The following is a 454411-nucleotide window of genomic DNA, read 5'->3' as shown; positions in this document are numbered from 1 at the left end:
GGCAATCTGCAGGTCGCGCTCACCCAGTTGGCCGAGCAGGACCCGCTGATCAACCTGCGCCAGGACGACCTGCGCCAGGAGACGTACGTGTCCCTGTACGGCGAGGTGCAGAAGGAGGTCATCCAGACGACACTGGCGACCGAGTTCGGCATCGACGTCGAGTTCCGGGAGACCACCACGATCTGCATCGAGCGGATCGACGGTGTCGGGCAGGCGGTCGAGTTCAACAAGAAGGACCAGAACCCGTTCCTGGCCACGGTCGGGCTGCGGGTGGAGGCGGCGCCGGTGAACGCCGGGGTGACGTTCGAACTCGAGGTCGAGCTCGGGTCGATGCCGTACGCGTTCATCAAGGCGGTCGAGGAGACCGTCCGCGAGACGCTCGAGCAAGGCGTCCACGGCTGGCAGATCCCGGACGCACGCGTCGTGATGACGCACTCGGGCTACTCGGCACGGCAGAGTCACGCCCACGCCGTCTTCGACAAGAGCATGTCGAGCACGGCCGGCGACTTCCGCTTCCTCACGCCGCTCGTCCTGATCACCGCGCTCCAGCAGGCCGGTACGACGGTCCACGAGCCGATGCACCGCTTCCAATTGGAGATCCCGACCGACACGACCCGCGCCGTACTGGCCGCCCTCGCCCGGCTCCGCGCCATCCCGCAGGTGCCGGCCCTGGCCGCCGAAACCTCAACCCTGGAAGGAGAAATCCCGGCGGCCGCCGTCTACCAACTCGAACAGCAACTCCCCGCCCTCACTCGTGGTGAAGGCGTGCTGGAATCCGCGTTCGAGCGCTACCAGCCGGTGACCGGCCCGATCCCGGAGCGCCCGCGCACCGACCACGACCCGCTCAACCGACGGGAGTACCTGCTGCACGTTCAGCGCCGGGTCTGATGCCGTGGACAACGGTTGCGCCGAGTTCGTCGTCGGAGGTGATGTCGGCGGCGAGGCCGTGCTCGCGCAGCACGGCCCTCGCCAACGGCGCCTGGTGCTCACTCATTTCGACGAACAGGTGACCACCGGGGGCGAGCCAGTCAGGCGCAGCCGCGGCGACTCGACGCAAGGTAGCCAGGCCGTCGGGGCCGCCGTCGAGGGTGACATGCGGTTCGTAGAGACGAGCCTCCGGAGGCAACAACCGGATCTCGTTGGTCGGCACGTACGGCACGTTCGCCAGGAGTACGTCGATCCGGCCACACAGCTCGTCCGGCAAAGCAGCGAACAGGTCGCCCTGGTACACCGACCCCTGCCACGGCACCAGATTGCGCCGCGCACAAGCGACCGCGGCCAGTTCGATGTCGGCGGCGTACAGGCAGACTGACCGCTCGGCGGCGACCGCGGCGCCGAGCGCGCCGGAACCACAGCCCAGGTCGACGACCACAGCTCCTGGTCGGGTGACCCGCAAGGCCTCCTCGACCAGGAACTCGGTACGGCGACGTGGGATGAAGACACCAGGATCGACAGCGATCCGCACGCCGCGGAACGACGCCCAGCCGAGCACGTGCTCGAGTGGCAACCCGGCCACCCGCCGGTCGACCATCGCGGCCAGCTCAGAGTCGTCGCGGGCGGTCGAGGCGATCAGGGCGGCCTCGTCCTCGGCGAAGACGCATCCGGCCGCACGCAGCCGGCCCACGACGTGGGAGAGCTCAAAGGAAGGAACAGAAGAGACAGACACGGAAACCCTTCGACTACGAGGCTCCCGCGGTCAGCGGACGACGCCGACTACTCGAGGCGGGAGCAACCAACCTGCCCTATCGGTGATCGGTCCCACCTCCTCAGTCCGTTGTTGAGCCAACCTTACCCCCAAGCGTTCACCCCGGGTGACCAATTATCCGAAAGCGTTCACACCGGTGAGCTCGGCCGACACCGTCCACAGCCGGTCCGCGGACGCGGGGTCGATCGCGTACGGCCGGACGCCCGGGTTGTCGTCGGTGGAGACCTCCGCGATCTCGCAGTCCTCGCAGAACACCCCGCCGAGCCCGTCCAGTTGCGGCGAGGTCGCGGCCCACACCTGAGTGGCGGCGCCCTGCTCCGGGGTCTTGAACCCCGGGTTCAACGGGTTGCCGTCCTCGTCGATCCATCCGTAACCGACCATCTCATCGCGGGCCAGGTGGCGCTGCAGCGGTGTCAGGATGCCACCCGGGTGCAGTGCGAACGCACGCACACCCGAATCCTTGCCCAAGGCATCAAGCTGCACGGCGAACAGAACGTTGGCCGTCTTCGCCTGCCCGTACGCCTCCCATTTGTCGTACCCCAGCCTGAACTCGAGGTCGTCCCAGCGGATGTCCGAGCGCCGGTGCCCGGTCGACGACACCGACACCACCCGCGCGCCACCATCGGCGACCAGAGCCGGCCACAGCCGGTTCACCAGCGCGAAATGCCCCAGGTGATTCGTCGCGAACTGTGCCTCCCACCCCGGCCCGACCCGCGTCTCCGGGCAGGCCATGATCGCCGCGTTGTCGATCAGGATGTCGATTGACCGCCCCGAGGCGAGGAACCGATCGGCGAACGCTCGCACACTGTCCAGATCCCCGAGATCCAGCGCGTCGACGGACACCCCGTCGATCCCCGCCAACGCCTCCTCGGCCACCTGCGGGCGCCGCGCCGGGACGACGACCTGCGCACCGGCCTTCGCCAATGCCCGCGTGGTCTCCAGCCCGAGTCCGGAGTACCCACCGGTGACGACCGCGAGCTTCCCGCTCAGGTCGAGCCCCCGCAGCACGTCATCCGCCGTACTGTCGTGCCCGAACGCCGACCCGATCTTGTGCTGTCCAGTCATGCCTCGGAGCCTACGAACTAGAGCGCGCTCTAGGTCAACTCACGTGTCGAGATGTGGGTTCTCCCGGAGCGACTCCACCAGGCGTTGCAGGGCAGGGTTGGGGCTGTCGGGGCTCCAGCAGGCGTGGAGCGTGACCGAATGGGCGTCGGCTGCGTCCAGTTCGCGGTAGCGGACACCTTCCACGCCCATCGCCATGATCGACCGCGGGATCAAGGCGCAGCCGAGGCCGGCTCGCACCAAGGCGAGCATCGTCGGCACCTGCGAGGCCAACTGGCTCACCGCGTAGCGATCCATCCCGATCATCGCCGCGCAGATGTCATGCAGGTACTGCGACCCTTCCGGGCTGTACCCGATGTAGTCGTCGGTGACGTCCACCAACGCGACCGGCCCTTCCCCGACCGCCAGCGGATGATCCGCCGGTACGGCGAGCACCAGGTCCTCGGAATGCACCAGCACGGACTCGAACCCGGCCGGGATCGGCGGCCGCACCAACCCGATGTCGATCTCCATGTTCGCCAGCGCCTCGAACTGATCCGGGCTGACCAGTTCGGTCAGTTCCGACGTGACCGCCGGCGTCCGCTTCCCGACCATGGTGAGGAAGTCGGCCAGGACGGCGTACGCCCCGATCGCGGTGAACGCGATCCGCAGCGTCCCGGTCTGCCCGTCCGCCGCGCGCCGCGTCGCCTCCGGAGCCACCTCGAGCAGGGCGAGCACCCGCCGGGCGTGCTCGAGGAAGACGTCGCCGGCGGCGGTCAGCCGTACTCCCCTGCCGGTCCGGTCGAACAGCCGCACCCCCAGCGTCCGCTCCAGTCCTTGGATCTGGCGAGTCAGCGGCGGCTGGGTGATGTTCAGCCGCTGCGCCGCCTTGCCGTAGTGCAACTCCTCGGCGACGGCGACGAAACCACGGAGTTGCTGGAGCGAGAGGTCCATAGGCGGCACCGTACCCATACCCCTGCGGTATCGGTCAATACGAAATCGGGCTTGGACCTGCATAACGGAAAGCGCCTACCTTCGAGGCAACGCCCTACCGAAGGAGCCCACAAGGTGCCCAGACTCGCTGCCCTGTTCACCCCCGAACGCGCCGACGACGTGGTCGACCTGCAGACCCGCCGACTGCTCGAGGACCGCTTCGAGGTGGTCTGGGCTGGGGCCGAGCACGCCGCCGGCCCGGGGTCGCCCGGCAAACCGCCGGCGCTCGACCCGGCAGCGCTTCCCGGACTGGTCGCCGGCGCCGATGTCCTGCTGACCAGCTGGGGTACGCCGCACCTCCCGAAGTCACTGTGGTCCGACGGCAAGGGTCCCAACGTGGTCGCGCACGCGGCCGGATCGGTCAAGAACCTCATCGACCCGGTCGTCCTCGAGCAAGGCGTCGCCGTCTTCTCCGCCGGACCACGGATCGCCTGGTCGGTCGGCGAGTACTGCCTGGCCGCCATGCTCACCCTGGCCCGTCGTCTCCCCCGCTTCGACCAGGCGATCCGGCAGAGTGGCTGGAAGCAGACCACCTTCCGCGGTCACGAACTGGCCGGCGCCAAGGTCGGCATCATCGGCGCCAGCTCGACCGCCCGCGCGCTGATCACCCTGCTCAAGCCCTTCGGCTGCGACCTCGTCGTCTACGACCCGTACCTCACCGCCGAGCGCGCGGACCAACTCGGCGTCCGCACCACCACCCTCGAAGACGTGCTGCAGAGCACCTTCGTCAGCATCCACGTCCCGAACGTCCCCGAGACCAAGGGCATGATCACCCGCAAGCTGATCGAGCAGCTGCCCGACGACGCGATCGTGGTCAACTCGTCCCGCGGCCCGGCGATCGACCAGCAGGCCTTGCTCGAGCACGTCCTCGACGGACGCCTGTACGCCGCTCTCGACGTCTACGACCCCGAGCCGCCGACATTCGACGCCGCCGTCCTGGAAGCGCCGAACCTCCTGCTCAGCCCGCACATCGCCGGTGACACCGCCGAAGGTCACCTCGCGCTCGCCGGTTACGTGCTGACCGACGTACTGAAGTGGCTCGAGGACGGTACCCGCGGACCGAGCTTCGTCGATCCGGCCGCCTGGTCGATCGCAGCCTGAGCGGCCTGGGAGGACGAAACTCATGTCGCGGATCAGTCAGGTCGAGGTGTTCCCGGTCGCGGTCCCGTTCGCGCGCCGGTTCGTCCTCGGCAGCGGCGCGGTCGGCTCGCCCGGTGAACGACCGGACCAGGCCACCGCCGTCATCTTCGTGAAGCTGACCACCGAGGACGGTGTGGTGGGCTGGGGGGAGCAGCGGGCGCTGCCGACCTGGAGCTACGAGACCGCCGAAACGATGGCCGTGGTGATCAAACGGCACCTCGCGCCCATCCTGCTCGAACTCACCCCGTTCGACGTCGAGCTCTTCCACCAGCGCGCAGCTAAGCGCCTCAGCCCCGCGGTCTCGAACGGTTTCCCGTTCGCCCGCGCCGCCGTGGACGTCGCGATGCACGATGCGGCCGGCAAGCTGGCCGGCGTACCGGTGCACGCGTTGCTCGGCGGCAAGGTGTACGACGAGATCCCGCTCTGCTCCGCGATCGGGGTCGGCGATCCGGAGTCGGTTCGCGAACATGCGCTGCAGTCGTCGGACTATTCGGCGTACAAGGTCAAGATCGGTGGCGATCTGGACGCGGACACCGCGGCGATCGAGACCGTGGCCGAGGTGGCCGGCGACAAACCGCTGTGGCTGGACGCGAACCAGTCCTACCGGCCGAGCCTGCTGAAACAACTCAGAGACCGGACGGCGGGAATCCGCACGATCCACTGTGTCGAGCAGCCGGTGCCGAGCACCGACACCCTCGCGATGCAGCGGTTGCGCGGACTGATCGACCTGCCGATCGCGATCGACGAGGGCAGCTTCTCCGCCCAGGATCTGGCCCGCGTGATCCGGCTGGATGCCGCCGACCTGGTCGTCGTCAAAGTGTGCAAGTCCGGCGGCCTGCGCAACGCCCTGAAAACCGCCCAGACCGCTCAGGCCGGCGGTCTCGAGATCCTGGCCAGCGGCCTCACCGACTGCGGTGTCGCCTTCGCGGCCGCGCTGCACGTGTTCAGCCAGCTCGACCTCGCCCTGCCCGCCGAGCTGAACGGGCCGGAGTTGCTCTCCGACCTGTACGTCGAGGGGCTGACCATCACCAAGGCCGTCGCGACGGTCCCCACCGCCCCCGGGTTGGGCGTCCAGGTCGACGAGGAGCGGATTCGCGCCGAGTCGATCGCCCTTGACTACAGCTGAGGAGTGCCATGCATCAGAGGCTGTCCCGCCGCAGCTTCCTCGAACTCACCGGCCTGGCCGGACTGGGCGCGGCTGTCGCCGGCTGCTCGTCCGGACCACCGGCCGGCGCCGCCACCTGGGCGATGTGGTCGAGCAGTGCCGCGGAGAAGAAGGTCTGGGAGGACTTCAGCAAGTACGTCGAACAACAGCTGAAGGTGAAGTCCGTCCCGACCCTGACACCGTCCAACGGGTATCCGACCAAACTCGACCTGCAGCTTGTCAGTGGTACCGCCGGCCTGGTGACGGCGATCAACGGCACGCTGATCCCGACGTACGCCGCTCGTGGTGCGCATCGGCCGTTGGACGACCTGATCGAGGCTGATCCCGACTTCGATCTGGACGACTTCTACCAGCCGAGCCGCCGGATCTCGAGCTTCAACCAGAAGACGTACGCGATCGGCTTCGACGTCGCGCCGACGGTGATGTACTACAACAAGACCCTGCTGCAGAAGGCGGGGATCGACCTGCCGTCCCGGACCGAACCGATGTCGTGGGCAACGTTCCGCGATCTCGCGATCGAGCTGACCAAACCGCCGGACCAGTACGGCTTCACCTGCGCGCCGGCCATCGACGACCTGGTGTCGTGGATCTACTGTGCCGGCGGCAACGTGATGAACGACCAGGCGACCCGCAGCACCCTCGGCGACCCGGAGGCGATGGAGGCACTGCAGTTCGTCATCGACCTGTTCGTCAAGGACAAGGTGACGCCACCGATCAAGAACCTCGTCAGCGAGAGCTCATCGTCGAACTTCATGCAGGGCAACGTCGCCTTCATGCAGAACGGACCCTGGCAGGTGGTGAACATCCGCAAGGCCAAGTTCGACTGGGACGTCATCCCGTTCCCGGCCGGCGCGGTCGGGAGCACACCGCGGGTGTCGGGCTCCAGCTTCGCGATTCCATCGGGGGTGCGCGAAGGTGCCGATCTCGACCTGGCCTGGAAGCTGCTGAAGACGCTGACCAGCACCGGTGCGCTCGACATCTACGCCAAGGCCGGCCGCAACAACCCGGCCCGGCTCAGTGCGGGCAGCGCGTTCCAGCCGCCGCCGGACAACCTCGGGATCGTCCAGCAGATCCTGGCCGGCAAGATCGCCGGCGGTCACGCGTTCGACGTCACCACGAACTGGAACCAGGTCAAGCAACTGCTCGGCCAGGACCTGCCCAGGACGTTTCTCGGCCAGGTCACCGTCGCCGACGCGATCGCCGGGCTGACCCCGCGTCTCGACGTACTGATGCGGCAGCACCAGGACAACATCCGCCAAGCCACCGCCAGGAAGGGGTGATCTCGATGGCAGTCGATACAGTTCCCGCGCCGACCGCCACGGCACCGCCACGTCCCGCCTCGAAACCGACGCCGCGCTGGCGCAATCGTGAGTCGATGACCGCCTGGCTGTTCATCCTGCCCAGCCTGATCGGCTTCCTCGCCTTCACCGCCGGACCGGTCGTGGCGGCCGGTGTGATCTCGCTGCTCGACTGGAACCTGTTCAGCTCACCGACCTGGGCCGGGCTGAGCAACTTCGCCCGCCTGGGCCCTGACCCGACGTTCTGGTCGGCGCTGGGCAACACGGCGTACTTCACCTTCCTGAGCGTGCCGCTGACGATCCTGGTCAGCCTCCTGCTGGCGCTGCTGCTGAACCAGGGGCTGCACCGGATCGCGGTCTTCCGTTCGCTCCTGCTGTTGCCGTACGCAACGATCACGGTGGCGGTCGCGTTCGTCTGGATCTGGCTCTACATCCCGCACGACGGCCTGGTGAACGCCGTGCTCGGGGTGTTCGGGATCACCGGTCCGGCCTGGCTGATCTCGGACAACTGGGCGATGCCGGCGCTGGTCGTGATGAGCGTGTGGAAGAGCTTCGGGTTCGGCATGGTGGTGTTCCTGGCCGGGTTGCAGGCGATTCCGCAGCAGCTGTACGAAGCCGCCCGGGTGGACGGCAGTTCGGCGTGGCAGAGCTTCCGCAACGTGACGATGCCGATGCTGTCGCCGGCGCTCTTCTTCGTCATCGTGACCTCGATCATCGGGTCGTTCCAGGTGTTCGACCAGGCGCTCATCATGACCAACGGCGGGCCGGGTACGCGCACCACGACGCTCGTCATGTACATCTACCGGACCGGGTTCGAGAACTACGACCAGGGCTATGCGGCGGCGCAGTCGCTGGTGCTGTTCGCTTTCATCGTGGTGATCACCGCGGCCCAGTTCCTGATGCAGCGGAGGCTGGTGCACTATGACAACTGAAGCGCTCCCCCTGGTCGCCAACAAGGTTGCCGTCCGCAAGCTCATCGTCTTCGCGTGCTTCCTGGTCACCGCGGTCACCCTGATCCCGGTCGTCATGATGGTGCTGGTCGCGTTCCAGTCCGACGCCGAGTCGATGGCGGCGAAGCCGTCGTTCTGGCCGAGCAGCTGGCACCCGGAGAACCTCACCCGCGCGTTCGACCTGGTGCCGCTCGGGAAGTACCTGCTCAACACCGTGTACTTCGCGGGCGGCACGACCCTGCTGGAGACGGTCACGGCTGCGCTCGCGGCGTACGCGTTCGCCCGGCTGGACTTCCCCGGCCGGAGCTGGCTGTTCGGCCTCTACCTCGCCACCTTGATGATCCCGTCGCAGGTGACGCTGATCCCACAGTTCGTGCTGGTCGCGAAGCTGCACGGCATCGACACCTGGCCCGGCATGATCCTGCCGCACGCCTTCACGGCGATCGGGGTGTTCCTGCTCCGTCAGTTCTTCCTGGGCATCCCGCGCGACTACGAGGAAGCGGCCCGCCTCGACGGCGCCAACCGCTGGCAGGCATTCATCCGGATCATCGTTCCGCTGGCGGTGCCGGCGATCGCGACGCTCGCGGTGTTCAAGTTCATCGGTCAGTGGAACAACCTGCTCTGGCCACTCATCATCTCCAACAGCGACGCGACCCGTACGGCGTCCGTCGGGCTGCAGGTGTTCCAGGACACCAACGGCACCCAGTGGAACCTGTTGCTGATGGCAGCCACCGTCACCACCGTTCCGCTGATCATCATCTTCTTCCTCACCCAACGCTGGTTCGTCCGAGGCATCACCATGAGCGGTCTTGGAGGCCGCTGACACATGACCTATCTCTGGTCCGTCTTCACCAAACCTTGGTCCGGCCTGCCCGGTGACGAGCTCGGCCGACTGGTCGCCGGGCTCGGCTTCACCGGAGCCGAGATCCCGGTCCGCGACACCGCCTACGTCACTACGGCTACGGCCGAGGCCGAGCTGCCGAAGTTCACTGAGCAGTTACGGGCCGAAGGCATCGAACCGATCAGCATCGCGAGTGACCTGTCCGAGCGTGTCTTCGCTGCTTGTGCGCAGGCCGGCGTGCCGATGATCCGGATCATGGCCGAGCTCGGCCCGGACGGCTACGCGGCATCGGTACGGCGTACGCGTGGACTGCTCGAGGAGGCGGCCGTCCTTGCTGTGCAGTACGACGTACAGGTGGGGATCCAGCCGCATCACGGGCGGTTCGTGCCGTCGACGCTCGGCGTACTGCAACTGCTCGACGGACTGCCCGACCACTTCAAACTGGTGTGGGACGCGGCCCACGACGCACTCGCCGGTGACGATCCCGCAGTGACGCTCGAGCTCGGCGTCGACCGGCTCGGCATCGTCAACCTCAAGAACGCGAAGTACATCGAGACCGACAGCGGCTGGAAGACGTACTTCGTCCAAGGCGACGAAGGGATGTCCGACTGGTCGGCCGTGTTCGCCACGCTGCAACGACTCGGGTGGACCGGGCCGATCTGCCTGACCGGGCAGTACTCCGATCCCGCCGTACCGGTGGAGGAACGACTCGAGAAAGATCTGTTGACCGCTCGTGTCACATCTTCCGGCCAGGCTCCGTCAGGGGAGTGAAGACAACAACACAGACCTGATGGAGACCTCCCATGACTGCTCGGATGAAGAACCCCGCGATGCTGTTGCCGGACGCCACCAAGGGCGTGCAGAACATCTACAAGGCTGTCCACCAAGGCGGTGTGCCGGCCGCAACGCTCGAGCTCGTGCACTTGCGCGCCAGCCAGATCAACGGCTGCGGGCCGTGTGTGTTCGGCGGAGTGAAGGCGGCGCAGAAGAACGGTGAGAGCGACGAGCGACTGTTCCAGGTCGTCGCCTGGCGCGAGTGCGACCTGTTCACCGACGCGGAGCGGGCGGCACTCGCGCTGACCGAGGCCGCCACCCGGATCGCCGACCGGCCGGACGCGGTGACGGACGAGATCTGGGCGGAGGCGGCCGAGCACTTCGACGAGAACCAGCTCGCCGCGATCATCTTGATGATCGGCCTCACCAACCTGTTCAACCGGATCAACACCACCACGCGGGAGCCTGCCGGCGCGACCTGGTAGCTCGGTAGCGTGAGGAACGCCGATGTCGAGGACGGCATCGGCGTTCCGACGTACCAGGTAACCGGAACCGGAGGCAGTGATGAAGTACATGCTCTTGATCTACGGGAACACCGACACCTGGGACGCCCTCGGCGCGGAGGGGATGGATGCGGTCTACGAGGCGCATCGAACGCTTTTCGAGGAGATGAAGGCGAACGGCGAGTACGTCGCGTCCGACGGGCTGACCACCGCGAACGCACGAGTGGTCCAGGTCAAGGACGGCGTACCTGCGGTGACCGACGGGCCGTTCACCGAGGCGAAAGAGGTGCTGGCCGGGTACTACCTGGTCGACTGCAGTCTGGAGCGGGCGGTCGAGCTGGCGGCCAAACTGCCGGAAGCGCGCTTCTCCCCGATCGAGGTGCGCGCTCTCACCGATCCGATGCCGGAATAGCGGTGTGGAACAGAGCTGGGGCTGCTCCAGGGACTTGCCGGCCTCAGCTGGGCGTTGACACCTGAGACCGGCGAGTCACTGACTCAGCCCATCAATGGGCCCCTACGCGTTCAACTAGGGTCGCTCGACGCGAGGATGACCCCACCTGAGGCGGGCTGATCACCCATGCCCCGGCCACCCTGGACGAACACCGTGGCGCCCTGCTCTGGCGCCGGAGCGCCCTCGCCGAGTCGCAGCGTGGTGGTCAGTCCGTTGCTCAACACCAGCACCGCCACGCGTCGCGGCCGCACCGACGGGATCGACGAGTTCACCTCGTGGATGCCGGTGCAGACCGCCGGTTGGATCGAAGCCCGCCCGAGTCCTGCCTTGCCGTGACTCCTCACATCACGGCACTGCTCGGCGAGCCTTGTCATCGCTGACACACTTCCCCCTTCTCTCGTTGTTTCCCCGAGTGGCGGATTCGCGCGACTGCCGTGACACGACCGTGACACGACGCAGTACGACGCAGCAGTCGCACACTCCCCCGTCCTTCCCGCACCCGGAAACGACGCGGAAGTGATCAGCAGAGCCTTGCTGAGAGTGACGGCGTTTTCAAGGGATCGTGACAGGAATCCCGCGTACCGGAACCGATGTCCAGCTTTTACAGTCCGCCGAAACTTCCGATGGTAAGCGCCCACTTAAAGCACTGGTCTTACTGTCCGTCGAACCCCTGTTCTTACTGCCACCGAACCCACTACCAACCCCCCGCCTTCGTTCTTACTGACCGCCGAAGCCGGTGGTTGCGATTCCCTTGATGATCTGGCGCTGGAAGAAAAGGAACACCAGCACGAGCGGTAATGCGGCCAGGATCGCCGAGGCCATGTTCTGCGCGTACTGCAGGCCGTACGCGCTCTTCACCGTCTGCAGACCGACCGGCAGTGTCATCAGGTCCGCGTCGGTGGTGACGATGAAAGGCCAGAGGAAGTTGTTCCAGGCACCGATGAACACGAAGATCGCCACCGCTGCGAGGATCGGCCGCGACAACGGCAGCACGATCGACCAGAACACCCGCAGCCGGTTCGCGCCGTCCACCCGGGCGGCATCCTCCAACTCCACCGGGATCTGGTCGAAAAAGCGTTTGAGAATCAGCACCATCGCCGGCGCGAACGCCTGCGGCAGGATGATGCCCCAGTAGGTGTCGACCAGGTCGAACGCGAGCATCTGCCGGAACAGCGGGACGATCAGCAACTGCGGCGGGATGATGATGGCCGCGATGATCGCCGCGTACAACCAGCGCCGGCCGCGGAACTCGATCCGCGAGAACGCGTACCCGGCCAGCGCCGACGTCGCCACCGTGATGAAAGTGATTGCGACAGATGTGAGCAGGCTGTTCCACGCCCAGGCCGGGATGTCGCCGGCCGACAGGACTTTCCGGTAGGCGTCGAAGCTGAATCCGTCCGGCGGATTCAGGCTGATCGTCGACGCACCCGCGTCCGCTTCGCTTTTCAGCGACGTCAGCACGGCCCACACGAACGGCACCAGCCAGGTCGCGGCGAGGAACGCCAGCACCAGTAGCGCGACCATTCTGGACACGCTCCAGGGATTTTCGCCAGGCTTGTGACCTTGTTTAACGTTGCGACTCAGGACATATGTGGTCATGGGGCCTCCCGGCCTGGACTGAGGAGCGGAGGGAGCGAAGCGACGGGAGCGACGAGGGAAGGCCGGGAGGCAAAGCCCCATGACCCGCCGGCGCCGAAGGCCCGGCCATCAATACCGGCTCCGGCGGTTGATCAGCTTGTACTGCGCGATCGAGACGAGCACGATGATCGCGAAGAACAGGTAGGAGATGGCCGACGAGTAGCCGAACCGGTAGCCGGTGAAGCCGGACTCGTAGATGTACTGCACGATCGACCGGGTCGAGCCGGCCGGACCGCCGTTGGTCAGCATGTAGATCTGGTCGAAGACCTTCAGCGACGCGAGGATCTGCAGCGTCAGGATCAGCGCGGTCGTCGGCGCCAGTTGCGGGATCACGATCGAGAACAGCTGCCGCCACTTCCCGGCGCCGTCGATCGCGGCCGCCTCGAACTGCTGCTCCGGGATGTTCTGCAACGCGGCCAGGTAGAGCAGGAAGTTGAACCCGATCGTCCACCACAGCGTGGTGACCACGACCGAGATCATCGCCACGTTCGGATCCTGCAACCACGCCACCGGCGCGATCCCGAACTCGGCCAGTACGCCGTTGACCAGCCCGAGCTTCGGGTTGTACATCCAGCTCCAGAACATCACCACGACGGTCGAGGCGAGCAGGTACGGCAGGAAGAACGACAACCGCCACAGCCAGCGTCCCGGCAACCCGAGGTTCACCAGCAGCGCGAAGGCGAACGAGAGGACGACGAGCGGAATCGTGCTGAGCAGCGTGAACCACACGGTGTTGCCCAGCGAACGCCACATGTCCGGGTCCTGCAGAGCCTCGGCGTAGTTGGCGAACCCGATCAGCTTCCCACCCGACCCGGTCAACGTCTGACCGGTGAAACTCAGGACGAGGCCGTACACGGCCGGCACGACCAGGAAGAGCACGAACAGTACGGCGAACGGCGCCGCGAACGCCCATCCGGTCGCCGACTCCCCACGCCGGGCCCGGGCCCGGCCAGAATCCGGGCCCTCGGCAACGACCGGCGTACTGGTCGTGGGGCTGTCGATGGCAGTCGACATCAGTGGCTCTCCTCTCACACCGGCTGCGGACGGTCGAGCAGCACGTTCAGCCGCTTCACGAAACCCTCGAACCCGGCGGCCGGATCCCCGCTGCCGAGGTACACGTTCTGCACGTTCTCCGCGAAGTACTTGTGGAAGTCGCTGCCCGCACCGCCGAACCACACGTCCGGGTCGTAGTTCACGTACGCCGGGATGCCCGCGTAGTTCGACTGCGGCTTCAACTCCTGGTACTCCGCACCCCGCACCACCGGCTGGTACGCCGGGATGTGGCCAGCACCGGCCCACTTCACCGACCGCTTCAGGATCTCCGCGACCATCTGGTACACGTGCCGGCGGCGTTCCGGCGATACCTTCGACTGCCGTGGCAGCACGAACGTGTGCGAGTCGGCGTATGCGGCGTCGGTGCCGAACAGGGTCGGGATCGGGCGGGCGTCGAACGGCAGCTTCGCGTCCTTCAGCACCGGCAGCTCCCACACACCGCCGAAGAACATGCCGCTCTCACCGTGCAGGAACTCGCTGGTCGCCGTACCGCCGTCGCCGCTGCGGGTCGCGATGGTGTCGTCGAGCAGGGAGCGGACGAAGGTGAGCGTCTTCACCGCCGCGGCCTCGTCCACCTGCGCCGGCTGACCCGGCACCAGCAACATATCGGCGCCCATCTGCCGGTAGAGCGTGTAGAACAGCCGCCACATCTGTGAGCCGTCGCCCAGGTAGCCGTAGGAAAGGCCGTGCTTGCCGGTCACCTTCTGCAGCTTGGACGCGACCTCGGTGAACTCCTCCGGGCTCTTCATCGTCTGCAGCGCGTCCGTCACACCGGCCTTCGTCGCGTGGTCGGTGTTGTAGTAGAGGACGAACGGGTGGGTGTCGAGCGCGATCGAGTAGACCTTCCCGTCGTACAAGCCCTTCTGCCAGACCAGCGGCGGGAAGTCGCTCTCGCGGATCCCGACCTCGGCAAGCAGGTCGAGGTCCCACGGCTCCAGCAGGCCGCCGGGTGCGTAGCCGGCGATCCGGGACGCGTGCATGATCGCCAGGTCCGGAGCGCGTCCGCCGGCTGAGGCCATCGCCAGTTTGGTGTAGTACGGCGGCCCCCAGGCGAGCACGGTCTGAGTAGCGGAGAATCCCAGGTTCTGGCCGTTCACGGCGTCCACCAGGCCCGCCATCACGATGCCGTCACCGCCGGTCATCAGGTGCCAGTAGCTGAGGTCGGCGGCTGATCGGGAGGCGCTCGGCGCACAGCCGAGGAGCATCCCGCCACCGGCCAGCGCGGCCGCTCCGGAGAGCAGACGGCGCCGGGAGATTTGTCCTGTCATTCGGTCTCCTTGGAAGGGCGGGACCGATCATTACATCGTTAGAACGTGGCGACAAGACTCCGCAATGTAGTTTTTTGAGGAAAGTTGTCGGTTAGCGTGCGGTGCTGGCGCGCTCGACGAGGCGGTGCGGGATCATCACCCGGCGCGGCGCCGCGTCCCGGTCGGCCATCCGCTCGGCGAGCAGATCCAGCGCCGACCGGACGAACTCGCGCCGGTCGAAATCGACCGTCGTCAGCGGCGGGATCATGAACTGGCTCTCGAGGATGTTGTCGAACCCGGCCACCAGCGTCTGCTCCGGCACGCCGATCCCCGCCGTCCACAACGCCGCCAGCGTGCCGGACGCCACCGTGTCGGTGAAGCAGAAGAACGCATCCGGCAACTCGTGCTCGGTCAGGTACTTCCCGACCACGGTCGCCGCGCCTTCAGGCTGCCACCGGTCCAGGTTGATCTCGAGCGCCGGATCATGCGGTACGCCGGCCGCCTCGAGCGCCTGCCGATAGCCCGCCGTGCGCAGCCTGGACGCCGCCGTTCCAGGTGCGTCCGCAGTGCCCCCGAGAACACCGGCACCACTCGATCCGCGAGGGATTTCCGGCGTACCCACGGCTGCGATCCGCCGGCAGCCCTGTGCCAGCAGGTGGTTCGTCATGTCCCGTGCCGCCGCGACGTTGTCGATCGCGACCTGGCTGACCAGATCCTGGTCGACATCACCGATCAGGACGACGGGCGGCAGCGGACCGGCCGTCATCACCGCACTGTCGTCCAGGTTCACCGGGTTGAGGATCAGTCCGTCGACGAGGTGCGCACGGCCCTTGGACAGCAGTTCGAACTCGCGGTTCGGCTCGGCCGCGGTCTGCTCGATCTGCACACCCCAGCCACGCTCGTGCGCCAACTCGACGACGAGGTAGGTGATCTCGGCGGAGTACGGCCGGAGCAGGTCGGGCAGGGCGAGCGCGATCATCCCGGACCGGCCGTTGCGCAGCCCGCGGGCGCTCATGTTCGGCACGTAGTCCAGCTCGTTCAGGGCCTGCTCGACCCGGGCCTTGGTCTCCGGACGGACGAAAACGACACCGTTGATGACGTTCGACACCGTCTTCGGAGACACCCCGGCCAGCTTGGCGACGTCTTTGACGGTGGCACGCATGCGGCCATTGTCACACTTGCCTACGTTGTCATGAATTCAGCGCGTTGTGAGGGCCCCGCCGTTCACGTGCAGCACCTGGCCGGTGAGGTGCCGGCCGCCGGCCGAGGCGAGGAAGTGAATCGTCTCGGCGATGTCGGTCACGGTGCCCTCGCGTTTCGTCATCGTTGCCTCAAGCAACCGCGCGCGCCGTTCGCCGGTCAGCCGCCCCTGGAAGTACTCGGTGTCCGCGGTGAAACCGGGCGCGACCACGTTCGAGGTGATGCCGCGCGGTCCGAGTTCGGCCGCGACATCGAGATTCCAGGTCGTCAGCGCAGCCTTGGCCGCACCGTACGATCCGGCCCCACGAGCGCCCGCGATCGAGCCGATGTGGACGACGGCGGTCGTCAATCGCGACTCGAGCGCGGTGGTGGTGAGGACGGCCGACAGCAGGTTGGCGTCGAGGTTGGCCAGCCAATTCGCCTTCAATTGCGCGAGTCCGCCCTGCTCACGACCGAAGTCGGTGTTGCCACCAGCGTTGTTCACCAGTACGTCGACCTGCTCCGGCAACTCGTCGAGCAGGCGCTGGACCTGTGCGGGGTCGGTCGCATCGCACACCACTCCCCTGGCTCCGAGGTCGGCAGCCGTTTTCGCCAGTACGTCTTCGCGACGACCGGTGATCACCACGTCGTCGCCGTCCGCGCGGAACCGCTCGGCGGTCGCCCGCCCGATTCCGGTCGCTCCTCCGGTCACCACGATGGTCCGGGTCACGGCACTCCTCACGTTTAGGTCTAAATGTTTAGGCCTAAACGTAGCATGGTGACCATGGCTTCCCAACGCGACGGCTACCCCTTCGACGGGCCGAGCCCCTACCCCGCCGCGGAGATCGCCCGCGCCTGGGAGCGGGAGCGACCCGGTACGCCGACCGACTCGATCGAGATCGTCACTCCCCTGTGGCGACTGGCGAAACTGTTCGCCGACGACCGCCGCCGGCTGCTCGCCGATCTCGGGGTCGACCCCGCGACTCTCGATCTGCTCAGCGTGCTGCGCCGGGCCGGATCGCCGTACGAGGTGAGTACGCGCGAGTTGAGCCGCCGTACCCTCGTCACCGCCGGAGCGATCTCGCAGCGGGTCGCCCGCGCCGAGGACGCCGGACTGGTCACCCGTCGTACCGCGGATGACGGCACGCGAGCCGTGCTCGTCACGCTCACCGAGGCCGGCCACGACCTGATCGAGCGAACCGTCGACCAGGTGCTCACCCGCGAGTCCGAACTCGTCGCCTCCATCCCGCCCGCGAACCGCGAGCAACTGGCCGGCCAACTGCAGGATCTGCTCGACCAGGTCGGTCAGATTGCTCGCAAACCTTCGTCGGGCGTATAAGGTTTTCGCAGCGTCCTCAGCGGTAGCTCGCACGCCAAGTGCCAACGACTGGTTCAATGTCACAATTGAAGGATGCCTGCTTCCGAATCGACCGCCTCCGCCGGTCACACGGCCGCCGACAGCCACGACGTCATCCAGGTGCGGGGCGCCCGCGAGAACAACCTCAGCGGTGTCTCGCTGGACATCCCCAAGCGCCGGCTCACCGTCTTCACCGGAGTCTCCGGCTCCGGCAAGTCGTCCCTCGTCTTCGACACCATCGCCGCCGAATCACAGCGGCTGATCAACGAGACCTACACCGCCTTCATCCAGAACTTCATGCCCAGCCGCAGCCGGCCCGACGTCGACTCGCTGCGCAACCTGTCCGCCGCGATCATCGTCGACCAGGAGCGGATCGGCGCCAACTCCCGCTCCACGGTCGGTACGGCGACCGATGCCCACACCATGCTGCGCGTCCTGTTCAGCCGGGCCGGGACGCCGTACGTCGGCGGGCCCGGAGCGTTCAGCTTCAACCTTGCCGACGGGATGTGCCCTGTCTGCGAAGGGCTCGGCCGGACCACCGAGTTCGAAGTGGACGAGCTGGTCGATCGGGAGAAGAGCCTCAACCAGGGCGCGATCAAGGCGCCCGGCTACGCGGTCGACAGCTGGCACTGGCAGCTGATGGCGACGACGGGTCTGTTCGATCCGGATCTGCCACTCAAGGACTATCCGGCCGAGAGCTGGGAGCAGTTCCTCTACCAGGAGCCCACCAAGATCCGGCTCGGCAAGAGCAATCTGACCTTCGAGGGTCTCGTCTCGAAGCTCAAGCGCGGCTTTCTGGGCAAGGATCGCGAGTCGATGCAGAGCCACCTGCGCGCGTTCGCCGACCGGGCCATCCGGCAGACGACCTGTGCGGCCTGCGGCGGCGCCCGGCTGAACGAGGCGGCCCGCTCGGTCACTGTCGACGGCTGGACGATCGCCGAGTGCTCGGCGATGCAGATCAGCGACCTCGCCAAGTTCGTTGCCACGATCAACCACCCGGCCGTCGGGCCGATGATCGAAGGACTGCGGGAGAGCCTGGACTCGATGGTCACGATCGGGCTCGGGTACCTGAGTCTCGATCGCGAGTCGTCGACGTTGTCGGGCGGTGAGGCACAGCGGGTGAAGCTGGTCCGGCATCTCGGGTCGAGCCTCGCCGATGTCACCTATGTGTTCGACGAGCCGACCGTCGGGCTGCACCCGCACGACATCCAGCGGATGAACGACCTGCTGCTGCAATTGCGGGACAAGGGCAACACCGTGCTGGTGGTCGAGCACAAGCCGGAGACGATCCGGATCGCCGATCACATCGTCGACCTCGGCCCGGGGGCCGGCCTGGCCGGTGGACGGCTTTGTTTCGCCGGCAATCTCGACGAGTTGAAGAAGTCGGGCACCTTGACCGGGCGGTACCTGGACCACCGGGTCACCGTGCGGGACGACGTACGGCGTCCGACCGGCAAGTTGTCCATCGAGGGTGCGACCCTGCACAACCTGCGGAACGTCAGCGTCGACATCCCGCTCGGAGTGCTGACCGTCGTCACCGGCGTTGCGGGATCCGGGAAGAGCTCACTGATCCATGGATCGCTGGCCGGGCGGGATGGCGTGATCATCGCCGGCCAGGAGCCGATCCGTGGGTCCAGGCGGAGCAATCCGGCGACGTACACCGGTCTGCTCGATCCGATCCGGGCCGAGTTCGCGAAGGCGAACAAGGTGAAGCCGGGGCTGTTCAGTGCCAACTCGGTGGGTGCCTGCAAGACGTGCAAGGGCATCGGTCTGGTCTACACCGATCTGGCCATGATGGCCGAGGTCGCGTCGGTCTGCGACGACTGCAACGGTGCGCGGTTCACGCCCGAGGTCCTGGCCTACAAACTGCGGGGCAAGAACATCAGCGAGGTTCTCCGGATGACCGTGACGGAGGCGCGTGACTTCTTCGCTCGCGGCCCGGCCCGGAGCATCCTCGACCGGTTGTCGACGGTCGGCCTCGGGTACATCGGTCTCGGGCAGCCGCTCACCACGTTGTCCGGCGGCGAGCGTCAGCGGCTGAAGCTGGCGATCAACATGGGCAAGACCGGATCCGTCTACATCCTCGACGAGCCCACCACCGGTCTGCACCTGGCCGACGTGGACCAACTGCTGGCGATGCTCGACACCCTCGTCGACGACGGCAACACCGTCATCGTCATCGAGCACCACCAAGCCGTCATGGCCCACGCCGACTGGCTGATCGACGTCGGGCCGGGCGCCGGCCACGACGGCGGGCAGGTCGTGTTCACCGGCACACCCGCCGACCTGGTCGAGAGCAGCCCGACCCTGACCGCGGAACACCTACGGCTGTACGTCTCCGGTAACTAACTCGGCGGCCAGCGACTCGATCAGGTCATGCCATGCATCGAGGTAGTCGGCGGCGGGGCCGGTCTGGGCAAGTACCAGGCGGGCTCCGCCGTTCCCGTCCCGGAAGGTCCAGGTGACCTCCCCCTGCGACCAGGTGTAGGTCAGCCGCTCCGGCTCGGCGATGTCGGTGACCGGACCAGCGTCGATGCCCTTGGCAACGAACCCGGCCGGCGGCAGGCTTCCGACGGACCCGGTCGCCGCGCCGGCCAGGAGTTGCCAGACGAACTCCTTCGGCCGGACGAGTTGCCGCTCGAACCGGACACCACCGTCGTCGAGCACGACGCCCCGGTCCAGGCCGTACACCTTGACGAAGTGCTCGTGCAGTACGGCGTAGTCCTTCGCCGGCACCGCCGATCCGCCGAGCACCTTCTCCATCGCGTCGAAGCACATGATCCAGCCGCTGGTGAAGCTCGCCGACCCTGGCCGGTCGTCGTGCGTCGCCGTCAGGTGCAACGTGCACCCGTCGGCCGACGGGACCAGCTCCCACCGCAGCACCTCGTCGCCCCAGGTGTACTCGATCAGCCGCGGCGGTTCGTACGCGCGGATCACGCCACGGCTCTGCTCGTCGATCGGCGCGCCGGGGTCCTCCTCGAAGGTGAACGTGATCGGCCCGTCCAGCCGCAGGTCCAACTCGACCGCAGCCGGGAACCACCCCGCCAACTGGCCCGGTTCGGTGATCGCCCGCCAGACCTTCTCCACCGGATGCCGCAGTTCGCGCTGCATCCGCAGGACGGTCCGGCCGTTCTCCGTGTTCAGGGTCTCGGTCATGAGCCCATATATACCGGATGAGGCATATACGATCAACCGCGGAAGCGTGCCACGTCCTCGAGTTCCGCCGCCAGCTTGTCGGGATCCGGCGCGTGGTCGCCGAAGAGCTCGTACGACCGGTCGGAGTGCTTCCAGGACCCGACAACCCGGCCTCCCGCGACCACCGCCGGGCGCAACATGCCGCCACCAGGGTGGATGTGTTTGCGGTACTCGTCGGCCAGCGCGTGCCGCCGGTCGTCGTACCCGAGTAGGTACGGGTCGAACTCCCCCAGCAGTCGCAGGTCCGCGCAACCCGGCAGGTCCTCGACTGCCGAGAACTCGACTCCATCGACGTCGAACGACATCGTCGCGGCGGCCTGCAATCCCTTGCGCGCGACCGGCACCGCCAGGCCCGACCAGGTCGCGAAGTCTCGCGCTGTCGCCGGGCCGTACGCCGTCAGGTAGCGCCCCGCCAGGTCCTCGAGCGAGCCGTCGAGGGCTAGCGGCTTGCCGAGCCAGTCGCGGACGGCGACCCACGACTCGTTCTTGTCATAGCCCGGTCCGTAACACAGCCGCCCGAGCAACCCGGTGTGGCGGATGAGGGCGTACACCTGCTGCCCCTTCGGCTCGGCGATGAGCCCGGCTTTCACCAGTACGTCGGCCAAGCCCGAGCGACTCGTCGGTCCGTTGGCGAGCAACTGCTCTTCGATCAGGTCGGCCGCTTCGGACCGAATCGCCTCGGTCAGGCCCAGTTCGCCGTACCGGCGCTCGGAATCCTTGATGAGTTTTGGGCCGAGCAGTCCGAGCAACGGCCCGGCGTGTTCGGTCGCGACGAGTTGGAGGGTGCCGCGCATGAACCAGCCGCGGACGACTGACCGGTCGATCTCCTGAGCACGGGACACGTCGGCGAAGGTGGTCGCGGTGGAGCGGGCGCGGACGGCGTACGCGGCGCCGCGCCAGCTCTGCGCCTGCAGTCCCCCCGTCCGGCACACGACGTCGGCCACCCCTCCGGGGCCGGCCTCGTCCACCGGACGCGCCAAACAGTTCGCCTGGAACCGAACCGCTAACAGCCAGTCACCAGACCTCTGCACCACCCCAGCATGACACCACGAACCGACACTTCGCGCAGCCCCAAACCCCACCCCATTTGGCTGGCTGACCCACGCGGTGATGGGTTTGCCACCCTGAATCAGGGTGGCAAACCCACAACGTGGATGGTCAGCCAGCCAAACGCGCGTCCGTCAGGCCAGCGCGTCGTCGACCAGGTTGGCGTAGGCGGTCTGGCCGGTGACGTTGGGGTGGTAGGACTCGCTGACCGGGTTGGAGAGGCCGTTGATCCACTCCGGGCTGCCGCAGACGGCGTGGCCGATGAAGACCGAGGTCGGGTTGACGAAGGTGAAGCCGGCTGCGCTCGCCGAGGCCGCGACCTTCGAGTTGAGCAGGTCGGCGGTCTGGTTCAGCCGGGTCATCTCGGTCGGGCTGAAGAACGTGCCCGCGTTGCAGTCGGTGCCGTTGAACAAGCGCGGGTAACCGACCACGACGACCCGCGCGGACGGCGCCTTGGTCTTGATCGACCCGTAGAGGCCGTTCAGCCGGCCGGGCAGCGTGTTGTTGATGATCGACTGGGCGTTGTTGACCGCTGCGGTGCAGTCAGCGAGCCAGGACGGCTTGGCGCACTCGGTGATCACGGACGAGAACCCGGCATCGTTGCCGCCGACCTGGACGGAGACGAGATTGGCGGACGCCGTCACCGAGCTCAACTGGTTGGCGGTGACGTCGGCGACCCGGGCACCGGAGCAGGCGACGAAGGTGAGGTCGGCACCGATCCGGGCGGCGTCGATGTACGGGTAGGCCTTCGTCGAGCGCTGGCAGGAGCCACTGTCGGCGATGTAGCTGCGGGTGCCGACACCCGAGGCGTACGAATCACCGAGCGCGACGTAGTTGGGCGCGGCCGCTTGCGCGATTCCGGGACTGAGGAGCATCGCGGCGCCAAGGGCCGCGGCGGACAGCAGACTGGCGATGGACTTCATGGGGCGGACCGCCTTTGCATGTGCGAGGGGTGGCGACAGAAGTACTCAAAGTCACGATCGCCGACTCGCGAGTAACACACAAGGGTCTGGTAAGAAATTCACCGCCAGTTGCCGATCCTGGTAGGCCGCGTTTCCGGTCAGTCGTTCCAGGACGACAGACCAGGGCCGAGCGGCAACGGGTAGCAGCCGTCCGCCAGCTCGACCCGGCCGTCCGCGGGCAGCAGTCCACTCTCCACATAGATCGTGTTCGGTAGCGCGGCCAGCACGTGGATGTGTGCGCCTCCCCCGTGCGAGGCGTACGGCACGCCGAACCCAGCCGCCATCAGCCCGATCTCCAAGCAGTCGGTGAGCCCACCGGCCCGCCGCAGATCCGGCTGTACGACGCCCACCCCGCCGCGGGCGATCAGGTCACGGAAGGCGGCCTGCCCGTAGCGGTTCTCGCCGGTCGCGATCGGGATGTCCAGCTTCTCGGCCAGCCGGACGTGGCCGTCGGTGTCGGCAGCGGGCAACGGCTCCTCGAACCACCTGCAGTCGAGCTCCTCGTACACCCGGCCCCGCCGCAGTGCCTCGGAGTACTCGAAGGCCTGGTTGGCGTCGACCATCAGCGGTGCGTCCGGTCCGATCACCGCACGCACCGCCTTGATTCGCCGGACGTCCTCACTGAGCGGACCGCCCCCCACCTTCATCTTCACGCCCCGGAAGCCCTGCTCCATCGCCTTGGCCGACACGGCCTCCAGGCCCGTGACGTCCAGCTCGAGCCAGCCCACCATCGCGTACGTCGGGATCGCGGTTCGCTGCGCGCCGAGCAGCTTCCAGACCGGCACGTCCAGCGACTTGCCGAGGAGATCCCACAACGCCAGATCGATCGCCGAGATCCCGTACGACGACAGCCCGGCCGTCCCCTGGTAGTCGGTCAGCGTCTGCAGCTTCTGCCGGATCCCGCGGATCAGCGTCGGGTCCTCGCCGACGATCGCGGGCGCCAGCTGCTCGGTGACGATCTGCGCCAGCACCGCCGGCGAGCTCGCCACCCGGCCGAAGTAGGTGTTGCTGACGCCGCTCACGCCCTCGTCGGTGTCGATCCGCACCCGGGTGTGCCCGTCGCGGTCGAGCAGCTGGATCGCGTCCCGGACGGCGTGCGCCTTGGGTTTCGACACCACCTGGACGCTGACCTGGGTGATCTTCATCGTCACCCCTTGCCCGCGAGTACGTCTTCGACCTTCTGTTTGACGCTGCCGAGCGCGGCAGCCGCGGTCCGTTTGCCGCTCCAGACGTCGTCGAGCACCGGGCGGTAGATGGTCCGGGCGCGTTCGATGTAACGGCTGAAGTTCTCGTTCACGGCATTGTCCAGCGCCAGCGTGACCAGGGCGAGGTTGGCCGGGCCCTTGTCGTCGGGCACGAACAGCGCCGACGAGCTCTTGCTGACCGGCATGAATCCCCGGGACTCGGCGAGCAGCTTCGCCGCGTCCGCGCCGGCGCAGTACTTGAGGAAGTCCCAGGCCGCATCGGGGTCCTTCGAGGCCTTCGGGATCGCCAGCACCGTCATCGTGTTCACCGTCTTGCGAGCGACCTTCATCGGAGGCGGGAAGATGTCCCACTTCACCTTCGCGTTCTTGCGCAGGTACGGGATGCCGCTGGTCAGCGCGAGCAGCATCGCGACCTTGCCGGTCCCGAGCTGGGACAGCGCCCAGTTCGGCGTCTGCCGGCCGGCGGTGACGGTGGCGAAGTCGGGGTGCACCTTGTGCACGAGGGCGAGATCGGCGATCCACTGGACCGCCTCGGCCGCCGGCGGCTCGGCCAGGGTGAAGCGGGTGGCGTCCTTGGAGTAGATGCCGTCGCTGCCGTTGTTGACCGGCCACACCGTCTCCAGCGAGGTGTCGGGGAAGATCAGTGCACCCCACCGCTCGCCGTTGGGTTTGGTCAGCTTCTTCGCGGCGTCGAGGAAGTCGTCCCAGGTCCAGCCGCTGGCGGCCCAGTCCTTCGGCGGCAGTTCGACGCCGGCCTCGGCGAACGCGTCGACGTTGCAGTAGATGACGCCCGGGTTCGTCATGATCGGCCAGGCCGCGTGCGCACCGTCGGACTGCTTCGGGAAGTTGAAGGCGACCGGGAAGTACTCGTCCGGCTTGATGCCGTCCTTCTCCAGGTAGGGCCGCAGATCGAGCAGGGATCCCTCGGCGTAGTACCCGGCGACGTAGTCGTCGTTGATCCGGATCGCCGTCGGCGCCGCACCGGACGACAGCACGGTCCGCAGCTTCGTGTCGTAGTCGTCGCCCGGCACGGACTGGATGTCGAGCGTCTTGCCGGCGCCCTTGGCCCAGTTCTCCGCGACCGTGTACAGCGGAGTTCCGCTGGTGGTGTCCCAGGTCAGAAAGGACGCGTTACCACCGCCCCCTCCCCCGGAACTGTTGCCGCCGCAGGCGGACAGCGGTACGCCGACCGCGATCGCTCCGGTCGTCAGGCCGACGGCTCTGAGCACCGACCGTCGAGAAATCTGTTGTGCCGTCATGGTCGTTCCTCTTCTGTCAGGGGTGGACTTCAGTTGGTGCGCAGCTTGGCGATCGCGTCCTCGTCCAGCTCGATCCCGAGCCCGGGCAGCTCCCACGGGGTGATCTCCCCGTCCACCGGGACGAGCGGGTTCTGCCAGATCGGCACGTCGTCGAGGATCGGGTTGTGCTCGATGTTGTATTCCTGCGGGTAGACGCAGGACGGCGTGCTGACCCAGAGGTGGGCGTGCGCCGACGTACCGATCGTCTGCTGGGTGTTGTGGACCGTGATCGGCTTGGTGAAGGTGTCGGCGAGTACGGCGATCTTCTTGAACTCCGTGATCCCGCCGCACTTGATGACGTCGGGCTGCAGGATGTCGACCCGGCCCTGCAGGATCAGTTCGCGGAACTGCCAGCTGGTGTACTCCTGCTCCCCGACCGCGATCGGGATGTCGACCGCGTCGGCCAGCCGCCCGTACGCCGCATAGTCGTGCGCGGCCAGCGGCTCCTCGAAGTGCCAGACGCCGAGATCCTCCAGCGCGTGTGCGAGCTTGATCGCGGTGTGCTCGTAGTACGCGTTGTTGACGTCGACCAGGATCGGGAAGTCGTCCCCGACCAGTTCCCGGACGGCCGTCACGGTCGCGATGGTCTGGTCGAAGCCGTCGTCGTGCATCCACGGCGTCGACGAGTGGATCTTGTAGCCGTGGAAGCCCTTCTCCTGGAAGGACTGCGCGCGTTCGGCCTCCTCCTGCGGGCTCATCCCGCGCGCCATCGAGCTCGCGTAGACCTTCGCACTCTGGCGGTACTTCCCGCCGAGGAGCTTGTAGGTGGGCAACCCGGCGGCCTTGCCGAGCAGGTCCCACAGCGCGATGTCGATCCCGGCGATCGCGTTCAGCTGGGCGCCGCCGGGGCCGAGCTTGTACGGCTTCGTGTACAGCCGGCGCCACAGTCGCTCGATGTCGGTGGCCTCCTCGCCGATCAGCAGCGGGGCGAGCGCCTGTTCGACCACGCTGTGAGTGACGTGGGCGTTCATCGGGCTGACTTCGCCGACGCCCACCAGACCCTCGTCGGTGTGGACTTTCAGGATGTGCAACTTGTCGATCAGGATGATCGATTCGATCCGGGTGATCCGCATGGTCAACCTTTCAGGCCGGACATCGTGATGCCCTGGACGAAGTACTTCTGGGCCAGCAGGAAGAGCAGGAGCGGCGGCAGGATCGTCAGCGTCGCGGCCGCCATCATCAGGTTCGTCTGGGTGAAGTACTCACCCTTGAACAGCGCGAGCGCGATCGGCATCGTCTGCAACCGCGTCGAGTTGAGGAAGATCAGCGGCCCGAACAGGTCGTTCCACGACCCCATGAAGGTGAGCGCGCCGACCGCCGCCAGCGCCGGTTTCACCTGCGGCAGCATGATCCGCCAGAAGGTGCCGAAGGTGGACGCGCCGTCGAGCTTGGCCGCCTCCTCCAGTTCCATCGGTACGCCGCGGAACGCCTGTCTGAGCAGGAACGTGCCGAAGACCGGTGTCAGTACGTTCGGGATCCACAGCGGGTAGTGGGTGTCGATCCAGCCCATCTCGCGGAACAGCATGTACTGCGGAACGAGATAGACCATGCTCGGGATCATTGCCGTCGACAACAACAGGGCGAAGGCCAGGTTCTTGAAGGCGAAGTTCAGCCGGGCGAAGCCGTAGCCGGCCAGCGAGGCGAACAGCAACAGGAAACCGACGTTCAGCGCGGCGAGCTTCACGCTGTTCAGGAAGAACGGCAGCAAGCCGTCGCCGGCTTGGGAGTAGTTGACCCACTGGTACGTCGACGGAATGAAGGTCGGCGGCGTCTGCAGGACCTCGTTCTCCGGCTTGAGCGACGCGCTCACCATCCACAGCAGCGGCATCGCGAACACCACCGCGAAGAACAGCAGGGTGGCGAAGACGACGATCCGGCGCGGGAGGTGCCTTGGCGGCCTGTTCAGCGGAACGCGGAGCGTTTCAGTTGTCATAATGTACCCACCGCTTCTCCATCTTCCACTGGATCGCGGTGACTACACCGACGATGACGAACAGCACCCAGCCCATCGCCGAGGCATAGCCCAGCCGGCCGTGCCCGAAGGCCGCCTCGTAGATGTGGAAGATGAACACCGAGGTGGCGTTGTTCGGTCCGCCCGACGTCATCACGTAGATGATCCCGAACACCTGGAACGACGTGATGAACTGCGTGATGGTGAGGAAGAACAGGCTCGGTGTCAGCAGCGGGAAGACCACTGCCCAGAACCGCCGCCAGGCCGTCGCGCCGTCGACCGTGGCTGCCTCGGTCAGTGACGGGTCGATGTTTTGCAGGCCGGCCAGCAGGATCACCATCGGGTAGCCGACGCCTTGCCAGATCGCGACCACGATGACCGCGATCAGCGCCGTCTTGGTGTCCGACAACCAGGCCGGCCCGTCGATCCCGATCGTCTTCAGCGTCGAGTTGAACAACCCGTTGTCCGGGTCGTAGAGCCAGAACCAGACGAAGCCGATCGCGACCACGTTCGTCACCACGGGCGAGTAGTACAGGGTCCGGAAGATGCCGATGCCCTTGACCTTCTGGTTGCACAGGACCGCCAGGCCGAGCCCGATCAGGATGGTCAGCACAACCACGACGACGGTGAAGATCACCGTGTTCCGCAGTGAGGAGTAGAACGTGTCGTCGGCGGTGAACAGCTCGCGGTAGTTGCCCAGGCCGAGGAACTCGGGTTTGTTCAACCCGGACCAGTTGGTCAGCGACACCACCAGGGACGCAGCGACCGGAGCCAGCTGGAAGAACAGCACCCCGAAGATCACCGGACCGACGAACAGCCAGCCGGCCAGGTTCTGCCGTTTCGGTTTCACCCTCGGCCGTTGGCGGACCGGCGGTCCACCGTCGACGTCCGGGGGTTTGAGAGTCGGGAGTACGGCGTTGGCCATGCGTTACACCTCGATCCCGATGTACTTCTCCTCGAGGAACTCGAGGATGCCTTCGGAACTGCCTTCGCGGCCGAGCCCGGACTGTTTCGTGCCCCCGAACGGAGCCGCGGGATCGCTCAGCACACCCCGGTTGACCGCGACCATGCCTGCGTCGATCCGCTGCGCGACCGCCAATGCCTGGCCGGGATCGCCGTACAAGTAGGCGATCAGGCCGTAGATGGTGTCGTTGGCCATCGCGACCGCGTCGTCGACCGCGCTGAAGGAGACGATCGCGGTGACGGGGCCGAAGATCTCGGTCCGGTTGATCTCGCTGCCGTGCCGTACGTCGGTCAGCACCGTCGGCGGGTAGAAGGCACCGATCGCCGGCGGTTCGCCGCCCAGGGCCACAGTGGCGCCCTCGGCCACCGCCTGCTCGACGAGCCGGGATACCTTGTCGCGTTCCTCCGGCGACACCAGGGCGCCGACATCGTTCGACCGGTCGGCGCCCGGACCCATCGTGAGCCCCTTCATCGCCACGGTGATCCGGGTGGTGAACTCCTCGACGAGCGAGTCGTGCACGTAGAACCGGTTGGCCGCCGTACACGCACACCCGCCGTTGCGCATCTTCGCGACCATCGCGCCCTCGACGGCGGCGTCCAGGTCGGCACCGGGCAGGACCACGAATGGCGCGTTCCCGCCGAGCTCCATCGACGAGCTGACCACCTGGTCGGCGGCCTCCCGCAGCAGCAGGCGGCCGACCTCGGTTGAGCCGGTGAAGGACAGCTTGCGTACGGCGGGATGGTGCAGCATCGCGCTCACCGCCGGACCGGTGGGCACCGGCGTCACCAGGTTCACCACCCCCGCCGGAACACCGGCCCGGCGGAGTACCTCGACGATGTAGGCGGCGGTGAGCGGAGTCTGGGTGGCCGGCTTCAGCACGACCGAGCAGCCGGCCGCCAGCGCGGGCGCGATCTTGCGGGTCGCCATCGCCGCCGGGAAGTTCCACGGCGTGATCAGGACCGACACCCCGATCGGATCGCGCCTGACCACGATCGTCTTGTCGCCCGACGGCGACAGCCTGAAGTCGCCACCGATGCGGACCGCCTCCTCGGCGAACCAGCGGAAGAACTCGGCGGCATAAGCGGCCTCACCGAGTGCGTCGGCGTACGCCTTGCCGTTCTCGGCGACGATGATGGCGGCCAGTTGCTCGCGTTCCGCGGTCAGGATGTCGAAGCAGTCGCGGAGGATCTCCGAGCGCTGCCTCGGTGGGGTCGCGGACCAGCCGGCCAGCGCATCCGCCGCGGCGTCCACGGCCGTCAGACAGTCGGCCTCGGTGGCCGCCGCGAACTTGGCCAGCTCGGACCCGTCGGCCGGATCGTGGACTGCGAAACGCCGGCCGTCGGCGCCCGGCCGCCACTGGCCGTCGATGAACAGATCGTGCGGAGAGATCATCTGGTGGGCTCCAAACGCCTGGTCAGAACGGGTTGCTTCGATCGCCGGCGTACGCGGCACGAGTGATCTCGTACAGCGCATCGGCGTCCAGCGGACGGGGGTTGTTGTCGACCAGCCGGGCCGACTTCAGCCCCATCGCCGCGATGTAGGACAGCTGGTCCTCGGTCAGGCCGAGTTCCTTCAGCGTGGGCGGGATGCCGATCCGGTCCAGCAGACCCTCGACGGCCTCGATTCCCGCCAGCGCGCGTACCTCGTCGGCACCGGACCCCTCGACACCGAGCATGTCCGCGATCTCGGCGAACTCGCGGACTCGGGCGGGTGCGTTGTAACGCATCACGTACGGGAGAAGGACGCCGACTCCGACACCGTGCGCGGTATGGGTGAGCGCACCGATCGGGTACTGCAGGGCATGCGCGGCGGCCGTCCCAGCCACTCCCAGCGCATAGCCGCCGGCATTCGCGGCCAGCATCACGTCGGAGCGCGCCTGCCGATCGTCCGGATGCTCCAAGGCCGTCGGCAGCGCCCGGGCCAGTAGCCCGAGACCCCAGCGTGCATAGGAGTCGCTGATCACGTTCTTGCCGATGAAGACCCTGCCTTCGCCCACCGCCGCGGGCGGCCGCTGGATCGCGGTGAACGACTCCACCAGATGCGACACCGCGTCGGCGCCGGCGCTGGCGGTCAATCCGGGCGGACAGCTGTAGGTCAGTTCTGGATCGCAGATGGCCACCGAAGGAATCAGGTAAGCCGACGAGATGCCTGCCTTCAGCTCGCGCCGGCTGTCGCTGAGCACGCACACCGGTGTCACCTCGGACCCGGTCCCACCGGTCGTGGGTACGGCGATGATCGGCAGGACGGGTCCAGGTACGGCGTTCTCCCCGTAGTACCGATCGATCGGGCCGCCATGGCTGAGCAACAACGCGACAGCCTTGCCGAGGTCGAGGCAGCTGCCGCCGCCGATCCCGATCACCACCTCGATCCCGGCGTCCTTCATCGCGCCGTAGCAGGCGTCGATGTCTGCGACCGGCAACTCGGCAGCGGTGTCGGACCACACGCTCACCTCGGCACCGTGATCCTCGAGGTCGCTGATCAGCGCGGCGAACTCGGCCGAGGCCGCCAGCCGCCGGTCCGTGCAGACGAGCGCCTTACGCCCGTACTCCGCGGCCTGACTGCCGAGCACCGAGCGCTGGCCGGCTCCGAAGACAACCGTGCGAGGTGCTCGCTGTACGCCGAACGAGGCAGTGGTGATCGTCATCGTGGCTGGTCCTTGTCCGGTCGTGGGCGGGTCATTCGGCCAGAGCTGCTTCGGGCTGGACGCCCTGAAACGCGGTCAGCTCGCGCCACAGGTCGTCGGCGATGTCGATGCCGTTGGCAACCGACTGCTGGTAGCGAGCCCGGGCGCGGTCACCGGGAACCGCGACCGGCGTGGCCGGATCGGCCCGCCGGCTGCCGCGGACCTGGTCGAGGTAATCGGTGGCGGAGTACCGGGCACCGCTCAGCAGGATGAACAGGTCGCCCTTGTTGCTCGGACGGTCGTCGTCCAGCGTTCCGCCGACGGCCGTGCCGTACGCGGCTCCGGTCAGGAAGGTGACCATGGCCTCCAGACCCAGCCCGAGCCCGTACCCCTTCGCTCCCCCGAACGGCGCGATCGATCCGGACTTGGCCGCCACCGGGTCGACCGTTGGGTTGCCGGCGGCATCCAACGCCCAGCCCGGCTCGAGCGGTACGCCGCGGAGAGCGTGGTCGTGGACCTTGCCCATCGAGATCTGCGAGGTCGCCATGTCCAGCACCAGCGGGTGTGGCCGCGCGGGGACGCCGAGCGCCAGAGGGTTCGTGCCGAGCATTGCCTCGGTGCCGCCCCACGGGTGAACCAGAGCCTCGCTGGTCGTCATCCCCAGGCAGACCAGGCCGCGCTCGGCCATCCGACCCGCGTAGTAGCCGAGCATGCCGAGGTGGTTGTTGTTCGTGATCGAGCAGGCCGCGACGCCGTGCCGCTCGGCCGCCTGCACCACTGCCTCCAGAGCTCTGACCGCGACGACCGGCCCGAGACCCTGCTCGCCGTCGACGGACAGGTAGCACGGGCTGAGCCATTCGTGCTTGCCCGTGTTCGTCGGGCTCGCGGTGCCGTTCGCGATCCTGCGCAGTAGCCGCGGCAGCCGGAGCAGGCCGTGGGACGGCATGCCCTTCGCCTCGGCGATCAGGAGCAGTTCGGCTTGCTGGGCGGCCGCCGGGCTCGGCACACCCGCGGTGACGAGGAGACGTTCGGCCAAGGACTGAGCTGTTGCGAGATCTGTGTGCACGTCGACCATCCCAGGGGTGGATCGGTGGAGCGTGTCGATTTTTGGCAGGCTAGATCAGATCAGATATGATTTGCAATGGTTCGTGAATACGAATTCACAGTTGTGACCAAGGAGCCGTCGACCGGACCGGGGAAGGCCTATGAGCGAACGCGGTGCCGAGCGTCCCGAGCGCGCCCGGATGAGCGACGTCGTGTACGAGCAGCTGCAGACATTGCTGCTGGACGGCGTGATTCAGCCCGGTGAGCGGATCCGGGTCGATGTGATCAGCCGTCAGCTCGGCGTCTCCCAGACGCCGGTGCGGGAGTCGTTGAACCGGCTCGAGGCCGAGGATCTGGTGACCAAGACACATCTGATCGGATATTCCGCGAGCCCCAAACTGACCCCGGAGCGGTTCGAGGATCTCTTCGAGGCGCGGTTCCTGATCGAGCCGTACTGCTCAGGGCTTGCGGCCGGCCGGCACCAGCGCGTCGAGATCGAGCGGATCGCCGGCATCGCCGCCGAGATGCGGGCCCGCTACCAGGCCGGCACGATGTCGTACGGCGCCTTCGCGCGCAAGGACGCCGAGTTCCACCAGGCCATCATCGGTGCCACCGGGAACAGCTACTTCGCGGAGATCTTCGCCAAGCTGCATTGCCATCTCCAGCTGTTCCGATTGCTGCGCGACTCCCGGGTCGCCGAGAAGGCGCTCGACGAGCACGATCTGCTCGTCACCGCGATCCGGCGACGCGACGCCGAGGCGGCGGACGCCGCCATGCACGCCCACCTGACCGCATCCCGCGGCCGACTCAGGTCGGCGTTCGAGACACCGCCCGAGATGGTCGCTGCCGGGGCAGCCGCCGAGGAGGCCGGCCCGACTTCCTGATCAGCGTTCCGGCCCGGGGACCGAGAGGGGGTCGAAGCCGTACGGCAGTTCCAACCGGTGGGCCGCCATCAGGTCCGCGTCGCCGAGCAGGTCGCGGGTATTGCCGTCGGCAACGATCCGGCCGTCGTCCATCAGCAGGCTGCGCTCACACAACTGCAAGGCGTACGGCAGGTCGTGCGTGATCATCAGCAGGGTCACGTCGAGATCGGCCAGGATGTCCGCGAGCTCTCGCCGCGCGGCCGGGTCGAGGTTGCTCGACGGCTCGTCCAGCACCAGCACCTCGGGTCGCATCGCCAGAACCGTCGCCACCGCCACTCGCCGCCGTTGACCGAACGAGAGGTGATGCGGCGCCAGGTCCGCGTGATCCTGCATCCCGACCTGCACCAGCGCTTCGTGCACCCGATCGTCCAGCTCGGACCCGCGCAGACCGAGGTTCGCCGGTCCGAAGGCCACGTCGTCCCGCACGGTCGGCATGAACAACTGGTCGTCCGGGTCCTGGAACACCAGTCCGACCTTCCGCCGTACCTCAGGAAGGTGCTCGCGATGCAGGCCCGTCCCGCCGATCTGGATCCGGCCGCTCCCCGTCCCGCCGGCCACCGAGCCGAGGATCCCGTTCAGGTGGAGCACGAGCGTGGTCTTGCCGGCGCCGTTCGGGCCCAGCAGGGCGACCCGCTCACCGCGCTGGACAGTGAAGTCGACACCGAACAACGCTTGACGGCCGTCCGGGTAGGCGAAGACGAGACGCTCGACGTGGATCGCAGGACCGCTCACAAGCCGATCACCCTAACGGTGACCGCGATGACCACCGCGGTCAGGGAGATCGCCAGCCCCTGAAGCCACTGCGCAGACGTCGCACCGGACGCGCTCAGCAACGGCATCCGGCCGGTGTAGCCGCGCGACCGCATCGCCAGATGCACTCGCTCGCCCCGCTCGAAACTGCGCACAAACAGCGCGCCCACTCCCCCGGCCACCGCCTTCAGATGACCAGCACGGCCGCCGTTGTACCCGCGCGACTCACGCGCGATCCGCATCCGGTGCAGATCGTCGGACACCACGCTCATGTACCGGACCATGAACGACAGGATCGCTACCAGCGTCGACGGCAGCCGGAGTCGTTCGAGCCCGGACAGCAGGTCCCGCGGCCCGGTCGTCGCCGACAACAGGATCGCCGCGATCACGCCGAGCGTGCCCTTCGCCAGCACATTCCACGCCCCGAGTACGCCGGACTGCGACAACTCCAGTCCGAGTACGTCGACCCGCGGCCCGGTCGCCACGAACGGCAGCAGTAGCGCGAACACGATGAACGGCGTCTCCACCGTCAGCCGCCGCGACACCACCAGCGCCGGCAACTTCGCGACCACCACAGCGGCCACGAGCATCGCGGCGTACAGGCCGAACGCCCAGAAGGCCGATGCGGGCGTGGACACGACGGCGAGGACGAAGACGAACAGCGCGACGATCTTCACCTGCGCCGGGATGCGGTGAACCCGGCTGTCCACCGCTACGAGAAGACCGTCACCACTCATGAAGCCCTGTTTGCGCGCAGCGAGGCCAGCTTGGCGATCGCCAGCCCGACGACGATGGTGACCAGTACGCCGATGATGCCGGCCAGCGCACCGGAGACCTCGGCGTTGCCGATCCCGCTGACGCCGTAGTCGGCGAGCGGGCTGCCCGCGACCGCGGAGTCCTTGGCCGCGCCCTCGAAGCCGAGGGTGGCGCCGACGAACTCGAGACCGTCCGGATGCGCGCTCGCGAACAGGCTGAGGCCGCCGGCGACCAGGAAGGTGACCGCGATCCCGACGCCGAGCGTCCGGCCGGTCGGCTTGGATGCGATCGGTTTGTCCGGCGACACGGTCGAGGTGTTGCCGTCGGCATCGACCAGGACCAGGTCCCGCTGCAGGTGGCGAGCGGCGTACACCAGATCGGGCCGGGTCGCGACGACCGCGCTCAGGACGGCGGCCGTGATGACCGCCTCACCGATGCCGACCAGGATGTGCCAGCCGACCATCGCGGTCGCGAGCTTCCCGAGTGGGATGTCCACCGCTCCGCCGATCGCGTACAGCCCGGTGAAGGCGAGCGCGGCGACCGGCACCGACACCAACGCGCCGACAATGGCCGCCGGTACGACGCTGCCCACCTTCCGCGGCAGCACCTGCAGGAGCGCACGGGTCAGGACGTAGCCGACCAGCACAGTGATGACGCCCATCAGCGTGATGTTCGTGCCGAGCGCGGTCAGGCCGCCGTCGGCGAACAGCAACCCCTGGACCAGCAGCACGGTCGACATCACCAGCACGGCGGTCCACGGCCCGACAAGGGCCGCGGCCAGCGCGCCACCGAGCAGGTGCCCGCTGGTCCCCGCGCCGACCGGGAAGTTCACCATCTGTACCGCGAACACGAACGCCGCGGTCAGGCCGGCCAGCGCCGGACCCGTCTCGCGGATCTCCCGGTTCGCCCGCTGCAGACTGACCCCGACCGCGCCGGCCGCGATCAGGCCGGTCGCGACGGACGTCGGTGCGTCGAAGAAGCCATCAGGAACATGCACGAGCACATTCTTGAGCTTGTTGCGACCGGATCGCAACAAGGGATCTCACAATTGCTTGAGCGCATCCCCGATCGCACGGTGGAATGTCGGGTACGCGTAAATGAGCTGTTGCAGAGTGTGAACGGGAACGGCCGCGTGGACGGCGACCGCGAGCGCACCGAGCACCTCGCCGCCGGTCGGGCCGGCGCTGGTCGCGCCGACCAGTACGCCGCGCTCGTTGTCGACCACCAGTTTGATGAAGCCCTCGTTCCCCGCCTTGTGGATCCAGCCGCGGGTCGACGACGGGATCTGGCTGGAGCCGATCTTCACGTCGAGGCCGGCCTCCCGCGCCTGCTTCTCGGTCATCCCGACCGCACCGATCTCCGGGTCGGTGAAGGTCACCCGCGGCATCGCGTGGTAGCTCGCCACCGGTGCGCCCTCGCTGCCGAGGATGTCGAACACCGCGACGTTCGCCTGGTACATCGCGTTGTGCGTGAACGCGCCGACGCCGGTCACGTCGCCGACCGCCCAGACTCCGTCCGCGGCCCGGACGTGCTCGTCCACCTCGATCCGCCGGACGCCGGGGTCGATGCCGACCTGGTCGAGGCCGAGCGCCTTCACGTCCACCCGGCGGCCCGTTGCCACCAGCAACTTCTCGCCAGTGACCGTGCTGCCGTCCTCGAGCGCGACGGTGAAGGTGCTGCCGTCGTACCCGACCTTCTGGGCGTGGACGCCGGTGTGGAAGGTGACGCCGTCGCGCTCGAGCGCCTCACGGGCCAGCTGGCCTGACTCGGGTTCCTCCATCGACAACACCTGGCCGGCGCCCTCGATGACCGTCACGTCGACGCCGAACCGGGCGAACACCTGGGTGAGCTCGAGGCCGATCGCGCCACCGCCGAGCACGAGGATCGAGGCCGGCAGCGTGTCCGCCTCGATCGCCTCGTGGTTTGTCCAGTACGGCGTGCCGGCCAGACCGTCGATCGGTGGGATCACCGCGACGGTGCCGGTCGCGAGCACGATGCCGCGGGACGCCTCGAACTCCCGGTCGCCGGCCTTGACCGTGCGCGGACCGGTGATGGTGCCGCGCTCGCGCAGGAACGTGACGCCCTTCTTCACCAGGCGGTCGACCGCGACCTGGTCGTTCCAGCTGTCGGTCGCCTCCTCGCGGATGCGCTTGGCGACCGGTGCCCAGTCCGGCTGCACGGTCGCCGTACCGGCCATGCCGTCGACCCGGCGGGTCTCGGCGATCAGGTTGGCGGCCCGGATCATCATCTTGCTCGGGACACAGCCCCAGTAAGGGCACTCACCGCCGACCAGCCGTGGGTCCAAGCCGACCACGTTCAGCCCGGCTTCCGCCAGCCGCCCCGCCGTCTCCTCGCCGCCCACACCGAGTCCGATCACGACCACGTCAACCTGTTCAGCCATGCCGACCAATCTCGCAGAACGACCGGACCCGGCCAAGCCCACACCCCGCACGTCATCGCACGGTAAGCACTCGTTCACCGGGCCTGGATAGCGTTTTCGCAGGAGGGGACAGTGGATTTCTCTGGTCTGGGCGATATCAACCTCGAAACGATCATCGCCGCCATCGCTCTGATCGCTTCGGTCGTCGCCTGGCTGATCGACCGGTACATCCTGCGCCGCAAACGACTCGTCTACCGGGTCCAGGTGGATGCCCCGATGGGGGTCTATCCGAGTGCGGACAAGACGCAGCGGATGGTCGACGTCGAGGTGCGTCACCAAGGCGCCGTGGTGGAGAACCCGAGCATCGTGCTGCTCCGGCTGGACAACGCCGGCGGGATGGACATCGATCCGCAGGACATGCACGAGAAGGTCTCGTTCGCCTTTCCGGACCGCAAGATCGTCGGGCTGAAGGTCACCGAGGCGCACCCGAACTCGCTCGGGGAGATGCTGCAGCGCCGGCTGGTCCCGGCGAACTACGTCGACACCAGCAAGCTGGTGCTGCCCCGGATCGCGATCAATCGCGGCGACCACTTCAAGTTTCTGCTCGTGCTGTCCGGGACGGGCAAGGGCGTGACCCACGCCGGCTATCTGGCCGGCGGATCGACCGGTGGTGGGGTCTATCACGAACCGCGGCCGCGCGGGCCAGGACGTCGTTCGCTGATGTTCGGTGCGCTGTCGTTGCTGCTGGTCGGCGCGCTGGTCGCGTTGTTCACGGTCGACGTACTGCAGCCGCCGGACAACTGCGCCTCCGGGCAGGTGCGGATCATCGGGTCGACCGCGGTCGAGTCGACCATGCGTGAGGTGCGGACCGCCTACGCGGCCGACTGCACCGACGCCGACATCACCATCGCGGCGAACGGCAGCCGCAGCGGTATCCGCACCCTCGAGGAGACCGGTGCGCAGGACGCCGGCGCGGCCGAGAGGCTGATCGCGATGTCGGACGGTACGGCGGAAGACGCGCCCGACCTGTGGGGTGAGCCGGTCGCGGTGGCCGTGTTCGCAGTCGCGGTGAACCGGTCGTCCGACGTGACCGGGCTGACCCGCGCGCAACTGCGCGACATCTACGGCGGCCGGATCACGAACTGGAAGCAGCTCGGTGGACGAGACCTACCGATCCGGATGGTCAGCCGGGTCGGGCCGGACTCGGGTTCGAGGCGGGTGTTCCGGGACAAGGTGCTGTCCGGCGACCAGGAGCTCGGCATCTCCTCCGACGACTGCCGGCGCGACGACCCGGTCGCCAAACACCACCGCTGCGAGGTCGGTACGACGGAGGAGCTGCTGACCCGGGTGAACGAGATCGACGGCGCGATCGGGTACGCCGAGCTCGGCAGCGCGCGGAAGTACCCGGAGATCACGGTCGCCTCGATCGACAGCGTCGTACCGGATCCGGCGAAGGTGGCGGACGGGTCGTACAAGTTCTGGGAAGTCGAGCACGCGTACACCTACAAGACACCCGCGGCGGACTCGCTCACGGCAGCGTTCCTCGACTACCTCCGGTCGGCGCAGGCGCGGCCGGTGCTGGCCCGCGGCGGGCTGGTTCCCTGCAACGATCTGCCGGGCGGTTTCTGCGGTTAAGGTGCAGACATGTACGTGATCGCGCACCTCAGTGACCCGCATCTCGACGGCTCGGAGGAGGCGCGCTCCCGGCTGCGACGGATCACGGCGTACCTGCGCGACTTCAGCCGACCGGTGGACGTCATCCTGGTCACCGGCGACCTGGCCGACCACGGCCTGGATGCGGAGTACGCCGAACTCGCGGCCGAACTGGAGTCGGACGTGCCGGTCCTGATGCTGCCGGGCAACCACGACGTGAGCGCACCGCTGCGAGCCGGAATGACCTCGTACGTCGACTCAGCGGGCGAGGGCCATCCGGTCCACCAGGTGCGCGACGTCGGCGGAGCGCGCTTCGTGCTCGTCGACAGCACTGTGCCGGGCGAGGATCACGGCTTGCTGTCCGCGGATTCCCTGACCTGGCTGGACGGCGTCCTGGGTGAGACCTTCGACGGGCCGCTGTTCGTGGCCTTCCACCACCCGCCGCTGGACCTGCATCACCCGGTGATGGACCAGTGGATGCTGCGATCCAGGGAGGCCTTCGAGGCCGTCCTGACCGGCAAGCCGATCACGGCATTGCTCACCGGGCACGTTCACAACGCCATCGTCACCACCTTCGCCGGCCACCCCGTCCTCGGGGCCCCGGGCATCCGTTCAACCGTCCCGCTCCCCTTCGAACCCCCGTTCCCCGCCGGCGGCGTTGTCGACACCGCCGCTTACCCCGGCTGCGCCCTGCATGTCCACACCCCTGGCGAGCCCTTGCAGACCTTCTACCGGTTCCCCGCCTGATGACGCGCCAGTTCGTGGTCCGGCCGATCGGCCGGGTGGAGTCTGTGCTGAGGACTCGCGACGAAGCCCCGCGCCAACCCGACGAGGGTGCTCCCAGCGCCTGGCTGGCGTTCGACGAATCGGTCCGCGACGCGCTGCGCGACCTCGCCGTGGGCGATGAGATCCTGGTCATCACCTGGTTCGATCGTGCCGACCGCGACGTGCTCACGGTTCATCCCCGCGGCGACCGGACCCGGCCCGAGACCGGAGTGTTCAGCACCCGCTCCCCCGACCGGCCCAATCCGCTCGGTCTGCATCGCGTCACCATCATCGGGTCCGCTGACCTGCGCCTGCAGGTCGATCATCTCGAAGCCCTCGACGAGACTCCGGTGGTCGACGTCAAACCGGTCCTCGGCGACATCGCCGAACGGTAGTTGACCTCAACTTAAGTTGAGGTTCCAGACTTGCCCGCGTGACCTCAACCAAGGATGAGATTTCCCGGGCGGGCCGTCGGGATTGGGTCGGGCTCGCGGTGCTCGCCCTGCCCGCGTTGCTGGCCTCGCTCGAGCTGACGGTGACGCATCTGGCGTTGCCGTCGATCGCCGCCGACCTGCGGCCGAGTGGCTCCGAACTGCTGTGGATCGTGGACATCTACGCGTTCCTGCTGGCCGGATCGCTGGTTACGATGGGCGCGCTCGGCGACCGGATCGGGCGACGGCGGTTGCTGCTGGGCGGTGCGGCCTTGTACGGCGTGGCTTCGGTGCTGGCGGCGTACTCGGTCAATCCCGCGATGCTGATCGGCACCCGGGCGCTGATGGGCATCGCCGGATCGACGCTGATGCCGTCGGTGGTCGCGCTGGTCGCGTGGATGTTCAAGGACACCAGGCAACGCGGTATCGCGATCGGCATCGTCGTCGCGAGCGTGTCCGGCGGTACGGCGATCGGTCCGCTGGTCGGAGGCTGGTTGCTGGACAACTTCTGGTGGGGCTCGGTGTTCCTGGTCGGCGTACCAGTGATGGCGGCGTTGCTGATCGCCGGGCCGCGGCTGCTGCCTGAGTACCGCGCCCCGGGGAGCAAGCGGCTCGATCCGGTGAGTGCGGTGCTGTCGATGGCGGCGATCCTGCCGGTGGTCTACGGCCTGAAGCACATCGCCGCGGACGGGTTCGCCTGGCGGTGGGTCGGGGTGATCGCAGCCGGGCTGGTGCTCGGCGTCGTCTTCGTCCACCGGCAGCGGCGGCTGGCCGACCCGATGGTCGATCTCAAGCTCTTCGCCAGTCGTGCGTTCAGCGCCTCGGCGATCGCGCTGGCGCTGGCCATCTTCGTGCTGTGGGGTGTCAACTACGCGATCGCCCAGTACCTCCAACTCGCACACGGCCTGGACCCGCTCGAGGCGGGTCTGTGGACCGCACCTTCGGCCGCCGGCACCATCGCGGGCTCACTGCTCGCGCCACGCCTCGCGCAACGGTTCAGTTCCGGCCGGGTGATCGCCGGCGGCCTGGTGCTGGCCGTGGCCGGCTTCCTCGCGCTGACCCAGGTCGGCCCGCTCGGTCTCCTGGTCACCGGCTCGATCATCATCTCCGCCGGTCTCGCCCCGACCATGGCGCTGGCCACCAACCTCATGATCGGCGCTGCTCCCGCGGAGCGTGCCGGTGGTGCGGCGGCAATCTCCTCGACGGCACCCCAGCTCGGCGGCGCGTTGGGCATCGCGCTGCTCGGCAGTCTGATCACCGCCGTCTACCGCAACGAGCTCGGCCACGACGCCGACGTGACCCGCGAAGCCCTCGCCTCCCCCGCCGCCCGCGACGCCTTCACCACCGGCTTCCACGTCTCGGTCACGGTCAGCGCCGTACTCCTGCTCCTCACCGCCACCCTCGCTGCGAAGTTCCTCTACGAAAGCCGGCCGCGGACGTAGAGCAACTGCGGGACCTCGCGCCAGACCGGGGTGTCGTGTTGTGGCTCGCGGAGGCGGTCGATGACGAAGCCGGCGTCGGCCAAGGTGTTCACGTAGGTGCTGAGCGTGCGGTGGTAGGCGCCGACCGGCAGCGCGTTCCGATGGATGCCGGGACCGTCCCAGTAGCCCTCGGCGTAGTACTTGCCGACCGTACGCCGGACGCTCTTGTCGACGTGGTCGACGATCTCGCCGGTGGCGGGCGTCTTGAAGCAGGGATGCGTGATCGACAGCACGAACCAGCCTCCGGGCTTCACGACGCGGGCCATGGAGTGCACGGCCTCGTCCAGGTTCGGGATGTCCATCAACGCCATGTGGCAGACAACCCCGTCGAACGAGTCGTCGGCGAGCCCTTCCAGCGTGTGCGCATCCCCGTGCCGATAGGTGATGCCGAGGGGTTCGGCTTCCTCGTGCAGCCGGGCCTTCTCGATCAGCTTCTCGGACAGGTCGACACCGGTGACGACTGCGCCCTGCTTGGAGAGGTAGCGGGCCTCACGACCCTGGCCGCACGCGACCACACAGATCTCCTGGCCGGTCACCTCCCCGGTCAACTCGGTGAAGGTGGCATCGTCCAGGGCTGAGCCGGCTCCGACCCACTCGTCGTAGTCGGCGGCTACATCGTCGTACGTGGATTCCATGCTGTTGCCACGAACGAGCACGCCGAGCGGTTCCGCCGTCTGCTGTCAGGAGACCGCAGGCTTGCCGAACTCCCAGTGCCAGGGCTCTTCGCGGGAGCCGCCCTGGTCGGCCCAGGACGGGTGGACCCAGCCGAACTGGGCAGCGTGGGCCTTCATCCACTGGTACTGCGCGGTGCCGAAGCGATCCACGCCGCCGCACATGTCCACGGCCACGCCCCACCCGTGGTTGGACGTACCGGGCAGCGCAGCGAGGGACGGCTTGCGGGCGTACAGGCTGACCTGGGCCGAGTAGGAGCGGTACGAGTCGGTGATGCACAGCGTCTTGCCGAACTGGGCACGGTAGGCACGCGCCAACTGCAGATAGGCAGCCGCCGCGTCGCAGCGGAGCCTGTGGCCGGACCCGAGCGCGCAGAGCTTGCTTGCCGGGATCATGCCGTTGCTGTAACCGCCCCAGCCCACAGTCGCGCTACCGGTCGCAAGGAACGGCATCGGGTTCACCGCGTCGCCGCCGAGGCGGACCTCGAAGTGCAGGTGCGGACCGGTCGAGTTCCCCTCGGTGCCGACTGCCCCGATGCGCTGCCCAGCGGTGACCTGCGCGCCGTCAGCTACGTCGACCGAGCTCAGGTGCCCGTACAGCGTCTCCAACCCGTTGCCGTGGTCGATGCGCACCAGGTTCCCTGCCCAGGCCGGATGCTCGACCCGGACGACTCCGGATGTCACCGCGCGAACCGGCGTACCGACGGCGGCCGGGAAGTCCTGGCCGGTGTGGACCCCGGTCGCCCACATCGCGCCGGCCTGCCCGAACGACGTACCGATCTCGTAGGTGCCCTCGGCCAACGGCCACATCCAGGAACCGGTCCCGACGTTGTACGACGTCGCCGTGTTGCCACACCGGAACGCATAGGCGTCCGACGTTGCCACCGGCGCGACCTGGGCCCTGACCGGCTTGCCGAGCGTCGGGCGAAGGGCGGCGTACAGATTGTCCGGGACCCTGGTGACGACGACCGAGCCCTTGGCCTCGTCCGCGGCGATCATCTCGCCGCTGTCGAGGGCGACGCCGATGTGGAACAGGCCGAGCGACTTGCTGCCCATCAGGAGCAGATCGCCGGGCTGGATCTGGGAGGGCCGCACCGCCTGGTAGTTCGGGTAGACCTTGCCGACCAGGTTCGGGAGCGTGGTGTACGGCTGCCACGCGACTCGGGCCGCACCAAGACAGCCGTAGCTGTCCGGGCCGGTCGCGGCGACGCCGTACGGCTTCCCGAGCAGACTGAACGCCTGGTTCACCGCCCGGATCGTCTCCGCCGACAGGACCCGGATCGTCCGACCGCCCTGGGCCACGGAAGCCGCACCGGCGACGGGCGCACCCGCGTCGATGAACGGCAGCAGCCCGGTGGGGAGCTTCGCCGGGTTCTTCAGTACGGCGGCCGCCGGCGGCTTGACCTTGGCGGTCGCGAGCTCGGTGAGGTACGTCTGCCAGCGCGCCAGCGCCTGCTGGTTGCGAGCGAGCTGCAGCTGCTTGGAGACTGCGGACGCGCCGTCGAGGTCGGCGACCTGGCTCTCCATCATCAGCGCCGCGTCGGCTGCCTTCTGTTGCACTTCTGCGCTGAGCTGCTTGGCCTTACCCGCGGCTTCGTTCGCCGCGGCACGCTTGGTCGTGGCCTCCGACTTCGCCTTGCCGGCCGCGTTCTCGGCGCTCATCGCGGTCTGGTACTGCGAGACCTGCGTGCTGCCGAGCTGCTGGATGGCGGTCTGCCGGTCCGCGATCTCCTGCAGGCTCTCCGCGATCGGGGCCAGCGACCAGAGCATCGACTCGGCGCCCATCACGGTCGGGATGCCGGTTTGGTACGCCTGCACGGTCAGCAACCCGAGCCGCTTGCGCTCCGCGTCGGCCTTACCCTTCGACGCCGCCGCCGCGGTCTCCGCCTTCTTCGCCGCCGCTTCGGCGGTCTGCGCGGCCTTCAGCGCGTTCGTGTAGGTGATCGTCGCCTTCGCGAAATCGGCCTGTACGGCGGCCGCCTCGGCCTGGAGCTGTTCCAGCGTCTTGTTCACGTCCGTCACGGAAGCCGGCGGCGGTGGGGTGGGATCGTCGGCGTAGGCGGGCAGCGCGAACACCGCCAGCACTGTGCCGAGTGCTGCGAACCGCAGCCCTCGACGGCTCCCCACGCCCATCAGGTCCCCATCCTCGATCGCCTCACGCGAGCGCAGGAGGTGACGGCCCCCGCGCGTGCCCCAGCGTAGGCTGCGAACGGTCCTGACGAAACCCCACGTCACGGACCGTGACCTCAGCGTGGTGGAGATCGCCTGTCCGTGACCGCGGGACCGGCTGTTCGGTGACCCCGGTCACGCTCGCGGCCAAGCGTCGTACCACTGGTCCGGATCGCTGGTGCGACCCACTAAAGTTCACTTCATGGCCTCGCACTTTGACGTTGTTGTCCTCGGCGCAGGTCCGGGTGGGTACGTCGCGGCGATCCGCGCCGCCCAGCTCGGGCTGAAGACCGCCATCATCGAGAAGAAGTACTGGGGCGGTGTCTGCCTGAACGTGGGCTGTATCCCGTCCAAGGCGCTGCTGCGCAACGCCGAACTGGCGCACATCTTCCGCGCCGACGCGAAGACGTTCGGGATCAGCGGCGAGGTCAGCTTCGACTTCTCGACCGCGGTGCAGCGCAGCCGGAAGGTCGCCGACGGCCGGGTCAAGGGCGTCCACTTCCTGATGAAGAAGAACAACATCACCGAGTTCGACGGCTGGGGCTCGTTCACCGACGCCAACACCCTCGACGTCACTCTCAACGGAGACGGCTCGGCTGAGAACTCTGTGACGGTCACGTTCGACAACTGCATCATCGCCACCGGCGCGACCACCAAGCTGCTGCCGGGCACCCAGCTGAGCGAGCGCGTGGTGACGTATGAGGAGCAGATCCTCACCGAGGAACTGCCGGGCTCGATCATCATCGCCGGTGCCGGCGCGATCGGCGTCGAGTTCGCCTACGTACTGACCAACTACGGCGTGAAGGTCACCATCGTCGAGTTCCTGGACCGGATGGTGCCGCTCGAGGACGCCGAGGTGTCCAAGGAGCTGGCCAAGGCCTACAAGAAGCTCGGCGTCGACGTGCTCACCTCCACCCGGGTCGACGCGATCGACGACTCCGGCGACACGGTGAAGGTCACCGTCACCGGCAAGGACGGCAACCAGCAGACGCTGGAGGCCGACAAGGTGCTGCAGGCGATCGGCTTCCAGCCCCGCGTCGACGGCTACGGCCTGGACAAGATCGGCGTCAAGCTGACCGAGCGCGGCGCGATCGAGGCCGACGGCTTCCTGCGCACCAACGTGCCGAACATCTTCGCCATCGGCGACGTGAACGCGAAGCTGATGCTCGCGCACGCGGCCGAGGCACAGGGCGTGATCGCGGCCGAGACCATCGCCGGCGTCGAGACGATGGAGCTCGACCACGTGATGATCCCGCGGGCGACCTTCTGCCAGCCGCAGGTGGCCAGCTTCGGCTACACCGAGGAGCAGGCCAAGGAGAAGGGGTACGACGTCAAGGTCGCGAAGTTCCCCTTCACCGCGAACGGCAAGGCGCACGGCCTCGGCGACCCGACCGGCTTCGTCAAGGTGATCAGCGACGCCAAGTACGGCGAGCTCCTCGGCGCGCACCTGATCGGCCCCGAGGTCACCGAGTTGCTGCCCGAGCTGACCCTGGCGCAGAAGTGGGATCTGACCACCAAGGAGCTGGCCCGCAACGTGCACGCCCACCCGACCCTGAGCGAGGCGCTGCAGGAAGCCTTCCACGGCCTCGAAGGCCACATGATCAACTTCTGAACCACCTGTTCGAGAGGCGGCAGGCGGCGGGTTCCCGAAACCCGTTGCCTGCCGTCATTTCGTTACGGCGCGGGACGTGGGATTGCCTGAACGAGCACGTACTCTTGGGGCGTGGCCGAGAAGAGGGGTGGTCCCGACCGCACTGATCACAACATCACACTGGACGCTCAGGACGACCGGTGGGAGTGGCGGCGGCGGATACGGGCGGATCCGAAGAAGCATCTGATCTATCGGGTCGGTGTGGGTGTGGTGGGCGGGATATTGATCATTGCCGCGCCGTTGACCGGGTGGCTGCCCGGCCCTGGCGGCATTCCCTTGTTCATCGCGGGTCTCGCCGTGCTGGCAAGCGAGTTCGAGTGGGCCCAGCGGGTGCTCTACAAGGTGAAGGACTGGGTCCAGGAGCTCACCGCCTGGACCGGCAAACAGCCGGCCTGGCTGAAAGTGCTCGGCACGGTCGCTCTCTTCCTCTGCGTGCTCGTCGCGATCTGGCTGTACCTCGCCGTGCTCGGCGTACCCGGATGGTTCCCTGACTCCTGGGAGTCATTCCTGCACAGGCTGCCGCTGCTCGGCTAAGTAGTTGTTCAGCACAACCAGATTGCTCACCTTCTCCCCCAGCTTGAGCATCTGGTGCAGGAAGAACGGTTGCGAGAGCACCCGGTTCCGCGCGGCGATGCCGAAACGGGTGCCCGGGGCAAGGAACTTCCCGGTCCGGTTGCCGCCGCTCTGCGTCTTCGACACCGGCTTGCGCAACTGCGCCTCGTAACGCTCGAACGCCGCCCGGTAATCATCGCCCGACGTGGCCAGCTCCCCGGCCAGGATGTACGCCGCGACGACCGCGGTACTCGTGCCCATGCCGCCGACGGTGGCGCCGTACCCGGCGTCGCCGAGGAGCACGACCCGCCCGGTCGACCAGCGGTCCACGTCGACGCGGCTGATCGAGTCGAAGTACAACTCCGTTGCCGCTGGCAACCCTTCGAGCAACTGCGGGACGTGCCACCCCAGATCTGAGAACCGTGCCGCGATGATCGCCTTCTGCTGCTCGTCATCCCGCCGGTCGTAAGCCAACTCCGGCGACTTGAACAGGACCATCGTCCCCGCCATCGCCGGGTCGCGCCGGTCGGCTCCCACACTCACCAGCCGCCCAGGCACGTTGTACATCAGCGCATCGCCGGAGATCCCGAGCGTGTTCGGCGCGTCCCAGCCGGCGATGTAGTAGCCGAGATGGCGCACGTAGTCCTTCTCCGGCCCGAACGCCAACCGCCGCACCATGGAGTGCAGCCCGTCCGCCCCGATCACCAGGTCGTACGTCTCCTCGATCCCGCTCTCGAACGACACGTCGACCCCACCCGCATGCTCGGTCAGACTCGCGATCGAGTCCCCGAACCGGTACGACGCCTGGTCGCAGGAGTGCTCGTACAAAACCCGGGACAGATCCGATCGCAGGACCTCCAGCTCTCCCCCGGCGAACTCACCAGGCAACCGCATCAACTGCCGGCCGGCCGAGTCTACGAACCGCATCGGGCTGCCACCCGTCTGCCGAGCCTTCAGGTCCTCGAGCACGCCCATCCGGGACAGGACTTCCCGATTCACCGGTCCGCGGAAGTCCACCGCGTAGCCGCCCTCGCGGAGCGCCGGTTGGATCTCGACCACCGTCACGTCGTACCCGTACCGCCCGAGCCAGTGCGCCACCGCCGGACCGGCCACGCTCGCCCCCGACACCAGAACCTTCATCGTCGCCTCCAGAGCTAATTGTGTCCGTCGGACACAGTAGTGTGTATGGTAGACACAGTTCAAGCTCATGCGGAAGGGACGTCATGACAGAACTGCTCTGGGGCCGGCAGCAGCAGCCGAGCCGTGGCCCGAAGCCGGCCGTCACGCTGGCCGGTATCGCCGAGGCCGCGATCCGGATCGCCGACGCGGAAGGTCTGGACGCGGTCTCGATGCAGCGGGTCGCCGACGACCTGCCGGTCACCAAGATGGCGCTCTACCGCTACGTCCCGGGCAAGACCGAGCTGGTCGCCGTGATGAGCGATCTGGCCGTCGGCGCACCACCTGACCACGACGATCTCCCGTGGCGCGAGGCGCTGAAGACCTGGGCGCTCGACCTCTACGCGACCTTCACCGAACACCCCTGGCTACTGCAGTCCACCATCGGCCGCCGCCTGCTCGGCCCGAACGAACTCGCGTGGATGGAGCGTGGGGTCGAGAAACTGAGCGACTCCGGCCTGAACGGCGGCGAACAACTCGACTCGATCCTCGTCCTCACCAGCCACGTCCGGAACATCGCCCAGCAGGCCATGACGCTGCCGGGATCCACCACCGGCCTGACCGAGGAAGACATCGGTCAGGCCCTGGCCGAGATCCTCAGCACCGAGGCGTCCCGGTTCCCCAGCCTGACCGCGGCGATGCAGACCGCCGCGCTCAACCAGAACCAGGGCCTGGAGTTCGGTCTCGACCGCATCCTCGACGGCCTGGAACTGCTGATCAGCGCGCGGAAGGACTGAGCTTCCGAGCGTTGAAACGTTGCCGATAGGCCGACGCGCTCAGCCCGTAGTGCGACTTGAACCGCCGGGCGAAGTAGTTCTGGTCCGGCCACCCCACCGACTCGCCGATCCGGTTGATCGGCAGGTCCGTGTGCAGCAACTGGTCGGCCGCGAGCTCCACCCGATGCCGGGACAGATACGCCATCGGCGGCAACCCGGTCGCCGACTTGAACAGCCGGACCAGATACCCCGGCGCCAGATGCAGCGCGTGGGCCAGATCGGTCAGCATCCACTGCCGCGCCGGGTCCGCCTCCATCATCCGCATCGCATCCAGTACGGCGGGATGCGTCTGCTCACCGCGATCGCCATGTTCGGCGACGGTCCGCGCCAGGCAACTCAGATACAACGACAGCCAGCCGACGACGTCCCCGCGATGCCGACTCAAGGACTGGTTGCGCAGCCGCCTGAGCTCTTCGAGATGCTGGAGACCTTCCTTCATCGTTCCCGGCTCGAGGTGGGCAGTGAGCATGCCGCGCCGCTGCGCCGAAAACGGTCCGGTCCACAGCAGATAACCCAGTAGGGGATCCTCGCGCGTCCACGCCAGCTCACGCTGCACCAGGTCGGCCGAGAAGCAGCAGTTGTAGACCTGCAGCCCGCGGCACTCGTCGTACTGATGCCAGACGCCCGGCCGGAGCAGGATCAGGTCGCCGGGCTCGAGTTGCTGCCGGCCGGCCAGACTGTGATGGACGCCCTCGCCGCCGGTGATGAGGGCGATCTCGAAGAAGCTGTGGGTGTGCAGCGGATGGCTGTTCTCGTGCACGTGCGGACCCGCGTGCACCAGCGTGCCCTCGACGAAGTGCAGCAGCGTCCCGGTATGTGTCACCGGCTCCTCGGCCATGCTTCACGATAGGGCCGAGGTGCATTTTGTGCTACCACGAGTGCACATCGGGCTAGCCCCTGACGATTGGCGGCTTCAGGATCGGGGGACAGGCGAAACGTCCTCGCCATCAATCCGTAACAGACCGAGCCGCTTTGTCAGATCACCTAATGAATCGTTTCACTCGCCGGTTGGAGTCACATGTCGAACCTCGCCGCACCCACCTCTCTCCGCTTCGAGCACCGCACCGACGCCGGGCCCGTGCTGGGCATCGGCACCGCGACGCCCCGGCTGTCGTGGCAGATCCCGACCGCTGACGCCGGGTACACGCAGGCGGCGTACGAGGTCGAGATCAGCACGGGCACGGCTCAGGTGTACACGGTCCAGTCCCCCGACCAGATCCTCGTGCCGTGGCCGGGCGACCCGCTGAAGTCACGCGAATCGGCCTCCGTCCGCGTCCGCGTCCGCGGCAACGAGGACTGGAGCGAGTGGAGTGAGCCGGCGGTCGTCGAGGCTGGTCTGCTCAGCGTCGACGACTGGACCGCACGCTTCGTGAGCCCGCGCGACAACGCCTACGGCTCCCCCGCTCCCCTGGTTGCCGGAGCTGGCGAACTGCCCGCCGACATCGTGAAGGCCCGCCTCTACGCCACGGCGCACGGTGTCTACCTGCCGGAACTCAACGGCGAGCGAGTCGGCGACGACGAGCTCGCGCCGGGCTGGACGGCGTACCAGCAGCGGCTTCGCTACCAGACGTACGACGTGACCGGTCTGGTCCGGTCCGGCGAGAACCGGCTCGAGTTCCTGGTCGGCAACGGCTGGTACCGCGGCCGGCTCGGCTTCCACGGCAAGAACTCCCTGTACGGCGACCGCGTCGCCGTCCTCGCCCAGCTCGAAGTCACCACCGCCGACGGCCAGGTCCACACCTTCGCCAGCGACGACACCTGGACCTCACGCGAGAGCGCGATCACCGCCGACGACCTGTACGACGGCCAGCGCACGGACCTGCGGCGGACCCCCGGCGAAGCCACGCCGGTCGACGTACTCGACGCGGACCTGAGCCTGCTCGTCGCGCCCGACGGACCGCCGGTGCGTATCACCGACGTCGTGCCCGCCGTCGAGATCAGCACCTCGCCGTCCGGCAAGACCCTGGTCGATTTCGGCCAGAACGTCGTCGGCCGGATCCGGCTGAAGGTCCGCGGCGGCGCCGAGGGCGACGAGGTCGTCCTGCGTCACGCCGAGGTGCTCGAGAACGGCGAGCTCGGCGTTCGTCCGCTGCGCACCGCCAAGGCGACCGACTCCTACGTGCTCGCCGGACCCGACGAGGTCACGCTCGACTCGCCGCTCACCTTCCACGGCTTCCGGTACGCCGAGGTGACCGGTGTCAACGATCTCCAGCTCGCGGATCTCGAAGCCGTCGTCATCGGGTCGGACCTGCGCCGGTCCGGTTGGTTCGAGTCGTCGCACGAGCTGCTCAACCGCTTCCACGAGAACGTCGTGTGGGGTATGCGGGGCAACTTCGTCGACGTACCGACCGACTGCCCGCAGCGCGACGAGCGGCTCGGGTGGACCGGTGACATCCAGGTCTTCTCCCCCACCGCCAGCTTCCTGTTCGACACGGCCGGGTTCCTCACCAACTGGCTGGCCGACCTGGCGGCCGAGCAGCAGAAGGACGGCTCGGTGCCGTTCGTCGTACCGGACGTGCTCAAGCACACCGGGCCGGCCACGGCAGCATGGGGTGACGCGGCAACGATCGTTCCGTGGGTGATCTACGAGCGCACCGGTGACGCCGCCCTGCTCGCTCGGCAGCTGCCGAGCATGCGCGCCTGGGTGGACAAGATGGCCGAGCTGGCCGGCGACAATCTGCTGTGGTCCGGCGGCTTCCAGTTCGGCGACTGGCTCGACCCGACCGCGCCGCCGGACAACCCGTTCCGCGCGAAGGCCGACCCGGACGTCCTCGCCACCGCGCACCTGGCCCGCTCGGCCGAGGTCGTCGCCAAGGCCGCCGAGGTCGTCGGCGACGCCGACCTGGCGCGCGAGTACGCCGACCTGGCCGCACGGGTCCGGCAGGCGTTCGCGGCCGAGTACACCACTGAGGGCGGCCGCGTACTGAGCGACGCGGCAACGAACTACGCCCTCGCCCTGCAGTGGGCCCTGCTGCCGACCGAGGCGCAGCGCAAGCGCGCCGCCGACCGCCTCGCCGATCTGGTCCGGACGGCCGGCTTCCGGATCAGCACCGGATTCGTCGGTACGCCGCTGATGGCGGACGCACTGGCCGATTCCGGACATCCAGCCCTGGCTTATCGCCTCCTGCTAGAGACAGGCTGCCCCTCTTGGCTGTACGCAGTGACCATGGGCGCGACGACTGTCTGGGAACGCTGGGACAGCATGCTGCCCGACGGCAGCATCAACCCCGGCCAGATGACGTCCTTCAACCACTACGCCCTCGGTGCCGTCGCCGACTGGATGCACCGTCGCGTCGCGGGCCTGGCCGCGGGCGACCCCGGCTACCGCACGATCGTCGTCCGCCCGCTCTACACCTCGCATCTCACCAGCGCGTCGGCCAAGCACCTCACCCCGTACGGCGAGGCGGCGGTGTCGTGGACGCGGTCGGGCGGACAGGTCCGGCTCAGCGTCACCGTGCCGGTGGGTTCGCGAGCGCAGGTCGACGTACCGAGTGAAAGCGCGCCGGTCGAGGTCGGTCACGGTACCCACGAGTGGACCGCAGCCGACCCCGCCGCGGAGACCCCGGCCCTGCCCGCAGGTGCGAGCATCCGGCAACTGATGGATCACGAACCGAGCTGGAACACGATCGTTGCCGCCGCCAAGGAAACGGAGATCGTCACCGACGACGCCGAGCTCGCGGCGCGGCTCGAGCGGTACCTCGACCAACCCGCCGGCCAACTGGTCGAGGCGATCAGCCCGCGAGGCTTCTCGCCCAGCGCCGAAGCCCTGCAGGCCAAGCTCGACGCCGTGCTCGACACCAACTGACCCCGACCCTACCGACCCCCGCCCCGATGCAGATGCCCTGAAGAAACATCCCTTGGAGGTCATGATGACGTTCCGCCCAGGTACGAGAGGACTGGCCGTCCTCGCGGTCGGCTCACTCGCCTTGACCGCGTGCAGCGCGGGCAGTCTCGGTTCCAGTGACGATGCGGGTGGCAGCTCGGTCGAGATCACCTACTTGATCGGCAACCAGGAGCAGGACCTCAAGGAGGCCCAGCAACTGAGCAAGGACTTCACCGCCAAGAACCCGAACATCACCATCAAGATCGAGACCCGGCCGGCCGGATCCGAGGGTGACAACATCGTCAAGACCCGGTTGTCGACCGGCGACATGTCGGACGTGTTCGGGTACAACACCGGGTCGCTGTTCCAGGCGATCGCGCCGGACAAGAACCTCGTCGCGATCACCGACGAGCCCTACATCGGCGACCTGGACGAGAACTTCACCCGGACGGTGAAGTCCGGCGACAAGATCTACGGGGTGCCGTCGGGCGGGTTCATGGGCGGTGCGGTGCTCTACAGCATCCCGGTCTACACCAAGCTCGGGCTGAAGGTGCCGACGACCTGGGCCGAGTTCATGGCCAACAACGCCAAGATCAAGGCCGAGGGCGGCGGGGTCGCGCCGGTGATCCAGACCTACGGTGAGACCTGGACCTCGCAGCTGTTCGTCCTCGGCGACTTTCACAACGTGGCGGCCAGTGAGCCGGACTTCGCCGACAAGTACACCAAGAACCAGGCGAAGTACGCGTCGTCGCCGGCCGCGGTGAAGGGGTTCGAGCACACCCAGCAGGTGCACGACCTCGGCTACCAGAACAAGGACTTCGCCTCGGCGAAGCTGCCCGACGGTCTCAAGATGCTTGCCACCGGCAAGGGTGCGCACTACCCGATCCTGTCCGGTGTGGTCAACGACATGGTCGCCACCAACCCGAACGCCGCCAAGGACGTCGGTCTGTTCGCACTGCCTGGTGACGACGCGAGCAAGAACGGTCTGACCGTGTGGACGCCGGGCGGTATCTACATCCCGAACACCACGAAGGACGACAAGCTGGAGGCGTCGAAGAAGTTCCTCGCGTTCGTGGCCAGCCCCGACGGCTGCAAGTCCCTGGCCACCGCGGGTGTCCCGACCGGCCCGTACGCCGTCAAGGGCTGCGAGCTGCCGGCCGACGTACCGCAGTCGATCAAGGACATGCAGCCGTACCTCGACAAGGACGGCGGGTCAAGCCTGGCGCTGGAGTTCGTGTCGCCGGTGAAGGGCCCCTCGCTGGAGCAGATCACCGTCGAGGTCGGATCCGGGATCCGCAAGGGCAAGGACGGCGCGGCGCGGTACGACGAGGATGTGAAGAAGCAGGCGCAGCAACTCGGACTGGCGGGTTGGTGAGGTCGATGACCGTATCGATGCCATGCCGGGAGGCCCCATGACCACCACCTCGGTCAAGCCCCACGCGCGCAGCGAAGCGAACCGGGCCGCACCCGCGGCCAGGAGGAAGTCCTTCACGCCGTACTCGTACTGGTTCTATCTGCCCACCGCGGTGATCTACGCCGTGCTGTTCCTGATCCCGACGTTCGCGTCCTTCTACTACAGCCTGACCAGGTGGACGCTGTTCGACTCGAACTTCATCGGGTTCGACAACTTCGTCATGTTCTTCCAGGAGCCCGCCCTTGTCAAAGGCTTCACCAACACGTTGATCTTCGCGGTGGTGACGTCGGGGTCGAAGGTGGTGCTCGGGCTGCTGCTCGCCGTACTGCTGACGTCGCGGATCGTCGGCCGCGGCTATCTCCGGTCGGTCGTCTTCTTCCCGGTGCTGGTCAGCACCATCGGTGTCGGTCTGACCTTCCAGGTGCTGATGAACCCCGAACGCGGGCTGATCAACGGCGCCCTGGGCGTGATCGGCATCGACGGACCGGGGTGGCTGACCGACCCGTCCTGGGCGTTGATGTCGATCGCCCTGGTCGACGTGTGGAAGGGCGTCGGGCTGGCGACCCTCATCTACATCGCCGGGATCGTGTCGATCCCGCGGGAGTACATGGAGGCCGCGCGGGTCGACGGGGCCGGGGCGTGGGAGTCGTTCTGGCGGATCGTGCTGCCGCTGTCGCGGCCGGCCACCGTCACCGTCATCATCTTGTCCCTGATCGGCGGCCTGCGGTCGTTCGAGCTGATCTGGGCGATGACGCGGGGCGGGCCCGGGTTCACCTCGGACGTGATCTCGTCGGTGATCTACAAGCAGTACCAGGCCGGGTTCTACGGCCTGTCGACGGCCGGCAACGTGATCCTCTTCCTGGTGGTCACGCTGATCGTGCTGCCACTGTCGTGGTTCCTGAACCGTAAGGAGGTGGACATGTGAGCACCTCCGAACTCGTCAACCACCGGCCGGGCCGGAGCTACCTGCTCAGCGCGGTCGCGATCGTGTCGTCGATCGTGGTGTTCGTCATCCCGTTCGCCTTCATCGCCTTGACCGCGGTGAAGGACCGGCAGCAGTCCGCTGACCTCGACTTCGGCTGGCCGGGCCAGTTCCAGATCGTGCAGAACTTCGTCGACGTGGTCAAGGCCCGCGACTACATGCTGGTGATCGCCTTCATCAACAGCACGGTCCTGACCGTGGCCAGTGTGGCCGGCATGGTGGTGCTGGCGGCGATGGCCGGGTTCGTGCTGCAACGGCGCAAGAGCCGGTGGAACCCGTTCATCAACTTCCTGGTGCTGTCCGGGCTGATCATCCCGCCGGCCGTCGTACCGACGATCTGGGTGCTGCAGCAGCTCGGGCTGTTCCGGACCATGCCGGGACTGATCCTGATCGAGATCGCGTTCGGGTTGTCGTTCTGCATCCTGTTGTTCCGGGCGTTCGTCTCGACCATCCCGCGGGAACTCGACGAGGCCGCGATCATCGACGGCGCCGGGCCGTTGCGGCTGTTCTTCGGGGTCATCTTCCCGCTGCTCAGATCCGTCATCATCACCGTGATCGTGGTGCAGTCCGTCGCCGTGTTCAACGACTTCGTGAACCCGCTGTACTTCCTGCCCGGCGATCAGAACGCAACCGTCCAGCTGACGCTGTACAACTTCCAGAGTCAGTTCAGCACCCAGTACAACCTGCTGTTCATGAACATCCTGCTGATCACGATCCCGCCGCTGATCATGTTCCTGTTCTTCAACCGCAAGATCGTCGCCGGTATGACCTCGGGCGCGATCAAGGGCTGAGGGAGCGGCCGCGGGGCTCGAACACCCCCTGGGGTCCTGGGACAGGGAATAACCTGTGCCAGGACCCCAGAAGGTGTTCACGGCTCCGCGTTCTGGTGGCTCAGACGCTGGCGTAGTACTCCTCGACTGCTTCGTGGTCGACCGAGCTGTCCGGCGTGATGCCGAGCGCCTCGTAGTGCTTGCGACGCGCGCGCATGTCGGCCAGCAGGATCGCCCGGGCGTGCACCGCGACCTCGTCGGCGACCTCCGCGGGAACCACGATCACGCCGTCGTCGTCGCAGCCGACCATGTCGCCGGGGTTCACCTGGGTGCCGCCGCAGGAGATCGTGGTCTGGGTCTCCACCACCTTGATCCGGCCCGGAATGATGGTGCGGCCGCGGGCCCGCGAACAGATCGGCGTGCGCTGGGCGACGATCTCAGCGGTGTCGCGGCAGTACCCGTCGGTGATGATGCCGGCCGCGCCGGACTTGACCGCGCCCATCCCGTTCTCCGAGCCCCAGAAGCCGACCTCCTTACCGCCGCCGGCGTCCATCACCACCACGTGACCGGGCTCCAGGCCGGGCGGCAGCTTCACATTGCCGGTCTCCTCGAACCAGATCCGGTGCGCCTCGACGATGTCCTGGGTGCTGTCCAGCTTCCACATCGGACGGTTCGACGGTACGGCGCGGATGGTGGCCGCCCGGCCCCAGAACTTCATCCCGAGCCACAACGGCCGGACGTCGGGCGACATCAACCCGATGTCGAAGTACCCGATGCCGTCGAGTGCGTCGGCCACGTCCACGACGCGCAGGTGTTGGTACAGGCTGGACAGATCGTTCGGGTTGGCAGTTTCTGTCATCAGGGCTGACCCTTCGTTCGGTAGTAGTTAGCGGCGGTGCCTCCGAGCACCGCCGCGAGTTCGTCGCCGGACGGCACGGCTCGCTCGACCGCCGAGCGCAACGCCGACCACGCGTCGTCGTACGACGCCCGGAGCAACACCACAGGCCAGTTGCTCGCGAGCATCAGGCGGTTCGCGCCGAAGCACTGCACCGCCCAGGTGAGATAGCGATCCAGGTCCTGCGGCCAGGCGGGGAGTGTGGTGAGCAGGTCGATCCCGAGTGAGACCTTCAGCCCGAGGCGCGGGCACTCGGCGAGCCGACCGAGCTGACTCCCCCACGGCTCCCAGCCGCCGGTGTCGATCGGCGGCCGACCGAGGTGGTCCACCACGATGCGCAACTCCGGCACCGCCGTGGCGAGCGCGATGACCGCATCGGTCTGCTGAGCTGTCACGGGTACGACGTCCCAGCTCACACCTGCGGCGGCAAGCTCGGTGAACAACTCGACCGAGTCCGGCTTGTTCAACCACTCGAGCGGATCCCGGCCGACCAGGCAACGCACGCCGTTGAAGCCGGAGCCGCTGCGCTCCCACTCCGCTCTGGCCGCAGCGGGGTCCGCCAGCGGCAGCCAGCCGACGACCGCGCCGACGTACGGCGCCTCGGCGGCATACCCGCGCAGTCGGTCGTTCTCCGCCGGCTCGTCCACGGACTGCACGAGAACGGTCTGATCCACTCCGGCGGCGGCGAGTTCGGTGGCGAGGTCGTCCGGCGAGTAGTCGCGCGCGATGGCGCCGTGCCGCTCGTCCCGCCACGGCTGGTCCTGAGCATCCACCCGCCAGAAATGGTGGTGAGCGTCGATGACCGTCATCGCCCCTCCCACTCGACCGGCCGATGCTCGAGGAACGCGGCCACCCCGGCCCGGAAGTCGTGACTCCCGTAAACCGATGCCAGTACGTCGTCAGCCTCGGCCGCGGCGCCGTCGCGCAGCACCCGCCGCTCGATCTCCTTCAGCGAGGCCAGGGTGAGCGGCGCGTTCGCGCAGATCCGGTCCAGCAGTTCTGCGACCTGCTTGTCCAGCGCGTCCCGCTCGACCACGTCCGCGACGAAACCTGCGTTCGCCGCTTCTGTTGCCGAGAGCAACCGGGCGGTGAGTAGCATCGCCATCGTCCGGCCGCTGCCCAGCCGTTGGTGCAGCCGGGCGACGACCGCGGGCGGCAACGTGTTGCCCAGGGTCCGCGCGACCGGCGCGCCGAACACGGCGTCCGGCGTGGCGACGACGAGATCGCTGCACGCCGCGATCGCCAGGCCCGCGCCGACGGCGGGGCCTTCGACCACCGCGACGACCGGCACCCGGATCCGCAACAGGGACGCGATCACCCGCCCCACCCGGTGCTCGTACTCGACGCCCTGCGCACCGGTGGTGAAGTCGGTGAACTGCCGGATGTCGGTGCCCGCCGCGAACGCCTCGCCACCGGCTCCCCGGATCACCACGACGCGGATCCCCGGATCGTCGGCGACCGCGGTCTCGATCTGCTCCAGGGCGTCGTACATCGGCCAGGTGATCGCGTTCCGCCGACCCGGGTTGGACAGCGTCGCCCGCAGCACCGGGCCGTCACGTTCGACCTCCAGCGAACTCATTCGCCGAGGACCTCCTCAGTGTGCTCGCCGAGTAGCGGTGGATGTCGCCTGATCCGCGCCGGTGTCCCGCTCATCCGCACCGGCGATCCGAGCACCCGGACCCGGCCCTCGACCGGGTGGTCGACCTCCTGCACCATGCCGCGGGCCCGGACATGCGGATCCTCGTCCAGCACGTACTGGTAGTCGCGGATCGGTCCGGCCGGCACTCCGGCATTGAGCAACAACGCGACCCATTCGTCCGTTGTCGCTGTCGCCAGCCGCGCCTCCAGCTCGGCGGCCAACTCGTCGCGGTGTGTCATCCGGTCGGTGTTCGTGACGAAGCGCGGATCCGTCAGCAAGCCGGTGACCTCCAGTGCTGCGCACAGTCGTTGCCACAGGCGCTCGTTGTTCGCCCCCAGGGTCAGGTACCCGTCCTTGGTTCGCAGCGCCTGGTACGGCGCTGACATCCGGTTGGCCGAGCCCAACGGCTGTGGGACGTTGCCGGTCGCCCAGTACTCCGTGGACTCCCATACCGACATCGCCAGCGCCGCCTCGAACAGCGACGTCTCGACGTACTGCCCCTCACCGGTCCTCGACCGGGCGTGGACCGCGGAGACGATGCCGAGGGCACAGAACATCCCTGCTCCGAGGTCGCCGACCGGCAGGCCACACTTCACCGGGGTGCCGTCCGGCGTGCCGGTGATGCTCATGACGCCGGACATGGCCTGCGCGATCAGGTCGTAGCCGGGGCGATCGGCGTACGGTCCGGTCTGCCCGAAGCCGGAGACGCTGGCGTAGATCAGCCGGGGGTTGCGGGCGGCGAGGGTGTCGTAATCGACGCCGAGTCGCTTCGTCACCCCGGGCCGGAAGTTCTCCACCACGATGTCGGCCGTCTCGGCCAGCCGGAGGAACGCGGCCAGGTCCTCCGGCTGCTTCAGGTCCAGGCAGACGCTGCGTTTGTTCCGGTTGAGCGCGAGGAAGGCGCGGCTGTCCTCGCCGTGGACGGCGTACCCCCAGGATCGTCGCGTCTGGTCCCCGGCGCTCGGGTTCTCGATCTTGATCACGTCCGCGCCCAGGTCGGCCAGCAGCATGGTGCAGAACGGGCCTGCCATCACCTGGGTGAGATCCAGCACCCGCAGTCCGTCCAACGCGCCCGCCGTGTCCGTCATCAGCCGCCCAGCCCCGCGTTCGCCTCGGTGAAGAACGAGTCGGCCGCCTGCTGCACCGTCTTCTTGCCGAACGCGATCTCCTCGTAGGAACGGGTGAAGGTCGACTCGAAGGTCGCCTGGTAGCCCGGCGGGTAGAGGATCGTCGGCGGCTTCTTCGCCACGATCTCCTTGTACAGCTCCAGCTCATGCTTCTTCAGGGCCGGCAGTTGCGGATCGTCGAGCTGGGCCTGCAGCACTTTCTGGTTGGTGGCCGCGCCGTTGTCGGACTTGAACACCTTGCCGGCCTCCAGGTCGTTGGTGAAGAAGTCGATGAAGGCAGCCGCCGTCGGCACGTTGTCGCAGTTCGTCGGGATCGCGAAGCCCGAGGTGAACATCGCGTTCCCACCACCGGACGGACCTGACGGCATTGGCAGCGTCGTGAGCTTCTGACCGCCTCCCTTGGTGGCCAGCGTCCCGGAGGCGGGCGTCAGCGCATTGCCGGGGATGCTGTCTGTGAGCAGCTTGCCCTGCGCGATGAAGCCTTGCTCGGCACCTTCCGGCTCGTCCGCCTGGGCGTCGGCGCCCATGGTGATGCCCGCTGTGCGCAGCTTCTCCCACATCGTCCAGTACTCCACCAGTGACTCCTTGGTGAAGCCGAGCTTGCCGTCATCGGTGAACAGCTGCTTGCCGTTGGCCAGTTGGTAGGCGATGAAGAAGTTCGGCAGCCCACCGCGCGATCCGGCGGCGAACGTTCCCTTCGGCAGCTTGGCCGAGGCACGGGTCATCCAGTCCGTGTACTGCGCCCAGTCGTAGCCGTCCGGCGGTAGCCCGACACCGGCCGCCTGGGACTGCGTCTCGTTCACGCCGACGGCGTCGTACGCGGCGCCGTACGGCAGGAAGTAGAGCTTGCCGTCCGGGCCGCGCCCGGTGTCGACGACCTCCTTCGGGATGTCGTCGACCTTGATCGCACCGGACTCGATCATCGGGTCCAGCGGCACCAGCACCTTGCGCTTGGTGTAGTCGTTGAGCTGGCGGCCCTGCAGCTGCATCACACAGGGCAGCGTCTTGCTCGACGCCTGGATGTTCAGCTTGTTGAAGTAGTTGCCGAAGTCCGCGTTCTGCCGGTCGATGGTGACGCCCGGGTGTGCCTTCACGAACATGTCGGCGACCGCGTTCGTCTTCGCGGCGCGGTTCGCACCACCCCAGAAGGTCAGCTGCAGCTTGCCGGTGACCTCGCCCTTGCCGTCCTGGCCGTCACCGCCGCCGGCATTGTCGTCGGTCACCGAGGTGCCGTTGCATCCGGCAATCATCAGGAGTGCTGCGCAGGCCAGGGCCGTCGTACGGATTCTTGTTCTCATCAGGATCTCCACAGGATTACTTGAGGCCGGTGGTCGCGACGCCCTCGATCAGCAGCTTCTGGGCAACCAGGAAGAAGCCGACGATCGGTGCCAGCGCGAGGGTGGACATGGCGAACAGCGAGCCGTACGCCGACTCCCCGGTCACGTCCAGGAAGGAGTTCAGACCGAGCGAGACGGTCCACAGCTCGGGGCGGTTCAGGTAGAGCAGCGGTCCGAGGAAGTCGTTCCAGCTGGCGATGAAGGTGAACAGCGCGGTGGTGCCGATCGCGGGCAGCGACAGCGGGATGATGATCCGGCTGAACGTCCGCCAGTGCCCACAACCGTCGATCCGGGCGGCGTCGTCCAGCTCACGGGGCAGGGTGCGGATGAACTGGACCATCAGGAAGATGAAGAACGCCTCCGCGCCGAGCCACTTCGGCACCACCAGCGGAAGGTAGGTGTTCATCCAGGCCAGCTCGTTGAACAAGATGTACTGCGGCACGAGCGTGACGTGGTACGGGAGCAGCATGGTGCCGAGCAGCAGGCCGAACAGGACCCGCTTGAGCGGGAACTCCAGCCGGGCGAACGCATAGGCGGTGAGCGAGCAGGCGAACAGGTTCCCGGCGATCGACAAGGCAGTGATCGCGATCGAGTTCAGGAAGTACCGGGAGAAGTCGAGCTGCCCCGCACTCCATCCGTTGCGATAGTTGTCCAGCGTGTAGTTCCGGCTCAGCAGTCCGAGGCTGTTCATCACCTCGGCCGTGGGACGGAACGATGCCGACACCATCCACACCACCGGGTACAGCATCACCACCAGGACGGCGATCAGCACCGTGTGCCGGACGATGCCGATGACAAGCGGATTGCGGGTACGTCGCCGGCCGAGCAGCGGGCGCGCGGTGATCGACACGGTCGTCATCGTTCGTCTCCGTAGTAGACCCAGCGTTTCGCGGTCAGGAAGAGGAAGCCGGTGAAGGCGGCGAGCACGATCACCAGGGCCCAGGCCATGGCGGAGGCGTAACCCATCTTCAGCTCGGCGAATCCCTGCTGGTACAGGTAGAGCGTGTAGAACAACGTCGAGTCGGCCGGACCACCCGAGCCGCGACTGACCACGAAGGCGCCGGTGAACGCCTGGAACGCGTGGATCGTGTCCAGCAGCAGATTGAAGAAGATCAGCGGGGTCATCAGCGGCAGTGTGACGCTGAAGAACCGGCGGATCGGGCCGGCGCCGTCGACCGCGGCCGCTTCGTGCAGCTCGGCCGGCACCTGCCGGAGCCCGGCGAGGAAAATGATCATCGTCGCGCCGAACGCCCAGAGGTTCAGCGTCACGATCGTCCACAACGCGGTGCCCGGGTTGCCGACCCAGCTACCGCGCTCGATCCCGAACACTCCGAGCACCTGATTGACCAACCCGGTGCCGCCGAAGATCTGCCGCCACAGGACGGCGATCGCGACACTCGCGCCCATCAGCGACGGCAGGTAGAACAGCGCGCGGTAGCCGGACAGGAACCGGATGCCCTTGTTGAGCAGAAGTGCCAGTGCCATCGACACGATCAGCAGCAGCGGCACGGACACCAGGACGTACACCAAGGTCACCCGGACCGACGACAGGTAGCGCGGATCCGCGGTGAACATCCGCCGGAAGTTGTCCAGACCGATCCAGCGCGGTGCGCTCAGCAGGTCGTAGCTGGTGAACGCGAGGTAGGCGGAGTACAGCATCGGACCGAGCGTCAGCAGCACGATCCCGATCAACCACGGGCTCAGGAACACGTAGGCGGTCAGGCCTTCGCGGCCGGTGCGGGAGGCCTTCACGACACCTCCCCCTTCCGCGCGTGCGCCTCCACCCTCTCCGCGAGGTGCTGGGCGAGCAGGCCGGCCACCGGGACCTGCACGTCACAGTCGCGGGCAGCGGCGACGACGTCCCACAGGTCCTTGCTCCACGGCCGGTCCCTCACCGGTGTGCCGGCCGACTCGTACGCCGCCGCGACCCGGTCGAAGAAGCCCCAGTTCCGGGTGATCCACGACTCGCCTGTGCTCGTCGACACCGCGTCCAGCACCGTTTGCTCGGGTACGTCGTACGCCGCCGCCAACTCGAGCGCCTCCTGAGCACCGGCGAGCGCGGCGAACATCATCAACTGATTCGCCAGCTTCACCGCGGCACCGGCTCCGGACGGACCCACATGCAGGACCGTCTCCGCGACCGAGTCGAGCACCGGCCGGGCTCGGTCGAGTACGTCGGCCCGGCCGCCGGCCATCACAGTCAGGGAGCCGGTCAACGCCCGCTCCGCTCCCCCACTGACAGGTACGTCGAGGAGCGCGAGTCCCTGTGATTCCGCCTGCTGGGCAAGGCGTTTCGCGGTCCCCGGAAGGATCGTGCTGTGGACCAGGAAGACCGAGTCCGGGGCCAGGAGCGGGGTCAGTTCGTCCACCCATTCAGCCACCGCCTGGTCGTCTGGCACGGCCAGAGCAACCACCCGGCAGTCAGCCAGTTCCCCGGGGCCGGCCACGACGTCGGCCTCGAGCCCATCGGCCCGGCCGGGATCCCGGTCGTAGACCTTGAGTGGCCAGCCGTCACGGTGCAGGGCTTGCGCCATCGGATGACCCAGATTGCCGAGGCCGACGAAGCCCACCGGCGACAAACGTTCGATCTCATCGGCCACGGACTCCTCCAGTTCGCCGATTCTCCCGTCTATGAACTATTGTCTACAATAGATAATCGACGCTGACAAGATCGCGGGTGAGAATAAGCCATGACAGATCAGCAGTTGCGGTCGCCGAGCCTGGTCCAGCTCGCGGTCGACGCGATCCGGCGGATGATCCTGGCCGGCGAGCTGGCCGAGGGTGAGCGACTGATCGAGGACCGGCTGACCGAGCAGCTCGGCATCAGCCGCCCTCCCCTGCGGGAGGCGTTACGCGTCCTCGAGCAGGAGGGCCTCATCGTCACGCGGCCGCGTCGCGGCTCGATGGTCGCCACCTTGACCGACCAGGACGTATTCGAGATCCTCACGCTGCGCACCGCACTCGAACGGCTCGCGATAGAGCTCGGCGTTCCCGTCCGGGATCCCGGACGCTTCAAGGACGCTCAGGACGCGCTTCTCGAGATGGAGCAGTGCGCCGCGGCCGAGGACCGGGGCAGCCTGGTCCAGGCCGGGTACCGCTTCCACTCCGCACTCGTCGCATTGGCCGGACACCGACGGCTCCTCGAGGCGTACGCGTCAGCCCAGCAGCAACTGCTCCTCTGCATGGCCCGCAACCTCTACGCCCGCGAGCACTACTACGAAGACCTCCACGAGCATGTCGCACGGCACCGCAAGCTGCTCGACCTGGTGGAGGCCGGCGACCCGGCCGCCGTACTGGCCGAGCTGGCGGTGCACGGCGAGCGGTCGTTCAGCGAGCTTCAGAGCAACGCCGGCAACCGCTCCGCCAGCGACTCGTAGTCGGCCAGACTGTTGTAGGCGTGGGCCGACAGGCGGATGAAGATCCGCTCGTCGAAACCGGTGAGGGTGATCTCCGCCTTCTGCTCACGGGAGACCCTCATCTTGAAGGCCTCGACGTGCGTCAGATCGACGGACCTCGGCAGTTCCACCAGCCGCATCGTTGCCGCCGGGCGCACTACCTCGGCGATCCCGGTCCCGAGCGCCTTCGCCACCACCCGGGCTCCCTCGTCGACGAGGTCGCTCAACTGCGACCGGCGTACCGGCCAGTCGAGTTCTTCCAGCACCCGCAGTGACTCGGGGGCCGCGATCCAGGGCACGTAGTCGAACGTCCCCTGCATGTCGAACCGCTCCGGCAGCCGCTCGTCGTACTCCGACCACGACACGATCAGCGGCAGCGTCGCCGTACGCCATTTCTCCGCCACCACGAGACCGGCCGTCGCCCGCGGCGAGGCCGGCCACTTGTGGAAGTTCCCGGTCCAGAAGTCGGCTCCGTCGGCCGCCGGCGCGTCGATCAGCCCGGGCGCGTGGGCGCCGTCCACCACGATCGCGACACCCCGATCCCGGCAGGCGTCGACCAGCGCCGCGATCGGGAACACCATCGCGGTCGCCGAGCTGATCTGGTCCACGATCAGGATCGACGCCTCATCCAGCGCGGCCGCGATCAGCGACACCACGGTCTCGTCGTCGGCCTCCAGCGGTACGTCGACCACGACCACCTCGGCCTGGGTCGCCCGGGCGAACCGCTCGGCGGCGTAGCGCACCGCGCCGTACGCGTGGTTCGTCAGCACGATCCGGCTGCCCGCCGGGATCGGCAGAGTCGCCAGCGCGGCAGTGACTCCGGCGCTGGCGTTCGGCACCAGTGCGAAGCCTTCCGGGTCGGTCTGGAGGTACGACGCCAGGTCGAGGCGGCTCGCGGCCAGCCGGGCGGCGACCGAGCGGAACCACAGCATCGGGTTCGCGTCGGTTTCGGCGCGCAGGGCGGCCATCAGGTCCTGGGTCCGCCGCGGCACAGCGCCGTACGAACCATGGTTCAGGTGCAGGACATCGGGGTCGAGGGTCCACAGGTCGGGGCGGGGGCTGAGTACCGTCACCACCCAAACGGTACATACTTTCCGACGTGTATCCCTACCTCGACCACGACAGGCCGCTCGCGATGGCCCACCGTGGCGGCGCGCTGCACCCGGAAAACCTCGGCTACGAGAACTCCCTGCGCGCCTTCGAGCACGCGGTGGACCTCGGCTACCGGTACCTCGAGACCGACCTGCACGCGACGAGTGACGGTGTCGTCATCGCGTTCCACGACAGCCGGCTGGACCGGGTCACTGACCGGACCGGTGTGGTCGCCGAGCTGCCCTGGTCCGAGGTCAGCAAGGCCAAGATCAACGGCCACGAACCGATCCCCCGGCTGGACGACCTGCTCGAGCACTTCCCGCAGACCAAGTTCAACCTCGACATCAAGGCCGAGAACGGGCTCAAGCCGGCCGCCGACGTCCTGCGCGCAGCCAACGCCATCGACCGGGTCTGCGTCTCCTCGTTCTCCCAGTCGCGAGTACGACGCATCCGCCGCGAGCTCGGGCCAGGCCTGTGTACCGGGTACGGCGATTGGGAGACCGCACTCATCCGGTTCCTCCCGTTCGCCCTGAAGTCGAAAGGCGCCTGCCTGCAGATCCCCGAGCGCTACGGGCCACTGCGGGTCCTGACGCCGGGACTGATCGAGCGGGCGCATGCCCGAGGCAAGCAGGTGCACGTCTGGACCGTCGACGACCCGGCCACGATGCGGCACCTGCTGGACGCCGGCGTCGACGGCCTCATCACCGACCGGACCGACCTCCTCCGCGACGTCCTCATCGAACGAGGCCAGTGGCACTAGTCGGGAGCATCTCGCTCGCCTTCGGCAACACCGGCGACATCCCCGTCATCGGCGACTGGGACGGCGACTACCGCGACGACCTCGGCGTCTACCGGCCCTGGAACCGGAGCTTCTACCCCTGGTGACCGGGAGCTGAAGTGTTATCCGCGGGTACGCCGTTTCGTACCTGCGACCTGACACACTTCCGCGCATGGGACTTCTCTCCGCCCCGGCGGCGGTCGACAAGCGTGAGTACTGGGGTTTCAGCCTCTACGACTGGGCCAACTCCGGCTATGTCACCACCGTCGGGACGGTGTTGTTCGCGCCGTACCTGACGTCGGTCGCCGAGACCGCCGCCTGCGGATACGTCGGTACGACGGACAAGCCCTGCCACACCAATCTCGACGTCCTCGGCCTGGGCATCTCCCCCGGTTCGCTCGCCTTCTACGTGGTCACCGTCGCGACCCTGGTGTCGGCGCTGTTCCTGCCCGTGGTCGGTGCGATCGCCGACCGGCTGGAGCGCAAGAAGCTGCTGATGTGTGGCTTCGCCTGGGCGGGCGCGCTCGCGGCGTGCTGCATGGTGTTCGTCGGCGGCGGTCGCTGGGAGCTCGGCGCGCTGCTGCTGTTCATCGGCAACCTGTGCCTCGGTTCGTCGCTGGTGGTCTACGACTCGATCCTGATCGACATCACCGGACCGGACGACCGCGACGACGTCTCGTCCCGCGCCTGGGCGTTCGGTTACCTGGGCGGTTTCATCCTGCTCACGATCAACCTGGGCGTGGTCACCGCGCACGACGCGCTCGGCCTCAGCCAAGGTACGGCGGTCCGCCTCAGCCTGCTGTCCGCCGGGCTCTGGTGGGGCTTGTTCACGTTCATCCCGTACGTGAAGCTGCGCAACCGGCCGCCGACGCACGTCGTACCGGTGCGCAGCGGCAACCTGGTCCGGCAGAGCTTCGGTCAGCTGGCCGCGACGATCAGGCACATGCGGACCTATCCGATGACGTTGCTGTTCCTGGTCGCCTACCTGTTCTTCAACGACGGCATCCAGACCGTCATCTCGGTCTCGTCGACGTACGGCGAGAAGCAGCTCGGGTTCGAGACCCAGGTGCTGATCGCGACCATCCTGCTGGTGCAGTTCGTCGCGTTCTTCGGGGCGCTGGCGTTCGGACGGTTCGCGAAGCGGTTCGGCACCAAGCGGACCATCATGGGCGGGCTGGTGTTCTGGATGCTGATCGTGATCGCCGGCTTCATGCTTCCGGCGGAGCAGATCGTGCCGTTCCTCGCGATGGGCGTGGCGATCGGCGTCGTCCTGGGTGGCACCCAGGCGTTGTCCCGGTCAGCCTTCAGTCAGCTGATCCCGGAGGGCCGGGAGGCCGAGTACTTCTCGCTCTACCAGGCCGGCGAGCGCGGCACCTCCTGGCTCGGCACGCTCGTCTTCGGTCTGGTCCACCAGATCACCGGCTCCTACCGCCCGGCGATCGTTGCCCTCGGCCTGTTCTTCGTCGTCGGTCTGGCCCTGCTGTCCCGGGTCGACATGCGCCGAGGCATCACCGAAGCCGGCAACACTCAGCCGACGCTCATCTGACCCGGGCCAGGACGCGGGTTTGACCGAGGAGTTTCCCACCGTCTGCCCGCAGCATCGCCTCGTCCGGCGCGGAGCCGCGCCCTACCAGGTTGCAGGCCTCGAGCCAGCGCAGCCAGTCCTCCCAACCGGTGGGAACCATGTCGGCGACCTGCACGGTGACCAGGCCGGTCCGCTCCCAGTGGTGGCGCCACCAGGTCGGACCGAACCAGGTGGCGAAGTCGGGCACCCAGTGCTCGGCGAGGTAGGACGGAAGGGTCGCACCGGGGTCCAGCTGCAAGCCAGGACCGACGATGCCGATGGAACCACCTGGCTTGACGACTTCGGCCAAGTCGGCCATGTAGCGGGCATCGGTCCCGAAGTAGTGGTACGAGCCGATGCTCACGACAGCATCGAAGAAGTCGGCGGCGAACGGGAGGTCGCGAGCGTCCACGTGGATCGGATGCACGCGGCCTTCCAGTCCCGCTGCCTTGATGCGTTCCCAGTTCTCGGTCGGCTTCACCCAGAGGTCGGCGGCGAAGACCTCCACGTCGTACTCACGGGCGAGGAAGATCGACGACAGCGCCGTACCGCAGCCAAGGTCGAGCACCCGTATTCCGGGCTTCAGCGACATCACCTGCATCAGAGCCTCGACCTGCCACAGCGGATGCGGTCCCATCAGATTGTCGACGACCCACTGCGGGTCGTACGCCGACGACCGCGGAAAGCGGTCCACGGTCAACGCTCTTTGTAGCTCGGTCTGCGCCATGGCCTCGCACGATGCCAGCCGCTCGGACCACCCACAACGGAATTACCGGGAGGGGGTCGCGCCCGGAGTGCGGAAGCCGCCGGGGAAGGCGCCTTGGCGGACGGTCGTGGCCGTGATGGAGCCGTCGGTGCTCTGGCCGCTGACGACGACCTGCTCACCGGTCTTCAGGTCGGCGGCAGTGCCCTTCGAGGTGATCTCGTACGTCGTGTCGCCGGTGAGCTTCACCGTCACGTCGCCGTTCTGCGTCTTCACCACCAGCTGTGAACTGCTCGCCGACACCACCGTGCCGATCGCCGCGTTGCCCTGACCGCCTTGCCCACCGCCCGGTCCCTGCCCGGTGCCGTTCTGCCCGCGGAAGCCGCCGTACCCGCCGCCGAGACCACGGCCGGCTTGCTGTTGAGGCGTCGTACTGTCCGACGCAAAGGCAGCGTGCAGGCCCGCGCCGCCGGCCAGGCCGACAGCGAGTACGACGATGCCGGCCAGGATCGCGGTGACCAGTGGCAGGTTGAGAGTCTTCTTCGGCTTCAATGCCTCGTCGACCTCCTCATCGGACCCGATCTGGGCGAACTCATCGGGCGCTTGGTTACTCATCGGAGAGCCTCTCTCACTCGTGACGTAGTGCGTCGATGGGACGAAGACCGGCAGCTCGGTGAGCCGGCATGCTGCCGAAGAACAGGCCGACGGCCGCGGACACGCCGAGGGCGAGCGCGATCGACGACGGCACCAGCACCGGCTCCACCCCGGCGAGCTGGAACTGGGTGATGATCAGCGCGGCCGCCACTCCGACCGCGCCGCCGATCAGGCTCAGCAGCGTCGCCTCGATCAGGAACTGACCGAGGATCGTCCGCCGCCGCGCACCGAGCGCCTTGCGGATACCGATCTCGCGGGTCCGCTCGGTGACCGTGACGAGCATGATGTTGGTGACCCCGATCCCGCCGACGACCAGGCTGATCGCGGCCACGGTCGCCAGCAGCGCGGTGAACGTCGCGGCGGTGTCCTGGCTGGTCTGCAGGATCTGCGCCGAGTTGGTGATCCGGAACGGCGATGTCTGGCTGGCCGGCACCTCGTGCCGCGCGGTCAGCAACTGCGTTACCTCGGCCTGCGCGACATCCACCCGGTCCTTGTCCGCCGCCTGGACGACGATCTGGTTCAGCGCGCCGTACCCGGCCTGGGTCGCCCGCAGCGTGCTGATCGGCACGATCGCGGTCGCGTTCGGATCCGAGAACCCGGTGCTGTCCTTGCTCGCCAGCACACCCAGTACGACGAAGTCGACCGCGCCGAGCTTGATCTTCTGACCGACCGCGGTCCCGGGTCGCCCGAACAGCTCGGTGGCGGCCGTCTGCCCGAGCAGGATGACCCGCTGCGAGGTGTCCACATCCTGCTGGGTGAAGGACCGGCCGAGCTCGACCGGTGTGTTGGTGGCCGGCATGTAGTCGGGCGTCGTACCGATGACCTGGTTGACCGTGTAGCTGGTGTCGCCGTTGGTCGCCGTACCCGTGCTGGTCATGACCGGGGCAACCGAGGCAACGTCGGGCGCCAGGTTCTTGTCGTCGAGCGCCGCCGCGTCGTCGAGCGTGAGGCTGTACTGCTGGGCCGACGGACCAGCCTGACCTCGCTGGAAGCCGCCACCACCGCCGGTGGTGGAGACGGTGAGCAGGTTGGTGCCCATTGCCTCCAACCGGTCCTGGACGGCCTTGCCGGAGCCGTTGCCGACCGCAACGAGCACGATGACCGCGCCGACGCCGATGGAGACGCCGAGGACGGTCAGCAGCGACCGGAGCTTGTTCGCGCTGAGGCCGCGCAGGGCTGCCCCGAAGAGATCGCGAGGTGACATCAGCGGGTCACCTCGTCGGCGACGATCCGGCCGTCGGACACCTGGATGAGTCGCCGCGCCCGGGCCGCCACGTCATTCTCGTGCGTGATCACCACGACGGTTCGGCCGTCCGCGTTGAGCTGGTCGAACATGCCGAGCACCTCGTCGGTCGAGTGCGCGTCCAGGTTGCCGGTCGGCTCGTCGGCGAGCAGGATCCGCGGGCCGGTGGCGAGCGCGCGGGCGATCGCGACGCGCTGCTGCTGACCGCCGGACAGCTGGTTCGGCTGGTGGTCGGCGCGGTCCGCCAGCCCGACCAACTCCAGCGCCCTGGCCGCTCGACGGCGTCGCTCCGAGCGGCGCAGCTGGGCGTAGGTGAGCGGCAGTTCGACGTTCGCGAGCGCCGTGGTGCGCGGGATCAGGTTGAAGGACTGGAAGATGAAGCCGATCTTGCGGCCGCGGACGAGCGCCTGCTGGTCCTCGGTCAGCCGGGCCACGTTGCTGCCGTCGAGCCAGTACTCGCCCCGGCTCGGGACGTCGAGGCAGCCGAGGATGTTCATCAGCGTCGACTTGCCGGATCCGGACGAGCCCATCACGGCGACGTACTCACCGGCCTCGACCCGCAGCGACACCCCCTGGAGGGCGTGTACGGCGGTCTCCCCCGCGCCATACGTCTTGGTGACGTCCCGGATCTCGATCAGGGCGTCAGCGGCCACGGTTGCCCCCGACTCCGGTGCCCGCTCCGGGGAGCTGGCCGCCACCGGGCAGCTGACCCTGACCTTGGCCTTGGCCGAACTGACCGGTGCGGCCTTGGCCGTTCTGGTTGGTCGTCGTACCGATCGAGCCCTGGAGCAGCTCGATCCGGTCGCCCTCGGCCAGACCGGAGGTGATCTGGGTGTAGCTGTCACCCCGAACGCCGATCTGCACCTCCCGGGTCCCCGCGCCGTCCGCCATCGTCACCGTGTACGTCGTACCGCTGGTGGCGATCGCGGTGCTCGGGACATACAGGGCGTTCGCCGCCTTGGCGGTCTGGACCGTGACGTTCGCGGTCTGGCCGATCCGGGCGTTGGCCGGAATCTTCGTCAGCGAGAAGGTGGCCGAGTACGAAACCACGCCGTTGGTGGTCGTCGGTGTCGGCGAGACCGAGGCGAGCGAGGCGGTCAGCGTCGTACCCGGTTCGGCGTTGAGTGTGACGGTGGCCGACTGGCCGGCCTTGATCTTGATCGCATCCGCCTCGGCGAAGGCCGCGACCACCTGGAGCGACTTCAGGTCGGCCAGGTCGACGAACCCTGAACCTGAGGTTGTCGTCGTACTCGAGGTGGTGCCGGAGGCTGAACCTTGACCTGAGGTCGAGCCAGTGCTGCCTGTACCACTGCCTGAGGTGGAGCCGCCGGTGACGGAGCCGACGGAGCCGTTGATCGCGGTGACCGTGCCGGCAATGGGCGCCTTGAGCGTGGTCGCGTCGACGGCGGCCTGGGCCGCCTCGACGTCCTGGTCGGCCTGCTCCTTGTCCGCCTTGGCACGGGCCAGGCCGGCCTCCGCGTTGCTGACGGCGACCTCGGGGCTCTGGCCCTGGGTGCTCTGGTTCTGAGAGCTCTGGTTCTGGGTGCTCTGGGTCTGCTGACCGTTGGTGGGCGTCGGGGAGGGCGAGGCGGATGCCTCTTCGGCGGCCTCGGCGGCGTCCTGGGCGTCGCTCAGCGACTCCTCCGCGGCATCGACCGAGTTGGCCGAGGCGATCTGATTCTGCTCGGCGATCCGGAGCTGCCGCTCGGCCGCGGCCGGGTCGACCTTGGCGATCGCCGTCCCTTTGGCGACCACCTGGCCGACTTTCACCATGATCTGCGTCACGGTCCCGGACGTCTCGAACTGCGGTGAGGCCGTCTGGGAGCTCTGCAGGGTGCCGCTCGAACTGACACTCGCAGTCACCTCGCCCCGGGCGACGGTCACGCTCGGACGGGTCGCGCTCGCGGCCGGTTGATCCGTGCGGAAGAAGAGGAAGTACGCCGTGATGGCGATGGCCAGGACGATGGCCACCAGGGCCACGTTGAGCACGCTGAGGCCACGGAGCTTGTGGCGGGGTAGCACCATGGAGGCAGACGCTAGGCAGGTTTGCTGAGGAACTGATCCTCGAAAGCTGGCAACTCGCTGTGAACTTGGCGCGTCGTATGCCAGGCAACGGTGTCGGTCATTGGCGACACACCGTGATGTGTGAACGCTCGATGACAGCCGGTCACGACGGTGCGGTCAGGTGCGTACATATGGCTCGGGCATGCCAAAATGGGAATGATCCGGGCCGGCCGACCGTTGGCACGGATGACGATCTCGGAGGTTTGACATGTCTAATCGCGTACTGCGTGGTTCGGGGCTGGGTGGGGTCAGCTTCGAGGATGACCGTGGTGTTGAGTTCGCTCCGCGCCAGATGATCACGTACGACTGCCCCCGCGGCCACGTGGTCGAGGTCACCATGGCGCACGACGCCGAGGTGCCCGCGATCTGGGAGTGCCCGCACTGCGGCAGCGAGGCCGCCCGGTCGACCGGTGAGAAGCCGGAGCCGAAGCAGGAGAAGCCGGCCCGTACGCACTGGGACATGCTGCGCGAGCGCCGCAGCATCTCTGAACTCGAGGAGCTTCTCGCCGAGCGGGTCGAACTCCTCCGCAAGGGCGAAATCGGCCCCGCGCACCTGCACCGCACCAAGCGCACCGCCTGACAAAGCCGACCGAGCCCTCACCGCAATGGCGCGGTGGGGGCTCGTTTTGTGCGTCAGCGCCGTCATAGCGAGCCTGGAAGCGGAGCAGGTAACCGTCGGGGTCGGCGACGAGGAACTGCTCGAGCATCACGTGGGCGCTGCCCTGGACGACGTACGCGAAGCCTTCCTCCGGCCGGTCGTACAGCACCTCGAAACCACAGAGTCCGCACCAGAACTCGATGCTCGCGGCAACAGACTCGACGAGCAACTCGGGGACGAGCGCGGGGTCTTGGTCCATCCGACGATACTGGGGCAATGCAGAGCTGGATGACGACGCCTGTCTCGGCCGACCTGCTGCGGGGTGCGCTCGATCTGGAGCGGACCGAGGTGGGCGTGTTGCCGCATCGGTTGCCAGGATGGGCCCGGAGGCAGTACGACGATCCGCAGTTGGAGATGGTGGAGGCGCAGCCGTCGGGGGTGCGGTTGGCGTTCAGGACTCGTGCGACGGCGATCGAGCTGGACACGAGGCCGACCAAGCGGGTGTACACGGGCGCTCCGCATCCACCGGACGGTGTGTACGACGTACTCGTCGACGGACGGCTGATCGACCAGGCGAGCGTTCCGGGCGGCAATGTGCTGACCATCGACCTCACCACCGGAGCCACCTCGCACCAGGCCGGCGAGATCGGCACGGTACGGGTCGCCGGGTTGTCGGCCGAGGAGAAGACGGTCGAGGTCTGGCTGCCGCACACCGAGACCACCGAGCTCGTTGCCGTCCGCACCGATGCACCGGTCGAGCCGGCGGCTGACCCCGGCCGGCGGATCTGGCTGCACCACGGGAGCTCGATCAGCCACGGTTCGAACGCGACCAGCCCGACCGGCACCTGGGTCGTCCACGCCGCCTCGCTGGCCGGCGTGGAGCCGATCAACCTCGGCTTCGGCGGTAGCGCGCTGCTGCAGCCGTTCGTTGCCCGGACGATGCGAGACACTCCCGCCGACCTGATCAGCGTCAAGCTCGGCATCAACGTGGTGAACGCGGACGTGATGCGCCGGCGCGCCTTCTCCCCCGCGGTGCACGGCTTCCTCGACACCATCCGCGAAGGCCACCCCACTACCCCGTTGCTGGTCGTCTCCCCCGTCCTCTGCCCGATGCACGAGGACACCCCAGGCCCGACGATGTGGGACCTGGAAGCCCTCAGCAAAGGCGAGCTGCGCTTCCAGGCAACCGGCGACCCGGCCGATATCCCGGCCGGCAAGCTGACGCTCACCGTGATCCGCGACGAGCTGGCCCGGATCGTGGCGCAGCGGGCCGCCGAGGACCCGAACCTGCACTACCTCGACGGCCGCGAGCTCTACGGTGTGGCCAACAACGCCGAGTTCCCACTGCCCGACGACCTCCACCCCGACGGGCCGTCGCACCAGCGGATGGCCGAACGCTTCGCCAAGCTGGTGTTCAACGGCCCGTTCGGCGCCTGAGCCTTACGGCTTCTTCTGGTCGGGGTCGATGACCTCGCCCTGAATCACGTCGCCCGACGACGAGGACGAGGGCGGCCGCGGCGCGCCCGGGCCGGTGCCGGGGCCGCCGCCGGGGATGAAGCCGGTGAGGTTGACGCCGCCCAGCTGCGTGGCCAGCCGCCGGCCGAGGAACGCCGACAGCCCGCGCCGGGCCAGTGGCCGGGTGAACGGCAGGATGAAGAAGAAGCCGACGATGTCCGTGACGAAGCCGGGCGTGAGCAGCAGCGTGCCGCCGATCAGGACCAGGGCGGCGTCGGCCAGCTCGCGACCGGGCATCTTCGCGGTCTGCAGCGAGCCTTGCAGGGCGTTCCACGCCCGCCGGCCCTCGCGCTTGATCAGCCAGGCGCCGAGCGCGCTCTCCACCAGCAGCAGCCCGACCGTCGGCCAGCCGCCGATCACCTGACCGACCTGGATGATCACGTAGATCTCCAGGATCGGCACCACCAGCAGCGCGAGTGCCACCAACCACGGCATGTACTACCCCTTTCTGACCAGGCCCCGGAGCTGACGTGCCCGATGGCCCAGGCCCCACTTGCCGACCCGGGCCATCGCCTCGATCACGATCGCCCGCGACATCTTGGACTGGCCGCGTTCCCGCTCCACGAAGGTGATCGGCACCTCCACCACCCGGAACCCGGCCTTGACCGCCCGCCACGCCAGATCGACTTGGAAGCAGTAGCCCGCGGAGGCGACCGCGTCCAGCCCGATCCCCTCCAGTGTTGCTCGCCGGAACGCCCGATACCCGCCGGTGGCGTCCTTGAGCGGTACGCCGAGCGCCAGCCGGGTGTAGATGTTGCCGCCGCGGCTGAGGATCTCCCGCGACTTCGGCCAGTTCTGCACAGCGCCGCCCTTGACGTAGCGCGACCCCAGCACGAGGTCCGCGTCGCGCAGCGCGGTCAGCAGCCGAGGCAGCTGCTCCGGCTGGTGCGACCCGTCCGCGTCGTGCTCGACCAGGACGTCGTACTCACGCTCGATCCCCCAGCGGAAGCCCGCGATGTACGCCGCGCCGAGGCCCTCCTTGCCCTTGCGGTGCAAGACGTGGACATGGTCATCGTTCGCGGCCAGCTTGTCGGCCAGGTCACCAGTGCCGTCGGGTGAGTTGTCGTCGGCGACCAGGATGTCGGCCTCCGGTACGGCGTCGCGCAGCCGCCGCACGATCGGCTCGATGTTCTCGGCCTCGTTGTACGTCGGGATGATCACCAGGATCTTGCCAAGATCCGCGAAGGGGGTGCTCACGCTAGAACTGCTCCTGCCTCCGGTGACGGCATTGTCACCGGGTCCGACCGGCCTGAGGGGTCAGGCCGGGATCTTTTCGCGGCTGCGGGTGGGTGCCGGCGGGGTCTCCGGTCCGCCGGTCGCCCGCCTACGGCGAGCCACCAACGCGAGGACCACTCCCAGGATCCCCAGGCCGGACAAGATCCACTGCGGCCAGCCGCCGAGTGTGGTGGCCAGCGTATGGGTATCGCGGACCGGAACCGAGGCGACATACACGTCCGGCACGAACTGTGACGACTTGTGCTCGACGGTGCCGTCCGGCTGGATCACGCCGGAGATGCCGCTGGTGGACGCGATCAGCACGGTCCGGCCGGTCTCGATCGCGCGCATCCGGGTGATCGCGAACTGCTGCTCGGGCTGCCCGGTGCCGCCGTACGTCGCGTTGTTCGTCTGCACGACCAGGACCTGGGCGCCGCCCTTCATCACGTCCTGGATCACGTTGTCGTACGCCAACTCGAAGCAGATCACGTCGCCATAGGTGACACCGCGGATCGGCATCACGCCAGGGACCGTGCCGGGCGCGGTCTGCCGGCCGATCATCTCGAGCCGCTTGATATAGGGCAGCAGCTGATCGCGGAACGGGATGTACTCACCGAACGGCACCGGGTGCCGCTTCGCATACCGCTGACCGGGGCCGGTGACCGGGTCCCACACGATGCCGGTGGTCTGCCGCTCGTCCGGCCCGGGCCCCTCGGTGACGGCACCGACCAGGATCGGTACGTCGACGGCCTTGACCGCCTGCTCGATGTCAGCCCGGGTCTCGGCGTCCTTGTACGGGTCGATGTCGGTCGAGTTCTCCGGCCAGATGACGATGTCCGGCTTGTCCTCGGACCCCTCCTGGACCCGCTTCTGCAGGTCGAGGGTCGCGTTCAGGTGGTTGCGGGTCACGGTCCGGGCGCGGCCGAGGAACTCCAGCCCCTTGCCGGGCACGTTGCCCTGCACCATCGCGGCCTTCACGACCTTGCCGTCACCCTCGGTCGACAGATTGATCAGCGCGCTGCCGCCGACGATCGCCACTCCGGCGACCAGTGCGACGACCCGAAGCTTGAGAGCGCTCTTCGGCCGCAGGACGGCGTACACGAGGACCCCGAGCAACGCGATCGCGAAGCTGAGTCCGGGGTTGCCGACCAGCGACGCCAGCTTGCCCAGCGGCGAATCGGCGAAAGCCCACGCCAGTCGGCCCCACGGGAACCCGCCGAACGGGATCGACGCGGCCGCGAACTCGGTCGCCACCCACAGACAGGCGATCCACAGCGGCCACAGCTTCAGCTTGAGCACCTGCGTGGCGAACGCCCCGAAGACCGCGTAGAAGAGGCCCTCCAGGATCGCCAGCGCGATCGCCGCGTCGCCGCCGATGATGCTCAGCCACGGCACCAGGACGAGGTAGTAGGTGATGCCGAACCCGGCACCGATCAGGAATCCGCCCTTGGCCGAGGCGCCGTTCAGCGCGGCCAGGAAGAGTGGGATGGCGAGGATGGTCAGCCACGGGTGGTCGTGCGGTTCGAAGGCGAAGCCGAGCATGGCACCCGCGGCCACCGCCACGACGACCCTCGGCAGGACGCGTCCCAGAGCCTTCAACCGGTCCACGCGGTACCCCTTGTCCTCACTGTCCCGGCGGACGCCGGTCGCACGACCGTACAACGTCCCGCACCCGCAAATGTATCCGGTCAGTAGCCATTGGGCAGCGATTGCGGAAAGTGAAGGAGTATCAGCAGAGCGCGAAGAACTGACCGACCCTCAGATAACGGCCCGCAGCAGACCAGCAGGAAGGGGAGCAAAGGAAAGAGGCTCGGCGACCCTTCGGACCAACCGTCGATCCACTGGCTGCGAACCGTACGGCTGTTGTCTACTGGGCGCCGAGCCTCTTCCACCTCTGCCCCGCGGGGGGCTAACCACCGGCGATCTCAGCCCCCGTCGACTCAGGCCTGGCACTGGCCTGGTCAGCGTCGCGGGATCATCCGGTGGCCGAACTTCGTGTGACCGTTGATAAAACGGGATATGACGACTCCCAAAACGATGCTCGCTGACGGCGACCGTGTCAACCTCTCCACCGGCTCCTTGAGGCCGTTGTAACACTTTCGCCTTGCGCTACCTGGAAAAACGAGGATGACTCACCGGCGTCACGTTACAGAGCCGTCTCGGCACTCCACGTGATCGTTACCCACGGCAACGATTCGTCACCCAACCGGTACGACGACCGTCCCGGTTGCGCGTGTGATCACAAGCGGCTCGGCCAGCACCTCGGCGGCCGACGCGGACACCTCCGGCCGGCCCCGGCAGACGACGGACGCACTGAAATCGAGCTCCCGGCTGCGGTTGCCGACCCGGGTGATCGTTGCCGTCACCTCCACCACGTCACCGGCCCGCAACGGCTGCAGGAACTGCACGTCGGAGTACGAAGCGAACAGCCCTTCGTCGCCGTCGGCCTGGATGCACACCTCGGTCGCGACGTCGCCGAACAGTCCGAGGACGTAGGCACCGTCGACCAGGTTCCCGGCGTAGTGCGCATGGCTGTACGGCACATAGCGCCGATGCGTCACGGACAGGCCGATAGTTGCCTTTGACACCTATGCGCTCCTCTTGCTCGGCGTGCTGTGCTTGCGTCTGGTGACGAGTGCGTCGACCAGGTAGCTGGCCACCTCGCCAGGTGTGGTTCCCCGGCCGAACACCCGGTCCACACCGAGCTCACCGGCCATCTGCTCGGTGAAACGGGGGCCGCCGGCAACCAGAATCGGCCGCGCGTCCTCGGCGTACGCCTCCCGGAACGCGGCCGACATCTCCTTGGTGTTCAGCACATGCGCCTCCCGCTGGGTGACCACCTGCGACACCAGGATCGCGTCCGCCTTCTCCACCTTGGCCCGCCGGACCAGCTCCGGTACGGCGACCTGCGCGCCCAGGTTCACCACCTTCAGCTCGCGGTAGTACTCCAGGCCCTTCTCCCCCGCGAACCCCTTGATGTTCATGATCGCGTCGATACCGACCGTGTGCGCGTCTGTGCCGATACACGCGCCGACGATGGTCAGCCGGCGGCGGAGCGTCTTGCGGATCGCGAGGTTGACCTCTTTCGGCGACAGCAGCGGGTAGTCGCGCTCGATCACCTCGACCTTGCTGGTGTCAACCAGGTGGTTCACCGGCCCGTAGACCACGAAGAAGGTGAAGTCGGGTCCGATCGGCTTGGAGTGGACGACCAGCGCCGGATCCATGCCCATCTTGTTCGCGAGTTGTGCGGCGGCACCCTCGGCCCGCTTGTCGTGCGGGATCGGCAGCGTGAACGACAGCTGCACCATGCCGTCACCGGTCGTGTCGCCGTACGGCCTGATGATGCTCACTGTGCCTCCTCGAGCAGCTCTGTCGCCGGGTTGTAGTACTCGGAGGACCTACGAGCCACGCCGTCGAGGCCGCGGCCGGCGTCCTGGGGGCGCTTCATCAGGCCGAAGGTTCCGTCGCCGATCGCGTTCAGCAGACCGTCGTCGACGATCTCCTCGAGCAGCTCGACCGACTCCCCCAGCACCTGCCGGGCGCGCTGGGCGATGAATCCGTCCGGGGCCGGCCGGAAGTCCTCGTGAAGGTTGCCTGCAGCACCTAAAACGTAGCGGACGTTCTGCAGGGCCAGGTCGCGGTCGGAGATCCACGGCGTCACCACGGCCTCGGTCATCATGCCGACCAGCAGGATGCCCTGGCCGGTCATCGCGCCGACCAGGTTGAAGAATCCGTCCAGCAGGTAGCCGCGGAACACGTCGCCGGTCATGTGCCGGGTCGGCGGCATCCACTTCAGCGGCGCCTCGGGGAACAGTTGCCGGGCCAGCATCGCGTGCGCCAGCTCCATCCGGAACGAGTCGGGCAGGTCCGGGTTGATCTCGAACGCGTGCCCGAGGCCGAGCTGCCAGTCCTCGAGCCCGGCCTCCTTGGCGAAGTACTCGTTCAGCAACTGCGACACCGTCACCGTGTGCGCGGCCTCGACCGCGTCCGCGGTGGTCAGGTAGTTGTCCTCGCCGGTGTTGATGATGATCCCGGCACGGGCGTGGATCTGCCGGCTGAACCGCTGATCGACGAAGGTGCGGATCGGGTTGATGTCGCGGAACAGGATTCCGTACATCGAGTCGTTCAGCATCATGTCCAGCCGCTCGAGCCCGGCCAGCGTCGCGATCTCCGGCATACACAACCCGGATGCGTAGTTCGTCAGCCGGACGTAGCGACCCAGCTCGCGCGACGACTCGTCCAGCGCCGCCCGCATCAGCCGGAAGTTCTCCTGTGTCGCGTAGGTCCCCGCGAACCCTTCCCGGGTCGCACCCTCCGGCACGTAGTCGAGCAGCGACTGCCCGGTCGACCGGATCACCGCGATGATGTCCGCGCCCTCCCGCGCCGCCGCCTGCGCCTGCGGGATGTCCTCGTAGATGTCGCCGGTGGCAACGATCAGGTAGATCCACGGCCGCTGCTCCGGCTCACCGTGCCGCTTGATCAGCCGGTCCCGCTCACGCCGTCGCCCGTCGATCCGCTTCATCCCGGCCGCCGCCGCCTTCCGCGACGCAGCCCGCGCCCGTACGGCGTCCCGCCCTTCAGGCAACCGGAACGTCACCGACCCCGACGCAGCCTTCTGCGCCAGGACACCGAGATCCTCGGCCTCGCCCCGCACCAGCGCATCCCACACCGGCAGAGCGAGTCCGTGCTCCAGCCCGACATCCGCACGGACCGTGTCCGCGAGCCGGTTCACCCACGGAATGCCCTCACTGTCCGCGCCGGTCAGTCCGGCCAACCGCAGTACCGCGCGCTCGACCGACACCGTCGTGTGCTGCCGCGCCAGGTTGACGATCGGCCGCCCGGCCTTGCGCGCCAGGCTCCGCGCCTTCCGCACAGTGACCGGATCAAGGTCAAGCTTCTTCACCGCACGCGTCACTGCGACCATCCCTCTGATTCATACACAACGCGGCCGCCAACGGCGGTCCGCTGACAAGTGGGCACCGGCGCGTTGTCGCTGAGATCCGGCAGCACCGGAACCCCGGCGCATGGATCCGTCGACCACGCCGCGACCCGCGAGTCCGGCGTCTGTACGACGAGGTCGGCATCGCTCTGCCAGATCGCGTACGTCGCCGCCGTACCCGGAGCGAGGACACCGGCGTCGTCGATCCCGGCCGCTCGCCAGCCACCTCGGGTGTGCGCCTGGAACGCGGCGCGCACGGTGATCCGCTCGCCCTGCTCGTGATGGAACGCGGCCGCCCGCACGGCCTCCCAGCCGCCGAGCTCGGTCACCGGCGAGTCCGAACCGAACGCCAGCACGACGCCCGCACGGGCCAGCGAACCGAACGGGTTCATGCCCTGCCACCGGTCGCCGACACGCTCGGCGTACATGCCGTCCGCGCCGCCCCAGAGCGCGTCGAAAATCGGCTGGACGCTGGCGACAACCCCGCAGCGGGCCAGCGTCGCGATCGCTTCCTCGGTGGGCATCTCGACGTGCTCAAGCCGGTGCCGCGCGGCGACGAGCGCCTGGATGCCGACCTTCTCGGCGGCCAGTTCGAAGCCGCGCGTGATGTTGTCGAGCGCCTGGTCGCCGATGCAGTGGAAGCCCGCCTGGACGTTCCGCTCGGTACACGCGATGACGTGCTCGGCGATCTCCTCGGCCGTCAGGTACGCATGGCCACGGTGGTCCGTGCGATCGGCGTACGCCTCCCGCAGAGCCGCCGTACGCGATCCCAACGCACCGTCCGCGTTCAGGTCACCGGCGAGGCCGGCCAGCCCGTAGGTCTCGACGTGCTCGAAGACGCCCGGCTGACCCCAGTACAGCGTCGCCGCCAGGCCAAGCTCCTCGGCCATCTCCCGCACGATCGGAAGCTCCCAGAGCGGTCCGATGTGCGGCGCCGCCATCTCGTGGAACGCCCCGATGCCGCGCGACGCCATCACCTGCAGAGCCGCTTTCACATCGGCACGCCGCTGTTCCGGCCCGATCAGCTCGCTGAGGGCGTCACGGACGGCGTGGTGCGCATCCCGCTCCACGCGTCCGCTCGGGTCGTAGCCGTCACCCTGCGCCGCCGGCACCAGAGCCGAACTGATCACTCCTGAGTGCCCGTCGACACGGGACAGGTACACCCTGCGGCCACCCCCGGCATGATCCAGCTCGTCCGCGGTCGGCGGGCGACCCTCCGGCCACTTCGTCTCGTCCCAGCCGGCGCCGTCGATCACCGCGTCAGCCGGCAGCTGCACCGCGAACGCCGAGAGCTTGTCGAGCGCCTCGGTCAGCGACGTCGTACCGGCGAGGTCGAGCCCGGTCAGCAGCGCGCCGGTCTGCGCGGTGTGGACGTGGGCGTCGACGAAGGCCGGCGTGACCAGCTTGCCGCCGAGATCGACCACCTCGTCCGCGCCATCGGCGTACGACGCAGCGCCGGTGTCGTCACCGAGCCAGGTGACCACACCGTCGTCGAACGCGATCGCGGTCGCGTGCGGGTCGGCGGGAGAGTAGACGGAACCGTTCGTCAGAAGTGTGCGCACGGCTCAATCCTCCGCCAGCCTGCTCTCGAACAGTCCGCGGACACCCGACTCGTTGCGCAACAGCTGCATCGCATAGTCCGCATGCCCGGGCACATACCCGTTGCCGACCAGCATGGTCACGTCCGCGGCCAGCCCTTCCGCACCGAGTGCTGCGGCCGAGAACGACGTCGCCATCGAGAAGAAGATCACCGTGCCGCCGGCAGCGGTCGCGAGGACGGCGCCATGCTCGCACCCCGGTACGTCGACGCACACGACCGTGATGTCCGCCGGTCCCCCAGCCTGCTCGACCGCCTCGGCCAGAGCCACCGGATCACGGGCATCGGCCAGCGCGACAGTATCCGCCAGGCCAGCAGCTTCGAGGCGGTCGACCTCGGCCTGCACCGGCACGATCCCGATGGTCCGGGCGGCGCCGGCGTGCCGGGCGGCAGCCAGTGACAGCGACCCGCTTTTACCTGCGCCGCCAATTACTGACACGACAGGTTTTGTGCCTTTGTCGACATACTCGCGGACCACGCGAGCGGTCAGCGCGGGTGCGCCGCACACGTCCATGACGGCCAGCGACAGCTCCGGCTTCAGGTCGTCCGGCAGCTTCGCCACGATCGACCGGGCGAACAGGATCGCGTGGCCTTGCGCCGGCACCTGCTCACTCTTGCCGTCCCAATCGGCGAGGCCGTCGGTGATCTGCAGCGGCGTGAGCGTGAGAGAGACCAGCGTCGCCACGCGATCACCCGGCGCGACACCGAGCGGCGACTCCGGGCCGACCTCGTCGACCACACCGACGAGCATGCCGCCGGACCCGGTGACCGGGTTCTGCATCTTGCCGCGCGCCTGGACGATGTCGAGGACGGCTTGGCGGACCGCCGTACCGTCCCCGCCGTGCGCCTCGGCGAGCTGGCGGTAGGACGCGGCGTCCAGGTTGAGCCGCTCGACCGCGATCCGGACCTCGTCCGGCCAGATCTCGGCCCGCGCATCCAGTCTCTCCGCCGCCTGCGGCAACACGCCGGACGGGGCGATCACGCGGTGCAGTCCTACCGGGCTAGACGACACGGGGCCTCCTTCTGAGTCAGGCAAAATACTACTCAGATCGTGTTCAGACGAGAATTCTTGCGGCGTACTGTTGGATCTGAGGGAAGTTCTATCGCTATCCTCACATGAGACCGCATCACCCCTGAAGACCCCGGAGGACTCGTGACCGACCTGATCAGCCCCGATCTGGCCGTACCGGAGCCCAGCGACGACGACCTCGCCGGCCAGCCGTACGCGTACCAGCGGGTGGAGCTGGTGGAGCCGGACTGGACCCGGATCCCCGGCTGGAAGGACGTCACGGCCGAGGAGTGGCGGTCGGTGCAGTGGCAACGCTCGCACTGCGTGAAGAACGTCAAGCAGTTGCGCGACGTGATGGGCGACCTGCTCGACGAGCGGCTCTACGAGGACCTCACCCGGGACCAGGCCGAGCGGGCGACGATGTCGATGCTGCTGCCGCCGCAGATGCTGAACACGATCGTCCCGAACGGCGCCTCCGATTACACCGAGGCCTTCTACGCGGACCCGGTCCGCCGCTACATGCTGCCGGTGTTCACCGACCGGCGCAGCGACTGGCCGTCGCACCCGCACGCGACTCGGGACTCGTTGCATGAGCACGAGATGTGGGCCACGGAGGGGTTGACCCACCGCTACCCGACGAAGGTGCTGGCCGAGGTTCTGCCGACCTGTCCGCAGTACTGCGGTCACTGCACCCGGATGGATCTGGTCGGCAACTCGACGCCGGTGATCGAGAAGCTGAAGTTCGTCGCCAAGCCGCAGACCCGGCTCGACGACATGCTCGACTACCTGCGTCGTACGCCGGGAGTCCGGGACGTGGTCGTGTCGGGTGGCGACGTGGCGAACATGCCGTGGCCGCGGCTGGAGACGTTCCTCACCAACCTGCTCGAGATCGAGAACATCCGCGACATCCGGCTCGCCACCAAGGCCCTGATGGGGATGCCGCAGCACTGGTTGTCGGACGACGTCCGGGCCGGGGTCGAGCGCGTTGCTCAGCTTGGCCGGAAGCGTGGCGTGATGATCGCGATGCACACCCACGTGAACGCAGCCCAGTCGGTCACGCCACTGGTGGCCGAGGCGACCAAGGCGATGTTCGAGGCCGGTCTGCGCGACGTACGCAACCAGGGTGTACTGATGCGCGGGGTGAACGACTCGGTCCCGCAGTTGCTCGACCTCTGCTTCGCGCTGCTCGACGGCGCGACCATCACGCCGTACTACTTCTACATGTGCGACATGATCCCGTTCTCGGAGCACTGGCGGGTGTCGGTACGCGACGCGCAGCACCTGCAGCACGGCATCCTCGGGTACCTGCCCGGTTTCGCCACCCCGCGCATCGTCTGCGACGTCCCGTACGTCGGCAAGCGGTGGGTGCACCAGTTGTCCGAGTACGACGAGGTCCGCGGGATCTCGTACTGGAAGAAGAACTACCGGACCGGTATCGAGCAGCAGGACCCGGAAGCGCTGAACCGGACCTACGAGTACTACGACCCGATCGACTCCCTGCCGGCCGAGGGCCAGGAGTGGTGGAAGCAACACGCCGGCACGTCGCTGGCAGAGGCCGAGAAGCGCGCCGCAGCCTCCCGCGAGGCCGCCGAGGCCCAGAAGCTGCTGCAGATCAACTAACCCCGATCCGCCTTCGGTGCCGCCAATGCAGGGGGCGGCATCGGAGGCGTTGCAACTTCCTGCACACGGGACCCGGACCTGCTCCGGTGCCCTGGACAACCGCTAGCATCGCGCCTGGTCAATCGTCCGGCAGGCCAGGGGCTTGCCGCGATCTCGGGAGTTCGTGTGCGGGTCGTCCGCTCTGTTTTCGGTGTCTTGCTTGCCCTGCTCGGCCTGATCATCGGTGCCGCCGGAGCCGTTGCAGCCTTCTGGCTGGTCGGTCCGGACGACACGGTCTACTCCGGTGAACAGCACCTGACCAGCAAGGGCCTGGCGATCGCCAGCAGTCCGACCATGCTGGATCGGCATGGTCCGACGTTGCACGTGAAGGTTCGCTCGACCGCCCGCACACCGGTCTTCGCCGGTGTCGCCCGCAACTTCGATGCCGAGAGCTACCTCAAGGGCATCGCCTACACCGAACTGGTGAAGGTGGAGTACCCGATCGCCCTGAGCACCCAGGACGTCAAGGGCGAGCGCGGTCCGCTCGCTGCGCCCGACAGTCTCGACTGGTGGGTGGCGAAGACAACCGGTACCGGCACCCAGGAGCTGTCCTGGCCGATCGCCGACGGCCCGTACTCCGTGGTGATCATGAGTGCTGACGGGAAGACCGCGCCCGATGTCCAGGCCGACCTGGGGATCGAGATCCCGAATGCGTTCCTGGCCAGCCTGCTCGTGTTCGTGATCGGCCTGGTGCTGCTTGCCCTGGGCATCTTCATGATCCTGTTCCGCGGCCGCCGTACCTCCACCCCGGACCCGGTCTTCGCGGCGCCGGGTGGATACGGCCCACCGCAGTACGGCCCACCGCATTACGGCCCGCCGCACTACGGACCGCCGCACTACGGACCGCAGCAGCCCGGTCCTCAGGGACCCGGTCCTCAGGGACCCGGTCCTCAGCCGCCGCATCAGCAGTCGCCGGCTGGTCCCCTCCGCCGGGGTGTGGCGGTGACGGCGATGTTCGCCCTGGTCAGTGGTTGCTCGGCGATTCCGGAGCCGAACACCGTCGAGACGCTGACCCGGCCTGCGGTCAGCAACGAGGCGGCGGCTGCCGCGATCAAGCACTACAACGAGGTCAACAACACGGCCAATCGCAAGCGCGACGACAAGCTCATCGCGACCGTGGAGGGCGGCAACCTGCTCCGCCAGAGCCAGGCCGGCTACACGATCAGCCGGACCCTCGACAAGTCCGGCAAGAAGCTGACCAAGCCGTACACCTACAACAAGCCGGTGATCGGTGCGCCGTCCTTCGGCAGCTACCCGATGCGGTTCCTCTCCTCGGCCGAGATCTCCGGGACCAAGGAGTACAAGCATCTGGGCGTCTGGGAACGCAAGACCGCCGGCAGCCCGTGGCTGCTCACGTTCGCCGCCGGCCCGAAGAGCACCGTCAAGCTACCGGATCTCACCGACGTCCGGATGGCAACGAAGTCCGACGATGCCAAACTCGTTGCCGCTCCACAAGCTGCCGCAGCGGCTCTCGCCGAGTACCTGACCGCCGGCGCCAAGTCCCCCCGCGCCGTGTCGTTCGCACCGTCCACGGAGGTCACCGCATTCCTCAAGAACATCGCGGCTGAAAAGGCTGAAGCGCTCGACGAGCCGCGGTACTTCCGCACCGCCACCGTGACCGTCGGCGTCAGCGAACCGCCGGCGGCCTTCGTGACCAAGTCCGGTACGGCCCTGATCTTCGTCAATCTCACCAAGGACTTCCTCGCCACTGCTCAACCGAACTCCTGGCTGAGGTGGGTGAGCGGGCCTGTGGTCGCCTTCAGCCCGAGCACGGTGAGGCACGACAACGCCTTGACCAAGAAGTCCCTCGTCGACGCCGCGCTGCTGATCCCGCCGAAGGGCGGCGGCAAGATCCAGCTCGTCTCCCTCGAGTCCCAACTGGTCGACGCCGGCGGCTACTGACGTCCGCCCTGTGGGAATCGGCTGGTGCCGGTTCCCACAGGTCCGGACAATGGCTGTATGGGTCCTTCGGTGGTTGCCGTCAGCGCGGATTCGCAGCACCGCTTCAGCAAGCCGAACGTCGGCTCGATCCGGGTGATCGCGGGCCTCGGGATCGAAGGTGACTCGCACGCCGGAGCGACGATTCAGCACCTGGGGCCGATGCGCCGCGACCCGACCCAGCCGAACCTCCGGCAGGTGCACCTGATCCACTCCGAGCTGCACGACGAGCTTCGTGAGCTAGGGTACGACGTGAAGCCCGGCGGGCTGGGTGAGAACATCACCACCCGCGGGATCGACCTGCTCGGACTCCCCCAAGGCACCCGGCTACGGATCGGCCCCGAGGCGATCCTCGAGGTCACCGGCTTGCGCAGCCCGTGTCACCAGATCAACACCTTCACCCCCGGCCTGCTCAAAGAGGTCATCCAGACCGACGCCGACGGCACCGTCGTACGCAAGACCGGCATCATGTCCGTCGTTCACAGCAGCGGCCTGATCCACCCGGACGACCCGATCGTGGTGGAGCTGCCGGACGGCCCGCACGTGCCACTCGAGGTGGTCTAGTCGGACCAGCGGCTCAAGCAGGTACGCCGATCAGGTCGGGGAGCTCGGTGAAGGAGCTGACCGTGGGGCCAGTCCAGGTCGGGTCGCTGTCGGAGTGTTCGATGGTGCGGATGGCGTACATGCCGAGGGCTGCGGCTGCGGGGAGCTCCTTGTCGTTGCCGTCGCCGATGTAGACGCAGTCGGCCGGCGCGACGCCGAGGGCGTTGCAGGCGGCCAGGTAGATCTCGGGTTCGGGCTTGGCGGCACCAACCTCCGCTGAGAAGGCAGTGGTCTCGAAGTACGGCGGGAGCGGGCTGTCCGCCCATTGGAGCTGGGTCTCCGACGTGATGTTGCTGACCAGACCGATCCGCCAGCCGGCTGACCGCAACCCGGCCAACGCACTCAGCGTCCCGGCCGGGGCGGCGTTCAGGAGCCGGCGGGACAGCTTCCGGCGCAGGCTTGTTGCCTCACGCACCTGTTCGTCCGTCGGGTCGGCGCCGGTGCGCTGCGCGATCACCCGCAACGTGCTGGGCAGGTCGCCGTACGCGCCGGTGAAGCGCTCGTACGACGTCGCGGCGAACTCCCGGCTGAACGCTGCAGCGTCGACACCGAGTACCGCGGACATCTTCTGATGGATCACGTCACGCTCGGCGTTACCGCCGGGCACAAGAGTGCTGAACAGATCGACCAACAAAGCTCGCCGCACGCTGCCGACCCTATCCGGTACCGAAGGACAGGAGGTGTTCGATCCCGCGCGCCGAGCCGGCTCGAGCGTGAGCGTGCCAGGTGGGCTCGGCCGCCGATACGTCCTGTCCTTCGGTCCCCTACAGGGCTGGTGGACGGCGCTCGTACGGGGTGCTGAGGACGATGGTGGTCGTGGTGGAGACGTTGGCGCGGGCGCGGATGACGGCCAGCAGGTTCTCCAGGGCAGCCGGAGAGGCGACGCGGACGACCAGGATGTAGCTGGAGTCGCCCGCGACCGAGTAGCAGGACTCGATCTCTCGGACCTCGCGGAGTCGCTCGGGCGAGTCGTCCGGCTGGGACGGGTCGATCGGCCGGATCGAGATCAGCGCGGTGAGCGGCAGATCGAGAGCGGTGTGGTCGACGGTGGCCGCGTACCCCTGGATGATGCCGCGTTGCTCCAGCCGCTTGACCCGCTGGTGCACCGCCGACGTGGACAGGCCGGTGGCCTTGCCCAGGTCGGTGAAACTCATCCTGCCATCGGTCGCCAGTAACTCAACGATCTTGCGGTCAAGGTCCTCCACCCTGGTGACCTTACTGGAGCGAGGCGTCCGCCCGCATACGTTCTCACCGGGACAGCGTCAGCACCACCCCGGCGTGATCCGACGGCCATAACCCGGTGACCGGATCCTTGGCCGCACTGGTGGCTCCGGTGACGTCCCCGGCGACGACCCGGACCTGTTCGCCGGGCGCCGGGCGGGCGAAGATCATGTCGATCCGGTGGTCGAAGGACGGCGGCGCCGGCTCGTCGACGGTCTCGTTCAGCCCGGACGTCCACCCCTGCTCAGCAGGTCGCCAGGTCAGCCACAGATCGGTGAACCCGCCCGGTCCGGTGATGAAGTTGTACGGCCCGTTGTGCGGCGTCCGGAGCGGGTCGGTCGGTTTGACGGTGTTGTTCAGCGGATCGGAGTTGCAGTCGCAGCCGATGATCGTGGTCCGGCCGCGATCGCCCGCCGGACCGGTCAGCAACTCCATCGCCTGGGCCAGTGCCAAGTCCGAACTGAAGGCCTCGAGATGGGTGTTGACGAACCGGAACGATCGGCCCGATCCCTGGGTGACGTCGACCCAGTTGAAGCCACGCACGAACGAGGCCGGCAGACCCGCCACACTGAGCACGAGCCTCGCGTCGTACTGTCCGCTGCCCGAGTTGAGGACCCGCAGGTTGCTGCTGGCCCGGAGCAGGATGACGTCACGTACGGTCAGTCGTACGTCGCGGCCCTGAGTCGCCGTACCGGTGAACGGGTTGCCGACGAAGGCGGGTGCCTCCACGTCGGACTCCTGCTGAACGACGACAGCCTTGTACGGAACGCCGGCCTGGCGGAGGTCCTGGAGCAGGATCGCCAGGAAGTCGTAGTCGACCGTGGTGGCGTTGAGCGCCCCGGGGCTGCCCGCACCCGGCAGTTCGAGCGGCCCGTGCCGCCACAACGCGACCTCCTGGACGCCGATCAGGTCCGGCTTCGCCCCGGCGATCTCCGCCGCGAGCAACTCGCTGCGGCGCGGGAAGTTCGTCCGGTCGACGATTTCTCGGGTCACGTGGTTCGCGTTGCCGAGCGCGACGAACGCCGCGGCACCGGTGAGCCCGGCGGTGGCCCGGATAGGGCGCTGGATGTCCGCACCCAGGTAGAGGTTGCGGGTCATCACGGTGACCGGCTTGTTCGGCTCGGCCAGGGCCGGCGCCGAGTGCAGTGGCACGGCGAGCAGTGCCAGCGCTGCCGCTAGGCCGATCCATCTGGACGACGATGACCTGTGCATGCAATCCCTCCCCGGACGACGCTGAGCTGATCCTTGGCCTGTCGCGGCGGTCTGGCAAGGGTTCGCGGCCGGTGATCGCTGTCTGTCGGACGACTGTGAAAGCATCTGCCCATGGCTGACTCACCGCAGCGGCTGATGCTGCTCGATACCGCGTCGCTGTACTTCCGTGCGTTCTTCGGGGTGCCGGACACGATGAAGGCCGCCGACGGTACGCCGACCAACGCCGTCCGCGGGCTGCTCGACTTCATCGCCCGGCTGACCGAGAACCACCGGCCGACTCATATGGTCGCCTGCTGGGACGACAACTGGCGGCCGTCCTGGCGGGTCGCGCTGATCCCGTCGTACAAGGCGCAGCGGGTCGAGTTCGTCACCCCGAAGGGCGAGCAGGTCGAGGACGTGCCGGACCGGCTCGAGGCCCAGGTGCCGTACATCCGCGCCTGCCTGGAGGCCCTCGGAATCGCGGTCGTCGGTGCTGCGGATCACGAGGCGGACGACGTGATCGGCACGCTGTCGCACCAGGCGACGATGCCGGTCGACGTGGTCACCGGTGACCGTGACCTGTTCCAGCTGATCGACGACAGCCGCGGTATCCGCGTCGTCTACACCGCCGCGCGGGGCGTCGGCCGGGCCGACGTTTACGACGAGAAGGCGCTGCTCGCGAAGTACGAGATCCCGGCGAACCGGTACGCCGACTTCGCCACGCTCCGCGGTGATGCGTCCGACGGCCTGCCCGGCGTGAAGGGTGTCGGCGAGAAGACGGCCGCTTCACTGGTCACGGCGTACGGCGATCTGGACAGCATCCGGAAGGCGGCCGCCGACCCGGGTACGCCGATGTCGCCGTCGGTGAAGCGGAAGATCCTGGACGCCAGTGACTATCTCGACGTCGCCCCGAAGGTGGTCGCGGTGGCCAAGGATGCTCCGGTCGGCACGTTCGACGCGACCATCCCGCACGAGGTCAAGGACCCCGAACGCTGGCTCGACCTGGTCGAACTCCTCGAGCTCGGCGGCAGCGCCCAGCGCGTGATGACCGCGCTCAAGCTGGGTTCGAAGGCGTGAGCCGGACCGTCGAGCTCGCCGCGCAGTTCCGCGACGAGATCATCAGGCTCCGGCGCGCGCTGCACCAGGTTCCGGAGTACGACCTCGAGCTGCCCAAGACCCAGCGCCTGGTCCTCGACGCGCTGGAGGGGCTGCCCTTGGAGATCACCCTCGGCAAGGAGCTGTCCTCGGTGACCGCCGTACTGCGCGGTGGTCGCGGACCGGGTCCCGTCGTCCTGCTGCGTGGCGACATGGACGCGCTGCCGGTGACCGAGCGGACCGACGTACCGTTCGTGTCCCAGCACACCGGGATGATGCATGCCTGCGGCCACGATCTCCACGTCGCGGGTCTCGTCGGCGCGGCCAAGATCCTGTCGGCGATGCAGGCCGAGCTCGCCGGTGATGTCGTGTTCATGTTCCAGCCCGGCGAGGAGACCAGCGGCGGGGCGCCGATCATGATTCGCGAGGGTGTCCTCGACGCCGCCGGTCGCCGGGCGGATGCCGCCTACGGTCTGCACGTCGGGTCTGCCGGCCAGCCGGTGGGGATGTGGAGCAGCAAGCCCGGCTCGTTCATGGCCGCGGCCGACCAGTTGCACGTGCGCGTCGTCGGAGCCGGGACGCACGGATCGATCCCGTACCGCGGCAAGGACCCGATCCCGGTGATCTGCGAGATGGTCGGGGCGTTGCAGACCATGGTGACACGGCAGTTCGACGTGTTCGACCCGGTCGTCCTCACCGTCGGGCGGATCGCGGGTGGGACGAAAGAGAACATCATCCCGGACGACGCGTTCTTCGACGCGACCGTCCGGACGTTCTCCGCCGAGGCTCGCGCCAAGGTGCAGCAGGCGTCTACGCAACTGGTCGAGGCCATGGCGGCCGCGCACGGTCTCACCGCGGACGTGGACTACCGCATCGGCTACCCGGTGACGGTCAACGATGCCGCGGAGTACGAGTTCGCCCGGGAGACGATCGTCGACCTCTTCGGCCCCGACCGGTTCCGCGAACGCCGCAATCCGAGGTGCGGCGCCGAGGACATGTCCTACGTCCTGCAGGAGGTCCCGGGCGTCTACCTCAACCTCAGCGCCTGCCGCTCCGCCGACCCGGAGGCCGCGGCCGACAACCACTCCCCCTTGGCCGACTTCGACGACTCCGTCCTCCCCGACGGCGCCGCCCTCCTCGCCGAGCTCGCCGTACGCCGCCTCACCCGCGGTGCGGACTAGGAGTTCACCGGTACGACGCTCCGCTCGCGAAGCCAGGCCACTGTGCTCAGCCCGATCCCGAGGACCGTCGTGAGCGCGGCGGCCAGGTAGATCGTACGGAGCCCAGGACCAGCGATCACGCGACCGCCGAGCCACCCAGCGAACGCGGCCGCGACCTGGTACGCCGACGCGTTCACAGCGATCGCGAGCGTCGGAGCCTGTGCGGCCGTGGTCATCACCCGTGCCTGCATTCCGGGGATCACGGAGAAACCGACGGCACCGGTGGCGAACACCAGGACTGCCGTGAGCGTGGTGCCGCTGCTCAGCCACCAAGCCAGGAAGAGCGCGACCAGCAGGGTCAGGGCACCGAGTTGCGTGGCGAGCAGGGCGCGGTCCGCGAGCCAGCCGCCGGCCAGGTTGCCGACGGTCGCACCGAGACCGTAGACGAGCAGCATCGGGGCGACGGCCTCGGCCGTGAATGAACCGACGTCGGTGAGCAGTGGCGCCAAATAGGTGAACACCATCAGCAGCCCGACATTCGCGACCGCCGTGATCCCGATCGCCAACTGCACCTCCCGCCCGCGCAACACGCGCAACTCCGCCAACGCGCTGCCACGGGCCCTCATCGAGTCGTAAATTTCGGCTCTCGACACGCCGGGGCCGACAGCCGAAATCCACGACTCGGCGGGCACCAGGCGTGCGACGAGGAGGAGTCCGGCGGTGCAGGTGAGGGTGATGGCTAGGAAGGTGGCGCGCCAGCCGAAGGCATCGCCGATCCACGTGCCCAAGGGCGCGCCCAGGATCATCGCCAGGTTCATGCCGAAGGCAAGCTTCGCGACGGTGGATGCCTGCCTTCCCGCGGGTGCGGCCGAGATCGCGATCACGATGGCGTTGGCGAAGAAGGTTGCGGTGACGAGTGCGGTCACGATCCGGGCCGCGAACAGGACGCCGTACCCGGGAGCCAGGGCGGAGATCAGGTTGCCGGCGATCGCGACCAGCAGCAGCGCGAGGACCAGCGGTTTCCGTGGCCGGCCGGCGGTGATTGCGGTCAGCAACGGTCCGCCGACGATCATGCCGAGCGCGTACGCCGTCACCAGCAGGCCCGCAGCCGGGATCGACACGTCCAGATCGGCCGCGACCCCGGGCAGGATGCCGGCCAGCACGAACTCGCCCGTGGTGACGCCGAAGACGCACACCATCAGCGCCGGAAGAGTGCCCTTCATCGATCTCCTCGGTTCTTTATCGTGCAGTACAAACCACAGGCAAAGGACAACGATCACCAGGCGCTCGGATTGTCAGAGCGCGGCGATGGTCCCGTCGACCACGTCAAGCAGCGCCTGCCGGTCGTCGGTGACCTTGGCCAGCACCCGCAGGCCGTAGTACGCGCTCTGGAACATCCGGGCCGCTTGCACCGGCGACCTGGACGTCGACAACTCCCCCGTATGCTGACCGACAGCGATCAGCACCGCGAGCGCTTCCTCGAGATCCTTGAACTGCCGCTGCACCAACGACGCGACCTCGCCCGTCCGGCCGCTGACCTCGCCGGCCGCATTCAGCGCGAGACACCCACGCCGCCCCGGATCCTTCAGGTCGAGGTCGATCATCGCGACCATCAGATCCCGGAGCCGATCCCGCACCGAACCGCCGGCCGGCGCAAGCTCCTGCAACTGCAGGGCCGCGCGTGTCTCGGCGTACCGCTTGATCGCCTCCTCATACAAGGCGTGCTTGCTGCCGAAGGCGTTGTAGAGACTCCCCCGGCCAAGCCCGGTGCGCTCACAGAGGTCCTGCGTCGTGGTCGCCTCGTACCCCTTGTCCCAGAACAACTCCATCGCCGCATCCAGTACGGCGCTGTCGCTGAACTCCCGGGGCCTGGCCACCACCCCACGCTAACCCGTTCTTTATCGCTCAGTCAAAAACCTACCGACCAAGGCCGGCGTCGCGGGCGCGGATGATGGCTTCGGCGCGGTCGGCGACGTGCAGATTGGTGAAGATGTTCGAGACGTTGTTCCGCACCGTCTTGGGCGACAGGAAGAGCTCGGACGCGATCTGCGCGTTGGACCGGCCGGCTGCGACCAGCGCGAGGATCTCGTGCTCGCGTGCGGTGAGCTGCGGGAACGGACTCCCCGGGCTGGCAGCCGGAGCGGCGGAGAAGAACTCGGCCACCCGCCGCGCGATCGCCGGCCCGAAGATCGCCTCGCCCTGAGCGACCGCGGTGATCGCCCGCACGATCTCGGCCTGGTTCGCGCCCTTGAGCAGATACCCACGCGCCCCGGCCCGCATCGCGGCGAACAGGGTCTGGTCCTCCTCGGCCATCGTGAGGACGACGACCCCGATGTGCGGACTGTCCGCGGTGATCGCCCGGGTCGCCTCGATCCCGTCCAGTCGCGGCATCTGCACGTCCATCACCACGACATCCGGCTGCAACTCCCGGGCGCCGTCCACCGCCTCCACCCCGTCGGCCGCCGTACCGACGACCTCGACGCCGTCCAGCGATCCGAGCAGCGCGGCCAGCCCGTCGCGGTAGACGGGGTGGTCGTCGGCCAGCAGCACCCGCACGGGCTCACCCATGAACAACCTCCGGTACGGCGTCCAGCGGCAACTTCACTCGTACGACGGTGCCACCACTCGCCGGGCACGTGACACTGCAGACTCCCCCGAGCTCGGCGGCCCGTTCCCGCACCGACAGCATCCCCACGCCCGCCGTCACCTCCTCGCCGATCCCGATTCCGTCATCGCTCACCGACAACTCCAGCGCCGTCCCGTTCACCCGCAGACTGATGTCACACCGGCTGGCTTCAGCATGCCGGGCGACGTTCGTGAGCGCCTCCGACGCGATCCGGTACGCCGCCACCTCGACGCCGGCCGGCAACGGCCCGAGCGCACCGGCGTCCACCGACACCGACAACCCGCCGAGCCGGAAACGCTCCGCTTGCTGCTCGATCGCCCGTACCAGTCCGAGCTCGTCCAACGCCGGCGGTCGCAGATCATGAACCAGTCTCCGTACGTCGGCCAGCGCCGCAGCCACCTCGGTCGTCGCCTGCTCGAGCATCCGGTCCGACTCGGCCGGAGCGGACGTCGCCAGATTCCGGGCGGTCTCGATCCGCAGCGCGACCGCGCCGAGGCTCGGGCCCAGACTGTCGTGCAGATCCCGCCGAATCCGTCGTCGCTCCTCCTCGCGGGCGGCGATCAGGCGACTCCGGCCCTGCTGCAACTCAGCGCTCAGCTCACTGGCCCGCGCCGCCGCGGCAGCCTGCCTGACCAGGTCTCCCAGCAACCGTTGGTCCCGCTCGGATAACGCCGTACCGTCGCCTGGACAGAACACGAGCCGCCCGACCGACTCACCGCGATACCCCACCGGCAGTGCGTGTGTCGGGCCCGATTCCCGGCCGTGCTCGACGATCGCCAGTTGGCCGCCGGGCCGCTCGATCTCGACCCGCACGTACGGCAGCCGGAACGCCTCGGCCAGCGTGCGGGCGACCGCGCGGAGTTGTTCGTCCGGGTCCGCGGCCGACTCGAGCCGCTCGGCCAGGGTGGACATCGTCGCGTACGGGTCATCGCGTGAACCGCGGACGAGACGCCGTACCCACCGCCAGAGCCGACTCCGCAGCGGCGCGTAGACCACGGCGACGACCGCGATCGCGACCAGCGCCGCATCACGCTCGCCGAGGACTCCACCGGCGATCGCGAACACGGCCAGGTCGACGCCGACCACGAGAACCGCGAGGACGCCGTACAGGAAGGTGGCCGAGAGCAACCGATCGACGTCGTACAGGCGATGTTTGGTGACGGCGACGACGATCGCGGCCGAGGTCAGGGCGATGGCGAGGCCGAACATGATCGCCGGTACCGCGGGCGGGTTCTCGAACGGGATGATCAGCACGATCATGTCGATCAGTGCGGCCCACATCAACCAGCGGATCTGCGCCCGCCGCTCCCGCTCCGCCGCCCGGTAGCGGTGCACGGTCACGGCGAACGGTACGACGAGGCTGACGAGCACAGCAGTGTATGCGACGCGCAGCAGCGGTTCCCACACGCCGTACGACAGGTCGATGCTGAACGGATCCAGCGACAACCGGATGATCTCGGGCGGCAGTGATGCGTTGTGGTAGCGCTGCATCACGTCGATCGGCGCGACGACAAGGAGGAGTGGGAGCAACACAGTCAGTGCAAGGCTGACGATCGACAGCCAGCGCCACAGCCTCGCACTGGCCAGTTTCCCGTCCGGGAAGAGCAGGATCAGCAGCGGCAACCCGAGCAGCAGGAACGCGCCGAAGCGGGAGTAGAACCAGTACGCCGCCGACGCGCCGGGCAGCCCCGGAGACGTGTAGATCGCGTACGTCGCCCAGCTCGACGCGAACCCGTCGAGGATCCACAACAGCCCGGATCCGGTCAGGATCCAGGCGATCGGATGACGCGGGAGGCGCTGGAGGAGCAGCAGGCCGGGCACCAGTTGCGCGAGCCCTGAGAGGGCGGCCGGCCATCCCGCCTCCAGCTCGGCCGCAGGCGGGATGTCGGTGCCGTTGCGGAGGTCGAGGACCACGGTCGCGGCAACCAGCAGCAGCGCGGCTGCCCCGAGTGCAGCCGGCCCCCAGCCCTTCCATGTGTCCTCCCCCACCGCTGCATTGTCACCCAGAGTGTGTCCCGGCGTCGCGGGTCAACTGTCCCTTCTCGACTCGGGACACAGCTCAGGACCGCGGCACCTGCCGCCCGGGTCGCCGTGCCCCGGAGAGTTCTGGTCAGGAGGTACGCCGTACCCCAGGGGAGGAAGGAAACATCATGACGGAGACACCAGCGCGAGTCCGGACCGACGTCCAGTACGGCGGTACGACGGTTTCGCGGTCAGGTGTGGAGTTGCGCAAGATCCAGCGACTGGGTCTGGGACTGACCGCGGGGACGCTGACCTGGGCGGCGAGCATCTTCGCGTTCAGCACCGTGAACGACGGGGTGCCCGAGCGGATCGGAGACCTGACCGGGCTCGCGTTCCAGCTCGGCGTGTTCTGCCTGCTGGCGATCCAGTTCCGGACCCGGGCGACCGGGTTGAGCCGCGGTTCCGTCGTACTGCTGAAGGTGGAGGCGGTGATCCTGGGGATCGCGAGCGTCTGGTCACTGCTGCACGGGGTGTTGCCGTCGCCGCACCAGGACGCAGCGTGGCTGGTGCCGCTGGACATCTGCTGGCCGCTGTCGATGCTCGGGATGGCAGTGATCTCGGTGAAGATCGCCTTCGCCGGCCGCTGGCGAGGCGTCCTGCGCTGGTGGCCCCTGATCGCCGAGAGCTGGGCCGTCGTCACGGTCCCGTCGATGATCGTCTTCGGCGACCAGGCGTCCCGCTGGGTCGGTGGCACGCACCTCCTGATCGGCTACGCGACCCTCGGCGTCCTGCTCGCCGTACGACCACACCTGGTGATCCCGAAGGACTGACCACGACACCAGAGGGCGCCACCCACCGCGGGTGGCGCCCTCTCACTTCTGGCAGCTCAGGCTGGAGTATCCACAGGACTCGCGGGTGGTGGGAGGGGACGCTGGGTGGGCGTCCCCTCCGTTGGGGTTAGGTGCGGGCCGCTGGGGCTCCGGCCGGGGCGGTGAGGGCTGCCGGGTCCTCGTCGATGTCGACTACCGCGCCGCTGAACTGGGCGTTGTAGAGGCGGGCGTAGGCGCCGTCGACCGCGAGCAGTTCCTGGTGGTTGCCCTGCTCAACGATCGAGCCGTTCTCCATCACCAGGATCAGGTCCGCGTCGCGGATCGTGGACAACCGGTGCGCGATCACGAAGCTGGTCCGGTCCGAACGCAGCGCCGCCATCGCCCGCTGCACCAGGACCTCGGTGCGGGTGTCGACCGAACTGGTCGCCTCGTCCAGGATCAGCAGCTGCGGGTCGGCCAGGAACGCCCGGGCGATGGTCAGCAGCTGCTTCTCACCGGCGCTGACGTTGCTGCCCTCCTCGTCGATCACCGTGTCGTACCCGTCCGGCAGGCTGTGCACGAACCGGTCGACGTACGTCGCCTTGGACGCGGCGAGCATGTCCTCCTCGGTCGCGTTCAGGTTGCCGTACAGGATGTTGTCCCGGATCGTGCCGCCGAACAGCCAGGTGTCCTGCAGCACCATGCCGATCCGCGACCGCAGATCGTGCCGGGTCAGCTCGGTGATGTCGACCCCGTCGAGGGTGATCCGCCCGCCGTTCAGCTCGTAGAACCGCATGATCAGGTTGACCAGCGTGGTCTTGCCGGCGCCGGTCGGGCCGACGATCGCGACCGTCTGACCGGGTTCGGCGATCAGGCTCAGGTCGGTGATCAGCGGCTTGTCCGGGTCGTACGAGAACGACACGTGCTCGAACTCGACCCGCCCGCGGGCGTCCGTCACCTTCTCCGGTGTCGTGTCGTCCGGCACCTGCTGCTTGGCGTCCAGCACCTCGAACACCCGCTCGGCCGAGGCCACACCGGACTGCAGCAGGTTCGCCATCGACGCGACCTGGGTCAGCGGCTGGGTGAACTGGCGCGAGTACTGGATGAACGCCTGCACGTCACCGAGCGACATCGTGCCGGAGGCGACCCGCAGACCGCCGATCACCGCGATCACCACGTAGTTGAGGTTCCCGATGAACATCATCAGCGGCATGATCAGGCCGGAGATGAACTGCGCCCCGAAGGCGGCCTGGTACAGCTCCTCGTTCTTCTTGGCGAAGCTCGCCTCGATCTCCTTCTGCCGGCCGAAGACCTTCACCAGCTCGTGCCCGGTGAACGCCTCCTCGATCTGGCCGTTCAGCGCGCCGGTATGGCGCCACTGCGCGACGAACCGGGTCTGCGACCGTTTCGCGATCGCCGCCGTCACGATCATCGAGATCGGGATGGTGACCAGGGCGATCAGGGCCAGCAGCGGTGAGACCACGAACATCATCGTGACCACGCCGACCACCGTCAGCAGCGAGGTGAGCAGCTGGCTCAGCGTCTGCTGCAGGCTGGTCGAGATGTTGTCGATGTCGTTCGTCACCCGGCTGAGCAGCTCACCGCGCGGCGCACCGTCGAAGTAGCTGAGCGGCAGCCGGTTGAGCTTGTCCTCCACCTCGGACCGCAGGTCGAAGATGGTCTGCTGCACGATGCCGTTCAGGATGTAGCCCTGCATCCAGGACAGCAGGAACGCACCGACGTACAGGCCCAGGACCAGCAGCAGGACGTTGCGCAGGGCATCGAAGTCGATGCCGACGCCCGGGATCAGGTCGATCCCCCGCAGCAGGTCGGCGAGCTGGCTGTTGCCGCCGGCCCGGGTCGCCTCGATCACCTGTTCCTTGGTCTGACCGCTGGGCAGACTCTTGCCCATCGCGCCGGCGAAGATGATGTCGGTCGCCCTACCCAGGATCTTCGGCCCGAGCACCGACAGGCTGACGCTGAAGACCGCGAGCAGGATGACGCCGAACACCTGGGTCCGGTGCGGGCGCAGCCGGCCGAGCAGCCGCTTCGCGGACGGGCCGAAGTTCATCGACTTGTCCCCCGGGATTCCGCCGGGTGGCCCGAACGCCCGTCCGGTGGTCGGCCGCTCGGTCGCCTTCACGGTCGCCGCGGCACCTTCCTCCGACGGCGCTTGTCCGTTGGGAGACACAGGCGGTGTCTGCTTCTCGTCGCTCATGCCGCCTCCTCCGCGGAACGCTGGGACTCGACGATCTCGACGTACGTCGGGCAGCTGTCGAGCAACTCCTGATGGGTGCCCTTGCCGACGATCGCGCCGTCCTCGATCACCACGATCTGGTGGGCGTCCACGATGGTCGACACCCGCTGCGCGACGATCACCACACACGCGTCCGCCGTGACCGGTCGCAGCGCCGCCCGCAATCGGGCGTCGGTGGACAGGTCGAGCGCGGAGAACGAGTCGTCGAACAGGTAGATCTCCGGTTTGCGGACCAGCGCCCGGGCGATCGCGAGCCGTTGCCGCTGACCGCCGGACACGTTCGTGCCGCCCTGCGCGATCGGCGAGTTCAGTCCCTCCGGCATCCCCTCGACGAAGTCCTTGCCCTGGGCAATCTCAAGCGCATGCCAGAGTTCGTCGTCGGTGGCGTCCGGATTGCCGTACCGCAGGTTGCTGGCGACCGTCCCGGAGAACAGGTACGGGCGCTGTGGCACCAGGCCGATGCGCTCCCAGAGCGCCTCCGGCTCGATCTCCCGGACGTCGATCCCGTCGACGAGCACCCGGCCCGCGGTGGCGTCGAACAACCGGGGAACCAGAGACAGCAGGGTCGTCTTACCTGCGCCGGTACTGCCGATGATCGCCGTCGTCTGCCCGGGCGACGCGACGAAGCTGATATCCCGCAGGACCGGCTCGGCCGCACCCGGGTACTGGAACGAGGCGTTCTCGAACACCAGTTGACCGCGGCCGGTGAAGGCCCGGATCGGGGTGACCGGCGGCCGGACCGAGGACTCGGTGTCGAGCACCTCGGAGATCCGGTCCGCGCAGACCGAGGCCCGCGGCACCATGATCATCACGAACGTCGCCATCATCACCGCGAACAGGATCTGGATCAGGTAGCTGAGGAAGGCGGTCAGCGCACCGACCTCCATCGTCCCGCTGTCCACCCGGGAGGCGCCGAACCACAGCACCGCCACGCTGGACATGTTCAGGATCAGCATCACCACCGGGAAGACCAGCGCCATCAGCCGGCCGGCCCGGACCGCGGTGTCGGTCAGGTCCTGGTTGGCGTCGCCGAAGCGTTCCACCTCGTGTGGTTCGCGGACGAAGGCCCGGACCACCCGGATCCCGGTGATCTGCTCGCGCAGCACCCGGTTCACCCCGTCGATGTTCTTCTGCATCTTGCGGAACTGCGGGACCATCCGGCTGGCGATGAGGCCGATCGATGCCGCGAGCAACGGTACGGCGACGGCCACCAGCCAGGACAGGCCGACATCCTCGCGGACCGCCATCACCACACCGCCGACCATGGTGATCGGAGCGGCCACCAGCATCGTGCAGGTGGTGACCACCAGCATCTGGATCTGGGTGACGTCGTTGGTGCTGCGGGAGATCAGCGTCGGTGCGCCGAACTGGTTCACCTCCCGGGCGGAGAACTCCCCGACCCGGTGGAAGACCGCGGCCCGGACGTCCCGGCCGAACAGTGCGGCGGTCTTGGCGCCGAAGTAGACGGCCACGATCGTGCAGATGATCTGCACCAGGCTGACGCCGAGCATCCAGCCGCCGGTGCGCATGATGTAGCCGGTGTCACCCTTGGACACGCCGTTGTCGATGATGTCGGCGTTCAGGCTGGGCAGGTAGAGGGAGGCGATCGTCCCGATCAGTTGCAGGACGACCACCACGGACAGGTTTCCCGCGTACGGCCGCAAATGCGTACGCAAGATTTTCAGTAGCATCAGACATCCCCGGAGTCGTTGGAGCGAGGACCGTCGAGGGCGAACTCGGCGATCTCCTCGGCGGTCGGTTGCTGACCTGTGCGGTGGTTGCGGACACCGTCGAAGGCGAAGTCGACAATCTCCTCGGCGGTCAGCACCTGGCCGCCGGAAATCATGGGGTGGGTGGCCGAGAAGGTGATCAGCCCGATCCGGCGGACCACCTCCTCGGGCGGGAAGCGCAACTGGCCGGCGTCCGGCCGGAGCAGGTCCGCGAAGGCGGCGTTGGCCAGATCGGACTGCCGCTTGCGGTGCGCTTCCTCCATCGGAGTGGACTTCAGCTCGGGCGGCCGGCGCATCCGCAGCGCGAACATCAGCTTGAAGACACCCTTCAGCCGCTTCTGGCCGATCTCGACCGCGGCGATCGTCCGCTCCCGCAGCGGGAGCGAACGGTCGACCTGCTCGAGTGCCCGGATCAGCTCGGTGGCGTCGAAGGCGGTGGCCAGAGCCGCGTCGACCAGGGCGTCCTTGCTGCCGAAGGCACGGAAGATGGTGCCCTCGGCGATCCCAGCCGCCTCCGCGATCTGCTTGGTGCTCACCTCGTTGCCGAACTCCTCCAGCAACGGCAGGGCGGCCTTGACGATGGCCGCGCGTCGCTCGTCGGGAGGCAGTGGGGTCGCTCGTGGAGTCACTCGTCGAGATTAACTGAGTGAGTACTCACTCACAAACACATTTACCGTTTCGGTCTCGACCGTTTCTCCACCAGCGCGGATACGCCGTCGAGCAGCCGCTCCAGACCGTATTCGAACGCATGATCGGAGTCGTAGGGCGCATCGAACTCATTCCCGACCGCGGTCCCGACCCGGGACGCCAGCGGGAAGTTCTTCGTGTCGCCGATCTGATCCAGATGCGGGACGTGAGCCAGCCACCACTCCTTGTCGGTCATCCCCGACCGCTGGATCACCTGCCGCGCCTCCACCGCGGTGCGTACGGCGCCGTGCACGTAACCGTTCACCAGCGCGACGGTGTCGTCCATCTCGATGTCGGTCAGGCCGATCCCCTCGACGGCGGCCAGCTCGTACTCGTACTTGGCCATCACGTGCGGGCCGAGCGGCGGTCGGCTGATCGCGACCTGGAGCAGCCACGGGTGGCGCAGGTAGAGCTCGCGGTTCTCCCGGGCGACCTCGTCGAGCCTGGCCCGCCAGTCCCCATCCAAGTCGCGCCGCGGCAGTTCGCCGTACACGGTGTCGAGCATGACGTCGAGGAGCTCGGCCTTCCCGGGGAAATAGCGGTACAGCGTCATCGCCCCGGCGCCGAGCTCGTCGGCCACCCGGCGCATGGACATGCCGGCGATCCCCTCCGCGTCGGCGATCCCCACCGCGGCCTCGACGATCCGCTCGACGGTGAGGGCCGGCTTCGGTCCACGCGTCGGCTGCGGCCGCCGGCGCCAGAGCAGTTCCAGGCTCCTTGCCGGGTCCCCGCTACCGCTGTACTCCTGATTCATGTGCGCAATTCTGTCGGAGTGGCTACACTCGTCCGGTTACTTCGTACAGTGTACTCAGTTCTCTCGGGCGGGGGTGTGGGTTGACCTCAAGGATTGTTGAGGTCCTACCGTCGGAAACTGTCGGTGATCCGCGGGATCATCGGTACTTCCTGAACAACCGAGCTGCCGGAGTCTCGCCGTGAGTATGGAAATGACCGCGTGGACGTCGATGTACCACGCGATGCACAGACAGGACGAGAAGAGACCGTTCTCGCGCGCGACGCTGAAACGGATCCTGGCCTTCGCGCGACCACACCGGCGGGCGCTGATCGCGTTCCTGGCGCTCAGCGTCGGAGCCGCCGTCCTCGCGGTGGCGACTCCCGTGCTGGCCGGGCGGGTGGTCAACGCGATCGTCGGGGGTGAGCCGTTCAGCACGGTGCTGCAGTTCGCCGTACTGATCGCCATCATCGCCGTCGCGGAGGCCGGGCTCGGGTTGCTCACTCGCTGGTTGTCGGCGGGGATCGGCGAGGGGCTGATCCTCGATCTGCGGACCGCGGTGTTCGACCACATCCAGAAGATGCCGATCGCCTTCTTCACCCGGACCAGGACCGGTGCGCTGGTCTCTCGGCTGAACAACGACGTGATCGGTGCGCAGCGGGCCTTCAGCGACACGCTCTCGGGCGTGGTCAGCAACCTGGTGATGCTGGTGCTGACGCTCGTGGTGATGCTGCGGGTGTCGTGGCAGATCACTCTGCTCGCGCTGGTGATCCTGCCGATCTTCGTCATCCCGGCACGCCGGATCGGGAACCGGCTGGCCGCGCTGGAGCGCGAGGCGGCGGACTACAACGCAACGATGAGCACGCAGATGACCGAGCGCTTCTCGGCGCCCGGCGCGACGTTGGTGAAGCTGTTCGGCCGGCCGACGCGGGAGTCCAGGGAGTTCGCGATCCGGGCGAGCCGGGTGCGGGACATCGGCGTACGGACGGCGATGGTGCAGTGGGTGTTCGTCACCTCGCTGACGCTGGTGTCGGCGCTGGCGCTGGCCGTGGTCTACGGACTGGGCGGGTTCTACGCGCTGCGGGACCAGCTCGACGCGGGTGCCGTCGTCTCGATGGCGCTGCTGCTCACCCGGCTGTACTCGCCACTGACCGCGCTGGCGAGTGCGCGGCTCGAGGTGATGACGGCGCTGGTCAGCTTCGAGCGTGTCTTCGAGGTGCTCGATCTGGAGCCGCTGATCAAGGACAAGCCGGACGCGGGAAGGGTCCCGGACGGGCCGGTGTCGGTCGAGTTCTCGCACGTGCACTTCGCGTACCCGTCGGCGGACAAGGTCTCGCTGGCCTCGCTGGAGGAGGTCGCGAAACTCGACACCCGGGGTGGCGTCGAGGTGCTGCACGACATGTCGTTCCGCGCTGAGCCTGGTCAGATGGTCGCGCTGGTCGGGTCGTCCGGTGCCGGCAAGTCGACGATCGCCCAGCTCATCCCCCGGCTGTACGACGTCGACTCGGGGTCGGTGAAGTTGGCCGGCGTCGACGTACGAGACGTGAGCGCGGAGTCGTTGCGGGACGCCCTTGGCATGGTCACTCAGGACGGACACCTCTTCCACGACAGCATCCGGGAGAACCTGCTGCTGGCCCGGCCGGAAGCGAGCGAGGACGACCTGTGGGATGCGCTGACACGGGCGCGGCTGGGTGAGCTGATCAGGTCGCTGCCGGATCAGCTGGACACCGTCGTCGGTGAGCGCGGGTATCGGCTGTCCGGCGGTGAGCGTCAGCGGCTGACGATCGCACGGTTGCTGCTGGCTCAGCCTCGGGTCGTCATCCTCGACGAGGCGACGGCGGCGTTGGACTCGACCAACGAGGCTGCGGTCCAAGCGGCTCTCACCGAGGCGCTGGAAGGCCGTACGGCGGTCGTCATCGCGCACCGGTTGTCGACCATTCGGGCCGCTGACCAGATCCTCGTGATCGAGGAGGGCCAGATCGTCGAGCAGGGCACGCACACGGAACTGTTGGCTGCCGGCGGTCGCTACGAGGAGCTCTACCGGACCCAGTTCGACCAGCCGGGCGCCGGCCCGACCGACGCGGAGGTGCTCACGGTCTGAGGGTCTGCGGGATCTCGTCGGTGTGATGGTTGGTGGCTAGGAGGGCGTTGGGTTGGCGGGTACGGGGCAGCAAGAGCTGGCTGGTTGTGCGGTGGTGTTCAGGCCGGCTGATCCACCACGTGAAGGTCGGGTGTGCTTCTGGGAGCCGGACGATGGTGAACTACCGCTCGGCGCGGGCGAACAGTCGCGGCTCGAGCTGGTCGTCGACTCCGAGCTGGTAACCGTCCGCGCGGTCGAGCTTCCGGTCGCCGAAGCAGTCCCCTTGCTCGGCCGTGCTCGCCAGACACCTGGTGCGCACTCCTCGGCCGCCTTCTGGGGTGCCGCTTCTCTGGCTGCCCTCCAGTTGGTTGCCCGGGGCAAGCTGCTGCCCGGCGTCTCCCCCGACGGCCATGACGCCTGGCGGGTAGGTCCACTTGACGCCACGGATGTGAACCGCCTGCTCGCGCTGGCCGAGTCCATGCCACCTGCTGCCCGAGCACTCCCCCTGTCCGCCCTCCCACCGGAAGCGTCCGGGGCTGGTGTGCGGCTGCCGGTGGCGGAGGACCTCGTCCGGGCGTTTGTGGATGCGGTGGCGGATGGGATGCCTCGGTCCCCAGCGGCCGCCAAGGCGCACAAGACTCAACTGTTTGCAGCCGCCAGACCTCAGCGCGCCGAGCGGTTGCGGTCGTGGGCCGATGAGGTGTCCGTGGGGCTCGACAGCGGGGTGCGGATCTCGTTACGGATCGAGTTGCCGGAGTCGATGGCCTTCCGGGCGGTGGTCCAGCTCCACAGCCTGCAGGATCCGACGCTGGTTCGGGACGCGGATGACGTGTGGGCCGAGGACATCGCCGGGTTCGGGCCGCGGGCCCGGATCGACGCGACGTTGGCGATTCGGCGGGCCGGGCGGGTGTGGGCGCCGTTGAGCCGGCTGCTGGACTCCGCCGTACCGGATCGGATCGAGCTGTCCGACGAAGAGCTCGCAGAGTTGCTGGCCGGTGGGGCGCAACGGCTGGCCGCGGCCGGCGTGGAGCTGCATTGGCCACGCAGTCTCGGGCGGGCGCTCACGGCGCGGGCGGCGATCACCTCGTCGGACGGGCCGCCGAGCGATCTGCCCAGCTTCTTCGGTGGGAACGCGACGCTCGACTTCAGCTGGCAGGTTGCGCTGGGCAACGATCCGCTCACCGAGGCGGAGATGGACCAGTTGGCCGAGGCGACCCGTCCGGTGGTCCGGTTGCGCGATCAGTGGATGCTGATCGATCCCGATCTGGCCCGCAAGGCGCGCGAGCGGATCCTCAAGCCGGTGACGGCGATCGATGCGCTCAGTGCGGCGCTCACCGGCACCACTGAGATCGACGGCCGCCAGATCGCGGTGAAGCCGACGCAATGGCTCGAAGAGCTTCGCGCCAGGATCGCCGACCCCGACCGCGCCGACGATCCGATCGACGCGCCCGCCGACCTGCAGGCGACCCTGCGCGACTACCAACTCCGCGGCCTCCGCTGGCTGGCCCGGATGACGTCGCTCGGCCTCGGCGGCTGCCTCGCCGACGACATGGGCCTCGGCAAGACGATCACCCTCATCTCGCTTCACCTGCACCGCCAGACGTCTTCCGACACCGCCGGCCCGACACTTGTCGTCTGTCCGGCCTCGTTGCTCGGCAACTGGGAGCGGGAGGTCCAGCGCTTCGCACCAGGTACGCCGGTCCGCCGCTTCCACGGCTCGGCGCGATCGCTCGACGGTGCCGAGGACGGGTTCGTGCTGACGACGTACGGCACGTTGCGGCGCGACGCCGTACGGCTGGCTGAGCATCGGTGGGCGCTGGTCGTCGCGGATGAGGCGCAGCATGTGAAGAACCCGTCGTCCAGTACGGCGAAGGCGTTGCGGACCGTGCCGTCGCAGGCACGGGTGGCGTTGACCGGTACGCCGGTGGAGAACAACCTGTCCGAGCTGTGGGCAATCCTCGACTGGACCACTCCCGGGCTCCTCGGCCGGCTCGGGAACTTCCGGAACCAGTGGGCCGCGCCGATCGAGGCCGACAAGGACGAAGAGGTCGCGCAACGATTGGCGAAACTCGTTCGGCCTTTCCTGCTCCGGCGACGCAAGTCGGATCCGGGGATCGCGCCGGAGTTGCCGCCGAAGACCGAGACGGATCAGCCGGTGTCGCTCACTCGCGAGCAGGCCGTGCTCTACGAGGCAACCGTCCGCGAGCTGATGACCGAGGTGCAGGCCAGCAACCAGATGACCCGGCGTGGGCTGATCGTGAAGCTGCTGACCGGACTCAAGCAGATCTGCAACCACCCGGCGCAGTACCTGAAGGAGGGCGAGGCCGCGCGGCTGACCGGACGGTCCGGCAAGCTCGAGCTGCTCGACGAGTTGCTGGAGACGATCGTCGCGGAGGACGGCGCCGTCCTCGTCTTCACGCAGTACGTCGCCATGGCCCGGCTGCTCGAGCGTCACCTGGCCGAGCGCGGCATCGGCACGCAGTTGCTGCACGGTGGTACGCCGGTGCCCAAGCGTGAGGAGATGGTCGAGCGGTTCCAGGCGGGCGACGTACCGGTGTTCCTGCTGTCGCTGAAGGCAGCCGGGACGGGGCTCAACCTGACCCGGGCGGATCATGTCGTGCACTACGACCGGTGGTGGAATCCGGCGGTCGAGGATCAGGCGACGGACCGGGCGTACCGGATCGGCCAGACCAAGCCGGTCCAGGTGCACCGATTGATTGCCGAGGGCACCATCGAGGACCGCATCGCAGCCATGCTCAGCAGCAAACGCCAACTCGCCGACGCCGTCCTCACCGGCGGTGAAGCGGCCCTCACCGAGCTGTCCGACGCCGAGCTGGCCGACCTGGTCGAGCTGCGAGGTGGGTTGCGATGACTGAGGCGCAAGGATTCCCGGCGTTCGAGGCTCAGCGGCGCAGTACGCGCGGGCGGTCGTGGTGGGCGCGTGCCTGGGTGCAGGCATTGGAGGACACGTCGCTGGACTCCGACCAGCTGCGGAAGGGGCGACGGTACGCGAACTCCGGGCAGGTCGGGACGATCACGGTCAGCCCCGGGCGGATCGCGGCGACGGTCTACTCCCCCGAGGACACCTACGAATCCGTCGTACAGGTCGATGAGCTGAGCGAGGACGAGTGGAGCCGCTTCCTCGATCAGGTCGCGGCGCGCGCCGGCCACATCGCGGCGCTGCTCGATGGCGAGATGCCACACGACCTGGTCGAGGCCGCGTCCGACGGGGGTGTTCTGCTGCTCCCCGGCATCGGCGACCTCGATCCCGCCTGCACTTGTGATGCGTGGGAACTCCCCTGCCAGCACGCCGCCGGCCTCTGCTACCAGGTCGCCTGGCTGCTCGACTCCGACCCGTTCGTCCTGCTGCTCCTGCGCGGTCGCTCCCGTGAGGATCTTCTCGACCAGCTCCAAAGCCGGAGCGCGACTGAGCCGGCCGATGCGCCTCCGGCCGGGGTGTCGGCCTCAGACGTTCTGAGCGAGCCGGTCGGTGCGTTGCCCGACGTACCCGACCTGCCGGGAAAGGTGACGCTCGACGAGTTGGCAGTCAGCGGCATCGAGCCGCCCCGCGGCTTCGCCCCGGCCACGCTGCCGCTGCTCGTCCTCGACGCATCCCGCCGAGCCCGCGCGCTGCTGAACGCGTTGCTCCACGGCACGCCAGAGCCGCAACCACTTGACGAGTGGCAGGACGCCGTACGCCTCGCCGCCGATTTCCCCGAGCTCACCGAGTCGCTCACGGAAGGCTCACCCGAAGCCTTTGCCCTCGGCATCCAAGCCTGGAGGTACGGCGGTGCGCCCGGACTCGACGTCCTCGAACACACCTGGACTCCGGCCCCCGCGGAGCTGGCCCGCGCCCGCACCGAACTCGTCGCCGCCGAGTTCACCGTCGAGATCCTCGACAACCAGCTCACCGTGGGAGCAGATACCCAGCTCCGCCTGGACCGCCAGGGCCACTGGCACCCGTACCGGCTCGTCGGCGAGACCTGGACGCCGATTGCACAGGCGACCACGGATCCGCTCAGCGCGCTGGCGACGGACTGGTAAAAGGCAATGCGGTGAGCCACAGAGCCCGATAAGGTGACGACGACTTCGGAGTGTCAGGGAGGTGAGTTGATGACCGCGTCAGCGGGTGCTGTCGCCTGTGCGGCAGCACGTTCCGGTCATCCGTACTCACCTGGGTTCCGCGTGCGCTGAGAGCCGCGGAACCCCTTGCCCGAAAGGGATTCCTCCGTTGTCCAACACCTGGAAGACCCGCGCCGAGACGAGCGCGGACCTCGAGACGATCCGTGACCTCACCCGGCAGGCGTTCGGCCGGCAGTTCGAGGTCGACTACCTCGACGCACTGCGCGCCGACCCGGTCGCCTGGATCGACGGCCTGTCGTTCGTCGCGACCGTGGACGATCAGCCCGTTGCACATGCTCTGCTCACACGTTGCCATGTCGGCGACACCCCGGTCCTGTCACTCGGGCCGGTCGCCGTCCTGCCGTCGTACCAGCGTCAGGGTGTGGGGAGTGCGGCCGTCATCGCGGCCCTCGACACGGCGCGTGATCGTGGTGAGCAATCCGTGATCGTGCTCGGGCATGCCGAGTACTACCCACGGTTCGGATTCCGGCAGGCTACTGAGTTCGGTATCCACCATCCGGAGTTCGACGGACCGAGCATGATGGCCCTCTCGCTCACGGGTGACCCGCTGCCCACGGGCACCATCCGGTATCCGGTGAACGTCTGAGCCGCGGGCCGCCGGAGACGTGAGGCAGTCTCCGGCGGCCCCGAGGCGGTCGGCTCTTGAACGTTCAATACGAAGTACGGCGGGCAGTCGTAAAAGGTTCACACAAACTCGCCGATTCACTTGCGCGCCTGCCTTGTATACATGAAACAGTCGACACGACCCCGCCTACTCAGGAGGACGTGATGACTCCGTCGTTGCTGAACCGCTCCAGCTGGGCCCGCCGTACGACGGCGGGCCGGCCCCTGCTTACCCGCCGTACGGCCTTCGGAGCGGCTGTCGGGGTGGTCGCGCTGGCCCTGATCGGGACGGCCTGCTCCCCCGTCGAGCCGGCCGGCGACGACTCGGGCGGCAGTGCGCAGCCCGCGACCGGGCAGGACGTGTTCGGTGATCCGGCGGACCCGGCGCAGGTGAAGGCCGGCGGCACGCTGACCGTTGCCCTGTCCGCCGATCCGGACAAGCTGGACCCGACGCTGTCCCGCAGCCTGTACTCGCGGTACGTCTTCCACACCATGTGCGAGAAGCTGTACGACCTCGGCCCGGACGCCAAGGTCGTGCCGCAGCTCGCGACCGCGCTGCCGACCATCACCCCCGACGGCCTCAGCCTGACCATCCCGCTGAAGCAGGGCGTGAAGTTCGCCGACGGCGGCACCCTCGACTCGAACGCGGTGAAGGTCTCGATCGAGCGCGGTCTGACCCTGGCCGGCTCCGGCCGCAAGAGTGAGCTCGGCCCGATCAGCGCGGTCGAGACGCCGGACCCGAACACCGTGGTGATCAAGCTGTCGAGGCCGTTCGCGCCGCTGACCGCCGCGCTGGCCGACCGGGCCGGCATGGTGCTCAGCCCGGCCGCGGTGAGCAAGCTCGGCGCGAACTTCTCCACCGCGCCGGTCTGTGTCGGCCCGTTCAAGTTCGCCAACCGGGTCGCCCAGAACTCGATCAAGGTGGTCAAGGATCCGCTGTACTACGACGCCGCGAAGGTGCACCTGGACGCGATCGAATACCGGATCATCACCGACTCGAGTATCCGCTCGGCCAACCTGAAGTCCGGTGACGCGCAGGTCGCCGACTCGCTGTCGACCCAGGACGCGCCGTCGCTGCAGAAGGACAGCACCATGACGGTGTTGCAGTCGCAGTCGCTCGGGTACCAGGGCCTGACGGTCAACATCGCGAACGCCAACGGTATCGGCAACCCGCTCAAGCCGTTGGAGTCCCCGATCGCCAAGGATCCGAAGGTCCGGCAGGCGCTCGCGCTGTCGATCGACCGTGAGGCGCTGGTGAAGTCGATCTTCAACGGGCTGAACACAGTCGCGTGCTCGCCGATCTCACCGAAGAGCGAGTTCACCTCGGATGCCGCACAGGTGTGTCCGCCGCACGACCCGGCCCAGGCGAAGCAGTTGCTGTCCGAGGCCGGCGCCACGACGCCGTACAAGGTCACGATGATCACCTCGAACAACCCCGACAGCCTCCGGCTCGCGCAGGCGCTGCAGGCGATGGTCAAGGAGGGTGGTTTCGACCTGGTGATCAAGCCGGTCGAGTACGCCTCGCTGCTCGACCAGCAGGACCGCGGTGACTTCGAGCTGCTCCAGCTCGGCTGGTCCGGCCGGGTCGACCCGGACGCGAACATCTACAACTTTGTCGGTTCGACGGGCAGCCAGAACGTGGCCGGCTACAGCAGCCCCGAGGTGGACAAGCTGCTCACCGACGCGCGGCAGTCGACCGACAAGGCCGAGCGGATCAAGCTGTACGGCGACGTGGTCACCAAGCTGCAGCAGGACGACCCGCTCATCTACATGTACCGCCAGCGCAACCTGACCGGCGTCAGCAAGAAGGTCCTCGGTATCCAGGTGTACCCGGACGGCGTCCTGCGAGCGGCCTTCGCCGGGTTCGCGAAGTGAGGCGGTATCTCTTCGGCCGGGCCTGGCAGTCGATCGTCACGTTGATCCTGGCAACGATCGTCGTCTTCATCGGTGTGCGCGCGCTGCCGGGTGATCCGGCGCTCGCGCTCGCCGGCGAGGATCGGGATCCGGAGTCGCTGCGGGCGATCCGGGAGCAGTACGGCCTGGACGACTCGTTGCTGGTGCAGTTCTGGCAGTTCGTGAGTCATGCTGCCCGCGGTGACCTCGGGGTGTCGATCCGGACCGGCGAATCGGTCACCACGATGATCGCGAACGCCTTGCCGGTGACGATCGAACTGTCGATCCTGGCCATCCTGATCGCCAGTGTGATCGGGGTCGGTACGGGCGTCATCGCCGCCGTACGAAGGGGAGGTCCGGCTGAGTGGGCCGCCAACGGGCTCGCCCTGCTCGGTCTGTCGGTGCCGAACTTCTGGCTCGGCCTGATGGCGATCCTCTACCTGTCCGTCGCCCTCGGCCTGTTCCCCGCTTCCGGGTTCGTCCCGTTCCTCACCAACCCGATCGACAACCTGCACCACCTGATCCTTCCCGCACTGATCCTCGGCACCGGCCTCGCGGCGGTCATCATGCGGCAGACCCGATCGTCGATGCTGGACGCCCTGAGTGCCGACTACATCCGTACGGCGGAAGCCAAAGGCCTCTCGCCGCGCGAGGTGATCGGCCGGCACGCACTCCGCAACAGCCTGATCGTGGTGATCACGATCGTCGGCCTGCAACTCGGAGCGCTCATCTCCGGCGCCGTCGTGACCGAGCGGATCTTCGCGCTCCCGGGATTCGGCAAGCTGACCGTCGACGCCGTCTTCCAGCGCGACTACCCGGTGATCCAGGCCGTCGTCCTGATCACCGCGGCGGCGTACATCCTGATCAACCTGCTCGTCGACCTGCTGTACTCGGTCATCGATCCGCGCATCCGGGTGCGAGGTGATGCCTGATGGCGATCACTGACGTCACCGTCACCGCGGGTACGCCGTTGCGGAGCAATCGCCGCAAGGTGGTACGACGAATGCTCCGCAACCCGCTCGCGATCTCCGGCCTCGTCGTCCTCGGCATCGCGGTGATCCTCGCGGTGTTCGCGCCCTGGCTCGCGCCACACGACCCGACGGAGACCCATCTGGATCACGCCTTCGCACCACCCGGGACAGCCGGCTATCTCCTCGGCACCGACGACCTCGGTCGTGATGTGCTCGCGCGGATCATGTACGGCTTGCGGGCTTCGCTGCACGTCGGTGTGCTCGCGGTGGCCACGTCGCTCGTGATCGGCGTACCGCTCGGGCTGATGGCCGGGTACTTCCGGGCGATCGACGCGCTGATCTCGCGGTTCACCGATCTGGTGCTGGCGTTCCCGTTCCTGATCCTCGCGGTCGGGCTGGCCGCGATCCGCGGTGCCAGCCTGGGCAACGCGGCGATCGCGATCGGGATCGCGCAGATCCCCGGCGTGATCCGGATCGTCCGGTCCGATACCTTGCGGCTGAAGTCGCTCGACTTCGTCGCGGCCGCGATCGTCGAGGGCGCCAGTGACGCCTGGGTGCTGGGCCGGCACATCCTGCCGAACGCCGCGTCGGTGATCATCGTCCAGGCGACGGTCGCGATCCCGGCCGCCATCCTCGGTGAGGCGGTGCTGTCGTTCCTCGGCCTCGGCATCCAGCCGCCGGCGCCGAGCCTGGGCACGATGCTGTCCGACGCCCAGCAGTTCGCCGCCCGCGCACCGTGGGCCGCGGTGATGCCCGGCGTGGCGATCATGCTGCTGACGCTGGCGTTCAACATCGTCGGTGACAGCCTGCGCGATGCGCTCGACCCGAAAGCGAGCCGCCGATGACTCCATCGACGAGTAGGCAAGTGCTCGAGGTGAACGACCTCTCCGTCACCTTCCGGACCGAGGACGGCACGCTGTCCGCGGTCGACCAGGTGAGCTTCGAGGTCGGCGAGAGCGAGGTGCTCGCAGTGGTCGGCGAGTCCGGCTGCGGCAAGAGCGTCACCGCGATGAGCCTCGCAGGTCTGCTCCCCCGCACCGCCACGGTCGAGGGTTCGGTGAAGCTGGACGGCGTCGAACTGATCGGCGCCGACAAGCGCACCCTGCGCTCGATCCGGGGCCGCGAGGTGGCCTACATCTTCCAGGAGCCGATGACGTCGCTGAACCCGGTCTTCACCGTCGGCCACCAGATCGGCGAAGTCCTGCGGACTCATATCGGTCTCAACCGGCAGGCCGCTCGGGAACGGTCGATCGAATTGCTCAAGCTGGTCGGCATCCCGTCGGCCGAGCGTCGCGTCGGCGACTATCCGCACCAGTTGTCCGGCGGGATGCGGCAGCGCGTGATGATCGCGATGGCCGTTGCCTGTGACCCCAAAGTCCTGATCGCCGACGAGCCGACCACCGCGCTCGACGTCACGATCCAGGCGGGCATCCTCGACGTACTGCGTGAGCTGCGAGAACGACTCGGCACCAGCATCGTCCTGATCACCCACGACCTCGGCGTCGTCGCCGACCTGGCTGACCGGGTAGCGGTGATGTACGCCGGACGGGTCGTCGAGACCGCTGGCGTCCACGAGCTGTTCGCCTATCCGCAGCACCCGTACACAGCGGGCCTCCTCGGCGCGTCGCCGGCTGCCGGCCGTCACGCCGAGACACACCGCCTCAACGAGATCCCAGGTCTCGTGCCCGTCCTGTCCGAACAGCCGGACGCCTGCACCTTCGCCGACCGCTGCCCAAGAGCAGTCGACACCTGTACGACGTCCCAACCGCAGCTGACACCTGGTCTGCACCGAGTCGCCTGCTGGAATCCAGTCAGAGAACCCGTGGAGGTCCTCAGTCCAGGCCGGGAGGCCCCATGACCGGCTTAGCTCTGGAGGTCGAAGACCTCGTTATGCACTTCGGACCAGTCCGCGCCGTCGATGGTGTGACACTGCGGATCCGGCAAGGATCTGTGGTCGCATTGGTCGGTGAGAGCGGCTCTGGCAAGTCCACAGTGGGACGCTGCATCGTGCGGTTGCTGGAGCCGACCGGAGGGACCATTCGGCTCGCCGATGCCGACATCACTCACCTCAACCGTCGGCAGCTGCGACCGCACCGTCGCGACGTGTCCATCGTCTTCCAGGACCCTGCAGGCTCACTGGACCCACGGCTGTCGGTCGGAGACATCGTCGGCGAGCCACTGCGCCTCATGCGCCGCAAGGACATCCCAGCAAAGGTCTCCGAGTCGCTGCGCCGAGTAGGACTCCGTCCTGAGGTCGCGCAGCGCTCACCACACGAGCTGTCCGGTGGTCAGCGCCAGCGGGTGAGCATTGCCCGTGCACTGATCTCTGAGCCGCGTCTACTCGTTGCAGACGAGCCGACGAGCGCACTGGACGTGTCTGTGCAGGCAGCGGTGCTCAACCTACTGGCGGACCTGCAGCGGGACCTGGGCTTCGCCTGCCTGTTCATCACGCACGACCTGTCAGCGGTCGAGTACCTGGCCGACGAGGTCGCGGTGATGTACCTGGGCCAACTGGTCGAACAAGGCCCGCGTGCGCGCATCTTCGGCGCACCTTCGCACCCCTACACCCAGGCGCTGCTCTCGGCAGCGCCCGTACCCGACCCGACCGAGCAGCGAGCGCGGAAGCCGGTGCTGCTCGGTGATGACCTGCCGTCGGCCATCGACCCGCCACCAGGCTGCCGGTTCCACACCAGGTGCCCGGTGGCGATCGACACATGCCGGACCGTCGTACCGGAGCAGCGGGTGATCGGAGAAGGTGGACACCTGGTCGCCTGTCATCTGGTCGAGGACGACGGCACCGGTCCCGATGTAAGAACAGTCGAAGGAGTTGGCCGATGACAGTATTGATGCCGCTCCTCAGTCCAGGCCGGGAGGCCCCATGACTTTCACCACCCGTCCCACCCTGCGCGGCACGTTCGGGATGGTCTCGTCCACGCACTGGCTGGCCTCCCAGTCGGCCATGAGGATCCTGGAGCTCGGCGGCAACGCGTTCGACGCCGGAGCCGCTGCAGGGTTCGTGCTGCACGTGGTGGAGCCGCACCTCAACGGGCCGGGCGGTGAGGTGCCGGCGATCATCGCCACCGCCGACGACCCCACACCGCGCGTGCTGTGCGGTCAGGGCGTCGCACCGGCCGGTGCGACGATCGAGCACTTCCGCTCGCTCGGCCTGTCGCTCATCCCCGGCTCTGGACCGCTTGCGGCGACTGTGCCGGGTGCTGTCGACGCATGGCTGCTCCTGCTGCGTGACCACGGCAGCATGCCGCCGCGCGTCGTACTGGAGCCTGCTATCGACTACGCGCGGAACGGACACCCGCTGGTACCCAGGGTCGGTGACACGGTCGGCACGGTGCAGGAGCTGTTCCAGGAGCACTGGCCGACGTCGGCGGCGCTGTGGTTGCAGGACGGGCGTCCGCCGAGCGGGATGTTCCGCAACGAGGCGTACGCCGCCACACTCGAGCGACTGGTCTCGGAAGGCGAAGCTGCCGGCGCGGACCGTCAGGCTCAGGTGGAGCGGGCTCGGAAGGCCTGGCGTGAGGGCTTCATCGCGGAGGCGATCGACAAGTTCTCCCGGCTGCCGCACCGGGACTCCAGTGGCTCAGACCACGGTGGGCTGATCACCGGCGATGACGTGGCCAACTTCGAGGCGAGCTGGGAGGAGCCGGCGACGCTCGACTGGAACGGGTACACGGTCGCCAAGACCGGGCCATGGGGCCAGGGGCCGGCGCTGTTGCAGTCACTCGCTGTGCTGGCCGAACTGGGCGATGTCGACCTGGACAGCGCCGAGGGTGTGCACACGACGGTCGAGGTGATGAAGCTGTCGTACGCCGACCGTGAGGCCTGGTACGGCGACGGAGCCGACGTACCCCTGAAGACGCTCCTCTCCCCCGCGTACGCCGCCGAGCGCGCCAAGCTCGTCGGCCCGGACGCGTCCAAGGAACTCCGCCCAGGTCGGCCCGACGGCCGCGAGCCGAGGCTGCCGTCGATCGCCGTGAGCCCGGATCTCGGCGACGCGACGACCGGTGAACCGACCGTCTCGTCCGAGGGCGTCACGCGTGGCGACACCTGCCATGTCGACGTGATCGACCGGTGGGGCAACGTCATCTCCGCGACACCGAGCGGTGGGTGGCTGCAGTCGTCGCCGACCATTCCGGAGCTCGGGTTCTGCCTCGGCAGCCGGCTGCAGATGTTCTGGCTGGAGGAAGGGCTGGCGTCGTCGCTCGCGCCGGGCCTGCGGCCGCGGACCACGCTCACTCCGACCCTCGTGCTGCGTGACGGTGAGCCGGTGCTGGCCTGCGGTTCGCCGGGTGGGGACCAGCAGGACCAGTGGCAGTTGCTCTTCCTGCTGCGTCACCTGGGCAGCGGGATGGATCTGCAGGAGGCGATCGACGCGCCGGCGTGGCACACCACTGGCTTCCCCTCGTCGTTCTACCCGCGTGCGACCGAGCCGGGTGGTCTGGTGATGGAGAACCGCCTGGGCGCCGCCGTCCGCGACGAGTTGGTTCGACGTGGGCACGTCGTGACCGAAGGCGACGCGTGGAGTCTTGGCCGCTTGTGCGCCGTACGTAAGGAGGCTGACGGCGTACTGGCGGCGGCCGCGAACCCGCGAGGTATGCAGGGCTACGCCGTCGGGCGCTGAACCCTTCCGTTGAGGGCCGCCTGCGCGGCGGCCTCAACGTGCAGGCGGGCAGCGGTCGTGGCGGCCTCGCGGTCGCCGGCTGCAATGGTGTCGACCAGGCGGATGTGTTCCTCCCACGAGTGCGGTGCGCGCTGGGCGGCGCCGACGCGGAAGACCCAGTGGACGTGGTGGTACATCGCGGCCGACATCGACAGCAGCCAGCGGTTGCCACTGACGTCGATCACCGCGCGATGGAAGGCGCTGTTCAGCTCGGCGACCCGGTCGAAGTCCTTGGCGTCGGTCGCAGCGCTGGCGTCCTCGAGCAGCCTGCGCAGCCGGTCGACGTCCTTCTGCGTGGCCCGCTCGGCCGCCAGCCCGGCAGCCAGCGTCTCCAGTTGCTCGCGTACGGCGAACAGGTCGCGGACCGCGGTCTCGTCGAGCGTCGCCACCACCGCACCACGACGCGGCAGGATGTGGACGAAGCCCTCCGCCTCGACGACGCGCAGCGCCTCGCGGACGGGATTGCGGGAGACCCCGAAGTCGTCTGCGAGCCGAGTCTCGGTCAGCCGCTCGCCCTGGGCATAGTCGCCGTCCACGATCCGTCGGCGGAGCTCCTCGAGGACCTGCTCGCGCAACGCGACATGATCGGCACCGATCGTCCGCACCTCACCCGTAGGGTCCACCCGACCGTCTCCTCTCCCCCGCGCGCATTGTTCGCAGCACGCTAGCCGATCCGCCGTTGCAGCGGCACGTGATCCCGGGGCGGCGTTATCTTGGCGGCTTGAGCATCAGACTGACTCCCCTGACGGATCCCGACTTCCGGCCGTTCAGCCGCCGGATCGCCTGGCTCGCCGCGGACGACGACGGCAACCCAGTCGGGTCGGCGTTCCTCCGGCTGAACAGCCGCACGTCCCACGCCCATCTGGCCGAGTTGGAGCTGAACGTCCATCCCGCCGAGCGCCGGCGCGGTATCGGGTCGCAACTCCTCGGCGCGGTCGTCGCGGCCGCTCGCGACCACGACGTACGCACGATGCTGGCCGACGCCCGGGTCGACTCGCCCGCTGACCGCTTCCTGGCGCACCACGGGTTCACTGTCGGCCTCACGCTCATCTACGCGCGACTACGGCTCGCCGACACTGACACCGCCGTGCTGCAGTCCGGGCCGCCCGGCTATCGGTTGGTGTCGTGGGCGGGCGTCGTACCGGATGAGTGGGCGCAGACGTTCACGGACGCGCGCGCCGGGATGGATGACGCGCCGACGGGCGGGATCGCGTACGGCGATGATGCGTGGGACGTCGAGCGGACCCGGTACGCCGCCCGGGTGATCGAGGAACGCGGCGAGCACTTGGGCACGGTCGCCGCCGTCGACGAGTCCACCGGCGCAATCGTCGGCTTCACCGAACTCGTCGTACCGGGCGACGGCAAGGGCGACGCCCAGCACTACGGCACCGCCGTACTACCGGCACACCGCGGCCACGGTCTGGCACTGTGGATGAAGGCCGAGCAGATCCGGCAGGTCCGCTCCAGCTTTCCTGACCTCGACGGGCTCCTGACCGACACGGTGAGCACCAACGCGCCGATGCAGCTCATCAACCAGCGGCTCGGCTACCACTCCACCCACACCGATCACCGCCGCACCCTCGAGGTCTGTACCTACTAGTATGTCGGCATGCCACTTGTCCGCATCGATGCCCTCCGAGCCGACCCCGGCCGCCTCGCCGCCCTCGGCCGCGCGGTCCACGACGCCCTCGTCCAGACGATCGACATCCCGCCCGACGACCTGTTCCAGGTGCTGACCAGCCACGACGGCTCGGCCGGCACCCTGCGGTACGCCGACTTCCTCGGGGTGCAGCGCGACGACGGGGTCGTGTTCATCGCGATCACGATGCGCGCCGGCCGACCGCCGGAGGTGAAGCAGGCGATGTACCGCAGGATCGCCGAACTGGTCGAGGAGTACGCCGGGACCGATCCGAAGAATGTGCTGGTCACGGTGACCGAGAACGCGTCGCCGGACTGGTCGTTCGGCCACGGTCTCGCCCAGTACCTCTAACGCAGTACCTCTAGAGCAGCCCCGACAGCCGGTAGAGCACAAGCGAGCCGGCCACCGCGACGTTGAGGCTGGCGCCGGTTCCGATCATCGGGATCTCGACGACCAGGTCCAGCTGGTCGAGCGCCTCGGCTGGGATGCCGGTCCGTTCGTGGCCGAGGACGGCGATCGTGCGGCCGCGGGCCGCGGGCAGGTCGGCCAGCCGGATCGACTCGTCGGCGAGTTCGACACCGACGACCGTGGTCTCACCGCGAGCCTTCTGGTCGATCAGCCAGCGGACCGGGTCGTGGCCGGTCCAGTGCACGCACGTACGTCGTTTCAGCGTGTTGCCGCGCGCAAGAGCGTCCGGCACCCACGGCAGCTTGGGTACGGCGAGACAGGCTCCGACCGCATCGCACGTGCGCAGCAGGGTGCCGAGGTTGACGTTGTGCATCGGCCAGAGCGGTGCGATCAGCAGGTGGTCCCAGCAGGAGTGGGACCGGCGGCGGCGTTGGTGTCTGAGGTCCTTCGGGCTCCGCACCCGGACCTGCGGGCCGCTCATCGAGCGGCCGGAACAACCCTCCCGGCAGGAATCTCGTTCATCTGCGAAGGCGCTTCGCGGCGCGCCCGGGCCATCGTCGAGGACTCGAGTGACCAGGGTACGTGATCACTGGCCGAGGATCTTCTGCACCGCCGCCGTCGTGATCGGGTGGTAGCCCGGCCGCGCCTTCGCGAACACCTCCGCGGCGAATGCACGGTCCGTCCCCGCCAGCGCTCGGTAGACCGGCAGCACGAGCTTCATGCGGCCGACGCGGGTGAGGAACGAGGCCAGGTCGGCATACGCCACCTCATAGCTGCTGGCGGCAACGATCTGGTACCAGCGCCGGGCGATCTCGCCGTTCGCCGTACCGGTCAGACCGAACGCGCGGTCGAGCTGCTGCAGTTGCGTGGCACCCAGCACGTCCGGGGCCGCGTCGAGGAACCGCAGCCACTCCTGAGTGGTCCACTCGGCCGCACCGGCCGGCAGGTCACCGCTCGCCAGCCAGGTGTCCCGCGCCCGGTCGACCACCTGGAAGCGCTCCGACACCGCCCGGCGCGCGAACGCCGGAATCCCCGGCTCGTCCAGCCATGCCGCCAGCTCGGCGCCCGTCACCACATCGGGGTGCTGGGACAGCAGGTGTTCCTCGAGGTGCGCGACGAAGTCCCCGGAGTTGATACTGCGGAACGCGAACCGGTCGAAGTACCCGCGCAGGAACGGGTCGAACACCTCCCGCGAGAACCGCTCCTCCAGCCAGGACAGAAACCACGACCCCTTGAGCGGCCCCATCGCCGTCGTCCCGTGGTACTCCGACCGGTGATTCAGCCCGGGCAGCTCGACTGCCAGCTCGGCCGGGGTCAGCGGGTCCAGCTTGACCACCGTCGAGTGCTGCTTGATCGCCGTCTCCATCAGCGCGAACTCGGTGCCGTAGACCGCCTCGACGATCCGGTTCTCGACGTACGACGTGAAGCCCTCGTTCAGCCAGATGTCGTCCCAGCTGTCCTGCGTGACCAGGTTGCCCGACCAGCTGTGCGCCAGCTCGTGCGCGACCACGCTGACCAGCGACTTGTCCCCGATCACCACGGTCGGCGTCGCGAACGTCATCCGCGGGTTCTCCATCCCGCCGTACGGGAACGACGGCGGCAGCACGAGCAAGTCGTAGCGACCCCAGCGGTACGGGCCGAACAGCGCCTCGGTGACCCGCATCATCTCCTCGGTGTCGGCGAACTCGGTCGCCGCCCGCCGGGCCATCTCCGGCTCGGCCCACACCCCGGTCCGGTCGCCGATCGGCTCGAACACCAAGTCTCCGGCCGCGATCGCCAGCAGGTACGACGGGATCGGCTCGGGCATCACCACGTCGTACGAGCCGGTCCGGCGCGACGTCGTACCGTTGTCGGCACTCATCAGCACCATCAGCTCCGGCGGAGCGGTGACGTGTGCGGCGTAGCTGAACCGCACGCCCGGGGTGTCCTGCACCGGCACCCAGCTGCGGGCGTGGATCGCCTGCGACTGGCTGAACATGAACGGCATCACGCCACCCGCCGTCATGGACGGCTCCAGCCACTGCAGACCGGTTGCGGTCGGCGCAGTGCGGTAGCTGACCCGGACCCGCTCGTGCCGCGCGGTCCGGATCTGCAGGGCGGAGCCGAGCTCAGGGTCGGGTACGCCGAGGCTGTACTCGAGCGGCGCCCAGCCGTCCGCCGTGGCACCCTCCACCGCGAGCACGCTCAGGTCACGAGTGTCGAGCACGAGCCGGTCACCCGCACCGGTCCAGGCAAGCGTGTGGGTGGCACTGCCGGCCAGCACCTTCTCGCTGAAGTCCAGCTCGAGGTCCAGCTCCAGGTGGGTGGTCCGAACCAGGGCAGGTTCGGCGTACGAGTGGCGATCGTGCGTCAAGGAAAGCTCCCCGAGTCAGGTGTCCGACGAACAGTACCCACGGCGGAGCCGGATAGGGCGGCCAATCTGAGCCATCCGCACCACCGTGCCAAAAGGCCTAGGTTTGATCAGACCCGGCACCATGGACACATGTGGGCCGCCACCAGACCGCTGGCCGCCGTCCTCACCCTGCTGGCCACCGTCGCGTGTACCAGCACAGGCTCTACTCGCGCTCCGACGCCCACCGCCGCGCCACCTCCTGTCACCACCACTGCGCCGTCCGCGCCTGGGCCGACCACGCCTGCCCCGTCCATGCCTGCGCCGTCCACGCCTCGGCCGACCGCTTTCGACAGTGCTGCCGCCATGGCCACCGTGCGCCACCTGGCTGGCCTCGGGCCTCGTGAGGCGACCAGTACGACGTACGTGCAGGCGCTGACCTGGTTGGAGCAGCGTTTCCGCGCCGCCGGCTACCAGACGCGTCGTCAGGCGCTCCGAGTCCCGGCAGGCGTCTCCTGGGGCGTCCCGGTCCGTGCAGGCACGACCTGGAACCTGATAGCCACCAAACCCGGCTTCAAGACCGCAGCGCCGCACCGCATCGTCGGAGCCCACCTCGACACCGTCCCGCAGGCTCCCGGGGCCGAGGACAACGCCTCAGGCATCTCCGTCCTGCTCGGCACCGCCCAACTCCCCCAGCGCCTGCCCACCGTGTTCGTTGCCTTCGGCGCCGAAGAGCCCCGCGGAGACGGCGACAACCGGCACCACTACGGTTCCCGCGCGTACGTCGCTTCGCTGCCGACAGCACAACGCAATGCGCTGCGTGGCATGGTCTCCCTCGATCGTGTGGGCGTCGGAACCGTCGTACCGATCTGCTCTGCCCAAGCGAACGATCTGACGCTGCGCAACGAGCTCCGGGCGGTTGCGGCTCGTGCGGGCGTGCAGAGCAGGGCCTGTGTGAACAGGTCGAGTGATCACTGGTCCTTCGTCCGCTCCGGCCTCCCAGGAGTCCGTCTAGGCAGTACGCCGTACGCCGAGTACCACAGCGCACGCGACCTGCCCCGAGTCGTGTCACCGGCTCAGCTCGGCCGGATGGGGCGCGTGGTCGGCGCTTGGCTCGCCAGTTAGCGGATGTCGGCCAGGATCTGCTCGGCCCTCGTGCCCGTCACCACGCGCGGGCTGAAGTCGCTACCGATCACGTACGGCGTGAGACGGGCAGCCTTCAAAGTCTTGTCCCAGTACGTGAGTTCCAGCAGCACGCCTTCCTGGGTCTGCTGGGAGAAGTCCATGTCGAACACCAGATTCCCCAGTGAATGCGCGACCACCTTGCCCCGTGGGAACTCCACGCTCTGCACCCAGTGCGGATGGCCACCGATCACCAGGTCGGCTCCAGCCTCGGTGAGTGCAGTCGCAACGGTGCGTTGCGCCGACACCGGCGTATGGGTGTACTGCTGACCCCAGTGCGGCAGTACGACGACCACGTCGACCGCTGACTTCAGCGTCTGGATCGCACGGGTGACTGCGGCCAGGTCTGCCTCGTTGAGCGGTCCCGTCCGTGGTGGCATTCGCAGGCTGAACGCGCCCGGGCTGGTGGCTGTCGCGCGCGGTGTCTCGCCGATCGCGTTGAAGGCCAGGAAGCCGAAGCGCACGCCGGCGCGTGTCTCGATCACCGGCTGGGCAGCCTCGGTGAGGTTGCCGCCGGCCCCTACCGGTTGAATGCCGCCGGCTCGCACCAGGCGGACCGTGTCGAGCAGAGCGCGCTGCTGGAAGTCGCCGACATGGTTGTTGGCCAGCGAGAGTACGTCGACGCCGGCGTCACGCAGTCCGGCGACGACACCAGGTGGGGCGGCGAAGGAGTCGCCGCCTTGCTGGGGCGTGCCCGCCTGGGACAGCGTGCTCTCGAGGTTGACCACGGTCAGGTCCGCGGACGCCAACTGCGGTCCGATCGCGCGCAGGGGTCTGGAGACGTCGCCGGTCCTGGCTGCCGCGGTCGCCACCCGGCGGCCGAGCATGACGTCACCGCCGACGGTCAGGTCGATGACGTCAGCGGCGGCTTGCGGTCCGGCGGTTCGCAGCGGGTAAGCCGCTGGGTCCTTGAATGGGTCGATGCCGGCGACGGTGAGCGGGCGAATGGACGGGCCGGCCGCAGAGGCGGGCACCAGGGCGAGAGTGTTCGTCGAATTCTGCGCCCGGCGGAGTGAGCCGACCTGGAAGCCGCGCCAGGACTTGAGGGTTCCCCGGACGATCGAGCGGGCCGTGGTGATGTCGATGTCCTGGGCGGCGCGGGTGGGGTGGATCGCCAGGACCAGCGGCTGGGTCCTGGCCGGCGTCGTCCGGGTCGGTGCCGGCGTGTCGACCGGTGGGGTGGTCGGTGAGGTGGCCGCGGGTGCCGGGCTGGACGTGGTGGGCGAGGGCTGGGGAGCGGCGCCGTCGTCGGAGCAGGCGACCAGGACGGCCGCCGCGAGAGCAGCCAGCGAGACCTGCCACCCCACGGACATATCACCTACGGTAGCGACCTCGTTCAATTCCTCCGCGCGGCAAGGCGGTTGCGGAATCGGGGGTGCCTACCAGCAGACTGTGACCATGATGTCCCAGGGAAGTCCGGAGCTGGTGCTGGAGCGGCGTCCGTTCGGATCCTGGCTGCTCGGACCGGTCGACCAGAGCCCGCGGGTGCTCCGGCTCCGGCTGCGGGTCCTGATGATGACGTTCTCGATCGGGAGCAATCTGATCGGCGCGGCGGTCGTGTTCGTGCTCGCGGTGTTCGTGCTGCCGGGTCCGCCGCTGGTCGATCAGCTGCAGATGCTCGAGGCAATCATCATCCCGGCGTACTTCCTGGTCGCGGTGGTGATCGGCTGTTTCTGGAGCACGCGGATGACCCGCCGGGTGACCAGGTGGGTGGACGAGGATCGGCCGGCCACCCGGAAGGACCAGATCGCCACGCTGCGGCTGCCGCTCCGGCTCACTCTGATCGAGGTCTTCCTGTGGCTGCTGGCTTGCGTGATCTTCACCGTGATGACGCTGGTGCTGCAGCCGGAGAACGCGCTGCGGATCGCGGTCACCATCGTCGACGGCGCGATCGTCACGTGTGCGGTGTCGTACTTGCTGACCGAGTTCGCGCTCCGGCCAGTCGCTGCACGGGCGCTGGTCGATTCGCCGCCTCCCCGGCGGCTGCTCTCGGCCGGGCTCAAGGCGCGGACCGTGTTCTTCTGGGCCGTTGGATCTGGTGTCCCGGTTGCCGGGTTGATGCTGGCCGCCGTGCTCGCGCTGATCGAGGGCGAGGTCTCCCCCACCCGGCTCTCGGTGATGATCCTTGCCTTAGGCATGGTCGTGCTGCTGAACGGCTGGCTGCTGACCATGTTGGCCGCCAAGTCGGTGGTCGCGCCGGTCCGGTCGGTGCGGAACGCGCTGACGCTGATCGGTGACGGACAGCTGGACGTTCGCATCCCGGTGTTCGACGGTACGGAGCTCGGGTCGTTGCAGGCCGGGTTCAACAAGATGGCCGAGGGGTTGCGTGAGCGCGAGCGGATCCGAGACCTCTTCGGGCGGTACGTCGGTCCTGAAGTGGTCCGGGAGGCCTTGACCAGTGACCGGCTCGGCGGGGAGGAGCGGTTCGCCGCCGTACTGTTCGTCGACCTGGTCGGTTCCACCGAGCTCGCGGCGGAACGGGCGCCCACCGAGGTGGTCCAGCTGCTCAACCGGTTCTTCACGATCGTGGTCGACGAGGTGGTCCGGCAGGGCGGGTTCGTGAACAAGTTCGCCGGCGACGCCGCGCTGGCGGTCTTCGGCGCACCGGCCGAGCTGCCGGACGCGGCCGGGAGTGCGCTGCGGGCCGGACGCACGCTGGCCCGCAGGCTGGCCGAGGAGTTGCCCGAGGCAACAGCCGGCATCGGGGTGACGGCAGGCATCGTGGTCGCCGGCACGGTGGGCGACGTGCGGCGCCACGAGTACACCGTGATCGGAGACCCGGTCAACGAGGCCGCCCGCCTGACCGAGCTCGCCAAATCCACCCCGGCACGCCTCATCGCCTCCATGACCGCAGTGGACGAAGCCGCTCCCGCCGAGGCCGCCCACTGGCATCCGGGCGACCAGGTCACCGTCCGCGGCCGCTCAGAACCGACTCACCTAGCCGTCCCGCAGTAGCCGCTTCTCCTCGATCAACTGGTGCAGGAGGGCGGCGCCGTACAGCATCGACTTGGTGCGCTGGTCGTGCGCGGCACGGCGTTCGGCGATCGCGTCCCGCAACGCCTCCGTGCTTCCGGTACGACGCAATCCCTCGATCACCGGCTTGATCTGCTCGAAGTAGTACCGCCCCTGCCGCAGCATGTGGATGATCCGGGCGTCCCGCACCTGCTCCGGCCCGTACCGCCGGTACTTCGTCCCCGGCTCCCGCGTCGGTGCCAGCAGACCGGCCGCTTCCCAGACACGCAGGGCCGACGTACGTACGCCCAACTGGTGTGCCAACTCCCCCACCAGCAACGAGGGTCCCGACGCTGGCGGCTCGTCAAGGAACTCGGCTGCCGCGGCCCCCAGCGCCTCACTGGCCGCATCCGTCGCCAACCTCTGCTGATGTAGCCCGGCATGCGACGCATCCACCAGCCGATAGGCCAACGCCTCATTACCTGTGTGCACGGCCTGCATGATCTCGGTCGCGACCTCAGCCCCGAACCCCGGCGCGAGGGCGCGATAGGTCAGCAGAGCCGACAGGTGCTCATCGCCGTACTGCCGATAACCGCTCTCGGTCCGCGGCGCCGGCGGCAGGATCCCGGCCGCCTCGTAGTTGCGCACCAACTGCGTCGAGATCCCGGCCCGCCGGGCCAGATCCACCGGCCGCAATCCCACGCCGTACCTCCATCTCGAGACGCTGACTCCGGTAAGCCTCCCATTCAAACGGGCAGGAGGCCGAGAGCCTTGGCGCGGGTCGCGGCGTCGCGGCGGGTCTTGGCGTCGAGTTTGTCCAGGATCGCGGCGACGTGGGTGTCCACCGTGCGTACGGACAGCACCAGCCGGGCCGCGATCTCGGCGTTCGTCAGCCCTTCGGCGAGCAACCGAACGACGTCGGTCTGCCGCTCGGTGAGTCCGGCGGGGTTGTCTCTCGTCGTCTGGACGCGACCGCGCGGAATGCGGGCGACTCCGAGCTCGCGCAGCCTCAGTCGTACGCGACGTGCCAGTGGTTCCGCGCCCAGTTCGTCGAGCATGCCGAGTGCGGACAGCAGGTCACCCGGGTCGTCGCTCTGCGCCAGCGCGAGCGCATGTTCGTACGGACAGCCGGCCCGCTGCCACGCCTCAGCCGCCTGCCGCCACTGTCCCGCGGCCAGGAGTGCATAAGGCTGGTCGGAGTCGCCGAGCGACACGTCCTGACCGGCGACGCGCAGCCAGTACCCGAACGCCGCCGCCGGTGTCGCGCGACCGAAACGCCTCACGTCCTCGTACGCCGGCGCCACGCCGGCTGCTACCCACGCGAGATCTCCCTGCAACCACGCCGCCTCGAGGAGGGCGGCCGCGGACGGACCGGTACGTTGCGCCTCACCGAGTTGCTGAGCGAGTTCCCATGCCTCGTCGAGCCGTTGACGGCCGCCTTCCTGACCGCGCCTGGACCGCACCGTCCCGGCCACGACCAGGGCCGGGCAGCGCGTGATCATCTCGGCGTCATCGCTCGACGTCGCCCCCCATTCGGCCTCGTCCCACCGGCCGAGCGCGAGGTACACAGTCGCGCGGGTGACCTCCATGTACCGGCGAAACCCGTGGAACTCGGCCTCGTCGGCCAGGTCGATGGCGTCCTCGAGCAAGCGTTCCGCCTCGGCGAACCGGGACAGGTCGGCCAACTGCCAGCTGATGTTCACATACGCGCGGCAGGCATGTTCGACCTCACCCGCTTCGAGGGCGACCGCGAGGCTTTCCTCCAGCAGGGACTGACCTTCCGGGTAGCCTTCCTCCCAGAGCGCCACGCCGACGTTGTTCAACGCGTGCGACAACAGGCCGGGGTCGTCGAGGTCGCGGGCCATCGCGACCGCCCGCCGGCCGACGGTGACACACTCCGGCTGCCGGCCGGCCAGCATGCACAGCTGCGATTGGTTGCTCAGCGCAAGAGCCAGCGCACGTTCGTCGCCGGCGCGCTCGAGCACCTCGATCGCCTCCGTACCGCTCGCCTCCGCCTTCGGCCGGGAGCCCGCCCACCAGTTCATCCGCGACAGCCAGCGCAGGCTGAGGCCGAGCGCCCGCAGATCCCCGAGGGACCGGCGCAGCTTGACGGCCTCTTCCTGCGCACGGACGGCGAGCGCCGCGGATCCGATGGTGTAGCACTCCACCGCGTAGCCGTCGAACAGATCGGCCTGCTCCGCCGGTGAGAACAGCTCCCGGTGGTCGAGCACCAGCCGGTAATGCGCCACGGCCTCGCGGTGGGACCCGGCAGCCGAGGCCTCGCGAGCCGCCACCGGGCCGTGCCCGACGATCACCTCGACGGCGCCGGCCTGCGTCGCGTGGTGCACGATCCGGGACAGATCGACCCGGTCGGGATGATCGAGGAGCGCCGTGAGCACGGCCTGGTCGCAGGCCACCCGGCGAGCTGCCGGCATCGAGTCCACGACGGCGCGGCGGGCGAGCTCGTGGGTGAACGACACACCGGTCGGGGAAACCACGAGCACGCCGCGACGTTCGGCCTCGGCGAGCGACGCCAGCCCACTCGGCACCACCGCCTCGACCAGCCACCTCTCCACGGCTGACGGCACGACGGCCAGCTGTTCCAGTGCGTCCCGCGTGGACGCGTCGAGGTCTGCCAGCCTGGCTGCGACCGCCTCGGTCACCGTGGGCGGTACGTGGTCCAGGTCGCCGGACGCGAAGATCTCGGCAACGAAGAACGGATTACCCGACGTGACCGCGAAGACGCGGTCGGCGTCGACCCCAGTGTCCACCGCCAATCGGCGTACCGCGGCAGCGGACAACCGGGCCGGGCGCAGCCGCCGGAGCCGCGGAGTGCCGGACGCGAGACCGAGCAGGTGCTGCAGAGGGTGATCCCGGGTGAGCTCCACGTCCCGGTACGACAGCACGAGTACGGCGGGCAGGCTGGCGATCCGCCGTACCAGGAAGCGCAGTACGTCGAGAGTCGCCTCGTCGGCCCAGTGGATGTCCTCCACGACGAGGACGGCCGGATCCTCGGGCCGGTCCAGCTCGGCTCTGAGGGCGTCGCTCACACCGTTCCGGTCGCCGGAGTCGAGTGCTTTGGTGAGCGTTCCTCCCACGCCGCCCACCAGATCCCGGAGCGGCCCGAGTACGCGCGGCGTCGCGAGGTCGTCGCAGTAGCCGACCAGCAGGCGCGTCCCGTCCGGCAGCACCGAGGGCAGCGCACCGATCAGACTCGACTTGCCGATCCCGGCCTCCCCCGTGATCAGAACGACCGAGCCGTCGCCCGCCTTGGCCTCCTCAGCGGCCGCAGCGAGCTCCGCCAACTCCCGCTCACGCTCGAGCATTCATCCCACCCCCACCCGATTGTGCACCCGACCTCGGTAGTGCCGAGCCCCGATCTAGGTAGTCGCGACGGATTCGGCGGGGTACGGCGCGGGCCTACAAACGATGCATGCACTCTTTGAACCGCCGCCACGACGTGGTCGTCGTAGGCGCCCGAGCCGCCGGAGCAGCCACCGCACTGCTGCTCGCCAGGCAGGGACACGATGTCGTCCTGGTCGATCGGGACGAGTTCCCGTCCGACACGCTGTCGACGCATCAACTCGCCCGGTCCGGTGTCGTGCAGTTGCAGCGCTGGGGATTGCTCGACGCTGTCCTGGACAGCGGAGCGCCGGCCATCCGGCAGGTCACCTTCACGGCCGAGGGTCAGTCGATCACCCGGCCGGTGAAGGACAGCGCCGGGGTCGATCTGCTGATCGCACCGCGTCGGCACATCCTCGACACGCTCGTGGCCGAGGCCGCGGTTGACGCCGGAGCTCAGTTGTGGCTCGGCGTCACGATCGACGGCGTCCACGTTGACCACGCCGGCCGCGCGACTGGTGTGCACGGGCACGATCGCGCAGGTACGCCGGTAGACCTGACGGCTCGATTCGTCGTCGGCGCGGACGGACTCGGCTCCCGGGTCGCTCGCGCAGTGGGTGCGGAGATCATCGAAGACCGTGGCGCCTGGGGCGCGGCGCAGTATGCGTACTACGACCAGCTGCCATGGGACGGCATCGAACTGATCGTCGCCGACCGGGCACTCACTGGAGTCTTCCCGACTCATCACGGCGAGGCGTGTGTCTGGATCTGCAGTCCGATCGAAGATGCGCACCGTGCACGCCGTCGCTCGGAGTCTCGGGAGGACGCGTTCACGTCGTACCTGGAGCTGGTCGCCCCTGCGCTGGCTGAGCGCCTTCGCGCTGGGCGACGTACGTCGCCGGTCGCCGGCATGTTCCGCGCTCCGAACTTCATCCGCCGGGCGCACGGGCCGGGCTGGGCGCTGGTCGGCGATGCCGGGTACCACCGGGATCCGGTCACCGGGCACGGGATGTCGGACGCCTACCGGGACGCCGAACTGCTGGCCGCCGCGCTCCATCGCGCGCTTCGCGGTGATCTCGACGCGCTGTCCGACTACCAGCGTCAGCGGGATCGCGCCCTCCGGCCGGTCTTCGAGCTGACCGTCGCCCTGGCCACCTATCCGCCGGTGCCCGAGTTCGTCACACTGCAGAAAGAGCTCGGACGCGCACTCGACGCCGAAGCATCCGAACTGGCCGCTTGGCCACCACTGTCCAGCGGCTATCTGGCCGCTGTCTGACCACCCCAGAAGGAGATTCATCATGACCACCACCGACGACTCGATGATCCGCAACGGCGTCGACACTGCGACCCTGTTCGCCACCCTCGACGCGGTCAAGGGCGCTCCCGAGGCCGCCCGGTTCCAGTTCCGGGCCGGCAACCAGTGGCTGAGCGGCACCCACAACCGCAGCACCATCCACGGGTACTTCGGCGTCGGCGAGGAACGCACGCATGAGCGCACGTTCCACTTCGACGCCGACCACCCCGCCGTACTGGTCGGACGCGACAACGGTCCGACGCCGGTCGAGTACCTACTGCACGCGCTGGCTGCCTGCCTGACCGCCGGCCTCGCCAACATCGCCGCTGCCCGCGGCATCCGGCTGACCGAGGTGCACTCGACCGTTGCCGGTGACATCGACCTCAACGGCATCCTCGGCCTCGACCCGGACGTCCGCAACGGCTACGAGCAGATCACCGTCCGGTTCACCGTCAAGGGCGACGCCCCGGCGGACAAGCTGCGCGAACTGGTCGCCCAGTCCCAGGCCCGGTCGGCCGTCTTCGACGTCATCACCAATCAAGTGCCGGTCACGATCGAGGTCGAGACCGAATGACCGTGCCAGAGGAGAGAACGCGCCCGGTCACCGAGGAGCTCGGAACCGTCCTGGGTGTCTGGGCCCATCCCGACGACGAGGCGTACCTGTCGGCCGGGCTGATGGGCGCCCTGCGCGACGCCGGACACCGGGTCGTCGTGGCGACAGCGACGTACGGCGAACAGGGCTCGGCGGAGGTGCCGCCGGACGAGCTCGCCGCGGTTCGGGAGGACGAAATGCGCGCCAGCCTCACGATGGTCGGCGTGCTCGAGCATTGCTGGCTGGGCTACCGCGACGGGGCGTGCGCCGACGCAGACGGAGGGGTTGCGTCGGTCGCACAGTTGATCGCGGAGATCGAGCCGGACACGATCCTGACCTTCGGGCCGGACGGGATGACCGGTCATCCCGATCATTGCGCCGTGTCCGCGTGGACGACCGCGGCGTGGCGGGCCTCCGGTGCGCGAGCACGGCTGCTGTACGCCACGCTCACGCCGGGGTTCCACGCGGAGTGGGGCACTCTCAACGAGCGCATCGGGCTGTGGGTGTATGGCAGCCCACCGGTGACACCGGACGACGAGCTTGCCCTGTACGTCGCACTCGCCGGCGCGGACCTCGATCGCAAGATCGGTGCGGTGTTGGCGCATGTCTCGCAGACCACCGGCCTGGTCACCGCGGTCGGGCCGGACACGTTCCGGCGCTGGTGGTCCGCAGAGGCCTTCGTCGCCGCCAATCCATTGCCTGACACAACGGACCGGACAGAGTCGGCGCCGGTGACCGGTGGTGCCGAATGACGCCGGCAGTCGGTAGCGTCGCTCGGCGTACGCGGACCGTCTCCCGGCGCGATATCGAGCTCTTCACGGAGCTGACAGGTGATCGCAATCCCCTGCATTACAACGAGGAACTCGCCGCCACGACCCGGTTCGGCGGGTTGATCGTGCAGGGCGGCGTGACGTCCGGCCTGCTCAACGCCGTCGTCGCCGAGGACCTGCCCGGCCCCGGCAGCGTCTTCCTCCGGGTGGCCTGGGAGTTCCTGGCTCCGGTCCGGCCCGGTGACGAGATCACCGCCGAGGTCGAGGTCCTCGAAGTCCACGCCACCAAACCGGTTTTCCGGATCCGTACGACGATCACCAACGGCGACGGCGTCATCGTTCTCGACGGTGATGCGCACGTGTACCAGGTACCAATCGACACCGGATCCGGCCACGACTTCGATGCGACCGCACCGAAGAACCATCGAGAGACAGGAGTTGTCCGGTGAGGACATTCCCAGGTATCACCCACGTGGCCGTGACTGTGGCGGACCTCAAGCTCAGCGTACCGTGGTACTCACAGCTGTTCGCCGCCGACCCCGTCCTGGACGAGGACACCGGACCGTTCCGGCATGTGGTTTACGCGATCGACGGCGGCCAGTTGTTCGGGTTGCACACGTTCCCGGACGGCGAATGGTCCAGCGAGTTCAGCCCGCGCCGCCCAGGTCTCGACCACGTCTCCTTCACCTGTGCGGACCGCGCCGAACTCGTCGGTTGGCAGCAGCGGCTCGACGAGCTCGGCATCAAACACGGCGACATCGTCGACGCCCACTACGGCTCAGGCCTGTCCTTCAAGGACCCCGACGGCATAGCGCTCGAGTTCTTCGCCCCACCCGCCACGTGACCCACGCCGGGCCGCCCCACCCGGTACCTGCAGCACCCCACCACCCCGGGCCCCCACAGCCCGGCTTCCCCCCAACCCGGGCTCCCCACAGCCCGGTCCCCCCAGGCACTTCCCCGGCTCGGCACGCGCGTTGGTTAGCCGCTCCTACCGACCACCTGCGACATCTACGGTCGAGCCAGTCATGTACGACGAGCCGTCGGAGGCCAGGAAGGCGATGACCTCCGCTACCTCCTCCGCTTTGCCGGGGCGACCGAGCGGAGGTGTGGTCCCGATGCGTTCCAGCCGGCCTTCCTCATGGATCTCGGTCTCGATCAGGCCCGGACGGACACCGAGGACCCGGACACCCTCTTTCGACACCTCGTTCGCCAGGCCCACGGTGAGCGCATCGACAGCGGCCTTGCTCGCCGCGTAGTCGACGTACTCACCGGCTGACCCGAGCACGGCAGCCCGCGACGACACGTTGACGAGCACTCCACCGGATCCGCCGTACGCCGTCGACATCCGCCGTACCGCGGCACCTGCGACGAGGATGGCGCTGATCGAGTTGATCCGGAAGACCCGCTCCAGCCGTTCGGCGTCGTACTCGGCGACGCGGCCGGACGGCGAGACGATGCCGGCGTTGTTGATCACGGCACGGATCGGCCCGAGCTCGGCGGTGACCGTGTCGAAGAGCCGCTCGATCTGGTCCGCCTCGGTCACGTCGGCCTGGACCGCGATCGCCCGCCGCCCGAGCTCCTCGCATGCCTTCACGACGCGCGCCGCCTCATCCGTGCGCGTCCGGTAGTTCACGCCGACATCCCACCCGTCAGCGGCCAGTGCGACGGCCGCGGCGGCCCCGATCCCACGACTCCCACCGGTGATCAGAACGACCCCACGCCGTACGTCAGTCTCAGTCATGTTCCTACCCTGCCACGCCCCGCCGAGCCGTCAGGACGGCGGCAGGGAGAGCTGCAACTGGGTCTCCGTGTCATGGAATCCGAGGGCCCGGTAGAGCCGGATCGCGAGATACTCCGGATCCGCCACCATCACCAGCGTCTTCGCGCCGCCTTCGGTGAGCCCGTACGTCGACGCGCGGTGGATCAAGGTGCTCGCGATCCCCTTGTTGCGATCGTCCGGATGCGTCTGCACGTTCTGGAACCGGGCCAGCCCCTGACCGTCGAACATCAGCCCGAGCGAACTCTGCAGCCGCTCGCCCTCGAACGCGCCGAACCACATCCCGTGACCCGCCTCCACCAGCGCTCGCCTCGACGCAAGCTTGCGCCGGGAGAACTCGAGGTAGCCCTCGTCGACCTCCATCGGAGCGGTCGCCAGACCGAGCTGCAGCAGCTGCTCCCAGTCGTCGTCACTGCTCAGGTACCGGTACGTCGACTCGTCGTTCGGACGACTCGGCGGGACGACCTCACTCGTGGTCATCACCACGTCCCGGCCCACCTCGATCCCGGCGGCGACCAACTCGTCCTCGGCACCGACCACGCCGTCCGCACTGTCGATGCCCAAGGCAACATGCTTTGCGGCCGGAAACTCGGCGTGGAACGCAGCCAGCCGCGACTGGAGGTCGCCCGGTGCGAACGGTGTCCGGAACAACAGGAAGTTCCCCCACCAGAACCCCGGGTTGTCCGGCGTGCGCACCACGACGTAGTCACCGGCGTCCGTGAACTCGCTCCCGCTGAGCTTCAGCAACAGCAGGTCGGTCCGGAATCCGAGGCTTACGATCTCCACCCCTTCATCCTCCGATCTGCGTCAACCGGATTCCGCACCTGCGCACGCTGCCTTGACATGCAGCCGAGCGGCTGCCTATTGTGGTCATGCAGCTAAACGGCTGCATAACAGCCGATCGGAGGGCGATGGACGACGAGGTGTTCCGTGCACTGGCCGACCCGAGCCGACGGCAACTGCTCGACACGCTGAACGCGCACAACGGCCAGACCCTGCGTGAGCTGTGCGCCGGCCTGGACATGGCCCGGCAGTCGGTGAGCAAGCATCTCGCCGTACTGGAGAGCGCCAACCTGGTCACCACCGTGTGGCACGGCCGGGAGAAGCTGCACTACCTCAACGCCGAGCCGATCAACGCCATCGCCGACCGCTGGATCAACCAGTACGACCGTCGGCGGGTGCAACTGTTCGCCGATCTCAAGACGGTTCTGGAGGCCGAGAACATGAGTGAGAACGACTTCGTCTACACCACATACATCAGGACCACGCCGGAACGGCTCTGGCAGGCGCTGACCGACCCGAAGTTCACCGAGCAGTACTGGGGCGAGCGGTTCGAGACCGACTGGAAGGTCGGCTCCGAGATGATCTGGCACCACGGTGACGTCGCGATGGCCGGGCCGGGTCAGGTCGTCCTGGAGCACGACCCCTACCGGCGGCTTGCCTTCGCCTGGCACCACATCACACCCGACTTCGCGAAGGCCGTCGGGATGGACGACGAGCTGTTCGAGAAGACCAGTCGCGAGCCGCTGTCGAGGGCGACCTTCGAGCTGGAACCCGTCGGCGACCAGGTCAAGCTCACCGTCGTCCACAGCGGTTTCGAACCGGGCAGCGCCATCCGCGAGATGGTCAGCGAAGGCTGGGTCCAGCTGCTCTCCGACCTCAAGTCCTTCGTCGAGTCCACCCCCGAACTCGCTGGCACCAAGTAGCCCGCTACCGGCGCGTGATCGGGGCGTCGGTCAGGGGCGCTTGTGGATCAGTAGTGGGAGGACTGCTGCGGCGCCGGATTCGCGGAGCTTGGCGGCGGCCACGGTGATCGGCCACTGGGAGGATGATGCGTCGGCCAGCAGGAGAACTGTGTGGCCGGCGACTGCGGCCGGGTCCGCCACGGTGATGCCGTCGCGCCAGACTCTGGCCTCCTCGGCTGAGGAGAGGTCGTCGGTGAAGCCCGCCCGGTCCACGGTGAGCTCGGCTCGGTCGAGTCGGCCGACGGTGGCGACGTGGTCTGCGATCTCGCCGGTCAAGCGCCCGTACCCCGCAGCCGCCAGCGGTACGACGACGTCCGGGCGACTCGACCAGGAACCACGCCACCGTGAGAGGGCCGCCACCGCGCCCGCCTTCAGCGCCTCGAGTGAGTCGGGATCCGGTGCCGCGTCGGTGAAGGTGCCACGCAGCACCTCTCGCCACTCGGGTGCGTCGGCATAGATGACCGTCCGCCCGGGCTCCGCGCCGAGCTCGGCCGGGATACGACCCTTCGCGCCGAACGCGCCACCCGGCCACATCTTCCGCGGCTCCAGAATGTGCACTTCGCCGCGCAGCAACCGGATGATCGCCTGCACGGTCTCGGCCTCGGGCTTGGCCCGGAGCGGGTCGGGCAGCTCACCGAGGCAGACCGAGCAGCGGCCGCACGGCTCGGCCGACGGGTCGTCCAGCGACTCCTGGAGAAGTTGCATCAGGCAACGGTCGCCGCGGGTGTACGCCCGCATGATGTCCGCCTCGCGCCGGCGTACCCCGACGATCCCGTCGTAGTGCGCCGCATCGAACGTCCAGTCCTTGCCGGTCCGGACCCAGCCACGTTCGACCCGGTCGACAACCCCGTCGACCGCGAGTTGTTTCAGCATCAGTTCGACCCGCGTACGACGCAGACCGGTCTCCGCCTCCAACGCCGGAACGGTCGCCGGCTGGTCCGGCCCGTACCCGTCCAGCCCAGTCAACAGCCGGTTCACGTTCTCCGGCACCGGGATCGTCGCGGTAGCGAAGTAGTCCCACACCCCTGCGTCCGCATCCGACGGCAGCAACGCCACCATGGCGTGGTCGATCCCGCGGCCGGCACGACCGACCTGTTGGTAGTACGACACCGGCGACGGCGGTGAACCGACATGCACGACGAACCCGAGATCCGGCTTGTCGTAGCCCATCCCGAGCGCCGAGGTCGCGACCAGCGCCTTCAACTCGTTGCCCCGCAGCGCGTCCTCGAGCCTCTCCCGCTCGCCCGCTTCCAAGCCGCCCGTGTACGCCGCCACCGGCACGTCCCGACCGTGCACCTCCTGGATCGCGGCCGCCAACCGTTGCGCATCGGACACCGTCAACGTGTAGACGATCCCCGACCCCGGCAACTTCGGCAGGTGGTCGACCACCCAGGCGAACCGATCCAACGGCGACAACGCATCGACAACAGCAAGCTGCAAACTCGATCGTGCCAGCGGACCACGCAGTACAAGCGTGGACTCCCCCAGTTGATGCGCGACGTCGTCGGTCACTCGCGCATTGGCGGTGGCGGTCGTCGCGAGCACAGGTGTCTTGGGGTTGAGCTGCTGCAGTACGTCGGACACGCGGCGATAGTCCGGCCGGAAGTCGTGCCCCCAGTCCGACACCGCATGCGCTTCGTCGATGACCAGCAGGCCGACCTGTCCGGCCAGACCGTCGAGCACCCGCCGACCGAACCCTGGATTCGCCAACCGCTCAGGCGATACCAGCAGTACGTCGATCGCACCGGAGCGCAGGTCGTGCTCGATGCTGGACCACTCGTCGATGTTGTTCGAGTTCAGCGTCGCCGCACGCAGACCCGCTCGGCTCGCGGCGGCGACCTGGTCGCGCATCAACGACAGCAGCGGTGACACCACCAGCGTCGGCCCGGCGCCCTCAGCCCGGCGGATCGCGGTGGCCGCCCAATACACAGCCGACTTCCCCCAACCTGTCGCCTGCACGACCAGCACCCGCGCGCTCGCCTCGCACAGGGCGGCGACCGCGGTCTCCTGATCCGCCCGCAATCGCGCGCTCTCCCCCGCGATTGCCCGGATCACGCCGTCGGCGATCCCCGCGCGCGCCTCGGTCAGAGTGCTGGTGGTCGAACTGGTGTCAGCCATGCCACGACACTAGACGCCCGCACCCCCAGTTCGCTGCGAGCGACCACCGCCTTGTGGATAACCCCGGTTCGGACGGGCGCGCGAGATGTAGGTCACGCTCCGGGTGGCTCACACCGCACCGCGCGATCTCGTCGGTTGGGTGTAGCGCCGAACCGAACAGGAGATCACTATGGACGTCCGTTTCGACCACCTCAGCAACCCGGTCGGGGCCAAGGTCTTGAAGTACGTCACCTCTGCCAGCAAGGTCGTGTGGGACTCGACCCTGCCCGAAGCGACGCGGCACCTGGTGGAGATCCGCGCCAGCCAGATCAACGGCTGTGGTTACTGCATCGACATGCACACCAAGGACGCCACCCACGCCGGGGAGTCCTCGGTACGCCTCAACCTGGTCGCGGCCTGGCGGGAGGCGACGGTCTTCACCGAGGCCGAGCGCGCGGCACTCGAGCTCACCGAGGAGGGCACCCGCATCGCCGACGCGGCCGGTGGTGTCTCCGACGAGGTCTGGGCCAACGCGGCCAAGCACTACGACGAGGACCAGCTCGCCGCCCTGTTGTCCCTCATCGCCCTCATCAACACCTGGAACCGCTTGAACGTCATCACCCAGCAGCCGGCCGGCGACTACCAGCCCGGCCAGTGGGGCTGACGCATCAGGCCCAGCGGGCATCGGCGGCGGCCGATGCCCGCGGGCTGCTCAGGCGCACTTTCCGGGATGGCATGGCTCGCCGCCGGCGGTGACCAGTCGTTGCGGACCCGGGCCCTTGGCGGCCAAAGCGTCGTACGGATTGGCCAAGGCGCAGCGGTCGAGGGAGAGGCAACCGCAGCCGACGCAGTCCTTGAAGTCGTCGCGAAGTTGTTCCAGGTGCAGGATGCGCTTGTCGAGCTCGGCCTGCCAGCACTCGGAGATGCGTTCCCAGTCCTGACGGGTGGGCGTCCGGTTCTCCGGCAGCAGCGCCAGGATCGCAGCCACCTCCGCGAGCGGGATGCCGACCCGTTGGGCGATCCGGATCAGCGCGACCCGGCGGAGCGTGTCGCGCTTGTACCGTCGCTGGTTGCCCGACGTACGACGGCTGATGATCAGGTTCTGCCGCTCGTAGAAATGCAGGGCCGAGATCGCCACGCCGCTGCGTTGCGCCAACTGCCCGACCGTCAACTCACCCGGCTCGATGTCCACCCGCTCATCCCTCCGACCTGAACCTAGGTCGAGGCTAGCCGACGGGATCAGGCGGTCACGAGGCGGCGTCCGATGCTCGCGGACATCAGCGCAGCCGCCGCGCAGAGCCCGCCGGCCAGGTACCAGGCGAGGTTGTAACTGCCCTGCACGTCCCGGATCGCGCCTGCACCGGTAGCAGCCACTGCGGCACCGATCTGGTGCGATGCGAACACCCAGCCGAACACGATCGGCCCGTCCACCCCGAACCACTCCCGGCACAGCGCAACGGTCGGCGGCACAGTCGCAACCCAGTCGAGGCCGTAGAAGATGATGAACACCCAGATGCTCGGCTGAGCCGACGGACCGAGCAGAGACGGCAGCACGAGCAGCGACAGCCCGCGCAGCGAGTAGTACCCGATCAGCAGGTACCGCGGATCCCACCGGTCCGTCAGCCAGCCCGACACGATCGTGCCGCCGACGTCGAACACTCCCACCAGCGCCAGCAACGACGCAGCTGTCGTCACAGGCATGCCGTGATCGTGCGCGGCCGTCACGAAGTGCGTGCCGATCAACCCGTTCGTCGACGCGCCGCAGATGGCAAAGCCACCCGCAAGCATCCAGAACGCAGGTCGGCGCATCGCAGACCGCAACGCGGTCAACGCCCGCAGCGCACTGCTGCCGGTCGTCTCGACCCGCTGACCCGCAGTACTTCCCTCTGGAGCGCCGTACGCCCTCAAGCCCACGTCACTCGGGTAGTCCCGCAGGAACAGCAGCACCAGCGGTACGACGGCCAGCGCCGTACCGGCCGCCACGAGCGCCGGGACGCGCCACCCGTACGCACTGGCCAGATTCGCGATGAGCGGGAGGAAGATGAGCTGCCCGGTGGCGCCGGCCGCAGTCAGGATGCCGGTGACCAGTCCACGGCGATGGACGAACCAGCGACCGGTGATCGTCGCGACGAACGTCATCGACATCGAGCCGGTACCGACGCCGACCAGCAGCCCCCAGCACAGCAGGAGCTGCCAGGACGAGGTCATGAAGACGGTCAGCCCACTGCCCAGCGCGATGAGCACCAGGGCACCGCTGACCACCTGACGCAGACCCAGCCGATCCATCAGCGCCGCGGCGAACGGCGAGATCAGGCCGTAGAGCAGCAGGTTGATCGACACCGAGGCCGAGATCGTCGCGTGCGACCACCCGAACTCGTCGTGCAACGGGTCGAGCAGCACCCCCGGCACCGAGCGGAACCCGGCCGCACCGATCAGCGTTACGAACCCCACCGCGGCGACTGCCCAGGCGAGGTGCACCCGGGCAGTCTTCTTCTCCACAATCTGCGTCACCCGGACAGATTGCCGTCTGTCCCACCCGCAAACCAGTGGCCAGAACGACAGCATGTGTCAAGATATGGCCATGGGTACCTCCAGCACCGGCCGGGCCAAGCTGAGAGCAGTCGGGCCGCACGTGGTCGCCGTCCTGGCCTTGGAGCCGGTGGTCGGGTTCGACCTGACCATTCCGCCGACGGTGTTCGGCGCGGCGACGAAGGCCGACGGGACGGCGCTGTACGACGTACGCATCTGCGGACTCGAGATCGCGCCGATCCGGGCCGGCGCAGGGTTCAGCCTGATCCCGGACTACGGGCCGGAGGTGCTGGCCGAGGCGGACACGGTGATCATCCCGGGGACGTACATCGCCCAGCCGCGCTACGAAGGCACGCTGCCGGACGACCTCGCGAAGGCGCTCGACACCATCCGGCCGGGCACCCGGATCGCATCGATCTGCACCGGCGCGTTCGTGCTCGGCGCAGCCGGGCTTCTCGACGGACGCCCGGCGACCACGCACTGGCTGCGGGCCGAGATGTTCCGAGCCCTCTACCCGCAGGTGAAGCTCGACGAGGAGCTGCTGTTCATCGACGACGGCGACATCATCACGTCAGCGGGTCTCGCCGCGGGAGTGGACCTCTGCCTGCATCTGATCCGTCGCGACTTCGGCAGCGAGATCGCGAACCGGGCCGCACGGCACTGCGTCGTACCGCCGTGGCGGGATGGTGGGCAGTCACAGTTCATCGAACGCGTCGTACCGGACGAGGGCAGTGAAGGTACGGCGCCGACTCGCGCGTGGGCGTTGGAGCGGCTCGACGAGGAGTTGAGTCTCACCGCGATGGCGGCCCACGCCCAGATGAGCGTGCGCACCTTCAGCCGGCGCTTCAAGGCCGAGACGGGTCAGTCTCCGGGTACCTGGCTCCTGCAGCAACGCGTGCGACACGCATGCCACTTGCTGGAAACCACGGACCTGTCCGTCGACCGCGTGGCCGACTCGGCCGGGCTGGGAACTGCCGCGTCGCTGCGTCATCACCTGCGCTCAGAACTTGGTGTCTCTCCCCTCGCCTACCGCAAGACCTTCCGGGCCGGCTGAGTCAAAGCACCACCAGGTCGTGTGGGCGACGGTTCATCGGCTCGACGCCGTCCTCGGTGACCACGACGATGTCCTCGATCCGGGCACCCCACCGGCCCGGTTGGTAGAGACCGGGCTCGACGCTGAACGCCATCCCTGGTTCGAGAAGCAGCCCGTTCCCGCTGACGATGTACGGCTCTTCGTGCACGTCGAGGCCGATCCCATGTCCCGTCCTGTGGATGAAGTACTCACCGAACCCGGCGGCTGCGATCACGTCCCGCGCCGCCGCGTCGATCGACTCCGCGGACACCCCCGGCCGCACCGCGTCCACAGCCGCCTGCTGCGCATCCCGCAGTACGGCGTACGTCGCGGCGACATCCGCATCACGCGGCTCACCCACGGCGTACGTCCGGGTGGAGTCGGAGTTGTAGCCCTCGGCAACCGGTCCGCCGATGTCGACCACCACCACGTCGCCGGATTCGATCACCCGGTCGGACACTCCGTGGTGCGGACTCGCGCCGTTCGGCCCGCTGCCGACGATGACGAAGTCGGCCAGGACGTGACCTTCCTCGACGATCGCGGCCGCGATGTCAGCACCGACCTCCGCCTCGGTCCGGCCCGGTCGCAACCACTCGCCGACCCGCGCGTGTACCCGGTCGATCGCCGCACCTGCCTTCCGCAGCGCCTCGATCTCGGCCGCGTCCTTGCGCATCCGGAACTCGCGCACGATCGGCCCGGCCAGGACCTGTTCGGCCTTCGGCAACGCCTCGCGCAGGGCCAGCACATGCAACGCCGGGGTGAAGTCGCTGACGGCCACTCGCTCCGATCCGCGCAGGCGATCCGCGGCAACGCCGTACGGATCGTCACCGTCGACCCAGGTGACGACCTCGACCCCGAGCTCCGCCAACGGGAGGTCGGCGAACCCAGGCGCTTCGAGCTTCGGTACGACGAGCGCCGGCGAACCGTCGGCCGGAATGACCAGCGTGGTCAGCCGCTCGAGTGAACCACCCGCCTGCCCGAGCAGATACCGCAGATCCGACCCGGGCGCGATCAGCAGGCCGGTCCCTGCGGCGGCTTCGCGGGCGCGCTCCAACCGGGCACGCAGTACGGCGGAATCGGGGACGGGACCGTGCGGAGTTCGACTCGACATGAGGCGACTTTAGCTCGCGGCGACCGCGTGCATGAGCTGGATCGAGACCTGCCGGGCGGACAGCAAACGGCCGAGGCGCTCGGTCTGGCGCGCGGCCAGTCCGTAGGCCTCGTCGCCCTCATGCTTCGCCGCGACAGCCGCTGCGACCTGTTCGACGCGGCGAGACCAGGACAACGGAGCAGCGCTGGGACGTGGGATCTGTTCGAGAAGCCGGAACCCGGCATTCGCCAGCAACCCGGCGACCTCGCGCTGAGTCGGGAAGTGATTGCCTTCCGGCGCCGGTAGACGCTGCAGCGCCCGGGAGACGACTACCAGCAGGCCCAGCGAGGCTCCAGGCTTCAGCACGCGGTGCATCTCGTCGAGCAGAGCCGCCTTGTCCTCGACGGTGCACAGCACACCCAGGCACCAGCCGACGTCGACCGAGCCTGACCGCAACGGAAGACGTCCGCCGTCCGCGGTGACGACCGGTAGCCCGAAGAGCCGGGCCGCAGCTCGGCACGCCGGCAGCATCGGCTCCACCAGGATCGGGCGCACCCCGAACCGCTCCGCCGCCCACGCCGCCGGTCCACCTACCCCTGCGCCGACATCCAGCAAGGTGTTGCCCGGCGCCAGTTCACAGGCCTCGGCCAACCAGGCGAGCGCGCCCGGACTCGAGCTGCCCCGGCAGGCAGCAGGTATGGCATGCCCCGTGCCGAGCTGCTCTACCGCATCGGCGGTCCAGTCGGCGAAGTCCCCGAACTCGGCAACCATGGCAGCTGTCGTCATGGCAGAACCCCCTTCCCCGTCACCGCCCGATCACGCACCACGAATCGGACAGTTCCCTCAGACAGATGTAGCACCGATCGACCGGATCCGCTCGCACTCGGGCGCTTACCAGGCTGTGACACTGTGCCCTGTGCCCGGCCGGAAACTGTCCGCGCGGGTTGATACAACTTGGGGCGGCTCGATCGGGAACTGCGAAAGGCGACTGCGATGGCACTGCACCATGTGTCCTTCGGCGAGGGTGTTCCGGTGCTCTCGCTGCACGGCTGGACTCCAGACCACCGGCTGATGTCGGGCTGTCTGGAGCCGGTGTTCGCCGACGTGCCTGGATACCGGCGGCTCTATCCCGACCTGCCCGGGATGGGTCAGACACCGGCCGGTGCGATCGACAGCTCGGACGGGATCATGGCGGAGGTACGAGCGTTCGTCGACGAACAGATCAGGGACGAGCCGTTCCTGCTGATCGGAGAGTCGTACGGCGGTTACCTCGCGCGCGGCCTGATCGCGGAGCGGTCCGAGCAGATCCTCGGACTCGCGCTGGTCTGCCCGATCGGCACCGCGCTGATGCACGCCGACCGGACCGTCCCCGAGCACGCCGTCCTGCGGACCGAACCAGGCGTACTCGAATCGCTGACCGAGGGCGAGGACTTCACCGACCTCGCCGTAGTCCAGACCGCTGCCGCACTCGAGGCGTACCGCTCTGACGTCGCGACCGGGCTCGCTGCGGCCGACATCGAGGCGCTCGACCGGATCCAGAAGAACTGGGCGCTGTCGATCGCGCCGGAGAGCGGTCCTGCCTACGCGCGGCCGACGCTGATCGTCTGCGGTAGGCAGGACTCGGTGACGGGCTTCGAGGACCAGTACGCGCTACTCCCCCACTATCCGCGCGCGACGTACGCCGTGCTGGATGTTGCCGGGCACAACCTCCAGCTCGAGCAACCCGAGCTCTTCGCCGCCCTGATCCGCGAGTGGCTCCAACGCGCCTCGGAGGCGTGAGGCCACCTGCTACTCGCGCATCGCCTGGAGGACTACGGCGGCCAGCAGTACGGCGGCGCCGATGAGGCTGAGGGTGGTCAGGTGCTCGTGGAATGCGAGTACGCCGATCGCCGCGGCCAGGAGGGGTTCGATGAGGGCGATGACGGCTGCAGTGGAGGCTCGGATCGCTCGCAGGCCGGTGTAGAACAGCGCGTAGGCGAGGGCGGTCGGGACCAGGCCGAAGTACGCGAGGAGAGGCCAGCTGACCGGTGCCGGGGTGAGGCCGCCGGTCATTGCCAAGGGCAACAGGATGATCGCACCGGCGGTGAAGCCGAGGAAGGCGCTGGTGATGGGGTCCTGCTGGTCGCGGTTGAGGAGCGTGGTGAGGGCGTAGCCGGCGGCTGACAGGAGCGACAAGGCGATGCCGGGGAGCGATCCGTGGCCGGTGCCTCCGCCGCCGGAGATGAGGAGAGCCAGACCCAGTACGGCGACCAGCAAGGTGCTGGTGATGCGCTCGCGGGCGCCCAACGCGATGAACACGGGGCCGGCGCCGAGGGAGATGACTGTGGCGACGGCGACGCCGACTCTTGGGATGGCGGCGAAGTAGCCCAGTTGGCAGACGGCCAGGCCGAGGCCACTCAGGAGGTAGCGCATCGGGGCGGCGGCGAACTGCTGGATGATCGGGTCGCGGGCGAGGACGCCGCAGGCGATGGCGAGCCAGACGGCGCCGCCGAGTAGGCGCCAGAACGAGATTGCTGTCGAGTTCAGGCCGCTGTACTGGAAGAGGAGGGCGCCGGTCGGGCCGCCCGTGCCCCAGGCGACTCCGGCCAGGGCGACGTACAGGAGACCGCGCGCCGTCGAGGGCGCGAGACGGTGATGCATCAGACACTCCGGGTGTTCGCAAGAAGAAGGGTGCGGCGTCTGCGAACAGCCCGAAGGAGCTCAGGTCAGAGCCTGAGCGTTGTGACGTCGGCCGTCCGCTAAGCGGCGGCCGGCGGGGTGATGATTCGATGCACGGCCGCGACCCTAGCAACTCGAACACCCCACCGCCGACCGGTTTTAGGGCGCCTGCCCAGGTGCCGGCGCGAGCAGTGGATGCCAGGTACTGACCGGAGTACCGTCGAAAGATGTTGTGGCTATTGGCCGCACTAGGGTGCGGTGGGGTGGTGCTTGCGGGTCGGTATGGATGGGACCGGCGAGCTGCGCGGCGCGGTGATGCGGAGGAGTTGGAGCAGATCCGCAAGCTTGCCGACGAGGATGTGACGCTGCTCGGGGAGGAACTCCAGCGGCTGGACGCTCACGCGCCGGGGCAGGCACTCGACGCCGATGGGCGGGCGGACTATCAGGTGGCGCTCGACGCGTACGAAGCGGCGCAAAAGGCGGTCAAGGGCATCCGGAAGTCCGCAGACATCACTGCGGTGACCGACACGCTGGCGACCGGCCGGTACGCGATCGTCTGTGTGCATGCGCGGGTGCGGGGCGAGCCGGTGCCTGTGCGCAGGGTGCCCTGCTTCTTCAATCCACAGCACGGTCCGTCGACGACTGACGTGGTCTGGACGCAGCCGAAGGTCGGCACACGGACGGTCCCGGCGTGTGCACAGGATGCCGCGCGGATTCGGGCCGGCGATGAACCTGAGGTCAGGTTCGTCCAGTTCCACAGCCGACGAGTGCCGTACTGGGAGGCCGGCACTGCGGTCGCGCCGTACGGCATGGGGTACTTCGGGGCGGGCGCGGGCGCGAGCTACGTCGCCCTGTCGAGCTTCGAGGGTCAGGGTGGTGGTGCAGTCGCAGGCTGGGGCGACCCCGGCACCCAGAGCGGCGGGTTCGACGCCGGCGGAATGGACGGTGGCTGGGGCGACGGTGGCGGAGGCGGCGACGGCTGAACGCTCCTACATCCGGAGGTGCGAGCCGCCGTTGAAGTCGAGGACGGTGCCGGTGGCGAACTCGGCCTCGGGCGAGGCGAGGTAGAGGATGGCTGCGGCGACCTCCGACGGGTCGGCGACGCGTTCGAGCGGACTCTCCAGCCGGCGGCGGTCGTAGCCTTCGCCGACAAGGTGAACCGACGCCATGTCGGTGGTCGTCCAGCCGGGTGCGATCGCGGTCACCGCGATCCCTTCCGGACCAAGGGCGCGGGCCAGTGATTGGGTGAACGACACGATGCCGGCCTTCGAGGCGCCGTACGCAGGCTGATTCGGCTCGCCCCGGAACGCACCGCGCGACGACACGTTCACGATCCGTCCGCCACGGCCCATGTGCCGGACCGCGCACCACGCCGCGTTCGCCGGGCCGACCAGGTTCACCGCGAGCGTGTCCGCCCACGCCTGCTGCCATTCGGCGTACGTCGCCTCACGGATCCGATGCGGGTGGTACACGCCGGCGTTGTTCACCAGTACGTCGATGCCGCCCAGAGCCGCCGCGGCGTCGTCGACCATCGTCTGAATCGCCGCCGGATCGGCAAGATCAGCCTGTGTGAGTACGTGCCCCGACCCGGGCAGCTCCTTCAGCACCATCGCCGCAGCCTCGGCGGACGAGCTGTAATGCACAGCCACCCGGTCCCCCGCGGCCGCGAACGCCCGCGCCGTCGCCGCACCAATCCCCCGAGAAGCCCCAGTCACCAGCACCGCTCGATCCATACCCCGATCCTTTCACTACGGAAGAAACGGGCGTTACGGGCGTGGGTTGATGTCTCGGCGGTAGGACTTCGAGGCGCGGGCCCACTGCTTCTTGGCCTCGGCGCGGAGGCGGAGGTCGTTGCGGCGGGCCATGAAGGCTGCTTCGCGCTGGAGCTTCGTCCAACTCTCGTAGCGGCGGTGCGGCAGAGTTCCGTCCTCCAGGGCGGCCCGCACGGCACAGTCGGGCTCTGTCACGTGAGCGCAGTCCTTGAACTTGCACTGCTCGGCCAACGCCGTGATGTCCGGGAACGCAGCCGCCAGGCCTTCACCCGACTCCTGCAGCCCAATCCCCCGCAGCCCTGGGGTGTCGATGACGACCCCACCACCGGGCAGCACGATCAGCTCGCGCCGCACCGACGTGTGCCGCCCCTTGCCGTCGTCACGGATGTCCTGCACGTCCAGCAACTCCACACCGGCCAGTGCGTTCACCAGCGACGACTTGCCCGCACCACTCGACCCCAGCAGCGCCACAGTCGCGTCACCCGCTAGCAACGCCCGCACTGAGGACAGACCTTCACCGGTAGTCGCACTGCACACCAGTACGTCGGCACCCGGCGCAGCACGCGCCACGTCGTCCGCAACGGAGTCCGCGTCGCCGACGAGGTCTGACTTGGTCAGTACGACGACAGGCCGCGCACCGCTCTCCCACGCCAGCGCGAGGAAGCGTTCGATCCGGCCGATGTTCGGCTCCGGATGCAGGCCGACCACGATCGCGATCACGTCGACATTGGCGGCCAGCACCTGGCCCTTCGACGTACCGCTGACTTCTGCCCGCACGATCGCCGTACGGCGTGGGGCCAGGCACTCGAGGGTGATCCGGTCGTCCGGCCAGTAGCGCAGTACGGCCCAGTCCCCTGTACATGGGCCGGCATGGGCGTCACTGGCGATCGCGGCGAGGAGCGCGCCGGACCACGTCGCGCGAACCGGACCGTCCTCGGTCAGAACCGTCGCCAGGCCCTTGTCGACCCGGGCGACGCGCCCCGGCACGAGCTCGTCCGGGACGGATGCGAAGTATTCGGCCGTGGTGCTGTCGAGTCCCAGGGCCTGGAGTGTGCCTGACATGCGGCGAACCTTTCAGAGGGTCCGGCCGCGGGATCAGCTCAGCGGACGGACAGTACGGGAAGCGTCGGCCCAGTGGGCCCCGCCAACAAGCAATACGGTGAAGGTCATGGTGGGCGCCTCCCTTCGAAGTCCTGCGGTCCTGATCAAGAACCGGCTGATGTCGTCAGCGTAGGTCGTCGGATTCAGTTTGCGCACCGGGTTTTCCGACCGGCTCCGGCTTGCGGTCCGCCCGCGGCGCACCGTCCGCGGGCCGGGGTGCGTCACCTGTGGGCGCAGGGGCGGGATTCGGGTCCTCCGGGGTCGACTGCGAGCCATCGGTCGGTACGACGGGCGCCGGCGGCTCGAGCGGGGTCAGCGGGTGATGGTGGTGCGGCTCCGGCTCGGCCTTCATCACCGGCTCCACCTCGTCCTCGGCGTCCTTGCGCGCCTGAACCTCAGCCGCCTCGATCGCCCGCGACTTGTGCGGCCACAACCGGTCCACCACCGCATTCAGCGCCGCACCGATCAGCACCGCGATCGCCGTCATGTAGAGCCACATCAGGACGGCGATCGGCGCCGCCAGCGGACCGTAGATCGACGTACCGCCGACCGTGCTCTGCAGGATCCAGCGCAGCACGAAGCTGCCCAGGATCCAGATCGACAGCGCCAGGAACGACCCCGGCAGGTCGGACACCCACGGCGTCCGCACCGGCACCGACAGGTGGTACAGGGTGTTCAAGAAGCCCGCCGACAGGATCGTGACGACCGGCCAGTACAGCTGGTTCAGGAAGTCCAGCCGGTGCGGAAGCACCGCGGCCACCGCGTCCGGACCGGCCAGCACCAGCGGGAGCACGATCACGCCGATGACGAGGGCGGCGCAGTACAGGGAGAAGGACAGTGCGCGCGTCCGGACGATGCCGCGCTTGCCGCCCATCCCGTACATGATCGTGATGGTGTCGACGAAGACGTTCAGCGCGCGGCTGCCGGACCACAGCGCGAGGACGAAACCGATCGAGATGACATCGGGCCGGCCGCCGTTCAGGACCTGGTTCAGGGTCGGCACGATCACGCCCTGGACCGAGTCGTCGGTCAGCGCCCGGGCCGCCAGCACGGCGATCTGCTGCTTGATCTCGTCGATCGTCTCGACCTCGAAGTACCGGCTCGCGATGTACCCGAGGCTTCCGGCCAGCCCGAAGATCAGCGGCGGCAGCGAGAGGATGGCGAAGAACGCCCCCTCGGCCGCGAGTCCGGTGACCCGGTAGCGCAGGCAGACACCGACGGTCTGGGTCACAAGCTTCCAGGTCGTCGCCGGGATTCTGCGGACCCATGCCAATGAGAGGGAGCTCCCACCAGTGGGTCCTGCCCCAGAACGTGCCATACCGCTTACCGTACTGACATGGCGGACCCTTTTGCGGTAACGAATCAGGCTCCCCCACTGCGGGGGGTGAACTTCTTCACCCGGGACGCGGCACTCGGTGACGCTCTGCGTCCGTACGGCGGCCTCGCGGACGATCCCGGTCTGCACCGGATCGGCGAGCTGGCCGGGTCCGAGGAGGCTCTCTCCCAGGCTCTCCCGGCGAACCAGAATCCACCGGTCCTGCGCACGCACGACCGCTACGGACACCGCATCGACGAGGTCGAGTTCCACCCGTCGTGGCACTGGCTGATGGAGCAGGCCGTCGGCTTCGGCCTCCAGGCCGCGCCCTGGACCAACGACCGGCCGTCGCCGCACCTGACCCGCGCCGCCGGCTTCTACCTCTGGTCCCAGGTCGAGCCGGGGCACGGCTGCCCGATCTCGATGACGTACGCCGCAGTCCCCGCGCTGAAGGCCGACGAGCGACTCGCCAAGGAGTGGATCCCACAGCTCGCTTCCACCCAGTACGACGTACGCCGGCTGCCCGCGGCCGAGAAGACCGGCGTTCTCGCGGGGATGGGGATGACCGAGAAGCAAGGTGGGTCCGACGTACGGGCGAACCTCACCACCGCGACGCCGACCGGGAGCGACGGCGAGTACCAGCTGAACGGACACAAGTGGTTCTGCTCGGCGCCGCAGGTCGATGTGTTCCTGGTGCTCGCCCAGGCGCCGGAAGGGCTGAGTTGCTTCGTCGTTCCGCGGGTCCTTGCCGATGGCAACCGGAACACGTTTGCCCTGCAGCGGCTGAAGGACAAGCTCGGCAACCGGTCGAACGCGTCCAGCGAGGTCGAGTTCCACGGCACCGTCGGGTACCGGCTCGGCGACGAGGGCGCCGGCGTCCGCACCATCATCGAGATGGTCGCCGCGACCCGGCTCGACTGCGTCCTCGGATCGGCCGCTCTCCAGCGCCGCGCGTTGGTCGAGGCTCTGTGGCACACCCGCCATCGCTCGGCCTTCGGCGGGCTGCTCGCGGACAAGCCGGCGATGCAGAACGTGCTCGCTGACCTGGCGCTGGAGAGCGAGGCGGCGACCGCGTTGGGGATGCGTCTGGCCGCCGCGGTGGACGCCTCCGTCACGGGTGACGCTCAGGCGACCGCGTTCCGCCGGATCGCGTTGCCGTTGGCGAAGTTCTGGGTGTGTAAGCGGACGCCGTTCATGGTGGCCGAAGCGCTTGAGTGTCTCGGCGGGAACGGGTTCGTCGAGGAATCCGGCCTGCCTTTGCTGTTCCGGGAGTCGCCGCTGAACTCGATCTGGGAAGGGTCGGGCAACGTCAACGCGCTGGACGTGCTGCGGGCACTCCGCCGGCCGGAGTCGCTCGAGGCCTGGCTGACTGAGATGGCCGCGTGTCAGGGAGCGGATCAGCGACTGGATGGCGCGGTGAACGACGTACTGCAAGCGCTTGCTGACATCGAAGGCGCCGAGGCGGGAGCGCGGCGCCTAGCGGCTCGAATGGCGTTGTGTCTGCAGGCATCGCTGCTGGTCAGGCATTCGACACCCGAGGTGGCGGAGGCGTTCGTCGCGTCGCGGTTGGCCAATGACTGGGGCGGTGTCTTCGGCACACTTCCGCGGACCACACCGTTCCAGGAGATCGTCGATCGCACGATAGGGTGAGACGTCGCGACTGGCGCGCTGAGGTGGAGAACCACCGGGGAGCGAAATCCGTCGGCACCGTGCGCCTGGGTGCCTTCGACCCACTGCAACCGCAGGAGAGACAACGATGACTCAACCCTTCGATGCCGCCGCCGCATCGGCCGCGTACCGCAACGCGCTCGAGGTGATCGGCGCGGTGGAACCCACGATCGCCGGCGCGATCAAGGCCGAACTGGCCGACCAGCGCTCCTCGCTGAAGCTGATCGCGAGCGAGAACTACGCCTCTCCCGCCACCTTGCTGACGATGGGCAACTGGCTGTCCGACAAGTACGCCGAGGGCACCATCGGCCACCGCTTCTACGCCGGCTGCCAGAACGTCGACACGGTCGAGCAGACCGCGGCCGACCACGCGAAGGCGCTGTTCGACGCACCGCACGCCTACGTCCAGCCGCACTCCGGCATCGACGCGAACCTGGTTGCCTTCTGGGCGATCCTGGCCCAGCGGATCGAGTTGCCGGCGCTGGCCGAGGCCGGCGCGAAGCATGTCAACGACCTGTCCGACGAGGACTGGGCCAAGCTTCGCAAGGCGCTCGGCGACCAGAAGATGCTCGGCATGTCGCTGGACGCCGGCGGTCACCTGACCCACGGTTTCCGGCCGAACATCTCCGGCAAGATGTTCAACCAGCACTCGTACGGCACCGACCCGGAGACGGGGCTGCTCGACTACGACGAGGTCGCCCGGGCCGCGCGTGCGTTCAAGCCGCTGATCCTGATCGCGGGCTACTCGGCGTACCCGCGGAAGATCGACTTCGCGAAGATGCGCGAGATCGCGGACGAGGTCGGCGCCACCCTGATGGTCGACATGGCGCACTTCGCCGGCCTGGTCGCGGGCAAGGTCTTCACTGGCGACTTCGACCCGGTGCCGCACGCACACGTCACCACGACGACCACGCACAAGTCGCTCCGCGGCCCGCGCGGCGGCATGGTGCTGTGCCAGCCCGAGTACGCCGACTCGGTCGACCGTGGTTGCCCGATGGTGCTCGGCGGCCCGCTCAGCCAGACGATGGCGGCCAAGGCGGTCGCGCTGGCCGAGGCCCGGCAGCCTTCGTTCCAGGAGTACGCGCAGGCGATCGCGGACAATGCGGTCGCGCTGGCCGAGGGTCTGATGAAGCGTGGCGTCAAGCTCGTCACCGATGGCACCGAGAACCACCTCGCGCTGCTCGACGTGTCGTCGTACGGGATCACCGGGCGTCAGGCCGAGTCGGCGCTGCTCGATGCAGGCATCGTGACGAACCGGAACGCCGTACCGCGGGACCCAAACGGTGCCTGGTACACCTCGGGTGTCCGGATCGGTACGCCGGCGCTGACCACGCGCGGCTTCGGGGCCGACGAGTTCGACCGGGTCGCCGAGCTGATCGTCGACGTACTGTCCTCCACCACGCCGACCACGACGTCGGCCGGTGCGCCGTCGAAGGCGAAGTACGTGCTGGCCGACGGTGTCGCGGACAAGACCAAGGCCGCCTCGGCCGAGCTGCTCGACAAGCACCCGCTGTACCCGGGTCTCGAGCTCAGCTGAGCGTTTCGAGCGCCCGCTCCCTGAGTCTTCAGGGAGCGGGCGCTTCAACTATCAGAAACTTCTGATAGTTGAGGTAGGGTGCGGCCATGCCGACTGAACCCACGCCGGAGGAGATCAGCCAGTTCGTCGAGCGGTTCGCCGGGGCGCTGGCGAACAGCGGCGTACCGACGATGTCTGCCCGGGTGATCGGGCGGATGCTGGTCAGTCCGACCGGCACTATGACGTCGGCCGAGCTGGCCGAGTCGCTGCGGATCAGCCAGCCGGCCGTGTCGGGCGCCGTACGCCAACTGCTGCAGGTGTCGTTCATCTCCCGGGAGCGGATCCCCGGTTCACGCAAGGACCACTACCGGATCCGGGACGACGTGTTCTCCGCGATCCTCGAACGCCGCAACAGCGCGCTCGCCGAGTGGGAGTCGACCAGCCGCTCCGGCGTCGACCTGTTCGGAGCAGACACCCCGGTCGGCCGCCGCCTGTCCGAGGCCGCCGACTTCTTCGCCTTCATCCACCAAGACCTCGAGGAACTGATCAAGGGCTGGCGGGCAACCCACCCTCGATGAATCGTCAGACGTGAATCGGAGGTCGAGGCAGCCCAACCTGGAGTCGCCTCTCAGTCGGCGCGTTGGCGGCGCTTCTTTTGAGGGACGAGGCTGTCGAGATGCATTGCCAGGATCGCCTGCAGCCTGTCGGCGGTGGCGATGTCCGGCCGGGTCGCGGCGTGGACGGCGAGGCCGTCGAGTACGGCGTGGAGCCGGTCGGCCTCCCACTCGACGTCGACCTGGTCACCGGCGATCTCGGTCACCCAGCGGCGGCAGCCGGCGCGCAGCGCGTCGTAGCTCCTCTCGGCGCACTCGCGCAGTTCCGGGTCAACCAATGCGCGCGCAGTGAACGCCAGCCAGACGGCGTTCTCCTCCTGGCGTTCCTCGTCGAGGGGCAGTAGCTCGACCAGGAACCGCTCCGCCGTCGTGCGTGGGTCGCCGGCCGGGTCGAGAGAGCCGAGGCGGCGCTCGATCCGCTCGACCACTTGGTTCATCGCGAAGACGAGAAGTTCGGCCTGCGTACTGAAGATGTGGCGCAACGAGCCGTTGGACAACCCCGCTTCGCGGGCAACGTTGCGGACCGACGCGTGCTCGAGCCCGTCGCGGAGGATCACCCGCCACGCCGCCTCCGCGAGGTGCTGACGTCGTTCAGAGGGATCGACGATCTTCGGCATGGCTTTTTATAGCACAACTGTGCTACGTTGCTTGCCGCTAGTACAACTGTACTAAAAAGGAGCGTTATGCCGACCACGGCTGCCCCACCACTCGCCTTGACCTCGCTTCGCCGCTTGGCGCGCCAGCGAAGTGTCCGGATCACCGCCGCCGTCTGGCTTGCGGCCAACGTCGTGGTTCTGCTCGTCGCGGGTGAGGCGCTGCCGTTCGGCTGGCCGGGCGTGCCCGGTTCCACGGTCGACCACGTGGTGAACACCAACATCGGGATGCTGGGGATCTTCGGACTGATGGCCGTGACGTGCCTGCTGACCAGACACCGCGTCCGGCCCGACCTCGCCGACAGGGCCCCCGACCTGGCGACCACGCGTCGGGAGACCCTGCTGCTGCTCGCCTATGGCGCACTCGGCCTCGTTGTCGGATTCGTCCTCGCCCGGCTGTTCGGCTGGCATCCCTTCGGGCTGCACCTGGCCGGCTCGATCTTCGGTACCCACGACCACGTCGGGCCGGTCGAGGCGATGACGTGGGCGGGCTACAACGTCGTTGTCTATGCAGTGCTGCCGTTGGCGTACTTTCGCCGCAAGTACTCAGCGGAGCAACTGAACCTCGTGTCCAGCGACCGGCGCGGTGACGCCCGGGTGATCGTCGTCGTGCTGCTCATCGAGTCGGCGGTCCAGTTCGCCACACTGACGACGGCCTTCGGGCAACTCACCACCGGGCAGTACCTCGTCGGTCTGCCCCTCACGTTCGTGCTCTACCTGGCCGGGGCCGTACTGCCGGCGATGATCTTCGTCTACTGCATCCTCGTGCCTCGGTTCCTGAAGCTGACCGGTTCGACCGCGACGACGGTCATTCTCGGCGGCATCACCTACACAGTCCTGCACCTGTGGGACGCGTGGACGGTTCTCACCTCGCCGGCCAACTGGCTCCTCTCGATCATCTTCTTGTTCTTCACCTATTTCGGCCCCGGAATGATGAAGACGGTGCTGACCGTGCGTACCGGCAATGCGTGGACGCACGTGTGGGCCTATCACGCCGTTGCACCGCACACCCTCATCGATGCGCCACATGTCGTGGAGATCTTCCGGGTGAGATGACAACACCCCACTCACACCACAACCAAGGAGACAATCACCGTGCGCAAGATCATCGCCTCGACCTACGCGACCCTCGACGGCTTCATCGACAACCCCCACGAATGGTCGCTGCAGTACTCCAACGAGCAGGCCCAGCACTACGCCTACACCCTCACGCTCGGCGCGGACGCTCTGCTGCTGGGCAGGGTCACCTACGAGGGCATGGCCCAGGCTTGGCCGACCATGGGCGGCAACCCGTACGCCGACCACGTCAACGCCATGACCAAGTACGTGGTCGCCTCCGAGTCCGTCGACACCACCAAGTGGAACCCCACCGTCGTCGTTCCCGGGGCAGATCTGGTCACTCAGATCACCAAGCTCAAGGATCAGGATGGCGGCAACATTCTCGTCTGGGGTAACGGCCGCCTTACCGACGCGCTCGCCGAGGCCGGTCTGCTCGACGAGTACCGGATCTGGATCTGTCCCGTGATCAAGGGCGACGGCCAGCGACTCTTCCGGCCGGACAGTGTCACCACGCTGAACCTGACCGATTCCACCACCTTCGACACCGGCACGGTCGTCCTCACCTACAGCCCTGTTGCGGAGCGCTGACCATGCACAACGGCGTGACCAGGTACATCGACAAGGGACTCCCGTGGCAGATCGAGGTCTGCGAAAAGCTACGGGAGCTCGTGCGCCAGACCATTCCCGACGTCGAGGAGAAGCTGGAGTACGGCAAGCCGCATTTCCTGAAGAACGACCAGCACGCTGCCGTTCTCCACGTGGCCAGGAACAAGGTCTCCTTCATGGTGTTCAACGCCGCAGACGTCGACCCCGTCAAAGGTGTGCTGAGATCCCTGGGCAATGGCGATCGCAAGACTGTGGATATCAGTGAGGACCAAGACGTCGACTACGGACTGGTCGCTGACATCCTCGCCAGGACGAGCAGCACTCTGTAGGTGCCGAAGCCGAGTCGGTGGGTGGGCTTTACGGCGCAGCGATCCCGTGCCCGACCGGCGAGGGATCGCTGCGCACGCGGGCAGCTGACCAGATCATCAGCGCGCCGAACGCCGTACCGATCGCGGCACACGCGAGCGGGATGCTGGTCAGGCTGATGAAGGCGCCGAACGCCGTCATGGCGACCGGCATCATGGCCTCGTCGGAGAGGTTGACGATGCTGAAGCTCCGGCCCAGGTACGACGGGTCGACGGTCTGCTGGAACGCGGCGGACAACTGCGCCGACGCGATCCCGGCGGTCGCACCGATCATCGCCATCGCGACGAACATCCCGAGCTGTGGCACCAGGCCGATCAGCACACAGCCGGCCGCCTGAACCACCAGAGCAAGCAGGCCACTGCGGGCCAGGTTGGCCGGCTTCCACCGCATCGCCACCAACGCGCCGACCGCAGCGAAGATGCCCGAGCATGCCTCGAACAGCCCCAGCGCGCCCGGTCCCCAACCCGCGGCGTGGGTGCGCTGGACCAGACCGACCGCGAGCACCGGACCCACGCAGAGATTCAGACCCGAGAAGGCAATCACCAAAGTGCGCGCTCGCGTGTCCCGGCGCAGGTAGGCGAAGCCGGCCCGGAGATCAGCCCGGATCGATCCGCTCGTCGACACCGGCTGCGGCAGCCGCGGCTTCACCACGAAGGCCAGCGCCAGCGCGATCACGACGTACGAGACCGCGTCGACGATCATCACCGTGGCCAGACCACCAGATGCCACCAGCAGACCACCCAGCGGTGCGCCGACGAACACCGCCAGCCGATGGGCCAGCTGCGATCCGGCCGACAGCTTCACCAGATCGTCGGACCGCACCATCCGGCGCGGCAGCGTCCCGGAGGCCGGCGTGTACAGCGCGTCCACCGCTCCGAAGACCACCGCGACCGTGAGCAACAGCGCCAGCGACAGACCCCACGCGAGCAGGACAACGGCTGCGATGGTCAGGACGACGATGCGCCCGAGATTCGCCAGGATCATCGTGCGCCGGCCGTCGAACCGGTCCGCGAGCGCACCGCCGTACAACAAGACCAGTGCCTTCGGCAGGGCGCCGATGCCCATCACCAGGCCGGCGCCCGCCGGCGTGGTCACCTGGGCCGCGCTCCAGGCCAAACCGACGTACCAGGCCATGTCGCCGGCCTGCGAGATCGCCGTCGACAGGATCCAGCCTTGCACCCGACGGTCCCTCCGGAGCGGCGGAAAGACGTCGACACTCATGGCCGGGCAGGGATCGCGTGGGCGAAGAAGAAGACCTTGTGCGCGTCGTCGCCCTCCGAGGGCTCGTCGGCGTACTCGCGGACCAGTTCCTCGATCCGTTCGCTCAACTCATCGAGCCGCGACGGCGTCAATGTGAGCCATCTCTCGGTCGCGTACGCCGCCCGCACCCAGGGCTCCTCGAATTCGTACCGCATGTCGAACCATTGCCGGACTTTGCCGACGTGATGAGCCAGGTTCGCGTCCTCGGCCGTGGCCGCGACCAACTCGGCCGCGGGATCGCCCTTGGCGTCGGCGATGGACCACGAGTACGACGAGGTGTCGGCGACCCTCCACCATCGTTCGCGCCGGTTCTTGGCCAGCTCGGGAGCCTCCTCGATCACCCCGGCCGCGCTCAGAACCTTGAGGTGATGACTGATGTTGCCGACCAGCTCGCCGGTGGCCTCGGCCAGCCGGGACGCGGTCGCGGGGCCGTCGATGTAGATCAGATCGAGCAGCCGGCGGCGGAGCGGATGGTGGATCGCAGCCAGCACGGAGGGCTCGGCGCGACGGCGGTTGGCGGGCGTCATGGCAGCACGATAGAACGTACAAGAGTTCTTGCACAAGAGTTCTTGTGAAGCATTTCCGGCGCCCGGAACAATCTCCACCAGGCTGGTAGAGATAGCCGTATCGTGAGACTGGGTCTCACGATGCAGGATTGGGAGTTGATTTGTCAGGCGTTGGCGCTGACGCTTATCAGCATGCTCGCTGCCCGCTCCACTCATCTCGTAGGTCGGATTCATGTCGACCTCGGGCGGATGCGCAGCGCCATCTGTTGTCCTTCGATGTTCTGACAGCGACCCCGCCGGGCCAATGACGGCCCCTGATCACCCCCGATCACCGCTGGGTGCGCACCGCGCGGAACGCATCGAACCGACGACGCTTCGAGCCCACCGCCAGCGGACGCACCTGTCACGAGGACAAGGACACGTTCCCGATGACTGGCGTCACCTCTCCTCCCCGCAAGCCGGCCCGCCCTCGCAAGGGCAAGGGCGAAGGCCAATGGGCGCTCGGCTATCGCGAGCCGCTGAACAAGAACGAGGAGAACAAGAAGAACGACGACGGACTCAACGTCCGGGCCCGGATCGAGAACGTCTACGCGCACCGCGGCTTCGACTCGATCGACCCGGCCGACCTGCGCGGCCGCTTCCGCTGGTGGGGTCTGTACACCCAGCGCAAGCCCGGGATCGACGGCGGTAAGACGGCGACGCTGGAGCCGGAGGAGCTGGACGACAAGTACTTCATGCTCCGGGTCCGGATCGAGGGCGGCCAACTCAGCACCGAGCAGCTGCGGGTGATCGCCGAGGTGTCCAGCACCTACGCGCGCGACACCGCCGACATCACCGACCGGCAGAACATCCAGCTGCACTGGATCCGGGTCGAGGACGTGCCGGCCATCTGGCAGAAGCTCGAGGCCGTCGGGCTGTACACCACCGAGGCCTGCGGTGACGTGCCGCGGGTCGTGATCGCCAGCCCGGTCGCCGGAATCGCCGCGGACGAGATCATCGACCCGACACCGGCCATCGACGAGATCGTCGAGAAGTACATCGGCTCCACCGAGTTCTCGAACCTCCCCCGCAAGTTCAAGACCGCGCTCACCGGTCACCCGTCGCACGACGTCGTACCCGAGGTGAACGACATCGCGTTCGTCGGGGTCGTCCACCCCGAGCACGGACCGGGCTTCGACCTGTGGGTCGGCGGCGGTCTGTCCACCAACCCGATGCTCGCGCAGCGGCTCGGCACCTGGATCCCGATCGACGAGGTGCACGAGGCCTGGTGGGGCGTCACCAGCATCTTCCGCGACTACGGGTACCGGCGGCTGCGGACCCGCGCCCGGCTGAAGTTCCTGGTCGCGGACTGGGGTGTCGAGAAGTTCCGCGAGGTTCTCGAGGAGAAATACCTCAAGCGGAAGCTGATCGACGGCCCGGCGCCGGAGATCCCCGCGGTCCAGGGCGACCATGTCGGCGTCTACAAGCAGAAGGACGGCCGGTACTTCGTGGGCGTCGCGCCGGTGGTCGGCCGGGTGTCCGGCAGCTCCCTGGCGAAGGTGGCCGACGTGGTCGCCGCACACGGGTCGGACCGGATCCGGACCACCGCCCAGCAGAAGCTGATCGTGCTCGACGTCGAGGAGTCCAAGGTCGAGTCGCTGGTCCAGCAGCTCGGCGACCTCGGCTACCAGGCCCGGCCGTCGGCCTGGCGGCGCAACACGATGGCGTGCACCGGGATCGAGTTCTGCAAGCTGGCGATCGTCGAGACCAAGGCCCGGGCGGCCGAGCTGATCGGCGAGCTCGAACAGCGGATCCCCGAGCTGGACGTGCCGATCACGGTCAACGTCAACGGCTGCCCGAACTCCTGCGCCCGGATCCAGGTCGCCGACATCGGCCTCAAGGGCCAACTGGTCCGCGATGCCGACGGCAACCAGGTCCCGGGGTACCAGGTCCATCTCGGCGGCGGCCTCGGGCTGGACGCCGGCTTCGGCCGCAAGCTGCGCGGCCACAAGGTCACCTCGGCCGGTCTGGCCGACTACGTCGAGCGCATCACCCAGAACTACCTGAAGGAGCGCAACGAGGGCGAGCGCTTCGCCCAGTGGGTCACCCGAGCGGATGAGGAGGCTTTGCAGTGAACGAACGAAGTGAGTTCACAGTTCAGCGCAGCAGCGTTTCGCTCACCATCGCCGCCGCAGCGAAGCGAGGACGGCGATGAGTGAGCGAGCGGCACCTCTTTATTGCCCGTACTGCGGGGACGAGGACCTTCGTCCTTCCGAGGAAGGCCATGGCGCGTGGGAGTGCCGGCCGTGTGCACGGGTGTTCCAGCTGAAGATGATCGGACTGCGGGTGACGGTGGAATGAGCACGGATCTGAAGACGCTGGCCGAGGAGGCCAACGAACGACTAGCCGACGCCTCGGCGCAGGAAGTGCTGGCGTGGGCGCGGGAGACCTTCGGTGACGAACTGGTGGTGACCGCCTCGATGGCAGACGGGGCACTCCCCCACCTCGCGGCCGAGGCGGCCCCCGGTGTCGACGTGCTGTTCCTCGACACGGGCTACCACTTCGCCGAGACCATCGGCACCCGCGACGCGGTGGCGGCGACGCTGCCGATCAACCTGATCAACGCCACTCCGAAGCAGACCGTCGAGGAGCAGGACGCCGAGTACGGCAAGGATCTGTTCGCCCGCGAACCCGACAAGTGCTGCGCGCTCCGCAAGGTCGAGCCGCTCAACCGCGTGCTGTCCGGTTACAAGGCCTGGGTGACCGGCGTACGGCGGGAAGAGGCGCCGACCCGGGCCAACACCCAGGTCATCGAGTACGACGCCAAGCGCGACATGGTGAAGCTGAACCCGATCGCCCCCTGGACCCAGGACGACCTGGACTCCTACATCACGGACAACGGCGTACTGGTGAACCTGCTCCAGTACGACGGCTATCCGTCGATCGGCTGCGCGCCGTGCACCCAGCGCGTAGCCCCCGGCGAGGACCCCCGCAGCGGCCGCTGGTCAGGCCAGGGCAAAACCGAATGCGGACTCCACACATGACGGCCACCATCGACGCCCCGGAGGCGACCCTGAGCACGACGAGCGCTCCCCAGACGGTGACCGAGTTGGACGCTTTGGAAAGCGAGTCCATCTTCGTGTTCCGGGAGGTGGCGGCGGAGTTCGAGCGGCCGGTGATCCTGTTCTCGGGCGGCAAGGACTCGATCGTCATGCTGCACCTGGCCCGGAAGGCGTTCGCGCCGGCCGGTGTCCCGTTCTCGCTGCTGCACGTCGACACCGGGCACAACTTCCAGGAAGTACTGGACTACCGCGACGCGACCGTGAACGCGCTCGGCCTGCGGCTCGAGGTCGCCAGTGTCGAGGACTACATCGCCGACGGCCGGCTGCGGGAGCGGTCGGACGGGACCCGGAACCCGCTGCAGACCGTTCCGTTGCTGGACGCAATCAACGGGCACCGGTTCGATGCCGTGTTCGGCGGCGGGCGCCGGGACGAGGAGCGGGCCCGGGCGAAGGAGCGGATCTTCAGCCTGCGCGACGAGTTCGGTCAGTGGGACCCGCGCAACCAGCGGCCGGAGCTGTGGTCGCTGTACAACGGCAAGCACCGGCCGGGTGAGCACGTGCGGGTGTTCCCGCTGTCCAACTGGACCGAGCTGGACGTGTGGAACTACATCGAGCGCGAGCAGATCCCGCTGCCGAGCATCTACTACGCCCACGAGCGGGACGTGTTCGAGCGCGACGGCATGTTGCTTGCCGTCGGCCCCTACTCGCAGCCACGCGACGGCGAGACCGTCTCCCAGCGCGTGGTGCGCTACCGGACGGTCGGCGACATGTCGTGCACCGGCGCGGTCGCCTCGACCGCGACGTCCCCGGCCGAGGTGGTCGTCGAGGTCGCGGCCAGCGAACTGACCGAGCGCGGCGCCACTCGCGCCGACGACCGGGTCAGCGAAGCGGCGATGGAAGACCGCAAGCGAGAGGGGTACTTCTGATGAGCACGCTCCTCCGGCTTGCCACCGCGGGTTCGGTCGACGACGGGAAGTCCACCCTGGTCGGGCGGCTGCTGCACGACTGCAAGGCGATCCTGGCCGACCAGATCGCGCACGTACAGACCGTCTCCGAAGCCCGCGGCGGCGACTTCGACTTCGCGCTCCTCACCGACGGCCTCCGGGCCGAACGTGAGCAGGGCATCACGATCGACGTCGCCTACAGGTACTTCGCCACCGACAAGCGCTCCTTCATCCTGGCCGACTGCCCCGGGCACGTGCAGTACACCCGCAACACCGTGACCGGCGCGTCAACCGCGGATGTGGTGATCATCCTGGTCGACGCACGGCACGGTGTTCTCGAGCAGACCCGCCGGCACCTGGCCGTCGCCGGTCTGCTCCGGGTGCCGCACGTCGTACTCGCGGTGAACAAGATCGACCTGGTCGGGTACGACGAGGCCGTCTTCACCGGGATCGCGAAGGACGTCACGCAGCTCGCCGACCAGCTCGGGATCGCCGACGTCCACGCCATCCCGGTGTCCGCACTGGTCGGGGACAACGTGGTCGAGCGCTCGGCCGAGACGCCCTGGTACGACGGGCCGACACTCCTGCAGTACCTGGAGAACGCCAACGGGCGGACCGACACCTCCCGCGAGGCGCTGCGGTTCCCGGTGCAGTACGTGATCCGGCCGCAGACCGACGACGAGTACCGCGACTACCGCGGCTACACCGGCACTGTTGCCTCCGGCACCGTCTCCGTCGGTGACCAGGTGGTCGTGCTGCCGGCCGGCCGCCGTACGTCGGTCGCCGGGATCGACAAGGCGGTCGTCACCGCCACCTCGACCGCGGTCGCCGAGCGGCCGTCCGCGGTCGCCGGCGAGGCCGTCACCGTCCGGCTCGCCGACGACCTCGACGTCGCCCGCGGCTCGGTGATCGTCGCGGCCGAGTCCTCCCCCGGCACCCGCCGGGAGCTGGCCGCCACTGTGTGCTGGCTGTCGGACCGCCCGCTGACCGTGGGCGCCCGGCTGCTGATCAAGCACACCACCACAACTGCCCAGGCCATCGTGACCAAGATCAACGGCGCGCTGGACCTGGACACGCTCGGAGTCATCGACGCCGCCGGGCTCGACCTGAACGACATCGGCAAGGTGCAGCTCAAGGTCGCCGCACCGCTGGCCGCCGACCCGTACTCCAGCAACGCCATCACCGGATCGTTCCTGCTCATCGACGCCCACGACGGGTGGACGCTCGCGGCCGGCATGATCGACGACGAAGAAGGGGAACTGCTGTGACTGCTCCAGCGCTCGTGATCCTCGCCCACGGCAGCCGCGACCCGCGTTCGGCCGCCACCGTCCACGCCCTCGTCAAGTGCCTGCGCGACCTGCGTGACGACCTGCGGATCGAAGCCTCCTTCCTCGACCACTGCCCGCCCACGCCGTACCAGGTGATCGGCAAGCTCGCCGCCGAGGGCGTGGAAGAAGTCGTCGTCCTGCCGCTGCTGCTGTCGTCGGCGTACCACGCCCGGATCGACGTACCGGCCGTCGTCGACGAGGCCCGCAGCCGCTTCCCGGCGCTGCGGATCATCGCCTCGGACGTCCTCGGGTACGACGAGTCGCTGCTCGACGTACTCGATCGCCGGATGCGCGCCGAGCTCAAGGACGGCCGGGTGCGGGAGCTGGACGCATTGGTGCTGGCGTGCGCCGGTTCGAGCGACTCGCAGGCGAACGCGAGCGTGACCCGGCTCGCGCGGCTGTGGGGTCAGCGGCACAAGCTGCCGGTGACCGCGGCGTTCACCTGCGCTGCCACGCCGTCGCCGGCCGAGGCTGTGCTGAAGTGGCGGCTGGAGGGTCGTCGGCACGTGGCTGTCGGCTCGCTGTTCCTCGCACCGGGTGTGCTGCCGGACCGCGCGGAGTCGACTGCCCGCCGTGCCGGTGCAGTCGCCGTTTCGCGGCCGCTGGGTGTGAGCGCTGAGGTGGCACGGCTCGTGCTGCTGCGGTACGGCGTTGCCGGGCTCGACCTGCTCACTCTGGCGCCGGCCCCGCGGCCGACCGTCGTACGCCCGGAGCTCGTCCGCACGGCTTAGTAACGCAAGGGATCGATGAAGGAGACGTCGGTGTACGGCGTCTCCTTCGTCGTGAGCTGGGCCAGTAGCTCACCGACGCCAGCGCAATGCTTGAAGCCGTGGCCGCTGTCGCCGCCGGCGATCACGAGCCGCTCGTCACGTCGCCCGACCAGGAACTGGCCGTCAGGTGAGTCCGTCACCATGCACGGGGTCACCTTCACCGGCTCCGGATCGAGGTCCGGGAACGAGGCCGTGATCGCTGCCGCCAGCTCGGAGATGTCCTCGCGCGGATGGATGTAGCGGTCGAGCTCGTCGGGATCGAAGTCTCGGGCGCGCTTTGCGCCGTCGAGACCGACCTTGACCAGGAAGTCCTCGTCGGACCCGTGACCCCACAGGCCGCGGCCGTCCGGGAACTCCCAGATGAACGCCGGGAAGTTCTTCAGCTGGAACGCGTCGGACGCAGGATCCTTGGGCTGGAACCAGAAGAGCGGCGTACGGCGCGGCGACAGCGGTAGACCGGGCACGAGCTTGCCCAGCCAGGCACCCGCGCACACGACGACCTGATCCGTGTGGATGCTGATGGTCGGCGTCCGCACCTCGACGTGGTCCGGCTCGAGGTCGATCGCGGTCACCATCGTGTGCGGGTAGACCGTTGCACCCAGCCGCTGAGCCTCCGCGACATGCGCTCGGAGGGTCGGCTCGGCATAACAGATTCCGGCGCCTGGGTCCCAGACGGCCACGTCTTCCGGGCGTACGTCGTACTGCGGGAAGCGGGCTGTGAGCTCGTCGTGGCTCAGGTCCGTTGTCGGAGCGCCGGCCCCGGCCGCGGCTCGTCGTGCGCCGCTGACCGGACGGCTGCCCGGTGCACCCACATTGAGCGAACCCGTCTGGCGGACGTAGACCTCGCCGGTCCGCTCCCCCAGCTCGGTCCACAGCTCCAGCGACTTCTGCGCGATCGGCGTCAGCCCTGGATGCTCCATACACGCGACCCGGAAGAGCCGCGTACTCCCATGCGACGACCCGAACGGATGACCGATCCCCTGCCGCTCGATCCCGACGACCTTCACACCGCGCTGAGCCAACCGCCACAACGCCGCCGACCCGAACGCGCCCAACCCGACCACCACGACATCCGCCCGCACAGTCTCCATCCTCCAACCCTGGCCGATGCCCGAGCTCAGTGGGTGGTGGGGCTCACCAACTGGACCAGCTGGATCGGGTTGCCGTCGGGGTCGGCGATCCAGGCGATGCGGAGGTTGCCGAGCCAATCGTGCGGCTCGGACAGCGACTTGGAGCCGGCGGCGGTCAGCCGGGCGTACTCCCCGTCCGTGTCGTCGCACCACAGCACCAGCTCGGCTGCCCGGCCGGCGAGGTTCGGCGAGAGCCCGTGGTCCTTGCGGGCCGACTCGACGTCGGCGATGCCCAGGTTGAACCCGTCGAGGGTCAGCTCGACATGGATCGGCGGCCCCTCCGGCGGGTGCTGGAACCGCTGCTCGAACCCGAGGCCGAGATAGAAGGCCCGAAGGCTCGCGAGGTCATCGGAGTAGAACGTGATCTGCGGAGCTCTGAACTTGCGCACTATTTTTCACCCGCCCCAGGTGCAGCTAGCGTGATATCTTTCTATCTATGGCGAAGGAATCGACGAAGAACATCCTGTTGCGGCTGGATCCGGAGTTGGCGGAGCGGCTGCAGACGGTTGCGTCGGTCGAGGGCCGCTCGGTGTCGGACGTCGCGCGGGAGGCGATCGCAGCGCTGGTGGATCAGCGCCGGCAGGACCGCCGCTTCAGCCGCCTGCTCGACGAGAACCTGGTCCGCCACGAGGAGTCGCTGCGACGCCTCCGCGGAGACGACTGATGCAGTTCCTCGACGCGTACGACGTACTCGCGGTGGCGGCTCGTGTGCTGCGTTGCTCATCGGACGACGCGGTACGGCGGACGAACCTCGACGCGGTCGATCAGGTCCTGGCCGACGTACGCCGTACCAGCGGACTGGTCGAGGCGGCGGCGGTGTTGCTGAGCGGGTTGATCCGGGCGCGGCCGTTCGAGGGCGCCAACCGGGTGGTGACGGTCGCGGTCGTGCTGCAGTTCGTCGCGGTGAATCAGGCGGATCTGCGGCTCGAGCCGGTCGAGGAATGGGACGAACTGCTGGATCGGCTGACGGCGGACAGCGCCACGCCGGTTGAGGTCGCCGACTTCATCCGCGCGCGGCTGAGTCCGGACCGGGTGACCGCCGAGGACCTGCAGGAACATCTCCGGGTCGAACTGCTGCTCGAGGACGAGGTCGCAAACCTCCGCGCGAGCCAGGCGCCCGGCGGCGAAGAGTTGTGGAGGGGTGAGGGAATGTTCGAGAAGTTCAGCGACCGGGCCCGGCGGGTCGTCGTCCTGGCGCAGGTCGAGGCCCGCCAGTTGCAGCACAACTTCATCGGGACCGAGCACCTGCTGCTCGGGCTGATCGAGGAAGGACAGGGCCTGGCCGCGAAGGTGCTCTCCGGAGATCCCGCCACCGGCTGGCGGCCGGCCGGTCTGGGAATCACCGCACCGGCCGTCCGTGATCTCGTCGTGGAGATCATCGGCCGGGGTGCGCATCCCACCTCGAGCACGGTCCCGTTCACTCCGCGCGCGAAGAGCATCCTCGAACACGCCTACCAGGAGGCCCGCGACCTGGGCGACGACGTCCTGGACACCGAACATCTCCTGCTCGGCCTGCTGCGTGACGGAGAAGGCGTGGCCGCGCAGATCCTGATGAAACTCGGCGCGGATCTCGACGAGGTCCGACGCAAGGTGACCGAGTGGCGAGGTCACAAGCAGCGCGTCGAGTCAGCCGTGACGGGCTTCCTCGCCGACGACGCCGGCACCGCCTGGACCACCTTCGGCCGCCGTCATCACCTGCTCACCGAGCTCAGCGCCGTACTCGAGGAGAACGAACGTCTGCACGAGCAGGTCGCCGAGCTCCGCGCCCTCCTCCGCCGCCACGACATCGACCCCGACGCCTGACGGTGCTCAGTTCGTCGGCTGGAAGAGCTCGATCGGGTTGCCGGAGGGGTCGTCCAGGAGGATCTGGAGGCCGCCGCGGCCGGTGACGATGTCGTTCCGGAAGGCCGCACCGTCCGCGCGCAATGCGCCGACCGTCGACTCGAGGTCGTCGACTTCCAGTTGGATGCGGTTCCAGCCACCCGGCTCGGGCCGGCGGCCGTCAGGCATCGTCTGGGCTGCACCGCCCGGCCCGGTCGGCTCGGACAGCAGCAGCCGCAGGTCGCCGCGGGTGATCCCGGCGAACCCTGGACCCGGCCGCATCTGCACGTCGAACCCGAGGTGCTTGGTGTAGAAGTCGACCGCCGCGTCGACGTCGTTCACGATGTACCGAACCGAAACCGTAGCCATCACTCCACTCCTCTCGGCCCCGTCACCTCCTGCTCGCTCTTGCCCGTACCCACCTGTCGTTTCGTCATCCCGCGTGATCAGGTGGCGGCGAGGCGTTGCTTTTCGGTCTCTACGTCGAAGTCGGCCTTCGGCCACTCGGGATTGAGGGTCTTCAGGGTCTCGAGGAGGATCGCGGTGACGGCCCAGTTGCGGTACCACTTGCGGTCGCTCGGGATCACCAGCCACGGCGCCTCGGGGGTGTTGCAGCGCTCAAGGGCCGCCTCGTACGCCTCCATGTACGCCGGCCAGTGTGCACGCTCGTCGACGTCGCCCGGGTTGTACTTCCAGTGCTTCGTCGGGTCGTCCAGGCGCGCCTCCAGCCGCGCCTTCTGCTCCTCGGCCGAGATGTGCAGGAAGCACTTCAGCACCGTCACCCCGCTGGCGGCCAGTTCGGCCTCGAAATCATTGATCTGCCCGTAGCGCCGGTTCCACACCGGCGGCGCGACCAGGCTGCGAACCCGTGCGATCAGCACATCCTCGTAGTGCGACCGGTCGAAGATCCCGATGATCCCGGGGTCGGGGAGCGCCTGCTTGATCCGCCACAGGAACCCGCGCCGCTTCTCGGCCGCCGTCGGCGCCTTGAACGAGGTGATCTTCAGACCCTGCGGATCCATCAGCCCGGCACCGTGCCGGATCACACCGCCCTTGCCGGCCGTGTCCATCCCCTGCAGGACCAGCAGGATGCTGCGCTCTGCGCCCTTGCGACCTTCGGCGAACAGACGCTCCTGCCAGTCGGACAGCTCGTCACCGAGACTCGCCAGCGCGACCTTGCCCTCGTCCTTGGTCCCGCTGAACCCGGGCGTCGCGCGTGTGTCGTACTTGCTCAGATCCACCGGCCCCGACGGCACCCGCAACTGCTCGAGCAGCCCACCCTGATCCGCCGCCTGACCCTTCTTCTGCTTCGCCATTCGCCCATCCTGCCTCATCGACACCGCAGTTGAGCGCAGCTCGTCAGCTTCGGTTCTCCAGCGCCGTCTCGCCGGACTCCGCTCGCCGCCGCTTCCGGCCGCGCTGCAGAACCACTTCGATCACAACAATCGCCACCGCGGCGACCGGGAGCGAGAAGACGCCCCAGGCCATGCCACCCAGCAGCGAGAGGCAGTCGGGGTCGGCGTTCTCGCAGTCGGTCGCGTTGTAGTACGCCGTACCAGCCACGACCGCGACGAGCACCAAGACCGCGCAGCCGCACAGGTAGATCGCAGCCCGCACCAGCCATCTGCCGGCAGCCGGCTCGCTCTTCGACTGAACACCGGTAGCGACGAGGACTGCCGCGACCAGCACAACCACGACCGTCAGCTGGGCCAGTTCGCCTTCATCCTGATGCCAGATGAACCGGAACCCATCGTTCGCGATCTTCTGCCACAGCAGGAACCCGAACAGCACCCCGAGCGCCACACCCAACCACACCCGAGCCTTGGCGTCCTTCCAGGCAACCAGTACGGCGCCGATCGGGCCGACCACCGCGATCGCGCCCAACGGTAGGTTCCACTCGTTGCTGCCGTCGCCCGAGAAGTCGTCGAACTGCACGAACCCGCCGACGGCCAGCAGTACCAGGCTCATCGCGAGCAGCCCGACATACAGCACCGCAGTACGCAGGTCGCCTAGCACCACCCAAGCGAAGCACGACCAGGGGCTATAGGCCCGCGGCGCAACGCACTCGCAACAACTATGGGACGACTGTGCTGGTCTCGGGGACCATGCCCGCGTTCGCGAGGGCAATGAGGCGCGAGAGGGCTCTGAGGTACTTCTTGCGGTAGCCACCCTTGAGCATGTCGGCGGAGAAGAGCTGATCCAGCGGGACGCCGCCGGCCAGGAGCGGAAGGTTCCGGTCGTACATGCGGTCGGCCAGCACGACCAGGCGCAGGGCAACGTTCTCGTCAGTCAGTGGGCGGATGTCGGTGATGGCCACGGTGTCCACGCCGTCGAGGAGGGCGCCGTACTTGCTCGGATGTAGCTCAGCAAGATGGCGGTGCAGGTCGACGAAGTGGTCGCAGGATGCATTGGCTCGCTCGGCGGCGACCGTCTCCACCTGCGCGTCGGGCCACGGTTCGGGCGCTACGGGGAGGCCACGATGGCGGTAGTCCGGACCGTCGATGCGGCGTACGTCGAAGTGCCCGGACAGGGCCTGGATCTCGCGGAGGAAGTCGATCGCCTGGAAGCGGCCCTCACCGAGCTTGTCGGGCAGCGTGTTCGAGGTGGCTGCCAGCTCGACGCCGGCAGCGACCAACTGGCCGAGCAGGCGGGAGATCAGCATCGTGTCGCCGGGATCGTCCAGCTCGAACTCGTCGATGCAGATCAGCCGGTACGACGACAGTGCCTCGACAGCTGTGCGCAGGCCGAGCGCACCGACGAGGTTGGTCAGCTCGACGAAGGTGCAGTACATCTTCGGCCCGGCCGCCTCATGCCACAGTGACGCGAGCAGGTGGGTCTTACCGACGCCGAACCCGCCGTCGAGGTAGACGCCGGGTTTGCCGGGGTCCTCGGTGCGACCGCGGAGACGCGACCACAGACTCGGTGCCTGCCGCGGCTTCGCCAGCCCCACAGCCCGCGACGTCAGCACGGCCAGGGCGTCAGCCTGTGAAGGTTCGTCCGGGGCCGGGCGATATGTGGAGAAACGTACGTCGGCAAAGCGCGGCGGGGGTACGCACTCGGACAGCAGCCGATCCGAGCTCACCTCCGGCCACCGCTCACTCAACCGAATCACCATGCGCCCAACCCTAAGCTCGCGCCACTCGGCGCGCGTCGCCCAGCCCCTCGACCTGAGACGCCGCGGGAAAGTCGGGAAACTTCGCGACGGCCTTGACGTGACCTTGACCGCTTTCTTACTTTCAGTTAGGAAGTTGAGTGCGAGGTTCGTGAGGTGACTGACTGAGGAGTCGGTATGGGCGAACGACGGGTAGCCGCGACGGTGGGGCGGCGGACGGTTCTCAAGGGCGCATTGGGTGGGGCGGCGGCGCTCGGACTGGGTTCGGCGCTGACCGGCTGCGGCGGTAGTGACAGCAGCGGCGGCACCACGAGCGGCGGGAAGGCCGTCGTGCGGATGTGGTCCTGGTACAACGACCAGGAGGCGCAGTTCCCGAAGCTGATCGAGAAATTCGAGGCGGCACACAGCAACATCAAGATCGAGAACAGGATCTTCGGCACCCCGGACCAGTACCTGCCCGCACTGCAGGCGGCAGTGGCCGGCGGCGACGTCCCGGAGATCTTCGCGCCGCACACGCGGGCGCTCACCTACGGCACCGGCGGCATCTCCGCCGACCTGAAGAAGGACCTCGGCGACGACTTCCTGAAGGACTTCTTCGACTCCGCCAACCAGGAGTACACGCTGGACGGCAAGCAGTACGCCGTCGGCTGGATGGCGCAGACCTTCGGCCTGTTCTACAACCCGGACCTGCTGAAGAAGGCCGGTGTCGGCGAGGACGAGATCGAGACTTGGGACGACCTGATCGCGGCCGCGGCGAAGATCCGCGCCACCGGCAAGCACCCGGTGGCACTCAGCTGCAACCCGACCACGAGCTCGCTGGACTTCTTCCTGCCGCTCATCACCCAGGTCGCCGACGATCCGACCTTCTACCTCAAACTCGATCAGCTGAAGGACGGCGCGACGTACGAGGACCCGAAGGTCGTCGACGCGATCAAGCTCCAGCAGAAGATCGTCAAGGGCGGCGTCTTCCAGCCCGGGACGACCGGCACCAGCGGCGACCAGGCGCCGCAGCTGTTCTACACCGAGAAGTCCGCGATGCTGTTCAACGGATCGTGGACCCCGCAGGGTCTCGTCCAGGACGCCACCCCGGCCTTCGTCAAGAAGTACAAGGTGATGAAGACCCCGGCCCTCGCGTCCGGCAAACGGCACTGGACCGCCAACCAGGCCGGCGCCGGCTGGGCCGTCTCGGAGACCAGCAAGAACAAGGACGCCGCGCTGGAGTTCCTCAAGTTCCTGTACTCCGCGGACGAGTACTCCCCCACCATGAACGACTCCAACTCGATGCCGGCCACCAAGAGCGCGGCACAGCGGATCGAGCTTCCGATCATGAAGCAGATGACGTCCTGGCTGCTGGACGGCGACGGCTGCCCGCACATCCCGTTCGGTCCCGGCTCGGTCGCGGCCGGCGATCCCCTCGCCAAGATCTTCGACGGCAAGGGCGATCCGGCGGCTGTCGCGAAGGAGATGCAGCAGGCCGTGCTGAACGCCAAGGGCGGCTGATCGGATGGTGACAACCCTGTCCCGTTCGGAAACCAGAGCACGTGCACTCCCCCGCCGTACGTCGTACCGGTTCGGATCGCCGCTGCGGAAGTCGCAGCGGGTCGCCGGCTACCTGTTCATGCTGCCGACGTTCGCGTTGTTCCTGGCGTTCGTGCTCTGGCCGATCCTCTACACGGCGTACCTGAGCCTCACCTCGTGGGGAGGCTTCGGTACGCCGAGGTTCGTCAACTTCGACAACTACAGCCGGATGCTGTCCGATCCGGTCGCCCGCCGGGCGATGATCATCACGCTGGTGCTGACCGGTGTCACCACGGCGCTGCTCACCTTCCTCGGACTCGTCAGCGCCGTGCTCGTGAACGCCGTCTGGCCGAGGGTCGGCGTCCTGGTCCGGACGATCCTGTTCATCCCGGGCATCGTCTCGTTCGTGGTGTCCGCGGTGCTGTGGAAACTGATCTACGACCCGAACATCGGCACGCTGAACAGGTTGCTGGGGGCAATCGGTCTCGACAGCCTGCAACATCCGTGGCTGGCCGACCAGAAGACGGTGCTGCCGGCCATCATCGTGGTGACGGTCTGGGGCGGGATCGGCTTCACCATGCTGATCTTCTATGCCGGTCTGCAGGGCATCGATCCGAGTCTGTACGAAGCGGCCGCGGTGGACGGCGCGAACACCGTCCAGCAGTTCCGCCACATCACCGTCCCGAGCCTGCGCGTCGTCACCGGTCTCGTCGTCAGCCTCGGGCTGCTCAACGGGTTCAAGGCCTTCGACATCATTTTCGTGATGACCGGTGGCGGTCCGAACCACGCCAGTGAGGTTCTCGGCACGTATCTGTACTCGCTCGCGTTCGGTTCGACGTCCGGGTCGATCCCGCAGCTCGGTTACGCCAGCGCGTTCAGCGTCGTGACCATGGTCCTGTGCACGCTGGCCGTCATCGCCCAGCTCTGGTTGACCCGGAGGGCGGATCGATGAACCGCAAACCTTGGCTCGGGAAGTCGTTCGCGACCTTCGTCCTCGCGCCGTTCTGCGTGCTGATGGCGTTCCCGTTCGTCTGGATGCTGCTTACCTCGTTGCGAGAGCAGAACACCATCTTCAACGGGCCGTTCTTCCCGCGGAGCGTCACCGGCACGGCCTACAAGGAAGCCTGGACGTCGATCGAGTTCCCGCTGCACTTCTGGAACAGCGTCTGGATCACCTCGGTCACCGTCATCGGCGTCCTCGTCTTCGCGACGCTGAGCGGCTACGCCTTCGCCAAACTCGACTTCCCGTTCCGCAACACCCTGTTCGTCCTATTGTTGACAACCCTGATGATGCCGTCGACGGCGCTCATCATCCCGCTCTACCTCGAGCTGAAATCGCTCGGCCTGCTCGACAGCCAGACCGGGTTGCTGGTGCTCTACATCTCCGGATCGGCGCCGTTCGCGATGTTCCTGATGCGGGCGTTCTTCCAGACGCTGCCGGACGAGTTGATCGAGGCCGCCCGGGTCGACGGCGGCAGCGAGTTCACCATCTTCCGGCGGGTGATCCTGCCCCTGACCCGGCCCGGGATCGCGACCGTGGTGATCTTCCAGTTCCTCTCCACCTGGAACGAGTTCCTGATCGCCAACACGGTCCTGCGCAACACCGACTCGCTGCCGCTGCAGCCGGTGCTGTTCACGCTGATGGGCCAGTACTCCACCAACTGGCCGGCGCTCACCGCCGGTCTCACCCTGTCCGTCGTACCGGTCGTGATCGTCTATGTCCGGATGCAGCGGCAGTTCGTCGCCGGGATGATGCTCGGCGCCGTCAAGAACTAGAGCTGAAAGAGGTCCTATGCCGATCAAGAACGTCGTGGTCAACTGCACCGACGTGCAGCGTTCCATCGAGTACTACACCAAGTTCCTCGAGCTCCGGCTCGTCGGCGAGCCGACACCCGAGCGCGCCGTGCTGGACGCGGTGACCGCGACGATCGAGTTACGGGCCGTCGGCAACGGCCGGGAGCTCAGCACCTGGGTCGGCGACGATCTGCAGAAGGGCTTCCGGCACATCGGGTTCAAGGTCGACCGGCTCGACGAGCGGGCCGCCGTACTGAAGGCCGCCGGGGTCGAGTTCACGCTCGATCCGCTCGATGCCGAGGGCGCGGTCCGGATCTGCTTCTTCTACGACCCGGACGGCACGCTGCTCGAGATGATCCAGGGTGACCTGCAGTACGCCGCCGTACTCGACGAACACGGGGTCGCACGAGAGCGGGCTCTCGGCGTACCGCAGCGGCCGCGATTCGACCATATCGCCATCACGATCGACGACCGCGAGCGGACCAGCGCGTACTACGCCGAGCATCACGGCTTCTCGTTCATCGGCACGATCGAGCAGCCGCACGACAACCGCGGGTTCAGCATCGGCTATCTCAAGGGCGGTGACACTGTCCTCGAGGTGTTCACCTACGACGTCGACAAGACCTCCCGCGCGCCGCAACTCGACGTCGCCGGCTTCGCGTACGCCGAGCTCGACGGCAACCCACCGACCGGCCTCGGCCAACTCGTCTCACCGAATGGCACGACCGTCTACGTCGACCCTGACGGCTTCGCGTTCGCCGTAGGGGATCACCGGACATCCCCTAAGGTCTGAGGCATGAACAAGGACTGGCTTCGGCCCCTCGGATCCACCGGCCTCACCGTCTCCGCCGTCTGCGCCGGCGGCAGCGGGATCGCCGGCATGCCCGCGGTCTTCGGGTACGACGTGACGCGGCAGGAGGCCGTCGACCTCGTACTGCGCGTGTTCGACAGCCCGCTGACCTGGATCGACACCTCCAACGGGTACGGCGACGGCGAGAGCGAACTGCGCATCGGCCAGGCCATCAAGGAGTACGGCGGCCTGCCAGAAGGCTTTCTGGTCGCGACGAAGGTGGACGCGCGCGATGGGGACTACTCGGGTGCGCGGGTCCGGGCCAGCGTGGCGGAGAGCAAGGAGCGGCTCGGGCTGGACGAGTTGCCGCTGGTCCACCTGCACGATCCCGAGGCCCACGACTTCGACACCATGCGTGACGCTGTCGACACCCTGATGCAACTGCGCGCGGACGGCGAGATCGGGCACGTCGGCCTGGCCGGGGGCGACACCCGCGAACTCGCCCGCTACCTCGACCTCGGCGGTTTCGAGGTGCTGCTCGTCCACAACCGCTGGAGCCTGGTCGACCACTCCGCCGGCGACATCTTCCGGCGGGCGGTCGCCGACGGGCTCGGCGTGATCAATGCGGCGATCTACGGCGGCGGCATCCTCGCGAACCCGCAGGGCAGCACGAAGTACGCCTACCGCGAGGCGCAGCCCGCCGTGCTGGAGGCTGTCGCGGAGATGGACAAGGCCTGCCGCGAGTACGGCACGGACCTCGCCACCGCCGCGCTGCGTCACTCCACGGACAACCCGGACATCGCGGGAACCGTCGTCGGGATCAGCAAGCCGGCCCGGGTCGACGCGCTGCTCACCGCCCTGGAAACCGACCTCCCTGGCGAGCTCCTTAACCGGTTAGGTAACCTCCTCCCGGAACAGCAGTACTGGGTCGAGGGCACTAAGGAGACATCGTGACGAACGGCTTCCCGCCCGGATTCACCTGGGGCGCGGCGACAGCGTCGTACCAGGTGGAGGGCGCTGTCTCCACGGACGGGCGCGGTCCGAGCATCTGGGACACCTTCGCGCACACGCCCGGCCGGATCGCCGATGGCACCACCGGCGATGTCGCCGACGACCACTATCAGCGCTTCGCCGAGGACATCCGGCTGCTCGCAGACCTCGGCCTGAAGGCGTACCGGTTCTCGATCGCCTGGCCACGGATCATCCCCTCCGGCTCCGGCCTCACCAACCCGGCCGGCCTCGCGTTCTACCGCCGGCTCGCCGAGACCTGCCTCGAGCACGGCGTCACGCCGTACGCGACGCTCTACCACTGGGACCTGCCGCAGCCGCTCGAGGATGCGGGCGGCTGGCTGGTCCGCGACACGGCCGAGCGGTTCCGCGACTATGCGGCCGTCACCCACGCGGTGCTGTCGGACGTGATCAAGCACTGGATGACGCTGAACGAGCCGTGGTGCTCGGCCTTCCTCGGCTACGGGAACGGCGAGCACGCACCGGGACGAGTTGTCGGCACCGACTCTTTGAAGGCGGTCCATCACCTGCTGCTCGGGCACGGGCTGGCACTCGAAGCGATCCGCTGCCCGGAGGGCTCCTACGGCATCGCGCTCAACCCGGCGCCGATCCATGCCGCGTCGGACTCGGCCGCCGATCGCGACGCCGCGCGGCGGGTCGACGGGTTGCGGAACCGGCTGTTCCTGGAGCCGTTGCTGGCCGGCAAGTACCCGGCCGACGTCCTCGAGGACACCGGCATGAGTGACTGGTTCGCGCAGTTCGAAGGCGATCTGCCGGTGATCGGCGCACCGCTCGACTTCATGGGCGTGAACTACTACTGCCCGACGACCGTTGCCGCGCCGGACGGGCCGATCTCGTCGCCGGGTGGCCCGACCACGCAGCCCGGCAGCGAGAATGTCGTTGCCGTTGACACCGGTCTCCCGACGACGCAGATGGGCTGGCCGATCCAGGCGAGCGGGTTGCGCGACATCCTGGTCACGATCAACAAGCTCGCACCTGACCTGCCGTTGTACGTGACGGAGAACGGCGCGGCGTACCCGGACGAACTGACCGCGGACGGGACCGTCGAGGATCACGAGCGGCAGACGTACCTGGAGCAGCACATCGCGGTGTGCCGCGAACTGGCGTCGGAAGGCCTGCCGCTGAAGGGGTACTTCGCCTGGTCGCTGATGGACAACTTCGAGTGGGCGTACGGCTTCAGCCGCCGCTTCGGCATCGTGTACGTCGACTACGCGACGCAGCAGCGGACGGTGAAGAACAGCGGCCTCTGGCTGAAGAAGTTCCTCACCGACTAGGGAGACGCGCCCTAGCTGGTCAGGGCGCGGGTCGACTTCTGGTGTGGGGTGAGCTGGCTGTGCAGCACGAGCGACGCGGCACCTAGCGCGGCGGCGCTCGGGCCCAGCTTCGACTGCTCGACCCGGGTCGGATGCATCGCGCGGACGAACGACAACCGATTGATCTCGGTCCCCGCGATCCGGACGTAGATGTCGCCGGCCTCGCTGAAGCCCGGGCCGGCCAGGATGATCTGGTCCAGGTCGAGAAGGTTGGTGATCGACAGCAACGCCTTGGCCAGATAGGTCGCCGACTCCTCGATCAGCCGCACGCACCGGGGATCACCGGCCGCGGCCAGCCGGGCGATCTTCGCGAAGTCCGATCGGACCGCGGTCCGACGACCGCGCAGAGCCAGCTCATTCACCAGCGAGGTGTCCTGCTCGGCCCGCTTCACCACCGCGGCCGGCGCGGCCAGGCTCTCGAGGCAGCCCTGACCACCGCACCAGCAGTGCGGGCCGTTGACGTCCAGGATCATGTGGCCGATCTCGCCGACGTTCGAGGACGAGCCGCGGTATACGTCGCCGTTCGTGACTAGGCCGAGGCCGAAACCGGCGGCCATGTAGACGGTGGCGAAGTCGTTCGCGGACGGGATGCGACCGGCCCAGAACTCGCCGATCGCGGCACAGGTCGAGTCGTTCTCGACCACGATCGGGTGGTCGATCGCGGCGCTCAGCGTGTCTCGGACCGCGAACGGCTCCCACGCGTACTTCGACGCGTCGGTCCGCAGCAGCCGCATGCCTCCCCCGCCCTGGCGTCCGGCCAGTGCGACACCGACGCCGATCAGGGTGGCCGGCTCGATGTTCGCCTTGACGATCAGGTCCTCGAGCTCGGCGGTGATCCGCTTGACCGCGGTGGCCGGCGCGTCCCGGCCGATCCCGCGGGACGACACCTGCTCGATCACCCGGCCGCTCATGTCGGTGACGACGTACGACGTACTGGGCGTGTCGATCGAGATGCCGACGGCGTGCCGGGCACGCGGGTTGAACTGCAGCAGGGTGGCGCGCTTGCCGCCGGTCGGGTCGCCGAGACCGGTCTCGATGATCAGGCCGTCGGCGAGCAACTGCTTCACCACCCGCGAGATGGACGCTCCGGTCAGGCCGGATCGCTCGGCCAGGTCGACCCGGGTGACCGTGCCGCTGGACCGGATCAGGTCCAGGATCGCGCTGTGTGTGTCCTGCGCGGTCGCGCCCTTCAGAATCTTCCCCACGTCACCGTCCCTCCCTCGGCCCTGACCGCACTTTAATACACAAGGTAAGAAAGTGGGATATCTTGACCTCAAGCAATCTTGAGGTTCTAGCGTTCCGGCTGTGAAGACGATCAGATTGCACGCGTTCGGTCCGGCCGAGAATCTGCGCTACGAGGAGGCACCGGATCCAGTCCCCGGCGAGGGGCAAGTGCTGATCCGGGTCGAGGCGGCCGGAGTCCACCTGGTCGACACCATGCTGCGCTCCGGCGCCGCGGGTGGTGGACCGATCCCCGTGCCCGAGCTCCCCACCATCCCCGGCCGCGAGGTCGCCGGCCGCGTCGAGGCAGTGGGGCCCGAGGGCGACACGGCGTGGATCGGCAAGCGGGTCGTGGTGCACCTTGGCCCAGTGCCTGGCGGGTACGCCGAACTCGCCGTCGCGAAGGTGGAGTCGCTGTACGAGCTTCCGGACCACGTCGATGCGGCCCAGGCGGTCGCCGCGATCGGGACCGGACGGACGACGGCCGGCATCCTCTCGCAGGCTCAGTTGACGGCGGATGACGTCATATTGGTCACCGCTGCCGCCGGTGGGATCGGCAGCTACCTGGTCCAGGCGGCACGTAACGTCGGCGCGACCGTGATCGGCCTGGCCGGCGGACCGGACAAGGTGCAACTGGTCCGCGACCTCGGCGCACACCACGCGGTCGACTACAGGGACCCGGACTGGGCGACCGTGCTGAAGAACGAGCTTGGCGACCGTTCCATCACCGTCCTGCTGGACGGCGTGGGCGGGGAGAACGGCCAGCAGGCCTTCGAGCTACTCGGCATCGGCGGCCGGGTCCTGATGTTCGGGTGGTCCGGCGGCGGGCCGATCCAGCTCACCACCGACGATCTGATGGCCCGCGGCCTGACCGCCAACTGGTCGATCGGGCCGAAGATGATGCCGAGGCTGCGCGAGCTCGAGAGGACGGCCCTGGAGGAGACGTTCTCGGGTCGCTGGGAAGCCCTCGTGACGAGTTTCCCGCTCTCGGAGGCTGCGGCCGCGCATCAGGCCCTCGAAGACCGCGCCACCACCGGCAAGGTCGTCCTCATCCCCTGACAAGGAGCGCCGGAGCGTGGCTCAGGAGGTGCGGGGGTCGTGGGCAGGGCGGGTGTCTTCCGCGGCGCGGGTCGGGATGTCGTAGTCGAGGTCGGGGAAGGTACTTGTCACGTCGATCACCCGGCCCTCGGCGGCGGAGCGCTTGGCGGCGAGCATCACCTCGAGTGCGTGGAAGGCGTGCTCGGGCCGGGTGACGGTCGGCGTACCGTTCTCGACGCAGTCGACGAGATGGCGCAGGCCGTCGGTCCACGGCCAGTGCGGGTCACGTTCGCCGAACAACTCCCACGACCCACGGTCGTTCGACCACTGCTCGAACCCGTCCGGCGCCCAGTCGTCGCCGAGCAGCTGCAGTACGCCGGTGGCGCCGTACAGCTCGATCGCCGGCGACCGGTACTGCTGCATCGTGAACCCGGTCGCGATCGAGGCGAAGCGGGCCTGGCCGAAGTCGAGCACGATGTGGGCGTTGTCGTCCGCGCGGACCGTCACGAGCTCCCCGTTGACCTCACGCTTCGGAACGGCGGTGCCGACCATGGCGGTGACGCGCCTGACCGGGCCGAAGAACCCGCACAGACTGGTCAGGTTGTACACGCCGAGGTCGAACAGCGCTCCACCGCCGGACTCGTAGAACCAGCGGCCCCACCAGGGCCCCGACCAGCCGTACCGGGCCCGGGCCAGGTGGAGGTCGCCGATCTCGCCGTCGCGAACCCGCCGGTGCATCTCCCGGTACGTCGGCGACAGCACGACGTGCGGAGCACACACCAACTGTCCCGGCGCGGCCGCGGCGGCCTCGAGCAGCGCGCGACCCTCCTCCAGCGAGGTGGACATCGGCTTCTCGACGAGCACGTGCTTGCCGGCCGCGAGGGCCACACGGGCCAGTGAGCCGTGCTGGTTCATGCTGGTCAGGACCAGCACGATGTCGAGGTCGTCGCGGCCGATCAGGTCCTCCGGCCGGCCGGAGGACGTGTCGATACCGAACCGGTCCGCGGCCGCGGACCGCTTGTCCGGATCGGGATCGTAGCCCGCAGTCAGCCGCACGCGCCCTTCCTGTTCGAGCTTGCTGATCAGGGCGGCGTACGGGCCGGCGAACACACTTCCGAGTCCGAGCACACCGATCGACAGGGTCATCGTCGCGAGTTCCTTCCTAGGAGAGGCGCACTGTCAGCCGGTCACCAGCCCGGCCGGCGGGCCAGGTGACGAGCCAGCCCTGCTCGGTCCGGCTCGCGGCGGCATCGCCGTCGGCCGTGACATCCCGAGCGGTCTCGATCAACGCGCGGCCCGGGCCGGCGGCACGTCGCAGCACCAAGGTCGACCCGTCGCCGGGCCCGTCCAACTCGGCGGTGGACCAGCACAGCACCGCGTCATCGAGCCGTACGCCGATTGGCAGCACAAGCCCCTCGCGAGCACCGAGATGGAGCTCGAGCGATACGCCGTCCACGGTCAGCGTGAACGTCTGAGGTACCGGCGCGACGTTGATCAGGTGCACCAGTCGCTGACCGGTGCCGTCGGCCGTGCTCGTGGTCACCAGACCGGGAGTGTTGCCCTCGGCAATGATCCGGCGGCGGACACCGATCCGCTCCAGCAGAGAACGCCAGAAGCCGAGGTGGCACGGGTAGTCGCACCCGAGCACGACGGCGCGCCCGCCGCCGGGCACCGTCACCTCGACGGCGACCGGCGAGCCGTCGGCGATGTCGACAGCGAGCGTTTCGCCTTCGCCGATCAGGTGCTCGAGCATGCCGACCCGCACCTCCGGCTGCTCACCTGCCCACGCGGTCGCGCGCACCGACGGAAACTGATCCGGGGTGCCCTCGACGGTCCTCGCGGTACGCAGGCCGAGCGAGTCGGCGAGCACGGTGCAGGGCGAGCCGTCGTCGTCGACGACGGGCATCCGGCCGTGCAGCAGCAGGCGCCCACCGGCGCGGACGAACGCGGCCAGCCGCTCCTGGATCGAGTGGCCGAGCACCGGCGGAGTTGCCAGAGCGACCGCGGGACCCGCCGGATCCAGCTCTGCCGACGACAGGTCGACGGCGCCGAAGGAGTAGCCGCCCAGCAGCAGGGCCCGGGCGAGGATGTCGCGCGGACCCATCCCGCGGTACCGCTCCAGTTCGCCGACCTGGCTACGGCGTACGGCCGAGTCCGGGTGGTGGTACTCGGTCAGGTAGTGGTCCGGCACGTAGCCGAGAACGACGTCGTCGTACTCCTCGTCCATGCCGGCCAGCAGGTGCTCGGAACCACGGACCGCCCGCACCGCACTCACCGTGCCCGGGTACGTCTCGCTCAGCCGGCCCTCGGGGTCGACCGGCGCCGCGAAGCCGTGCCGCTCGCCGGTGAACGCGATCCGGTCGTTGCCGTCGCCGACCGGTTCGTCCAGCGGCGGGTTGTGCCCGCCGGCGAACAAGTAGTAGTTGATCAACCGGTTGCCCTGGGCAACACACAGCCGGGTCTTCAGCTCGGTGGTCTCCGGGCTGGTCAGCCAGCTCATGTCCTCGCCGTAGTCGCCCGTCCCGGCCTCGAACTCCAGCGACGTGATCGGCTGGTCGGCGTCGTGTACGGCGGCCATGAAGGCGTTCATCACATACAGGTCCGGCAGGTTCTCGACCGTCAGGTCGCGCATGTAGTGGTCGGAGCCGGACGTCATCTGCGGCACCCCGGCGTACGCCTTCGAGAGCTGGCTGATGCCGATCGGGAACGTCCGCCCGCGGCCGGCGTACGTGCCGTGCAGGTTGACCAGGAACGGTACGCCGTCGACACCGTGCTGCACGGCGACATCGCGCAGCCGCAACAGGTATCGCGCATAACGGTCGCGGTGGTGCGCGCCGAGGTCGTGGTGCAGCGCGAGTTGTTGTACCTCTGTGCCGGCGTCGGTGCCTCCGGCGCGCCACCACTCCGCCCAACGCTCGGTGTCGTCCGGGTCCGCGCCGTACCGGTCGATGCTGCCCTTGCGACCCCAGGTCCGTTCGGCCCAGCCGGCGAGGTCGGCCAGCGTACGGTCTGTCAGCTCCGGGGTGTTCGTGACCCACGAGAGCATGCCGACCTCGTTGTCCAGCTGAACCGCGGCTACCGGTCCGCCCACAGTGGCCAGGCGTTCGGCCAGCACCGGCATGATCGCGGCGTACCACCGCTCGGCCTCCGCGAGATACCCGGGTTCGAGGTAGTCCAGGGTGGCCGAGCTGGCCGGCTTGCCGTCCCATCCCAGCGGTACGGCGTCCGGATGGTCGCGGTAGATCCGGAACGGTACGCCCTCGTTTTTCAGCTCGGCCATCACGAACGGGCCGGGGCGGGCGACGACCAGCAGGTCCCGCTCTGCGGCCAGGTCGAGGAACCCGGTCAGGTCGCGATACTCACTCGTGGCGCCGGTGAGGTCGACGTCACCGGACGCGGTCTCGTGCACGATCCACGGCATGTAGCTGGCCACCACGTCACAGCCGGCAGCGGCCAGCTTGTCGAGCCGGTCGGCCACGTCCTCGCGGTGCAGCCGGAAGTAGTGCACCTCGCCGGCCATCAGGATCCTCGGTACGCCGTCCACCAGGATCCGGCGCCGTTCCAGTCGTATCGATCGGGGCTTCGCAGGTGTCGTCACAGTCACGTCCTCGCCGGTCTGGAGAGTTCCGGGCCGCCGCGCCGAGATGTTGCCTACCGGGGCGGTCGTGGTTATGGTCGTGAAACCGGTCTCATGAAACCGGTTTCAACCGTATCGGGAGTTCAGCCGATGGGCAACAGCCGTGTGAACGTACGCCGGGTCGCCGAGATGGCCGGCGTCTCCCCGGCGACCGTGTCGCGGGTCACGCGCGGCACTGTCCCGGTGTCCCCCGAGCTCCGCGACCGGGTGTTGCGGGTGATCGAGGAACACGGTTACAAGCCCAGCCACTTCGGGCGTGCGCTGGCCGAGCGTCGGCACGGCGCCCTCGGCCTGGTGTTCCCGGGCCTGTCCGGGCCGTACTTCTCCGAGCTGATCCAGGGCTTCGAGGCCGAGGCGCTGGAGACCGGCGACAGCGTGCTGGTGCTGGCCTCGCACTCGCGCGCCGACACCGACGCCACCGTGATCGACCTGGCCGACCGGGTGGACGGGATGGCGATCCACGGCGGCACGGTGTCGACCGAGGCGATCGCCAAGGTGGCCGACCAGATCCGCGTCGTGGTGATGGCCAGCGAGTCCGGGCCCGCGCAGGCTTCGGTCAGCGTTGCCAACGACAACATGAAGGCACTCACCCGGCACCTGCTGGTCGACCACGGCTACCGCCGGCTGGCCTTCGTCGGCACGCCGGACGGTTCGCCCGACGTGACCGCACGCTGGCAGGCGTTCCTCGCCGCGCACAAGTCGGCCCGCCGTAAGCCGCCGGCCGAGCCGGTCCGGGTCGGGCTGCAGCAGTCCGACGGCGCCATCGCGGCGGAGTACCTGCTCGACAGCGGCGACCGCCCCGACGCCGTGGTCTGCGCGAACGACGAGACGGCGCTCGGCCTGCTGCTGAGCGCACTCGGCCGAGGGCTGCGGGTGCCGCAGGACGTCGCGATCACCGGCTTCGACGACATGCCGATGGCGGCCCTGGTGCGGCCGGCGCTGACGACGATCCGGCAGCCGATCCGCGAGCTGGCCGCGACCGCAGCCCGGCTGCTGACCGACCCGCTCGGCCAGCCGGCCGGCGACATCGTCCTGCCCACCGAGCTGGTCCTGCGCGGCTCCTGCGGCTGCGGGGGTTCGCCCTGATCCTGCTGACCTGAGGGGGGTCGAAGCCGGGGGGATCGATCGGGGGGAACCGCCAATGTCCGGCCGCGGCCGGACCCGCCCTGAGGAGGACCCCGTATGACGAGACGACCACGGCCCAGGACACTGACAGCGGTAGTGGCGAGTGTGGCGCTGCTGCTCGCCGGATGCACCGGCACCGAGGGTGCCCAGACATCATCCGGCGGCGGCGGGATGATCGACTTCCTCAACTACGGCGACTTCGGTGGCGGCACCACGCCGAAGCCCAACTACAACCCGTACCTCGACGCCACCAAGCTCAGCGCGACCGACTACATCTACGAGAGCCTGATGTTCGTCGAGACCTACAGCTGCAAGCCGTTGCCGTGGCTGGCCACGTCGTTCCAGTGGTCCGATCCCAAGACGCTGGTGTACGAGCTCCGCGGCGGAGTCAAGTGGAACGACGGCAAGCCGTTCACCGCGGCCGACGTCGAGTTCACGTTCACCATGCTCAAGAAGTACGACGTCCTGGACGTCCAGGGCGTGTGGGCGTTCCTGTCGTCGGTCAAGGCGACCGGTGACAACAAGGTCACCTTCTCCTTCAAGCAGCCCGGTGCCTCGGTGTTCACCCAGGTGAGCGGCGTCAAGATCGTGCCGGAGCACATCTGGTCGAAGGTCGCCGATCCGACCACGTTCGTGAACGCGACCGCTCCGGTGGGCACCGGCCCGATGAAACTGAAGGCGTTCAACCCGCGCCAGTTGGTCGTCGAGCGCAACCCGGACTACTGGCAGGCCGACAAGATCAAGGTGAACGAGATCCGGTTCAACAAGGCCGATGCCGGCGGGCAGGTCGAGCAGCTCAAGATGAGCCGCGGCGAGTACGACACCAACGGGATGTTCGTGCAGGACATCAAGAAGGCGTACGTCGACCGCGACCCCGAGCACCACCACTACTGGTACGCGCCTGGTGGCGTCATCAGCGTCTACATGAACCTGACCAAGGCTCCGTTCGACGACGTCGCGTTCCGCAAGGCGCTGACCACGGCGTTCGACGACCAGCAGGTGATCGACAAGGCCCAACTCGGGTACGTGACACAGGCCAGCCAGAGCGGACTGGTGGTACCGGGCCAGAAGGACTGGCTGCCGTCGGGTATCGCGGACGAAGGCCGGATCGGGTACGACGCCGCCGCGGCCGACAAGGCGCTGACCGATGCCGGCTACGCCAAGGACGGCAAGGGCCGCAGGCTCGGCAAGGACGGCAAGCCGATCTCGTTCGCCTTCAAGGTCCCCGGCTCGTACGTCGACTGGGCGGCGGCCGCCGACATCCTGATCAAGAACCTGAAGGCACTCGGCTTCGCCGTCGACAAGGAGACGCCGACGCCGGACGCACACAACCAGGACCGGGCCACCGGCAACTACGACATGATCTTCGGCGTCCACGGCGGCGGTTGCAACATGTACGCCAACTTCGCCGATCCGCTGAACAGCGCCCGGACCGCGCCGATCGGCAAGAAGGCGGCCAGCAACGAGATCCGCTGGCAGGACCCGAAGACCGACGAGCTGCTCGGTACGCTGCAGGTCTCGCCGGACGACAAGGCCCAGAAGGAGGCCGTCGCCGGACTCGTCGACATCATGATGAACCAGGTGCCGATGATCCCGATCTGGTACGGCGCCAAGTGGTTCCAGTACGACACCACCAAGGCCAAGGGCTGGCCGAACGAGAAGGACCCGTACGCCGACGGCGGCAACGGACTGGTCGTGCTGACGCACCTCGTCCCGGCCGGGAGCTGACCGATGCTGTACTTCGTCCGGCGGGTCGGCTTCTTCGTCGCCACCTTGTGGGCGGCGGTGACGCTGAACTTCCTGATCCCGCGGCTGCAGCCGGGTGATCCCGCGCAGGCGCTGCTGGCGCGGCTGCAGGGCAACACGCAGGCGGTCAACCCGGTGCAACTGGCGGCCATCCGGAAGATGCTCGGCACGCAGGACGGGAACCTGCTGTCGCAGTACTGGGACTATCTCGGCGCGATCTGCCGTGGGGAGTTCGGGGTGTCGTACTCGTACTACCCGTACACGGTGACCGACATGATCAGCACCGCGCTGCCGTGGACGCTGGTACTCGTCGGCGTCACCCAGCTGGTGTCCTTCGTGGCCGGGACGCTGCTGGGTGCCTGGGCGGCGTACCGGCGGAACTCACAGGTCGACTCGGTGGTCACGCTCGGGTCGACGTTCCTCGGCACGCTGCCGTTCTTCTGGATCGCGCTGCTGCTGATCTTCGTGTTCGCCATCACGCTGAACTGGTTCCCCGAAGGTGGCGGGTACGGCGGTGGCAGCAGTCCGGGCTGGTCGTGGCTGTTCTTCTCCGACGCGTTCCAGCACAGCGTGCTGCCGGCGGTGGCCCTGCTCATCACCGGACCGGTCGGCTGGATCATCGGCATGCGCAACAACATGGTCCAGACGCTCGGCGAGGACTACGCCCGGCTGGCCCGGGCCAGGGGTCTGCCGCGGCGCCGGATCGCGCTGACCTACGGCGCGCGGATCGCCATCCTGCCGAACGTCACCGGCTTCGCGATCGCGCTCGGCGGGCTGCTCGGCGGCACCGTTCTGGTCGAGACCATCTTCAACTACCCCGGGCTCGGCCGGCTGCTCCTGGAGGCGGTATCGAACAAGGACTACCCGCTGATGCAGGCGTTGTTCCTGTTCACCACGGTCGGCGTCCTGATCGCGAACTTCCTCGCCGACGTGACGTACGGGTTCCTGGATCCCCGAGTCCGACGGTCGGAGGCAGTATGACTGTGTTGAATGCCGCGCCTCCGGCGCGGGGGTCATGGGGCTTTGACTCCCGGCCTTCCCTCGTCGCTCCAGTCGCTTCGCTCCCTCCACTCCTCAGTCCAGGCCGGGAGGCCCCATGACCGCGACATCGGCGAACATCGACACCGAGGGTGTGCGGGTCACCGCACTGGCCGCCGGTAGGTCCAGCAGGCTTCCCGGCTGGTTCGTCATCCTGTGGCGCAACGGCAAGTGCCGGGTGGGCATGCTGATGCTGGCGGCGTTCATCGTGGTCGCCGTACTCGCTCCGGTGATCGCGCCGTACGGACCGCGGGTCGACGAGTTCGCGGGGTCCAGTGGGCCGTCGGCCGCGCACTGGCTGGGAACCACCGCACGTGGTGAGGACGTGTTCTCCCAGCTCGTGTACGGCGCTCGCACCTCGCTCGTGGTCGGGCTGGTGGCCGGCCTCCTGACCACGGTGATCGCGGTGGCCGTCGGCCTCACCGCGGGCTACCTGCAGGGCGTGGTCGACGAGGTGCTGTCGTTCTTCATCAACCTCGCCTTGGTGATCCCGGTGCTGCCGCTGATGATCGTGCTGGCCGGGTACGCGCCGGTGAAGGGCCTCGGGCTGATCATCATCGTGATCACCGTGACCGGGTGGGCGTTCGGCGCCCGGATCAAACGCGCGCAGATCATCACATTGCGGACCAGGGACTACATCACCGCGGCGAAGTTCGCCGGCGACAGTACGGCGCGGATCATCGCCTTCGAGATCGTGCCGAACATGATCTCGCTGATCGTCGTCGGCTTCATGGGCGCCGCGCTCGGCGCGATCGGCGCGGAGGCGGGACTGGCCTTCCTCGGCCTGGGCGACCCACAGACCACCAGTTGGGGCACCATGCTCAACCAGGCCAGCCTCGGCGGAGCGCTGACCACCGGCCAGTGGGCCTGGCTGGTGGCTCCCGGGCTCGTGCTCGCGTTGCTGATCACCTCGTTCACGCTGATCAACTTCGGCATCGACGCACTGAGCAACCCGCATCTGAGGGAGGACTGATATGGCGCTGCTCGAGGTCCGCGACCTGAGTGTCACGTACAGCCCGCGCGACTCCGCCGCCGTCCGGGCGGTGAACCAGGTCAGCTTCGACGTGCACGACGGCGAGTTCGTCGGCCTGCTCGGCGAGTCCGGCTGCGGTAAGTCGACGCTCGGCACCGCCGTACTGCGGCTGCTGGACAAGCCGGCCGCGATCACCGGCGGGACGATCAGGTTCGACGGGCGGGACGTGACGACGACGACCGAGGACGAGCTGCGGTCGCTGCGCTGGGTCGACCTGTCCACCGTCTTCCAGTCGAGTATGAACTCGCTCAACCCGGTGATCACCGTCCGGCGCCAGTTCGCCGACACGTTCGAGGCCCATCCCGATGCCCTGGGCAACGACCTGGACGTCGACGCACGCGCCGCCGAGCTGCTCGAGATGGTGTCGCTCGACCGCTCGGTACTGGGCCGGTTCGCGCACGAGCTCTCGGGCGGTATGAAGCAGCGGGTAGCGCTCGCCCTGGCGCTGGCCCTCGAGCCGCGGTTCGTCCTGCTCGACGAACCGACCACCGGGCTGGACGTCGTGGTGCAACGCGACATCCTCGACCGGCTGCGCGAGTTGCAGGCACGGCTCGGGTTCGCCGTGCTGTTCATCAGCCACGACCTCGGCACGGTGATGGAGCTGGCCGACCGGGTGATGGTGATGTACGCCGGGGAGATCGTCGAGGACCAGCCGGCCGCGCAGATGGTCACGGGCCACCTGCACCCGTACAGTGCCGGCCTGCTCGGCTCGTACGCCGACCCGCGGGACGAGGTCGTCAAGGTCGAGTTCATCCCGGGCCGGCCACCGGACCTGTCGCAGTCGCACGGCGGTTGCCTGTTCCAGCCGCGCTGCCCGGTGGCGGTGGACACCTGCCGGACCGTGCACCCCGAGCTACTCCCCGCGGAGCTCGGCCAGGTCCGGTGCCTGCTCGTCGAGCAGACCGGCGATGCCCGGGCCGTGCTGGAGAAGGCGGCGGAGCTGCGTCACCGCGACCAGGTGTTCGCCGCCGGTCCGTCAATGCGGATCGATGCGGAGCCGGTGCTCGTGGTGGACGGCGTCAGCAAGATCTACAAGACCAGGCGCGGACTGAGCACGACGGTGACCAAGGCGGTGGACGACGTGTCGTTCGCGCTCCGACCAGGTCACGTCACCGCACTGGTCGGCCAGAGCGGTTCCGGCAAGACCACCATCGCTCGCATCCTCACCGGCGTAGAGCGTCCGACATCCGGATCGGTCCGGTTCAAGGACGCGCCGGTCGACCACCTGCGACGCCGGGCGCTGCGGAAGTACCGGCGGCACGTCCAGCTGGTCTTCCAGGACCCGTTCGCCGCCCTCAACCCGACCCGGACTGTGGCGTACGCGCTCAGCCGACCGCTGCAGAACCACGTCGATCTGGACCGCGCCCAGGCCCGGGCACGGGCTGCCGAACTGCTCGAGACCGTCGGGATGAGCCCCGCCGAGCAGTACCTGGACAAGCTGCCGCACCAGCTGTCCGGCGGACAGCGTCAGCGCGTGGTCATCGCGCGGGCGCTGGCCCCCGAGCCCGAGGTGCTCATCGCCGACGAGCCGATCTCGATGCTTGACGTGTCCATCCGCGCCGAGATCATCGCGCTGCTCGACCAACTGGTCCGCGACCGCGGCATCGCCATGCTGTACATCACCCACGACTTGCTCAGCGCGCGGCTGCTCGCCGGCGAGGTGATGGTGCTCAACCAGGGCGTGATGGTGGAGCGGGGCGCGACGCTCGATGTCATCGGCGAGGCCAAGGACCCCTACACACGCAAACTGCTGGCGGCCATCCCCCGCCCGGGCGCCCGGCAGCTCACCTGAACCAGGAGGATCTCAGGACCGGCGGTAGTCGCGCGGCGCTACGCCGAAGTAGGCGCGGAACCGGCGCGACAGGTGGAACTCGTCGGCGAATCCGAGAGTCCGCGCGATCTCCCGGTGGGTCAGGTCAGTCAGCCGCAGCAGCGTGGCCGCCGCCTGCAGCCGACGTACGCTCCGGAACGCGGCCGGGGTCTGGCCGACCTCCGCCGCGAACCGGCGCCGGAACGTGTCGTAGCTCAGCCCCGAGTCGGCGGCCACGGCAGCCAGGTCCGTGCTCGCGGTGAGGTCGTCGGCCAGTCGGCTCATCGCGTCCACAATCTCCATGCTCACCTCGGGATTGTCCGCGGTGTCGTCGGTGTCGATCAGCCAGTCGGCCAGCGCCAGCAACTGATGCTCGGCGACCCGGCGAGTCCGCGGCGGCGAACGCAGTACGGTGCGGAGTGCCTCGATGGAAGGCAGCGGCACCGGGTACCGCGGGCCGGGATCGGCCAGGTGGGCGAGCGAGTCGAACAGCGGTCCGGTGAAGACGACGAACAGCTCGGTCCACCGCTCCCCCGGATCGGTGCCGTACGTGTGTGGGAAGCCGGGTGGCACGATCGTGTGCGCGCCCGGCGTGATCCGCTCTTCCCGCCCGTCGGCGTCGCGATAGTTGCCCTCACCGTCGATCAGTACCGACAGCACGTACGCGTCCATCACCCGCAGCGTCGACGACATGATCGGCTCGTCGTCGAGCACCTCGCCCGCGAGCACCAGCTGACCGAGCCTCGTCACCGGCCCGTCGGCCATCGCTACGACCGTCCGCTCACCCATGCCGGTGACAGTACCCAGCGGACCGCCAAAACGTTCATGTCCGGGTCGCGCGGAGACATTCTCTGCCCGTGGCTGCCGCCCTAGCGTTTCGGTGGAAGGGACAAGCCGATCGACCGGAGGACCGCACGATGACATCGACCACCAACCTGGTCACGCGCGCGCACCTGGACCAGTTCCGCGACGAGGGCTACTTCGTTCTGAACCGAGTGCTCACCGACGAGCAGCTCGAGCTGCTGCGCGGCGGAGCGCAGTACTCGATCGACAAGCTCGACGCCGCGATGGACGCGGCCGGCACCGACATGCTCGGCATCAACCACCGGGGCAAGCGGTACTTCAGCAGCATGATCTACCAGGACCGGCCCGAACTGCGGCAGTTCCTGTTCAGTGACACGATGGCCGAGATCTGCCGGGCGACGCTGGGCGACGACGCGTACTTGTTCTGGGAGCAGTACGTCATCAAGGCCGGCGACCCGGACACGGCGTTCGCCTGGCACCAGGACTCCGGCTACGTCCACGAGGACCACGAGCCCTACCTGACTTGCTGGATCGCCCTCGACGACGTCACCGAGGAGAACGGCTCGGTCTACCTGCTCCCGTACTCGCGGTCCGGCATCAGGTCGTACATCAAGCACATCCGGGACCCCGAGCTCAACGACATGGTCTGCTACTTCGGCTCCGATCCCGGCATCCCGATGACCGCGTCGGCGGGCTCAATCGTGGTCTTCTCCAGCGTCGTCATCCACCGCAGCGGGCCCAACCTCACCGACCGGAACCGGCGCGTGTACATCGCGCAGTACTCCAAGGAGGTCATCCCGGCCAAGGACGGGACGACGGCCCACGGGTCGTTCGACCACTTCCTCGACGGCGGCCGCATCATCGCCGATCGCTGAGCGGTGCAGGCAGTTGGCCCCGGATCGCCTGGTGGGTCGATCCGGGGCCCGGCCGCGACTGCTACCAGATCGTGTAGCCGAAGGTGGTGCTTCCTGACGCCCGCCGCTGTCAGTCGCAGTCACCGTGACCTGATACGAGCCGCGGGTGCTCGGCGTACCCGTAATGACGCCTGCCGAGCTGATCGAGAGACCGGGCGGCAGTCCAGTCGCGCGGAAGGTGATCGGGCGCCCGGTGCTAGAGGTCGCCCGCACCTGGACCGGGAAGCCCTCCCAGCCGACGAACCCGTACTGACTACCCGGGTTCTGCGCTCGTCTGGCGGCGCGCACTGCGGTGGCGGGTCGACAACGTCGGACAGGAAGTCGTCGACGTCATCCATCAAACCTTTGTGGAGTCGACGTCATCCATCAAACCTTTGTGGATGTGTATCGCCAGACCCTCATCGACAATGCGTCGGTCCGGCCCTGGTGGAGCGCGCACCCGGACGCGCATCCGACGGTGCTCGACCCTGGCTAGTCCCTGGGCGCGTACATGATCACGGCGACGCCGACGAGACAGATGGCGGCGCCGAGGAAGTCCCAACGGTCCGGACGGAACTTGTCGACGAGCATGCCCCAGGCGAGCGAGCCGGCCACGAAGATCCCGCCGTACGCGGCCAGGATCCGGCCGAAGTTCGGGTCCGGCTGGAAGGTCGCGACGAAGCCGTAGGCCCCGAGCGCGATCACACCGCCCGCGATCCACCAGATCCCCCGATGCTCCCGCCAACCCTGCCACACCAACCAGGCACCACCGATCTCCGCCAATGCCGCCAACACGAACAGCAGCACCGAACGCAGCACCGTCACAGGCGACCGGCCAGATCGGTAAACGGCAGCGGGCACTCCGGGTCGCCGGCGCAGGCCTCGAGGTCATCGCAGCCGGCGGCGATACCGGCGCGCAGACTCTCGGCAATCACGGTCAGGTCAGCGATCTTGGCTTCCACATCCGCCAGCTTCTCGCGGGCGCGCGCTTGCATTCCGGCTCCCTCGCCGACCCCGTGGCGATGCCTGGCGGCGTCCAGCAGGTTCGACACCTCGGTGAGCGTGAAGCCAAGGCGCTGGGCGGCCTTGATCACGCGCAACGTGGTCACCGCCTCCTCCGGATAGAGCCGATGCCCGCCGAGGCTTCGGTCCGGCTCCTCGATCAGGCCGCGGCGTTCGTAGTACCGGAGAGTCTGGAGGTTGACGCCCGCGGCGGCCGCGACCTGGCCGGAGCGCAGGCGGTCAGCCATGGTCCGCTCGGGCGCTCAGTGCATCCAGTACGGCGGAATGCGCGGGAGGCACGCTGATGCGGAGCCGCACTCGGTCGTCGTCCATCGGTGTGAGCTCGAAGTGGAAGAAGGAGCAGCACTCGGTCTCGCGGGCTGTCAGGTCGGCCGTGATTGCCTCTGCCTCGGCTGCGAGGGTCAGGTCGAGTGTGGTCGGATCGACGCGGGTGACGCTCTTCAGGTGCGCTGCGAACAGCGCGTCGAACTCCGCCACACGCAGCGGCTGCTCGACGGTCGGCAGGATGCAGGCTTCCGGAGCCCAGTTCGTCGTACTCATAGTCCGACGGTAAACCTGTACCCAAGTACAGGATGCAACTATTGGTCGGCCCAGGTGAGCAGGTAGGCGACGGCACCGAAGCGGACGTGGTCGCCGGCGCGGACGCGGACCGGGGTGGTGATGCGCAGGCCGTTCAGGAAGGTGCCGTTCATCGACCCGAGGTCTCGCAGCATCCAGCCGTCGCCGACATGCCGCAGCTCGGCGTGAAACCGGGACACGGAGACATCAGCCATCCGCAGCGTCGCACCCGGGCCACGACCGATCCGGACCGTCGGTGAGCCGTCCGGCGGGAGCGCGAGACCGGGCAGCTGCACCGGTGGCGGTACGACGGCGATCCGCGGCATCCGGGCCAGGATCTCGCGGAACCAACCGGCCACCCGCGGTTCGGGCCGGGGCAGATCGCGGGTCGCGGCGGCGAGCTCACCCCGGCTCTGCGCCCGCAGGACGAAGGTCATCCGCCGGATGAAGGTGTCGTGTGACAACCGGCCCGATCCGGCGCCGTCCCGCAGGATCGCCAGCGCCCGGTCGCGTTCGGCGTCCGACGGACGCGCCCCCTGCACCGGCACCGATGTCATCTCCGCATTGTCAGCGCCACGCCGGGCCACTGTCCACTGGGTCCCGGGGTGGCGGGTTGCGGTCCTGGTCGACGGCCGGTCGGTGGGTGAGAATGACGGGATGCGACTGCCGATCATGCCGCCGGTGAAGCCCATGCTGGCCAAACCCGTCAAGGAGATCCCGCGCGGCGAGCTGAGCTACGAGCCGAAGTGGGACGGATTCCGCTCCATCATCTTCCGGGACGGGGACGAGGTGGAGATCGGCAGCCGGAACGAGAAGCCGATGACCCGGTACTTCCCGGAACTGGTCGAGGCGGTGAAGGCGAACCTGCCCGAGCGCTGCGCGATCGACGGCGAGATCATCGTCATCGGCGAGTCCGGCGACCGGCTCGACTTCGAGGTGCTGCAGCAGCGGATCCACCCCGCCGCGAGCCGGGTGAACATGCTGTCGGAGAAGACGCCGGCCCGGTTCGTCGCGTTCGACCTGCTGGCCCTCGGCGACGACGACTACACGGAGCGCCCGTTCAGCGAACGTCGTACCGCCCTGATCGAAGCCCTCGCCGACGTGCAGGCGCCGATCCACCTCACTCCCGCGACGACCGACCACGCGACCGCCGGGCAGTGGTTCGAGCAGTTCGAAGGCGCCGGCCTCGACGGGCTGATCGCGAAACCGCTCGACGGCATCTACCAGCCGGACAAGCGGGTCATGTTCAAGGTGAAGCCGGAGCGCACCGCAGACTGCGTCGTCGCCGGCTACCGCGTGCACAAGAGCGGGCCGGACCGGATCGGCTCACTCCTGCTCGGGCTCTACAACGAGGAAGGCACGCTGGCCAGCGTCGGCGTGATCGGCGCCTTCCCGCTTGAACGGCGCAAGGAGCTCTTCCAGGACATGCAGCCGCTCGTCACCACCTTCGACGACCACCCGTGGGCGTGGGCGAAGCAGGAGGAGGGCGTGCGTACGCCGCGCAACGCGGAAGGCAGCCGGTGGCAGGCGGGCAAGGACCTGTCGTTCACGCCGCTGCGGCCCGAGTTGGTGGTCGAGGTCCGCTACGACCACATGGAGGGCATCCGGTTCCGGCACACCGCGCAGTTCGTCCGCTGGCGTCCTGACCGTACGCCGGAGTCATGCACCTACGAGCAGCTCGAGGAACCGGTGAAGTTCGACCTGGCCGACGTACTCACCAGCGCCACGAGCTGATGCGGCCGCTCTACCGGCTCTACACCGGGGTACTGCGGCGGCAGTTGGCCGGACTGCCGATGCCGCAGCACGTCGCGATCGTGATGGACGGCAACCGGCGGTGGGCCCGGCAGGCCGGGTACGACGACGTACGCGTGGGACACCGGTTCGGTGCCGAGCACCTGGATCAGTTCCTGGGCTGGTGCGGTGACGTCGGGATCCGATGTGTCACGGCGTGGGTGGCGTCGGCGGACAACATGCGGCGGCGTGACTCGGCCGAGGTCGACTACCTGATGCAGCTCACGGAAACGGTGCTCGCCGACCAGGTACGACGCGATCACCGCTGGCGACTGCATGTCGCCGGGCAGCTGGATCTGTTGCCCTCGTCAACGGCCAATGCACTGAAGGACGCTGTCGAGGCAACCCGGGATCGAGCAGATGCGGGCGATCTGACCATCGCGATCGGGTACAGCGGGCGCGGCGAGGTCGTGGACGCCGTCCGCGGAATGCTGGACGAGGCGGCCATGTCGGGGCAGTCGCTGGCGGACGTCGCGGCAGGGCTGAGCGAGGACGACATCCGGCAGCATCTGTACCTGCCGGACCTGCCTGATCCGGAGCTGGTCATCAGGACCAGTGGTGAGCTGCGGATGTCGGACTTCCTGCTCTGGCAGACGACGCGGTCGGACATCGCGTTCTGTGACCTCTACTGGCCGGCGTTCCGCGAGATCGACCTGCTCCGGGCTCTGCGCACCTACGGACACCGCCGGCTCGACCGCAATCAGTAATCATCAACCCGTTTGACTCGCACCTTGTGTGGATACGTCAACTATTGATGCGAAGAGTTCACCGAACCGAGTTCTCAGGAGGGCGCCAACCGGGGCCGGTGGGGGCATCATGGGGATATACCGACTGGTACGAACCGGAGGTTGCGACATGTACGACGTCGTCCTGCTCGTCGAACAGGAACTGAACGAGCCCGACGCGAAGCGCGTCGTCGAACTGCACCAGGACATGCCCGAGCCGGTCACGTACCACGTGCTCGTGCCGTGCCACAACGCCGAGGCCGGAGTGGAGGCATCCATCAGCGCGCTCGGCACCGCCGACCTCTACGGACCGGGGCTGGCCACCCAGCGCCAGGACCTCGCCGAGGCGCAGAAGGCGATCGACACCGAGGCGAAGGGCTGCACCGGGCGAAGCGTCCAACGGCTGCGCGACCTCGGCCAGAACGCTGAGGGAGGGATCTCCCACGACCGGCCGATCGACGCCCTGATAGCCACCGTCGACATGGTCGACGGCCAGGAGGTCATCATCCTCACCCGACCGCACGTGGTGGCCGAGTTCTTCCACCTCGACTGGACCAACTCCGCTCGCCGCCACCTCGGCGTACCGGTCCTGCACCTGCTGGAGCACGACCCGCAGAAGGCGTCCGCTTCCTGAGCGGCTAGTGCGAGAGCAGTGCGGCGTAGGTGACGCCTGCGACGAGGGAGGCGATCAGCAGCGAGAGGCTGGTTCGCAGGGTGTTGTCGCCCACCTTGCCGTAGTGGCGGCCGTCCTCGGAGTGGTAGGCGAGCTTGTAGCCCGCGAAGCCGGCGGCGAGGACCAAGGCCAGCTTGATCATGGTTCCCTCCCCTGATGCATCACGACCAAAGTACCCCTAGACGCCTGCGGCAGTACCCGACTCGGTGAACTGGGTGTGGTACAGGTCCGCGTACTCACCGTTACGGGCCAGCAGCTGCTCGTGCGTGCCGCGTTCGACGATGTTGCCGTGGTCAACGACCAGGATCAGATCGGCGTTGCGGACCGTGGACAACCGGTGCGCGATCACCAACGACGTACGCCCCTCCAGCGCCGTGTCCAGCGCCCGCTGTACGGCGACCTCCGACTCCGAGTCGAGATGCGCGGTGGCTTCGTCCAGTACGACGATGCGCGGCGCCTTCAGCAACAACCGGGCGATCGCGAGCCGCTGGCGTTCACCGCCGGACAAGCGGTGACCGCGATCACCGACCACCGTGTCGAGACCGTCGGGCAGGGACGACACCAGCTCCCAGATCTGCGCGGACTTGAGCGCCTCGATCATCTCGTCGTCGCCGGCCTCCGGCTTCGCGTAGGCGAGATTCGCCCGGATCGAATCGTGGAACATGTGCGCGTCCTGGGTCACGTACCCGATTGCGTCGTGCAGCGACCGCAACGTCACGTCGCGAACGTCGCTCCCGCCGATCCGGACCGCACCACCGGTGACGTCGTAGAGCCTGGCGACCAAGTTGGTGATGGTGGTCTTGCCCGCGCCGGACGGCCCGACCAGGGCAACCATCTGACCGGGGCGGACGACGAAACTGATGTCCTCGAGCACCTGCGAGGACACTCGCTTGTCCAGCACCGCCACGGACTCCAGGCTCGCCAGCGACACCTGGTCGGCAGTCGGGTAGGCGAACGCCACGTGGTCGAACTCGACACTCGCGGCATCGTCCGGCGCCGGCTGGGCCTCGGGCGCGTCCTTGATCATCGGCTCCAGGTCAAGCACCTCGAAGACCCGCTCGAACGACACCAGCGCGGTCATCACATCGACCCGCACATTCGACAGCGCGGTCAGTGGACCGTAGAGCCGGCCGAGCAGCGCGACCAAGGCCAGCAGCGTCCCGACGGTCAGCACCTCCTCGACGGCCAGGTTGCCGCCCACGCCGTACACGAGCGCCGTTGCCAGCGCGGCGACCAGGGTCAGTGCGGTGAAGAACACCCGGCCGAGCATCGCGATCCGGATGCCGAGGTCGCGTACCCGTCCGGCCCGCTCACCGAAGCCCTCGTTCTCCACCTCGGGCTTGCCGAACAGCGTCACCAGCAGCGCTCCCCCGACACTGAACCGCTCGGTCATCGCGGTCGACATGTCGGCGTTGAGCTGCATCTGCTCCCGCGTCAACGCGGCTAGCCGGCGGCCCAGGATGCGCGCCGGAATCAGGAACACCGGCAGGAGCAGGATCGCCACCAACGTCAACTGCCAGCTCAGCAGGAGCATGGCACCGACCACGAGAATCAGGCTGATGATGTTCGACACCACGCCGGACAGGGTCGAGGTGAACGCCTGCTGCGCACCGATCACGTCGTTGTTCAGCCGGGACACCAGGGCGCCGGTCTGGGTCCGGGTGAAGAACGCGACCGGCATCTGCTGAACGTGCTCGAACACCTTGGTCCGCAGGTCGAAGATCAGCCCTTCTCCGATCCGGGCCGAGAACCAGCGCTGCATCAGGCCGAGTGCGGCCTCGATCACCGCGAGCAGGGCGACCACCAGGGCCAGCGCGGTCACCAGATCGCCGTTCTTCTTCATGATGCCGTCGTCGACGATCTTCTTGAACAGCAGTGGCGAGGCGATCACGAGGAAGGCCGAGACGATCACCAGCAGCAGGAACAGGGTGATGTGCCACCGGAACGGTTTGGCGAACCGGACGATGCGGCGCAACGTGCCCTTCGCCAGCTTCTGCCCGGCGACGGACGCGTCCTGCCGGCGCCAGCCATAGGCGCCCATGCCCATGCCGCCGCCCATCGGCCTCATGCCTGACATCCGGTTCCTCCCCAGCTCTTTCGCGTCAACGTTGACAACACTGTGCCTCGTTCCGAACTTCCCAGCACCAGTGTTGAGCAACCAATGGTTGCATATCGGGCGGGACTGCCGTACTGTCATATGCAACCAAAGGTTGCGGATGACAGGAGATCTGGGATGGGACAGCGGAGCATCGACCGGGAGATCAAGATCGACGCCGCGCCTGAGGTGGTCTACGAGGTCATCAGCACGCCGGAGCACCTGCGCGAGTGGTGGCCGGACGACGCGGAGTTGGAGCCGACGGCGGGTGCCACCGGCACCGTCTCGTTCGGCGAGGCGAAGGTCGTCCCGCTCACGGTGGTCGAGGCGGATCCGCCCAGGCGGTTCTCCTTCCGGTGGACGCACGACGAAGGCGACGTCGCGACGGCGGCCAACTCGCTGCTGGTGACGTTCGACCTGATCCCGTCCGGAGCGGGCACGGTGCTGCGGTTCTCCGAGATCGGCTTCGACGAGTCGGCCCGCAGCGACGAGGAGTACCGCGATCACGTCACCGGCTGGGACTACTTCCTCCCCCGTCTCGTCCCGTACGTCGACCGGCTGGTGTCGACGCCATGAGCGACACCATCGACGACGAACTCTGGTCGGCGGTGGGAGATCCAACCCGGCGGCGGATGCTCGACCTGCTCCTGGCCGACAGCGGTGGTACGGCGACCACCTTGAGCGACCAGTTGCCGGTCACGCGGCAGGCGGTCGCCAAGCACCTCGCCGTACTCGAGAAGGTCGGCCTGGTCCACGTCACGCCCTCGGGGCGGGAACGCCTGTACACCGTGGACGAAGCACAGCTTGCTCGTGCGGTCGCGCAACTGTCGTCGGTCCGGGACGCCTGGGACGGCCGGCTGCAGCGGATCAAGCGGATGGCCGAGGCGATCCAGCAGCGTCGGCAGAGCTGACCCGATAACGAACAACCAACCGTCGGCACACGGATGTGCCGACGCGATCACCCCTGCCCGCTTGCGGGCGCTCGAATCAGAAAGAGGTACAGACCATGAACGACATCCTGCACAGGGTCGGAATCACGGCGTCGCCCGAGGACGTCTACGCAGCGTTGACCACGATCGACGGGCTGGCGGGGTGGTGGACCGAGGACACCCGCGGCGACAGCGCGGTCGGCGGAGTGACCGAGTTCCGCTTCGCCGGCGCACCTGACCCGGCTGGGTTCGACATGTTGGTGCTGGACGCACAGCCGGGCGAACTCGTGCGCTGGGAGGTCGTCGGCGGCCCCGAGGAATGGATCGGCACCAAGATCCGCTTCGAGCTCTTCCGGGCCGACGAGTACACGATCGTCCTGTTCCGGCACGAGGGCTGGAAGGAACCGGTCGAGTTCATGTACCACTGCAGCACCAAGTGGGCGACCTTCCTGATGAGCCTCAAGCGGCTCGTCGAGACCGGCAAGGGCGAGCCCGCTCCGAACGACGTCCGCGTCAGCAACTGGCACTAGGCCGGCGGCCGCCAGCCGGCGGCGACCTGGAGCAAGGCGTCCTCGTCAGCGGGGCTGGAAGGCGCGGCGGTAGGCCAGCGGGGACATGTGCACCCGCCGCGTGAAGTGCTGGCGCAGATTGATCGCGGTGCCGAAACCACAGTGTCTGGCGATGTCCTCGACCGACAGCACTGTGGTTTCCAGCAGCTCCTGGGCGTGACGCACCCGCTGTGTCAGGAGCCATTGCAAGGGCGTCAACCCGGTCTGTTCCCGGAAGCGGCGGTTGAGGGTGCGCGGGCTGATGGCCGCGTGTTGGGCGATGTCGGACAGCGTCAACGGCTCGCCGACGCGGTCACGCAGCCAGCGCATCGTCGGCTCGAGCGAGCCACTGTCGGCGGTGGGCTCCCGGTGAACGATGAACTGCGCCTGGTCCCCGTCTCGCTGCGGCGGGATCACGATATGGCGGGCGGTTTCGGCAGCGACCGCCGCCCCGAAGTCGTTGCGCACCATGTGGATGCACAGGTCGAGGCCGGTCGCCGCCCCGGCCGACGTGAGCACATCGCCGTGATCGACGAACAGCACGGTCGGGTCGACCTCGACCCGGGGGAACCGCCGCGCGAAGTCCCCGGCAGAGGTCCAGTGGGTCGTGGCTCGCCGTCCGTCGAGCAACCCCGCGGCGGCCAGGACGTAAGCGCCGCAGCAGATCGAGGCGATCCTGGCGCCGCGGCCGTGCGCCTGCCGAATGACGTCGACCACTTCAGCTGACGGCACGATGTCCGTACGGGTCCCCGGGACGACCACTGTGTCGGCGGTCAGGGCCTCCGTCAGGTCGTGCGGCGCGGTCAGCCGGAACAGCTCCACGCCGCCGCGGCCGCACACCACGAGGTCAGGTCGCTCCCCACACATGAGCACCTCGTAGAGCGGGGCGCCGAAGACCGCCCCGGCGGGCTTGTCCTGTGAGTGCGCCGTCCCGAACACCTGGCCGGGGATCGCGAGCTCCAACGTCTTCACCCGATCGGCAACAACGACAGCCACACGATGCATGACCAGAATCTACCGACATAGTCATTCTTGCCACGAGCGTCGCGGTTCCGCCAACCCCGCACAGCGCGCGTAGTGCCGGTGTGGGATGAGTGGCCAGAATCTATCGGAGAGCGGCATCCTTGCCACTGTCGGGGAGCGCAGTGCCTGGCGACGATGAAGCGTGCTTGTCCGACTCGTAGTTTCCGTGATCGCCGTCTTGCTGCTCGTCCTCCTCGGCTGGCTCGCCGATCAGCTCACCCGAAGCTCGCCAGCAACTCCTTCAACCGACGCTCCTGAGCCTCCCGCTCGGCCTTCAACTGCTCCTCGTACGGGCGATCCGCGGCACCCAGCAGCAGCGCCTTCGTCTCCCGGATCGCCCCCGGCAGCGGCGCCAGCAACGCCTCGGACAGATCCTTCACCGTGTCGGCCAACTCCTCAGCCGGTACGACGATGTTCGCCAGACCAAGCTCTTTAGCCTCATCCGCCTCGACCCACCGTGAGGTCGCACAGATCTCGAGTGCGCGGGAGTAGCCGACGAGTTGGACGAGCGGTTGGGTTCCGCCCAGATCCGGGACCAAGCCAAGAGCCGGTTCGCGCATGCTGAACCGGGCGTCCGGCGTCACGACCCGCAGGTCACAGGCCAGCGCCAGCTGGAATCCTGCACCGACCGCATGCCCTTGCACCGCGGCGATGCTGACGATTTCCGGGCGTCGCAGCCAGGAGAAGCCGGCCTGGAACGCGGCGATCGTCTCGTGGACCTCGGCAGCAGGTTTGGCCCCGAGCGTGAGCAGCGGCTCCTCGCCGTCGGCGTTCTCACCCATGATGAGCCGCCGGTCGAGTCCGGCCGAGAACGACGGCCCCTCCCCCGACACGACGACCACGCGGACCTCGGGTGGCAGCGTCGTACCGAAGCCCGCCAAGGCCAGCCACATCGCCGGAGTCTGTGCGTTGCGCACCTCCGGCCGGTCCAGCACGACTCGCGCCACCGGACCGTCCACCGTCAACCGCAATCCGAGTTCCTTCATGCCCAGGAACATACGCGAAACGGACCCCGTTTCGACGCGGTCTACATCACCTGTGGAGAAACCCACTCAGGCCAGCGACACCAGGTCGGCGTAGTCGTTGGACCAGAGGTCCTCGACGCCGTCCGGGAGCAGCAGGACCCGCTCCGGCTCGAGCGCCTCGACGGCGCCCTCGTCGTGGGTCACCAGCACGATCGCACCGGTGTACGAGCGAATCGCGTTCAGCACCTCGGCCCGCGAAGCCGGATCCAGGTTGTTCGTCGGCTCGTCCAGCAGCAACACGTTGGCCGCCGATACCACCAGGGTCGCCAGCGCGAGCCGCGTCTTCTCGCCACCGGACAACACCCGGGCCGGCTTGTCCGCGTCGTCCCCGGTGAACAGGAACGAACCGAGCACGCTCCGCGCCTGCGTCTCGTTGAGATCCGGCGCCGCGGTCTTCATGTTCTCCAGGACGGTCCGGTTCACGTCCAGGGTCTCGTGCTCCTGCGCGTAGTACCCGAGCTTGAGCCCGTGCCCGTCGATCACGTCGCCGGTGTCGGACTTCTCGATCCCGGACAGCACCCGCAGCAGCGTGGTCTTCCCGGCACCGTTCAGTCCGAGTACGACGACCCGCGAGCCCCGGTCGATGGCCAGGTCGACGTCGGTGAAGATCTCCAGCGAGCCGTACGACTTGGACAGTTCGCGGGCCATCAGCGGCGTCTTGCCGCACGGCGCCGGCGTCGGGAACGCGATCTTCGCGACGCGATCGGTCTTGCGCTCGCCCTCGAGCTCGGACATCAGCCGCTCGGCCCGCCGCAACATCTGCTGGGCCGCGGCCGCCTTGGTCGCCTTGGCGCGCATCTTGTTCGCCTGGTCGACCAGCTGGCCGGCCTTCTTCTCCGCGTTCGCCCGCTCCCGCTTGCGGCGCCGCTCGTCGGTCTCCCGCTGGGTCAGGTACGCCTTCCAGCCGACGTTGTAGACGTCGATCTCGGCCCTGTTCGCGTCCAGGTGGAAGACCCGGGTGACGGTCTCCTCGAGCAGGTTCACGTCGTGGCTGATCATGATCACGCCACCGCCGTACGACTTGAGGAAGTCGCGCAGCCAGACGATCGAGTCGGCATCGAGGTGGTTGGTCGGCTCGTCCAGCAGCAGCGTCTCCGCCTGCGAGAACAGGATCCGGGCCAGCTCGACGCGGCGGCGCTGACCACCGGACAGCGTGTTCAGTGGTTGCCCCAGCACCCGGTCCGGCAGTCCGAGGTTCGCCGCGATCCGGGCCGCCTCCGCCTCGGCCGCGTAGCCCCCGGCGGCGTGCAGATCCGCCTCGGCCCGCTCATACCGCCGCATACCCTTCGCGCGGGTCTTCTCGTCCGCGCTGGCCATCGACTTCTCGGCGCTGCGCATCCGCCGGACGACCTCGTCCAGACCGCGGGCGGACAGGATCCGATCCCGTGCCAGTACTTCGAGGTCGCCCGTGCGCGGGTCCTGCGGGAGATAGCCGATGTCGCCGGAGGAGTTGACCGAGCCGCTCGCCGGCAGGCCCTCGCCGGCCAGGATCTTGGTCAGCGTGGTCTTGCCGGCGCCGTTCCGGCCGACCAGACCCACCTTGTCGCCCGGCCCGACCCGGAACGAAGCAGGTGCGAGCAACTGACGGGCGCCCACACGGACCTCGAGGTTGGAGACAGTGATCATCGCGGGGCAGGCGTCCTAAGGCTCGAGGGGCGGTCGGGGTCGGTCTGTGGCGGGTCGGCAGCACTGCGTCACGACACGGCAGGAATCCCCGCACCGAGGTCTAGTCTATGTGCTCCGATGTCCTGCCCGTCCCGAAGGATGGGGATTCCGACGACTCCGCGGAGGCAGCGTGTTGAGGTCGACGCTACGACGAGACCCGTACGGGCGTCTCTCGGCGTGCGCTGACGGCCCGTCCGCAGACGTATCGACTACGCCCACGCTGTTCCAGCAACGTGGCCCGCTGCATGAGGGTCGGGTACCTGCGGAACTGAGACATGCCGCCTACCCAATCACTCGGGACCGACAGTCCCCAGTCTCCGAAGGGAGGGAGTCGCGGTTCCTCCCCACCCTGAACAACGGGGCTACCCCGCGACAACTCAGGTGAAATTCAATCCGGATGCGGATCTCGACACCAGTGGGGTCGAGGACACCCGCGGTAGTGGCGGCGGCGGATTGCGGCCTGGCGGCATGATCCCGATCGGTGGCGGGATCGGCGGCATCATCCTGCTCGTGGTGATCCTGCTGCTGAACGGCGTACCCGGCGGTGACGGGGGCAGCGAGGAGCCGACGGTACGCAACACCGCGGCCGGCAACCTGGACTCGTGCAAGAAGGGCACAGACCTGCAGAACAACCCGGACTGCCGGTTCGTCTTCTACCAGAACTCGATCGAGGGGTTCTGGGCCGCCGAGCTGCCGCGCCGGGGCAAGAAGTACACCCGGGCACCGATGCGGGTCTTCGACGGCTCGGTCAACACCGCCTGCGGACCGGCGACCAGCGCGGTCGGGCCGTTCTACTGCCCGGGCGACAAGCGCGTGTACCTGGACATCGGGTTCTTCCAGACGCTGCAGACCGAGCTGGGCGCCAAGGGCGGCAACTTCGCCGAGGCGTACGTCGTGGCGCACGAGTACGGCCACCACATCCAGAACCTCTACGGCATCCTCGGCCGGATCAAGACCCGCAACGGGCCGACATCAGACGCGGTCCGCTCCGAACTCCAGGCCGACTGTCTGGCCGGGATCTGGACCAACCACGCCACCACCGTCCCGGACAAGGACGGCGACACCTTCATCAGCGGCCTCACCGAGGACGACATCGCCCGCGGTCTCGACGCCGCCGCGGCGGTCGGTGACGACCGCATCCAGGAGAAGACCCAGGGCCAGGTCAACCCGGAAAGCTTCAGCCACGGCACCGCCGAGCAACGCATGAGGTGGTTCAAGACCGGCATGGACTCCGGCGACATGACCGCCTGCGACACCTGGTCCGCCGACGCTCTCTAGTCAGTACGACGAACCGCCCTGTACTCCGGTGATCCGGCGTTCAGGGCGGTTTCGTTCGGCGGGTCAGGCGACTGCCGCCGGGCGGTGGTAGCCCGGCAGGAGTTCGTCGACCAGGGCGTCCGTCTCGGCTTCGGGGCCGCGGGGGCCGCCGTGGCGGGTCAGGGCGGCGTACATCTGGCTGGCCACGTTCGTGACGTCGGCCGACGTACCGAAGTGGGAGGCCAGGCGGAGGGTGGCTCGCCACAGTTCCTCCGAGGCCGGCGAGAAGCTGAGGCCGGTCTGGAGAGCCGTGCGGGCCAGGCCGCCGTCGTTGTGGCTGAGCGAAGCCTCCGCCAGCTTGAGCGCGGCGTCGACGACCGCCTCCGCCATCCGGCGCTCGATACCCGAGGCGGCGAGCCACGAGTACCGGCCGGCCGGCAGGTTCGACCAGGCGGGGCCGTGCACCAGGCTCAGCGCCGTCGACAGCGGCCCGCGCGGGTCGTCCATCATCGTCGCCTGCTTGGCCAGCGTCCGGAACACGTCCCAGTCGACCCGGACCACGCTGCGGTTCAGCATCCAGCGGCCGGACTCGTCGGCGTACATCGCGTCGACACCGACCCAGCGGCGGGTGTGCTCGAGCGCCGAGTCCCGCAGCTCCTCGCTGATACCGCGCGGCCAGATCGCACCTGCGAGCACGTTCGGGTGGACGCCGTAGTCCTGGCTGGCCAGGAACGCGATGATCTCGGTCGACAGCTGGATCCGGCCGTCGTCGATGCCGCCGCGGGCGTCCACCTCGACCGGCCCGAGCAGGTCCACCTCGACCGGCGCGGGCAGGCTGAGATCCGTGGTGGAGAACTCGTACGCCGGCATGTCCTGCTCGGCCCGGCGCTTGTCCAGCGAGTCGGACTCGGCCGCCTCGAACAGCGCGACCAGGTCGGCGAACTGTGCCGGATTGATGCTGTGGGCATCGACCTCGAGCCCGAGCAGCCGGCAGACGGCCTGGTTCTTCTCGTCCACCACGAACCGCCACGGCGAGCTGATCACGTCGCCGACCACGACCACGGCGATGGTGCGCCGGTGGTCCGCGGCCAGCCGGTTCAGCTGGTCCTGCTCCTCCGGCGACGGCGGCGCGGACATGAAGATGATCTCCGCACCCCACAACGCCGCGTCCGGGTAGGCCATCCGGGCCTCGGCCACCGAGCCCACGTTGCGCCGCCCACAGGCTTGCACCTGCGCCTCGGTACGACGAGTGACCTGGGCGATCGCGTCGTCGAGCCGGACCCAGTAGCTCAACCGGGACGGCGCCAGCGAGGACAGGTCGTCGCCGAACCCGACCATGCTGACGTGCGCACCCTCCGACCACAGGTTGGTCGCCAGCTCGACCGCGAGCGAACCGACCACGTCACGGGACGGGTTGTTCACACCGCCGAAGCTGACGATCCCGTTCGCGGTGTCCAGGTCGACCAGGACGGTCGCGCCGTCGGCGTTCCGCCCGAGGGTGACCAGGGTCGGGTACGGCGCCGGCGCGGTGACCTCACCAGTGGGCGCGTACGCCCGGCGGAGCGTCCAACGGGTGCCGTCAGCAATGATCTGCCACGGCGCGGGCGGCGGGGTCTGCGCCTCGTACGGGTCGAGCACGAGGGTGAGCGCGCGGTCCGTCACCAGCGCGGCGACGACCTTCGGCATCGGCCGGTTCGCCTGAGTCATGTCGGCACCGAGCTGCCGCAGCGCGTTATCGACGAACTGAGCGGTCGGGACGTCCGACGCGAGCCGCAGACCGATCTCGGTCTGCCGGTGCCCGGCCGCCTTCGGACCGGGGCCCTGCGCCCAACCGCGGCGCCGCTTCAGCGCCAGCGCGAGACCGGCCGCGAGCAGGGTGGCACCGAAGCCGTAGATCCCGGCCTGGGTCGCGTCGAAGCCGTCATCGACCGCGACCTGCACCGGCTCAGGCACCTTGGTGCCGCCGGCTGCCGGGTCGCCCGGCTCGGACTGCGTCGTACCAGGAACGTGCGGAGCGACCGAGATGCCCGGCTCGCCCGGCTTCACGGTTTTCGCCCCCGGGTCCTTGGTCGCGCTGCCGATGCTGATCGACGAACCCGCCTCGGTGCCCTGCTCGGACCAGCGGCTGCCCGGACCCGGCTGGGTCTTGGTGCCGGACGTCGTACCCGTGCCGGTGGTGGTCTTGGTACCCGTCGAGGTCGAGGTCTTGGTACCGGTCGACGTCGTCGATTTGGTGCCCTGGCTGACCGTCGTACCGGTGGTGGTGTGGTCGATCTTCACCCGGACCGTGTGCACCCCGGCGCCCTTGGCGTCGGCGGGCAGGCGGACCTGCCAGCCCGGCAGGATGAGGTCCGGGTTGGTCAGCCGGCGGCCGTCGGGCTGCAGCTTGTTCTTGTTGAGCTCGTAGATCTCCTTGTAGCGGCGACCCTCACCCAGGTAGCGCTCGGCGATGTCCCACAGGCAGTCGTAGTTGCGGCCCTGCGGCGGGCGGACCTCGGTGTACTTGATCACCTGGCCCTTGTCGTCGCTGTTGGTCCGTACGCCGGTGTGCGTGGTCTTGGCCTGGTTGCCGCTGAGAACCGAACTGCGCGCCTCCGTCTGCCGGAAGGTGTCGCGCGAGCCCTGGTCACCGTCCTGCGTCGCCGTCGCGACCGTCGGAGTGCCGGTGTGCGTGGTGGTCACCGCGTTCGCGACCGGCAGGCTGACACTCGCGGCCGCACCGATCAGGACGACGGTGGAGATCAACCGGCGGGCGAGGCTCTGCGAGCCGCCGCCGAGTGGGATGCGTGGCGACAGACCATGGCCGCGGATCTCGGCCACCGCCTCCGCGATCAGGCAGATGACGAAGTGCAGCCACGCGATCCAGATGACGACCGCGATGATGCCGAGAACGGTCTCGACGCTCAGCTCGCTGAACAGTACGTCGCGACTCGGCATCTGCTCCGGCCACGGCGTACCGAAGAACCGCAGCAGCACGTACGGAACACCGCCGACGATCGCCAGGACCGCGAGCAGCGCGACAAAGCCCTTCAGCCGGTCCGCGCCCGGACTCCCCGACCGCCGCTGCGGCAACCGCGCCGCCCGCACCGGCTCATTCGTCTTCACCATCGTGGTCCCTCCAGGTCCCCACCGTTACCCACCGATCGCCTGCGCTTCCTGCACAGGCAACCGCTGTACCGCATGGACGTTGGCCTTGCCGATCGGCTCCCAACCGCCCTGCTGTCCGACCCAGTACGAGACTTCCCAGGTGATCGTCAGCTTCACCGTGTACATACCGTCCGGCTGGTTGGCACTGGACCGCTCGTACGTGTGCTTGCAGGTGCTCATCTGGTTGAACGGGTCCTTCGTCTCGTCGTACCCGTCCGCATCGTCGACCGGCGTCGCGCCCATCAGGCAGGTGAACGGCTTCGTCCCGTCACCTGGATCGACCTTCATCTCCACGACCATGCCTCGCATGGTCAGGTTGTGGGTGGGGTCGTAGAACCCGCTGTCCAGCTCACCCTTCGTCGGGTCGTTCTGCAGCACCATCGAACTCTCGGCGGTGAGCGAGAAGAAGGCAGGCACGTTGACCCGCGGCGTGAACGTCGGCTTGACCTGCAGCGCCGGCGGCGGGTAGTTGCTCTCGAAGCGCCACCAGAACTGCTCCATGTAGTCCGGGAACGGGCACTGGTTGCGCTCGGCCTCGTTCACCGGGATGTACGCGCGCTCGAGGTGCGCGGCGGCGCCACCGTTGTAGGTGTTCAGGTTGTAGTCCGTGATCGTGATCCGGAGCACCCAGGTCTTGCCCTCCGGCGCCTGGGGCAGGTGGATCCCCTTCGGGATCTCGAAGTCGCGACACGGGATGAAGGGCCGGCCGTTGAGCTTCTGCCGCCAGGTCTGCGGAGGCGGCCCGTCACCCGGGATGTAGTACTTGCCCGAGCTGCAGTAGGCACCGAAGCCGATCGAGTTGACGTACATGCTGCAGACCCTGTTGCCGCTGTGGATCGTGTCGGCGGCGGCCGTCGTGGCGGGGACGGCCATCAGCAGTGCGAGTACGGCGCCCAGGACCACCAGTCCACGGCCCACTCGGTTGCGCATCCTCACTCCCCAGACTCGTCTAGGCGCAGATTATCTTCGACCAGGGGCATCATGCCCGTTGCTCTCTGCCTCGTCACCTTTTCGGAATGTGCAAAATCCAGTTTTGATCTAGGCCGGATAGCGCACCCGCGCGCACGTGACCCCCTTCGACGACGCCAGCTTGTACGGCAGCCACCCGACGCCGGTCTTGATCATGTCGATGACCTGCGGTGAGCCGCTCGGCGCCGGCACTGTCCAGGCCTTCGCCTTCGGATCCCAGTACTGCGTGGTCTGCGAGCGGCAGGTCTTGACCCGGACCGTTCCGTTCGACTGGCTCTGGACCCCGAGGACGACCACGCTGCCCGGCGGGCGCATGACCCAGCCGTTGCGCTGGGCATCCTTGATCGCCTGTGACGTGTCCGCGTAGAAGAACGACGGGAACGACTTCTTCAGGATGCTGTCGTCGCGGGCAACCAAGGCCTGGAAGTACAGCGGGTAGCTCTGCACGAGGCCTTGGACGGCCGGGTTCGAGCTGTAGTTCCCAGGAACGACGACGACCTGCGCTTTGGGCGGAGCTGCCGTGGTGGTGTTCGTCGGCTCGGACGGCGCTGCTGTCGGTGTGGTGGCCCCGGCGGTCGGAGTGCTGGACGTGCTGGTGCTCGTGCTGGGGTCGCCGGAGCCGTCGACCGGAACCGGACGGCCGCCGTCGGTGGAGTTGCCGCCACCGCAGCCGGTCAGCAGGAGAGCACCGGCCAGCACGGCTGCGGGGAGGGCGAGGCTTCGCACGGGTGACATTCCTTCGTGGCTCTAGCGGCTGGGCGGGGCGGAGTTCTGCGGGGGCTGGACGCCGGCCGGTGCTCCCCCGCCGGGAGGCGCGGTGGTGGTGTTCGGCGGCCCCGTCGGGTTGCTCGGATTCGTTGGGTCGGTGGGGCTCGGCGTGATACTCGGCGTGCAGGTCGCCGGGAAGGGCAGCGGCTCCAACGTCCACGTCGGCGTCGGTGAGCCGATGGTCCACTCCGGGCACGGGAGATCGAGCGTCGGTGGTACGGCGGTGCTGATCGGCGCGCCGGGGTCGTCGGGCGTGCTCTCCACCACGATCGGGGGGATGGTGGGGCTGTCGTCGGCCTTCTTGATGCCTTGTTCGGGGTGGGCGGTGCCGATGCCGGCGGCTTTGAGGTTGGTCTTGCCGATCAGGCCGAGGAATGTCGTCTTGTTGTCGATGGCGACCCGGATGTCGACCTGTTCCTCGGTGAGTTTGGTCGGGGCGCAGGAGGTGACGGCCGGGTCGTTGGACGAGACCTGGGCGCAGAAGCCGGCGATCGCGGTGGCCGCCTTGGCGGTGTCGATCTTGGCCTCGGCGGAGTTCAGCTGGATGGTGGCCGCGCCCACCCGGGCCGCCTCCTGGGCGTAGCCGACCGCGCGGGACCGAGCGCCGAGTTGCCGTCCGCCGTCGATCACCAGGCCGGCCAGGGTGAAGATCATCACCGCCAGGATCGCCACCGCGGGGCTGAGCGCACCGCGGCCGACCGTCAGCCGGTGGTTGCCGGGGGCATCGATCCGGACGAACTCGACGACCCGGGAGCGGCGGTCACGAGCCATCGCGAACACCTCGGTACGGGTCGACCGACGAACTGAAGCGCTTGGTGATCTTGGTGTCGCCGCCGATCCCGAGCAGGCCGAGATCGCGGTAGTCGATCGTGCAGGTGACCTCGACGGACAGCGGCGTACCGGCGGCGAAGTCGGTGGTGATGGTGCCGCTCGCGGTTTCCTTGCAGGACTTGAACGCCTGGCTCATCGTCCGGTTCACCGCATCGTCGACGCGACCCTGCGCCTCCCCGAGCGACCGCGCCTGGCTGGCCGAGCGCGCGCCGTCGCGAGCGGCACTCTCCAGCAGCGACGAGGTCTGGAAGTACCGGCCACACGCCAGCAGGAACATGAACAGGATCAGCAGGATCGGCGCCAGCACAGCCAGTTCCAGGGCCATCGTGCCCTGCTCGGTCGGCTTGCGGTGCCGCCCCGCGGAGCGGACGTACCGCACCACCGGCCGGGCATGCCGAGGTGGGCGACGGGTCCCCAGGCTCCGCGTCATGTCCTCACTCACTTGTCATCGGCCTCGAACTGCTCGATCGGCCCGGTCGCGGTGCGCTCCACGTGCAGCGTCAGGCCGGGAACGAGCGAGACGGTGTCACCGGTCACGGTGAACGAGACCATGCCTTCGGGATTGTTGTACGACGGCGTCTTCACGTCGGCGTTCTGTAGCGTCGTACCGCCGAGCTGCTGCGCGTACGCCTGGATGTCGGCCCGGACCTGCTCGCCGACCCCGGTCGTGTAGACCGGCGGCTGGACCAGGCGCAGGCGCGAAACCCCTTCCTGTGCGGCGTTCAGCGCGACCGACCGCCCGTACAGCCACAGTGCGGTCTGGATCGACATGAAGATCAGCGCCAGGATCAGTGGCGCCAGGATCGCCAGCTCGAGTGAGGTCGCACCCCGCTCGGACCGCCGCCGGTGCTTCCGGCGCGGGGACGGACGGAGTACGCCGTACCGACGCGAAGGTGAACGCGACGGTACGGCGCGAGCGTGGCGGGGCGGCACCAGGGATCAGCCGTTCTCGATCTCGCCGGTGCGCTTGTCGATGACGCGGCGGACCACCAGGCCGATCGCCAGTGCGGCGGCGACCAGGATGGCCGAGATGATGGCCCATTCCAGCGCGGAAGCGCCGAGCTGGGTCCGTCCCTGCCGAGCCCGGGCCCGTTGGGTGTGGGCCCGCGCCACCGCGTAGCCGGCCATCGCGCGCCAGAACTGCAGTTCCGAGTTCATCCGAATGCCTTCCCAGTCATGAGGCCCGATGCGGGCCTCAGTATGCCCTGTACGACGGACAGAATCGTCCGCTGGATCCCTTATCCACTTCAGTTCCCCAGGATCGCGATCCCGGCGGGGAAGCCGAGGAACAACATGAACGCGGCACACATGACGAGCTGCGCGACCAGCATCGACTGGGACCGCTCCCCCGCCTTGCCCTCCACGTCCGCGAGCTCCTTGCGCCGCAACGACGCCGCCCGGGCGAGCAGCGACGCACGGATCTTCGCGCCCTCGTCACCGGCCAGTGCCAGCGCCGAAGCCAGGTCGCGCAGTTCCTCGACGCCGAGGTCCTCGCCGAGGCGGGCCATCGCGTCCCACGGCGTGATGCCGATCAGCCGCGCGTTCGCCAGCGCCTGCCGGATCCTGGCCATCGCCCAGTGGTCGCCGATGGTGGACGCCGTCATCAGTGCCTCCGGCAGACCGCGACCGCCGGCCAGGTTCATCGCGACCAGGTCGAGGAAGCTGCCGACCACGTGCCGGAAGTCGCGCCGCCGTGCCTCCGCCTCCTGCCGCAACGCCAGGTCGGGCAGGAAGAACGCGAACGCCATCGCGGCCAGCGTCACGATCGCCGGTGTCGCGCCGGGTGCGCCGAGCCCGAGCATCGAGAACAGGAACAGCACGATCGGGATGAAGATCATCGCGCCGAGGGCGAAGAACACCTTGGTCGCGAGCATCGCGGCGAACGGCTGGTTCATCACCGCGAGATCGCGGCGCAGCCTGCCGAACGCCCACCCGCGCGCGTTCGCCTCGAACTCGAGCCGCCGGCCGAGCGATGCCCGCGCCTTGTCGAGACCGCCGAGCACCCGTTCACCGGCCGCACTCGCGGTCGCGGCGTTGGCGTAGCCGGTCCGCCCGGCGTCGATCCGGGCGATCGTGGACAACACGTTCGCCGACGGCTTGATGAACATCCGCACCAGCAGGTACACGCCGAGGCCGACCAGAGCACCGGTGATGAAAGCCCACGTCATCCGCCCACCACCTCCATCCGGTCGTCGCCGGCCCGCTTGGCCCGCTTGTCGTTACTGTGAATCAGGAACCGCTCCGGGACCTCGATCTTGGCCAACTTCCGCAGCCAGACCAGCCCGAGCGCGTACAGCGCGATCACGATGAACAGCACGAACTGCCCGATGAAACTCGTGTACGGCGCGACGTACGTCGGGTTGAACAGGACCAGCGCCGCCGCCACCAGCAGCGTGATCGCTACGACCACCTGGACCGACCGCCTGGTCGACCGCCGTTCGGCCGCGACCTTCCGGCGTACGTCGAGTTCCTCGCGAGCGGAGTCGGCGAGCGCGCTGAGGACCTCACGCAGACCTGGACCGCGCAGCCGGGCGTTCAGCACCAGGGCCGCGATGATCAGGTCGGCGGACGGGTCGTTCAGGTCGTCGGCGAACCGCATCAGTGCCGAGGGCAACGGTTCGCGGATGCGCAGCCGGTCGACGAGCAGGTTCAGGCCGGGCTTGATCGCCGGGGCCGCGTTCACCGCGGTGGCCGGGATCGCCTGCTCCAGACCGACCGCGCCGGCGATGGTGTCGCGCAGCGCCTCGGTCCAGGTGGCCAGGGCCTCCAGGCGTTCGATCGCGCGGCGTTCCTCACCGGTGCCGCCGAAGAAGCGGTCGGCGAGCGCGGCCAGCAGGCCGAGGGCGGCAGCGAGGACGAGCCAACGCGTCACGACCAGGACGAGGAGACCGACGCCGATACCGGTGCCCAGGCGGACGAGGTTCTTCCGGCCTTCGACGTTGCTCCGGCGGAACAGCGACGGCGACTCCTGCCGGGGCGCGGTGCCGCGGATGGCGACGACCAGCAGCAGGAGCGCGCCGCCGACCACCGCTCCGCAGAGCAGTGCGAGCAGGGTCCGGTCGTTCATCGCAGCCTCACCTCACGCCCAGGTTCCGTGCACGAGCGGCTGGTACCCGAAGTGCTCGAGCTCGTCCATACAGGCGATCGGCGCGTGTGCGGCCGCCCGGCCGTCGACGCCCGGGGCGAACACCTCGCCGGACAGCACCCGGCCGTCCCAGCCGGTCACCTCGCGGATGCTCTCGACGTACCGGCTCAGGCCACCGCCGTGCTGGTAGTCGTTCTGCTTGCGGACGAAGACGACGAAGTCGAGCGCACCGGCGATCAGCATCTGGGTGGCGTCCATCGGCAGCCGTTCCATCGCCTGGATCGCGTAGGTGCTGATCCGGTTGAACACCTCCATCGAGCTGTTCGAGTGGATCGTCGACAGCGAGCCGTCGTTGCCCTGGCTCATCGCGTTCAGCATGGTGACGATCTCGTCGCCGAGGACCTCACCGACGATCACCCGGCTGGGGTTCATCCGGAGCGAGCGGCGGACCAGGTCAGCCATGCTGACCTCGCCGACGCCCTCGGAGTTCGGCAGGCGTTCCTCGAACGCGACCACGTTCGGGTGCAGGTCCTTGAACTCGCCGAGGCCGAGCTCGAGGGAGCGCTCCACGGTGATCAGCCGCTCATGCCGCGGGATCTCGTTCGCCAGCGCCCGCAGCAGGGTCGTCTTCCCGGAGTTCGTCGCGCCCGCGATCATGATGTTCTTCCGCGCCGCGACCGCCGACCGCAGGAACGACCCGACGTCGTCGGAGATGGTGCCGTTGGCAACCAGGTCGCGGAGGAACACCCGGCCCAGGCGCGCCCGCCGGATCGACACCGCCGGGCGCGCGGTGACGCCCATGACGGCGGACAACCGGGACCCGTCCGGCAGCCGGAGGTCGAGCTGCGGGTTCGCCGAGTCGAACGGACGGCTGGTCAGACCCGCGTGGGCGGCCAGTACCTGGATCAGCTCGACCAGTTCGTCATCGCTCTCGGCGACCGGACCCGGGTTCTCCTCGCGGCCGTCGCCGTACTGGACGAAGACCTGGTCGTAGCCGTTGATGTCGATGTTCTCGACCTCGGGGTCGTCGATCAGCGGCTGCAGCCGGCCGACACCGAACAGGGCCGAGTGGATCGCGCCGGCGATCTGCGCGTCGTCGTCCGGGGTGGGCGGCGTCCGGCCCTCGGCCAGCTCGTAGCGGGCATGGTCCTCCAGCACCTGCACGATCAGCGAGCGGGCGTACTCACGCTCGTCCTCGGCACTCATCGGCGGTACGCCGTTCACCTGGTCCCGGCGACGCTGTTCGTTCAGTCGCTCGGCGACCTGCACGCGCAGCTTGCGGACCAGTTCCTGATCGGCGGTCATCCGCCCCACTCCCCCTGCGGTGGGAACGCCGCCTCCGCCATGTCGAACTCGTGCTGCGGAGGTGCCGCCACGAGCGCGGCCATCTCCGCGGTGATGTCGGTGGCGGACCGGATCAGCTGGGTCTTGTCCAGCCGGCCGTGACCGCGCCCGTCGAAGAACGCCGCACCGACCGGGTCGTAGGCCAGGTGCCACCGGTGCCTCACCGGCACGGACATCGCGTCCAGCACGGACCACACCTGCTTGACCCCGTCACGCCGCTTCGGGTCCGCCACCACGACCACACCGAGCTGTGCGTCGACGTGGTGCACCAGTGACGACAGTCGCTCACGCAGATGGGCGACCGACGAGCCGGTCGCCGTACAGACGAGGACGACGAGGCGGGCGGACTGGATGACGGGCAGTTGGGGGGACGAGGCGCCGATGCGGCCGCAGTCGGCCAGTACGTCGCCGTTCTGCATCTGGTTGAACGAGATGCCGAGCGGATGCCACAGACCGCCCATACCGCCGACCTGCTCGGGTGAACGGACCCCCAGCATGACGTCGAGTCCACCGTCGAGCTGCTGGCTGTGCGCGAGGATCACCTCGTCGCTCAGGCCCTTACGGCTCGCGGCAGCCAGGCTGACCAGGCCCCGGTCCGAGTTCAACGGTGCTCCGCCCGGTGCGGTCATCCGGATCGCCACGTCGCTCCCGGCCGGGTCGCACTCGGCCAGCAGCACCTGCCGCGGCCAGAGCGCGCCGAAGACGAGACTGGCAGTCGTCACCCCGGGCGAGCCCTTTGCGCTCGCCAGTGCCACCAGAGCCATCAACCGTCTCCGTCGGTGCGGGAGACCTCGGGCTTGGTGGCCGGGTTCAGCTTCGTCAGGACCAGAGTCTTCGCCGCCGCGGCCGCCGCGACGGCGGTCGCCTTCTCGGTCGGAACCAGGACGGTCACGTTCAGGGTGGTGTTCGCGTTGGTCCTCGCGTCCGCGATGGCCCCCGAGCTGGCGGTGACCTCGGCCGCCGTGACCAGCGGGGTGGCCGGCGAGGAGTCCTGGTTGGCGGCGGGGACGCGGATCACCGAGACGATGTCGCCGACACTGATCCCGTCCGACGGCGCGCGGCCGCCTTCCAAGCTCAGGCCGACCAGCGCACCACCGGCCGGAATGGGCTTGTCCGCGGTGAAGTTGTCCGGCGTGACGAACTGGTCCTTGTAGAGCTTGGTCGTCGTGTACTGGCCGAGGTACTTCTCGGCCTCCGACCACGGGATCAGGCTGCCGGTCGCGCCGGCGAGGTCACCTCGGGACAGGTCCTTGCGGTCCAGCTTGTGGCCGGGCCCCAGGTCGTTGGCGATCGCGACATAGTCCGACCGGTTGCCGCTGTTCACCGCGATCAGCGCGGAGCCGGCCGCGCCGAGCAGGATCAGGATCACAGCGAGGGCGGCCAAGGCGGGTCGGCGTTCCCGGCCACTCGGCAGGCGGTTTGTACCACTGCCTGCCGATCTGCCCGCTCCGCGGGTGCCTTGGGAGGAAGTACGCGTGGAGGACGAGAGACTCACGCGCCCTACCGTAATGGCAGGGAGGTGCCATCCGGCACACGAGGCCAGCCCCGTTATCGGCTCGCTACCCGCTCCCGCTCCGCCGACGTCAACAGCTCGGTGAATGCCCCCGGGCCGCCGTACAACTGGTCTAGATAAGTAAAGAGCCCCTTCAGGGCCAGACCAAGCTCACGCTGCCATCCGTCGGCGCTCTCCAGCTGAGCCGCGAGCACCCGTCCCTGGGCGAGCGTGACGGCCGCGTTGACCGGCTGCACGAGTCGCTCACCGTCCGCATCCGGTACGGCGGACCGACCGCGAACCCGCCGTACGACCTGGATCAGCGCGGACCGCTCCGCTTCGGGCAGGATCCGGTCGAATCCGAGGGAACCGTGGAGCTGGTCGAGGTAGTCACACAGAGCGAGAAACAACTCGACAGCGTCGTACTCCGGGCCGGTCGTGGCCACGTGCCGCAGCTGGGCAACCACGCTCCGCGCCTCGGAGACACTCCACGCGGACGATCCCAGCCGGTCGGTCATGTGACGATCGTAGGAGCCGGAGCAGGCGTAAATCGTTAACAGGCTGGGTGATCTGAGTGGCTGGCTGGTAACCGAAAGTTTGCTAACGTCCAGACCTTGAGGTCTCGGTGACAACTGGTGATCACCGAGGCACGTTAGGGAGGGGGTGGGTCGGCTGACGACCCCTGTTGTCACCGCCCCGGATTCGGTGTCGCGCGCCCGCGCGACGATCGGGATCGCGTTGGGGATCGTCTCGCCGTCGGCCGTACCTCTGCGTGACGGCAGGGTCTGGTTGACCAGCCGGCAGGACGTGCTGCCCGCCCACATCGTCCGGGCGATGGAAGAGCAGCTCAGTCGCCGGGCCGCGGACCGGGCCAGTGACGAGCGGATGCTCGCCGAAGCCGTCGCCGTGCTGGGTGCGGAGATCGCCCGTGCCCGGGGCGAGTCCCCGGAGGCCGGCGCGACCGACGCACTCGATCGGCTGCTGAACACGCCTGGACTGGACCAATCGCGCCGTACCGAGGGCCAGGCGATGCTCCGCCTCGCCCTTCGGCTGGCGGCGCAGGAGTCCGAGGATGCGGCCGCCCGGCTGCGGTCCTTACCGGGCGAGACGAGGGTGCCAGTCGCCACCGAGATCGTGTCGGCCTCCCAGCGGATCAGCCAGGACGCTGGTCTGCTCAGCACGAGCCCCCAGTCCGGCCCGACGACCAGCCGCACTGGGCGCCACCGCGCACAGGTCGGTGTGAGGCACCGCCGCCAGACCCTCACCCGAGAGGTCCCCGGAACCAGTCTGTCCGCTAGCCAGTCCGGTCTCGACGCCCGCCAGAGCGAGCTGGCCGCACTCGCGGCGCTGACCCGCCTGGGCGAGGACGATCTCGGCTCGTCCGTCACCAGCCGCCCGGCCGTCGACAACCAGTCCGGCCTGGCCGCCATCGCGCTGTCCTCTGGCGACAGACCGCAGTACTTCCGGGTCGAGGTCACGCCGACTGTCCGTGGCCTGGCCGCCCAGGGAAAGCTCAACTCGGGTACGGCGACCGACCCGCACGTACTGCGGATCAAACCCGGACTTCCCCCGCACCAGTACGGCCAGGTTTGGATCCATCAGCTCAGCCTGATGGCCCAGGAACAGCAGGCGGCACGGGCCGGCCAGTCGACGGGGATCCTCCGCAGGCTGCGTTCCGCCCTGAGCCACGAGCGGCTCAACCGGCGGACGAACGCCGACCTGGCGGTCTACCGGAAGCTGTCGACCGACTGGCAGGCCGCCCGCGAGGGTCATCCGACGGGGCCGCTCGGCGTCGCGGAGCTCGAACGCGACATCGACGGCCTGGCTGTCGCGATCGCGCGCCGCAGCGGCACCGAACCCGAACGGCCCTGGGCCAACGATTCGACGTACTCCCCCGCCGCGGCCGTCGAAGGCCTGGCCGCCGAGCGTGCCATCGCCGCGGCCAACCCCGAACCGAACAGCCCCGGTCACCTTCGCCGGCAGGTCGTCGAGCAGATCGCGTCCCTCGAAGCCGCCGTCAAGGACCTCAAGGACAAGTCCGACGGCAAGACGACCACTGCCGCGGCCGCCGTCGACCTGGCGACCAGCAAGGAAGACCTCGCCGCGGCTGAGGACCAGCTCCAGGACCGCGGTGCGCCGGAGCGAGCCCGCCGGCTGCGCGTGGAGGCAGTTGGAGCCTTCGGCAAGGCTCGCCGCCACACCGAGATGGCGGACGCGTACCAGCAGGCGGCGAACGACGCCGGCCAGGCGCTCGCCGGCTACCGGACCTTGCTGAGCCAGCTCGACGACCCGAACTACCAGCCGGCGCAGATCGCCGACCTGGCCCGGGAGGCGGCTGAGAAGACCGACGCCTACCAGGCGAGCCTCCGCCAGGCCTTACCGGTCGACCACCTGGAGACGGGTGTGCCGACCGATCAGCAGCTGAACCTGCCGGTCGACGAGATCAACACCATGCTGGCCGACAACCGCAGCGGCCGGCAGATCGCCAACCGGGACCCGGTCCCCGTGCCGGGTGCGCAGTACCGCCGGCTGTTCTCCGACGGCATGGTCTTCACCGTCGGCGGCGACCCCGACGACGACGTCTCCAAGGTCACCCAGGTCCGCCTCCGGATGAAGGTCCGCGACCTGACCGAGGTGACCGGCCTCGACTACACCGTCGCCGAGCAGATGTCCGGAACCCTCGGTGAAGGCGGCCAGAGCAACTCCATCACCAGCAACCACTCGTCGAGTGTCAGCTACGGCGTCGACCTCCAGCCCTTCATGACGCTCGCCCCGGAAGGCAGCGCCGTCCGGGCGGCATCGCAGGTGGTCTCACCGCGCGTCGACGTGACCACGGGCCAGACCCTGAGTACGACCGCGGGCGCGACCGCGCACGGTCAGCTCGGCTGGGTCGACGTGTTCAAGGGCGAGTCGGTGCCGTACAGCTGGACGGGCGAGTTCGAGATCGAGGTGCGGAACTCCCCCACCGCGCCGTGGTCACCGGCCCGGACCGTCGCGGCCGGCGAGCAGCTGACCTGGGTGCCGAGCCCGTACACAGTCAAGGCACCGACCGAGACGGTCACGCTGGAGCAGCTCGGCCGGGGCGACGAGTGCACCGACGAGTTCCCCCGGCACACGGTCACCCGGATCAGCGGTCTGCACAGCATCAGCGACGACATCGTCACCCAGGTTCAGGAGAAGAAGTTCGGCCGGCTTGACCGGGTCGGGTACGACCACATCAGCGAGCTCATCACCCAGGACCCCTACCGGTTGCTGGGCGAGGCGGCCAAGCCGGGCGGCCTCAGCCGGACCATCCCGGTCGGCGGCGAGTCGGAGTACGAACTCACCCTGGAGGTCGAGCCGGACTGGAGCACCGCCAGGCTCACCGGTGCGTGCACGCCGGAGATGGGTCAAGAGAAGGTCCAGGTCGACTTCGCCGGCTTCAACGCCAGCCGGGTCTCCGGTACGTCGCTGTCCGGTTCGGCGACGCTGGCCTACCCAGGACGACCACTCGACCCACCGCAGCCGGTGCCGGGCTACATGCCCAGCCCGACAGCGCTGGACGACGTCGGTTCGTTCACCGCGGACCTGTCGCCCAACGTCTCGGCCGGGCGGAACGTCTCCCGCCAGGGCGGGCAGAACCTCAGTACGACGGCGATCACGCCGGTGGTCGATCGCGACATGGCCCCGACCCAGGGTGTCGAGGTCGACCTCAAGGTGACCGCGACGCTGCGCAAGCTCCGCGATCCCGAGGCGGAGACCATCGTCGTCACGGACACCTGTCAGGCGAAGCTGCGACTGACGGCGAACCGGTTGCTGCGCGCGGGTGCGCCGGCCGGCAAGGACGTCGTACTGCGTGATGACGACAACGACATCCGGCTCGACCAGCGAGGGCGGGCGCTGCTGCTCGGCGACGCTGAGCCGCCGACCGGACCGCAGACTCTGCCGCCTTGGCACGGCACCGGCGAGAACCAACTGCGCGGTCCGGGCAAGTCCCTGCCCGAGGAGCTGGAGGGTGCCGACGAGGCCCGCCAGCAGGCGCTGACCAACCTCAGCAAGATGGGCCTGGTGCCGCCGCTGGACGCGGACTTCCAGCCCCGCTGGGACGACAAGCTCCCCCCGGATCCGCTCCGACGTGCCGGGGAGCTGCGCCGACGTGCCGGGCAACTGGCGAACTACGACCGGGTGATCCAGGACGTCACCGACTACCGGATCGTCGCCGGGATGAACACGGCCTGCCAGTCCGGTCTGGTGGTCCCACTGGTCGACCACCGCGCCGGCCACGCGCCGAAGACCCGCTTGTTCCGGTTGTCCACCACGCAGGACTTCGACGACGTCACTCCCGCCGGCACCACGCCGTGGCGGTTCATCGCCCGGCTCGGCATCAGCTCCCGGGCCAGCCAGCAGACGTCCGGCCGGTCGAAGTCCGTGCCGGTCTCCGGCGGTCTCGGGCTGAGCAACGGCCCCGGGGAGGGACAGCAGGGTCTGGCCGGCCGGTTGGGCCTCAAGCTCAGCCGGAGCGCGATCGGGCGAAGCTTCAACTGGAGCCTCGGCCGCCGGATCAACCGGGTCACGCTGAACGAGAGCACCGGCGAGGTCGACAACCTCAAGCAGGGCATCCGGATTACCTTCGCCGAGATGACCGACCAGGGCGACTCCGAGCCGCTGGCCGACGTCCGCGGCAGCGTCGTACTGCCGTACGACAGCTCGCTGACCAGGGCCGAGGCTCCGGTGTTCGAGGCCGACCCGAAAACGCCGCACCCGGATGCGGTCAGCCAGTCGATCCCGGTCGCGGTGGACGCCGGCGACCCGGCCGACCGGCTGTTCAAGGCTGTGGACGCGATCCGCGCGGACACCACCGGCTTCCTGCAACTGCACACCGCGCTGTCGCCGGAGAGCCTGGTCTCCAACACGGAGTGGCTGAGCGGCAGGTACGAGCTGCCGCTGGTCATCACGCCGGCACCGGGGAGCCCGGCGCAGGCATTGGCGGACGGGACGCTGCTGCCGCAGGAGTTCAAGGTCGTGCTCCGAACCAAGGTCGTCAGCCAGACCTTCGTCGCGATCAACGACCAGAACACCGCCAACATCAACTTCACCATGAACGACGCCGGCCACTCCTCCGGCACCTCGGCCTCGGGCGGGGTCGGCGCCGAAGTCGGCGGTGGGTCGGTCGACGCGGACAAGTCCGCGCTCAGCGGCAAGCTGGGCGTCGGCCGGATCGGCGGTACGTCGCAGTCGACCAGCACCTACCAGACGACCGGCGAGGAGCGCCTGCGGGTCAACGACGGTGTCCACTACGAGCTGATCGAGCGGCACGAACTCGTCGCCGACGTCATGCAGGGTGACCAGGTCGTCCAGACCGTCCCGCTGCAGGACGCGCTGGTCCAGAAGGCGATGCCCGAGTTCTCGGCGCTCGAGCTGTACGGGCGGGATCAGTTCGATCTGCCGTTGCCGATCGCGGCGGACGTCGCCGAGCGGTACCTGACCGGCAAGGTCGACCTCAATCCGCGGACGGCGGCCGGCTTCGTCCGGCGCTACAAGCAGGAGAAGGCCGGCGTCTCCACTGGTCTCGCGGCCGAGCACACCGACGAGCGCCTGAACGCGAAGGTGCAGGACCGGGCCGGCCTGCCGGCATCCACCGCGCCGACCCCCGAGGAGCGCCTCGAGGACACCCTGGTCCGGACCCAACAGCTGGTCGAAACCCGGCGCGTTGTCGGCCTGGCGGAGCAGTACGACGCCAGCCTGGCGTCGAGTCAGCTCTACATGCTCAGGGTGGAGGGACAGGACGAGGACGTCGACCTGATCCCCCAGATCCACCGGCAGCTCGACGAAGTGGCGCCCGGACTGGTGGCCGCCGACCCGTTGCTCGCACCGATCCTGGAGGTCGATCTTTCCAAGGACAGCTACCAGGGACAGCTGGAGAACATGCTCGGCCCGCGCGGGTACACCACCCCGATCGAGGTCCCGGTCGAGGGCCAGGCCCAGTCCGACGTCCTGCTCGTGACGGTCAAGGCCCGCTTCGAGGGCGACGCCACCGTCGACGGCGGCCCGGGCCTCAGCAAGGCGGCGGCGATCGGTCTGGTCCAGAAGTACAACTACGTCGGGCGGGACCGGTCGACCAGCCACACCACGACGTACTCCGGCAGCGCGGAGATCAAGCACGAGGACGGGACCGGCGGCTCACTGTCGGGCGGAGCCGGCACCGACCGGATCCGCTCCGTCACGGCGGGCAGCGGCGAGCAGAACACCAGGCTCGACCGGACCGGCGACTTCGACCTGACGCCGGTGTACCGGACGATCGTCTTCACCACCGAGGTCCAGCGCATCCACAACGCGGGCACGGCCGCGATGGCGGGCGTGAAATGGCGGCTGAACCAGACCGTCCCGGCGGCGCAGACCACCGCCGCCCAGCCGGTGGAACTGCGCGCCGAGCTGACCGCCTTCGTACCCCGAAGCGTGGTCAGTGATCCGCCGGTCGCCCAGGCTGCCGAAGAGTTCCACCCCGACCATCGCGCCGCTGACATGCCCGTCAGCGCCCCGGTCGAGGCCATGCTTCCGCACCGCAAGGGCGCGACGCGCGCCGACGATCTGTACAACCGGCTCACCGGCCATCTGGCGCAGCGTCGCGGCTTCGGTCCCCGCGGCGTGGCGCAGTTCCAGACGTCCATCGGGACCCAGCTGCAGCCGACCGCGATGCAGGCCAAGTTCAGCGAGCTGATCAGCGAACGCGGACTCAGGCTGGAGCCGATGGCGGGCACCGGCAACGGCCGGACGACGTTCGACGTCCAGGTCAACGCCCGGCGGCTCGGCTGGCAGCTCATCGGAAAGGCCGGGCCCGGCCAGACCGGCCTGGTCCAGCGTGATCAGACGCAGACCAAGACCTCCACGGTCGGGAATCAGCTGATGCCGGCCACCGTGACCGGTGGCGCCGGCGGCGGCATCGTCTCGGTGAGCGGCTCGGTCGGCGAGCAGGTCAAGATGCAGTCCAACGACGCCTGGGGTACCCGGTTCGAGACCAGCGCTTTCCGCAACAGCGACATCGTCGTCGTTCGGATCCCGGTGCTCTATGACGTCACCATCGACGAGGTGACGGACCGGGGTCGTGGCACTCCGGACACGAAGGACACGACGGTCCTCGAGGACATCGCGCCCGCCGAGTTCTACGTGAAGATGCAGTACCACGAGTTCCTCGAGGGCCTGCGGCAGATGGAGACCGGCGGCGACGTCTCGCTGGACGGCGGCCGGCTGCAGGCGATGCCGGAGAAGCTCGGCAAGCCGAGCCTGCGGATGACGGAGTACGCGCCGGACGGGTCGTATCAGCCGTACCGGCCGTTGCTGGCCGCGCTCGAGAAGGCGAAGGCCGAGCGGACCACGGTGATCCTGGCGGTTCAGGACCGCGACGGCAAGGTGAAGCAGCTCTACCGGGCGTTCAAGGACGGACGCATGCAGGGCGTTTACGACGGCGGCTTCGCCACCGCGTTCGCCACCCTGGACCGGAACCTGGTCCTGATGGCCGAGGACCGGGTGAATCTGGAGGAGCTGTACAACACCTCGGAGCCGGGCGGCAACTTCAGCACGAAGGTCGCGGCCGCGCTCGAGCAGAAGGGCGTACCGACCGCGATGCTGAAGGGCCTCACCCACTCCACGTCGCAACGCGAGCCGAACCCGGTGCCCAGCCACGCCGCGAAAGCGACGCCCGGCGGTGCGGCGGCCGGCCGGACCATCAGCCCGACCGCGAGCGGCCCGTCCTTGACGGGTCCGTGACCGCGCAACACGACGAGAGGGACGGTATGGCGTTCGCGGTGGCGCGCACCAGGGACGAGGCGCACCTCTACCTGGAACTGCATCCCTGCCCCAACTGCGGTTCGATCGATACCCCGTGGGAGCACGGCCTGGCCGACGTGGAGGGCGAATTCGCGATCAGCTACGCCGGGATCTGTCCCGGTTGCGACGTCGAACGGCAGTACCTCTTCGGGGTGCCGGCCCGCGAGACCAAGGTGGTCGGCTGGCCGACCTTCGGCGGACCGGAACCGTCGGAGCTGCTCGATCCCGGCCAGTGGATGGACGTAGCCGACCGGGCCGCCACCGAGGTCCCCACCGATCCCGTCGGGGCCGGTAAGGTGCTGGCCGTCGCGGTGGCCGCGGTCGACGAGGTGATCAAGTTCGTGCCGGCCGGGCAGGACGCCGTACCGGAGGAGGAGTTCTGGACGCCGGAGGGTCAGGCGGTCCGGGACGTCGATCCGGGCCGGTTCCGGCTGGACCGGTTGCTGGTGGTCCGCGACACCTACCGCGAGCTGGGCGCACAGACAGGAGCGAAGTAACCGATGCTGACCGCAAGGACGCTGGCCGAGGCACAGGTCTACGTGAGCCTGACGACGGCTGCCGACCAGGCCGCGCCGGCCGTCGAGCCCGCGCCGATCGAGCCCGGTGCGAACCTGACCGAGGGTGCGGACGCCTGGACCCTCGCGTCGCCGGCCGGTGACATCGCGATCGCGTACGCCTCCGAGGACGCGGCCCGCACGGTCGGTGCGCGGTTCGGGCTGGGGGTGTCGCAGCTCGTCGACGCCGTCCAGTGGGCCGTGGTGGCGGCGACCTACGCACGCCGCGCGCTCGCGGCCGACATGGCCTACACCGGCGGTCCGGATCAGGATCGGGACAGTGTCGAGCTCAACTGGGAGTTCGCCGCGGAAGCGGTCGGCGAGGCGCTCAAGTTCCTGCCGGACGGCGCCGACGCGGTGCCGGACGAGGGCGTCTGGTCCGAGTTCGGCCGCCAGTCGCGCGCGCAGAACCCGGAGCTGGTGACGCGCGCGAAGCTGACCGACGACCTGGAGTACTACCGCGGCACGCTGGCGGACTTCCGCGCGCTCTACGGCTCCTGAGGGTCAGTCAGCTCGATCCGGATCGCGCGGGCGTCGACACCGGCCTGCTCGAGCACCTTCTGCTTGGGATCCGGTACGCCGAGGAACGGCGGCCGGACCAATCCCACCAGATCCCGCAACCGCGGGTCGTCGAGCACGGTGTCGACGGCCCGACGGTCTCCCCCGCACACGAGCGCGTCCAGCCGCGCCGGAGCCAGGATCCGTACGGCGACCTCGGTGGCCGCCGCGAACGCCTCGCGGGCCTGGTTGTCACGCCGCCGCGCATACCGCTGCTGCGACCACCCACCGGCCTTGGTCGTCCCCTGCACATGGCGTGAGCCGACCTTCGAGTCGATGAGCTTGCCCCCGGCAAACACCCCGGCGCCGTAGCCACCCCGCCGTACCAGCAGAACACCGAGACGATGGTCAGCGAGCACGTGCGCGACCAGTCCTTCCCGGCTGAGGTCGGGCAGCGGTGGGTACGGTACGTCGACGACGGCCAGCGATCCGTCTTCTGCTGTCAGCCGCACGCGGGCCGGCGTCACGTCGTACGACACCGAGCCATGCCGTTCCGCAAAGCCGGTCAGCCAGCGGTCGAGCCTTTCGGGCGCCACAGCGACGACGCGCGTCACGCGTCGGCTCCCTCGGACAGGGCCGCGCGGACGATGGCCCGCGCCGAGGACACCATCAGCTCCGCGGCGTCCGCACGGGTGAGTCCCGCGACGTCGACGAGCCAGACCAGCGCCTCGATGCCGACCGCGCTGCGGACGGCGATCGCGAGCCGGTGGACGGCGGCCTCGGACAACCTGTCCCGGGCCGGCGCGAGTGCATCCTCGAACCAGCCGATCGCACGTCCTTGCCGCAGCGGCAGTTGATCAGGCTGCGTGGACGGCTCGAGCGACAGGCGGAGCATCGTGCGTTGCTGCGGCTCGAATTCCAGCAGGCTCGCGATGAACGCCCGGACGACCACGAGCAGCCGCGTCTCGGGATCGTCGCCGCTGTCGGCCGGCAGCAGCGAGGTCAGCTCGACCTCCGGGTGGGCGGCCGCGAGCAGCTCCGCCTGACTGCGGAAGTACCGGTACGCCGTCGTCCGCGAGATCGACGCGGCCGCCGCGGCCGCTTCGACGGTCGGCGCCGAGCCACCCTGCCTGATCAGCTCACGCGCGGCGGTGATCAGGTCGTTTCGCGTGCGCTGCTTCTGCCGGGTCCGGCCGGACTGCTCGTACGCCGTTGACATGGCATACACGGTACCGTACTTTCGTAATGGGACTCCAGTCCCATGAACGGGGAGGGGTGCTCGATATGACGACACTGGCTGCGACGGTCAGGGACCAAGGCGAAGGCGAACGGCGCTGGTTCAGCGGGGGCGGTCTGCACACCTGGCTGGCCACCTCGGACGAGACCGGGGGCGCCTTCCTCCTCTTCGAGTTCACCGGCGAGCAGGGCAAGGTGACACCGGTTCACATTCACCCCGCGTCGGACGAGACGTTCTACCTGCTCGACGGCGAGATCCAGCTCGATCTCGACGGAAAGCGGCGCAACCTCTCCGCCGGCGGCGTCGTGGTGATCCCCCGCGGCGTGCCGCACGCCTTCATGGTCGTCTCGCCGACGACCCGGTTCCTGACGATCCAGACTCCGGGCACGGACGAGGCGTTCTACCGGCTCGCCAGCGAACCGGCGCCCGAAGGAAGCCGGCCGACCCCGGTCGACTTCGACCGGATCCGGGACGCCGCCGAGAAGACCGGCGCCATCCAGATCCTCGGCCCACCACCGTTCTGAGCAGATGCGAAAGCCCGGGCCACCTGACCCGGGCTTTCACCTGCCGGAACGCTCAGACGTTGAAGCGCTAGACGTTGAAGCCGAGCGCGCGCAGCTGCTCGCGGCCGTCGTCGGTGATCTTCTCCGGGCCCCACGGCGGCATCCAGACCCAGTTGATCCGGAAGTCGTTGACCAGGCCGTCGAGTGCCATCCGGGTCTGGTCCTCGATCACGTCGGTCAGCGGGCAGGCCGCCGACGTCAGCGTCATGTCGATGATCGCGGTGCTGGTGTCGTCCACGGTGACGGCGTAGATCAGGCCCAGGTCGACCACGTTGATCCCCAGCTCGGGGTCGACGACGTCCTTGAGTGCCTCGGTGACGTCCTCCACCTGGGCAGGGCTGGTCCCGGTCTGCGCGGCGGCCTCCAGGTCGACCTCGGGCAGCTCGATCTTCTCGTCGGTCTGGTCAGGCATTGCTCACTCCTTCTTTCCGCGCGAGTGCCTGGGCGGTCGCGTCCCGCCAGGCCGACCAGCCCAGCAGTGCGCATTTCACCCGGGCCGGGAACTGCGCGACGCCGGCAAACGCGACGCCGTCCTCCAGAACCTCTTCATCCGGTTCGACATTCCCCCGGCCCTGCATCAGCTCGAGGAACTTCTCGTACGTCGCCATGCCCTCGGTGACCGGTTTGCCGATCACCAGGTCTGTCATCACCGACGTCGCGGCCTGGCTGATCGAGCAGCCGACGCTCGCGTGGGTCACGCCGGTCACCGTGTCGCCGTCGAGCTCGACCCGGAGGGTGACCTCGTCCCCGCAGGACGGGTTCACGTGGTGCACCTCCACGTCGTACGGCTCCGCCAGACCCGAGTGATGTGGGCTGCGGTAGTGGTCCAGGATGATCTCCTGGTACAGCGAGTCGAGCTGCATCAAGCCACCTTGAAGAAAGTACGGACGAAGCCGAGGCCGTCCACCAGCGCCTCGACCTCTTCCGGGGTCGTGTAGAGGTAGAAGGACGCCCGTGTCGAGGACTGTACGCCGAACCGCTCGTGCACCGGCCGCGCACAGTGGTGCCCGGCCCGTACCGCGATCCCGCGGGTGTCCAGCACGGTCGCCACGTCGTGCGGGTGTACGCCGTCCAGCTCGAAGCTGATCGCGCCACCGTGATCGGTCGCGTCGGTCGGGCCGAGGATGGTCAGCCCCGGAACGGTCTTCAGTCCCTCGAGGGCGTACTCGACGATCGCGTGCTCGTGGGCGGCGATCTTGTCCATCCCGATCCCGGACAGGTAGTCGATGGCCGCACCGAGACCGACCGCCTGGGCGATCGGCGGCGTACCGGCCTCGAACCGGGCCGGCGGCGCGGCGTACGTCGAACCGGTCATCCGCACGACCTCGATCATCTCGCCGCCACCCAGGAAGGGCGGCAACGAGGCGAGCAGGTCGTAGCGACCCCAGAGCACGCCGATACCGGTCGGGCCGACCACCTTGTGACCGGTGAAGACCAGCAGGTCCGCCCCGAGCGTCGACACGTCGACCGGGAACTGCGGCACCGCCTGCGACGCGTCCACGACGACGGTCGCGCCGACCGCGTGCGCCTTGGCGGCGATGTCGGTGATCGGGTTGATCGTGCCGAGCGCGTTCGAGACCCAGGTCAGCGAGACGACCTTGGTGTTCTCGGTGATCAGCTCGTCGAGGTTACTCAGGTCGAGCCGGCCCTCGTCGGTCACGCCGAACCACTTCAGCGTCGCGCCGGTCCGCTCACAGGCCAGCTGCCACGGGACGATGTTGCTGTGGTGCTCCATCTCGGAGATCACCACCTCGTCGCCCGGCTTCAGTGACGCGCCGAGGGTGTGCGCGGCCAGGTTGAGCGCCTCGGAGGCGTTCTTGGTGAAGACGATCTCGTTCCGCGACGGAGCGCCGAGGAAGGCCGCGACCTTGTCCCGGCCGCCCTCGTACGCCGCGGTCGCCTCGGCACCGAGCTGGTGCATGGCCCGGGCGACGTTGGCGTTGTGCTTCAGGTAGTGGTCCTCGATCGCCTGGACCACCTGGCGCGGCTTCTGCGACGAGTTCGCCGAGTCCAGGTAGACCAGCGGGAACCCGTTCGCCAGCTCGCGGGAAAGGATGGGGAAGTCCGCCCGGACCGACTGCAGGTCCAGGGGACTGCTGAACGTCCGGGCGTTGGTCACTTCGCGCCTGCCTTCAGGAACCTCTCGTAGCCGTTGGCCTCGAGCTCTTCGGCCAGCTCCGCGCCGCCCTCTTCGGCCACCCGGCCGTCGACGAACACATGCACGAAGTCCGGCTTGATGTAGCGCAGGATCCGGGTGTAGTGGGTGATCAGCAGAACACCCTTGTCACCCTGCTCCGCGAACCGGTTGACGCCGGTGGAGACGATCTTCAGCGCGTCGATGTCGAGGCCGGAGTCGGTCTCGTCGAGGATCGCGATCTTCGGGTTCAGCAGCTCCAGCTGGACGATCTCGTGCCGCTTCTTCTCGCCACCGGAGAAGCCCTCGTTGACGTTGCGCTGGGCGAAGTCGGGGTCCATGTCCAGGTCCGACAGCGCCTTGTTGACGTCCTTCACCCAGGTACGCAGCTTCGGGGCCTCGCCGTCGATCGCGGTCTTCGCGGTCCGGAGGAAGTTCGCCACCGACACACCGGGCACCTCGACCGGGTACTGCATCGCCAGGAACAGGCCGGCCCGGGCGCGCTCGTCGACGGCCATGTCCAGCACGTCCTCGCCGTCGAGGGTGACGGTGCCGCGGGTGATGTTGTACTTCGGGTGGCCGGCGATCGAGTACGCCAGCGTGGACTTGCCGGAACCGTTCGGGCCCATGATCGCGTGCGTCTGACCAGCAGCGATGGTCAGGTCGACGCCGCGCAGGATCTCCTTCGGGCCGTTCTCGGTGTCGACCGACACGTACAGGTCGCGGATCTCGAGTGTCGCCATGAGGTTTTCTATCTCCGTCGCTTTACAGGGATGCCTGATTCAGGGGGTTCTTGACGTCGACCATCAGATCGTCGCCGTCCAGCCGGACCGGATACACCGGCACCGGGTCGTACGCGGGCAGGCTGGTCGGCTCACCGGTGCGCAGGTCGAAACGGGATCCGTGCAGCCAGCACTCGATCTCGCACTCGCCGACCTCACCCTCGGACAGCTGGATCTGCGCGTGCGAGCACTCGTCCCGCACCGCGAAGAACTGCCCCCCGCTCTTCACGACCGCGACCTCGACACCGCCGACCTCCACCGGGACGACTCCTTCGTCCGGTACGTCGGTGACGGCGCAGGCGCGCTCGAAGCTGTCGCTCACTGACCCGCGACCGCCGTGCTCTGCCCGGTGGCCTTCGCCGCCGCAGCACTCAACTCGGCCGTCCGGGCCAGCTTCTCCTCGATCACGTCGTGCAGGTGTTCGGCCACCTCGGGGACGCCGATCTTGCCGATGATGTCGTTGAAGAAGCCGGACACGACCAGCCGCCGGGCCGCATCCTCGGGGATACCGCGGGCCTGCAGGTAGAACAGCTGCTCGTCGTCGAACCGGCCGGTCGCCGAAGCATGCCCGGCGCCCTCGATCTCGCCGGTCTCGATCTCCAGGTTCGGCACCGAGTCGGCGCGGGCGCCGTCGGTGAGCACCAGGTTCCGGTTCAGCTCGAAGGTGTCGGTGCCCTCGGCCGCGGCCCGGATCAGCACATCGCCGATCCACACCGAGCGGGCGTGGTCACCGGCCAGCGCACCCTTGTAGAGCACGTTGCTCTTGCACTGCGTCGCCTCGTGGTCGACGAACAGCCGGTTCTCGTGGTGCTGACCGGTCTCGGCGAAGTAGACCCCGACCAGCTCGGCGTCGCCGCCGGGACCGGCGTACCGGACGTTGGTCGAGACGCGGACGACCTTGCCGCCGAGGGTGACCACGACGTGGTGCAGCCGGGCGTCCCGGCCGACCAGCGCGTCGTGCTGGGCCAGGTGGATCGACTCGTGGTCGGCCTGCTGGATCGAGACGACCCGCAGGTCGGCGCCGTCACCGACGACGATCTCGACGTTGCTGCCCAGCTCGCCGGCGCCGGTGTGATCGATGATCACGATCGAGCGGCTGTGCCGGGCGGCGTCCACGATCAGGTGGGTGAAGCCGCGGGCGCCGAGGCTGGCGACGTTCACGTGCACCGGCTCGGTCAGCTCGGCCTCGACCGGGATCCGCACCGCGAGCGCCTCGGCCGCGTGGGTCCAGGCGACGGCGGCGGCGCGGTCCTGCGGCGTGCCCACCTTCAGCGAGTCGGCCGCGACAGTCTCGAACACGACACCGTCCGGGCCGGACGCGTCGATCTTCGGGGTCTCGGTGCCGGCCTCGTCGGCGAACAGCGCCTTGAGCGCCTTGACCGGGGTGAAGCGCCACTCCTCCTCGCGACCGTGCGGCACCGCGAAGTCGGCCACGTCGTACGACGTCGGCCGCTCACTGCGGGCCTGCAGCGGTACCGGGGACCCCGGCCCGTGGGAGTGCGCCTTGTTACCGGTGGCAACAAGGGTTTCAGTGGCGGACATCAGCCGACGGCCCCTTCCATCTGCAGCTCGATCAGTCGGTTCAGTTCCAGCGCGTACTCCATCGGGAGCTCGCGGGCGATCGGCTCGATGAAGCCGCGGACGATCATCGCCATCGCCTCGTCCTCGGCCATGCCCCGGCTCATCAGGTAGAAGAGCTGGTCGTCACTGACCTTGGACACGGTCGCCTCGTGCCCCATCGCCACGTCGTCCTCGCGGACGTCGACGTACGGGTAGGTGTCCGAACGGCTGATGGTGTCGACCAGCAGCGCGTCACAGCGCACCGTGGACTTGCTGTGGTGCGACCCCGGCGCCACCTCGACCAGGCCCCGGTACGACGTCCGGCCGCCACCGCGGGCCACGGACTTCGACACGATCGAGCTGGAGGTGTACGGCGCGTTGTGCACCATCTTCGAGCCGGCGTCCTGGTGCTGGCCCTCGCCCGCGAACGCGACCGACAGGGTCTCGCCCTTGGCGTGCTCACCCATCAGGTAGACGGCCGGGTACTTCATCGTCACCTTGGAACCGATGTTGCCGTCGATCCACTCCATCGTCGCGCCGGCCTCACAGGTGGCGCGCTTGGTGACCAGGTTGTAGACGTTGTTCGACCAGTTCTGGATCGTCGTGTAGCGGCAGCGGGCGCCCTTCTTCACGATGATCTCGACCACCGCGGAGTGCAGCGAGTCCGACTTGTAGATCGGCGCCGTACAGCCCTCGACGTAGTGCACGTAGGCGTCCTCGTCGACGATGATCAGGGTCCGCTCGAACTGGCCCATGTTCTCGGTGTTGATCCGGAAGTAGGCCTGCAGCGGGATGTCCACCTTGACGCCCTTGGGCACGTAGATGAACGATCCGCCGGACCAGACCGAGGTGTTCAGCGAGGCGAACTTGTTGTCGCCAACCGGGATGACGGAGCCGAAGTACTCCTTGAAGAGCTCCGGGTGCTCGCGCAGACCGGTGTCGGTGTCCAGGAAGATGACGCCCTGGGCCTCCAGGTCCTCGCGGATCTGGTGGTAGACGACCTCGGATTCGTACTGCGCCGCGACACCGGCGACCAGGCGCTGCTTCTCCGCCTCCGGGATGCCGAGCTTGTCGTAGGTGTTCTTGATGTCCTCGGGCAGCTCTTCCCAGCTGGTCGCCTGCTTCTCGGTCGACCGGACGAAGTACTTGATGTTGTCGAAGTCGATCCCGGACAGGTCCGCACCCCATGACGGCATCGGCTTGCGGTCGAAGAGCTTCAGACCCTTCAGCCGCAGGTCGAGCATCCACTCCGGCTCGTTCTTGAGGGCGGAGATCCCCCGCACCACGTCGGCGCTGAGGCCGCGCTGAGCGACCGCGCCGGCGGCGTCGGAGTCGGCCCAGCCGTACTGGTAGTTGCCGAGGCCTTCCAGTTCGGGGTGAGCGGTTTGCGTCATCGTGCAGTCCTCGCAGATTCGCCGTCGGATACAGGGGCAGTAACCGGTTGGGGGCCGGGGATGTGTGTCGTGCAGACACCGTCGCCGTGGGCGATGGTGGCCAGTCTCTGGACGTGCTTGCCGAGCAACCGGGCGAACACCTCGGTCTCGGCCTCGCACAGTTGGGGGAACTGCTCGGCCACGTGCGCGACCGGGCAGTGGTGCTGGCAGAGCTGCTCTCCGTGCGCGGCCTTCGCCGTGGAGGCGGCATAGCCGTCCGTGGTGAGGGCCTGGGCGAGCGCCTCCGCCTTGTCACTCTCGGGGGCCGCGTCGACCAGCCCCCGGTACCGCTGCTCCACCTCGGCGACCCGGCGCCGGGCGAACTCCGCGACCGCCTCGTCACCGCCGGCTTCGGCGATGAACCGCAGTGCGGTGGCCGCCAGGTCGTCGTACGCCTGGTGGAAAGCGTGCCGGCCGGTGTCGGTCAGCACGAAGACCTTTGCGGGGCGGCCGCGGCCACGGGGACCGTAGACCCGCTCCTCGCGGGCCTCGACCAGGCCCTCGTCGAGCAGATGGTCGAGGTGCCGACGGACCGCTGCCGGGGTCAGCTCCAAGCGCTCCGCGAGCACCGCGGCGCTGGACGGACCGTTGGTCAGGATCGATCGGGCAACCCGGTCCCGGGTCGACTCGTCCCGCATGATTCCAGCAACAGCGGAGGCGCCCGCGGGCACCGGTCCGTTCGTCGCAGGAGTTTTCACAACATCAGTGTCGCGTAATTCACCAGACCCTTCAAATAAGGGTCCCCTAACCGGTTCGGGCGGTCACGCGGGCTGTGAAGACCGGGCGTGAGCGACGTCACGTTCACCCGTTCTCTATGCTGCCGTTGTGCCAGTCGCGGTGGAGATCGACAACCTCGTCGTGCGGTACGGCGAGAAAGCCGCGGTCGACGGTCTCAGTCTCACCGTAACCGGCGGCACGGTGACGTCCGTGCTCGGCCCCAACGGGGCGGGCAAGACCACCACCGTGGAGAGCTGTGAGGGCTTCCGCCGGCCGGAATCCGGACGGGTCCGGGTGCTCGGACTGGACCCGATCGCCGACCACGACGAACTGATGCCGCGGATCGGCGTGATGCTGCAGGAAGGCGGCGCCTGGTCCGGCGTCCGGGCCCTCGAGATGCTCCGGTACGTCGCCAGCCTGCACACCCACCCCTTGGACATCCCGGCCCTGGCCGAGCGTCTCGACCTCGGGACCTGCGGCCGGACGCCGTACCGGCGGCTGTCCGGCGGCCAGAAGCAGCGGCTCTCGTTCGCGCTGGCGATCGTGGGCCGGCCGGAGATCGCGTTCCTGGACGAGCCGACGACGGGGCTGGACCCGCACGGCCGGCGCGAGATCTGGCAACTGATCCGCGATCTGCGGGACGACGGAGTGACCGTCGTACTCACCACCCACGCGATGGACGAAGCCGAGCAACTGTCGGATCAGGTCCACGTGGTGTCCGCCGGCAAGGTGATCGCCTCCGGCACCCCGGACACCCTGACCGAGCACGGCACCAAGTCGCTCGAGGATGTCTACCTGGCCTTGACCGCACCTCCGCGTCGGGAGCACAAGTGAACGAGCGGAGCGAGTTCATCATCAGGCACAGCGTATTTAGTGCCTCATCCGCGCCCGGAGCGAAGCGAGGACGTGGATGAGTTCGACGTACGCCCCGCGGCCGGGCAGTGCGCCCTGGCCACGGAAAGTGTTGGCGCATGCGCGGATGGAGTTCAGGCTGCTGATCCGCAACGGTGAGCAACTGTTGCTGGCCCTCGTGATCCCGCTGGGTCTCCTCCTCCTGCTGGGCGGCACTGGGCTCGGCAACCGGCTGCCGCTGGGCGATGGGGCCGCCATCGACGACGCGGTGCCTCGTGTGCTCGCGCTGGCCGTGTTGTCATCGTCGTTCACGTCATTAGCGATCGCGACCGGCTTCGAGCGGCGGTACGGCGTGATCAAACGGCTGGGCGCTTCTCCCCTGTCTCGGACCGGACTGCTGGCCGGGAAGATCGGTGCGGTGCTGGTGGTGCAGGTGATCCAGCTCGCCGTACTGATCGGGACTGGCTTCGCGCTCGGTTGGAACCCGACCGGCGGGTTCGATGCCGTGTTCGGTGTGATGCTGATGGTGCTGTGTGGGACGGCTGCCTTCGCTTCGCTCGGTCTGCTGATGGCCGGCGTACTGCGGGCAGAGGCGACGCTGGCCGCGGCGAACCTGTTGTATCTGCTGCTTTTGGTCGGCGGTGCTGTGCTCACGCCGGTCGACGAATACCCCGAGGGCATCCAGGGCGTTGTCCGCGTCCTGCCGAGTGCTGCGCTGGCCAACGGCCTGGCGAACTCGACCATCGAGGGTGTCATCCCCTGGGCCGCAGCGCTGTCGCTGGCGTTGTGGGCGGGGGTCCTCGGATACCTGGTCTCCCGGACCTTCCGGTGGGACTGAGCGAGCGCTTCTTTAGAGTGTGCCGGTGATGAGCACCGAGACCCCACCTCAAGAGACCGCACCAGTCACCGGATTCTGGCGACTGGTGCCGGAGCCGAGCCTGGACGTCGTACGGCGCTGGGGCTGGGCGTCGGTGGTGGCGAACATCGGCATCGTGGTGACCGGTGGACTGGTCCGGCTGACCGGCTCCGGCCTCGGCTGCCCGACCTGGCCGCAGTGCACCGACGAGTCGTACGTGCCGCACAGTGCGCTCGGCATGCACGGCGCGATCGAGTTCGGCAACCGCACGCTCGGCTTCGTGGTCGCGGTGATCGCGATCGGCACCTGGCTGGCGGTGATGCGGTACCGCCCGGTGCGCAAGGACCTGCGCCGGCTGGCGACGGCTGCCGCGCTCGGTGTCCCGCTGCAGGCGGTGATCGGCGGTGTCAGCGTGCTGACCGGGCTGAACCCGTGGATCGTCTCGGCACACTTCCTGGTCTCGCCGGTGATCATCACCTTGACCGTCTCGATGATGCGGCGGTCCCGGACGAGTCCCTACCCGCACACTCCCCCGGTGGTTCGCGCCCTCGCGACCGCGTGTGTGGTGGCGGTCTGGCTGGCCGTTGCCCTCGGCACGTTGGTGACCGGCGCCGGGCCGCATTCCGGTGATCCGGACACCGGGCGGAACGGGTTCGACGAGACGCTGATCAGCCAGCTCCACGCGGACGTCGTGTTCGGCCTCCTGGGGATCACGATCGCGTTGGTGATCGCGACCCGGGTGACGGCGACCTCACGGACGCTGCGGAAGTTGGCCGCGTGGTTGCTGGCGATGGAGCTACTGCAGGGCGTTGTGGGCTTCACGCAGTACTTCACCGGACTCCCGTGGGTCCTGGTGCTCATCCACATGTTCTTCGCCGCGGTGCTGATCGCCCTCGTGACCGCTGTGTACGGCGAACGCGGGACGCCGGCCACCTAGCCGAAGACCCAGGGCGCCAGGCCCGGTGAGTAGACCTGACGCCCCGGGTTGCTCTCAGCGTTTCGCCACTACCTGGTACACAGCTCCTGGGCCGAAGAGCGGCGACGAGACGTAGACCTTGCCTCGACTGCTGATCGCCGTACCGCCCGGAAGGATCAGCTTGCCTGGGGCAAGCTCCTTCTTGTACCCGGCCTTGTGCCACTTGCCCGGGTACTGGAGGTAGAGCGAACCAACTGCCGAGCCGCCCAGCTCCCACTGGAACCAGCTGACCTTCGCCAGCTCGACGACCGCGAGGGTGCGCTTCGGGCCACCGGCCAGGTCGACGATCGACGTGTAGCCGTCGGCGTACCGGGTGCACTTGCCCTTGTACGGCTTGGCCGGGTCACAGACCGCGTTGTACGAGCCGGGCTTGATCCGCCAGATCTGCGACGTTCCTGGCGTCGCCGGGAAGCCGCGGAGCTCACCGACGTACCAGTAGCCGTCCGAGCCGACCGTCACCGATGTGGCGACAGCCTCGGCCAGCATCTTGGTTCCGGCCGGAGGTGCTTCCGGTCCCAGCCCCGAGGGAACCTTGACCGTGCGCGGCTTCAGCCGGGCGACCGTCTTGATGTGGCCGTTCGGCCAGACCCGGAGCAGGTCGTTGCCGGCCGCGTCGGCCACCAGGACCGTGCCGTCCTTGAGCGCGGCGACACCGAACGGGTTGGACTCCGTCGGCGGGCCGTCCTGCTGGTTGTCCGGATCCGGATCCTTCAGCTGGTACTTGCCGATGTCCGCGATCGCCAGCGGCGCCTTGCCCGGGCGCAGCTTGTAGAGCGTCGCGCTGCCCGGTGGCAGCGGCTGGCCCGGCTCGCCACCGGCGCCGGTCAGGGCGTAGGTGACGCCCCACTTGTTGGTGTCGATCGCCGGTGCGAATCCACCCGGCACCTGGCCGAGTTTGCGGATGACCTTGCCGTTGTGCGCCCACGCCTCGTAGACCGAGCCGTCGCCGACGCTGTAGATGATCTTGCCGCCGAACGTGGCGACACCGCGTGGACTGACCAGGCCGGAAACCACTGGTTTGACCGTGGTGCCGTACTTCTTGCTCCCCGCGTCGGCCGGTGCTGCCACCAGCACGGATCCGGCGAGTGCCAGCGCTGCGACCGCGGCTATACGTGTTCGTACCCCCACTGCGAACCCCCTGCATCTGTGCCTCCCCAGGCGTGGAACCCCCTCCACAGACCCTGTCATCGGACCATCAGATCACGGTTAGGTCAACGGGTGAACTCACCGCCACGACGCCACCACAGACGGCAAACCCCATTGCCCGATCAGCAGAACCTGAACAGACTGGCGAAAAGCGGACCGTGCTGAAGGCCGTCGCGGAACCGGTACGCACGCGGACGGCCTACTGGAACGATGTCGTGGCGGACGGACCGCGCCGCCGGGATCTCCTCGACCCGGCCCTCGCCGACAGGCCGGTCGCCGCCATCGGCGTCCGCTGGGGTCTGACCAACCCGGCCCACTTCAACCGAGCCTTCAAGGGTGCCTACGGCCTGCCCCCAGCCGAGTTCCGGGCCGCCTACAGTGCGCTGGGAGTCAACAGCCCGGCACGCTGAGGCAATGCGTCCGGTGCGGTGGCGACGCGAAGCTGACCGCATGAAGGTCGCATTCCTTGCCCATGGCACCCGTGGTGACATCCAGCCGGCGCTGGCGATCGGCGCCGTACTGGACCGGCGCGGTCACTCTGTCAACCTCTGCGTGAACGCCGACCTGGCCGACTGGGCCACGCGGTCCGGCCTGAAGGTGACCGCGTCGGACCTCGACGTCGGCCGCTTCCTGCAGTCGGACGAGGCCCGCGAGATTCTGGCCAAGGGCCGGATCTCCACCCTGGTACGACGGGTGACGGCCGACGAACGGCGGGCCGACGAATCCATCGCCAAGGCGGTCGTCGAGACCACGACGGATGCCGATGTGATCGTCTCGACGCTGGGGATGGCACTGCGCGGAGCCGCAGTGCACGAGACCATCGGGACGCCGGCGATGAATCTGTACTGCGCGCCGCTGACCCCGACCGGTCAGTGGGCAAGCCTGGCCAGTCCGGTCCGTGACTTGCGCGCCGGATGGGCGAACCGCCTGAGTTTCAAGGTCTTCCACGACCTGCTGTGGCGGCAGAGCAGGCCCAGCGTCGACCACCTCTGTGACCAGCTCGGTGCCGAACGGCTGAGCAGCCGTCCCGCCCTCGAGGCGATCCCGTCGTTGCACGTCGTCAGTCCACAGCTCGTCCCTCGCCCTGACGATTGGGGCTCGGGGCAACATCTCGTCGGTCCCGCCCTGCCGGATGCGGACCTGCGTGCCCGGCTCGGCGAGACGATCGTCCCGGCCGGGCTGGAGGACTGGCTGGATTCCGGATCGCCGCCGGTGTACTTCGGGTTCGGCAGCATGCCGGTCCTGAACCCCCGAGCGCTGGTCGATGACCTGATCGCAGTCACCCAGGAGCTCGGCGTACGGGGCCTGATCGGGGCGGGCTGGACTCGGTACGGCGTACGCCGCGAGGAACTGCCGGAGACGCTGTACCTGGTGGATGAGCACCTCGACCACCAGCAGGTCCTGCCCCGCTGTGCGGCGGCCGTCCATCACGGCGGCTCCGGAACCACCGCCGCCGTCACCCGGGCCGGGATCCCGTCGGTTGTGGTCAGCGTGTTCCTCGACCAGCCCTTCTGGGGCTGGCGCCTGACCCAGACCGGCCTGGGTACGACGTTCCCCTATCGCTCCCTTACCCGCGGCCGCCTGACCCGCGCGCTGGCCGAGGTCCTGGCCGAGGGCTACCTCACCCGGGCCCGGACCTTCGCCGCGATCGTCGAGCCCGAGGACGGCGCCACCCGAGCGGCCGACCTGATCGAGCATCAGGCCTTGGCGTAGTCCGACGGGAGCATCCCGGGAGGGCCGAGGACGACGTCGCCCAGCTCGGTCGTCACCGCCATGAAGAGCTCCATGTCGAGCTCCGTCTCCGGGGTGGCCAACTGGACCGGCGTACCGGTGCGGGCGATCAGTTCGGCGAAACCCGCAGGCGTGGAAATGTGCAGGGCGTGGCAGCCTTCCGCGCCGCTGCGGACCGCTTGCGGAACAGGTGTGCACGCCGAGCAAATGCTCAGCGCAGGAGTGGGTCGATGGCTGCGGCGATGAACAGCAGCGCCAAGTAGATGTTGGAGAAGTGGAACAGGCGCATCGGCCGCAGTGCCGCACCCTCGGCGCCGGTGTGGGCCCGGAGCAGCAACGCGCGGGCCTCGCGCAGGAAGACGATGCCCAGGGCGATCGCGGCCAGCGGGTAGACGAAGCCGGTGTCGGCGACCGGCCAGAGCGCGATCGAGGTGATCACCATGACCACGGAGTACGCCATGATCTGCCGGGCAGTGGCCACCGGAGTCGCGACCACAGGTAGCATCGGTACGTCGACCGACGCGTAGTCCTCGCGGTAGCGCATCGCCAGCGCCCACGTGTGCGGCGGCGTCCAGAAGAAGACGACCAGGAACAGCACGAACGGCGTCCAGGCCAGCTCGTTGGTCACCGCGGTCCAGCCGATCAGCGTCGGGAAACAGCCCGCGATCCCGCCCCAGACGATGTTCTGCACGGTCCGGCGCTTCAGCACCATCGTGTAGCCGAACACGTAGAAGGCGTTCGCCGCGAGCGCCAGGATCGACGACAGCCAGTTCACCAGCAGGCCGAGCTCGATCGTGGCCAGGATGCCGAGGACGATGCCGAAGATGGTCGCCGACTTCGGGCTGACCGCGTGCCGCGGCAACGGGCGGCGGCGGGTGCGACGCATCTGCTCGTCGATGTCGCGGTCGAGCACACAGTTGATCGTGTTCGCGCTGCCTGCGGCGAGAATTCCACCGACCAGTGTGGCGGCGACGACTCCCAGGGCAGGCACTCCCCCGGCGGCCAGGAACATCACCGGCACCGTGGTGATCAGCAGCAGCTCGATGATGCGTGGCTTGGTCAGACCGACGTACGCCTTCACCACGTCGCGCACCGACGGACTCAGAACAGCTTCGCCGTCCGGCAGCGGCGTCGGGTACGACGTCGTCGCGGCTGGACGCGGGTCGACGGCCGTCACGAACACCTCGAACTCAGTGGGTTGACGCCGGAGTCCCGGCGCTGACGGTTCGACAGTCTACGACGCCTCGTAGGAGGGTCTTGCCACCCCCCTGGGCGAGTCATCGGTGTGACCTGGGAGACGTCGGGAACAAGCACCATGGCGTCCGGGTTCCGACTCTATGGAAGGCGCCGACGCCCGGGCGAGTAGGCTCGCTCACGGTGACGCGCGGGGGCGCGATCGTGACCGGCCGGTAGGTCGCGGAGCGATCCCCTCGACGCTGACCAGACGGAGTTTTCGCAGCCATCGAGAGGAGCGCCGCCGGCGTGACGGAGAAGACCAGCCCCAAGCTTGAATGGACCGAGCTCGACCAGCGCGCGGTCGACACCGTGCGGGTGCTCGCGATGGACGCGGTCGAGAAGGTCGGCAACGGCCACCCCGGTACGGCGATGAGCCTGGCGCCGGCGGCGTACCTGCTGTTCCAGAAGGTGATGCGGCACAACCCCGCCGACCCGACCTGGGCCGGACGCGACCGGTTCGTGCTGTCGGCCGGTCACTCCAGCCTCACCCTGTACATCCAGCTGTACCTGGCCGGTTTCGGCCTGGAGCTGGACGACCTGAAGGCGCTGCGCACCTGGGGCAGCCTGACCCCGGGCCACCCGGAGCACGGTCACACCAAGGGTGTCGAGACCACCACCGGCCCCCTCGGCCAGGGTGTTGGCAACGCGGTCGGCATGGCGATGGCGGCCCGCCGTGAGCGCGGTCTGTTCGACCCGGAGACGGCGAAGGGCGAGAGCCTGTTCGACCACCAGATCTACGTGATCGCCTCCGACGGCGACCTGGAGGAAGGCGTCTCGGCCGAGGCGTCCTCGTTGGCCGGCCACCAGAAGCTCGGCAACCTCACGCTGCTCTACGACGCCAACAAGATCTCGATCGAGGACGACACCGACATCGCCTTCTCCGAGGACGTGGCAGCCCGCTACGAGGCGTACGGCTGGCACGTCCAGGACGTCGACTGGACCAACGGCGGCACCGGCTACGAGGAGGACGTCCAGGCCCTGTACGACGCCCTCGAGGCAGCCAAGGCGGTCACCGACAAGCCGAGCTTCATCCGGCTGCACACGATCATCGGCTGGCCGGCCCCCAACAAGCAGAACACCGGCAAGATCCACGGCTCCGCGCTCGGCGCCGAGGAGGTGGCCGCGACCAAGAAGGTGCTCGGCTGGGACCCGGAGCAGTCGTTCCAGGTCGCCGACGACGTGATCGCGCACACCCGCCAGGCGCTGGAGCGCGGCAAGGCACTCGAGGACGAGTGGACCACCGGGTTCGAGGCCTGGAAGGCCGCATCGCCCGAGCGGGCCGCACTGTTCGCGCGGCTGGCCGAGCGTGACCTGCCGGCCGGCTGGGCGGATGTGCTGCCGAGCTGGGACGCGGATGCCAAGGGCGTCGCGACCCGGGCGGCCTCCGGCGAGGTGCTGACCAAGCTCGCGCCCGAGCTGCCCGAGCTCTGGGGCGGTTCGGCCGACCTCGCCGGTTCGAACAACACCACCCCGAAGGGCCAGCCGTCCTTCATCCCGGCCGAGTTCTCCACCAAGGAGTTCCAGGGCGACGAGTACGGCCGCGTCCTGCACTTCGGCATCCGCGAGCACGCCATGGGCTCGGTCCTCAACGGCATCGCGCTGCACGGCGGCACCCGCCCGTACGGCGGCACGTTCCTGGTCTTCAGCGACTACATGCGCCCGGCGGTCCGGCTGGCCGCGCTGATGAAGCTGCCGGTCACCTACGTGTGGACGCACGACTCGATCGGCCTCGGCGAGGACGGTCCGACCCACCAGCCGATCGAGCACCTGGCGGCACTGCGGGCCATCCCGGGCCTGGACGTCGTACGGCCTGGTGACGCGAACGAGACGGCGGCCGCGTGGGCCGCGATCCTCGAGCACACCGACCGCCCGGCCGGTCTGGCGCTGACCCGGCAGAACGTGCCGGTCTTCCCACGCGGGACCGACGGCTTCGCCGGCACGGAGAACGTGAAGAAGGGCGGCTACACGCTGCTCGACACCGACGGCACGCCGGACGTTGTGCTGATCGGCACCGGCTCCGAGCTGCAACTGGCCGTCGAGGCCCGCAACACCCTGGCGGACGAGGGCATCAAGGCCCGGGTCGTGTCGATGGTGTCGCGCGAGTGGTTCGACGAGCAGGACGACGCCTACCGCGACTCGGTGATTCCGCCGCAGCTCCGGGCGCGGGTCTCGGTCGAGGCCGGGATCGCGTTGGGCTGGCGCGAGATCGTCGGTGACGCCGGTCGCAGTGTGAGCCTCGAGCACTACGGCGCCTCCGCCGACTACAAGGTCCTGTACGACGAGTTCGGCATCACCGCGGCCGCCGTCGTCCAGGCCGCCAAAGACAGCATCGCCGCCGCCGCGGAACTCGGCGGATCCGGGGTACCGGCAGGGCGTCGCCCGGCCGGCGGTATCGGCCCCGGCGACGACCCGGCGGTGAGCGCCGACCCGAACGCCGACGCCACCAACGAGCGCAACTGACACCACCACAACAGAACATCGGAAGGCTTCGGACATGAACGATCGCTTGAAAGCACTCGTCGACGCGGGTGTCTCCATCTGGCTCGACGACCTCTCCCGGCAGCGGCTGACCAGCGGCGGCCTGGAGACGCTGATCCACGACTCCTACATCAGCGGGGTGACCACCAACCCGACGATCTTCGCCAAGGCGATCTCCGACGCCGACGCGTACGCCGAGCAGGTGTCCCGGCTGGCCGCCGAGGGGGTCTCCACCGACGAGGCCATCCGGGTCATCACCACCGATGACGTCCGGGACGCCGCGGATCTGTTCAAGCCGGTGTACGACGACACCGAGACCGTCGACGGCCGGGTCTCGATCGAGGTCGAGCCCGGCCTGGCCCGGGAGACCGAGAAGACGATCGCCCAGGCCAAGGAGCTGTGGGAGACCGTCGGCCGGGACAACGTGTTCGTGAAGATCCCGGCCACCAAGGAGGGGCTGCCGGCGATCACCGAGACGCTGGCCGCGGGCATCAGCGTGAACGTGACGCTGATCTTCTCCCTGGACCGTTACAAGGCCGTCGCGGACGCGTTCCTGACCGGTCTGGAGAAGGCGATCGAGAACGGCCACGACGTGACCAAGCTGGCCAGCGTCGCGTCCTTCTTCGTCAGCCGGGTGGACACCGAGGTCGACAAGCGACTCGATGCCATCGGCACGGATGAGGCGAAGGCTCTGAAGGGCAAGGCGGCGATCGCCAACGCGCGGCTCGCGTTCGAGGCGTACGAGGAGATCTTCTCCTCCGACCGCTGGCGCGAGATCGAGACCGCCGGCGCCAAGCCGCAGCGGCCGCTGTGGGCCTCCACCGGCGTGAAGGACCCGTCGTACTCGCCGACCCTGTACGTCGACAACCTGGTCACCCGCGGCGTGGTCAACACGATGCCCGAGGCAACCATCAAGGCGGCCGCGGAGCACAGCGAGTTCACCGGTGACACGGTCCGCGGCCACTACGCCGCCGACCGTAAGGTGATCGACGACCTGGAGAAGCTGGGCATCTCGTACGACGAGGTCGTGCAGGTGCTCGAGGACGAGGGCGTGGCCAAGTTCGAGGCATCCTGGTCGGAGTTGCAGGACACCGTCACGGCAGCCCTCAAGGGAGCACAACAGGGGGCGGCCAAGTGACGATTCCCACCGTCAGCACGCAGAACGGCGACTGGGCCGAGGTCGTCGACAAGTTGGTCGCCGAGAAGATCGCCTCCCGGATCGCAGCCAAGGACGCCACCATCTGGGGTCCGGAGGCCGAGCCCGAGGCGTCGATCCGGCTCGGCTGGGTCGACCTGCACGACACCTCGCGGCCGTTGCTGGCCGAGATCGAGGCACTGCAGGCCGATCTCCGGTCGGAGGGTCTCGACCGGATCGTCCTGTCCGGGATGGGCGGCTCCTCACTGGCTCCCGAGGTGATCACCCGGACGGCCGGCGTCGAGCTCGTCGTACTGGACTCGACCGACCCGAGCGTGGTCGCGCGGGCACTGGGCGGCGACCTGCAGAAGACGGTCATCGTGGTGTCCAGCAAGTCGGGCGGCACGGTCGAGACCGACAGCCACCGGCGGGTGTTCGTCAAGGCGTTCACGGACGCCGGGATCGACGCCGCGTCGCGGGTGATCGTGGTGACCGACCCAGGTTCGCCGTTCGAGAAGCTCTCGGCCGACGAGGGCTACCGCAAGACGTTCCTGGCCGACCCCAATGTCGGCGGCCGCTACAGCGCGCTGACTGCCTTCGGATTGGTTCCGTCGGCCCTGGCCGGTGCTGACATCGCCGAGCTGCTGGACCAGGCGGCTGAGGCCGCTCCGGCGCTGCAGGCCGACTCCACCGACAACCCTGCGTTGTGGCTGGGCGCCGTACTGGCTGCCAGTGCCGGGCGGGACAAGGCGATCGTCGCGGCGGACGGCTCGGACATCGTTGGCTTCCCCGACTGGGCCGAGCAGTTGATCGCGGAGAGCACAGGCAAGAACGGGACCGGTGTGCTGCCGGTCGCGGTCGAGCCCAATGCACCGGAGCTGCGGAGCGAGGCCTCCGATCTCACCAACGCTCTGCTGGCCGAGAAGGCGACGAGCGGCGTACCGACTGCTCTGACCTCTGGCTCGCTCGGTGGTCAGTTCCTGCTCTGGGAGGTCGCGACTGCGGTCGCGGGATACCTGCTGGGGATCGACCCGTTCAACCAGCCGGACGTCGAGAGTGCGAAGAAGGCCGCTCGCGGTCTGCTCGACGCGCAGCCCGAGCCGGAGGCGGCGGCGTTCACCGACGGTGTGGTCGAGGTTCGTGGCTCGGAAGGGCTGCTGGACGGTGTGGACTCGCTGAAGGGCGCTGTCGACGTACTGCTCGGCAAGCTCGACTCCGATGGCTACCTGGCGGTCATGGCTTACCTGGACTCCGAGCGGGACGCTGCTCTGGCAGGGGTTCGTCCGGCGCTGGCGACCCGGACGGGCCGGCCGGTGACCTTCGGCTGGGGTCCGCGATTCCTGCACTCCACCGGCCAGTACCACAAGGGTGGCCACCCGCAGGGCGTGTTCCTGCAGATCACCGCGGCACACCCGACGGACGTGGAGATCCCCGATCGCCCGTTCACCTTCGGCACACTGATCTCGGCCCAGGCGGCCGGTGACGCGAACGTCCTGGCCGAACGCGGCCGTCCGGTACTGCGACTCCACCTGACCGACCCGGCGAGCGGCGTACAGCAACTCAGCGCCCTCTTTGCCCACTAGTCCTGTTCGGCAACTAGACAACCTCGGAGGGAAGCGGCTGATGACCGCTGAGCTCGACGAAGAGCTGACCGGCCCGGTCAACCCGCTGCGGGATCCGCAGGACCGGCGGCTGCCGCGGATCGCCGGGCCTTCCAGCCTGGTGATCTTCGGTGTCACCGGTGACCTGGCCCGCAAGAAGCTGATGCCGGCGGTCTACGACCTCGCGAACCGGGGGCTGCTGCCACCCGGTTTCGCCCTGGTCGGGTTCGCCCGGCGCGACTACACGAACCAGGACTTCGCGCAGGTCGTGCACGACTCCGTCAAGGAGCACGCCCGGACCCCCTTCCGCGAGGAGGTGTGGCAGCAGCTGGCCGAGGGCTTCCGGTTCGTGCCGGGCGATCTGACCGACGACGAGGCGTTCAAGCGGCTGCGGGAGACCGTGGACGAGCTGGACATCACCCGCGGGACCGGTGGCAACCACGCGTTCTACCTGTCCATCCCGCCCGGCCTGTTCCCGCAGGTCGTGCAGCAGCTGTCCGAGCACGGTCTGACCGACGAGGTCCCCGGCTCGTGGCGGCGGGTGGTGATCGAGAAGCCGTTCGGCCACGACCTGAAGAGCGCCCGTGAGCTGAACCAGGTGGTCGAGTCGGTGTTCCCGCCGGAGGCGGTGTTCCGGATCGACCACTACCTCGGCAAAGAGACCGTGCAGAACATGCTGGCGCTGCGGTTCGCGAACGCGATGTTCGAGCCGGTCTGGAACAGCCACTACGTCGACCACGTCCAGATCACCATGGCCGAGGACATCGGCATCGGCGGCCGGGCCGGGTACTACGACGGCATCGGCGCGGCCCGGGACGTGATCCAGAACCACCTGCTCCAACTGCTCGCGCTGGTCGCGATGGAGGAGCCGGTCAGCTTCGACGCCTGGTCGCTGCGGCAGGAGAAAAAGAAGGTGCTGGCTGCCGTGAAGCTGCCGGACCGCCTCGACCTGCACACCGCACGCGGTCAGTACGCCCCGGGCTGGGCCGGCGGCGTGAAGGTGAAGGGCTACCTGCAGGAGGACGCCATCCCGCCGGACTCCGCGACGGAGACCTTCGCCGCACTGCGGCTGGATGTGGACACGCGCCGCTGGGCGGGCGTCCCGTTCTACCTGCGCACCGGCAAGCGCCTCGGCCGTCGGGTCACCGAGGTCGCGGTGATGTTCAAGCGGGCACCGCACCTGCCGTTCAGCAAGACGGAGACCGAGGAGCTCGGCCAGAACGCACTGGTGCTGCGGATCCAGCCGGACGAGGGCATCACCATGCGCTTCGGCGCCAAGGTGCCGGGCACGGCGATGGAGATCCGCGACGTGAACATGGACTTCGCGTACGGCGGTTCCTTCACCGAGTCCTCCCCCGAGGCGTACGAGCGGCTGATCCTCGACGTACTGCTGGGCGACCCGCCGCTGTTCCCGCAGCACACCGAGGTCGAACTGAGCTGGAAGATCCTCGATCCGGTGATCAACTACTGGGCCAAGCACGGCAGGCCGGAGCAGTACGCGTCCGGCGGCTGGGGCCCGGACTCCGCCCACGAGATGCTCGCCCGCGACGGACGCGCCTGGAGACGGCCGTGACATTGATCTGGGGGACGACCCCCAGACCCCCGAAAGGACTCCAGTGATCATCGACCTCACCGACACGACGTCGAGCGAGATCGCGTCGGCGCTGCTCCGGGCCCGCCGGAACGCGGGCTCACCGGCCATGGGCATGGTCGGCACCATCGTGGTGGTCGTCGACGAGGCGTCCCACCACGACGCGATGAAGGCCGCGAACGAGGCCGGCCGCGAACACCCGTCCCGGGTCCTGGTCGCGATCCTGCGACCGGGCCGGGGTGCGCCGAGCCTGGACGCCGAAGTGCGTGTAGGCGAAGGCATTCCGGGTGAGGCGGTGCTACTGCGGCTGCACGGCGAGCTGGCCAAGGTGCCGGAATCCGTGGTCACACCGCTGCTGTTGCCGGACTCTCCCGTCATCGTGTGGTGGCCGGGTGGCGGGCCGAAGGTCCCGGCGGATGACCCGCTGGGCCGCCTGGGTCGTCGCAAGGTCACCGACGCGGCCGCGACCCGGCGCGCATCGGTCGACTTCTCGGCGCGGGCCGAGGGCTACCAGCCCGGCGACACGGACTTCGCCTGGACCAGGCTGACGCCGTGGCGGGCGCTGATGGCCGCGGCCCTCGACCAGTACCCGACCAAGGTGACCGGCGCCGAGGTGGTGTCGGCCAAGGGCAACCCGAGCGCCGACCTGATGGCGGCCTGGTTGCAGGAGCGGCTCGGTGTCGCGGTCGAGCAGAAGACTTCGCGTGGCCCAGGCGTCACCGCCGTCCGGATGTTCACGCCGACCGGGCCGATCTCGCTGACGCGACCGGACGGCGCGGTGGCAACGTTCAGCATTCCGGGCCAGCCGGACCGGCCGGTGGCCTTGAAGCGCCGTACGACGTCCGAGCTGCTGAGCGAGGAGCTGCGGCGGCTCGACCCGGACGAGGTGTACGCGCGGACGCTGGCGTGCATGGTCGAGCGGGAGGCGATGCCTGCCGATGCGAAGAAGGTGAGCGCGGTCGACCGCCGGTCGGCGCAGTCGGCGGCGTCGAAGGCAGCCTCGCGAACGGCGGCCCCGGACGTGCCGGCGCCGAAGGAGACCGCGGCCAAGAAGACCGCGGCCAAGAAGACCGGGGCCAAGAAGTCCGCCACCAAGTCTGCTGCGAAGTCTTCTGCCCGGACGTCCGCTGCCCGGAAGTCCGTTGCGAAGAAGGCGGTTGCGGCGAAGACCGCGGCCACGAAGACCGCGAGTAAGAAGACGGCGGCGAAGAAGAGCACGGGCAAGAGGGTGGCGGGGCGGTCATGAGCTCCCCGTCGATCCTGGTCAACCGCGACGCCGAGGGCCTGGCCCACGCCGTCGCGGCCCGGCTCATCACCCGGCTGGTCGACGTACAGAGCAGCGGCAAGGTGGCTCAGGTCGTCCTGACCGGCGGCCGGGTCGCCTCGGCCGTCTACCGGGCTGTCGCCGAGTCGCCGGCCAGGAGCGCGATCGACTGGCGGCGGGTCGAGTTCTGGTGGGGTGACGAGCGGTTCCTGCCGGACGGCGACCCCGAACGGAACGAGACGCAGGCCCGCGAAGCCTTGCTCGACCACGTGGATGTGGACCCGGGCCGGGTCCACCCGATGGCGGCTGACACCGGCCAAGGTGCCGAGGCCGCTGCGGCTGCGTACGCATCCGAGTTGGCCAAGGCGGTGAGTGCCGGCGATCGGGACGGCGTACCGACGTTCGACGTACTGCTGCTCGGCGTTGGTCCCGACGGGCACGTCGCATCGCTCTTCCCGGAGCACCCGGGGCTGCACTCCGAGGACGTCTCGTCCATCGCCGTGCACGGCGCCCCCAAGCCGCCGCCGACCCGGATCTCGCTGACCTTCCCAGCGCTGAACCGGTCGCACGAAGTCTGGTTCGTCGTCTCCGGCGAGGACAAGGCGAAGGCGGTCCGGCTGGCGCTGTCCGGGACCGGCCGGCTGCAGATCCCGGCGGCCGGCGTGCAGGGCCTCAACCGCACGCTGTGGTTGCTCGACGAGGCGTCGGCAAGGGAAATCCCCAGCAGCATTCGGGCACCACGCACCTGATCTCGAGGCCCGGTTCTGATCCGCGTACGTCGCGGGGGCTTGGACAGCAACTGGTGGGTTGGGAGCCGTTATTTCCTGTTCAGGCCCACCAGAAGGTGTCTTCACCCCCGATCCACGACCCCCTCCGGCGGCTGATCCTTCGGCCGGCGCCGAACGGTCCGGCTGCGAGGATGAGCGGTATGACGTTTCGCGAGTTGCACAACGGATTCTTCGTCATGCCGAACGCCTGGGACGCCGGGAGCGCGGTAGTACTCGCCGATGCCGGGTTCCCGGCGATCGCGACCACCAGCGCCGGGATCGCGTTCTCACTCGGCAAGGGCGACCACACACTGCCGGACGGTGCTCCGGCGGTGTCGCGGGAGGACATGTTCGCGCGGGTCCAGGAGATCACCGCGGCGAGTGCCGTACCGGTGAACGGCGATCTCGAGGACGGCTACGGGTCGGCGCCCGAGCAGGTCGCGGAGACGATCGCGCTGGCGCGTGAAGCGGGCCTGGCCGGCGGGAACATCGAGGACTACGACGGGCGGGAGTTGTACGACGTCGAACTGTCGGTCGAGCGGATCGTCGCAGCCCGGGAGGCTGCCGGTCCTGACTTCGTCCTCACCGCCCGCACCGACGGCCAACTCCTGCGTACGCCGACATCCCTCGCGGACTCCATCGACCGTGCGAACCGCTTCCGCGAAGCCGGCGCCGACTGCCTCTACGTCCCCGGCGTGAACGACCTCGACGCGATCGGCACGCTCGTCCGCGAGCTCGCCGGCCCACTCAACGTCGTACTCGGACTGGGCACGTCGACCCTCACCGTCAGCGACCTGCAGTCCGTCGGCGTCACCCGGATCAGCCTCGGCGGCAGCATCGCCCGGGCCGCGCTCGGCCTGGTACGACGTGCCGCGCAGGAGCTCCTCACCACCGGCACGATCGACTTCGCCGCCGGCCAGATCCCCCAGGCCGAACTCAACGAACTCTTCGCCCGTAAGCCCTAGGCGTCGCGCAGCCGAAACAACACCAAACCTGCGACGACCGCACCAACGGCGTACAGGGCAAGGACACCGAGGCCCGACCATGGTGAGATGGGCAGCGCGTCGAGGCGCAGGGTGGACTGGATCGAGAGGCCGGCAGTCATCGGCGACACCTTCTCGATCCACTCCTTCCAGCGCGGATCGGTGACGGCGAGCGACACGATCGGCGACACGTACAGCAGGACGAGCAGGATCGTCACCGTGCCGCCGGTGTGACGGACCACGAAGGCGATGCCGAGGCTGAGCAACGCGACCAGGCCGAAATACAGCACGGTTCCGCCGTACGCGCGCAAGGTCGGCCCGTCTCCGAGCGAGAGCGGCCGGTAGCCCGCGACCGTGCTGAATCCGTTGCCCGCCAGGAGTTCCCGGCCGGCCAGCAGCGAAGCGAGCATGCTGATGGTGGCGGCCCCGATGACCGCCGTGGTGACCACGACCGCCTTCGCGGCCAGTACGACGAGCCGGCGCGGGCAGGCCGCCAACGTGGTCCGGATCATCGCGGTCTCGTACTCGGCGGTGACGGCGAGCGTAGCCACGACGATGACCGCCGCCTGTCCGAGATAGACCCCGGACAAGCTGAGCTCGGTCAGGTCGAAGTCGCAGGCCGGGTCCGAACGCTCGCAGTGCGGCGGCATGAGATCCCACGTCACCAGGGCGCCGGTGGCCGTCGTCGACAGGACAACCGCCATCAGCGTCCAACCGGTGCTCGGCACCGTGCGCAGCTTCGTCCACTCGGCCCGCAGCGCCCGCCCGGCCGGCATCAGGCGTCCCGGCGGCCGAGCTGCCAGCGAGCCAGGCCGAGTGCGACGACGGCGTACCCGCAGAGCACACCGAGCCCTGCCCACGGACCGATCACCTGGCCGGCGCGATCGACGGTCTGCTGGATGGCCAGCCCGGCGATCGGCGTCAGCCGGCTCATCCAGACGTCGGCCTCGGGTGAGATCACCGGCGCGACGATCTGCGGCACCACGATGAGCGCGATCACGAACACGATCGCTCCGACCGTACGACGGCGGAGCACCGCGACGCCGAGACTGAACAGCGCGACCAGGGCGAGGAACGCAGCGGTGCCGACGACCGCGCGCAGGCTCTCGCTGTCCAGCAACGACACGTGCGGGTACGCCGGTGGGTTGTATCCGCCCGAGTGCAGCCCCGGTTGGGCGAGCAGGAACGAGGCGACGCAGGCGACCAGCCCGGTCACGAACACCGCGCCGCCGAGCACCACCGCCTTCGCCGCGAGCACCTGGCCGCGCCGCGGCCCGGTAGCGAACGTGGTCCGGATCAGCCCGGTCCGGTACTCGGCGGTCATCGACAGCACGCCGAGCGCAATCACCGCGATCATCCCGACCCGTACGCCGAACAGGCTGAGCAGCACCACGTCGTCATCGCCGGGCGAGTGCCAACTCGCGATGCCGTACCCGGAGATGTCACCCGATCCGGTCACCGTGAAGGTGTCATCAGTCCGCTTGAGGTCGCCGGTCGGAATCCCCCCGGTCTGCTTCGACGGCAGCGCCGAGATGTTCTCACCGATCCAGTCCCGCGCCGGCTGTGCCCCGGTCACCCCGACGTTGTCGAAGATCGCCGCCCCGACGGTGTTCCTGATGCCGACCGACGTACCGCTGCCCGTCCGGGTCGACACGTACAACGGCGGCGACGCGACGAACAGGCCGACCTCGACGCTCTGCGGCAACGCCACGGTCACCGTGCCGACCTCGCGCCAGTCGGCACCGTCGGCGGACTCGTACCCGGTGATCGAACTGCCGGTCCGGGTCAGCTTCAGCCAGCGCGGCGCGCCGTCCGCCGGTCCGGACAGTTCGGTGTCGAACATCGCCTCCATCCGCACGCCGTGCTCAGGCGTGACCATCACTGCGGCGTACGGCGTTCCCGGCGCGACCCCGGCCTTGACCAGCAGGCCCGCCTTCGCCCACTCGTGGCTGCTCTGCTGGCTCACGACCTGGGCAACCACCGACCCGTCACCGGCCAGCGGCGTATGCACGAAGTAGGCCTGGTCGGAGTACCGCGGCTGCTCGTTGGCATCTGTCGAGCCGGCCTGTGAGCCCAGTAGTTCCAGCAGGACGCTGACACCAACCGCGGCCAGCAGGCACAACGTGGTGCTCCGTACGGAGCGGAACTTCGTCCACTCCCCCTGCAGCACGTGGAGGAAGCCCTTCATCGCTCACGCCTCCAGTGGTCGCGTGTAAGTGGCGAACTCGACCGCGTCCCGGGTCAGCTCCATGTAGGCCTCCTCCAGCGACGCCCGGTGCGCGGCGACCTCCGTGAACGGGAGAGCGTGCTGGTTCAGCACCTTGATGACGTACTCCGACGTCAGCCCGGTCACGGTCAGCCGATCGTGGTCGGTGGCGGCGACCGTGGCGCCGGCATTCGCCAGCGCCGTCATCGCCTGGGTCCGGTGCGCGGTGCGCACGACGACCCGATCGGCCGAAGCGGCAGCGACCAGCTCACGCACCGTGGTATCGGCGACCAGCCGGCCGCGGCCGATCACGATCAGATGGTCCGCGGTGTCTTCGAGCTCACCCATCAGGTGGCTGGACACCAGCACCGCCCGGCCCTCGGCGGCCAGCGACCGCAGCAGGCCGCGGATCCAGACGATGCCTTCGGGGTCCAGCCCGTTCACCGGCTCGTCGAACAGCAGCACCGGCGGATCCCCGAGCAATGCACCGGCGATGCCGAGCCGCTGCCGCATACCCAGCGAGAACCCACCGGCCCGGCGCCGCGCCACCTGGGTCAGGCCGACCTGCTCGAGCACCTCGTCCACCCGCCGGGCCGGCAATCCGTTGTACTGCGCCATCCACAACAGGTGGTCACGTGCCCTCCGGCCAGGATGGATCGCCCCCGCGTCGAGCAGTGCACCGACCTCGCGCAGCGGCGTACCGAGATCCCGGTAGCGGCGGCCGCCGACCAGCGCGCTGCCGCCGTCCGGCGCGTCCAGCCCGAGGATCACCCGCATCGTCGTCGACTTGCCGGCCCCGTTCGGACCGACGAAGCCGGTTACCTGACCCGGCCCGACGGTGAAGGACAGGTCGTCCACCGCGACGGTGGCGCCGTACGTCTTGTGCAGTTCGCGGACCTCGACGGTGTTGGCCTCCATACCAGCTGACGCTACGGTCCGGTCCGGCAGGCTGTCGTCACGCCGCCGAGCGGATCTGCCGTCCCTCGCGTGGGGGACGCCGCGGTGGCGTGGCGGGCGGACAATGACGACGTGAGCCAGGTCCGTGAGCTGGGCGACCGGGCGCTTGCTGCCGTCCGCAGCATCGCCGGCACCCGCGATGCGTTCGTCGTCGTGGCGGCCGTCCTCGGTCTGCTCGCCGTCGTGGAGGCCGGTGGTCGCGGTGACGGGACAAGTATGGATCTGGGTACGGCGTTCCTGCTCGGACTGTTGTCGACGGTGCCGCTGGTGTTCCTGCCGACCCATCCGGTGCCGGCGACACTGGCCGTCACGCTCGCGAACTCCGTGCTGCTCGCCAGTCCCGACCCGCCGTACGCCGCAGGGTTGCTGGCCGGATCCATCGCTCTGTACTGGCTGGCGCGGCGCCGATCCCGCCGGGTCGTGTTCCCCTTCCTGCTGCCGTTCGTGCTGTTCGCACTCGGGGCGCCGCGACCGGAGTCGAGCGTGGCGCTGGTGCTGATGACCGCTGCGGTCCTGCTCGGCACCGCCGTCCGCGAACGCGGCGCCGAGGCCGCGTCGGCCGCAGCCGGCCAGGCGACCGCCGACACCCTGCTCGAGTACGCCGCTCGCGGCGAGCGGGCCCGGATCGCACGGGAGCTGCACGACGTGGTCGCGCATCACATCTCGCTCATCGCCGTACAGGCAGAGACCGCGCGGCTGACAACGCCGGGCCTGCCGGCCGAGGGAACGCAACGGCTGCTCGATATCGGTGACACCGCGCGCTCCGCCCTCACCGAGATGCGTCGCCTGCTCGGCGTACTGCGCGAGGACGTCGACACCGACACTCGCCCTGTTCGGGCACCGCAACCCGGTCTGGAACAGCTCAACGCCCTCGTCGACGAAGCCCGGGCGTCCTCGGGCGCCAGCACTCGGCTGATCGTGCGCGGCTGCGTCGTACCGCTGGACCCGGGGGTCCAGCTGACGGCGTACCGGATTGTCCAGGAGGCACTGACCAACGTGCGCCGGCACGCACCCGGTGCGGCCGCGGACGTCGAGCTGGACTTCACCGCCGAGGCCCTACGCGTGCGGATCCGCGACAACGGCCCGGGCCATGACTTCGACCATGACTTCGATCTGGACGGCGCCGGTGGGCACGGGCTGGTCGGCATGCGCGAGCGCGCCGCGATGGTGAGCGGGACACTGACCGTCGGCCGGTCGGCGAGCGGCGGTCTGGTGGTCGAGGCTGTCGTGCCGATCCCGCCGGACGTGCCATGACCGCCCCGATCCGGATCGCCGTCGTCGACGATCAAGAGGTTGTCCGGGCGGGGTTCGGCGCCCTCCTCGGCACCCAGCCGGACTTCGTCGTCGCCGGTACGGCGGCCAACGGTTCCGAGGCGGTCCGGCTGTGCCGCGAGCAGCCCCTGGACCTTGTCCTGATGGATGTGCGGATGCCGGTCCTGGACGGCATCGAGGCGACCCGGCTGATCGTCGCCGACGCGGGCCGCGCACCAGGCCCACGGATTCTGATGCTGACCACGTTCGACCTGGACGAGTACGTGTACGACGCACTGGCGGCCGGAGCCAGCGGCTTCCTGCTGAAGGACGTGACCGCCGAGCACCTCTTCGACGCGGTCCGGGTGATCGCGTCCGGCGGCGGTCTGCTCGCGCCGTCGGTGACCCGCCGGCTGATCGCGGAGTTCGCACGACTCCGGCCCGCGCGTGATCCCGCCAGGACCGTGGTCCTCGACAACCTGACCCCGCGCGAGATCGAGGTGCTCGGCCTGATCGCCGAGGGGCTGTCCAACCCTGAGATCGCGACCCGGCTGGTGGTCGGCGAGGAGACCGTCAAGACGCACGTCAGCCGCCTGCTCGGCAAGCTTGCCCTGCGTGACCGCACGCAGGCCGTGATCGCGGCCTACGAGTCCGGGCTGGTCGTCCCCGGCAGCACCCACAGGCCCTGAGACACCAACAGCCCGGACCGATCACGATCGGTCCGGGCTGTTGCGACGTACCTAGAAGATGACCTCGCCGCGGGCGCGCCGGGCGCGGAGCTTCTCCAAGGCCTCCTCGAGGATCTCGGCCGCCTCCTGCTCGCTGCGCCGCTCCTTCACGTAGGCCAGGTGGGTCTTGTAGGGCTCGATCTTCGGGGGCGGGGGCGGGTTGTTCACATCGGTGCTGGTCGGCAGACCGCACCGCGGACAGTCCCACGCCTCCGGGATGGACGCCTCGACCGCGAACACCGTCGCGGTCTCGTGGCCGTTCGCACAGAAGAACACGATGCGCTGCCGGGGCGCGGTGTCGCCGCGCTCCGCCTCGCCCATCGGGCCTGCACCGACCCGGCTGCCACGAATCGCACTGCCACCACCAGCCACGGGAACCTACTCCCCTTCAGCCGAGCTTGTAGAGCAGGCCGAGCGCCACGATGGCAGCGAACCAGATCAGACCGACACCGATCGTGATCCGGTCCAGGTTCCGCTCGGCGACCGAGGAGCCGCCCAGGCTGGACGACACACCGCCACCGAAGAGGTCCGACAGACCACCACCGCGGCCTTTGTGCAGCAGCACGAGCAGCGTGAGGATGAGGCTGCAGACGATCACAACGATCGAGAAAGCGAGAATCACGAGGAGTAGCCTAACTGAAGGTCCAGGTAACGGCAGATACCGGCGAACTCGTCCACCTGGAGGCTCGCACCTCCGACCAGGCAGCCGTCGACATCCGGTTGGGCCATGATGCCACTTGCGCTGTTCATCTTCACCGACCCCCCGTAAAGAATCCGTACCGAGTCGGCCACCGACGGTGAGATCGTCTCCTCCAGCCGGCCCCGGATCGCGGCGCAGACCTCCTGTGCGTCCTCCGGAGTGGCCACCTCGCCGGTGCCGATCGCCCAGACCGGCTCGTAGGCGATGACGATCTTGCGCACGTCGTCCTGCTTCAGCCCGGCCAGTGCGCCGTCGACCTGGGCCAGCGTGTACTCCACGTGTTCGCCGGCCTTGCGGATGTCGAGCCCCTCGCCGACGCAGACGATCGGGACGAGTCCGTTCTCCAGCGCCTTGGTCGCCTTCGCGTTGACCAGTGCGTCGCTCTCGTTGTGGTACTGCCTGCGCTCGGAGTGACCGGCCAGCACGTAGGTGCAGCCGAGCTTGGCCAGCATCGACGCCGAGATCTCACCGGTGTACGCGCCCGCGTCGTGCTTCGACACGTCCTGGGCGCCGTACTTGATCTTCATCCGGTCGCCGTCGACCAGCGTCTGCACGCTGCGGATGTCGGTGAACGGCGGCAGCACCGCCACCTCGACCCGCTCGAAGTCGTGTTTCTTGTCCTGCAGCGTCCACGACAGCTTCTGCACCAGGTGCACAGCCTCGACGTGGTTGATGTTCATCTTCCAGTTGCCCGCCATCAACGGCGTACGGGCAGCTGCAGTGTCAGCCATCGGAGTCAGTCCTCTTCCAGTACGGCAAGTCCCGGGAGCTCCTTGCCCTCCAGGTATTCGAGCGACGCCCCACCACCGGTGGAGATGTGCCCGAACTGGTCGTCGGCGAAGCCTAGCTGGCGGACCGCCGCGGCCGAGTCACCGCCACCGACCACGCTGAGGCCGTCAACCTCCGTCAACGCCTGCGCGACCGCCTTGGTTCCGCCGGCGAACGCCGCCATCTCGAAGACACCCATCGGACCGTTCCAGAACACCGTCTTCGCGCCGGCGATCTCGGCGGCGAACGCCTTGGCGGAGTCCGGGCCGATGTCCAGGCCGAGCTCGTCGGCCGGGATCGCGTCCGCGGCGACGACCGTGGCCGGTGCGTCGGCCTTGAACTCGGGCGCGACCACGATGTCGGTCGGCAGCACGATCTCGACACCCTTGGACTTCGCGGTCTCCAGGTAGCCCTTGACCGTGTCCAGCTGGTCTTCCTCGAGCAGGCTCTTGCCGACCTCGTGGCCCTGCGCCTTCAGGAAGGTGAAGACCATGCCGCCGCCGATCAGCAGCTTGTCGGCCTTGGCCAGCAGGTTGTCGATCACCGCCAGCTTGTCCGACACCTTGGCGCCGCCGAGCACGACGACGTACGGACGCTCCGGGCTCTCGGTCAGCTTTTTCAGGACGTCGACCTCGGCGAGCACGAGGTCGCCCGCGGCATGCGGGAGCTTCTTCGCGACGTCGTACACACTGGCCTGCTTGCGGTGCACGACGCCGAAGCCGTCGCTGACGAACACGTCGGCCAGGGCGGCGAGCTCCTCGGCCAGCGCACCCCGCTCGGTCTCGTCCTTGCTCTCCTCGCGCGGGTCGTACCGCACGTTCTCGAGCAGCAGGACCTCACCCTCGTCCAGCTCCTGTACGGCGGACTGCGCGCTGTCACCGGTGACGTCGGCGGCGAAATGCACGTTGATGCCCTCGGGCTGCAGCAGCTCGCCGAGCCGCTTGGCCACCGGGGCCAGGGTGAACTCGGGATTCGGCGTGCCCTTGGGGCGGCCGAGGTGTGCGATGACGATCACCTTCGCGCCGGCCTTGGCCAGCTTCACCAACGTCGGCAGGCTGGCGCGGATACGGCCGTCGTCGCCGATCGTCGCGTCCTTGATCGGCACGTTCAGGTCGGAGCGCACCAGCACCCGCAGGCCGGCCACGTCTCCGAGGTCTTCGATGGTCTTCACAGTCCAACTTCCTTCGGTGGAACCGCCAACGTCCGAAGAACCGGGGGCGCGACAGCCCACAGTTCTCCGGACGCGACTAGTGAACGGGAGACGTCAGAGGGACGCGCCGACGTGGTTGACCAGGTCGACGAGGCGGTTGGAGTAGCCCCACTCGTTGTCGTACCAGCCGACGACCTTGACCTGGTTGCCGATCACCTTGGTCAGGCCCGCGTCGAAGATGCAGGAGGCCGGGTCGGTGACGATGTCGGTGGAGACGATCTCGTCGTCGGTGTAGGTCAGGTAGCCCTTCAGCGAGCCCTCGGCGGCGGCCGCCCTGTAGGCGTCCTTGACCTCGTCGACGGTGACCTCGCGGCCGACGGTGACGGTCAGGTCGGTGGCCGAACCGGTCGGGACCGGGACCCGCAGCGCGTAGCCGTCCAGCTTGCCCTTCAGCTCCGGCAGCACCAGGCCGATCGCCTTCGCGGCACCGGTCGACGTCGGCACGATGTTCAGCGCGGCGGCCCGGGCGCGGCGCAGGTCCTTGTGCGGGGCGTCCTGCAGGTTCTGGTCCTGGGTGTACGCGTGGATCGTGGTCATCAGACCCCGCTCGATCGTGAACGCGTCGTGCAGGACCTTGGCCAGCGGGGCGATGCAGTTCGTGGTGCAGGACGCGTTCGAGATCACGGTGTGCTTCTCGGCGTCGTACAGCTCGTGGTTCACGCCCATCACCACGGTCAGGTCCTCGTTCTTCGCCGGGGCGGAGATGATGACCTTCTTGGCGCCGTTGTCGGCGTGCGTCTTGGCCTTGGTGGCGTCGGTGAAGAAGCCGGTCGACTCGATCACCACGTCGGCGCCGACGTCGGACCACTTCAGGTTGGCCGGGTCGCGCTCGGCGAACGCCTTGATGCTCTGGCCGGCGACGGTGATGTCGTCGTCGGTCGCGGAGACCTCACCGGGGAAGCGGCCCAGGATCGAGTCGTACTTCAGCAGGTGAGCGAGGGTCTGGTTGTCGGTCAAGTCGTTGACGGCGACGACCTCGATGTCGGCACCGGACGCCTGCACGGCGCGGAAGAAGTTACGGCCGATCCGGCCGAAGCCGTTGATACCTACGCGTACGGTCACGGGACTGCGTCTCCTCAGAACTAGCTTTCGAGCACTGCCGCTACAGCCCGAAGACTAGCCCAACAGCCCACTCGACCAACTGGTACCGTCCACATCAGACCACCGGTGTCTCACGGGGTGTTCCAGACCAGACCACCTGCTGGTACACGCAACTCCCGCGTCCACTCCCCCACGAGTCCGCGTTCCGGACTCCCCAGACACGCGTACGGGCGGCCTCCGAACGCGTGCCGGAGACCGCCGCACTGTGAGACAGCGTGCGCTATCCGAGCCCGAGGGCCGGCTTCGCGGCGGGCGAGCCGGCGCTGCCTTCCGGTCAGGCCGGGTCGAGCATGTCTGGGGTGAGGTTGGCCTCGGTGTTGGGGATGCCGAGGTCGGCGGCGCGCTTGTCGGCCATCGCGAGCAGGCGACGGATCCGGCCGGCGACAGCGTCCTTGGTCAGTGCCGGCTCGTGCAGCTGACCGAGCTCCTCGAGGCTGGCCTGTTTGTGCTCCAGCCGCAGCTTGCCGGCCACCTGCAGGTGGTCCGGTACGTCGTCGCCGAGGATCTCCAGCGCCCGCTCGACCCGTGCACCCGCGGCCACTGCGGCCCGGGCCGAACGACGCAGGTTCGCGTCGTCGAAGTTGGCCAGCCGGTTCGCGGTCGCGCGCACCTCGCGGCGCATCCGCCGCTCTTCCCAAGCGAGCACAGACTCGTGTGCACCAAGCCGGGTCAGCAGCGCGCCGATCGCGTCGCCGTCGCGGATCACCACGCGGTCCACGTTGCGCACCTCGCGCGCCTTCGATCCGATGCCGAGCCGTCGGGCTGCACCCACCAGCGCCAGCGCCGCCTCAGGACCAGGGCACGTCACCTCGAGCGAGGACGACCGGCCAGGCTCGGTCAGCGAGCCGTGCGCCAGGAACGCACCACGCCACGCCGCCACCGCGTCACACGAAGCACCCGACACCACAGCGGGCGGCAGGCCCCGGACAGGACGTCCACGGTTGTCGACCAGGCCGGTCTGCCGGGCCAGCGCGTCACCGTCGCGGACGACGCGAACGACGTACTTGGTCTGCTTACGGATACCGGACGGGGAGATGACCACCACGTCCGACGGGTGACCGAAGATCTCGGCGATGTCCTTGCGCAGCCGCCGCGCCGCGGCCCCGCTGTCGAGTTCGGCTTCGACGACGATCCGCCCGGAGACGAGGTGCAGACCGCCCGCGAACCGCAGTACGGATGACACCTCGGCCTTGCGGCAACAGGGTTTTGTGACCTGAATGCTGGTCAACTCGGACTTCACCTGTGCTGTCATCGCCATGAAGGCATCCTCCCACCGCTGTCAAAGACCCTCTGGCTCGTCCCAGCTTCAGCAGGGACGGGAGGGCCACATCAGTCCAACGGAACGGATGGTGCCCTGTTACGGGTCGTGCAACCTCTGGGTGGTGTGGTTCCGTTCCATCGGCGAGAAAGCTGATGGGAGGGGTATGAGAGCACGGGACGAAACCGAGTTCACCGAGTTCGCGGCCGTCACGGTGCGCCGCCTGCGTCGGACGGCGTACCTGATGTGCGGCGACTGGCATCGCGCCGAGGACGCCGCCCAGGACGCCCTTGTGAAGGTCTACCGGCGCTGGAACCGCATCGACCGCGGCGACAGCCTGGTCGGCTATGCCCACAAGGCGGTGGTCACCGCGGTCCTGGACCAGGCGCGCCGTCCATGGCGGCGGGAACACCTGGACGTCCTCGGCGAAGTGGTCGAGAAGGTCCCGGCTGTGCCCGACGGTGCCGACGCGATCCACGACCGCGCCGTAGTCGTGGAAGCCCTTGCCGCGTTGCCACCGGGCCAGCGGGCCTGCGTGGTATTGCGCCACTACGCGGACCTCAGCGTCGAACAAACCGCCGCCGTCCTCAACGTCGGCACCGGCGCGGTGAAGAGCCAGACATCCCGGGGACTGACGCGGTTGCGCGACCTCCTCGCCTTACCCGAGAGGACCTCATCGTGAGCGACATCGAGAAGCTGCTCGCCGCCGCGTCCGACGATGCCGGGCAGCCGATGCAGCACTCCGTCGACGACATCGTCCGCCGCGGCCGCCGCTCGGTACGCCGTCGCCGCATCGCCACCGCGAGCACTGTCGCCCTCACCGCAGCTGCAATCGTCGGCGGCGTAACCACCTGGTCGGCCACGCGTCCCGGGAGCGTGGCCCCGGCAGGCTCGTCGGCGAGTCCGGTCGCCGCTGTCGACGCCGAGACCCGCAAGGCCATCGCCCCCGCACCGCCTGTGAGTCCGCTGGACGACAGCGCGATCATCGAGAAGTGCATGGTGTACGACAAGATGCGAACCTGGGACCCCAAGCCGTGGAACAAGCCAGGCATCCTCACCTCCCGATGGCACGTGGCAGTCAAGACAGGCGGCGCGCACACGGTCAAAGCGATCCTGGTTGCTCCCGACCGCAGGATCGGGGCCTACTGCCAGTTCAAGAACGATTCCAAGGCTCCGAGCGGCTCCTACGGACGATTCCCCGTCACTGACGCGTCGCGCAACGGAACCATTTTCCAGGCCGGCTATGCCGACGGGCTGAATGTCCCCGGCGATGTCCGCAAGATCCTGGTGGAGGTGCCCGGCGAAGCGGTGGTCCGGCAGGCCCTGATGGGCACCGACGGCTTCTACACGCTCGGTACGCAGGACCGCAGCACCGGCGTGAAGCCGAGCGGCGCAACAGGGAAGCCCCGGATCCGCGGGTACGCCGCGGACGGCAGCAAGATCCTCGACCGCGAACTGCCCTTCGTCGTCGGCCTTCCACCGATCCCTGAGCGCTGACGAGGATCAGGCGAAGATCTCGCGGAAGACCTTGGCGAGTTTGTCCGGGGCGTGGTGGAGGTGGCGGTCGTCGTCGGCGATGTCGGCGATGACCAGCTCCGCACCGAGGGATTCCGCCGTACGGTGCAAGGACTTCGGATCGGGGACGTGGCCCTCGTCGGCGAGGACCACGTCGATCCGCAGGTCGGGGGCGTGCGCGGCCAGCACCTCGAGGTGGGTTTCCGGCGAGAAGCCGTCGGTCTCGCCCTTCTGCTCCCCCAGGTTCAGCGTCAGCACCCGGCGGGCGCTGGTCTGCTCGAGGCCGCGGCACAACGCCGGAACCAGCAAGTTCGGAATCACCGAGGTGAACCACGAACCCGGACCGACGACGACCCAGTCGGCTTCCGCGATGGCGACCAGCGCCTCGGGACAAGCCGGCGGATCGGCCGGGTCGAGCGCGACATCGACGACATGCCCTTCGGTGGTCGCCACCTCGGCCTGACCACGAATCTCCGTGATCACCTCCGGGTGGTCCGGATCCAGACCGAGCACCCGAGCAGTGATATCCAGCGGTACGGCGGACATTGGCAAAACCCGGCCTTGTGCACCAAGCAGTCGCGCGACCCAGTCGAGCCCGTCCACGGCCTCGCCAAGCAACTCCCACAACGCGACGATCAGCAGGTTGCCGACCGCGTGATCATGGAGCGCGCCATCACTGCGGAACCGATGCTGCAGTACGTCGGCCCACGTCCGGCCCCACTCGTCGTCGCGACACAGCGCGGCCAGCGCCATCCGCAGATCACCGGGCGGCAGGACGCCGAGCTCACGGCGCAAGCGGCCGGACGAACCGCCGTTGTCGGCGACCGTGACGACCGCGGTCAGCTGATCGGTGACATGGCGAAGCGCGGACAGGGAGGCGGCCAGTCCATGCCCCCCGCCCAGTGCGACGACCCTGGGCGCCGAGCGGGGGTCTGGGGGTGGTCCCCCAGACGACACGCCCGAGGCCCCCGGTCCGTGCTCTCCGCGGGCAGGGCTGTCCCAGGGGCTCTGGCTCACTCCCGCCCCAGATCCCGGTGTACGACCAAGGTCGGTGACCCTTTCTCGCGCAGCCTCCGGGCGATCTCCTCGGCCATCGCGACGCTGCGGTGCTTACCCCCGGTGCAGCCGATCGCGACGGTGACGAAGCGCTTGCCCTCGTTCAGGTAGCCGGTCCGCAGGGTGTCCAGCACGTCCACGTAGTTCTGCAGGAACTGCTGGGCCAGCGGATGGCCGAGGACGAAGTCTGACACAGGACGGTCCTGCCCGGTCATCGGGCGCAGGTCGGGCTGCCAGTACGGGTTCGGGATGAACCGCATGTCGGCCACCACGTCGGCGTCGACCGGGATCCCGTACTTGAACCCGAACGACACCACGGTCGCCCGCAGCTCGGCGTTCTCCTCGTCACCGAAGGCGTTCACGATCTTCGCGGCGAGCTGGTGGATGTTCATGTTCGACGTGTCGATGACCAGGTCCGCGCCGGCCCGGATGTCGCCGAGCAGCTCGCGCTCGCGCTGGATTCCGGTCAGCAGCCGGCCCTCGCCCTGCAGCGGGTGCGGCCGGCGGACACTCTCCTGCCGGCGCACGATCACGTCGTCCGAGGCCTCGAGGAACAGCGTCAGCGGCCGGTACCCCTTCAGCCGCAGGTCGTGGATCGCCGAGCTCAGCTCCTCGAAGAAGAGACCGGTCCGGACGTCCACGACCACCGCGAGCCGCGGTGACGCGCCGGTGCCGACGACCTGCTCGACAATGGTGGTCAGGAACATCGGCGGCAGGTTGTCCACCACGAACCAGCCGAGGTCCTCCAGTACGTCCGCGACCGAGCTCCGTCCCGCGCCGGACATGCCGGACACGATGATGAGGTTGCCGCCCTGGTCGTCGTCCATCAGCTCTCAGTTCTCCCTGGATCCCCGTCGGGCGCCCCGGCCGGCGCCGGGACGTCGTCATCCAGTATCTCGCCCGTGGCCATATTGACGGCGGGCGCCCGGCCGGTGTCGGCCTTCGTTGCGGCAAGGTTCACCGCCAGTACGACGGATTCCGCCGTACGACGGCCGAATCCGGGCAGCTCGGCCACCTCGTCGACGGTCGCCTGGCGCAGCTTCTTCAGCGACCCGAAATGCTTCAGCAGCGTCTTGCGCCGTACCTCGCCCAGCCCGGGGACCTCGTCGAGGACGGACTCCACCATCGACTTCGACCGCCGGCTGCGGTGGTGGGTGATGGCGAACCGGTGGGCCTCGTCGCGCAGCCGCTGGAGCAGGTAGAGGCCCTCCGACGTGCGGGAGAAGATCACCGGGTCCTCCTCGTCCGGCAGCCACACCTCCTCGAGCCGCTTGGCCAGGCCGCAGATCGGGATGTCGCCGAGGCCGAGCTCGTCCAGCGCCTGCCGCGCGGCCGCGACCTGCGGCGGCCCGCCGTCGACCACGACCAGCCCAGGCGCGTAGGAGAACTTGCGAGCCCGGCCGGTCTCCGGGTCGATCAGGCTCGCCGTCGGGTCCTCGTCGTCCTGCAGGGTCGCCCGCTCGTCGAGGAGTCGCTTGAACCGCCGGGTCAGCACCTCGGCGATCGAGGCGACGTCGTTCTGCCCGTCGACGCCCTTGATCACGAACCGCCGGTACTCGCTCTTACGCGGCAGGCCGTCCTCGAACACGACCATCGAGGCCACGACCTCGGTGCCCTGCAGGTTGGAGACGTCGTAGCACTCCAGCCGCAGCGGCGCCTCGGGCAGGTCGAGCCCGGCCTGGATCTCCTCCAGCGCCTGGTTGCGGGTGGTCAGATCGCTGGCCCGCTTGGTCTTGTGCATGGTCAGCGTCTGCAGCGCGTTCCGCCCGACGGTCTCCATCAGAGCCTTCTTGTCACCGCGTTGCGGGACCCGGATGAACACCTTCGAGCCGCGCAGCTCGGACAGCCACTCGGTCAGCGCCGGCGCGTCCTCCGGCTCGGTCGGGACCAGGATCTCGCGCGGGATCGCCTCGCCCGAATCAGCGGCGTACGTCTGCTGGATGAACCGCGACACCAGATCGCCGGTGGTCGCCGTCCCGTCGGCCTTGTCCGCGATGAAGCCGCGCTCACCGCGGATCCGGCCGCCGCGGACGTAGAAGATCTGCACCGCGACCTCGAGCGGGTCCTCGCTGAGCGCGATCACGTCGGTGTCGGTGCCGTCGCCGAGGACGACCGCGTTCTTGGCCAGCGCCTTCTCCAGCGCGGCCAGGTCGTCCCGGATCTTCGCGGCCCGCTCGTACTCGAGCTCGGCCGCGGCTGCCTTCATCTCCTTCTCCAGCCGGCGGACGTACGTCGCGGTCTGGCCGGACAGGAACGCGGCGAAGTCCTCGACGATCTTGCGGTGCTCGTCCTGGCTCACCTGACCGGTGCAGGGTGCGGCGCACTTGCCGATGTAGCCGAGCAGGCACGGCCGGCCGATTTGGCGGTGCCGGTTGAACACGCCCTTGCTGCACGAGCGCATCGGGAACACGCGCAGCAGCAGGTCGACGGTCTCGCGGATCGCCCAGGCGTGGCTGTACGGGCCGAAGTACCGGATGCCCTTCTTCTTCTGGCCCCGGCCGACCATCACCCGCGGGTAGTCCTCGTTGAGGGTGATCGCGAGCCAGGGGTACGACTTGTCGTCGCGGTACTTCACGTTGAAGCGCGGGTCGTACTCCTTGATCCAGGAGTACTCCAGCTGCAGCGACTCGACCTCGCTGCCGACCACGGTCCACTCGACCTTCGCCGCGGTCGTCACCATCGCCTGGGTGCGAGGGTGCAGGTTGACCAGATCCTGGAAGTACGACGACAACCGGGCGCGCAGGTTCTTCGCCTTGCCGACGTAGATCACCCGCCCGGCGGCATCGCTGAAGCGGTACACACCAGGCGAGTCGGGAATCGACCCGGGAGCTGGACGATAGGAGGACGGATCAGCCACTCATCCACCCTAGTTCGCCGCACGGACAAAGACGGAATTCCGCCAAAGTCTCAATTACTAGTTCAATGACACACTTGAAGGCATGACTGTTGACGAGATGGACCTCCTGATCCGGAGGTACGACGGGATCCGGCTGCTCGAGGCACAGGGCGATCTGTTCTACCTGTACGACCCGGCGGCGGACCTGCCGCCGGAGCGGCAGCAGCCGTTCGCCACGATCGTGACCGGGGACCACTACGAGAAGGTCTCCCGACTCGACGAGCCAGGTGCCTGGCGGCTGAACGTCGGCCTGACCAAAGCGACGTACAGCAAACTGTTCGGTCCCGTGCCGACCGAGCGGGACGCGGACTGGGTGCTGGACTCCGGCCACAACTACGCCGAGCGCGACAAGTTGATGCCGCATCCGTTCTACGCATCCCAGCACTGGGTCTGCATCATCTCCCCCACCGACCTCGCCCCACTCCAGGACCTCCTCACCGAGGCCTACGAGTTCGCCGTTCGCAAGTACGCCAACCACCAAGCCCGCCAAACCAGCTGAACCTTGCAGTCATGTTGCGGCTTGGCACATAAGGCCGGTCTGACCCCCGGTTGGGATGAGCGCGGAACCTAGCCTGTCACGCAGGGTAGGTCGGCAGGACCTTTGCGTGAGGCAACTGGGCCTTGCGCTGACTTGAGGGAGTTCCGCCCATGTCCCCCAATAACGGAAAGCTGCACAGCATTCGTAGGCCGCGTGCCGTGCTAGGAGCGGTCGCAGCCTCTGCGCTGGCCGTCACCGGCATCGTGGCCACCGCGGCCGGTAGCGACGCGGCGCCGGAGGCCGGTGTCAGCATTCGCGGTGCCGGCAGCGCAACCGCGATCCCCGACAGCTACATCGTCGTCCTGGCCGGCCAGCGAAGCCAGGCCCAGACCCGGGCCACCAACCAGAGCCTGGCCAGCACGTACGACGTGAAGGTGCGCTCCCAGTACGACGCATCGGTCAAGGGCTTCTCGGCCAGCATGAGTGCGGACCAGGCCAAGAAACTGGCCGGCGACTCGCGGGTCGCGTTCGTCCAGCAGAACCAGAAAATCACCGTCAGCCAGGACGACCCGCCGTGGGGACTGGACCGCAGCGACCAGCGTGATCTGCCGCTGGACAAGAAGTACGAGGCCGCCACCACCGCCGAGAACGTGAACGTCTACGTGATCGACACCGGTATCTACGCCGCGCACAAGGACTTCGGCGACCGCGCGTCCGTCGGTACCGACACCGTCGGCGACGGCCAGAACGGCGTCGACTGCATGGGGCACGGCAGCCACGTGGCCGGCACCATCGCCGGGACGACGTACGGCCTGGCCAAGGGCGCCAAGGTCTTCGGCGTCCGGGTGCTCGACTGCAAGGGCTCCGGCTCGACCGAGTCCGTCATCGCCGGGATCGACTGGGTGACCAAGAACGCGAAGAAGCCCGCGGTCGCCAACATGAGCCTCGGCGGTGGCGCCGACGACGCGCTGGACGCAGCGGTGAAGGCGTCGGTCGACTCCGGCATCACCTACGCGGTTGCCGCCGGCAACGAGAGCTCGGACGCCTGCGGCGGGTCGCCGGCCAAGGAGCCGTCCGCGATCACGGTCGGTGCGACCGACGACCAGGACCAGAAGGCGTCGTTCTCGAACTGGGGCTCGTGCGTGGACCTGTTCGCGCCCGGCGTCGACACGCTCTCGGTCGGCATCACCGACCCCGACTCGACGGCCGAGATGAGCGGTACGTCGATGGCCACGCCGCATGTGGCCGGTGGGATCGCGCTCTACCTGGCCGACCACCCGGAGGCCACACCGGCCGATGTGACGACCGCTCTGGTCGGCGCGTCCACGCCGGACAAGGTGGGCGACCCGGGCACCGGCTCGCCGAACAAGCTGCTGTACGTCGGAAAGGTCGACCCGGCGCAGCGTTGATCGCCTGACGAGGCAGCGCTGATCGCCTGACGAGGCAGCGCTGATCGCCTGACGAGGCAGCGCTGATCGCCCGACGAGAAAGGGCCCGGCCCCCGAAGGTCGGGCCCTGTCTCGCTCCCCCTGTGTCAGGCCGACTGGACGATGTTCGTGCCCTGGACGGCGACGTTGACGGCCGGGAGCGGGGTCTGGGCCGGGCCGCTGACCGGACTTCCGTCGGTGATGCTGAAGTGGCTGTTGTGGAACGGGCAGACGATCTGACCGCCTTCCACGGAACCGACCGGGTTGCCCTGGTGGGTGCAGACGGCCGAGAAGCCCTTGTACTGACCCGCACTCGGCTGGGTCACCACGACCTTCGCGTCGGTGAACACCTTCCCGCCGCCCACCGGTACGTCAGAGGTCGGGCCGAGCACCGTGCCGCTCGCTGTGGTGGCCGGAGCGCTCGACGACGGCGCCGAACTGGCGGCCGAGGTCGGCGCGCTGCTGGTCGGGGCCGAGCTGGTCCCGGTGGTACCGGTCGAGCCCGCGTCGTCTCCCCCGCCGCAGGCGGCGAGGATCGGCGCGCCGGCGCCGGCCAGCGCGACCATCGCCGCGCACCGGAGCACCGACCTCCGGTCACGCAGCTCGCCGGCCGCCTCCGCCGCGGGTGGTGTGGTGGGTGGGGCCATGGTGTCATCGCTCATGAATCTGGACCTCCAAGAGCTTCCGGTCAAAGTAGTTGAACGCTTTGCTTCTTTGATGTCTACCCGACCCGTTCAAATAAGGGGCGGATACCGTGTCAAACGACCAGATCAGCAGAACGGTTCAGCGTTCGAGGAAGTTTGTCGGATTCAACCGAGGTTTGAGGCTTTCTGGGAACCGGCTGTGGGTCAGCCGGCAGCGCGGGTGACGGTTTCGACCACGCGGGCCGCCAGGTCGAGGACGGCCCGGCGGGTGTCGGACTGAAACTGCTCGGTGTGCAGCGGCCACGACTGGGCGATGTGCAGGTCGAACGGCAGCACGACCGGCTCCATACCCCGCTGGCGGAACGCCTCGACCAGCCAGCCGACCGAGGCGGGATCGACGTTCTGGACCACGCTGATGACCACGACACCTCGGGTGAGCAGCACGTCCTGGCCGTCAGGTGTCAGCTGGTCGAGCTGCGACAGGCAGTACTCCGCCACGTGCTGCACCGACGGCACCACCACGACAGCACAGTGCCCGGTCCCCGCCATCTCGGCGCTGACCTCGTCGAACAGGCCGCCCGGGCAGTCGACCACGGCCAGCCCGACGTCACGCGCTCCCTGGCCCTGCGCTTCCGCGAGCGTCGTACGGACTGCGCCCGCGGTGCCCTCACTGCGGAGCAGGGTGACGGGCTCGATCGGACCGGTGCCGACTGACAGCTCCAGCCGCCGGGACAGCTCGGCACCGCCTGGATCCGCATCGACCGCGACCACCCGGTCGGAGCGTTGCGACGCGAGCATGGTGGACAGCAGTGCGGTGACTGTCGACGTACCGCCGTTGGTGACCGGGCTCAGGACACCGACGCGACGCATGATCGCGATCGGCCGGCGGATGGTCGCGATGTTGTCCACGTCGCGCTGCATCCGGCCCGAGGCGCCGACCAGGTAGGCCGCTTCGGAGGCGATCTTGCGGAACCGGTCGAAGACCGAGTCACCGGCCGGCGCCTGCATCGGCGTACCGATCTGGTCCGCCTGCGGAGTAGGCGGTGCCGGTGCGCCCCAGCCGTCATCCTGCGTCGGCGGAGGTCCCTGCTGCGGCGGCTGCTCGTAGTAGTCCTGATGCGGCACCTGCCCCGGGTGCTGCTGACCCTGAGGCGGGTACTGCTCCTCGTACTGCGGCTGCGGGCTGGGCTGATACCCCTGCTGCTGCTCGTACGGCGGGTACTGCTGGTATGGCTGCTGCGGCGGGTACTGCTCGTAGGGCGCAGGCTGGTACGGCGCCACCTGCCCCGGCGGAGGTGGGGGCGGCGGGTAGCCCTGCTGAGGTGGGTACGGATGCTGCTCGTACGGCGGCGCGGGTGGAGGCGGGGCGTACTGCTGCTGCTCGTAAGGCCCCGGCTGGTACGGCGGCGGCTGTTGGTAGCCCTGCTCCTGGTAGCCCTGGTCCGGCGGATAGGGCGGCTGCTGCGGGTACGGCGGCTGAGGCGCGTACTGCTCCGGCGGATAAGGAGGCTGCTGCGCTGGGTACTGCTGCGGCGGGTACTGCTCGGCCGGGTACGGCGGCTGCTGGGGGTACTGCTCCGGTGGGTACTGCTCCTGCGGGTACGGCGGCTGCGGGTAAGGCTGCTGCTGGTACTCGGCAGGCGGTGGCACCTGCTGGCCGTACTGCTGCTGATACGGCCCCTGCTGCGGCGGCGGAACACCCTGCTGCTGCGGGACGCCCTGCTGTGGTGGCACACCTTGCTGTGGTGGCACGCCCTGCTGAGGTGCTGGAGGCACAGCGGGACCGCCCTGCCCGGCGGGGGCCGCGGGTGGTGCGGCGGGGGCCGATGCGGGCGGCTTGTCCGGGCGGGCCGGGTCTTCGGCCGGTGACTGCTCCGCCATCTGGCGCAGCATGTCACCCTGCCAGTTCGATTCAGTCATTCCATCCGGTCGTCAGAATGCGTTCAGCAGGTTGGAGTAGACGCCGAACACTCCCAGCGCCAGGGGGACCGTCACGATGATCGCCCCGACTTCAAGATAGTCGAGCAGCTGGGTGAGCCGCGCACGGACATGCTCCGCCGGTGCGAAACTGAGACCGAACGCGCAGAACATCGCCACCAGCACCAGCAGGCCGAGTGCGATGAACGCACCGCCCTGACCGTTCACCGCCGCGATCAGCACACACCCGGACACGATCGTGAAAGCGGCCGCGAACAGTACGGCGACCTCGCTCACCAACGGGTACAACCGCGACCGCGACGCGAGCAGGAACGCGAGGACCAGCGCCAGCGCAACCGACCACGCACCGCCCTGGCGCAGCAGCATGATCCCGGCCAGCGCCGACGACAGCGCGATCGGTACGACGGCCAGCGCCAAGCCGAGATGCGCCGCGTTCAGCGCGCTCTGCACGTCGCCACGCATGATCTCCTGACCCGCGGCACGACGGTCGTCCAGACCAGACAGGCCGGACAACGCCAGCGCCAGGCGCGGCAACAGTCCGAGCAGCAACACGGCCAGCAACGCCGCGAGCGCACCCACGCGGTCTGCAGCAAGCCCCGTACCGGTGCCGATCATCCACACCGCGACGAACAACACCGACGTCGCACCTGCGACGACACCACCACCGGCCACACCGGCAGCGGCGTAGAACATCGGGCCGAAGGCCAGGCACAGCGCCCCGACGGTGATCGCCAGCCCGAGCTCCCAGCCCGCGTCCAATGCCCAGAACGCAGCCGTCAGTGCGAGTACGACGGTCGCCACTGTGACCAGCGGGATCGCGACCACGTTGTTGCCGGACCGGCCGAGGGCGATGCCGATGAACGCACAGATCGTCGCGAGGACGAGCAGGATCACACCGGTCAGCACGGTCGGCGCCGCGACCAGCAGCGAGATCGCGCCGGCGATGATCGAGAACACCAGCCCGGCCCCGGCCAGGATCCGCCGGTGTGCGGGCTTGAACGTCGTACCGCGGCGCTTGAGGTCCTCGACTGCTTCCTCGGTCACGTCGTACACGGTCGGGGGCGGCGGCAACTCCCCCTCGGCCGCCAGTCGCAGGACCGTGCCGTCGATGATCTGAGCCGACGCGAGCGTCCCTTCCGGCGGCACCAGCGTGCCGGCGGCGGTGGTCAGGAAGCGCCGCTGCGGGGTCTGCTGCATCGGCTCGTCCAGCAGCCGGAGCAGGTCCGGGAGCAATACACCGAGCGGCTCGTCGGCGGGCAGCACGGCATCCATCCGCTTGCGCTGCCCGATCACCGTGACCCGGCTGTACGTGCTCATCCACGTCCTCGCTTCGCTCCGGGCGCGGATGAGACACGTGGTGCCCTGTGCCTTCTGATGAGCTCGCTCCGCTCCCTCATTGCGTCAATGCTCCTGTTCTGGTGGTTCGTCACGCCTTGCCCGCCGCCGCGTCGGCCGGGACGAGCTTCTTCATCAGCGTCGCGTACTTCTGCCAGTCCCGCGGGTTGCGGCCGTCCCCGATCGGATACCAGATCGCCGGTGCGTGTGCCGGCCCGATCGCCATCGCCCGGCTGATGCCCTCGACCTTCACCATCTCGGCGACGCTCGACGCGCGGACCGCCTCGTTCCCGGCGGCGACCCCGATCGGGCTGGTCATTCCGGCGAACCGCGGCTGGTACGTGCCGTCAGCGGCGCCGTACGACCCCATCACCATCGCGTTGATCAGCTCGAAGTTGTCGGCGATCTCGTCGATCCACACACCGACCTTGTTCACGTCCGGGAACTCCAGCCCGGACTGTGCGACCGCCAGCGTCACGGTCTCGTCCAGCCCCGACTGCACCCGGCGCGACTCGAGCGTCCCGACCGCGGGCTTGAACTCCGCGCCCGGCTGTCCGGAGACAACCAGCCAGGTCGGAGACGGCGCCCGGTCCCGGCAGTACTCGGTCAGTGCCTCCGGGCTCCACGGCTGCGTCACCGGCTCGGACGTCGCCCAGCCGGCCGGCCCGCTGCCGGTGGCCGCGGTGAACAGCCGCTCGGCGACCCGGCCGAGCACCAGGCTGTCGACCGGCTTGTGCCGGACCCGCACGGTCAGCTGCAGCTGGGCGAACGGCTTCTCCTCCACCACGAAGTCCGGATGGATATCCGAGTTCTGCTCCCCCGGCCTGGCGGTCGCCCGGGCGATGAACATGTCACCGTTCCAGTGCAGCCGGATGCCGTTCAAGCCATCGAAGTACTCACCGTCCTCGCCGGTGACGACCCACTTGGAATAGGTGCCCTTGAACAGCATCGACCGGACCGGCCAGGTCAGCTTGGAGGTCTTCGGCGTGACCAGCTGCACGTCGCGGGCGGCGGCCATCTTGGCCGACGTCAGCGCGTCACTGAGCCAGGCCGACATGCCGATCACCGGTCGGTCCTGCATGACGACGGCGACCTTCTCGGTGATCAGGTCGACGCCCGGGCTGAAGATCAGGTCGTTCGGCATCTCAGTCGGTTCCCTCGCTCGCGCTCTGCGGTGTTTCGTTCCGGGGTGTCTCGACCCCTGCCGACGTCCAGACCTTGCCGCCCAGCCGGTTGATCAGCGTGTTCGCGTACTGCTCCGCGACCTCTCGAGCGCCGTCGCGAGCCGTCGCCCGGATCTCCACCCACCAGGCCGGCGTCTGCACCGTGCCGACCGACGTACCGAGCATCCGCTCCACCTCTCCCGGGACCTGGATCAGCAGCGGCAGCTCAATCGATACCAGTGGCAGATGGTCCTCGCCGCAGAGCTGGATGACGGCGCCGCCGCTCACCGCGCGAACGCCCATCTCCTCCCCCGCCGCCGCCAGTCCCGCCAGGACGTCGTCACTCGACGGACGTCCGTCCACGAGCGCCACCAGGTCGTACGTCATGTCGTGCCTCCGCTGTTCTCGGTGACGGCCTGCACCGCGTCGGCCAGCGCCGTCTGGACGAGCTGTGGCCCGTCGCCCCGTCGTACGAACAATCCGCGGCCGGGCGGGTAGTCGCCCGGGCGCGCACCGGTGAAGAGTTGTCCCTCGCTGCGGTCGCCGGACAGCACCAGACCGGCGGCGCCGGACTCGAGGACCGCGGACAGGAACGGCTCGTACATCTGCCGCGAGGCACCCGAGGCGCGCCGGGTCACGATGAAGTGCAGCTTGATGTCCCGGCCGGAGGCGACGTACGGCAGGAACGGGTCCATCGGCGACTGCCCACCCGACGTCAGCAGGTCGTAGTCATCCGCCAGTACGACGATCCTCGGTCCACCCTGGCCGGCCTCCGGAATGGCGCCGGTGTCGTCCGGCATCCGCTTCGCCAGCTCCTGCGACACCCCGGCGGCCAGCCCGGCAGCGACCCGGCCGGTCGGTGCGTAGCCACCGACGTACTCCTCCGGCACGTACTCGCGCAGACCGCGCCGCGGATCCATCACCGCGAACACGAGCTGGTCGGACTTGTGGCGCTCGAGTAGCTGCTGCACGATCAGCCGGACGATGTTGGTCTTGCCGGAGCCGCTGTCGCCGAACACGACCAGGTTGCTGTCCCGGCCGGAAAGGTCCAGGTACACCGGCGCCAGCGCGCGCTCGTCCACGCCGATCGGCACCACGGCCGGCTCCCGGATCTCGTCGCCCAGCTCGGCCCGCGGCAGCTTGAGCGGCAGGATCCGGATCTGCGGCGCCCGCGGCCCCTGCCAGGTCGACCGGGAGGACACGGCCTGGGCCTCGAGCACCTCGGCCAGGTTCTCGTCCGAGGTGACGCCGTCAACGCGCGGCAGCGCGAAGTGGGCGAACAACTTGGTGGACCCCGGCACCAGCATCCGGCCCGGGCCCGCCTTGCGCAGCACTTCCTGCAGGCGCCGGTCGATGTTGGAGTCCGACGGGTCGTTCAGCCGCAGCTCGAGCATCGTTCCGAACATCGCCTGGTTCTGCATCCGGACGTCGTTCCAGCGCATCATCGACGCGACCACGTGGATGCCGTAGTTGCTGCCGCGCGACAGGAGGTCGGTGATCGGCTCGTCCAGCTCGTCGAACGTGGTCCGGATCGCGCCGTAGTTGTCGATCACCAGGACGACGTCCGCCGTCGGCAGCTCCGGGATCGCGCCGGCCGCGTGGTCCTTGCGGAGCGCTTCCATGGTGTCGATCGCGTGGTTGCGGAACACCCGCTCGCGGTGGTCGATCATCCCGCGGATCTCCTCGACCGTCCGCCGTACCTTCTCCCGGTCGGTACGCAGCGCGACGCCACCGACGTGCGGGAACTGCTCCAGCGCCTGCATGCCGCCGCCGGCCAGGTCGAGCGCGTAGATCGCGACTTCCTGCGGGGTGTGGGTGTGGGCCAGCGAGGTGACCAGGGTCCGCAGCGCGGTCGTCTTGCCGGACTGCGGACCGCCGACGAGCGCGACATGGCCACCGGCACGGGTCAGGTCAAGCCGGTAGACCTCCTGGCGCTGGTTGCCCGGGTCGTCGATCACACCGACCGGCGGCTTCATCTGCGGCGACTTCACCGCCAGCTGCAGACCACGGCCGTCGACGAAGTCGGCGCGGCCGCCCAGACCGTCCAGCGTGCAGGCGGCCGGTAGCGGCGGCAGCCAGATCTTCAGCACCGACTTGGCGGCGCGGGACACCTGGTCGACGAACACGGTCAGCACCGTCGGCCCCGTCGTACGCTCGGTCGCCTTGGCCTCGACCGGCTTCTGCGCCTCCAGCTCTTCCACGGACTGCTGGTACGGCGCCAGCGCCTGCGGGCGGACGTCCGTGCCTTCGTCCTCGACGACCTCGTTCGTCGGTGGAACGTACGGGCCGGAGATGTACGCCGCCCGGAAGCGCTGGTAGACGCTCGTGTCGACCTTGAGGAACCCGAACCCGGGCAGCGGCGGCAGATGGAACGCGTCGGTGGTGTCCAGCACCGTCCGGCTCTCCTCTTCGGAGAACGTCCGCAGACCCAGCCGGTAGGACAGGTACGTCTCCAGACCCCGCAGCTTGCCCGACTCGACCCGCTGGCTGGACAGCAGCAGGTGGACACCGATCGACCGGCCGATCCGACCGATCGAGAGGAACAGGTCGATGAAGTCCGGCCGCTCGTTCAGCAACTCGCCGAACTCGTCGATGATGACGAACAGATGCGGCAGTGGCGGCATGTCCGGGTTCTGCTCCCGAGCCAGCCGGTAGTCGGTGATGTTGGCTTTGTTGCCGGCGTCCTTCAGCACCTGCTGACGGCGCTGCACCTCGCCTTCGAGGCTCTTGTACGCGCGCTCGATCAGGCTCGCGTCGTCCCGCAGGTTGGTGATGATGCCGGCCACGTGCGGCACCCCGGCGAACGGCGCGAACGAGGCGCCACCCTTGAAGTCCACCAGGACCAGCGCGAGGTCGTCCGGGCTGTGCGTGGCCAGCAGCGCCATCACCATGGTCCGCAGTACTTCGGACTTACCCGAACCGGTCGCTCCGATGCAGAGGCCGTGCGGACCCATACCGAGCTGGGCCGATTCCTTCAGGTCGACGAGTACGACGTCGCCGCGGTCGTCGACGCCGAGCGGGACCCGCAGGAACGCGCGATCCGGACGCGGCTGCCAGAGCTGCCTGAAGTCCAGTTGGCCCACGTCGCTGATGCCGATCAGACCCATGAAGTCGACGTTGTCGCGCTGCGCGTCCTCATCCAGCGACTCCGCGGACAGCCGCAGCGGAGCCAGCTCACGGGCGATCCCTTCGGCGACCGCGGCTTCCATCCGGTCCACCTGGCCGCTGGCGACCATCGGGTACTGCCCACGTAGGTCCTCGACCCGGACCTCGTCGCCGTACACGGTGATCCGCATCGTCACCGAGCTCGGCTCCTGCACCCGGTCGGCGACCAGGTGCAGGACGGTGACGCCGAGCTCCCCGGGGACGAGCGAGTCGTCGGCCTGCGGACGGACCTCGGCGGCGACATCGCCGTACGTGTCGTGCAGCACGAGCAGGCGCTGGGTCAGCCGGCGGCGGTCCTCGAAGTTCACCGACCCGCGGCGTGACTCGGTCGCCCACTGGACGCGCTCACCCAGATCGTCCGAGAGCAACCGCGCCAACGCGTCCGGGGTCTCGGCGATCCGGCGGAACGGTACCGGGCCCTGCTTGAGCTCCGGATCCTGGACATGCGGCAACCAGTTCATCCACTGCCAGTCAGGCAGCGCGCTCCGCGGGAAGGACGCGGCCAGCTTGACGTCCTCCGGCGCGTGGAAGACCGCCGTCTGCACGAGCAGCGACCGGGCCACCCGGACGACGCCCTCGCGGTCGCCGATGATGCTGACGTTGCCGACGTGGTCCAGGGGCACGGTCAGCGGCATGTCCGGGTTCAGCGTGAAGCGCCGTACCAGGGCGTTCGCCTCGGCCATCATGAACTGGTCCGGAGGCTCCATCGCGGAACCGCCCTGACCGACCATCGCCGGGACCGCCGGCACCCGGCCACTGCCACACCGCGGTTGCAGGAAGTCACTGTCGGTACGACGCCGCTCCCACAGCCGGGACACGTCCGCGACGCAGTCCAGCAGCGCGTCCGGCGGAGGGTTCAGCTCCAGCGCCTGCGTCCGGGCCTTGCGCTCCTGGATCGAGAAGTCGTCCCGCATCCGCTCGAGGTAGTCGAGGTAGCGGCGGCGCTGGTTCTTGCGATCCTTGCCGCCCTTGCCGCGGGACGCGAGCATGCCGCCGACGGAGCCGACCATGGTGAGTCCCAGCAGGCCGATGCCGACCATCACCATCGGTCCCGACCGGCCCATCGTCATCATCGCCACCGAGCCGATGCTGCCGACCATCGGCAACAGCATCTGCAGCGCGCCGCCGCCCCCGCCCCCACCACCGCCGAGAGACGGGGCAGGCTCGATCACACGCTGCTGCTGCACCCCGGGGGCAGGTGTGCGCCGCGCCGGGCGGTGCACGATCCGGCTTGCCACTAAGGTTTTCCTCCGCTGGACCAGCCCGCGGTTGCGCGGGGGACTTTCGTACTTCTTACCGACGGACGTGCGAGACACTCTAGTGGTGGGTGAGGTCACGGAATGACAGGTACGAACGATTCCACGGTCGTGGAAATGATTGCGGAGCTGGCTCCGATCTGGTTGCCGGGCTGCGTGGTGGACGCCGAGCAGCGCACGGTCGAGGTCGGCTGGGGCCGCGGCGCGCTGCAGATGTCCGCGGTCGTCGGTGTCGGCGAGATCGTCGATCGTTGCCTTCAGCTACCACAGCAGCGGTGGCCGGAGCAGATCGAGGCGTGGTTACGGGCCGTCGTCGCCGAGGGTGAGCTCGCCACCCAGGAGCACCGGTTCGGTGACGTCGCCGAACGCCAGCGCGCGTTGCTCGTGCAGCGCGGCTGGTCCGCGCGGACCGCCGGCCCGGTCGCCGACGCCCTGCTGCCGTTCGGTGATCACTTCGAGGTGGTCGTGTTCATCCGGACCGGCAGCGAGCTGCGGCGGCTGACCGTCGTACGGCGGTCGATGCTGGGACTCGGCGACCCCGACGTGCCGTCGCCGGTGCGGCTCACCCTGGAGGAGATCGCGGACCTCGAACCGCAGCAGCACAACGGGATCTCGGTGCTCAGCCGCGATGACGATCCGCTGGTGTCGATGGCGATCGTCGACCGGGACAACTTGTTGCCGCAGGCATCTTTGGGTGCGGGCGTGCTGATCGGCGTACCGCGGCTGAGCACCGTCGCCTACTGCCCCGCCGACGCCGGCCAGGCCCACGCCGACTCCCTGGCCCGCTGGGTCGCCGACAGCTACCGCGGCGCCCCGGACCAATGCTCCCCCGACCTCTACTGGCTGCAGGGTGACCAGATGGTCCAGGTCCCAGTCACGCTGGCGACCCCGCCAACCGCCGTACTCCCAGCCGCCCTGAAACCCCAACCCCGCCGCACCTGGCTACGCCATCTCTTCGGCCGGTAGCCGTACTGCGTGGGTCACTGGCCGGCGTCGGTCACGGGCTTGCGCTGGGTGACGGGCCTGCGCGGGGGCAGCAGGTCTACTTCGAGGGCGACGGACTGACCGGACCGGAGGTGGTCTGGGTCGGCGTCGGCTGCTGCTTCTCCTTCTCCTTAGCCTGCGCCGACTGGAAATAGGACACCCCGGCACACCCCGCACACGCGACCGCACCGATCATCACGCTGGCGAGCACCTTCCCGGTCTGCTCGTTCAACGTGTTCTTGGCCCGCTCAGCCCCAAACAGCCAGGCCTCCCGCAACCGCCGCCGCCGAACCGCCACCGACTCGATGACCTGAGTCCCATAACTCCCCGACATCCGCGCTCAGCTCTCCCGGTCCAGCCCGTCGAGCGTCGCCTCGTCGATCGGCAACGGCTCCAGCGAAGCCCGCTCCGTCACCGACCGGATCGGGACTGAAATGAACGCCAGCTCGATGAATCCGTTCGCCACCGCGTATCCGCCGCCCCGTTCGAACAGCGCGAGCAACGGCTCGTACGGATCCTCCAGCCCCGGGAACTGCTGCCGGGGCAGATCACCGAGCGCCGCCCACCGCACGATCACCGCGGCCATCTGCGGCGGGACCGGAAACGGATCGTCGGACGACGGGTCGAGTTCCAGTCTGGCCAGTAGCGCTGGGTCGACGACGACCTTCGGGTCGACTGCGCTCGCCAGATCGCTGAACGGCCAGCCCTCCTCTGCTCCGACTGCCAGCGCCCACTGCGCCGTACGTCGGAGGAACTCACGGGCCAGCCGTGCGCGTGACCGCCTGTGCGCGCGCGCCGTACCGTCCCAATGCACGGCGACGAGGCGCTCGACCACGCGCTCCGCGGCGGCTGTGTCGGTCACCACTTCATTCTCTCCTTCACGATCCGGATGATCTCATCCAGGTTGGCCTTGGTCAGATCCTTCGTGGTGAAACCCTCAGGGAACGGTGACGTCAGGCCGTAGTCAGGCCAGAGTTTCAGCAGATCGAGCTCATCGCTGCCTCGCAGTGACATCGGCGCCAGCTCATGGGGCCCTACGATCTCGGGTTCGTAGGCATCCTCGTCGGGCCAAGCATCCGGGTCGGCAGAGTTGTACGGCTGGCCCGTTTCGAGCAGCTTGGCCTCCACATACTCATGGGCGATCAGGGACCGCAACTGGTTGCGCTCGATGCGGTCCAGGGGCCGCCCCTGCATGACCTTCTGCCAGATATCTGCGATCCCTTGCAGGGGCGTGAAGTTGCCGTCCCGGAGGTAGCCCTTGCCGACCGCGACTTCATGCCTGGCCACGAAGACGTTGCGCTTGGCCACATCGACCACTTCCTCCAACTCGGCCAGCATGGCCGGGTCGTCGTCGTGCAGGTCGAGTTCGTCGGCGATCTTCGGTACGTCGTCGGTCGCCTCCCGGATCCGCTCATACGCCTTCTCCAGCTTCCGCCCCTCGTCGGTGATGAACCCGTTGCTCTTCGGCCCGTAGACGGGGTACTTGGCGTTGTGCCCAGATCCCATCCTGATCGGCACCTCCCCGGCCAGTTCGGCCGGAAGCTCGGCCGAGCCTTGTGGATCGGCTGGATCTGTCGAGCCAGGCGGGTCCGCCGAACCATACGGGTCCGCTGAGCCGTACGGATCCGCTGAGCCGTACGGATCCGGCTGGCGATACGACGGCTGCTCGCCGTGCGGTTGTGCCGGCGGCTGGTCGCCGTACTGGTTCGGGGTGTGGGGCGTGTCCGGTGTGGTCGGTTTGAGGTGGCCCAGGCCGTAGTGGTCCAGGTCGTCGACGTCGACCATGTGGACGACGATCTTGTCCACGGTCGGGCCGCCGTCGGTGCCCGGCTTCATCGAGTCGAAGTTGACCTTCTCGCTGATCGCGACCGGCACGAACTTCTCGTTGTCGGGCAGCGCGTACTCGCCTTCGGACCCCTCACGCGAGCTCACCCTGCCCAGCGGCGCGCCCTTGCGAGTGTGCATCTCGAACACGACACCGATCCGATCCGAAACGGTCGTGAACGCCGCCGCCATCCTCGGGTGGATCGAGGTGTGCTGGAAGCCGCCGAAGTGCATCGGCTGATTGAGCTTGAACTTCTCCCGCGCCCAGGCGAGCAGATCGGCCGGCTTCATTCCCTTCGGTGCACGGACACCCCGGAAGAGGGTGCGCGGCGCGTCGGCGAGCGGAGCCTTGCGGATCAGTGCCTGGAAGTGCCGGGCAGCCTCGATCGCCTCGCGGGTGATCCCGCTGTTGCCGTCGTTGAGCAGCTTTGGCAGGTCCTCGAGCTTGTGGCCGCGGTGCATGGCCCGGTTGACGAACGTGTACGTGCTGCCGGTGATCACGTCGGCCGCGTCGGCCTCCTCGCGGGTCGCCCGGCGAGCGAGGTCCTCCGACTCCACGTCGAACCGGCGCTCCGCCTCCGGATCCGTGTCGCGCTTCCGCTGCGCCGGCTTGAACCCGAAGTCCTCCGGCGCAACATCCAGCCCACCCGGCGTCGGGTCCGCCGCGGGCGTCTCCTGCCGCGGTCCGGCGTGCTCCGGTTGCTGCGGCTGCTGTGGCGCGTCCTGCCGTGGCTGATCCGGCCCGTGCGGTTGATGCGGCTCCGGCGTGTGCCGCGCGTACGGGCTGTGCTCGTCCGGCCGGTACGTCGGCCGCTGCGGCTGCTGCCCCGGGTAGTGCCCCGGCTGCTGCGGCGGTCCGTACGGATCCGGCTGACGCGGCGGCGCATACGGATCCGGCTGACCCGGACCATACGGCGGCTGCTGCTCCGGATACCGAGCAGGTTGTCCTGGCTGGTGCGGTTGCCCCGGCTGGTGCGGCTGCTGCGGCGGCCCGTACGGATCCGGCTGACGCGGAGGCGCATACGGGTCCTGTCGTCCCGGACCGTACGGCGGCTGCTGCTCGGGATACCGGCCAGGCTGATGCGGCTGCCCAGGTTGCCCCGGCTGATGGGGCTGACCCGGCTGGTGCGGCGGTCCGTACGGATCTGGCTGACGCGGCGGCGCATACGGATCCGGCTGACCCGGACCGTACGGCGGCTGCTGCTCGGGATACCGGCCAGGCTGATGCGGCTGCCCAGGCTGCCCCGGCTGGTGCGGATGCTGCTCGGGGTACCGCCCGGGCTGGTACGGCTGACCCGGCTGGTTCGGGTATGGCTGACCCGGCTGGTGCGGGTGCGGCTGACCCGGCTGGTGCGGGTGCGGCTGACCCGGCTGGTGCGGGTGCGGCTGACCCGGCTGGTGCGGGTGCGGCTGACCCGGCTGATTCGGGTATGGCTGACCCGGCTGATTCGGGTGCGGCTGACCCGGCTGGTGCGGGTATGGCTGCTGCTCCGGATAGCGACCCGGCTGGTGTGGCTGGCCGGGTTGTCCCGGCTGGTGCGACGGGTACGGCTGGTGTCCGGGCTGGCCGGGTTGCCCAGGCTGATGCGGCGGCTGACCCGGCTGGGGTGGCGGGTAGCCCGGCTGACCCGGCTGATGCGACGGGTAGGACGGCTGACCCGGATGTCCCGGCTGGTGTGGCGGGAGCGACTGCTGCGGCCCGGCGGGCTGCTGCCCGGGGTGGTGCCCAGGCTGCTGGCCCGGGTGGTGACTCGGCGGCTGCGGCTGCTGGCCCTGCTGATAGCCGGGCTGCTGCGGCTGCTGCCCCGGGTGATAACCAGGCTGCTGGCCCGTCGGGTTGAACTGGCTCGGCGACTGCTGGCCCGGCTGGTGGCCGGGCTGATAGCCGGGTTGCTGCGGCTGCTGGCCGGGGCCGAAGGACTGCTGCGGCTGGCCGTCGTCGAACGGGTTGATCGGCTGCTGCGATGCAGGTTCCTGCCCCGGGTGGTGCGGCGGCTGCTGCGGGGCGTGCGGCTGCTGGCCCGGCTGGAGGTAGCCCGGAGGCGGCTCGTACGACGGCGCCTCAGGCTGACCGGGACCGTACTGCTGATGCGACTGCCCCGGCCCGAACGACTGCTGCTGTGGGGGCTGCCCCGACTGGAGGTAGCCCGGGGGCGGATCGTACGACACTGGCTCCGGCTGCCGCGGGGCGACCGGCTGCTGCGGAGTCGGATAGCGCGACTCCGCCTGCTGTGCCCAGTACGAGCTCCTGGTGTCGGGCTCCACCACGATCGGCGACGGTGTTTCTCCAGGGGTTACGTCTACCGGCCCACTGTGGTCACGGACATGCACATGCCACGTGTTGGTCTCCTCGTCGAACTCCCTCTTGGTCGGATAGAAGGTGGTGTGCGGCGGGTGCATGACTTCGTCGACACCGACGTACCCGTCACGCAGGAACGACATGTCCTTGCCATGCCGAGCATCGATGTGCAGTACCACCTTGCCCGGGGTGTACTTACCGCCGGTGAAGATCTTGGCGCCGTCCGGATCCTTGTCCGAGTGGGTGAACGCCGGCTCCGTCACGCTGCGGCCGGGCTCGTACCGGTTCAGGAACGCCTGCAACTGCTCCGGCGTGTCGAAGGCGATGCCGCGGTCGATCGGCCCTTCGAAATCGGGCAGCTTGTTCATCGCCGACGTCGCGACGCGGACGAGCGGGTTGTTCTCGACGCTCAGGTCACCGGCCCGGTAGGCATTGTTGATGTCCTGGTGGTCGGTTCCCAGCATCCGTTCCATGGCGGTGAGCTCGAGATCCGACAGATCGTCGATGTGATCGGGAAGCTGCTCCTGGCCGCGTCGCCGGTGCTCTGCGATCTTCCCCGGGTCGATCGACCTCAAGGTGTCGCGGAACCGCGCCAGGTCCTGCGCCGACGCCCGGAAGTTGGGGCCGGCCAGGTCAGATCCCTCGAACGGTCCAAGATCCCGGTGCCCAGGCGCCCCCGCCGACCCGTACTGGTCAGGAGCATGCGACGCCGGTGCACCCGTCTCCGGCGTCCGGGAATCGGGTGCATTCGTCTCGGGCGCACGGGACTCCGGCGCGTGAGACTCCGGAGTGCGCCCCGGCGTCTGCGACTCCGGCGTACGCGAGTCTGGAGTGTGCGACTCCGGTGTGCGCCCCGGCGTCTGCGACTCCGGCGTTTGTGTCTGCGGCGTACGTGAGTCCGGCGTCTCCGGCGTGCGCGAGCCCGGCGTCTCCGGGGTGTGCGTCTCCGGGGTGTGGCCTGGTGTGGGCGAGCCCGGGGTCTCTGGGGTGCGAGCTGACGGGGGTACGGTCTCAGTCAGGTCCCACTCGCTGCGACGGATCCCCTCGCCGTCTGGCACATCCGGCTCGCGCGGGTTCTCCGGGGCGCGGGACTCCGGCGTACGCGTGTCCGGCGTGTGCGACTCGGGAGCGCGGGACTCCGGTGCATGCGTTTCCGGGGTGTGCGATTCCGGCGCGACTGTCTCTGGGGTGTTCGAGGCGTGGCGGCCGGTGGAGGGTTCGTCGAGGCCCGCAAGGCGGTCTGCGATCGACGGTTCGTCTGGGTTGAGCCGGGACGGGCTCGGCGCGTCCGGCGTGTTCGGGGTCGGCGTGTGGGTCCCGGGGCTGTTGACGTCCGGGGTGTGGCTCGCGCCGAGCGGGGTCTGGGGGCGGAGGTACTGGAGTTGCGAGGCCGGCGGGGTGTTGGGACTGCGCGGGGGACCTTCCCACCGGCCGCCTGGCTGACGGACGGCGAACTGGATCGACGTGATGTCGCCGTTGTACGGGTTCTGCGGGTGCGGGCCCTGGTGACCGTCCGGGAACGCATCCACGATCCTGCCGCCGGGCGGCTGCGCGTCCAGGAACTTGACCCGGCCCGACGCGTCAACGAATGCGTTGAGGACGTGCCCACCGCCAGGGATCCCGGGCATCGTGGACCGCCAAGTGACGAAGATGTTCGCGTGCGTGCCCGGCGGACGGCCGCTCAGCGCGTCGTACACCCTGCGGTAGGCGGCGTTGGTGAAGTCGGCCGGGTCGGCGTTCCAGTCCCTCACCGCCATCCTGTTGTCCGGCGGGAAGTCGTCCAGATCCATCCACTCGAGGGTGGCTTCCGGGTTCTCGCCGTTGGCGAACTGTCGCCCGGCGGCCAGGTCCGGCGTGTCGCCGTTCAGGATGTCCGCGACCTTGCGCGAGACGTCCGCGCAGTTCATCTGGTACTGCCGGCTCAGCCCGTGGTCCGGGTTGATGTTGCCCACCCAGTTCTCGGGATTCTCGTGCGGCGGGCGACCGACCGAGTCGCGCAGGTCGCCCCGACGGGGGTCCATCGGGTGCGGCTCGATGTACTGGTTCGGGTCGATCTGTGACCGGGGCTTGCCCGGCTCCGGACGTAGGTGGTCCGGCCTCATGTTGTCGATCTCGATCTGACGCGCGAGCGGGCTGTCCATCGCCGGGTCGTTGCCGGCGTCGTGCGGCCGCTGCGGCGTGTGCCGTGCCGGCGGTCCGGGGAACTGGTTCTGCGCCAACGGGCCGAACGGCCGCGCCGGCGGCTGGTACGGCCTGGGCCCGTTCGGCGTGTTCGGGGTGTTGGGCGTGGCCGGGGTGTTCGGAGTGTTGGGCGTGTTCGGAGTGTTGGGCGTGTTCGGGGTGTTGGGCGTGCGGCCCTGCGGCGTGTTGGGCACGTTCGGCGAGTGCGGCGCATTGGCGTGACCGGGTACGCCGGGGTGCATCGGGATGACCGGGGTGACGGCCGGGTCCACGTTCCGTGCTGCGACCGGGTCCGGCGTGTGCGGCGTGCCAGGCGTGTTCGTCTCCGGCGTCCGTGTCGTGCCCGGCGTGTGCGTTTCGGGGGTGATCGTCTCCGGCGTCCGCGTGGAACCCGGCGTGTGGGTCTCTGGGGTGTTCGTCTCCGGCGTTCGCGTAGAGCCTGGCGTATTCGTCTCGGGCGTCCGTGTGCTGCCCGGAGTCGACGTTTCCGGCGTCCGGGTGGTCTCGGGTGTGTGCGTGGACTCAGGCGTCCGCGACGTTTCCGGCGTGTGCGTCGACTCAGGCGTCCGCGAGGTCTCCGGCGTGTGCGTCGACTCAGGCGTCCGCGAGGTCTCCGGCGTGTGCGTCGACTCAGGCGTCCGCGAGGTCTCCGGCGTCCGCGTCGACTCAGGCGTCCGCGAGGTCTCCGGCGTCCGCGACGAGTCCGGGGTCCGGGAGGTGTCCGGCGTGGTCGAGTCGGGGGTGCGCGTGCCCGGGGTGGTCTGCGAGTCCGGCGTACGCGTACCAGGCGACGTGGTCGAGTCAGGCGTACGCGTCCCCGGCGACGTGGTCGAATCGGGCGTCCGCGTACCAGGAGTCGTGGTCGAGTCCGGCGTGCGCGTGCCAGGTGACGTCGTGTCGGAGGCGCGGTTGGTTGGTGTAGTCGTACCCGGCGTCGTCGTGCCGGGTGTCGTCGTACCCGGTGTCGTCGTACCCGGTGTCGTCGTACCCGGTGTCGTCGTACCCGGTGTCGTCGTACCCGGTGTCGTCGTACCCGGTGTCGTGGTGCCCGGTGTCGTGGTGCCCGGTGTCGTGGTGCCCGGTGTCGTGGTGCCCGGTGTCGTGGTGCCCGGTGTCGTGGTGCCCGGTGTCGTGGTGATCGGCGTTGTCGTACCCGGCGGTGTCGTACCTGGGTCCGCATGGGCGACCGGGGTCGTGGACGGCGAGTCGGCGCTCGGAGTGTGGGGCGTCTCGACCGAAGGGGTGTCCACCGAAGGCGTGTCCACCGAAGGGGTGTCGATCGACGGCGTGTCTACCGACGGGGTGTCGACGGAGGTGTTTCCGGGGACGTCGACGTCCGGGACGTCCACCGTCACGTTGGCCGGCGTGACGCCCTGCATCTTGAAGGTGTCGCCGACGATCGGGATCTTCGACAGGCCGTTGACCACGTCGCCGACCTTCGGGATCTTCGTCACAGCACCGAGAGCGATATCGTGCAGGCCCACCCGCGCGCCCTGCAACTTCGCGGCCACGCCGGCGACTCTCGCCACCGCCGTACTCGCGGCGCCGAACTTGCCGGCCAGCGCCGCGGTCTTGACCGCACCGGCCGAGCCGCCCGACGCGACCGTGGCGACGATGTTGGTGAGCGCCATCCCGAAGGCCTTGCCCGGGTTCTCCGACCATTCATCCCAGGCGACGAAGCCCTTCAGCATCTGCTCGCCCATGTTGACGCCCATCTCGGACCAGTCCTTGAGCCACTGGGGCCGCTCCACGCCGAAGAGTTCTTCGGCGCCCCAGGCCATGAGTTGGCTCGGAAGGGTCGCGATCTGTCCCACGAAGACGCCCAGGCCCACCCAGGCGTTACCCGCGTCCTCCCAGGTCGGGACGTCCCAGTTGAACCAGTCCTTCATGGTGTCCGAGAAGCCGGGGATCATGTCCAGCAGCGGCAGCACCGGCACCAGCGTCAGGATGCTCTCGACCGTCTCGCCGATGACCGTGACCACGCCGAGCAGCATGTTCGGCACGAACTCCAGGGTGTCCTGCCACCAAGGCTTGTCCCGCTCCTCCTCGGTCCCCCACGCCGGCGGTTCGGGCTCTTCGTCCTCGTCCGGCGGTGGCGGCGGCTCCTCGCCGTCACGCACGCCGGTCTCCGGGTCCCAGGTCTTCCCGCCGTGCAGCTTGACGATCTCGTTGGCGGCGGTGAAGCAGAGCTCCGGCATCTCCTCCGTCATGATCCGGCTGACGTCTTTGACCATCCGGTTGTTATCGTCGATCATGTCCTGATCGTTTTGCCAGTCCGGATTGCCATCCTTACGGCGGTGCCACGAGTAGGCCTCGTCCCGGATGTCTTCCAGCGTGCCCAGCCGGCTGCGCACCTCGTCGGCGAGGGTGGTCAGGTGCCCCGACATCGCCGGCAGACTCGGACCGAACTCGCTGAGGTTGTCCTGGATCTTCTTCGTCGAACTGACCAGCAGCTCCCGCTCGGGCGCGTGGTAGACCCCGTTCAGGCCCTGGAACGTGTTGTGGACACCGTCGCCCACGTCGCTGAACTTCTCCCCGAGGCCACTCAGCTCCGACACGTTCTCGTCGAGCGCCGTGACGACCTTCTTCACTTCCGTGATCGGGATGCCTTCGGGTTTGATCATGTCAGTTCAGTCCTCGGTCACACGGTGGTCAACGATTACTTCGAGTACGGCGAGGGTGTACGTCGTGCGTGGTCACGGCCCACGCACGACGGAGTTGTGCGGCAGGTGGCTGCCGTCACAGCTGGGGTCACGACTGGGGTCGGGCCGCCGCCATCGCTTCCTCGAGCGACTGCTGGCTCGGAGCGAAGGAGCTGATGCCGTGGTCGGCCACGAGGAACAGCAGGTTGGCGTACCCGGGCGGGACGAACACGAGGTACTCCTCCACCTGGTGCGCCGTCCAGTCCGCCAGTTCCTCGGGCGTCGCGCCCAGCTCGGGCGTCGGCGCCTCGGCGGTCAGCCACTCAGCCAGCCGCACTCGCCCCGCCTCGGCAACCTCGGCCGGTACCTCCACCGGATCCTGATCGGTCATACCGCGATGTTCTCCCCGGTCGGCTTGGACTTGTCCGGCGTGCCCGGCGGGTCCGGGATCACCCCGTCCGCCGCGTTCTGTTGCGCGGTCAGGGCCATCTCCTCCTGCCCTTCCATGTAGGCCGTGACGGCGTCGTGCGCACCGGTCAGCGAGGCGCCGACCTGCTTCGCCGCGGCCTCCAGCTTCGGGGCCCAGTGCTCGGAGTACTCACCGATGGCCACGGCAACGATCGTGAAGATGTCGTAGTCCAGACCCTTCATGATGGCGCCCAGGTTCTCGCCGTACGTCGTCACCAAACCGTCGAACGGCTCCACCTCGGTCACCGTGTCGGTGAGGACCTTGTTGACGCCCTCGATGTCGATGTCCCAGTCCACTGTCACCCCTCAGGTCGATCCGGCCGTGTCCACCAAGGCCACACACGGCATGGACGCACCCGTCAGCGGGTGACGTCCCGGGCCGTGCGGCTGTCTGCGCGGCCGGTCAGCCGCCGATGCCGTCGACGGCGGCCGAGGCCTTCTTCAGCGTCGCGGCGGCGGTCGCGTCGTTCTGCGCCAGCGTTTCCTTCAGCGAACTGATGATCGCCAGGGTCTGGTCGGCCGCCTTGTTGAAGCGGTCCTCGACGCCACGGTAGTTCTCGGTCACGCCGCTGGCCGAGGCATCCGACAGGGCCGCCGTCACGTTCTGCTTGTGCGTGGCGATCAAGCTCGAGATCTGCCCGGAAAGGCTGTTGATGGTCGACTGCACCTCGCCGGAGGCGGCGGTGTCGTAGCTGTTGCGGTTTGCCATCGTCAGTTCCTCTCTCAGCGCTTGCCGAATTTGGCGGCGTTGAAGTCGGCCGCGCCCTGGTTCTTCTTCGCGGTGTCGGCCATCTCGGTGTCACCACCGCGGAAGGCCGTGTCCATGCCGGACTGGCCCTCGTTGATCGCCGCGAGCCCGGCGTTCAGGTCGGCGGCGATACCGTCAACGTTCGCCTTGAATCCGTCGAACATCGCCTTGCCGGCGCCGCTCATCTTGCCTTCCAGCGGTTGCGCCGCGGCGACCAACTGCTTGACCAGGGCGCCGAGGTCCTGTGTCCCTGTCCCGGTCTTCTTGGCCAGTTGGCTCAGGGTGTCCTGGCCCATGTCCCATCGTCCGGTCACTGTCTCTCCTTCGAAGTGTGGTCACGCCGCAGCGCAACGATAATCGCCACACCGGGTCAACGAGGGCGGCCCCGATGCCTGCCCGGACGTTTCGACCAGGATCGAAAGGTGCCTGTAACGGACCGACCCAATCCACTCTCCGGATCGTTGCCTAAGGCAACTACCGATGCGTGAGCAGGCAACAACAAAGCGCCCCCGAACCGGGCGGAAGCCAGGCCGGGAGCGCTGTGTGCTGGTCGGGGAAGACAGAACCGGGATCAGCCGGCCGCGCGCTTCCTCGCCGGCGTTGCTTTCTTGGCTGCGGTCTTCGTCGCCGCGGCCTTGGTCGCCGCTGTCTTCCTGGCCGGGGCCTTCTTAGCCGCCGGAGCCTTCTTCGCCGCCGGGGCCTTCTTCACGGCTGTCTTCGCTGCGGCGGCCTGCTGCTTGGCGCTCGGCTTGGCGGCGCGGCCGTCCAGGATCTCGGCCAGGAAGGCACCCGTGTACGACGCAGCGTTGGCCGCGACGTCCTCCGGCGTACCCTCGGCCACCAGCGTGCCACCGCGACGGCCGCCGTCCGGGCCGAGGTCGATGATCCAGTCGGCGGTCTTGATCACGTCGAGGTTGTGCTCGATCACCAGCACCGAGTTGCCCTTGTCCACCAGACCGCCGAGAACGCCGAGCAGCTTGCGGATGTCCTCGAAGTGCAGGCCGGTGGTCGGCTCGTCCAGCACGTACACCGTCCGGCCGGTCGACCGCTTCTGCAGCTCCGACGCCAGCTTCACCCGCTGCGCCTCACCACCGGACAGCGTCGGCGCGGGCTGGCCCAGCCGGACGTAACCCAGACCCACCTCGACCAGGGTCGTCAGGTGCCGCGAGATCGCCGGGATGGCGGCGAAGAACTCCGACGCCTCCTCGATCGGCATGTCCAGGATGTCCGCGACCGTCTTGCCCTTGTAGTGCACCTCGAGCGTCTCCCGGTTGTACCGGGCGCCGTGACACACCTCGCACGGGACGTAGACGTCCGGCAGGAAGTTCATCTCGATCTTCAGTGTGCCGTCACCCGAGCAGGCCTCGCACCGGCCGCCCTTGACGTTGAACGAGAACCGGCCCTGCTGGTACCCGCGGACCTTCGCCTCCGGGGTGTCCGCGAACAGCTTGCGGACGTGGTCCCACACCCCGGTGTAGGTGGCCGGGTTCGACCGGGGCGTCCGGCCGATCGGCGACTGGTCGACGTGGATGACCTTGTCGACCAGCTCCATCCCGGAGATCTTCGTGTGCCGGCCGGGCACCGTACGGGCGCCGTAGATCTGCCGGGCCAGCGAGGTGTAGAGGATGTCGTTGACCAGCGTCGACTTACCCGAGCCGGACACCCCGGTGACGGCGACGAACACCCCGAGCGGGATGGTCACGTCGATGTCCTGCAGGTTGTTCTGCCGGGCGCCGTACACGGTCAGCTCCCGGCCCTCGGTGAGCGGCCGCCGGACCGGCGGGATCGGGATCTCCCGGCGGCCGGACACGTATGCGCCGGTGATCGAGTCCGGATGGTTCTTCAGGTCCTCGACGGTGCCGGACACGACCACCTGGCCGCCGTGCTCACCCGCGCCGGGGCCGATGTCGACGACCCAGTCGGCGTGGTCGATGGTGTCCTCGTCGTGCTCGACCACGATCAGCGTGTTGCCGAGGTCCTTCAGCCGGACCAGGGTCTCGATCAGCCGCCGGTTGTCCCGCTGGTGCAGACCGATCGACGGCTCGTCGAGCACGTACAGTACGCCGACCAGCCCCGAGCCGATCTGGGTCGCCAGCCGGATCCGCTGCGCCTCACCGCCGGACAGCGAACCCGCCGGCCGGCTCAGCGCCAGGTAGTCCAGCCCGACGTCGAGCAGGAACCGCAGCCGCTCGCCGATCTCCTTGACCACCCGCTCCGCGATCTGCTTCTCCCGCGGGGACAGGTCCATCTGCTTGAGGAAGTCGTGCACCTCGTCGATCGACATCGCGCTGATCTCGGCGATGTTCTTCCCACCCAGCGTGACCGCGAGCGAGATCGGCTTCAGCCGCGCGCCGTTGCAGGCCAGGCACGGCACCTCGCGCATGTACTCCTCGAAGCGGTCCCGGCTGGTGTCGCTCGACGCCTCCGCATGCCGTCGCTCGACGTACGGGATCACACCCTCGAAGGTGGTGTAGTACGACCGCTCGCGGCCGTAGCGGTTCTTGTACGAGACGTGCACCTGCCGGTCGTGCCCGGTGAGCAACGACTTCTTCGCCTTCGCCGGCAGCTCGCCGAACGGCGTGCTGGTCTTGATCTTCAGGTCCTTGGCCAACGCCGCCAGCAGCCGCTCGAAGTACTGCGTCACGTTCGCGCCCGACCACGGCTGGATCGCACCGTCCTCCAGCGACCTGGACGGGTCCGGGACCAGCAGCTCCGGGTCGACCTCCATCCGCGTGCCGAGACCGGTGCACACCGGGCAGGCGCCGTACGGCGAGTTGAACGAGAACGACCGTGGCTCGAGCTCGTCGATGGCGAGCGGGTGATCGTTCGGGCAGGCGAGCTTCTCGGAGAACCGGCGCTCGCGGTGCGGGTCGTCCTCCGGCAGGTCGACGAAGTCCAGGATGACCAGTCCGCCGGCCAGGCCGAGCGCGGTCTCGATCGAGTCGGTCAGCCGCTGCTTCGCGGAGCGCTTCACCGCGAGCCGGTCGACAACGACCTCGATGGTGTGCTTCTTCTGCTTGTCCAGCTTCGGCGGCTCGAGCAGCTGGATCGTCTCGCCGTCCACCCGGGCCCGGGACAGGCCCTGACCGCTCAGCTGGCGGAAGAGGTCGACGTACTCCCCCTTGCGGCCGCGGACGACCGGCGCGAGCACCTGGAACCGGATTCCCTCGTCCAGCTCGAGCACCCGGTCGACGATCTGCTGCGGGGTCTGCCGCGCGATCGGCTCACCGCACTCCGGGCAGTGCGGGCGACCGGCCCGGGCGAACAGCAACCGGAGGTAGTCGTAGACCTCGGTGATCGTGCCGACGGTCGAGCGCGGGTTGCGGGAGGTGGACTTCTGGTCGATCGAGACGGCCGGTGACAGGCCCTCGATGAAGTCGACGTCCGGCTTGTCCATCTGACCGAGGAACTGGCGCGCGTACGCCGACAGGGACTCGACGTACCGGCGTTGGCCCTCGGCGAAGATCGTGTCGAACGCCAGGCTGGACTTACCGGACCCGGACAGGCCGGTGAAGACGATCATGGCGTCCCGCGGCAGGTCGACCGAGACGTCCTTCAGGTTGTGCTCACGCGCTCCGCGCACGATCAGACGGTCAGACACAAGCTCACTCTCAGCCGTTCTCGAGGGGTTCCATGGCATGCCCGGTCATGCTAACGAGGCCCACCGACAAAAACTTCCGCCGCCGGTTCGGGGACCCCGATCGAGCACGCTTCGAAAGTATATTCGATCGAGAAGGGTGGTTCTGGCAACTCGGCCGACATGACCGCGCGACCGGATTGATGCAAGGATCGGCGGTGTTACCGACTTCCCCGGGAGGGCGCATGCCGGAGTACCACGGAAACGTCAAGGTCGGCGGACCCGTGCAGACCCACGAGCTGGCCGAGCTGATGATCACCAAGGTCGCGGTCGGGCCGATGGACAACAACGCCTATCTGCTCCGCTGCCGCCGGACCGACGAGCAGGTACTGATCGACGCGGCCAACGACGCGCAGACGCTGCTCACGCTGATCGGCGACGGCGGGCTCGAGCGGATCGTCACCACGCACCGCCACCAGGACCACTGGCAGGCACTCGCCGAGGTGGTGGCCCGGACCAGCGCGACGACGGTCGCCGGCCGGTACGACGCCGAGGGCATCGACGTACCCACCGACGAACTCGTCGACGAGGGCGCGAGCATCCCGGTGGGCCAGTGCACGCTCAAGGTCATCCACCTGGTCGGCCACACCCCGGGCTCGATCGCGCTGCTGTACGACGACCCGGCCGGCGCACCCCACCTGTTCACCGGCGACTCGCTGTTCCCAGGCGGCGTCGGCAACACCCAGGGGGACGCCGAGCGGTTCACCTCACTGATCAACGACGTCGAGGCCAAGCTCTTCAACGAGCTCCCCGACGAGACCTGGGTCTACCCAGGCCACGGCTCCGACACCACCCTCGGCAAGGAGCGCCCGAACGTCCAGGAGTGGCGAGCGCGCGGCTGGTAGGACGTCGCGTGTTCGAATACCACGGCTGGGCCACGGTTCGGGACTCCCAGGAGGCGTTCGGCGGGAAGGCTGACGACCTGAGCCACGGCGCGTACGACGCCGTGATCAGAGAGCTCACGGAGGTGCAGAACGACCTGCAGACGGCAGATCTGCGGATCGTCAACGGTTCAGCTCAGCTGTGAATGGCCGGGCTGCGAAATCACCGCCAAGATGCTGTGGTCGAGGCGTTCCGACGACTCGCCCATGCGGCTCCGTGGTCGTACGGCGTGCTTCATGTCTACGACGACGAAGCGCAGGGCGAGGACCAGAACCGCTGGGTCGTGTGGGTCATGAAGCGCGGGTCCATAGTTCCAGAGCCAGACCCGTACCTCTCGCCACATATTGGCGTCGTGGAGGACGATCTCGATGGTCCTTGAACTGTTCTGCTCCGGCGACTCGTTGTTCCCGGGCGGGGTTGGCAACACCCAGGGTGATGCCGAGCGGTTCACCTCACTGATCATCGACGTCGAGGCCAAGCTCTTCAACGAGCTCCCCGACGAGACCTGGGTCTACCCAGGCCACGGCTCCGACACCGCCCTCGGCAAGGAGCGCCCGAACGTCTCCGAGTGGCGGGCCCGCGGCTGGTAAGAACGCGGGCCGGTCAGGGAAGGCGTCAGCGGGTCAGGTGGACGATGGCGTAGCGCCAGGTGCCGTCCGGGGTGCGCCGTACGACGTTGATGGCCGAGCGACTGATGATCAGGGCGGTCCCCCGCAACTGGAGGACCGTCCTCGGATCGGCGACGTACCTGAGCTGGTGGTCCCAGAGGTCGTCCATGAGGCGCTCGATCTCGGCCCGGCCGCGGGCGGGGTCGGGCCACCCGGCCGGGTGCAGCATCGCCTCCGGTTCGAAGAGCTGCGCGAGCGCCTCGTGATCGTGCAGGACGAACGCGTCCTCGAGCATCGACTCGAGCTCCTCCGGCGCCATAACGACGCCTAGAAGATCAGCTGGTGACGCTCGGCGATCGGCATGGTCGCCGCGAAGTCGAGCTCGCACCCGTACTGCGCGGCCAGCGCCGGCAGCGTCTCCTCGTCGTACTCCCCACCCGGCTCGGCGAGCTTGCGGAACAGCTCCTCCAGGCCGCCGGGTGCGATGATCGCGAGCACACGGAGCTGCGTGTCACCGGCGTTCCAGTACGTGTGCCACTGGTGTCGTGGCATGTAGACGAGCGTGCCGGCGTCCGCGAAGACCTCCTCGTCGCCCAGCACCACTCCCATCCGTCCTTCGAGCACGAAGTTGTACTCGTCCTCCCGGCTGTGCCGGTGCAGGGGCGCGGCCAGCACACGGGCGTCGATGACCTGTTCCACGAGTGCGAACCCGCCACCGGAGGCTGCGCTGTCGATCAGGTACCGGTCAGCCCGGATCCCTGCCATGTCCTTCGTCGTCTGGCCGTCGGACGGCCCTACCACCTGTACTTGTGTCATGGCTCGACGCTACGAGCGCGATCTCCGGCCGGCCATTCCAGAAATGTGGTATCTGCAAACCGGCCGAGCCGCCGTACCTTGAGTGGTGTGAGCGGGTACGCGAAGGAGCGTGCGAGCGACCGGATCGCGACTCTGACGCGACAGGGGCTCGACCTCGTTACGCTCTGGCGGGAGTCGTCCGAGATCCTCCGCGACGCGGTCCCGTACTACCAGGCGCCGTGCTGGTACACGCTGGATCCGGCTTCTCTGCTGGTGACCAGTCACTTCAACGAGGGCATGCCGGAGCTCCCGCAGGAATGGCTCGCCCAGGAGTACTACGGGGACGACGTCAACAATCTCGCCGATGTCGCGCGCTCGACGCGAGGTATCTCGACCCTGCACGATGCCACCGGCGGCAACCCGGCCAGCAGTCCGCGCTGGCACGAGAACATGACGATGGGTGGCGACCAGGAGTTGATCGCGTGCCTGCGCACGAGGTCAGGCGAGGTTTGGGGAGCAGTCGGCCTCTACCGGGAATCAGGGCAACCTCTCTTCGGCGACGAGGACCAGGCGTTCCTGCGGAGCATCGCGCCCGTCCTCGCGGCCGGCGCGCGCAACTCCCTGCTCCTCGGTGCGGCCACCGATCCGGAGGGTTCCGACGCGCCCGGCCTGATCGTTGTCACCGGCAACTGGGAGATCGAGTCGGCGACACCCGGCGTCGAGCACTGGCTGCGCGACCTCCCTGATGGTGACTGGGAGACGGGCCGGCTGCCGTCGGCCGTCCTCGCGGTCGCCGGCCAGGCTCTGCGTACGGCGACCTACCCGGACGCCGGTGAAGTGGCCGTGTCCCGGGTGATGTCGCGGTCCGGTCGCTGGGTGGTGCTGCACGGCACCTCGCTGGTCTCATCGAGTTCCCGCCGGGTCGCAGTCATCGTCGAGCCGGCTCATCCCGGCCGCATCGCGCCGCTGCTCATGTCGGCGTATGGGCTGACCGAACGCGAGCAGGAGATCACCCGACTGGTCCTGCAGGGCAACTCCACCACCGACATCGCGGAGCAACTCGTCGTCTCCACGCACACGGTGCAACAACACTTGAAGAGCGTCTTCGACAAGACCGGCGTACGCAGTCGGCGCGACCTGGTCGGCAAGATCTTCTTCGCCCACTACGAGCCCCGTGTCCGCGACAACGAGCGCCGGGCGATTGACGGCCAACCCCTGCGGGGCGGTCCGTCAGAGGCGTGACCGCGCTTCTTCGATCTGTGCGCTGATGGCCGTCGCGCCGACCGAGGCCGCAAGCTCGGCCGCCTCGTCGGCCACGGCGTTGTAGAGCGCCAGCGCCCGCTCGAACAGCTCAAGCTCGCGCGGATCCTCCACCCTGTCTTCCAAGAACCGCCCGTGCAGCACCTTGCCCCGAGCGAGCATCAGGTCGGCTTCGGCCGCGTCCGGCTCCCGGTCGGCAGTGGAAAGTCTATCGGCCTCCCCGTTGAAGATCGCCCGCTCGTACAACTCCCCCGCCAACCGCACTCGCTCGTCCAGCCGGCCGATCCTAAGCTGATCCGGGTGAGCGGGTTCGCGGATTATCAGCCGGACGTCGATCGTCAGTCGGCTGACGCTACGATCACCGTCCGGCCGGCAGAACTCGCGGATCTGGAAGCCTGCGCGGGCCTGATCGTGTCCCGGACCGGTGGTTCCGTCGAAGCACGCACCCACCGCCTGATGGCCGACCTCCGCGAGCCGGAACGGTACGCGGCGGTCGCCTGTGCCGGCGACGAGGTGATCGGGTACGGCGGCGTGATCCACCATGAGGTCTCCCCCGGCGATCCACCGGATATGGCGCCGACCGGGTACTACCTCGTCGGCCTGATCGTCGCACCGGACTGGCGACGACACGGGATCGGCGAACTCCTCACCGCCGACCGCATGCGCTGGACCGCCGAGCGTGCTGATTCCATCTACTACTTCGCCAACCTCGCCAACGGCGCAACCCTCGACCTCCACCACAGCCTTGGCTTCACCGAGGTCACCCGCGACTTCACCTTCCCCGGCGACCCGCTGCAACCCGGTACCGGCGTCTTGCTCCGAGCGGACCTCACTACCGGTCAGTGAGTTCGGCAGGGAGCGCGACGACGTCGACCAGCGCGCCGTTGCGGATGGCGGTGATCTCGGTGCGGCGGCTGATCGCGTCTTCGAAGAGCAGGCGCTGGAGAGACTGGGCGTCGCGGAGCGGTGCGCCGTCGACAGCCAGGACGAGATCACCTTGGCGGAGGCCGGCCTGGGCGGCGGGACTCCCGGCGATCACCTCGACGACACGGAGCGCGGTGCGCTGGTCGAAGCGTTCGGCGAGTTGTGGGCGCAGCGGTGCCGGCGTGGTGACCAGCCCGAGGTAGGCACGTCGTACCCGGCCGTCGTGGAGCAGCGAGTAGATGATCCGGCGGGTGGTCTGGTTCATCGGCACCGCTAGGCCGAGGCCGATGCCGGCCACCGCGGTGTTGATGCCGATCACCCGGCCGTTGCCGTCGGCAAGCGCTCCGCCGGAGTTGCCCGGGTTCAGCGCCGCGTCGGTCTGGATCACGTCCTCGATCATCCGGGTCGCGTTCGGAGTCCGCACCGGCAGCGACCGGCCGAGTGCGCTGATCACGCCCGCCGTCACGCTCCCGGCCAGTCCCAGCGGGTTGCCGACCGCAACCACCAGGTTCCCGACCTTCAACTGGTCGGCATCCCCGTACTCCGGTGGATCGGGGATCTCCCGGTCGGACCGCAGTACGGCGAGATCGGACAGCCGGTCGACGCCGATCACCCGCGCCTGTGCCGCCGTACCGTCCGCGAACTCCGCCGTGGCCTGCTCGCCGCCGCCGACCACGTGCGCGTTCGTCAGCAGGTGGCCGTCGTCGGTCAGCACCACCGCCGACCCCGACGAGTCACCGCGCCGGCTCGCGATCCGCAGGCTGGCCACCCGCGGGATCAAATGCTCCGCCACACCCGAGACCACTCGGGAGTAGGCGTCCAGTACGTCGTCACCAGCAGTCTCTTCGGCCATCTCCGCCTCCCGATTACAGCATTACACCGCAAGCAAGTCGGCGTCAGCAGGTGAGGCGGACCACAAAACTGACCGATCGGTTGAAAACTGGCCGATCGGTCAGGACTATGGCTGACATGGCAGTCACCACCCCCGTCCGGGAGCGGACCAGGCACGAGATCGTGCGGCAGGCGATGGACCTGTTCCAGGCCAAGGGCTACAACGCGACGTCACTGCAGGACATCGCCACCGCGGCCGGCTGCTCGAAGGCGACGGTGCTCTACCACTTCAACGGCAAGCCCGCGGTGCTGGCCGCCGTGCTCGAACCAGCCGCGGCCGACCTCGCCGCGCTGATCAGGACCGTCGACGGGCTGCCCCGGGCGGTCGTCCAAGAGATCGCGATCCGCCAGTTCACCGACCTCGCCGTCGTGCACCGCGGCGTCATCGACGTCATCCAGGACGTCATCCCGGTGATCGAGGACATGCCCGAGACCGCCGGTCTGGTCGCCGACGGCATGAAGCTGACCAGGTACATGGCCGGGTCCGACGATCCGCTCGAGCACGACCTGGCCCGGTTCGCCGTCAACGGGCTACTCGGCGAGTGCCGCCATCCGGGCGGACGCACCGACGACGAACTCCGAAGACTCTGCGACATCGCCCTGCGGCGACTGCTCAGACGCCCCTGATCCCGACCGCCCATCACAACTGCTTCGTCACAACCGCCTGATCCAACCGCCTGATTCAGCTGCCTGATCCAGCTGCCCGGTGCCCGCGGGTGCCCGGTCTCCCTGCACACGAACGGACGCATCTCTCGATGGCCAATCTGCTGTACCGGCTCGGCCGGTTCTCCTACCAGCGCCGGCGCCTCGTCGCCGCCGTCTGGGCGGTCTTCCTCGTCCTGCTGGGCGTCGGCGCACTGACTCTCGGCGGCAAGACGACGAACACCTTCTCGATCCCGGGCACCGAGTCGCAGCGCGCGCTCGACGCCCTGAAGACCGAGTTGCCCGCGGCGAGCGGCGCCTCCGCGACCGTGGTGGTCAAAGCACCCGAGGGCAAGACTCTCGCCGACCCGGCCGTGAAGGCCGCCGTCGGTACGACGGTCGCGCAGGTGGCGAAGGTCCCCGCGGTGATCGCCGCGATCGACCCCTTCACCAGCAAGGCGATCAGCCCGGACGGCGCCACCGGCCTGATCAGCGTGCAGTTCGACAAGCCGGCCGACGAGCTCGCGAAGGAGAGCACCGAGGCGTACGACGGTCTGAGCGGCCTCAGCTCCGGGGATCTTCAGGTGGTCCCGGGCGGCCAGATCGTCGGCGGCGTACCGGAGGTCGGGGCGACCGAGGTGATCGGTGTCGCGGTCGCGGCCGTCGTACTGATCGTCACCTTCGGCTCGCTGGTCGCCGCGGGGATGACGCTGCTCACCGCGCTGCTCGGCGTACTCGCGGGAATGGCCGGGCTGTTCCTGGTCACCGCGTTCGCCGATGTCTCGTCGACCGCGCCGATCCTGGCATTGATGCTGGGGCTGGCGGTCGGCATCGACTACGCGTTGTTCATCAGCTCGCGGCACCGGACGCAGCTCGCCGAGGGCATGGACGAGGAGGAGTCGGTCGGCCGCGCCACCGCGACCGCGGGTTCGGCGGTGTTGTTCGCCGGCGCGACCGTCGTGATCGCGCTGGCCGGGCTCAGTGTGGTCGGGGTTCCGTTCCTCACCGCGATGGGCTTTGCGGCTGCGGCGACCGTACTCACCGCCGTACTGGTCGCGTTGACGCTGCTGCCGGCGTTGCTCGGATTCGTTGGCAAGCGGATCCTCCCCCGCAAGCTTCGGAAGGCCCCGACGGCGGCGCCGGTCGAAGGCTTCGGGTTCCGCTGGGGCCGGTTCACCACCCGGTTCCGTGTTCCCATCGTTGCCCTCGGCATCATCGGGCTCGGCCTGCTGGCGATTCCGGTCAAGGACATGCAGCTCGCGTTGCCGGATGGCGCGTCGGCGGCGGCCGGGACGAATCAGCGCGTCGCCTATGACCTGACCTCGGCCGCGTTCGGTCCGGGTGCCAACGGTCCGCTGGTCGTCGTTGTGAAGAGCAACACCCCGGCGACCTCCGGCGCAGTGGTCGAGCAGGTGCTGGCCAAGACCCAAGGGCTGAAGGATGTCGTGGCCGCACAGCCCGGTCCGGCGAGTGCGGACGGGGCGACGCGGCTGCTGCAGGTGATCCCGGCCAGTGGTCCGGCCACGGAGCAGACCGCGGACCTGGTGAAGAACCTGCGCGCCGCTGTACAACCGCTCGCCACTGGTGACGCGACGATCTCGGTGACCGGCAACACGGCTGTCGGGGTCGATGTGTCCAACAAGCTGTCCGACGCGTTACCGACGTACCTGCTGATCGTCATCGGGTTGTCGTTCCTGCTGTTGCTGCTGGCGTTCCGGTCGCTGCTCGTCCCGCTGAAGGCGACGCTCGGGTTCGTGTTGACCATCGGCGCCACGTTCGGGATCACGGTCGCGGTGTTCCAGCAGGGGTGGGGTGCGGAACTCCTCGGGGTGGACTCACCCGGGCCGCTGGTCAGCTTCCTGCCGATCATCATGATGGGCGTGCTGTTCGGGCTGGCGATGGACTACGAGGTGTTCATCGTGTCCCGGGTCCGGGAGGAGTTCGTGCACGGCAAGCACGCGACCGAGGCGACCGTCGAGGGTCTCGGTCACGGCGCCCGGGTGGTGACCGCGGCGGCCCTCATCATGGCGTCGGTGTTCGCCGGCTTCATCATGGTGCACGACCCGATCATCAAGGCGATCGGCTTCGGCCTGACCATCGGTGTCCTGATCGACGCCTTCGTCGTCCGGATGACGCTGGTCCCGGCCGTCCTCAGCCTGCTCGGCGACCGCGCCTGGTGGTTCCCGAAGTGGCTCGACCGGATCACCCCCAAGGTCGACATCGAAGGCGAAACCCTCCGCGCCCCCGACGAACCGGACCGCAAAGAACTCGTCACCGTCGACTAGACAGCAAGAGGGGCACCGGCGGTGTGCCGATGCCCCTCTTGTCGCGTCGGGCTGCCGAGATTTGAACTCGGGATCTCTTGTCCCCCAGACAAGCGCCTTACCTGACTAGGCCACAGCCCGGAACCGGCTCCAACCAGCGAGCCGGGGAATACCTTACCCCATCCGCGCGGCCGTTCTGACCAGCACCCGTTAGCGCTTCTTGTTCTTCTGGCGGGCCCGGATCTGGACGTGGACGGGGCTGCCGACGAAGCCGAAGTCCTCGCGCAGGCGGCGTTCGATGAAGCGCTGGTACGACGGCTCGATCTGCCCGGAGGTGAAGATCGCGAACGTCGGCGGCATCGTGGTCGCCTGGGTGCCGAACAGGATCTTCGGCTGCTTGCCGGACCGGACCGGGTGCGGATGTGCCGCCACCAGCCGGCCGAGGAACGCATTCAGCTGGCCGGTCGGGACGCGGGTCTGCCAGCCGTCCAGCGCCGCCTCGATGGCCGGCACCAGCTTCTCCATGTGACGGCCGGTCAGCGCGCTGATGTTCACCCGCGGCGCCCACCGGAACTGGACCAGGTCGCGGTCGATCTCACGCTCGAGGTAGTAACGCCGGTCCTCGTCGACCAGGTCCCACTTGTTGTACGCGATCACCAGCGCCTTGCCGGCCTCCTCGACCGCGTTCATGATCCGCAGGTCCTGCTCCGACATCGTCTCGGAGGAGTCGATCACGACCACGACGACCTCGGCCCGCTCGATCGCCGCGTTGGTCCGCAGGGAGGCGTAGTACTCGTGCCCCTGGACGTTCTTCACCTTCCGCCGGATGCCGGCCGTGTCGATGAACCGCCACTCCTTGCCGCCGAGCGTGATCAGCTCGTCCACCGGGTCGACCGTCGTACCGGCGACGTCGCTGACGACGACGCGGTCCTCCTTGGCGACCTTGTTCAGCAGCGAGGACTTGCCCACGTTCGGCTTGCCGACGATCGCGACCCGGCGCGGTCCGCCGGCCTCGGGGTCGCGCTCCGGCGGCGCCTCGGGCAGCGCGGCCAGGACGGCGTCCAGCATGTCGCCGGTACCGCGGCCGTGCATCCCCGAGACCGGGAACGGCTCGCCGATGCCGAGGCTCCACAGGTTCATCGCCTCGGACTCGACCCGCTGGTCGTCGACCTTGTTCGCGGCCAGCACGACGGGCTTGCCGGACTTGCGCAGTACCCGGACGACGGCCTCGTCCGCGTCGGTGATCCCGACCGTCGCGTCGACCACGAACAGCACCGCGTCGGCGGCGTTGATGGCGACCTCGGCCTGGGCGGCGACCAGCGCGGCCATCCCGACCGCGTCCGGGTCCCAGCCGCCGGTGTCGACCACGGTGAAGCCGCGGCCGGCCCAGTTGGCGTCGTACGAGACCCGGTCCCGGGTGACGCCCGGGGTGTCCTCGACGACGGCCTCGCGGCGGCCGATGATGCGGTTCACGAGCGTGGATTTGCCCACATTCGGACGACCGACGATCGCGAGCACGGGCAGCGGACCGCTGTCTTCACGGTCGTGCGTGGGCTCGGCAAAGTCGTAGCCGGTGGGCAGGTCACTCATCAGGATCCTTCTTGTCTGGCGCACCCGGGAGCGGGTGGCCGGTCGCTTCGACGGCCGCCCTGACATGGGCGCGCAGCACATCGCCGATCTGGTCGGCAACCGCCCGTACGTCGGAATGCCTCCTGGGAAAGGGTACGCGGTCGATCGTGAAGGCCTCGCCATAGACCACGTCCACCCGGCTCCCGGCCGGTGGAAAACCCTCCACGTCACCGTGCGGCAGCCTGGTCCCGAGCAGCGCCACCGGCAGGATCGGCGCCCCGGTCACCATGGCCAGATACGCCACCCCGGTCCGGATCCGGCTGAAATCACCCGCGCCGCGGGTCCCCTCCGGGTAGATGTTCAGCACCCGGCCGTCCCGGAGCACCTTGATGGACTGCCGGACGGCCCGTACGTCGTACGTCGACCGATCGACCGGGATCTGGCCGAACCGCCGCAGCGTCCGGCCCTGCAGACCGCCGAAGGCCTCGATCTTGCCGAGCTGGTGCAGCATCCGGGGCGCGATCGCACCCAGCAGCGGCCCGTCGAGCAGACTCAGGTGGTTCGGGGTCATCAGCACCGGACCGGTCCGCGGGAACCGGTCCTCGTGGTGGATGGTGAGCCTGTACTTGCGCCGGAAGTAGGGCCTGGCGATCCTGCGGGCCGGCAGCGCGAGCCGATAGGGCAACGAGGCCAGGTCATCAGTACGCGGCAGCTCCCGATGCCCGGTCAGTTCTGCGGTCACGGGGCCTCCCAGCCTGGACTGAGGAGCGCAGGGAGCACGGTCATGGGGCCTCCCAGCCTGGACTGAGGAGCGCAGGGAGCGAAGCGACTGAAGTGACGAGGGAAGGCCGGGAGCCAAGGCCCCATGACCCGCCGCGCCGGAGGCGCGGCCAAAAGCACAGCGACTGAAGTGACGAGGGAAGGCCGGGAGTCAAAGCCCCATGACCACGCCGGTGCCGGAGGCCCGGCCAAAAGCACTGTCATGACTCCCGGTCGCGCGGGGCGGCCTCGGCCTCCTTCGCCAGTCTGCTGATCACGTCGACGACCTCCTCCAGAGACAGGTGCGTCGAGTCGACGGTGACCGCGCCGTCCGAGGCCACCAGGAACTGCGAGACGGTGGCGTCGTCGGCGTCCCGGCGGACGATCTGGTCGCGCAACTGCTCGGCCGTCACCGCCCCGGCCGTCAGCTCCGCGCCGCGCCGGGCCAGCCGGGCGTCCTGGTCGGCGGTGAGGTGCACCTTCAGCTCCGCGTCGGTCGCGACCACGGTGGCGATGTCGCGGCCCTCGACCACGATCCCGCCGGTCGGCTGGGCGTCGTCGATGATCTCGCGCTGCCGCCGGACCAGCTCCTTGCGGACGTCCAGGTTGGTGGCGATCTTGCTGACGCTCTCGCTGATCCGCGGCTCCCGGATCGCGCTGGTCACGTCGACGCCGTCGGCGATCACGAACTGCTTCCCGGGGTCGGTGCTGACCTCCAGCCGCAGTTCGCGCGACCGCTGGGCCACCGCTTCCGTGTCGTCCAGGTCGAGACCGTGCTCGAGCGCCGACCACGTCACGGCGCGGTACGTCGCACCGGTGTCGAGGTAGCGCAGCCCCAGTCTGGTGGCGACGCCTCGGGCCGTGCTCGACTTACCCGAGCCACTCGGCCCGTCCACAGCGATGATCATGCCCAGAGGTTACCCGTGGGCGGGGACAATCCCCCGATCAGGACCGGCTGCGGGTGACTCCTGTACGGCGACTAGCGGTGGACGACCCAACCACGCTCGGTCAGGACGTCGACCAACTGGTCGACCGAGCCGGGTTTGACGGCCAGCTCGACCTCACCGACCGGGCGGCCCGGGCTGTGGTCGATCCGCAGGTCCTCGACGTTGGCGCCGGACTCGGCGGCGTCGGCGAACAGCCGGGCCAGCTGCCCCGGCCGGTCGGGGATGGTCACCAGGACAGTGACGAGATCGATGTGCGGCGCACCGTGCTTACCCGGCACCCGGACCGCACCCGACACGCCCTGCCCGAGGATCGTCGTCAGCTCCTCGGCCGCCTCCTCCTTGCCCAGGGCAACAAGAACGCGGTCCAGTTCGCCGCGGATCTGCTCCAGCAGACCGGTCAGCGCGGTCGAGTTCGCGGACACGATCTGGGTCCACAGCTTCGGGTCGCCGGCCGCGATCCGGGTCACGTCCCGCACCCCCTGGCCGGACAGCTGGAGATGTGAGTTCGGCGCGTCCACCAACGTCCCGGCGGCCAGGGCCGACATCAGGTGCGGCAGGTGCGAGACCCGCGCCACCGCGAGGTCGTGGTCCTCGACCGACAGCTCGACCGTCCGCGCGCCGGACGCCTCGGCCAGCCGCCGGACGAGCTCGACCGCTTCAGGTGCGCTGGTCTCGTGCGGGGTGATGGCCCAGGTCGCTCCGTCGAACAGGTCTGCTCGCGCAGCGAGGGGCCCGTTCCGCTCCGACCCCGCCATCGGGTGACTGCCGACGTACCGGCTGAGATCGCCGGTCAACCGGGCTGCGTCGGCGAGCGGCTTCGACTTGACGCTCGCGGCGTCGGTGACGATCGCGTCGGTTTGCTCGAGCTGCTCGGCGACCACCTGACCGACGTGGTCCGGCGGTACGGCGACCACCACGAGCTGCGGCTCGATCTGGACCAGCCGTGAACCGGCCCCGATCCGCTCGGCCATCAGCGCGGTGTCCGGGTCGGCGTCGACCAGTTCCACCACCACGCCCAACCGGGCCAGCGCGAGGCCGATCGACGTACCGATCAGTCCGGCGCCGACGACCCGGACCGGGCCGCGCAGCTCGGTCACCATGCCCTCACTGTTGCCATTACTGGTGCCATTACTGGGCGCCCGTCAGATCCGGACGCAGCGCGACCGCACCATGCAGGTAGACGTGCTGGATCTTCTCCCGGGACCGCGAGGACTCGGCGTGCACCATCATCCGGACCACCCGCGGCAGCGCGTGCGGGACGTCGATCTCCTGCATGCACATCAGCGGTACGTCGGTCAGCCCGATCTGCCGGCCCGCCACGGCGGGAAACTCCGAGTGCAGGTCGGGTGTGACGGTGAACAGGATGCTGATCAGGTCCTCGTGGCCCAGATCATTCGCTTCCAGGACCGCCTTCACCAGCTCGGCGGACCGCTCGAGCAGATGCTCGCGCTCGTCCACCTCCAGCTGGGTAGCGCCCCGGATCGCCCGTACCGCCACGTGTCTGCCTCCTTGGTCGTCTCCCCCAAGCCTAGGTCAGAGTAGCCACGGAGTGGACAGCCGTCTCGGATTGGGCCTCGGCGGCGTCGACGGTCTGCTCCAGCAGGAGGGCGATCGTCATCGGTCCGACCCCGCCCGGGACCGGTGTGATCAGGCCGGCCACCGCGGCCGCCTCGTCGAAGTGGACGTCCCCGACGTTGCCCTCGTTGTACCCGGCGTCGACCACCACCGCGCCCGGCTTCAGCCAGTCGCCGCGGACGAAGTTCGCCTTGCCGACCGCCGCCACCACGATGTCCGCGGTCCGGACGATGTCGGGCAGGTTCGTGGTCCGCGAGTGGGTGTAGGTGACGGTCGCGTTCGATGCCAGCAGCAACATCCCGGCCGGCTTGCCGAGGATCGGGCTGCGGCCGATGACGACCGCGTGCGCGCCGGCGATCGGTACGTCGTACGCCTCGAGCAGCCGCAGGATGCCGCCCGGTGTGCAGGACCGGAACCCGGGCTCGCCGAACGCCATCGCGGCGAACGCGTGCATGGTCACGCCGTCGACGTCCTTGGCCGGGTCGATCGCCTCGAACGCGGCCCGCTCGTCGATCTGCGCCGGCACCGGGTGCTGCAGCAGGATCCCGTGCACCTCCGGGTCGGCGGACAGCTTGTGCAGCTCAGCGACCAGCTCCTCGGTCGTGGTCTCCGCGGGCAGGACGACGCTCCGTGACCCGATGCCGGCCTTCTTGCTCCGGTTCTGCTTCATCCGCACGTACGTCGCCGACGCGGGGTCGTCGCCCACCAGCACGGTCGCCAGACACGGCTGCACGCCGGTCTTCTCCTGCAGCACCCGGGCTCGGTCAGCCGCGTTCGCCACCATTTCGGCGGCCAGGTCGGTACCGATCATCAACTTGGTCATACGCGCACTCCTTCGGGCATCGAGAGGGTGCCCAGGCGCGCGGCGAAGCCGGATCTACCAGCAGACCGTTCCCCGGTGGTCCTCCACCTCAACGCCAGTCGCGGTCCGCGAACAAGCCTACGCGACGAACCAGGAGCGGCATTCCTCCAGCCCTTCGACTCGGACCGATGCGCCGGACCAGTCCTCGCGGGTGAGGCGAAGCCGGTCCGAGATCACCGGCTGACCGTGCAGAACGTCCCGGGAGATGCCGTCCGGGCGGTAGCCGAGCTTCCGGGACACACCCTGCGAGCCGGCGTTGTCCTGGAACACCTCGGTCAACGCCGCGACGGCGTCCAGCCCCTCGAAGGCAAGGTGCAGCAAAGCGACGCGTGCCTCGGTGCCGAATCCTTGGCCGTGGTGCGGCAGGCCGAGCCAGGACCACGTCTTCACCTCACGGAGAACGGCGAAGTCCTGAGCTCTCAACGCGACGATGCCGAGCGGCGTCCCATCCCGGAACACGCCGAGTTGCAACTCCCAGTCCTGCGGGGTCCACGAGGCCAGAGAACTCCAGTGACCCTGCAGCACGCTCCGGGCCCGTTCGGCCGGTGGCAGGTCTGTCCACGGGGTCAGGAACGGTCGCTCCCCCGGCTTGTGGACGCCGCTCGCGGCGACGTCGGCAAGCGCGGCGAGTTCCTCCTCGTCAGGCAGCCGGAGGACGAGGCGTTCGGTGGTCAGCCGGAGGCGGCGCAGTGGCCAGTGGTCGGTCAGCACGCCGCCATCCTGGGCTGCTGTCAGCTTCGTGGCAACTTAGTTCTCGGGCCGGTGCAGGATCACCTCATGGACCTGCGGCGGTACGGCGCCGGACGCCCAACTGATCCGGACCGCCTCGATGGTGGTGACCGGGAGCGTCACCGCACTGTAGGCAGCCCCTACCCTTCCTGCCTCCTGCCAGCCCGCACTGGTCCGAACCTCCAGCCGGCCGACGGCGGTCGCATCGCCGGACTGCAGCACCGTGATCCGGTCGACCGCGGTGGCTGAGGACAGAGCGACCGTCAGCGCGTCATCCGTCGTCGGGGTCGTTGCCGCGACGTACGCCGTACGCACGTCACCATCAACCGCGTCGGCGAGTGACGAGCCCTCCGCCGGAGCCGGCGTACCTGTTGCCGTGAGCACCAACTCGGAACCGTCGGTGACCTGGACCGAGAACTCCCGGACCACGAGCCAGAACGACGGGTTGTCGGCCAGCGCTCGGTAGCGGACATACCGGGCCGTGGTGTCGGCGGTGAAGCGAACCTCAGCCGTGGTGGCCCGGGTGAGCTCGGTCCAACTGGAGCCGTCGACGGAGTACTCGAGGGCGCCGGAGTGGATGTAGTCCTCCGGGCTGCCCGACTTCCCCATCAGTACGGCGATGTCGCCGATCGCCCGTGGTGCGCCGAGGTCGACTCGGATCTCGTCGCCGGTCACCGGCGCGCCGTTGCTCCAGAAGTACGTCGACTCGTCGCCGTCGATCATCCGGTCGGGGACGTTCTCGGCGTACGTGCCCTGCGAACTGGACGCCGTACGCCCCGGCTCGATGCCCATCCACTGGTAGTGCACCCGGCCGGCCTCGGTGAGGAACGCGTCGGCGACGCCCTCGCCGATGCGCGGGTAGGTGTTGGAGTGCGGCAGCCGGGTGTCGCGGATCGCCTTGGCCTGGGTGACCAGCGCGTCGATGCGTTGCCGGCTCGTCCACGCGGCCGCACCGTTGCCCTCGGCTACTTCATCGAGCAGTCGCAGTGACCGGTCCAGCGCCTGACCCCACAGCACGGTCGCGTCGAGCCAGGCCTTCGCCTCGTCGGCGAACGCAGGGTCCTTCACACCCTGGCGGATCTGCGCCGGAGCGTTCTCGATGGCGGTGAAGTAGGGCTTGATCGCCGCGATCGCTTCGTCCCTGCCGCCGGCCTGCCAGGTCTTCCAGAACTCGGCCGTGCGAGCAGCCAGCACCGGCGCACTCTCCGGGTGCAGCGTCGAGTCGTAGGTGTTCAGGTCGGCGAACACCTCCAGCGCCGCGATCGTCTTGCGGTCTCCCCCGGCGCGTTCGGCGATCGCCCGGTGCCAGGACGCTTGTTCGTCGTACGTCGCCGGGTTCCAGCCGAGCTCGGCGAACGAGTAGAGGGCCAGCTTGCTGACCGCGGCCTGGTTCATCGGGTTCGAGATCACGCCGGCGATGTGCTCGGCGATCCCGGGCTCACGGCCGCTGTAGTCGGCGAGCAGGATCCGTCCGGCCGCGTAGTCGTTGACCGGATAGTTGTCCCAGATCAGAATGTCGTGCCCGAACACAGCCTTGGCCTGAGCAGCTTGTGCGGTCGTGATCGTGCGCGGAACGACGCCGATCCCGGTCCAGTGCACGACCACCGCTGCGTCGAGCTGCTCCCGCAGCGCCTTCTTGTACGGCGTCTCGGACACGTTGTAGTACTCGGTCGGGACCATCTGCAGCGGGGCGAGATCCGGCTTGCTCGCGACCCACTCGCGCTGGATCCGGTTCAGCAGCTCGCTCTGTGCCTGACCGGCCGCGCCGCCGCCGGTGCCGTACTTCTCCCGGTCCTCCGGGCAGTGCCAGGTGTTGTAGTCGATGTCGTCCAGCGGCACGTTGAACGCCCGCGCGCCCAACGCGTAGAGCGACTCGAACTTCGCGATCAGCGCCTGGTAGTCGCTGTCGGAGGTGTAGCAGATCGACAGGCCGGGCGAGAGTGCGAAGGTGAAGTCGACCTTGTTGCGCTGGGCGCGCTCGATCAGTTCGCCGAGCTCGGCCAGCTTGTCGGCCGGGTACGGGTCGCGCCACTGCTCACGGTGGTACGGGTCGTCCTTGGGCGCGTACTCGTAGGTGTTCATCCGGTGCGCGCCGAGGTAGTCGAGATGATCGAGCCGGTCGGCGTGCGACCACGGCGTACCGTAGAAGCCCTCGATCGAGCCGCGGTACCGCATCGTCGGCCAGTCGCGGATCTCGACGCCGTCCACCTGGTTGCCCTGGACAACCTGTGCGAACGTGCGCGCGGCGTAGTACGTCCCGTCGGTGTCGACGCCGTCGAGCACGACGTTCTTGCCGCCGATGGCGAGGACGTAACCCTCAGCCGCCAGCCCCTCGGCGGGCTCGACGTTCAACTGCCGCAGCGCCTGCTCGCTCCCACCCAACCAGATGGTCACGTCGGCCGGCTGATCACGAACAGTCCGTACGCCGGCCTGCTCGAGCGTCTCGCGGACGACGCGCTCGGCGTCGGGGTCGGTCGTCGGGCCATGGACCAGGCCGACGGTCCGGCCGAGGTGGAACCCATCCTGGCGCGTGATGGTCTGCTGAGGCTCAGGCGTCACCGGCGGCGCCCCTTTCGTGGTCCCGGCCAGAGCAACAGCAGCCGGGACGGTCAAGGTCTGAACGACAAGTGCGAGCAACAAGGGAAGAGCGAGACGGCGCATGAGCAACTCCTCGGGCGGAAGGCGTGTGCTCCTACCATCCACTCAGTGCGCAGACCTGCTCGTCAAGGGCCTGTCGTGACCAGTTCCAGTCAGAGAAGACCGGCGTGGTCCAGCGCGAGGTAGGCGGCGTCGATCCCGGTCATGGCGCCGGGCGTCCGCAGCTGGGCGCGGAGTTCTTCCACGGTGAGCTCAACCGGGACGCAGTCCTCGAACTCGTCCAGCGCCTGACGACCGTCCGGCCGGCAGCCGCGGGCGATGCCGATGTACTTGCGAAAGACCGAGGACGCCCCCGCCCAGGTCCAGGTCACGACCTCGAACGACTCGCAGGTGTAGCCGGTCTCCTCCTCGAGCTCGCGGGGGCCGGCCACGGCCGGGTCCTCGTCGACCTCGACCAGGCCACCCGGCAGATTCGTGACGACCTGATCCGGCCCCGGCCGGAAGATCCGGATCGTGACGATCCTGCCCTCCGGCGTCAGCGGCAGGACGGTGATCCCGGACGTGATCCCGGAGGCGGTCTTCGGACCGAAGACGTCCCAGTCGGCCTCCCGGCCGTCCGGCAGCCGGTACCGCCGCTGGTTCACGGTCAGGAACCCGCTGAACCCCGGCTGCTCGTCCAGCAGCTCCCACGGCGCCGGATCCTGGGGTTTACGCGACTCAGCCGCCACGCCAGAGTCATCCGAGACTGTCGCGGCGGCTGAGCCCATCACCGAGTCGTTCACAGCGGCCGGTCGTCGCCGCCCGGCTCCTCCGGCGGAGCAACCGGTACGTCGTCATCGCCCGGAGCAACCGGGGTGTCGCCGCCGGCCGTCTCCGCGCTCTCGTCGGTCTCCTCCGGCTTGTCCGCCGACGATTCCGACGGCGTGGTGTCCGGGCTGGACTCGGACAGGATCCGCCCCAGCGTCTCCTCCGAGATCCGCTTGAACTTACGGACCTGGGTCCGGGTCCGGTCCAGGACCGCGACCTCGATCTGGTCCGGGGTCAGCTCGCGGACCTCGTTGCTGTCGTGCCCGAGCGCGTCCACAGCCAGCCGGAGCGCCCCGGCCAGCGAGATGCCCTCCTGGTAGTGCTCGCCGACGTAGTCCGCGACCTGCTCGGCCGGCCCGCCCATCACGGCGTAGCCGCGGACGTCCGCGATCGAGCCGTCGTAGGTGAGCCGGTAGATCTGGTCCTCGGCCGTGCTGGTGCCGATCTCGGCGACCAGGATCTCTACCTCGAGCGGCTTCTCACCGCCGGAGGAGAAGATCGCGCCCAGCGTCTGCGCGTAGGCGTTGGCGAGCGCCCGGCCGGTCACGTCGCGCCGGTCGTAGGAGTACCCGCGCATGTCGGCCAGCCGGACGCCGGCGATCCGCAGGTTCTCGAACTCGTTGTACCGGCCGACCGCGGCGAACGCCATCCGGTCGTAGATCTCGGCCACCTTGTGCAACGCCGGCGACCGGTTCTCCGCGACGAACAGGATGCCGTCGGCGTACTGCAACGCGATCGCGCTGCGGCCCTTGGCGATGCCCTTGCGGGCGAAGTCGGCCCGGTCCCGCATCAGCTGTTCGGGCGAGACGTAGAACGGAACGCTCATCGAAGGTGTCGTCCTCTAATCAGTCGATGGGGATCAGGTCAGGTGAGGGTTGCCGAGGCCGGCCCGTCGGGGCGCCGGTGCCGCTCGGCCCAGACCCGGTCGACGATGTCGGCCACCTCGTCCTCCGGCAGCCGAAGGTAACCGTCCGCGGTGACCACGCCGACCACCGGGAAGATCCGCCGCAGCATGTCCGGCCCGCCGGTCGCCGAGTCGTCGTCGGCGGCGTCGATCAGGGACTGGATCGCCACCGTGACGCAGTCGGTCGCGGACAGGTCCTCGCGGTAGAGCTTCTTCAGCGCACCCCGGGCGAACAGCGAACCCGAGCCGACACTGTGGAAGTGGGTCTCCTCGTACCGCCCGCCGGTCGGGTCGTAGGAGAAGATCCGGCCGCCCTTCAGGTCCTCGTCGTAGCCCGCGAACAGCGGCACCACGGCCAGGCCCTGCATCGCCATCGCCAGGTTGCCCCGGATCAGCGCGCTCAGCCGGTTGGCCTTGCCGTCCAGACTGAGTGTGGCGCCCTCGAGCTTCTCGTAGTGCTCCAACTCGACCTGGAACAGCCGGACCATCTCGATCCCGAAACCGGCCGAGCCCGCGAACGCGACCGCGGAGTACTCGTCGGCGGGGAACACCTTCTCGATGTCACGCTGGGCGATGATGTTGCCCATCGTGGCCCGCCGGTCGCCTGCCATCACCACGCCACCGGGGAAGGTGGCCGCGACGATCGTGGTCCCGTGCGGGACGTCGGCGGAGAAATCGGCCGACCCCAGGCTGCGCCGTCCCGGCAACAGGTCGGGCGCGTGCCCGGCCAGAAAGTCCATGAACGACGAGCCACCTGGAGTCAGGAAGGCTTCCGGCAACCGGCCGGAGGCATCAAAAGTCATCGAGCGGTTCACTCCCCACCCTTTTGCACGAACCCGCGGACGAACTCCTCGGCGTTCTCCTCGAGCACCTCGTCGATCTCGTCCAGGATCGAGTCGACGTCCTCGTCGAGCCGCTCCTTGCGCTCGGCGACGTCCTCGGACGTCTCGACCTGCTCGACCTCTTCCTCGGTCGTCGAACGCTTCGGCTGCTTATGCTGCTGCCCGCCGTCCTTCGCCATGGCACACACCTCCTAGAACCGCTGGAGAGGCCGCCCAACCGACCCCTCTACAGCGACCCTACCCGGCGGCACCCCCAGTGATGGTGCGAACCAGGTCACTCGCGGTGTCGCACTGGTCCAAAAGTGCTCCGACATGGGCTTTCGTGCCCCGCAACGGGTCCAAAGTCGGGATCCGCTGCAGCGATTCCTTACCCGGCAGATCGAAGATCACCGAGTCCCATGACGCGGCCGCCACCTGCGGCGCGTACTGCTGCATACAGCGGCCGCGGAAGTACGCCCTGGTGTCGGTCGGCGGGTGCGAGACCGCCATCCGGATCTCCTCGTCGGAGACCAGCCGCTGCATCCGGCCGGCCTTGACCAATTTGTAGTAAAGCCCCTTGTCCGGACGCAGGTCGGCGTACTGCAGGTCGACCAGGTGCAGCTTGGGGTCGTCCCACTCGAGGCCGTCGCGGTCGCGGTACGACTGGAGCAGTTTCAGCTTGGCGACCCAGTCGAGCTGGTCGGCCAGTTTCATCGGGTCGATGGCCAACTGGTCGAGGATCTGCTCCCAGCGGTACAACACGTCCTTGGTCTGCCGGTCCGCGTCGTCGCCGTACTTGTCCTCGACGTACTTGCGGGCCTGCTCCAGGTACTCCGTCTGCAGCTGTACGGCGGTCAGCTTGCGACCGTCCTTGAGCGTCATCAGGTGCGTGCAGGCCGGGTCGTGACTGACCTCGTGCAACGCGGTGACCGGGCGGTCCACACTCAGGTCGTCGGTCAGCCAGCCGTCCTCGATCATCGACAGCACCAGACTCGTCGTCCCGACCTTGAGGTACGTCGAGATCTCGGACAGGTTCGCGTCGCCGATGATGACGTGCAGGCGGCGATAGCGGTCCGGGTTGGCGTGCGGCTCGTCGCGGGTGTTGATGATCGGCCGTTTCAGCGTCGTCTCCAGGCCGACCTCGACCTCGAAGTAGTCGGCGCGCTGGCTGATCTGGAAACCGTGCTGGGTGCCGTCCTGGCCGATCCCGACGCGGCCGGCGCCGGTCACTACCTGACGGCTCACGAAGAACGGGGTGAGATGCCGCACGATCGACGCGAACGGGGTCGAGCGGCGCATCAGATAGTTCTCGTGCGAACCGTACGACGCGCCCTTGTTGTCGGTGTTGTTCTTGTACAGGTTCAGCGGCGGCGCGCCGGGGATCTGCCGGGCCTGCCGGGCGCCCTCCATGATCACCAGCTCACCGGCCTTGTCCCACACCACCACGTCCCGCGGGTTGGTGGTCTCGGGCGCCGAGTACTCCGGGTGGGCGTGGTCGACGTACAGCCGGGCGCCGTTGGTGAGGATCACGTTGGCCAGGCCGGTCTCCTCGTCGGTGAGTTGACTGGAATCGGCCACCTCCCGGCTCAGGTCGAAGCCGCGCGCGTCCCGCAGCGGGTGCTCCTCGTCGAAGTCCCATCGGGTCTTGCGCGCGAGCGGCTGCGTCTGCGCGTAGCCGTTCACCACCTGGCTCGAGGTCAGCATCGGGTTGGCCCCAGGCTGTCCTGGAACCGAGATGCCGAACTCGGTCTCGGTTCCCATGATCCGCCGAACACTCATGCGAACGAGCCTACGCGGTGGAGGCGACTAAAGCCGTTGCTGTGTCCACAGGGTTACGTGTGAAACTTCGCGGGTGGACGAAATCGTTGCGATCCTGAACGAAGACAACCATGTCACCGGATCGGCACCGCGATCGGTGATGCGCCGGGAGAATCTGCGGCACTCGGCGACCGGCGTACTCGTCCGGAATCCGGCCGGCGACATCTACGTGCATCGCCGGACGCCGACCAAGGACGTCTTCCCGTCGTGTTACGACTTCTCGGCAGGTGGTGTCATAGCCGCCGGCGAGGATCCGTACGAGGCCGTCGTACGGGAGTTGGCCGAGGAGCTCGGCATCAGCGGGGTGAACCTGGTCAAGCTGCCGGAAGGCGACTACGCCGACGAGTCCACGAACTACCACGCGTACCTCTACACCTGCGTCTGGGACGGCCCGGTGACCCACCAGCCCGAAGAGGTGTCCTGGGGCGCCTGGATGTCCCCTGCAGAGCTCGTACGACGCCTTGACGAGTGGCCGTTCGTCCCCGACACCACCGCCCTGCTCGGTCCGTACATCAGGAGCCTGGTGTAACGATCACGCCTCAGCGGGGTGCTGATGCGGCTCTGACGGCCGATCAGCGGGTGGTGCGGCGGGCGGCGGTGCGGGCGAGGTTGATGCCGACCAGGCCCGCCCAGCAGACGATGAGGCCTTGCAGGCCGAGCATGTCCGCGCTGATGGCGGTGATCGGGATGGCCGCGACGACCGAGATGATCGCCAGGGCGAGGCCGCCCGGATCGGTTTCCCGGGGCTTCAGACCGGCCATCTCCAGGGCCCGGTCCTGCTGCCGGAACTCGAGATCCTGCCCCCGGCGCGCGGCGTCCCGCGCGTCGAGCTTCTCGAGGAAGCTGTCGATGATCTCTTCCTCGTACTCCGGCCCCAACTCCTGCCGCGCGGCCGCCGCCGCCCGCAGGTCCTTGCGCACCTCGTCCGTCGCCATAGCAGCACGGTACGTCGACGGGTGCCGCCGAGGAATCCGGGGAAACCCCGGCCAGTCCCCTGCAGCACCCGAGAGCACCGAACAGCTGTCCTGCCACGACAGCGACTGCCCCTGGACAGTGGATGTCCAGGGGCAGCCGGTACGACGGACTTACAGGTACTGACCCGTGTTCGTGGCCGTGTCGATGGAGCGACCCGGCTCCGTGCCCTGCTTGCCGGAGATGAGCGTACGGATGTAGACGATCCGCTCGCCCTTCTTGCCGGAGATGCGGGCCCAGTCGTCCGGGTTGGTCGTGTTCGGAAGGTCCTCGTTCTCCTTGAACTCGTCCACGCACGCCTGCAGCAGGTGCTGCACCCGCAGACCCTTCTGGTTGTCGTCCAGGAAGGCCTTGATCGCCATCTTCTTGGCCCGGTCGACGATGTTCTGGATCATCGCGCCCGAGTTGAAGTCCTTGAAGTACAGGACCTCCTTGTCACCGTTGGCGTAGGTGACCTCGAGGAACCGGTTCTCGTCGGCCTCGGTGTACATCCGCTCGACGGTGCGCTGGATCATCCCGTTCACGCACTCGCGCTTGTCGCCGCCGAACTCGTTCAGGTCGTCGGCGTGCAACGGCAGGGTGGTGGTCAGGTACTTCGAGAAGATGTCCCGGGCCGCCTCGGCGTCCGGCCGCTCGATCTTGATCTTCACGTCCAGCCGGCCGGGTCGCAGGATGGCCGGGTCGATCATGTCCTCACGGTTCGAGGCACCGATGACGAGCACGTTCTCCAGGCCCTCGACGCCGTCGATCTCGCTCAGCAACTGCGGGACGATGGTGTTCTCGACGTCGGAGGAGACACCGGATCCGCGGGTGCGGAACAGCGAGTCCATCTCGTCGAAGAACACGATCACCGGCATACCCTCGGAGGCCTTCTCCCGGGCCCGCTGGAAGACCAGCCGGATGTGCCGCTCGGTCTCGCCGACGTACTTGTTCAGCAGCTCCGGACCCTTGATGTTGAGGAAGAACGACTTCTGCCCCTCCACCCCGGTCCGCTCGGCCACCTTCTTGGCCAGCGAGTTCGCCACCGCCTTGGCGATCAGCGTCTTGCCGCAGCCGGGTGGGCCGTACAGCAGCACACCCTTCGGTGGCTTGAGCTCGTGCTCGAGGAACAGGTCCTTGTGCAGGTACGGCAGCTCGACCGCGTCCCGGATCTGCTCGATCTGGCCCGTCAGGCCACCGATCTGGGTGTAGTCGATGTCCGGGACCTCTTCGAGGATCAGCTCCTCGACCTCGGACTTCGGGATCTTCTCGTAGACGTACCCGGACCGGGCTTCCAGCAGCAGCGAGTCACCGGCGCGCAGGGGGATGTCGAGCAACGGCGACGCGAGCCGCACGACCCGCTCCTCGTCCGCCTGCGCGATCACCAGCGCCCGCTCGCCGTCGGCCAGCAGTTCCTTCAGCATCACCACGTCGCCGACGACCTCGAAATCGCAGGCCTCGACCACGTTGAGTGCTTCGTTCAGCATCAGTTCCTGGCCGAGCTTCAGCGCGTCCAGGTCGATCGACGGGCTCGCCGCGACCCGAAGCTTGCGGCCACCGGTGAACACGTCCAGCGTGTCGTCGTCATTGCGTCCGAGGAAGGTGCCGAAACCGGACGGCGGTTGCGCCAGCCGGTCGACCTCCTCCTTCAGGGCGATGATCTTCTCTCGCGCCTCCCGCAGCGTTTCGGCCAGCCGCTCGTTCTGAGCGGTGACACTCGCCAGGGAGGCCTGGGTTTCGGACAGTCTGCTCTCGAGCGACCGGCTGTCTGCCGGGTGCTCGAGCAGCCGACGCCGCAACGCTGCGACCTCGGCTTCCAGGTACCGGACCTGGTTACGCAGCTCTGCCGCGGTAGGGCTCTCGTCTCCAGCCACGATCATCACCTCACCATGTGGGGCTCGACCCTATGGACCTTACCCAGAAAACCTCACCGGGCAAGCTGAATCCCATCACGTGTCGGTTGCGGATCAATCCGTTGCTGTCGGCATGTCTTCGGAGGTTTCAGGACGATCCGAAGCGCGGCCCGTGACACGACGCGGTCCGCTGTAGTCGTCGCCGTAGGCACCAGGGGCCGGACGGCGCTTCTTGCGCGGCGCCTGAACACCGTGCGCCATCCTGCGCGCAGTGACCAGGAACGCGGTATGACCCTGCATCCGATGCCCCGGCCGGACGGCCAGTCCCTCGACGTGCCAGTCCCGGACCAGCGACTCCCAGGCCCGCGGCTCGGTGAACTCGCCATGGGCCCTCAGCGTCTCCACAAAGCGGCTCAGCTGCGTCGTGGTAGCGACATAGGCACAGAGCACCCCACCGGGTGACAGGGCCTCTGCTGCCGCGTCAACGCACTCCCAGGGCGCCAGCATGTCCAGCACGATGCGGTCCACGTCCTGCTCGTTCAGCTTCTCGACCAGATCGCCGACCTCGAGCCGCCAGGCGGGGTGCTCACCGCCGAAGAAACCGGTCACGTTCTTCCGCGCGACCTCGGCGAAGTCCTCCCGCCGCTCGAACGAGATGACCTGCCCGTGGATCCCGACCGCGCGCAGCAGCGCGGTGGTCAGCGCACCGGAGCCGGCACCCGCTTCGACCACCTTCGCCCCGGGGAAGATGTCGGCCATGGTGACGATCTGGGCCGTGTCCTTCGGGTAGATCACCGCGGCACCACGCGGCATGGAAACGGAGTAGTCAGCCATCAGGGGACGGAGTGCGAGGTACTCCACGCCGCCCTTGGACTTGATCACCACAGCGTCGGGACCGTCGATCAGGTCGTCGTGCGCGATCCCGCCCTTGGTGGTGTGGAAGATCTTCCCGCGCTCCAGGAACACCGAGTGCCGGCGGCCCTTGGAGTCCTGCAGGGTGATCCACTCCCCCGCTTGCAACGGGCCGTGGTGGACCCCGGAATACGCCTGGTCGGGAAAGTCGCGCAAGTCAGCCATAAGGCGCTCACCTTAACTCTGCTTTTGGCCGGGCCTTCGGCGCCGGCATGGTCATGGGGCCTTGGCTCCCGCTACCGTCAGCGACCGCGGAACGCCCGCTCGATGTCGGCGGTGGTCAGCACGCCGTAGACAGAGCCGGTGGCATCCAGGACGAGGTACTCCGACGCCGGGTGCTCGCGGATGGTCTTCAGGATCTCCTCACCGGTGTCGTTGACTCCGATGATGTGGCCCGCGCCGATCCGGGTCGCAACCTCGCTGACGTTGGTCCACGGCCGCTGGTTCGGCGCCACCGCGGCGACCGCGGTCTCCGAGACCAGCGCGTGCGGCTTGCCCTCGCCGTCGATCACCACCACCGCCCCGGCCTGCCCCTCGGCGGCCAGCCGGACGGCCTCGGAGATCGGCGTCCCGGAATGTACGGCGATCGCGCGCCGCGCCAGCGTCCGGACCTGGAGCGCGGGTAGCTTGCGCTTCAGCCGGGCCTGCATCAGCGACGCCGTCGACCCCATCCAGAGGAAGAACCCGACCGCGAGCGCGATGATGAAGTCGATCATCGACGGTTGGCGGCCCCAGATCTCCTCCAGCAGGACGGGCGCCGCCAACACCGCGATGGCGAGCAGCCGGCCGCCCCACGCCGCCACGATGGTGCCGGTGTGCATGTTGCCGGTGAGCTTCCAGACCAGCGCCCGCAGCACCCAGCCGCCGTCCAGCGGGAGGCCGGGCAGCAGGTTGGTCACGCCGACGATGAGGTTGGCCACTCCGAGTTCCCACAGGGCGACGTACCCGACGCCCTCGTCGAAGGCACGGGAGCCCAGGTATGCCAGCCCGCCGACCACCAGCGAGGCGATCGGGCCAACCACCGAGACGGCGAATTCCTCGAACGGTGACTTCCGCTCGCCCTCGATATGCGTACCGGCCGCGAAGAAGCCGAGGTTGATCTCCGACACCCCGATACCGAACCGCAGCGCCATCAGCGCGTGCGCCAGCTCGTGCACCAGGATCGACACCGTGAACGCGACCACGAACGCGAACGCGGCCAGGTAGCGCCAGTTGCCCAGGTCGGGGAACTGCTGCCCGATGATCGTGGCGAACCCGATCGCCAGCAGCATCGCCACCGGCAGCCAGGTGAACCGCATGGTCAACCGGATTCCGCGGATACGACCGAGGACCCAGGTACCGGGCGGCGGCGGGCCGGCCGGCTGGGCGGGGCTCTGGGGTTCACGCGGATCTGGCATCGACCCAACGCTACTTCCCCGGCGGTAACTCCGTGCTACCTACCCATGCAATTCCGCCTCAGACCCCGACGTTCAGTTTGGCGACGTACCCGCTGCTGACGTCCCCGGTGACGGTGGCGAGCTGGTGTACGCCGTCGTCGTCGCCGAACACGTTGTCGTCCTCGAGCGACGTCTGCTGCATGTTCTGCGCGCTGCCGTCGTACCCCTCGGTGGCGTACACGGTGTTGCAAACGTCCTCCGGGAAGGCCAGCTGTGAGGTCGCGCTGATCTTTCCGGCGGCGGTCGCCTCGGACAGACTCGAGTACACCTCGAAGTGGATGTGCGGCCAGCGGCCCATGTACGCGGCCGGGAAGATCGAGGTGAAGGAGACCTTGCCGTTCGCGTCGGCCGCCTGGACGCCGCGGAGGTAGTTCTCGTTGGTGACGCCGTCGGAGTAGAGGGAGTAGCGGCCCTCCGCGTCGCAGTGCCACAGATAGACGGCAGCGCCGGCCAGCGGCGTGTCTTTGTCGGCATCCAAAATCGTGAGTTCGACGGTCAGCGGTACGCCGGCCGCGACGCCCGAGGCGGAGCCGAAGGACTTGGTGATGTCCTTGCGGACGATGCCGGACTCGGTCAGCACGTTCGGGCCGTTGGAGCCGTCACCCGGGTACGGGCCGGCCGTCTCCTGCGGGATCTCGTCCACGTCGGTGGTCGTGCCGGTCGTCGTACTGGTGGTCGCGCTCGGGGTGCTCGAGGTCGTGGTCGTCGTACCGCTGGTGGCCGAGTCCGTGGCGTTGTCGGTCGAGCAACCCGCCACGACGGCGAGGCCGGCGCCGGCGAACAGGCCGAGGAACCGCCGTCGCTGCAGCGTGCCGAGGTCGTACTCCAGGCCCAGGTCGTGTTCGCGGGGCGGTTTCTGCGGAGGGGTCATCAGAGGCTCCTTGCCGGTGTTTGTTGGCACCAGCCTGGCAACCCGAGCCGATGGTTTGCCGAAAGTCCGCTGTGAGTTTCCTGGGAGCGTCGGACCGGTTTTCCACAGGCTCGGGGTGGGTGCACGCGAAGTGTCGGTTGGCTCGCCTAGGGTGCAGGCATGAGCGAGCGAAGCGAGTTCATCATCAAGCACAGGGTGTCTCGTGCCTCAGCCGCGCCCGGAGCGAAGCGAGGACGTGGATGAGTCTTGCAGCCGAAGCCGATGTGCACGGCCATCCGCGTGGGGCGTTGTCGCCGTCCCGGGCCGCGGATTTCATGAGCTGCCCGCTCAAGTACCGGTTCCGCGTGATCGACCGGCTGCCGGAGAAGCCGTCGGCCGCCGCGGTCCGGGGCACTGTCGTGCACGGTGTGCTCGAGCGCTTGTTCGACCTGCCGCGGGGTCAGCGGACGCTGGAGCACGCAGCCGAGATGCTGGAGCCGCAGTGGCAGCAGGTGCTGGCCGCGGAGCCCGAGGTGGCGGCGCTGTTCGCCGAGGACGCGAGTGGCGAGGAGCTGGCCAAGTGGCTGGCCGAGGCACACCAACTGCTCGGCAAGTACTTCACTTTGGAGGACCCGAACGCGCTGGAGCCGGCCGAGCGGGAGCTCTACGTCGAGACCGAGCTCGACTCAGGTCTGGTACTGCGGGGCTACGTGGACCGGCTCGATGTCGCACCGACCGGCGAGATCCGGGTGGTCGATTACAAGACGGGTCGCTCGCCCTCGGAGTTCTTCGAGGCGAAGGCGCTGTTCCAGATGAAGTTCTATGCGCTGGTCCTGTGGCGGCTGCGCGGCGTCGTGCCGGCGATGCTGCAACTGGTCTACCTCGGCAACGGCGAGATCGTCCGCTACATCCCCGACGAAGCCGATCTGCGCGCTTGTGAACGCAAGGTGTCGGCGCTGTGGATGGCGATCACCCGGGCGCTCGAGTCCGGCGACTGGCGCCCGAGCCCGGGGCCGCTGTGCGAGTGGTGCGACCACAAACCCCTCTGCCCGGCCTGGGGTGGCACACCACCGCCCCTCCCGACCCGCTCGGTCGAAGAGGTCGCCGCCGAGTCCGCCGGAGTAGACCTCGTAGGCGTCGACGGCTGAGGAACCCCGTCCCGATACGGTTCGTCGCATGAGTGTGGCGGTGCGGGCTGTGGGGTTGTGGAAGCGGTACGGCGGTGGGCAGACGCAGGTGGATGCGTTGGCCGATGTGAGCGCCGAGTTCGGTCAAGGCCGGTTCACCGCGATCATGGGCCCTTCGGGCTCCGGGAAGTCGACGCTGTTGCACTGTCTGGCCGGGCTGGACAAGCCCAGTGACGGACAGGTGTTCATCGGTGACGTGGACATCACCCGGCTGCCGGAGAAGCTGCTGACCCACCTGCGCCGTGACCGGATCGGGTTCGTGTTCCAGGCATTCAATCTGGTCCCGACTCTGACCGCGCTGGAGAACATCACGCTCCCGCTGGACCTGGCCGGCCGCAAACCGGACCAGGAGTGGCTCGACACCGTCATCGACACGATCGGCCTGAAGGATCGCCTCGACCACAAGCCCTCCGAGCTCTCCGGCGGTCAGCAACAGCGCGTCGCGTCCGCCCGCGCCCTCGTCTCCCGGCCCGACGTGGTGTTCGCCGACGAACCCACCGGCAACCTCGACTCGCGATCGTCCGCCGACGTACTCGCCTTCCTGCACCGCTCCGTCCGCGACTTCGGCCAGACCGTCGTGATGGTCACCCACGACCCGACCGCCGCGTCGTACGCCGACCGCGTTCTCTTCCTCGCCGACGGCGAACTGCGGTCCGAGCTGCTCGACCCGACGGCCGAGACCGTGCTCGACACGATGAAGCAGCTCGACCCGACTGCGGCAGCGGCCGGCTGATGCTCAAGCTCGGCCTCCGGTCGGTCCTCGCACACCGATTGCGGTTCGTGCTGTGCACGGTCGCGGTGCTGCTCGGGATCGCGTTCGTCGGCGGCGCGTTGGTCTTCACCAACACCCTCTCGGCCGCGTTGAAGAAGAACTTCTCCAGCAGTACGGCGGACATCACGGTCACCCCCGTCGACCCGGTCGGTGTCCGATCCGGCCGGCCCGCGACGTTCACCTCCGACGTGGTCGAGCGCATCGCCGCCGTACCAGGTGTGGCCGGTGCCAACCCGGAGTTGCTGGTCAGCGACGTACAGATCCTGGCGCCGGATGGGAAGCCGACCGAGACCTACGGGCTGTCGACGTACGGCGGCGCGTGGCCGCGGGACGTCCGCACGGCACCGTTCCGGCTCCTCGACGGGAAACCGCCGTGGGGTGAGTCCCAGCTCGCCGTCGACCAGTCGACCGCGACGCGCGAGGGGTACGTCGTCGGCGACCAGGTCCGCGTCGTCACCGCGACCAAGGCCATCACCGCCGAACTCACCGCGATCACCACCCCGACCGTCTCGGGTGTGGCGGCCGGCGCGCCGCTGGTCACCTTCGACCCGGCGACCGCCCAGCGACTCCTCCTCGGCCAGCCCGGCTGGACCTCGGTCGGTGTCGCCCTCACGGCCGGATCCGACCCGGACACCGTCAGCAAGGCGATCGCCAAGACCATCGGTGACACCGTGACGGTCCGCACGGCCACGCAGGTCGCCGCCGACGGCGAGAACGCACTCGACGACGCGTTCGGCGGCTACAGCACCGTGCTGATGTTGTTCGCCGGGCTCGCGCTGTTCGTCGGCGCGTTCCTGATCGTCAACACGTTCTCGATGCTCGTCGCGCAGCGATCCCGTGAGCTGGCCATGCTCCGCGCGATCGGCGCCTCGCGCGGGCAGGTCACTGCCACCGTTCTCATCGAGGCGCTGGTGATCGGCGCGGTCGGCTCCACCCTCGGTCTCCTGCTCGGCATCGGTGTCGCCGCAGGTATCCGATTCCTCTACCAGTGGGTCGACCTCGCCATCCCCAATGCGTCGCTGCAGATCGGCGCCGGCCCGGTCATCGCCTGCTACCTGATCGGCATCGGCGTCACGGTCGCCGCGGCGTACCCGGCGGCCCGCCGCGCGGGGAAGCTCCCGCCGATGGCCGCGCTGCGCGACGACGTCGCGCTGCCCGAGCGGTCCATGCTGATCCGGCTGCTCCTCGGCGGGTTCATGCTGCTGATGGCGGTCGTGCTGTACCTGATCGGTCTGCGGGCCCATGGCCTGCCCGGTGCGGTCCTCCTGGTGTTCGCCGCCGCGATCACGCTGCTCGGCGTCGTCATGACCAGTCCATTGGTCAGCCGGTACGCCGTCCGCGCCCTGATGTCGCCGTTCGGTCGTCAGGCCCCGGTGACACTGGGCCGCCGGAACGCCGAGCGCAATCCACGGCGTACGTCGGCCACCGCGTCGGCGCTGATGATCTCGGTCGCCCTGATCAGCGGCCTGATCGTGATCGCCGCCTCGGCCAAGGCATCCATCGAGCAGAACATCACCGACGCGATCGGTACGTCAGAACTCGTCGTCAGCTCGGACGACCCCACCTCCTTCAGCCCGCAGGTCGCCGACCGGGTCGCCAAGGTCTCCGGCGTCGAGTCCGTGCACCGGGTCCGCCAGCAGCAGGCCAAGGTCGGCGACACCACGGTCCAGGTCAGCGGGGTCAGCGACGGAACGCTCGACGGCCCGATCACGGCGAAGCTCGAGTCCGGCTCCCTCGATGGACTCGGCGCAGGTCAGGCGCTGCTCCCCCGCACGATGGCCAAGACCCTCAACCTGTCGGCCGGTGCGACGTTCGACCTGACCACAACCACCGGGAAGCACCGCCTCACCGTCGCCGGCATCCTCGCGCCGAACCGCCAGCTCAACGCGATCGTCATCTCGCTGCCGACGTACGACGCGATCGGCGGCGCCCCGACCGACTCGCTGCTGTACGTCGAGCTCGCCCAGAGCACCGGTGCGGCGCAGGCCGGGCAGGCGATCCTCGGTGAGCTGAAGGACTACCCGACGATCCGGGTCCGCGACCAGGAGGCGTACGTCGCCGATGCCCGCGGGCCGGTCAACGTCGCGCTCGGCGTGATCGGGATGCTGCTCGCGCTGGCGATCCTGATCGCGATCCTGGGCATCGTGAACACTCTCGCCCTCGCTGTGGTCGAACGGACCCGCGAGATCGGTCTGCTCCGTGCGATCGGGATGGACCGGCCGCAGCTGAGCCGGATGCTGCGGGTGGAGTCGATCGCGATCACACTGCTCGGTGCGTTGCTCGGGCTGGTGATCGGTGTCGTGTTCGCGGCGTCCGTGCAGCGGGTGATGGTCGACAACGGTCTGAGTGTGCTCGACATCCCCGTGCTGCAGTTGCTGGCCGCCGTACTGCTTGCCGGTGTTGTCGGCGTACTGGCGGCGGTCTGGCCGTCACGCCGGGCCGCACGCCTCGATGTCCTGCAAGCAATCGCCACGGAGTAGCCCTCCTCCCCTCTGCATTCTTTGTTTCTCTTCTCAGCAATAGCAATCCCTCAACGCTGAAGGGAAGAAATGAGGGGGGATGACAGATAGCCTGCCGGTGTGCCGGGCACTGTGCAGTCCATCGAGCGGGCTGCCGCCGTGCTGCGATTGCTGGCGGCCGCCCCGAACGGGCTGGGAGTCGCCGATCTCAGCAACGCGCTCGGCCTGGCGAAGGCGACCGTGCACGGAATCCTGCGGACCTTGCACCAGGTCGGGTTCGTCGAACAGGACCACAGCGGCGCGCACTATCACCTGAGTGACGCCTTCGGCCGGCTCGGTGAGACCTACCTCGATCCGAACGAACTGCGCAGCCGCGCGATCAACTGGGCCGACTCACTCGCCTCCCGCAGCGGCGAGGTCGTTCGCGTCGGCCGCCTCGTCGAGGGCAAGGTCGTGGTCGTCCACCACGTCTTCCGCCCCGACGACAGCGACCAGGACCTCGACGTGGGTACGACGCTGCCGGCGCACGCGTGTGCACTCGGCAAGGCCGTGCTGGCGTTCGACACCAGTGGCGCCGCGCGGCCGCAGAAGCTGGAGGCGTACACGACCAGGACGATCATCGACCCGGTCCGGCTGGCCGACGAACTCGCGGCGGTCCGGGCCAAGGGCTGGGCCGGAGAGTTCGAGGAGTACACCGTCGAGATCGCCAGTATCGCGGCTCCGATCCGGGGGCTCGGCGGACTCGTCGTCGGTGCGGTCGCGATGACCGGCCGGATCGAACGCATCTGCGACAGCCGGATGCGCCATCGCACGGACCTGGTCAGCATGGTCCGAGCCACTGCCGAAGCCATCGGTCGCGACCTACGGGAGGACAGCTGATGCTTCGACGGGGGTGGAGACATGGCTGAGCAGTACGTCGCGGCAGTGGACCAGGGGACGAACTCGACGCGGTGCATTCTGTTCGACCGGCGCGGACGGTTGGTCTCGGTGGCGCAGCGGGAGCATCCGCAGTTGTTCCCGCGGCCGGGCTGGGTCGAGCACGACGCGACCGAGATCTGGCGGAACGTGACCCGGGTGGTGCCGGCCGCGGTCCGGCAGATCGGGGCCGATCCGTCCCAGGTCGTTGCCATCGGCATCGCCAACCAGCGGGAGACCAGCCTGCTCTGGGACCGCCGGACCGGCCGGCCGATCGGCCACGCGGTGGTCTGGCAGGACACCCGGACCGACCGCCTGGTGACCGAACTGGCCGGTGACCAGGGCCCGGACCGGTTCGCGGATCTGTGTGGTCTGCCGCTGACGACGTACTTCTCCGCGCCGAGGGTCCGCTGGATGCTCGACCACACCCCGGGCCTGCGGGCGCGCGCCGAACGCGGCGAGGTGATGTTCGGCACGATGGAGACCTGGCTGATCTGGAACTTCACCGGCGGCACGAACGGTGGTCTGCACGTCACCGACGTGACGAACGCCAGCCGGACGATGCTGATGAACATCGAGACCCTGGAGTGGGACGACACGCTGCTCGAGGCGTTCGACGTACCGCGGGTGATCCTGCCGGAGATCCGCCCGTCGTCCGGCGTGTTCGGGACCGCCACCGAGGTGCTGCCCGGCGTACGGATCGGGGCCGCGCTCGGGGATCAGCAGGCCGCATTGTTCGGGCAGACCTGTTTCAGTGCGGGCGAGGCGAAGTGCACCTATGGCACCGGCTCGTTCCTGCTGCTGCACACCGGTCAGGAGATCGTCCGGTCGAAGCACGGCATGCTCACCACCGTCGCGTACCAGATCGGCGATGAGCCGGCGTCGTACGCGCTGGAAGGCTCGATGGCGGTGACCGGGTCGCTGGTGCAGTGGTTCCGCGACGGGCTCGGGCTGATCCACACCGCGGCCGAGATCGAGACCCTCGCGCGGACCGTCGACGACAACGGCGGCGCGTACATCGTGCCCGCGTTCTCGGGACTGTTCGCACCGCATTGGCGCAGTGAGGCCCGCGGTGTCATCGCGGGACTGACCGGCTACATCACCAAGGGCCATCTGGCCCGGGCAGTGCTGGAAGCGACCGGCTTCCAGACGCTCGAGGTGGTCGACGCGATGAATGCCGACTCGGGAATCGCATTGACCGCGTTGAAAGTCGACGGCGGAATGACGGCGAACAATCTGCTGATGCAATTCCTCGCCGATCTGCTCGACGTCCGTGTGGTCCGCCCGATGGTGACCGAGACGGTGTCGCTGGGCGCCGCCTACGCGGCCGGCCTGGCGGTCGGCTACTGGCCGGACCTGGAGGGACTGCGCAGCAACTGGCACCGGGCCGGCCAATGGCTGCCGCACATGGACCCGGACCGGCGTGCCACCGAGTACGAGAACTGGAAATCCGCCGTCCAGCGGACGTTCAACTGGATCCGTCCGGAGGATTAGCGCAAGCCTTAACCGTGGCGGGAGGACCGGTTCACGCCGGTCCTCCCGCATCTACACTGCACCCCATGGGACGACGGCCGACTGTGTACGACGTTGCCGCACGCGCCGGCGTCTCGACCGCAACCGTGTCCTTCTCGTTCACCCAACCGGACCGGGTGAAGAAGTCCACCCGCGAACTCGTCCTCGCCACGGCTGCCGCGATCGGCTACGTACCGAGCGCGAGCGCCCGCGGCCTGGCCACCGGCTCAGCCGGCGCGCTCGGCCTGTACTCCTTCGACTACCAACTGGATACCTCAGCCGAGGAGACCGACCTCCGGCACTTCCCGATGTACGTCGACGAGGTCCAACGCGGCGTACAACTCGAGTGCCGTCGCCGCGGCTACGCATTGATGCTTGGAGCCGGCCACCAGGAAGGGCAATTGCCCGCCGACGCAGGGAATTGAGAGACGTGCCCTAGTCCGTGATGGGTGCGGCGTGGGCTTCCTCGAAGCCGGCGGCGGCCAGACGGTCGAGCGTTTGCTGGAGTACGGCGGTGTCCTCCAACGTGCGGACCTCGGTGATCTTGCCCCACTTCATCCGCAGGAACTGGTGGACGACGTTCTGGTAGCGGGAGCCGTCCGCGACACCGACGTCGACAGTGACCGCGGTGGCGACCCGGGTGTCCCACGGCCAGCCCGCGACCAGCACGTCCTGCACGTCGAACCTGGTGTTGGGTAGCAGCCGGAAGCACCGCTCCCACCACCGCCGCAACGCGTCATGCGTGTGCCTCTCGCCGGACAACGCGTGGTCGCCGTAGAACCGGTAGGTGAAGGACGGTGCCATCCCCGCCACCATCGCCTCCCAGTTGCCGGCAGTGATCTCGGCGAACGCCTTCCGCACCTGCGTCGCGACGAACCGGTGGTACATGCCTCGCTCCCCTCTGCTCAGTGGAATTCCACCCTAGGGATAGTGAGTTCAATGACGCAACTGACTAGGATGGTGACATGCGGAACACCAGCTTCGCCTCGATGCACTGCTCGCTCGCCCAGTCGCTGGAGATCATCGGCGACTGGTGGACCCCGCTCGTCCTGCGCGACCTGTATCTCGGCCTCGATCGGTTCGACCAGCTCGTGACCGATCTCGGGATCTCCCGCAATCTGCTGACCGACCGGCTCGGCACGCTGATGGACGGTGGGCTCGTCGCGCGGACGCCGTACCAGGAGAATCCGGTCCGCTATGCCTACGAGCTGACCGAGGCCGGCCGCGAGTTCGTGCCGATCCTGCTCGCCCTCACCGCCTGGGGCGACCGGCACGCGACCCCGCCGGCCGGTCAGCCGATCCGGTTCACCCACGACACCTGCGGAAAGGTGACCACGGCAACTGTCTGCTGCTCGGAGTGCGGCGAACCACTCGAGGCCACCGACGTCACTCCATCCCCCGGCCCAGGCGGTCGAACGGCCCCTGGGACGGCTCTGATCGCCACCGTCCTCGCAGGAGCTGAACACAGACCACGATGACCCACACCCAGAAGAGGGCGTACGGGATCAGCCAGATCGAGGTTGTCCACAGCGCGCGGCCGACCAGGAAGCCGACAGCCGCGGCGACCGCCCACCAGCCGAGCCATCCCGGCAGCGCACGCGACGCGAGGATGATCCAGGCCGCGGCTGCCATGAAACTCGCCAGGCCGAGCCACGCGTTGGCGAAGCCGAGGTTGCCTTGGTCGAAGGCGAGGCGGGCGAGTTGCGCATCCACACCGTCATCCACGCGGAAGCCGGCGAGATCCCAGCCTGGACTCATCACCGGGACCACGACCACGATCCCGGACGCGAGCGCGACCACCGAGCGCCAGCCAGGTTCACCCTCGGCGGCCCGCAGGACCGCCCAGAATCCGGCGAAGAACCAGAGCAGAGCCAGCGCGGCGATCAAGCCGAGGAAGGAGCCGGCGGCGTAGAGCGTGTCGTTGCGCGCCTCGAAGAAACTCAGGATCTCATCGGCCGGTGCGTCGAAAGCCGGCTCGCTACCGCCGACCTGCACCAGCGCCTGGCTGCCGGCCACCAGAGCGATGCTGGCCAGGCCGGCGATCCCGGTGCTGACGGACATCGTCCGCCATTGCCCACTTGTTGCGTCCGCCCCCATCTGTCCTCCCCTGGCTCACCCACTTTCGAGTAAGCCACGGGAGGACCGGAGCGTCCAGAGGTCAGGCGGGCGACACGATGTCCGGGGCAGCCAGCCGGACCTTGTCGGCGGACTCGTCGTCCGGCTGGTCCTGCGAGTCGCGCTCGGACTGGACCCGGCGGATGTAGAACGACACCTCGCGCTCGATCGTCGCCTCGTTCCAGCCGAGGATCGGGGCCACCAGGCGCGCCGCGGCCTCGGCGGCGCCGACACCGCGGTCCCAGGCCTCGATCGAGATCCGGGTCCGCCGGGCCAGGATGTCGTCGAGGTGGCGAGCACCTTCGGCCTTGGCGCCGTACACGATCTCGGCCTTCAGGTAGTCCTGCGTGCCGGGCAGTTGCTCGCCGAGCGACGGGTCGTCCGCGACGAGCTGCAGTACCTCGTCGATCAGAGCGCCGTACCGGTTGAGCAGGTGCTCGATCCGGGCGACGTGCAGGCCGGAGCGTTGGGCGATCAGGTGCCGCTGGTTCCAGAGCGCGTGGTAGCCGTCGGCGCCGATCAGCGGGATGTTCTTGGTGGTGCACTTCGGCACCCGGCCGTCGAGGGCGTTGGCGACCGCGTCGATCGCGTCCTTGGCCATCACCCGGTACGTCGTGTACTTGCCACCGGCAACCACCACGAGACCCGGCGCCGTGTGCGCGACGACGTGCTCACGGGACAGCTTCGACGTACTCTCCGACTCACCGGCGAGCAGCGGGCGCAGTCCGGCGAACACTCCCTCGACGTCCTCCCGGGTCAGTGGGGTCGTGAGGACCGCGTTGACGTGGTCGAGCAGGTACTCGATGTCCTTGCTGGTCGCGGCAGGATGCGCCTTGTCCAGGTCCCAGTCGGTATCCGTGGTGCCGATCAACCAGTGCCGGCCCCACGGGATGATGAACAGCACGGACTTCTCGGTCCGCAGGATCATCCCGGTGCTGGACTGGATCCGGTCCTTCGGTACGACGAGGTGGATCCCCTTCGACGCGCGGACGTGGTACTGACCGCGCTCGCCGACCATCGCCTGGGTGTCGTCGGTCCACACCCCGGTCGCGTTCACGACCTGCTTGGCCCGGACCTCGAACTCACGGCCGCTCTCCAGGTCCTTCGCCTGCACCCCGGTCACCCGCTCGCCCTGCCGCAGGAAACCGGTGACCTTGACCCGGTTCGCGACATGAGCGCCGTACGACGCCGCCGTACGGGCGAGCTCCATCGTGTGCCGGGCGTCGTCGACCTGGGCGTCGTAGTACTGGATCGCGCCGACCAGGGCCGACTTCTTCAGGCTCGGCACCAGCCGCATCGCGCCGCGCCGGGTCAGGTGCCGGTGGATCGGCAGTCCGGCGCCAAGCCCCGAGCTGACGGCCATGCCGTCGTACAGGGCGACACCGGCGCCGGCGTAGAACCGCTCCCACCCGCGGTGCTGGAGCGGGTAGAGGAACGGCACCGGCTTCACCAGGTGTGGGGCCAGGCGTTGCAGGAGCAGCCCGCGCTCCTGCAACGCCTCGTGCACCAGTCGGAAGTCGAGCATCTCCAGGTAGCGCAGACCACCGTGCATCAACTTGCTGGACCGGCTGGAGGTGCCGCTCGCGAAGTCACGCGCCTCCAGCAGTCCGGTGGTCAGGCCCCGGGTCGCGGCGTCGAGGGCCGAGCCGGTGCCGACCACCCCGCCACCGATCACCAGGACGTCCAGTTCCCGTCCCTCGGCCATCGCGTCGATGGCCTCGGTCCTCGCTTGCGGTGACAGAGCCACTGCGCCCACTGTGTCTTTCCTTCCGATTTCGTTACTCGTCGTACCCGAGGGTGGTCAGTCGACGTCGACCCAGTCGAGCGTGCGCTGGACGGCCTTCTGCCACCCGGCGTACCCCTGGGCCCGCTGCTCGTCGTCCCACTGCGGCTCCCACCGCTTGGCCTCGTTCCAGTTCTGCACCAGCTCGTCCTTGTTCTTCCAGAAGCCGACGGCCAGACCGGCCGCGTACGCCGCCCCCAGCGCGGTGGTCTCCGCGACGACCGGCTTGCTCACCGAGACGCCGAGGATGTCGGCCTGCATCTGCATGCAGAGCTCGTTCGCAGTGACACCACCATCCACCTTGAGGACCTCGAGCTTGACCCCGGAGTCCTTCTCCATCGCGTCGGCGACGTCCTTGCTCTGGTAGCAGATCGCTTCCAGTGTTGCGCGGGCCAGGTGAGCGTTGGTGTTGAACCGCGACAACCCGACGATCGCGCCGCGGGCGTCGGAACGCCAGTACGGCGCGAACAGGCCGGAGAACGCGGGCACGAAGTACACGCCGCCGTTGTCCGCGACCTGCCGGGCCAGCGTCTCGGTCTCGCTCGCACCGGAGATGATGCCGAGCTGGTCCCGTAGCCACTGGACCGCCGAACCCGTCACCGCGATCGAACCCTCGAGGGCGTAGACCGGCGCCTCGTCGCCGAACTTGTAGCACATGGTGCTGAGCAGGCCGGCCTTCGACCGGACCAGCTCGGTGCCGGTGTTCAGCAGCATGAAGTTGCCGGTGCCGTAGGTGTTCTTGGCCTCGCCCGGGTTGAAGCAGACCTGACCGACGGTCGCGGCCTGCTGGTCGCCGAGGTCACCGGTCAACGGCACCACACCACCCACCGGACCGTTCGCCAGCGTCTCGCCGTACTTGTTCGGGTCCGACGAGGGCCGGATCTCCGGCAGCATCTGCCGCGGGATGTTGAAGAACGAGATCAGCTCGTCGTCCCAGTCGAGCGTCTCCAGGTTCATCAGCATCGTCCGGCTGGCGTTCGTCACGTCGGTGATGTGCACACCGCCGTCGACGCCGCCGGTCAGGTTCCACAGCAGCCAGGTGTCGGTGTTGCCGAACACGGCGTCACCGGCCTCGGCCGCCGCCCGGACCCCGTCGACGTTCTCCAGGATCCACTGCACCTTGCCGGCCGAGAAGTACGTCGCCGGCGGCAGGCCGGCCTTCTGCCGGATCACGTCGCCCTTGCCCTCGCGTTCCAGAGCGGACGCGATCCGGTCGGTCCGGGTGTCCTGCCAGACGATCGCGTTGTAATACGGCCGTCCGGTCCTGCGGTTCCAGACCACCGCCGTCTCGCGCTGGTTGGTGATGCCGAGCGCCGCCAGGTCGCTGGCCTGCAGGCCCTTCGAGTTCATCGCGGTCCGGATCACCGAACTGGTCCGCTCCCAGATCTCCACCGGGTTGTGCTCGACCCAGCCGGCCTGCGGCAGGATCTGCTCGTGCTCCAACTGGTGGATTCCCACCTCGTTGCCCGAGTGGTCGAAGATCATGAAACGGGTGCTCGTGGTGCCCTGGTCGACGGCACCGACGAAGTCAGCCATGGAAAGTCCTCTCCTCACACTGCGCTGTGGTGCGGTGGATCATGCTGTCGTCTCCTCCTCGGGTACCCGGCCCGGCTCCTCGTCCTCGTCACTGACCGGCAGGTTCCGGCCGACCAGCAGGTCGTAGAGGAGCGCGCCGATGAGCGCCCCGATGATCGGTCCCACGATCGGGACCCAGAAATAGGGATCACCGAACTGGTCCTTGAATGCTCCCCCGTAGCCGGTCAGGTAGGACGCGAGCCGCGGCCCGAAGTCACGCGCCGGGTTGATCGCGTACCCCGCCAGAGTTCCCCAGGCCATCCCGATCCCGACGACCAGCAGGCCGATGATGAACGGGCCGAGGTTCGCCATGGGAGCGGTGTTGCGCAGGTCGACGATGGCCAGGATGACCATCATGAGGATCGCCGTACCGATGATCTGGTCCAGGAATCCACCCCACATGCCGACCCCGAGCTCCACCGAGCCGTTGCCCGGCAGGGTGGAGAACACGCCCTGGCTCTTGATGGTCAGGCCGGGGTCGAACTTCTGCAGGACCTCGGAGTAGTTCCAGCGGACCACCAGAGCCGCCGCGAACGCGCCGAGGAACTGTGCACCGATGTACGGCAGCACCTTTCGCCAGGCGAACCCGCGGAAGGCCGCCAGGGCGATCGTCACCGCGGGATTGATGTGAGCGCCGCTGACCCGGGCCGAGACGTACACGCCCATCGTCACACCGATACCCCAGGCCCATGCGATCGAGTCGTGATCCCCGATCCCGCCGGCCACCACTTGTGCCACCACACCCACGCCGAACAGGATCAGGATGAACGTTCCGGCGAACTCGGCGGAACACTCCCCCAGGAGGGTTCTTGCTTTGACCGCTTCGGTCGTAGCCATGCCTAGCCTCCCTTCCACGCCGTGACGACCACGGCTGGCTGGAATCTAAGAGCGATCGGGAGGCGGCACAACGCTCGTCGTTCGACATTGTCGAACGCCATGTGCCCGCCTCCCGGCTGCGACACTCTGTGACCTCAAGACAGCGAGTAGGTACCGCCCGGCCCACCGACTGTGGCCTTCAATCCAGGCGCACCAGAAACCACCGGCAAGGCGACTTCCAGCGCCTCCAGTACGGCGGAAACCTCGTCAGGCCGCGGATGCGTTGCCCCGAACTCGAGCAGCTCGACCGACGGCAGTCCCGACCCGGCCGGATGCCGGCTCGTCCCCCAATCGATCAGGAACGGCACGATCCCGTCGTACGGCGCCGGATGCTTCGCCGCCAGCCGCCAGCTCAGCACCTCGCCGGTCGGCGTCGTCCGGCTCATCGGCAGGATCGGGCCCAGATCCGCCCCGGCCTCCTTGGCCACTGCTGCCGCGGCCTCGATGTTGTCCGGCCGAACCGCCCAGGTGACCAACCGGTCCCCTTCGAGCTCATCGATCCCGAACGGCGCCGGCTGCGACCCCGGCCTCTCCACATCCGGCCCAATGATCTCGAGGTACGACGAGGCCCCCAGCCCGACCAGATAGTTCCGAGTCCCCCGCCCCTCATGCCGTCCACCCTCAGCCGGCTCTACCCCGGTAGCGGCCGCAAACCGCTCCACAGCGCCCGCCAGGTCACGCGTGGCGAACACCAAGTGGTCAAGCATCGCTTCCATACCCCGACCCTAGAACCTCACCAACCGGTCCCGTCCAGGACCTGTTCAGCTGCGGGGCTCAGCGGACGGGGCTCAGCTGGGGTCGGTGTCCGGGCTGGGGGCCGGGGCGACCGGCTTGTCCGAGGGCTGGTTCTCCGGGAAGTGGCAGGCGGTCTGGTGGCGGGGAGCCAACTGCAGGAGCGGTGGCTCTGTCGTCTTGCAGATCTCCTGGGCCTTCCAGCAGCGGGTGTGGAAGCGGCAGGCGGGCGGCGGGTTGATCGGGCTGGGGACGTCGCCCTGCAGCCGGATGCGATCCTGCTTGGCCTTGCGCGTGGTGTCCGGGATCGGGACAGCCGAGAGCAGCGCCACCGTGTAGGGGTGCATCGGGTTCTCGTACAGGTCGACCCGGTCGGCCAGCTCGACGATCTTGCCCAGGTACATCACAGCGACCCGGTCCGAGACGTGCCGTACGACGGACAGGTCGTGGGCGATCATCACGTACGTCAGGTCGAACTCGTTCTGCAGGTCCTCGAGCAGGTTGACCACCTGCGCCTGGATCGACACGTCCAGCGCGGACACCGGCTCGTCGGCGACGATCAGCTTCGGGCGGAGGGCGAGCGTCCGGGCGATACCGATGCGCTGCCGCTGGCCGCCGGAGAACTCGTGCGGGTAGCGGTTGTAGTGCTCCGGGCTCAGGCCGACCAGCTCGAGCAGTTCCTGCACGGACTTCTTCGTACCCTGCTCGGTCTTCACGTTCTGCAGCTTGTACGGCGCCCCGACGATCTTGCCGACCGTGTGCCGCGGGTTCAGCGAGCCGTACGGGTCCTGGAAGATCATCTGCACGTCGCGACGCAGCGGACGCATCTTTCCTTCGGACAGGTGGCTGATGTCGCGGCCCTCGAGGATGATCTGGCCCTCGGTCGGCTCCAGCAGCCGGGTCAGCAGCCGGCCGGTGGTCGTCTTGCCACAGCCGGACTCCCCCACCAGTGACAACGTCTCGCCACGGGTCACGTTGAAGGTCAGACCGTCAACGGCCTGGACGGCGCCGGTCTGGCGCTGCAGCAGGCCCTTACGGATCGGGAAGTGCTTCACCAGGCCGGTGACCGAGAGCAGTTCCTCACCGAGCTTGGGCTCGGTGACACCCGGGACGGCGGTGGGTTCGGTGTTCGCAGTCGTCACAGTCGTCGTCCCGTCACAGCTTCGGCTTGATGTCGGTCTCCCACGCTTTCTTGCGCTCTTCCGGGGAGAGGTGGCACGCGACCAGGTGGCCGTCGCCGATGTCCAGCAGCTCGGGCCGCTCGGTCTCGCTGGCGCCGCCGTTCAGGTGGGCGTAGTTGCAGCGCGGGTTGAACGCGCAGCCCTGCGGCACGTGGATCAGGCTCGGCGGGGTGCCCTTGATCGGGATCAGCCGCTCGCTGCGCTCCCGGTCGATCCGCGGCATCGAACCGAGCAGACCCCAGGTGTACGGGTGCTGCGGCCGGTCGAAGATGCCCTCCGCGGAGCTGTACTCGATCGCCCGACCGGCGTACATCACCTGGATCTCGTCGGCCAGCTCGGCGACCACGCCGAGGTCGTGGGTGATGATGATGACGGCGGAGTTGAACTCGCGCTGCAGGTCCCGGATCAGGTCCAGGATCTGCGCCTGCACGGTCACGTCGAGCGCGGTGGTCGGCTCGTCCGCGATCAGCAGGTCCGGGTCGCAGGACAGCGCCATCGCGATCATCGCGCGCTGCCGCATACCGCCGGAGAACTGGTGCGGGTAGGAGTCCACGCGCTTGTCCGGCTGCGGGATGCCGACCCGGTCGAGCATCTCGACCGCGTGCTTGCGCGCGACCTGCTTGCTCACCTTGTTGTGCACCCGGTACGCCTCGATGATCTGGTGACCGACGGTGTAGAACGGGTGCATCGCGGACAGCGGATCCTGGAAGATCATCGACATCCGCTTGCCGCGCAGTCGGCGGACCTCTTCCCGGCTGGACGAGATCAGGTCCTGCCCGTCGAGGAAGATCTGACCGCTGATCTTGGCGACACCCGGCGGGTGCAGGCCCATGATCGACAGACTGGTCACGCTCTTGCCGGAGCCGGACTCGCCCACGATGCCGAGGGTCTGGCCACGCTCGAGCTTGAACGAGATCCCGTCGACCGACTTCACCACACCGTCGTCGGTCGGGAAGTGCACCTTGAGGTCGCGGACGTCGAGAAAGGCTTCGCCGCGTTCGATCCGCTGGACGGTGTCCTGCCGCTGCGAGAGGTCTTGAGGTTCGGTCACGAGATTCGCACCCTCGGGTCGACGACGGCGTACAGGACATCGACGATCAGGTTCGCCAGCACGATGAAGAACGCGGCGATGAGCGTCACGCCGAGCACCTTGGGCAGGTCGTTCGCCCGCAGTGCGATGACGGCGTACTGACCGATCCCCGGCAGCGAGAACGTCGTCTCGGTCAGGATCGCACCGCCCAGCAACAGCCCCAGGTCGAGACCGAAGATCGTCAGGATCGGCGTGAGCGCGGACCGCAGGCCGTGCTTCATCACCACGTCCCGCTCGGTCAGGCCCTTGGACCGGGCGGTGCGGACGAAGTCCTCGTTCATCGTCTCGAGCATGCCGGCCCGGGTGAGCCGTGCGTACGCTGCGGCGTACAGGAACGCGAGAGTGACCCACGGGAGGATCAGGTCGTAGGCCCACTCGAAGACGTTCGACGCGTCCATCGGGTTCGTACCGCCCTGCGCGGTCCACCCGAGGGCGTAGCTGAAGATCGAAAGCGACAGCAGGCCGGTGAAGAAGATCGGTAGCGACACCCCGGCGAGTGCCACCCCCATGAGTGATCGGTCCAGCACCGAGCCGCGTTTGAGCGCCGAGACGATACCGGTGCCAACCCCGGTGACGAGCCAGATGACGGCCGCGCCGAGGGCCAGCGACGCGGTCACCGGTAGTCGGTCGACCAGATCCGGCCAGACCGGCTGCTGGTTCAGGAACGAGTAGCCGAAGCAGGGCGCCGGGCAGTGCTCGGTCGCCGGACCGTAGTTGTACTCCTGTCCGACGAACAGGCCCTTCACGAAGCGGCCGTACTGCACGTAGAGGGGGTCGGTGAAGCCGAGCCTGACTGCGGTCTCGTGGATCTGCTCCGCGCCTGCACTCTTGCCGACGTAGCGGGAGGCCAGGTCGTCGGCGGACGCACCGGCGAGCTTGGGGACCATGAAGAAGATCGAGAACGTGACGGCCGTGACGATGAAGAGCAGGACCACTGCTCCGATCACCCGGCGGACCAGATATGCGAACACCGTGCTCGGCGTGGTGGCCGGTGATCCTGCGGATCACCGGCCACCCTCAGCCTTCACCTACCTCTGCTGGCGAATCAGGATTGGTCAGGGCAGCTCAGATCAGCTGTCGACTACTTCAGTCCGATACCTGCGTAGTCGTACATGTTCTGGCTGTCGCTCACGTACACGTTGGCCAGCGTGTCCGGACGGTACAGCAGGCCCTTGGCCCAGATGCCCGGCAGTACGGCGGCCTGCTCCATGACCTTCTTGTCGACGTCGACCCACAGCTTCTCGCGGGCCGCCTTGTCGGTCTCCTTCAGCGCCTGGTCGATCAGCTGGTCGACCTCGGGGATCCGGACACCCAGGTTGGTGTTACCACCGGTGGCCCGGATGACGCGGCTGTCCACGATCTGGCTCAGGAAGCCGAAGCCGTCCGGCCAGTCCGCACCCCAGCTGTAGACGATCATGCCCAGGCCGTTGGCCTTCGCGTAGTCCGGCTTGCCGGCGTACAGCTTGGTGTAGTCACCGGTCGGGAAGCCCTTCGGGGTCAGGTTGATGCCGACCCGCTTCAGCGACTGCTGCAGCGACTCCGCGACCGCCTTCTCCTTCGGCCGGTCCGCCCGGTAGGCGATGTTGGTGCTGAAGCCGGTCGGCATACCGCACGCCGTCAGGGCTTCCTTGGCCTTGTCCACGTTGCCGTTCTTGTCCTGCTCGAAGCCGTAGTCGTCGAACTTCTGCGCGCCGGTGACGAGCGGCGGCATCAGGTTCGTGGCGATGTCGCCACCGATCGGTCCGCCGTACGCGCGCTGGTAACCCTCGTGGTCGGCGGCGTACAGGATCGCCTTGCGGCAGTCGACGTTGTCCAGCGGCTTGACCTCGCTGTTGAACACGGTGAAGTTCAGTCGCGGGGCCGGAACGTTGTCGGCGTGGGACTTCAGCTGCGGGTTCGCCAGGATCTTGGCCTGGGTCTCCGCGAGCACACCGGTGCCGGCGATGTCGACGTCGAGGTCACCGGCCTGCAGCCGGTTGTCGATGTCGGGGCCGTTCACGTTGAACGCGACGGTGATCTTGTCCGGCAGCGCCTTGCGGCCCGAGTTCGGGTCGGTGGCCGGGTCGTACTGATCGTTGCGGATCAGCGCCATGCCCTTGTTCGGGTCGTTGCTCTCGAACTTGTAGGGGCCGGTCGAGATCGGGTGCAGCTTGTACTTCGCACCGTTGTCCTTGGCCTGCGGCACCGGCGCGGTGGCCGGCAGCTGGGCGAAGTAGTCGAAGCCGGAGAACGGCTGGTTCAGGTTGAAGACGATGGTGTAGTCGTCCGGGGTCTGGATCGCCTTGGCGACACCGGCCAGCGTCGGGTCTTTGTAGACGCTGTAGCCCTTCGGCACGTCCAGCAGGAAGTCGTTGAAGTACGTCGGACCGCTCGGCAGGGTCGCCTTGTCCAGGGAGCGGGCGACGGCGTACTTGACGTCCTTGGCCTTGACCTCGGTGCCGTCCTCGAACTTGACGCCCTTGCGGATCTTGTAGGTCCACGTCTTGGCGTCGTTGCTCGGCACACCGGCGGCCTCGGCGAGGTCCGGAACGACCTCCGCACCCTCCTTGCCGGGAGCAGACTTGAACACCATCAGCGGCCGGACGTAGTTGCGCACCAGGTTCCAGGACAGGCCGTAGTAGGTGTCACCGGGATCCTGGGAGTCCCAGTTCTCGGTGATGGCCATCCGGAGCGTGCCACCCTTTTTGTCGCTCGGGTTGTAGATGCCCTTGACGGCCGCGTCGTACTCGGCCGTCGTCGCGTTTGTGCCGCCGCCCGAATCTTCGGAGCCGCCGTCACCGCCCCCACAAGCCACCAGGCTCAAGGCGACGGCCGCACTGACGGCTGTTGCCGTCGTGATGCGATTCCATCTCATCTGTTGTTGCACCCCTTTTTTTGTGAGAGCCAGGCTCCCTGGTTGGAGAGAAGACCTATCGCGAGCGGGGATCGAGGGCGTCCCGTAGCCCGTCGCCGAACAGGTTGAAGGCCAGCACCGTGACGAAGATGGCCAATCCGGGCGGAACCATGTAGAGCGGCTCGACCTGGTACCAGTTCGCCGCGATCGACAGCATGTCGCCCCAGCTGGCCGCCGGCGGCCGGACGCCGACGCCCAGGTACGACAGACCCGCCTCGAACAGCACGTTGGTCGGGATCAGCAGGGTCGCGTACACCAGGATCGGCGCGATCAGGTTCGGCAGCAGCTCGGTGAACAGGATGTACGGGCGCCGCGCGCCGAGGCTGCGGGCCGCGTCGACGAATTCCCGCTCCCGCAGCGACAGCGTCTGGCCGCGGATGATCCGGCCGATGTAGGGCCAGCTGAAGAAGCCGATGATGAAGACGATCAGCGCCACCCGCAGCGGGTTACCGGTCAGCCCGAGCATCCTGTCCGGCAGCGCGCCGACCAGCGCCAGCGCGAACAGCACCAGCGGGAAGGCCAGGAAGATGTCCATCAGGCGGCTGATCAGCGTGTCCACCCAGCCGCCGAAGTAACCGGCGACGATCCCCGCCACGGTGCCGATCACGACCGACAGCAGGGTGGCCAGGAACGCGATCAGCAGCGAGATCCGGGCGCCGTACACGATCCGGGCGAAGATGTCGCGGCCGTTCACCGGCTCGACCCCGAACGGGTGGTCCCAGCTGATTCCGTTCCACTTCCCGATCGGCGTCTGCAGCGACGGGTCGACCAGGTCCTGGTGGAAGTCGTTCGGCGTGACGCCGACGAGCTTGCAGATCAGCGGCGCGAAGATCGCGACCAGGATGAGGAAGACGACGAAGAAGCCGCCGGCGATGGCGACCTTGTCCCGCTTCAGCCGGATCCAGGAGATCTGCCACAGCGACCGGCCTTCGATCTTGCCGACGCCTGCGACTACGGCCTCCGGCTCAGCTGCCGACGATCCCGGCTCGACATCGAGTGGAACTGTCACGCGGTGGGTTCCCCCTGCCTCATTCTGTTGAACCGGAACGAAATCCGGTACGGCTGCCGCCTTAACCTGCCGCCATTACACGCCGGAGTCAAACGCGGAAAGTGCTGCGTTGCCCGATCGTGACCGGGAGGAAATCGTCCCGTATCGTGGACATTCGGCAGTAAACCACGCCGCAGTACCCAGGGTCGCCAGCGCTTCGCCAACCGTTACTGTCATGGCATATTTGTGTCACGCCGGTAACTACAGACGGAGTCCGGACAGGTACAGGAACGACAGCGGATTCAGCGCCGTCGCGACGTTCTCCAGGTTCTTCCCGGCGACCACTGTGAAGCGTCCCTGCCAGCTCGGGATCACCGGGGCGTCGGTGGCGATCACTCCCTGTAGCTGACCCAGCAGTTCGTCGCGTTCCAGCCCGTTCTGCTCGGTCGTCTCCTGGTCCAGCAACGCGGCGGCAGCCGCCGACCGGTAGCCGTTGTTGAACACGGCACCGGTCCGGACGAACGGCGCCAGGTAGTCGTCCGCGTCCGGGTACTCCGGGATCCAGCCCCCGTGGTAGAGGTCGTACGCCCCGGCCCGGGTGGCCTGCTGGTACTGCGGCCACTCGGCGCTCCGCAGGGTCACCTTGAACAAGCCCGACGCCTCCAGCTGCCGCTTGAGCTCGAGCACCTCGTTTTTCGCGCCGGTGCCGTACTCCACCGGCGTCCAGCCGACGGTCAGCGGCACCGGTACGGCGATACCCGCCTGCTTGAGGATCGCGGCGGCCGCGACCTTGCTGGGCTCCTGGTACTCCGTCTTGAACGCGTCGGCCTGCCCGCCGAACCCGGGTGGGACGACCGAGTACAGCGGTGTCACGTGGTCGCCGTACGCCTTCTTCACGATCGCCGGGCGGTCGATCAGCTGCGCGACGGCCCGGCGGACGGCGGGTTTGCGCGCGGTCAGCGACTTCATCTGGAACGCGAAGAACCGGATCGCGGCGTAGTCGGACTCGACCACCTGCACCTGATCGGACTTCCGCAGCTTGTCCAGCATGCTCGGGCCGAAGCCGTGGAACGCCAGGTCCGCCTTGCCGGTGGTGATCGCCTGGTAGAGCGCGGTCGAGTCCTTCAGCAGGGTGATCTCGATCCCGTCGTTCCGCGACCCGCGCGGCCCCTTGTACCCGTCGAAGCGGGCCAGCGTGATCGCGTTACCCGGCTTGTACGCCGACAACTGGTAAGGGCCGCTGCCCATCGCCTTGGTATCGAGCAGCTTGTTCGGCGGGTAGAACTCCTGGTCGACGATCGAGCCGGCGGTCGTGGTCAGCAGGTACGGCAGCCGGGCGTCCGGGCGCCTCAGATTGAACACGGCGGTGAGGTCGTCCGGCGTACTCACCGAGGTCACCGAGGTGAACAGCGCGGCCGGCCCGTTCGGGGTCCTCAGCCGCAGCATCCGCTCGAAGCTGAACTTCACGTCCGACGACGTCAACTCGTGCCCGTTCGGGAACGTCAGCCCTTCCTTCAGGCTGCAGGTGTACGTCGTCGGCGAGTCGAACTGGCAGTCCGCGGCGTCCGGCACCGGGGTGGGTTTGCCGGGCATGATCGTGAGCAGCGTCTGGTACAGGTTCGCCTGGACCGTCCGCGAGCCGGCGTCGTACGGCCCGGCCGGGTCCAGCGAGCTGATCGTGTCGGTCGTCACGACCCGCACCGTCATCGCCTTCGGCGTCTCGCTGCCCTGGTGCGGCGCGTTGTCGTCCGGCTCGCCACAAGCGGCCAACGCCAGCACGAGCGCGGCCGTCACCGCCACCCGGCCCCACGACACGATCACCATCTCACCCTTCCCCAGCCCGATACCCAAACAACGCCCCAAGTGTCCCGTGGTGACGATTGCTTGAATGCTGGCGGTGTCCAGGTGCGTGCATCGCAAGCGTGAGAAGTGTCCTCGATGCGGGTTTCATCGTGGACGCTTCTCACGCGCCGCGAGGTGCGTGCCTGGGTGCCGCCAGCGTCAAGCAATCGTCGCCACGGGACACTCCGGCATCAAGTGACGGTACTGCTTCAGCGGAGCAAGTCGCTCAGTGACTCCGGAGTGAGCGGCTCGAGTGAGTCGACCACAAGCCGGCGGGGCGCCTCCGGGATCGTCACCCATTGCGGTACGGCGACTACGTAGGCGCCCGCCGCCGTACCGGCGTCGGTTCCGGTGTTCGAGTCCTCGATGACCACGCACTGCGTCGGGTCCACACCCAGCTTCGCCGCGGCGGTCAGGTACGGCTCGGGATGCGGCTTGCCGTGCGTCACCTCGTCGCCGGCGACGATCACGTCGAACGGGTCCGGCGGCAGATGCGTGAGCACCGCGTCGATCATCACCCGGTACGACGCCGAGACCAGAGCGCAGGGCACTTCGGCCTTGCGCAACGCCTGCAGCAGCTCGACCGCACCCGGCCGGAACTCGACCTCACGCCGCAGCGCGTCGACCACGGCGCCGAACATCCGGTCGGCCAGCTCCTCGCCGGTGATCACGCCGTCGGGGATCCGCGCCATCCAGACCTTCACCGCGTCCCGCAGATCGCTGCCGACCAACAGCATGCAGTCGTCGAGCGTCCAGGTGACACCGAGCGACGCGAGCAGCTCGATCTGCACCTCTGCCCAGACCTTCTCGGAGTCGACCAACGTCCCATCCATGTCCCACAACACCGCTTGAAGGTTCCTCATGAGGCGTTGAAGTACTTGGCTTCGGGGTGGTGAACCACCAAGGCGTCGGTGGATTGTTCCGGGTGCAACTGCAGCTCCTCCGATAGGTGTACGCCGATCCGTTCCGGCTTCAGCAACCGCACCAGTTTCTCGCGGTCCTCCAAGTCCGGACATGCCGGGTACCCGAACGAGTACCGCGAGCCCCGGTACGCCTGGTCCCGGAGCATCCCGTCCAGGTCGCCGTCGTCACCGCCGAAACCGAGCTCGTCGCGGACCCTCGCATGCCAGTACTCCGCCAACGCCTCGGTCAGCTGGACCGACAACCCGTGCAGCTCCAGGTAGTCGCGGTACGCGTTCCGCGCGAACAGCTCACCGGTCACCTCGGCCACCTTCGGCCCCATCGTGACCAGGTGGAACGCGACCACGTCGAGCTCACCGGACTCCTTCGGCCGGAAGAAGTCCGCCAGGCAGAGGAACCGGTCGCGCCGCTGTCGCGGGAACTCGAACCGGTGCAGCTCGGCGTGATCGGACGGATCCAGTACGACGAGCGCGTTCCCCTCCGAGTAGCACGGCCAGTACCCGTAGACGACGGCCGCCTCCATGATCCCCTCGGTCAGGATCCGGTCCATCCACAGCCGCAGCCGCGGCCGTCCCTCGGTCTCGACGAGTTCGTCGTACGACGGACCGTCGGCTCCCCGCGTGCCACGCAGCCCCCACTGGCCGAGGAAGGTGGCGCGCTCGTCCAGGTAGCCGGCGTAGTCGCCGAGCGGGATGCCCTTGACGATCCGGTCACCCCAGAAGGGCGGCGTCGGCACTCGGTTGTCCACGGCAACATCCGACCGGGCCGGCACCTCGTCGAGCGGCCGGTCCAGCACCCGGGTCGCGGACCGCACCCGGCGCTCGCGACGCTCGGGCAGTGCGGCACCCGGCACCCCTCGCTTCACGGCCATCGCGGCGTCCATCAACCGCAGTCCTTCGAAGGCGTCCCGTGCGTACCGGACCTCGCCCTCGAACAGATTGCCGAGGTCCTGTTCGACGTACGCGCGGGTGAGTGCGGCACCACCGAGCAAGACGGGCCAGCGCTTGGCCAGGCCGCGCTGGTTCAGCTCCTCGAGGTTCTCCTTCATCACCACGGTCGACTTCACCAGCAGGCCGGACATACCGATCACGTCGGCCCGATGCTCCTCGGCCGCTTCGAGGATCGCGTTCACCGGCTGCTTGATGCCGAGGTTGACCACGCTGTAGCCGTTGTTCGTCAGGATGATGTCGACCAGGTTCTTGCCGATGTCGTGCACGTCGCCCTTGACCGTGGCCAGCACGATCGTGCCCTTGCCTTCGTCATCCGTTTTCTCGATGTGCGGTTCGAGGTACGCGACACACGTCTTCATCACCTCGGCCGACTGCAGCACGAACGGCAACTGCATCTGGCCGGAGCCGAACAGTTCGCCGACCACCTTCATCCCGGCGAGCAGATCGTCGTTGATGATCTCCAGCGCGGTCTTGGCACCCAGGGCCTCATCCAGATCGCCCTCGACCCCATTGCGCTCGCCGTCGATGATCCGCTGCTTCAGTCGCTCGGTCACCGGCAGCGCGGCCAGCTCCTCCAGTTTGCTCGCCTTCAGATCCGAGGCCTTCACGTCCGCGAACAACTCGAGCAGCCGCTGCAACGGGTCGTACCCGTCCCGCCGCCGGTCGTAGATCAGGTCGAGCGCCGCCTCGCGCTGGTCGTCCGGGATCTTCGCGACCGGCATGATCCGGCTCGCGTGCACGATCGCCGAGTCCAGCCCGGCCTGCACACACTCGTGCAGGAAGACCGAGTTCAGCACATGCCGCGCGGCCGGATTCAGACCGAACGAGATGTTCGACAAGCCGAGCACCGTCTGAACGTCGGGCCGGCGCTTCTTCAACTCGCGGATCGCCTCGATCGTCTCGATCCCGTCCCGCCGCGACTCCTCCTGCCCGGTCGCCAGCGTGAACGTCAGGCAGTCGATCAGTACGTCGTGCGGCGATCCCGTAATCGCGTTCCAACGTCTCCAGCAACCGCTCCGCGATCGCCACCTTGTTGTCGGCGGTACGCGCCTGCCCTTCCTCGTCGATGGTCAGCGCGACGACGGCAGCGCCGTACTCCTGAGCGAGTCCTGCGATCCGCGCGAAGCGGGAGTCCGGTGCCTCGCCGTCCTCGAAGTTCACCGAGTTCAGCGCACACCGCCCGCCGAGCATGTCCAGCCCGGCCTGCAGTACGGCGGGCTCGGTCGAGTCGAGCACGATCGGCAGCGTCGATGCGGTGGCGAGTCGGCCGGCGATCTCCTTCATGTCGGCGACACCATCGCGGCCGACATAGTCGACACACAGGTCGAGCAGGTGCGCGCCGTCCCGGATCTGCGCTCGTGCGATCTCGACGCAGCCCTCCCAGTCCTCGGCCAGCATCGCCTCGCGAAACGCCTTCGACCCGTTCGCGTTCGTCCGCTCCCCGATCGAGAGGTACGACGTGTCCTGCCGGAACGGGACGTGTTGGTACAGGCTCGACACGCCCGCCTCGGGTTGCGGTTCGCGGTGTCGCACCGGGCGGCCACCGACTCGCTCGACCACCTGACGCAGGTGCTCGGGCGTCGTACCGCAGCAGCCGCCGACCAGGGACAGGCCGTAGCTGTCGACGAAGGTTTCGTGCGCGTCGGCCAACTCCTCGGGAGTCAGCGGGTAGAAGGCGCCGTCGGCGGTCAACTGCGGGAGGCCGGCGTTCGGCATGCAGGTGAGCGGGATGGTCGAGTGCTTGGAGAGGTAGCGCAGGTGCTCGCTCATCTCCTTCGGGCCGGTTGCGCAGTTCAGCCCGATCAGGTCGATGCCGAGTGGTTCGAGTGCCGTCAGGGCCGCGCCGATCTCGGAGCCGAGCAGCATCGTCCCGGTGGTCTCGACCGTCACCGAGACGATCACCGGGATGGTCGAGCCGGCGGCTTCGAGCGCCTTGCGGGCGCCGATCACGCTGGCCTTGGTCTGCAGCAGGTCCTGGGTGGTCTCGACCAGGATCGCGTCCGCTCCCCCGTCGATCAGTCCGCGTGCGGTTTCGGCGTACGCGTCCCGCAAGGTCGTGAACGTGGTGTGACCGAGGGTCGGGAGCTTGGTGCCGGGGCCGACGCTGCCGAGCACGAAGCGCGGGTGGTCGGGCGTCGACGCAGCCTCGGCCGCCTCGCGGGCCAGCCGGGCGCCGGCCTCGCTCAGCTCGTAGATCCGGTCGGCAATGCCGTACTCCCCCAGGTTGGCGAAGTTGGCTCCGAAGGTGTTCGTCTCGACGCAGTCGACTCCGACGTCGAAGTACGCCTTGTGGATCTCGCGGACCACATCCGGACGGGTCAGGTTGAGGATCTCGTTGCAGCCCTCGTGCCCCTCGAACTCGTCCAGCGACAGGTCGTAGGACTGCAGCATCGTGCCCATCGCCCCGTCGGCCACCACCACGCGTTCGGCCAGCACACGGCGCAGATCGGGTCGGCCGGCTCTGGACACGGAACCTCCAGCGATCGGGGATGGACACCGATCTCACATCGTAGTCGGGCCGAAAGGCCGGGCCACGACACTTTCCGCTGGCCGTGAAACCCGGCGCACGGAGGCGTCCGACCACGTAGGCTGGCAGTCCGGTTTCCGGCGACCCCGCCGGATGGCACAGAAGACGACAGGGGGCCTGCGAGTGGTTGACCTCGCGAACCTGAGGGACCCGGTCGTGATCGCCGCGTTCGAGGGCTGGAACGACGCGGCCGAGGCGGCCACCGGAGCGGTCGACCACCTGATCGACGAGTGGGACGCCGAGCTCGTCACCGCGATCGACCCCGAGGACTACTACGACTTCCAGGTGAACCGGCCGCAGGTCGGTTTCGACGAGGACGGCGTACGACGGCTCACCTGGCCGACCACCCGGATCTACCTGGCCCGTCCCGACGACACCGACCGGGACGTGCTGCTGATCCGCGGCTACGAGCCGAACATGCGCTGGCGGGGGTTCTGCCAGGAGCTGCTCGAGCTGGTCGACGAGTCCAACGCACAGCTTGTCGTCGTCTTCGGCGCGCTGCTCGCCGACTCCCCGCACACCCGGCCGATCCCGGTCTCGGCCACCTCGTCCGACCCGGAGCTGTCCGCCTCGTGGAGCCTGGAGCCGTCGACGTACGAAGGCCCGACCGGCATCACCGGCGTCTTCGCCGACCTCTGCGGCACCCTCGGCGTACCGGCAGTGTCGATCTGGTCCGCGATCCCGCACTACATCGCCGGCTCGCCGTGCCCGAAGGCGTCACTCGCGCTGCTGAGCAAGGTCGAGGCGCTACTGGACCTGCAGATCCCCGAGGGTGACCTGCCCGAGCTGGCCCGGGCCTGGCAGCGCGGCGCCGACGAGCTCAGCGAGGAGGACCCGGAGGTCGCCGAGTACGTGCACTCCCTGGAGGAGCAGCGCGACACCGCCGACCTGCCCGAGGCTTCCGGCGACGCCATCGCCGCCGAGTTCGAGCGCTACCTGAAGCGGCGGAACAAGAACCACCCGGACTGACCCCCGGCGGTCACTCTACCGTGGCGTAACTTCACCGAACGTCCTATTCTCCTCGGACGACAGCGGCCGCCTGGCAGCACGGACAGCCGGGTGGGGATCCACGGGGAGCGGGCTATGCGCAGGTCACGTGCCGACGATCGGGGCAGCAGTTCGGTCCCGGGCGCTGGCCGTGCTGGTGGTGCTCGGCGCCGTGCCGCCGATGGCTCCGATCCCGACCCCCGTCGAGACCCACCACCCGGTCACCGGCTGAGTGCCTACAGCTCCCGGGCGGCGGTGCTGATGACGTCGTCGAGGACCGCCCGGGAGTTGGTCAGGTCCGCGATCATCCGGTCGATCCGGTCGCGTTCGGCGGTCAGGTCGGTGACGAGTCGCGGGGTCGCCCGTTCGTTCGGGCCGCCGTCTGGGTCGCGCATGCAGGGCAGCAACTCGGCGATCTTCTTGCTGTGCAGGCCGGCGGCGTACAACTCCTGGATCAGGATCACCCGGTCGACGGCTCGCTCGGCGTACTCGCGCTGGCCGCCCGGGGTCCGCTCCGACACCAGCAGGCCCTGCTGCTCGTAGTACCGCAGCGACCGCTCGCTCACCCCGGTCCGCCGGGCCAGTTCACCGATCCGCACGATCGATCCTCCGAAGGGCTTGAACCTGACACTGATGTCAGATTCTACCGTGCCGGTATGACGCTCTTCGACTACAGCCCGATCACCGAACGCCCGCGACTCACCTGGCCCGACGGCAAGCGCGTCGCCTTCTACGTCGGCCTCAACATCGAGCACTTCCTGCCCGACCAGCCGTCCACCAGCATCTGGCCGATCGACCTGGCCCCCGACCCGCTCAACCACGGCTGGCGCGACTACGGCGCCCGGGTCGGCATCTGGCGAACCATGGAGATCCTCGACCGGCACGGCATCCGCGCCAGCGTGCTGCTGAACTCGATGGTCGCCGAGCACAACCCGCAGATCATCAAGGCCGGTGTCGAACGCGACTGGGCCTGGCTCGCCCACGGCAAGACCAACTCCATCCTGCACACCGGCTTCGAGCCGGACGAGGAACGCAAGATCCTCACCGAGATCGTCGACACCATCGAGACCGCCACCGGCAGCCGGCCGCGGGGCTGGATGGGCCCGGGCCTGACCGAGACCCACAACACCCCGGAACTGCTCGCCGAGCTCGGCCTGAGCTACGTGCTCGACTGGACCAACGACGACCAGCCCTATCGGCTCAACATCCCCGGCATGCTCAGCGTCCCGTACACGGTCGAGCTCAACGACCTGCTGATCTTCCCGCGCGGCATCACCGGCCCGGAGTTCGTCCAGATGATCAAGGACCAGTACGACGTACTGCGCAGGGAGTCCGACCACGGCGGCCGGGTCATGCCGCTGGCCCTGCACCCCTTCGTCATCGGTCAGGCGTTCCGCGCCAAGTACCTCGACCAGGCACTCGACTTCCTCGCGTCACAGACCGACGTCTGGCTGACCACGAGCGACGAGATCGCCGCCCACTACACCGCCAGCTTGACCCCGAGCAACGCGTCAACGGCCTGAGACACCAGCGCCGGAGCCTCCGTGTCGTCGCCGTTCGTCTCAGCCCAGGTGTCGATCGCCGACAGCGCCGCGACGGTGTCCAGGTCATTGGTGAGCGCAGCACGTACGGCGTCGACCGCGGCCGCACCGTCGGGACCCGAACCGCGGGTGACGCCGCCTCGCCAGACGTCCAGGCGTTCCTGCGCATCGAGCAGCTCGGACGACGTCCAGTACCAGTCCGTCCGGTAGTGGTGGGCGAGGAGCGCCAGCCGGATCGCCATCGGGTCGGATCCGGCCAGGCGTTCCTTCGACACCAGCACCAGGTTGCCCTTGGACTTCGACATCTTCTCGCCGTCCAGGCCGACCATCGCCTGGTGGACGTAGGCCCGGGCGAACGGGTACTCCCCGGTCGCCACCTGCGCTCCGCTGGCCGACATCTCGTGGTGCGGGAAGATCAGGTCCGACCCACCGCCCTGGACGTCGAACGTCATCCCGAGGTGTTCCAACGCGATCGCCGAGCACTCGACGTGCCAGCCCGGCCGGCCGCGACCGAGCGACGAGTCCCAGGCAGGTTCACCCGGCCGCTCGTGCCGCCACACCAGGCTGTCCAGCGGGTCCTGCTTGCCCGGGCGATCCGGGTCCCCTCCGCGCTCGGCGAACAGCTCGCGCATGGTGTCGCGGTCGTACCCGGACACATTTCCGAAGGACGGATCCGCCTTCACCGCGAAGTACAGATCGCCGTCCACCGAGTAGACGGCGCCCACACGCTGCAGGTCCTCGACCGAGCTTGCCACCAGGTCGATCGACTCGACCACGCCGACGTAGTTCTGCGGCGGGATCACCCGCAGCGCGGTCATGTCGTCGCGGAACAGCTGGATTTCCTCCTCGGCCAGGTCGGTCCAGTCGACCCCGGTCGCGGTGGCCCGCTCGAGCAGCGGGTCGTCGACGTCGGTGATGTTCTGCGTGTAGTCGACGTCGTACCCGGCGTCCCGCCAGAGCCGGTTGATCAGGTCGAACGTGACGTACGTCGCCGCATGGCCCATGTGCGTCGCGTCGTACGGCGTGATGCCGCACACATACATCCGCGCCGGGCCGCCGTCGGCCGGCGGAACCTCCACCGGGCCGCCCGAGGCGGTGTCGTAGAGGCGCAGTCGCCGGGCCGGACCCGGCACGACCGGGATGTCTGGTTTCGTCCACGCCTGCATGTCCAGGAGCTTATGTCAGCCCGGATTTCCCCGGCGCGACACGGCTGGCATCCCGCTTCCCGAGACGGCTTGACGACGGCTAGAAAGCGGGCCAGGGAATGGCCGGCCAGTCGTCACTGGGCAACGGATACGACCCGGTCTTCAGCAGCGTCGCACACCGCTCGCGGGTCGCCGTCAGCTCCACCGCGGTGATCAGCTCACACAGTTGCTGGCCGAGGCCGCCGGCGAGTTGGTCGGCGAGTTTGCGTACGTCGTCCAGCAGCTCAGCCGGGATCGGTTCGCCGGCCCAACCCCACAGGACGGTCCGCAGCTTGTCGTCGGCGTTGAAGGTGACACCGTGGTCGACGCCGAACACCCGCCCGTCGCCCGGGTTGAGGACGTGCCCGCCCTTGCGGTCGGCATTGTTGACCACGGCATCGAATACGGCCATCCGCCGCAAGTCCACGGTGTCCGCGTGCACCAGCGTCACCGGGTTGTGCCGGCCGTCGAGCGCATCGAGTACGCCGATCCACCCGGCCGGCACCCGTCCCTGCGGAACGATGTCGACCAGCTCGGTGTCCCCCGGCCCGAGCTCGGCCTCGTCGATCCACAGCTGCACCATGCCCTCGCCGAGCGGCCCGTCCCGCAGCAACGTCGGCGGCACCAGCGACCACCCGAGCGCCTCGGACACGACGTACGCCGCGTACTCGCGCTGGGCCAGCGTGCCGTCGGGGAAGTCCCACAGCGGGCGCTCCCCCTGGACCGGTTTGTAGACCACCGTCGCGGACTCGCCGTCGCGGCTCACCGAGCCCTGGAACGTGCCGTTCGACGCGGCCACCAGCCGGCCGTGCAGGGACAGCTCTCCCTGGGCGAGCAGGTCGTTCATTCCGGCAGGTGCCTGCGGTAGCCGTTGGCGCGCGGGCAGATGTGTCCTTCCGCGTCGATCGGCCGGCCGCAGAACGGGCAGCTCGGGCGGCCGGACGCGACCAGCGCGACGGCCCGGCGGGCGAACGCGCGGGCCTGCTCCTCGCTGATCCGGACGATGAACACCTCGGCGTCGTCGGACTCCATCGCGGCCGTGACCGGGTCGGTCTCCTCCAGCTCGGCCTGCTCGCCGGTGACGACCGCGAACACCTCGATCACTACCCGCTCGGCGTCGGCCTCCCAGGCCAGCGTCATGGTGCCGGCCCGGAACTCCTCCTCGATCGGCTGCTCCAGCGGATCGGTGTCGTCGACCCCCGCCGGCGTCACCGGATCCCGGTCGAACCGCCGGGCCACCTCGTCCAGCATCACGTCCAGCCGCTCTGCGAGCGCCATCACCTGTTCCTTCTCACAGGCCACTGAGGTCAAGCGGGCGCCGGCCCGCGCCTGCAGGAAGAACGTCCTCGCACCGGGTTCCCCCACGGTGCCGGCGACGAACCGATCCGGGTCGTCGTAGGAATGCACAACTCGCGCCATGGCTAGACCCTATTACCGTCCGCCGACCACTGCGTCCGAGGACTGCTTCTTGGTCCTTCTGGTCTTCGGCTGGGGCTTCGGGATCAAGGAGGCTAGCTCGCTGCCGGAGTCGTTCAGCCGGACCAGGAACGGGCGGGTCGCGGTGTAGGTGATGATCGTGGTCGACGCGGTGTCCACCACGATCCGCTGGAACGTGTCCAGGTGCTGTGCGAGCGCATCCGCGACGATCGCCTTGATCACGTCGCCGTGCGACACCGCCACCCACAGCGCGCCGTCCCCGTGGCTCTTCGCCAGCGCGGCGTCATGCGCGCGGACCGCGTCCACCGCGCGTTGCTGCATCGCCCGCATCGACTCCCCGTTCGGGAACGTCACGGCCGACGGGTGCTGTTGGACCACCGCCCAGAGCGGGTCCTTGGCCAGGGTGGCGATCTTCTGCCCGGTCCAGTCGCCGTATCCGCACTCGGTCAGGCGCCGATCCGTTGCCGGACGCAACGCTTCGTGGTGCTTCGCGATCGCGGCGGCGGTCTGCTTGCAGCGCTCCAGCGGCGAGGTGACGATCGCGGCCAGCGGCAACTCGGCCAGCCGTTGCGCGACCGCCTCGGCCTGGTGCACGCCGGTCTCGTCCAGCTTCACCCCCGGGGTGCGGCCGGCCAAGGTGCCGGACGTGTTCGCGGCGCTGCGGCCGTGGCGGACCAGAATCACCGTGGGCATGCCCTGCACGTTATCCGGTCGGGGCAAGTCCTGCCTGCCATGATGGAGTGGTGATCGTGGACTGCGGCGTGTACGCCGAGGGCGAGCGGCAGGACCTGCCCAGGGATCCCGAGACCGTTGCCCAGGCCATCGACGACGACGGCCGCTGCTTCGGCTGGGTCGGCCTGCACGAGCCGTCGGACGCCGAGATGCGCCGGGTCCAGCGGCTGTTCGGTCTGCACGAGCTCGCCGTCGAGGACGCCCTCAAGGCCCACCAGCGCCCCAAGGTCGAGCGCTTCGGCGATGCGATCGTCGTCGTACTGCGCACCCTCTGGTACGTCGACGAGGGCGACGCCGTGGAGACCGGCCAGCTGAGCGTCTTCGTCGGTCCCCGGTACGTCGTCACCGTCCGGCACGGCGAAGGCGGTGAACTGGCCACCGCCCGGCAGGAGCTCGAGGAGCGGGCCTCGATACTCGGTCACGGGCCGGCCGCCGTCCTGTGGGCGATCTGCGACTCGGTGGTCGACGCGTACGAGGACGTCGCCGAGCAGGTCGAGATCGACGTCGACGAGGTCGAGTCGTCGGTGTTCTCCCCCGAGCGCACCAGCGACGCCGAGCGGATCTACAAGCTCAAGCGCGAGGTACTCGAGATGCGCCGCGCGATCGCACCGCTGCGCGAACCGATGGAGCAGTTCGCGCACGGCGTACCGGGGATCAGCCCGACGGCCGCGCCGTTCTTCCGCGACGTCGCCGACCACGTCAGCCGCGTCTCGGACCAGACCGAGTCCCTCGACACGCTGCTCAGCTCGGCCCTGGGCGCACACCTGGCCCGCGTCTCGGTGCAGCAGAACGACGACATGCGCCGGATCTCGGCCTGGGTCGCCATCGCCGCGGTCCCGACCATGGTGGCCGGGATCTACGGGATGAACTTCGACAACATGCCAGAGCTGCGCTGGCACTTCGGGTACTACGCCATCCTGCTCGTGATGGCGGTCGCCTGCGTCACCATGTACCGCTTCTTCCGGAAGGTCGGCTGGCTCTAGGTCGCGGTGATCGTGCTGGTGGCCAGCAGGATGATGATGACGATGCCGACCAGGATCCGGTAGAACGCGAACACCTCGATGGTGTGCTTGGCGACGAACTTCAGCAGCCAGGCCACCGACGCGTAGGCGACCACGAAGCTGACCACGGTCCCGACCAGCACCGGCACCAGCCCGACGTCACCGTCGAGGGCGTGCGGGAGCTCGAACACCGCGGCCCCGACCAGCGCCGGAATGCCGAGCAGGAAGGCCATCTTCGTCGCCGCGACCCGGTCGAGTCCGCAGAACAGGCCGCCCGAGATGGTCGCACCCGAGCGCGAGACCCCGGGGATCAGCGCCAGGCACTGGACGATGCCCATGACGATCGCGTCGATCAGGGTGATCCTGGTCAGCGGCCGGCTCTTGCTGCCCAGCCGCTCCGCCCCGATCATCACGAACGACCAGCCGATCAGCGACGCGGCGACCCACCACATGCTGCGCAGCGGACCGGAGATGATGTCCCGGCCGAGGTATCCGACGATGCAGATCGGCAGCGAGCCGACGATCACGAACCAGCCCATCCGGTGATCGAACTCACCCCGGTACTCGGGGTGCCGGATCCCCTTGAACCAGGCGACGGCGTACCGGCTGATGTCCTTCCACATGAACAGCACCACGGCCGCGATCGCGCCGAACTGGATCACCGCGGTGAACGCGGTGATGCTCGGCTCGTCGATCTGGTAGCCGAGCATCTTCGACGCGATGGTGAGGTGCCCGGTGCTGGACACCGGGAGGAATTCGGTGAGCCCCTCGACGATGCCGAGGATGATGGCGTCCCAGATGGTCATGGAGGTTCAGTCACCGACCCCGGCGAGCTCGAGCGCCTCGGCGACGGTGTGCAGGTCGGCGATCCGCTGCTCCACCGTCGACGCGAACGGGGTCAGTGCGACCGTGGTCGCCCCGGCCTCGGCGTACGCGGTGAGCTTCTCGGCCATCCGCTCCTTGCCGCCGAGCAGCGAGATCGAGTCGATGAACCCGTGCGGTACGGCGGCCATCGCGTCGCGGTGCTGCTTGCCCAGGTACAGGTCCTGGATCCGCTTGGCCTCCTCGGCGAACCCCATCCGGACGGCCAGGGCGTTGTAGAAGTTCTTCTCCCGGCTGCCCATACCGCCGATGTAGAGCGCGGCGTACCCGCGGATCGGGTCGGCCGCGGCCTGCAGGTCGTCGCCGGTCATCACCGGCACGGACGCGACGACGTCGAAGCCGTCGAGTCCCTCCTGACGGGCTTGTGCCGATTTCTGGCGGCCCGTCGCGATGTGTTTCAACTGCTCTCCCAGATAGGCGGGGTCGTTCAGGATGCCGAGCCAGCCATCGGCGATCTCGCCGGCCAGCTCGAGGTTCTTCGGGCCGACCGCGGCCAGGTACACCGGTACATGGTCGCGGAGCGGGTGGATGGACAGCTTCAGCGGCTTGCCCGGGCCGTCGGGCAGCGGCAGCGTGAAGTGCTCGCCCTCGAAGACCACCGTCTCACGTCGCATCGCCGCGTTCACGATGGCGACGTACTCCCGGGTGCGGGCCAGCGGTTTGTCGAACCGTACGCCGTGCCAGCCCTCGGACACCTGCGGTCCGGACACGCCGAGGCCGAGCCGGAACCGGCCGCCGGACAGTTGGTCGATGGTCGCCGCGGTCATCGCGGTCATCGCCGGGGTCCGGGCCGGGATCTGGAACACCGCGGCACCGACGTCGATGGTCGAGGTCTGGGCGGCGATCCAGGTCAGCAGCGTGGCGGCGTCCGAGCCGTACGCCTCCGCGGCCCAGGTGACCGAGAAACCGAGTGCTTCGGCCTCCTTCACCAGCCTCAGATGATTCAAGTGGTCGTCGCCACCGAAGACGAAGCCGATGTTGAGTCCGAGTCGCATGACAGGCGAGCCTAACGAGCCGTTGTCGGTGGCGGCCAATAGGCTCGGCTCATGCAGCAGCGCTATCTCGGTCACAGTGGACTGGCGGTGAGCCGTCTCGGCCTCGGCACCATGTCCTGGGGGCGTGACACCGACGAGCACGAGGCGCGCGAGCAGCTCGCCGCGTTCGTGGCCGCCGGTGGCACGCTGATCGACACTGCGGCGGCGTACGGCGATGGTGACAGCGAGCGATTGATCGGCTCGCTCCTCGGTGACGTGGTGGACCGCGACGACCTGGTGATCGCGACCAAGGCGGGCTTCAGCGTCCGCCGGGGCGAGCGGATCACCGACACCTCCCGCGGTGCCCTGCTGCGCGATCTGGAGGGCTCGCTGCGCCGGCTGAACGTCGACTACATCGACCTGTGGCAGCTGCACACCTGGTCGGACGACGTACCGCTGGAAGAGACGCTGTCAGCGCTCGACCACGCGGTGAACTCGGGCAAGGTCCGGTATGTCGGTGTCTCGAACTACGCGGGCTGGAAGTCGGCCCGGGCCGTCACCTGGCAGCAGGCGTGGCCCGGTCGTGCGGTCCCGGTGTCGAACCAGGTGGAGTACTCGCTGCTCGCCCGGGACGCCGAGGCGGACGCGATCCGGGCGGCCGGCGGGCTGGGGATCGGGGTGCTGGCGTGGTCGCCGCTTGGCCGCGGTGTGTTGACTGGGAAGTACCGCACCGGTATCCCGGCGGACTCCCGGGCGGCATCTCAGCATCTGTCCAGATTCGTCGACCCCTACCTCGACGGCCGCGGTTCGGGCATCGTGGAGGCAGTCGCACGAGCCGCCGACGGGCTCGGCTGGACACCGCTCGAGGTGGCGCTCACCTGGGTGCGGGACCGGCCGGGGGTGTCGGCGGCGATCGTCGGAGCCCGGACGGCGATGCAGCTCAAGTCGGTCCTGGGTGTGGAGGAGCTCACTCTCCCGCCCGCGATCGTCGCAGCGCTGGAGGACGTGTCGTAGAGCGGTACTGGAGGTGCGGATGGCCGAATACGAACTGCAACAGTTCGAGGTGTCCAGGACGGAGTCGCGCGGCGCCGTCCGCCGGTTGCTGACGGAGCACGCCGAGTACGGCGGCTGGGAACTGGCCCGGCTCCGTCGCTACCCGGACGGGACGCGACGGGTCTGGCTCCGGCGCCGGATCATCCGGGTGATGCGGACCCTGTGAGCAAGGCCGTCACCAGTTCACGACGACTGCCGACGCCCACCTTGTCGAAGGCCGCCCGGACGTGTTCCTGCACCGTGTGCGGGGACAGGCACAACCGGTCGACGATCTGCCGGGTCGAGTAGCCCTTCAGCAGGAGCTCGGTGACGCGCTGCTGAGCCGCTGTCAGCCCGTGTAGGTCAAGCAGGAACGACCCGAGCTGCGCCGCCGTGGCCGGCTCGATGACAACCGCCGTCCGCTGCCCTTCGGCTCCTCGCAGTGTCGACGCATGGAGCGCGAGCCACCGACCGTGTGGCGTCCGCACCTTCAGCACCGGAGCTGTCGGCAGCTCGTGGACGCGGGTGAGCTGCGCCGCCACCGCTCTGATGGCAACCGGCAACTCAGTCCGCCGCTCCGGCTCCAGCTCGGCCATCCAGTGCTCGGCTTCGGCACTCACCGTCACGACCTGCTGTGCTTTGTCGAGGACCACGACTCCTGGGCCGACATCAACAGGCGCTATCGAGCCGCCGAGCAGGCCTCGTCGTAGCCCCTCCGCGAGATGCGGTCCAAGCCGTCGTACCAGCTGAAGCTCCTGCTCCGAGAAGCCAGTCGTGGCGTTCTCCCGGTGCAGGCAGATGACGCCCCAGCAGCGGCCGTTCGACAGCAGGGCGGCCCGGAGCTCGTCGCCAAGGCCGAGTGGCCGCATCACTTCGACGTACCGGGCGCTGCTCGGCCACTCCCCCTTCGTCGCGTGGCCGAGCGAGTTCACTGGGTCGGGTGCGGCGGCGAGAGTGGCGAACTTGTTCACGTCGTCCGCACCGAACTCGTTGTGGAGGAACTGCTCAGTCACGTCACCGAGCGGATCGTCCGCACTCGCGGAGGTGAACAGGATCGTGGCCGGATCCACCGTCGCGAAGAACGCCGCGTCGACGGTCATCAGCTTCTTCAGCCGGGTCAGCGTCTCGGACCGCAGCTGATCGGCGTCCAGCCCCGCGTAGCACCGCTGGATCAGCACTTCCAGGCGATCCGCCGCCCCCATGATCGCGATGCTACGGCTGATCCGGTACGCGGCCTAGCTGCCGGAGGAACCCGAGCTCGTCCAGCCGGCCCCAGCGTTCCACCACCAGACCGTCCCGCAGCCGGAAGATGTTGATCCCGGGCAGACTCACCGTCTTCCCGGTCGGCGCGACCCCCATCACCTCACCGCGCTGCGTCCCACTGGCGGTGAACCGCTCGACCACGATGTCGCCCTCGGCAACCAACTCGTGCAGCTCGCTGTGCCAGTCCGGGAACGCCGCCCGCATCATCGCCCCGGCAGCACGCATCCCTTCGCGATCCGCCGCAACCCCGAACGGCGGATCATGATTGACGAAGTCCTCGGCGAAGTAGGTGTCGACCGCGCCGAGGTCCCCTTTCGTGAACAGCCCGTCGATCAGGTCGCGGACAGTGGCCTTGTTGCTTTCCGTAGTACTCATGCCACTGATACTCCGAGCTGTACGCCCTCCCCGGCACCCCAACTAGTTGGGGTTTCAGAGGTCGTGCTGGATCCAGACGTTGGGCTCGGCGTAGATCGCTCGGTCGTGGTCGACGTCGGCGAGGACGGGGACCAGGGCCTTGGGGACGATGACCTCGCCGGTGCGGTCGAACGGGAGGCCGGTCCAGGTGCGCCATTCGGCCAGGGAGCCGGCGATCAGCATCGAGGTCGTGGCGACCTTCAGGATCTTGCCGCCGGCCTTCACGTGGACGCGCAACCACGGGTCGGTCGGCAGACCGTCCTCGCGGACCTGTTCGACGTACTGCGTCATCGGCATCCGGGCGTCGGTCTTCCCGTTCGGCCGGACCGGGGCGTAGAGGGTGGTGTGGCCCTTCGCCTTCACCGCGTCGCGCATCGCCTGCAGCATCCGGTAGGACAGTCCGCGGCCGAGGTGCGTCGGCTTGATCACGATCTCCAGGGCGCTGGACACGTTCGTCTCCCGCTCGAAGCGGAGATCCTCGAACCCCCACTGCAGCACCTGGTCCCAGCCGCGCGACGGCAGTTCGGTCCGGTCCTCGAGCGGGAACGCGAACGGGATGCTGCGCGAGTGGGCGACCAGTTCGCCGTCCTCGGTCGCGATCAGGCACTGGTCCGCGAACTCCTGCGCCACCTGGCCGATCAGCGCGTCGGCGACCAGGTCCTGCAACATGAACTGCGGCCAGACGTTCCAGAAGTCACCCAGCCAGCCGGTGACCTCAGGCCGCTCGGCCAGTGTGGTGATCACGATCTCGGACATGATCCGCAGTGTCGCACTGCAGCGGTCTGGCTTTCACCAGGATTACCAGCGCGACGAGCGTGGTGAGCAACCCGGCGCCGACCAGGGCGTGCTCGGCTCCGGCCGCCGCGATGATGGGTCCACCGGCCAGCATTCCGGCGGAACTCCCCGCGTTGACGACCACGGTCTGCCCGGACAGCAGCGCCCGCCGCTCGGCGCCGGCTGAGGATCGCGTGATCAGGACAGAGATCGCGGCGATCCCGAGGACGACGGTCGTGCCCGAAAGACCGCCCATCAGCGCGATGAACGCCGGGTGCGTCCACAACCCCATGGCGGTCCAGCACAAACCCATGAAGGCCCAGGCCATCGCGGCCAGCGGTACTGGCGGAAGACGACGTACGACGGCCAACGAGATCGCCGTACCGATGACGGAACCGACGCCGTACCCAGTCATGCCGGCAGCCAGGTAGACACCGGGCTCACCGCGCTGCGCACCGATCACCGACAGGCCGAGCGTGAAGGCGAACCAGGTCACGCAGCCGGTCCCACGGACTATCCAGCCGTAGAGCACGTCGGGACGGCCTCTCAGGCTGGCACGGATCGAAGGGGTCGCTGCGCCTGCAGGAGCGCGCTCTGCCTTCACACTGCAAGCCAGGAGCCCTGCTGCCACAACAGCGACCGCCTCCACCCACAGCAGGCCGTTGGTCAATCCTGTCGACACCGCAAAGGCTCCGATGAACGGTCCGACCATCATCCCGATCCTGCGGAGTCCGTCCTGCCAGGTGAGCAGTACGACGGCCTTGCCCTCACCCCACCGGTCTCCGGTGTCAGCCAAGAGCGCTGACCGTCCTGGTGTGGACAGAGCTTCGCCACACCCGAGCAGTAGACCGCTGACGACGAGCAACTCGGGTGTGAGGAGTCCTAGCGTGGCTGCGACCGGCACGGCGGCCAGGGCCAGTGCCTGGATGGCTGCAACCACAGCGAGCCGTGGACCCGAGTCCACCCACTGCCGCGCCCTCCTGGCCCACCACGGCGACAGCAGCACCGGTACGCCGGACGCACCGCCGACCAGCCCGGTAGCAGCGATGGAACCGGTCTCGTGGAGGATCACCAGCGGCAACGCTACCTGCGTCATCCGGAGGGCCAGGTCCGCCACACCGCTACCCGCCAGCAGTGCGAGCGCTTCGCTCCGGGCTCTCATGCCTTTGATTCTTAGAGTTATCAAGCAGTCCGGGTACCCGGCCGATGCTTGGTGGTTGCCATAGGCTGGACCTATGGCCTCATTACCATCGGTCGACGACCTGCGGCTGGTACAGGCGATCACCCGGACCGGCGCGGTCGGCACCGCGGCCCGTGAACTACGCATCTCGCAACCGTCGGCATCACAGCGACTGGCCCGGCTCGAGCGGATGTGCGGCACCAAGCTGTTCGAACGCGACACCCGCGGCGCCCGCCCCACCCCGGCCGGCGCTGAGCTCGGCCGCCGCGCCGACCACATCCTCGGCCACCTCGAGGACGTGTACGCCGCCACCCGCGAGGCCGCCGCGGGTCACCGGTTGGTGATCGGCACCTTCGCCAGCCTGGCGCCCATCCTGTTCCCGGTCCTCGACGCGGACCTACCGGACCTGGACATCCAGCAGCAGGTCGACCACGGCCACTTCCTGGTCGAACGGATCGCCGAGGGCACGATGGACGCCGCGTTCATCGCCATCGCCGACCAGATGACACTGCCCCGCGGCACCATCGCCCGCCGGGTCGGCCGCGACGAACTCGTCCTGTTCGTCCCACCCGGCGCGACCCCACCCGGCCGCGGCAAACAGCCGTTGAAGGATCGCCCGATCCCGTTCTCCACCTACGACCGCGGCGCCGAGGAGATCCACGCCCGCCTGGTCGCCCTCGGCGCCGTCCCCCGCCGCGGCGTGACCCTGAGCACCACGATCGCCATGGCCCGCCGCCGTACCCAACTCGCCCTGATCCCCCGCAGCGCCCTCGCCGCCGAGCTCCGCCCGGGCGAGCGCCTCACCCCCGCCCCCTTCCGCTACCGCCTCACGCTCTCCCTCGTCACCACCGCTACGCCGCCCAAACCCCTCATCCACCACCTCCCCAACCTCCGCACCACCCTCAACCTCTTGTGAGTCAGCGCTTCCGGTACGACGCTCGACATTAGAGGTGCAACCAGATGGGGTGAGTGCGATGACGGTGCGCCAATGGACGGTCGACATCATGATCGACGAGGTCGAGGACGAGCGGACCACGCATGCCGAGGCCCGGCTGCGGACCGACGGAGAACAGATTGCCGGCCGCGGTACGGCGTACCGGCACCCGAACGATGTCGAGGTGCCACAGATCGGCGACGAACTCGCCGCCGCGCGGGCACTGTCAGAGCTGTCCCACCGCCTGGTGCTCGCTGCGGCTCAGGACATCGAGGAGACCACCCACCGACCGTCCCGGTTGCGCGGCTGACCGCATCGTCAGACCGCGAAGACCTGCGCGTCGTCGGCGAAGGCCTTGAACTCCATCGCGTTCCCGGCCGGGTCGAGCAGGAACATTGTCCACTGCTCGCCGGTCTGACCCTCGAACCGGACGTACGGCTCGATCACGAACTCGGTCTTCGCCGCCCGCAGCCGATCGGCCAGCTTCTGGAACTCGGGCACGGACAGGATCAGGCCGAAGTGCGGCACCGGTACGTCGTGCCCGTCGACCGGGTTGTGGATCCGCTCGACCCGCTCCGGCGCGACGTGGGTGACGAACTGGTGACCCTGCAGGTTCCAGTCGATCCAGGTGTCGGCGCTGCGGCCCTGCTCCAGGCCGAGCACCTCGCCGTAGAACTGCCGTGCGGCGGCCAGATCGTCGACCGGCACAGCCAGATGGAACCGCGGGATATCCATGGATGATCCTTCCTCACCGAACAATGTCTGAATGTTAACATTCGGACATGAGCTCTCCGAACCGGCTGGTTCCAGCAAGGCGTCGAGGACTGGCCGACGAGGTCGCGGACCGGATCCGGGCGGCGATCTTCGACGGCAGCTACCCACCCGGCGCGCAACTGCGGGAGCTCGAATTGTCCGCCGCGCTCGACGTCAGCCGCGGTCCGGTGCGCGAGGCGCTGCTACGACTCGAGCGCGAGGGACTCGTCCGCAGCGCCTGGCACCGCGGCGCCACCGTGACGACTCTCACCGAGCAGGATCTGACCGAGCTGGACAGCCTCCGCGCGGCGCTCGAGCAGCTCGCCGTGACCGAGGTGGTCGCCCACGCGACCGACGAGGAGCTGGCACTGATCGACGATGCGGTCGACCAGATGACCCAGGCCGGCGACGCGCACGAGATGGCGAGCAGCGACATCGCCTTCCACGACGCCATCTACGCCGCAGCCGGACACCGCCGGCTGGAAGAGGCGTGGCAGGCGATCCGCTCCCAGGTGCACCTGTTCCTGCTGACCCGGATCCGGACCAGCACCGACGGCTACCTGGCCCACATCCCGGCCGAGCATCGCGAGCTGGTCGCCGCACTCCGCGCCCGCGACGCGGACCGCGCCAACACCTTGTTCACCGAGCACCGGCGCCACGCCTTCGACATTCTTCGGACGACGTAACGCCGTACCGAATCAGGCGTCGTCGAGACCGGATCGGGAGTCGTCGAGACCGATCAGGCCTCGTCGAGACTGATCAGGCCTCGTCGAGGAAGCGGTCCAGCACCCGCGAGCCGAACTCCAGCGCGCTGGTCGGGACGCGCTCGTCGATGCCGTGGAACATGCCCATGAAGTCCAGGTCCGGCGGCAGCTGCAACGGCACGAACCCGAAGCAGCGAATCCCGAGCTTGCTCCACGACTTGGCGTCCGTACCGCCCGACATGAGCAGCGGCGCGGTCCGGCTCTGCGGGTCCTCTGCGGCCAGGCATGCCTTCATCGCCTCGACCAGGCCGCCGCTGAACTCGGTCTCCAGCGCGATGTCCTCGACCACGGTCTCACGCCGTACCTTGTCGCCGATCAACTCGTCGATGGTGGCGAAGAACTCGTCCTCGTACCCGGGCAGGAACCGGCCGTCGATGTGCGCCTCGGCGTCCCCCGGGATCACGTTGACCTTGTAGCCGGCGTTCAGCATCGTCGGGTTGGCCGTGTTCCGGATGGTGGCGCCGAACATCCGGCTGAAGCTGCCGAGCTTCGACAGCGTCTCGGTCATGTCCTCCGGGTCGAGCTCGACCTCGAGCACGTCCTCCAGCGTCTTCAGGAACTCCCGGACCGTCGGGGTGAGCCGCAGCGGCCACTCGTGCCCGCCGATCCGGGTCACCGCCTCAACCAGGTTGGTAACCGCGTTGTCGTTGTTCACCATCGACCCGTGGCCCGCCGTACCGCGAGCCTTGAGCCGCATCCAGCTCATGCCCTTCTCGGCGGTCTCGATCAGGTACAGCCGCAGGTCGTCCTTCACCGTGACCGAGAACCCGCCGACCTCGCCGATCCCTTCGGTGCAGTCGGCAACAGTGTCCGGGTGGTTGTTGATCAGCCACTGGGCGCCGTACACGCCGCCAGCTTCCTCGTCCGCGGTGAACACCAGCCGAACCGGCCGCCGCGGCTTCACTCCCGCCCGCTGCCGCGCCCGGACCACCGACAGCACCATCGCGTCGAAGTCCTTCATGTCGACCGCGCCGCGGCCCCACACGCACCCGTCGAAGATCTCCCCGGCGAACGGGTCCACCTTCCAGTCCTTCGGATCGGCCGGTACGACGTCCAGGTGGCCGTGCACCAGCAGCGGGTCGGCCGACTGGTCCTCACCCTCCCAGTGCGCGACCAACGTCGCCCGGCCCGGCTCCGACTCGTAGATGGTGGACTCGATCCCGACCTCGTCCAGCTTCGCCGCGACGTACTCCGCGGCGACCCGCTCACCGTTGCTCTTGCCGTTGCCGTAGTTCGTGGTGTCGATCCGGATCAGCTCACTACAGAGCTCCACCACCTCGGCGTCGGGCGTGTACGACGGACGGTCGCTAGGCGTCGGAGTAGTCATGGGCCCCATCCTCCCTCACTCCCGAATGACATCGGATCAGCCGGGTATTTGAAAGGTGTGAAAGGCGACCGGGTAGAGATCGTCGTCGACACGGGCAGTGGCGTGTCGACGTACGAGATCACCGCGACCAAAGCCGGCCGCCGGGTCGAGATCAACACCACCCGTAACCTGACCGAGGTCGTCGAGGTCACCCGCAGCGGCACTCCGGTCCGCACCGCCCGCTTCATCACCACCCGAGTGATCGCACTGGTCGAACATCCGGCCGGCTCATCGGACGGATCGGCACCGGGCTGATGCCCGAGCACGTCACGATCGAATCCGGCGGGGTGACCCTGCCCGGTGACCTGACGGTGCCCGCACCGGCGAACGGTCTGGTGATCTTCGCCCACGGCAGCGACAGCAGCCGGCACAGCCCTCGGAACCAGTACGTCGCCCACGTCCTCAACGACGCGGGTCTCGCCACCTTGTTGTTCGATCTCCTCTCGCCCGAGGAGGCCGCGGATCGCCGGAACGTCTTCGACATCCCGCTGCTGGCCGATCGACTGGCAGCCGCCCATCGCTGGATGGCTGATCGTCACGGTGACCTGCCGATCGGGTACTTCGGCGCGAGTACCGGCGGGGCCGCTGCGTTATGGACCGCGGGCAGCGGCACGGACGAGGTGCGGGCGGTGGTGTCCCGCGGAGGACGGGTCGACCTGGCCGGAGAACGGCTGCCGCACGTGACTGCGCCGACCCTGCTGATCGTGGGCGAACTGGACGCCGACGTCCTCGAGTTCAATCGTCAGGCCCGCCGCCGGATGCAGTGCGCCACCGACCTCCAGGTCGTCGCCGGCGCGACCCACCTCTTCTCCGAACCGGGCACGCTCGAGCAGGTCGCCGTACTAGCTCGGGACTGGTTCACCGCTCGGCTCGCGTCAGAGGACCTTTAGGCCGTACATCTCCCCCAGTGGGTCGGCGATCAGCTCCACCCTCGTGCCATCTGGGTCGCGGAAGTAGATCGACGTACCGCTCTCCTCCAGGTACTCCACGCCGGCCTCGTCCAGGTTCTTCTTCAGCCGGTCCCACTTCTCCGGCTCGACCGAGATCGCCATGTGATGCAGTCCGCCGAGCACCTCGGCGTACGGACCGAGATCCAGGCCGGGGAAGTCGAAGAAGGCCAGCAGGTTGCCGTTGCCGATGTCGAAGAAGAAGTGGTTCGAGCCCTCGTAGTCGCGGTTGCCGACGATCTCGGTGAGCGGGAACTCGAGCACGCCCTGGTAGAAGCTGACCGTCCGCTCGACGTCCGCGCACAGCACCGCGACATGGTGCAGCCCCCGCGCGGACGAGGCCTTGCCAGGTTGCAGGTACGTCGTTCTGATCCGGTCCCGCTCGGCTTCGATCGCGGGCAGGTCGATATCGGTCATGCGGGTCCCCTCAGATACGGAAGAACAGGTTGAGATAGCGGTCCGCGACGGCGCGTTCGCCGCGGATCGTGCCGGAGTTGCTGCGCCCGAACGCGGTCAGCACGAAGCTGCCGGGATCGAACTCGATCACAGTGTCGCCGGGATCGCCCGACTCATACGTCATCCCCTCCGGACCGACCCGGACCCGGGTGTCGCCGGCGTTCGGGCCGCTGGTGATCCGGATGCCGAGGTCGCAGGGCTCCTGCACCTTGGTCGTGTACTGCCACAGCACGAACATGAACGGGACCAGCAGGTCGGCCGCCTCGCCGGTCAGCCCGTGCGCCCGGCCGGTCCCCTGCCGGACGTCCCAGGAGTGGACGCCGTAGTCCATCAACTGGAAGGCCGGGAAGAAGAACGCCGGCAACGGACCCATGTAGAAGTGCGGGACGTTCAGCCCGGTCCAGTCCTCCGGACCCAGCGCGTCAAAGATCTCCATGATCTTGTCGAAGTCGCCGCGCAACCGCTCGACCAGCTCGGTTCTCGGCACATCACGCAGCGCCAGCGCCTGCCGGTCGACCCGCTCCGCCATCCCCGGCAGCCCGTACGCCGGCGGCACCTCGGTGTGCGACCGGGCCGCGTCGAACGCGACGAAGTACGCCTCGGTCGTGTCCGCGATATGCGCGACCACGTCGCGCACCTGCCAGTGCCCGGCCCCGGTCGGCGCCTCCCACACCTCGTCGCTGTCGACCAGCTCGAAGAACTCCCCCGCCTCCCGCCGGACCACCCCCAGGATGGCGTCCTTACCCTCGAACGACATCGCGTTCCACCTGTTCATCCCGGCCTCCTCCCAGGCACCGCTTGAATTTCAAACTACGCCCCAGAGCTCCCCAAGTCAGCCCGCCGGCACCCCTCCGCGCCCCGATGTGAATTCCACCTGTGGAGTTTGCTAAGGTTCTCCGGTCAGCGTCGCTACGGCGACCAGACCACTCGTCCGGGTGGCGGAATAGGCAGACGCGCTAGCTTGAGGTGCTAGTGCCCTTTACGGGGCGTGGGGGTTCAAGTCCCCCCTCGGACACACACACTATCCACACGCGGGGCAGGTGTGACTGAGACTTCAGCCACCCGCGTTCGATGGTCGTACTCGACTCTCAGTCGCAGCGCCTCGTACAACTCGGCCAGGTCGTCGCGGTTCGCCCGATCGAGCGCACGAGCGACATCGGTCAGTTGGTCAACCACCGCTCGGATCTCCTTCGGCGTCAGCCGTTTCGGGGCCTCGATGGACGCCAAGCCCGCCTCCGCCGCACGCTTCTCAGCCGCTGCAGCGTTGTACTGACTGGTCAGCTCGGCCGGATCCCAGCCCGCGTCCAACGCGCGGCGAAGCCGCACCATCGCTGCCTCTGCTGCGGCGAATCTCCGCCGGAACTCCGCCTCGGCACGCTCCTCAGGGCTGCCTTCGTTGGCCGCACTCGCTAGCGCGTCGACGGTGGCATCGACGCGCTCAGGACTGAAGAGCGTCGCGATCCAATCGTTAACCTTGCTGCTCAGTTGATCTTCCCGCAGATACACCGTCGGCGGATGGCTCGGGGCGGCGCTCGATCCCGGGGCAAGGGTCCGTGCGGCACAGCGACAGAACGCGGTGTTCCGGCGTATCGCGCCCTCCATCTTGCGACCGCAGATGGCGCATCGAACGCGGCCTCTGAACAGGTAGGTGTGGGGCGTGAGAACCCGCGTCCGCTGGCGCGAGGTCTGCTCGCGTCGGTCGGCTCCGCGTCGAGCGCGGATCTCCAACTGGACTCGGGTGAAGTCGTTCACCGACACGATCGCCGGATGGGCCGGCTCGCGGGATCGAACGACCTTCGATGTCGGCGACCTGCGGAACCGCACTATGTGTCCCGCGGCCACGTCGTCAGGGTCGAGCAGTTCCTCAACCTTCTGCCACCGCCCATAGATCGCGAAGCCCGTGTAGCGGGGATTCTCGAGGATCGCGCGAACGGTGGATCCCTGCCACCCATCGGCTCGGCGATGGGGGTTCTGGCCTGGGGAATGCGCCGACGGACACAGGACCTGCTCCGAGTTGAGCTTCTCTGCGATCGCCCTGAATCCGAGCCCATCGAGGTAGAGGACGAAGATCCGCTCAACAATCGGCGCCGCGAGATCGTCGACGGCGAGCACTCGCAATCGGTAGCCCTCTTGGGCCTTCCGCGGGTTCGGATGTGGGCCCGCGTCAACAACGCGGTAACCGTACGGTGGCCGGCCGCCTTGGTGCTTGCCATCGGCCAGCACCTGCGCGGCCATCGCTGCCCGCACGCGCCGCTGCACGTGCTGACGTTCCGACTTCGACAAGCCGCCGGTGATTGTCATCGCCATGTCGTGAACGGTGTTCTCGGGATCGAAGGCCCCTCCCAAGCTCGGTATCCACAGGGAGACGCCGTACCGATCGAACTTCGGCCACGTCAAGCTGAACTGATTGCTGTACCAGCAGCGCGTCGCCTCCCCCACCACCAATCCGCCCCAGCCGCGATTGGGATCCTTCAATGCCTGCAACACCCGGCTGGCCTCGCCTCGCCGCTCCCAAGGTAACGACCGCGACTGCCCGATATCGAAGAACTGCTCCACGATCTCGCCACCAAGCGGCTCCACAAACCGCGAAGCCTCCCCCATCTGCCATCCCAGCGACGTCTTCGGATCCTGGTTGTCCTCGGTCGAGCACCTGCCGTAGAACGCCAGCCTCCCGATTCCCCCACCGTCCAGGGGCTTGTCGGCTAGCGCCTCCAACCCCAGCAGCTCGTCGAGAACCGTCCACTCACCCAGCTCGTCGCCGCTCAAGCTCCTGACCCTCCGCCCGGGAGCCGGCCTCGGATCCGCGCTCCACCTGCGCCAGTCCTACAACAATCCGACACAGCACACGAGCCGCCTGTGGATAAACAACCGGCACCCCTTCGGGAACCACGACTGTTATCCACATGGCCTCGCCGTGCGGTTCTGCCTCCATTTCGTCGCCCCTCATACACACTCAACGCCGAGCCCCTCGTCTACTGCCCGACGCTTCGCGTCAGTCACCAGCACGACTCTCAGCGCACCAGGCACGCGACTAGAACATCTGTTCGACTATCGCTATCCTTCAGGCATGCTTGGGCGGTTCACGGTGCGACCTGCCGACGACGGATCGAACAGATTCGGCGTCTGGGACGGCGCGGTCAACGGGTGGCGGGCAACAGACATCGACGACGAAACGGAGGCCCACCGGATAGCCAGCGATCTCGACGTCCAGTACGACGCGCACGGCCCCAGGCCGGCCGACGCCATCCGCAAGGTGGACCCGGCCCAGCCGGTCCAGCGCGCCCAGTGGCAGAACGGCGAACTCGACGTCTGGATCCGCGACAACGGTGAATGGCTCGGCCGCGTCCGCGACAAGGACGGCCGCGTCAGCTGGATCCCCGGCACCGAACTCCGCCCGCTCTAGCCCAAAGCGTCCATAGGCCTGCAGCGACCGGCAAGCCAACGCCACCCCGTCGGGAGTCACAGTTGCGGTCGGCACTCAAATCGAGCCCGGCCGGCCTGAACTGCCCCCACCGTCCCGCAAACGAGTCCCGCAGACTTCTCTGTCCTGCTCGCGCCGCCGCTGAGGTAGTGCGGATGCCCGCGTGCACAACTGCGCCGATAGCCGGCGTTATGTAAGGTGCAACGCGTCCTGATGGCCCCTTACTGCATCCCCATGAACAGCGGCCATTCGAAGTCGTCCTGTCTCAGTTGAGTTGGCGCAGTCTCATTCAAACTGACGCATTCGACGTTTCGTCTCCACCGATCCTGCATTGACGATCCTGACCTCGACCGGTGGGCACGTCCAGTCCGCCGAGCGCTTCACCATCATCGGCGTCCGCTGACCGCCGATCGGAGCGCGGGTCAACCGAGCGGTAGTCGCGCGGTGATCACAGCGCCGCCAAGCGGCTCGCCGTTGCGTGCCTCGACAGTGCCACCATGCGCGGCAACCACCGCGCGCACGATCGCCAGACCCAGACCCGCCCCGGACGACCCCGGCGTCCGGGCGTTGTCGCCGCGGACGAACCGTTCGAAGGCTGAGTCGATGACGGCGGGTGGGAACCCGGGTCCGTCGTCGGAGATCTCCAGTGCCGTGGCCGTCGCATCGCTGGTCGCCCGCACGTGGACGGTCCTGGCTCCGGCAGCGGCGCTGTTGTGCAGCAGGTTGGTCAGCACCTGCCGGAGCCGATCGGGGTCCCCGTCGACGACCACGGTCTCGCCAAGAACCTCGATCCGCGGTCCGAGCACCGGGCCAAGGCGCCGCGCCTCGCCGGCGGCCAGGTCCAGCAGGTCGACCGGCTCACGGCGGATGACGAGAGAGCCGGCTCGCTCGCGTGCGAGGAGCAGCAGGTCCTCGGCGAGCCGGGTCAGTCGTTCGGTCTCGCCGAGCGCCGCGACGAGCGAGCGCTCGACCTCTGCCGGTTCGCCGAGTGCGGACAAGGCGAGCTCGATCTCCCCCCGGAGCACCGCGATCGGAGTCCGCAACTCGTGGCTGGCGTCGTCGACGAACGCGCGCTCCCGCTCGAAGGCGACCCGGAGCCGGCCGAGCATTCCGTCGAGGGTCCGTGCGAGCCGGGCGATTTCGTCATTGCCGGGTACGGCGGGCAGCCGGCGATCGGTTTCGACCGACGAGATCGCGGCCGCCTCGCGGGTCAGGATGTCGACCGGCCGTAGTGCGGCTCGGACGACCAGCCATCCGGCGAGGCCGAGAAGGCCGATGAGCAGCGGCGCGGCCACGAGCAGGACGGCCACCAAGCGCTCGCGGGCGGCCTGCAAGGGTTCCGCGGAGACGCCGACCACCAGGACCTCACCCGATCCCAGCCGCCGCGGCAGGATCCGCACCTTCGACCGATCGTCCTCGCCGCCGATCGAAAGCGATCGCGTCTCAGCGACCTCGCGCTGAAGGTCCCTGCCGTCCGCCGCGCTGAGCAGTCTGCCCTCGCCCAGGGATGGTGAGCCGGCCAGCTGGCCGCCATCGGATGCGTACAGCTGCGCCATCGGGTCACGGGCGACCGCCCCGCTGTCTCCCGCCCGCAAGGCGGCCGAGATGTCGGAGCTGCGCGACGACAGGTCCTCGTCGAGAGCGGACGTCAGTTGGTTGTCCAGGGCGACGTACAACATAGCCAGGCACAGACTGAGCACGACGGCCGCGCCGACCGTGAACACGAAGGTCACCCGACCCCGCAACGAGCGCGGCAGCAGTCGCATCCCTTTCACCGTCCTCTCATCCTCTCGGCCCGATCCTGGCACCGTGACCCCGGACATCACCCACTCGCCTCGCCCAGCCCGACTGCGCGGCCGCAAACCGACCTGGAGTCTGCACCCCGGGATCCGGTCGCACGACGGGCTGACCCGGCGTGAACGGGCCGCGGACCTGGCGCGCGGGCTGCTCGGATCATGGACCGCCGCCACGGTAGGCGCGGGTCTGGTCGGGGCGGGGACAGTGCTCACCGTACGACGCGACGCCGCCACCGGCATGACCGTCGTCCTGTCCGGTCTCATGGTGGTGGCGCTGTCCATCGTGCTGATGACCTCAAGCCGCCTCGACGACACCGCAGCCGAAGTCGCGCTGTACGCCCTGGAGTCGGACCGCCGGGCGGCTGTTGCCATCGAGGAGCTCCGGGACGAGGTCGAGCGACTGCGTGGTGACCTCGCGCGGCTCACCGCCCGGGTGCAGACCTCGGTGCGGCCGCTCGACGAGGCGGGTGAGCCGCAGCCATGAGGCAACCGAGTTCTACGCTGACAGGTATGCGGCTGCTCGTGGTGGAGGATGATCCCGGCATGGCCGCTTTGCTGGTCCGCAGCCTGCAGCGGGAGGGGTACGCCGTCGATGCCGCGGCCAACGGGGCGGACGCACTGTGGAATGCGCTCGAGAACGACTACGACGCGGTGGTGCTCGACGCCATGATCCCCGCTCCGGACGGCTTCGAGGTCTGCCGCCGGATCCGGGCCGAAGGCCGGTGGGCGCCCGTACTCATGCTGACCGCGCGGGACGCCGTAGCGGACCGTGTCCGTGGCCTGGACTCCGGTGCCGACGACTACCTCACGAAGCCGTTCGCACTGGCGGAGCTGTTCGCCCGGGTTCGGTCGCTCACCCGGCGAGGACCGCTGGAACGTCCCGTCGTCCTGCGGGCCGGCGATCTGACCCTGGATCCGGTGTCTCGGATCGTCCGGCGAGGTGACGTCGAGGTCGCACTGTCCCCGAAGGAGTTCGCGCTCCTCCAGGAACTGATGCGCAGACCCGGCGAGGCACTCAGCCGGACCTACCTGATCGACCATGTCTGGGACTTCGCGTACGACGGCGGATCGAACGTGGTCGACGTCTACATCCGCTACCTCCGCGACAAGGTGGACCGCCCGTTCGGTCGCGACACCATCCACACCGTCCGCGGCGCGGGCTACCGACTAGATCCCGACGCCGAATGAGCAGCCTGCTCCGCGAGCTGGCGAGAGTACCGCCCTGGGCCCTGCTCCTCGTGGTGTTCGCATTGCCCGCGCTCGAGGCCTCGACCCTGCTGGGTGTCGTGATACCGGCGGAGATCGCCGTACTGCTCGGCGGAGTCTTCGCACACGAAAGCCGAGTACCACTGCTCGCCGTGATGGCGGCCGCGGCGCTCGGCGCGGTCCTGGGCGACAGCATCGGATATGCCGTCGGCACGAAGCTGGGACCGCGCCTGTTCTCTCGTGCGACCGGCGCGCCGAAGCAGCGTCTGGACCGTGCGCAGGCGTTCGTCCAGAGGTACGGCGGTCCCGCCGTCCTGCTCGGTCGTTCAGTGGCGCTACTGAGGGCGCTGGTCCCCTCAGTCGCCGGCGCGAGCGGGTTGCCCTACCGGCGCTTCGTCGCATACAACGTGGCCGGCGGGACACTGTGGGCCGTCACCGTAGCCAGCGTCGGATTCCTCGCCGGTGCGGCCTACGCGCGAGCCGAACGCTACCTCAGCTGGTCCGGCGTACTGATCGCGATGGTCCTCGTGACCGTTGCCCTGATCATCAGACGCCGGCACCGCCGATGAGGTAGCCGCCCTACGCGGTCCTGGGTGGGATGACAACGACTGGGCAGGGCACCCGGAACACCAGTTGGGGCGCGAGCAGGCTGGCCTTGGCGCGGGTGATGTCGGTCGGGCGAGGTGGGTCGAGCACGAGCAGGTCGGCATCGTGAGCGGCGGTCAGCAAGACCGGCAGCGTCGCTCCGTGCACCGCGAGGCAGCAGGCTGCGTTCCCGGGGCCGAGCGCGTCGGCCACCATCCTGGCGAGCTTCGCATCGGCAGCGGCCTGGGCGTCCGTGGGACTGAGGCTCAGAGCCACCGGAGGCCGGGCAGCGGGAGCAGCCGGTGGCCGCGCGGCTCGCCACGCCATCACGGCGCGCAGGCGTGCCTGACGGAGCCTGGCCTCGTCGGCGGCCCATCTCAGCGCCTCCTTCGAGCCTGTCGCCGGATCGACCGCTACGACGATGAATCCACTCATGACGTGACCTCCCGATGGTTGGTGGTTGCCGACAAGGGGCTGGCGATGTCCTCGAGCGACCGACGCTCGGCATCGACGCCGAAGAACCACGCGATGACCCCACCCGCGATCATGATCACGGCTCCGATCACGTATCCCCACGTCAGCGGATTCCGGTCCGGAACCGCGCTGTCGCCGGTACCGATCAGATGCCCGAACAGGAACGGCGCGACCACTCCGCCGGCGCCCTGCGAGATGGCGAAGAAGAACGAGATCGCCTGGCCACGCAGCTCCAGCGGGAAGATCTCGCTCACGGTCAGGTACGCCGACGAGGCGCCGGCCGAGGCGAGGAAGAAGATCACGCACCACAAGGCGGTCTGCGTGGTGGCGTTGAGCAGTCCCGCCTGGAACAAGTACGCCGAGGCCAGCAGCAACAATCCCGAGACGCCATAGGTGAACAGGATCATCCGGCGCCGGCCGATCGTGTCGAACAGGTGCCCGATCAGCAGCGGCCCGAGAAGGTTGCCAAGGGCAAATGGGAAGAAGTAGTAGCTGGTGTGTGCCTTCGGTACGCCGTAGAAGTGCTGCAGGACCAGGGCGTAGGTGAAGAAGATCGCGTTGTACAGGAAGGCCTGCGTCACCATCATCGAGAAGCCGAGGAAGGATCGCGAGGGATAGTCGCGGAAGAACACCTTCGCGATCTTCAGGTAGGAGACCCGGTCGACGGGCGTGATCTCCAGCGCCAGCCGTTCCGGAACCGGCGGGAGCTCGGCGCCCCGGGACGTTGCCCGGCGTTCGATCTCCGCCACCGTGCGCTCCGCCGCCTCCTGCCGTCCGTGGGTCATCAGCCAGCGCGGGCTCTCCGGGAGGGTCCGGCGCAGGAAGATGACGACCAGGCCGATCACCGGTCCCAGGAAGAAGCCGATCCGCCAGCCCAGGTTCGTGGGAAGATGGTCCGACAGCAGGTACAGGTTGGCCACCGCACCGAGCGCCGCGCCACCCCAATACGTGCCGTTCACCGCGATGTCGACCCGGCCGCGGTAACGCGACGGGATCAGTTCGTCGATCGCGGAGTTGATCGCCGTGTACTCACCGCCGATCCCCATCCCGGCGATGAACCGGAAGACCAACAGGAACCACAGACTGAACGACAGCCCGCCGATCCCGCTCGCGACCAGATAGACGCCCAGCGTGATCATGAACAACTTCCGGCGGCCGAGCCGGTCGGTGATCCGCCCGAAGAACAGCGCGCCCAGTACCTGTCCCGCCAGATAGACCGAGCCGACGGCGCCCACCGCGCCGGCGGAGAGGCCGAGCGTGGTCTGGTAACCCGCCTGCGACACGATCTGGATCTCCAGCCCGTCGAGGATCCAGGAGACGCCCAGGCCGATGACCACCAGCCAGTGGAACTTCGACCATGGCAACCGATCCAGCCGGGCCGGCACCAGACTGCGCACCGGGCCGGTGGCTGTCGTTTCCGCGATACTCATCTCGCTCCTCTCTACGGCCAGGTCAGGCCGAGGTGGAAGGGTTCTGCGGCTCGGGTACGGCGAGCGGTCCGACGGCTGCCCGCACGGTCACCGGGGCTGCGTGCGCGAACCGCAGGGTCACCGGGACATACGTGCCGGGGATGAGCGACGTACGCAGACCCTCGAGCTCGACACCGGTCCGCCACTCGAGGTCGACGAAACCCGATGCCGGCAGGGCGATGCCCGCCACCGGGTGGCCGTTCTGCTCGAGCACGGCTCGGCCGGCGAGCGGGGTCGAGACACCGACCAGGGTGTCGGCGGTCGGGGACGCGTTGGTGATCGCCAACCGCAACGGCGTGCTGCCCCCGGCGGTGATACCGTGTGGGCCGTCGACCCAGATGTCGTCGATGACGACCCGGCCCGACTCGGCGTCGACGCCGCCTCCGGGAAGGTCCTGGACCGGTGGCCACCCACCGCATCCGGCCACCGTGAGCATCGCCAGTAGAACCGGCAGCCAGCGGATCGCCCTTCGGCCGCGCTTGATGATCGTCATGGTTCCTCCTTCAGGCGACCCGTGTCGGTGGGTTGCGGACGATGTCGTAGACGACCGCACCGTCGACTGTCTCGTCCTGCAGCAGCCGCTCGCTCAATCGGTCGAGTGATGCGCGATGGCGTTCGAGCAAGAGATCGGCCTGCTCGTCAGCGGCCCGGAGTACGCGTGCCACCTCCAGATCGACGTGCCGCTGGGTCGCCTCGGCGTACGGCCTGTCCCCACCCTCGGCACTGTCAGCGGACGAACGCGCGGTGGGATAAGCGACCGGCCCGAGATCCTTCGAGAAGCCGTAGTCCCGGACCATGCGCAGCGCGAGGTCGGTAGCCCCTGCGAGGTCGTCCGCCGCTCCGGTCGAAGGTTCCCCGAACACGAGGACTTCGGCCGCGCGGCCGGCCAGCCGAACCGCCAGCGACTCCCGCAGATACTGCTCGGTGTACAGCCGGCGCTCGTCGGTCGGAAGCTGATGCGTCGCGCCCAGCGCCAGACCGGTCGGGAGGATCGTGATCTTCGAGACCGGGTCCGCGGTCGGCGACAAGGCCGCCACCAACGCATGGCCGGCCTCGTGCACAGCAACCCGCAACCGCTCCTCCGGAAGCAGCGCAGCACCGTCACGACGACCGAGGATCAGCCGTTCCCGCGCGTCCTCGAAGTCGGCCGGCCGCAGTTCACCGCGACCGTCCCGGGCGGCCCGCAGCGCCGCCTCGTTCACCAGGTTCGCCAGGTCGGCGCCGCTGAAGCCCGGCGTACCCCGCGCCACGTCCATCAGGTCGACGTGCCCGGTGAGCACCTTGTCGCGAGTATGGACGCCGAGGATCTGGGCCCGCTCCGCCAGCACGGGCAACGGAACCTGCACCTGCCGGTCGAACCGGCCGGCGCGCAGCAGCGCGGGATCGAGGATCTCCGGCCGGTTGGTGTTCGCCAGGACGACGACCGCACCGCCCTGGGTGAAGCCGTCCATCTCCGCGAGCAACTGGTTGAGGGTCTGCTCCCGTTCGTCGTGCCCGCCGAAGCCGCTCACCCCCCGACGGCCACCGATGGCGTCGATCTCGTCGATGAAGATGATGGCCGGACCATTGCGCCGCGCATCGGCGAACAAGTCCCGGACCCGGGACGCGCCGAGACCGACGAACATCTCCACAAAACTGCTGCCGGTGACCGCGTAGAACGGGACCTCCGCCTCGCCGGCCACAGCCCGGGCGAGCAGCGTCTTACCCGTACCGGGCGGACCGACCAGCAGCACCCCGCGCGGACCTCTCGCGCCCACTCGCCGGTACCGCTCCGGATGCTGCAGGAAGTCGACGACCTCCCGCACCTCCTCCTTCACCCCGTCGTAGCCGGCGACGTCGCCGAACCGCGTGCTCGGCCGCTCGGCCTCAGTCACCCTGGCCGGCTTACCCCGCAAGAGGCCACCCAGCCCGCCACCCGAACCAAGGCTCCGCTCGGCCCGGCTGCTGAACCAGACGAAGGCACCGATGAGCAGCAGCGTGGGCAGCAGCGAATCGATCAGTTGCCGCAGAGTGTCGGTCGCCGCCTCGGCCGACACCTGCACGCCGGCGGTCTCCAGGCGATTGGCCAGATCGTCAGTGGTCAGAGCCCATGTCGGCGCCTGGGTGGCGAAACGCGGGCCACCGGTGAGCGTCCCGGTGATCTGCCCGTCGGCGCCGACGGCCACCGCGGACACCTTGTGGGCCTGGACATCCGCCAGAAACGCACTGTAGGACAGCGATTCCGTCTGTGCCGCGGTGATCACACCACGCCCGAAGAACAGCAGCGCGAAGATGCCCAGGGCAATGATGAAGTGCCACGGCCGCCAGCGCCGGCCAGGCGGTGGCGGGGGCGTCGAGGACCGCCGCTGACCATCGGGAGTCGAAGAGGCCGGCGCGTCGCTCACCGGGTGCCGTTCGGTCGTGGAATCGGCTGTTGGCATGGTCTGCTCCTTCGGGTCGACGCCGGGTACGGCGTCGCCAACAACGCTGCCGACGAGTTCATGAGAACTCGGTGAAAGCACCAGACCGAACCATGCAACTTCCAGCGCGAGACCTTCCTTCTCTGCCAGCACGACCGGCGTCAGACCGTGCTCGACCAAACTCGCCCCGCTGTCCCACGTCGCGCTCGCGGTGATGGGCGAGGGCAAGGTCCGTGATGCCGAGGGCAACCTTCTGGACGCGCAGTGGCGCACCAGTCATTCACCTTGCCGACCGCCGATCAAGGCGAAGCCGCATGACGAAGCGCGCCCTGGCTGTTCTCATCGCCACGCTCTTCAATGCCCAACGGACAGGCCGAACTCCGGGCGCAGCCCGACGAGATCGCGGACGCGTTTGGCCGGAACGCTCGACGAACTGCGGGAGATCCCGCGGCAGTTCACCCGAGAACCCTCTCCGGAGGTGCTATCGCCCCAGCCTCCGAATGCTCGCCCGGCGGCCCGCGATCCCTGTCGACCCGGCAGGCAGCGGCCCTGCCTCGCCTTCGCGTGGCGTTTGAGATCTCGACAACCGGACCTATAGGCGTACTTCGGTGCTGAGGATGACGGTGCGGTCGTCGGGCAGGTGGAAGAACTCCTGCTGAGTCGCGCCGTTGCGCCACAGCACGAGGAACAGTTGCTTCCGCCAGCCGGCGAGTCCGGGGGCACGGGTACGGCGGAGTGCGAGGCGAGACACGAAGTACGAGGCGGCGTCCGGATCGAAGTCCGTCTCGGGAGCGGTGCCGGCGACACGCCGCACGACCTCAGGAAGGTCGGTGTCATCGTGGAACCCGAACCTCGCCGCGACGTACACGATGCCGTCGTTCGGGTCGCGCAGCTGGTCGACGCTGAGGCGGCGGTCCCATGGCACATGAGGAACTGGCGCGGTCCGGCTCGAGATGATCACGATCCGCTCGTGCCGCACGTGATTGTGCGCGACGTTGAGCCGCAGGGCCAAAGGCGTGGTTGCCTTGTCCGCGTGCGGGAACACGGCAAGTCCCGGGACCCGCTTCACGTGGGCAGTCTTCATTTCGCCGATGAAGTCGGGCAGCGGGCCTTCCAGCTCCGCGCGGCGCGAGCTGACGATCTGGTGTCCGCGCCGCCAGGTGACCATCACGGTGAACACCACAGCCGCGATCAGCAGGGTCAGCCACCCGCCGTGTGTCACCTTAGTGAGGTTGGCGGCAAAGTAGCTGAGCTCCAGGCCGCCGAGGACCAGCCCGACGAGCACGCACTGCCACGTCGCCCAGTGCCATCGGGCCCGCGCAACCACCCAGGAACAGCGTCGTGGTGATCAAGAACGTGCCGGTGACGGCGACGCCGTAGGCGGTCGCAAGCCGCGCCGAGGAACCGAAGGTGAGCACCACGATCAGGACCGCCGCGAACAGCAGCCAGTTCACACTCGGAATATAGATCTGGCCGTACTCGCGGCCGGAGGTCTGCCGGATGCGGAGTCGTGGGAGAAGACCGAGCCCCAGTGCCTGCCGGGACACGGAGAACGCGCCGGAGATGACGGCCTGCGAAGCGATCACCGTCGCCGCGGTGGCGAGGAGGACCATGGGCAGCCGCGCCCACGCCGGCAGCAGCAGGAAGAACGGGTTCTCCCGCGTGCCCGGGTCGTGCAGGATCAGGGCGCCCTGGGCGAGGTAGTTCAGCGTCAGCGCTGGGAAGACGATGACGAACCATGCCCGGCGGATAGGGTTCCGGCCGAAGTGCCCCATGTCGGCGTACAGCGCCTCGGCGCCGGTTATCGCCAGTACGACGGCGCCCATCGCGACGAACGCGGTAGACGGGCGATCGACGACGAAGGCGACCGCGTACGTCGGAGACAGTGCCCACAGAACACCCGGATGCGGCACGATTCCCGCCACGCCGGCCGCACCGATCGACACGAACCACACGGTCATGACCGGGCCGAAAAGGTTGCCGATCCGCTCGGTTCCCCCGCGCTGCACCGCAAACAGCAACGTCAGCACGACGGCAGTGACTGGCAGAACCAGGTGCGACAGACCGGGCGAGACGACTTCGAGTCCTTCGACCGCCGAAAGCACCGAGATGGCCGGGGTGATGATGCTGTCGCCGAAGAACAAGGCCGCGCCCAGGATGCCGAGCCCCAGAATCAAGGTCAGGCCGCGACGCCCAGTACCGCCGAGCAGGCCTCGGAGGAACGCGGCCAGCGCCATCACACCGCCTTCACCGTCGTTGTCGGCGCGCATGACGAAGACGACGTACTTGACCGACACAATCAACGTGATCGACCAGAAGATGAGCGACACGATGCCGAAGACATCACCCGCTGTCGGGGCTACCGCTCCCCCGCCGATCGAGAAGACGGTCTGCACCGCGTACAGCGGACTGGTCCCGATGTCACCGAAGACGACGCCGACCACACCCAGGATCACGCCGACCCCGGCCGGCCGGAATCTGTTGCCCTTGTCAAGCATGCGGTCGCCTGTTCATCGTCAGGTACGTGCGGGACTGTTGTGTCGTCACGGCCAGCGCCGATCTCCGCACCCTGCCAGTGGGAAGTCGCCGTACCTGCTGGCGGTAATCAGCGCCGTCGCCAGGATGCGGCGGGAGCGGTCGTGCTCAGGATGGCGGGCCAGGCCCGCAGGTCTTGCTCGGCCAGCCCCACAGCTGCAACACCGCTGGCGGCAAGGTGATCGGGCAACCTGTGCCGCCGACACCGGCCAGCCCTACGTCGTACGCCGTCCACGATCCTCCGAGCGTTCGGCGAAAGACGTTGTAGGAGCCGTTGTCTTGTACCGAGACCGCCGCGGCGGAGGAATCGTCGCGGGGAAGAAGCGAAGCTGCTGCCCAGTACGTCTCTGTCGCGGGGTCATACGCATAGTGGCTTCCTTGCGGCTCCAGCCCCTTGAACTCCGACACCGGCACATTGCCATTGATTTTGGCCGCTGCTGCGATCAGCTGGTTCCGCACACCGTTCGTCATCACGAGGTTGGTTGCACTCGTGGATGGCGGCGGCTTGGCCGACTGAGCCGACGCTCCGGACTCTGACGGAGACCGGTGCGCTGCCCGGGCACGTGATGCCCGGAGCGAATGAGCGGCAGCTCCGAAACCTGCCAGGGCCAGAGCGGCCACGAAAAGAATCACAACGAGTCTGCGCACGTTTTTGACAGTACAACCCCTTATCCAGCGGGGTTGTTCGCGTAGCTGAACCGTCGAGTCGCTCTCATCTCGCTCTCATCGGACGTGCCCGAGGCTGGACGAGTACACGACCCGCAAGCTCGGACAAGGAGTGCCCGGTGCGCGACCTCAGAAACGAATCGTTGACTGAACTCGACCGCTCGCCGTCGGCGGGCGGAGTGACTCCGCACGAGGGTGCCCACGTTGCACCGAGGCGTCGGGAGACGATGCTGGCACTGACGGTTCGGCCTGGTCAGCAGGGCTCGTCGAGCTTGAGGGAGATGGCTGAGCCGCACCCTGACGAAGGCTCGGTGCTGGTCCAGTCACTGGTGGTCGGCCTGTGCGGCACTGACTCGGAGATCATCAACGGCGAGTACGGCGAGGCGCCGCCAGGCGAGGATTTCCTGGTGCTCGGTCATGAGAATCTGGGGCGCGTCCTGGAGGCTCCGTCGGGCAGCCGCCTGTCGGTGGGTGACCTCGTTGTGGGCATCGTGCGTCGTCCCGATCCTGAGCCGTGCCCGGCCTGCGCCGTCGGCGAGTGGGACATGTGCCGCAACGGCCGCTACACCGAGCACGGGATCCGTGGCCTGCACGGATTCGCCCGCGAACGGTGGCGGACCGAGCCGGACGCCGTCGTACGGCTGAGCCCCTCGCTTGGACGCCTCGGGGTCCTGCTCGAACCGGTGACCGTCGCGGCGAAGGCCTGGGAGCAGGTAGAGCGGATCGGGAAGCGAGCCTTCTGGCAGCCCGGAGTCGTCGCCGTCACCGGCGCCGGACCGGTCGGTCTACTCGCAGCGCTGCTTGGTGTCCAGTGCGGTCTAAGCGTGCACGTCATCGACCGCGTCACCGCAGGACCCAAACCGGATCTCGTCCGCTCGCTGGGCGCCACCTACCACCACGAGTCGCTGCCCGATTCCGGTGTGCGAGCCGATGTGCTGATCGAGTGCACGGGCGCGCCGGAGGTCGTCGTCGATGTGATGAGGAACTGCGTACCGGACGCAATCGTCTGTCTGACCGGGGTGTCCGGAGTCGGCAGGCGACTACCGCTCGATGTCGGGGCCCTCAACCGTGAGGCGGTGCTCGGCAACAAGGTCATCTTCGGGAGCGTCAACGCCAACCGGCGGCACTACGAACAGGCCACCCGTGCGCTGGCGGCTGCCGACCGCGACTGGTTGAGCCGGCTGATCACCCGTACGGTTCCGCTGCATCGTTTTCCAGAGGCGTTCGCTCGGCAGCCTGACGACGTCAAGGTGGTCATCGACCTCGAGGCAGCCGGGCAATGACGAACATCGAGGACTACGCCCTGCTGGGAGATCTCCACACCGCGGCACTGGTCAGCCGGGAGGGCTCCGTCGATTGGCTGTGCCTGCCTCGGTTCGACTCCGGTGCCTGCTTCGCGGCGCTGCTGGACACGTCTGAAGCCGGCCGGTGGCTGCTCGCTCCAGCGGCCGGCGGGTCCTGTACGCGAAGGCGCTACCGCGGCGACACCCTGGTGCTGGAGTCGGAGTGGGACACGGCCGAGGGCACCGTCCGGATCATCGACTTCATGCCTCCGCGCGGCCAGGCGCCCGACGTCGTCCGGATTGTGCAGGGTGTCAGCGGAGCCGTACCGATGGTCGGCGAGCTGCGCCTGCGATTCGACTACGGGCAGATCATCCCGTGGGTCCGCAACGTGGGCGGCACCATCGAGGCCGTAGCCGGGCCCGATTCGGCGTGGTTGCGTACGCCGGCACCCCTGGAAGGCCGGGACAATCGCACCATCTCCGAGTTCACGGTCCGAGCCGGGGACACGGTGCCATTCGTCCTCACCTGGGCGCCGAGCCACCTCAGCAGACCAAAGCCGGTCGACGCCGTCCGCGCATTGGCCGACACGATCGACTTCTGGGAGCGCTGGTCGGAACGCTCAACAGTCACCGGCCGCTGGCGCGACGACATACAGCGTTCGCTGATCGTGCTCAAGGCGCTCACCTACAGGCCTACCGGTGGCATCGTCGCAGCGGCCACCACGTCGCTGCCGGAACAGCTCGGCGGCCCCCGCAACTGGGACTACCGTTACTGCTGGCTGCGCGACGCGACCTTCACCCTGCAGGCACTCCTCGCAGCCGGATACGGCGACGAGGCAACGGCCTGGCGCGAATGGCTGCTCCGGGCGGTAGCCGGCGATCCCAGCAAGCTACAGATCATGTACGGCCTCGACGGTACCCGCCGGTTGCCTGAAACCAGCCTCCCCTGGCTGGCCGGCTACGAGGGATCCACCCCCGTTCGAACGGGCAACGCAGCAGCCGGTCAATTGCAGCTCGATGTCTGGGGTGAGGTCCTGGACGGCCTCCACCTCGCCCGCCAGGCCGACATCAGCAAGCCGGACGACGCGTGGGACCTCCAGGTCGCCTTGATGGACTACCTCGAAGGCCACTGGAAAGACACCGACAACGGGTTGTGGGAGATGCGCGGACCACGGCGCCACTTCACGCACTCCAAAGTGATGGCCTGGGTCGCCGCCGATCGCATGGCCCGCGCCACCCATGACAGCGGGCTTCCCGGTCCTGTCCGCCGATGGGAATACCTGCGCGGTGCGATCCACACCGACGTACTAACCAACGGATACGACGCCAGGCGCGGCACCTTCGTCCGGTCCTATGGCAGCACAGAGCTCGACGCCAGCCTGCTGCTCATCCCCCGGGTCGGATTCCTTTCCGGCACAGACCCCCGGGTCATCGCGACTGTCGAAGCGATCCAGCGGGAACTCACCCAGGACGGGCTCGTGCTGAGGTACCGCACCGAGTCCAGCGAGGACGGCCTTCCCGCCGGCGAAGGCGCCTTCCTCGCTTGTTCCTTCTGGCTCGTAGACGCGCTGAACCACGCCGGACGGACCACGGAAGCAAACATCCTCTTCGAGCGATTACTTGCCCTACGCAACGATGTCGGGCTGCTCAGCGAAGAGTGGGATCCCGTGACGCGACGCCAGCTGGGAAACACGCCCCAGGCCTTCAGCCACTTCGCCCTCGTGGTCAGCGCACTCCAGCTGGGCCGCGAGCACCCGCAGCGCAGCGACCAGCCGATCCACCCCGCCGCCACGCACCGCAGCCGTGCTCCCCGCTGAGGCCGTCAACTGAGGTGCCGCCAAGAGTGGGGTGTCGGTAAGGCTGGTCCGCAACCAGGGAGAACTGGCCGATTCACGTGGACGCGCGGACCGCCGTCGGGCAGGCAACTGGGGCAGGGGCGTCGGCGCGCATCTCGACCGGTTCCACGTAGTCGTCGCGGGAAGCCCCGGCTCAGGACCATCGACGAGCGCTGCTGCTTGATCCCGATCCCCTCGGCGTCATCGGCGGCGGGATGCTTATCGGGTGCGCCCGAGTGTCTACCAGGTAACAGAACCTGGGCCGCCGCTCGACGACGCCCTGACCGGGGCAGGATGCAGCCGGACCTTCCGAGAGAAGCTCAGCGGCAAGAACGCCGAACGACCCGAGCTGTGGAAGTGCCTTGAGTTCGCACGACCCAACGACACCATCACCGTCACCGAGCTATGGCGACTAGGCCGCAACCTCCAGGACCTCAACTCGATCATCGGTGACCTGCGATGGCGAGAGATCGGCTTCAGGTCGCTGCACGAAGCGCTGGACACCACCACCCCTGGCGGCCGGCTGGTCTTCCACGTCTTCGCCGCCCTGGGCGAGTTCATCCGCGAGATGATCGTCCAAGGCACCCGCGAAGGCCTCGACGCCGCCCGCGCCCGCGGTGCCCGACTCGGCCGGCCACCGGCAACGACCTCCGAGCAGGTTCAGCACGCCCGCGACCTGCTCGGTAACCCGGACACCACGGTGTCCTCGATCGCGCGGCTGCTCGGCGTCAGCCGAGCCACCATCTACAAGTACGTGTCCCAGAACTCCGCTCCCCGGCGCTGCCCAGCACAGCCACTCCACTCGAGCTGCCCGCAACCACTAGCGGCGACCGTGTCACGGCCAGTAGGTCACTCGGGCCCTGCACCACCCCAGTCGCCGAGTAGCACGAGATTCCCGTCATCCTGGACGAGCAGGCGGGGGTTGTTCTGGAGAAGCTGATTCGAGTCTGGCTTGACCCAGATCAGCTTCATCCCTGGGCCGAAGAGCGAAACCCCCGTACGGCCGCCGTCGATGACCAGCTTGCACAGACCCGCTGGCTGCCCTCCGGTCCCGGACGCCCAGAGGACAGAGCCCGCCGGGCCGTACACGACAAGGTTTCCGTCGCCCTGATAGATAAGCGTGTACTTCCCGTTGGGCGACACCAGGGAATCGCCAGGGTAGAGAGCCTGCCCGATCCCCATCTCGCTGCCCCGTGCCGCAGGAAGCTGCTCGATCCAGCTGTGTGTGTGCCAACGAACCGAGTTGGACATGATCTTCCCTTCGCCCTCGATGACCAGCGCGAGTTATCAGTTCGCGCTGCCGGTTCAGGAGCCGAGGACCCCCAGCCCGCCCCAGGCTGCTCCCTCATCTGTCAGATGCGAAAACCACGCGGAAGATACGCGCTCGAGTGAGAAAGTGGTCAGCTCGAGAGCAGACCCGGTTGCTCGGCAACCGCCCCGGGCCGACCGTGGTGTCCTTGGCCCAAACGGCAGCAGCTTGGTGATCGGACTACCTAGCGACACGCAGGCTCCTCACGTCAGTCCAAAACATCGATTGCCTGAACCTTCACACACGTCGAGCTGGGCGCACCCACGTAACGCGGCAGATCAGTCCGCTGTAGCACTGGGCATGACTAACCCGTCTCTACAGAACGCTCCTGAGAGATTCGACCACGCGCGATAACCACCGCGACACCGATCGCGCCGAGGCCAAGAACCGCTGCTCCACGCTCGTCCCCCATGAACAGGCCCACCGCAAGCGTCACAACCGGCAGAAACAACCACGTTGTGATCACCTCTGAGCTCAGAACCACGAGGCTCGTGATCAACGTGGCCAGGATGAAGACGAACTGCCCACCTCGCCACATCAAGTCGGTCAGAAATGGTCCAAGCCGACTCTCAAAAACCGCACCGACCACTGCCGCGAGAGCGGCCGCGGCGGCAACCCAGAGGACCGCGACGCCGCTCCAGGGCAATCCCGCCCTCCGCAGCAGGAAGCCCAGGAGCACGAGGCCAACAGTCAGCAAGACCAGGGCCGTGCCGAACAGCTCCTCTTGGACAGGCTGGTTGCCGCGGGGGACGATAACCGCCACGAACGTGAGTGCACCCGAGACCGAGAACGACACAGCTGCTATCGGGCGAAGTGGTGTCGACCGACTTCTTGCATCGTCCGCCACAGCAACCACCCCCTGAGCTGTCCAGTCTGCGCTCCGAACGCCGCGTCGACAACGGAGCAAGAATCTTCTGCCTGGCCGCCCATCGGAAAGTCCGGCAAACCCCCAGCGGAACGCCCGGAGCTCCCGCACCGGCTCAGCCGACCGGGGTGCTCCGGCCGCCGCGTGGTGTTCCGAAAACGACCGTTTGCGGCACAGCCGGCGGCCGCAGTGTCGAAGGATGGTCGTGGACTCATTGCTGTTCGATCCACTCGTGTCCGTAGTTGCGCCCGACGTCGTCTCCATGCGTTTCCGCGGCTACGCGACGGTGCCACAGTTCAATGTGGAGCTCGGCAGCTGGGGCTGGGCACAGGGTGGCTATTCGTTGAAGGCCGCCAGGCGCTCTTCCTGAGTGTCACGCCGCCGTCTGGCGACTGCGGCAGTTCGTTCGGCGCGAGAGAGGGCGCGTTCCAGTTTCCTGGTTTGGCTTTGGGCTGTGCGGAGCTCGCGGCGGGCTTGGTCGAGTTCGTTGATGAGTCGTTCGATCGCGGTGTGCATGTCGGCGATGTGGTGTTCGTTGGCGTCGAGCTCTGCCTCGGCGGTCTGGCGCTGGTTCTCGGCTTCGACGTACTCGGCCTCGACCTCCCGTAGTCGATCCTGCAGCTCGGCTCGCTGCCGCTGGATTGTCCACTTCTGCACATCCGCTCGCGCGGCCGCAGGCTTGGCCGGAGCCGCCTTCTTGGCCAGCGTCTTGGCCCGTGGCGGAGGCGGAGCCTTCGCCACCTTGAGCGGCCGGACGGTCACAGGTTCGCCGCGCTCGTCCACTACGCCGAAGCCGATATGACGCAGCGCACTGGTCAACTGTCCGGTGCGGAGCAGTTTCCCCGCTCCGGGGTCGACCAGTGCAGCGTCCAGAGTTTCTGCCAGCCGCTCGGAGACGGCGGGCGTGACGACCCGTCCCATCGTTGCCACATCAGTCCTCGCGGTCGCGACCAAGCGCTGGACCAGATCGTGGCGGCGGGGAGTGAGCCTCCGTAAGCGAGGACCGTCCCCGGCGGCAACGACTGCTCGCAGTTCGTCGCCGAACTCGGTCAGTTCGGCGATCTGATCCGGGGCGACCCGGACCAGATGGTTCGCCAACCAGGCCGCCATGGTCGGTTTCCGCAGAGCTTTGACCGCGGCGCCTCCGTCGGCGTCGCCGGCCTCCTTCAGCGCTGTGGCCAGCCGGTTGCGGGCCGTAGTGAATTGGTCCGGGTGCAACCCGTACAGCTCCACAACCGCGTCGACGTCCACTACATCAGAGTGAACCCGGTCAGTTGCCTTGGGCAACTCGATGGTGCCTTCCTGTGGTGTCATTCAGTGGAGCCCGGCTGCGACGTCTCGCAGCAATGGCGAATTCTGAGTTGTGGGAGGGCTGATGATCGGGCTATGGGTCAGGGTGGCCGACAGACGGTCAGGCTGTCCGGAGGTCCCGGTCACGGCCAGGTCTTCTACGTCGAGGACTGGGAAGAGCGTCGTCGCGCCGCACAGCGGATGGGCCGGACCGCGGACGACGTTCGCGGCTGGGCGCTCGCCTACCATCCCTCCGCCGACAACTCCGACGTCTGGGTCTGGGTCTGGGTCGACCCACACTCCCCGGACAGCGGGTATGAGGACCTTCCGCCGTCAGCTGTTGAAGGTCAGCAGGGGCACGTCGTAGAGGGACGGGTTGCGTGGTCGCGACCAGGTTGGGTCGGCGACTTCGACGACGTACATCTCGGTGAGGAACTGGACGGTTGCTCCGAGCAGGTGGCTGGTGTAGCCGGAGGCCGAGTGAGTTTTGAGGCCGACCGAGACGTGGATGTGGGGACGGAGTTCCGAGGTTTCCTCGTCGTACGCCAAGGTGCCGCCGCCGAGGGCCTCGACGTACTCGAGGTGGACCGAGCTCCAGACAGGAGCCTCCGGGTCTTCGATCCGCTCACAACTGCCAACCAGTTCCACGTTGCGCAGGCCGGCGATGAACATCGGGATGAAGGCCTGGCGGATGTCGTGTGTGCGGCAGAAGTCGTTGAGGGCGGTGTAGAAGTCCTCGTCGTGGTCGAAGCGAGCGGCGAATGTCCGACCTGGGGTGACTTCGGCTGCTTGCACTGAATGCTCCTTCAGGAATTCTGCGGTTGGTTGAGATAGGCAACGTAACGGACAGCGGTCATGAGACCGTCGGTGGACAGTAGCCGGCTGCGCGGATGAACTAGTCCATCGACTCCTTCTGCGGCGAGCTCACGGCAGCGTGTAGCGAGCCAGGCCCAAGGCACGTCGAGGTACGCAGCCAATGCTTCAATCCGACCGGCTGAGGTCGGCTGATCGATGACAGACTTCGAGGCCGTGTGATTCGAGACATCGCGATAGGTGGCCCAGCGCGACGACGGCGCGTCCGTGTCGACGTACCAGAGGCCCGCCCCTCGCAACCAATTCGCCACGATCAGATCGTCCGCGAGGACGAAGCCTTCGATCTCACCAAGATCTGCCTCGGAGACGACCTGCGCCTCGATACCACAAGCCTCCATCAGCGCGACGGCGAGCAGGAGGAGCACACGTTCATACCGAGCCGACGAGCGGACCTCGTGCTCCGGGATGCAGAAGCCGCGACGCATCTTCGGATAACGGGTCGAGGTGTGTCGTAGGTAGCTCAGTTTGTGGCTCCACAAGAGCCACGCTGCGGCTTCCTCACCCCGTTGCTCGCGACTCCAGAAGAACGGTTCGGTCGTGAGCCGAGAGAGATGGCGGATGATGTGGCGCGCGCAGAATTCAGATCCGAGCCATTGCCTCGCCACATTGTTCAGCTTGGGCACCTCGCTCAGCGTCGCCGACGATGCAGAGCTCTCCTCGTATTGCGACAGCGACTGCTGGTAGGAATGCAGGCGGCTGTCATCGGCGAGGATCGCCGAGTCGATGTTCGCAACCGCCCAGACGATTGCGATCGTCAGATCGTCCAAGCGGTATGCGGTCGGCACCCGATGAGCCTCCGCACGCCGTACGGCGCCGGCAGCGAACTCCCGTCCATCGGCAATGTGAGTGACCGGACCATCCTCGGAAAGTGTCCGCGTGATCAGTATCGATCGACGATGAGGTCGCTCCAGGCTGCCCAGCAGGTCAGGCGATGGATCGAGTACGACGCCGCCGTCGACCGGCACTGAGGTAGCGATCACCGCTGCCAACTCCGCCCCATGGAACGATCGCCCCCCGGGCACGTCGACAACGCCTACCGGGGATGTTGCCTCCGGACGGGCCAGATCAAGCAAGGACATACTCTGGTGGCCGACTCCCCCGCCGTCAGGCTCCGAGGCACGACTCCGCCGATTCTCGAAGCCGAGGTCCGCGTCGGCCGACGCTCCGAGCACCTCACGCAAGGCTGCACGTACAGGTGCGATCGGCCACGAGTACCAGCCGCGCTCCCAATCAGAAACCGACTTTGCCGTGACAGCGCCCGGACGACCTGATCCGAAGAGACTTGTATGTCGTAGTCGGCAGCCAACTGCAGCGTACTTCAGTGCCTTTGGCTTCGGTCGCCCTAGACTCCCGCAGACCCTGCTAGACGTGAGTTCGTGCCCAAAACCATGCCCACGGCCCGGCGCATCGCGGGGGCCATTCTCCGTGCCGCGTTGGCGTTCGGCGCAGGCGAGCGGCTCGAGATTCCGTTGGCAGCTGCGGCGCCGGCCGAGCCTTCGAGCAGTGCCCAGACTTGGCTCGAACGCTCGGGTTCGACCCCTCGGATGGAGTCTGCGGGCTTGGCAATCGATCCACTCTAGTCCACTCTTGTCCGCGGGTGCCGTCAGCAAGAAGCCGGGGAACCATCGCTAATAGTTGAGCCACGCTCAGTCGGACGAATGCATACACACAGCGATGTAACGTCGGTAGCTCGGGGTCCGATCATCAGTTGCAGAGGTACACAGAGGTGGGGAACACAATCTGCGGGGACGCAGCAAGTGTCGGCTTCATCAGCGCTGTGAGCGTCCGACAGGCCTAGTGACCAGGTCTCAATGATTGCAGGCGGATCTTGCATGGACTTTGATCGAGGGCTGGGCATAGCGATCGGGAACGGTGGGGAATATGGCCAAGCCTCGGCGCAATGGTAAGCGGTTCGAGCGCGGGCAGCCGTTGGTGATTGCAGGCATTGCTGCCATTGCGACGATCGGCGCGGCCTTGATTGGTTTGGTAGGTGGCGACGGCCACTCAGGGGACAAGTCGACGACTGCCACACCCAGCTCGACCAGCTTCGCGTCGACCTCGCTCCCAACCAGTTCTATGCCGCCAACCAATTCCAGTTCGGAACAGTCAGGCGGGCCATCGATCGCTATCACTTCCTGGTCCGAGCGGCCAATACCGCCGCCGCCCGGGCGACGTTACCGCTTCACCGGCACCGCCCAGGGGCCGCTGTTTTCTGGCTCGGCGATCTTTGTGGTTGCCCGGCCAAATCCGCAGACAGGTGCGGAGTCCGCCACGAGGACGGCACGTGCCGTCGGGAAGTGGCTGGTCTCGCCCGAGGCCAGGGTCGAGCAAGACGGCCGCTGGACAGTCGAGTGGGACTTGCCGAATCCGCCCGCTGAGGCGGAGTGGATCGCGGTGGTTTGGTGGCCTGCGCCGCGTGAGTGCCCGAGCGGAGTTTCCACGTGTGAGCCGGATGCCCGTCAAGAGCTCAGCGCTCGGGGGCCGCGCTCCACGGACGTGCAGGCTTTCGCTACAGCTCCACCGGGCATGCGCAGAACCGAGTAACGCGGACGGGGCGATGCCCTCCGCATGACTGCTGGCCCGGCTTCGGTGGGAGCTCCCGCAGCCAGGACTTGTACGGTTGTCCGTCGGGCCTGGCTTGACGTCTTCAGCCGAGGGAGAGCAGCCGTTCCTCCAGGAGTGGGCCGACCTGGTCGATGGTTTCGCCCAGATCGAGCCAGGACTGCTCATGCACCTCCGGCTCGTCCATCCTGGTCACGGCCAGACTGAACACACCCGTCAGAACGTCCCGCCGCCATTCGGCCGCTCCACCGACAGCCCGAACTCGGCAAGACCGGTCCGCACCACCTGCGCCTTGACCAGATCATCCGCCAGCGGCTTGCCACCGGTGAGGAACTTCGGCTCGTCGGTGATCTTCAAACACTCGACCTTGGCCCCGTCGACCTGCTGCGCCAACAACTCCTCGATCCTGTCGCGCACCGCTCGCCCGGGCCGATCTCCCAGCCAGTCGAGTTGTTGGGAACGAACTCACCGGTGATCTGCCCCGCCTCGTCGACCCGCCAACCCCCACGAACGCTGGCAAGGCCGCGGGCTCAATGACGGCCAGCTCACCCCCGGCGATCTGGGGTTGACCAAACCGAAGCGTGGTGAGCTGGTCACGGCCGCCCGGATCCTGTTCTGCCTGCGGATCGTGAGGCCCAGCTTCCGCGCCGGTCGCTATCCCGCCTACCCGCGTCACTTCCGGCTGGCTTCTGGCGATCCTCTGCTTGACAAGTTCTTCGACCACGTTGCCGCGTCGCCGGCCTTGGAGTTCATGCAGCGCGCCGCGCTGGTCGACGTGACCGGCGCGTTGACCGTCTTCGGCATCACGTTGCGCGATCTCACTCCTGAAGGCCTGCTGCATTGCGCGCTGGAGGCCAGGAAGCTGCATCACGGGGGAAGGACGAGTGCGCAGCAACTCCGGCACCGCCGCCTGGCAACTTCTGCACTCGATGGGGCACTTCCCGGCCAACGCCCCTCACACACTGCGAGCCGCCCGAACCAGGGGGCAGCTAACGGTCGAGGAGCTCGTCGACCGCCACCGGCCCAGCGATCCCGGCATCCGTGACCTGTTCGTGGAGTACATCCGCCGCCGCGGCGCTGGCATGGACTACAACTCGGTCAATGGCATCGCCCACATCCTGATGGAGACGTTTTGGCGCACCGTCGAAAGGTCAACCCCGCCCGGAGCGATCTGCGGCTCACCGAAGAGACCTACCAGCAGTGGAAAGAAGCCGTGATGGTGCTGCCGGGCGGCCGGCGGCGGCTCAGCCTCGACGCGATCCTCATCAAGATCCGGTCGTTCTACGTCGACCTTCAAAGCTGGGCGCACGCCGAACCCGAGCGCTGGGGGCCGTGGGTCGCGCCTTGCCCGGTCCGGGAAGCCGAAGTGCGCTGGAGCCACGTCAACCGACGCAGACTGAACGAACGCACCGCCGAACGGACACGCGTCCGGCAACCGCTGCTGCCAACGCTGGTCGAGCACGTCAGCGTGCGATGGCTGGAGCTCCGCGAGCTGCTCACAGCCACACAACCGCCGCGCCAGGCGAACATTTCATCCACAGCGGCACCCGCTGGCAACGCGTCGCCACCCAAGCCGACCAGCGCGACAACGGGCCGCTGCGAGTCCTCAACCGCGACACCGGCCAACTCGTGCACGTCACGGTCGACGAAGACGGCGCCTTTCTCGACTGGGCCGTCGTCGAGATCCTGCGGCACGCCGGCCTGCGCATCGAGGAGCTCTTGGAGCTGTCCCACCTGAGCATCCGCAACTACCAGCGCACCAACGGCGAAGCATCGCGTTGCTGGTCATCGCGCCGTCCAAGGCCGATCGCGAACGCGTCATCCCCATGTCGGCCGAGCTGTTCCATGCCGTCGCCCAGGTCATCAAACGCCACCGCAGCCAGCACGGCACTGTCCCTCTCGCGCACAGCTACGACCCTCACGAGCGGATCTGGAAGATTTCGCTCCCGTTCTTGTTCCAGCGCCGCAACGGACTGACCCGATCCGCGATTAATCCGGCCACCGTCCGGCGCCGGCTCAACGAGCGCTGCGAAGCGCTCGCCGTCACCCATCCCGAGTTCGAAGGTGTCCGGTTCGCCCCACACGACTTCCGGCGTCTCTTCGCGACTGACCTGGTCAACTCTGGCCTGCCCATCCACATCGGAGCAGCTCTCCTCGGGCACCTCAGCATCGAGACCACCCGCGGCTACGTCGCGGTCTTCGACGACGACATTGTCCGCCACTACCAGGAGTTCCTCGACCGGCGACGCGACCAACGACCTACCGAGGAATACCGTGACCCGACCAGCACCGAGTGGTCCGAGTTCGAAGAACACTTCGACAAACGCGAAGTCGAGCTAGGGTCCTGCGGACGCCCCTACGCGACACCGTGCGCTCACGAACACGCCTGCATTCGCTGCCCGATGCTCACTCTCAAGCCAGGCATGCTGCCCCGGCTGGACGAGATCGAAGAAGACCTCGTCCAACGCCGCCAGCAGGCCAACGCCCAAGGCTGGCACGGCGAAATCGAAGGCATCGACCTCACCCTCACCTTCCTCCGCAGCAATCGAGGACAGACCCAACGCGCCATCAGCCTCGGAATGCCCTCCACGGCACCGGCCAGGCAGAAAGCCTAGAACGGGCGCGGCCAGGCCGCGCGTTAATGGAGAGGATCAAACGAAGCAGCCCGTCGTACTGTGATCCAGCTGCAGAGAACCAAGCCCAACACACAAGCCGCGGCAAGAGGGCGAAGGGATACGGCACAAGAATGAGCACCGCTGCTGAGGAGTACCCAGAGCTGCCGGCCGAGGTTCTGGACGACGTGGCCAGCGTGGTCGGGGCAGAGGTCACTCTTCTCAGTCGCCTACCCGGAGGCTTGGATGTGGGTGCCATGCGCATCCAGTTGGCCGGAAGGGCAAATGCAGTGCTCAAAGCATGGCCCCGGGCACGCCCCAACCAGCTGGACGAGTCGTTGCGAGCCCAGAGAGTGGTCGAGCACATGCGTAGGCGCGGCTGTCCCACCCCGCCCTGGCTCGGAGTGGGGGCCACATCCACTCATGTATGGCACCTGATGGACTTCGTTGACGCGGCTCCCGCGCCAGAGCTGACCCCGTCCCTCGTTGAGCAGCTGATGGAGATCATCGAACTCCAGGCTGGCCAAGCCTCCGAGCCCTACGACCACTGGTCGTACGCCTGGCGGCTCGCCACCGGTCAGGAATCCGGTCAAGACTTAGCTCCGAGTCTGTCGAGGGCTGTCGCCGAGCTCTCGGGGTATTCCTCGGTGGTGTCGGCCTTGGTCGAGCGCCTGCGGCTCGTGTGTGGCGACGTCCCACCACCACGAGAGGCACCTGACATGGTCCATGCCGATCTCAAGCCCGACAATGTCCTGGTCCGTGACGGAGCGGTGGTGGCGGTCGTGGATATCGGGAACGCCGGTAGCGGCACACGGGCGACTGATCTCACCACCCTCCAGTGGTACACCTTCCAGGATCCGCTGGACGGTGTCCGAAGGCGGCTGCGGACGAGAATCCTCGACCTGGTCGACTGGGAGGGGGCGGCGGTGCTCGCAGCGACACAGATCCTCGTGATGCTCGAGTTCCCCATCCGTCACGGGCGCCACGATGTCGTTCCAGGGGTGGTCGAGCGCGGCCATCGCGCCCTTGACGAGCTGAACGCGCTTCGCTAACTGTCGCCGGTGGAGATCGTGTGCGAAATGGGGACCTCCGACTGCTATCAGCCGGCATAACGCGCAACATCCACCTTGCGGCCGAGAATGGCGCACTCCGTGAGTTCGTCGAGCAGCTCCAGTCCCGGCTCGGCGAGCTGCAGGAGCTTGCGGCTCCAGAAGTTCCAGTCCAGTACCACGCGAAGAAGATCGACATCTCCTTCGACGAGTAGAACGTCTGGTACGGCGCCCGCTCGCGCCGGACCGATGAGGACCCGGACGGATGGGCGGTGGCGCCGCGGCGGATCGAGGACGAGTACAACGTCACCAATGCCGTTGTCGTCGGCAACCTGCTGATCTCGCTGCTGCGCCACAGCGACCGGGTCGGCGTCGCCTGCATCGCGCAGCTGGCGAACGTGATCGCGCCGATCATGACCGAGCGCGGCGGCCCGGCCTGGCGGCAGCCCACCTTCCATCCGTTCGCGATCACCTCCCGGCTCGCAGCCGGCCAGGTACTGCGACTGGAGACCGACTCGCCGACCGTCAGCACGGCCAACTACGGCGACATCACGGCGGTCGACGCGGTGGCGACGTACGACCAGGGCAAGCTCGCGGTGTTCCTGGTCAACCGATCCACCGAGGGCCCGATCGAGGTCACGGTCGACGTCAGCCGCGCGGGCGTGACCACCATCGCCGAAGCCGTCACAGTGCACGACGACGACCGGCTGGCGAACAACTCCGCGGAGCAGCCCGACCGGATCACTCCGCAACCGAACGAGTCGGTCCGGCTCGAAGACGGCAAGCTGATCGTCACCCTCCCGGCGATCAGCTGGACCGCGCTCAGCTGTCGCCCGACTGATTGAAGCGGTGTCAGACTGGGTGACCGTGGCCACCCAGTCTGACCTCGCCGACACCTCGCGCATCGAGACGTTCAGTGACGGGGTCTTCGCGATCGCGATCACGCTGCTCGTCCTCGAACTGCACATCCCCGAGCTCGAGCCCGACGAGCGGCTCTGGCCGGCCCTGGTGGACGAGTGGCCGCACTTCGGCGCCTATCTGACCAGCTTCGCGATCCTCGGCATCATGTGGGTCAACCACCACTCGATGTTCCGGCAGATCCAGCGAGCGGACCGCGGGCTGATGTTCCTCAACCTGTTCTTGCTGCTGTGGGCGGCGTTGCTCCCGTTCCCGACGAACCTGTTCGCCGAGTACCTGCTGGACGACACGATCGACGCGAATGTCGCGGCCGCGGTCTACAGCACCAACCTCACCCTCGCCGCGATCTCGTTCAGCCTGATCTGGTGGCACGTGCTGCGCCGCCATCTGGTCGACCACGACATGACACCTGCCCAGCAGCGCGCCTCCGTACTGCGCTACTCCATCGGTACGGCGTTCTACGCGGCCTGCATCGGACTGTCGTTCATCTCCGCGCCCCTCACCCTGCTCGTCCAGTTCCTGCTGGCTGTGTACTACGGCTTCGAGCAGCTCAGGACCCGCGCCCGACCAGGGGTCTGATCACGCGCGCCAGGCACCACGAACTGCACCATGAACCAGGGCGTGCCGGCCACCGGCTGAGCATGGCCACACCGGTGGCCGGCACGTGCCCGGCCGGGGTTCGCGGTTGTGCTCGTTGGCGAGGAGGAGGGCGTGCGGAGCCTTTGAGCTCGCGGACGCCCTCGGCCTGGTGGTCAGATCTCGTGGTCTGGCCCGTCGGCACCGACCTGATCGGTGGCCTGGGTGCGGGTGGTCTTGGTGATCCGGGTGGTGGCCCAGCGTGCCGGCCACCGGCGGGACGGGACTGGCTGGCCGGACGATCGGGCGGCAAGGGGACGGGACTCATCGGCCGGGCAGTCGGCAACACGTCGGATGCTCAGGCTTGTTGCCCCGCGGGCCGTGCCGCCTACTGTGGCATGGAGGTGGCGATGCCCGCACTCGATGCGTGATCATCCCGGGTCGAACGACAAGAGCTTCGACCCGACCCGGATCGGTCTGGATCACGTCGCGTTCCTGGTGCCGTCGCGGGCGGAGCTGGAGGCCTGGCACAACAGCCTGGCCGCCGCCGGAGTCGTCTGCTCGGCCATCGAGGCAAGTCCGCGCGGGTTCCACCTCAACCTGAAAGACCCTGACGACATCGCCGTCGAGCTCTTCGTCTCTGAACCGACCTGAACCGAACGCACCAGCCGGCCGGAGCAGGACAGCTCCGGCCGGCTTGTTCTGGGGCGGACTCAGCGAGCGGCTCGTTCGATCACCTGGGTCACCGTCGACGGCTGGGACACTATGACCAGGTGGGAGGCACCATCAACCTCGACGATCTTCGCGCCGGCCCGGGTGGCCATGAAGCGCTCGGCGGCCGGGCGATGGCGTGGTCACCGGTGGGGATGACGGCGTACTTCGGGAGTGCCGCCGGGGCGGTCTTCTGTACCGGCTCGCTGAAGGCCGAGGCCGCGACCGGGCGTTGCGCCGCAAGGAGGACGGCTCCCTGCCGGGCCGGGATGTCCGCAGCCAGACCGTTCTGGAGGGACGTCGTGCAACAACTCCACCGGCAACAGACGACCGCTCCCACCCTCGACCTCGCTCTTGCGGCCGCTTTTCGCTCGGCGGCCCTAGCTGCCCTGGCCTGGTGAGCTTGCCCAGGAATGCGTCGAGGTACTGCACTAGCTGCAGGATGCTGGTCCGCCGAGAGGTGAGAAGGCTCGCTAGGGCTGTCCCTCAGATGGTGGCCGCGGCGATCAACCAACTGAATCTTGCTCAGACTCCCGTCCGGTTGCACAGACGCATCCGTCGGGGCATGACCTTCATGTGCGCCTAAGCGGGGGTGCGTCAACCGGATCGCTACCTTCCACATCCTGGCCGAGCGTGCTGTCAGTCTTCAGCCTGCGATGCATCCACGACAACCTACTGGGGAGTGTTTCCTGCCGCCAGGTCACGCAACTCGCGAGCAGGACCCGCCACGCGCCGTCGAACGCCGGCGGCACAGCAGCCATCGCGGAAAAGCTCCTCCAGTCCCACGGTGATGAGCTCGACTACTCCCCGCACTCCCGGCAACCTGGCCCAACGGCTCCGTCCGAGAACTCCGCGCTCGCGGCGGCTTCACCGTGGACATCACCTGGCAGAACGGCTGCCTCGACCACGCCACCATCCACCCGGCCAAGTCCACCACGCATCGCATCCGGTACGACGACCACACCACCGAACTGACCTTCACCCACCACGAGCCGACCACCCTCCGCGCACCGACGCGGTGAGCACACGCGTTCGGCCCGACCCGGTGACTGCTTAGCAGCCCCCGGATCTGTCAGCCCGGCTACTGCCGTCAGCAGCTACCGATGTCGTGAGTGTGCAACTGGACGAGGTGCCCCTCACCGTCGAAGTCGGCGTAGACCTCCGTGAGGACGTGATTGTGGCAAACGTCGCCGAGATGCACGCCCCCGATCCCACCCTGATCGTTCGCCATCATCGGAAACCGCAACTTCGGCCGTTCCTGCTTCACCGCGAGCCCCTCAGTGTCCGTGCTGTCCATGGCCTTCCCCCTCCCCTGTAGTACCGGACACCACCAGGATGCGCCACGACCTTCAGACAGCCTCAAATCCTCAGGTACTCCGAGCTGAAGCCGACCGGCTGGCTCCCGCGGATCCGCTCAATCTCCCGCAGGGGACCTGCCGGTCGAGCCACGGCGTCACGGGCGGCTCGGCGACAGGTCGCGAACTCTCGCAGCGGCTGCCGTGCGTCGTTCCCGTCGGCACTTTGTCCAGCCGTTGCGTTCGACCCGCTGCCGCCGGAGGGCCGGTTCCCGAGCCGCGGGAACGCCATGGGATGTCGGAGGCAGTTCCTCCGTTCAGCGTGGCGACACATCTGCGGGCGTGGGCAGCACAACTTCCTTGTCCGCGACCACGTCGCCATTGTCTTTGCTGATGACCAGACGACGCGCCTGGACGCATTGGCCATCCGGAACGATGATGATCTCAACGTCTGAATCGGTTGAACTCAGAGGAAGTACCGGGATGCCACCGGCGGCAGCTGCCGCGGCGGCACAGGCCTTGCCAAGCCGCGGCTCAAGTGCCTCTTGACCCTTCGCATTGAGGACCAGATGCGCACCGACGATGCGCTGGGCCGCCGCGGTATGACCTGGCTCTGATCGCCGCCGCACGTGGCGACGACCAAACTGTGACAGCCCTGACGGACGAGCTGATTCAGTGGGCGGCACCCAGCCGGATCGGCTACGTCCTCAACCATGCATCGCACGCCAAGGCACTCGCCGCCCTCGGTCGAGGTGACTTCGAAGCCGCCTACCAGCACGCCACCGACGTCCTCCCGGGACGAACGATCCCCTCCCATGCACCGCGCGCGTTGTGGGTGAAATCCTGGACCTGGTCGATGCGGCTGTCCGCGCCGGGCGCCGGACCGATGCGGCAGCGTACGTCGACGCGATCACCAGCACCGGTCTTGCGGCGATATCACCGCGGCTCGCGCTCGTGGCCGGCGGTGCAGCGGCGATGGTCGCCTCCGACGAGATCTGCCGCGCGTCATCAGCCGGCAGGAACTACCTTAGTTGCTTCGGGCATCGACGGCTTCGCGCCTTACGCAGGACGAGTACAGAGTGCCATCCAGCCCCCCAAACTTGAGGTTGTGGTGCCGGATTCAAAGGATGCCGAGCTGGCTAGCTCGTGAGAGAGCCTCGACGCGGTTGCGCGCCCCGAGCTTCTCCAGCGTGCGTTGAAGATAGGTCTTGACCGTGTTGCGGGTGAGCCCCAGCGCGACCGCGATCTCGGGGTTCGTCTCGCCCATCGCGACACGCCGCAGGATGTCGTACTCACGCCGCGTCAGACCGTGCTCGCGGAGCTTGCGGCTCAGAGCCGCGCCGCTGCTGCCGGCGGCGTTGATGCAGAGGACCCGTTCGCCGGCCATGACGCGTCTGATGGCGTCGACCAGGTCGTCGCGTTCGGTGTCCTTGACAACGGCGCCGTGCGCGCCGGCCGCGAGAGCCGCGTCCAGGGCCGCGTGATCGGGATAGGCGGTGAACAGGATGATCTTGACCGCGGAGTCCTGGGCGCGCAGCGCTTGCACGACTTCGGGGCCGAGCATGTCGGGCAACCGCAGGTCGAGGAGGACCACGTCCGGTTTGAGCCGCTCGACAGCGGTGATCGCCTCACGCCCGCTGCGCGCGTAGCCGGCCACCTGAAGCCACGGTGTGTTCTGGAGGGCGAGCGTCACCCCGTCGAGCACGATCGGGTGGTCATCGGTGACCAGCACCCGGACGATGCGCGTCTTCATCTCGGCACCCAGGCCTGGAAGGTCACACCGGCGTCGTCGTTACGTCCGATGGTGACCGTCCCGCCGACCCGGGCGACCTGTTCCGACATCGCCGCCAGGCCCAGGCCCCCGGCGGAGTGTGGGTCGGACTCCAGTCCGACGCCATCGTCCGAGACGGTCATCGCCACGCCCTCACGGAGGGCGAAGACGCTGACCACCACGGACTGCGCCCTGGCGTGCTTCTCCACGTTCAGGAGAGCCTCCCGCGCGGCGTTCGCCAGTGTGCCGATCCGGGACCGCGGCAGATTTGGCAGCTCGGTCAGCGTGATCACCCGGGTGTTGACGCCCGTGCGGTCCTGGAATGCCCGGCAGTGCTCGCGCAACGCGACGCAGAGGGCCACCTGCTCCGGCGGGGCACTCAGCACCTGCAGTGAGCCGCGCAACGCCGCGCTTGCCTCTGTCGCGTGCTGGTCCAGGACGGTCAGCCGTGTGCGGACCGCCTCGTCGAGCGCAGGCTCGTCGCAGAGCCTCTGGAGGCCGGCGCGGAGAGTGAAGAGCATGGCGCCCACCGAGTCGTGGAGCTCGAGGGCGACGCGGCGGCGTTCCTCATGCACGGCGACCTCGGCTGCGTGCCGGGCACGTTCGGCGACGACCTGCGCGGCGGCGGTCCGGGTCGCCAGCTGCTCGAGAGCGCCGGCAGTGCGGTCGCCGAAGTCGGTCATCCGGCGATTCGCGCCGTACAGCACGCCGAGCAGGCCGCCGTCGTGGAGGATCGGGACGGCGATCATCGCAATGACGCCCTCGGCCTCGGCCTGTGCCCTGAAGTGATGGGTGATGTCGGGCGCTGAGCCGTAGTCCCTGACCCACAGCGGGCGGCGCTGGGCGAACACTTGACCCCCTAGCCCGGTGCCGATGGGAACAACGAGGCCGTCGACGCCCTCCGTCACGATGTTGACTGTGTGTTGCAACACCAGCCGGTCCGCCCCGTCCGGTCGACCCACCCACGCCACGTCGACGCCGGTCAGCTGCGGCACCCTCGTCACGATTCGTTGCATAGCGGCGGCTCGATCGAGCAGCGCGAGGATGCTGGCGTACTCCTCGTCGAGACGGAGAAGTACGTCGGGAGACACAGCCTCGCGTGGGCGGTTCCCCATGTTGATCACCTAGATCCAGCTCCCGGCGCCTGAGGGCGGCTCGCGAAGTCGCGGCACCTCGACGCCTCGTTCGACATCCTCCCTCGGCCAGCAGGACGAGCGCCATCTCCAGATGGAGATGTCCGTACGGCGATCTCCACCTGCGGCTACACGTGGTCGGTCACGACGCCGCACTCTGTTCGGTCATACGCCGCCGAACAGAGGAGGACTCTGATGCCGACTCTCACCGTTCGCGAGCTCCAGGTGAGCTACGGACGAGCGATCACCGCGTTGCGGAACGTCTCGCTGGAGGTGCCGGCTGGTGCCGTGGTCGCCGTCCTGGGCAGCAACGGCGCGGGCAAGACGACATTGCTGCGGGCCATATCCGGCGTCCTCGCCGAGCACGGGGCGGCCGCCGACCGCGGCGAGATCGTGTTCGACGGTCGCCCTATCACCAGGCGTTCGGCTGCGGCGATCGTCGCAGTCGGCATCGTCCAGGCGCCCGAGGGTCGGCGGATCTTCGAACGACTCACCGTCGGAGAGAACCTGCGCATCGGCAGTTTCGGCGTGCACGACGCCGCGGCGAATCGGCGGGCCCGGCGGTTCGTCTGCGAGCTGTTCCCCATCCTGCATGACCGCCGCGACGAGCGGGCCGGACTGCTGTCCGGCGGCCAGCAGCAGATGCTGGCCATCGGGCGAGCGCTGATGGCTGACCCCCGGCTGTTGCTGCTCGACGAGCCGTCGCTGGGACTGGCCCCGCAGGTCGTCGGCCAGATCGCGCAGGTGATCACGGAGATCAACGCGCGTGGCACGACCATCCTGGTGGTCGAGCAGAACGCCGCGATGGCGCTGTCCGTGGCCGCTCACGCCTTCGTACTGACTACCGGTGAGGTGTCCCTGTCCGGGCCGGCGGGCGTGCTCGCCGCCGACGACACCGTCCGCGACCTGTATCTGGGACGTGACACCGAGGCGGCGGTCGACCAGGAGCTGACCGCGGCTGGTCCGCGGGAGCAGCTGCGGCGGTGGGTGCGATGAGCCAGGTTCCCGTGTCCGCGACTGATGCCCCGGCGCTGACCGTGGACGGCGTCACCGTACGGTTCGCGGGCGTGACCGCCCTCGACTGCGTGTCGTTCGCCGTGGCACCGATGGCGGTCCACGCGGTCATCGGCCCGAACGGCGCCGGAAAGTCGACCCTGTTCAACGTGGTGTCGGGCGCCTACCAGCCGGAGAACGGCACGGTCTGGTTCCGCGGCACCGACTTGACCAAGCTGCAGCCGCACGACGTTGCAGGACTCGGGGTGGCCCGCACGTTCCAGAACATCGCATTGCTGGCGTCTGAAACGGTCGAGGAGAACCTGATGCTCGGCCGCCACCACCTCACCCGCGCGGGAATCATCGGATCCGCACTGGGGCTGCCGGCCGCCCGGCGAGAGGACCGGCACCACCGGGCCCGCGCCCGGGAGATCGGCGCATTCGTCGGTCTCGGCGACAAGCTCGGCGCAACGGCCGGTGCGCTGTCGTACGGCGACCAGAAGCGGGTCGAGATCGCCCGGGCGCTCTGCGTGGAACCCGACCTGCTGCTGCTGGATGAGCCGGTCGCCGGCATGAACGCACACGAGACGTCGGTCATCGCACAGCTGGTCCGCGACATCCGCGACGCTCTGCTGATCCCGATCCTGCTCGTCGAGCACGACATGGGGATGGTCATGGCCATCGCCGACCGGGTCACCGTGCTCGACTTCGGCCGGCGCATCGCCGACGGCGTACCAGACGACGTGCAGAGCGATCCCGACGTACAGCGCGCGTATCTCGGCACGGGAGAGGAATGACCATGGCACAACTACTCCAGCTACTCGTCAGCGGGGTCTCGCTCGGCGCGGTGTACGCGCTGCTCGCGCTCGGCTTCGTCGTTGTTTACAAGGCCAGCGGCGTGGTCAACTTCGCCCACCCCGCGTTGCTGATGGTGGGCGCGTACGTCACCGCGCGGTTGAGCGCTGCGGGCGACGTGCCGTTCTGGGCGGCCGTGCTGGCCGGGATCGGCGGCGGCGCCGCCGTCTCACTCGTCATCCAGTTGCTGCTGGTGAGTCCGGTCGCCCGCCGGTCCGTCGTCGCGGCGAGCATCATGACGATCGGCGTGGACGTCGTCGTCCAGACCGAGATCAACCGGCGGATCGGCGCGGACATCCTGCCCATGGGGGATCCCTGGCAGAACAGCGTGATCACGGTCGCCGGCCTGACCATTCCGCAGACCCGCATCGTCGCCCTCGTTGTCGGTCTCATGCTCATCACCGCGTTCTTCGCCTGGTTCAAGCTCTCGACCTGGGGAATCGCGATGCGTGCGGTGGCCGAGGACCCCGAGACGGCTGCGCTGATGGGCGTACGGCGCTCGCGGGTGTCGGCCCTGGCCTGGGGGCTCGCCGGGCTCCTTGCGGCGGTGGCCGGCCTGTTCGTCACGGTGTTCCCGGCGCCCGGCCTCGAGCCTGTCACGGCAACGGTCGCGCTGCGTGCCTTCCCTGCCGCGATCATCGGCGGTCTCGACTCGACCGGTGGCGCGGTGGTCGGCGGCCTCGTGGTCGGCATGGCCGAGGTGCTGACGCAGGGCTATGCGAGCGAGCTGTCGTTCCTGGGGCTCGGCTTCCACTCAGCGATGCCCTACGTGGTCATGGTCCTGGTGCTGCTGGCCCGCCCATCCGGTCTGTTCGGTACAAGGGAGCTGCATCGTGTCTGATCCACGATTTGACCACGGCCCGGAGCTAGCGGTTGCGGAGCGGGTGGCTGTGCCAGCCGGCGATGTCGACCTACGGGGCATCGGCAGACGACGCTCTCGCGCAAAAGTCGTGGCCACGGTGGTTGCTCTTGTCGTGGCCATGGCCGTCCCGCTGTACGTCGATGCCTTCTGGCTCCGCCTCGGCATGTTCGCCTTCGCCGGAGCCGTCGCAGCGCTCGGCCTGGGCCTGCTTCTCGGCCAGGCCGGCCAGCTCTCGCTCGGCCACTCGTTCTTCGTCGCGGTCGGTGCCTACGGCTACACGTTCCTTGCCGCCGAGGAACGCACCGTCGGTGTGAGCCACCAGGCCGGCCTGGCTCTGCCGCCGGTCGTCGCCGTCGTGCTCGCGGTGCTGCTGGCCGGGGCCGCCGGGCTGGTGTTCAGCCCGATCGCGGCCAGGCTCCGCGGCATCTATCTCGGCATCGCGTCGCTCGGCCTGGTCTTCGTCGGGCAGCACGTGCTGTTCAACGTGGAGGCGCTCACCGGGGGCTTCAACGGCCGCAACGTACCCGGTTTCACCCTGCTGGGCTGGCGATTCGACAGTATCCCCGGCGAGACGCTGTACGTGCTCGGTGTGCCGTTCGGCCGCGAGGAGAAGCTCTGGTACCTCGGCCTGACCGTCACCGCCGTCGCCTATCTGTCGTGCCGGAACCTGGTCCGCGGCCGGCCCGGCCGGGCCCTGCGTGCGATCCGCGATCGCGAGCTCATGGCAGGGATCATGGGCGTGCCCGTGACCCGCTACAAGGCGCACGCGTTCCTGATCTCTTCGATGTACGCCGGCCTCGGCGGTGTTCTGCTCGCGCTAGCGTTCGGCCGGATCGTCCCGGAGACCTTCGGGATGGCCCTGGCAGTCGAATACCTCGCGATGGTGGTGATCGGCGGGCTGGCCTCGCCGGCCGGGGCGGTCGCCGGCGCCGCCTTCGTTTCCTGCCTGCCCGCCGTGCTCGAACGTTATGCGGCCGTGCTGCCCGGACTTGCTCCGGCGGGTGCCGAGGGCATCAGCCCCGCGGTTGCGGCCAAGTTCGCTTTCGGTGCGGCGATCGTCGCGCTACTGCTGTTCGAACCCGGCGGTGCCGCCGCCATCGGTGGCCGCCTGCGAAGCAGATCCGGCCGAGCCCTGCACAGGTTTCGTCGTCGTTGAGCCGAAGTGATCCACCCATCCCACCAAGGAGATCCTCATGTCGTGGTTGTCCCCACCGCCCAACACCCTGCCGCGCCCCCGCGCCCTACTGGTCGCCGCGCTCGCCGTCGTACTGATGGCCGCCGGATGCTCGACGAAGACCGACGACACAACCCAGGCCGCCGCCGGAGAGCCGGCAACCGGCCCGGGCGTCACCGACCAGGTGATCAAGCTCGGTGTGCTGACCGATCGGACCGGGCCTTTCGCCGCTGCAGGCAAGTCCGCGGAACAGGGACGTCAGCTCTTCTGGGACAAGAAGAACGCCCAGGGTGGTGTCTGTAATCGGAAGGTCGAGTTCGTCGTCAAGGACCACGGCTACAACGCCCAGAACGCGGTCACCGCCTACGCGCAGATCAAGGACGACGTGCTCGCGCTCGACGAGCTGCTCGGCTCACCGATGATCGCCGGCCTGCTGCCCGACCTCGAGACCGACCAGATGCTGACGATGGCGGCATCGTGGTCGTCGAACCTGCTCACCAACCCGTACGTCGTGATCACCGGCAGCACGTACGACATCGAGATGATCAACGGCATCCACTGGCTGATCGAGAACAAGGGCCTGGCCAAGGGCGACAAGATCGGCCACATCTTCCTCGAGGGCGACTACGGCGAGAACGCCGCGGCGGGCAGCAGCGCAGCCGCCAAGGAGTTCGGTCTGCAACTCATCGAGCAGAAGATCAAGCCGACCGACGCCGACCTCACCGGTCAGGTCACCGCACTGCGAGGCGCGGGAGCCGACTTCGTCCTCCTGACCACGACCCCCGCGCAGACGGCCTCCGCCGTCGGTGTCGCGGCGGCGTCCGGGTACGGCGCCACCTTCCTCGGCTCCAACCCCGCCTTCAGCCCTGCGCTCCTCCGCAGCCCGGCCAAGTCCGCACTGGAGCAGCGGCTGCTCGTGACCACCTCGATCGCGCCGTTCTCATCCACTGCTCCCGGCCCCTCGGAGGTCCGCAACGCCTTCCTGGCGAAGTATCCGGACCAGCTCAAGACCGGGTTCGTGATGTACGGCTACGCCCAAGGCGAGATCATGGCGAACATCCTGGCCAAGGCCTGCCAGAACAATGCGCTGACGAGGACCGGCCTGCTGCAGGCGTTCCAGAGCCTTCAGGACGTCCAGACCAACGGGCTGGTCCCGGCGCTGGACTACAGCAAGCCGGGTCAGATCCCATCGCGGCAGGTCTACCTGGTCCGTCCCGACGCCAAGGCCGCCGGTGGGCTCACCCAGGTCGAGGCAATGTTCGCCGCTCCATTTGCCACCACCTACCAACAGTCCCGCTGACCCTCGAGGTGACGAACATGCGCAGCACGATGCTCGACGTACCACTCCAGCTCCGACGGATCCTGGAGCATGCCACGTCCTTCGGCGGGGCCGGCCGGCTCGTCACCGCCGTACCCGGCGGGCACAGGCAGGCGACGTACGCCCAGGTTGGCCAAAACGCGGCCCGGCTGGCGCACGCGTTGAACGCCCTCGGCGTACATGAAGGCGACCGGGTGGCCACCTTCATGTGGAACAACCAGGAGCACGTCGAGGCGTACTTCGCGGTGCCGTGCATGGGCGCTGTTGTCCACCCGCTGAACATCCGCCTCGGTGGGGCGCAGGTCTGCTACATCGCCAACCACGCCGAGGACCGGGTGGTCATCGTCGACGCCTCACTGCTGCCGGCCTTCGCACAACTGCTGCCCGCGATGCGGACCGTCGAGCACGTCGTGGTCAACGGATCCGCCGACCACGACCTGCTCGACGGGTCCGGGGTTGCGGTCCACGACTATGCACAGCTCATCTCGGCCCAGCCGGACAGCTACCCGTGGCCCGACACCGACGAGCGGCAAGCCGCCGCGATGTGCTACACATCGGGAACGACCGGTGACCCCAAGGGCGTGGTCTACAGCCACCGATCGATCTACCTGCACGCGACAGGCATCGCGCTACCCGACTCGTTCGACCTGTCAGCGCGCGACCACATCCTCGCGATCGTGCCACAATTCCACGTGCTTGCGTGGGGGCTGCCATACGCCGCGTTCCTGACCGGCGCCTCCCTCGCCATGCCGAACCAGTTCCTCGCACCCGAACCGCTTGCCGCTTTCATCGCAGCAGTGCGGCCGAACAAGGCCGCCGGCGTGCCCACCGTGTGGCAGGCGCTGCTCACGTACGTCGACGCTCATCCGACCACCGACATCTCCTCCCTCGAGGAGGCGATCGTCGGCGGCTCGGCCTGCCCGCCGGCCCTCATGCAGGCCTTCGAACAACGCCATGGCGTCACCCTGCTGCACGCCTGGGGCATGACCGAGATGTCGCCGCTCGGCACCTTGGCCCGCCCACCTGCGGGTGCCGATCCGGAGGCGTCGTGGCGCTACCGCCTCAGTCAGGGCCGGTTCCCCGCACCGGTCGAGGCGCGACTCGTCGGACCGGACGGATCGGTCGTGCCAACCGACGGGAAGTCCACCGGCGAGCTCGAGGTGCGCGGCCCGTGGATCACCGGCGGCTACTACGCCGACGACGACCCGGACAAGTTCCACGACGGCTGGCTGCGGACCGGCGACATCGGCGTGATCAGCCCCGATGGCTACCTCGCGCTCACCGACCGCTCCAAGGACGTCATCAAGTCCGGCGGTGAGTGGATCTCCTCCGTCGATCTGGAGAACCACCTGATGGCTCACCCAGCCGTGCGCGAGGCCGCCGTCATCGGTGCGGTCGACGAGCGGTGGGGGGAGCGTCCGCTGGCCACTGTGGTCGTCACCGACGGCGAGCAGGTGTCGTTCGCCCAGCTGCGGGACTTCCTGGCCGACAGGGTGCCCAAGTGGCAGCTGCCCGAGCGGTGGGCGCTCATCGCCGAGGTGCCGAAGACTTCCGTCGGCAAGTTCGACAAGAAGGCGCTCAGGCAACGACACGCACTCGGCGAACTCGACGTCCACCTGCTGCAGTAAGCAACCGGGCCCCGCCGACGTCAAGATGGCAGGTCGTCTCCGGGGAAGCTGAGACCAGGGAGAACGTCGACCGCGAATACGCCGGCCTTGACACCCGGGTCGTCTGCCATCAGCTCCTTGGTCGTCTCGACATCTACATCGCTCGACCGAGTGATGTGTTCAAGATGTCCCGGGTTTCAATTCCGCCACACTGGACGATCTGCCGGCGGTCAGCCGAGGTGGCGGGATGCTTCGAGGGCGAGGAGGAGCTCGGCGAGGGAGCGTGGGTCGCTCAAAGATCGGCCAGTGCGTTCCTCGATGCGGCGCAGGCGGTGGCGGACGGTGTTGGGGTGGCAGTAGAGGTACTCGCCGGTCTCGGTGGCGGAGCCGTGGTGGGTCGACCAGGCTGCCAAGGTGTCGAGCAGCACCTCGCGGTCGTCGGGCGGGAAGTCGTCGAGTCCACCGAGCACTTTCCGAACGACGTACTGCATCACGTCCGGTGCCGCCACCGCCGCCATGGTCAGCGGTGACTCGTCGAACAGCGCCACCGGGGCGTCGGCGGTCGAACCTGACAGCGCGACCCGTGCGAAGCGCACCGCCTGCCCGGTCCCGTCGAGATCGTCGTACGGCGGGCTCACCCCGACGCGACCGGTCGCGGACCGGCGCAGCAGATCGACCAGTGCGGCGAGACGCCCAGGCGGCACGCCGACCACGCCGACCTGCAACTCCGGGAGCAGCCGCCACGCGGACGCGAGACCGACCGACCGCAACCGCTCCTCCACCGCGGGCAACGCCTGCCGACCCACCTCGGGCACCTCCGCGGTGACCACCACGAATGGTCCCTGGTGCGGCAGCCGCAGCAGCTCGACCGCCTCCCACAGGGTGCCACCGCCGCTCACCCGGCCCTCGAGCAGCGCTTCGACCAGCGCCGAGCGTTGCTGGTCCTGCTCCAGTAGCCGACGCGATTGCACATCCCGGTACGAGTCCGTCATCGCAGCGGTGTACGACGACTGCATCTGCCACAGCCGACTCGAGGCGAGTACCAGGACCTGATCGGCGATCCGAGCCGAAGCGGCTTCGGCGAGGACCGCGTCCCACAGGGAGCGTGTCCCGACCCGGTACGCCGCCATCACATCGGCCAGCGGCGCACCCTGCTCGGCCCGCAGCCGCCCGGTCTCGCGGGCCGACACCGGGTCGGAGCCGTCGCTGACCAATGACTCGAGCATGAACTCGAGGTTCGCGCGGCACGACGCCCGCAACGCGTCCGGCCGTACCAGCCCACCCGAGCGGTAGAAGTCGATCTCGTGCTCGATCCGGGCCGCCATGGCCTCGATCAGCTCGTCGGCGCGAGCCCGGAGCCGGCCGACGAGATCCTCGATCTCCGGCCCGGAAGCCGACCTGACGCGCTCCGTGCTCACCCTCGGAGCATAAGCGCCGGGCCGTTGTTCGCGGTCACACTCGCGGGCCGTCCACGTTGGCCGGCACGCCATCGACGCTCGCCGGACCCGGACGGATCGTGGAGGCAGATCCCCGAACCACCCCGGAGCGACACCATGACGAACCTCAGCCTGAACCTGTCCGAGTCCGCGGCCATGTACCCGGACCACCCTGCGATCCAGCTGGACAACGACGTCCTGCGGTACGACGAACTCGATGACTTCGCATCCCGGGTTGTCAGCCTGCTCCGCGAGTACGGCGTCCGGCCCGGTGACCGGGTCGGCCTGATGCTGCCGAACGTGCCCGAATTCGCCATGGTGTTCTACGGCGTGCTCCGGGCCGGCGGCATCGCCGTACCGATGAATCCGTTGCTCAAGCGACGTGAGGTCGAGTACTACCTCGCCGACTCCAGGACCCGGGTGCTGTTCGCCTGGCACGAGGTGGCGGGCGAAGCCGAAGCCGGTGCCAAGACCGCGGGAGCTCAGCTCGTGCCGGTCGCACCGGGCGAGTTCCGCACGCTGATCTCGGCACGCCCGCCGATGACCGATTCGGTCAGCAGGAGTGGATCCGAAACGGCCGTGATCCTCTACACGTCGGGCACCACCGGCCGGCCCAAGGGCGCTGAACTGACGCACGCCGGCCTCAACACCAACCAGGCGGTCACCGCGAGGACACTGATCAAGATCGGCCCGGACGACGTCGTGATGGGCTGCCTGCCGCTGTTCCACGTGTTCGGACTCACCTGCGGTCTCAACACCGCGATCGCCAACGGCGCGACCCTGACACTCATCCCACGCTACGCCCCGGCGAAGGCGCTCGAGGTGATCGCCCGCGACGGCGTCACGGTCTACGAGGGTGTGCCGACGATGTACGCCGCAATGCTCGGCGTGCCCGAACGCGAGAAGTACGACGTGAGCACCCTGCGCACCTGCGTATCCGGTGGAGCCGCACTTCCGGTCGAGGTCCTGCGCGGCTTCGAGGATGCCTTCGGCTGCGTCATCCTCGAGGGCTACGGGCTGTCCGAGACATCGCCGGTCGCGTCCTTCAACCACCCGGACGCGGTCCGCAAGCCCGGCTCGATCGGTACGCCGATCGAGGGAGTGCGGATGCGAGTCGTGGACGAGGCACAACGGCCGGTGCCGAACGGTGAGATCGGCGAGATCCAGATCGGCGGCCACAACGTGATGAAGTCCTACTGGAACAAGCCCGACGAGACTGCGGCGACGATCGACGCCGACGGCTGGCTGAGCACCGGTGACATGGCACGGCAGGACGACGACGGCTACTTCTTCATCGTCGACCGGAAGAAGGACCTGCTCATCCGCGGCGGCTACAACGTCTATCCCCGCGAGGTCGAGGAAGTCCTCTACGAACACCCGGCGGTCGCCGAGGCGGCCGTCATCGGCATCCCGCACCCGGCTCTCGGCGAGGAGATCGGCGCCGCCGTCGCCCTCAAGTCCGATACGACGGCAACAAATGAGGAACTGCGTGACTTCGTCAAGGCCCGGATCGCGGCGTACAAGTATCCCCGCGTGGTGTGGATTGTCGACAACCTGCCGAAGGGACCGACTGGCAAGATCCAGCGTCGCGAGGTCGAGGTACCGGACGGAGTGCTCCCATGAGCACGCCCGCCGACGAACTCGCCGCACCGCTCGACCTGCTGCTCACCAGTGCTGCCGTCGGCCCGCTGCGCCGGTTCCTGCCGAACGCCTCCTGGGCTCGGATGACAACCGGGCTGGCCACCCGGCCGCGTACGGTGGGCGGGCGCGCCGCCGGCCTGGCCGGCGAACTCGGCCGGATCGCGATCGGTCACTCCGACCGCGTACCGTCCCGCCGCGACCGGCGGTTCGCCGACCCGGCGTGGACCCGCAACCCCGTGCTGCGCCGTATCGTCCAGGCCTACCTGGCCGCGGCCGAGACCGCGAGCGCGCTGACCGCGGATGCGCAACTGGATTGGCGGGACCGCCAACGGATGTCCTTCGTCGTCGACAACCTCGTCGAAGCATTTGCCCCCAGCAACAACCCGCTGCTCAACCCGGTGGCCTGGAAGGCGCTGATCGACACTGCCGGCCTGAGCCCAGTCACGGGCGCACGCAATCTTGTCCGCGATCTCGCCACCGCACCACGCGTGCCGAGCATGGTCGATCCGACCGCTTTCGAGCTCGGCACGACGGTTGCGGCGACGCCCGGTGCGGTCGTCTTCCGCAACGAGATCCTGGAGCTGATCCAGTACACCCCGCAGACTCCGAAGGTGCGCACTGTGCCGCTGCTGATGGTGCCACCGGTCATCAACAAGTACTACGTTGTCGACCTCGCACCGGGGCGGAGCATGGTCGAATACTTCGTCCAGCAGGGCCAGCAGGTGTTCACGATCTCGTGGCGGAACCCCGACGCCAGGCACCGCGACTGGGACCTCGACACCTACGGCCAAGCGATCCTCGACGCGATGGACGCCGTCCAGCGGATCTGCCGCACCGACAGCACCCATCTGTTCGCGACCTGCTCCGGCGGCATCCTGGCCTCGATGCTGCTCGGTCACCTCGCCGATCGCGGCGAACTCGACCGCGTCGCCGGGTTCACGCTCGCCGTCTCGGTGCTCGACCAGAGCCGGGCGGGACTCGCGTCGGCCGCCATGGACGAGCGAATGGCCGCGGCGGCCGTCGCCTCGTCGGCAGCCAAGGGATACCTGGACGGCCGGGCCCTCGCGGAGGTCTTCGCCTGGCTGCGCCCGACCGATCTGATCTGGAACTACTGGGTCAACAACTATCTGCAGGGACGATCACCGGCCGCCTTCGACGTCTTGTTCTGGAACGCCGACACCACCCGGATGACCGCCGCGCTGCACCGCGGGTTCGTCGAGCTGGCGATGGCGAACGCGCTGACCCAGCCAGGTACGGCGACCATGCTCGGGTCCCCGATCGACCTGGGGAAGGTCACGACGCCGTCGTACGTGATCGCCGGGATCGCCGACCACATCTGCCCCTGGCAGTCGTGTTACCGCAGTACCCAGCTGCTCGGTGGGGAGAGCCGGTTCGTGTTGTCCGCGGCCGGGCACATCGCCTCGATGGTGAATCCGCCCGGCAACCCGAAGGCGACGTACCAGCTCAACGACGGCAACCCACCCGACCCGGACGAGTGGTTGCGCACGGCAACGGCAGAGCAGGGCTCGTGGTGGCCGGACTACGCTGCCTGGCTGGGCAAGCGCAGCGGCCGGATGAAGGCTGCGTGGCAGACACTCGGCGGTGGCGGACTGGAGCCGCTCGAGGCAGCCCCCGGTAGCTACGTCCGGGAAAACTGACGTGGACACCTTGACCGCCGCCGGCCGCCGGATCCGGTACGACGTGACTCCTGGAGATCCGCTCCGTACGCCACTGCTGCTCTGCTGCGGAATCGGCGCCGGCTTCGAGGTTCTGCAGCCGGTCGTCGATGCGCTGGACCGCACGGTGATCCGGTTCGACGTACCCGGGGTCGGCGGGTCCCGGAGCGGGCTGCTCCCGGACGGGATCCCCCGGCTGGCGTGGATGGTCGACCGGATGCTGACGCAGCTCGGGTACGACGAGGTCGACGTACTGGGGTTCTCGTGGGGCGGAGCGCTCGCCCAGCAGCTCGCGGTCCAGCATCGGCGGCGCGTTCGTCGACTGGTGCTGGTGAGCACGGGGACCGGAGTCCTGATGGTGCCCGGGCGGCCGGCCACGCTGCTGCGGATGATCACGCCGCGGCGCTTCCGTGACCCCGAATACGCCGCCGGCGTCGCCGGTCTCCTGTACGGCGGCAGCGCACGGCGGCACGCGCGGGACATTCTCGCTGTCCTCCGTCATCAGGCGCGCGGCGGATCGCGGCGAGGCTATTTCTACCAACTGCTCGCCGGCGCCTGCTGGACCAGCCTGCCGTTCCTCGGCCTGATCCGGCAGCCGGCGCTCATCCTGACCGGCGACGACGACCCGATCATCCCGGTGGTCAACGGCCGGATCCTCGCCCGCCTGATCCCGGACGCCGAACTCCACATCTACCACGGCGGGCACGTCGAGCTCGTCACCGAGGCACCCACGTTGGTGCCCGTCATCACCCGCTTCCTGTCCCGCTGAGGGGCCATCTGCTGAGGAGTAAGGCATGACCACCGACCCGATCGACTTCTACGGCCTCGAACTGTTGCTGGACGACAGCGATCGCGAGCTCCTGCACGCCGTCCGCGAGTTCGGCGACAAGCGGGTGACGCCGATCATCAACGACTACTGGACACGAGCCGCGTTCCCGTTCGAACTCGTCCCGGCGCTGCGGGACCTGCGCATCGTCGGTACGCCGTACACCGGCTACGGCTGCCCGGGCCGGAGCTTCCTGCTCGACGGCCTGATCGCGATGGAACTCAGTACCGCGGACCCGTCGATCGCCACCTTCTTCGGCGTACACAGCGGACTCTCGATGGGATCGATCTACCTGTGCGGATCCGAGGAACAGAAGGAACGCTGGCTGCCGGCGATGGCTCGCCTGGAGAAGATCGGTGCGTTCGGCCTCACCGAGCCCGGAGTCGGTTCCGGCGCGTCGCGCGGTCTGCAGACGACGGCCCGGCGCGACGGCGACACCTGGGTGCTGGACGGCCAGAAGAAGTGGATCGGCAACGCCACCTTCGCCGACCTCACAGTCATCTGGGCCCGTGACGTCGAGGACGGACAGGTGAAGGGCTTCGTCGTCGAGAAGGACACGCCAGGCTTCACGACCACCAAACTCGAGGACAAGATGGCGCTGCGCGTCGTACAGAACGCTCTCATCACCCTGAACGGCGTCCGAGTCCCAGAGGCAAACCGGCTGCCCGGCGCTCGATCCTTCCGCGACACCGCGAAGGTGCTGCTGATGACGCGCGCCGGCGTCGCCTGGATGGCCGTCGGGTGTGCCCGCGGCGCGTACCGCCACGCCCTCGCCTACGCCAATGAGCGGGAGCAGTTCGGCCGGCCGATCGCGTCGTTCCAGCTCGTCCAGGACCTGCTGGTACGCATGCTCGCCAACACCACCGCCTCCGCCACCCTCTGCGCCCGGCTCTCCCAGCTTCAGGACGCGGGAACGGCCTACGACGAACACGCCTCCCTCGCCAAAGCCTTCTGCACCGTGCGCATGCGCGAAACCGTCGGCTACGCCCGCGAACTCCTTGGCGGGAACGGCATCCTCCTCGAACACAACGTCGCCCGGTACGTCGCCGACGCCGAAGCCATCTACTCCTACGAGGGTACCCGCGAGATGAACACCCTCATTGTCGGCAGGTCCATCACTGGTCACTCAGCGTTCGTCTGACCTCGGCACCGAAGCCGGACCGTCGTCAGGTGACATGACCTCCAGTCTCGAAGCCGACAACCGTGACGGCCGGGCAAGCATGACGACCAACTGGCACCACGGCGTACTCCGCGGTGTTCGACAACCTCAACCAGTACGCCGCCCCCCACGTCAACGGCCAGAGCACAGTCGTTGTCGACGGCCATCAAGCACGCGGCGAGTGGTACACCATCGCCTCGCGATGTGACCATCGGCGACGATGGCCGACGCACACTGATGGTCGCCTCGGTCCGCTACCTCGACCAGTACGTCAACAAGACGGCACCTGGTACTTCGCCGAACGCAAACTTCTCGTCGACTGGACCGAAACCCGCCCGATGCACGACTGAAGCCAACGGGCCGGGTAAGGCCCGGAGCTGGTGGTGGCCGGCGATGCCGATCTCATTCGACCGAACCTTCAAGGCCGTGAATGAGAGTGGAGCCTAGCTCGTAGTCGCGGCGGTGCCCATGGAGTCCTCAGACGTTGAGCTGTAGTCGCCCATCTCGTTACCGGCTGCCCAGCGCCGGAGACGTCTCGAGAGGTGGGTACGGCGTGTCCGGGAAGCCGAGATTCCGCCAGACGTGGTGGGGGCTGGCGGTCAGTGCATCACGTAGCCGCCGTTGGGCGACAAGGTCTGGCCGGTGAAGAAGGCCGACTCGTCGCTGGCCAGGAAGAGAATCGTGTTCGCGATCTCGGCTGGGGAGGCTGACCTGCGTTGTACTCCGAGCTCGACGACGGCACGTCGTACGTCTGGGTCGCTGGGGAGCATCGGCGTGTCGGTTGCCCCCGGTGCCACGGCGTTGACGCGGATCCCATCGGACGCTACGAGCGCGGCCACCGCTCTTGTCATTCCCAGCACGCCGGCCTTGGACGCGGGGTACATGGCCGGCAGTGGAAAGTTCGCCAGTGCTCCCACGCTCGATACGTTGATGATGGAGCCGCCGGTGGGACGGTTGCCTCGCATCGCGCGGACGGCTGCTCGCACCGAGTAGAAGGTGCCCGTGAGGTTGACCGCGACGACCTCGGCGAAGTCCTCATCGGTGAGGTCGGCGATGTCGGCCTGGGCTCCCGAGATACCGGCGGCGTTGACCACGACGTCGAGCCCGTCGAACTCGGCGAGAGCGCGCTCGTACGCGGCGTCCACCTGAAAGCTCTCGCGTACGTCGGCAGCAACCGGAAGCACGCGGTCATTCCCGTTCGTCCGCTCCGCGCCGAGGTCCACCGCCACCACAAGGGCGCCCTCGGCAACGAAGCGGAGGACCGTGGCGAGGCCGATGCCCGAGGCGGCACCAGTGATGAGCGCGACCTTGCCAGCCAGGCGGCCGCCGACATGGCGGCCGCCGTTCGATGACGCACTCATGCCGACCTCGATCCCGGGCCGGCCGTCACGCGGTCGACTTGGCGAAGAACTTGGCGAGGTACTCCGCCGGCATCCAAGGCTCGCCGTCCTTGACCTCGCCGAGATCGCTCGGGGTCGCGCCCGCCGGCAGGTAGTCGGCCAGGTTCGCCTTCGTGATCACCGACGGCTCGCGGGTGATCGTGCCGACCTTGGGGCCTCCACCCTGGAGCACCATCATCCCGACGGTGAACCAGGCCTTCGCCTCCTGCGTTCCGTTGCCGCCCGTGCCGGCGGTCTCGTAACCGTTGGTCTCCAGCTTCTTCCAGGACGCCAGTGACGAGGCCGACGCACCGACATCGACCACCTTGGGCGTGTCCCGCCCGGTCGACTCGAACGCGGCGTGGGCGCCCGACCCCATCACGCCGAGCTGCGCCAGCATGTCGATCTTCTGCGGATGGCTGGACAGGAACTTCAGCAGCTCCGCCTTGGCCACCGGCGGCACGAAGGCGCCGTTGACCTCGCCGATCAGCTTCAGGTCCGGGCAGGCGGCGAGGACGTCCTTGACCGCCTTGTAGCCGATCGTCTCCGACGACAGTCCCTGGAAACCACGGACAACCACGACGTTGCCGTTGCCATCAAGCTGCTCGGCCACCAGGGCCGTCGGCTCGGCGACGTTCAGGTAGGCGTTCTCGGCCACGTTGACGGCGTACTTGGAGCGGATGGTCGCGGACAGGGAGACGGTCACAACGCCCTTCTTGCCTGCGGCATCGACCGCGGCGACCATGGCGTCGCCGGACAGCGGGGTGGTGTAGATGATGTCGACCCCGGAGTTGACCAGCTCGTTGTAGCCGCGGATCTGCTCGGCCGGCGTCATCGTCGCAGGATCGGTCATGATCCGCTTGACCAGCTCGCCCTGAACCAGCCCGTTGGCCTTCGCCTCGGCGAAGCTCGCCTCCGTCTGCTTGACGACCGCCGCGGCGAAGGCGTTGGACACAGGCAGGTACGAGAAGCCCACCTTGGCAGGACGGTCCAGCGCTTGCTTGTCCCGCCAGGCGCTCGCGAAGACCTCCTCGCCGTACGCGTTGTAGGCCTTTTGGAGGTCCGCGGGCAGCGCCTTGATGGCACCGTCGGGATCCTTGGGCGCGATGGTCGGCACCTGGCCGCAGGCGCCCGACGCATTCCCCTCAACGGTGTCCGTGCCGCCGCTGACCGTGCCGCTCGCTCCGCCGCAGCCGGCGAGCAGGACCGTGAGAACGATCCCGATGGATGACGCCGCAGCGCGCGTGCGGGCGCGACGGCAGGTGGACCTGTTCATGGGACTGCCTTTCTGGGTTGGTGCTGACGCAGGTGAAGGTCCCCGAGTTGCAGTTTCAGACTTGGTCGCGCAGCCGCCGCTCCCGGCCGTAGACGGCCATCGCGGCGACGATGACGACGCCGTTGAGGATTTGCTGGTCCGCCTCTCCGAAGCCCAGCCCGACGAGCACGGTGGAGACGACGGTGAGCAGCAGTACGCCGGCAGTGGTGCGTGTGTAGCTCCCCGGCCCACCGAACGCGGTCCCACCGAGGACCACGGCGGCGATGCTCTGGAACAGATAGGGGTTGCCCAGCCGGCTGTCGACGTTGCCCGCGAAGCCGGCCAGTACGACGCCGGCCAGCACCGCGAGCGCCGCCGAGATCGCGTACACGGTGATCCAGACCTTCCGCGTGCTGATGTGCGCGAGGTCCGCGGCCACCGGACTGGCACCCGTGGCCAGCAGTCGACGCCCGGGCAGGGTCCGGTGCAGCAGGACGGAGACCACGGCGATCGCGACCGCCCAGACGATGACGACCGGCGGCACCGGGATCCCGAGGGTCGACGACATCGGGGAGCTCAAGCGGGTCACCCAGCCGGGCGCGCCGCCGCCGTAGCCCCCTCCGCTCAGGACCGCGCTCGCGCCGACGGCGATCGAGCCCGCGGCGAGGGTGACGATAATCGGGTGGATGCCGAAGCGGTGACAGGCGTACCCGACGAGGCCACCCATCGTGGCACCGCAGGCGACAGCTATGGTCAGCGTGACGAGGACCGGTACGCCGGGGACGTCGCTGAACCTGGTCACGGCGACGGCACCGACGACGATGAACCCGGCGAGCGACAGATCGATTCCCCGGATCAGCACGACCAATGTCTGCCCGATCGACGCCAGGCCGGTCAGCGCGCAGAGGACCAGGATCGACCGGATGCTGGTCGGCTCGAGGAAGCCCGGCATGGATGCCGCACCCCAGCCGAACACGGCCACGGTGAGCAGGATCTGGACCAGCGGAAACCGACGCTGCAGGGAGAGAAGCCGCTGAGCGGCGGAAGGGGTCACGCGGGCGGTCCGCGTCGCCGCGTCGACGCCCGCCGTTGCGAGCGAACCTTGCTGGGTGGTCATCATCGCCGCTCCTCCTTGAGGTCTCGGGCCGCGATCGCCCCGAAGAGCACCGCGCCGATGAGCACCGCGCCGTAGATCACCTGCAGCCAGGTCTGCGAGACCTGGAACACCCCGAGCAGGCTCTGCAGCAGATAGATCGCGGCGGCACCGGCGAGCGCGTTGGCGATCCCACCGCCCCCGCCCTGGAGCGGGAGCCCGCCAAGCGCGACCGCCGCAACCGCGATGAGGGTGTACGCCGCACTCGTGCCGGACTCGGCCGTCGACACCAGACCGATGAGCACCAGGCCGCCCACAGCTGCCATCGCGCCTCCCAACGCATAGGCGAGCACCCGGACGGGGCCGACGAGCACACCGCTGGTGTACGCCGTGACGTCGTTGCCGCCGACCGACCGCAGCAGGCTGCCGTACGACGTCAGCCTGGTGACCAGCAACCAGCCGGCCGCCGGGATGGCCAGCGCCACCAGCCCACCCGGGACAGGTCCGATTGACCCCGCGAAACTCACCATCCAGGTGCCGGACACGGTGATCGGGCTGGGTGCGAGCTTGAGATCGAGCCCGGTCAGCACGAAGAACATCGCCAGCGTGACGACGATCGGCTGGAGCCGGACGACGACGATGAGCAGACCGGTGAGGGTTCCGATCAGTGCGCCGACGATCATCAGGACCGGCACCGCAACGTAGCCACCGACGCCGTTCGGCTGGAGTTGGGTCGCGTAGAGCAGGCCGCTCAACGTCATCAGCGGGCTGATCGACAGGTCGATACCCCCGCGTCCGCTCATGATCGACGGCACACTCGCCATCGCGGCGATGCCGAGCGGGGCGAGAGCGGCCAACTGGGAGGTGGCCCCGAAGCTGGGCTGCTTCACCAGGTTGGCCACCAGCAGCACGACCGCCAGGACGACCGCGAACAGGTAGGTGTGCCGAGCGAACAGGAACCGGACGCCGCGCGAGCGCGTCGTGACCGGCTCGGGACCGAGGTCCGGCGCGGAAGCCTCGACGGTAGTGCTCATACGCTCACCGCCGCGCCGCCGAAGAAGGCATCGACGAGTCGTTCCCGGTCGAGTTCCGCACGGGACAACTCCGCGGCGAGGGAGCCTTCCCGGAACACTAGGACGCGGTCCATCAGCTCGACGTGCTCGTCGACCTCCGAGGAGAGCATGACGACGGTCAACCCGAGTTGGGACAGCTCGCGGAGCAGCCGGTAGAGGTCTCGCTTCGCGCCGACGTCGATGCCCCTGGTCGGATCGTTCAGGAGCAGGACCTTGGGGTTGGCGGCCAGCCAGCGGGCGATGACGACCTTCTGCTGGTTGCCGCCGCTCAGCGTGGTGATCGGGTCCGAAGTGCGGCCGAACTTGATGTTGAGCCGCGTGACGTACTGACCGAACCGCTGCTCGGCCGAGCGTCCGGACAGCAGCCCCACTCGTGCGTCCTGATCGGCGGTTGCGATCGCGAAGTTCTCCAGGATGGACATCCACGGCAGGATCGACTCCCCGCGCCGGTCCCGAGCGACGTACGCGATGCCGAGCTGCCGCGCGCGCCGGGGGTCGCTCACTCGGTGCTCCTCGCCACCCTCGACCCGTACGACGCCCTCGGTGTCGCCGTGCCCGAGGAGAAGCCGGAGGAACTCGTCCTGGCCGTGCCCCTCGAGCCCGGCCAGCCCGACGATCTCGCCCTGGCGGAACACCGCGTCACACGGGGCTGAGTTCGGTCGCAGGCGAGAACCTCGCACGCGCTGGACGACGGGACCCGCGCAATTGACGTCCGCCGTCGCGCGGACCTCCTCCTGCACGAGGTGCGCGCCGCCCGTCATCAGCCGGATCAGCTCATCATGGTCCCAGTCCGCACCCAGCGTGCCGACCGTCTCTCCCGACCGCAGGACGGTGACGCGGTCGCCGATCTCGCGGATCTCGTCCATCCGGTGCGTGATCAGCACGATGCTCATGCCCTGCGCCGCACGTTCCTTCACCAGACCGAACAGGCGGGTCCGGGTGTCGTAGTCGAGCGCCGACGTGGCCTCGTCGAGGATCAGCACCTTGGGATCGCGCAGCAGCGACCGGGCGATGCAGCAGGCCTGGCGGTCGCTCAACTCCAAGGCACCGAAGGGGACGTCGAGCGGCGGCGGTGTACCGAGTAGCGCCGCGAGGACCTCCGCCGCCCGCTCGCGCCGCCCGACGTCCCGTCGGCGGAGCAGCCTGTCCGCGCCCAGCCACAGGTTGTCGAGCACCGACCTGCTCTCGACGCCGAGCACTTCCTGGAACACCGTGTCGATGCCCGCCCGAAGTGCCTGGGCCGGCGTCCGCGGCGCGAATGGCCGGCCGCCGACCTCGATGGCACCGGCGTCCGGCCGGTGCACACCGCTGAGGATCTTGACCAGCGTGCTCTTCCCGGAACCGTTCTCCCCCACCAGTGCATGCACCTCACCCGGGAGCAGGCGAAGCTTCGCGTCCTGGAGAGCGACTGTCGGACCGAAGTGCTTGCGCAGGCCGTCGACCACCAGGACGTCGCCGAGCTCTGTCATGCGCAGCTCCTGACTTTTCGTATGATTCTCAGACGGTGTGATTGTCGTCTCGTCATACAAAAGGTAGCGTTTGGCTAAACCGCCGTCCATAGGGCGGAACCAACATCCGGAAAGTTCTACGGACGTCACACTGGCCGGCAGGGCCAGGTGCCCAGCGAGGAAGAAGGAGTGCGGCGTGTACCTCATCACCGGTGCCAGCGGAGGGCTGGCCAAGACCGCGGCGGAGATGCTGCTCGAGTCGGTTCCCGCGGATCAGGTCGTCCTGACGACTCGGTCACCCGGCAAGCTTCAGTCCTTCGCCGACCGTGGCGCCCACGTGCGGTACGCCGACTTCGCCGTACCGGACAGCCTCGAGGCGGCCTTCGCAGGGGCGGAGCGGATGCTGCTCGTGTCCACCGCTCAGGTCGGCTCGCGGATCGGCTTCCACCGCAACGCGATCGAGGGCGCCCGGCGTACCGGGGTCGAGTACCTCGCCTACACCTCGATCGTCGGTGCCGGTATCGACGCGAACGACGCCATCGTCTGCACCGAGCACCGCGCGACCGAGGCGATGCTCCGCGAATCTGGGCTGCGGTGGAATGTACTGCGTGACTCCCAGTACGCCGAGGCGGTGGCCTACTTCATCGCTCCGGGTGCTGTCGCCAGGCGAGAGATGGTCGGCGCCTGGGGTGAGGGCACCGTCGGGTTCGTCGCTCGCGAGGACTGCGCAGCGGCCGCCGTCGGTGCGCTGCTCGGCCGGGGCGAGGACAACCGTGCCTACGAGGTCACCGGGCCCGAGGAGCTCACCTACCGGCAGGTCTGCACCATGATCGCCGAGATCAGCGGCGTCGGCATCGAATACGCCCCGATCAGTGACGACGAGCAGTACGCGATCTTCGACGCCATTGGTGTGCCCCGGGAGTATCAGGAAGACATGTCCTCTTCGCCGATCCCGTGGAACAGTGACGACATGGTGTCGTTCAGCCGAGCGATTCGGGTGGGCAACATGTCGTCCCTGAGCGACGCGGTCCAGACGCTGGGGCGGCGGTCGCCACGCTCGATGCGCGCGGTGCTCGAGGAGGCCGCCTCCACCTGGCCGCCTGCGGGCGCCGCCCTGCAGCCGGCACCGGCCGACAGAGTCGAGGAGGCCGCCAGATGAGCGGGACGCCTACCGTCGAGGACACGACGTACCTCAGTGACAAGGCACTGCGGCGCTTTGCCGACGTGCTCGGCGAGGACGGGGTCGTTCTCGGTGAGGGCCGCTTCCACGAGCAGTACCGCGACAAGTACTGGCACCGCGACGACGACAGCTACGACCCGGCAGCGGTGCTTCTCCCCCGCAACACCGAGGAAGTGCAGGCGGTCGTCCGGATTGCCAACGAATTCCAGGTGCCGATCTGGACGTCGTCGCAGGGCCGCAACTACGGGTACGGCGGCTCCTCGCCCCGCGTCAAGGCCACCGTCGTGGTCAGTCTGACGAGGATGAACCGCGTCCTCGAGATCAACCGCGACCTGGCCTACGCCGTGGTCGAGCCCGGCGTGCGGTGGCTCGACCTGTACGACGCCCTGAAGGCGTCCGGCAACGAGGACCTGATGGTGACCGTCCCCGACATCGGCTGGGGAAGCGTCATCGGCAACTCCCTCGACAGCGGGATCACCTACCAGCCGTATGGCGCGGACTTCATGGCGCCCTGCGGGATGGAGGTCGTGCTGGCCAACGGGGAGTTGCTGCGCACCGGGATGGGCGCGATCGAGGACAACAAGTCCTGGCACACCTACAAGCGCGGCCTCGGCCCGGTCCTCGACGGATTGTTTGTCCAGAGCAACTACGGCATCGTCACCAGGATGGGCTATTGGCTGATGCCGCGGCCGGAGGCGTACGCGCCGTTCTTCCTCACGGTGCCGCGGGACCAGCACCTCGGGCAGGCGGTCGACGTCATCCGCAAACTTCGCCTCGACGGCACCCTGCGCGGCGTACCGAGCATGTACAACACCGTGACGCTCGCGGCCCAGTTCCCCGAGGTGGTGGGCCGGTTTGCCGGCGCCGAGGGCGCGTTCAGCGAGGCGACGCTCGACGAGATGGCCGACGCGACCGGCCTGGGCCGATGGGCGTTACGTGGGGCACTCTGGGGCGACAGTGTCATCGTGCATCACCAACTCGACAAGATCCGCACGGCATGGAGTGCGATACCGGGTGGCAAGGTGCTGTTCGAGCGGACGTACGGGCCGGACGAGTACGACCAGCTCCGCACCATCCCCGACAAGTGCCAGGCAGGTCTTCCGGGCCTCGAACTGATCGAGGCCATCCCCGAAGGGGTCGCCCACATCGGCTTCTCCCCCGCGGTCCCACTGGTGGGGACCGACGTGCGCGAGGTCGTGGACCTCTTCGACCGGATCGTCCGCGAGAAGGTCGGCGTCAACGTCGCCGGCGGGCTGCTGATCATCAACGAGCGGACCGCGCTGTACGTCACCGGCCTCAACTACGACTACCGCGACGCGGAACAGTGCCGCAGGGCCTACGACGCGGTGAAGGTACTCGTGGCCGAGGCGGGGAAGCGAGGGTACGGCGAGTACCGCGCGCACCTGGATTTCATGGACCTCGCGGCGGCGCAGTACTCGTTCAACGACCACGCCTACCGGCGATTCGCCGAGACGATCAAGGATGCCGTCGACCCGAACGGCATCCTGTCACCCGGTCGTCACGGCATCTGGCCGCAGCACCTCCGCCACCTCGCCGACCGCTGACCTGCCTGCCGTCGCGTCCGAAGAACCTTGGGTCATATCCCAAGGTTCTTCGGACGCAAGACGACGCCGACAGTCGCGCGGGGTCAGACGGGTGTGGTCGGTGAGGTGGGAGCCGCGGCTCGGTTGAAGGCCGCCTCGATCGCGGTGTTGCGCTCGGCAACCATCGGGTACCACTCCGGATGAGTGACGATGTGGGTCTCGCCACGGGCAAGGGCCGCCAGCACGATGTCACCCACCGCGGTCGGGTCCAGCCAGCGCAGCTTGGCGAGCTCCTCGTTCCTGGAGATGTCGTTCTGCACGAAGCTGCCGCTGTTCGCCTCGGCGGGTCTGGTGCGCAGGCTGTTGGCGATATTGCTCCGGACCGTCCCAGGCGCGAGGACCGCCGCGCCCACGGTGGAGCCCTCCCGCTCCAGCTCGCAGGCCAGCGCCTCGGTGAGTGCCGTGATGGCGAACTTGGTGGTGGCGTACGCCCCCAGCCCCGGCATGTCGGCCACGAAGCCGCCCATCGAGGACGTGTTGACGATGTACGCCGGTTCGCCGTGCTTCTTCAGCAGCGGAAGAAACGTGTGCACGCCGTGGATGACGCCGTAGAGGTTGACGTCGAGGATCCACTTCCAGTCCGCCAGGGTCATGTCCGCGATCGACGACTCCGGGCCCACGCCGGCGTTGTTGAATACCAGGTGCACCTTGCGGAACCGGTCGACGACCTGGTCGGCGAGCGCCTGGACACTGGCGGCATCCGAGACGTCGGTACGCACCCCCAGGGCGCCCATCTCCGTGGCCGCCGCGCTGAGCGGATCCTGCTCGACGTCGGCGATCACCACGTGGGCGCCGCGCTCCACTAGGCGTTGCGCGATGCCTTTGCCGATGCCCGATGCGCCGCCGGTGACGACGGCGACCAGGCCGCTCACATCTGCGATCGCGCTCACAGGTCAGCCTCCCCGTTTCGGTGGGCGCTGGGCCAGACGCCGTGCCGGCCGGGCGAGAGGATCCCGTTCGGGTCCACGGCGTCCTTGATCCGCTCGACGAAGCGCCGGTAGGCGTGATCGTTGAAGGAGTATTGGTCGGCAGCCAGGTCCATGAAGTCCACGTGCGCGCGGTATTCGCCGTACCCGAGCGCACCCACCTCGCGGACCAGCATTTTCGCGGTGTCCACCGCCGCACTGACCTGCTCCTCGGCGCGGGTGTCGAAGCTCAGGCTGCTGACCACGATGGCGCTGCGGTCGTTGATCGGGAAGATCGCGCAGACGAAGTTCGTGCCGGCCCGCTCGGTCACCAGCCGCTCGATCACATCGACGACGCGACGTACCTCGCCGCCGGTCAGCGGTACGACCGGAGAGAAGCCGATGTGACCGACGAAATCCGGGACGACCTCCATTAGGTCCATGCTCGGGATCCCGGCTTGGACCTTCTGCATGAACGTGCTCAGCTCGCCCCACTCGTCGCGCCGGAACGTGCGCTCGTGATCGACCCGAGAGCCTTCGATGCACGCCCACGCCTCCCGGACGCGTCGCAACTGGTGCTCGACGACAGGCCGGTCTCCCCACAGCGCGGTGCGCAGCCCCCATCGCCCGATACCTGTACGCGCGGCGAGCTCATCGAGGGCCTGGTCACTCGCCGGGCCCTCCGCACCCATGAACTCGCCGAGGAGCTCGGGAAACTGGGCAGCCATGGTGATCGTGTTCTGCAGGTTGGGCACGCCGCGGATCACGCCGTCAAGCCGGAGCTCGCGGATGATGTCGACGGCCTGCGCCAGCTGGTCGTCCCGGGGAATGGTCAGGTAGATCGGCGCGTACGCTTCCGGCCGGCGCTGGAGCCAGACCCCCGCGCGCGTCACGATGCCGTAGTTGGACTGCATGAACAGCTGATCGAGCACCGGCCCGAGACCCCGCGGGTAGACGTGCCACGACGGGTTGTCCGGTACTGCGCCCATGCCGGTCCGCAGCAGGTCGCCGTCGGCGAGGACGACCTCCATCCCGCAGAGCTTCTGGAAATCCGAACCGTTGGGGCCGTAGGTGACCCCGTTGTCGAGAGAGTTGCCGATCACGCTTCCCCAGCCGAGGTCGGGGATGGAGCACCACAGATCGCCGTTGCCGCAGGCCTCGAGTGCGTCGTACAGGTCGAACCACCGGACCCCGGGCTCGACGACGGCGTACGCCAGCTCGCGGTTGATCTCCAGCACCCGGTTCATCCGGCGGAAACTGATCAGCAGAGACCCCCGAACCCGGGGCGACGGACCGCCGTAACCGTTGTTGCGTCCCTGCGAGCTGGTCCAGATCGGGATGCCGTCCGCGCTCGCAACCCGCACGATCTCCTGCACCTGTTCGGTCGAACTGGGGAACACCACGGCGGAGGAGTCGTAGGTGCGGTCGCCCTGGAACCAGTACGGATCGCGGTAGGTGTCCCGCTCGGCGTCGGACAGCAAGACAGCGTCGGCGCCGACGATCGCGACCAGGCGGCGTACCGCGCCATCGGGTAGACCGCGGGTGGTCAGATGCGGGTCTGCCCCTGCGGTGCTCGTCATTCTGGACCGTCCAGCTGCTCCAGCCACGCGATGATCGGCTTGACCGTGTCGGATGAGTTGGCCTCCAGGATCAGCCCGTGGCCGTTGCCGACGATGCCGTCGTCCGCGAGGGCCAGCAGTTCCGCGTTGCCGCCGACGGCGAGGAGGAATTCGACCACCGGCGGGGACTGGGCCGCGCTGCTGGACGCGCTGCCTGTCACGACGACGACCGGGGTGCCGGTGAGACCGGGGACGCGGTACCGGGAGGGATCCGCCTTCAGCTGGTCCGGCGACTCGATCGCCGGTTCGGTCGTCAGCTCGGCGTACGTCAGGCCGTAGACGATCTCGCCCAGCCCTGGGATCTCGGCGTACGGCGGTCCCATCGGCTCGATCGTGACGATCCCACGGACCAGCTCGGGTCGCCGGTTCGCGGCCAGCCAGCCACCCGGGCTGCCGGCGGAGTGTGTGATCAGTACGGCCGGGCCGATCAGGTCCAGCAGTGCGGCGAGGCGCTCGCCGTCCAGCCGCTGGCCCTCCGCGAAGTCCGTCAGGAAGAAGCCCATCGCGGAGGTGAGTTGCTTGAACTCCGGCCCGTCGAGCGTGCGGTCCCACGGCCACTGGGTCTGCGTCTCGGCGTCATCAGGGCTCGCGAACAGGAAGCTCGCGAACTCCAGCGGCAACGGCGGCGCGACGGGTCCCAGTACGTCGGGGTGGTGCGGCGAGCGCCCGTGGCCGGGACGGTCGACGACATACACGGCGTACCCGGCGCGGACGAGGTCGTACGCCCAGCCCTGCCGGCCGTCCGGCGTACCGAGCCAGTCGGTGCCCTGTCCGCCGCCGCCGTGGACGAGGACGAGCGGGTAGGGGCGGGTGACCTCGACCGGCGCCATCCACTCGACGTAGAGGGGTCCGCGCGGAAGCGTGCCGTACGGTGTGGATACCTGCTCCCCGGGGACCCAGAAGAAGCCCGTGCGGATCGTGATCGGCTCGACGCTGTCATCGAGGTGCGGCGGTGTGGTGCTCATGGTCGGTCCTGTCTGGCGACGGCAGGTCGGGTTCGGGAGGGATCAACGGGCCTCGGGCGGCGGGATCTCCAGCAGCAGGTTGGCGGTGTTGCGGAAGGCCTGTTCGCGCAGCATCGGATTCCGGTGGGTGACCAGCGAGGTCATATCCCGGAAGATCCGGTCGAACCTCTCGCCCTGCCGCATGGACCCCGAACCGACCACCCGGAGCAGGTCGTGCTCGAGCGTTTCCCAGAGCTGGACGATGAGCTCGCGGACCACGCAGGCCAGGCTCCAGTCGTCGAGGAACGTGTACTCGCGGCTGCCGTCGACGGTGCCCTGGCAGTACTCCGCGTGCTTGGCGATCACCCCGTCGAGGGTCAGCTCGGCAGTCCTGATCTTCGTCCAGGCCGAACCGTAGTGCCGCTGGTAGTCCACGTCGTACAGCCGCAACTGCACGGGCGGCAGCGGTGTCTTGCGGGTGCGCATCAGCCGCTCGAACTCGTCGAGGGCGTGGTAGAGCCCGCCCACCGCAAGGCTGGCCAGGGACAACGTGAAGGTGAGCAGTCCGCGGCCGGCGTACATGGGGTTTCCGTGCAACTGCGAGCCGACCGTGCCGTCCTTCACGCCGATGTCGATCATGTTGGCGTCCTCGATGACGAGATCGGCCTCCACGAAGGCGTCGGTGAACCGGATGCTCTCCGAACCCGTGGACTTGAGACCGATCGAGTCGCCCCAGTTGTGCAGCCGCTCGAAGGTCTTCTCCGGAGCCAGGAACATGCCCATCACCGGAGCCGAGTCGTCCTCCTGCTGGACCATGCACTGACCGAGGTACCACGTCGAGTACGGGATGCCGGAGCAGTAGTCCACGACACCGTTGAGGACGTAGCCGCCCTCGGTCCGCTGCGCCTTCACAGTCGGAGCGGACACCGACGCCGCCCGGAAGTCGCCGTTGCCGAACGCCCGGTCCTGAACGTCCTTGGGGTACCAGGAGGCAACGTGGAGGGCATGGTTGGCGGCCAGCGCGAAGCACCACGCGCTGCCCATGTCACCGCGGGCGAGCTCTTTGCAGACCTCGAAGAACGTCTTGGGCGCGACCTCGAGCCCGCCGTACAGCTTCGGCACGAACATGTCGTAGAAGCGGTTCGCGAGGAACTTCTCGTGGACGTCCGCGGGGATGTGGGTGAGGCGCTCCGCCTCCTCCTGACGGGCGAGCAGCTCGTCCCGCATCGCCCTCGCTCGCTCGACGAGCTCCTCCTCCGAGGGCACGGTCAGGTCGCGCTGCGCGGCGGGTGCTGTGGTCATCGCATCTCCTCAGTGCACACGTGCACGTCATCATCGCTGCCGTCGCAGCGGCAGACATCGGGCAGTTCACGGATCTCGGTACTGCTCATCGGGTCGGCTGAGCCGTCAGAGCGGCGTTCGCGGGTTCGCCACGGAGCAGGTGGTCCTGGTGACGCATCTCCAGCGGACGCTGCGCGTGCTGACGGAGTACGGCGGCCACCCGCGCCAGGTCACCCGCCTCGTAGCCCTCGACCAGCTCGCGGTGGTCGTCGAGCAGCGACCGGGACGCATAGCTGCCCCGGTCGAGCGCGCGCAGGTTGAGTCCCGGCAGACCGAGGCGGCGGTAGGTGTCCAGCAGGATCGCCGACCCTGCGAGCCCGACCATGTACTCGTGGAACCGCTCGTTAGCCTGCACCCAGCCCTCGGGATCGGTGAACCTGCCGTCCTGGACGAAACCGAGGGTGTCCTCCATCAGCTCGCGCAGCCGCGCCAGCTGGTCGGACGTCGCGTGGGCGACCGTCGACTCCGCGACGCCGAGCTCGATGGCGAGCTTGGCCTTGTACACCTCGTCGATGATCGAGTCCGGGACGGGCGTGATGAGATACCTGCCGCCCTCCCGCCGGATGAGTCCCTCGTCGGCCAGTGCCACCAGGGCACGGTGGATGAGGTTCGCGTCCACCCCGAGCTCGCCGGCCCACCGGGCGGTGTCGATGACCTCCTCGACGTCGCTGCCGGCGTCGAGCACGCCGGCCCGGACCTCTCGCAGGACGGAGGCCTCCGGTGCCGTCTGCATCCGCCCGAAGCGGCCGCGGAAATAGGCCAGCGGATGGCCGGGGTACGACGTCGCCTCCTCGACATGCGCGACGAACACGTAGTGGGTGCCGGCCTCGACCTGCTCGGCGACGCGGCAGATCAGGTGGGCGATCGCGCCGACCAGCAACGGTGAACCGTTCGACGCGGTCTCGGTCGGGACCCCGTCGTACTTGTCCGGGACCCGCGAGGCGAAGCGAGTGGCCAGATCCACGTGGTCCTCGGCGAGGACGTTCACCGCGAAGGTCCCGCTGTCGCGCACCGCGGCGGCCGTGGCCGAGCTCCGGTTAAGGCAGACGAGCAGCATTGGCGGGTCGTCTGTCAGCGAGCTGACCGCGCTCGCGGTGCTGCCGAACCGGGCGCCGTTGTTCGCCGTCGTGATCACGGTGACGCCGGTGGCGAACCGGCCGATGACGTCCCGGAACTCCCGGGCGGTGACCAAGGACTGGCCGGCCGGCGCGATGGGTGACGGCGTGGGCATCGAATCAACTCCTTCGGCAGGCCCGCTGGGCCAGCCGCGTGAAAACCCTGTGAACTTCGGTGAGAAGACTGTATGACAGTCGTACGATCGCGTAAAGAGGGCGACATGCCCTGCATGAGCGAGGAGCCGCCTCGACTGGTGCACAGCAGTACATACTTGTAGTATCGTCATACAAAGCAGTTGAGAGGAGAGCTCGATGACCGCGAGCCTGTATGCCTGCGAGTCCGAACCCGACCATCCCGCGGCGGAGGGCGACCTTGGCGCCGGGGCGGGGAAGGATTTGAGCACCGTCGACCACCTGCTCGAGGTGGCGGCCAGGTTGCGCCCGACGCTGCTGGCCGCGCAGGCGGAGCACGAGGCCCTTGGCGGCTATGCGGAGGCGATCCACAAACAGCTCCTCGACGCCGGCTTCTACCGGATGCTTCAGCCCAAGCGGTACGGCGGCCTGGAGTTCTCGCTCGAGGACTTCCTCCGGGTCGGTATCGAGATCTCTCGCGGCGATCCCGGCGTGGGCTGGTCGTTCATCCTCGGCGCCGGACACACGTGGCACGTCGCGTCCTTCTTCCCCGAACAGGCCCAGCGCGAACTCTTCGCAAGCGACCTCATCGCCCCCGGTCGCACCATCCCCCGCGGCCGGGCGGTCCGCACCGCCGACGGCTACCAGCTGGCCGGCACCTGGGACTACTGCTCGGGTTCGATGTGGAGCACCCACGCGATGCTCGTCGCCCCGACCTTCACCGCCGACGACCAGGCGCTCGGGCTCCGGGTGTTCATCGTGCCCCGGTGCGACTACGAGATCCTCGACGACTGGGGCGGCGACCGCACGATCGGGATGCGCGCCTCCAGCTCGAACTCCCTCCGGGTCGAGGCGGCCCTGATCCCAGAGCACCTCAGCGTCGTCTACGACTTCAAGGACCACACGCTCGGCGAGCACGGCACGATCGGCTACCAGCTGCACGGCAACCCGATGTACCTGGGCCGGACCATCGCCTTCTTCAACTGCGAACTGGTCGCCACTCAGGTCGGCGCGGCCTGGGCGGCCTTCGACGTGTTCGACCAGCTGATGGCCGGGCGCCCGGCGAGCTTCCCGCCGGTCATCCCGCGGACAGAGTCGGCGGAGTACCACCGCTGGTACGGCAAGCTGCTGGCCCAGATCGACGCCGCTGAGACCCTGCTGCTCGCCGCGATGCGCCAGTACACCGAGCTGGGCCGGCGCTGGGAGCGCACTCGCCAGGAGTTCACCCCGGAGGAGGACGCCCGACTGCGTGGCGTGATCCTGCAGGGCGCTCAGCTGGCCAACGAGGCGGTCGATCTGGCGTTCGCGACAGCCGGGTCCAGCGCTGCGCGGCTCGGCTCACCGATGGAGAAGTACTACCGCGACGTGGCGATGTTCAAGACGCACATCGCCGCCAAGTGGGACGTCACGTACGGGTCGGTGTCGCGCTACCACTTCGGGCAGCCGCTGACGTTCTGAGACCCGGTTCATCGACCACGGGCAGGAGCTATTCGGCCTGCATTTCCTTGAGGCCCTCGAGGGCGTTGGCGGCGGCGCGCTGCATCTGTTTGACGTAGATCTCGGCCGCCGTGTCCGCGTCCCGTTCCCGGATGGCGGCGACGATGGCGCGCAACTCCTGGACGGCCTCGGCGTGTCCGATCGACAGACCCTTGATGCGCAGCACCCTTACCTTGGCCTGGACGCTCTCCACGAGGTGCCGTAGTACCTCACTGCCGGCGCCCTCCAGCAGGATCTCGTTGAAGTGGTCGCGCGCCTTGAGGATTTTGCGCGGGTCGACGGACTCCTCGGACGCGACCTCGGCGAACCGCTCCGTCGCCGCCTCGAGTGCGTGTACCTGCGAGCGAGGCGCGTTCTCGACGAACCGCCGGACCACCAGACTCTCCAGCGCGGCCCTGACCTCGTACAGATCGCGCGCCTCCTCCGGGGTCGGCGCCGCGACAACGGCCCCCTTCTGCGGCAGCACCTTGATCAGGCCTTCAGAGGTGAGCTCCCGGAGCGCCTCGCGAACAGTCGTACGCGACACGTTGAGCTGCTCGATCAGCTCTCGCTCGACCAGCCGCTGGCCCGGCTCGAGGCGGAAGTCCAGGATCGCCTCGCGGAGGGCCGTGATGACCTGCTCACGCAAAGGTGCGGCGACCCGGCCGACCGGACTCGTGGTCCAGGCCGATGCGAGCGAGTTCGGAGTCATGGCCATGGTCATCCCATTTTGAATGGCGGTATGAATGTCCTACAAACATACCGGCTCGGACCCGGGATTCCACGGTATCCGGCGAGCCGCCACGCCGCGTGGTCAGAAGACGAGGACGCCCGAGAGATCCTCGAGCTGTTCGGAGCGCTCGAGCGCGGTGTTGATGTCGTCGAGCCGGTAGGTGGAGGTGATGATCGGCGTCGGATCCAGTGCGCCGCGTTCGAGCAGGCGGACGTAGGCAGCCAGGTCGCGCCGCATCCGGACGTTGCCGTTCTGCGTGCTGAGGATCTGCCGGCCGTGGATCGCGAGTGGGATCTGCGGGAACGTGACCTCCCCCGCCGCATCCTTCAGGCCGGACAGCACGACGGTGCCGGCCCGCCGGGAGATCTCCAGCGCCAGTCGTTGCGCCGAGGGGGGACCGGCCGCTTCGATGACCTTGTCCGCTCCCCTCCCCTCGGTGACGCCACGCACGGCCGCCAACGCGTCCTCGGGGGTGACCGCCTGCGTGGCCCCGACCTTCATCGCCACGCCGCGGCGCTCCTCCGTCGGGTCGACCGCGACCACGTCGCGGGCCCCGGCCAGGCGCGCCGCCTGGATCGCCCAGAGTCCCAGGTGCCCCGCACCGACGACGGCGACCACGTCGTCCGGCTGTACACGTGCGACGTTGAGCACGGCGCCGACACCGGTGGTGATGCCGCAGCCGAGGAGCGAGAGCACCTCCCACGGCAGATCGGTATCGACTCCGAACACCTGGTTCTGCGAGACGTTCATGAGCTCGGCGTACCCGCCCACACATCCTGCGGCGTTCACCACGAGGCCGTCCGAGGTCGTCGCCACGTCCGGATAGACGCCGCCGAGGTCAAACAGCTCTGAGCACTGGTCGGGCCGGCCGATGCCGCAATAGAAGCAGTGGCCGCATTCAGGCGTGCCCGGTACGACGACGCGTTGCCCCACCTCGATGCCGCGGACCAGCTCACCGACCTCGACGACCTCGCCGGTCGCAGCATGACCCAGGATCGTCGGAGGGACTTTCCCGAGCCGGCCGTGGAAGCTGGTCACGTCGGTCGAGCAGAACGGCGCCGCCTTCGTGCGGACCAGCACCCGCGTCGGCGCGAGGTCGAGCAGTTCCACGTCCTCGACGGTGAAGGGGCGCTCGAAGCCTCGCAGCAGGGCGGCGCGCATCGCTGTCATCGGGCGGCCTGCTGAGATGTCTCCTGGAAGGCGTCCAGCCGATGCCGATCAAGTATCGCCCCATCCGTCACCGAGACGTCCCACAGGCCCGCTCCCCCGCCACGGCGGTTGGTGTTCTGCACACTCGCGCCGCCGTCGACGGAGAAGATCTCGCCGGTAACGTAGCTGGACTCGTCGCTGAGCAGGAACGCCACCGTCGCGGCCACCTCGTCCGGGCGGCCGGCGCGCCGCAGCGGCGAGGTGCTCGCGCGCCGGCGCATGTCGGCCATCCCGGCCTCGCCGAAGATCGGCGTGGGAACGATGCCCGGAGCAACGGCATTCACGCGAACTCCGATCGGTCCCCCGTAGACCGCGGCACCGTGGACGAGCCCCACCGTGCCGTGCTTCGAGGTCGTGTACGCCAGCAGGTCATCGCTCCCCCGCAGACCGGCGATGGAGGAGGTGACGACGATGGATCCGACGCTGCCGCGCTCCAGGTAGTGGCGGAAGGCCGCCCGTACGCCGAGGAACGGGCCTCGCAGGTTGACGGCCATCACCTTCTCCCACTCGTCGACCGTCACGTCCACGAGGTCGGCCAGAGAGCCCGCGATCCCTGCATTGAGGTGGTGCAGGTCCACCCGGCCGAACGCGCCGACGGCAGCCCGCATGTACGCGTCCACGCCGTCCTCGGTGCTCACGTCCGCGCCTACTCCGATCGCCCTGCCTGGCGCCGCCGCGGCGACCTCCTTGGCCGCACTCTCGGCGAGGTCCACGGCCACGACGTTCACACCCTCCTCGGCAAGCCGGTGCACCGTCGCACCTCCGAGACCGCCTGCGGCGCCCGTGACGATGGCGACCTTTCCGGCCAATCCGCGCAATGTCATCTCTGTTCGCCTCGCGTCCGTGCTGGGGGTTCGGTACTCATGCTCTGCTGGAGGTGGCGCAGCGCCGTGAGAGACGCCGCCCTGATGTGGTCTCGGTAAAGCGACGCGGCGGTCTGGGCATCCTTCGCCTGAATGGCCGCGGTGATCGCGCGCAGTTCGTCGACGGAGCTGTCGGCCCGGCCGTCGGCGGACATGGAGGTTGCCCGGAGCATCCGTACCCGGGCCTGGATGCCGTCGACGATCTGCTTCAGGGCCGTCGAACCGGCGCCTTCGACGAGCACCTCGTAGATCCGGTCCTTCGTCGCGAGGACACCGCGGATCTCCTGCCGCGCGGCGACGGCCTCGGCGAACCCCTCGACCGCCGCACCGAGGCGGAGGACCTGCGACCGGGTGGCCCGCTCGCAGAACCGCTCGACGATCAGTGACTCGAGCGACGCCCGTACGTCGTACAGGTCGCGGGCATCCTCCAGGGACGGGGCAGTGACCACCGCACCTCGCTGCGGTACGACGGTGACCAACCCTTCGACGGTCAACTCACGCAGGGCCTCACGGACGGTGGTCCGCGAGACACCGAGCTGGTCGATCAACTCGCGTTCCACCAGCCGCTGTCCGGGCACGAGGCGGAGGTCGAGGATCGCGTCGCGCAGGAGGGCGACCACCTGCTCGCGCAGCGGCGCTGCCACCCGTCCGACAGGCTTGTAGTTCCAAGCCGGCGGGGTCGCCGGCGAGGTGGTCATCGGCCCACCGGAGCCGTCCTCGCGAGCAGCTCCTCCTGCAGCACGGGGAGCGCCTGGAGCGCGCTCTGCATGCCCATCACGCTGGCGATCTCCATCACTTCCAGCAGCTCGCCAACGGTGGCGCCATAGCCGAGCGCGTTGTCCATGTGCGCCTTCCATCCCTTCACGTAGAGGTGGGTGGAGGCGCAGTCGAAGGCCGTGTAGATGAACTCCTTCACCTTGGGCTCCAGGCAACCGTGCCGCCACGACACCGACGAGAAGTCGGTGTACGCCTCGAACAGCTCGGGGTCGAGTTCGAGGATCTCGTCCCAGAACTCGTGCCAGTAGCCGCGGTTGGCGACGAACCGCGCCTTGAGCCCGCTCTGGTACTCGTCGAGCTCACCCGGCCCGTCGCGCAGGCCGCGTTCTCGGAGGAGTTCCGCGAGCAGAGGTACGCCGATATTCATCGCGTGGATGCCGACGGTCGTGGTGAGCTCGATCACCTCGACGATCTCGCCGGGCGTCGCACCGAGTTCGAGCGCTTGGCGGATGTGCCGCCGTACGCCAGGCGAGTAGAGGTGGGTGGCTGCCGCGTCGACCGCCAGGTAGACGAGCTCGCGGGTCTTCGGGTCGAGGTGGCCCTTGCGCTGCGGCACGGCGGCCAACTGCACGTACGCCGCCAGGAGCTGCGGCGCGAGGTCGAGCACCGCCTGCCATTGCTCGTCCCACTCCCCGTGCAACTCGACAACGGATTCCCTGAGCTCTTGTGCCGACGGCGCGCTCATCCGGTCACCAGCTGTCGGTCGGCCGACTGCAGAGCCGCCCACCGGGCGATCTCGGTGTGGTCGGCGGTGTCCGGCAGCTCCTCGAGGGCGCGCGCCCAGATGGCGACAGCACTGTCCGCGAGCGGGCTGGCGGCGCCGAGTTGGTGGGCAAGGCCGACGGCGATACGCATGTCCTTGAGCATCAGGTTCATGCCGAACCCGGAGTCGTAGCTGCCAGGCAGCACGAAGTTCGGGAACTTGTTGTCGGTCGATCCGCTGCGACCGCTGGAGGAGTTGATCAGCTCAACCATGACCGCGGGGTCGAGTCCGAACCGCTCGCCGGCCAGCACGCCCTCGGCCGTGGCCAGCAGGTGCGTCGCGGACAGCAGGTTGTTGATGGCCTTGAGCGCATGCCCGGCGCCTACCCCGCCGGCGCGACGAACAGTACCCATGTTCTGCAGCAGGGGAGCCAGCCGCCCCACGTCGACTTCGGCGCCACCGACCATGATCGTCAGCGTGCCGTTCTCGGCGCCCTTGACCCCTCCGGAAACCGGCGCGTCGACGAGCCTGACGCTACGGCTCTCGAGCTCGGTTGCGAGACGCCTGGTGGAGAGCGGGTCCGAGGAACTCATGTCCACGACCGTGCTTCCGTCGGCCAGCGCCGCCGCGACCGCCGGATCACCGAGCACCGCCTCGACGACCGAACTGCTAGGCAGCATCAGGATCATGATGTCCGTACCTCGAACGGCGTCGGCCGCGGTCTCCGCCGTGCGGACGCCCGCGAAGGCCACCGCGGCGCGGGCGTCGGCGCTCAGGTCGAACCCGGTCACGGCGTACCCGGCGCGGAGCAGGCGCACCGACATCGGCGCACCCATGTTGCCGAGGCCAACGAAAGAGACCGAGGGAAGCTCAGGACGGTCAGACATCGCCGGTGACCTCACCGATCACTCGCTCGGCGACGCGGAAGGACTCCAGCGCTGCCGGGACGCCGACGTAGATCGCGGCCTGCAGTAGTGCCTCTTGGATCTCCTCGACGGTCACGCCGTTCGTGAGGGCTCCCTTCACGTGGACGCCGAGCTCGTGGTTGCGGTTGAGCGCGGTCAGCATGGCGAGGTTGAGCAGGCTGCGCGCACGCCGATCGAGGCCGGGGCGGTTCCACACCGCGCCCCAGCAGTACTCGGTGACCAGCTCCTGGATCGGACGCGAGAACTCGCTGACCTGGGCGAGGGATCGCTCGACGTGCTCAGCGCCCAGCACGGCCTTCCGCGTCTCCAGACCGGCCTCGTAGGTATCGCCGGGGGTGATGTCAGTTGTCATGTGCTCAGTCCTCTTCGGTGACGGGCGCGGTGTACTGCTCCTCAGTGACCTCCTCGGCCCAGGAGGTCGTCCCGAGCGAGATGGCCGTGTGGGTCATGAAGGAGTCGGCGGCGGCGCCGTGCCAGTGCCGCTCGCCTGGCGGGCACCACACGGTGTCGCCGGCGCGCAACCGGCGGAGGCCGTCCTGCTCTGTCGCGACGTAGCCGCTGCCGCCGAGCACCTGAAGGATCTGGCCGTGCTCATGGACATGCCAGTACGTGCGGGCGCCAGGCGTGAAGTTGACAGTGTTGATGGTCACTCCGTCGGTGGCGGGCATGGTGAGGTAAGGGTGGACCGCTCCGGTGAACTTCGAGCCGGTCTTGCCGCCGACGCCGTGCTGGGTGGTTCCGTGGATGAGCTTCACGACCTGTCCTTCCCGGCGTCGTACGCGCCGTCGTGGATGCGGACGCGCCCCGAGACGTCGCCGATCGCGTCGACCACGGTGTTGCTGATGTCGTCGGCGTAGCCCAGCTGGAGGGCGAGACCGAAGGAGGCCAGCGGGGCGGCGGAGTTCGGGCTCGCGAGGCCAAGGCCCGCCACGAGGTCGACGTAGGCGAGGACGTCCTTCATCATCAGCGCGTTGGTCAGGCCGCCCCGCAGATAGTCGCCGTGGATGATTTTCGGGAACCTGTTCTGGGTCGCGAAGTTCACCCCGGAGCTCGTGTTGAGTACGTCGAGCAGTACCTGCAGATCGAGTCCCGCCTTACGCCCGGCCACCATCACCTCGGCGGTCGCGGACAACGCGATCGCGTTGAGGAAGTTGTTGAGCAGCTTGGCGGTGTGCCCGGCCCCGACCCGCCCGCAGTGGAAGATGTCGGCGGAGAACACCGAGAGTACCGGACGCACCTGCTCCAGCGTCGTCGGCTCCCCGCCAACCATCAGGGTGAGCATCCCCTTCTCGGCAGCCGCCGCGCCGCCCGAGATCCCGGCGTCGACCAGAGTGGCGCCCACTTCGGCCAGGTGCTCGTGCAAGCGCACGGTGGAGGCCGGGGCCGAGGTGCTCAGGTCGACCACCACCTGCCCCTCACGGGCGTTGGCGAGCACGCCGTCCTCATCCAGGATGACCGCCTCGACGACCTTGCTCTCCGGCAGCGAGAGGAGTACGACGTCGCAGGTCCGCGTGACCTCAGCGACCGAGGCCGCCGCCGTCACGCCGCAAGCGGTGACGTTTTGGGGGCGGGTGTCGTAGCCGAGTACGTCGTAGCCGGCGGACACCAGGCAGCGGGCCATCCGCCCGCCCATGTTCCCGAGACCGATGAAACCGACCGTGCTCGTCACGCTGCTCCTTCACCTTGGCGGCCGCCGATCACCGCGACGAACTCACCGAGCGGACCGTCGAGGCGGCGGTGGCGATCGAGTACGGCGGGGTCGTGGCCGGGGACGAGAATCGCGTCACGATCCGCGATGAGTTGGTTCATGCGATCGAAGCCCCGGTACATCGCCTCGAGGTCGGCGACGACGAGGAACGGCAGGTCGCGCTCGAGCTCCTCGTAGTAGTGCGTCGCGTCGGAGGCCAGGAGCACCAGGCCCTCGTTCGTGTTGACGGTGAGGATCGCCTGACCCGGCGAGTGCCCGCCGATCTCGATCAGCTCCACCCCCGGCGCGATCTCCTCCTGGCCGCGGTGAAACACCATCCGGTCCTCCTTGTGGACCGTGCGCAAGTGGTCGATCTCGCTCTCCTCGATGGTGTGGTGGAACTGGAATCGCCGGGCGCAGTCGCCGGTCCAGAAGTCGTACTCCGTCCGCGGCACGATCACCGTCGAGTCCGGGAACAGGTCCACGTTGCCCGCATGGTCGTAGTGGCCGTGGGTCAGGACCACCGTGGCCTCCGCCGGCTCGACCCCCAGGCCGCGGAACGCCTCCCGTGGATGGATGAGGTGACCCCGTTGCCGGTTGCGCCCGCCGAGCTCGCTGTAGCCGGTGTCGACCACGATTGTGCGCCGTTCGTTCCGCAACACCCAGACGTAGTAGTCCATGCCGATCGGAGCGTCCGGCTCGCCGTACAGGTGGTGGTTGAGGAAGACGGCGCTCCGGGTCGTCATACGGGACGCGTAGCGCACGATCAGCACCTCGTACGTCTCGTCAGCAGCGGAGTGATGGCTCACGGTCCCTCGTATGATCGTCAGACAAACTTGATGCAGGACACGTTAACGCAGACCAGCGATGCGATGCAATGTATGACAATCCTTCGCACGACCCCGTCGAAGACCGACCCTCGCGGCCGCCTCCACCGCCGTCAGCGCCGGGACCAGTTATTGACACTACCGTCGGATCGTATGACGATCATACCCTCGCCGGGCCGTCGTTCCGGCACGACCAGAGAAGGAGAACCCCGGATGACGTACCTCGTCGGCTCCCACCACGTGACGCTGTCGGTGGCTGGCGCGCAGGAGGACGTGGACTTCCACACCAAGGTCCTCGGCATGCGCTTCATCAAGAAGACCGTCCTGTACGACGGCTCCGTGCCGATCTACCACTTCTACTACTCCAACGCGAACGGCGACCCGTCGTCGGTGGTGACCACGTTCCCGTTCGCCCAGGCCGGGGTGTACGGCAAGCGGGGCACCAACCAGGCCCGTGAGGTGATGCTCTCCGTCCCGGACGGCTCGCTCGACTACTGGGTGAAGCGGCTCGGCGAGCACGGCATCGAGGCCAAGCGCTCCGAGGCCTTCGGCCGCGGCCGGATCGCCTTCCACCACCCATCCGGCCTGGAGTACGTCCTGGTCGGGAATGAGACCGATCCGCGCGAGGGCTTCACCGGTAACGGCGTGTCGGCCGAGGCCGCAATCCACGGCATCCACGGCGTCGGCCTGCACGTGTACGACCAGGACCGGATGGTCGACTTCGCCAACGACGCCTTCTTCTCCCAGGGCAACGTGATGGAAGAGGGCGACGTCGCCTGCTTCCAGGTCGGCAAGCAGGAGTACGGCAACTTCATCGAGCTACGCGGGAACCGGACCGACGGCCAGGGCACGTGGACGTTCGGTGCGGGCACTTACCACCACTTCGCCTGGAACCTCGACACCCTGGAGAACCAGGCCGCGGTCAGGTTCGACATCGAGGGTGTCGGCTACACCGACATCTCGGAGCTGAAGAACCGCACCTACTTCAAGTCCCACTACGTGCGGACCCCGGGTGGCGCCCTGTTCGAGCTGGCGGTCACCGACGACGAGGGCGGCTGGGACTGCGACGAACCGGCCGAGGAGCTCGGCAAGAACTTCATGCTCCCGCCGCAGTTCGAGAGCGAGCGGGAGAGCATCCTCTCCCGGCTGGAGCCGGTCACGTCCGACTGACCCGGCTCACGATGATTCAGGGCCGGGCGCCGTCAGCGCCCGGCCCCGGAGGGAACTGACATGGCCTTCCTCACTACGCCCGAGAACCCCCACCTGGCCAGCACGCCAGTGCTGTACGGCGCACCGCTGGCCGAGGCGGCACTGGTCGTCTACGCGGTACACGGCCGGGGCCAAGGCCCCGGGTTCATGGCGGAGCAGGCCGACCGCGTCGATCTGCCCGGAGTGGCCTGGCTGGCACCGCAGGCCGACGCCGACACCTGGTACCCGCAGAGCTTCCTCGCACCACTCGAGCAGAACCAGCCGCGCCTCGACCATGCGCTGAGCATGGTCAGGAGCCACCTCGCCGATCTCGGCCGGCTGGGCTGGCCGCAGCGAGACGTCGTCCTCTTCGGCTTCTCCCAGGGAGCCTGCCTGCTGTCGGAGTACCTCTTGCGGGACCAGCCGCCGTGCGCCGGCGCGTTCATCCACACGGGCGGCTACCTCGGGCCGGAGGACCGGCCGCGGGCAGCTGTACAGGGAAGCGGCCTGCCGGGCACCGAGATCGTGCTCCTGTGCGCTGAGGACGACGAGTTCGTCCCGCTGACCCGGGTCGAGAAGACCGCAGGCGCCTTCGCGTCACTCGGCGCACGGATCGAGCTGACGACGTACGACGACCCGGTGCACCACCTGAACGACGACTCGATCGCGCGCTTGCGCCGGATGCTCCGCTCACGCTTGCTCGAGCGGGTCGAGGTCATCACTGACCCCGACCACGACAACTGACGACAGGTCAGAGCGGCATTCCGGTCAGGATCATGACGCGCGGCTCGGTCAGGTCCTCCATTGCGGCGGCGACGCCCTCCCTTCCGACCCCGGACTCCTTCCATCCTCCGTACGGCGTCTGGTCGGCCCGGTAGCTGGGCACGTCCCCGATCACGACACCTCCGACCTCGAGCTCACGGTGCGCCGTGAACGCCGTCTCCATGGACTGGGTGAACACCCCGACCTGCAGGCCGTAACGCGAGTCGTTGACCTGGCTGAATGCGTCCTCGACAGACGACGCGGTCGTCACGGTGAGCACGGGTCCGAAGACCTCCTCGGAACCGAGAGCGGTGTGCCGGGGCACGTCCCTCAGCAGCGTTGGCTGCACCAGACGCCCGCGTCTCGGCCCACCGACGAGCAGGTCCGCGCCCTCCGCGACGGCCTCGGCCACCCAAGACTCGATGCGTTCGGCGGCAGCGTCGTTGATCACCGGGCCGACGACGTCGCGTTCGGGATCCATGGTGCGCGAGGCGATCTCACGGACGGCCGCTTGCAGCGCCGGAATGAACGCCTCGGCGACGTCTCGATGGACAATGACGCGCTGGACGGAGATACAGGACTGGCCGGCTTGGTAGGTCGCGAAGAGCGCGATCCGCCGCGCGGCGGTGTCGAGGTCGGCCCAGTCGCGATCCACGACGACTGCCGCGTTGCCACCCAACTCGAGGGAGACGTGCTTGCGCGGCGTGCGATCACGAATCGACCAGCCCACCGGCCCGGATCCGGTGAACGACACCACCGGCAGGCGTGGGTCCGCTACCAGCTCCGGCATCCGCTCGTTCGGCACGGTGAGCACGCTCAAAGCACGCGCCGGCCAGTCGGTCTCCGCGATGATCTCCGCGAGGAGCAGGGCGGTCAACGGTGTCGCGGGAGCGGGCTTGACCAGAACAGGGGCCCCCACCGCGATCGCGGGCGCCAGCTTGTGGGCGACCAGGTTCAACGGGAAGTTGAACGGCGTGATGGCGAGCACCGGACCGCGCGGGAACCGCCGTACCAGCGCGATCCGGCCGTTCCCGCCGGGCTCGGTGTCCAGGCGCTGGACCTCGCCGGAGAACCGGCGAGCTTCCTCCGCCGCCCATCGGAACGTCGACGCGCCCCGATCCACCTCGGCCAGCGCCCATTGCCGGGGCTTGCCGTTCTCGAGGGCGATCAGGTGAGCAACCTCGTCCCGCCTACGGCCCAGTTCCCGCGACACGTGGTCCAGGACGCTCGCCCGCTCGCCGGCCGAGGTCCGTTGCAACTCCCCGCGAACGCTGTCGAGATCCGTAACAGCCTGCTCCACCTGCTCAGCAGTAGGCACCGAGACCGTCGCCACGAGCTCGCCGTGGCGGGGAGACCGCACATCGAAGGACTCCAGGCCAAAGGTCTGCGCACCGGAGGCGTAGAAGGGTGTCACGCTGCCCATGAAGGTCTCCCCTTCGGATCGGCTGTTGACCGTCCGTAAGACGGACTGATTGTATGACGAGCATACAGCTTTCCGGGATCAGGAGGGCCAGATGTTCCAGCAGAAGGTCACCTGGCGGGTCCTGCTGTTCGGCCTGCCGCTTCTCACCGGGGCCGTGATCACCAGGGGCCGGGATCCCGTCATCGATGGCAGGTGATTTGCGACTAGCACGCTTACCGTCGTTGCGCGAGAATGCAGTGGATGGTGTCGGAGCTGTCGGGTCCTGGCCGGCGGTCCTCGGATCCCCCGCAACGGCCGGTGTTGTTTGTCAACCCGAGATCGGGCGGGGGCACGGCCGCACGCGCTGAGGTTGCGGAGCGGGCGCGCGACCGAGGGATTGAGACCGTCATCTTTGCGCCAGGCCAGAGCCTCGAAGCGCTAGCCCGGGAAGCCGTTGCCAATGGTGCGGACGCGCTGGGGGTTGCCGGTGGCGACGGGTCGCTGGCGGTCGTGGCCGCGGCGGCCGCCACGCATGGGCTTCCGTTCGTGTGCGTGCCGGCCGGGACGCGCAACCACTTCGCTCGCGACCTCGGGGTGGATCCGCACGATGTGCTCGGCGCGCTCGACGCGTTCACAGGGGGGATCGAGCGCCTGATCGACGTGGCGGACGTGAATGGCCGCCTGTTTCTCAACAACGTCTCGCTCGGTATCTACGGCGACGCCGTCCGCAGTCCCGGCTACCGCGATGCCAAGATGCGGACGCTCCTGGAGACCGCCGAGAAAGTGCTGGGCCCGGGCGCAGAGGTGCCGGCATTGCGCCTGGTTGACGAAATGGGGCGCGAGCACCAGCATCTCGCGGTTGTGCTCGTGTCGAACAACCCCTACACGCTCGATCGCCCGCTGACGCCCGGTGCCCGACCGGCCCTCGACAGCGGCCGACTCGGGATCATCGTTCTCGACGCACCCAGCGCTGCCCCGCACCCCCCGCGGGCTGGCCCCCACACTCCAGGGCGAGCGTGGAGCGCGCCACGTCTGGACGTCAGCGCGCTGCCACCGGTACACGCCGGGATCGATGGCGAGGCGATCGATCTAAGCCCGCCGCTGCAGTTCACCATCCGGCCCAGGGCTCTGCGAGTCCGAATCTCGCCCCGCCATCAAGGCAGGCCACCATCTGCGCCGTTATCGCCTCCCAGACAAACGCGTCCGCTGCCAGAGGGCTGATACGCCGAGAAGGTGCGGGCCCGTCAGGTCTGCCGGTTACACACGTTCGCGGTTCGCGTCCTGCAGTCGGTAGATGCGGTCGCATCCTGCAGCGACTGTCGCTGCGGTTCCGGCCCCCACGATGGAACCGATGATCACGTCACCCGGATAGTGCACGCCAGTGTGGACTCGCGAGTAGGCGACGCCGCCCGCCAGCAACCGGATCGGCACGGCCAGCCCTGGCAGGTGCCGGCCGACCGCGTAGGCGAACGCGAACGCCGACGCGGCGTGGCCGGACGGGAATGAGTCGGATTCCGGCATCGACACACGGCGAGCCGCATACAGGTCGTGGCCAGCGCGATCCGGGCGCCGCCGCTGGGCAAGCGGCTTCATGCCGAGATTGACGGTCGCCGAGGTCACCCCGATCGCCAGCACGCCCTCCAGCGCCGCGCGGCGTCCACGCCTGCCACCGAACACGGCGATCACGGCGGCGAGACCAAGCCACAGCCGCGAGTAGTTCGCCGCGTTCGAGAGCCGGCGAACGGGGCTGTCCAGCTCCGGGGTGGGGGTATCCGCCACAACCTCATACACCGCCCGGTCCACCGCCCCCAGCTCACGCAACCTCTCGACCCACACGGATTCGGCGCCCCGCCGCGCCTCGACCCGCTGCGCCAGCGCGTCCGCGACGCTCTGTTGCTGTGTGCCAGCACTGGAGGACATGGGGAGGATCCTTCGATTCAATGGTGTTCGGACGTGAGGTGTGAGCGCAGCACCCAGCTAGACCAAGGCTAGACCGAACCTGGCGGTCAGCGCCTACGGCCACCCCAGCAGCGGCGGCGCCGCCGAACGCTAGCCGCAGGCGCGACACCCCGCCGCTCAGGTCGGCGACAGGCGCCGATCCTCGATCAGCTCGAGCCCGAGCCTCTCGACCAGACCGAGGAACCCCGTGCAAGTGCAGCCCGGTCGAGGAGGTCGCCTCGCAGCAGTGTGGAGGCCGACCATCCTCCGATCGCGTCGCGGCTCGGAAACCGGGGCGGGATCGTACCGCCGAGACGCCCCATCACCCGGATCTGGTCGCGGAGTACTGATGAGCGCGGGCAAATGAGCCGGGGACCTATGCCCTGCTCGCTGGCCAGTGGCTGGGCGCGACCGTCCTGGACCGGATAGAAGCGCACCGGCGATGACGGAGCCAGGCTGCCGCCGAACACGTCGCTATGGCTGTCTCAGCTGTACCGGGGCTGGCCTGCGAGGCGTCGGTGTCGGCAAGCGCGGCAGCAGCGCGGGTGGGGTGGATCGTGTCCCTGTCCGCTCGCCGCTGAGAACCCTGGCGGCGTTGATCAGGGCCCGTGCGGTCACCGCCTGGTTGCGGTTCAGGCGACCGTGCGTGAGCTCGGCGCGCTTCGGCTTGCCGGTGGCGCCGGAGGTGTAGAGGATTACCGCGATGTCGTCGTCGGACCGGTTGACTGGGTCGGTCGCGGGCGGTGTCGCCGCCAGCGCGGCTTGGAAGTCCCAGTCCCCGGGCGCGACCGCCAGGCAGTCGGGGCCTGCGGCCTTCGCACCTGCCTCCGCCTCGGCGGCACAGTCATGCCAGGCCAGCAGCAGTTTGGCGCCGGAGTCGCGGAGGTAGTACTCCACCTCGCGCTCCTTGAGCAGCGGGTTCATCGGCACGACGACCCCGCCGGCCCGGATGACGCCGTAGTACGAGATCGCGAACTGTACGTTCGGAAGCATCAGCCCGACACGGTCGCCAGGCTCCAACCCGCTGCCCCGCAGCAGTGTGACCATCCGGGACGCGGCGTCGTCCAGGGCCGCGTACGTCAGCACGTGGTCATCCATCCGGACGGCCGGGTGGTGCGGATACATCGAAGCGGACTCGGTCAGGTTCTGGCTGAGGTTGGTCATGTCGGCCTCTTCATCAGATCTCGCCGAAGGCGAGCCACAGATAGGCCACGAGAAGCAGCAAACCCGCCGCGGCGAGCAGGCCGAGCGGGGGCATCGCGAGGCCGAGCATCACTCCTGCGGCACCCGCGACCTCCAGGACCCCGATGCGCTGGTAGGCACCGACACTGAAACCGACCTGCGCGGCCCGGGCCTGCATCGATGGAACGGCTCGGATCTTGCTTGTGCCCAGCACCGCAAAGGGGACAGCGATGAGCGCGGCCGAGGAAACGACGAGCGGGGTAGTCATGGCTGGATCTCCGACTTCCAGGGAATGGTGAATGCGTCGACAACAGCCTTGCCTGCTGCTTGGTCGACCTCGTCCCGGTCCAGACCCGGCTTCTCGAACTCCAGCCAGGCGAGGTCGTGCACCTTGACCGCCGACGCGTCCTGGGCGCCGGCCCGGAGCGTGTCGGGCAGCGGGTCCGGGGTCTTCAGATCATTAGTCATTGCAAACTTCCTTCCGCGTGATGCCGCCGCCGGGCAGGCCGTTGACCATTCCTGCCCGCGGCGGCGCGAGTGCTGTAAGGAGAACTAGGGCTTCCTGACCACCAGTCCCACTGGTGAACTACGAGTTGTCTGCGGCCTTGGCAAGCTTGTCGGCGTAGGCGCGGGCGTGGATGGCGTCGAGGATGGCCAGCTGCGCGTTCTCGACCGCCCAGTCGGCGAAGTCGAGGGCTTCGGCCGCGTCAGCTTCTGCCCAGTTCGCGTCTTTCGCGGCGACCTTGGCGTCCACCTGGTGAGTCCGCTTGTCCATGTTCGCCTTGACGTCGCTCATCTTGGCCGCGGCATCAGCCCTTACCTGCGCCCACTTCGCCCGAGCGCCCTCGGCGGTCTGCGAGACCTCCTGCCGTGCGTTCTGAACTGACTGGTCCAGGTGGGACTGGGCCTGATCGATCCGCTCCTTGAGTTGCGCGTCGGACTCAGTCGCGGCCGTCTGCACCGCCGACCTGGCCGTCACAACCCGCTTCTGCAGGTCGTCCAGCCGCGTGGAGAAATTCGTGTGCTGCGTCATGAGCTACCACCTTTGGTTTCCGGCCCGATGAGGGCACTTGTAATGTATCTGCAGTAGTGACGATATCGTCAGTACTGCAGCCGGTCAACCCGCTAGCGCGAAGACATGACGAAATCCTCAGTTAACTATGGTCGGGAACAGCCCAGGTGGACTGCGAGATGCTCGCCCTGGTGTTATGCGGGCGTCCATCCGAGCTTCGTCCAGCACGCCGAGCGGGCCTAGGCGGCGTACGGCGTGAACGTGCGCTCGATCCTGCAGGAGGTCTGCCGCCGCAGCCTGGGTCGGCGGCCACAACGACATGATCGTGGACATCGCGCTCGACCGCTGCGCAACGGGCCGGCGAGCGTCAGCTTCTCGACGTGGCTCGCTCGCCTCTCGGGGACGTCAGGAAGCGCGAGACGAGCGGGCCGAGCTCGTCGGCGGAGGTGAGGAGCCCGAGGTGGCCGTCGTCGAAGACGTGAAGAGACCCGTTGGGCAGCAACGAATGCATGATCCGCGCGTTGACCAGCGGAATCATGGGGTCGTCGTTCCCGGCGAGGATCAAGGTGGGTTGCCGGATGAGTGGCAGGGCCGGGAGGCTCGTCCAGCCGACGCCGGCGAGGAGTTGCAGGTAGTAGCCGGCTCTGGCTCCGAAGCGCTCCGGCTCGTACAGCACGCGCCTCACCTCGTCGGGCTGCCGGCGCATCCGCCCTCCATAGAGCTCGGACGCGATGGCTTTGGCATATTCCGGGTCGCGGTAGCGCCGCAGTGTGAGCATCTTGCTCAGCACGCTGAGGCGGGCGGGCACCATGAGCATGCCGGTTCCGGTGCTGACAAGTACCAGCCTTCGGCAACGACGCGGATTCTGGAAGGCCAGTTGCTGGGCGAGGCCGCCGCCCCAGGAGATCCCGAGGGCATCGAACCTGTCGTGGCCGAGCTCATCGAGGAGCCGCCCGACGAAGCATGCCAGCAGTGCGAAGTTGTAGGGGGACTTGGGTGTCGGGGATCCACCGACGCCAGGGACGTCGAACCGGACCACCTCGATGCGGGGGTCGACCCGGTCGACGAACGGCTGGAGCAGGTCGAGGCTGGCCCCGATTCCGTTGCAGACCAACAATGGCGGGCCGGCTCCGATGCCCGGCCGCACCGCCACCCGCACCCCGTGGCCGAGCACACGGATTCGCCGGAACTCGGTCATCGGCGTGGTGTCACTTGTCGAAGACGTAGCTACCTGGGGCCTCTGCGAGCATGGCCAGGCTCGGGGAGCCCAGCTCCTCGGGAGCCGGCTTCCGGTCACCCGAGCGGTCGTTCAGCCACAGGCCGAGGTCGGTCCACCAGGTGCCTTGGTGGACGTCTGAGCCCTTGAGCCAGCTCTTGGCGTCGGACGTCAGGTCGTCGCCTCTGTGGTAGGACGCCTTCGGGTTGCCCGGGGGGTTGACCAGGGCAGCGATGTGTCCACTGGTGGACAGCACGAAGCGCGTGGTCCCGCCGAACAGTTGTGCGCTGCGGTAGCAGTTCTCCCACGGGGTGATGTGGTCAGTGATGCCGGCCACCACGTAGGAGTCGACGGTGATCTTCCCGAGGTCGATCGGCACGCCGAGGACCGTGAGGGCTCCGGGTCTGGTCAGGAAGTTCTGCATCGCAAGGTCGATGAAGTCGGCGTGCAGTGCGGCGGTCATCCGAGTCGTGTCGGAGTTCCAGAACAGGATGTCGAACGCCGGTGGCCGCTTCCCGAACAGGTAGTTGTTCACCCAGTAGTTCCACACCAGGTCGCCGGGGCGCAGCCACGCGAACACCTCGGCCAAGTCGCGTCCGTCGAGGTACCCCTTGCGTGCCGACTTGGCTTTGGCCAGGCTCGCCAACCGCTCGTCGACAAGGGCCGACGCCGTCCCGGCATCGTGGTTGTCGATGACGGTCACCGCCAAGCAGAGCGCCGCGAGTCGGTCCTGCCGGCCGATCCCGGCCAGGTACGCCGCCGCAATACTTGCCAAGAGGCCGCCGGAACAGACGCCGCCGAGCACCGTCCGCGCGCTGCCCGTGATCTCCTCGACGGCCTCGAGCGCGTCGAGGACCGCACGAACGTAGGTATCGAAGTTCCAGGAAGCATGCCGCGAGTCCGGGTTCCGCCAGGAGATGACGAACATCTGCCGTCCCTGGCGCACGCCGTGCTCGACGAGGCTCCGCTCCGGCGCGAGGTCGACGGCATAGAACTTGTTGATCGTCGGGGGAACCACCAGCACCGGCACCTCGTAGACCTCGTCCGTCTGCGGCGCGTACTGGATCAGCTCCAGCACCTCGGTGCGGAACACGACCCCACCGGGCGTCGCGGCGATGTTCTCGCCCAGCGCGAAGCCGCTGCCGTCGACCATCTCCGGCACGCGGGGGGCCGTGGCCAGGTCCTGCACGAGCTGCCTCCCCCCGCGCACCAGGCTGAGCCCCGCGGTGTCGATCACCGCCTTGGCGGAGCCCGGGTTCACCAACGGGACGTTGCTCGGAGCAAGCGCCTCGACGAGGTTCTCCAGGAAGAACTGCACGCGCTTGCGGTCGCGCGGCTCGAGGTCGGCCTCCGTCACCAACTGCCCGGCGGTCCAACTCCCGGCGAGGTACAGCTGGACCAGCCGCCTCAGCAGCGGGTTCTCGGTCCAGGCGACATCGGTGAACCGGCGGTCCCCGCGCTGGGGCGCCAAGGTCGAGGTCCCGCTGAGCACGCGGCCGGCCTCGATACCCAGCTCGCGCAGCCGCCGCGCGGTGGTCCTCGGCTTGCGGGCGAGCGAGGCCGCCCACTTCGCCGTGGAAATATCGGGGGCGAATCGGCGGACCGGGCCCAGCGCGGCACCGACCAGAAGAGCGTCGGGCGGAGCGGCGGTCTCGGCGAGCCTGGAGGTAGTGGCGCTGCTCATCGGAAGATCTCCTCGCGGTCACACGTGACGACGGTGCTGGGATGCCCATTGGTGGGACCACCCACAGGTGAACAATACCGCCGGTACTGACGATTTCGTCATGTGATCTGTCACTCTTGTGGGGTCCCAAGCGTGTCAGGGCATCAGACGACGCCAGAAGGTCTAGCGTCAGGACCAGAGGATCCTGCCCACAAGTAGTCAGGCCGCTGAGCCGTCGTCCCCGGCTGCGTCGACCTCGGGAAGTGGCAGTGAGCAGATCTGTCGCGCCTGCCGGCGCGGGACACCGAACATCCGCAGCAGGTCCTCGGTGACCCGATCGGTCGTCTCGTCGACGTCGCGCTCGGGCTGGTCGTGCAGTAGCTGCCCGAGGGCGATGAGGGCGCCCGCAGCCATGGTGACCGCAAGATCGAGGTCTGTGACGTCGAAACGACCGGACTTGGTCGCGGCCTCGATGTCGCGACGCGCCCGCGGGGCCAGGCCGTTGGCTGCAGTCAGCAGTTGCAGCGCGTTGTTGAGCAGCACCTTGCTCAGCTCGGGCTCGCGACGGTGGAGCCGTCCAGTGAGCCGGAAGCTCGCGGCGAACACCTCCGCAGGATCCTCGATCCGCCCGGTGACCCGGTCGAGAAGCTGGCCGTAGGCATCCATCACCGCCTCTACGGCCGCGTCGAACAGCTGCTCCTTGGTCTCGAAGTGGTTGCAGAAGGAGCCCATCCCTACGTCGGCCGCCTTGGTGATCTCCAGGATCGGGACGTTGGTCCGGCCTTCGGCGATGAGCGTCTGGGCCGCCCGGATGAGAGCCGCGCGGGTCCGGGCCTTGCGCCGATCGAGTCGGTTGCCCGGTTGCGTGGATGCGGTCGTCATGGTCGTTCCTCGGCGTCGTCATCGGTTGGTGAGCTCGTCCTATCGTAGCGCCGCGCGGTCAGAAGTGACGATTTCTTCAGAAAAGCCTTGACTGAGTGTAGACTCGAAAGTGACGATATCGTCAATCACATACCTAGGAGCAACTGGAGCACCGATGGCCACTCATCAGGGAACACGCAACGACCGCCGGCGAGCAGGGGCGCTGTCCGGTGAACACCGCGGACGCGCGAAGAACCTCACCGACCCGAGTGGAGTGCCGGTGCGCGTCGTGGCCGACACCGATGAGCTGGCCACCCTCACCGCCAAGATCGCCGATCAGGTGGCGATGCGCTCCATCGGCTACTCCGCGGCCCACGCCGCCGTCCTGCGAGGTCGGCTGTGACCACCTCCGCACCGGACCGCGCGCTCACCCGCGCACAACTGACCGACGATTTGCAGGCGGTGGCCGTCACGCCGCAGGACCCGTTCTACCGCGACCACGCGCCGACGTTCTTCCGAGGCGGGGCGCCGGCGATCATCCTGCAGGCCCGGCACGCCGAGCACGTGCGCTCGGCCGTCCTGCTCGCCGCGAAGCACCCGGACCTGCCCTTCTCCATCCGCAGCGGCGGCCACGGCGTCTCCGGCCGGTCGACGAACCACGGCGGGATCGTCCTCGACCTGGCCGCCATGAACGACATCGCGCTTCCCGACCCCGGCACTGGCGTGGTGCGCGTCGAACCAGGCGCGCAGTGGCTCGACGTCGCACGCGCGCTGCAGCCGCACGGGCTGGGCATCAGCAGCGGCGACTACGGCGGCGTCGGGGTCGGGGGGCTCGCCACCGCAGGCGGCGCGGGCTGGCTGGTCCGCGAGCACGGCCTCACCATCGACCGCGTCCGAGCTGTCGAGATGGTGCTCGCCGACGGCTCGTCGGTGCGCGCCGACGCAATCACCCTGCCCGACCTGTTCTGGGCAGTCCGCGGGGCCGGGTCCAACTTCGGAGTCGTGACTGCGTTCGAGATCGCCGCGTCGCCCGTCTCGGCGGTGGGGTACGCGCAGTTCGTGCTGGCGGCCGACGACGCCGCCCAGTTGCTCGTCGACTGGGGGACAGCGCTCGAGTCCGCGCCTCGCCAGGTCACCAGCTCGCTGATCCTCGGGCCCACACCCCCCGGCCAACCGGTTGTGGCGCAGGTCAACACCGTCGTGCACAGCGAGCAGCCCGAGGAGATCCGCGAGTTGCTGGCGCCCTTCGCGTCCGCAGGGCAGTTGGTCCAGCAGTCCGCACAGGTGGTGCCCTACTCGCACGTGATCGACAACGTCTACCCGGGACCGCACCGGGGGGTGGGCGAGCCACACGCCCGGGCTGCCGTGGTCCGGCACATCACCCCCGACCTCGCGCGTGGCTTCGCCGAACTGTTGGCCAATGGTGAGGCGCACTACTTCCAGATCCGAGCCCTCGGCGGCGCGGTCGCCGACGTCCCCGCCGAGGCCACGGCGTACGCCCACCGGGACGCCAACTTCCTCCCGGGGGCACTTGGCCGCAGCCGGGACGGCATGAACCGCGAGTGGGACCGCCTGCGTCCGAACTTCGACGGCCTCTATCCCAGCTTCGAGACCGACGACCGGCCGGATCGACTGGCCGAGGCCTTCCCTCCGGCGACCCTGGCCCGGCTCCGCGGTCTCAAGCGCAGCTACGACCCCCACAACGTCTTCCGCGACAACTTCAACATCGACCCCGCAGGGGTCGACGAAAGCGAGCACACGTCATGAACGAACCAATCACCGCCGACCTGGCCGGGCAGACCACCGTCATCCTCGGCGGCACCGGCAACATCGGGGAGGGCATCGTCCGGGCCCACATCGCCGCCGGCGCCACCGTCGTCGTCCCCAGCCGCGACGCGGGTCGCATCGAGGTCGTCCGCCAGGCCCTCGACGGAGGCGCCGACCGACTCGTCGGGATCGAAGGCGACACCCAGACCTTCGACGGCATGACCAAGATCGCGGAGGAGACCGTCGACCGCGCCGGCCCGCCGACGCACGTCGTGGCCAGCATCGGCGGCTGGTACGGGGGCCAGCCGGTCTGGCAGACCGACGAACAGGACTGGAACACCTACTTCGTCGACCCCAGCCGGGCCCACTTCGCAGCCGCCCGCGCCTTCATCCCGAGGATGACCGACGGTGGCAGTTACACCATGATCCTCGGCCTGTCCGCCTACCTCGCCATGCCCGCGACCAGCCCCAGAGCCATGCACGGCGGCGCCCTCCGGATGCTGCGCCGGACCCTCTCCACCGAGGTCGGCCGGCAGCGGCGGGTCAACAGCCTCGCCTTCGCCCCGCTGCTCAGCCGCGCACGACCGCACGGAGACCCCACCTGGCTCAGCTCCGACCACGTCGGTCGCCTCACTCTGGGCCTTGCTACCACCCCGGCGGTGACCGGCCAGGACTTCCAGGTGCCCGACCTGGCCGACTACACCGCGCTGATGACCAGCGGGTTCCCAGCGGAGACGGACCACGACCGACTCGGCAACCCGGTTGCCGGGGCAAGCAGGCCCGACGGGACAAGACGAGCCGGATAACCCTGCCCGCGCCGCGAGCTCGAGGATCCCGGTCACTCGGTTGACCAAGCGGCGCGGGCCCGCACGCCAGAACGCGCTGACCCGCAGACGATCTACCCGCTCAGGCGTTCCTACGAGCCCCGAGTCGGTTGAGTTGGGTTCACGGATGCGAACAGACCCATTGGTCCGGGGACGTGCTGAGGGTCCTGGTTGACGAACTGGGTCGCGACCTCGCCGAGTGCGCGGCTGAGTTCCGGGTCGTCGACGCCCCAGTCGGCGAGCTCGCCGGCCAACCACGCCTTGAGCGCGGTGACCAGCTTCTCCACCTCGAGTGCGCCGGCTTCGGTGATGGCGAGCTGGCCATTGTGGCTGGTGAGGTATCCGCTGGCGGCAGCCGCTTCGAACGCCGGCGCGAGGACCTCAGGTGGCAGGTGGTACAGCGTGGAGATCTCCTCGACCGTAGTGGTCCTGCCGAGCCTGGATCGCAAGTAGACCTGACCGACGCTCCAGCCGTCAGACGCGCCGAACGATGCCCCTGAACGCTCTCTCACCTTGGGCAGCTCGGTGCGCCCCTTGTTTCGGACGAGGCGCGCGATCGCGGCCTGCAGCTGTTGGTTGGCGTCTGCTGCCTCGGGCACGCCAAAGCCTTCGCCGACGTCGGGTGCTGTGTCGCGGGCCGTGCCGCGCAGCGGTACCTGCTTGAGGAAGAGCGCGACCACGAAGGCGACGAAGGCCACCGGTATCGCAGCCAGGAACACGGTATGGATGGCATGGGCGTACGCATCGACGATTGGCGCGATCTGCGCGTCCGGGTAGGCGTGCAGGGCTTGCGGGCTGGTCACCGCGGCTGGGTCGACTCCTGGTGAAGCGGCAACCGCTGCGGGCAGCCTGTCGTTGAGGACATTCGCGTAGACCGCTCCGAACACGGCGGCGCCGAATGAGCTGCCCAGCGTGCGGAAGAACGTGACTCCGGAGGTGGCGACGCCGAGGTCTTGGTAGGCGACGGTGCTCTGCACCACGATGGTCAGGATCTGCATGCTCATGCCGATGCCGAGACCGAGCACCAGCATGGCGACGGCCAGCTGCCAGTACGGAGTACCCGCACCGATCCGGGACAGCAGGAACATGCCGAGGGTAATGACGGCCGTGCCGACGACCGGGAAGATCTTGTACTGACCGGTCCTGCCCACCACACTGCCGGAGACTATGGACATCACCAGCAAACCGGCGACCAATGGCAGGGTCTGAAGGCCGGAGGCGGTGGCAGACGCGCCATTGACGTACTGCAGGTAGGTCGGCAAGAACGTGATCGCGCCGAGCATGGCGAATCCGACGATGAAGGACAGGATGACGCAGACGACGAAGACGGAGGATCGGAACAGCCGCATCGGCAGGATCGGATCGGCTGCTCGGCGCTCCACGAGCACGAAGATCGCCAACGAGACCAGGGAGCCGATGATCATGGCGATGATGGTCAGCGAGCTCCACGCGTACTCGGTGCCACCCCACGACAGAGCGAGGGTCAGGCCGGCTGCGCCGATGGACACGAACACGATGCCGAGGTAGTCGATCACCGGATGCAGACCCGGACGGATACTCGGCATGGTGAACGCGGCCAGGACAATGACGACGATGCCGACCGGCACATTGACGTAGAACGCCCACCGCCAGGACAGGTGATCTGTGAACAGGCCGCCGAGCAGCGGGCCGATCACCGTCGTGACTGCGAACACGGCGCCCAGTGCGCCCTGGTATTTGCCACGTTCACGCAGTGGGATGACGTCGGCGATGACCGCCATCGAGGTGACCATCAACAACCCGGCAGCGAAGCCTTGCACGGCACGCCAGGCGATCAGCCACTGCATGCCCTGCGCGAGCCCGCAGAGTGCTGAAGCGACGACGAATGTCGCGGCAGCGACCTGGAACACCCGCTTGCGGCCGAACTGGTCGCCGAACTTGCCGGCCAGCACGGCCGCGATGGTGTCGGCGAGCAGGTAGGAGGAGACCACCCAGGACAGGTGCCCGGCCCCACCGAGGTCGCCCACGATCGACGGCAGTGCGGTCGACACGATCGTTTGGTCGAGCGCCGCCAGCAGCATCCCGAGCGCCACCGTGATGAAGACCGAGAGCATCGTCCGCCGGTCGACCGTCCCCGGCCCTGCCGCCGACTGCGTCTGCTCGACCGCCATGCGCACTCCAGGAGGGTGGCTCCGCCGCGGAGATCGCCGCACAGAAGACTCTATGGTTGCCTCAGACCACCGGCAAGGGTCGCCCGGGCGTGCTGTCGACGAGTTCGCTCATGAGTTCGGCGCCAGGTGGCCCAAGGGCGTCGCCAGGATCGTCGACGACATCGAGCCGCTGCTCGCGTTCTACCGCTGGCGGGCCGTCAACGGCGCCAGCACGCGCATCAGATGACCGCCCCACCGAGCCCGATCGGTGGATCCGGGTCTATACGTCACGACGGGTGATCGCCAGGATGGAGGCGCCGAGGGTGAGGACGACCCAGGCGGCGAGGACCAGGGCTCCGGCGGTGGCGCCGAGGACGCTGTCTCCGGCCCCCGTCACGGTGGTGAACGCGGCCCCGGCGGAGCTCGGCAGGAACTGCAGGACCGAGTCCAGGCTGGCGGGCAGTAGGGCCCCGGCGATGGTCGGCAGCACCATGACGCCGCCGAGCAGGACGCCGATGCTGCTGGCCACGCTGCGCAGCAGGATCCCCAGTCCGAGGCCCATCAGCGCGATCGCGGTGAGGTAGCCGGCCATCCCGAGCACCGAGCGCAGGATGCCGTCGTCGGTGAGCGCCACGGTCGCGCTGTCACCGGCCGAGAGGATGCCCATGCCCACGCCGAAGGTGGCCAGGGCAGCGATCAGTGCGGTGGGAAGCACGACGCCGGTGAGCACGACGGCCTTGGAGACAACGACCTGCCAGCGCCGCGGGACGGCCGCGATGGTGGCCGAGATCATGCGCGAGCCGTACTCGCGGGCGCCGGCGAGGGCGCCCAGGACCCCGACCAGGAGAACCGCCGCGAAGTCGCCGGTCATGACGGTCTTGAGCGGGTCGGCGTTGCCGATCCCGCCCCCGTCCTCGGAGGTCGTGACCGAGCCGGTGGACACGGCGGCCGCGATCGCGCCCAGGCTGACCAGCAGGAGGACGAGGGCGCCCATGCCGATCCAGGTGCTGCGCAGGGTGCGGACCTTGATCCATTCCGAGCGGATCGCCCGGCCCAGGGTCTGACGGTGGGTGGTTGTCGTGGGCGCGGTGCGGCGAGACGTCGATTCGAGCGCGGTGGTGGCGGTGGCGGTAGCAGTGGTCATGCGGCTGTCCTTTTGGGATTCGTTGGTGGGTGAGAAGTCGGGTTGCTAGGCGGCGGCGTACTCGACGCTGTCGCGAGTGAGCTCGAGATAGGCGGACTCGAGCGAGGCCGCGACCGGGGCCAGCTCGTGGAGGCGGAGCCCGTGTCCAGCGGCGATGTCGCCGATCGTGTCCGCCGTGAGGCCGCGGACCTCGAACCGGCCGGCTTGCCTGGACGTCAAGGTCACGCCGTCTGCGGCCAGTAGGGGCGCCAGCGCGCCGGCGTCCGGAGACGCCACGACGACGCCGCCGCTGGTGGAGTGCTCGATGAAGTCGTCCATCGAAATATCGGCAAGGATGCGGCCCTGGCCGATGATCAGCAGGTGATCGGCGACCAGTTGCATCTCGCTCATCAGGTGCGAGGACAGCAGCACCGTGCGTCCCTGCTGGGCCAGTTCGGTGAGCAGAGCACGGATCCACTGGATGCCGTCAAGGTCGAGGCCGTTGACGGGCTCGTCGAGGATCAGCACGGCCGGGTCGGCCAGCAGTGCCGCGGCGATGCCCAGGCGCTGGCCCATGCCCAGCGAGAACGAGCCGGCGGACTTGTGGGCTACCTCGGTCAGGCCGACCGATGCGAGCACCTCGTCCACCCGCCGCGGCCCGATGCCGACGGTGGCACCGAGGGCGAGCAGGTGATTGCGGGCGCTGCGGCCGCCGTCAACGGCCTTGGCGTCGAGCAGCGCGCCGATCTCGGCCAGCGGTACTGGTGCCTCGACGTACGGCCGGCCGTTGACCAGCGCGGCTCCGGAAGTCAGCCGGTCCAGGCCGATGATCATCCGCATCGTTGTCGACTTGCCTGCCCCGTTGGGACCGAGGAAGCCGGTGACGACACCCGGCCGGATGGTGGCGCTGATGGCGTCGACGGCGAGCTTGTCGCCGTATCTCTTGGTGAGCTGCTGCAGTTCGATCATTGGATCGGCTCCCTGAGCTGTGTGTCGGACTCGGCCGCGGCAGCCCGCACCGCCGACCTGGCCGTCGAGACCCGCTGCCGCAGATCATCCAGCCGCGGAGAGAAATCCCTGTGCTGCTTCATGGGGTACACCTTCGTTAGATTCCGGGGCCCATCGAGGGCTCTTGTAAATTCTGTGCAGTACTGACGATATCGTCAGAAGAGAGGATTGGTCAACTGTCGCGGCCAAGAAATGACGAAATCCTCAGTCGACTTCGTCGTCCGCGATGGCACCCTGATGGAGAGGACCACCCGTTTCACTCGGCTGCACCTGCCCCGAATGGACGGTTACGACAGCCTGCCCCGGGTCAAGCACTGGCCACCGCCGGCCGGACTCGGTGGCGGGGTCGGGAACTGCCCGATCGAGCGGTTCGTTGCCGTGGCCAGGCTGCAGGGCTGGGACCACAGGGCAGAGCTGTTCGCGCTCCAGGGCGCCGCCGAGGAGCTGGTCCGGCCGCTGATGGACCGACCGGTTCAGGTGGAACGCGAGACGCTCACCTGGGCTACGCCGTCGTCTGTTCCAGCTTCCTGCGACACGCCGAGCGGGCCGCGGCGACGTACGGCGTGGATGTCAGGTCGTGGCTCCCGGGTGAGCTGCCAATGTGACTGAAAGCGCCCCGAGGTGAAGGCAGTGGGACCGTGGGTGGCCCAGCCGGGTCCGACTGCTTGCGTGCGGCCGCGGTGGGCGGCTGCGCTGGTAGCCGGTTGGCCGCGGGTCGCTGGGCAGGAGCGAAGGAGCGGACCGTCAGGCCGCCGAGCCGTCGCCTCGCACCGCGTCGATGTCCGGCAGTGGTAGCGAGCAGATCCGGTGCGCCTGTCGCCGCTGTACGCCGAACATGCGCAGCAGGTCCTCGGTCACCCGGTCGGTGGTCTCCTCGACATCGCGCTCCGGCTGGTTATGCAGCAGCTGGCCGAGGGCCAGCAGGGCTCCGGCGGTCATCGTGACCGCGACGTCGAGGTCCTCGACGGTGAAGCGGCCGGCGTCCACGGCGGCCGCGATGTCCCGTCGGGCGCGTGGCGCCAGGCCGTTGTCGGCGCTGAGCAGCCGGAGCACGTTGTTGAGGAGGACCAGGCTCAGCTCCGGCTCCCTGCGGTAGAGCCGTCCGGTGAGCCGGAAGCTGCAGGCGAACACCTCCGCGGGGTCCTCGATGTCGGCGGTCAGGGCGTCGAGCAGCTGACCGTAGCCGTCCATCACTGCCTCGAGAGCAGCCTCGAACAGCTGTTCCTTGGTCTCGAAGTGGTTGTAGAAGGAGCCCATCCCGACGTCGGCGGCCTGGGTGATCTCCAGGATCGGCACGTTCGTCCTGCCCTCGGCGATGAGCGTCTGCGCAGCCCGGATCAGGGCTGCCCGGGTCCGGGCCTTGCGGCGGTCCAGTCGGTTGGCCTGCTCCGTTGGTGCGTTGCTCATGATCGCTCCTCGGCATCTCCTCGGCGTGTTGTGCGCCCATCCTAGCGCGGTCCAGTCAGGAATGACGATTTCCTCAGACGCTCTTGACTGAGGATATACTCGTGAGTGACGATTACGTCAGCTTATCGTCTAAGGAGCAGTAATGAGCGGTCACCATGGGACTCACAACGACCTGCACAGCGAGCAGGGCGCG

430 protein-coding genes, 2 tRNA genes, 5 pseudogenes and 2 riboswitches (1 of these 439 cut by a window edge) are annotated in these 454411 nt (G+C 68.4%); of the genes and pseudogenes, 179 read left to right on the top strand and 258 right to left on the bottom strand.

All coding sequences use genetic code 11. The annotated features are described in order from the left end of the window. Nucleotides 1–888 carry the final stretch of an elongation factor G gene (locus EV652_RS19800; RefSeq protein ID WP_132210637.1) on the top strand. The gene continues 1092 nt to the left of window position 1, outside the view, so only the last 888 of its 1980 coding nucleotides appear in the window; its start codon lies beyond the left edge, outside the window; the stop codon is at nt 886–888. On the opposite strand, the gene EV652_RS19795 is transcribed toward EV652_RS19800, so the two are convergent. The 3 genes from EV652_RS19795 to EV652_RS19785 form a co-directional block, all read right to left on the bottom strand. Next, a complete protein-coding gene (locus EV652_RS19795) occupies nt 845–1666 on the bottom strand; it encodes a putative protein N(5)-glutamine methyltransferase (protein ID WP_132210636.1) in 822 nt (273 codons plus the stop codon). The genes EV652_RS19800 and EV652_RS19795 overlap by 44 nt on opposite strands. Nucleotides 1667–1819: 153 nt before the next feature. Further along, a complete protein-coding gene (locus EV652_RS19790) occupies nt 1820–2770 on the bottom strand; it encodes an SDR family NAD(P)-dependent oxidoreductase (protein WP_132210635.1) in 951 nt (316 codons plus the stop codon). A gap of 39 nt (nt 2771–2809) precedes the next feature. Next, complete coding sequence (locus EV652_RS19785) at nt 2810–3700, bottom strand: LysR family transcriptional regulator (protein ID WP_199238278.1); 891 nt, start codon at nt 3698–3700, stop codon at nt 2810–2812. Between the two features lie 114 nt (nt 3701–3814). On the opposite strand from EV652_RS19785, the gene EV652_RS19780 reads away from it, so the two are divergent. The 8 genes from EV652_RS19780 to EV652_RS19745 all read left to right on the top strand — a co-directional run bounded on the left by EV652_RS19780 (nt 3815) and on the right by EV652_RS19745 (nt 10822). Continuing rightward, on the top strand, nt 3815–4840 hold the full coding sequence (locus EV652_RS19780; protein ID WP_132210633.1) for a hydroxyacid dehydrogenase: 1026 nt from the start codon (nt 3815–3817) through the stop codon (nt 4838–4840). 22 nt (nt 4841–4862) lie between these two features. Continuing rightward, nucleotides 4863–6005, top strand: a complete 1143-nt coding sequence (locus tag EV652_RS19775) for a mandelate racemase/muconate lactonizing enzyme family protein (RefSeq protein ID WP_132210632.1) — start codon at nt 4863–4865, stop codon at nt 6003–6005. An 8-nt stretch (nt 6006–6013) separates the two neighbouring features. Then, the gene (locus EV652_RS19770) at nt 6014–7324 is read left to right on the top strand and encodes an ABC transporter substrate-binding protein (protein ID WP_132210631.1); all 1311 of its coding nucleotides are present in this window, start codon (nt 6014–6016) and stop codon (nt 7322–7324) included. 95 nt (nt 7325–7419) lie between these two features. Continuing rightward, nucleotides 7420–8274 carry a carbohydrate ABC transporter permease gene (locus EV652_RS19765; RefSeq protein ID WP_242001864.1) on the top strand — a complete coding sequence of 285 codons (855 nt, stop codon included), beginning with the start codon at nt 7420–7422 and terminating at the stop codon, nt 8272–8274. After that, complete coding sequence (locus EV652_RS19760) at nt 8264–9115, top strand: carbohydrate ABC transporter permease (protein ID WP_132210629.1); 852 nt, start codon at nt 8264–8266, stop codon at nt 9113–9115. The genes EV652_RS19765 and EV652_RS19760 overlap by 11 nt, the downstream gene beginning before the upstream one ends. Before the next feature lie 3 nt (nt 9116–9118). Then, entirely contained in the window at nt 9119–9904 is a 786-nt protein-coding gene (locus EV652_RS19755; RefSeq protein ID WP_132210628.1) for a sugar phosphate isomerase/epimerase family protein, read from the top strand. A 32-nt stretch (nt 9905–9936) separates the two neighbouring features. Then, a complete protein-coding gene (locus tag EV652_RS19750; protein WP_132210627.1) occupies nt 9937–10392 on the top strand; it encodes a carboxymuconolactone decarboxylase family protein in 456 nt (151 codons plus the stop codon). Between the two features lie 79 nt (nt 10393–10471). Beyond that, nucleotides 10472–10822: a YciI family protein gene (locus EV652_RS19745; RefSeq protein ID WP_132210626.1), complete on the top strand. Its 351-nt coding sequence runs from the start codon at nt 10472–10474 to the stop codon at nt 10820–10822. Between the two features lie 110 nt (nt 10823–10932). Here the strand turns inward: EV652_RS19745 and EV652_RS19740 are convergent, their stop codons facing one another. The 6 genes from EV652_RS19740 to EV652_RS19715 all read right to left on the bottom strand — a co-directional run bounded on the left by EV652_RS19740 (nt 10933) and on the right by EV652_RS19715 (nt 16708). Continuing rightward, the gene (locus EV652_RS19740) at nt 10933–11235 is read right to left on the bottom strand and encodes a hypothetical protein (RefSeq protein WP_132210625.1); all 303 of its coding nucleotides are present in this window, start codon (nt 11233–11235) and stop codon (nt 10933–10935) included. A 343-nt stretch (nt 11236–11578) separates the two neighbouring features. Next, nucleotides 11579–12460, bottom strand: a complete 882-nt coding sequence (locus EV652_RS19735) for a carbohydrate ABC transporter permease (protein ID WP_132210624.1) — start codon at nt 12458–12460, stop codon at nt 11579–11581. Between the two features lie 108 nt (nt 12461–12568). Beyond that, nucleotides 12569–13513, bottom strand: a complete 945-nt coding sequence (locus EV652_RS19730) for a carbohydrate ABC transporter permease (protein ID WP_132210623.1) — start codon at nt 13511–13513, stop codon at nt 12569–12571. A 14-nt stretch (nt 13514–13527) separates the two neighbouring features. Next, a complete protein-coding gene (locus EV652_RS19725; RefSeq protein ID WP_132210622.1) occupies nt 13528–14820 on the bottom strand; it encodes an extracellular solute-binding protein in 1293 nt (430 codons plus the stop codon). 91 nt (nt 14821–14911) lie between these two features. Then, nucleotides 14912–15961 (bottom strand): LacI family DNA-binding transcriptional regulator, encoded by a 1050-nt coding sequence (locus EV652_RS19720; RefSeq protein ID WP_132210621.1) that lies wholly within the window; start codon nt 15959–15961, stop codon nt 14912–14914. Between the two features lie 36 nt (nt 15962–15997). Then, complete coding sequence (locus tag EV652_RS19715; RefSeq protein ID WP_132210620.1) at nt 15998–16708, bottom strand: SDR family NAD(P)-dependent oxidoreductase; 711 nt, start codon at nt 16706–16708, stop codon at nt 15998–16000. Between the two features lie 54 nt (nt 16709–16762). On the opposite strand from EV652_RS19715, the gene EV652_RS19710 reads away from it, so the two are divergent. Continuing rightward, on the top strand, nt 16763–17317 hold the full coding sequence (locus EV652_RS19710; RefSeq protein WP_199238277.1) for a MarR family winged helix-turn-helix transcriptional regulator: 555 nt from the start codon (nt 16763–16765) through the stop codon (nt 17315–17317). A 72-nt stretch (nt 17318–17389) separates the two neighbouring features. Continuing rightward, a complete protein-coding gene (locus tag EV652_RS19705; RefSeq protein ID WP_132210618.1) occupies nt 17390–19684 on the top strand; it encodes an ATP-binding cassette domain-containing protein in 2295 nt (764 codons plus the stop codon). Here EV652_RS19705 and EV652_RS19700 read toward each other — a convergent pair. From EV652_RS19700 to EV652_RS19650, 11 genes are all read right to left on the bottom strand, one after another. Next, on the bottom strand, nt 19658–20491 hold the full coding sequence (locus EV652_RS19700) for an SRPBCC family protein (RefSeq protein ID WP_132210617.1): 834 nt from the start codon (nt 20489–20491) through the stop codon (nt 19658–19660). The two genes, EV652_RS19705 and EV652_RS19700, sit on opposite strands and share 27 nt — an antisense overlap. Before the next feature lie 32 nt (nt 20492–20523). Further along, nucleotides 20524–21561, bottom strand: coding sequence for a winged helix DNA-binding domain-containing protein (locus tag EV652_RS19695; protein WP_206752090.1), 1038 nt, complete (start codon nt 21559–21561; stop codon nt 20524–20526). Nucleotides 21562–21711: 150 nt separating this feature from the next. After that, on the bottom strand, nt 21712–22500 hold the full coding sequence (locus EV652_RS19690; protein ID WP_132210615.1) for an SGNH/GDSL hydrolase family protein: 789 nt from the start codon (nt 22498–22500) through the stop codon (nt 21712–21714). A 137-nt stretch (nt 22501–22637) separates the two neighbouring features. Beyond that, entirely contained in the window at nt 22638–23684 is a 1047-nt protein-coding gene (locus tag EV652_RS19685) for a mandelate racemase/muconate lactonizing enzyme family protein (protein ID WP_132210614.1), read from the bottom strand. 2 nt (nt 23685–23686) lie between these two features. After that, entirely contained in the window at nt 23687–25003 is a 1317-nt protein-coding gene (locus EV652_RS19680; protein ID WP_132210613.1) for an ABC transporter substrate-binding protein, read from the bottom strand. A gap of 29 nt (nt 25004–25032) precedes the next feature. Next, nucleotides 25033–26115 (bottom strand): mandelate racemase/muconate lactonizing enzyme family protein, encoded by a 1083-nt coding sequence (locus EV652_RS19675; protein ID WP_132210612.1) that lies wholly within the window; start codon nt 26113–26115, stop codon nt 25033–25035. A 2-nt stretch (nt 26116–26117) separates the two neighbouring features. Next, nucleotides 26118–26975, bottom strand: a complete 858-nt coding sequence (locus tag EV652_RS19670; RefSeq protein ID WP_132210611.1) for a carbohydrate ABC transporter permease — start codon at nt 26973–26975, stop codon at nt 26118–26120. Continuing rightward, nucleotides 26965–27918, bottom strand: a complete 954-nt coding sequence (locus EV652_RS19665) for a carbohydrate ABC transporter permease (RefSeq protein ID WP_132210610.1) — start codon at nt 27916–27918, stop codon at nt 26965–26967. Before EV652_RS19665 ends, EV652_RS19670 begins: the two co-directional genes overlap by 11 nt. Nucleotides 27919–27921: 3 nt before the next feature. Beyond that, nucleotides 27922–29349: an NAD-dependent succinate-semialdehyde dehydrogenase gene (locus tag EV652_RS19660; RefSeq protein ID WP_199238276.1), complete on the bottom strand. Its 1428-nt coding sequence runs from the start codon at nt 29347–29349 to the stop codon at nt 27922–27924. A 22-nt stretch (nt 29350–29371) separates the two neighbouring features. Continuing rightward, the gene (locus tag EV652_RS19655; RefSeq protein ID WP_132210608.1) at nt 29372–30601 is read right to left on the bottom strand and encodes an iron-containing alcohol dehydrogenase; all 1230 of its coding nucleotides are present in this window, start codon (nt 30599–30601) and stop codon (nt 29372–29374) included. A gap of 31 nt (nt 30602–30632) precedes the next feature. Further along, nucleotides 30633–31646, bottom strand: coding sequence for an Ldh family oxidoreductase (locus EV652_RS19650; RefSeq protein WP_199238275.1), 1014 nt, complete (start codon nt 31644–31646; stop codon nt 30633–30635). 139 nt (nt 31647–31785) lie between these two features. Here EV652_RS19650 and EV652_RS19645 point away from each other — a divergent pair, with 139 nt between their 5' ends. Continuing rightward, nucleotides 31786–32508, top strand: coding sequence for a GntR family transcriptional regulator (locus tag EV652_RS19645; RefSeq protein ID WP_132210606.1), 723 nt, complete (start codon nt 31786–31788; stop codon nt 32506–32508). On the opposite strand, the gene EV652_RS19640 is transcribed toward EV652_RS19645, so the two are convergent. From EV652_RS19640 to EV652_RS19625, 4 genes are read right to left on the bottom strand one after another with little or no spacing between them, the layout of a single operon-like run. Next, nucleotides 32509–33279, bottom strand: coding sequence for an energy-coupling factor ABC transporter ATP-binding protein (locus EV652_RS19640; protein ID WP_132210605.1), 771 nt, complete (start codon nt 33277–33279; stop codon nt 32509–32511). Next, nucleotides 33276–34007 carry a cobalt ECF transporter T component CbiQ gene (gene cbiQ / locus EV652_RS19635; protein WP_242001863.1) on the bottom strand — a complete coding sequence of 244 codons (732 nt, stop codon included), beginning with the start codon at nt 34005–34007 and terminating at the stop codon, nt 33276–33278. The genes EV652_RS19640 and cbiQ overlap by 4 nt, the downstream gene beginning before the upstream one ends. A 23-nt stretch (nt 34008–34030) precedes the next feature. Next, a complete protein-coding gene (locus EV652_RS19630; protein ID WP_132210603.1) occupies nt 34031–35050 on the bottom strand; it encodes an energy-coupling factor ABC transporter permease in 1020 nt (339 codons plus the stop codon). 45 nt (nt 35051–35095) lie between these two features. Then, on the bottom strand, nt 35096–36454 hold the full coding sequence (locus EV652_RS19625) for a dihydrolipoyl dehydrogenase family protein (protein ID WP_132210602.1): 1359 nt from the start codon (nt 36452–36454) through the stop codon (nt 35096–35098). A 111-nt stretch (nt 36455–36565) separates the two neighbouring features. Between EV652_RS19625 and EV652_RS19620 the strand changes: the two genes are divergently transcribed. The 4 genes from EV652_RS19620 to EV652_RS19605 are packed head-to-tail and all read left to right on the top strand — an operon-like array spanning nt 36566 to nt 40724. Then, nucleotides 36566–38068 carry a PstS family phosphate ABC transporter substrate-binding protein gene (locus tag EV652_RS19620; RefSeq protein WP_132210601.1) on the top strand — a complete coding sequence of 501 codons (1503 nt, stop codon included), beginning with the start codon at nt 36566–36568 and terminating at the stop codon, nt 38066–38068. A 9-nt stretch (nt 38069–38077) separates the two neighbouring features. Continuing rightward, entirely contained in the window at nt 38078–38833 is a 756-nt protein-coding gene (locus EV652_RS19615; protein ID WP_132210600.1) for a metallophosphoesterase, read from the top strand. Next, a complete protein-coding gene (gene tsaA, locus EV652_RS19610) occupies nt 38833–39246 on the top strand; it encodes a tRNA (N6-threonylcarbamoyladenosine(37)-N6)-methyltransferase TrmO (RefSeq protein ID WP_132210599.1) in 414 nt (137 codons plus the stop codon). Before EV652_RS19615 ends, tsaA begins: the two co-directional genes overlap by 1 nt. 38 nt (nt 39247–39284) lie before the next feature. Then, complete coding sequence (locus EV652_RS19605; protein ID WP_132210598.1) at nt 39285–40724, top strand: MFS transporter; 1440 nt, start codon at nt 39285–39287, stop codon at nt 40722–40724. Here EV652_RS19605 and EV652_RS19600 read toward each other — a convergent pair. Further along, a complete protein-coding gene (locus EV652_RS19600) occupies nt 40700–41398 on the bottom strand; it encodes a class I SAM-dependent methyltransferase (RefSeq protein WP_132210597.1) in 699 nt (232 codons plus the stop codon). The genes EV652_RS19605 and EV652_RS19600 overlap by 25 nt on opposite strands. Nucleotides 41399–41443: 45 nt before the next feature. Further along, a complete protein-coding gene (locus EV652_RS19595) occupies nt 41444–43567 on the bottom strand; it encodes a peptidoglycan DD-metalloendopeptidase family protein (RefSeq protein WP_132210596.1) in 2124 nt (707 codons plus the stop codon). Nucleotides 43568–43805: 238 nt separating this feature from the next. Between EV652_RS19595 and lpdA the strand changes: the two genes are divergently transcribed. Continuing rightward, nucleotides 43806–45215 carry a dihydrolipoyl dehydrogenase gene (gene lpdA / locus EV652_RS19590; RefSeq protein ID WP_132210595.1) on the top strand — a complete coding sequence of 470 codons (1410 nt, stop codon included), beginning with the start codon at nt 43806–43808 and terminating at the stop codon, nt 45213–45215. A 111-nt stretch (nt 45216–45326) separates the two neighbouring features. Beyond that, nucleotides 45327–45788, top strand: a complete 462-nt coding sequence (locus EV652_RS19585; protein WP_132210594.1) for a PGPGW domain-containing protein — start codon at nt 45327–45329, stop codon at nt 45786–45788. On the opposite strand, the gene EV652_RS19580 is transcribed toward EV652_RS19585, so the two are convergent. Beyond that, nucleotides 45756–46946, bottom strand: coding sequence for an FAD-dependent monooxygenase (locus tag EV652_RS19580; protein ID WP_132210593.1), 1191 nt, complete (start codon nt 46944–46946; stop codon nt 45756–45758). The genes EV652_RS19585 and EV652_RS19580 overlap by 33 nt on opposite strands. 83 nt (nt 46947–47029) lie before the next feature. Between EV652_RS19580 and EV652_RS19575 the strand changes: the two genes are divergently transcribed. Further along, the gene (locus EV652_RS19575; protein ID WP_132210592.1) at nt 47030–47719 is read left to right on the top strand and encodes a TetR/AcrR family transcriptional regulator; all 690 of its coding nucleotides are present in this window, start codon (nt 47030–47032) and stop codon (nt 47717–47719) included. Here the strand turns inward: EV652_RS19575 and EV652_RS19570 are convergent. Beyond that, nucleotides 47700–48596 (bottom strand): AraC family transcriptional regulator, encoded by an 897-nt coding sequence (locus EV652_RS19570; protein WP_132210591.1) that lies wholly within the window; start codon nt 48594–48596, stop codon nt 47700–47702. The two genes, EV652_RS19575 and EV652_RS19570, sit on opposite strands and share 20 nt — an antisense overlap. A gap of 180 nt (nt 48597–48776) precedes the next feature. On the opposite strand from EV652_RS19570, the gene EV652_RS19565 reads away from it, so the two are divergent. The 4 genes from EV652_RS19565 to EV652_RS19550 all read left to right on the top strand — a co-directional run bounded on the left by EV652_RS19565 (nt 48777) and on the right by EV652_RS19550 (nt 54768). Next, on the top strand, nt 48777–51563 hold the full coding sequence (locus EV652_RS19565; RefSeq protein ID WP_132210590.1) for an alpha-L-rhamnosidase: 2787 nt from the start codon (nt 48777–48779) through the stop codon (nt 51561–51563). A 64-nt stretch (nt 51564–51627) separates the two neighbouring features. Then, complete coding sequence (locus EV652_RS19560; RefSeq protein ID WP_132210781.1) at nt 51628–52956, top strand: ABC transporter substrate-binding protein; 1329 nt, start codon at nt 51628–51630, stop codon at nt 52954–52956. 37 nt (nt 52957–52993) lie between these two features. Then, the gene (locus EV652_RS19555; RefSeq protein WP_132210589.1) at nt 52994–53920 is read left to right on the top strand and encodes a carbohydrate ABC transporter permease; all 927 of its coding nucleotides are present in this window, start codon (nt 52994–52996) and stop codon (nt 53918–53920) included. Continuing rightward, nucleotides 53917–54768, top strand: coding sequence for a carbohydrate ABC transporter permease (locus EV652_RS19550; protein ID WP_132210588.1), 852 nt, complete (start codon nt 53917–53919; stop codon nt 54766–54768). Before EV652_RS19555 ends, EV652_RS19550 begins: the two co-directional genes overlap by 4 nt. A gap of 100 nt (nt 54769–54868) precedes the next feature. Here the strand turns inward: EV652_RS19550 and EV652_RS19545 are convergent, their stop codons facing one another. Genes EV652_RS19545 through EV652_RS19510 form a run of 8 tightly spaced genes read right to left on the bottom strand, consistent with a single transcriptional unit; the run spans nt 54869 to nt 62345 of the window. Then, nucleotides 54869–55606 carry an RraA family protein gene (locus EV652_RS19545; protein ID WP_132210587.1) on the bottom strand — a complete coding sequence of 246 codons (738 nt, stop codon included), beginning with the start codon at nt 55604–55606 and terminating at the stop codon, nt 54869–54871. After that, a complete protein-coding gene (locus EV652_RS19540) occupies nt 55606–56451 on the bottom strand; it encodes an amidohydrolase family protein (protein WP_132210586.1) in 846 nt (281 codons plus the stop codon). The genes EV652_RS19545 and EV652_RS19540 overlap by 1 nt, the downstream gene beginning before the upstream one ends. Then, the gene (locus EV652_RS19535; RefSeq protein WP_132210585.1) at nt 56448–57221 is read right to left on the bottom strand and encodes an enoyl-CoA hydratase; all 774 of its coding nucleotides are present in this window, start codon (nt 57219–57221) and stop codon (nt 56448–56450) included. The genes EV652_RS19540 and EV652_RS19535 overlap by 4 nt, the downstream gene beginning before the upstream one ends. After that, nucleotides 57218–58369 (bottom strand): CaiB/BaiF CoA transferase family protein, encoded by a 1152-nt coding sequence (locus tag EV652_RS19530; protein WP_132210584.1) that lies wholly within the window; start codon nt 58367–58369, stop codon nt 57218–57220. The genes EV652_RS19535 and EV652_RS19530 overlap by 4 nt, the downstream gene beginning before the upstream one ends. Then, the gene (locus EV652_RS19525) at nt 58369–59706 is read right to left on the bottom strand and encodes an ABC transporter substrate-binding protein (protein WP_132210583.1); all 1338 of its coding nucleotides are present in this window, start codon (nt 59704–59706) and stop codon (nt 58369–58371) included. Before EV652_RS19525 ends, EV652_RS19530 begins: the two co-directional genes overlap by 1 nt. Nucleotides 59707–59722: 16 nt before the next feature. Continuing rightward, nucleotides 59723–60604: a carbohydrate ABC transporter permease gene (locus tag EV652_RS19520; protein WP_132210582.1), complete on the bottom strand. Its 882-nt coding sequence runs from the start codon at nt 60602–60604 to the stop codon at nt 59723–59725. Beyond that, nucleotides 60601–61497: a carbohydrate ABC transporter permease gene (locus EV652_RS19515; protein ID WP_132210581.1), complete on the bottom strand. Its 897-nt coding sequence runs from the start codon at nt 61495–61497 to the stop codon at nt 60601–60603. The genes EV652_RS19520 and EV652_RS19515 overlap by 4 nt, the downstream gene beginning before the upstream one ends. Continuing rightward, nucleotides 61494–62345 carry an NAD(P)-dependent oxidoreductase gene (locus tag EV652_RS19510; protein WP_132210580.1) on the bottom strand — a complete coding sequence of 284 codons (852 nt, stop codon included), beginning with the start codon at nt 62343–62345 and terminating at the stop codon, nt 61494–61496. Before EV652_RS19510 ends, EV652_RS19515 begins: the two co-directional genes overlap by 4 nt. A gap of 90 nt (nt 62346–62435) precedes the next feature. Between EV652_RS19510 and EV652_RS19505 the strand changes: the two genes are divergently transcribed. After that, entirely contained in the window at nt 62436–63122 is a 687-nt protein-coding gene (locus EV652_RS19505) for a GntR family transcriptional regulator (protein WP_132210579.1), read from the top strand. On the opposite strand, the gene EV652_RS19500 is transcribed toward EV652_RS19505, so the two are convergent. Then, nucleotides 63083–64213 carry an aminotransferase class V-fold PLP-dependent enzyme gene (locus tag EV652_RS19500; protein WP_242001862.1) on the bottom strand — a complete coding sequence of 377 codons (1131 nt, stop codon included), beginning with the start codon at nt 64211–64213 and terminating at the stop codon, nt 63083–63085. The genes EV652_RS19505 and EV652_RS19500 overlap by 40 nt on opposite strands. 26 nt (nt 64214–64239) lie before the next feature. On the opposite strand from EV652_RS19500, the gene EV652_RS19495 reads away from it, so the two are divergent. The 3 genes from EV652_RS19495 (at nt 64240) to EV652_RS19490 (ending at nt 66556) form a co-directional block, all read left to right on the top strand. Next, nucleotides 64240–64992 carry a glycerophosphodiester phosphodiesterase family protein gene (locus EV652_RS19495; protein ID WP_199238274.1) on the top strand — a complete coding sequence of 251 codons (753 nt, stop codon included), beginning with the start codon at nt 64240–64242 and terminating at the stop codon, nt 64990–64992. After that, nucleotides 64983–65117: a hypothetical protein gene (locus tag EV652_RS45825; protein WP_255512610.1), complete on the top strand. Its 135-nt coding sequence runs from the start codon at nt 64983–64985 to the stop codon at nt 65115–65117. The genes EV652_RS19495 and EV652_RS45825 overlap by 10 nt, the downstream gene beginning before the upstream one ends. 65 nt (nt 65118–65182) lie before the next feature. After that, nucleotides 65183–66556, top strand: a complete 1374-nt coding sequence (locus tag EV652_RS19490) for an MFS transporter (protein ID WP_132210577.1) — start codon at nt 65183–65185, stop codon at nt 66554–66556. Here EV652_RS19490 and EV652_RS19485 read toward each other — a convergent pair. The 5 genes from EV652_RS19485 to EV652_RS19465 are packed head-to-tail and all read right to left on the bottom strand — an operon-like array spanning nt 66549 to nt 71199. Further along, on the bottom strand, nt 66549–67301 hold the full coding sequence (locus tag EV652_RS19485; RefSeq protein ID WP_132210576.1) for an SAM-dependent methyltransferase: 753 nt from the start codon (nt 67299–67301) through the stop codon (nt 66549–66551). The genes EV652_RS19490 and EV652_RS19485 overlap by 8 nt on opposite strands. A 42-nt stretch (nt 67302–67343) precedes the next feature. After that, the gene (locus EV652_RS19480; protein ID WP_132210575.1) at nt 67344–67892 is read right to left on the bottom strand and encodes a hypothetical protein; all 549 of its coding nucleotides are present in this window, start codon (nt 67890–67892) and stop codon (nt 67344–67346) included. A 13-nt stretch (nt 67893–67905) separates the two neighbouring features. After that, nucleotides 67906–69135 carry an ABC transporter permease gene (locus tag EV652_RS19475; RefSeq protein ID WP_132210574.1) on the bottom strand — a complete coding sequence of 410 codons (1230 nt, stop codon included), beginning with the start codon at nt 69133–69135 and terminating at the stop codon, nt 67906–67908. Then, complete coding sequence (locus tag EV652_RS19470; protein WP_132210573.1) at nt 69135–69827, bottom strand: ABC transporter ATP-binding protein; 693 nt, start codon at nt 69825–69827, stop codon at nt 69135–69137. The genes EV652_RS19475 and EV652_RS19470 overlap by 1 nt, the downstream gene beginning before the upstream one ends. Beyond that, nucleotides 69817–71199, bottom strand: a complete 1383-nt coding sequence (locus EV652_RS19465) for an efflux RND transporter periplasmic adaptor subunit (protein ID WP_132210572.1) — start codon at nt 71197–71199, stop codon at nt 69817–69819. Before EV652_RS19465 ends, EV652_RS19470 begins: the two co-directional genes overlap by 11 nt. A gap of 247 nt (nt 71200–71446) precedes the next feature. Between EV652_RS19465 and EV652_RS19460 the strand changes: the two genes are divergently transcribed. Both EV652_RS19460 and EV652_RS19450 read left to right on the top strand, forming a co-directional pair. After that, nucleotides 71447–71818 carry an RNA polymerase-binding protein RbpA gene (locus EV652_RS19460; protein ID WP_131296220.1) on the top strand — a complete coding sequence of 124 codons (372 nt, stop codon included), beginning with the start codon at nt 71447–71449 and terminating at the stop codon, nt 71816–71818. Between the two features lie 306 nt (nt 71819–72124). Further along, nucleotides 72125–73273 (top strand): GDSL-type esterase/lipase family protein, encoded by a 1149-nt coding sequence (locus EV652_RS19450; RefSeq protein WP_242001861.1) that lies wholly within the window; start codon nt 72125–72127, stop codon nt 73271–73273. Between the two features lie 3 nt (nt 73274–73276). On the opposite strand, the gene EV652_RS19445 is transcribed toward EV652_RS19450, so the two are convergent. The 8 genes from EV652_RS19445 to kdd all read right to left on the bottom strand — a co-directional run bounded on the left by EV652_RS19445 (nt 73277) and on the right by kdd (nt 82114). Beyond that, nucleotides 73277–73786, bottom strand: coding sequence for an FxsA family protein (locus EV652_RS19445; RefSeq protein WP_132210570.1), 510 nt, complete (start codon nt 73784–73786; stop codon nt 73277–73279). Between the two features lie 3 nt (nt 73787–73789). Then, nucleotides 73790–74548 carry a polyprenol monophosphomannose synthase gene (locus EV652_RS19440; RefSeq protein ID WP_199238273.1) on the bottom strand — a complete coding sequence of 253 codons (759 nt, stop codon included), beginning with the start codon at nt 74546–74548 and terminating at the stop codon, nt 73790–73792. Nucleotides 74549–74608: 60 nt separating this feature from the next. Continuing rightward, on the bottom strand, nt 74609–76174 hold the full coding sequence (gene lnt / locus EV652_RS19435; protein WP_132210569.1) for an apolipoprotein N-acyltransferase: 1566 nt from the start codon (nt 76172–76174) through the stop codon (nt 74609–74611). 590 nt (nt 76175–76764) lie between these two features. Continuing rightward, a complete protein-coding gene (gene kal, locus EV652_RS19430; RefSeq protein WP_132210568.1) occupies nt 76765–77154 on the bottom strand; it encodes a 3-aminobutyryl-CoA ammonia lyase in 390 nt (129 codons plus the stop codon). Beyond that, nucleotides 77155–77916 carry a lysine 5,6-aminomutase subunit beta gene (gene kamE / locus EV652_RS19425; RefSeq protein ID WP_132210567.1) on the bottom strand — a complete coding sequence of 254 codons (762 nt, stop codon included), beginning with the start codon at nt 77914–77916 and terminating at the stop codon, nt 77155–77157. Continuing rightward, entirely contained in the window at nt 77913–79490 is a 1578-nt protein-coding gene (kamD, locus tag EV652_RS19420; RefSeq protein WP_242001860.1) for a lysine 5,6-aminomutase subunit alpha, read from the bottom strand. Before kamD ends, kamE begins: the two co-directional genes overlap by 4 nt. Then, nucleotides 79478–81067: an amidohydrolase gene (locus tag EV652_RS19415; RefSeq protein WP_132210565.1), complete on the bottom strand. Its 1590-nt coding sequence runs from the start codon at nt 81065–81067 to the stop codon at nt 79478–79480. The genes kamD and EV652_RS19415 overlap by 13 nt, the downstream gene beginning before the upstream one ends. A gap of 3 nt (nt 81068–81070) precedes the next feature. Continuing rightward, on the bottom strand, nt 81071–82114 hold the full coding sequence (kdd, locus tag EV652_RS19410) for an L-erythro-3,5-diaminohexanoate dehydrogenase (protein ID WP_132210564.1): 1044 nt from the start codon (nt 82112–82114) through the stop codon (nt 81071–81073). A gap of 141 nt (nt 82115–82255) precedes the next feature. Between kdd and EV652_RS19405 the strand changes: the two genes are divergently transcribed. From EV652_RS19405 to EV652_RS19395, 3 genes are all read left to right on the top strand, one after another. Continuing rightward, nucleotides 82256–83731: a KamA family radical SAM protein gene (locus EV652_RS19405; protein ID WP_132210563.1), complete on the top strand. Its 1476-nt coding sequence runs from the start codon at nt 82256–82258 to the stop codon at nt 83729–83731. A 165-nt stretch (nt 83732–83896) separates the two neighbouring features. Continuing rightward, nucleotides 83897–85672, top strand: a complete 1776-nt coding sequence (locus EV652_RS19400) for a DUF8094 domain-containing protein (protein ID WP_132210562.1) — start codon at nt 83897–83899, stop codon at nt 85670–85672. A gap of 57 nt (nt 85673–85729) precedes the next feature. Beyond that, nucleotides 85730–86272: an MOSC domain-containing protein gene (locus EV652_RS19395; protein ID WP_199238272.1), complete on the top strand. Its 543-nt coding sequence runs from the start codon at nt 85730–85732 to the stop codon at nt 86270–86272. 13 nt (nt 86273–86285) lie between these two features. Here EV652_RS19395 and EV652_RS19390 read toward each other — a convergent pair whose 3' ends face one another. From EV652_RS19390 to EV652_RS19380, 3 genes are all read right to left on the bottom strand, one after another. Continuing rightward, nucleotides 86286–86957: an HAD family hydrolase gene (locus tag EV652_RS19390; protein ID WP_158441194.1), complete on the bottom strand. Its 672-nt coding sequence runs from the start codon at nt 86955–86957 to the stop codon at nt 86286–86288. A gap of 118 nt (nt 86958–87075) precedes the next feature. Further along, complete coding sequence (locus EV652_RS19385; protein WP_132210560.1) at nt 87076–87516, bottom strand: Lrp/AsnC family transcriptional regulator; 441 nt, start codon at nt 87514–87516, stop codon at nt 87076–87078. Nucleotides 87517–87559: 43 nt separating this feature from the next. After that, nucleotides 87560–88744, bottom strand: a complete 1185-nt coding sequence (locus EV652_RS19380; RefSeq protein WP_132210559.1) for an endonuclease/exonuclease/phosphatase family protein — start codon at nt 88742–88744, stop codon at nt 87560–87562. A gap of 135 nt (nt 88745–88879) precedes the next feature. On the opposite strand from EV652_RS19380, the gene EV652_RS19375 reads away from it, so the two are divergent. Then, a complete protein-coding gene (locus EV652_RS19375) occupies nt 88880–89800 on the top strand; it encodes a 5'-3' exonuclease (protein WP_132210777.1) in 921 nt (306 codons plus the stop codon). Continuing rightward, nucleotides 89797–90999, top strand: a complete 1203-nt coding sequence (locus EV652_RS19370) for a M20 metallopeptidase family protein (RefSeq protein WP_132210558.1) — start codon at nt 89797–89799, stop codon at nt 90997–90999. The genes EV652_RS19375 and EV652_RS19370 overlap by 4 nt, the downstream gene beginning before the upstream one ends. Here EV652_RS19370 and EV652_RS19365 read toward each other — a convergent pair. From EV652_RS19365 to EV652_RS19350, 4 genes are all read right to left on the bottom strand, one after another. Beyond that, a complete protein-coding gene (locus EV652_RS19365; RefSeq protein ID WP_132210557.1) occupies nt 90996–92201 on the bottom strand; it encodes an MFS transporter in 1206 nt (401 codons plus the stop codon). The genes EV652_RS19370 and EV652_RS19365 overlap by 4 nt on opposite strands. 72 nt (nt 92202–92273) lie before the next feature. Then, nucleotides 92274–92855 (bottom strand): TetR/AcrR family transcriptional regulator, encoded by a 582-nt coding sequence (locus EV652_RS19360; protein ID WP_132210556.1) that lies wholly within the window; start codon nt 92853–92855, stop codon nt 92274–92276. A 40-nt stretch (nt 92856–92895) separates the two neighbouring features. Next, nucleotides 92896–93546 (bottom strand): response regulator transcription factor, encoded by a 651-nt coding sequence (locus EV652_RS19355; RefSeq protein WP_132210555.1) that lies wholly within the window; start codon nt 93544–93546, stop codon nt 92896–92898. After that, nucleotides 93539–95593: a sensor histidine kinase gene (locus EV652_RS19350; protein WP_132210554.1), complete on the bottom strand. Its 2055-nt coding sequence runs from the start codon at nt 95591–95593 to the stop codon at nt 93539–93541. The genes EV652_RS19355 and EV652_RS19350 overlap by 8 nt, the downstream gene beginning before the upstream one ends. A 161-nt stretch (nt 95594–95754) precedes the next feature. On the opposite strand from EV652_RS19350, the gene EV652_RS19345 reads away from it, so the two are divergent. Beyond that, on the top strand, nt 95755–96396 hold the full coding sequence (locus tag EV652_RS19345) for a hypothetical protein (protein WP_132210553.1): 642 nt from the start codon (nt 95755–95757) through the stop codon (nt 96394–96396). A 127-nt stretch (nt 96397–96523) separates the two neighbouring features. On the opposite strand, the gene EV652_RS19340 is transcribed toward EV652_RS19345, so the two are convergent. The 4 genes from EV652_RS19340 to EV652_RS19325 are packed head-to-tail and all read right to left on the bottom strand — an operon-like array spanning nt 96524 to nt 101803. Continuing rightward, on the bottom strand, nt 96524–98593 hold the full coding sequence (locus EV652_RS19340) for an ABC transporter ATP-binding protein (RefSeq protein ID WP_132210552.1): 2070 nt from the start codon (nt 98591–98593) through the stop codon (nt 96524–96526). After that, complete coding sequence (locus tag EV652_RS19335) at nt 98590–100323, bottom strand: ABC transporter ATP-binding protein (protein ID WP_132210551.1); 1734 nt, start codon at nt 100321–100323, stop codon at nt 98590–98592. Before EV652_RS19335 ends, EV652_RS19340 begins: the two co-directional genes overlap by 4 nt. Next, nucleotides 100323–100991, bottom strand: a complete 669-nt coding sequence (locus EV652_RS19330; protein ID WP_242001859.1) for a TetR/AcrR family transcriptional regulator — start codon at nt 100989–100991, stop codon at nt 100323–100325. Before EV652_RS19330 ends, EV652_RS19335 begins: the two co-directional genes overlap by 1 nt. A gap of 41 nt (nt 100992–101032) precedes the next feature. Continuing rightward, entirely contained in the window at nt 101033–101803 is a 771-nt protein-coding gene (locus EV652_RS19325) for a TetR/AcrR family transcriptional regulator (protein WP_132210550.1), read from the bottom strand. A gap of 190 nt (nt 101804–101993) precedes the next feature. On the opposite strand from EV652_RS19325, the gene EV652_RS19320 reads away from it, so the two are divergent. The 10 genes from EV652_RS19320 to EV652_RS19275 all read left to right on the top strand — a co-directional run bounded on the left by EV652_RS19320 (nt 101994) and on the right by EV652_RS19275 (nt 116105). After that, entirely contained in the window at nt 101994–103880 is a 1887-nt protein-coding gene (locus tag EV652_RS19320) for an ABC transporter ATP-binding protein (protein WP_199238292.1), read from the top strand. Between the two features lie 91 nt (nt 103881–103971). Continuing rightward, the gene (locus tag EV652_RS19315) at nt 103972–106731 is read left to right on the top strand and encodes an SCO1167/SCO6262 family helicase (protein WP_500784492.1); all 2760 of its coding nucleotides are present in this window, start codon (nt 103972–103974) and stop codon (nt 106729–106731) included. Continuing rightward, nucleotides 106728–107903 carry an SWIM zinc finger family protein gene (locus EV652_RS19310; protein ID WP_132210548.1) on the top strand — a complete coding sequence of 392 codons (1176 nt, stop codon included), beginning with the start codon at nt 106728–106730 and terminating at the stop codon, nt 107901–107903. Before EV652_RS19315 ends, EV652_RS19310 begins: the two co-directional genes overlap by 4 nt. A gap of 187 nt (nt 107904–108090) precedes the next feature. Continuing rightward, nucleotides 108091–108588, top strand: a complete 498-nt coding sequence (locus EV652_RS19305) for a GNAT family N-acetyltransferase (RefSeq protein ID WP_199238270.1) — start codon at nt 108091–108093, stop codon at nt 108586–108588. 182 nt (nt 108589–108770) lie between these two features. After that, entirely contained in the window at nt 108771–110480 is a 1710-nt protein-coding gene (locus EV652_RS19300) for an ABC transporter substrate-binding protein (RefSeq protein WP_132210547.1), read from the top strand. After that, nucleotides 110477–111430, top strand: coding sequence for an ABC transporter permease (locus EV652_RS19295; protein ID WP_132210546.1), 954 nt, complete (start codon nt 110477–110479; stop codon nt 111428–111430). Before EV652_RS19300 ends, EV652_RS19295 begins: the two co-directional genes overlap by 4 nt. After that, entirely contained in the window at nt 111430–112314 is an 885-nt protein-coding gene (locus EV652_RS19290) for an ABC transporter permease (protein WP_132210545.1), read from the top strand. The genes EV652_RS19295 and EV652_RS19290 overlap by 1 nt, the downstream gene beginning before the upstream one ends. Continuing rightward, the gene (locus tag EV652_RS19285; protein ID WP_132210544.1) at nt 112311–113327 is read left to right on the top strand and encodes an ABC transporter ATP-binding protein; all 1017 of its coding nucleotides are present in this window, start codon (nt 112311–112313) and stop codon (nt 113325–113327) included. Before EV652_RS19290 ends, EV652_RS19285 begins: the two co-directional genes overlap by 4 nt. After that, on the top strand, nt 113324–114307 hold the full coding sequence (locus EV652_RS19280) for an ABC transporter ATP-binding protein (RefSeq protein ID WP_132210543.1): 984 nt from the start codon (nt 113324–113326) through the stop codon (nt 114305–114307). Before EV652_RS19285 ends, EV652_RS19280 begins: the two co-directional genes overlap by 4 nt. A 40-nt stretch (nt 114308–114347) precedes the next feature. Next, the gene (locus EV652_RS19275; RefSeq protein WP_132210542.1) at nt 114348–116105 is read left to right on the top strand and encodes a gamma-glutamyltransferase family protein; all 1758 of its coding nucleotides are present in this window, start codon (nt 114348–114350) and stop codon (nt 116103–116105) included. Here the strand turns inward: EV652_RS19275 and EV652_RS19270 are convergent. After that, nucleotides 116087–116767 (bottom strand): GntR family transcriptional regulator, encoded by a 681-nt coding sequence (locus tag EV652_RS19270; protein WP_132210541.1) that lies wholly within the window; start codon nt 116765–116767, stop codon nt 116087–116089. The genes EV652_RS19275 and EV652_RS19270 overlap by 19 nt on opposite strands. A gap of 98 nt (nt 116768–116865) precedes the next feature. Between EV652_RS19270 and EV652_RS19265 the strand changes: the two genes are divergently transcribed. Then, complete coding sequence (locus tag EV652_RS19265; protein ID WP_132210540.1) at nt 116866–117744, top strand: GNAT family N-acetyltransferase; 879 nt, start codon at nt 116866–116868, stop codon at nt 117742–117744. Between the two features lie 9 nt (nt 117745–117753). Beyond that, nucleotides 117754–118134: a tautomerase family protein gene (locus EV652_RS19260; RefSeq protein ID WP_132210539.1), complete on the top strand. Its 381-nt coding sequence runs from the start codon at nt 117754–117756 to the stop codon at nt 118132–118134. Between the two features lie 10 nt (nt 118135–118144). Here EV652_RS19260 and EV652_RS19255 read toward each other — a convergent pair whose 3' ends face one another. Further along, a complete protein-coding gene (locus EV652_RS19255) occupies nt 118145–118672 on the bottom strand; it encodes a TrmH family RNA methyltransferase (protein WP_132210538.1) in 528 nt (175 codons plus the stop codon). A gap of 105 nt (nt 118673–118777) precedes the next feature. Further along, the gene (locus EV652_RS19250) at nt 118778–120544 is read right to left on the bottom strand and encodes a M1 family metallopeptidase (RefSeq protein WP_132210537.1); all 1767 of its coding nucleotides are present in this window, start codon (nt 120542–120544) and stop codon (nt 118778–118780) included. A 342-nt stretch (nt 120545–120886) separates the two neighbouring features. Between EV652_RS19250 and EV652_RS19245 the strand changes: the two genes are divergently transcribed. Continuing rightward, on the top strand, nt 120887–121645 hold the full coding sequence (locus EV652_RS19245) for a M28 family metallopeptidase (protein ID WP_242001857.1): 759 nt from the start codon (nt 120887–120889) through the stop codon (nt 121643–121645). Here EV652_RS19245 and EV652_RS19240 read toward each other — a convergent pair. Further along, complete coding sequence (locus tag EV652_RS19240; protein ID WP_132210535.1) at nt 121642–123015, bottom strand: CapA family protein; 1374 nt, start codon at nt 123013–123015, stop codon at nt 121642–121644. The two genes, EV652_RS19245 and EV652_RS19240, sit on opposite strands and share 4 nt — an antisense overlap. An 85-nt stretch (nt 123016–123100) precedes the next feature. On the opposite strand from EV652_RS19240, the gene EV652_RS19235 reads away from it, so the two are divergent. After that, on the top strand, nt 123101–124657 hold the full coding sequence (locus EV652_RS19235; protein ID WP_132210534.1) for an adenylate/guanylate cyclase domain-containing protein: 1557 nt from the start codon (nt 123101–123103) through the stop codon (nt 124655–124657). Here EV652_RS19235 and EV652_RS19230 read toward each other — a convergent pair. Both EV652_RS19230 and EV652_RS19225 read right to left on the bottom strand, forming a co-directional pair. Beyond that, on the bottom strand, nt 124640–125356 hold the full coding sequence (locus EV652_RS19230) for a TioE family transcriptional regulator (protein ID WP_132210533.1): 717 nt from the start codon (nt 125354–125356) through the stop codon (nt 124640–124642). The two genes, EV652_RS19235 and EV652_RS19230, sit on opposite strands and share 18 nt — an antisense overlap. Nucleotides 125357–125400: 44 nt before the next feature. Continuing rightward, entirely contained in the window at nt 125401–127980 is a 2580-nt protein-coding gene (locus EV652_RS19225; protein ID WP_199238269.1) for an ATP-binding protein, read from the bottom strand. A gap of 107 nt (nt 127981–128087) precedes the next feature. On the opposite strand from EV652_RS19225, the gene EV652_RS19220 reads away from it, so the two are divergent. Genes EV652_RS19220 through EV652_RS19200 form a run of 5 tightly spaced genes read left to right on the top strand, consistent with a single transcriptional unit; the run spans nt 128088 to nt 131496 of the window. Continuing rightward, nucleotides 128088–129272, top strand: coding sequence for an NAD(P)/FAD-dependent oxidoreductase (locus EV652_RS19220; protein WP_132210532.1), 1185 nt, complete (start codon nt 128088–128090; stop codon nt 129270–129272). A gap of 22 nt (nt 129273–129294) precedes the next feature. Next, nucleotides 129295–129864, top strand: a complete 570-nt coding sequence (locus EV652_RS19215) for an OsmC family protein (protein WP_132210531.1) — start codon at nt 129295–129297, stop codon at nt 129862–129864. Beyond that, nucleotides 129861–130634, top strand: a complete 774-nt coding sequence (locus tag EV652_RS19210; protein WP_132210530.1) for a PIG-L deacetylase family protein — start codon at nt 129861–129863, stop codon at nt 130632–130634. The genes EV652_RS19215 and EV652_RS19210 overlap by 4 nt, the downstream gene beginning before the upstream one ends. Further along, a complete protein-coding gene (locus EV652_RS19205; RefSeq protein ID WP_132210529.1) occupies nt 130631–131101 on the top strand; it encodes a MaoC family dehydratase in 471 nt (156 codons plus the stop codon). The genes EV652_RS19210 and EV652_RS19205 overlap by 4 nt, the downstream gene beginning before the upstream one ends. Beyond that, nucleotides 131098–131496, top strand: coding sequence for a VOC family protein (locus tag EV652_RS19200; protein ID WP_132210528.1), 399 nt, complete (start codon nt 131098–131100; stop codon nt 131494–131496). The genes EV652_RS19205 and EV652_RS19200 overlap by 4 nt, the downstream gene beginning before the upstream one ends. Nucleotides 131497–131640: 144 nt before the next feature. On the opposite strand, the gene EV652_RS19195 is transcribed toward EV652_RS19200, so the two are convergent. Continuing rightward, nucleotides 131641–132393 (bottom strand): SDR family oxidoreductase, encoded by a 753-nt coding sequence (locus tag EV652_RS19195; protein WP_132210527.1) that lies wholly within the window; start codon nt 132391–132393, stop codon nt 131641–131643. A gap of 30 nt (nt 132394–132423) precedes the next feature. Beyond that, nucleotides 132424–133215 (bottom strand): GNAT family N-acetyltransferase, encoded by a 792-nt coding sequence (locus EV652_RS19190; RefSeq protein WP_132210526.1) that lies wholly within the window; start codon nt 133213–133215, stop codon nt 132424–132426. Between the two features lie 125 nt (nt 133216–133340). On the opposite strand from EV652_RS19190, the gene EV652_RS19185 reads away from it, so the two are divergent. Next, entirely contained in the window at nt 133341–134135 is a 795-nt protein-coding gene (locus EV652_RS19185; RefSeq protein ID WP_132210525.1) for an ArsR/SmtB family transcription factor, read from the top strand. Between the two features lie 30 nt (nt 134136–134165). Here EV652_RS19185 and EV652_RS19180 read toward each other — a convergent pair whose 3' ends face one another. After that, nucleotides 134166–136292: a RecQ family ATP-dependent DNA helicase gene (locus EV652_RS19180; RefSeq protein ID WP_132210524.1), complete on the bottom strand. Its 2127-nt coding sequence runs from the start codon at nt 136290–136292 to the stop codon at nt 134166–134168. A gap of 169 nt (nt 136293–136461) precedes the next feature. Here EV652_RS19180 and EV652_RS19175 point away from each other — a divergent pair, with 169 nt between their 5' ends. Beyond that, entirely contained in the window at nt 136462–136935 is a 474-nt protein-coding gene (locus EV652_RS19175; protein WP_132210523.1) for a carboxymuconolactone decarboxylase family protein, read from the top strand. A 48-nt stretch (nt 136936–136983) separates the two neighbouring features. Here EV652_RS19175 and soxR read toward each other — a convergent pair whose 3' ends face one another. Next, nucleotides 136984–137463 carry a redox-sensitive transcriptional activator SoxR gene (gene soxR, locus EV652_RS19170; RefSeq protein ID WP_132210522.1) on the bottom strand — a complete coding sequence of 160 codons (480 nt, stop codon included), beginning with the start codon at nt 137461–137463 and terminating at the stop codon, nt 136984–136986. Between the two features lie 47 nt (nt 137464–137510). Next, nucleotides 137511–138782, bottom strand: a complete 1272-nt coding sequence (locus EV652_RS19165; RefSeq protein ID WP_242001856.1) for an MFS transporter — start codon at nt 138780–138782, stop codon at nt 137511–137513. Between the two features lie 70 nt (nt 138783–138852). On the opposite strand from EV652_RS19165, the gene EV652_RS19160 reads away from it, so the two are divergent. After that, nucleotides 138853–139854 (top strand): GlxA family transcriptional regulator, encoded by a 1002-nt coding sequence (locus EV652_RS19160; RefSeq protein ID WP_132210520.1) that lies wholly within the window; start codon nt 138853–138855, stop codon nt 139852–139854. A gap of 1 nt (nt 139855) precedes the next feature. Here the strand turns inward: EV652_RS19160 and EV652_RS19155 are convergent, their stop codons facing one another. Beyond that, nucleotides 139856–140983: a M24 family metallopeptidase gene (locus tag EV652_RS19155; protein ID WP_132210519.1), complete on the bottom strand. Its 1128-nt coding sequence runs from the start codon at nt 140981–140983 to the stop codon at nt 139856–139858. Nucleotides 140984–140992: 9 nt separating this feature from the next. Further along, on the bottom strand, nt 140993–141748 hold the full coding sequence (locus EV652_RS19150) for a class I SAM-dependent methyltransferase (protein WP_132210518.1): 756 nt from the start codon (nt 141746–141748) through the stop codon (nt 140993–140995). 207 nt (nt 141749–141955) lie between these two features. Between EV652_RS19150 and EV652_RS19145 the strand changes: the two genes are divergently transcribed. Continuing rightward, the gene (locus EV652_RS19145; RefSeq protein ID WP_132210517.1) at nt 141956–142741 is read left to right on the top strand and encodes an alpha/beta fold hydrolase; all 786 of its coding nucleotides are present in this window, start codon (nt 141956–141958) and stop codon (nt 142739–142741) included. Nucleotides 142742–142750: 9 nt separating this feature from the next. On the opposite strand, the gene EV652_RS19140 is transcribed toward EV652_RS19145, so the two are convergent. Next, nucleotides 142751–143602 (bottom strand): DMT family transporter, encoded by an 852-nt coding sequence (locus EV652_RS19140; RefSeq protein ID WP_132210516.1) that lies wholly within the window; start codon nt 143600–143602, stop codon nt 142751–142753. Between the two features lie 281 nt (nt 143603–143883). Here EV652_RS19140 and EV652_RS19135 point away from each other — a divergent pair, with 281 nt between their 5' ends. After that, nucleotides 143884–144603, top strand: coding sequence for a hypothetical protein (locus EV652_RS19135; protein ID WP_242001855.1), 720 nt, complete (start codon nt 143884–143886; stop codon nt 144601–144603). A gap of 6 nt (nt 144604–144609) precedes the next feature. On the opposite strand, the gene EV652_RS19130 is transcribed toward EV652_RS19135, so the two are convergent. The 3 genes from EV652_RS19130 to EV652_RS19120 all read right to left on the bottom strand — a co-directional run bounded on the left by EV652_RS19130 (nt 144610) and on the right by EV652_RS19120 (nt 147724). Continuing rightward, on the bottom strand, nt 144610–145353 hold the full coding sequence (locus EV652_RS19130) for an SDR family NAD(P)-dependent oxidoreductase (protein ID WP_132210514.1): 744 nt from the start codon (nt 145351–145353) through the stop codon (nt 144610–144612). A 33-nt stretch (nt 145354–145386) separates the two neighbouring features. Then, on the bottom strand, nt 145387–146454 hold the full coding sequence (gene rsgA / locus EV652_RS19125; RefSeq protein ID WP_132210513.1) for a ribosome small subunit-dependent GTPase A: 1068 nt from the start codon (nt 146452–146454) through the stop codon (nt 145387–145389). Between the two features lie 163 nt (nt 146455–146617). Continuing rightward, nucleotides 146618–147724, bottom strand: a complete 1107-nt coding sequence (locus EV652_RS19120) for a YihY/virulence factor BrkB family protein (RefSeq protein ID WP_242001854.1) — start codon at nt 147722–147724, stop codon at nt 146618–146620. A gap of 105 nt (nt 147725–147829) precedes the next feature. Between EV652_RS19120 and EV652_RS19115 the strand changes: the two genes are divergently transcribed. From EV652_RS19115 to EV652_RS19105, 3 genes are all read left to right on the top strand, one after another. Further along, nucleotides 147830–149458: an acyl-CoA dehydrogenase family protein gene (locus EV652_RS19115; protein WP_132210511.1), complete on the top strand. Its 1629-nt coding sequence runs from the start codon at nt 147830–147832 to the stop codon at nt 149456–149458. Then, a riboswitch (ZMP/ZTP riboswitch) is annotated at nt 149455–149536 on the top strand. Its footprint overlaps the gene before it by 4 nt. A gap of 28 nt (nt 149537–149564) precedes the next feature. Further along, nucleotides 149565–151013 carry a glycine hydroxymethyltransferase gene (locus tag EV652_RS19110; RefSeq protein WP_132210510.1) on the top strand — a complete coding sequence of 483 codons (1449 nt, stop codon included), beginning with the start codon at nt 149565–149567 and terminating at the stop codon, nt 151011–151013. An 86-nt stretch (nt 151014–151099) separates the two neighbouring features. Then, on the top strand, nt 151100–151570 hold the full coding sequence (locus EV652_RS19105; RefSeq protein WP_132210509.1) for a GbsR/MarR family transcriptional regulator: 471 nt from the start codon (nt 151100–151102) through the stop codon (nt 151568–151570). A 50-nt stretch (nt 151571–151620) separates the two neighbouring features. Here the strand turns inward: EV652_RS19105 and EV652_RS19100 are convergent, their stop codons facing one another. Further along, entirely contained in the window at nt 151621–152223 is a 603-nt protein-coding gene (locus EV652_RS19100; RefSeq protein ID WP_132210508.1) for a TetR/AcrR family transcriptional regulator, read from the bottom strand. A 66-nt stretch (nt 152224–152289) separates the two neighbouring features. Between EV652_RS19100 and EV652_RS19095 the strand changes: the two genes are divergently transcribed. The 3 genes from EV652_RS19095 to EV652_RS19085 are packed head-to-tail and all read left to right on the top strand — an operon-like array spanning nt 152290 to nt 154253. Then, nucleotides 152290–153315: a hypothetical protein gene (locus tag EV652_RS19095; protein WP_132210507.1), complete on the top strand. Its 1026-nt coding sequence runs from the start codon at nt 152290–152292 to the stop codon at nt 153313–153315. 39 nt (nt 153316–153354) lie between these two features. Then, nucleotides 153355–153906 carry a dihydrofolate reductase family protein gene (locus EV652_RS19090; RefSeq protein WP_132210506.1) on the top strand — a complete coding sequence of 184 codons (552 nt, stop codon included), beginning with the start codon at nt 153355–153357 and terminating at the stop codon, nt 153904–153906. Between the two features lie 2 nt (nt 153907–153908). Continuing rightward, nucleotides 153909–154253, top strand: coding sequence for a DUF1801 domain-containing protein (locus tag EV652_RS19085; RefSeq protein WP_132210505.1), 345 nt, complete (start codon nt 153909–153911; stop codon nt 154251–154253). A 28-nt stretch (nt 154254–154281) separates the two neighbouring features. Here the strand turns inward: EV652_RS19085 and EV652_RS19080 are convergent, their stop codons facing one another. Both EV652_RS19080 and EV652_RS19075 read right to left on the bottom strand, forming a co-directional pair. Beyond that, nucleotides 154282–155511: an MFS transporter gene (locus EV652_RS19080; RefSeq protein ID WP_132210504.1), complete on the bottom strand. Its 1230-nt coding sequence runs from the start codon at nt 155509–155511 to the stop codon at nt 154282–154284. After that, nucleotides 155508–156077 (bottom strand): ArsR/SmtB family transcription factor, encoded by a 570-nt coding sequence (locus EV652_RS19075; protein WP_132210503.1) that lies wholly within the window; start codon nt 156075–156077, stop codon nt 155508–155510. Before EV652_RS19075 ends, EV652_RS19080 begins: the two co-directional genes overlap by 4 nt. Before the next feature lie 407 nt (nt 156078–156484). Here EV652_RS19075 and EV652_RS19070 point away from each other — a divergent pair, with 407 nt between their 5' ends. From EV652_RS19070 to EV652_RS19050, 5 genes are all read left to right on the top strand, one after another. Beyond that, on the top strand, nt 156485–158170 hold the full coding sequence (locus tag EV652_RS19070) for a nitrite/sulfite reductase (RefSeq protein WP_132210502.1): 1686 nt from the start codon (nt 156485–156487) through the stop codon (nt 158168–158170). Nucleotides 158171–158392: 222 nt separating this feature from the next. Next, the gene (locus EV652_RS19065) at nt 158393–159079 is read left to right on the top strand and encodes a phosphoadenylyl-sulfate reductase (RefSeq protein WP_132210501.1); all 687 of its coding nucleotides are present in this window, start codon (nt 158393–158395) and stop codon (nt 159077–159079) included. Further along, nucleotides 159076–160023, top strand: a complete 948-nt coding sequence (gene cysD / locus EV652_RS19060) for a sulfate adenylyltransferase subunit CysD (protein ID WP_132210500.1) — start codon at nt 159076–159078, stop codon at nt 160021–160023. The genes EV652_RS19065 and cysD overlap by 4 nt, the downstream gene beginning before the upstream one ends. Continuing rightward, the gene (locus tag EV652_RS19055; RefSeq protein ID WP_132210499.1) at nt 160023–161309 is read left to right on the top strand and encodes a sulfate adenylyltransferase subunit 1; all 1287 of its coding nucleotides are present in this window, start codon (nt 160023–160025) and stop codon (nt 161307–161309) included. The genes cysD and EV652_RS19055 overlap by 1 nt, the downstream gene beginning before the upstream one ends. Further along, entirely contained in the window at nt 161306–162100 is a 795-nt protein-coding gene (locus tag EV652_RS19050; protein ID WP_132210498.1) for a sirohydrochlorin chelatase, read from the top strand. The genes EV652_RS19055 and EV652_RS19050 overlap by 4 nt, the downstream gene beginning before the upstream one ends. Here the strand turns inward: EV652_RS19050 and solA are convergent. Together solA and EV652_RS19040 are read right to left on the bottom strand one after the other, a co-directional pair. Continuing rightward, nucleotides 162097–163230, bottom strand: coding sequence for an N-methyl-L-tryptophan oxidase (solA, locus tag EV652_RS19045; protein ID WP_132210497.1), 1134 nt, complete (start codon nt 163228–163230; stop codon nt 162097–162099). The genes EV652_RS19050 and solA overlap by 4 nt on opposite strands. 26 nt (nt 163231–163256) lie before the next feature. Beyond that, nucleotides 163257–163658 carry a VOC family protein gene (locus tag EV652_RS19040; RefSeq protein ID WP_132210496.1) on the bottom strand — a complete coding sequence of 134 codons (402 nt, stop codon included), beginning with the start codon at nt 163656–163658 and terminating at the stop codon, nt 163257–163259. A gap of 47 nt (nt 163659–163705) precedes the next feature. On the opposite strand from EV652_RS19040, the gene EV652_RS19035 reads away from it, so the two are divergent. After that, on the top strand, nt 163706–163933 hold the full coding sequence (locus EV652_RS19035) for a ribbon-helix-helix protein, CopG family (RefSeq protein WP_199238267.1): 228 nt from the start codon (nt 163706–163708) through the stop codon (nt 163931–163933). After that, complete coding sequence (locus EV652_RS46180) at nt 163933–165072, top strand: Clp protease N-terminal domain-containing protein (protein ID WP_369410020.1); 1140 nt, start codon at nt 163933–163935, stop codon at nt 165070–165072. Before EV652_RS19035 ends, EV652_RS46180 begins: the two co-directional genes overlap by 1 nt. 6 nt (nt 165073–165078) lie before the next feature. On the opposite strand, the gene EV652_RS19025 is transcribed toward EV652_RS46180, so the two are convergent. The 4 genes from EV652_RS19025 to zapE all read right to left on the bottom strand — a co-directional run bounded on the left by EV652_RS19025 (nt 165079) and on the right by zapE (nt 168205). Next, the gene (locus EV652_RS19025) at nt 165079–165459 is read right to left on the bottom strand and encodes a VOC family protein (RefSeq protein WP_132210495.1); all 381 of its coding nucleotides are present in this window, start codon (nt 165457–165459) and stop codon (nt 165079–165081) included. A gap of 77 nt (nt 165460–165536) precedes the next feature. Next, a complete protein-coding gene (locus EV652_RS19020) occupies nt 165537–166406 on the bottom strand; it encodes a polyphosphate kinase 2 family protein (RefSeq protein WP_199238266.1) in 870 nt (289 codons plus the stop codon). A gap of 43 nt (nt 166407–166449) precedes the next feature. Continuing rightward, nucleotides 166450–167106: a hypothetical protein gene (locus tag EV652_RS19015; RefSeq protein ID WP_132210493.1), complete on the bottom strand. Its 657-nt coding sequence runs from the start codon at nt 167104–167106 to the stop codon at nt 166450–166452. 58 nt (nt 167107–167164) lie between these two features. Then, on the bottom strand, nt 167165–168205 hold the full coding sequence (gene zapE / locus EV652_RS19010) for a cell division protein ZapE (protein ID WP_132210492.1): 1041 nt from the start codon (nt 168203–168205) through the stop codon (nt 167165–167167). 174 nt (nt 168206–168379) lie between these two features. Here zapE and EV652_RS19005 point away from each other — a divergent pair, with 174 nt between their 5' ends. The 6 genes from EV652_RS19005 to EV652_RS18980 are packed head-to-tail and all read left to right on the top strand — an operon-like array spanning nt 168380 to nt 174607. Beyond that, nucleotides 168380–169702: an ABC transporter substrate-binding protein gene (locus EV652_RS19005; RefSeq protein WP_132210491.1), complete on the top strand. Its 1323-nt coding sequence runs from the start codon at nt 168380–168382 to the stop codon at nt 169700–169702. Between the two features lie 4 nt (nt 169703–169706). Then, complete coding sequence (locus tag EV652_RS19000; RefSeq protein ID WP_132210490.1) at nt 169707–170672, top strand: carbohydrate ABC transporter permease; 966 nt, start codon at nt 169707–169709, stop codon at nt 170670–170672. Continuing rightward, on the top strand, nt 170669–171496 hold the full coding sequence (locus EV652_RS18995) for a carbohydrate ABC transporter permease (protein WP_132210489.1): 828 nt from the start codon (nt 170669–170671) through the stop codon (nt 171494–171496). The genes EV652_RS19000 and EV652_RS18995 overlap by 4 nt, the downstream gene beginning before the upstream one ends. Before the next feature lie 16 nt (nt 171497–171512). After that, nucleotides 171513–172307, top strand: coding sequence for a VOC family protein (locus EV652_RS18990; protein WP_132210488.1), 795 nt, complete (start codon nt 171513–171515; stop codon nt 172305–172307). A 3-nt stretch (nt 172308–172310) separates the two neighbouring features. Beyond that, entirely contained in the window at nt 172311–173258 is a 948-nt protein-coding gene (locus EV652_RS18985) for an aldo/keto reductase (RefSeq protein WP_132210487.1), read from the top strand. Continuing rightward, on the top strand, nt 173255–174607 hold the full coding sequence (locus EV652_RS18980) for a GH1 family beta-glucosidase (protein ID WP_199238265.1): 1353 nt from the start codon (nt 173255–173257) through the stop codon (nt 174605–174607). Before EV652_RS18985 ends, EV652_RS18980 begins: the two co-directional genes overlap by 4 nt. 11 nt (nt 174608–174618) lie before the next feature. On the opposite strand, the gene EV652_RS18975 is transcribed toward EV652_RS18980, so the two are convergent. Beyond that, nucleotides 174619–175851, bottom strand: a complete 1233-nt coding sequence (locus EV652_RS18975) for an ROK family transcriptional regulator (RefSeq protein ID WP_132210485.1) — start codon at nt 175849–175851, stop codon at nt 174619–174621. 100 nt (nt 175852–175951) lie between these two features. On the opposite strand from EV652_RS18975, the gene EV652_RS18970 reads away from it, so the two are divergent. After that, nucleotides 175952–176926: a zinc-binding dehydrogenase gene (locus tag EV652_RS18970; RefSeq protein ID WP_132210484.1), complete on the top strand. Its 975-nt coding sequence runs from the start codon at nt 175952–175954 to the stop codon at nt 176924–176926. A 21-nt stretch (nt 176927–176947) separates the two neighbouring features. On the opposite strand, the gene EV652_RS18965 is transcribed toward EV652_RS18970, so the two are convergent. After that, a complete protein-coding gene (locus EV652_RS18965; RefSeq protein ID WP_132210483.1) occupies nt 176948–178051 on the bottom strand; it encodes a Gfo/Idh/MocA family protein in 1104 nt (367 codons plus the stop codon). A gap of 16 nt (nt 178052–178067) precedes the next feature. After that, nucleotides 178068–180503 carry a beta-galactosidase gene (locus EV652_RS18960; RefSeq protein ID WP_132210482.1) on the bottom strand — a complete coding sequence of 812 codons (2436 nt, stop codon included), beginning with the start codon at nt 180501–180503 and terminating at the stop codon, nt 178068–178070. Between the two features lie 129 nt (nt 180504–180632). Between EV652_RS18960 and EV652_RS18955 the strand changes: the two genes are divergently transcribed. The 5 genes from EV652_RS18955 (at nt 180633) to EV652_RS18935 (ending at nt 187276) form a co-directional block, all read left to right on the top strand. Next, nucleotides 180633–181628, top strand: a complete 996-nt coding sequence (locus EV652_RS18955; protein ID WP_132210481.1) for a LacI family DNA-binding transcriptional regulator — start codon at nt 180633–180635, stop codon at nt 181626–181628. A 96-nt stretch (nt 181629–181724) separates the two neighbouring features. After that, on the top strand, nt 181725–183395 hold the full coding sequence (locus EV652_RS18950; RefSeq protein ID WP_132210480.1) for an ABC transporter substrate-binding protein: 1671 nt from the start codon (nt 181725–181727) through the stop codon (nt 183393–183395). Nucleotides 183396–183398: 3 nt separating this feature from the next. Then, nucleotides 183399–184394 (top strand): ABC transporter permease, encoded by a 996-nt coding sequence (locus EV652_RS18945; protein WP_132210479.1) that lies wholly within the window; start codon nt 183399–183401, stop codon nt 184392–184394. Nucleotides 184395–184509: 115 nt separating this feature from the next. Beyond that, nucleotides 184510–185424, top strand: a complete 915-nt coding sequence (locus EV652_RS18940) for an ABC transporter permease (protein ID WP_132210478.1) — start codon at nt 184510–184512, stop codon at nt 185422–185424. A gap of 1 nt (nt 185425) precedes the next feature. Further along, a complete protein-coding gene (locus EV652_RS18935; RefSeq protein WP_132210477.1) occupies nt 185426–187276 on the top strand; it encodes an ABC transporter ATP-binding protein in 1851 nt (616 codons plus the stop codon). Nucleotides 187277–187288: 12 nt separating this feature from the next. Here the strand turns inward: EV652_RS18935 and EV652_RS18930 are convergent, their stop codons facing one another. Continuing rightward, the gene (locus EV652_RS18930; RefSeq protein WP_158441191.1) at nt 187289–188083 is read right to left on the bottom strand and encodes a helix-turn-helix transcriptional regulator; all 795 of its coding nucleotides are present in this window, start codon (nt 188081–188083) and stop codon (nt 187289–187291) included. Between the two features lie 128 nt (nt 188084–188211). On the opposite strand from EV652_RS18930, the gene EV652_RS18925 reads away from it, so the two are divergent. After that, nucleotides 188212–188973, top strand: coding sequence for a phytanoyl-CoA dioxygenase family protein (locus tag EV652_RS18925; RefSeq protein ID WP_132210475.1), 762 nt, complete (start codon nt 188212–188214; stop codon nt 188971–188973). A 153-nt stretch (nt 188974–189126) separates the two neighbouring features. Here the strand turns inward: EV652_RS18925 and EV652_RS45330 are convergent. The 5 genes and pseudogenes from EV652_RS45330 to EV652_RS18900 all read right to left on the bottom strand — a co-directional run. Further along, nucleotides 189127–189225: pseudogene (locus tag EV652_RS45330) on the bottom strand (putative Ig domain-containing protein); the annotation flags it as partial. A gap of 258 nt (nt 189226–189483) precedes the next feature. Then, nucleotides 189484–189816, bottom strand: coding sequence for a YnfA family protein (locus EV652_RS18915; RefSeq protein WP_132210474.1), 333 nt, complete (start codon nt 189814–189816; stop codon nt 189484–189486). Continuing rightward, a complete protein-coding gene (locus EV652_RS18910; protein WP_132210473.1) occupies nt 189813–190241 on the bottom strand; it encodes a MerR family transcriptional regulator in 429 nt (142 codons plus the stop codon). The genes EV652_RS18915 and EV652_RS18910 overlap by 4 nt, the downstream gene beginning before the upstream one ends. After that, nucleotides 190234–190554, bottom strand: coding sequence for a hypothetical protein (locus tag EV652_RS18905; RefSeq protein ID WP_132210472.1), 321 nt, complete (start codon nt 190552–190554; stop codon nt 190234–190236). The genes EV652_RS18910 and EV652_RS18905 overlap by 8 nt, the downstream gene beginning before the upstream one ends. Before the next feature lie 38 nt (nt 190555–190592). After that, nucleotides 190593–191129 (bottom strand): FHA domain-containing protein, encoded by a 537-nt coding sequence (locus EV652_RS18900; RefSeq protein ID WP_132210471.1) that lies wholly within the window; start codon nt 191127–191129, stop codon nt 190593–190595. Nucleotides 191130–191229: 100 nt separating this feature from the next. On the opposite strand from EV652_RS18900, the gene EV652_RS18895 reads away from it, so the two are divergent. From EV652_RS18895 to EV652_RS18885, 3 genes are all read left to right on the top strand, one after another. Next, entirely contained in the window at nt 191230–192306 is a 1077-nt protein-coding gene (locus EV652_RS18895) for an ATP-dependent DNA ligase (protein WP_132210470.1), read from the top strand. After that, complete coding sequence (gene uppS, locus EV652_RS18890; protein ID WP_132210469.1) at nt 192306–193070, top strand: polyprenyl diphosphate synthase; 765 nt, start codon at nt 192306–192308, stop codon at nt 193068–193070. Before EV652_RS18895 ends, uppS begins: the two co-directional genes overlap by 1 nt. A gap of 148 nt (nt 193071–193218) precedes the next feature. After that, on the top strand, nt 193219–193722 hold the full coding sequence (locus EV652_RS18885) for a hypothetical protein (RefSeq protein WP_132210468.1): 504 nt from the start codon (nt 193219–193221) through the stop codon (nt 193720–193722). Nucleotides 193723–193726: 4 nt separating this feature from the next. Here the strand turns inward: EV652_RS18885 and EV652_RS44085 are convergent, their stop codons facing one another. Both EV652_RS44085 and EV652_RS18880 read right to left on the bottom strand, forming a co-directional pair. After that, a complete protein-coding gene (locus tag EV652_RS44085; protein ID WP_158441189.1) occupies nt 193727–193903 on the bottom strand; it encodes a hypothetical protein in 177 nt (58 codons plus the stop codon). Between the two features lie 36 nt (nt 193904–193939). Next, the gene (locus tag EV652_RS18880) at nt 193940–195838 is read right to left on the bottom strand and encodes an ABC transporter ATP-binding protein (protein WP_132210467.1); all 1899 of its coding nucleotides are present in this window, start codon (nt 195836–195838) and stop codon (nt 193940–193942) included. 156 nt (nt 195839–195994) lie between these two features. On the opposite strand from EV652_RS18880, the gene EV652_RS18875 reads away from it, so the two are divergent. The 3 genes from EV652_RS18875 to EV652_RS18865 all read left to right on the top strand — a co-directional run bounded on the left by EV652_RS18875 (nt 195995) and on the right by EV652_RS18865 (nt 197315). Next, nucleotides 195995–196432, top strand: coding sequence for an SRPBCC family protein (locus tag EV652_RS18875; RefSeq protein ID WP_132210466.1), 438 nt, complete (start codon nt 195995–195997; stop codon nt 196430–196432). Beyond that, the gene (locus tag EV652_RS18870) at nt 196429–196767 is read left to right on the top strand and encodes an ArsR/SmtB family transcription factor (protein WP_132210465.1); all 339 of its coding nucleotides are present in this window, start codon (nt 196429–196431) and stop codon (nt 196765–196767) included. Before EV652_RS18875 ends, EV652_RS18870 begins: the two co-directional genes overlap by 4 nt. A gap of 95 nt (nt 196768–196862) precedes the next feature. Continuing rightward, nucleotides 196863–197315, top strand: coding sequence for an SRPBCC family protein (locus EV652_RS18865; protein WP_132210464.1), 453 nt, complete (start codon nt 196863–196865; stop codon nt 197313–197315). 45 nt (nt 197316–197360) lie between these two features. Here EV652_RS18865 and EV652_RS18860 read toward each other — a convergent pair whose 3' ends face one another. The 3 genes from EV652_RS18860 to abc-f all read right to left on the bottom strand — a co-directional run bounded on the left by EV652_RS18860 (nt 197361) and on the right by abc-f (nt 201007). After that, complete coding sequence (locus tag EV652_RS18860; RefSeq protein ID WP_132210463.1) at nt 197361–198338, bottom strand: GlxA family transcriptional regulator; 978 nt, start codon at nt 198336–198338, stop codon at nt 197361–197363. A gap of 233 nt (nt 198339–198571) precedes the next feature. Then, nucleotides 198572–199342: an enoyl-CoA hydratase/isomerase family protein gene (locus tag EV652_RS18855; RefSeq protein WP_242001853.1), complete on the bottom strand. Its 771-nt coding sequence runs from the start codon at nt 199340–199342 to the stop codon at nt 198572–198574. A gap of 66 nt (nt 199343–199408) precedes the next feature. Next, nucleotides 199409–201007, bottom strand: coding sequence for a ribosomal protection-like ABC-F family protein (abc-f, locus tag EV652_RS18850; RefSeq protein WP_132210461.1), 1599 nt, complete (start codon nt 201005–201007; stop codon nt 199409–199411). Between the two features lie 420 nt (nt 201008–201427). Between abc-f and ypfJ the strand changes: the two genes are divergently transcribed. Continuing rightward, nucleotides 201428–202324 (top strand): KPN_02809 family neutral zinc metallopeptidase, encoded by an 897-nt coding sequence (gene ypfJ, locus EV652_RS18845; RefSeq protein ID WP_132210460.1) that lies wholly within the window; start codon nt 201428–201430, stop codon nt 202322–202324. A 63-nt stretch (nt 202325–202387) separates the two neighbouring features. Here ypfJ and EV652_RS18840 read toward each other — a convergent pair whose 3' ends face one another. From EV652_RS18840 to EV652_RS18780, 13 genes are all read right to left on the bottom strand, one after another. After that, nucleotides 202388–205411, bottom strand: coding sequence for an AfsR/SARP family transcriptional regulator (locus tag EV652_RS18840; RefSeq protein WP_132210459.1), 3024 nt, complete (start codon nt 205409–205411; stop codon nt 202388–202390). Between the two features lie 24 nt (nt 205412–205435). Then, complete coding sequence (locus EV652_RS18835) at nt 205436–206380, bottom strand: hypothetical protein (RefSeq protein ID WP_132210458.1); 945 nt, start codon at nt 206378–206380, stop codon at nt 205436–205438. A 108-nt stretch (nt 206381–206488) separates the two neighbouring features. Beyond that, a complete protein-coding gene (locus EV652_RS18830) occupies nt 206489–207145 on the bottom strand; it encodes a hypothetical protein (protein ID WP_242001852.1) in 657 nt (218 codons plus the stop codon). Nucleotides 207146–207166: 21 nt separating this feature from the next. Then, nucleotides 207167–207958: a TadE/TadG family type IV pilus assembly protein gene (locus EV652_RS18825; protein WP_199238264.1), complete on the bottom strand. Its 792-nt coding sequence runs from the start codon at nt 207956–207958 to the stop codon at nt 207167–207169. Continuing rightward, the gene (locus tag EV652_RS18820) at nt 207948–208448 is read right to left on the bottom strand and encodes a TadE/TadG family type IV pilus assembly protein (RefSeq protein WP_132210457.1); all 501 of its coding nucleotides are present in this window, start codon (nt 208446–208448) and stop codon (nt 207948–207950) included. The genes EV652_RS18825 and EV652_RS18820 overlap by 11 nt, the downstream gene beginning before the upstream one ends. Nucleotides 208449–208456: 8 nt before the next feature. Further along, the gene (locus EV652_RS18815; protein ID WP_132210456.1) at nt 208457–208951 is read right to left on the bottom strand and encodes a TadE family protein; all 495 of its coding nucleotides are present in this window, start codon (nt 208949–208951) and stop codon (nt 208457–208459) included. A gap of 6 nt (nt 208952–208957) precedes the next feature. Then, nucleotides 208958–209176, bottom strand: coding sequence for a hypothetical protein (locus EV652_RS18810; protein ID WP_132210455.1), 219 nt, complete (start codon nt 209174–209176; stop codon nt 208958–208960). Between the two features lie 89 nt (nt 209177–209265). Then, on the bottom strand, nt 209266–210186 hold the full coding sequence (locus tag EV652_RS18805) for a type II secretion system F family protein (RefSeq protein WP_132210454.1): 921 nt from the start codon (nt 210184–210186) through the stop codon (nt 209266–209268). Further along, on the bottom strand, nt 210183–211085 hold the full coding sequence (locus tag EV652_RS18800) for a type II secretion system F family protein (RefSeq protein WP_132210453.1): 903 nt from the start codon (nt 211083–211085) through the stop codon (nt 210183–210185). Before EV652_RS18800 ends, EV652_RS18805 begins: the two co-directional genes overlap by 4 nt. Before the next feature lie 12 nt (nt 211086–211097). Continuing rightward, on the bottom strand, nt 211098–212408 hold the full coding sequence (locus EV652_RS18795; protein WP_132210452.1) for a TadA family conjugal transfer-associated ATPase: 1311 nt from the start codon (nt 212406–212408) through the stop codon (nt 211098–211100). After that, entirely contained in the window at nt 212405–213211 is an 807-nt protein-coding gene (locus EV652_RS18790) for a CpaE/TadZ family protein (RefSeq protein WP_132210451.1), read from the bottom strand. Before EV652_RS18790 ends, EV652_RS18795 begins: the two co-directional genes overlap by 4 nt. Next, nucleotides 213211–213831 (bottom strand): hypothetical protein, encoded by a 621-nt coding sequence (locus EV652_RS18785; RefSeq protein ID WP_242001851.1) that lies wholly within the window; start codon nt 213829–213831, stop codon nt 213211–213213. The genes EV652_RS18790 and EV652_RS18785 overlap by 1 nt, the downstream gene beginning before the upstream one ends. Nucleotides 213832–213995: 164 nt before the next feature. Next, nucleotides 213996–214457, bottom strand: coding sequence for a hypothetical protein (locus EV652_RS18780; protein ID WP_132210449.1), 462 nt, complete (start codon nt 214455–214457; stop codon nt 213996–213998). Between the two features lie 145 nt (nt 214458–214602). Between EV652_RS18780 and EV652_RS18775 the strand changes: the two genes are divergently transcribed. Genes EV652_RS18775 through EV652_RS18765 form a run of 3 tightly spaced genes read left to right on the top strand, consistent with a single transcriptional unit; the run spans nt 214603 to nt 222797 of the window. Then, the gene (locus EV652_RS18775; RefSeq protein WP_132210448.1) at nt 214603–221682 is read left to right on the top strand and encodes a hypothetical protein; all 7080 of its coding nucleotides are present in this window, start codon (nt 214603–214605) and stop codon (nt 221680–221682) included. Nucleotides 221683–221708: 26 nt separating this feature from the next. Next, the gene (locus tag EV652_RS18770; protein ID WP_132210447.1) at nt 221709–222239 is read left to right on the top strand and encodes a hypothetical protein; all 531 of its coding nucleotides are present in this window, start codon (nt 221709–221711) and stop codon (nt 222237–222239) included. Between the two features lie 3 nt (nt 222240–222242). Next, the gene (locus EV652_RS18765; RefSeq protein ID WP_132210446.1) at nt 222243–222797 is read left to right on the top strand and encodes a hypothetical protein; all 555 of its coding nucleotides are present in this window, start codon (nt 222243–222245) and stop codon (nt 222795–222797) included. On the opposite strand, the gene EV652_RS18760 is transcribed toward EV652_RS18765, so the two are convergent. After that, entirely contained in the window at nt 222785–223408 is a 624-nt protein-coding gene (locus EV652_RS18760) for an acVLRF1 family peptidyl-tRNA hydrolase (protein WP_132210445.1), read from the bottom strand. The two genes, EV652_RS18765 and EV652_RS18760, sit on opposite strands and share 13 nt — an antisense overlap. After that, nucleotides 223405–224013, bottom strand: coding sequence for a TetR/AcrR family transcriptional regulator (locus EV652_RS18755; protein ID WP_132210444.1), 609 nt, complete (start codon nt 224011–224013; stop codon nt 223405–223407). Before EV652_RS18755 ends, EV652_RS18760 begins: the two co-directional genes overlap by 4 nt. A 65-nt stretch (nt 224014–224078) precedes the next feature. On the opposite strand from EV652_RS18755, the gene EV652_RS18750 reads away from it, so the two are divergent. Continuing rightward, nucleotides 224079–224555 carry a quercetin 2,3-dioxygenase gene (locus EV652_RS18750; protein WP_132210443.1) on the top strand — a complete coding sequence of 159 codons (477 nt, stop codon included), beginning with the start codon at nt 224079–224081 and terminating at the stop codon, nt 224553–224555. A 67-nt stretch (nt 224556–224622) separates the two neighbouring features. Here the strand turns inward: EV652_RS18750 and EV652_RS18745 are convergent, their stop codons facing one another. From EV652_RS18745 to EV652_RS18710, 8 genes are read right to left on the bottom strand one after another with little or no spacing between them, the layout of a single operon-like run. Continuing rightward, nucleotides 224623–225006, bottom strand: a complete 384-nt coding sequence (locus tag EV652_RS18745) for a metal-sulfur cluster assembly factor (protein WP_132210442.1) — start codon at nt 225004–225006, stop codon at nt 224623–224625. Further along, entirely contained in the window at nt 224999–225457 is a 459-nt protein-coding gene (sufU, locus tag EV652_RS18740; protein ID WP_132210441.1) for a Fe-S cluster assembly sulfur transfer protein SufU, read from the bottom strand. The genes EV652_RS18745 and sufU overlap by 8 nt, the downstream gene beginning before the upstream one ends. Next, nucleotides 225457–226713, bottom strand: a complete 1257-nt coding sequence (locus EV652_RS18735; RefSeq protein ID WP_132210440.1) for a cysteine desulfurase — start codon at nt 226711–226713, stop codon at nt 225457–225459. The genes sufU and EV652_RS18735 overlap by 1 nt, the downstream gene beginning before the upstream one ends. Then, complete coding sequence (gene sufC / locus EV652_RS18730; RefSeq protein ID WP_132210439.1) at nt 226710–227471, bottom strand: Fe-S cluster assembly ATPase SufC; 762 nt, start codon at nt 227469–227471, stop codon at nt 226710–226712. Before sufC ends, EV652_RS18735 begins: the two co-directional genes overlap by 4 nt. A gap of 22 nt (nt 227472–227493) precedes the next feature. After that, entirely contained in the window at nt 227494–227832 is a 339-nt protein-coding gene (locus tag EV652_RS18725) for a non-heme iron oxygenase ferredoxin subunit (RefSeq protein WP_132210438.1), read from the bottom strand. Then, nucleotides 227829–229052 carry a Fe-S cluster assembly protein SufD gene (gene sufD / locus EV652_RS18720; protein ID WP_132210437.1) on the bottom strand — a complete coding sequence of 408 codons (1224 nt, stop codon included), beginning with the start codon at nt 229050–229052 and terminating at the stop codon, nt 227829–227831. Before sufD ends, EV652_RS18725 begins: the two co-directional genes overlap by 4 nt. Next, nucleotides 229052–230464 (bottom strand): Fe-S cluster assembly protein SufB, encoded by a 1413-nt coding sequence (sufB, locus tag EV652_RS18715; RefSeq protein ID WP_132210436.1) that lies wholly within the window; start codon nt 230462–230464, stop codon nt 229052–229054. The genes sufD and sufB overlap by 1 nt, the downstream gene beginning before the upstream one ends. Next, the gene (locus EV652_RS18710; RefSeq protein WP_132210770.1) at nt 230461–231141 is read right to left on the bottom strand and encodes a helix-turn-helix transcriptional regulator; all 681 of its coding nucleotides are present in this window, start codon (nt 231139–231141) and stop codon (nt 230461–230463) included. The genes sufB and EV652_RS18710 overlap by 4 nt, the downstream gene beginning before the upstream one ends. Nucleotides 231142–231328: 187 nt before the next feature. On the opposite strand from EV652_RS18710, the gene EV652_RS18705 reads away from it, so the two are divergent. The 3 genes from EV652_RS18705 (at nt 231329) to EV652_RS18695 (ending at nt 233865) form a co-directional block, all read left to right on the top strand. Next, nucleotides 231329–232054, top strand: coding sequence for an ABC transporter ATP-binding protein (locus EV652_RS18705; RefSeq protein ID WP_242001850.1), 726 nt, complete (start codon nt 231329–231331; stop codon nt 232052–232054). A gap of 145 nt (nt 232055–232199) precedes the next feature. Continuing rightward, nucleotides 232200–232910, top strand: coding sequence for an ABC transporter permease (locus EV652_RS18700; protein ID WP_439649066.1), 711 nt, complete (start codon nt 232200–232202; stop codon nt 232908–232910). A gap of 28 nt (nt 232911–232938) precedes the next feature. Beyond that, entirely contained in the window at nt 232939–233865 is a 927-nt protein-coding gene (locus EV652_RS18695) for a COX15/CtaA family protein (RefSeq protein ID WP_132210768.1), read from the top strand. 54 nt (nt 233866–233919) lie between these two features. Here EV652_RS18695 and EV652_RS18690 read toward each other — a convergent pair whose 3' ends face one another. Next, a complete protein-coding gene (locus tag EV652_RS18690; RefSeq protein WP_199238263.1) occupies nt 233920–235032 on the bottom strand; it encodes a ScyD/ScyE family protein in 1113 nt (370 codons plus the stop codon). A 176-nt stretch (nt 235033–235208) separates the two neighbouring features. On the opposite strand from EV652_RS18690, the gene EV652_RS44645 reads away from it, so the two are divergent. Next, nucleotides 235209–235460 (top strand): helix-turn-helix domain-containing protein, encoded by a 252-nt coding sequence (locus EV652_RS44645; RefSeq protein ID WP_199238262.1) that lies wholly within the window; start codon nt 235209–235211, stop codon nt 235458–235460. A gap of 40 nt (nt 235461–235500) precedes the next feature. Further along, nucleotides 235501–236763 (top strand): glycosyltransferase, encoded by a 1263-nt coding sequence (locus EV652_RS18680; RefSeq protein WP_158441187.1) that lies wholly within the window; start codon nt 235501–235503, stop codon nt 236761–236763. A gap of 229 nt (nt 236764–236992) precedes the next feature. On the opposite strand, the gene EV652_RS18675 is transcribed toward EV652_RS18680, so the two are convergent. Beyond that, nucleotides 236993–237907, bottom strand: coding sequence for a heme o synthase (locus EV652_RS18675; protein ID WP_242001884.1), 915 nt, complete (start codon nt 237905–237907; stop codon nt 236993–236995). Between the two features lie 434 nt (nt 237908–238341). Between EV652_RS18675 and tkt the strand changes: the two genes are divergently transcribed. From tkt to EV652_RS18640, 7 genes are all read left to right on the top strand, one after another. Continuing rightward, nucleotides 238342–240477: a transketolase gene (gene tkt / locus EV652_RS18670; protein WP_242001883.1), complete on the top strand. Its 2136-nt coding sequence runs from the start codon at nt 238342–238344 to the stop codon at nt 240475–240477. 34 nt (nt 240478–240511) lie between these two features. After that, nucleotides 240512–241633, top strand: a complete 1122-nt coding sequence (gene tal, locus EV652_RS18665) for a transaldolase (protein ID WP_132210429.1) — start codon at nt 240512–240514, stop codon at nt 241631–241633. After that, a complete protein-coding gene (locus EV652_RS18660; RefSeq protein WP_132210428.1) occupies nt 241630–243213 on the top strand; it encodes a phosphoglucose isomerase-related protein in 1584 nt (527 codons plus the stop codon). The genes tal and EV652_RS18660 overlap by 4 nt, the downstream gene beginning before the upstream one ends. A 40-nt stretch (nt 243214–243253) precedes the next feature. After that, on the top strand, nt 243254–244804 hold the full coding sequence (gene zwf / locus EV652_RS18655; RefSeq protein ID WP_132210427.1) for a glucose-6-phosphate dehydrogenase: 1551 nt from the start codon (nt 243254–243256) through the stop codon (nt 244802–244804). A gap of 43 nt (nt 244805–244847) precedes the next feature. Then, on the top strand, nt 244848–246068 hold the full coding sequence (locus EV652_RS18650; protein WP_132210426.1) for a glucose-6-phosphate dehydrogenase assembly protein OpcA: 1221 nt from the start codon (nt 244848–244850) through the stop codon (nt 246066–246068). Then, the gene (gene pgl, locus EV652_RS18645) at nt 246065–246835 is read left to right on the top strand and encodes a 6-phosphogluconolactonase (RefSeq protein ID WP_132210425.1); all 771 of its coding nucleotides are present in this window, start codon (nt 246065–246067) and stop codon (nt 246833–246835) included. The genes EV652_RS18650 and pgl overlap by 4 nt, the downstream gene beginning before the upstream one ends. A gap of 179 nt (nt 246836–247014) precedes the next feature. Beyond that, nucleotides 247015–247818 carry an isocitrate lyase/PEP mutase family protein gene (locus tag EV652_RS18640; RefSeq protein WP_132210424.1) on the top strand — a complete coding sequence of 268 codons (804 nt, stop codon included), beginning with the start codon at nt 247015–247017 and terminating at the stop codon, nt 247816–247818. Here the strand turns inward: EV652_RS18640 and EV652_RS18635 are convergent. From EV652_RS18635 to EV652_RS18625, 3 genes are read right to left on the bottom strand one after another with little or no spacing between them, the layout of a single operon-like run. Continuing rightward, nucleotides 247815–248612 carry an ABC transporter permease gene (locus tag EV652_RS18635; RefSeq protein ID WP_132210423.1) on the bottom strand — a complete coding sequence of 266 codons (798 nt, stop codon included), beginning with the start codon at nt 248610–248612 and terminating at the stop codon, nt 247815–247817. The two genes, EV652_RS18640 and EV652_RS18635, sit on opposite strands and share 4 nt — an antisense overlap. Beyond that, nucleotides 248612–250024, bottom strand: a complete 1413-nt coding sequence (locus tag EV652_RS18630) for a DUF1349 domain-containing protein (RefSeq protein WP_132210422.1) — start codon at nt 250022–250024, stop codon at nt 248612–248614. Before EV652_RS18630 ends, EV652_RS18635 begins: the two co-directional genes overlap by 1 nt. 3 nt (nt 250025–250027) lie before the next feature. Then, on the bottom strand, nt 250028–250960 hold the full coding sequence (locus tag EV652_RS18625; RefSeq protein ID WP_132210421.1) for an ABC transporter ATP-binding protein: 933 nt from the start codon (nt 250958–250960) through the stop codon (nt 250028–250030). Nucleotides 250961–251071: 111 nt separating this feature from the next. On the opposite strand from EV652_RS18625, the gene EV652_RS18620 reads away from it, so the two are divergent. Together EV652_RS18620 and EV652_RS18615 are read left to right on the top strand one after the other, a co-directional pair. Beyond that, nucleotides 251072–252253 carry a sensor histidine kinase gene (locus tag EV652_RS18620; protein WP_199238261.1) on the top strand — a complete coding sequence of 394 codons (1182 nt, stop codon included), beginning with the start codon at nt 251072–251074 and terminating at the stop codon, nt 252251–252253. Next, a complete protein-coding gene (locus EV652_RS18615) occupies nt 252250–252939 on the top strand; it encodes a response regulator (RefSeq protein WP_132210420.1) in 690 nt (229 codons plus the stop codon). Before EV652_RS18620 ends, EV652_RS18615 begins: the two co-directional genes overlap by 4 nt. Nucleotides 252940–252990: 51 nt before the next feature. Here the strand turns inward: EV652_RS18615 and EV652_RS18610 are convergent, their stop codons facing one another. The 6 genes from EV652_RS18610 to whiA all read right to left on the bottom strand — a co-directional run bounded on the left by EV652_RS18610 (nt 252991) and on the right by whiA (nt 258015). Next, a complete protein-coding gene (locus EV652_RS18610; protein WP_132210419.1) occupies nt 252991–253350 on the bottom strand; it encodes an RNA polymerase-binding protein RbpA in 360 nt (119 codons plus the stop codon). 16 nt (nt 253351–253366) lie between these two features. Continuing rightward, a complete protein-coding gene (gene secG / locus EV652_RS18605) occupies nt 253367–253600 on the bottom strand; it encodes a preprotein translocase subunit SecG (RefSeq protein ID WP_132145086.1) in 234 nt (77 codons plus the stop codon). Beyond that, the gene (tpiA, locus tag EV652_RS18600; protein ID WP_132210418.1) at nt 253597–254409 is read right to left on the bottom strand and encodes a triose-phosphate isomerase; all 813 of its coding nucleotides are present in this window, start codon (nt 254407–254409) and stop codon (nt 253597–253599) included. The genes secG and tpiA overlap by 4 nt, the downstream gene beginning before the upstream one ends. A gap of 5 nt (nt 254410–254414) precedes the next feature. Further along, nucleotides 254415–255617 (bottom strand): phosphoglycerate kinase, encoded by a 1203-nt coding sequence (locus EV652_RS18595; protein ID WP_132210417.1) that lies wholly within the window; start codon nt 255615–255617, stop codon nt 254415–254417. A gap of 93 nt (nt 255618–255710) precedes the next feature. Beyond that, on the bottom strand, nt 255711–256718 hold the full coding sequence (gene gap / locus EV652_RS18590; protein WP_132210416.1) for a type I glyceraldehyde-3-phosphate dehydrogenase: 1008 nt from the start codon (nt 256716–256718) through the stop codon (nt 255711–255713). Between the two features lie 313 nt (nt 256719–257031). Next, on the bottom strand, nt 257032–258015 hold the full coding sequence (gene whiA / locus EV652_RS18585; RefSeq protein WP_112238983.1) for a DNA-binding protein WhiA: 984 nt from the start codon (nt 258013–258015) through the stop codon (nt 257032–257034). A 166-nt stretch (nt 258016–258181) separates the two neighbouring features. On the opposite strand from whiA, the gene EV652_RS18580 reads away from it, so the two are divergent. Further along, nucleotides 258182–258697: a SigE family RNA polymerase sigma factor gene (locus tag EV652_RS18580; RefSeq protein ID WP_132210415.1), complete on the top strand. Its 516-nt coding sequence runs from the start codon at nt 258182–258184 to the stop codon at nt 258695–258697. After that, nucleotides 258694–259512, top strand: coding sequence for a hypothetical protein (locus EV652_RS18575; RefSeq protein ID WP_132210414.1), 819 nt, complete (start codon nt 258694–258696; stop codon nt 259510–259512). Before EV652_RS18580 ends, EV652_RS18575 begins: the two co-directional genes overlap by 4 nt. A gap of 6 nt (nt 259513–259518) precedes the next feature. Here EV652_RS18575 and EV652_RS18570 read toward each other — a convergent pair whose 3' ends face one another. From EV652_RS18570 to uvrC, 3 genes are read right to left on the bottom strand one after another with little or no spacing between them, the layout of a single operon-like run. After that, nucleotides 259519–260487, bottom strand: coding sequence for a gluconeogenesis factor YvcK family protein (locus tag EV652_RS18570; RefSeq protein ID WP_132210413.1), 969 nt, complete (start codon nt 260485–260487; stop codon nt 259519–259521). Nucleotides 260488–260543: 56 nt separating this feature from the next. Beyond that, nucleotides 260544–261413, bottom strand: a complete 870-nt coding sequence (gene rapZ / locus EV652_RS18565) for an RNase adapter RapZ (RefSeq protein WP_132210412.1) — start codon at nt 261411–261413, stop codon at nt 260544–260546. Further along, a complete protein-coding gene (uvrC, locus tag EV652_RS18560) occupies nt 261413–263443 on the bottom strand; it encodes an excinuclease ABC subunit UvrC (protein WP_132210411.1) in 2031 nt (676 codons plus the stop codon). The genes rapZ and uvrC overlap by 1 nt, the downstream gene beginning before the upstream one ends. 82 nt (nt 263444–263525) lie before the next feature. Here uvrC and EV652_RS18555 point away from each other — a divergent pair, with 82 nt between their 5' ends. Beyond that, complete coding sequence (locus EV652_RS18555) at nt 263526–263981, top strand: DUF6194 family protein (protein ID WP_132210410.1); 456 nt, start codon at nt 263526–263528, stop codon at nt 263979–263981. A 197-nt stretch (nt 263982–264178) separates the two neighbouring features. Next, entirely contained in the window at nt 264179–265369 is a 1191-nt protein-coding gene (locus tag EV652_RS18550; protein WP_242001849.1) for a S8 family peptidase, read from the top strand. Between the two features lie 125 nt (nt 265370–265494). On the opposite strand, the gene EV652_RS18545 is transcribed toward EV652_RS18550, so the two are convergent. The 6 genes from EV652_RS18545 to eccCa form a co-directional block, all read right to left on the bottom strand. Next, nucleotides 265495–266049: a Rieske (2Fe-2S) protein gene (locus EV652_RS18545; RefSeq protein WP_242001848.1), complete on the bottom strand. Its 555-nt coding sequence runs from the start codon at nt 266047–266049 to the stop codon at nt 265495–265497. Nucleotides 266050–266235: 186 nt separating this feature from the next. Next, the gene (locus EV652_RS18540; RefSeq protein ID WP_132210408.1) at nt 266236–267951 is read right to left on the bottom strand and encodes a hypothetical protein; all 1716 of its coding nucleotides are present in this window, start codon (nt 267949–267951) and stop codon (nt 266236–266238) included. Nucleotides 267952–267963: 12 nt separating this feature from the next. Beyond that, entirely contained in the window at nt 267964–269286 is a 1323-nt protein-coding gene (locus EV652_RS18535) for an EsaB/YukD family protein (protein WP_132210407.1), read from the bottom strand. Nucleotides 269287–269395: 109 nt separating this feature from the next. Beyond that, complete coding sequence (locus EV652_RS18530; protein WP_132210406.1) at nt 269396–270448, bottom strand: DUF6177 family protein; 1053 nt, start codon at nt 270446–270448, stop codon at nt 269396–269398. 1 nt (nt 270449) lies between these two features. Continuing rightward, a complete protein-coding gene (locus EV652_RS18525) occupies nt 270450–270854 on the bottom strand; it encodes a hypothetical protein (protein WP_132210405.1) in 405 nt (134 codons plus the stop codon). Further along, nucleotides 270851–274804: a type VII secretion protein EccCa gene (eccCa, locus tag EV652_RS18520; protein WP_242001847.1), complete on the bottom strand. Its 3954-nt coding sequence runs from the start codon at nt 274802–274804 to the stop codon at nt 270851–270853. The genes EV652_RS18525 and eccCa overlap by 4 nt, the downstream gene beginning before the upstream one ends. Nucleotides 274805–275005: 201 nt before the next feature. Between eccCa and EV652_RS18515 the strand changes: the two genes are divergently transcribed. Continuing rightward, on the top strand, nt 275006–275854 hold the full coding sequence (locus EV652_RS18515; protein WP_132210403.1) for a hypothetical protein: 849 nt from the start codon (nt 275006–275008) through the stop codon (nt 275852–275854). Between the two features lie 76 nt (nt 275855–275930). Here EV652_RS18515 and EV652_RS18510 read toward each other — a convergent pair whose 3' ends face one another. The 8 genes from EV652_RS18510 to uvrA all read right to left on the bottom strand — a co-directional run bounded on the left by EV652_RS18510 (nt 275931) and on the right by uvrA (nt 289635). Next, on the bottom strand, nt 275931–276206 hold the full coding sequence (locus tag EV652_RS18510) for a hypothetical protein (RefSeq protein WP_132210402.1): 276 nt from the start codon (nt 276204–276206) through the stop codon (nt 275931–275933). A 6-nt stretch (nt 276207–276212) separates the two neighbouring features. Then, the gene (locus tag EV652_RS18505) at nt 276213–276734 is read right to left on the bottom strand and encodes a hypothetical protein (RefSeq protein WP_132210401.1); all 522 of its coding nucleotides are present in this window, start codon (nt 276732–276734) and stop codon (nt 276213–276215) included. Continuing rightward, the gene (locus EV652_RS18500; protein ID WP_132210400.1) at nt 276731–284800 is read right to left on the bottom strand and encodes a toxin glutamine deamidase domain-containing protein; all 8070 of its coding nucleotides are present in this window, start codon (nt 284798–284800) and stop codon (nt 276731–276733) included. The genes EV652_RS18505 and EV652_RS18500 overlap by 4 nt, the downstream gene beginning before the upstream one ends. Nucleotides 284801–284927: 127 nt before the next feature. Further along, on the bottom strand, nt 284928–285209 hold the full coding sequence (locus EV652_RS18495) for a hypothetical protein (RefSeq protein ID WP_132210399.1): 282 nt from the start codon (nt 285207–285209) through the stop codon (nt 284928–284930). Then, nucleotides 285206–285583, bottom strand: coding sequence for a DUF6507 family protein (locus tag EV652_RS18490; RefSeq protein WP_132210398.1), 378 nt, complete (start codon nt 285581–285583; stop codon nt 285206–285208). Before EV652_RS18490 ends, EV652_RS18495 begins: the two co-directional genes overlap by 4 nt. A gap of 106 nt (nt 285584–285689) precedes the next feature. Beyond that, the gene (locus EV652_RS18485) at nt 285690–285995 is read right to left on the bottom strand and encodes a hypothetical protein (protein WP_132210397.1); all 306 of its coding nucleotides are present in this window, start codon (nt 285993–285995) and stop codon (nt 285690–285692) included. 14 nt (nt 285996–286009) lie between these two features. Then, nucleotides 286010–286348, bottom strand: coding sequence for a hypothetical protein (locus tag EV652_RS18480; protein ID WP_242001846.1), 339 nt, complete (start codon nt 286346–286348; stop codon nt 286010–286012). A gap of 257 nt (nt 286349–286605) precedes the next feature. Further along, the gene (uvrA, locus tag EV652_RS18475; protein ID WP_132210396.1) at nt 286606–289635 is read right to left on the bottom strand and encodes an excinuclease ABC subunit UvrA; all 3030 of its coding nucleotides are present in this window, start codon (nt 289633–289635) and stop codon (nt 286606–286608) included. Nucleotides 289636–289856: 221 nt separating this feature from the next. Here uvrA and EV652_RS18470 point away from each other — a divergent pair, with 221 nt between their 5' ends. From EV652_RS18470 to EV652_RS44635, 4 genes are read left to right on the top strand one after another with little or no spacing between them, the layout of a single operon-like run. Next, on the top strand, nt 289857–290516 hold the full coding sequence (locus EV652_RS18470) for an MBL fold metallo-hydrolase (protein WP_199238260.1): 660 nt from the start codon (nt 289857–289859) through the stop codon (nt 290514–290516). An 8-nt stretch (nt 290517–290524) separates the two neighbouring features. Next, the gene (locus EV652_RS46395) at nt 290525–290698 is read left to right on the top strand and encodes an Imm7 family immunity protein (protein ID WP_158441186.1); all 174 of its coding nucleotides are present in this window, start codon (nt 290525–290527) and stop codon (nt 290696–290698) included. Next, a complete protein-coding gene (locus EV652_RS46390; protein WP_439649065.1) occupies nt 290699–290932 on the top strand; it encodes an Imm7 family immunity protein in 234 nt (77 codons plus the stop codon). Continuing rightward, nucleotides 290922–291143 (top strand): MBL fold metallo-hydrolase, encoded by a 222-nt coding sequence (locus EV652_RS44635; protein ID WP_369410019.1) that lies wholly within the window; start codon nt 290922–290924, stop codon nt 291141–291143. Before EV652_RS46390 ends, EV652_RS44635 begins: the two co-directional genes overlap by 11 nt. A 25-nt stretch (nt 291144–291168) precedes the next feature. Here the strand turns inward: EV652_RS44635 and EV652_RS18455 are convergent, their stop codons facing one another. Next, a complete protein-coding gene (locus EV652_RS18455; RefSeq protein ID WP_132210394.1) occupies nt 291169–291480 on the bottom strand; it encodes a YybH family protein in 312 nt (103 codons plus the stop codon). An 8-nt stretch (nt 291481–291488) separates the two neighbouring features. Next, nucleotides 291489–291977, bottom strand: a complete 489-nt coding sequence (locus EV652_RS18450) for a cupin domain-containing protein (RefSeq protein ID WP_132210393.1) — start codon at nt 291975–291977, stop codon at nt 291489–291491. Between the two features lie 87 nt (nt 291978–292064). Here EV652_RS18450 and EV652_RS18445 point away from each other — a divergent pair, with 87 nt between their 5' ends. Then, complete coding sequence (locus tag EV652_RS18445) at nt 292065–293198, top strand: helix-turn-helix transcriptional regulator (protein WP_132210392.1); 1134 nt, start codon at nt 292065–292067, stop codon at nt 293196–293198. On the opposite strand, the gene EV652_RS18440 is transcribed toward EV652_RS18445, so the two are convergent. Next, a complete protein-coding gene (locus EV652_RS18440) occupies nt 293187–293462 on the bottom strand; it encodes a hypothetical protein (protein ID WP_132210391.1) in 276 nt (91 codons plus the stop codon). The genes EV652_RS18445 and EV652_RS18440 overlap by 12 nt on opposite strands. Before the next feature lie 54 nt (nt 293463–293516). On the opposite strand from EV652_RS18440, the gene EV652_RS18435 reads away from it, so the two are divergent. Continuing rightward, entirely contained in the window at nt 293517–294062 is a 546-nt protein-coding gene (locus tag EV652_RS18435) for a GNAT family N-acetyltransferase (RefSeq protein ID WP_132210390.1), read from the top strand. Here EV652_RS18435 and EV652_RS18430 read toward each other — a convergent pair. Further along, nucleotides 294049–294993: a S1C family serine protease gene (locus EV652_RS18430; RefSeq protein ID WP_132210389.1), complete on the bottom strand. Its 945-nt coding sequence runs from the start codon at nt 294991–294993 to the stop codon at nt 294049–294051. The two genes, EV652_RS18435 and EV652_RS18430, sit on opposite strands and share 14 nt — an antisense overlap. Before the next feature lie 116 nt (nt 294994–295109). On the opposite strand from EV652_RS18430, the gene EV652_RS18425 reads away from it, so the two are divergent. Both EV652_RS18425 and EV652_RS18420 read left to right on the top strand, forming a co-directional pair. After that, entirely contained in the window at nt 295110–295658 is a 549-nt protein-coding gene (locus EV652_RS18425) for a TetR/AcrR family transcriptional regulator (RefSeq protein WP_132210388.1), read from the top strand. Nucleotides 295659–295786: 128 nt separating this feature from the next. Continuing rightward, nucleotides 295787–297958: an MMPL family transporter gene (locus EV652_RS18420; protein ID WP_132210387.1), complete on the top strand. Its 2172-nt coding sequence runs from the start codon at nt 295787–295789 to the stop codon at nt 297956–297958. A 46-nt stretch (nt 297959–298004) separates the two neighbouring features. Here the strand turns inward: EV652_RS18420 and EV652_RS18415 are convergent. From EV652_RS18415 to dop, 14 genes are all read right to left on the bottom strand, one after another. Further along, nucleotides 298005–298078 (bottom strand) — tRNA-Pro (locus tag EV652_RS18415). Nucleotides 298079–298147: 69 nt separating this feature from the next. Further along, on the bottom strand, nt 298148–299527 hold the full coding sequence (gene der / locus EV652_RS18410) for a ribosome biogenesis GTPase Der (RefSeq protein ID WP_132210386.1): 1380 nt from the start codon (nt 299525–299527) through the stop codon (nt 298148–298150). After that, nucleotides 299520–300248: a lysophospholipid acyltransferase family protein gene (locus EV652_RS18405; RefSeq protein ID WP_132210385.1), complete on the bottom strand. Its 729-nt coding sequence runs from the start codon at nt 300246–300248 to the stop codon at nt 299520–299522. The genes der and EV652_RS18405 overlap by 8 nt, the downstream gene beginning before the upstream one ends. Nucleotides 300249–300486: 238 nt before the next feature. Beyond that, nucleotides 300487–301173 (bottom strand): (d)CMP kinase, encoded by a 687-nt coding sequence (gene cmk / locus EV652_RS18400; protein ID WP_132210384.1) that lies wholly within the window; start codon nt 301171–301173, stop codon nt 300487–300489. A gap of 71 nt (nt 301174–301244) precedes the next feature. Continuing rightward, on the bottom strand, nt 301245–302312 hold the full coding sequence (locus EV652_RS18395) for a prephenate dehydrogenase (RefSeq protein ID WP_242001845.1): 1068 nt from the start codon (nt 302310–302312) through the stop codon (nt 301245–301247). A gap of 28 nt (nt 302313–302340) precedes the next feature. Further along, nucleotides 302341–302709: a chorismate mutase gene (gene aroH / locus EV652_RS18390; RefSeq protein ID WP_132210383.1), complete on the bottom strand. Its 369-nt coding sequence runs from the start codon at nt 302707–302709 to the stop codon at nt 302341–302343. Between the two features lie 31 nt (nt 302710–302740). After that, on the bottom strand, nt 302741–303610 hold the full coding sequence (locus EV652_RS18385) for a bifunctional 5,10-methylenetetrahydrofolate dehydrogenase/5,10-methenyltetrahydrofolate cyclohydrolase (RefSeq protein ID WP_132210382.1): 870 nt from the start codon (nt 303608–303610) through the stop codon (nt 302741–302743). A gap of 22 nt (nt 303611–303632) precedes the next feature. Further along, a riboswitch (ZMP/ZTP riboswitch) is annotated at nt 303633–303722 on the bottom strand. Between the two features lie 5 nt (nt 303723–303727). Next, the gene (locus EV652_RS18380) at nt 303728–304360 is read right to left on the bottom strand and encodes a GNAT family N-acetyltransferase (protein WP_132210381.1); all 633 of its coding nucleotides are present in this window, start codon (nt 304358–304360) and stop codon (nt 303728–303730) included. 36 nt (nt 304361–304396) lie between these two features. Continuing rightward, complete coding sequence (locus tag EV652_RS18375; protein WP_132210380.1) at nt 304397–307039, bottom strand: glycoside hydrolase family 84 protein; 2643 nt, start codon at nt 307037–307039, stop codon at nt 304397–304399. An 89-nt stretch (nt 307040–307128) separates the two neighbouring features. Continuing rightward, nucleotides 307129–307704: an NUDIX hydrolase gene (locus EV652_RS18370; protein WP_158441185.1), complete on the bottom strand. Its 576-nt coding sequence runs from the start codon at nt 307702–307704 to the stop codon at nt 307129–307131. A 50-nt stretch (nt 307705–307754) separates the two neighbouring features. Then, nucleotides 307755–308609, bottom strand: a complete 855-nt coding sequence (gene prcA / locus EV652_RS18365; protein ID WP_132210378.1) for a proteasome subunit alpha — start codon at nt 308607–308609, stop codon at nt 307755–307757. Between the two features lie 38 nt (nt 308610–308647). Then, entirely contained in the window at nt 308648–309490 is an 843-nt protein-coding gene (gene prcB, locus EV652_RS18360; RefSeq protein ID WP_132210377.1) for a proteasome subunit beta, read from the bottom strand. 8 nt (nt 309491–309498) lie between these two features. Then, complete coding sequence (locus EV652_RS18355; RefSeq protein WP_132210376.1) at nt 309499–309708, bottom strand: ubiquitin-like protein Pup; 210 nt, start codon at nt 309706–309708, stop codon at nt 309499–309501. A 58-nt stretch (nt 309709–309766) separates the two neighbouring features. Further along, nucleotides 309767–311287 (bottom strand): depupylase/deamidase Dop, encoded by a 1521-nt coding sequence (gene dop / locus EV652_RS18350; RefSeq protein WP_132210375.1) that lies wholly within the window; start codon nt 311285–311287, stop codon nt 309767–309769. A 73-nt stretch (nt 311288–311360) separates the two neighbouring features. On the opposite strand from dop, the gene EV652_RS18345 reads away from it, so the two are divergent. After that, a complete protein-coding gene (locus EV652_RS18345) occupies nt 311361–311855 on the top strand; it encodes an NUDIX hydrolase (protein WP_132210374.1) in 495 nt (164 codons plus the stop codon). 43 nt (nt 311856–311898) lie between these two features. Here EV652_RS18345 and EV652_RS18340 read toward each other — a convergent pair whose 3' ends face one another. From EV652_RS18340 to EV652_RS18320, 5 genes are all read right to left on the bottom strand, one after another. Next, nucleotides 311899–312261 (bottom strand): hypothetical protein, encoded by a 363-nt coding sequence (locus tag EV652_RS18340; protein WP_132210373.1) that lies wholly within the window; start codon nt 312259–312261, stop codon nt 311899–311901. Nucleotides 312262–312411: 150 nt separating this feature from the next. Further along, on the bottom strand, nt 312412–314157 hold the full coding sequence (gene arc / locus EV652_RS18335; protein WP_132210372.1) for a proteasome ATPase: 1746 nt from the start codon (nt 314155–314157) through the stop codon (nt 312412–312414). A gap of 87 nt (nt 314158–314244) precedes the next feature. After that, entirely contained in the window at nt 314245–315207 is a 963-nt protein-coding gene (locus EV652_RS18330) for a tRNA (adenine-N1)-methyltransferase (protein WP_132210371.1), read from the bottom strand. Nucleotides 315208–315284: 77 nt separating this feature from the next. Then, nucleotides 315285–316439, bottom strand: coding sequence for a site-2 protease family protein (locus tag EV652_RS18325; protein WP_242001844.1), 1155 nt, complete (start codon nt 316437–316439; stop codon nt 315285–315287). 58 nt (nt 316440–316497) lie between these two features. After that, nucleotides 316498–317349, bottom strand: a complete 852-nt coding sequence (locus tag EV652_RS18320; RefSeq protein WP_132210370.1) for an intradiol ring-cleavage dioxygenase — start codon at nt 317347–317349, stop codon at nt 316498–316500. 239 nt (nt 317350–317588) lie between these two features. Between EV652_RS18320 and EV652_RS18315 the strand changes: the two genes are divergently transcribed. The 6 genes from EV652_RS18315 (at nt 317589) to EV652_RS18290 (ending at nt 324598) form a co-directional block, all read left to right on the top strand. Further along, the gene (locus EV652_RS18315; RefSeq protein ID WP_132210369.1) at nt 317589–318476 is read left to right on the top strand and encodes a RecB family exonuclease; all 888 of its coding nucleotides are present in this window, start codon (nt 317589–317591) and stop codon (nt 318474–318476) included. Between the two features lie 28 nt (nt 318477–318504). Beyond that, nucleotides 318505–319248: an ABC transporter ATP-binding protein gene (locus tag EV652_RS18310; protein WP_132210368.1), complete on the top strand. Its 744-nt coding sequence runs from the start codon at nt 318505–318507 to the stop codon at nt 319246–319248. Next, nucleotides 319248–321767 (top strand): ABC transporter permease, encoded by a 2520-nt coding sequence (locus EV652_RS18305; protein ID WP_132210367.1) that lies wholly within the window; start codon nt 319248–319250, stop codon nt 321765–321767. The genes EV652_RS18310 and EV652_RS18305 overlap by 1 nt, the downstream gene beginning before the upstream one ends. Nucleotides 321768–321866: 99 nt before the next feature. Further along, nucleotides 321867–322625: an IclR family transcriptional regulator gene (locus EV652_RS18300; protein ID WP_132210366.1), complete on the top strand. Its 759-nt coding sequence runs from the start codon at nt 321867–321869 to the stop codon at nt 322623–322625. Between the two features lie 21 nt (nt 322626–322646). Beyond that, nucleotides 322647–324155, top strand: a complete 1509-nt coding sequence (gene glpK, locus EV652_RS18295; RefSeq protein ID WP_132210365.1) for a glycerol kinase GlpK — start codon at nt 322647–322649, stop codon at nt 324153–324155. A gap of 65 nt (nt 324156–324220) precedes the next feature. Then, nucleotides 324221–324598 (top strand): LacI family DNA-binding transcriptional regulator, encoded by a 378-nt coding sequence (locus EV652_RS18290; protein ID WP_132210364.1) that lies wholly within the window; start codon nt 324221–324223, stop codon nt 324596–324598. 10 nt (nt 324599–324608) lie between these two features. Here the strand turns inward: EV652_RS18290 and EV652_RS18285 are convergent, their stop codons facing one another. Then, the gene (locus EV652_RS18285; RefSeq protein ID WP_132210363.1) at nt 324609–325061 is read right to left on the bottom strand and encodes a nuclear transport factor 2 family protein; all 453 of its coding nucleotides are present in this window, start codon (nt 325059–325061) and stop codon (nt 324609–324611) included. A gap of 77 nt (nt 325062–325138) precedes the next feature. Here EV652_RS18285 and EV652_RS18280 point away from each other — a divergent pair, with 77 nt between their 5' ends. After that, on the top strand, nt 325139–325651 hold the full coding sequence (locus EV652_RS18280) for a winged helix-turn-helix transcriptional regulator (RefSeq protein ID WP_132210362.1): 513 nt from the start codon (nt 325139–325141) through the stop codon (nt 325649–325651). Here the strand turns inward: EV652_RS18280 and EV652_RS18275 are convergent. The 13 genes and pseudogenes from EV652_RS18275 to metH form a co-directional block, all read right to left on the bottom strand. Then, nucleotides 325560–326270, bottom strand: coding sequence for a hypothetical protein (locus EV652_RS18275; protein ID WP_132210361.1), 711 nt, complete (start codon nt 326268–326270; stop codon nt 325560–325562). The genes EV652_RS18280 and EV652_RS18275 overlap by 92 nt on opposite strands. 61 nt (nt 326271–326331) lie before the next feature. Continuing rightward, nucleotides 326332–328044: a glycerol-3-phosphate dehydrogenase/oxidase gene (locus EV652_RS18270; RefSeq protein ID WP_242001843.1), complete on the bottom strand. Its 1713-nt coding sequence runs from the start codon at nt 328042–328044 to the stop codon at nt 326332–326334. Between the two features lie 45 nt (nt 328045–328089). Then, nucleotides 328090–329607, bottom strand: a complete 1518-nt coding sequence (glpK, locus tag EV652_RS18265; RefSeq protein WP_132210360.1) for a glycerol kinase GlpK — start codon at nt 329605–329607, stop codon at nt 328090–328092. A gap of 39 nt (nt 329608–329646) precedes the next feature. Then, nucleotides 329647–330483: an MIP/aquaporin family protein gene (locus EV652_RS18260; protein ID WP_132210359.1), complete on the bottom strand. Its 837-nt coding sequence runs from the start codon at nt 330481–330483 to the stop codon at nt 329647–329649. A 134-nt stretch (nt 330484–330617) separates the two neighbouring features. Continuing rightward, nucleotides 330618–331238 (bottom strand): VOC family protein, encoded by a 621-nt coding sequence (locus EV652_RS18255; protein WP_132210358.1) that lies wholly within the window; start codon nt 331236–331238, stop codon nt 330618–330620. Between the two features lie 72 nt (nt 331239–331310). Beyond that, a complete protein-coding gene (locus tag EV652_RS18250; protein ID WP_132210357.1) occupies nt 331311–332396 on the bottom strand; it encodes an ABC transporter ATP-binding protein in 1086 nt (361 codons plus the stop codon). 13 nt (nt 332397–332409) lie between these two features. Then, nucleotides 332410–333438, bottom strand: coding sequence for an ABC transporter ATP-binding protein (locus EV652_RS18245; RefSeq protein WP_132210760.1), 1029 nt, complete (start codon nt 333436–333438; stop codon nt 332410–332412). A gap of 44 nt (nt 333439–333482) precedes the next feature. Continuing rightward, nucleotides 333483–334496 (bottom strand): ABC transporter permease, encoded by a 1014-nt coding sequence (locus tag EV652_RS18240; RefSeq protein ID WP_132210356.1) that lies wholly within the window; start codon nt 334494–334496, stop codon nt 333483–333485. Between the two features lie 110 nt (nt 334497–334606). After that, on the bottom strand, nt 334607–336379 hold the full coding sequence (locus tag EV652_RS18235) for an ABC transporter substrate-binding protein (protein WP_132210355.1): 1773 nt from the start codon (nt 336377–336379) through the stop codon (nt 334607–334609). 55 nt (nt 336380–336434) lie between these two features. After that, nucleotides 336435–337427 (bottom strand): ABC transporter permease, encoded by a 993-nt coding sequence (locus EV652_RS18230; RefSeq protein ID WP_132210354.1) that lies wholly within the window; start codon nt 337425–337427, stop codon nt 336435–336437. A 240-nt stretch (nt 337428–337667) separates the two neighbouring features. Beyond that, entirely contained in the window at nt 337668–339230 is a 1563-nt protein-coding gene (locus EV652_RS18225) for an ABC transporter substrate-binding protein (protein WP_132210353.1), read from the bottom strand. 227 nt (nt 339231–339457) lie between these two features. After that, nucleotides 339458–340111: an HAD family hydrolase gene (locus tag EV652_RS18220; RefSeq protein ID WP_132210352.1), complete on the bottom strand. Its 654-nt coding sequence runs from the start codon at nt 340109–340111 to the stop codon at nt 339458–339460. Continuing rightward, a pseudogene (metH, locus tag EV652_RS46170) lies at nt 340108–343519 on the bottom strand (methionine synthase). The gene EV652_RS18220 and the pseudogene metH overlap by 4 nt, the downstream one beginning before the upstream one ends. Before the next feature lie 250 nt (nt 343520–343769). On the opposite strand from metH, the gene EV652_RS18210 reads away from it, so the two are divergent. After that, nucleotides 343770–344615, top strand: coding sequence for a PAC2 family protein (locus EV652_RS18210; protein WP_132210351.1), 846 nt, complete (start codon nt 343770–343772; stop codon nt 344613–344615). A gap of 127 nt (nt 344616–344742) precedes the next feature. Continuing rightward, complete coding sequence (locus EV652_RS45820; RefSeq protein ID WP_255512608.1) at nt 344743–344865, top strand: hypothetical protein; 123 nt, start codon at nt 344743–344745, stop codon at nt 344863–344865. Nucleotides 344866–344869: 4 nt separating this feature from the next. Here the strand turns inward: EV652_RS45820 and EV652_RS18205 are convergent, their stop codons facing one another. Beyond that, nucleotides 344870–345232: a MerR family transcriptional regulator gene (locus EV652_RS18205; protein WP_132210350.1), complete on the bottom strand. Its 363-nt coding sequence runs from the start codon at nt 345230–345232 to the stop codon at nt 344870–344872. A gap of 57 nt (nt 345233–345289) precedes the next feature. On the opposite strand from EV652_RS18205, the gene EV652_RS18200 reads away from it, so the two are divergent. Beyond that, nucleotides 345290–346156, top strand: coding sequence for a polysaccharide deacetylase family protein (locus EV652_RS18200; RefSeq protein WP_132210349.1), 867 nt, complete (start codon nt 345290–345292; stop codon nt 346154–346156). On the opposite strand, the gene mshC is transcribed toward EV652_RS18200, so the two are convergent. The 4 genes from mshC to EV652_RS18180 all read right to left on the bottom strand — a co-directional run bounded on the left by mshC (nt 346114) and on the right by EV652_RS18180 (nt 349488). Beyond that, entirely contained in the window at nt 346114–347340 is a 1227-nt protein-coding gene (gene mshC / locus EV652_RS18195; RefSeq protein ID WP_132210348.1) for a cysteine--1-D-myo-inosityl 2-amino-2-deoxy-alpha-D-glucopyranoside ligase, read from the bottom strand. The two genes, EV652_RS18200 and mshC, sit on opposite strands and share 43 nt — an antisense overlap. 79 nt (nt 347341–347419) lie before the next feature. After that, nucleotides 347420–348205 (bottom strand): SCO1664 family protein, encoded by a 786-nt coding sequence (locus tag EV652_RS18190; protein ID WP_132210347.1) that lies wholly within the window; start codon nt 348203–348205, stop codon nt 347420–347422. Beyond that, nucleotides 348202–348777: a DUF3090 domain-containing protein gene (locus EV652_RS18185; protein WP_132210346.1), complete on the bottom strand. Its 576-nt coding sequence runs from the start codon at nt 348775–348777 to the stop codon at nt 348202–348204. The genes EV652_RS18190 and EV652_RS18185 overlap by 4 nt, the downstream gene beginning before the upstream one ends. 12 nt (nt 348778–348789) lie before the next feature. Continuing rightward, nucleotides 348790–349488, bottom strand: a complete 699-nt coding sequence (locus EV652_RS18180; RefSeq protein WP_132210345.1) for a histidine phosphatase family protein — start codon at nt 349486–349488, stop codon at nt 348790–348792. A 50-nt stretch (nt 349489–349538) separates the two neighbouring features. On the opposite strand from EV652_RS18180, the gene corA reads away from it, so the two are divergent. Continuing rightward, the gene (gene corA / locus EV652_RS18175; RefSeq protein ID WP_132210344.1) at nt 349539–350510 is read left to right on the top strand and encodes a magnesium/cobalt transporter CorA; all 972 of its coding nucleotides are present in this window, start codon (nt 349539–349541) and stop codon (nt 350508–350510) included. On the opposite strand, the gene EV652_RS18170 is transcribed toward corA, so the two are convergent. Both EV652_RS18170 and EV652_RS18165 read right to left on the bottom strand, forming a co-directional pair. After that, nucleotides 350507–351334, bottom strand: a complete 828-nt coding sequence (locus tag EV652_RS18170; RefSeq protein WP_132210343.1) for an undecaprenyl-diphosphate phosphatase — start codon at nt 351332–351334, stop codon at nt 350507–350509. The two genes, corA and EV652_RS18170, sit on opposite strands and share 4 nt — an antisense overlap. A gap of 6 nt (nt 351335–351340) precedes the next feature. After that, entirely contained in the window at nt 351341–352405 is a 1065-nt protein-coding gene (locus EV652_RS18165; protein WP_132210342.1) for an LLM class F420-dependent oxidoreductase, read from the bottom strand. Between the two features lie 51 nt (nt 352406–352456). Between EV652_RS18165 and EV652_RS18160 the strand changes: the two genes are divergently transcribed. Together EV652_RS18160 and EV652_RS18155 are read left to right on the top strand one after the other, a co-directional pair. Then, on the top strand, nt 352457–353398 hold the full coding sequence (locus EV652_RS18160; protein ID WP_132210341.1) for an aldo/keto reductase: 942 nt from the start codon (nt 352457–352459) through the stop codon (nt 353396–353398). A gap of 19 nt (nt 353399–353417) precedes the next feature. Further along, nucleotides 353418–353603, top strand: a complete 186-nt coding sequence (locus EV652_RS18155; RefSeq protein ID WP_130448421.1) for a DUF5703 family protein — start codon at nt 353418–353420, stop codon at nt 353601–353603. Here EV652_RS18155 and EV652_RS18150 read toward each other — a convergent pair. The 4 genes from EV652_RS18150 to EV652_RS18135 are packed head-to-tail and all read right to left on the bottom strand — an operon-like array spanning nt 353578 to nt 357029. Beyond that, entirely contained in the window at nt 353578–354618 is a 1041-nt protein-coding gene (locus EV652_RS18150; protein WP_132210340.1) for a LuxR C-terminal-related transcriptional regulator, read from the bottom strand. The genes EV652_RS18155 and EV652_RS18150 overlap by 26 nt on opposite strands. A 10-nt stretch (nt 354619–354628) precedes the next feature. After that, nucleotides 354629–355054, bottom strand: coding sequence for an ester cyclase (locus EV652_RS18145; RefSeq protein ID WP_132210339.1), 426 nt, complete (start codon nt 355052–355054; stop codon nt 354629–354631). 54 nt (nt 355055–355108) lie between these two features. Next, nucleotides 355109–355849, bottom strand: a complete 741-nt coding sequence (locus EV652_RS18140) for an N-acetyltransferase (protein WP_132210338.1) — start codon at nt 355847–355849, stop codon at nt 355109–355111. Further along, nucleotides 355809–357029: an MFS transporter gene (locus EV652_RS18135; protein ID WP_132210337.1), complete on the bottom strand. Its 1221-nt coding sequence runs from the start codon at nt 357027–357029 to the stop codon at nt 355809–355811. Before EV652_RS18135 ends, EV652_RS18140 begins: the two co-directional genes overlap by 41 nt. Before the next feature lie 73 nt (nt 357030–357102). Here EV652_RS18135 and EV652_RS18130 point away from each other — a divergent pair, with 73 nt between their 5' ends. Next, nucleotides 357103–357963 carry a LysR family transcriptional regulator gene (locus EV652_RS18130; protein WP_132210336.1) on the top strand — a complete coding sequence of 287 codons (861 nt, stop codon included), beginning with the start codon at nt 357103–357105 and terminating at the stop codon, nt 357961–357963. Nucleotides 357964–358021: 58 nt separating this feature from the next. Further along, on the top strand, nt 358022–358291 hold the full coding sequence (locus tag EV652_RS18125) for a DUF1876 domain-containing protein (RefSeq protein ID WP_132210335.1): 270 nt from the start codon (nt 358022–358024) through the stop codon (nt 358289–358291). A gap of 8 nt (nt 358292–358299) precedes the next feature. Here EV652_RS18125 and EV652_RS18120 read toward each other — a convergent pair whose 3' ends face one another. Beyond that, complete coding sequence (locus tag EV652_RS18120; RefSeq protein ID WP_132210334.1) at nt 358300–358716, bottom strand: VOC family protein; 417 nt, start codon at nt 358714–358716, stop codon at nt 358300–358302. A gap of 47 nt (nt 358717–358763) precedes the next feature. Here EV652_RS18120 and EV652_RS18115 point away from each other — a divergent pair, with 47 nt between their 5' ends. Beyond that, entirely contained in the window at nt 358764–359420 is a 657-nt protein-coding gene (locus tag EV652_RS18115) for a GntR family transcriptional regulator (RefSeq protein WP_132210333.1), read from the top strand. A 73-nt stretch (nt 359421–359493) separates the two neighbouring features. Here EV652_RS18115 and EV652_RS18110 read toward each other — a convergent pair whose 3' ends face one another. After that, entirely contained in the window at nt 359494–360825 is a 1332-nt protein-coding gene (locus EV652_RS18110) for a M20/M25/M40 family metallo-hydrolase (protein ID WP_132210332.1), read from the bottom strand. Between the two features lie 57 nt (nt 360826–360882). On the opposite strand from EV652_RS18110, the gene EV652_RS18105 reads away from it, so the two are divergent. Continuing rightward, a complete protein-coding gene (locus EV652_RS18105) occupies nt 360883–361119 on the top strand; it encodes a DUF8836 family protein (RefSeq protein WP_132210331.1) in 237 nt (78 codons plus the stop codon). After that, nucleotides 361119–361754 (top strand): alpha/beta hydrolase family protein, encoded by a 636-nt coding sequence (locus tag EV652_RS18100; RefSeq protein WP_132210330.1) that lies wholly within the window; start codon nt 361119–361121, stop codon nt 361752–361754. Before EV652_RS18105 ends, EV652_RS18100 begins: the two co-directional genes overlap by 1 nt. Here the strand turns inward: EV652_RS18100 and EV652_RS18095 are convergent. Both EV652_RS18095 and EV652_RS18090 read right to left on the bottom strand, forming a co-directional pair. Continuing rightward, nucleotides 361740–362228: a VOC family protein gene (locus EV652_RS18095; protein WP_132210329.1), complete on the bottom strand. Its 489-nt coding sequence runs from the start codon at nt 362226–362228 to the stop codon at nt 361740–361742. The genes EV652_RS18100 and EV652_RS18095 overlap by 15 nt on opposite strands. A 10-nt stretch (nt 362229–362238) precedes the next feature. Continuing rightward, a complete protein-coding gene (locus EV652_RS18090) occupies nt 362239–363042 on the bottom strand; it encodes a maleylpyruvate isomerase family mycothiol-dependent enzyme (protein ID WP_199238256.1) in 804 nt (267 codons plus the stop codon). Nucleotides 363043–363196: 154 nt separating this feature from the next. On the opposite strand from EV652_RS18090, the gene EV652_RS18085 reads away from it, so the two are divergent. Continuing rightward, a tRNA-Leu gene (locus EV652_RS18085) sits at nt 363197–363282 on the top strand. On the opposite strand, the gene EV652_RS18080 is transcribed toward EV652_RS18085, so the two are convergent. Then, a complete protein-coding gene (locus EV652_RS18080; RefSeq protein ID WP_132210328.1) occupies nt 363264–365033 on the bottom strand; it encodes a recombinase family protein in 1770 nt (589 codons plus the stop codon). The genes EV652_RS18085 and EV652_RS18080 overlap by 19 nt on opposite strands. A 301-nt stretch (nt 365034–365334) precedes the next feature. Between EV652_RS18080 and EV652_RS18075 the strand changes: the two genes are divergently transcribed. Further along, entirely contained in the window at nt 365335–365670 is a 336-nt protein-coding gene (locus EV652_RS18075) for a hypothetical protein (RefSeq protein WP_132210327.1), read from the top strand. A gap of 440 nt (nt 365671–366110) precedes the next feature. Here EV652_RS18075 and EV652_RS18070 read toward each other — a convergent pair whose 3' ends face one another. Further along, nucleotides 366111–367454, bottom strand: coding sequence for a sensor histidine kinase (locus tag EV652_RS18070; protein ID WP_132210326.1), 1344 nt, complete (start codon nt 367452–367454; stop codon nt 366111–366113). Between the two features lie 43 nt (nt 367455–367497). Here EV652_RS18070 and EV652_RS18065 point away from each other — a divergent pair, with 43 nt between their 5' ends. The 3 genes from EV652_RS18065 to EV652_RS18055 are packed head-to-tail and all read left to right on the top strand — an operon-like array spanning nt 367498 to nt 369259. Continuing rightward, nucleotides 367498–367968: a hypothetical protein gene (locus EV652_RS18065; protein WP_132210325.1), complete on the top strand. Its 471-nt coding sequence runs from the start codon at nt 367498–367500 to the stop codon at nt 367966–367968. A gap of 26 nt (nt 367969–367994) precedes the next feature. Next, the gene (locus EV652_RS18060) at nt 367995–368672 is read left to right on the top strand and encodes a response regulator transcription factor (protein ID WP_132210324.1); all 678 of its coding nucleotides are present in this window, start codon (nt 367995–367997) and stop codon (nt 368670–368672) included. After that, nucleotides 368669–369259 carry a DedA family protein gene (locus EV652_RS18055; RefSeq protein WP_132210323.1) on the top strand — a complete coding sequence of 197 codons (591 nt, stop codon included), beginning with the start codon at nt 368669–368671 and terminating at the stop codon, nt 369257–369259. The genes EV652_RS18060 and EV652_RS18055 overlap by 4 nt, the downstream gene beginning before the upstream one ends. Before the next feature lie 10 nt (nt 369260–369269). Here EV652_RS18055 and EV652_RS18050 read toward each other — a convergent pair whose 3' ends face one another. The 6 genes and pseudogenes from EV652_RS18050 to EV652_RS18025 all read right to left on the bottom strand — a co-directional run bounded on the left by EV652_RS18050 (nt 369270) and on the right by EV652_RS18025 (nt 376623). Then, nucleotides 369270–369710 carry a universal stress protein gene (locus EV652_RS18050; RefSeq protein ID WP_132210322.1) on the bottom strand — a complete coding sequence of 147 codons (441 nt, stop codon included), beginning with the start codon at nt 369708–369710 and terminating at the stop codon, nt 369270–369272. Beyond that, the gene (locus EV652_RS18045; protein ID WP_132210321.1) at nt 369707–371179 is read right to left on the bottom strand and encodes an MFS transporter; all 1473 of its coding nucleotides are present in this window, start codon (nt 371177–371179) and stop codon (nt 369707–369709) included. The genes EV652_RS18050 and EV652_RS18045 overlap by 4 nt, the downstream gene beginning before the upstream one ends. Before the next feature lie 22 nt (nt 371180–371201). After that, nucleotides 371202–371711 (bottom strand): copper chaperone PCu(A)C, encoded by a 510-nt coding sequence (locus tag EV652_RS18040; RefSeq protein ID WP_132210320.1) that lies wholly within the window; start codon nt 371709–371711, stop codon nt 371202–371204. Nucleotides 371712–371721: 10 nt separating this feature from the next. Further along, nucleotides 371722–373638 (bottom strand): ATP-dependent zinc metalloprotease FtsH, encoded by a 1917-nt coding sequence (ftsH, locus tag EV652_RS18035; RefSeq protein ID WP_132210319.1) that lies wholly within the window; start codon nt 373636–373638, stop codon nt 371722–371724. A gap of 571 nt (nt 373639–374209) precedes the next feature. Continuing rightward, nucleotides 374210–376115, bottom strand: a pseudogene (locus EV652_RS18030) (potassium transporter Kup). A gap of 145 nt (nt 376116–376260) precedes the next feature. Then, nucleotides 376261–376623 (bottom strand): hypothetical protein, encoded by a 363-nt coding sequence (locus EV652_RS18025; RefSeq protein ID WP_132210318.1) that lies wholly within the window; start codon nt 376621–376623, stop codon nt 376261–376263. Between the two features lie 476 nt (nt 376624–377099). Between EV652_RS18025 and EV652_RS18020 the strand changes: the two genes are divergently transcribed. The 3 genes from EV652_RS18020 to EV652_RS18010 all read left to right on the top strand — a co-directional run bounded on the left by EV652_RS18020 (nt 377100) and on the right by EV652_RS18010 (nt 380876). Continuing rightward, entirely contained in the window at nt 377100–378101 is a 1002-nt protein-coding gene (locus EV652_RS18020) for a glucose 1-dehydrogenase (RefSeq protein WP_242001842.1), read from the top strand. Then, nucleotides 378098–379918, top strand: coding sequence for a glycoside hydrolase family 15 protein (locus tag EV652_RS18015; protein WP_132210317.1), 1821 nt, complete (start codon nt 378098–378100; stop codon nt 379916–379918). The genes EV652_RS18020 and EV652_RS18015 overlap by 4 nt, the downstream gene beginning before the upstream one ends. Before the next feature lie 244 nt (nt 379919–380162). Next, the gene (locus EV652_RS18010; RefSeq protein WP_199238255.1) at nt 380163–380876 is read left to right on the top strand and encodes a recombinase family protein; all 714 of its coding nucleotides are present in this window, start codon (nt 380163–380165) and stop codon (nt 380874–380876) included. Nucleotides 380877–381549: 673 nt separating this feature from the next. Here EV652_RS18010 and EV652_RS18005 read toward each other — a convergent pair. From EV652_RS18005 to EV652_RS17985, 5 genes are all read right to left on the bottom strand, one after another. After that, on the bottom strand, nt 381550–382041 hold the full coding sequence (locus EV652_RS18005) for a hypothetical protein (protein WP_132210316.1): 492 nt from the start codon (nt 382039–382041) through the stop codon (nt 381550–381552). A 405-nt stretch (nt 382042–382446) separates the two neighbouring features. Next, on the bottom strand, nt 382447–383361 hold the full coding sequence (locus EV652_RS18000; protein ID WP_132210315.1) for a hypothetical protein: 915 nt from the start codon (nt 383359–383361) through the stop codon (nt 382447–382449). Nucleotides 383362–383733: 372 nt separating this feature from the next. Next, a complete protein-coding gene (locus tag EV652_RS17995; RefSeq protein WP_132210314.1) occupies nt 383734–384195 on the bottom strand; it encodes a PPC domain-containing DNA-binding protein in 462 nt (153 codons plus the stop codon). Between the two features lie 11 nt (nt 384196–384206). Then, the gene (locus EV652_RS46385) at nt 384207–385346 is read right to left on the bottom strand and encodes a hypothetical protein (protein WP_242001841.1); all 1140 of its coding nucleotides are present in this window, start codon (nt 385344–385346) and stop codon (nt 384207–384209) included. A gap of 1705 nt (nt 385347–387051) precedes the next feature. Beyond that, entirely contained in the window at nt 387052–387252 is a 201-nt protein-coding gene (locus EV652_RS17985; RefSeq protein ID WP_132210313.1) for a hypothetical protein, read from the bottom strand. A 148-nt stretch (nt 387253–387400) separates the two neighbouring features. Between EV652_RS17985 and EV652_RS17980 the strand changes: the two genes are divergently transcribed. After that, nucleotides 387401–387880, top strand: coding sequence for a hypothetical protein (locus tag EV652_RS17980; RefSeq protein ID WP_132210312.1), 480 nt, complete (start codon nt 387401–387403; stop codon nt 387878–387880). Between the two features lie 42 nt (nt 387881–387922). Here the strand turns inward: EV652_RS17980 and EV652_RS17975 are convergent, their stop codons facing one another. Beyond that, nucleotides 387923–388297, bottom strand: coding sequence for a hypothetical protein (locus EV652_RS17975; RefSeq protein ID WP_132210311.1), 375 nt, complete (start codon nt 388295–388297; stop codon nt 387923–387925). 316 nt (nt 388298–388613) lie between these two features. Between EV652_RS17975 and EV652_RS17970 the strand changes: the two genes are divergently transcribed. Continuing rightward, nucleotides 388614–389450 (top strand): tyrosine-type recombinase/integrase, encoded by an 837-nt coding sequence (locus EV652_RS17970; RefSeq protein WP_132210310.1) that lies wholly within the window; start codon nt 388614–388616, stop codon nt 389448–389450. A 26-nt stretch (nt 389451–389476) separates the two neighbouring features. Further along, the gene (locus EV652_RS17965; RefSeq protein WP_199238254.1) at nt 389477–390499 is read left to right on the top strand and encodes a phosphotransferase family protein; all 1023 of its coding nucleotides are present in this window, start codon (nt 389477–389479) and stop codon (nt 390497–390499) included. Between the two features lie 47 nt (nt 390500–390546). On the opposite strand, the gene EV652_RS45810 is transcribed toward EV652_RS17965, so the two are convergent. Beyond that, on the bottom strand, nt 390547–390678 hold the full coding sequence (locus EV652_RS45810; RefSeq protein WP_255512603.1) for a hypothetical protein: 132 nt from the start codon (nt 390676–390678) through the stop codon (nt 390547–390549). Between the two features lie 45 nt (nt 390679–390723). On the opposite strand from EV652_RS45810, the pseudogene EV652_RS17960 reads away from it, so the two are divergent. From EV652_RS17960 to EV652_RS44630, 5 genes and pseudogenes are all read left to right on the top strand, one after another. Next, a pseudogene (locus tag EV652_RS17960) lies at nt 390724–391341 on the top strand (alpha-L-arabinofuranosidase C-terminal domain-containing protein); the annotation flags it as partial. Nucleotides 391342–391363: 22 nt separating this feature from the next. Then, complete coding sequence (locus EV652_RS17955) at nt 391364–391993, top strand: TMEM175 family protein (protein ID WP_158441184.1); 630 nt, start codon at nt 391364–391366, stop codon at nt 391991–391993. A 420-nt stretch (nt 391994–392413) separates the two neighbouring features. Further along, complete coding sequence (locus EV652_RS44075; protein ID WP_158441183.1) at nt 392414–392644, top strand: VOC family protein; 231 nt, start codon at nt 392414–392416, stop codon at nt 392642–392644. A gap of 119 nt (nt 392645–392763) precedes the next feature. Next, entirely contained in the window at nt 392764–393102 is a 339-nt protein-coding gene (locus EV652_RS17945) for a hypothetical protein (protein ID WP_132210307.1), read from the top strand. Nucleotides 393103–393510: 408 nt separating this feature from the next. Continuing rightward, nucleotides 393511–393723: pseudogene (locus tag EV652_RS44630) on the top strand (glycoside hydrolase family 95-like protein); the annotation flags it as partial. 68 nt (nt 393724–393791) lie between these two features. Here the strand turns inward: EV652_RS44630 and EV652_RS17940 are convergent. From EV652_RS17940 to EV652_RS17925, 4 genes are all read right to left on the bottom strand, one after another. Then, nucleotides 393792–393998: a hypothetical protein gene (locus EV652_RS17940; RefSeq protein WP_132210306.1), complete on the bottom strand. Its 207-nt coding sequence runs from the start codon at nt 393996–393998 to the stop codon at nt 393792–393794. 315 nt (nt 393999–394313) lie between these two features. Next, nucleotides 394314–394625, bottom strand: coding sequence for a hypothetical protein (locus tag EV652_RS17935; RefSeq protein ID WP_132210305.1), 312 nt, complete (start codon nt 394623–394625; stop codon nt 394314–394316). A 491-nt stretch (nt 394626–395116) separates the two neighbouring features. Beyond that, nucleotides 395117–395749 carry a response regulator gene (locus EV652_RS17930; RefSeq protein WP_132210304.1) on the bottom strand — a complete coding sequence of 211 codons (633 nt, stop codon included), beginning with the start codon at nt 395747–395749 and terminating at the stop codon, nt 395117–395119. Then, the gene (locus tag EV652_RS17925) at nt 395746–396882 is read right to left on the bottom strand and encodes a GAF domain-containing sensor histidine kinase (protein WP_132210303.1); all 1137 of its coding nucleotides are present in this window, start codon (nt 396880–396882) and stop codon (nt 395746–395748) included. Before EV652_RS17925 ends, EV652_RS17930 begins: the two co-directional genes overlap by 4 nt. Nucleotides 396883–397095: 213 nt before the next feature. On the opposite strand from EV652_RS17925, the gene EV652_RS17920 reads away from it, so the two are divergent. The 6 genes from EV652_RS17920 to EV652_RS17895 all read left to right on the top strand — a co-directional run bounded on the left by EV652_RS17920 (nt 397096) and on the right by EV652_RS17895 (nt 403730). Continuing rightward, nucleotides 397096–397896, top strand: coding sequence for an ABC transporter ATP-binding protein (locus EV652_RS17920; RefSeq protein WP_132210302.1), 801 nt, complete (start codon nt 397096–397098; stop codon nt 397894–397896). After that, the gene (locus tag EV652_RS17915) at nt 397893–398690 is read left to right on the top strand and encodes an ABC transporter ATP-binding protein (RefSeq protein ID WP_132210301.1); all 798 of its coding nucleotides are present in this window, start codon (nt 397893–397895) and stop codon (nt 398688–398690) included. The genes EV652_RS17920 and EV652_RS17915 overlap by 4 nt, the downstream gene beginning before the upstream one ends. Nucleotides 398691–398692: 2 nt before the next feature. Next, nucleotides 398693–399589, top strand: coding sequence for a branched-chain amino acid ABC transporter permease (locus tag EV652_RS17910; RefSeq protein WP_132210300.1), 897 nt, complete (start codon nt 398693–398695; stop codon nt 399587–399589). A 139-nt stretch (nt 399590–399728) separates the two neighbouring features. Beyond that, complete coding sequence (locus EV652_RS17905; RefSeq protein WP_132210299.1) at nt 399729–400766, top strand: branched-chain amino acid ABC transporter permease; 1038 nt, start codon at nt 399729–399731, stop codon at nt 400764–400766. Between the two features lie 37 nt (nt 400767–400803). Further along, on the top strand, nt 400804–402084 hold the full coding sequence (locus EV652_RS17900; protein WP_132210298.1) for an ABC transporter substrate-binding protein: 1281 nt from the start codon (nt 400804–400806) through the stop codon (nt 402082–402084). A gap of 17 nt (nt 402085–402101) precedes the next feature. Continuing rightward, complete coding sequence (locus EV652_RS17895) at nt 402102–403730, top strand: long-chain fatty acid--CoA ligase (RefSeq protein WP_132210297.1); 1629 nt, start codon at nt 402102–402104, stop codon at nt 403728–403730. 209 nt (nt 403731–403939) lie between these two features. On the opposite strand, the gene EV652_RS17890 is transcribed toward EV652_RS17895, so the two are convergent. After that, a complete protein-coding gene (locus EV652_RS17890) occupies nt 403940–405127 on the bottom strand; it encodes a PucR family transcriptional regulator (RefSeq protein ID WP_158441182.1) in 1188 nt (395 codons plus the stop codon). A gap of 135 nt (nt 405128–405262) precedes the next feature. Here EV652_RS17890 and EV652_RS17885 point away from each other — a divergent pair, with 135 nt between their 5' ends. From EV652_RS17885 to EV652_RS17870, 4 genes are read left to right on the top strand one after another with little or no spacing between them, the layout of a single operon-like run. Then, on the top strand, nt 405263–406768 hold the full coding sequence (locus EV652_RS17885) for a long-chain-fatty-acid--CoA ligase (protein ID WP_132210295.1): 1506 nt from the start codon (nt 405263–405265) through the stop codon (nt 406766–406768). After that, nucleotides 406765–408444, top strand: coding sequence for a PHA/PHB synthase family protein (locus EV652_RS17880; RefSeq protein WP_132210294.1), 1680 nt, complete (start codon nt 406765–406767; stop codon nt 408442–408444). The genes EV652_RS17885 and EV652_RS17880 overlap by 4 nt, the downstream gene beginning before the upstream one ends. Nucleotide 408445: 1 nt before the next feature. Then, on the top strand, nt 408446–409231 hold the full coding sequence (gene phaZ / locus EV652_RS17875) for a poly(3-hydroxyalkanoate) depolymerase (protein WP_199238252.1): 786 nt from the start codon (nt 408446–408448) through the stop codon (nt 409229–409231). Between the two features lie 25 nt (nt 409232–409256). Beyond that, nucleotides 409257–410429, top strand: a complete 1173-nt coding sequence (locus EV652_RS17870) for an acyl-CoA dehydrogenase family protein (RefSeq protein WP_132210293.1) — start codon at nt 409257–409259, stop codon at nt 410427–410429. A 617-nt stretch (nt 410430–411046) separates the two neighbouring features. Here EV652_RS17870 and EV652_RS17865 read toward each other — a convergent pair. From EV652_RS17865 to EV652_RS17845, 5 genes are read right to left on the bottom strand one after another with little or no spacing between them, the layout of a single operon-like run. Beyond that, nucleotides 411047–411808 carry an SDR family NAD(P)-dependent oxidoreductase gene (locus tag EV652_RS17865; RefSeq protein ID WP_132210292.1) on the bottom strand — a complete coding sequence of 254 codons (762 nt, stop codon included), beginning with the start codon at nt 411806–411808 and terminating at the stop codon, nt 411047–411049. Between the two features lie 25 nt (nt 411809–411833). Further along, nucleotides 411834–413102, bottom strand: coding sequence for a substrate-binding domain-containing protein (locus EV652_RS17860; protein ID WP_132210291.1), 1269 nt, complete (start codon nt 413100–413102; stop codon nt 411834–411836). Nucleotides 413103–413157: 55 nt separating this feature from the next. Next, the gene (locus tag EV652_RS17855; protein ID WP_132210290.1) at nt 413158–414201 is read right to left on the bottom strand and encodes an ABC transporter permease; all 1044 of its coding nucleotides are present in this window, start codon (nt 414199–414201) and stop codon (nt 413158–413160) included. Further along, nucleotides 414198–415208, bottom strand: a complete 1011-nt coding sequence (locus EV652_RS17850) for an ABC transporter permease (protein ID WP_132210289.1) — start codon at nt 415206–415208, stop codon at nt 414198–414200. The genes EV652_RS17855 and EV652_RS17850 overlap by 4 nt, the downstream gene beginning before the upstream one ends. Continuing rightward, nucleotides 415205–416716, bottom strand: a complete 1512-nt coding sequence (locus tag EV652_RS17845) for a sugar ABC transporter ATP-binding protein (protein ID WP_158441181.1) — start codon at nt 416714–416716, stop codon at nt 415205–415207. Before EV652_RS17845 ends, EV652_RS17850 begins: the two co-directional genes overlap by 4 nt. Nucleotides 416717–416891: 175 nt before the next feature. Here EV652_RS17845 and EV652_RS17840 point away from each other — a divergent pair, with 175 nt between their 5' ends. Then, complete coding sequence (locus EV652_RS17840) at nt 416892–417854, top strand: NAD(P)H-binding protein (protein WP_158441180.1); 963 nt, start codon at nt 416892–416894, stop codon at nt 417852–417854. After that, complete coding sequence (locus tag EV652_RS17835; RefSeq protein ID WP_132210286.1) at nt 417851–419440, top strand: FAD-binding oxidoreductase; 1590 nt, start codon at nt 417851–417853, stop codon at nt 419438–419440. The genes EV652_RS17840 and EV652_RS17835 overlap by 4 nt, the downstream gene beginning before the upstream one ends. Before the next feature lie 83 nt (nt 419441–419523). Here EV652_RS17835 and EV652_RS17830 read toward each other — a convergent pair whose 3' ends face one another. The 5 genes from EV652_RS17830 to EV652_RS44070 form a co-directional block, all read right to left on the bottom strand. Next, a complete protein-coding gene (locus EV652_RS17830) occupies nt 419524–420369 on the bottom strand; it encodes an SDR family NAD(P)-dependent oxidoreductase (RefSeq protein WP_132210285.1) in 846 nt (281 codons plus the stop codon). Then, nucleotides 420366–421964 (bottom strand): FAD-binding oxidoreductase, encoded by a 1599-nt coding sequence (locus EV652_RS17825; RefSeq protein ID WP_132210284.1) that lies wholly within the window; start codon nt 421962–421964, stop codon nt 420366–420368. The genes EV652_RS17830 and EV652_RS17825 overlap by 4 nt, the downstream gene beginning before the upstream one ends. Beyond that, the gene (locus EV652_RS17820) at nt 421961–422968 is read right to left on the bottom strand and encodes an alpha/beta fold hydrolase (protein ID WP_132210283.1); all 1008 of its coding nucleotides are present in this window, start codon (nt 422966–422968) and stop codon (nt 421961–421963) included. Before EV652_RS17820 ends, EV652_RS17825 begins: the two co-directional genes overlap by 4 nt. 42 nt (nt 422969–423010) lie before the next feature. After that, complete coding sequence (locus EV652_RS17815) at nt 423011–424249, bottom strand: acyl-CoA dehydrogenase family protein (RefSeq protein WP_132210282.1); 1239 nt, start codon at nt 424247–424249, stop codon at nt 423011–423013. Nucleotides 424250–424334: 85 nt separating this feature from the next. Next, nucleotides 424335–425519: a flavin reductase gene (locus tag EV652_RS44070; protein WP_158441179.1), complete on the bottom strand. Its 1185-nt coding sequence runs from the start codon at nt 425517–425519 to the stop codon at nt 424335–424337. Nucleotides 425520–425715: 196 nt separating this feature from the next. Here EV652_RS44070 and EV652_RS17805 point away from each other — a divergent pair, with 196 nt between their 5' ends. After that, nucleotides 425716–426993 (top strand): acyl-CoA dehydrogenase family protein, encoded by a 1278-nt coding sequence (locus tag EV652_RS17805; protein WP_132210281.1) that lies wholly within the window; start codon nt 425716–425718, stop codon nt 426991–426993. Nucleotides 426994–427021: 28 nt separating this feature from the next. Here EV652_RS17805 and EV652_RS17800 read toward each other — a convergent pair whose 3' ends face one another. From EV652_RS17800 to EV652_RS17755, 10 genes are all read right to left on the bottom strand, one after another. Continuing rightward, on the bottom strand, nt 427022–427729 hold the full coding sequence (locus tag EV652_RS17800) for a GntR family transcriptional regulator (RefSeq protein WP_199238251.1): 708 nt from the start codon (nt 427727–427729) through the stop codon (nt 427022–427024). A gap of 96 nt (nt 427730–427825) precedes the next feature. Continuing rightward, on the bottom strand, nt 427826–428914 hold the full coding sequence (locus EV652_RS17795) for a zinc-binding dehydrogenase (RefSeq protein ID WP_199238250.1): 1089 nt from the start codon (nt 428912–428914) through the stop codon (nt 427826–427828). Further along, nucleotides 428911–429777 carry an SDR family NAD(P)-dependent oxidoreductase gene (locus EV652_RS17790; RefSeq protein ID WP_132210280.1) on the bottom strand — a complete coding sequence of 289 codons (867 nt, stop codon included), beginning with the start codon at nt 429775–429777 and terminating at the stop codon, nt 428911–428913. The genes EV652_RS17795 and EV652_RS17790 overlap by 4 nt, the downstream gene beginning before the upstream one ends. Beyond that, nucleotides 429774–430514 (bottom strand): GntR family transcriptional regulator, encoded by a 741-nt coding sequence (locus EV652_RS17785; RefSeq protein ID WP_132210279.1) that lies wholly within the window; start codon nt 430512–430514, stop codon nt 429774–429776. Before EV652_RS17785 ends, EV652_RS17790 begins: the two co-directional genes overlap by 4 nt. Then, on the bottom strand, nt 430511–431278 hold the full coding sequence (locus EV652_RS17780) for a carboxymuconolactone decarboxylase family protein (protein WP_132210278.1): 768 nt from the start codon (nt 431276–431278) through the stop codon (nt 430511–430513). Before EV652_RS17780 ends, EV652_RS17785 begins: the two co-directional genes overlap by 4 nt. Further along, nucleotides 431275–432183 carry an NAD(P)-dependent oxidoreductase gene (locus EV652_RS17775; protein WP_132210277.1) on the bottom strand — a complete coding sequence of 303 codons (909 nt, stop codon included), beginning with the start codon at nt 432181–432183 and terminating at the stop codon, nt 431275–431277. The genes EV652_RS17780 and EV652_RS17775 overlap by 4 nt, the downstream gene beginning before the upstream one ends. After that, a complete protein-coding gene (locus EV652_RS17770; RefSeq protein ID WP_132210276.1) occupies nt 432176–432574 on the bottom strand; it encodes a carboxymuconolactone decarboxylase family protein in 399 nt (132 codons plus the stop codon). The genes EV652_RS17775 and EV652_RS17770 overlap by 8 nt, the downstream gene beginning before the upstream one ends. Before the next feature lie 4 nt (nt 432575–432578). Next, the gene (locus EV652_RS17765) at nt 432579–432977 is read right to left on the bottom strand and encodes a cupin domain-containing protein (protein ID WP_132210275.1); all 399 of its coding nucleotides are present in this window, start codon (nt 432975–432977) and stop codon (nt 432579–432581) included. Further along, entirely contained in the window at nt 432974–433891 is a 918-nt protein-coding gene (locus EV652_RS17760) for an NAD(P)-dependent oxidoreductase (protein ID WP_199238249.1), read from the bottom strand. The genes EV652_RS17765 and EV652_RS17760 overlap by 4 nt, the downstream gene beginning before the upstream one ends. Beyond that, on the bottom strand, nt 433888–434718 hold the full coding sequence (locus EV652_RS17755) for an N-acyl homoserine lactonase family protein (RefSeq protein ID WP_199238248.1): 831 nt from the start codon (nt 434716–434718) through the stop codon (nt 433888–433890). Before EV652_RS17755 ends, EV652_RS17760 begins: the two co-directional genes overlap by 4 nt. Nucleotides 434719–434949: 231 nt before the next feature. Between EV652_RS17755 and EV652_RS17750 the strand changes: the two genes are divergently transcribed. Both EV652_RS17750 and EV652_RS17745 read left to right on the top strand, forming a co-directional pair. Next, nucleotides 434950–435906, top strand: coding sequence for a VOC family protein (locus tag EV652_RS17750; protein WP_132210274.1), 957 nt, complete (start codon nt 434950–434952; stop codon nt 435904–435906). 60 nt (nt 435907–435966) lie between these two features. Beyond that, complete coding sequence (locus EV652_RS17745) at nt 435967–436668, top strand: alpha/beta hydrolase (RefSeq protein ID WP_132210273.1); 702 nt, start codon at nt 435967–435969, stop codon at nt 436666–436668. A gap of 7 nt (nt 436669–436675) precedes the next feature. On the opposite strand, the gene EV652_RS17740 is transcribed toward EV652_RS17745, so the two are convergent. Next, nucleotides 436676–438109, bottom strand: coding sequence for an aldehyde dehydrogenase family protein (locus EV652_RS17740; RefSeq protein ID WP_132210272.1), 1434 nt, complete (start codon nt 438107–438109; stop codon nt 436676–436678). 240 nt (nt 438110–438349) lie between these two features. Here EV652_RS17740 and EV652_RS17735 point away from each other — a divergent pair, with 240 nt between their 5' ends. Beyond that, entirely contained in the window at nt 438350–439309 is a 960-nt protein-coding gene (locus tag EV652_RS17735; protein ID WP_158441178.1) for a diacylglycerol/lipid kinase family protein, read from the top strand. 36 nt (nt 439310–439345) lie between these two features. Here EV652_RS17735 and EV652_RS17730 read toward each other — a convergent pair whose 3' ends face one another. From EV652_RS17730 to EV652_RS17695, 8 genes are all read right to left on the bottom strand, one after another. Further along, the gene (locus EV652_RS17730; protein ID WP_132210270.1) at nt 439346–440008 is read right to left on the bottom strand and encodes a phosphatase PAP2 family protein; all 663 of its coding nucleotides are present in this window, start codon (nt 440006–440008) and stop codon (nt 439346–439348) included. A gap of 492 nt (nt 440009–440500) precedes the next feature. Continuing rightward, nucleotides 440501–441190, bottom strand: a complete 690-nt coding sequence (locus tag EV652_RS17725) for an AMP-binding protein (RefSeq protein WP_132210269.1) — start codon at nt 441188–441190, stop codon at nt 440501–440503. Nucleotides 441191–441203: 13 nt separating this feature from the next. After that, the gene (locus tag EV652_RS17720) at nt 441204–441476 is read right to left on the bottom strand and encodes a DoxX family protein (RefSeq protein WP_132210268.1); all 273 of its coding nucleotides are present in this window, start codon (nt 441474–441476) and stop codon (nt 441204–441206) included. Beyond that, nucleotides 441473–441676, bottom strand: coding sequence for a hypothetical protein (locus EV652_RS17715; RefSeq protein WP_132210267.1), 204 nt, complete (start codon nt 441674–441676; stop codon nt 441473–441475). The genes EV652_RS17720 and EV652_RS17715 overlap by 4 nt, the downstream gene beginning before the upstream one ends. 118 nt (nt 441677–441794) lie before the next feature. Next, the gene (locus tag EV652_RS17710) at nt 441795–442241 is read right to left on the bottom strand and encodes a hypothetical protein (RefSeq protein ID WP_132210266.1); all 447 of its coding nucleotides are present in this window, start codon (nt 442239–442241) and stop codon (nt 441795–441797) included. 346 nt (nt 442242–442587) lie between these two features. Next, nucleotides 442588–443418, bottom strand: coding sequence for a poly(3-hydroxyalkanoate) depolymerase (gene phaZ, locus EV652_RS17705; protein ID WP_132210265.1), 831 nt, complete (start codon nt 443416–443418; stop codon nt 442588–442590). Between the two features lie 10 nt (nt 443419–443428). Next, nucleotides 443429–445120 carry a PHA/PHB synthase family protein gene (locus EV652_RS17700; protein WP_132210264.1) on the bottom strand — a complete coding sequence of 564 codons (1692 nt, stop codon included), beginning with the start codon at nt 445118–445120 and terminating at the stop codon, nt 443429–443431. Between the two features lie 198 nt (nt 445121–445318). Further along, nucleotides 445319–445981 carry a TetR/AcrR family transcriptional regulator gene (locus tag EV652_RS17695; RefSeq protein ID WP_132210263.1) on the bottom strand — a complete coding sequence of 221 codons (663 nt, stop codon included), beginning with the start codon at nt 445979–445981 and terminating at the stop codon, nt 445319–445321. Nucleotides 445982–446135: 154 nt separating this feature from the next. Between EV652_RS17695 and EV652_RS17690 the strand changes: the two genes are divergently transcribed. The 3 genes from EV652_RS17690 to EV652_RS17680 are packed head-to-tail and all read left to right on the top strand — an operon-like array spanning nt 446136 to nt 448533. Beyond that, nucleotides 446136–446363: a hypothetical protein gene (locus EV652_RS17690; protein WP_132210262.1), complete on the top strand. Its 228-nt coding sequence runs from the start codon at nt 446136–446138 to the stop codon at nt 446361–446363. Next, complete coding sequence (locus EV652_RS17685; RefSeq protein ID WP_199238247.1) at nt 446360–447727, top strand: FAD-binding oxidoreductase; 1368 nt, start codon at nt 446360–446362, stop codon at nt 447725–447727. Before EV652_RS17690 ends, EV652_RS17685 begins: the two co-directional genes overlap by 4 nt. Continuing rightward, entirely contained in the window at nt 447724–448533 is an 810-nt protein-coding gene (locus EV652_RS17680) for an SDR family oxidoreductase (protein WP_132210261.1), read from the top strand. Before EV652_RS17685 ends, EV652_RS17680 begins: the two co-directional genes overlap by 4 nt. A gap of 110 nt (nt 448534–448643) precedes the next feature. Here the strand turns inward: EV652_RS17680 and EV652_RS17675 are convergent, their stop codons facing one another. Next, nucleotides 448644–450701, bottom strand: coding sequence for an MDR family MFS transporter (locus tag EV652_RS17675; protein ID WP_132210260.1), 2058 nt, complete (start codon nt 450699–450701; stop codon nt 448644–448646). A gap of 52 nt (nt 450702–450753) precedes the next feature. On the opposite strand from EV652_RS17675, the gene EV652_RS44065 reads away from it, so the two are divergent. Continuing rightward, nucleotides 450754–450927: a hypothetical protein gene (locus EV652_RS44065; protein WP_158441177.1), complete on the top strand. Its 174-nt coding sequence runs from the start codon at nt 450754–450756 to the stop codon at nt 450925–450927. Between the two features lie 33 nt (nt 450928–450960). Here the strand turns inward: EV652_RS44065 and EV652_RS17670 are convergent, their stop codons facing one another. The 3 genes from EV652_RS17670 to EV652_RS45805 are packed head-to-tail and all read right to left on the bottom strand — an operon-like array spanning nt 450961 to nt 452894. Further along, nucleotides 450961–451824: an ABC transporter permease gene (locus EV652_RS17670; protein ID WP_132210259.1), complete on the bottom strand. Its 864-nt coding sequence runs from the start codon at nt 451822–451824 to the stop codon at nt 450961–450963. 45 nt (nt 451825–451869) lie between these two features. Continuing rightward, nucleotides 451870–452772: an ABC transporter ATP-binding protein gene (locus tag EV652_RS17665; protein WP_132210258.1), complete on the bottom strand. Its 903-nt coding sequence runs from the start codon at nt 452770–452772 to the stop codon at nt 451870–451872. Next, entirely contained in the window at nt 452769–452894 is a 126-nt protein-coding gene (locus EV652_RS45805; RefSeq protein WP_255512602.1) for a hypothetical protein, read from the bottom strand. The genes EV652_RS17665 and EV652_RS45805 overlap by 4 nt, the downstream gene beginning before the upstream one ends. Nucleotides 452895–452912: 18 nt before the next feature. On the opposite strand from EV652_RS45805, the gene EV652_RS17660 reads away from it, so the two are divergent. Next, entirely contained in the window at nt 452913–453416 is a 504-nt protein-coding gene (locus EV652_RS17660) for a 4-hydroxy-2-oxovalerate aldolase family protein (RefSeq protein ID WP_369410031.1), read from the top strand. 139 nt (nt 453417–453555) lie between these two features. Here EV652_RS17660 and EV652_RS17655 read toward each other — a convergent pair whose 3' ends face one another. Beyond that, nucleotides 453556–454218, bottom strand: a complete 663-nt coding sequence (locus tag EV652_RS17655) for a TetR/AcrR family transcriptional regulator (RefSeq protein WP_132210257.1) — start codon at nt 454216–454218, stop codon at nt 453556–453558. Nucleotides 454219–454411: the final 193 nt, after the last annotated feature.

The organism is Kribbella steppae, assembly GCF_004342025.1.
In the GTDB taxonomy this organism is placed as follows: Bacteria; Actinomycetota; Actinomycetes; order Propionibacteriales; family Kribbellaceae; genus Kribbella; species Kribbella steppae.
This window is presented reverse-complemented; position numbering and strand designations above follow the sequence as displayed.

Excerpts from the sequence above, each read along its gene's own strand:
- EV652_RS18875 (WP_132210466.1), top strand. The coding sequence starts at position 195,995 with ATGGGACAGCGGAGCATCGACCGGGAGATCAAGATCGACGCCGCGCCT.
- EV652_RS17940 (WP_132210306.1), bottom strand. The coding sequence starts at position 393,998 with ATGGACAGCACGGACACTGAGGGGCTCGCGGTGAAGCAGGAACGGCCG.
- tpiA (WP_132210418.1), bottom strand. The coding sequence starts at position 254,409 with ATGGCTGACACTGCAGCTGCCCGTACGCCGTTGATGGCGGGCAACTGG.
- EV652_RS17900 (WP_132210298.1), top strand. The coding sequence starts at position 400,804 with ATGTCGTGGTTGTCCCCACCGCCCAACACCCTGCCGCGCCCCCGCGCC.
- EV652_RS18500 (WP_132210400.1), bottom strand. The coding sequence starts at position 284,800 with ATGATCAAACCCGAAGGCATCCCGATCACGGAAGTGAAGAAGGTCGTC.
- EV652_RS18530 (WP_132210406.1), bottom strand. The coding sequence starts at position 270,448 with ATGCCGAACGACCTGATCTTCAGCCCGGGCGTCGACCTGATCACCGAG.
- EV652_RS18145 (WP_132210339.1), bottom strand. The coding sequence starts at position 355,054 with ATGAGTACTACGGAAAGCAACAAGGCCACTGTCCGCGACCTGATCGAC.
- EV652_RS19750 (WP_132210627.1), top strand. The coding sequence starts at position 9,937 with ATGACTGCTCGGATGAAGAACCCCGCGATGCTGTTGCCGGACGCCACC.
- EV652_RS18040 (WP_132210320.1), bottom strand. The coding sequence starts at position 371,711 with ATGACGATCATCAAGCGCGGCCGAAGGGCGATCCGCTGGCTGCCGGTT.
- EV652_RS19240 (WP_132210535.1), bottom strand. The coding sequence starts at position 123,015 with ATGTCCGTGGGGTGGCAGGTCTCGCTGGCTGCTCTCGCGGCGGCCGTC.
- EV652_RS19260 (WP_132210539.1), top strand. The coding sequence starts at position 117,754 with ATGCCACTTGTCCGCATCGATGCCCTCCGAGCCGACCCCGGCCGCCTC.
- EV652_RS18750 (WP_132210443.1), top strand. The coding sequence starts at position 224,079 with ATGACGACACTGGCTGCGACGGTCAGGGACCAAGGCGAAGGCGAACGG.
- EV652_RS18455 (WP_132210394.1), bottom strand. The coding sequence starts at position 291,480 with ATGGCGCCGGAGGAGCTCGAGTCGATGCTCGAGGACGCGTTCGTCCTG.
- EV652_RS17655 (WP_132210257.1), bottom strand. The coding sequence starts at position 454,218 with ATGAGCAACGCACCAACGGAGCAGGCCAACCGACTGGACCGCCGCAAG.
- EV652_RS17780 (WP_132210278.1), bottom strand. The coding sequence starts at position 431,278 with ATGAGCGCGCCGTCGGCACAAGAGCTCAGGGAATCCGTTGTCGAGTTG.
- EV652_RS18275 (WP_132210361.1), bottom strand. The coding sequence starts at position 326,270 with ATGGGGGCGGACGCAACAAGTGGGCAATGGCGGACGATGTCCGTCAGC.
- EV652_RS19765 (WP_242001864.1), top strand. The coding sequence starts at position 7,420 with ATGACCGCCTGGCTGTTCATCCTGCCCAGCCTGATCGGCTTCCTCGCC.
- uppS (WP_132210469.1), top strand. The coding sequence starts at position 192,306 with ATGCGGCCGCTCTACCGGCTCTACACCGGGGTACTGCGGCGGCAGTTG.
- EV652_RS19705 (WP_132210618.1), top strand. The coding sequence starts at position 17,390 with ATGCCTGCTTCCGAATCGACCGCCTCCGCCGGTCACACGGCCGCCGAC.
- EV652_RS19290 (WP_132210545.1), top strand. The coding sequence starts at position 111,430 with ATGGCGATCACTGACGTCACCGTCACCGCGGGTACGCCGTTGCGGAGC.
- EV652_RS44070 (WP_158441179.1), bottom strand. The coding sequence starts at position 425,519 with ATGCCCACGCCGTCACCCATCGCGCCGGCCGGCCAGTCCTTGGTCACC.
- EV652_RS17720 (WP_132210268.1), bottom strand. The coding sequence starts at position 441,476 with ATGACTACCCCGCTCGTCGTTTCCTCGGCCGCGCTCATCGCTGTCCCC.
- EV652_RS19150 (WP_132210518.1), bottom strand. The coding sequence starts at position 141,748 with ATGACGACAGCTGCCATGGTTGCCGAGTTCGGGGACTTCGCCGACTGG.
- EV652_RS19710 (WP_199238277.1), top strand. The coding sequence starts at position 16,763 with ATGGCTTCCCAACGCGACGGCTACCCCTTCGACGGGCCGAGCCCCTAC.
- EV652_RS19340 (WP_132210552.1), bottom strand. The coding sequence starts at position 98,593 with ATGAGCGACGAGAAGCAGACACCGCCTGTGTCTCCCAACGGACAAGCG.
- EV652_RS17675 (WP_132210260.1), bottom strand. The coding sequence starts at position 450,701 with ATGGCGGTCGAGCAGACGCAGTCGGCGGCAGGGCCGGGGACGGTCGAC.
- EV652_RS18985 (WP_132210487.1), top strand. The coding sequence starts at position 172,311 with ATGAACAAGGACTGGCTTCGGCCCCTCGGATCCACCGGCCTCACCGTC.
- EV652_RS18180 (WP_132210345.1), bottom strand. The coding sequence starts at position 349,488 with ATGCCCACGGTGATTCTGGTCCGCCACGGCCGCAGCGCCGCGAACACG.
- EV652_RS18940 (WP_132210478.1), top strand. The coding sequence starts at position 184,510 with ATGACCGCGACATCGGCGAACATCGACACCGAGGGTGTGCGGGTCACC.
- EV652_RS17715 (WP_132210267.1), bottom strand. The coding sequence starts at position 441,676 with ATGACTAATGATCTGAAGACCCCGGACCCGCTGCCCGACACGCTCCGG.
- EV652_RS18110 (WP_132210332.1), bottom strand. The coding sequence starts at position 360,825 with ATGACTACTCCGACGCCTAGCGACCGTCCGTCGTACACGCCCGACGCC.
- EV652_RS19325 (WP_132210550.1), bottom strand. The coding sequence starts at position 101,803 with ATGAATCAGGAGTACAGCGGTAGCGGGGACCCGGCAAGGAGCCTGGAA.
- EV652_RS18025 (WP_132210318.1), bottom strand. The coding sequence starts at position 376,623 with ATGACGAACGGTGTGCGGAACCAGCTGATCGCAGCAGCGGCCAAAATC.
- EV652_RS17850 (WP_132210289.1), bottom strand. The coding sequence starts at position 415,208 with ATGAGCACTACCGTCGAGGCTTCCGCGCCGGACCTCGGTCCCGAGCCG.
- EV652_RS19070 (WP_132210502.1), top strand. The coding sequence starts at position 156,485 with ATGACTGGCGTCACCTCTCCTCCCCGCAAGCCGGCCCGCCCTCGCAAG.
- EV652_RS18880 (WP_132210467.1), bottom strand. The coding sequence starts at position 195,838 with ATGTCAGGCATGAGGCCGATGGGCGGCGGCATGGGCATGGGCGCCTAT.
- EV652_RS46390 (WP_439649065.1), top strand. The coding sequence starts at position 290,699 with ATGGCCGGGCTGCGAAATCACCGCCAAGATGCTGTGGTCGAGGCGTTC.
- EV652_RS19460 (WP_131296220.1), top strand. The coding sequence starts at position 71,447 with ATGTCTAATCGCGTACTGCGTGGTTCGGGGCTGGGTGGGGTCAGCTTC.
- whiA (WP_112238983.1), bottom strand. The coding sequence starts at position 258,015 with ATGGCGATGACAGCACAGGTGAAGTCCGAGTTGACCAGCATTCAGGTC.
- EV652_RS18525 (WP_132210405.1), bottom strand. The coding sequence starts at position 270,854 with ATGACGTACGACCTGGTGGCGCTCGTGGACGGACGTCCGTCGAGTGAC.
- EV652_RS19755 (WP_132210628.1), top strand. The coding sequence starts at position 9,119 with ATGACCTATCTCTGGTCCGTCTTCACCAAACCTTGGTCCGGCCTGCCC.
- zwf (WP_132210427.1), top strand. The coding sequence starts at position 243,254 with ATGACCGCTGAGCTCGACGAAGAGCTGACCGGCCCGGTCAACCCGCTG.
- EV652_RS18630 (WP_132210422.1), bottom strand. The coding sequence starts at position 250,024 with ATGAAGGGCTTCCTCCACGTGCTGCAGGGGGAGTGGACGAAGTTCCGC.
- EV652_RS18935 (WP_132210477.1), top strand. The coding sequence starts at position 185,426 with ATGGCGCTGCTCGAGGTCCGCGACCTGAGTGTCACGTACAGCCCGCGC.
- EV652_RS19760 (WP_132210629.1), top strand. The coding sequence starts at position 8,264 with ATGACAACTGAAGCGCTCCCCCTGGTCGCCAACAAGGTTGCCGTCCGC.
- sufB (WP_132210436.1), bottom strand. The coding sequence starts at position 230,464 with ATGACGCAAACCGCTCACCCCGAACTGGAAGGCCTCGGCAACTACCAG.
- EV652_RS18095 (WP_132210329.1), bottom strand. The coding sequence starts at position 362,228 with ATGACCGATATCGACCTGCCCGCGATCGAAGCCGAGCGGGACCGGATC.
- EV652_RS19225 (WP_199238269.1), bottom strand. The coding sequence starts at position 127,980 with ATGCTCGAGCGTGAGCGGGAGTTGGCGGAGCTCGCTGCGGCCGCTGAG.
- EV652_RS18100 (WP_132210330.1), top strand. The coding sequence starts at position 361,119 with ATGCCCGAGCACGTCACGATCGAATCCGGCGGGGTGACCCTGCCCGGT.
- sufD (WP_132210437.1), bottom strand. The coding sequence starts at position 229,052 with ATGTCCGCCACTGAAACCCTTGTTGCCACCGGTAACAAGGCGCACTCC.
- cysD (WP_132210500.1), top strand. The coding sequence starts at position 159,076 with ATGACGGCCACCATCGACGCCCCGGAGGCGACCCTGAGCACGACGAGC.
- EV652_RS19080 (WP_132210504.1), bottom strand. The coding sequence starts at position 155,511 with ATGAGTGTCGACGTCTTTCCGCCGCTCCGGAGGGACCGTCGGGTGCAA.
- EV652_RS18290 (WP_132210364.1), top strand. The coding sequence starts at position 324,221 with ATGGGACGACGGCCGACTGTGTACGACGTTGCCGCACGCGCCGGCGTC.
- EV652_RS18320 (WP_132210370.1), bottom strand. The coding sequence starts at position 317,349 with ATGACCCCTCCGCAGAAACCGCCCCGCGAACACGACCTGGGCCTGGAG.
- EV652_RS18075 (WP_132210327.1), top strand. The coding sequence starts at position 365,335 with ATGCTTGGGCGGTTCACGGTGCGACCTGCCGACGACGGATCGAACAGA.
- EV652_RS18540 (WP_132210408.1), bottom strand. The coding sequence starts at position 267,951 with ATGACTGAATCGAACTGGCAGGGTGACATGCTGCGCCAGATGGCGGAG.
- EV652_RS19775 (WP_132210632.1), top strand. The coding sequence starts at position 4,863 with ATGTCGCGGATCAGTCAGGTCGAGGTGTTCCCGGTCGCGGTCCCGTTC.
- EV652_RS19140 (WP_132210516.1), bottom strand. The coding sequence starts at position 143,602 with ATGCATCACCGTCTCGCGCCCTCGACGGCGCGCGGTCTCCTGTACGTC.
- EV652_RS18955 (WP_132210481.1), top strand. The coding sequence starts at position 180,633 with ATGGGCAACAGCCGTGTGAACGTACGCCGGGTCGCCGAGATGGCCGGC.
- EV652_RS19175 (WP_132210523.1), top strand. The coding sequence starts at position 136,462 with ATGGACGTCCGTTTCGACCACCTCAGCAACCCGGTCGGGGCCAAGGTC.
- EV652_RS19160 (WP_132210520.1), top strand. The coding sequence starts at position 138,853 with ATGGGTACCTCCAGCACCGGCCGGGCCAAGCTGAGAGCAGTCGGGCCG.
- EV652_RS18420 (WP_132210387.1), top strand. The coding sequence starts at position 295,787 with ATGGCCAATCTGCTGTACCGGCTCGGCCGGTTCTCCTACCAGCGCCGG.
- EV652_RS18120 (WP_132210334.1), bottom strand. The coding sequence starts at position 358,716 with ATGGATATCCCGCGGTTCCATCTGGCTGTGCCGGTCGACGATCTGGCC.
- EV652_RS19320 (WP_199238292.1), top strand. The coding sequence starts at position 101,994 with ATGACCGCGTGGACGTCGATGTACCACGCGATGCACAGACAGGACGAG.
- EV652_RS18020 (WP_242001842.1), top strand. The coding sequence starts at position 377,100 with ATGGCTGAGCCGCACCCTGACGAAGGCTCGGTGCTGGTCCAGTCACTG.
- EV652_RS19445 (WP_132210570.1), bottom strand. The coding sequence starts at position 73,786 with ATGCCGTGGTTGGTGGCACTCGCGCTGCTGGTGGTGCCGATCCTGGAG.
- EV652_RS18855 (WP_242001853.1), bottom strand. The coding sequence starts at position 199,342 with ATGAAGGAACTCGGATTGCGGTTGACGGTGGACGGTCCGGTGGCGCGA.
- EV652_RS19655 (WP_132210608.1), bottom strand. The coding sequence starts at position 30,601 with ATGACGATCACCACTGCCTCGTTCGGCGTACAGCGAGCACCTCGCACG.
- EV652_RS17670 (WP_132210259.1), bottom strand. The coding sequence starts at position 451,824 with ATGACCACTGCTACCGCCACCGCCACCACCGCGCTCGAATCGACGTCT.
- EV652_RS18990 (WP_132210488.1), top strand. The coding sequence starts at position 171,513 with ATGCCGATCAAGAACGTCGTGGTCAACTGCACCGACGTGCAGCGTTCC.
- EV652_RS18185 (WP_132210346.1), bottom strand. The coding sequence starts at position 348,777 with ATGGCGCGAGTTGTGCATTCCTACGACGACCCGGATCGGTTCGTCGCC.
- EV652_RS18615 (WP_132210420.1), top strand. The coding sequence starts at position 252,250 with ATGACCGCCCCGATCCGGATCGCCGTCGTCGACGATCAAGAGGTTGTC.
- EV652_RS17735 (WP_158441178.1), top strand. The coding sequence starts at position 438,350 with ATGGTGTCGGAGCTGTCGGGTCCTGGCCGGCGGTCCTCGGATCCCCCG.
- EV652_RS19745 (WP_132210626.1), top strand. The coding sequence starts at position 10,472 with ATGAAGTACATGCTCTTGATCTACGGGAACACCGACACCTGGGACGCC.
- EV652_RS18450 (WP_132210393.1), bottom strand. The coding sequence starts at position 291,977 with ATGACACAAGTACAGGTGGTAGGGCCGTCCGACGGCCAGACGACGAAG.
- EV652_RS18060 (WP_132210324.1), top strand. The coding sequence starts at position 367,995 with ATGCGGCTGCTCGTGGTGGAGGATGATCCCGGCATGGCCGCTTTGCTG.
- EV652_RS18325 (WP_242001844.1), bottom strand. The coding sequence starts at position 316,439 with ATGCCAGATCCGCGTGAACCCCAGAGCCCCGCCCAGCCGGCCGGCCCG.
- EV652_RS17740 (WP_132210272.1), bottom strand. The coding sequence starts at position 438,109 with ATGGGCAGCGTGACACCCTTCTACGCCTCCGGTGCGCAGACCTTTGGC.
- EV652_RS18780 (WP_132210449.1), bottom strand. The coding sequence starts at position 214,457 with ATGACCGACCGGCTGGGATCGTCCGCGTGGAGTGTCTCCGAGGCGCGG.
- EV652_RS18695 (WP_132210768.1), top strand. The coding sequence starts at position 232,939 with ATGAGCACCGAGACCCCACCTCAAGAGACCGCACCAGTCACCGGATTC.
- EV652_RS19215 (WP_132210531.1), top strand. The coding sequence starts at position 129,295 with ATGACCACCACCGACGACTCGATGATCCGCAACGGCGTCGACACTGCG.
- EV652_RS18840 (WP_132210459.1), bottom strand. The coding sequence starts at position 205,411 with ATGGTGAAGACGAATGAGCCGGTGCGGGCGGCGCGGTTGCCGCAGCGG.
- EV652_RS18260 (WP_132210359.1), bottom strand. The coding sequence starts at position 330,483 with ATGGCTACGACCGAAGCGGTCAAAGCAAGAACCCTCCTGGGGGAGTGT.
- EV652_RS18515 (WP_132210403.1), top strand. The coding sequence starts at position 275,006 with ATGATTGCGGAGCTGGCTCCGATCTGGTTGCCGGGCTGCGTGGTGGAC.
- EV652_RS18305 (WP_132210367.1), top strand. The coding sequence starts at position 319,248 with ATGCTCAAGCTCGGCCTCCGGTCGGTCCTCGCACACCGATTGCGGTTC.
- EV652_RS18140 (WP_132210338.1), bottom strand. The coding sequence starts at position 355,849 with ATGTCCGAGATCGTGATCACCACACTGGCCGAGCGGCCTGAGGTCACC.
- EV652_RS17790 (WP_132210280.1), bottom strand. The coding sequence starts at position 429,777 with ATGACATTGCGCGGATTGGCCGGAAAGGTCGCCATCGTCACGGGCGCC.
- EV652_RS17845 (WP_158441181.1), bottom strand. The coding sequence starts at position 416,716 with ATGACAGAGCTCGGCGACGTCCTGGTGGTCGACGGCCTGCGCAAGCAC.
- EV652_RS18800 (WP_132210453.1), bottom strand. The coding sequence starts at position 211,085 with ATGAACGACCGGACCCTGCTCGCACTGCTCTGCGGAGCGGTGGTCGGC.
- EV652_RS17700 (WP_132210264.1), bottom strand. The coding sequence starts at position 445,120 with ATGAGCAGCGCCACTACCTCCAGGCTCGCCGAGACCGCCGCTCCGCCC.
- EV652_RS19615 (WP_132210600.1), top strand. The coding sequence starts at position 38,078 with ATGTACGTGATCGCGCACCTCAGTGACCCGCATCTCGACGGCTCGGAG.
- der (WP_132210386.1), bottom strand. The coding sequence starts at position 299,527 with ATGAGTGACCTGCCCACCGGCTACGACTTTGCCGAGCCCACGCACGAC.
- EV652_RS19110 (WP_132210510.1), top strand. The coding sequence starts at position 149,565 with ATGACTCAACCCTTCGATGCCGCCGCCGCATCGGCCGCGTACCGCAAC.
- EV652_RS17965 (WP_199238254.1), top strand. The coding sequence starts at position 389,477 with ATGGAGAGGATCAAACGAAGCAGCCCGTCGTACTGTGATCCAGCTGCA.
- EV652_RS17665 (WP_132210258.1), bottom strand. The coding sequence starts at position 452,772 with ATGATCGAACTGCAGCAGCTCACCAAGAGATACGGCGACAAGCTCGCC.
- EV652_RS19565 (WP_132210590.1), top strand. The coding sequence starts at position 48,777 with ATGTCGAACCTCGCCGCACCCACCTCTCTCCGCTTCGAGCACCGCACC.
- EV652_RS18090 (WP_199238256.1), bottom strand. The coding sequence starts at position 363,042 with ATGAACAGGTGGAACGCGATGTCGTTCGAGGGTAAGGACGCCATCCTG.
- EV652_RS19720 (WP_132210621.1), bottom strand. The coding sequence starts at position 15,961 with ATGCGTGCCACCGTCAAAGACGTCGCCAAGCTGGCCGGGGTGTCTCCG.
- EV652_RS17800 (WP_199238251.1), bottom strand. The coding sequence starts at position 427,729 with ATGGCCATGACTCCGAACTCGCTCGCATCGGCCTGGACCACGAGTCCG.
- EV652_RS18165 (WP_132210342.1), bottom strand. The coding sequence starts at position 352,405 with ATGCGACTCGGACTCAACATCGGCTTCGTCTTCGGTGGCGACGACCAC.
- EV652_RS18315 (WP_132210369.1), top strand. The coding sequence starts at position 317,589 with ATGAGTCTTGCAGCCGAAGCCGATGTGCACGGCCATCCGCGTGGGGCG.
- EV652_RS19210 (WP_132210530.1), top strand. The coding sequence starts at position 129,861 with ATGACCGTGCCAGAGGAGAGAACGCGCCCGGTCACCGAGGAGCTCGGA.
- EV652_RS19725 (WP_132210622.1), bottom strand. The coding sequence starts at position 14,820 with ATGACAGGACAAATCTCCCGGCGCCGTCTGCTCTCCGGAGCGGCCGCG.
- EV652_RS18340 (WP_132210373.1), bottom strand. The coding sequence starts at position 312,261 with ATGGCGACGGACGAGGTGCGCAAGGACCTGCGGGCGGCGGCGGCCGCG.
- EV652_RS18640 (WP_132210424.1), top strand. The coding sequence starts at position 247,015 with ATGACGTTTCGCGAGTTGCACAACGGATTCTTCGTCATGCCGAACGCC.
- EV652_RS19600 (WP_132210597.1), bottom strand. The coding sequence starts at position 41,398 with ATGGAATCCACGTACGACGATGTAGCCGCCGACTACGACGAGTGGGTC.
- EV652_RS19130 (WP_132210514.1), bottom strand. The coding sequence starts at position 145,353 with ATGGATCGAGCGGTGCTGGTGACTGGGGCTTCTCGGGGGATTGGTGCG.
- EV652_RS44075 (WP_158441183.1), top strand. The coding sequence starts at position 392,414 with ATGCGTGATCATCCCGGGTCGAACGACAAGAGCTTCGACCCGACCCGG.
- EV652_RS19665 (WP_132210610.1), bottom strand. The coding sequence starts at position 27,918 with ATGGCCAACGCCGTACTCCCGACTCTCAAACCCCCGGACGTCGACGGT.
- sufU (WP_132210441.1), bottom strand. The coding sequence starts at position 225,457 with ATGCAGCTCGACTCGCTGTACCAGGAGATCATCCTGGACCACTACCGC.
- EV652_RS19195 (WP_132210527.1), bottom strand. The coding sequence starts at position 132,393 with ATGACTGAGACTGACGTACGGCGTGGGGTCGTTCTGATCACCGGTGGG.
- EV652_RS46180 (WP_369410020.1), top strand. The coding sequence starts at position 163,933 with ATGCAGTTCCTCGACGCGTACGACGTACTCGCGGTGGCGGCTCGTGTG.
- EV652_RS19735 (WP_132210624.1), bottom strand. The coding sequence starts at position 12,460 with ATGACCACATATGTCCTGAGTCGCAACGTTAAACAAGGTCACAAGCCT.
- EV652_RS18190 (WP_132210347.1), bottom strand. The coding sequence starts at position 348,205 with ATGAACGACCTGCTCGCCCAGGGAGAGCTGTCCCTGCACGGCCGGCTG.
- EV652_RS18495 (WP_132210399.1), bottom strand. The coding sequence starts at position 285,209 with ATGACCGATCAGGATCCGGTGGAGGTACCGGCCGAGGTTGCCGAGGCG.
- EV652_RS17880 (WP_132210294.1), top strand. The coding sequence starts at position 406,765 with ATGAGCACGCCCGCCGACGAACTCGCCGCACCGCTCGACCTGCTGCTC.
- EV652_RS18820 (WP_132210457.1), bottom strand. The coding sequence starts at position 208,448 with ATGACGCGGAGCCTGGGGACCCGTCGCCCACCTCGGCATGCCCGGCCG.
- EV652_RS19235 (WP_132210534.1), top strand. The coding sequence starts at position 123,101 with ATGATGTCCCAGGGAAGTCCGGAGCTGGTGCTGGAGCGGCGTCCGTTC.
- glpK (WP_132210365.1), top strand. The coding sequence starts at position 322,647 with ATGGCTGAGCAGTACGTCGCGGCAGTGGACCAGGGGACGAACTCGACG.
- EV652_RS18870 (WP_132210465.1), top strand. The coding sequence starts at position 196,429 with ATGAGCGACACCATCGACGACGAACTCTGGTCGGCGGTGGGAGATCCA.
- EV652_RS18790 (WP_132210451.1), bottom strand. The coding sequence starts at position 213,211 with ATGGCTCTGGTGGCACTGGCGAGCGCAAAGGGCTCGCCCGGGGTGACG.
- EV652_RS18995 (WP_132210489.1), top strand. The coding sequence starts at position 170,669 with ATGAACCGCAAACCTTGGCTCGGGAAGTCGTTCGCGACCTTCGTCCTC.
- EV652_RS18535 (WP_132210407.1), bottom strand. The coding sequence starts at position 269,286 with ATGAGCACGTACAGCCGGGTCACGGTGATCGGGCAGCGCAAGCGGATG.
- EV652_RS17815 (WP_132210282.1), bottom strand. The coding sequence starts at position 424,249 with ATGACCACAGCACCCGCCGCGCAGCGCGACCTGACCGTGCCCTCGGAG.
- EV652_RS19560 (WP_132210781.1), top strand. The coding sequence starts at position 51,628 with ATGACGTTCCGCCCAGGTACGAGAGGACTGGCCGTCCTCGCGGTCGGC.
- EV652_RS18910 (WP_132210473.1), bottom strand. The coding sequence starts at position 190,241 with ATGGCTGACCGCCTGCGCTCCGGCCAGGTCGCGGCCGCCGCGGGCGTC.
- EV652_RS18810 (WP_132210455.1), bottom strand. The coding sequence starts at position 209,176 with ATGAACTCGGAACTGCAGTTCTGGCGCGCGATGGCCGGCTACGCGGTG.
- prcB (WP_132210377.1), bottom strand. The coding sequence starts at position 309,490 with ATGACTTTTGATGCCTCCGGCCGGTTGCCGGAAGCCTTCCTGACTCCA.
- EV652_RS18135 (WP_132210337.1), bottom strand. The coding sequence starts at position 357,029 with ATGAGAGCCCGGAGCGAAGCGCTCGCACTGCTGGCGGGTAGCGGTGTG.
- EV652_RS18930 (WP_158441191.1), bottom strand. The coding sequence starts at position 188,083 with ATGGGTGAGCGGACGGTCGTAGCGATGGCCGACGGGCCGGTGACGAGG.
- EV652_RS17825 (WP_132210284.1), bottom strand. The coding sequence starts at position 421,964 with ATGACGAGCACCGCAGGGGCAGACCCGCATCTGACCACCCGCGGTCTA.
- rapZ (WP_132210412.1), bottom strand. The coding sequence starts at position 261,413 with ATGGACGACGACCAGGGCGGCAACCTCATCATCGTGTCCGGCATGTCC.
- kamD (WP_242001860.1), bottom strand. The coding sequence starts at position 79,490 with ATGGTCGCAGTGACGCGTGCGGTGAAGAAGCTTGACCTTGATCCGGTC.
- solA (WP_132210497.1), bottom strand. The coding sequence starts at position 163,230 with ATGGAGACTGTGCGGGCGGATGTCGTGGTGGTCGGGTTGGGCGCGTTC.
- EV652_RS18945 (WP_132210479.1), top strand. The coding sequence starts at position 183,399 with ATGCTGTACTTCGTCCGGCGGGTCGGCTTCTTCGTCGCCACCTTGTGG.
- EV652_RS17835 (WP_132210286.1), top strand. The coding sequence starts at position 417,851 with ATGAGCGGGACGCCTACCGTCGAGGACACGACGTACCTCAGTGACAAG.
- EV652_RS19505 (WP_132210579.1), top strand. The coding sequence starts at position 62,436 with ATGACAGATCAGCAGTTGCGGTCGCCGAGCCTGGTCCAGCTCGCGGTC.
- zapE (WP_132210492.1), bottom strand. The coding sequence starts at position 168,205 with ATGGTGATTCGGTTGAGTGAGCGGTGGCCGGAGGTGAGCTCGGATCGG.
- EV652_RS19530 (WP_132210584.1), bottom strand. The coding sequence starts at position 58,369 with ATGACGGACACGGCGGGCGCGTTGGACGGACTGCGGGTGCTGGATCTC.
- EV652_RS19570 (WP_132210591.1), bottom strand. The coding sequence starts at position 48,596 with ATGGCCGAGGAGCCGGTGACACATACCGGGACGCTGCTGCACTTCGTC.
- EV652_RS18220 (WP_132210352.1), bottom strand. The coding sequence starts at position 340,111 with ATGAGGAACCTTCAAGCGGTGTTGTGGGACATGGATGGGACGTTGGTC.
- EV652_RS19300 (WP_132210547.1), top strand. The coding sequence starts at position 108,771 with ATGACTCCGTCGTTGCTGAACCGCTCCAGCTGGGCCCGCCGTACGACG.
- EV652_RS18155 (WP_130448421.1), top strand. The coding sequence starts at position 353,418 with ATGGCCGAATACGAACTGCAACAGTTCGAGGTGTCCAGGACGGAGTCG.
- EV652_RS18200 (WP_132210349.1), top strand. The coding sequence starts at position 345,290 with ATGACGCTCTTCGACTACAGCCCGATCACCGAACGCCCGCGACTCACC.
- EV652_RS18385 (WP_132210382.1), bottom strand. The coding sequence starts at position 303,610 with ATGACCAAGTTGATGATCGGTACCGACCTGGCCGCCGAAATGGTGGCG.
- EV652_RS18580 (WP_132210415.1), top strand. The coding sequence starts at position 258,182 with ATGAGAGCACGGGACGAAACCGAGTTCACCGAGTTCGCGGCCGTCACG.
- EV652_RS18860 (WP_132210463.1), bottom strand. The coding sequence starts at position 198,338 with ATGCATCGTGTGGCTGTCGTTGTTGCCGATCGGGTGAAGACGTTGGAG.
- EV652_RS19085 (WP_132210505.1), top strand. The coding sequence starts at position 153,909 with ATGCACAACGGCGTGACCAGGTACATCGACAAGGGACTCCCGTGGCAG.
- EV652_RS19220 (WP_132210532.1), top strand. The coding sequence starts at position 128,088 with ATGCACTCTTTGAACCGCCGCCACGACGTGGTCGTCGTAGGCGCCCGA.
- dop (WP_132210375.1), bottom strand. The coding sequence starts at position 311,287 with ATGAGTGTTCGGCGGATCATGGGAACCGAGACCGAGTTCGGCATCTCG.
- EV652_RS18965 (WP_132210483.1), bottom strand. The coding sequence starts at position 178,051 with ATGACCCTGTCGATCGGTGTGCTCGGACTCGGAAGTGTGTTCGCCGGC.
- EV652_RS18895 (WP_132210470.1), top strand. The coding sequence starts at position 191,230 with ATGCGACTGCCGATCATGCCGCCGGTGAAGCCCATGCTGGCCAAACCC.
- EV652_RS19345 (WP_132210553.1), top strand. The coding sequence starts at position 95,755 with ATGACGGAGACACCAGCGCGAGTCCGGACCGACGTCCAGTACGGCGGT.
- EV652_RS17895 (WP_132210297.1), top strand. The coding sequence starts at position 402,102 with ATGCGCAGCACGATGCTCGACGTACCACTCCAGCTCCGACGGATCCTG.
- EV652_RS18150 (WP_132210340.1), bottom strand. The coding sequence starts at position 354,618 with ATGGGGGCGGCGGATCGCCTGGAAGTGCTGATCCAGCGGTGCTACGCG.
- EV652_RS19540 (WP_132210586.1), bottom strand. The coding sequence starts at position 56,451 with ATGACGGTCATCGACGCTCACCACCATTTCTGGCGGGTGGATGCTCAG.
- glpK (WP_132210360.1), bottom strand. The coding sequence starts at position 329,607 with ATGGCTGACTTCGTCGGTGCCGTCGACCAGGGCACCACGAGCACCCGT.
- arc (WP_132210372.1), bottom strand. The coding sequence starts at position 314,157 with ATGATCGTGGCTGGAGACGAGAGCCCTACCGCGGCAGAGCTGCGTAAC.
- abc-f (WP_132210461.1), bottom strand. The coding sequence starts at position 201,007 with ATGATCACTGTCTCCAACCTCGAGGTCCGTGTGGGCGCCCGTCAGTTG.
- EV652_RS17805 (WP_132210281.1), top strand. The coding sequence starts at position 425,716 with ATGACCGCGAGCCTGTATGCCTGCGAGTCCGAACCCGACCATCCCGCG.
- EV652_RS19660 (WP_199238276.1), bottom strand. The coding sequence starts at position 29,349 with ATGATCTCTCCGCACGATCTGTTCATCGACGGCCAGTGGCGGCCGGGC.
- EV652_RS18050 (WP_132210322.1), bottom strand. The coding sequence starts at position 369,710 with ATGAGTGGATTCATCGTCGTAGCGGTCGATCCGGCGACAGGCTCGAAG.
- EV652_RS17710 (WP_132210266.1), bottom strand. The coding sequence starts at position 442,241 with ATGACGCAGCACACGAATTTCTCCACGCGGCTGGACGACCTGCAGAAG.
- EV652_RS17785 (WP_132210279.1), bottom strand. The coding sequence starts at position 430,514 with ATGACCACCTCGCCGGCGACCCCGCCGGCTTGGAACTACAAGCCTGTC.
- tsaA (WP_132210599.1), top strand. The coding sequence starts at position 38,833 with ATGACGCGCCAGTTCGTGGTCCGGCCGATCGGCCGGGTGGAGTCTGTG.
- EV652_RS19700 (WP_132210617.1), bottom strand. The coding sequence starts at position 20,491 with ATGACCGAGACCCTGAACACGGAGAACGGCCGGACCGTCCTGCGGATG.
- EV652_RS18710 (WP_132210770.1), bottom strand. The coding sequence starts at position 231,141 with ATGCGGGACGAGTCGACCCGGGACCGGGTTGCCCGATCGATCCTGACC.
- EV652_RS17745 (WP_132210273.1), top strand. The coding sequence starts at position 435,967 with ATGGCCTTCCTCACTACGCCCGAGAACCCCCACCTGGCCAGCACGCCA.
- EV652_RS19310 (WP_132210548.1), top strand. The coding sequence starts at position 106,728 with ATGACTGAGGCGCAAGGATTCCCGGCGTTCGAGGCTCAGCGGCGCAGT.
- EV652_RS17750 (WP_132210274.1), top strand. The coding sequence starts at position 434,950 with ATGACGTACCTCGTCGGCTCCCACCACGTGACGCTGTCGGTGGCTGGC.
- EV652_RS19155 (WP_132210519.1), bottom strand. The coding sequence starts at position 140,983 with ATGTCGAGTCGAACTCCGCACGGTCCCGTCCCCGATTCCGCCGTACTG.
- EV652_RS18805 (WP_132210454.1), bottom strand. The coding sequence starts at position 210,186 with ATGACGTGGGCTTTCATCACCGGTGCTCTGGTCGGCCTCGGCGTGTAC.
- EV652_RS17795 (WP_199238250.1), bottom strand. The coding sequence starts at position 428,914 with ATGACAGCGATGCGCGCCGCCCTGCTGCGAGGCTTCGAGCGCCCCTTC.
- EV652_RS17905 (WP_132210299.1), top strand. The coding sequence starts at position 399,729 with ATGGCCGTCCCGCTGTACGTCGATGCCTTCTGGCTCCGCCTCGGCATG.
- EV652_RS18700 (WP_439649066.1), top strand. The coding sequence starts at position 232,200 with ATGGAGTTCAGGCTGCTGATCCGCAACGGTGAGCAACTGTTGCTGGCC.
- EV652_RS17925 (WP_132210303.1), bottom strand. The coding sequence starts at position 396,882 with ATGGGGAACCGCCCACGCGAGGCTGTGTCTCCCGACGTACTTCTCCGT.
- EV652_RS19145 (WP_132210517.1), top strand. The coding sequence starts at position 141,956 with ATGGCACTGCACCATGTGTCCTTCGGCGAGGGTGTTCCGGTGCTCTCG.
- EV652_RS17680 (WP_132210261.1), top strand. The coding sequence starts at position 447,724 with ATGAACGAACCAATCACCGCCGACCTGGCCGGGCAGACCACCGTCATC.
- EV652_RS18765 (WP_132210446.1), top strand. The coding sequence starts at position 222,243 with ATGCTGACCGCAAGGACGCTGGCCGAGGCACAGGTCTACGTGAGCCTG.
- EV652_RS19355 (WP_132210555.1), bottom strand. The coding sequence starts at position 93,546 with ATGGGTGAGCCCGTGCGGGTGCTGCTGGCCGACGACCACCCCGTCTAC.
- EV652_RS19255 (WP_132210538.1), bottom strand. The coding sequence starts at position 118,672 with ATGAGCGGCCCGCAGGTCCGGGTGCGGAGCCCGAAGGACCTCAGACAC.
- EV652_RS19770 (WP_132210631.1), top strand. The coding sequence starts at position 6,014 with ATGCATCAGAGGCTGTCCCGCCGCAGCTTCCTCGAACTCACCGGCCTG.
- EV652_RS19580 (WP_132210593.1), bottom strand. The coding sequence starts at position 46,946 with ATGAAGGTTCTGGTGTCGGGGGCGAGCGTGGCCGGTCCGGCGGTGGCG.
- EV652_RS17885 (WP_132210295.1), top strand. The coding sequence starts at position 405,263 with ATGACGAACCTCAGCCTGAACCTGTCCGAGTCCGCGGCCATGTACCCG.
- EV652_RS18555 (WP_132210410.1), top strand. The coding sequence starts at position 263,526 with ATGACTGTTGACGAGATGGACCTCCTGATCCGGAGGTACGACGGGATC.
- EV652_RS17920 (WP_132210302.1), top strand. The coding sequence starts at position 397,096 with ATGCCGACTCTCACCGTTCGCGAGCTCCAGGTGAGCTACGGACGAGCG.
- EV652_RS18395 (WP_242001845.1), bottom strand. The coding sequence starts at position 302,312 with ATGGTGACCGAGCTGCGCGGCCCGGTCCGGGTCGTCGGCGCCGGACTG.
- EV652_RS19645 (WP_132210606.1), top strand. The coding sequence starts at position 31,786 with ATGAGCGAACGCGGTGCCGAGCGTCCCGAGCGCGCCCGGATGAGCGAC.
- EV652_RS19490 (WP_132210577.1), top strand. The coding sequence starts at position 65,183 with ATGGGACTTCTCTCCGCCCCGGCGGCGGTCGACAAGCGTGAGTACTGG.
- EV652_RS18865 (WP_132210464.1), top strand. The coding sequence starts at position 196,863 with ATGAACGACATCCTGCACAGGGTCGGAATCACGGCGTCGCCCGAGGAC.
- EV652_RS19465 (WP_132210572.1), bottom strand. The coding sequence starts at position 71,199 with ATGGTGCTACCCCGCCACAAGCTCCGTGGCCTCAGCGTGCTCAACGTG.
- EV652_RS18310 (WP_132210368.1), top strand. The coding sequence starts at position 318,505 with ATGAGTGTGGCGGTGCGGGCTGTGGGGTTGTGGAAGCGGTACGGCGGT.
- EV652_RS18470 (WP_199238260.1), top strand. The coding sequence starts at position 289,857 with ATGCCGGAGTACCACGGAAACGTCAAGGTCGGCGGACCCGTGCAGACC.
- EV652_RS17820 (WP_132210283.1), bottom strand. The coding sequence starts at position 422,968 with ATGAGCACCACACCGCCGCACCTCGATGACAGCGTCGAGCCGATCACG.
- lpdA (WP_132210595.1), top strand. The coding sequence starts at position 43,806 with ATGGCCTCGCACTTTGACGTTGTTGTCCTCGGCGCAGGTCCGGGTGGG.
- EV652_RS44635 (WP_369410019.1), top strand. The coding sequence starts at position 290,922 with ATGGTCCTTGAACTGTTCTGCTCCGGCGACTCGTTGTTCCCGGGCGGG.
- EV652_RS19670 (WP_132210611.1), bottom strand. The coding sequence starts at position 26,975 with ATGACAACTGAAACGCTCCGCGTTCCGCTGAACAGGCCGCCAAGGCAC.
- EV652_RS44065 (WP_158441177.1), top strand. The coding sequence starts at position 450,754 with ATGGTTGCCTCAGACCACCGGCAAGGGTCGCCCGGGCGTGCTGTCGAC.
- EV652_RS19450 (WP_242001861.1), top strand. The coding sequence starts at position 72,125 with ATGACGACGCCTGTCTCGGCCGACCTGCTGCGGGGTGCGCTCGATCTG.
- EV652_RS18885 (WP_132210468.1), top strand. The coding sequence starts at position 193,219 with ATGTACGACGTCGTCCTGCTCGTCGAACAGGAACTGAACGAGCCCGAC.
- EV652_RS19020 (WP_199238266.1), bottom strand. The coding sequence starts at position 166,406 with ATGGCGAAGCAGAAGAAGGGTCAGGCGGCGGATCAGGGTGGGCTGCTC.
- EV652_RS18280 (WP_132210362.1), top strand. The coding sequence starts at position 325,139 with ATGCGGAACACCAGCTTCGCCTCGATGCACTGCTCGCTCGCCCAGTCG.
- EV652_RS19100 (WP_132210508.1), bottom strand. The coding sequence starts at position 152,223 with ATGCCGAAGATCGTCGATCCCTCTGAACGACGTCAGCACCTCGCGGAG.
- EV652_RS17910 (WP_132210300.1), top strand. The coding sequence starts at position 398,693 with ATGGCACAACTACTCCAGCTACTCGTCAGCGGGGTCTCGCTCGGCGCG.
- EV652_RS19005 (WP_132210491.1), top strand. The coding sequence starts at position 168,380 with ATGGGCGAACGACGGGTAGCCGCGACGGTGGGGCGGCGGACGGTTCTC.
- EV652_RS19790 (WP_132210635.1), bottom strand. The coding sequence starts at position 2,770 with ATGACTGGACAGCACAAGATCGGGTCGGCGTTCGGGCACGACAGTACG.
- prcA (WP_132210378.1), bottom strand. The coding sequence starts at position 308,609 with ATGAGCGTTCCGTTCTACGTCTCGCCCGAACAGCTGATGCGGGACCGG.
- EV652_RS18950 (WP_132210480.1), top strand. The coding sequence starts at position 181,725 with ATGACGAGACGACCACGGCCCAGGACACTGACAGCGGTAGTGGCGAGT.
- EV652_RS19075 (WP_132210503.1), bottom strand. The coding sequence starts at position 156,077 with ATGACGCCCGCCAACCGCCGTCGCGCCGAGCCCTCCGTGCTGGCTGCG.
- phaZ (WP_132210265.1), bottom strand. The coding sequence starts at position 443,418 with ATGACCGAGTTCCGGCGAATCCGTGTGCTCGGCCACGGGGTGCGGGTG.
- EV652_RS18625 (WP_132210421.1), bottom strand. The coding sequence starts at position 250,960 with ATGGAGGCCAACACCGTCGAGGTCCGCGAACTGCACAAGACGTACGGC.
- EV652_RS19035 (WP_199238267.1), top strand. The coding sequence starts at position 163,706 with ATGGCGAAGGAATCGACGAAGAACATCCTGTTGCGGCTGGATCCGGAG.
- tal (WP_132210429.1), top strand. The coding sequence starts at position 240,512 with ATGAACGATCGCTTGAAAGCACTCGTCGACGCGGGTGTCTCCATCTGG.
- EV652_RS18285 (WP_132210363.1), bottom strand. The coding sequence starts at position 325,061 with ATGTACCACCGGTTCGTCGCGACGCAGGTGCGGAAGGCGTTCGCCGAG.
- EV652_RS18680 (WP_158441187.1), top strand. The coding sequence starts at position 235,501 with ATGAAGGTCGCATTCCTTGCCCATGGCACCCGTGGTGACATCCAGCCG.
- EV652_RS18745 (WP_132210442.1), bottom strand. The coding sequence starts at position 225,006 with ATGCCTGACCAGACCGACGAGAAGATCGAGCTGCCCGAGGTCGACCTG.
- EV652_RS19685 (WP_132210614.1), bottom strand. The coding sequence starts at position 23,684 with ATGAAGATCACCCAGGTCAGCGTCCAGGTGGTGTCGAAACCCAAGGCG.
- EV652_RS18130 (WP_132210336.1), top strand. The coding sequence starts at position 357,103 with ATGGCCTCATTACCATCGGTCGACGACCTGCGGCTGGTACAGGCGATC.
- EV652_RS18545 (WP_242001848.1), bottom strand. The coding sequence starts at position 266,049 with ATGAGCGATGACACCATGGCCCCACCCACCACACCACCCGCGGCGGAG.
- EV652_RS18255 (WP_132210358.1), bottom strand. The coding sequence starts at position 331,238 with ATGGAAGCGATGCTTGACCACTTGGTGTTCGCCACGCGTGACCTGGCG.
- EV652_RS18235 (WP_132210355.1), bottom strand. The coding sequence starts at position 336,379 with ATGAGATGGAATCGCATCACGACGGCAACAGCCGTCAGTGCGGCCGTC.
- pgl (WP_132210425.1), top strand. The coding sequence starts at position 246,065 with ATGAGCTCCCCGTCGATCCTGGTCAACCGCGACGCCGAGGGCCTGGCC.
- EV652_RS19480 (WP_132210575.1), bottom strand. The coding sequence starts at position 67,892 with ATGAGTAACCAAGCGCCCGATGAGTTCGCCCAGATCGGGTCCGATGAG.
- EV652_RS18225 (WP_132210353.1), bottom strand. The coding sequence starts at position 339,230 with ATGGTGATCGTGTCGTGGGGCCGGGTGGCGGTGACGGCCGCGCTCGTG.
- EV652_RS18355 (WP_132210376.1), bottom strand. The coding sequence starts at position 309,708 with ATGGCGAAGGACGGCGGGCAGCAGCATAAGCAGCCGAAGCGTTCGACG.
- sufC (WP_132210439.1), bottom strand. The coding sequence starts at position 227,471 with ATGGCGACACTCGAGATCCGCGACCTGTACGTGTCGGTCGACACCGAG.
- EV652_RS19375 (WP_132210777.1), top strand. The coding sequence starts at position 88,880 with ATGCTGCTCGATACCGCGTCGCTGTACTTCCGTGCGTTCTTCGGGGTG.
- EV652_RS18925 (WP_132210475.1), top strand. The coding sequence starts at position 188,212 with ATGACATCGACCACCAACCTGGTCACGCGCGCGCACCTGGACCAGTTC.
- EV652_RS18430 (WP_132210389.1), bottom strand. The coding sequence starts at position 294,993 with ATGGCCGAAGAGACTGCTGGTGACGACGTACTGGACGCCTACTCCCGA.
- EV652_RS19335 (WP_132210551.1), bottom strand. The coding sequence starts at position 100,323 with ATGCTACTGAAAATCTTGCGTACGCATTTGCGGCCGTACGCGGGAAAC.
- EV652_RS18900 (WP_132210471.1), bottom strand. The coding sequence starts at position 191,129 with ATGACATCGGTGCCGGTGCAGGGGGCGCGTCCGTCGGACGCCGAACGC.
- EV652_RS19285 (WP_132210544.1), top strand. The coding sequence starts at position 112,311 with ATGACTCCATCGACGAGTAGGCAAGTGCTCGAGGTGAACGACCTCTCC.
- EV652_RS18755 (WP_132210444.1), bottom strand. The coding sequence starts at position 224,013 with ATGTCAACGGCGTACGAGCAGTCCGGCCGGACCCGGCAGAAGCAGCGC.
- EV652_RS19575 (WP_132210592.1), top strand. The coding sequence starts at position 47,030 with ATGACAGAACTGCTCTGGGGCCGGCAGCAGCAGCCGAGCCGTGGCCCG.
- EV652_RS18375 (WP_132210380.1), bottom strand. The coding sequence starts at position 307,039 with ATGCGCCGTCTCGCTCTTCCCTTGTTGCTCGCACTTGTCGTTCAGACC.
- mshC (WP_132210348.1), bottom strand. The coding sequence starts at position 347,340 with ATGCAGGCGTGGACGAAACCAGACATCCCGGTCGTGCCGGGTCCGGCC.
- EV652_RS19105 (WP_132210509.1), top strand. The coding sequence starts at position 151,100 with ATGCCGACTGAACCCACGCCGGAGGAGATCAGCCAGTTCGTCGAGCGG.
- EV652_RS19690 (WP_132210615.1), bottom strand. The coding sequence starts at position 22,500 with ATGAAGTCCATCGCCAGTCTGCTGTCCGCCGCGGCCCTTGGCGCCGCG.
- EV652_RS18115 (WP_132210333.1), top strand. The coding sequence starts at position 358,764 with ATGAGCTCTCCGAACCGGCTGGTTCCAGCAAGGCGTCGAGGACTGGCC.
- EV652_RS18070 (WP_132210326.1), bottom strand. The coding sequence starts at position 367,454 with ATGCGACTGCTGCCGCGCTCGTTGCGGGGTCGGGTGACCTTCGTGTTC.
- EV652_RS17870 (WP_132210293.1), top strand. The coding sequence starts at position 409,257 with ATGACCACCGACCCGATCGACTTCTACGGCCTCGAACTGTTGCTGGAC.
- EV652_RS19180 (WP_132210524.1), bottom strand. The coding sequence starts at position 136,292 with ATGGCTGACACCAGTTCGACCACCAGCACTCTGACCGAGGCGCGCGCG.
- EV652_RS45805 (WP_255512602.1), bottom strand. The coding sequence starts at position 452,894 with ATGAAGCAGCACAGGGATTTCTCTCCGCGGCTGGATGATCTGCGGCAG.
- EV652_RS18055 (WP_132210323.1), top strand. The coding sequence starts at position 368,669 with ATGAGCAGCCTGCTCCGCGAGCTGGCGAGAGTACCGCCCTGGGCCCTG.
- EV652_RS19275 (WP_132210542.1), top strand. The coding sequence starts at position 114,348 with ATGACTTTCACCACCCGTCCCACCCTGCGCGGCACGTTCGGGATGGTC.
- EV652_RS19475 (WP_132210574.1), bottom strand. The coding sequence starts at position 69,135 with ATGTCACCTCGCGATCTCTTCGGGGCAGCCCTGCGCGGCCTCAGCGCG.
- EV652_RS19365 (WP_132210557.1), bottom strand. The coding sequence starts at position 92,201 with ATGAAGGGCACTCTTCCGGCGCTGATGGTGTGCGTCTTCGGCGTCACC.
- EV652_RS19065 (WP_132210501.1), top strand. The coding sequence starts at position 158,393 with ATGAGCACGGATCTGAAGACGCTGGCCGAGGAGGCCAACGAACGACTA.
- EV652_RS19555 (WP_132210589.1), top strand. The coding sequence starts at position 52,994 with ATGACCACCACCTCGGTCAAGCCCCACGCGCGCAGCGAAGCGAACCGG.
- EV652_RS17915 (WP_132210301.1), top strand. The coding sequence starts at position 397,893 with ATGAGCCAGGTTCCCGTGTCCGCGACTGATGCCCCGGCGCTGACCGTG.
- EV652_RS19520 (WP_132210582.1), bottom strand. The coding sequence starts at position 60,604 with ATGACGACCGTGTCGATCACCGCGCGCCCGCTGCTCGGCCGGCGACGT.
- EV652_RS19730 (WP_132210623.1), bottom strand. The coding sequence starts at position 13,513 with ATGTCGACTGCCATCGACAGCCCCACGACCAGTACGCCGGTCGTTGCC.
- EV652_RS17930 (WP_132210304.1), bottom strand. The coding sequence starts at position 395,749 with ATGAAGACGCGCATCGTCCGGGTGCTGGTCACCGATGACCACCCGATC.
- EV652_RS19525 (WP_132210583.1), bottom strand. The coding sequence starts at position 59,706 with ATGAGAACAAGAATCCGTACGACGGCCCTGGCCTGCGCAGCACTCCTG.
- EV652_RS44085 (WP_158441189.1), bottom strand. The coding sequence starts at position 193,903 with ATGATCAAGCTGGCCTTGGTCCTCGCCGCCGGCTTCGCGGGCTACAAG.
- EV652_RS18770 (WP_132210447.1), top strand. The coding sequence starts at position 221,709 with ATGGCGTTCGCGGTGGCGCGCACCAGGGACGAGGCGCACCTCTACCTG.
- EV652_RS18485 (WP_132210397.1), bottom strand. The coding sequence starts at position 285,995 with ATGGCAAACCGCAACAGCTACGACACCGCCGCCTCCGGCGAGGTGCAG.
- EV652_RS19025 (WP_132210495.1), bottom strand. The coding sequence starts at position 165,459 with ATGGCTACGGTTTCGGTTCGGTACATCGTGAACGACGTCGACGCGGCG.
- EV652_RS17770 (WP_132210276.1), bottom strand. The coding sequence starts at position 432,574 with ATGACAACTGACATCACCCCCGGCGATACCTACGAGGCCGGTCTGGAG.
- EV652_RS17730 (WP_132210270.1), bottom strand. The coding sequence starts at position 440,008 with ATGTCCTCCAGTGCTGGCACACAGCAACAGAGCGTCGCGGACGCGCTG.
- EV652_RS19485 (WP_132210576.1), bottom strand. The coding sequence starts at position 67,301 with ATGGCGCAGACCGAGCTACAAAGAGCGTTGACCGTGGACCGCTTTCCG.
- EV652_RS19545 (WP_132210587.1), bottom strand. The coding sequence starts at position 55,606 with ATGACAGAAACTGCCAACCCGAACGATCTGTCCAGCCTGTACCAACAC.
- EV652_RS18510 (WP_132210402.1), bottom strand. The coding sequence starts at position 276,206 with ATGTCGGGGAGTTATGGGACTCAGGTCATCGAGTCGGTGGCGGTTCGG.
- EV652_RS18825 (WP_199238264.1), bottom strand. The coding sequence starts at position 207,958 with ATGGCTCGTGACCGCCGCTCCCGGGTCGTCGAGTTCGTCCGGATCGAT.
- EV652_RS17860 (WP_132210291.1), bottom strand. The coding sequence starts at position 413,102 with ATGAACAGGTCCACCTGCCGTCGCGCCCGCACGCGCGCTGCGGCGTCA.
- EV652_RS19280 (WP_132210543.1), top strand. The coding sequence starts at position 113,324 with ATGACCGGCTTAGCTCTGGAGGTCGAAGACCTCGTTATGCACTTCGGA.
- EV652_RS18045 (WP_132210321.1), bottom strand. The coding sequence starts at position 371,179 with ATGAGTATCGCGGAAACGACAGCCACCGGCCCGGTGCGCAGTCTGGTG.
- EV652_RS18330 (WP_132210371.1), bottom strand. The coding sequence starts at position 315,207 with ATGGCTGACTTGCGCGACTTTCCCGACCAGGCGTATTCCGGGGTCCAC.
- EV652_RS17775 (WP_132210277.1), bottom strand. The coding sequence starts at position 432,183 with ATGTCTGACCGTCCTGAGCTTCCCTCGGTCTCTTTCGTTGGCCTCGGC.
- EV652_RS18795 (WP_132210452.1), bottom strand. The coding sequence starts at position 212,408 with ATGACCGCCGATCAGGAACTGGTCCGCAAGCTGCGCGTGCAGGTCGCC.
- EV652_RS18160 (WP_132210341.1), top strand. The coding sequence starts at position 352,457 with ATGCAGCAGCGCTATCTCGGTCACAGTGGACTGGCGGTGAGCCGTCTC.
- EV652_RS19785 (WP_199238278.1), bottom strand. The coding sequence starts at position 3,700 with ATGGACCTCTCGCTCCAGCAACTCCGTGGTTTCGTCGCCGTCGCCGAG.
- EV652_RS17725 (WP_132210269.1), bottom strand. The coding sequence starts at position 441,190 with ATGACCAACCTCAGCCAGAACCTGACCGAGTCCGCTTCGATGTATCCG.
- EV652_RS19680 (WP_132210613.1), bottom strand. The coding sequence starts at position 25,003 with ATGACGGCACAACAGATTTCTCGACGGTCGGTGCTCAGAGCCGTCGGC.
- EV652_RS17855 (WP_132210290.1), bottom strand. The coding sequence starts at position 414,201 with ATGATGACCACCCAGCAAGGTTCGCTCGCAACGGCGGGCGTCGACGCG.
- EV652_RS19380 (WP_132210559.1), bottom strand. The coding sequence starts at position 88,744 with ATGCACAGGTCATCGTCGTCCAGATGGATCGGCCTAGCGGCAGCGCTG.
- tkt (WP_242001883.1), top strand. The coding sequence starts at position 238,342 with ATGGACGCGGTCGAGAAGGTCGGCAACGGCCACCCCGGTACGGCGATG.
- cmk (WP_132210384.1), bottom strand. The coding sequence starts at position 301,173 with ATGATCATCGCTGTGGACGGGCCGAGTGGCTCGGGTAAGTCGAGCACG.
- EV652_RS19000 (WP_132210490.1), top strand. The coding sequence starts at position 169,707 with ATGGTGACAACCCTGTCCCGTTCGGAAACCAGAGCACGTGCACTCCCC.
- EV652_RS19395 (WP_199238272.1), top strand. The coding sequence starts at position 85,730 with ATGGGTCCTTCGGTGGTTGCCGTCAGCGCGGATTCGCAGCACCGCTTC.
- EV652_RS19095 (WP_132210507.1), top strand. The coding sequence starts at position 152,290 with ATGCCGACCACGGCTGCCCCACCACTCGCCTTGACCTCGCTTCGCCGC.
- EV652_RS19740 (WP_132210625.1), bottom strand. The coding sequence starts at position 11,235 with ATGACAAGGCTCGCCGAGCAGTGCCGTGATGTGAGGAGTCACGGCAAG.
- EV652_RS18125 (WP_132210335.1), top strand. The coding sequence starts at position 358,022 with ATGACGGTGCGCCAATGGACGGTCGACATCATGATCGACGAGGTCGAG.
- EV652_RS17690 (WP_132210262.1), top strand. The coding sequence starts at position 446,136 with ATGGCCACTCATCAGGGAACACGCAACGACCGCCGGCGAGCAGGGGCG.
- EV652_RS19595 (WP_132210596.1), bottom strand. The coding sequence starts at position 43,567 with ATGGGCGTGGGGAGCCGTCGAGGGCTGCGGTTCGCAGCACTCGGCACA.
- EV652_RS17865 (WP_132210292.1), bottom strand. The coding sequence starts at position 411,808 with ATGAGTGCGTCATCGAACGGCGGCCGCCATGTCGGCGGCCGCCTGGCT.
- EV652_RS17695 (WP_132210263.1), bottom strand. The coding sequence starts at position 445,981 with ATGACGACCGCATCCACGCAACCGGGCAACCGACTCGATCGGCGCAAG.
- EV652_RS19205 (WP_132210529.1), top strand. The coding sequence starts at position 130,631 with ATGACGCCGGCAGTCGGTAGCGTCGCTCGGCGTACGCGGACCGTCTCC.
- EV652_RS19245 (WP_242001857.1), top strand. The coding sequence starts at position 120,887 with ATGGCCACCGTGCGCCACCTGGCTGGCCTCGGGCCTCGTGAGGCGACC.
- EV652_RS19625 (WP_132210602.1), bottom strand. The coding sequence starts at position 36,454 with ATGGCTGAACAGGTTGACGTGGTCGTGATCGGACTCGGTGTGGGCGGC.
- EV652_RS18015 (WP_132210317.1), top strand. The coding sequence starts at position 378,098 with ATGACGAACATCGAGGACTACGCCCTGCTGGGAGATCTCCACACCGCG.
- ftsH (WP_132210319.1), bottom strand. The coding sequence starts at position 373,638 with ATGCCAACAGCCGATTCCACGACCGAACGGCACCCGGTGAGCGACGCG.
- rsgA (WP_132210513.1), bottom strand. The coding sequence starts at position 146,454 with ATGTCAGGCACACTCCAGGCCCTGGGACTCGACAGCACCACGGCCGAA.
- EV652_RS18835 (WP_132210458.1), bottom strand. The coding sequence starts at position 206,380 with ATGCGCAACCGAGTGGGCCGTGGACTGGTGGTCCTGGGCGCCGTACTC.
- EV652_RS18425 (WP_132210388.1), top strand. The coding sequence starts at position 295,110 with ATGGCAGTCACCACCCCCGTCCGGGAGCGGACCAGGCACGAGATCGTG.
- EV652_RS19535 (WP_132210585.1), bottom strand. The coding sequence starts at position 57,221 with ATGAGTTCGCTGGAGGTCGAACGTGACGGCCCGGTGCTGCGGGCGACG.
- EV652_RS19055 (WP_132210499.1), top strand. The coding sequence starts at position 160,023 with ATGAGCACGCTCCTCCGGCTTGCCACCGCGGGTTCGGTCGACGACGGG.
- EV652_RS19675 (WP_132210612.1), bottom strand. The coding sequence starts at position 26,115 with ATGCGGATCACCCGGATCGAATCGATCATCCTGATCGACAAGTTGCAC.
- EV652_RS19115 (WP_132210511.1), top strand. The coding sequence starts at position 147,830 with ATGGCGGACCCTTTTGCGGTAACGAATCAGGCTCCCCCACTGCGGGGG.
- EV652_RS18905 (WP_132210472.1), bottom strand. The coding sequence starts at position 190,554 with ATGAGTACGACGAACTGGGCTCCGGAAGCCTGCATCCTGCCGACCGTC.
- EV652_RS19185 (WP_132210525.1), top strand. The coding sequence starts at position 133,341 with ATGGACGACGAGGTGTTCCGTGCACTGGCCGACCCGAGCCGACGGCAA.
- EV652_RS18635 (WP_132210423.1), bottom strand. The coding sequence starts at position 248,612 with ATGCCGGCCGGGCGGGCGCTGCGGGCCGAGTGGACGAAGCTGCGCACG.
- EV652_RS18170 (WP_132210343.1), bottom strand. The coding sequence starts at position 351,334 with ATGACCATCTGGGACGCCATCATCCTCGGCATCGTCGAGGGGCTCACC.